411 protein-coding genes, 8 tRNA genes, 10 pseudogenes and 1 riboswitch (2 of these 430 running past the window's edge) are annotated in these 446,408 nt (G+C 67.9%); of the genes and pseudogenes, 229 read left to right on the top strand and 200 right to left on the bottom strand.

The annotated features are described in order from the left end of the window. Both JGR78_RS09935 and JGR78_RS09930 read left to right on the top strand, forming a co-directional pair. Positions 1-297, top strand: the 3' portion of a protein-coding gene (locus JGR78_RS09935; protein ID WP_182790683.1) for a DMT family transporter. It extends 633 nt beyond the left edge of the window; only the last 297 of its 930 coding nucleotides appear in the window; its start codon lies off the left edge, out of view; the stop codon is at positions 295-297. Between the two features lie 48 nt (positions 298-345). Beyond that, positions 346-422: transfer RNA gene (locus JGR78_RS09930), tRNA-Pro, on the top strand. Positions 423-968: 546 nt separating this feature from the next. On the opposite strand, the gene tnpB is transcribed toward JGR78_RS09930, so the two are convergent. The 4 genes from tnpB to JGR78_RS09910 all read right to left on the bottom strand — a co-directional run bounded on the left by tnpB (position 969) and on the right by JGR78_RS09910 (position 3,940). Next, a complete protein-coding gene (gene tnpB / locus JGR78_RS09925) occupies positions 969-1,790 on the bottom strand; it encodes an IS66 family insertion sequence element accessory protein TnpB (protein ID WP_182806267.1) in 822 nt (273 codons plus the stop codon). An 85-nt stretch (positions 1,791-1,875) separates the two neighbouring features. Then, positions 1,876-2,259, bottom strand: a complete 384-nt coding sequence (locus JGR78_RS09920; RefSeq protein ID WP_182790681.1) for a transposase — start codon at positions 2,257-2,259, stop codon at positions 1,876-1,878. A gap of 99 nt (positions 2,260-2,358) precedes the next feature. Next, complete coding sequence (locus JGR78_RS09915; RefSeq protein WP_182802959.1) at positions 2,359-3,216, bottom strand: restriction endonuclease; 858 nt, start codon at positions 3,214-3,216, stop codon at positions 2,359-2,361. A gap of 325 nt (positions 3,217-3,541) precedes the next feature. After that, positions 3,542-3,940 carry an XRE family transcriptional regulator gene (locus JGR78_RS09910; protein WP_220495350.1) on the bottom strand — a complete coding sequence of 133 codons (399 nt, stop codon included), beginning with the start codon at positions 3,938-3,940 and terminating at the stop codon, positions 3,542-3,544. Between the two features lie 421 nt (positions 3,941-4,361). Between JGR78_RS09910 and JGR78_RS09905 the strand changes: the two genes are divergently transcribed. The 3 genes from JGR78_RS09905 (at position 4,362) to JGR78_RS09895 (ending at position 6,889) form a co-directional block, all read left to right on the top strand. Then, positions 4,362-5,909 (top strand): alpha/beta fold hydrolase, encoded by a 1,548-nt coding sequence (locus JGR78_RS09905; RefSeq protein WP_182802957.1) that lies wholly within the window; start codon positions 4,362-4,364, stop codon positions 5,907-5,909. Between the two features lie 129 nt (positions 5,910-6,038). Then, entirely contained in the window at positions 6,039-6,512 is a 474-nt protein-coding gene (locus JGR78_RS09900) for a carboxymuconolactone decarboxylase family protein (RefSeq protein ID WP_200559282.1), read from the top strand. An 11-nt stretch (positions 6,513-6,523) separates the two neighbouring features. After that, positions 6,524-6,889 (top strand): nuclear transport factor 2 family protein, encoded by a 366-nt coding sequence (locus JGR78_RS09895; protein ID WP_182790678.1) that lies wholly within the window; start codon positions 6,524-6,526, stop codon positions 6,887-6,889. 189 nt (positions 6,890-7,078) lie between these two features. Here JGR78_RS09895 and JGR78_RS09890 read toward each other — a convergent pair whose 3' ends face one another. The 8 genes and pseudogenes from JGR78_RS09890 to JGR78_RS18145 all read right to left on the bottom strand — a co-directional run bounded on the left by JGR78_RS09890 (position 7,079) and on the right by JGR78_RS18145 (position 12,988). Continuing rightward, on the bottom strand, positions 7,079-8,194 hold the full coding sequence (locus tag JGR78_RS09890) for an ABC transporter permease (RefSeq protein WP_182802952.1): 1,116 nt from the start codon (positions 8,192-8,194) through the stop codon (positions 7,079-7,081). Continuing rightward, positions 8,191-9,111 (bottom strand): ABC transporter ATP-binding protein, encoded by a 921-nt coding sequence (locus JGR78_RS09885; protein WP_182790676.1) that lies wholly within the window; start codon positions 9,109-9,111, stop codon positions 8,191-8,193. Before JGR78_RS09885 ends, JGR78_RS09890 begins: the two co-directional genes overlap by 4 nt. After that, the gene (locus JGR78_RS09880) at positions 9,108-10,049 is read right to left on the bottom strand and encodes an HlyD family secretion protein (protein ID WP_182790675.1); all 942 of its coding nucleotides are present in this window, start codon (positions 10,047-10,049) and stop codon (positions 9,108-9,110) included. Before JGR78_RS09880 ends, JGR78_RS09885 begins: the two co-directional genes overlap by 4 nt. Then, positions 10,042-10,677: a CerR family C-terminal domain-containing protein gene (locus JGR78_RS09875; RefSeq protein WP_182790674.1), complete on the bottom strand. Its 636-nt coding sequence runs from the start codon at positions 10,675-10,677 to the stop codon at positions 10,042-10,044. Before JGR78_RS09875 ends, JGR78_RS09880 begins: the two co-directional genes overlap by 8 nt. A 109-nt stretch (positions 10,678-10,786) precedes the next feature. Then, positions 10,787-11,065, bottom strand: coding sequence for a hypothetical protein (locus JGR78_RS18155; RefSeq protein WP_234450708.1), 279 nt, complete (start codon positions 11,063-11,065; stop codon positions 10,787-10,789). 329 nt (positions 11,066-11,394) lie between these two features. Continuing rightward, positions 11,395-11,586 (bottom strand): annotated as a pseudogene (locus JGR78_RS18640) (DNA polymerase Y family protein); the annotation flags it as partial. Then, entirely contained in the window at positions 11,496-12,317 is an 822-nt protein-coding gene (locus tag JGR78_RS18150; RefSeq protein WP_234450707.1) for a DNA polymerase Y family protein, read from the bottom strand. The gene JGR78_RS18150 and the pseudogene JGR78_RS18640, both read right to left, overlap by 91 nt. Positions 12,318-12,631: 314 nt before the next feature. Then, positions 12,632-12,988, bottom strand: a complete 357-nt coding sequence (locus JGR78_RS18145) for a hypothetical protein (RefSeq protein WP_234450706.1) — start codon at positions 12,986-12,988, stop codon at positions 12,632-12,634. Between the two features lie 157 nt (positions 12,989-13,145). On the opposite strand from JGR78_RS18145, the gene JGR78_RS09860 reads away from it, so the two are divergent. Beyond that, positions 13,146-13,811, top strand: a complete 666-nt coding sequence (locus JGR78_RS09860) for an SOS response-associated peptidase (protein ID WP_182790673.1) — start codon at positions 13,146-13,148, stop codon at positions 13,809-13,811. A 1,089-nt stretch (positions 13,812-14,900) separates the two neighbouring features. Here JGR78_RS09860 and JGR78_RS09855 read toward each other — a convergent pair. The 7 genes and pseudogenes from JGR78_RS09855 to JGR78_RS09835 all read right to left on the bottom strand — a co-directional run bounded on the left by JGR78_RS09855 (position 14,901) and on the right by JGR78_RS09835 (position 18,488). After that, entirely contained in the window at positions 14,901-15,056 is a 156-nt protein-coding gene (locus JGR78_RS09855; RefSeq protein ID WP_182790672.1) for a hypothetical protein, read from the bottom strand. Positions 15,057-15,500: 444 nt separating this feature from the next. Continuing rightward, positions 15,501-15,644, bottom strand: coding sequence for a hypothetical protein (locus tag JGR78_RS18635; protein ID WP_370576344.1), 144 nt, complete (start codon positions 15,642-15,644; stop codon positions 15,501-15,503). 301 nt (positions 15,645-15,945) lie between these two features. Further along, positions 15,946-16,806 (bottom strand): annotated as a pseudogene (locus tag JGR78_RS18630) (ABC transporter ATP-binding protein); the annotation flags it as partial. A gap of 71 nt (positions 16,807-16,877) precedes the next feature. Continuing rightward, positions 16,878-17,024 (bottom strand): annotated as a pseudogene (locus JGR78_RS18625) (glycosyltransferase); the annotation flags it as partial. Between the two features lie 256 nt (positions 17,025-17,280). Then, a complete protein-coding gene (locus JGR78_RS09845) occupies positions 17,281-17,631 on the bottom strand; it encodes a hypothetical protein (protein ID WP_182790669.1) in 351 nt (116 codons plus the stop codon). After that, positions 17,628-17,921 carry a hypothetical protein gene (locus tag JGR78_RS09840; protein ID WP_182790668.1) on the bottom strand — a complete coding sequence of 98 codons (294 nt, stop codon included), beginning with the start codon at positions 17,919-17,921 and terminating at the stop codon, positions 17,628-17,630. Before JGR78_RS09840 ends, JGR78_RS09845 begins: the two co-directional genes overlap by 4 nt. Before the next feature lie 60 nt (positions 17,922-17,981). Beyond that, a complete protein-coding gene (locus JGR78_RS09835; protein WP_182802944.1) occupies positions 17,982-18,488 on the bottom strand; it encodes a hypothetical protein in 507 nt (168 codons plus the stop codon). A 243-nt stretch (positions 18,489-18,731) separates the two neighbouring features. Between JGR78_RS09835 and JGR78_RS09830 the strand changes: the two are divergent. After that, positions 18,732-19,950 (top strand): annotated as a pseudogene (locus tag JGR78_RS09830) (IS256 family transposase). 206 nt (positions 19,951-20,156) lie between these two features. On the opposite strand, the pseudogene JGR78_RS09825 reads toward JGR78_RS09830, so the two are convergent. The 6 genes and pseudogenes from JGR78_RS09825 to JGR78_RS09800 all read right to left on the bottom strand — a co-directional run bounded on the left by JGR78_RS09825 (position 20,157) and on the right by JGR78_RS09800 (position 25,951). Beyond that, positions 20,157-21,655: pseudogene (locus JGR78_RS09825) on the bottom strand (CoA-acylating methylmalonate-semialdehyde dehydrogenase). A 45-nt stretch (positions 21,656-21,700) separates the two neighbouring features. Beyond that, the gene (locus JGR78_RS09820; RefSeq protein WP_182790666.1) at positions 21,701-22,078 is read right to left on the bottom strand and encodes a Rid family detoxifying hydrolase; all 378 of its coding nucleotides are present in this window, start codon (positions 22,076-22,078) and stop codon (positions 21,701-21,703) included. Then, positions 22,075-23,371: pseudogene (locus JGR78_RS09815) on the bottom strand (D-amino acid dehydrogenase). The gene JGR78_RS09820 and the pseudogene JGR78_RS09815 overlap by 4 nt, the downstream one beginning before the upstream one ends. Then, positions 23,368-24,492 (bottom strand): alanine racemase, encoded by a 1,125-nt coding sequence (alr, locus tag JGR78_RS09810; protein WP_182802941.1) that lies wholly within the window; start codon positions 24,490-24,492, stop codon positions 23,368-23,370. The pseudogene JGR78_RS09815 and the gene alr overlap by 4 nt, the downstream one beginning before the upstream one ends. A gap of 25 nt (positions 24,493-24,517) precedes the next feature. Continuing rightward, positions 24,518-25,740: pseudogene (locus tag JGR78_RS09805) on the bottom strand (aspartate aminotransferase family protein). 136 nt (positions 25,741-25,876) lie between these two features. Continuing rightward, positions 25,877-25,951: transfer RNA gene (locus JGR78_RS09800), tRNA-Gly, on the bottom strand. A 215-nt stretch (positions 25,952-26,166) separates the two neighbouring features. Between JGR78_RS09800 and JGR78_RS09795 the strand changes: the two genes are divergently transcribed. Continuing rightward, positions 26,167-26,787, top strand: a complete 621-nt coding sequence (locus JGR78_RS09795; RefSeq protein ID WP_182790663.1) for a DUF5671 domain-containing protein — start codon at positions 26,167-26,169, stop codon at positions 26,785-26,787. Then, positions 26,777-27,220 (top strand): hypothetical protein, encoded by a 444-nt coding sequence (locus JGR78_RS09790; protein ID WP_182802939.1) that lies wholly within the window; start codon positions 26,777-26,779, stop codon positions 27,218-27,220. Before JGR78_RS09795 ends, JGR78_RS09790 begins: the two co-directional genes overlap by 11 nt. 93 nt (positions 27,221-27,313) lie before the next feature. Here JGR78_RS09790 and JGR78_RS09785 read toward each other — a convergent pair whose 3' ends face one another. Both JGR78_RS09785 and JGR78_RS09780 read right to left on the bottom strand, forming a co-directional pair. Further along, positions 27,314-30,748 (bottom strand): pyruvate carboxylase, encoded by a 3,435-nt coding sequence (locus tag JGR78_RS09785; RefSeq protein ID WP_182802936.1) that lies wholly within the window; start codon positions 30,746-30,748, stop codon positions 27,314-27,316. Positions 30,749-30,811: 63 nt separating this feature from the next. After that, positions 30,812-31,258 (bottom strand): nucleoside deaminase, encoded by a 447-nt coding sequence (locus JGR78_RS09780; RefSeq protein WP_182790844.1) that lies wholly within the window; start codon positions 31,256-31,258, stop codon positions 30,812-30,814. 117 nt (positions 31,259-31,375) lie between these two features. On the opposite strand from JGR78_RS09780, the gene JGR78_RS09775 reads away from it, so the two are divergent. Beyond that, positions 31,376-33,403 carry a pseudouridine synthase gene (locus tag JGR78_RS09775; protein WP_234450705.1) on the top strand — a complete coding sequence of 676 codons (2,028 nt, stop codon included), beginning with the start codon at positions 31,376-31,378 and terminating at the stop codon, positions 33,401-33,403. A 389-nt stretch (positions 33,404-33,792) separates the two neighbouring features. Further along, positions 33,793-34,023 (top strand): hypothetical protein, encoded by a 231-nt coding sequence (locus tag JGR78_RS09770; RefSeq protein ID WP_234450704.1) that lies wholly within the window; start codon positions 33,793-33,795, stop codon positions 34,021-34,023. Between the two features lie 124 nt (positions 34,024-34,147). Here JGR78_RS09770 and JGR78_RS09765 read toward each other — a convergent pair whose 3' ends face one another. The 4 genes from JGR78_RS09765 to JGR78_RS09750 form a co-directional block, all read right to left on the bottom strand. Beyond that, positions 34,148-34,801 carry a YjbF family lipoprotein gene (locus JGR78_RS09765; protein WP_182790658.1) on the bottom strand — a complete coding sequence of 218 codons (654 nt, stop codon included), beginning with the start codon at positions 34,799-34,801 and terminating at the stop codon, positions 34,148-34,150. Continuing rightward, on the bottom strand, positions 34,798-37,017 hold the full coding sequence (locus tag JGR78_RS09760; RefSeq protein WP_182790657.1) for a YjbH domain-containing protein: 2,220 nt from the start codon (positions 37,015-37,017) through the stop codon (positions 34,798-34,800). Before JGR78_RS09760 ends, JGR78_RS09765 begins: the two co-directional genes overlap by 4 nt. A gap of 102 nt (positions 37,018-37,119) precedes the next feature. Next, positions 37,120-37,614 carry a hypothetical protein gene (locus tag JGR78_RS09755; RefSeq protein ID WP_182790656.1) on the bottom strand — a complete coding sequence of 165 codons (495 nt, stop codon included), beginning with the start codon at positions 37,612-37,614 and terminating at the stop codon, positions 37,120-37,122. 97 nt (positions 37,615-37,711) lie between these two features. After that, positions 37,712-39,094: an L-serine ammonia-lyase gene (locus JGR78_RS09750; protein WP_182790843.1), complete on the bottom strand. Its 1,383-nt coding sequence runs from the start codon at positions 39,092-39,094 to the stop codon at positions 37,712-37,714. A gap of 351 nt (positions 39,095-39,445) precedes the next feature. Between JGR78_RS09750 and dusB the strand changes: the two genes are divergently transcribed. From dusB to JGR78_RS09725, 5 genes are all read left to right on the top strand, one after another. Beyond that, a complete protein-coding gene (gene dusB / locus JGR78_RS09745) occupies positions 39,446-40,468 on the top strand; it encodes a tRNA dihydrouridine synthase DusB (protein WP_182790655.1) in 1,023 nt (340 codons plus the stop codon). After that, positions 40,465-41,562, top strand: a complete 1,098-nt coding sequence (locus JGR78_RS09740) for a nitrogen regulation protein NR(II) (protein WP_182790654.1) — start codon at positions 40,465-40,467, stop codon at positions 41,560-41,562. Before dusB ends, JGR78_RS09740 begins: the two co-directional genes overlap by 4 nt. Further along, positions 41,562-42,932, top strand: coding sequence for a sigma-54 dependent transcriptional regulator (locus JGR78_RS09735; RefSeq protein WP_182802934.1), 1,371 nt, complete (start codon positions 41,562-41,564; stop codon positions 42,930-42,932). Before JGR78_RS09740 ends, JGR78_RS09735 begins: the two co-directional genes overlap by 1 nt. A gap of 83 nt (positions 42,933-43,015) precedes the next feature. After that, entirely contained in the window at positions 43,016-45,280 is a 2,265-nt protein-coding gene (locus tag JGR78_RS09730; RefSeq protein ID WP_256435003.1) for a PAS domain-containing sensor histidine kinase, read from the top strand. Beyond that, entirely contained in the window at positions 45,277-46,665 is a 1,389-nt protein-coding gene (locus tag JGR78_RS09725; RefSeq protein WP_182802932.1) for a sigma-54 dependent transcriptional regulator, read from the top strand. Before JGR78_RS09730 ends, JGR78_RS09725 begins: the two co-directional genes overlap by 4 nt. A gap of 145 nt (positions 46,666-46,810) precedes the next feature. On the opposite strand, the gene hflX is transcribed toward JGR78_RS09725, so the two are convergent. From hflX to JGR78_RS09695, 6 genes are all read right to left on the bottom strand, one after another. Further along, on the bottom strand, positions 46,811-48,214 hold the full coding sequence (gene hflX, locus JGR78_RS09720; RefSeq protein ID WP_182790651.1) for a GTPase HflX: 1,404 nt from the start codon (positions 48,212-48,214) through the stop codon (positions 46,811-46,813). Beyond that, a complete protein-coding gene (gene hfq / locus JGR78_RS09715; protein WP_020949330.1) occupies positions 48,215-48,448 on the bottom strand; it encodes an RNA chaperone Hfq in 234 nt (77 codons plus the stop codon). Positions 48,449-48,745: 297 nt separating this feature from the next. Then, complete coding sequence (locus JGR78_RS09710) at positions 48,746-50,371, bottom strand: potassium transporter TrkG (RefSeq protein ID WP_182790650.1); 1,626 nt, start codon at positions 50,369-50,371, stop codon at positions 48,746-48,748. Continuing rightward, on the bottom strand, positions 50,371-51,744 hold the full coding sequence (gene trkA / locus JGR78_RS09705) for a Trk system potassium transporter TrkA (protein ID WP_182790649.1): 1,374 nt from the start codon (positions 51,742-51,744) through the stop codon (positions 50,371-50,373). Before trkA ends, JGR78_RS09710 begins: the two co-directional genes overlap by 1 nt. A gap of 95 nt (positions 51,745-51,839) precedes the next feature. Continuing rightward, positions 51,840-53,273, bottom strand: a complete 1,434-nt coding sequence (locus JGR78_RS09700) for an HlyD family type I secretion periplasmic adaptor subunit (protein WP_182790648.1) — start codon at positions 53,271-53,273, stop codon at positions 51,840-51,842. Beyond that, positions 53,270-55,015: a type I secretion system permease/ATPase gene (locus JGR78_RS09695; protein WP_370576326.1), complete on the bottom strand. Its 1,746-nt coding sequence runs from the start codon at positions 55,013-55,015 to the stop codon at positions 53,270-53,272. Before JGR78_RS09695 ends, JGR78_RS09700 begins: the two co-directional genes overlap by 4 nt. A gap of 172 nt (positions 55,016-55,187) precedes the next feature. Here JGR78_RS09695 and JGR78_RS09690 point away from each other — a divergent pair, with 172 nt between their 5' ends. Together JGR78_RS09690 and JGR78_RS09685 are read left to right on the top strand one after the other, a co-directional pair. Next, entirely contained in the window at positions 55,188-55,922 is a 735-nt protein-coding gene (locus JGR78_RS09690) for a VacJ family lipoprotein (RefSeq protein WP_182790647.1), read from the top strand. Further along, positions 55,912-56,508 carry a phospholipid-binding protein MlaC gene (locus JGR78_RS09685; RefSeq protein ID WP_182802930.1) on the top strand — a complete coding sequence of 199 codons (597 nt, stop codon included), beginning with the start codon at positions 55,912-55,914 and terminating at the stop codon, positions 56,506-56,508. The genes JGR78_RS09690 and JGR78_RS09685 overlap by 11 nt, the downstream gene beginning before the upstream one ends. A 63-nt stretch (positions 56,509-56,571) precedes the next feature. Here JGR78_RS09685 and JGR78_RS09680 read toward each other — a convergent pair whose 3' ends face one another. Then, positions 56,572-59,202: a transglycosylase domain-containing protein gene (locus JGR78_RS09680; protein ID WP_182790645.1), complete on the bottom strand. Its 2,631-nt coding sequence runs from the start codon at positions 59,200-59,202 to the stop codon at positions 56,572-56,574. Between the two features lie 390 nt (positions 59,203-59,592). Between JGR78_RS09680 and JGR78_RS09675 the strand changes: the two genes are divergently transcribed. Beyond that, positions 59,593-60,870 (top strand): ammonium transporter, encoded by a 1,278-nt coding sequence (locus JGR78_RS09675; protein ID WP_234450946.1) that lies wholly within the window; start codon positions 59,593-59,595, stop codon positions 60,868-60,870. Positions 60,871-61,006: 136 nt separating this feature from the next. Here the strand turns inward: JGR78_RS09675 and JGR78_RS09670 are convergent, their stop codons facing one another. Beyond that, a complete protein-coding gene (locus tag JGR78_RS09670; RefSeq protein WP_182802928.1) occupies positions 61,007-62,008 on the bottom strand; it encodes a polyprenyl synthetase family protein in 1,002 nt (333 codons plus the stop codon). 73 nt (positions 62,009-62,081) lie between these two features. Between JGR78_RS09670 and JGR78_RS09665 the strand changes: the two genes are divergently transcribed. From JGR78_RS09665 to phoB, 9 genes are all read left to right on the top strand, one after another. Further along, positions 62,082-62,288, top strand: a complete 207-nt coding sequence (locus JGR78_RS09665; protein WP_182790643.1) for a DUF2007 domain-containing protein — start codon at positions 62,082-62,084, stop codon at positions 62,286-62,288. Then, on the top strand, positions 62,285-63,028 hold the full coding sequence (locus JGR78_RS09660) for a tRNA1(Val) (adenine(37)-N6)-methyltransferase (RefSeq protein WP_182802926.1): 744 nt from the start codon (positions 62,285-62,287) through the stop codon (positions 63,026-63,028). Before JGR78_RS09665 ends, JGR78_RS09660 begins: the two co-directional genes overlap by 4 nt. Positions 63,029-63,094: 66 nt before the next feature. Further along, on the top strand, positions 63,095-63,259 hold the full coding sequence (locus JGR78_RS09655) for a YdcH family protein (RefSeq protein ID WP_182790641.1): 165 nt from the start codon (positions 63,095-63,097) through the stop codon (positions 63,257-63,259). A gap of 224 nt (positions 63,260-63,483) precedes the next feature. Then, positions 63,484-64,515: a substrate-binding domain-containing protein gene (locus JGR78_RS09650; protein ID WP_182802924.1), complete on the top strand. Its 1,032-nt coding sequence runs from the start codon at positions 63,484-63,486 to the stop codon at positions 64,513-64,515. 98 nt (positions 64,516-64,613) lie between these two features. Then, positions 64,614-65,795 carry a phosphate ABC transporter permease subunit PstC gene (gene pstC / locus JGR78_RS09645; RefSeq protein ID WP_182790639.1) on the top strand — a complete coding sequence of 394 codons (1,182 nt, stop codon included), beginning with the start codon at positions 64,614-64,616 and terminating at the stop codon, positions 65,793-65,795. Beyond that, the gene (pstA, locus tag JGR78_RS09640) at positions 65,792-67,159 is read left to right on the top strand and encodes a phosphate ABC transporter permease PstA (protein ID WP_182802920.1); all 1,368 of its coding nucleotides are present in this window, start codon (positions 65,792-65,794) and stop codon (positions 67,157-67,159) included. Before pstC ends, pstA begins: the two co-directional genes overlap by 4 nt. A 23-nt stretch (positions 67,160-67,182) precedes the next feature. Beyond that, positions 67,183-67,986, top strand: a complete 804-nt coding sequence (pstB, locus tag JGR78_RS09635) for a phosphate ABC transporter ATP-binding protein PstB (RefSeq protein ID WP_182802917.1) — start codon at positions 67,183-67,185, stop codon at positions 67,984-67,986. A gap of 12 nt (positions 67,987-67,998) precedes the next feature. Continuing rightward, positions 67,999-68,733 carry a phosphate signaling complex protein PhoU gene (gene phoU / locus JGR78_RS09630; RefSeq protein WP_182790839.1) on the top strand — a complete coding sequence of 245 codons (735 nt, stop codon included), beginning with the start codon at positions 67,999-68,001 and terminating at the stop codon, positions 68,731-68,733. Positions 68,734-68,766: 33 nt separating this feature from the next. Continuing rightward, on the top strand, positions 68,767-69,456 hold the full coding sequence (gene phoB, locus JGR78_RS09625; protein ID WP_182802915.1) for a phosphate regulon transcriptional regulator PhoB: 690 nt from the start codon (positions 68,767-68,769) through the stop codon (positions 69,454-69,456). Positions 69,457-69,717: 261 nt separating this feature from the next. Here the strand turns inward: phoB and JGR78_RS09620 are convergent, their stop codons facing one another. The 5 genes from JGR78_RS09620 to queA all read right to left on the bottom strand — a co-directional run bounded on the left by JGR78_RS09620 (position 69,718) and on the right by queA (position 75,080). Continuing rightward, positions 69,718-70,500 (bottom strand): endo alpha-1,4 polygalactosaminidase, encoded by a 783-nt coding sequence (locus tag JGR78_RS09620; RefSeq protein WP_200559280.1) that lies wholly within the window; start codon positions 70,498-70,500, stop codon positions 69,718-69,720. 260 nt (positions 70,501-70,760) lie between these two features. Next, positions 70,761-72,152, bottom strand: coding sequence for a dihydrolipoyl dehydrogenase (gene lpdA / locus JGR78_RS09615; protein WP_182790634.1), 1,392 nt, complete (start codon positions 72,150-72,152; stop codon positions 70,761-70,763). Between the two features lie 38 nt (positions 72,153-72,190). Further along, complete coding sequence (locus JGR78_RS09610) at positions 72,191-72,775, bottom strand: DUF924 family protein (RefSeq protein ID WP_182790633.1); 585 nt, start codon at positions 72,773-72,775, stop codon at positions 72,191-72,193. Further along, positions 72,772-74,025 carry an MFS transporter gene (locus JGR78_RS09605; RefSeq protein WP_182790632.1) on the bottom strand — a complete coding sequence of 418 codons (1,254 nt, stop codon included), beginning with the start codon at positions 74,023-74,025 and terminating at the stop codon, positions 72,772-72,774. Before JGR78_RS09605 ends, JGR78_RS09610 begins: the two co-directional genes overlap by 4 nt. Continuing rightward, positions 74,019-75,080: a tRNA preQ1(34) S-adenosylmethionine ribosyltransferase-isomerase QueA gene (gene queA / locus JGR78_RS09600; protein ID WP_182790631.1), complete on the bottom strand. Its 1,062-nt coding sequence runs from the start codon at positions 75,078-75,080 to the stop codon at positions 74,019-74,021. Before queA ends, JGR78_RS09605 begins: the two co-directional genes overlap by 7 nt. Positions 75,081-75,197: 117 nt before the next feature. On the opposite strand from queA, the gene hisC reads away from it, so the two are divergent. Together hisC and JGR78_RS09590 are read left to right on the top strand one after the other, a co-directional pair. After that, positions 75,198-76,295 (top strand): histidinol-phosphate transaminase, encoded by a 1,098-nt coding sequence (hisC, locus tag JGR78_RS09595; RefSeq protein WP_182802910.1) that lies wholly within the window; start codon positions 75,198-75,200, stop codon positions 76,293-76,295. After that, the gene (locus JGR78_RS09590) at positions 76,292-77,224 is read left to right on the top strand and encodes a prephenate/arogenate dehydrogenase family protein (RefSeq protein WP_182790629.1); all 933 of its coding nucleotides are present in this window, start codon (positions 76,292-76,294) and stop codon (positions 77,222-77,224) included. The genes hisC and JGR78_RS09590 overlap by 4 nt, the downstream gene beginning before the upstream one ends. On the opposite strand, the gene JGR78_RS09585 is transcribed toward JGR78_RS09590, so the two are convergent. Beyond that, positions 77,221-78,237 carry a DUF2125 domain-containing protein gene (locus JGR78_RS09585; protein ID WP_182802908.1) on the bottom strand — a complete coding sequence of 339 codons (1,017 nt, stop codon included), beginning with the start codon at positions 78,235-78,237 and terminating at the stop codon, positions 77,221-77,223. The two genes, JGR78_RS09590 and JGR78_RS09585, sit on opposite strands and share 4 nt — an antisense overlap. A 61-nt stretch (positions 78,238-78,298) precedes the next feature. Between JGR78_RS09585 and JGR78_RS09580 the strand changes: the two genes are divergently transcribed. After that, positions 78,299-78,844, top strand: a complete 546-nt coding sequence (locus JGR78_RS09580; RefSeq protein WP_182802906.1) for a gamma-glutamylcyclotransferase — start codon at positions 78,299-78,301, stop codon at positions 78,842-78,844. Here JGR78_RS09580 and JGR78_RS09575 read toward each other — a convergent pair. Further along, positions 78,841-79,782 (bottom strand): glycosyltransferase, encoded by a 942-nt coding sequence (locus JGR78_RS09575; protein ID WP_182802903.1) that lies wholly within the window; start codon positions 79,780-79,782, stop codon positions 78,841-78,843. The two genes, JGR78_RS09580 and JGR78_RS09575, sit on opposite strands and share 4 nt — an antisense overlap. A gap of 88 nt (positions 79,783-79,870) precedes the next feature. On the opposite strand from JGR78_RS09575, the gene rnr reads away from it, so the two are divergent. After that, complete coding sequence (gene rnr / locus JGR78_RS09570) at positions 79,871-82,129, top strand: ribonuclease R (protein ID WP_182802901.1); 2,259 nt, start codon at positions 79,871-79,873, stop codon at positions 82,127-82,129. A gap of 211 nt (positions 82,130-82,340) precedes the next feature. Here rnr and JGR78_RS09565 read toward each other — a convergent pair whose 3' ends face one another. Next, positions 82,341-83,936, bottom strand: a complete 1,596-nt coding sequence (locus JGR78_RS09565) for a phosphoenolpyruvate carboxykinase (protein WP_182802898.1) — start codon at positions 83,934-83,936, stop codon at positions 82,341-82,343. A gap of 118 nt (positions 83,937-84,054) precedes the next feature. Between JGR78_RS09565 and JGR78_RS09560 the strand changes: the two genes are divergently transcribed. The 6 genes from JGR78_RS09560 to JGR78_RS09535 all read left to right on the top strand — a co-directional run bounded on the left by JGR78_RS09560 (position 84,055) and on the right by JGR78_RS09535 (position 87,324). Beyond that, the gene (locus JGR78_RS09560) at positions 84,055-84,498 is read left to right on the top strand and encodes an HPr kinase/phosphorylase (protein ID WP_182802896.1); all 444 of its coding nucleotides are present in this window, start codon (positions 84,055-84,057) and stop codon (positions 84,496-84,498) included. Positions 84,499-84,554: 56 nt separating this feature from the next. After that, the gene (gene rapZ, locus JGR78_RS09555; RefSeq protein WP_182790838.1) at positions 84,555-85,529 is read left to right on the top strand and encodes an RNase adapter RapZ; all 975 of its coding nucleotides are present in this window, start codon (positions 84,555-84,557) and stop codon (positions 85,527-85,529) included. Continuing rightward, complete coding sequence (locus tag JGR78_RS09550; protein ID WP_182790622.1) at positions 85,526-85,933, top strand: PTS sugar transporter subunit IIA; 408 nt, start codon at positions 85,526-85,528, stop codon at positions 85,931-85,933. The genes rapZ and JGR78_RS09550 overlap by 4 nt, the downstream gene beginning before the upstream one ends. Next, positions 85,930-86,205 carry an HPr family phosphocarrier protein gene (locus JGR78_RS09545; RefSeq protein ID WP_182790621.1) on the top strand — a complete coding sequence of 92 codons (276 nt, stop codon included), beginning with the start codon at positions 85,930-85,932 and terminating at the stop codon, positions 86,203-86,205. Before JGR78_RS09550 ends, JGR78_RS09545 begins: the two co-directional genes overlap by 4 nt. 12 nt (positions 86,206-86,217) lie before the next feature. After that, positions 86,218-86,826, top strand: coding sequence for a TetR/AcrR family transcriptional regulator (locus tag JGR78_RS09540; RefSeq protein WP_182790620.1), 609 nt, complete (start codon positions 86,218-86,220; stop codon positions 86,824-86,826). A 90-nt stretch (positions 86,827-86,916) separates the two neighbouring features. Beyond that, positions 86,917-87,324, top strand: a complete 408-nt coding sequence (locus JGR78_RS09535) for a DUF2852 domain-containing protein (RefSeq protein WP_182790619.1) — start codon at positions 86,917-86,919, stop codon at positions 87,322-87,324. A gap of 30 nt (positions 87,325-87,354) precedes the next feature. Here JGR78_RS09535 and JGR78_RS09530 read toward each other — a convergent pair whose 3' ends face one another. Beyond that, the gene (locus JGR78_RS09530) at positions 87,355-88,716 is read right to left on the bottom strand and encodes a glutamate--cysteine ligase (protein ID WP_182790837.1); all 1,362 of its coding nucleotides are present in this window, start codon (positions 88,714-88,716) and stop codon (positions 87,355-87,357) included. A gap of 143 nt (positions 88,717-88,859) precedes the next feature. On the opposite strand from JGR78_RS09530, the gene JGR78_RS09525 reads away from it, so the two are divergent. The 5 genes from JGR78_RS09525 (at position 88,860) to pgi (ending at position 94,450) form a co-directional block, all read left to right on the top strand. After that, positions 88,860-90,080: an RSP_2647 family RNA methyltransferase gene (locus JGR78_RS09525; RefSeq protein ID WP_182802894.1), complete on the top strand. Its 1,221-nt coding sequence runs from the start codon at positions 88,860-88,862 to the stop codon at positions 90,078-90,080. Then, positions 90,077-90,622: an RSP_2648 family PIN domain-containing protein gene (locus JGR78_RS09520; RefSeq protein ID WP_182790617.1), complete on the top strand. Its 546-nt coding sequence runs from the start codon at positions 90,077-90,079 to the stop codon at positions 90,620-90,622. The genes JGR78_RS09525 and JGR78_RS09520 overlap by 4 nt, the downstream gene beginning before the upstream one ends. A gap of 66 nt (positions 90,623-90,688) precedes the next feature. Beyond that, on the top strand, positions 90,689-92,125 hold the full coding sequence (gene zwf, locus JGR78_RS09515; RefSeq protein ID WP_182802892.1) for a glucose-6-phosphate dehydrogenase: 1,437 nt from the start codon (positions 90,689-90,691) through the stop codon (positions 92,123-92,125). Between the two features lie 19 nt (positions 92,126-92,144). Continuing rightward, positions 92,145-92,813 (top strand): 6-phosphogluconolactonase, encoded by a 669-nt coding sequence (gene pgl, locus JGR78_RS09510; protein WP_182790615.1) that lies wholly within the window; start codon positions 92,145-92,147, stop codon positions 92,811-92,813. A 26-nt stretch (positions 92,814-92,839) separates the two neighbouring features. Next, complete coding sequence (gene pgi, locus JGR78_RS09505; RefSeq protein ID WP_182790614.1) at positions 92,840-94,450, top strand: glucose-6-phosphate isomerase; 1,611 nt, start codon at positions 92,840-92,842, stop codon at positions 94,448-94,450. A gap of 270 nt (positions 94,451-94,720) precedes the next feature. Here pgi and JGR78_RS09500 read toward each other — a convergent pair whose 3' ends face one another. Further along, complete coding sequence (locus JGR78_RS09500; RefSeq protein ID WP_234450703.1) at positions 94,721-95,641, bottom strand: alpha/beta hydrolase; 921 nt, start codon at positions 95,639-95,641, stop codon at positions 94,721-94,723. 68 nt (positions 95,642-95,709) lie between these two features. After that, positions 95,710-95,994, bottom strand: a complete 285-nt coding sequence (locus JGR78_RS09495; protein WP_182790612.1) for an SCP2 sterol-binding domain-containing protein — start codon at positions 95,992-95,994, stop codon at positions 95,710-95,712. A gap of 63 nt (positions 95,995-96,057) precedes the next feature. On the opposite strand from JGR78_RS09495, the gene JGR78_RS09490 reads away from it, so the two are divergent. The 5 genes from JGR78_RS09490 (at position 96,058) to JGR78_RS09470 (ending at position 101,191) form a co-directional block, all read left to right on the top strand. Further along, positions 96,058-96,621 (top strand): tetratricopeptide repeat protein, encoded by a 564-nt coding sequence (locus JGR78_RS09490; protein WP_234450702.1) that lies wholly within the window; start codon positions 96,058-96,060, stop codon positions 96,619-96,621. 70 nt (positions 96,622-96,691) lie between these two features. Continuing rightward, positions 96,692-99,649: a helicase-related protein gene (locus JGR78_RS09485; protein ID WP_182790836.1), complete on the top strand. Its 2,958-nt coding sequence runs from the start codon at positions 96,692-96,694 to the stop codon at positions 99,647-99,649. Between the two features lie 25 nt (positions 99,650-99,674). After that, the gene (locus JGR78_RS09480) at positions 99,675-100,004 is read left to right on the top strand and encodes an RNA-binding S4 domain-containing protein (protein WP_182790610.1); all 330 of its coding nucleotides are present in this window, start codon (positions 99,675-99,677) and stop codon (positions 100,002-100,004) included. Positions 100,005-100,084: 80 nt separating this feature from the next. After that, a complete protein-coding gene (gene fdxA / locus JGR78_RS09475) occupies positions 100,085-100,423 on the top strand; it encodes a ferredoxin FdxA (protein WP_182790609.1) in 339 nt (112 codons plus the stop codon). A 258-nt stretch (positions 100,424-100,681) separates the two neighbouring features. After that, positions 100,682-101,191, top strand: a complete 510-nt coding sequence (locus tag JGR78_RS09470; protein WP_182790608.1) for a CarD family transcriptional regulator — start codon at positions 100,682-100,684, stop codon at positions 101,189-101,191. A gap of 46 nt (positions 101,192-101,237) precedes the next feature. Here JGR78_RS09470 and JGR78_RS18435 read toward each other — a convergent pair whose 3' ends face one another. Continuing rightward, on the bottom strand, positions 101,238-101,366 hold the full coding sequence (locus JGR78_RS18435) for a hypothetical protein (protein WP_255440433.1): 129 nt from the start codon (positions 101,364-101,366) through the stop codon (positions 101,238-101,240). Positions 101,367-101,779: 413 nt separating this feature from the next. Continuing rightward, entirely contained in the window at positions 101,780-103,165 is a 1,386-nt protein-coding gene (locus JGR78_RS09465) for a dipeptidase (RefSeq protein ID WP_182802889.1), read from the bottom strand. Between the two features lie 178 nt (positions 103,166-103,343). Between JGR78_RS09465 and hemA the strand changes: the two genes are divergently transcribed. The 3 genes from hemA (at position 103,344) to ispG (ending at position 107,100) form a co-directional block, all read left to right on the top strand. Then, positions 103,344-104,573 carry a 5-aminolevulinate synthase gene (gene hemA, locus JGR78_RS09460; RefSeq protein ID WP_182802886.1) on the top strand — a complete coding sequence of 410 codons (1,230 nt, stop codon included), beginning with the start codon at positions 103,344-103,346 and terminating at the stop codon, positions 104,571-104,573. Between the two features lie 195 nt (positions 104,574-104,768). Beyond that, entirely contained in the window at positions 104,769-105,914 is a 1,146-nt protein-coding gene (locus tag JGR78_RS09455) for a helix-turn-helix domain-containing protein (protein WP_234450701.1), read from the top strand. A gap of 64 nt (positions 105,915-105,978) precedes the next feature. After that, the gene (gene ispG, locus JGR78_RS09450; protein WP_182802884.1) at positions 105,979-107,100 is read left to right on the top strand and encodes a flavodoxin-dependent (E)-4-hydroxy-3-methylbut-2-enyl-diphosphate synthase; all 1,122 of its coding nucleotides are present in this window, start codon (positions 105,979-105,981) and stop codon (positions 107,098-107,100) included. A 192-nt stretch (positions 107,101-107,292) separates the two neighbouring features. On the opposite strand, the gene JGR78_RS09445 is transcribed toward ispG, so the two are convergent. Beyond that, positions 107,293-108,042 (bottom strand): DsbA family protein, encoded by a 750-nt coding sequence (locus JGR78_RS09445; RefSeq protein ID WP_182802881.1) that lies wholly within the window; start codon positions 108,040-108,042, stop codon positions 107,293-107,295. A 137-nt stretch (positions 108,043-108,179) separates the two neighbouring features. Here JGR78_RS09445 and JGR78_RS09440 point away from each other — a divergent pair, with 137 nt between their 5' ends. From JGR78_RS09440 to prfB, 4 genes are all read left to right on the top strand, one after another. Then, positions 108,180-109,322, top strand: a complete 1,143-nt coding sequence (locus tag JGR78_RS09440) for a pyridoxal phosphate-dependent aminotransferase (protein ID WP_182802879.1) — start codon at positions 108,180-108,182, stop codon at positions 109,320-109,322. 2 nt (positions 109,323-109,324) lie between these two features. Then, positions 109,325-110,530, top strand: a complete 1,206-nt coding sequence (locus JGR78_RS09435) for an N-acetylmuramoyl-L-alanine amidase (protein WP_182790602.1) — start codon at positions 109,325-109,327, stop codon at positions 110,528-110,530. Positions 110,531-110,603: 73 nt separating this feature from the next. Continuing rightward, positions 110,604-113,093 carry a penicillin-binding protein 1A gene (locus JGR78_RS09430; RefSeq protein ID WP_182802876.1) on the top strand — a complete coding sequence of 830 codons (2,490 nt, stop codon included), beginning with the start codon at positions 110,604-110,606 and terminating at the stop codon, positions 113,091-113,093. A gap of 79 nt (positions 113,094-113,172) precedes the next feature. Continuing rightward, positions 113,173-114,300, top strand: coding sequence for a peptide chain release factor 2 (gene prfB, locus JGR78_RS09425; protein WP_182802874.1), 1,128 nt, complete (start codon positions 113,173-113,175; stop codon positions 114,298-114,300). Positions 114,301-114,337: 37 nt separating this feature from the next. On the opposite strand, the gene JGR78_RS09420 is transcribed toward prfB, so the two are convergent. Further along, a complete protein-coding gene (locus JGR78_RS09420) occupies positions 114,338-114,709 on the bottom strand; it encodes a DUF2267 domain-containing protein (RefSeq protein WP_182802872.1) in 372 nt (123 codons plus the stop codon). Positions 114,710-114,796: 87 nt separating this feature from the next. Here JGR78_RS09420 and JGR78_RS09415 point away from each other — a divergent pair, with 87 nt between their 5' ends. After that, positions 114,797-115,849: a patatin-like phospholipase family protein gene (locus tag JGR78_RS09415; RefSeq protein WP_234450700.1), complete on the top strand. Its 1,053-nt coding sequence runs from the start codon at positions 114,797-114,799 to the stop codon at positions 115,847-115,849. A 186-nt stretch (positions 115,850-116,035) separates the two neighbouring features. On the opposite strand, the gene JGR78_RS09410 is transcribed toward JGR78_RS09415, so the two are convergent. From JGR78_RS09410 to tyrS, 3 genes are all read right to left on the bottom strand, one after another. Beyond that, positions 116,036-116,944 (bottom strand): pseudouridine-5'-phosphate glycosidase, encoded by a 909-nt coding sequence (locus JGR78_RS09410; protein ID WP_182802870.1) that lies wholly within the window; start codon positions 116,942-116,944, stop codon positions 116,036-116,038. A 73-nt stretch (positions 116,945-117,017) separates the two neighbouring features. After that, positions 117,018-117,914 carry a PfkB family carbohydrate kinase gene (locus tag JGR78_RS09405; RefSeq protein ID WP_182790597.1) on the bottom strand — a complete coding sequence of 299 codons (897 nt, stop codon included), beginning with the start codon at positions 117,912-117,914 and terminating at the stop codon, positions 117,018-117,020. Further along, a complete protein-coding gene (gene tyrS, locus JGR78_RS09400) occupies positions 117,911-119,158 on the bottom strand; it encodes a tyrosine--tRNA ligase (protein WP_182790596.1) in 1,248 nt (415 codons plus the stop codon). Before tyrS ends, JGR78_RS09405 begins: the two co-directional genes overlap by 4 nt. A gap of 64 nt (positions 119,159-119,222) precedes the next feature. On the opposite strand from tyrS, the gene JGR78_RS09395 reads away from it, so the two are divergent. From JGR78_RS09395 to JGR78_RS09370, 6 genes are all read left to right on the top strand, one after another. Continuing rightward, positions 119,223-120,314, top strand: coding sequence for an anhydro-N-acetylmuramic acid kinase (locus JGR78_RS09395; protein ID WP_182790595.1), 1,092 nt, complete (start codon positions 119,223-119,225; stop codon positions 120,312-120,314). A gap of 110 nt (positions 120,315-120,424) precedes the next feature. After that, positions 120,425-121,228, top strand: a complete 804-nt coding sequence (locus JGR78_RS09390) for a PRC-barrel domain-containing protein (protein ID WP_182790594.1) — start codon at positions 120,425-120,427, stop codon at positions 121,226-121,228. A 141-nt stretch (positions 121,229-121,369) separates the two neighbouring features. Beyond that, positions 121,370-122,491 carry a hypothetical protein gene (locus JGR78_RS09385; RefSeq protein WP_182802868.1) on the top strand — a complete coding sequence of 374 codons (1,122 nt, stop codon included), beginning with the start codon at positions 121,370-121,372 and terminating at the stop codon, positions 122,489-122,491. 173 nt (positions 122,492-122,664) lie between these two features. After that, positions 122,665-122,741 (top strand) — tRNA-Asp (locus JGR78_RS09380). A gap of 27 nt (positions 122,742-122,768) precedes the next feature. Next, positions 122,769-122,845 (top strand) — tRNA-Asp (locus JGR78_RS09375). A gap of 108 nt (positions 122,846-122,953) precedes the next feature. Beyond that, positions 122,954-123,421 (top strand): SspB family protein, encoded by a 468-nt coding sequence (locus tag JGR78_RS09370; RefSeq protein WP_182790592.1) that lies wholly within the window; start codon positions 122,954-122,956, stop codon positions 123,419-123,421. Between the two features lie 3 nt (positions 123,422-123,424). Here JGR78_RS09370 and betI read toward each other — a convergent pair whose 3' ends face one another. Next, positions 123,425-124,000 (bottom strand): transcriptional regulator BetI, encoded by a 576-nt coding sequence (gene betI, locus JGR78_RS09365; protein ID WP_182790591.1) that lies wholly within the window; start codon positions 123,998-124,000, stop codon positions 123,425-123,427. Between the two features lie 101 nt (positions 124,001-124,101). Between betI and choX the strand changes: the two genes are divergently transcribed. The 3 genes from choX to choV are packed head-to-tail and all read left to right on the top strand — an operon-like array spanning position 124,102 to position 126,921. Next, a complete protein-coding gene (gene choX, locus JGR78_RS09360) occupies positions 124,102-125,037 on the top strand; it encodes a choline ABC transporter substrate-binding protein (RefSeq protein WP_182790590.1) in 936 nt (311 codons plus the stop codon). A gap of 1 nt (position 125,038) precedes the next feature. Further along, complete coding sequence (choW, locus tag JGR78_RS09355) at positions 125,039-125,896, top strand: choline ABC transporter permease subunit (RefSeq protein WP_182790589.1); 858 nt, start codon at positions 125,039-125,041, stop codon at positions 125,894-125,896. After that, positions 125,893-126,921: a choline ABC transporter ATP-binding protein gene (gene choV / locus JGR78_RS09350; RefSeq protein ID WP_182802866.1), complete on the top strand. Its 1,029-nt coding sequence runs from the start codon at positions 125,893-125,895 to the stop codon at positions 126,919-126,921. Before choW ends, choV begins: the two co-directional genes overlap by 4 nt. A gap of 169 nt (positions 126,922-127,090) precedes the next feature. On the opposite strand, the gene JGR78_RS09345 is transcribed toward choV, so the two are convergent. From JGR78_RS09345 to fumC, 5 genes are all read right to left on the bottom strand, one after another. Then, positions 127,091-127,711 (bottom strand): LysE/ArgO family amino acid transporter, encoded by a 621-nt coding sequence (locus JGR78_RS09345; RefSeq protein WP_182790587.1) that lies wholly within the window; start codon positions 127,709-127,711, stop codon positions 127,091-127,093. A gap of 60 nt (positions 127,712-127,771) precedes the next feature. Further along, complete coding sequence (locus tag JGR78_RS09340) at positions 127,772-128,518, bottom strand: YebC/PmpR family DNA-binding transcriptional regulator (RefSeq protein ID WP_182790586.1); 747 nt, start codon at positions 128,516-128,518, stop codon at positions 127,772-127,774. A gap of 31 nt (positions 128,519-128,549) precedes the next feature. After that, complete coding sequence (locus tag JGR78_RS09335; protein ID WP_182790585.1) at positions 128,550-128,798, bottom strand: ribbon-helix-helix domain-containing protein; 249 nt, start codon at positions 128,796-128,798, stop codon at positions 128,550-128,552. After that, the gene (locus JGR78_RS09330; RefSeq protein WP_182790584.1) at positions 128,788-128,967 is read right to left on the bottom strand and encodes a DUF4169 family protein; all 180 of its coding nucleotides are present in this window, start codon (positions 128,965-128,967) and stop codon (positions 128,788-128,790) included. The genes JGR78_RS09335 and JGR78_RS09330 overlap by 11 nt, the downstream gene beginning before the upstream one ends. 91 nt (positions 128,968-129,058) lie before the next feature. Then, positions 129,059-130,453: a class II fumarate hydratase gene (gene fumC, locus JGR78_RS09325; RefSeq protein ID WP_182802864.1), complete on the bottom strand. Its 1,395-nt coding sequence runs from the start codon at positions 130,451-130,453 to the stop codon at positions 129,059-129,061. Between the two features lie 188 nt (positions 130,454-130,641). Between fumC and polA the strand changes: the two genes are divergently transcribed. Together polA and JGR78_RS09315 are read left to right on the top strand one after the other, a co-directional pair. Further along, positions 130,642-133,449: a DNA polymerase I gene (gene polA / locus JGR78_RS09320; protein ID WP_182790582.1), complete on the top strand. Its 2,808-nt coding sequence runs from the start codon at positions 130,642-130,644 to the stop codon at positions 133,447-133,449. Positions 133,450-133,652: 203 nt separating this feature from the next. Continuing rightward, on the top strand, positions 133,653-134,588 hold the full coding sequence (locus JGR78_RS09315) for a cation diffusion facilitator family transporter (protein WP_182790581.1): 936 nt from the start codon (positions 133,653-133,655) through the stop codon (positions 134,586-134,588). 205 nt (positions 134,589-134,793) lie between these two features. On the opposite strand, the gene JGR78_RS09310 is transcribed toward JGR78_RS09315, so the two are convergent. Next, positions 134,794-135,036 carry a zinc-finger domain-containing protein gene (locus JGR78_RS09310; RefSeq protein ID WP_182790833.1) on the bottom strand — a complete coding sequence of 81 codons (243 nt, stop codon included), beginning with the start codon at positions 135,034-135,036 and terminating at the stop codon, positions 134,794-134,796. A 97-nt stretch (positions 135,037-135,133) separates the two neighbouring features. Here JGR78_RS09310 and JGR78_RS09305 point away from each other — a divergent pair, with 97 nt between their 5' ends. Beyond that, positions 135,134-136,090 carry an ABC transporter ATP-binding protein gene (locus JGR78_RS09305; protein WP_182802862.1) on the top strand — a complete coding sequence of 319 codons (957 nt, stop codon included), beginning with the start codon at positions 135,134-135,136 and terminating at the stop codon, positions 136,088-136,090. On the opposite strand, the gene JGR78_RS09300 is transcribed toward JGR78_RS09305, so the two are convergent. Next, positions 136,078-136,452 (bottom strand): HIT domain-containing protein, encoded by a 375-nt coding sequence (locus JGR78_RS09300; protein WP_182790579.1) that lies wholly within the window; start codon positions 136,450-136,452, stop codon positions 136,078-136,080. The genes JGR78_RS09305 and JGR78_RS09300 overlap by 13 nt on opposite strands. An 11-nt stretch (positions 136,453-136,463) precedes the next feature. Further along, positions 136,464-138,041: a DUF5928 domain-containing protein gene (locus tag JGR78_RS09295; protein ID WP_182790578.1), complete on the bottom strand. Its 1,578-nt coding sequence runs from the start codon at positions 138,039-138,041 to the stop codon at positions 136,464-136,466. A gap of 140 nt (positions 138,042-138,181) precedes the next feature. Between JGR78_RS09295 and JGR78_RS09290 the strand changes: the two genes are divergently transcribed. After that, positions 138,182-139,000 carry a sulfotransferase family protein gene (locus JGR78_RS09290; protein WP_182790577.1) on the top strand — a complete coding sequence of 273 codons (819 nt, stop codon included), beginning with the start codon at positions 138,182-138,184 and terminating at the stop codon, positions 138,998-139,000. A 147-nt stretch (positions 139,001-139,147) separates the two neighbouring features. On the opposite strand, the gene hemN is transcribed toward JGR78_RS09290, so the two are convergent. After that, on the bottom strand, positions 139,148-140,503 hold the full coding sequence (gene hemN, locus JGR78_RS09285; protein WP_182802859.1) for an oxygen-independent coproporphyrinogen III oxidase: 1,356 nt from the start codon (positions 140,501-140,503) through the stop codon (positions 139,148-139,150). Positions 140,504-140,541: 38 nt separating this feature from the next. Here hemN and fnrL point away from each other — a divergent pair, with 38 nt between their 5' ends. Continuing rightward, positions 140,542-141,303: a transcriptional regulator FnrL gene (fnrL, locus tag JGR78_RS09280; RefSeq protein ID WP_182802857.1), complete on the top strand. Its 762-nt coding sequence runs from the start codon at positions 140,542-140,544 to the stop codon at positions 141,301-141,303. Between the two features lie 15 nt (positions 141,304-141,318). Here the strand turns inward: fnrL and JGR78_RS09275 are convergent, their stop codons facing one another. Then, positions 141,319-142,158 (bottom strand): universal stress protein, encoded by an 840-nt coding sequence (locus JGR78_RS09275; protein WP_182790575.1) that lies wholly within the window; start codon positions 142,156-142,158, stop codon positions 141,319-141,321. 196 nt (positions 142,159-142,354) lie between these two features. On the opposite strand from JGR78_RS09275, the gene ccoN reads away from it, so the two are divergent. The 8 genes from ccoN to ccoS all read left to right on the top strand — a co-directional run bounded on the left by ccoN (position 142,355) and on the right by ccoS (position 150,572). Then, positions 142,355-143,971, top strand: a complete 1,617-nt coding sequence (gene ccoN, locus JGR78_RS09270) for a cytochrome-c oxidase, cbb3-type subunit I (protein WP_182802855.1) — start codon at positions 142,355-142,357, stop codon at positions 143,969-143,971. Positions 143,972-143,983: 12 nt separating this feature from the next. Continuing rightward, a complete protein-coding gene (gene ccoO / locus JGR78_RS09265) occupies positions 143,984-144,709 on the top strand; it encodes a cytochrome-c oxidase, cbb3-type subunit II (RefSeq protein WP_182790573.1) in 726 nt (241 codons plus the stop codon). A gap of 13 nt (positions 144,710-144,722) precedes the next feature. Further along, a complete protein-coding gene (locus JGR78_RS09260; protein WP_182790572.1) occupies positions 144,723-144,932 on the top strand; it encodes a cbb3-type cytochrome c oxidase subunit 3 in 210 nt (69 codons plus the stop codon). Between the two features lie 242 nt (positions 144,933-145,174). Further along, the gene (gene ccoP, locus JGR78_RS09255; protein ID WP_234450944.1) at positions 145,175-146,056 is read left to right on the top strand and encodes a cytochrome-c oxidase, cbb3-type subunit III; all 882 of its coding nucleotides are present in this window, start codon (positions 145,175-145,177) and stop codon (positions 146,054-146,056) included. A 251-nt stretch (positions 146,057-146,307) separates the two neighbouring features. After that, positions 146,308-147,768 (top strand): cytochrome c oxidase accessory protein CcoG, encoded by a 1,461-nt coding sequence (ccoG, locus tag JGR78_RS09250; protein ID WP_182790570.1) that lies wholly within the window; start codon positions 146,308-146,310, stop codon positions 147,766-147,768. A gap of 1 nt (position 147,769) precedes the next feature. Further along, positions 147,770-148,237, top strand: coding sequence for a FixH family protein (locus tag JGR78_RS09245; RefSeq protein WP_182790569.1), 468 nt, complete (start codon positions 147,770-147,772; stop codon positions 148,235-148,237). Continuing rightward, positions 148,234-150,414: a heavy metal translocating P-type ATPase gene (locus JGR78_RS09240; protein WP_182802852.1), complete on the top strand. Its 2,181-nt coding sequence runs from the start codon at positions 148,234-148,236 to the stop codon at positions 150,412-150,414. The genes JGR78_RS09245 and JGR78_RS09240 overlap by 4 nt, the downstream gene beginning before the upstream one ends. Then, entirely contained in the window at positions 150,414-150,572 is a 159-nt protein-coding gene (ccoS, locus tag JGR78_RS09235; RefSeq protein ID WP_182790567.1) for a cbb3-type cytochrome oxidase assembly protein CcoS, read from the top strand. The genes JGR78_RS09240 and ccoS overlap by 1 nt, the downstream gene beginning before the upstream one ends. A 474-nt stretch (positions 150,573-151,046) precedes the next feature. Here ccoS and JGR78_RS09230 read toward each other — a convergent pair whose 3' ends face one another. Then, positions 151,047-152,633, bottom strand: coding sequence for a D-alanyl-D-alanine carboxypeptidase family protein (locus tag JGR78_RS09230; RefSeq protein WP_182802850.1), 1,587 nt, complete (start codon positions 152,631-152,633; stop codon positions 151,047-151,049). 278 nt (positions 152,634-152,911) lie between these two features. Here JGR78_RS09230 and clpS point away from each other — a divergent pair, with 278 nt between their 5' ends. Then, positions 152,912-153,232 (top strand): ATP-dependent Clp protease adapter ClpS, encoded by a 321-nt coding sequence (clpS, locus tag JGR78_RS09225; protein ID WP_182790831.1) that lies wholly within the window; start codon positions 152,912-152,914, stop codon positions 153,230-153,232. Next, positions 153,233-154,228, top strand: a complete 996-nt coding sequence (locus JGR78_RS09220) for a class I SAM-dependent methyltransferase (protein ID WP_182802848.1) — start codon at positions 153,233-153,235, stop codon at positions 154,226-154,228. It begins immediately after the preceding gene. On the opposite strand, the gene JGR78_RS09215 is transcribed toward JGR78_RS09220, so the two are convergent. Then, positions 154,210-154,620: a hypothetical protein gene (locus tag JGR78_RS09215; RefSeq protein ID WP_182790564.1), complete on the bottom strand. Its 411-nt coding sequence runs from the start codon at positions 154,618-154,620 to the stop codon at positions 154,210-154,212. The two genes, JGR78_RS09220 and JGR78_RS09215, sit on opposite strands and share 19 nt — an antisense overlap. 78 nt (positions 154,621-154,698) lie before the next feature. Between JGR78_RS09215 and hemF the strand changes: the two genes are divergently transcribed. After that, positions 154,699-155,559 carry an oxygen-dependent coproporphyrinogen oxidase gene (gene hemF / locus JGR78_RS09210; protein WP_182790563.1) on the top strand — a complete coding sequence of 287 codons (861 nt, stop codon included), beginning with the start codon at positions 154,699-154,701 and terminating at the stop codon, positions 155,557-155,559. Positions 155,560-155,563: 4 nt separating this feature from the next. Here the strand turns inward: hemF and JGR78_RS09205 are convergent, their stop codons facing one another. Both JGR78_RS09205 and hemE read right to left on the bottom strand, forming a co-directional pair. Then, a complete protein-coding gene (locus JGR78_RS09205; RefSeq protein WP_182802845.1) occupies positions 155,564-156,433 on the bottom strand; it encodes a DMT family transporter in 870 nt (289 codons plus the stop codon). Between the two features lie 4 nt (positions 156,434-156,437). After that, entirely contained in the window at positions 156,438-157,505 is a 1,068-nt protein-coding gene (gene hemE, locus JGR78_RS09200; protein WP_182790561.1) for a uroporphyrinogen decarboxylase, read from the bottom strand. A 118-nt stretch (positions 157,506-157,623) separates the two neighbouring features. Between hemE and hemC the strand changes: the two genes are divergently transcribed. Beyond that, positions 157,624-158,598 carry a hydroxymethylbilane synthase gene (hemC, locus tag JGR78_RS09195; RefSeq protein WP_182790560.1) on the top strand — a complete coding sequence of 325 codons (975 nt, stop codon included), beginning with the start codon at positions 157,624-157,626 and terminating at the stop codon, positions 158,596-158,598. On the opposite strand, the gene JGR78_RS09190 is transcribed toward hemC, so the two are convergent. Beyond that, complete coding sequence (locus tag JGR78_RS09190) at positions 158,599-159,027, bottom strand: iron-sulfur cluster assembly scaffold protein (protein WP_182790559.1); 429 nt, start codon at positions 159,025-159,027, stop codon at positions 158,599-158,601. It lies immediately after the preceding gene. A 58-nt stretch (positions 159,028-159,085) separates the two neighbouring features. Here JGR78_RS09190 and hisI point away from each other — a divergent pair, with 58 nt between their 5' ends. Continuing rightward, on the top strand, positions 159,086-159,442 hold the full coding sequence (gene hisI, locus JGR78_RS09185; protein WP_182790558.1) for a phosphoribosyl-AMP cyclohydrolase: 357 nt from the start codon (positions 159,086-159,088) through the stop codon (positions 159,440-159,442). A gap of 4 nt (positions 159,443-159,446) precedes the next feature. On the opposite strand, the gene gluQRS is transcribed toward hisI, so the two are convergent. From gluQRS to JGR78_RS09155, 6 genes are all read right to left on the bottom strand, one after another. Next, positions 159,447-160,361, bottom strand: a complete 915-nt coding sequence (gene gluQRS / locus JGR78_RS09180) for a tRNA glutamyl-Q(34) synthetase GluQRS (RefSeq protein WP_182802843.1) — start codon at positions 160,359-160,361, stop codon at positions 159,447-159,449. Further along, the gene (gene trmFO, locus JGR78_RS09175; protein ID WP_182802841.1) at positions 160,343-161,680 is read right to left on the bottom strand and encodes a methylenetetrahydrofolate--tRNA-(uracil(54)-C(5))-methyltransferase (FADH(2)-oxidizing) TrmFO; all 1,338 of its coding nucleotides are present in this window, start codon (positions 161,678-161,680) and stop codon (positions 160,343-160,345) included. Before trmFO ends, gluQRS begins: the two co-directional genes overlap by 19 nt. Positions 161,681-162,186: 506 nt before the next feature. After that, positions 162,187-162,813, bottom strand: a complete 627-nt coding sequence (locus JGR78_RS09170; RefSeq protein WP_182790555.1) for a 50S ribosomal protein L25/general stress protein Ctc — start codon at positions 162,811-162,813, stop codon at positions 162,187-162,189. Between the two features lie 121 nt (positions 162,814-162,934). Next, positions 162,935-163,282, bottom strand: a complete 348-nt coding sequence (locus tag JGR78_RS09165) for a hypothetical protein (RefSeq protein WP_182790554.1) — start codon at positions 163,280-163,282, stop codon at positions 162,935-162,937. A gap of 145 nt (positions 163,283-163,427) precedes the next feature. After that, positions 163,428-164,591, bottom strand: coding sequence for an alpha-hydroxy acid oxidase (locus JGR78_RS09160; protein WP_182790553.1), 1,164 nt, complete (start codon positions 164,589-164,591; stop codon positions 163,428-163,430). 21 nt (positions 164,592-164,612) lie between these two features. After that, positions 164,613-165,092 carry a hypothetical protein gene (locus JGR78_RS09155; protein WP_182790552.1) on the bottom strand — a complete coding sequence of 160 codons (480 nt, stop codon included), beginning with the start codon at positions 165,090-165,092 and terminating at the stop codon, positions 164,613-164,615. Positions 165,093-165,375: 283 nt separating this feature from the next. On the opposite strand from JGR78_RS09155, the gene JGR78_RS09150 reads away from it, so the two are divergent. From JGR78_RS09150 to JGR78_RS09135, 4 genes are all read left to right on the top strand, one after another. Beyond that, the gene (locus JGR78_RS09150) at positions 165,376-165,963 is read left to right on the top strand and encodes a TetR/AcrR family transcriptional regulator (protein WP_182790551.1); all 588 of its coding nucleotides are present in this window, start codon (positions 165,376-165,378) and stop codon (positions 165,961-165,963) included. Positions 165,964-165,970: 7 nt separating this feature from the next. Beyond that, positions 165,971-167,884 (top strand): DNA primase, encoded by a 1,914-nt coding sequence (gene dnaG / locus JGR78_RS09145; protein WP_182802837.1) that lies wholly within the window; start codon positions 165,971-165,973, stop codon positions 167,882-167,884. Positions 167,885-168,011: 127 nt separating this feature from the next. After that, complete coding sequence (gene rpoD, locus JGR78_RS09140) at positions 168,012-169,991, top strand: RNA polymerase sigma factor RpoD (RefSeq protein WP_182790549.1); 1,980 nt, start codon at positions 168,012-168,014, stop codon at positions 169,989-169,991. 115 nt (positions 169,992-170,106) lie between these two features. Then, positions 170,107-170,520, top strand: coding sequence for a BLUF domain-containing protein (locus JGR78_RS09135; protein WP_182802835.1), 414 nt, complete (start codon positions 170,107-170,109; stop codon positions 170,518-170,520). 3 nt (positions 170,521-170,523) lie between these two features. Here the strand turns inward: JGR78_RS09135 and JGR78_RS09130 are convergent, their stop codons facing one another. After that, on the bottom strand, positions 170,524-171,078 hold the full coding sequence (locus JGR78_RS09130) for an NADPH-dependent FMN reductase (protein ID WP_182802832.1): 555 nt from the start codon (positions 171,076-171,078) through the stop codon (positions 170,524-170,526). Positions 171,079-171,184: 106 nt separating this feature from the next. On the opposite strand from JGR78_RS09130, the gene rmuC reads away from it, so the two are divergent. The 3 genes from rmuC to ribD all read left to right on the top strand — a co-directional run bounded on the left by rmuC (position 171,185) and on the right by ribD (position 174,413). Further along, positions 171,185-172,837 (top strand): DNA recombination protein RmuC, encoded by a 1,653-nt coding sequence (gene rmuC, locus JGR78_RS09125; protein ID WP_234450699.1) that lies wholly within the window; start codon positions 171,185-171,187, stop codon positions 172,835-172,837. 110 nt (positions 172,838-172,947) lie between these two features. Next, complete coding sequence (gene nrdR, locus JGR78_RS09120; protein WP_182790546.1) at positions 172,948-173,406, top strand: transcriptional regulator NrdR; 459 nt, start codon at positions 172,948-172,950, stop codon at positions 173,404-173,406. A gap of 23 nt (positions 173,407-173,429) precedes the next feature. Next, positions 173,430-174,413, top strand: coding sequence for a bifunctional diaminohydroxyphosphoribosylaminopyrimidine deaminase/5-amino-6-(5-phosphoribosylamino)uracil reductase RibD (gene ribD / locus JGR78_RS09115; protein ID WP_182802971.1), 984 nt, complete (start codon positions 173,430-173,432; stop codon positions 174,411-174,413). 217 nt (positions 174,414-174,630) lie between these two features. Here the strand turns inward: ribD and JGR78_RS09110 are convergent, their stop codons facing one another. The 3 genes from JGR78_RS09110 to JGR78_RS09100 form a co-directional block, all read right to left on the bottom strand. Next, positions 174,631-176,631, bottom strand: coding sequence for a capsular polysaccharide biosynthesis protein (locus JGR78_RS09110; RefSeq protein ID WP_182802830.1), 2,001 nt, complete (start codon positions 176,629-176,631; stop codon positions 174,631-174,633). 2 nt (positions 176,632-176,633) lie between these two features. Beyond that, on the bottom strand, positions 176,634-177,746 hold the full coding sequence (locus JGR78_RS09105; RefSeq protein WP_255434565.1) for a polysaccharide biosynthesis/export family protein: 1,113 nt from the start codon (positions 177,744-177,746) through the stop codon (positions 176,634-176,636). Positions 177,747-177,891: 145 nt separating this feature from the next. Then, positions 177,892-179,229, bottom strand: coding sequence for a capsule biosynthesis protein (locus tag JGR78_RS09100; protein WP_234450698.1), 1,338 nt, complete (start codon positions 179,227-179,229; stop codon positions 177,892-177,894). Between the two features lie 183 nt (positions 179,230-179,412). Here JGR78_RS09100 and JGR78_RS09095 point away from each other — a divergent pair, with 183 nt between their 5' ends. The 7 genes from JGR78_RS09095 to JGR78_RS09065 all read left to right on the top strand — a co-directional run bounded on the left by JGR78_RS09095 (position 179,413) and on the right by JGR78_RS09065 (position 184,749). After that, complete coding sequence (locus JGR78_RS09095; protein ID WP_182802826.1) at positions 179,413-180,006, top strand: riboflavin synthase; 594 nt, start codon at positions 179,413-179,415, stop codon at positions 180,004-180,006. Positions 180,007-180,100: 94 nt separating this feature from the next. Beyond that, positions 180,101-181,213: a 3,4-dihydroxy-2-butanone-4-phosphate synthase gene (ribB, locus tag JGR78_RS09090; RefSeq protein WP_182802824.1), complete on the top strand. Its 1,113-nt coding sequence runs from the start codon at positions 180,101-180,103 to the stop codon at positions 181,211-181,213. 6 nt (positions 181,214-181,219) lie between these two features. Next, positions 181,220-181,777, top strand: a complete 558-nt coding sequence (locus JGR78_RS09085; RefSeq protein WP_182802821.1) for a 6,7-dimethyl-8-ribityllumazine synthase — start codon at positions 181,220-181,222, stop codon at positions 181,775-181,777. Further along, positions 181,774-182,253: a transcription antitermination factor NusB gene (gene nusB / locus JGR78_RS09080; protein WP_182802819.1), complete on the top strand. Its 480-nt coding sequence runs from the start codon at positions 181,774-181,776 to the stop codon at positions 182,251-182,253. Before JGR78_RS09085 ends, nusB begins: the two co-directional genes overlap by 4 nt. Before the next feature lie 68 nt (positions 182,254-182,321). Next, a complete protein-coding gene (locus JGR78_RS09075; protein ID WP_182790540.1) occupies positions 182,322-182,633 on the top strand; it encodes a hypothetical protein in 312 nt (103 codons plus the stop codon). 368 nt (positions 182,634-183,001) lie between these two features. Then, positions 183,002-183,916, top strand: coding sequence for a YdiY family protein (locus JGR78_RS09070; protein ID WP_182790539.1), 915 nt, complete (start codon positions 183,002-183,004; stop codon positions 183,914-183,916). 365 nt (positions 183,917-184,281) lie between these two features. After that, positions 184,282-184,749, top strand: coding sequence for an MmcB family DNA repair protein (locus tag JGR78_RS09065; RefSeq protein ID WP_182790538.1), 468 nt, complete (start codon positions 184,282-184,284; stop codon positions 184,747-184,749). A gap of 163 nt (positions 184,750-184,912) precedes the next feature. On the opposite strand, the gene JGR78_RS09060 is transcribed toward JGR78_RS09065, so the two are convergent. Beyond that, positions 184,913-185,149: a DUF6324 family protein gene (locus tag JGR78_RS09060; RefSeq protein WP_182802817.1), complete on the bottom strand. Its 237-nt coding sequence runs from the start codon at positions 185,147-185,149 to the stop codon at positions 184,913-184,915. 108 nt (positions 185,150-185,257) lie between these two features. On the opposite strand from JGR78_RS09060, the gene JGR78_RS09055 reads away from it, so the two are divergent. The 12 genes from JGR78_RS09055 to JGR78_RS09000 all read left to right on the top strand — a co-directional run bounded on the left by JGR78_RS09055 (position 185,258) and on the right by JGR78_RS09000 (position 196,225). After that, a tRNA-His gene (locus JGR78_RS09055) sits at positions 185,258-185,334 on the top strand. A 74-nt stretch (positions 185,335-185,408) separates the two neighbouring features. Then, positions 185,409-186,113, top strand: coding sequence for a GntR family transcriptional regulator (locus JGR78_RS09050; RefSeq protein ID WP_182802815.1), 705 nt, complete (start codon positions 185,409-185,411; stop codon positions 186,111-186,113). 102 nt (positions 186,114-186,215) lie between these two features. After that, positions 186,216-187,175, top strand: coding sequence for a dihydrodipicolinate synthase family protein (locus tag JGR78_RS09045; protein WP_182790535.1), 960 nt, complete (start codon positions 186,216-186,218; stop codon positions 187,173-187,175). 131 nt (positions 187,176-187,306) lie between these two features. Then, complete coding sequence (locus JGR78_RS09040) at positions 187,307-188,116, top strand: transporter substrate-binding domain-containing protein (protein ID WP_182790534.1); 810 nt, start codon at positions 187,307-187,309, stop codon at positions 188,114-188,116. 58 nt (positions 188,117-188,174) lie between these two features. Continuing rightward, on the top strand, positions 188,175-188,840 hold the full coding sequence (locus JGR78_RS09035) for an amino acid ABC transporter permease (RefSeq protein WP_182790533.1): 666 nt from the start codon (positions 188,175-188,177) through the stop codon (positions 188,838-188,840). Between the two features lie 7 nt (positions 188,841-188,847). Then, positions 188,848-189,501, top strand: a complete 654-nt coding sequence (locus tag JGR78_RS09030; protein ID WP_182790532.1) for an amino acid ABC transporter permease — start codon at positions 188,848-188,850, stop codon at positions 189,499-189,501. Beyond that, positions 189,494-190,216 carry an amino acid ABC transporter ATP-binding protein gene (locus tag JGR78_RS09025; RefSeq protein WP_182802812.1) on the top strand — a complete coding sequence of 241 codons (723 nt, stop codon included), beginning with the start codon at positions 189,494-189,496 and terminating at the stop codon, positions 190,214-190,216. The genes JGR78_RS09030 and JGR78_RS09025 overlap by 8 nt, the downstream gene beginning before the upstream one ends. A 1-nt stretch (position 190,217) precedes the next feature. Continuing rightward, positions 190,218-191,468, top strand: coding sequence for an FAD-binding oxidoreductase (locus JGR78_RS09020; protein ID WP_182802809.1), 1,251 nt, complete (start codon positions 190,218-190,220; stop codon positions 191,466-191,468). Then, complete coding sequence (locus tag JGR78_RS09015; RefSeq protein ID WP_182802807.1) at positions 191,465-192,466, top strand: 4-hydroxyproline epimerase; 1,002 nt, start codon at positions 191,465-191,467, stop codon at positions 192,464-192,466. The genes JGR78_RS09020 and JGR78_RS09015 overlap by 4 nt, the downstream gene beginning before the upstream one ends. Further along, positions 192,463-194,130: an aconitase X gene (locus JGR78_RS09010; RefSeq protein ID WP_182790528.1), complete on the top strand. Its 1,668-nt coding sequence runs from the start codon at positions 192,463-192,465 to the stop codon at positions 194,128-194,130. The genes JGR78_RS09015 and JGR78_RS09010 overlap by 4 nt, the downstream gene beginning before the upstream one ends. 9 nt (positions 194,131-194,139) lie before the next feature. Beyond that, the gene (locus JGR78_RS09005) at positions 194,140-195,168 is read left to right on the top strand and encodes a proline racemase family protein (RefSeq protein ID WP_182790527.1); all 1,029 of its coding nucleotides are present in this window, start codon (positions 194,140-194,142) and stop codon (positions 195,166-195,168) included. 25 nt (positions 195,169-195,193) lie between these two features. Then, positions 195,194-196,225 carry an Ldh family oxidoreductase gene (locus JGR78_RS09000; RefSeq protein WP_182802805.1) on the top strand — a complete coding sequence of 344 codons (1,032 nt, stop codon included), beginning with the start codon at positions 195,194-195,196 and terminating at the stop codon, positions 196,223-196,225. A gap of 443 nt (positions 196,226-196,668) precedes the next feature. Here the strand turns inward: JGR78_RS09000 and putA are convergent, their stop codons facing one another. Then, a complete protein-coding gene (gene putA / locus JGR78_RS08995; protein ID WP_182802803.1) occupies positions 196,669-200,076 on the bottom strand; it encodes a bifunctional proline dehydrogenase/L-glutamate gamma-semialdehyde dehydrogenase PutA in 3,408 nt (1,135 codons plus the stop codon). A gap of 112 nt (positions 200,077-200,188) precedes the next feature. Between putA and JGR78_RS08990 the strand changes: the two genes are divergently transcribed. From JGR78_RS08990 to JGR78_RS08970, 5 genes are all read left to right on the top strand, one after another. Continuing rightward, positions 200,189-200,650 (top strand): Lrp/AsnC family transcriptional regulator, encoded by a 462-nt coding sequence (locus JGR78_RS08990; protein WP_182790524.1) that lies wholly within the window; start codon positions 200,189-200,191, stop codon positions 200,648-200,650. A gap of 66 nt (positions 200,651-200,716) precedes the next feature. Further along, the gene (locus JGR78_RS08985; protein ID WP_182790523.1) at positions 200,717-201,946 is read left to right on the top strand and encodes a putative DNA modification/repair radical SAM protein; all 1,230 of its coding nucleotides are present in this window, start codon (positions 200,717-200,719) and stop codon (positions 201,944-201,946) included. Continuing rightward, positions 201,946-203,379, top strand: a complete 1,434-nt coding sequence (locus JGR78_RS08980) for a UdgX family uracil-DNA binding protein (RefSeq protein WP_182790522.1) — start codon at positions 201,946-201,948, stop codon at positions 203,377-203,379. The genes JGR78_RS08985 and JGR78_RS08980 overlap by 1 nt, the downstream gene beginning before the upstream one ends. Positions 203,380-203,490: 111 nt before the next feature. Beyond that, positions 203,491-204,537 (top strand): AI-2E family transporter, encoded by a 1,047-nt coding sequence (locus JGR78_RS08975; RefSeq protein WP_182790521.1) that lies wholly within the window; start codon positions 203,491-203,493, stop codon positions 204,535-204,537. Positions 204,538-204,592: 55 nt separating this feature from the next. Beyond that, the gene (locus JGR78_RS08970) at positions 204,593-205,342 is read left to right on the top strand and encodes a DUF2243 domain-containing protein (RefSeq protein ID WP_182790520.1); all 750 of its coding nucleotides are present in this window, start codon (positions 204,593-204,595) and stop codon (positions 205,340-205,342) included. On the opposite strand, the gene JGR78_RS08965 is transcribed toward JGR78_RS08970, so the two are convergent. The 10 genes from JGR78_RS08965 to JGR78_RS08920 are packed head-to-tail and all read right to left on the bottom strand — an operon-like array spanning position 205,323 to position 214,871. Beyond that, the gene (locus tag JGR78_RS08965) at positions 205,323-205,778 is read right to left on the bottom strand and encodes a GNAT family N-acetyltransferase (protein WP_182790519.1); all 456 of its coding nucleotides are present in this window, start codon (positions 205,776-205,778) and stop codon (positions 205,323-205,325) included. The genes JGR78_RS08970 and JGR78_RS08965 overlap by 20 nt on opposite strands. Before the next feature lie 10 nt (positions 205,779-205,788). Then, positions 205,789-206,196 (bottom strand): DUF6165 family protein, encoded by a 408-nt coding sequence (locus JGR78_RS08960; RefSeq protein WP_182802800.1) that lies wholly within the window; start codon positions 206,194-206,196, stop codon positions 205,789-205,791. After that, the gene (locus tag JGR78_RS08955) at positions 206,193-207,074 is read right to left on the bottom strand and encodes a glycosyltransferase family 9 protein (protein WP_200559279.1); all 882 of its coding nucleotides are present in this window, start codon (positions 207,072-207,074) and stop codon (positions 206,193-206,195) included. The genes JGR78_RS08960 and JGR78_RS08955 overlap by 4 nt, the downstream gene beginning before the upstream one ends. 5 nt (positions 207,075-207,079) lie before the next feature. Continuing rightward, positions 207,080-208,108 carry a UDP-glucuronic acid decarboxylase family protein gene (locus JGR78_RS08950; RefSeq protein WP_182802798.1) on the bottom strand — a complete coding sequence of 343 codons (1,029 nt, stop codon included), beginning with the start codon at positions 208,106-208,108 and terminating at the stop codon, positions 207,080-207,082. Positions 208,109-208,112: 4 nt separating this feature from the next. Then, positions 208,113-209,198, bottom strand: a complete 1,086-nt coding sequence (locus tag JGR78_RS08945; protein WP_182802796.1) for a glycosyltransferase — start codon at positions 209,196-209,198, stop codon at positions 208,113-208,115. After that, complete coding sequence (locus tag JGR78_RS08940) at positions 209,195-210,286, bottom strand: glycosyltransferase (protein ID WP_182802794.1); 1,092 nt, start codon at positions 210,284-210,286, stop codon at positions 209,195-209,197. Before JGR78_RS08940 ends, JGR78_RS08945 begins: the two co-directional genes overlap by 4 nt. Beyond that, positions 210,283-211,392 carry a glycosyltransferase gene (locus JGR78_RS08935; protein WP_182802791.1) on the bottom strand — a complete coding sequence of 370 codons (1,110 nt, stop codon included), beginning with the start codon at positions 211,390-211,392 and terminating at the stop codon, positions 210,283-210,285. The genes JGR78_RS08940 and JGR78_RS08935 overlap by 4 nt, the downstream gene beginning before the upstream one ends. Beyond that, positions 211,389-212,624, bottom strand: a complete 1,236-nt coding sequence (locus JGR78_RS08930; protein ID WP_200559278.1) for a glycosyltransferase family 4 protein — start codon at positions 212,622-212,624, stop codon at positions 211,389-211,391. The genes JGR78_RS08935 and JGR78_RS08930 overlap by 4 nt, the downstream gene beginning before the upstream one ends. 25 nt (positions 212,625-212,649) lie before the next feature. Beyond that, the gene (locus JGR78_RS08925; protein WP_234450697.1) at positions 212,650-213,756 is read right to left on the bottom strand and encodes an SDR family NAD(P)-dependent oxidoreductase; all 1,107 of its coding nucleotides are present in this window, start codon (positions 213,754-213,756) and stop codon (positions 212,650-212,652) included. Continuing rightward, positions 213,753-214,871 carry an SDR family NAD(P)-dependent oxidoreductase gene (locus tag JGR78_RS08920; RefSeq protein ID WP_234450696.1) on the bottom strand — a complete coding sequence of 373 codons (1,119 nt, stop codon included), beginning with the start codon at positions 214,869-214,871 and terminating at the stop codon, positions 213,753-213,755. The genes JGR78_RS08925 and JGR78_RS08920 overlap by 4 nt, the downstream gene beginning before the upstream one ends. 132 nt (positions 214,872-215,003) lie before the next feature. Between JGR78_RS08920 and JGR78_RS08915 the strand changes: the two genes are divergently transcribed. Genes JGR78_RS08915 through JGR78_RS08900 form a run of 4 tightly spaced genes read left to right on the top strand, consistent with a single transcriptional unit; the run spans position 215,004 to position 218,438 of the window. Then, positions 215,004-215,597: a histidine phosphatase family protein gene (locus JGR78_RS08915; RefSeq protein WP_182790512.1), complete on the top strand. Its 594-nt coding sequence runs from the start codon at positions 215,004-215,006 to the stop codon at positions 215,595-215,597. 11 nt (positions 215,598-215,608) lie between these two features. Continuing rightward, a complete protein-coding gene (locus tag JGR78_RS08910) occupies positions 215,609-216,373 on the top strand; it encodes a TIGR04290 family methyltransferase (RefSeq protein WP_182802786.1) in 765 nt (254 codons plus the stop codon). Next, positions 216,370-217,302, top strand: coding sequence for a glycosyl hydrolase (locus JGR78_RS08905; protein ID WP_182802784.1), 933 nt, complete (start codon positions 216,370-216,372; stop codon positions 217,300-217,302). The genes JGR78_RS08910 and JGR78_RS08905 overlap by 4 nt, the downstream gene beginning before the upstream one ends. An 11-nt stretch (positions 217,303-217,313) precedes the next feature. Beyond that, positions 217,314-218,438 carry an inositol-3-phosphate synthase gene (locus JGR78_RS08900; RefSeq protein ID WP_234450695.1) on the top strand — a complete coding sequence of 375 codons (1,125 nt, stop codon included), beginning with the start codon at positions 217,314-217,316 and terminating at the stop codon, positions 218,436-218,438. On the opposite strand, the gene JGR78_RS08895 is transcribed toward JGR78_RS08900, so the two are convergent. Continuing rightward, positions 218,378-218,989: a DUF1003 domain-containing protein gene (locus JGR78_RS08895; RefSeq protein WP_182790509.1), complete on the bottom strand. Its 612-nt coding sequence runs from the start codon at positions 218,987-218,989 to the stop codon at positions 218,378-218,380. The genes JGR78_RS08900 and JGR78_RS08895 overlap by 61 nt on opposite strands. An 83-nt stretch (positions 218,990-219,072) precedes the next feature. Here JGR78_RS08895 and JGR78_RS08890 point away from each other — a divergent pair, with 83 nt between their 5' ends. The 10 genes from JGR78_RS08890 (at position 219,073) to JGR78_RS08845 (ending at position 228,327) form a co-directional block, all read left to right on the top strand. Next, positions 219,073-220,038: a zinc-binding dehydrogenase gene (locus JGR78_RS08890; RefSeq protein WP_234450694.1), complete on the top strand. Its 966-nt coding sequence runs from the start codon at positions 219,073-219,075 to the stop codon at positions 220,036-220,038. Between the two features lie 115 nt (positions 220,039-220,153). Further along, the gene (locus JGR78_RS08885) at positions 220,154-221,137 is read left to right on the top strand and encodes a Gfo/Idh/MocA family protein (RefSeq protein WP_182802780.1); all 984 of its coding nucleotides are present in this window, start codon (positions 220,154-220,156) and stop codon (positions 221,135-221,137) included. Then, a complete protein-coding gene (locus JGR78_RS08880; RefSeq protein WP_182790507.1) occupies positions 221,138-222,193 on the top strand; it encodes a polysaccharide pyruvyl transferase family protein in 1,056 nt (351 codons plus the stop codon). Between the two features lie 83 nt (positions 222,194-222,276). After that, positions 222,277-223,575 carry a Coenzyme F420 hydrogenase/dehydrogenase, beta subunit C-terminal domain gene (locus JGR78_RS08875; RefSeq protein ID WP_182802777.1) on the top strand — a complete coding sequence of 433 codons (1,299 nt, stop codon included), beginning with the start codon at positions 222,277-222,279 and terminating at the stop codon, positions 223,573-223,575. 496 nt (positions 223,576-224,071) lie between these two features. Continuing rightward, a complete protein-coding gene (locus JGR78_RS08870; RefSeq protein ID WP_182802775.1) occupies positions 224,072-224,737 on the top strand; it encodes an amino acid ABC transporter permease in 666 nt (221 codons plus the stop codon). 10 nt (positions 224,738-224,747) lie between these two features. After that, complete coding sequence (locus JGR78_RS08865) at positions 224,748-225,395, top strand: amino acid ABC transporter permease (RefSeq protein ID WP_182802773.1); 648 nt, start codon at positions 224,748-224,750, stop codon at positions 225,393-225,395. Between the two features lie 25 nt (positions 225,396-225,420). Next, positions 225,421-226,230 (top strand): transporter substrate-binding domain-containing protein, encoded by an 810-nt coding sequence (locus JGR78_RS08860; RefSeq protein ID WP_182802771.1) that lies wholly within the window; start codon positions 225,421-225,423, stop codon positions 226,228-226,230. A 45-nt stretch (positions 226,231-226,275) separates the two neighbouring features. Next, positions 226,276-226,716, top strand: a complete 441-nt coding sequence (aroQ, locus tag JGR78_RS08855; RefSeq protein ID WP_182790502.1) for a type II 3-dehydroquinate dehydratase — start codon at positions 226,276-226,278, stop codon at positions 226,714-226,716. 4 nt (positions 226,717-226,720) lie between these two features. Next, positions 226,721-227,467, top strand: coding sequence for an amino acid ABC transporter ATP-binding protein (locus tag JGR78_RS08850; protein ID WP_182802769.1), 747 nt, complete (start codon positions 226,721-226,723; stop codon positions 227,465-227,467). Beyond that, a complete protein-coding gene (locus JGR78_RS08845; RefSeq protein WP_234450693.1) occupies positions 227,467-228,327 on the top strand; it encodes a shikimate dehydrogenase in 861 nt (286 codons plus the stop codon). The genes JGR78_RS08850 and JGR78_RS08845 overlap by 1 nt, the downstream gene beginning before the upstream one ends. Positions 228,328-228,728: 401 nt before the next feature. On the opposite strand, the gene JGR78_RS08840 is transcribed toward JGR78_RS08845, so the two are convergent. Both JGR78_RS08840 and JGR78_RS18140 read right to left on the bottom strand, forming a co-directional pair. Continuing rightward, on the bottom strand, positions 228,729-229,505 hold the full coding sequence (locus JGR78_RS08840; RefSeq protein ID WP_234450692.1) for a phosphotransferase family protein: 777 nt from the start codon (positions 229,503-229,505) through the stop codon (positions 228,729-228,731). Further along, the gene (locus JGR78_RS18140) at positions 229,399-229,851 is read right to left on the bottom strand and encodes a TRAP transporter large permease subunit (protein WP_182790499.1); all 453 of its coding nucleotides are present in this window, start codon (positions 229,849-229,851) and stop codon (positions 229,399-229,401) included. The genes JGR78_RS08840 and JGR78_RS18140 overlap by 107 nt, the downstream gene beginning before the upstream one ends. Before the next feature lie 296 nt (positions 229,852-230,147). Between JGR78_RS18140 and JGR78_RS08830 the strand changes: the two genes are divergently transcribed. After that, positions 230,148-230,825 (top strand): FadR/GntR family transcriptional regulator, encoded by a 678-nt coding sequence (locus JGR78_RS08830; protein ID WP_234450691.1) that lies wholly within the window; start codon positions 230,148-230,150, stop codon positions 230,823-230,825. On the opposite strand, the gene JGR78_RS08825 is transcribed toward JGR78_RS08830, so the two are convergent. Further along, a complete protein-coding gene (locus tag JGR78_RS08825) occupies positions 230,773-232,086 on the bottom strand; it encodes an ABC transporter substrate-binding protein (RefSeq protein ID WP_182790497.1) in 1,314 nt (437 codons plus the stop codon). The two genes, JGR78_RS08830 and JGR78_RS08825, sit on opposite strands and share 53 nt — an antisense overlap. A 168-nt stretch (positions 232,087-232,254) precedes the next feature. Between JGR78_RS08825 and JGR78_RS08820 the strand changes: the two genes are divergently transcribed. The 5 genes from JGR78_RS08820 to JGR78_RS08800 all read left to right on the top strand — a co-directional run bounded on the left by JGR78_RS08820 (position 232,255) and on the right by JGR78_RS08800 (position 238,521). Beyond that, entirely contained in the window at positions 232,255-233,685 is a 1,431-nt protein-coding gene (locus tag JGR78_RS08820) for an NAD(P)-binding domain-containing protein (RefSeq protein WP_182790496.1), read from the top strand. Between the two features lie 9 nt (positions 233,686-233,694). After that, the gene (locus tag JGR78_RS08815) at positions 233,695-236,067 is read left to right on the top strand and encodes a DUF1989 domain-containing protein (protein ID WP_182805778.1); all 2,373 of its coding nucleotides are present in this window, start codon (positions 233,695-233,697) and stop codon (positions 236,065-236,067) included. An 83-nt stretch (positions 236,068-236,150) separates the two neighbouring features. Beyond that, positions 236,151-237,038: a bifunctional methylenetetrahydrofolate dehydrogenase/methenyltetrahydrofolate cyclohydrolase FolD gene (gene folD / locus JGR78_RS08810; RefSeq protein ID WP_182805781.1), complete on the top strand. Its 888-nt coding sequence runs from the start codon at positions 236,151-236,153 to the stop codon at positions 237,036-237,038. 140 nt (positions 237,039-237,178) lie between these two features. Next, entirely contained in the window at positions 237,179-238,063 is an 885-nt protein-coding gene (gene purU / locus JGR78_RS08805; protein WP_182790821.1) for a formyltetrahydrofolate deformylase, read from the top strand. Positions 238,064-238,164: 101 nt separating this feature from the next. Continuing rightward, positions 238,165-238,521, top strand: coding sequence for a cupin domain-containing protein (locus JGR78_RS08800; protein WP_182790493.1), 357 nt, complete (start codon positions 238,165-238,167; stop codon positions 238,519-238,521). Between the two features lie 565 nt (positions 238,522-239,086). On the opposite strand, the gene JGR78_RS08795 is transcribed toward JGR78_RS08800, so the two are convergent. The 5 genes from JGR78_RS08795 to JGR78_RS08775 are packed head-to-tail and all read right to left on the bottom strand — an operon-like array spanning position 239,087 to position 243,901. After that, entirely contained in the window at positions 239,087-239,515 is a 429-nt protein-coding gene (locus JGR78_RS08795; protein WP_182790492.1) for a cyanoglobin, read from the bottom strand. Between the two features lie 14 nt (positions 239,516-239,529). Continuing rightward, entirely contained in the window at positions 239,530-240,861 is a 1,332-nt protein-coding gene (gene glnT, locus JGR78_RS08790) for a type III glutamate--ammonia ligase (protein WP_182790491.1), read from the bottom strand. A 41-nt stretch (positions 240,862-240,902) separates the two neighbouring features. After that, the gene (locus JGR78_RS08785; protein WP_182790490.1) at positions 240,903-242,228 is read right to left on the bottom strand and encodes an FMN-binding glutamate synthase family protein; all 1,326 of its coding nucleotides are present in this window, start codon (positions 242,226-242,228) and stop codon (positions 240,903-240,905) included. A 10-nt stretch (positions 242,229-242,238) separates the two neighbouring features. Further along, a complete protein-coding gene (locus JGR78_RS08780; protein WP_182790489.1) occupies positions 242,239-243,000 on the bottom strand; it encodes a GXGXG domain-containing protein in 762 nt (253 codons plus the stop codon). A 4-nt stretch (positions 243,001-243,004) separates the two neighbouring features. Further along, positions 243,005-243,901, bottom strand: coding sequence for a glutamine amidotransferase family protein (locus JGR78_RS08775; protein WP_182805783.1), 897 nt, complete (start codon positions 243,899-243,901; stop codon positions 243,005-243,007). A gap of 610 nt (positions 243,902-244,511) precedes the next feature. Here JGR78_RS08775 and JGR78_RS08770 point away from each other — a divergent pair. The 5 genes from JGR78_RS08770 (at position 244,512) to JGR78_RS08750 (ending at position 250,266) form a co-directional block, all read left to right on the top strand. Continuing rightward, positions 244,512-246,305: an APC family permease gene (locus tag JGR78_RS08770; RefSeq protein WP_182805785.1), complete on the top strand. Its 1,794-nt coding sequence runs from the start codon at positions 244,512-244,514 to the stop codon at positions 246,303-246,305. A gap of 153 nt (positions 246,306-246,458) precedes the next feature. After that, the gene (locus tag JGR78_RS08765) at positions 246,459-247,592 is read left to right on the top strand and encodes an aminomethyltransferase family protein (RefSeq protein ID WP_182805787.1); all 1,134 of its coding nucleotides are present in this window, start codon (positions 246,459-246,461) and stop codon (positions 247,590-247,592) included. A 17-nt stretch (positions 247,593-247,609) separates the two neighbouring features. Continuing rightward, complete coding sequence (locus JGR78_RS08760; protein WP_182805790.1) at positions 247,610-248,230, top strand: dimethylamine monooxygenase subunit DmmA family protein; 621 nt, start codon at positions 247,610-247,612, stop codon at positions 248,228-248,230. After that, the gene (locus JGR78_RS08755; protein ID WP_182790485.1) at positions 248,227-249,192 is read left to right on the top strand and encodes a PDR/VanB family oxidoreductase; all 966 of its coding nucleotides are present in this window, start codon (positions 248,227-248,229) and stop codon (positions 249,190-249,192) included. The genes JGR78_RS08760 and JGR78_RS08755 overlap by 4 nt, the downstream gene beginning before the upstream one ends. 9 nt (positions 249,193-249,201) lie before the next feature. Continuing rightward, positions 249,202-250,266 carry a DUF3445 domain-containing protein gene (locus tag JGR78_RS08750; RefSeq protein ID WP_182790484.1) on the top strand — a complete coding sequence of 355 codons (1,065 nt, stop codon included), beginning with the start codon at positions 249,202-249,204 and terminating at the stop codon, positions 250,264-250,266. Here JGR78_RS08750 and JGR78_RS08745 read toward each other — a convergent pair. After that, complete coding sequence (locus tag JGR78_RS08745; protein WP_182790483.1) at positions 250,263-250,916, bottom strand: cupin domain-containing protein; 654 nt, start codon at positions 250,914-250,916, stop codon at positions 250,263-250,265. The two genes, JGR78_RS08750 and JGR78_RS08745, sit on opposite strands and share 4 nt — an antisense overlap. A gap of 288 nt (positions 250,917-251,204) precedes the next feature. Then, positions 251,205-252,488 (bottom strand): serine hydroxymethyltransferase, encoded by a 1,284-nt coding sequence (gene glyA, locus JGR78_RS08740; RefSeq protein WP_200559275.1) that lies wholly within the window; start codon positions 252,486-252,488, stop codon positions 251,205-251,207. A 101-nt stretch (positions 252,489-252,589) separates the two neighbouring features. On the opposite strand from glyA, the gene JGR78_RS08735 reads away from it, so the two are divergent. Continuing rightward, positions 252,590-253,342, top strand: coding sequence for an NAD kinase (locus tag JGR78_RS08735; protein ID WP_370576506.1), 753 nt, complete (start codon positions 252,590-252,592; stop codon positions 253,340-253,342). Here the strand turns inward: JGR78_RS08735 and JGR78_RS08730 are convergent. After that, positions 253,335-253,631 (bottom strand): hypothetical protein, encoded by a 297-nt coding sequence (locus JGR78_RS08730; protein WP_182793937.1) that lies wholly within the window; start codon positions 253,629-253,631, stop codon positions 253,335-253,337. The genes JGR78_RS08735 and JGR78_RS08730 overlap by 8 nt on opposite strands. Before the next feature lie 273 nt (positions 253,632-253,904). Between JGR78_RS08730 and JGR78_RS08725 the strand changes: the two genes are divergently transcribed. After that, positions 253,905-254,150 (top strand): hypothetical protein, encoded by a 246-nt coding sequence (locus JGR78_RS08725; protein WP_200559274.1) that lies wholly within the window; start codon positions 253,905-253,907, stop codon positions 254,148-254,150. A gap of 305 nt (positions 254,151-254,455) precedes the next feature. Here JGR78_RS08725 and JGR78_RS08720 read toward each other — a convergent pair whose 3' ends face one another. The 7 genes from JGR78_RS08720 to metG form a co-directional block, all read right to left on the bottom strand. After that, a complete protein-coding gene (locus tag JGR78_RS08720) occupies positions 254,456-255,466 on the bottom strand; it encodes a phosphotransferase family protein (RefSeq protein ID WP_200559273.1) in 1,011 nt (336 codons plus the stop codon). Further along, entirely contained in the window at positions 255,463-256,677 is a 1,215-nt protein-coding gene (locus JGR78_RS08715; RefSeq protein WP_200559272.1) for an acyl-CoA dehydrogenase family protein, read from the bottom strand. Before JGR78_RS08715 ends, JGR78_RS08720 begins: the two co-directional genes overlap by 4 nt. 9 nt (positions 256,678-256,686) lie before the next feature. Continuing rightward, positions 256,687-257,424: an SDR family NAD(P)-dependent oxidoreductase gene (locus tag JGR78_RS08710; RefSeq protein ID WP_182804185.1), complete on the bottom strand. Its 738-nt coding sequence runs from the start codon at positions 257,422-257,424 to the stop codon at positions 256,687-256,689. Between the two features lie 89 nt (positions 257,425-257,513). Then, on the bottom strand, positions 257,514-258,440 hold the full coding sequence (gene argF, locus JGR78_RS08705; protein ID WP_182791979.1) for an ornithine carbamoyltransferase: 927 nt from the start codon (positions 258,438-258,440) through the stop codon (positions 257,514-257,516). 405 nt (positions 258,441-258,845) lie between these two features. Beyond that, positions 258,846-259,766 carry an arginase gene (rocF, locus tag JGR78_RS08700; RefSeq protein ID WP_182804187.1) on the bottom strand — a complete coding sequence of 307 codons (921 nt, stop codon included), beginning with the start codon at positions 259,764-259,766 and terminating at the stop codon, positions 258,846-258,848. A 51-nt stretch (positions 259,767-259,817) separates the two neighbouring features. Beyond that, complete coding sequence (locus JGR78_RS08695; RefSeq protein ID WP_182804189.1) at positions 259,818-260,591, bottom strand: sulfite exporter TauE/SafE family protein; 774 nt, start codon at positions 260,589-260,591, stop codon at positions 259,818-259,820. Then, positions 260,584-262,302 carry a methionine--tRNA ligase gene (gene metG / locus JGR78_RS08690; RefSeq protein WP_182804192.1) on the bottom strand — a complete coding sequence of 573 codons (1,719 nt, stop codon included), beginning with the start codon at positions 262,300-262,302 and terminating at the stop codon, positions 260,584-260,586. The genes JGR78_RS08695 and metG overlap by 8 nt, the downstream gene beginning before the upstream one ends. 156 nt (positions 262,303-262,458) lie before the next feature. On the opposite strand from metG, the gene JGR78_RS08685 reads away from it, so the two are divergent. Then, positions 262,459-262,809, top strand: a complete 351-nt coding sequence (locus JGR78_RS08685) for a hypothetical protein (RefSeq protein WP_182791809.1) — start codon at positions 262,459-262,461, stop codon at positions 262,807-262,809. A gap of 32 nt (positions 262,810-262,841) precedes the next feature. On the opposite strand, the gene JGR78_RS08680 is transcribed toward JGR78_RS08685, so the two are convergent. After that, entirely contained in the window at positions 262,842-262,988 is a 147-nt protein-coding gene (locus JGR78_RS08680; RefSeq protein ID WP_182791810.1) for a hypothetical protein, read from the bottom strand. A 321-nt stretch (positions 262,989-263,309) separates the two neighbouring features. Continuing rightward, positions 263,310-263,906 carry a GcrA family cell cycle regulator gene (locus JGR78_RS08675; RefSeq protein WP_182791811.1) on the bottom strand — a complete coding sequence of 199 codons (597 nt, stop codon included), beginning with the start codon at positions 263,904-263,906 and terminating at the stop codon, positions 263,310-263,312. A gap of 107 nt (positions 263,907-264,013) precedes the next feature. Between JGR78_RS08675 and JGR78_RS08670 the strand changes: the two genes are divergently transcribed. Both JGR78_RS08670 and JGR78_RS08665 read left to right on the top strand, forming a co-directional pair. Next, complete coding sequence (locus JGR78_RS08670; protein ID WP_234450690.1) at positions 264,014-264,832, top strand: ABC transporter permease; 819 nt, start codon at positions 264,014-264,016, stop codon at positions 264,830-264,832. A 151-nt stretch (positions 264,833-264,983) separates the two neighbouring features. Further along, complete coding sequence (locus JGR78_RS08665; protein ID WP_182804194.1) at positions 264,984-266,156, top strand: aspartate aminotransferase family protein; 1,173 nt, start codon at positions 264,984-264,986, stop codon at positions 266,154-266,156. Between the two features lie 82 nt (positions 266,157-266,238). Here JGR78_RS08665 and JGR78_RS08660 read toward each other — a convergent pair whose 3' ends face one another. From JGR78_RS08660 to JGR78_RS08640, 5 genes are all read right to left on the bottom strand, one after another. After that, entirely contained in the window at positions 266,239-267,147 is a 909-nt protein-coding gene (locus JGR78_RS08660; protein ID WP_182791813.1) for a carbohydrate kinase, read from the bottom strand. A gap of 22 nt (positions 267,148-267,169) precedes the next feature. Continuing rightward, positions 267,170-268,498, bottom strand: coding sequence for a zinc ribbon domain-containing protein (locus JGR78_RS08655; protein WP_234450689.1), 1,329 nt, complete (start codon positions 268,496-268,498; stop codon positions 267,170-267,172). A gap of 85 nt (positions 268,499-268,583) precedes the next feature. After that, positions 268,584-269,720 (bottom strand): SPFH domain-containing protein, encoded by a 1,137-nt coding sequence (locus JGR78_RS08650; protein ID WP_182791814.1) that lies wholly within the window; start codon positions 269,718-269,720, stop codon positions 268,584-268,586. Positions 269,721-269,739: 19 nt separating this feature from the next. Next, positions 269,740-270,729: a DUF2927 domain-containing protein gene (locus tag JGR78_RS08645; RefSeq protein ID WP_182804334.1), complete on the bottom strand. Its 990-nt coding sequence runs from the start codon at positions 270,727-270,729 to the stop codon at positions 269,740-269,742. A gap of 89 nt (positions 270,730-270,818) precedes the next feature. After that, complete coding sequence (locus JGR78_RS08640; protein ID WP_182791815.1) at positions 270,819-272,015, bottom strand: toxic anion resistance protein; 1,197 nt, start codon at positions 272,013-272,015, stop codon at positions 270,819-270,821. A gap of 226 nt (positions 272,016-272,241) precedes the next feature. Between JGR78_RS08640 and fabF the strand changes: the two genes are divergently transcribed. Then, positions 272,242-273,504 (top strand): beta-ketoacyl-ACP synthase II, encoded by a 1,263-nt coding sequence (gene fabF, locus JGR78_RS08635; RefSeq protein ID WP_182804196.1) that lies wholly within the window; start codon positions 272,242-272,244, stop codon positions 273,502-273,504. Further along, positions 273,504-274,679, top strand: coding sequence for an endolytic transglycosylase MltG (gene mltG / locus JGR78_RS08630; RefSeq protein ID WP_182804198.1), 1,176 nt, complete (start codon positions 273,504-273,506; stop codon positions 274,677-274,679). The genes fabF and mltG overlap by 1 nt, the downstream gene beginning before the upstream one ends. Positions 274,680-274,781: 102 nt before the next feature. On the opposite strand, the gene JGR78_RS08625 is transcribed toward mltG, so the two are convergent. From JGR78_RS08625 to JGR78_RS08600, 6 genes are all read right to left on the bottom strand, one after another. After that, on the bottom strand, positions 274,782-275,561 hold the full coding sequence (locus tag JGR78_RS08625) for a response regulator transcription factor (protein ID WP_182791818.1): 780 nt from the start codon (positions 275,559-275,561) through the stop codon (positions 274,782-274,784). A 281-nt stretch (positions 275,562-275,842) separates the two neighbouring features. Further along, the gene (gene pelG / locus JGR78_RS08620; RefSeq protein WP_182804200.1) at positions 275,843-277,267 is read right to left on the bottom strand and encodes an exopolysaccharide Pel transporter PelG; all 1,425 of its coding nucleotides are present in this window, start codon (positions 277,265-277,267) and stop codon (positions 275,843-275,845) included. Next, a complete protein-coding gene (gene pelF / locus JGR78_RS08615; RefSeq protein WP_234450687.1) occupies positions 277,267-278,760 on the bottom strand; it encodes a GT4 family glycosyltransferase PelF in 1,494 nt (497 codons plus the stop codon). Before pelF ends, pelG begins: the two co-directional genes overlap by 1 nt. Before the next feature lie 14 nt (positions 278,761-278,774). Beyond that, positions 278,775-279,647, bottom strand: coding sequence for a hypothetical protein (locus tag JGR78_RS08610; protein ID WP_182791821.1), 873 nt, complete (start codon positions 279,645-279,647; stop codon positions 278,775-278,777). Beyond that, complete coding sequence (locus JGR78_RS08605) at positions 279,640-280,632, bottom strand: hypothetical protein (RefSeq protein ID WP_182804204.1); 993 nt, start codon at positions 280,630-280,632, stop codon at positions 279,640-279,642. The genes JGR78_RS08610 and JGR78_RS08605 overlap by 8 nt, the downstream gene beginning before the upstream one ends. Next, complete coding sequence (locus JGR78_RS08600) at positions 280,629-282,161, bottom strand: polysaccharide biosynthesis/export family protein (protein ID WP_182804206.1); 1,533 nt, start codon at positions 282,159-282,161, stop codon at positions 280,629-280,631. Before JGR78_RS08600 ends, JGR78_RS08605 begins: the two co-directional genes overlap by 4 nt. Before the next feature lie 490 nt (positions 282,162-282,651). On the opposite strand from JGR78_RS08600, the gene JGR78_RS08595 reads away from it, so the two are divergent. Both JGR78_RS08595 and JGR78_RS08590 read left to right on the top strand, forming a co-directional pair. Then, entirely contained in the window at positions 282,652-284,640 is a 1,989-nt protein-coding gene (locus JGR78_RS08595) for a hypothetical protein (RefSeq protein ID WP_182791824.1), read from the top strand. Between the two features lies 1 nt (position 284,641). Then, a complete protein-coding gene (locus JGR78_RS08590; protein WP_182791825.1) occupies positions 284,642-285,964 on the top strand; it encodes a hypothetical protein in 1,323 nt (440 codons plus the stop codon). Here JGR78_RS08590 and JGR78_RS08585 read toward each other — a convergent pair. The 5 genes from JGR78_RS08585 to JGR78_RS18135 form a co-directional block, all read right to left on the bottom strand. After that, positions 285,927-286,916 carry an endo alpha-1,4 polygalactosaminidase gene (locus JGR78_RS08585; protein ID WP_182791826.1) on the bottom strand — a complete coding sequence of 330 codons (990 nt, stop codon included), beginning with the start codon at positions 286,914-286,916 and terminating at the stop codon, positions 285,927-285,929. The genes JGR78_RS08590 and JGR78_RS08585 overlap by 38 nt on opposite strands. 220 nt (positions 286,917-287,136) lie before the next feature. Next, positions 287,137-288,237 (bottom strand): UDP-glucose 4-epimerase GalE, encoded by a 1,101-nt coding sequence (galE, locus tag JGR78_RS08580; protein WP_182804208.1) that lies wholly within the window; start codon positions 288,235-288,237, stop codon positions 287,137-287,139. Positions 288,238-288,251: 14 nt separating this feature from the next. After that, on the bottom strand, positions 288,252-290,075 hold the full coding sequence (gene glmS, locus JGR78_RS08575) for a glutamine--fructose-6-phosphate transaminase (isomerizing) (RefSeq protein WP_182804210.1): 1,824 nt from the start codon (positions 290,073-290,075) through the stop codon (positions 288,252-288,254). Between the two features lies 1 nt (position 290,076). Next, positions 290,077-290,541: a hypothetical protein gene (locus JGR78_RS08570; RefSeq protein ID WP_182791829.1), complete on the bottom strand. Its 465-nt coding sequence runs from the start codon at positions 290,539-290,541 to the stop codon at positions 290,077-290,079. 36 nt (positions 290,542-290,577) lie between these two features. Then, positions 290,578-294,900, bottom strand: a complete 4,323-nt coding sequence (locus JGR78_RS18135; RefSeq protein WP_234450686.1) for a M10 family metallopeptidase C-terminal domain-containing protein — start codon at positions 294,898-294,900, stop codon at positions 290,578-290,580. A gap of 312 nt (positions 294,901-295,212) precedes the next feature. Between JGR78_RS18135 and JGR78_RS08555 the strand changes: the two are divergent. After that, positions 295,213-296,072 (top strand): annotated as a pseudogene (locus JGR78_RS08555) (transposase); the annotation flags it as partial. An 80-nt stretch (positions 296,073-296,152) separates the two neighbouring features. Here JGR78_RS08555 and JGR78_RS08550 read toward each other — a convergent pair. Then, positions 296,153-296,392 carry a hypothetical protein gene (locus JGR78_RS08550; protein WP_234450685.1) on the bottom strand — a complete coding sequence of 80 codons (240 nt, stop codon included), beginning with the start codon at positions 296,390-296,392 and terminating at the stop codon, positions 296,153-296,155. An 80-nt stretch (positions 296,393-296,472) separates the two neighbouring features. Between JGR78_RS08550 and JGR78_RS08545 the strand changes: the two genes are divergently transcribed. Continuing rightward, a complete protein-coding gene (locus JGR78_RS08545; protein ID WP_182804215.1) occupies positions 296,473-296,853 on the top strand; it encodes an integrase core domain-containing protein in 381 nt (126 codons plus the stop codon). A gap of 394 nt (positions 296,854-297,247) precedes the next feature. Here JGR78_RS08545 and JGR78_RS08540 read toward each other — a convergent pair whose 3' ends face one another. The 4 genes from JGR78_RS08540 to JGR78_RS08525 all read right to left on the bottom strand — a co-directional run bounded on the left by JGR78_RS08540 (position 297,248) and on the right by JGR78_RS08525 (position 302,741). After that, positions 297,248-298,009 (bottom strand): squalene/phytoene synthase family protein, encoded by a 762-nt coding sequence (locus JGR78_RS08540; RefSeq protein WP_182804217.1) that lies wholly within the window; start codon positions 298,007-298,009, stop codon positions 297,248-297,250. After that, the gene (cimA, locus tag JGR78_RS08535; RefSeq protein WP_182804219.1) at positions 298,006-299,619 is read right to left on the bottom strand and encodes a citramalate synthase; all 1,614 of its coding nucleotides are present in this window, start codon (positions 299,617-299,619) and stop codon (positions 298,006-298,008) included. Before cimA ends, JGR78_RS08540 begins: the two co-directional genes overlap by 4 nt. Next, positions 299,616-301,184 (bottom strand): cysteine--tRNA ligase, encoded by a 1,569-nt coding sequence (cysS, locus tag JGR78_RS08530; RefSeq protein WP_234450684.1) that lies wholly within the window; start codon positions 301,182-301,184, stop codon positions 299,616-299,618. Before cysS ends, cimA begins: the two co-directional genes overlap by 4 nt. Positions 301,185-301,355: 171 nt before the next feature. After that, on the bottom strand, positions 301,356-302,741 hold the full coding sequence (locus tag JGR78_RS08525) for a diguanylate cyclase (protein WP_182791837.1): 1,386 nt from the start codon (positions 302,739-302,741) through the stop codon (positions 301,356-301,358). 114 nt (positions 302,742-302,855) lie between these two features. On the opposite strand from JGR78_RS08525, the gene JGR78_RS08520 reads away from it, so the two are divergent. From JGR78_RS08520 to JGR78_RS08510, 3 genes are read left to right on the top strand one after another with little or no spacing between them, the layout of a single operon-like run. Further along, complete coding sequence (locus tag JGR78_RS08520; RefSeq protein WP_182804221.1) at positions 302,856-303,146, top strand: DUF3572 family protein; 291 nt, start codon at positions 302,856-302,858, stop codon at positions 303,144-303,146. 56 nt (positions 303,147-303,202) lie between these two features. Next, positions 303,203-303,769: a heme NO-binding domain-containing protein gene (locus JGR78_RS08515; protein WP_182791839.1), complete on the top strand. Its 567-nt coding sequence runs from the start codon at positions 303,203-303,205 to the stop codon at positions 303,767-303,769. Further along, positions 303,766-304,767, top strand: a complete 1,002-nt coding sequence (locus JGR78_RS08510) for a diguanylate cyclase (RefSeq protein WP_182791840.1) — start codon at positions 303,766-303,768, stop codon at positions 304,765-304,767. The genes JGR78_RS08515 and JGR78_RS08510 overlap by 4 nt, the downstream gene beginning before the upstream one ends. Before the next feature lie 87 nt (positions 304,768-304,854). Here JGR78_RS08510 and JGR78_RS08505 read toward each other — a convergent pair whose 3' ends face one another. Beyond that, complete coding sequence (locus JGR78_RS08505; RefSeq protein ID WP_182804223.1) at positions 304,855-306,180, bottom strand: aspartate aminotransferase family protein; 1,326 nt, start codon at positions 306,178-306,180, stop codon at positions 304,855-304,857. Between the two features lie 123 nt (positions 306,181-306,303). On the opposite strand from JGR78_RS08505, the gene JGR78_RS08500 reads away from it, so the two are divergent. Continuing rightward, positions 306,304-308,220, top strand: a complete 1,917-nt coding sequence (locus tag JGR78_RS08500) for a potassium transporter Kup (RefSeq protein WP_182791842.1) — start codon at positions 306,304-306,306, stop codon at positions 308,218-308,220. A gap of 10 nt (positions 308,221-308,230) precedes the next feature. Here the strand turns inward: JGR78_RS08500 and JGR78_RS08495 are convergent, their stop codons facing one another. After that, positions 308,231-309,658 carry a mannose-1-phosphate guanylyltransferase/mannose-6-phosphate isomerase gene (locus JGR78_RS08495; RefSeq protein ID WP_182804225.1) on the bottom strand — a complete coding sequence of 476 codons (1,428 nt, stop codon included), beginning with the start codon at positions 309,656-309,658 and terminating at the stop codon, positions 308,231-308,233. A 130-nt stretch (positions 309,659-309,788) separates the two neighbouring features. Then, positions 309,789-310,346 (bottom strand): DUF882 domain-containing protein, encoded by a 558-nt coding sequence (locus tag JGR78_RS08490; protein ID WP_182791844.1) that lies wholly within the window; start codon positions 310,344-310,346, stop codon positions 309,789-309,791. A 426-nt stretch (positions 310,347-310,772) separates the two neighbouring features. On the opposite strand from JGR78_RS08490, the gene JGR78_RS08485 reads away from it, so the two are divergent. The 5 genes from JGR78_RS08485 to JGR78_RS08465 all read left to right on the top strand — a co-directional run bounded on the left by JGR78_RS08485 (position 310,773) and on the right by JGR78_RS08465 (position 315,524). Next, complete coding sequence (locus JGR78_RS08485; protein WP_234450683.1) at positions 310,773-312,248, top strand: murein L,D-transpeptidase; 1,476 nt, start codon at positions 310,773-310,775, stop codon at positions 312,246-312,248. Positions 312,249-312,273: 25 nt separating this feature from the next. Beyond that, positions 312,274-313,374, top strand: coding sequence for a UDP-3-O-(3-hydroxymyristoyl)glucosamine N-acyltransferase (lpxD, locus tag JGR78_RS08480; RefSeq protein WP_182804229.1), 1,101 nt, complete (start codon positions 312,274-312,276; stop codon positions 313,372-313,374). A gap of 11 nt (positions 313,375-313,385) precedes the next feature. Then, positions 313,386-313,649, top strand: a complete 264-nt coding sequence (locus tag JGR78_RS08475; protein WP_182791846.1) for an acyl carrier protein — start codon at positions 313,386-313,388, stop codon at positions 313,647-313,649. A gap of 11 nt (positions 313,650-313,660) precedes the next feature. Next, complete coding sequence (locus tag JGR78_RS08470; RefSeq protein ID WP_182791847.1) at positions 313,661-314,887, top strand: beta-ketoacyl synthase; 1,227 nt, start codon at positions 313,661-313,663, stop codon at positions 314,885-314,887. Between the two features lie 313 nt (positions 314,888-315,200). Further along, positions 315,201-315,524 carry a 2Fe-2S iron-sulfur cluster-binding protein gene (locus JGR78_RS08465; protein WP_182791848.1) on the top strand — a complete coding sequence of 108 codons (324 nt, stop codon included), beginning with the start codon at positions 315,201-315,203 and terminating at the stop codon, positions 315,522-315,524. 178 nt (positions 315,525-315,702) lie between these two features. Here the strand turns inward: JGR78_RS08465 and JGR78_RS08460 are convergent, their stop codons facing one another. The 4 genes from JGR78_RS08460 to JGR78_RS08445 form a co-directional block, all read right to left on the bottom strand. Then, positions 315,703-316,347 carry a TetR-like C-terminal domain-containing protein gene (locus JGR78_RS08460; protein WP_182791849.1) on the bottom strand — a complete coding sequence of 215 codons (645 nt, stop codon included), beginning with the start codon at positions 316,345-316,347 and terminating at the stop codon, positions 315,703-315,705. A 68-nt stretch (positions 316,348-316,415) separates the two neighbouring features. Then, positions 316,416-318,236: a translational GTPase TypA gene (gene typA, locus JGR78_RS08455; RefSeq protein ID WP_182791850.1), complete on the bottom strand. Its 1,821-nt coding sequence runs from the start codon at positions 318,234-318,236 to the stop codon at positions 316,416-316,418. Positions 318,237-318,352: 116 nt separating this feature from the next. Continuing rightward, positions 318,353-319,483 carry a hypothetical protein gene (locus JGR78_RS08450; RefSeq protein WP_182791851.1) on the bottom strand — a complete coding sequence of 377 codons (1,131 nt, stop codon included), beginning with the start codon at positions 319,481-319,483 and terminating at the stop codon, positions 318,353-318,355. Positions 319,484-319,653: 170 nt separating this feature from the next. Continuing rightward, positions 319,654-319,730: transfer RNA gene (locus JGR78_RS08445), tRNA-Arg, on the bottom strand. Between the two features lie 209 nt (positions 319,731-319,939). Between JGR78_RS08445 and rpsB the strand changes: the two genes are divergently transcribed. The 7 genes from rpsB (at position 319,940) to pqqE (ending at position 325,172) form a co-directional block, all read left to right on the top strand. Beyond that, complete coding sequence (rpsB, locus tag JGR78_RS08440) at positions 319,940-320,734, top strand: 30S ribosomal protein S2 (RefSeq protein ID WP_182791852.1); 795 nt, start codon at positions 319,940-319,942, stop codon at positions 320,732-320,734. A 79-nt stretch (positions 320,735-320,813) separates the two neighbouring features. Beyond that, positions 320,814-321,722 (top strand): translation elongation factor Ts, encoded by a 909-nt coding sequence (gene tsf, locus JGR78_RS08435; protein WP_182791983.1) that lies wholly within the window; start codon positions 320,814-320,816, stop codon positions 321,720-321,722. Between the two features lie 305 nt (positions 321,723-322,027). Next, positions 322,028-322,129: a pyrroloquinoline quinone precursor peptide PqqA gene (gene pqqA, locus JGR78_RS08430; protein ID WP_182791853.1), complete on the top strand. Its 102-nt coding sequence runs from the start codon at positions 322,028-322,030 to the stop codon at positions 322,127-322,129. Positions 322,130-322,142: 13 nt separating this feature from the next. Beyond that, positions 322,143-323,024, top strand: coding sequence for a pyrroloquinoline quinone biosynthesis protein PqqB (gene pqqB, locus JGR78_RS08425; protein ID WP_182791854.1), 882 nt, complete (start codon positions 322,143-322,145; stop codon positions 323,022-323,024). After that, the gene (pqqC, locus tag JGR78_RS08420; protein ID WP_182791855.1) at positions 323,021-323,776 is read left to right on the top strand and encodes a pyrroloquinoline-quinone synthase PqqC; all 756 of its coding nucleotides are present in this window, start codon (positions 323,021-323,023) and stop codon (positions 323,774-323,776) included. Before pqqB ends, pqqC begins: the two co-directional genes overlap by 4 nt. After that, entirely contained in the window at positions 323,773-324,045 is a 273-nt protein-coding gene (gene pqqD / locus JGR78_RS08415; protein ID WP_182791856.1) for a pyrroloquinoline quinone biosynthesis peptide chaperone PqqD, read from the top strand. Before pqqC ends, pqqD begins: the two co-directional genes overlap by 4 nt. Further along, complete coding sequence (pqqE, locus tag JGR78_RS08410) at positions 324,042-325,172, top strand: pyrroloquinoline quinone biosynthesis protein PqqE (protein WP_182804233.1); 1,131 nt, start codon at positions 324,042-324,044, stop codon at positions 325,170-325,172. The genes pqqD and pqqE overlap by 4 nt, the downstream gene beginning before the upstream one ends. On the opposite strand, the gene JGR78_RS08405 is transcribed toward pqqE, so the two are convergent. From JGR78_RS08405 to JGR78_RS08385, 5 genes are all read right to left on the bottom strand, one after another. After that, positions 325,169-326,365, bottom strand: coding sequence for an NnrS family protein (locus JGR78_RS08405; RefSeq protein WP_182804235.1), 1,197 nt, complete (start codon positions 326,363-326,365; stop codon positions 325,169-325,171). The genes pqqE and JGR78_RS08405 overlap by 4 nt on opposite strands. A 63-nt stretch (positions 326,366-326,428) precedes the next feature. Then, positions 326,429-327,262, bottom strand: a complete 834-nt coding sequence (locus JGR78_RS08400) for a metal ABC transporter permease (protein ID WP_305798478.1) — start codon at positions 327,260-327,262, stop codon at positions 326,429-326,431. Then, positions 327,259-328,101, bottom strand: a complete 843-nt coding sequence (locus JGR78_RS08395; RefSeq protein ID WP_182791859.1) for a metal ABC transporter permease — start codon at positions 328,099-328,101, stop codon at positions 327,259-327,261. Before JGR78_RS08395 ends, JGR78_RS08400 begins: the two co-directional genes overlap by 4 nt. After that, a complete protein-coding gene (locus JGR78_RS08390; RefSeq protein ID WP_370576405.1) occupies positions 328,098-328,976 on the bottom strand; it encodes a manganese/iron ABC transporter ATP-binding protein in 879 nt (292 codons plus the stop codon). The genes JGR78_RS08395 and JGR78_RS08390 overlap by 4 nt, the downstream gene beginning before the upstream one ends. A gap of 3 nt (positions 328,977-328,979) precedes the next feature. Beyond that, entirely contained in the window at positions 328,980-329,891 is a 912-nt protein-coding gene (locus JGR78_RS08385) for a metal ABC transporter substrate-binding protein (RefSeq protein ID WP_182804237.1), read from the bottom strand. Positions 329,892-330,025: 134 nt separating this feature from the next. Here JGR78_RS08385 and JGR78_RS08380 point away from each other — a divergent pair, with 134 nt between their 5' ends. Next, the gene (locus tag JGR78_RS08380; RefSeq protein WP_182791861.1) at positions 330,026-330,448 is read left to right on the top strand and encodes a Fur family transcriptional regulator; all 423 of its coding nucleotides are present in this window, start codon (positions 330,026-330,028) and stop codon (positions 330,446-330,448) included. A 108-nt stretch (positions 330,449-330,556) separates the two neighbouring features. Here the strand turns inward: JGR78_RS08380 and JGR78_RS08375 are convergent, their stop codons facing one another. Genes JGR78_RS08375 through JGR78_RS08365 form a run of 3 tightly spaced genes read right to left on the bottom strand, consistent with a single transcriptional unit; the run spans position 330,557 to position 333,077 of the window. Continuing rightward, positions 330,557-331,333, bottom strand: coding sequence for a LamB/YcsF family protein (locus JGR78_RS08375; protein ID WP_182791862.1), 777 nt, complete (start codon positions 331,331-331,333; stop codon positions 330,557-330,559). Continuing rightward, positions 331,330-332,349, bottom strand: a complete 1,020-nt coding sequence (locus JGR78_RS08370) for a biotin-dependent carboxyltransferase family protein (protein ID WP_182791863.1) — start codon at positions 332,347-332,349, stop codon at positions 331,330-331,332. The genes JGR78_RS08375 and JGR78_RS08370 overlap by 4 nt, the downstream gene beginning before the upstream one ends. After that, positions 332,346-333,077 (bottom strand): allophanate hydrolase subunit 1, encoded by a 732-nt coding sequence (locus JGR78_RS08365; RefSeq protein ID WP_182791864.1) that lies wholly within the window; start codon positions 333,075-333,077, stop codon positions 332,346-332,348. Before JGR78_RS08365 ends, JGR78_RS08370 begins: the two co-directional genes overlap by 4 nt. 302 nt (positions 333,078-333,379) lie before the next feature. Here JGR78_RS08365 and JGR78_RS08360 point away from each other — a divergent pair, with 302 nt between their 5' ends. Continuing rightward, a complete protein-coding gene (locus JGR78_RS08360) occupies positions 333,380-334,477 on the top strand; it encodes a PQQ-dependent sugar dehydrogenase (RefSeq protein WP_182804240.1) in 1,098 nt (365 codons plus the stop codon). Here the strand turns inward: JGR78_RS08360 and JGR78_RS08355 are convergent. Next, positions 334,474-335,478 carry a LacI family DNA-binding transcriptional regulator gene (locus JGR78_RS08355; protein ID WP_182791866.1) on the bottom strand — a complete coding sequence of 335 codons (1,005 nt, stop codon included), beginning with the start codon at positions 335,476-335,478 and terminating at the stop codon, positions 334,474-334,476. The two genes, JGR78_RS08360 and JGR78_RS08355, sit on opposite strands and share 4 nt — an antisense overlap. A gap of 104 nt (positions 335,479-335,582) precedes the next feature. Between JGR78_RS08355 and JGR78_RS08350 the strand changes: the two genes are divergently transcribed. The 5 genes from JGR78_RS08350 to JGR78_RS08330 are packed head-to-tail and all read left to right on the top strand — an operon-like array spanning position 335,583 to position 341,184. Continuing rightward, positions 335,583-336,638, top strand: a complete 1,056-nt coding sequence (locus tag JGR78_RS08350; protein WP_182804242.1) for a sugar phosphate isomerase/epimerase — start codon at positions 335,583-335,585, stop codon at positions 336,636-336,638. Beyond that, positions 336,635-337,735, top strand: coding sequence for a Gfo/Idh/MocA family protein (locus JGR78_RS08345; protein ID WP_234450682.1), 1,101 nt, complete (start codon positions 336,635-336,637; stop codon positions 337,733-337,735). Before JGR78_RS08350 ends, JGR78_RS08345 begins: the two co-directional genes overlap by 4 nt. Then, on the top strand, positions 337,714-339,231 hold the full coding sequence (locus tag JGR78_RS08340; protein WP_182804244.1) for a sugar ABC transporter ATP-binding protein: 1,518 nt from the start codon (positions 337,714-337,716) through the stop codon (positions 339,229-339,231). Before JGR78_RS08345 ends, JGR78_RS08340 begins: the two co-directional genes overlap by 22 nt. Next, positions 339,228-340,199, top strand: a complete 972-nt coding sequence (locus JGR78_RS08335; protein ID WP_182804246.1) for an ABC transporter permease — start codon at positions 339,228-339,230, stop codon at positions 340,197-340,199. The genes JGR78_RS08340 and JGR78_RS08335 overlap by 4 nt, the downstream gene beginning before the upstream one ends. Before the next feature lie 22 nt (positions 340,200-340,221). After that, positions 340,222-341,184 (top strand): ABC transporter substrate-binding protein, encoded by a 963-nt coding sequence (locus tag JGR78_RS08330; RefSeq protein WP_182791870.1) that lies wholly within the window; start codon positions 340,222-340,224, stop codon positions 341,182-341,184. Between the two features lie 4 nt (positions 341,185-341,188). Here JGR78_RS08330 and JGR78_RS08325 read toward each other — a convergent pair whose 3' ends face one another. Then, positions 341,189-341,836, bottom strand: coding sequence for an arylesterase (locus JGR78_RS08325; RefSeq protein WP_182791871.1), 648 nt, complete (start codon positions 341,834-341,836; stop codon positions 341,189-341,191). A 115-nt stretch (positions 341,837-341,951) separates the two neighbouring features. On the opposite strand from JGR78_RS08325, the gene JGR78_RS08320 reads away from it, so the two are divergent. From JGR78_RS08320 to JGR78_RS08270, 11 genes are all read left to right on the top strand, one after another. Next, positions 341,952-342,629, top strand: coding sequence for an ABC transporter ATP-binding protein (locus JGR78_RS08320; RefSeq protein ID WP_182791872.1), 678 nt, complete (start codon positions 341,952-341,954; stop codon positions 342,627-342,629). After that, complete coding sequence (locus tag JGR78_RS08315) at positions 342,626-345,148, top strand: ABC transporter permease (RefSeq protein WP_182804248.1); 2,523 nt, start codon at positions 342,626-342,628, stop codon at positions 345,146-345,148. The genes JGR78_RS08320 and JGR78_RS08315 overlap by 4 nt, the downstream gene beginning before the upstream one ends. Before the next feature lie 59 nt (positions 345,149-345,207). Further along, positions 345,208-345,798: a DUF2585 family protein gene (locus JGR78_RS08310; protein WP_182791874.1), complete on the top strand. Its 591-nt coding sequence runs from the start codon at positions 345,208-345,210 to the stop codon at positions 345,796-345,798. Positions 345,799-345,844: 46 nt separating this feature from the next. Further along, a complete protein-coding gene (locus JGR78_RS08305; protein ID WP_182791875.1) occupies positions 345,845-346,465 on the top strand; it encodes a TetR/AcrR family transcriptional regulator in 621 nt (206 codons plus the stop codon). Positions 346,466-346,481: 16 nt separating this feature from the next. Beyond that, positions 346,482-347,501, top strand: coding sequence for a type 2 isopentenyl-diphosphate Delta-isomerase (gene fni / locus JGR78_RS08300; RefSeq protein WP_182804253.1), 1,020 nt, complete (start codon positions 346,482-346,484; stop codon positions 347,499-347,501). Between the two features lie 86 nt (positions 347,502-347,587). Beyond that, positions 347,588-348,310 (top strand): fatty acid desaturase, encoded by a 723-nt coding sequence (locus JGR78_RS08295; protein ID WP_200559271.1) that lies wholly within the window; start codon positions 347,588-347,590, stop codon positions 348,308-348,310. Beyond that, entirely contained in the window at positions 348,307-348,834 is a 528-nt protein-coding gene (locus tag JGR78_RS08290; protein ID WP_182804255.1) for a sterol desaturase family protein, read from the top strand. The genes JGR78_RS08295 and JGR78_RS08290 overlap by 4 nt, the downstream gene beginning before the upstream one ends. Before the next feature lie 6 nt (positions 348,835-348,840). Then, positions 348,841-350,049, top strand: a complete 1,209-nt coding sequence (locus JGR78_RS08285; RefSeq protein WP_182804257.1) for a glycosyltransferase — start codon at positions 348,841-348,843, stop codon at positions 350,047-350,049. After that, positions 350,046-351,200, top strand: a complete 1,155-nt coding sequence (gene crtY / locus JGR78_RS08280; RefSeq protein WP_182804259.1) for a lycopene beta-cyclase CrtY — start codon at positions 350,046-350,048, stop codon at positions 351,198-351,200. The genes JGR78_RS08285 and crtY overlap by 4 nt, the downstream gene beginning before the upstream one ends. Beyond that, entirely contained in the window at positions 351,197-352,690 is a 1,494-nt protein-coding gene (locus tag JGR78_RS08275; RefSeq protein WP_182791880.1) for a phytoene desaturase, read from the top strand. Before crtY ends, JGR78_RS08275 begins: the two co-directional genes overlap by 4 nt. Continuing rightward, the gene (locus JGR78_RS08270; RefSeq protein WP_182791881.1) at positions 352,687-353,598 is read left to right on the top strand and encodes a phytoene/squalene synthase family protein; all 912 of its coding nucleotides are present in this window, start codon (positions 352,687-352,689) and stop codon (positions 353,596-353,598) included. The genes JGR78_RS08275 and JGR78_RS08270 overlap by 4 nt, the downstream gene beginning before the upstream one ends. Positions 353,599-353,601: 3 nt before the next feature. On the opposite strand, the gene JGR78_RS08265 is transcribed toward JGR78_RS08270, so the two are convergent. The 3 genes from JGR78_RS08265 to JGR78_RS08255 all read right to left on the bottom strand — a co-directional run bounded on the left by JGR78_RS08265 (position 353,602) and on the right by JGR78_RS08255 (position 357,636). Next, positions 353,602-354,507, bottom strand: coding sequence for a polyprenyl synthetase family protein (locus JGR78_RS08265; protein ID WP_182791882.1), 906 nt, complete (start codon positions 354,505-354,507; stop codon positions 353,602-353,604). A gap of 231 nt (positions 354,508-354,738) precedes the next feature. Then, the gene (locus tag JGR78_RS08260) at positions 354,739-356,247 is read right to left on the bottom strand and encodes a malonyl-CoA synthase (protein WP_182791883.1); all 1,509 of its coding nucleotides are present in this window, start codon (positions 356,245-356,247) and stop codon (positions 354,739-354,741) included. 21 nt (positions 356,248-356,268) lie between these two features. After that, complete coding sequence (locus JGR78_RS08255) at positions 356,269-357,636, bottom strand: malonyl-CoA decarboxylase (RefSeq protein ID WP_182791884.1); 1,368 nt, start codon at positions 357,634-357,636, stop codon at positions 356,269-356,271. 667 nt (positions 357,637-358,303) lie between these two features. On the opposite strand from JGR78_RS08255, the gene JGR78_RS08250 reads away from it, so the two are divergent. Continuing rightward, positions 358,304-358,750, top strand: coding sequence for a YaiI/YqxD family protein (locus JGR78_RS08250; RefSeq protein WP_182791885.1), 447 nt, complete (start codon positions 358,304-358,306; stop codon positions 358,748-358,750). A 187-nt stretch (positions 358,751-358,937) separates the two neighbouring features. Here the strand turns inward: JGR78_RS08250 and JGR78_RS08245 are convergent, their stop codons facing one another. From JGR78_RS08245 to JGR78_RS08235, 3 genes and pseudogenes are all read right to left on the bottom strand, one after another. Continuing rightward, entirely contained in the window at positions 358,938-359,486 is a 549-nt protein-coding gene (locus JGR78_RS08245) for a cysteine hydrolase family protein (RefSeq protein WP_182791886.1), read from the bottom strand. A gap of 364 nt (positions 359,487-359,850) precedes the next feature. Beyond that, a pseudogene (locus JGR78_RS18620) lies at positions 359,851-360,195 on the bottom strand (S8 family serine peptidase); the annotation flags it as partial. After that, entirely contained in the window at positions 360,195-360,770 is a 576-nt protein-coding gene (locus JGR78_RS08235; protein WP_182791888.1) for a hypothetical protein, read from the bottom strand. The gene JGR78_RS08235 and the pseudogene JGR78_RS18620, both read right to left, overlap by 1 nt. A 419-nt stretch (positions 360,771-361,189) precedes the next feature. Between JGR78_RS08235 and JGR78_RS18130 the strand changes: the two genes are divergently transcribed. From JGR78_RS18130 to JGR78_RS18430, 4 genes are all read left to right on the top strand, one after another. Next, complete coding sequence (locus JGR78_RS18130) at positions 361,190-361,345, top strand: sigma factor-like helix-turn-helix DNA-binding protein (RefSeq protein ID WP_234450919.1); 156 nt, start codon at positions 361,190-361,192, stop codon at positions 361,343-361,345. A gap of 59 nt (positions 361,346-361,404) precedes the next feature. Then, a complete protein-coding gene (locus JGR78_RS08225; RefSeq protein ID WP_182791889.1) occupies positions 361,405-361,893 on the top strand; it encodes a hypothetical protein in 489 nt (162 codons plus the stop codon). Then, positions 361,850-362,110 carry a hypothetical protein gene (locus tag JGR78_RS08220; RefSeq protein WP_182791890.1) on the top strand — a complete coding sequence of 87 codons (261 nt, stop codon included), beginning with the start codon at positions 361,850-361,852 and terminating at the stop codon, positions 362,108-362,110. Before JGR78_RS08225 ends, JGR78_RS08220 begins: the two co-directional genes overlap by 44 nt. A gap of 143 nt (positions 362,111-362,253) precedes the next feature. Continuing rightward, positions 362,254-362,385: a hypothetical protein gene (locus tag JGR78_RS18430; RefSeq protein ID WP_255434838.1), complete on the top strand. Its 132-nt coding sequence runs from the start codon at positions 362,254-362,256 to the stop codon at positions 362,383-362,385. A 404-nt stretch (positions 362,386-362,789) separates the two neighbouring features. On the opposite strand, the gene JGR78_RS08215 is transcribed toward JGR78_RS18430, so the two are convergent. The 12 genes from JGR78_RS08215 to JGR78_RS08160 all read right to left on the bottom strand — a co-directional run bounded on the left by JGR78_RS08215 (position 362,790) and on the right by JGR78_RS08160 (position 373,415). Next, positions 362,790-363,728: a phage tail tube protein gene (locus JGR78_RS08215; RefSeq protein ID WP_182804264.1), complete on the bottom strand. Its 939-nt coding sequence runs from the start codon at positions 363,726-363,728 to the stop codon at positions 362,790-362,792. Positions 363,729-363,751: 23 nt separating this feature from the next. Further along, complete coding sequence (locus JGR78_RS08210; RefSeq protein WP_182791892.1) at positions 363,752-364,162, bottom strand: acyl-CoA transferase; 411 nt, start codon at positions 364,160-364,162, stop codon at positions 363,752-363,754. 204 nt (positions 364,163-364,366) lie between these two features. Next, the gene (locus JGR78_RS08205; RefSeq protein WP_182791893.1) at positions 364,367-365,722 is read right to left on the bottom strand and encodes an ABC transporter permease; all 1,356 of its coding nucleotides are present in this window, start codon (positions 365,720-365,722) and stop codon (positions 364,367-364,369) included. Further along, positions 365,706-366,407 (bottom strand): ABC transporter ATP-binding protein, encoded by a 702-nt coding sequence (locus JGR78_RS08200; RefSeq protein ID WP_182791894.1) that lies wholly within the window; start codon positions 366,405-366,407, stop codon positions 365,706-365,708. Before JGR78_RS08200 ends, JGR78_RS08205 begins: the two co-directional genes overlap by 17 nt. Then, positions 366,385-366,804 (bottom strand): hypothetical protein, encoded by a 420-nt coding sequence (locus JGR78_RS08195; RefSeq protein ID WP_182791895.1) that lies wholly within the window; start codon positions 366,802-366,804, stop codon positions 366,385-366,387. The genes JGR78_RS08200 and JGR78_RS08195 overlap by 23 nt, the downstream gene beginning before the upstream one ends. 67 nt (positions 366,805-366,871) lie before the next feature. Further along, complete coding sequence (locus tag JGR78_RS08190; RefSeq protein ID WP_182791896.1) at positions 366,872-368,428, bottom strand: alkaline phosphatase; 1,557 nt, start codon at positions 368,426-368,428, stop codon at positions 366,872-366,874. 270 nt (positions 368,429-368,698) lie between these two features. Further along, on the bottom strand, positions 368,699-369,313 hold the full coding sequence (locus JGR78_RS08185; protein WP_182804266.1) for a DUF6441 family protein: 615 nt from the start codon (positions 369,311-369,313) through the stop codon (positions 368,699-368,701). A gap of 6 nt (positions 369,314-369,319) precedes the next feature. Next, positions 369,320-369,631 carry a hypothetical protein gene (locus JGR78_RS08180; protein WP_182804268.1) on the bottom strand — a complete coding sequence of 104 codons (312 nt, stop codon included), beginning with the start codon at positions 369,629-369,631 and terminating at the stop codon, positions 369,320-369,322. After that, positions 369,631-370,644, bottom strand: a complete 1,014-nt coding sequence (locus tag JGR78_RS08175; RefSeq protein WP_182804270.1) for a major capsid protein — start codon at positions 370,642-370,644, stop codon at positions 369,631-369,633. The genes JGR78_RS08180 and JGR78_RS08175 overlap by 1 nt, the downstream gene beginning before the upstream one ends. Positions 370,645-370,669: 25 nt before the next feature. After that, the gene (locus tag JGR78_RS08170) at positions 370,670-371,035 is read right to left on the bottom strand and encodes a head decoration protein (protein WP_182804272.1); all 366 of its coding nucleotides are present in this window, start codon (positions 371,033-371,035) and stop codon (positions 370,670-370,672) included. Positions 371,036-371,038: 3 nt separating this feature from the next. After that, positions 371,039-372,049, bottom strand: coding sequence for a head maturation protease, ClpP-related (locus tag JGR78_RS08165; RefSeq protein ID WP_182804274.1), 1,011 nt, complete (start codon positions 372,047-372,049; stop codon positions 371,039-371,041). 4 nt (positions 372,050-372,053) lie between these two features. Then, positions 372,054-373,415, bottom strand: coding sequence for a phage portal protein (locus JGR78_RS08160; RefSeq protein ID WP_234450942.1), 1,362 nt, complete (start codon positions 373,413-373,415; stop codon positions 372,054-372,056). A gap of 14 nt (positions 373,416-373,429) precedes the next feature. Between JGR78_RS08160 and JGR78_RS08155 the strand changes: the two genes are divergently transcribed. Then, positions 373,430-373,813 carry a hypothetical protein gene (locus JGR78_RS08155; protein ID WP_182791902.1) on the top strand — a complete coding sequence of 128 codons (384 nt, stop codon included), beginning with the start codon at positions 373,430-373,432 and terminating at the stop codon, positions 373,811-373,813. A gap of 3 nt (positions 373,814-373,816) precedes the next feature. On the opposite strand, the gene JGR78_RS08150 is transcribed toward JGR78_RS08155, so the two are convergent. The 8 genes from JGR78_RS08150 to JGR78_RS08115 all read right to left on the bottom strand — a co-directional run bounded on the left by JGR78_RS08150 (position 373,817) and on the right by JGR78_RS08115 (position 380,945). Beyond that, the gene (locus tag JGR78_RS08150; RefSeq protein WP_182791903.1) at positions 373,817-374,650 is read right to left on the bottom strand and encodes a DUF3883 domain-containing protein; all 834 of its coding nucleotides are present in this window, start codon (positions 374,648-374,650) and stop codon (positions 373,817-373,819) included. Between the two features lie 501 nt (positions 374,651-375,151). Further along, positions 375,152-375,628, bottom strand: coding sequence for a hypothetical protein (locus JGR78_RS08145; RefSeq protein ID WP_182804276.1), 477 nt, complete (start codon positions 375,626-375,628; stop codon positions 375,152-375,154). 18 nt (positions 375,629-375,646) lie between these two features. Then, complete coding sequence (locus JGR78_RS08140) at positions 375,647-376,723, bottom strand: FAD:protein FMN transferase (RefSeq protein WP_182804278.1); 1,077 nt, start codon at positions 376,721-376,723, stop codon at positions 375,647-375,649. Beyond that, positions 376,704-378,911 carry a PepSY domain-containing protein gene (locus JGR78_RS08135; RefSeq protein WP_182804280.1) on the bottom strand — a complete coding sequence of 736 codons (2,208 nt, stop codon included), beginning with the start codon at positions 378,909-378,911 and terminating at the stop codon, positions 376,704-376,706. Before JGR78_RS08135 ends, JGR78_RS08140 begins: the two co-directional genes overlap by 20 nt. Positions 378,912-378,920: 9 nt before the next feature. Then, positions 378,921-379,382, bottom strand: coding sequence for a DUF2271 domain-containing protein (locus tag JGR78_RS08130; RefSeq protein ID WP_182804282.1), 462 nt, complete (start codon positions 379,380-379,382; stop codon positions 378,921-378,923). A gap of 77 nt (positions 379,383-379,459) precedes the next feature. Then, complete coding sequence (locus JGR78_RS08125; RefSeq protein WP_182804284.1) at positions 379,460-379,774, bottom strand: PepSY domain-containing protein; 315 nt, start codon at positions 379,772-379,774, stop codon at positions 379,460-379,462. 159 nt (positions 379,775-379,933) lie between these two features. Beyond that, a complete protein-coding gene (locus JGR78_RS08120; protein ID WP_182804286.1) occupies positions 379,934-380,449 on the bottom strand; it encodes a cytochrome b in 516 nt (171 codons plus the stop codon). Positions 380,450-380,504: 55 nt separating this feature from the next. After that, complete coding sequence (locus tag JGR78_RS08115; protein ID WP_182804288.1) at positions 380,505-380,945, bottom strand: PepSY domain-containing protein; 441 nt, start codon at positions 380,943-380,945, stop codon at positions 380,505-380,507. A 155-nt stretch (positions 380,946-381,100) separates the two neighbouring features. Here JGR78_RS08115 and JGR78_RS08110 point away from each other — a divergent pair, with 155 nt between their 5' ends. Genes JGR78_RS08110 through JGR78_RS08100 form a run of 3 tightly spaced genes read left to right on the top strand, consistent with a single transcriptional unit; the run spans position 381,101 to position 385,104 of the window. Beyond that, complete coding sequence (locus tag JGR78_RS08110; RefSeq protein ID WP_182804290.1) at positions 381,101-381,763, top strand: response regulator transcription factor; 663 nt, start codon at positions 381,101-381,103, stop codon at positions 381,761-381,763. Next, positions 381,760-383,097 (top strand): HAMP domain-containing sensor histidine kinase, encoded by a 1,338-nt coding sequence (locus JGR78_RS08105; protein ID WP_182804292.1) that lies wholly within the window; start codon positions 381,760-381,762, stop codon positions 383,095-383,097. Before JGR78_RS08110 ends, JGR78_RS08105 begins: the two co-directional genes overlap by 4 nt. 24 nt (positions 383,098-383,121) lie before the next feature. Beyond that, a complete protein-coding gene (locus JGR78_RS08100) occupies positions 383,122-385,104 on the top strand; it encodes a heavy metal translocating P-type ATPase (protein ID WP_182804294.1) in 1,983 nt (660 codons plus the stop codon). Positions 385,105-385,142: 38 nt separating this feature from the next. Here JGR78_RS08100 and JGR78_RS08095 read toward each other — a convergent pair whose 3' ends face one another. Next, positions 385,143-386,024, bottom strand: a complete 882-nt coding sequence (locus JGR78_RS08095; protein WP_182804296.1) for a LysR family transcriptional regulator — start codon at positions 386,022-386,024, stop codon at positions 385,143-385,145. Between the two features lie 200 nt (positions 386,025-386,224). On the opposite strand from JGR78_RS08095, the gene JGR78_RS08090 reads away from it, so the two are divergent. The 12 genes from JGR78_RS08090 (at position 386,225) to JGR78_RS08035 (ending at position 398,435) form a co-directional block, all read left to right on the top strand. Continuing rightward, on the top strand, positions 386,225-386,446 hold the full coding sequence (locus JGR78_RS08090; protein ID WP_154337516.1) for a heavy-metal-associated domain-containing protein: 222 nt from the start codon (positions 386,225-386,227) through the stop codon (positions 386,444-386,446). A gap of 71 nt (positions 386,447-386,517) precedes the next feature. Then, positions 386,518-388,467 carry a cation-translocating P-type ATPase gene (locus JGR78_RS08085; protein WP_182804298.1) on the top strand — a complete coding sequence of 650 codons (1,950 nt, stop codon included), beginning with the start codon at positions 386,518-386,520 and terminating at the stop codon, positions 388,465-388,467. A 121-nt stretch (positions 388,468-388,588) separates the two neighbouring features. Next, a complete protein-coding gene (locus JGR78_RS08080) occupies positions 388,589-389,239 on the top strand; it encodes a DUF924 family protein (RefSeq protein WP_182804300.1) in 651 nt (216 codons plus the stop codon). 139 nt (positions 389,240-389,378) lie between these two features. Further along, entirely contained in the window at positions 389,379-391,793 is a 2,415-nt protein-coding gene (locus tag JGR78_RS08075; RefSeq protein ID WP_255434844.1) for a heavy metal translocating P-type ATPase, read from the top strand. A gap of 144 nt (positions 391,794-391,937) precedes the next feature. Next, positions 391,938-392,423, top strand: coding sequence for a DUF411 domain-containing protein (locus JGR78_RS08070; RefSeq protein ID WP_182804302.1), 486 nt, complete (start codon positions 391,938-391,940; stop codon positions 392,421-392,423). 125 nt (positions 392,424-392,548) lie between these two features. After that, positions 392,549-392,959 (top strand): hypothetical protein, encoded by a 411-nt coding sequence (locus JGR78_RS08065; protein ID WP_182804304.1) that lies wholly within the window; start codon positions 392,549-392,551, stop codon positions 392,957-392,959. 112 nt (positions 392,960-393,071) lie between these two features. Further along, positions 393,072-394,589: a DUF305 domain-containing protein gene (locus JGR78_RS08060; RefSeq protein ID WP_182804306.1), complete on the top strand. Its 1,518-nt coding sequence runs from the start codon at positions 393,072-393,074 to the stop codon at positions 394,587-394,589. A 114-nt stretch (positions 394,590-394,703) separates the two neighbouring features. Continuing rightward, a complete protein-coding gene (locus JGR78_RS08055) occupies positions 394,704-395,066 on the top strand; it encodes a helix-turn-helix transcriptional regulator (protein ID WP_182804309.1) in 363 nt (120 codons plus the stop codon). Next, positions 395,063-395,497 (top strand): arsenate reductase (glutaredoxin), encoded by a 435-nt coding sequence (arsC, locus tag JGR78_RS08050; protein WP_182804312.1) that lies wholly within the window; start codon positions 395,063-395,065, stop codon positions 395,495-395,497. The genes JGR78_RS08055 and arsC overlap by 4 nt, the downstream gene beginning before the upstream one ends. Before the next feature lie 13 nt (positions 395,498-395,510). Continuing rightward, a complete protein-coding gene (gene arsB, locus JGR78_RS08045; RefSeq protein ID WP_182804314.1) occupies positions 395,511-396,605 on the top strand; it encodes an ACR3 family arsenite efflux transporter in 1,095 nt (364 codons plus the stop codon). 10 nt (positions 396,606-396,615) lie between these two features. Then, the gene (gene arsH, locus JGR78_RS08040) at positions 396,616-397,371 is read left to right on the top strand and encodes an arsenical resistance protein ArsH (RefSeq protein ID WP_182804316.1); all 756 of its coding nucleotides are present in this window, start codon (positions 396,616-396,618) and stop codon (positions 397,369-397,371) included. Continuing rightward, a complete protein-coding gene (locus tag JGR78_RS08035) occupies positions 397,368-398,435 on the top strand; it encodes an ArsO family NAD(P)H-dependent flavin-containing monooxygenase (protein ID WP_182804318.1) in 1,068 nt (355 codons plus the stop codon). The genes arsH and JGR78_RS08035 overlap by 4 nt, the downstream gene beginning before the upstream one ends. Before the next feature lie 211 nt (positions 398,436-398,646). Here JGR78_RS08035 and JGR78_RS08030 read toward each other — a convergent pair whose 3' ends face one another. The 5 genes from JGR78_RS08030 to JGR78_RS08010 all read right to left on the bottom strand — a co-directional run bounded on the left by JGR78_RS08030 (position 398,647) and on the right by JGR78_RS08010 (position 401,620). Next, on the bottom strand, positions 398,647-398,904 hold the full coding sequence (locus JGR78_RS08030) for a hypothetical protein (RefSeq protein WP_182804320.1): 258 nt from the start codon (positions 398,902-398,904) through the stop codon (positions 398,647-398,649). Then, complete coding sequence (locus JGR78_RS08025; RefSeq protein ID WP_182804323.1) at positions 398,901-399,575, bottom strand: D-Ala-D-Ala carboxypeptidase family metallohydrolase; 675 nt, start codon at positions 399,573-399,575, stop codon at positions 398,901-398,903. The genes JGR78_RS08030 and JGR78_RS08025 overlap by 4 nt, the downstream gene beginning before the upstream one ends. 72 nt (positions 399,576-399,647) lie before the next feature. Beyond that, positions 399,648-399,938 carry a DUF6127 family protein gene (locus tag JGR78_RS08020; protein WP_182804325.1) on the bottom strand — a complete coding sequence of 97 codons (291 nt, stop codon included), beginning with the start codon at positions 399,936-399,938 and terminating at the stop codon, positions 399,648-399,650. An 84-nt stretch (positions 399,939-400,022) separates the two neighbouring features. Beyond that, positions 400,023-401,297 (bottom strand): hypothetical protein, encoded by a 1,275-nt coding sequence (locus tag JGR78_RS08015; protein WP_182804327.1) that lies wholly within the window; start codon positions 401,295-401,297, stop codon positions 400,023-400,025. Beyond that, the gene (locus tag JGR78_RS08010; protein ID WP_182804330.1) at positions 401,297-401,620 is read right to left on the bottom strand and encodes a hypothetical protein; all 324 of its coding nucleotides are present in this window, start codon (positions 401,618-401,620) and stop codon (positions 401,297-401,299) included. Before JGR78_RS08010 ends, JGR78_RS08015 begins: the two co-directional genes overlap by 1 nt. A gap of 87 nt (positions 401,621-401,707) precedes the next feature. On the opposite strand from JGR78_RS08010, the gene JGR78_RS08005 reads away from it, so the two are divergent. Together JGR78_RS08005 and JGR78_RS08000 are read left to right on the top strand one after the other, a co-directional pair. Next, the gene (locus tag JGR78_RS08005; protein WP_200559299.1) at positions 401,708-402,736 is read left to right on the top strand and encodes an IS110 family transposase; all 1,029 of its coding nucleotides are present in this window, start codon (positions 401,708-401,710) and stop codon (positions 402,734-402,736) included. 316 nt (positions 402,737-403,052) lie between these two features. Next, a pseudogene (locus tag JGR78_RS08000) lies at positions 403,053-403,984 on the top strand (IS5 family transposase). Positions 403,985-404,293: 309 nt separating this feature from the next. On the opposite strand, the gene JGR78_RS07995 reads toward JGR78_RS08000, so the two are convergent. The 5 genes from JGR78_RS07995 to JGR78_RS07975 all read right to left on the bottom strand — a co-directional run bounded on the left by JGR78_RS07995 (position 404,294) and on the right by JGR78_RS07975 (position 407,886). Then, a complete protein-coding gene (locus JGR78_RS07995) occupies positions 404,294-405,322 on the bottom strand; it encodes an IS110 family transposase (RefSeq protein WP_200559299.1) in 1,029 nt (342 codons plus the stop codon). Between the two features lie 154 nt (positions 405,323-405,476). Next, complete coding sequence (locus JGR78_RS07990) at positions 405,477-405,722, bottom strand: hypothetical protein (protein ID WP_182804879.1); 246 nt, start codon at positions 405,720-405,722, stop codon at positions 405,477-405,479. 123 nt (positions 405,723-405,845) lie between these two features. After that, positions 405,846-405,935, bottom strand: a tRNA-Ser gene (locus JGR78_RS07985). Between the two features lie 486 nt (positions 405,936-406,421). Then, positions 406,422-407,189, bottom strand: a complete 768-nt coding sequence (locus JGR78_RS07980) for an SDR family oxidoreductase (protein ID WP_182791904.1) — start codon at positions 407,187-407,189, stop codon at positions 406,422-406,424. 4 nt (positions 407,190-407,193) lie between these two features. Then, on the bottom strand, positions 407,194-407,886 hold the full coding sequence (locus tag JGR78_RS07975) for a GntR family transcriptional regulator (protein WP_182791905.1): 693 nt from the start codon (positions 407,884-407,886) through the stop codon (positions 407,194-407,196). Positions 407,887-408,020: 134 nt separating this feature from the next. On the opposite strand from JGR78_RS07975, the gene JGR78_RS07970 reads away from it, so the two are divergent. From JGR78_RS07970 to JGR78_RS07930, 9 genes are all read left to right on the top strand, one after another. Further along, on the top strand, positions 408,021-409,262 hold the full coding sequence (locus tag JGR78_RS07970; RefSeq protein WP_182804877.1) for an ABC transporter substrate-binding protein: 1,242 nt from the start codon (positions 408,021-408,023) through the stop codon (positions 409,260-409,262). An 82-nt stretch (positions 409,263-409,344) separates the two neighbouring features. Beyond that, positions 409,345-410,220 carry a branched-chain amino acid ABC transporter permease gene (locus tag JGR78_RS07965; RefSeq protein ID WP_182804874.1) on the top strand — a complete coding sequence of 292 codons (876 nt, stop codon included), beginning with the start codon at positions 409,345-409,347 and terminating at the stop codon, positions 410,218-410,220. Between the two features lie 7 nt (positions 410,221-410,227). Then, positions 410,228-412,729 (top strand): branched-chain amino acid ABC transporter ATP-binding protein/permease, encoded by a 2,502-nt coding sequence (locus JGR78_RS07960; protein ID WP_182804872.1) that lies wholly within the window; start codon positions 410,228-410,230, stop codon positions 412,727-412,729. Between the two features lie 14 nt (positions 412,730-412,743). Further along, positions 412,744-413,688: a 3-hydroxyacyl-CoA dehydrogenase gene (locus tag JGR78_RS07955; RefSeq protein ID WP_182804870.1), complete on the top strand. Its 945-nt coding sequence runs from the start codon at positions 412,744-412,746 to the stop codon at positions 413,686-413,688. Between the two features lie 10 nt (positions 413,689-413,698). Continuing rightward, positions 413,699-414,631, top strand: coding sequence for a 3-keto-5-aminohexanoate cleavage protein (locus JGR78_RS07950; RefSeq protein WP_182791910.1), 933 nt, complete (start codon positions 413,699-413,701; stop codon positions 414,629-414,631). A 61-nt stretch (positions 414,632-414,692) separates the two neighbouring features. Then, the gene (locus JGR78_RS07945) at positions 414,693-415,451 is read left to right on the top strand and encodes an SDR family NAD(P)-dependent oxidoreductase (protein WP_182791911.1); all 759 of its coding nucleotides are present in this window, start codon (positions 414,693-414,695) and stop codon (positions 415,449-415,451) included. A 154-nt stretch (positions 415,452-415,605) separates the two neighbouring features. Then, positions 415,606-416,259, top strand: a complete 654-nt coding sequence (locus tag JGR78_RS07940; RefSeq protein WP_182804868.1) for a TetR family transcriptional regulator — start codon at positions 415,606-415,608, stop codon at positions 416,257-416,259. Between the two features lie 65 nt (positions 416,260-416,324). After that, on the top strand, positions 416,325-417,509 hold the full coding sequence (locus JGR78_RS07935; protein ID WP_182791913.1) for an efflux RND transporter periplasmic adaptor subunit: 1,185 nt from the start codon (positions 416,325-416,327) through the stop codon (positions 417,507-417,509). Positions 417,510-417,512: 3 nt separating this feature from the next. Continuing rightward, positions 417,513-420,674 carry an efflux RND transporter permease subunit gene (locus JGR78_RS07930; protein WP_182804866.1) on the top strand — a complete coding sequence of 1,054 codons (3,162 nt, stop codon included), beginning with the start codon at positions 417,513-417,515 and terminating at the stop codon, positions 420,672-420,674. A gap of 115 nt (positions 420,675-420,789) precedes the next feature. On the opposite strand, the gene glpX is transcribed toward JGR78_RS07930, so the two are convergent. Together glpX and JGR78_RS07920 are read right to left on the bottom strand one after the other, a co-directional pair. Continuing rightward, entirely contained in the window at positions 420,790-421,758 is a 969-nt protein-coding gene (glpX, locus tag JGR78_RS07925) for a class II fructose-bisphosphatase (RefSeq protein WP_182804864.1), read from the bottom strand. 93 nt (positions 421,759-421,851) lie between these two features. Beyond that, positions 421,852-422,112: a BolA family transcriptional regulator gene (locus JGR78_RS07920; protein WP_182791916.1), complete on the bottom strand. Its 261-nt coding sequence runs from the start codon at positions 422,110-422,112 to the stop codon at positions 421,852-421,854. 74 nt (positions 422,113-422,186) lie between these two features. Between JGR78_RS07920 and JGR78_RS07915 the strand changes: the two genes are divergently transcribed. From JGR78_RS07915 to JGR78_RS07905, 3 genes are all read left to right on the top strand, one after another. Then, a complete protein-coding gene (locus tag JGR78_RS07915; protein ID WP_182791917.1) occupies positions 422,187-422,813 on the top strand; it encodes a J domain-containing protein in 627 nt (208 codons plus the stop codon). Positions 422,814-423,092: 279 nt separating this feature from the next. Next, positions 423,093-424,835, top strand: coding sequence for a single-stranded-DNA-specific exonuclease RecJ (gene recJ / locus JGR78_RS07910; RefSeq protein WP_182804862.1), 1,743 nt, complete (start codon positions 423,093-423,095; stop codon positions 424,833-424,835). 110 nt (positions 424,836-424,945) lie between these two features. Next, positions 424,946-425,020, top strand: a tRNA-Glu gene (locus tag JGR78_RS07905). A 175-nt stretch (positions 425,021-425,195) separates the two neighbouring features. On the opposite strand, the gene JGR78_RS07900 is transcribed toward JGR78_RS07905, so the two are convergent. Together JGR78_RS07900 and JGR78_RS07895 are read right to left on the bottom strand one after the other, a co-directional pair. Further along, on the bottom strand, positions 425,196-425,603 hold the full coding sequence (locus tag JGR78_RS07900; RefSeq protein WP_182804860.1) for a cupin domain-containing protein: 408 nt from the start codon (positions 425,601-425,603) through the stop codon (positions 425,196-425,198). Then, positions 425,600-426,466 (bottom strand): NAD(P)-dependent oxidoreductase, encoded by an 867-nt coding sequence (locus tag JGR78_RS07895; RefSeq protein WP_182804857.1) that lies wholly within the window; start codon positions 426,464-426,466, stop codon positions 425,600-425,602. Before JGR78_RS07895 ends, JGR78_RS07900 begins: the two co-directional genes overlap by 4 nt. A gap of 120 nt (positions 426,467-426,586) precedes the next feature. Here JGR78_RS07895 and JGR78_RS07890 point away from each other — a divergent pair, with 120 nt between their 5' ends. Then, positions 426,587-429,184, top strand: a complete 2,598-nt coding sequence (locus JGR78_RS07890; protein ID WP_182804853.1) for a penicillin acylase family protein — start codon at positions 426,587-426,589, stop codon at positions 429,182-429,184. Between the two features lie 66 nt (positions 429,185-429,250). Continuing rightward, positions 429,251-429,868, top strand: coding sequence for an HNH endonuclease (locus JGR78_RS07885; RefSeq protein ID WP_182791922.1), 618 nt, complete (start codon positions 429,251-429,253; stop codon positions 429,866-429,868). A gap of 119 nt (positions 429,869-429,987) precedes the next feature. Here JGR78_RS07885 and metK read toward each other — a convergent pair whose 3' ends face one another. The 3 genes from metK to JGR78_RS18615 form a co-directional block, all read right to left on the bottom strand. Further along, on the bottom strand, positions 429,988-431,154 hold the full coding sequence (gene metK, locus JGR78_RS07880; protein WP_182804851.1) for a methionine adenosyltransferase: 1,167 nt from the start codon (positions 431,152-431,154) through the stop codon (positions 429,988-429,990). 3 nt (positions 431,155-431,157) lie between these two features. Further along, positions 431,158-431,209: riboswitch (SAM-SAH riboswitch) on the bottom strand. A gap of 31 nt (positions 431,210-431,240) precedes the next feature. Further along, the gene (gene lnt, locus JGR78_RS07875; protein ID WP_234450918.1) at positions 431,241-432,809 is read right to left on the bottom strand and encodes an apolipoprotein N-acyltransferase; all 1,569 of its coding nucleotides are present in this window, start codon (positions 432,807-432,809) and stop codon (positions 431,241-431,243) included. A gap of 8 nt (positions 432,810-432,817) precedes the next feature. Then, positions 432,818-435,196 carry a DEAD/DEAH box helicase gene (locus tag JGR78_RS18615; RefSeq protein ID WP_182804846.1) on the bottom strand — a complete coding sequence of 793 codons (2,379 nt, stop codon included), beginning with the start codon at positions 435,194-435,196 and terminating at the stop codon, positions 432,818-432,820. 273 nt (positions 435,197-435,469) lie between these two features. Between JGR78_RS18615 and argS the strand changes: the two genes are divergently transcribed. The 3 genes from argS (at position 435,470) to nagZ (ending at position 439,444) form a co-directional block, all read left to right on the top strand. Then, on the top strand, positions 435,470-437,212 hold the full coding sequence (gene argS / locus JGR78_RS07865; RefSeq protein WP_182804844.1) for an arginine--tRNA ligase: 1,743 nt from the start codon (positions 435,470-435,472) through the stop codon (positions 437,210-437,212). A 76-nt stretch (positions 437,213-437,288) separates the two neighbouring features. After that, on the top strand, positions 437,289-438,425 hold the full coding sequence (locus tag JGR78_RS07860) for an SPOR domain-containing protein (protein ID WP_182804842.1): 1,137 nt from the start codon (positions 437,289-437,291) through the stop codon (positions 438,423-438,425). Next, entirely contained in the window at positions 438,422-439,444 is a 1,023-nt protein-coding gene (gene nagZ / locus JGR78_RS07855; RefSeq protein WP_182804840.1) for a beta-N-acetylhexosaminidase, read from the top strand. The genes JGR78_RS07860 and nagZ overlap by 4 nt, the downstream gene beginning before the upstream one ends. Positions 439,445-439,524: 80 nt before the next feature. Here nagZ and JGR78_RS07850 read toward each other — a convergent pair whose 3' ends face one another. Then, entirely contained in the window at positions 439,525-440,211 is a 687-nt protein-coding gene (locus JGR78_RS07850) for an HAD-IA family hydrolase (RefSeq protein ID WP_182791928.1), read from the bottom strand. Between the two features lie 101 nt (positions 440,212-440,312). On the opposite strand from JGR78_RS07850, the gene glmU reads away from it, so the two are divergent. From glmU to JGR78_RS07835, 3 genes are read left to right on the top strand one after another with little or no spacing between them, the layout of a single operon-like run. After that, positions 440,313-441,656, top strand: coding sequence for a bifunctional UDP-N-acetylglucosamine diphosphorylase/glucosamine-1-phosphate N-acetyltransferase GlmU (gene glmU, locus JGR78_RS07845; RefSeq protein ID WP_182804838.1), 1,344 nt, complete (start codon positions 440,313-440,315; stop codon positions 441,654-441,656). Further along, on the top strand, positions 441,656-443,473 hold the full coding sequence (glmS, locus tag JGR78_RS07840) for a glutamine--fructose-6-phosphate transaminase (isomerizing) (protein WP_182804836.1): 1,818 nt from the start codon (positions 441,656-441,658) through the stop codon (positions 443,471-443,473). Before glmU ends, glmS (JGR78_RS07840) begins: the two co-directional genes overlap by 1 nt. A 57-nt stretch (positions 443,474-443,530) precedes the next feature. Further along, positions 443,531-444,136 carry a phosphatase PAP2 family protein gene (locus JGR78_RS07835; RefSeq protein WP_182804834.1) on the top strand — a complete coding sequence of 202 codons (606 nt, stop codon included), beginning with the start codon at positions 443,531-443,533 and terminating at the stop codon, positions 444,134-444,136. A gap of 3 nt (positions 444,137-444,139) precedes the next feature. Here JGR78_RS07835 and rarD read toward each other — a convergent pair whose 3' ends face one another. Beyond that, positions 444,140-445,015, bottom strand: a complete 876-nt coding sequence (rarD, locus tag JGR78_RS07830; protein ID WP_182804887.1) for an EamA family transporter RarD — start codon at positions 445,013-445,015, stop codon at positions 444,140-444,142. A 120-nt stretch (positions 445,016-445,135) separates the two neighbouring features. Here rarD and JGR78_RS07825 point away from each other — a divergent pair, with 120 nt between their 5' ends. Then, positions 445,136-445,948 (top strand): TIGR00282 family metallophosphoesterase, encoded by an 813-nt coding sequence (locus JGR78_RS07825; RefSeq protein ID WP_182804832.1) that lies wholly within the window; start codon positions 445,136-445,138, stop codon positions 445,946-445,948. Between the two features lie 94 nt (positions 445,949-446,042). After that, positions 446,043-446,408: the start of an SLC13 family permease gene (locus JGR78_RS07820; RefSeq protein ID WP_182804830.1), read on the top strand. It continues 1,413 nt past the right edge of the window; the window shows 366 of its 1,779 coding nt (coding positions 1-366); the start codon lies at positions 446,043-446,045; the stop codon falls past the right edge of the window.

The following is a 446,408-nucleotide window of genomic DNA, read 5'->3' as shown; positions in this document are numbered from 1 at the left end:
GCGCTCTTCGGCCTGGTGGGCGCGGTGCTGACCGTCCGCGCCTATCGCACCGCCGAGGCGGCCGTAGTCGCCCCCATGCAATACAGCCAGATCCTGTGGGCCACGATCTACGGCTGGCTGCTGTTTTCCGAACTGCCCGACGGCGCCACCCTGCTGGGGATCACGGTCATCGTGGCCTCGGGCCTTTATATCCTGTGGCGCGAGACACGGGCGCCCGCCACCCGGCGGCCGGTGACGGCGGCCGAGGCGCTGCCCTCGCCCAGCCTCGGCGGCTTCCGACGCCTGCTGCGTCGCTGATTTCCCCTTGCAATCGTCCCCCACGCGGGATACCTGCCCCGTCACGGTCGGAGCGTAGCGCAGCCTGGTAGCGCACCTGCTTCGGGAGCAGGGGGTCGGAGGTTCGAATCCTCTCGCTCCGACCAATAAGAAAAATCCCGAAATGTCAGTGCGTTATTTTTAGAGTGCGATCTCTTCCGAAACACCCTTCCGGCGCAGAGAACCGGATCAGCGAAGCTGGCTCCTCTCCGGTGCTCGACCAGTTTGTCTGCGCTAGCCGAATCGACAGGCGCATCTAGCTGCCACAGGAAAGCGGCCCTCAACTCCACTCACGTATGGAGCAGGAGGAATGGCCAAGTCGCGCTGAGTCCCCAGACATGCGGCCAGTTCGGCAGACAGCCTACTCCAGAGTTGGGTGAGCTTCCCACGCTTGACGGTATGGAAGCCGCCTTTCCCGTGTTCAGGAGAACCAGGTTCGTTCACAGCTCGGCACTGTCCGCACCCTCGACCACAAGGCTCCACATGCGTGCCAAAGGCAGTTCAGCCCGAATGTCCTCAGGTAGCTGCTCGTAAACGCCAAGAAGATTGTCCATCAGTTCATCCCGGCCCCAGAGCCGAACGCGGAAGTACAGTTCGTTGATCCGACATTTGAAAGGTCCGGTGAACCCGGCCCAGCGTAAGCGGTGCTCCGATCACACCTTTGCAGCGTAGTTCCACGGCAGGAGATCGTGGATCTGGCTCTGCTTATGTCCAGTGACGATGGCGGTGAGCGTTGCCGCCAACCAGGCGTGGGGATCAACGCTGTTGAGTTTGCAGGTTTCGATCAGCGAGGCGATGAGGGCCCAGTTTTCGGCTCCGGCGTCGTGCCCGGCAAAGAGAGCATTCTTCCGGTTCAGGGCGATCGGACGGATGGTGCGTTCGACGGCGTTGGAGTCCATCTCGACGCGACCGTCGGTCAGAAAGCGCCTGAGACCGTCGCGGTATCTGGCAATATAGGCGAGCGCCTCGCCCAGTGGCGACTTTGCGGACGCGCGGGCGCGATGATGGCGCAGCCAGTCGTCAATGCGGGCGAGGATCGGGGCTGAACGGTCCTGCCGTGCGATCAGGCGGGCGGTGGTGGGGTCGCTGCCGCGAATGTCAGCCTCGATACGATAGAGATCGCGGATGAGGTCGACGCCCTCCTCGGCGATCGGTGCGGGTCCGGTGCGGGTGATCTCGATGAGCTTTCGCGCGCGCGCAGCGATGGCCCGGACCCGCCGCCAGTCCAGCCCGGCAAACAGCGCCTCGAACTGGGCATGGCTCAGCGTCATCAGGCCGTCCTTCACCGCGGGCCAGCTGAAGCTGTGCTCCTCCAGCCGCTTGCAGGCCATCACCAGCCCGGTGCCGTCCCAGTAGAGCAGCTTCAGCCGATCGGCCTTGCGGGCCCGGAACACGAACACCGTCCCGGTGAACGGGTCCTTGCGCAATTCGTTCTTCACCAGCGCCGCCAGGCTGTCGTGGCCCTTGCGGAGCAAGCCATCAAGGCGCCATCGGTCCGAGCCCGATGGCGAGCGATGGGCTTTGTCGCCACCATGATCCGCACCCGGTGCGACGGGAAGATCATGCCGGGGCCGTCAGCGCGCGCACGAGGGCCGCAAGCCGTTCGGCCGAGACGCCGGCCTCGAGGCGGATCGTCACCGCGCCGACCCTGATCTCCAGGCCGACGGCTTCGGAACAGCGCGGGCCTTCGTCGGAGGGCGCCACGATCATGGCCGCGAACCCGACCGAACCCTCCGGCGCGGGCAGCACCAGCTGCCCCGCCCGGGCGCGCGAGCGCCACAACGACAGATGGTTGGCCTGCAGCCCGTGCCGTGCCGCGACCTCGTTCACCGTCACACCCGGGCGCAGCGTCTCCGCCACGATCCACGCTTTCACCTCATCCGGCCAAGTCCGCCGATGGCGACCGCCGCCATCGAGCGGGAGAACCTCCAGTGTAGCCGCCATGGAGAAACTCCCTCCCGCCCATCACAGGACATCCCGATCCCAGATCAGAACAGGCCAGAGAAGGTGGGAGCAGAACAGCGCTTACGGCCCAGCTTACGATCAGGCCATGATCTGCCTGGGTGTCCTAATGCTCCCGATGAGAGCCTGTAGACTCGGCTGATCGACGATCATGGTGCCCGACTTGACCTGGACAACAAGGCGCGGACTTTCGAGGCCGAGGGGACCGCTACCGGCCACGATGTCGACACCGTTGTCAGCTCCTAGCGGGGTGACGCGGGCGACATAGCCTTGGGCATTCAGGATGGCCCCGACGAGCCGCGTGAAATCGTGCCCCGTAAAGACTGATGCCACCCGCCGCTCGATCTGGTCCCGCGCGATCCGCTCAAGATCTACGAGTTGGTCGGATGCCTCTGCACTCTCGGGGACGCTGGAAGACACCACAGGTGTGGACGGGCCGGTAGTGAGCGTAACCCCATCCCCGTGGTCCTGGCCGGTGTCTATGACGCTCTCGATGCGCTTGAGGGCATTGTTTCTACTCACCTCGCATACCGTCATGAATGCACCGAAGCTGTAAAGCAGATCCTGCTTGAATGTATCCCGTGGCAGGTCGGTCTTCAGCCACTCAACCTTTCTGGTGATCTGCCCTTCCGGTCCGGGCGCGTAGTCCCCAACCAAGCGACCGATCCAGATCGTCGAGCTCGTCTTCATCGGGGACACGACGAAGTCGCCGGCGCGCGCGACGTTGATGAGCTGATTGACCTGTGCCGCGTAGTTTCGCAGCGTAGCAGCCTTCTCGTCGGGGTGGATGCGCGAGATGACGGCCAGCACTGCCCCTCGGTCCTTGCATGCGCGTAGATCTTCACGGACACCGAAGTCGATCGAGAGAAGGCACTGTTCTTGTGCCTGCTTCTCGCCCTCGCCATGGCGACCGAGACGGACCAACCAAAGACGTTCCATTGCATCTCCAAGCTTAGCCTTGGGAGAGTAGCTTGGAGGTGGCGAAGCGCAACGACGTGGGACGGGCGACCCTTATGAGGAATGGCGCGACCTCCGTGGATCCCGGGGGTCACGAGGAGACGGTTGATCGCTGCGTCCTCTTGCCCCTGTCAGTTGCGCATCCGGTCCAGCGTCTGCCGGAGTGCCGCGGTGCTCTCGAGGTCGACAGCCGGGTCCGAGCCAGCCGAGATCACCCGGATCATCTCGATCCAGCCTCGTTCATTCGGGGTGAGAACGTCTCAGCCGGAAAGGCGCGCGGGATCCGCCGGTGCAGCGAACATGGTGATCACTTCCCGAAGATGGCGCGGATCGCGGCGCGACCCTTTGCGGTGGGTCGGGGATCGGCGTTGTCAGAGGCCTCCCGCAGTTCCTGGAGCCAAAGCACCTCTTTTGCCGTGACCGGGGTGCCGAAAATCTCGAGAACTGCCCGGGACGCGGTTTCGCCGATGGACTGGGCAAGAGCGAGCCGCATCAGATGTCCGGGATCGACGTCGAGTGCCCGTGCCAGATCGGGCACCCGGTCGAGTGCGATCTTGTTTGCGCCTGACTTCAGCATCGCCAGGAAACTTGCGTTCGGGAAGCCGGCTTCCTGCGCGATCTGGGCCTGGGTCTTGCGGCCCTTCAGGTCGATGATGCGCGAGCGAATGAGCTGTGCTGCGGGCGTGTCTTTGAAAGGTCTGGTCATGATGGTCGCTTTGCTGTTGATGACAGCACCTTGCCAACCGTCTGCACCGCAACGCGCGGGTGGGGCCTTGCACGGGGAGCGAAGTCCTGGAGAAATCCCATGACTGCATGGGGATGGACTCCGGGTCGGCAGCCTTGGGGAAGGCTAAGTCCTCCCACTGATCCCCTCTTCTATAGAGCTTGCCACGTTGCGCCGGTTTTCGCAGGCCTGCGTTGATGGCGGCACTCAATAAACTGGCGCCCCGCTGGTTCCTGAGCGTGCTAAAGCGCCGAGAGGTTCGTTTACAGGTTCTGACTATAGGACCGATCTCCGCGCCCTGCTCGGGCTAATGGAGGTCCTGCTCTGAGGCCAGTCGCACGTGACAAGTGCAGGAGTTTCCACCAAGTGCTACATTCGCGCGCACAGCAGGCGAGCCACGGTGATGAAGCTCCCCCAGACGCGCGATGCCCGGAGCGGCGACCTACGGCTCGCCTATCAGGTCGTGGGCCAGGGACCGATCAACCTTGTCTTCGTGCCCGGCTTCCTTTCCAACCTCGACGTCCATTGGGAAGATCCGGGCTATGCTCATCTGCTGCGCCGGCTGTCAGGCTTCACCCGGCTGATCCAGTTCGAGAAGCGCGGCACCGGCCTGTCGGACCGGGTCGATCCCGCCCATCTTCCCGACCTCGAAACCCGCATGGACGACGTGCGCGCCGTGATGGATGCCGCCGGAAGCGGGCGGGCTGCGCTTCTGGGCGCATCGGAAGGCGCGCCCATGTCGCTGCTCTTTGCCGCCACTCATCCCGAGCGGGTGCGGGCCCTTGTGCTTTATGGCGGCTATGCGTGCTTTCACCGCTGGGTGCAGGATGCCGAGGCAGTCGAGCAGTTCGTGGCGCAGGCCGATACAAGTTGGGGTCAGGGGAGAACACTGCGAGCCTTTGCTCCCGGCCGAGCCGGGGACCCGGAATTCAGGGGATGGTGGGCCCGGTTCGAGCGACTTTCCTGCAGTCCCAACGCAGGGATCGCGCTGGCGCGCATGAACTCGGCCATTGACCTTAGGGCCATTCTGCCCGGCATTCGGGTGCCCACCCTGATCCTGCACCGCCGCCACGATGCGCGCGCGAGCCCCGAGGCCGCATCATACCTGGCGCGCCATATCCCGGGCGCTGAACTGCGGTGGCTTGAGGGGCGCGACCACCCGATCTGGACCGGAGACACGGACGCCGCGGTCGATGCAATCGAGGAGTTCCTGACCAGGGCCACCCCCTCGACTCAGCCCGAGCGGAGCCTTGCGGCACTTCTTGCGCTGCGGATAACGGGCGCGTCCCGAAGGGCGCTTCTTGACGGAGAGCTCGCAGAGCGCGCCGGCACGTTCGACGCGCGCCTTTCCGACGAGGCACGATGCTTCGGCGGCTCCGTCGTGGCCTCCGGGCCCGAAGGGCGGCTGCTGCGCCTCGACGGTCCGTCGCGGGCGCTGGGTTGTGCCCGGAACCTGTCCGCTCTCGCGCGGTCGCTGGGGATCGGGCTTGGCCAGGGTGTCCATGTCGGCGAGGTCCTGCCCGGCGAGGGCGCCGCCTCCGGCGTCACGGCGCGGATTGCCCTTGCCCTGGCGGGAGAGGCGACGCCGGGCGTCGTGCTGGTCTCGATGGTCGCGGCCGAGGTCGCCTTCGGGACGGGACAGCATTTCGTCTCGTGGGGAGAGATTCGGATCGACGGCGCCTGCCTTTCGGTCGAGCGCCTTGTGCCCGAGCAACATCTTGAGCCCGCACGCGGGATTCGGGGTCATAACCCCGATCTCACCCATCTCACCCTGCGTGAGCGCGAGGTGCTCGGGCTGGTGGCTGAGGGCCTCAGCAACCACGAGATCGCCGAACGGCTGGAGCTTTCCGCACATACCGTCAAGCGGCATGTCACGAACATCCTTCTCAAGCTGGACCTCCCCTCGCGCGCTGCCGCTGCCGCGCTGCTGGCCCGCAGCGAAGCCTCCTGACGCTGGCCCGATCGGGCCATGTGCGACGTCGGCCCACCGGCGGAAGCCGGATCTTGTCCCTTCATGGGAAGCTGTTCCCATCGCCGCCGGCACCGATTCCTCCCGCGCGGCGCCATGAAGGAGAAAGCCATGAAACATCTTCTTGCCGCCGCCGTTCTTGGCCTCGTGCTCGGCACAGGCGCCGTGGCCCAGGACCAGGCCACCGATACGCGCGGCCAGATCGAAGCCGCACTGGGGATGGTGCCATCGATGTTCGACGTCTTCCCCGAAACCGGGCTTGCCGGCGCATGGGGCGAGTTCTCGGCCCTCCAGCTCAGCAAGGATACCGCGCTAGACAACAAGACCAAGGAGCTGATGGGATTGGCAGTGGCATCGCAGATCCCCTGCAGCTACTGCATCTATTTTCACACCGCCGCCGCCCGCGCCCATGGCGCCACGGACGAGGAGATCGCCGAAGCCGTGGCCATGGCTGCCATCGTCCGGCACTGGAGCACGGTGCTGAACGGGATGCAGGTCGACCAGGCTCGGTTCCGGTCCGAGGTCGACACGCTCATGTCCGCGGCCGCCGAGGCCTCCGCGTCGGCCAGTGCGAAGTCGAACTAGGAGAGAACACCATGGAAAGCACAACGACCGAAAGGGTCAGCGCCAGCGGTCTCAAGCAGGCGATCGAGAGCCGCGATGGCCGCCGGCTCGCCGGCTTCTACGCCGATGACGCCGAGGTCCGGGTGATCGATCGCAATAACCCGCCGAGTCGCCCTCGGCTGGTGCGTGGCCGCGCCGCCATCACGACCTACTGGGACGACATCTGCTCGCGCGCCATGACCCATGCTGTGGATTTCGCCGTGGCCGAGGGCGACCGGCTCGCCTTCACCCAGTCCTGCGCCTATCCCGACGGCACTAGGGTCTTCTGCATCGCGACGATGGACGTCGAGGGCGGGAAGATCGCGCGGCAGACGCTCCTGCAGGCATGGGATGAGTGAGCCACATGGTATCCGAGCGTTCAGGAATACGGTGAGCCGATCTGTGACTGCCCGCCGCGCCTTTGGCGGGTCCTTCCACTGCGGCCGATGATCGCGCGTTCCTGGCGCCGGCTCTTGCCGCGGCATGTCGTTCCCAGGCTTCCGTGTTGTGAAAGCACCGGAACTAACGGCGGTTCACTCCGAGCGCCCTCAGTCCAGCGTCCGCCTGAACCGCGTGAGCGCGAGAACTGCGAGCACGACCACCATCGCGCCGAGCGTGAGGAACTGCGCCCGGACATCGGCAAGCCCTGCGCCCTTCAGCATCACTGCCCGGACCAGCCGCAAGAAGTGGGTAACCGGCAGCACCTCGCCGATCATCCGCGCCCATCCCGGCATGCCGCGGAAGGGGAACATGAAGCCCGACAGCAGGATCGAGGGCAGGAAGACGAAGATCGACAGTTGCATCGCCTGCATCTGCGTTCGCGACACGGTCGAGATCAGGTAGCCCAGGAGCACTAAGGCAAGCACGAACAGGAACACTCCGGCAAGCAGCAGTCCGGGCGCGCCCTCGAACGGAACGGCGAAGATCGCCCGTGCCGCGGTCAGGATCACCGTTACCTGCACGCCCCCCACGGCGAGGAAGGGGGTGATCTTGCCAATCATGATCTCGCTCGGCGTCGCAGGCATCGCCAGCAGGTTCTCCATGGTGCCGCGCTCGATCTCGCGCGTCAGCGCCATCGCGGTCATCATCACCATCGTCATCTGCAGGATGATGCCCAGAAGACCGGGGACGATGTTCAGCCGGATCGACCCTTCGGGGTTGTAGCGGCGGTGAATGAGGATCTCGGGGCCGCCGGCAGGCAAGGCCGCGCCGAGTTCGCGGGTCAGCGCTTGCGCAGCAACGGTGCCGAGGGTCGATATCGCACCCGAAGCGGCAGCCGGATCGGTCGCATCGGCTTCGACGAGAACCTGCGCCCGGTCGCCCCGCAGCAGGTCGGCGCCGAAATCGGGCGCCATGGTGACGACGAAGGACACGCTTCCGTTCGTCAGCATCCGTTCTGCCTCGGCCGCCGTGATGCCGGGCGCGACGAAGCGGTAGTAGCCGGTGTTCTCCAGCGCCGTGACCATGGCGCGGGCAAAGCGGTCGTCGGCCGGCCCGACCAGCGCGGCGGGCAAGAGCTTGGGATCGTTGTTGATCGCAAAGCCGAACAGGAGCAGCTGGATGATCGGTATGCCCAGCATCATCGCGAAGGTGATCCGGTCCCGCCGCATCTGGATGAATTCCTTGCGCAGGATCGCAAGCACTCGGTGCGGCGACAGGATCATCGCATCTTGTCCTCCGCCTGCTCCATCAGCCGGATGAAGACGTCCTCAAGGCTGGTCTCGACCGGCGTTCCCTTGGCGCCCGCGGCTGCGATGGCGGCATCCAGCGCCGCGGCGTCCAGGCCGGTGACATGCAGCAAAGCCCCGAAGGGCTCGACCTGCGCCACGCCGGGCGCTCGGCGAAGTTCCTGCGCCAGCGCGGCCGGATGGTTGGTTTCGACGCTGCGGGTGACAAGGCCCGCTGCGGCAATCACCTCATCGACCGTCCCGTTGGTGACCAGGCGGCCATGGGCGATGTAGTGGATGCGGTTGCAGCGTTCTGCCTCGTCCATGTAGTGGGTCGAGACGAGCACCGTCATGCCGCGGCCCGCCCGGTCGTGGATCTCGTCCCAGAAGGCGCGGCGGGCCTTGGGATCGACGCCCGCCGTTGGCTCGTCCAGCAGCAGCAGCTTCGGGCGGTGCATGAGGCAGGCGGCCAGCGCAAGCCGCTGCTTCCATCCGCCCGACAGCGAGCCCGCAAGCTGGTGGCGGCGGGAGGACAGGCCGAGGTCCTCCAGCGTGTCGGCCACCGCCTGCCGCGGCAGGTGATAGAGCCCGGCCACGAAGGCAAGGTTCTGCCGGATCGACAGATCCTCGTAGAGCGAGAACCTCTGGGTCATGTAGCCGACCTGCAACCGGATCGCGCGCTGCCCGCGCATGAGGTCCAGCCCCAGGACGGTCCCACGGCCCGCATCGGGCGTCAGCAACCCGCATATCATGCGGATGCAGGTGGTCTTGCCCGATCCGTTCGGCCCCAGGAACCCCGCGATCTCGCCCGCCCCGACGGTCAGGCCGACGCCGTCCACGACCCGGCGGCGGCCAAAGGACTTCGTCAGCCCTTCGACGGCGATGACCGGGGTGTCGGGAGCCTGCGGTTTCATGGCGCCAGCCGCACCTCGACGATCTGGCCGGGCTTCAGGGCGTCGGCCGGCTCGGGCAGGGCCTCGACCATGTAGACGAGCTTTTGCCGCATCTCGCGGGAATAGATGACAGGCGGGGTGAACTCGGCCTGTTCCGCGATCCACGTGACGCGGGCGGTCAGCGGCGCACAGCCGTCACACTCGACCGTCAGCCGCGTGCCGACCGTGATGGAGGACAGCGCGGATTCCGGCAGGAACACCCGCAGCGTGACGGCGCCGTCGGGCAGATAGGAAAGGACCGGCGCAGAGGGGCCGGCAATCTCGCCCGCGTTGCGGATGATGTCCGAGACTACGCCTGCGCCCTCGGCCCGCAGGCTGCGCTGGTCAAGTTGCCAAAGGCTGGTGTCACGCGCGGCGCGGGCCTCGGCGACCGCCCCGCTGGCGGCCTCGATGCGATCGGCACGGGCAGGCAGGCGCGCGGCCTCCAGCCGGGCCCCGGCCTCGGCGACGCCCGCCCGGGCGACATCGGCGGCAGCGCGCAGGGCCGCGCTCTGCGAGGCGGAGGACACGCCGCGCGCCTGCAGTCGATCCTCGCGCTCGGCATCCTGGGCGGCGCGGGCGGCAGTCGCCTGCGCCGCCGCGAGCGCGGCCTCCAACGCGGCAAGCTCCTCGGGCCGGCTGCCGTGGGTCAGGTCGGCAAGCTCGGATTCCGCCTGCTTCAACCGCGCCTCGGCCGCATCGACGGCGGCGCTCGCATCCGCCGTCTCGGCCTGCGCCAGAAGCTGTCCGGCAGCGACTCGGTCGCCACGGCGGACGACGACCTCGCTGACCCGGGCCGTCACCAGCGGCGCGACCTGGATATATTCCCCCTCGACATGGCCCGTGGCGAGCGGCGGCGGAGGGGCGCAGCGGAGCAGCAAGGCCGAAAGCAGCGGCAGTGCGCAGAGGAAGTCAGCCATCGGCGGCGTCCAGGATCGCGTCGAGATTGGCGAGAAGCCGCCGCTGGATCGCCCGCGCCTCGCGCCGGGAATAGCCCGGCCAGCCCATCCGCCGCTGCACCAGCGGCGCGGCCAGCCGAAAATAGGCGGCCTGCCCGACCAGCGAAAATACGGCAAGGCGCGTGTCCTCGCTGTCCGGGTCGCTGCCGGTGGCCGCGCCCCAGAGCAGGCACAGCGCGCGGTGGCGCGGCTCGATCAGCCTGGCGCAAAGCCGATCGAGCACCGGGCTATCGGGGATTGCAAGTTCCCGCAGCAGGAAGCCGACGACATCCGCGGCGGCAGGGGTCATCAGGAAGGTCACGATCCGGCGCATCAGCCGCCGCAGGCTGCGGCGTGCCTGGTCGCGACCGATTGCGCCCGGTTCCGCCGGGATCGCCTGCGCCACCTGACCGATGGACGCTGCCACGGCATCGGCGCAGGCGAGCCGCAAGCCCTCCTTGCCGCCAAAATGATAGGCGATGGAGGAGATGTTCGTGCCCGCCTTCGCGGCAATGGCCCGTGTCGAGGTCGCCTCGAAGCCGTCGCGCCCGAACAGATGCACTCCGGCCGCGACGAGTTGGGTGATGGTCGGATGCACGGGTTGGCTCATCACTCATGATTGGATCAATCGATTGATCCAATCAAGTGGAAAACTCCTTGTGCTGATTTCGGCGATGCTCGTTTGGAAAAGCTGCCACTCATGCGGTCTTGTGCTACCCTCAGGCGCGCAGGCAGACCTCGACGCGCAACAGGGCGAGATCATTGCCCTGAGGGAGAAGTTCGCCTGATACGATGTCGAGTTCTCCCATGAGGAAGGCCCTGTCACCCGGTCTGCTCCTTGCTCCCTCAGGCGGATTGAGGCTTTTTGGCACGAAGGCCTGGATGGTTGTTCCTTCGAGGGCCTTGTCAGTGCTTCGGAGCCTGACATTGACAAGGCTGCCGGCACGGGTCGTGGAAACGGCTGTGACGGTGCCGTAAGCATTCTCGTAGAGCGACATGGTTGTCTCCCGGGCTGAGTTCTCCGTTGACGTTCCGCCACGCTCAACGCATGCGTGTATGTGCGGTTCGGCAAGATTTCGCAGGCCAGCGAGTTCTCGCCGTCAGAAGAGCCGTGCCCGCGGTATGTCACGCCTGGCATCGGGGATACGCGGTTCGCCAGCGTGTCGATCAGCCCCGCGCGGTCGGGCGCGGGCGCCTCCAGCGGGCTCGCCGCCTGCCGAGGCGCCAGGGGCTCGGCAAGCGTCGCCATCAGCACCATGATCTCGATGCCGAACCCCGGCCCGATGGCCTCGATCCGGGCGCAGAGGAGCGGGGTGAGCGGCTGCGGGTCCTGCACCGGACACGCGAGCCCAACCCGCACCGTCTGAAGGTCGTTATTGATGCGGTGGCAGAGGAGATCGAGCCGGCGGGCGCCGAGGCCGCGCTCTTTCAGTTGCTCGCACAGCGCGACGACCAGCTTGCGAATGTAACAGGCGATGATCTCGGCCGCGGCGATAGGCTCGGCAAAGACCCGGCGCACCGCGACAAGTCCTTCGGGGCGGACGGGCTCGAACTCCACTGCCACTGCGCCCAGCGCCTGGTCGAGCCTGCGGCAGAGGTCCGGGCCGAAGCGGCGGGTGAGCGGGGCGCGGGGCTGGTCCCAGAGATCGCCGTGCGGGTGAAGCCCAAGGTGCGCAACCCGGCGATCGTGGCGAGGGGCAGACGCAGGGCCTGGATGGGCAGCGGCGCCAACACGCGCTCTGCGGTGCCGGGGGCAAGGAAGACTGGATCCGCCATGTGTCGGGCGAGGGCATGCGCCGCGCCCCAGCTATCCGCAACCGCCGCACGGGCAGTGACGCCGGACATCACCAGCCGTCCAACCAGCGCCTCCAGCATGGTGGCCTCGCCGCCCTGCAGGTGGTCGGCGCCCGTCGTGTCCAGGACGATGTCGCCGGGCGGATCGGGGGCTACGATAAGCGAGACCCGCTGCATGACCCAGACCGCCAGCCGCCCAAAGCTTTCTGCATCCGCTTTGGGATCGGCTTGCACCATGACCAGCCCCGGCACCAGCGCCTGTGCCGTGCTCACCGGCATGCCCGCTGAGAGACCCAAGGCTTGCGCCGCCGCATCCGCGGCTGTCACCACCCGGCGGTTGCCGACGCGCCCGGCCACTACCAGCGGCACGTCATCCTGTGGCGCGGCGTTGCCAGCCTTCTGCCGCAGCCGATCCGTCCGCCACATGGGCAACCAGACCGAGGCGACCCGCCCCATCGCATGCCTCTAGTTCAAGTTCGAAGCATTCGCCGGCGCGGGCGCGGACCAACTCGACCAGCCGGCGCGGCCGTCCCATGCCCGGCACCGGCAGTGGCGCTGAGAGCAGCGCCGAGATCCGCCAGCGCGTCATCGCCGCCGTGGGCTGGCCGAAGTCCGAAGCGTCTGCCTGAGGCCGGCCGCACCGGAGCGCGAGGCCCATGGTCCCCGCTCTCCCGGGCCGCCAAGTGCAGCCGCCGCGATGCGGTCATCGGGAGACGCGGGGCTTCCGCGACAACGACCGCAAGCCCGCCATGCCGAAGCCCTTCCTCCATTCAGGCGAGCACGGGTGTCTCGTCCCCCGTCTCGACATGGATCACCCGGTCCGGCGAGAACTCCGCCTGCGCCAGCCCCGGGGCAAAGATATCTGCCGCGATCACGCACCAGAGCACCGTGCCGGACAGCCGTGCCGCGATCCCGGCCGCAAAGCAGGCCGCCGCCGCGCCGTCCACCGCGCCGTTTCCGCCCCCCGCCACCTCGTGCAGGCGGCCCAGCGCCAGACCCCCACCCGGCAGCCTGCAGTCGAGCGCGGGAAGGTCGAAGGGGAGAACGCCGGATGCCCGATCGCCTTCGCCCCCGATCCGGACAATCTGCTTTCGGAGGTGAGCAAGGCTGGGAGCAGGAGAGGTCATGGGTGGAAGGCTCCGGCAGGACAATGGAACAACATCAATGTTCTGTTTTTGTTCCGAATAGTGGACCATGTCAATCCGAGCCACAGAGAGCATGAGCCGGAGATGCGGAACTGTCGCTGCCCCGCTACACTATGCCGACCAGGCCGGAGGCAAGCGGATGTGCAACCTGTATAACCTGACCACAAACCAGCAGGCGATCCGGGACTTGGCGCGGGTCGTCCAAGACAGCACCGGCAATCTCGAACCCGAACTCGACCTTTATCCCGACCGTCCGGCGCCTGTGGTGCGCAACACCGCGAGCGGGCGCGAACTCGCCCGGCTGACCTGGGGCATGCCGACGCCGCTGCAGTTCCTCAAGGCGCCGGACGCGCCCGATACGGGCGTCACCAACATCCGCAACGTCGCAAGCCCGCACTGGCGGCGGTGGCTGGGAGTGGAGCATCGCTGCATCGTGCCCGCCACGGCCTTCTCGGAATACGGCCAACGCCCCGATCCGGTCACCAAGCGCAAGCCGATCGTCTGGTTCGCGCTCGACGAGATACAGCCGCTGTTCTTCTTCGCGGGGATCTGGACGCCCTGGCACGGCACGCGGGGATCTAACCGGACGCCGCGACCGGGCCGACATGAGCTTTTCGCCTTTCTCACGACCGAGCCCAATGCTGTGGTCAAGCCGGTTCATCCCAAGGCGATGCCTGTGATCCTGACGACACAGGACGAGATCGAGGCGTGGCTCACGGCGGACTGGACGGACGCAAGGGCACTGCAGCGACCGCTGCCGAATGACGCGCTTTCAATTGTTTCCGCACCTGCTCGGCAGGCCTAGACCCGTGCTGGAAGGAGCAATTTCACTGTGTCGGACTCCTGCACTGCGAATCCACGCTGCTATCAAGGGAGTAGCGGTGGTGGACACCAGCGGTCGATCCGCGCCCTTATGTCTAGGTTAAAGGCTTCAAGACTGGTCCCAGACAGTCAGTCTGGATCAGGACATGTTGTCGGCCACCGCCAAATAACCCCCAGAATGCCGAAAACGAGACGGTGCGGGGAGTCATCCAGCCGACAGGCTGCAGGTTAGATCGCGAGGGTTCGCACCCCGTCAGGGAATGACGGACGCCCCAAGCGGTTGCTTCCCGGGAACTCCGAATAGCATCAAAAAAGATGGCAGTTCTGTCCTGTCCCGCAAGGGGGGTGTGACAACTGCCGGATATGGTCGCGGTTGAAGGTAAGCCGTCCATGTCGCGCAGTCGCGAGACTGCAACCGCTTTGACCCGAGAGGGTCAGGATGCGCTGAATATCGCCGGGACTTCGGAAGCCGCCCGGCTTGTCTGACACACAAGTTTCAGTTCACCACATCGACGAAGGGAAACGTCGAGCATCCCCCTGCCATTCCAGAGCCGCGCCGGAGTTTTTCCCCAGCGCTTCCTATTCGTTCTAGTGGCAGGGGGAATAGTCACCTCCGAAGGGACATCAACAGAAGATCACAGGAGTTGCGTCACGCTGAACAGGCTCCGGTGAAAAGGCTCAAGCTACTCGCGCGAAGCGCGAGCAAGACGCGCCGCAGGCGCGACGCGCAGGGAGCGAGCGAGTAGGGGCACCTGCAGATCGGAGGTAGCTCCCACAGGTAAGTGGAGGAAGCTGGTTCTGTCCATCGAGTCCCGGGCAAGCTCTCGCTTTCCGAACGTAAGGCAGTGAACCGCGCCGGGTTTGCCGGAGGCAGACTCGGTTAGTTACGAGGCTATGGGCCCGGTTTCCAGAGCTGCATAGAAGTTGGCCTCCGCTCCGGCCAGCGCCAGGCCAAACGGGTCATCGGGGGTGGAAGGGCGACCGTCAGGACGGCCCGATCCGGACCGCGCCGAAGCTCGGCCACCCGGTCCATCGTGACCGCCTTGGCGATCAGCCAGTTGTCGCCGATGCGCTAGGCGGCGACGCAGTTCGTCCCGCTTTTCAGGCGCAGGTAGTCCAGCCGCAAAGGCCCGCAGCCAAGAGTATCCGCCAGCCTTAGCGGGTCCAGCATCAGGGGCAGTCCCGGCAAGCCGTGCTCTCGGGCGATCAGGTCGGCGTTGGCGCGCATCAGGTCCTCCGTCTTGCCGGAACCGCCTGCGCGGTCAGGCGCGCGAACAGCCCGTCCCGGGACTCGGAAGCTCGGCCGGGCTGCCGTTTGCGGCCAGATCGCCGCCGTCGAGGCAGAGGATGCGGTCGCAGTGCCCGGCAAGGGTCAGGTCATGGGTGATGATCAGGGTGGTAACGGCCGCGGGCCATCTCCATGATCGTCTCGATCACTGCCTGCTCGTTCTCGGCGTCAAGGTCCACGGTCGGCTCGTCCAGCACGAAGATCGGCACGCGGCGCAGGCCCGCGTGGGCGATGACGATGCGCTGGCCTGCTGACAGCGAGCCGCCGCGTTCCGCAAGCTGCGTATGTAACCCTAGGGCAGCGCCGCGATGAAGTCATGCGCGCGGGCGCGGCTCGCGGCCTGCTGCATCTTGGCATCGCGGATCTCTCGTCCCACGCCCAGCGTCAGGTTCTCGCGCAGGGTCTGGGAAAACAGCAGCGCCTCTTGCGGGACGAAGCTGATGCGGCTGCGCGGCTTTTCAGGGGGAAGCCGTGGATGTCGGTGCCGTCGATCTCGATCCGGCCCGATTGCGGGTCGTGAAGCCGCATCAGCAGGCTGACGAAGGTGGACTTGCCCGCGCCCGACGGCCGGAGATGGCGACAGTCTGTCCTGCCGGGATGTCCACGCTGACGCCACGCAGTTGCGGGCGGTCGGAATCGTAGCTGAAATGCACGTCGCGGAAGGTAATGCGGCTGTGCCGGAAGTCGGCCTCGCGCGCCCCCTCGCGGTCCACGGTTGCGGGCAGGTCCAGAAGGCCCACCACCCGCTCGCCCGCCGCCGTGGCCTTGGCGAGACGCGCGGAATATTTCGCGTAATCGCGGACGGGGCGAAGGTGTTCTTCAGGTAGGTGATGAAGACCAGCAGGTCCCCCGACGAAAGCCTTCCCGCCAGCACCATCCGCGCCCCAATGAACATAATCAGCGCCGTCGCCACCGCGACCAGCAGATTGACCGAGCGTTCCAGCCCCGCCGACAGCCGCTGCGATTTCACGCTGCCCTTCAGGCTTTTCAGGTTGTTCTCGATGAAGCCGCGGGCGACCTGATCCTCGACTCTCAGCGCCTTGATCGTGCGGATGCCGGCGAGGCTTTCGGCGGCGGTCGCGGCCATCGTCCCCTTGATCCTGCGCTGCTTGCGGCTGACGGTCTGGATGCGCTTGCCGCAGCTGATGGACAGCGCCCATAGCAGCGGCGCCAGCGCGATTATCGCAAGCTGCCAGTTCATCCACAGCATGACCCCGGCCATGCCGAACAGGATCAGCGCGTTTACCGCCAGCGGCAGTACCGCCGTGACCGCCGTTTCCTTGAGCATCCCCACGTCGGAAATCAGCCGCATGGTCAGGTCGCCGGTGCGGCTGCGCGAATGGAAGGACAGCGGCAACTGCTGCAGGTGGCGGAACAGGTCGCCGCGCACCTGCGTCAGCACCCGGCTGCCTGCCTTGGCGAAGCAGATCGTTGCCGTGTATTCGAAAAGCGCGCGAAAGCCGATGATGACGACAAGGCCGATGGCGCAGGCCAGCAGCAGTTCCTGCGTGGTCAGGCCGTCCAAGGCGGCAAACCCGGTGGTGCGGGCGGTGTCGGGGCCGACATCCACCACGTTGTCGATGACGAACTTCAGCGGCCATGGCTCGGCCAGCTTGGTCAGGACCGAGGCGATCAGTGCCGCGCTGCCCCCGGCTACCAGCCCCCGGTGCGGTCGCAGATAGGGCTGCATCCGGGCCATCATCCGGCGCAGGCCGGGCATCGCCTCGACAAGGTCACCTTTGCGGCTGCTTGGCCTGGCGGTCATGGCCCGATCCCGGCGCGCGCCAGCAGGTCGCGGGCGATGCTGCCCCAACTGTGATACCGCAGCACATGGTCCCGCGTGGCCTCCCCTATCGCTACGCGGCGGGCAGGATCGGTAGCAAGCCCGGCCAGTGCGGCGGCAAGGGCACGGGGATCTTCCGGCGGGGCATCCGGCCTGAAACGGGCCGGCGCCGGTCAGATCCTTCAGCTCCCCCGGTCCACAAGACGACGGCAGGCAGGCCCGCCGCCATGTATTCGTTAAGCTTCAGCGGCGAGAAATAGAAGAGCTGGTCTTGCCCATGGCAGGCGATGCCCACCGACATCCGCGCCAGTTCCGCCGCCACCCGGTCGGCGGGGACCGCGCCGGTGAACTGCGCCCTGATCTCCTGTCCTGTCCTGCAGGTCAATGGATGTGGGGCGGCTTCGCGGCAAAGGCCTGCGCGGCGAAGAGGGTCACGTTTTTAAGCCCTTCATGTTGATCGGGCAGGGGAAGTTCGACTGTCTGCGCGGACGATCCATCCAGGCCGTCAGGCGGTTTGGCCGAGATCTCGTCGGGGTGCAGCATGTCGATCAGCCCGAGGCTCGCCAGCCGTTCGGCGCGGATCAGTTGTTCCGCTCGCGGCGTTGCGCGGGGCACGATCAGCCCATCCTTGTTCAGCGACAGAACCTCGCAGGCGGTGTTGTAGCCGCCCATGCCGATGAGCCTGTCCGCCCCGTCGATCAGGGCGATGGTTTCGGACAGGAAGTCGATCACGTCAGCTGGTGATTGTCCCGTGCGATGTCCGCCACGGTCCGCGCATCCCGCGGCGACATCTGCGAGCCGGTGACGAGGATGCCCTGCCGCCCCTCCTGCAGCCGCGTCTTGCCGAAGGCCTTGCAGAGCGCGAGGCCATCGCGCCCGCCGCCGACCATCGTCATGATGCAGGGCGTGGAATCGCCGTGCAGGACTTTGTCGCGGATCATGTTCGAGGCGGCTTGATCAACCGCGTGGTCACGGTGCAGGCAGCCGGTGAAGCGGGCCTTGTCCCGGACGATCGGACCCATGTCGTATTCGGCGATCAGGTCATGGAAATCCTGCGCGCCGTAGATCCTGACGTCGTCATATCATTCGCTGACCGTGGTGAAGTTGCGCTGCTTCACCCATTGGCCGCGCACCTTGTCGCGTCGGTCGATGACGTCGCGCAGGCCAAGGACCACGCGGGTGCCGCCGGTTTCGCGCAGCATCCTCAGGGTGGCGTCCAGTTCGTGCTGCGCCCCGCGGGGCACGTTGTCCACGATGAACAGGTCGGGGCGGAAGGACAGGACCGCGGCCATGATGATGTTTTCCCGGATCTTCGCCAGCGCCTTGAGGTCAAGGCCGAGGTGCCGCAGCGCATATCTGCCATCCGACTGCTTGGCATTGGCTGGCAGCGTGATGAGGTCGATGCCCGCAGGCAGGTTGAACGACCCGGCCTCGCGCTTCCCGGCCAGCAGCAGAATGTCGGCCTGCGAGGGAAGCTTTCGCAAGCGGCTCGCCAGCATGATGTTGCGGCGCAGATGCCCGAATCCGAGGGTATCATGCGAATACAGCACGATCCGCAGGCGGGGTTCTTCGGCGATACACTTCAGCATTGCGTTGACGCTTTCTTGGTCCAGTGACCCCGAAGCGCTGCGGGATGCGGCAGCCTGCCGGACCTTCCATCGTCTTACGCTGTTACTTTCAGAAGATGTCTGCACGTAATATCAAAAGTGCTTAGCACTTGAACATCTGCAGCCAGGTGCTGTCGCGAACGTGGTGGAGTTTCAGGGCTGGCGTAGTCTCCGGGCATTGACCCAACCTTGGACGGCGGTTGCCGCCGCCGTGGAGACCACGCCATGGATGAGACTACGACGACACCGACGTCGTCGCCACTTCTCGGTGTGGGGTGGAGCGATCCGCTGGAAGACGAGGTGCGCGGCCGGGTTCGTGCCTTCATCGAGGAGATCCTCGAGGAGGAGCTGTCGGCCGCGCTCGGGCGGGGCCGCTATGAGCGCGCCGAGGAGCACATACTCGGTTGGCGCAATAGCCACCGCGACCGGCAGGTGATCGGCACGTTCGGCGCCGAGACGGTGCGCGTGCCGCGGGCACAGCTCGTGTGCGAGGATGGCGGGACGGCGGAATGGCGCTCGAAGGCACTGCGCCGCTATCAGCGGCTGACGAAGCGGGCAGAGGCGCTGATCGCCGGTGCCTATCTCGCCGGAACGAACACCCGGAGAGTGCGCCGTGCCCTGGCGGCGCTGTTCGACGGCGCCGTGGGCAAGGATGTGGTCAGCAGCACCTGGCGCAAGGTTCGGACCGACTGGGAGGGCTGGAACGGCCGCGGCCTCCACGACGAGGACATCGTCCGGCTGATCCTGGACGGCACGGTGATCCGAACGAAGATCGACCGCAAGGCCACCATCATCTCCCTGCTGGTGGCCTTGCGGTCGGGATGCGCCGAGACGGCCAGAAGGTGCTGCTGGCGCTCAGGAGCATGGGCGGCGAGAGCACCGCCGCCTGGGCCACCTTCCTCGCGGACATGACCCGGCGCGGCCTGAACGCGCCCGGGTTCGTCATCGTCGACGGCGCGCCCGGGCTCGAAGCGGCCTTGGCGGCGCTCTGGCCCGACGCCCCCGTTCAGCGCTGCACGGTTCACAAGCACCGCAACCTGCTCGCCCACGCGCCGAAGCGGCTGCACGACGAACTGACCAACGACTACCGCGACATGATCTACGCCGAGACTGCCGCCGACGTGGAGGCCCGTCGGAAGGCGTTGTCTCGCGCAAGTGGCGGCTGAAGTGTCGAGCCGTCGCCGACGGCCTCGAAGAAGCCGGCGACCGGCTCTTCACCTTCACGCGCCTGCCGCCCGGCCAATGGGAATCGGCCCGCACCACCAATGCCATCGAGCGTCTGCACGAGGAGTTCCGCCGCCGCATCAAGACCCAGACCGTCCTGCCCGAGGCCGAGACCGCGCCGATGCTGTTCTGGGCGCTGCTCGCCTCCGGGCAGATCGTCATGCGCAAGGTCGACGGCTGGGAGACGCTCGCCGCCAGCTCCATTGATCTCGCCGCATGATCACGTAACCTTCGCCGCACCGGAGATCGCCGACCGCGAATTTCCACCACACCCCGGATAGTACCTGCAGCAATCTTGAGCGACCTGGCCGCAGATGATCTCGTGCGGATGGTGATTGCGCGGATCGTGCTGACCCGATAGGGGCGCCACACTACACTGCTACATTCGCAACATGGGGCAAGCGAACTCGCCCCATGTCAACTGAGTTATCCCATCGTTGGCATGACAAACTCGGCCTCTGACCGCATGCCAGTCGGCCAGCGGGTCGTAAGGGTCTTTAGACAAGTGTAGAACCGAACGTCCTCGGGTCCATGCATGTGGTGGTCGCCAAAGAGTGAATCCTTCCATCCCCCAAAGGAATGGAACGCCATTGGCACCGGGATCGGGACGTTGATGCCAACCATGCCGACCTCGACCTCGTGGCCGAAGGCGCGTGACGCGTCACCATCACGGGTGAAGATGGCGACACCATTGCCGTATTCATGTTGGGCGACCAGGTCCACCGCCTCCTGGTAGTTCGCGGCACGCGCGATGGAGAGGACCGGGCCGAAGATCTCTTCCTTCCAGATCGTCATGTCCGGCGTCACGTTGTCGAACAGGGTGCCGCCGATAAAGTAACCGTTCTCGTAGCCTTGAGGCGCTGTGAAGTCGCGGCCATCCACAACGAGCTTTGCCCCCTCTCGCTCGCCCTGGTCGATGTAACCTCGGACCTTGGCGAGATGCTGCGCGGTGACGAGCGGGCCCAATTCCGAGGTCCGATCGGCGGCAGGGCCGATCTTCAGCGCCTCGATCTTCGGGATGAGCTTTTCGATCAGCCTGTTCGCGGTCTCTTCGCCGACCGGCACGGCCACCGAAATCGCCATGCAGCGCTCACCGGCCGAGCCGTAGGCCGCGCCCGTCAGCGCGCCGACGGCCATGTCGATGTCCGCATCCGGCATGATAATCGCGTGGTTCTTGGCGCCGCCGAGCGCCTGGACGCGCTTTCCATGCGCGGTGCCGGTCGTATAGATGTCGCGTGCGACCGGCGTCGAGCCGACAAAGCTGATTGCCTTCACATCGGGGTGGGCGAGCAGCGCGTCAACAGCCTCCTTGTCGCCGTTGACCACGTTGAACACGCCCGCCGGCAGGCCCGCCTGAGTCAGCAGCTCGGCGAGGAACAGTGGCGCGGAGGGATCCCGCTCAGATGGCTTCAGGATGAAGCAGTTGCCGCAGGCAAGCGCGACGGGAAACATCCACATCGGGACCATGCAGGGGAAGTTGAACGGCGTGATCCCGGCCACGACACCCAGGGGCTGGCGCAGGGAATGACTGTCGACGCCGGTGCCGACATTCTCCGTCACCTCTCCTTTCAGCAGTTGGGGAATGCCCACCGCGAACTCGACGACCTCAAGCCCTCGCGTCACCTCTCCCAAGGCGTCATCATGGGTCTTTCCATGTTCGACGGAGATGAGTTCGGCAAGCTTGTCGGCATTCTCCATCAGCAGGAACTTGAACCTGTCGAGGATGCGCGCGCGCCGCAGCGGGGGCGTCTTTGCCAGGCAGGCCATGCCGCCTTGGCCACCGCCACGGCTTCGCCGATCTCTTCGGCGGTGGCCAGCGCCACTCGTTTCTCAATGCTGCCGGTCGCCGGGTTGAACACGTCGGCGAAGCGGCCGGATCTGCCCGGGACACTCTCGCCAGAGATGTAGTGGAATAGATCGGTCATGGGTGTGGTCCTTTTGGATTTTGTTTGGCTGGCTTTCTGCCGCCCTCAGGCGCCGGAGAGGGTCGCGACAAGTTCGATCTCAACCGCGGCGCCCCGGGGCAGAGCCGCGACCTGCACGGTCGAGCGCGCCGGCTTGTGGGCGCCAAAGCGCTTTTCGTAGATCGCATTGAGCTTGGCGAAGTCCCCGAGATCGGTGACGAAGACGGTCGCCTTCACCACCCGATCAAGGCTGCTATTGGCTTCAGCGAGCACTGCTTCGAGGTTGTCGAAGACTTGCTCGGTCTGCGCCTCGATGCCGGCGGGCATTGCACCCGAAAGATCGAGCGGAATCTGCCCCGAGGTGAAGACGAACTCGCCGAAGGCGACGGTGTGGCAATAGGGTCCGATAGCGGCAGGCGCGCCGGTGGCGTTGATCGGGATCATGCGGGAAGCTCCTTGCGGCGGATGGATCGGAGAGGCGTGGCGGTATAGCGTTCGATACTGAGTTCGCTCGCGTCGATCTCGGGGGCGCGGCCAGAGACGAGGTCGGCCAGCACCCGGCCCGAACCGCAGGCCCTGGTCCAGCCGAGTGTGCCATGGCCGGTGTTGAAGCCAAAGATTCGGATACTTCGCCCGGCCGATTACCGGCGGTCCGTCCGGGGTCATCGGCCGGTGGCCGGCCCAGAAGCTGCCCGCCTTTGCGTCGCCGCCGGCCGGATAAAGGTCAGACACCACATGCTCAAGCGTCGCACGGCGGTTCGGGTGCAGGTCGGTTGAGTAGCCGTCGAGCTCGGCCATGCCCCCCACACGGATGCGGTCGCCGAGGCGGGTGATCGCCACCTTGTGCTTCTCGTCCATCACCGTCGATTCCGGCGCGCCGGCAGGGTCGGTGATCGGTACGGTCAGCGAATAGCCCTTGACCGGATAGATCGGCAGATCGATGCCGTGGGGCTTCAGCATGAGCGGCGAGTAGCTGCCAAGTGCCAGCACATAAGCGTCGCCGGTGACGGTGCCCTGATCGGTGGAGACACCGGTTATCCGACCACCATCGGCGATCAGATGCTTGATCGTGACGGCGTAGCGGAAGTCGACGCCCCGAGCGGCGGCGAGGTCCCGCAAGGCGTTGGTAAACTTGAAGCAGTCGCCGGTCTCGTCGTTGGGCAGGCGGAGGCCGCCGACGAACTTGCCCCGGGCTTTGGCGAGCGCCGGCTCGACGGCGATGCAACCATCGGGGTCGAGGAGCTCATTCGGAACGCCGAGCGCATCGAGGACCCTCATGTCCTTGGGCGCGCCGGCCATCAGCTTCTCGGTGCGGAAGAGCTGGAGCGTGCCCTGCATGCGCTCGTCGTAGGCGATCCCGGTCTCGACGCGGAGGGCCTTGAGCATGTCGCGGCTGTACTCGGCGATCGGCACCATGCGGCTCTTGTTCACCTCATAGCGCTCGGCGGTGCAGTTGCGGAGCATGGCAAGGCCGAAGCGCCAGAAAGCCCGTTCGAGGTGCGGGTGGATGAGGAGCGGGCTGTGCCGCATCATCATCCACTTGATGGCCTTCAAGGGGACGCCAGGTCCTGCCCAAGGCGTGGCGTAGCCGGGCGAGATTTCGCCCGCGTTTGCGAAGCTCGTCTCAAGTGCGGGCCCCTGCTGTCGGTCCAGAACTACGACCTCATAGCCGGCCTGCGCGAGATACCAAGCAGACGTCACGCCGATAACGCCGCTGCCAAGAATGACGATCTTCATGCCGTCTGCCTTTCCGTGCAGAGAGCGTCGGCATAGGCACGCGCATAGCGGCTGCCGAGCGAGGTGAGAACTTCATAGCCGATGGTGCTGGCCGCAGTGGCAACCGCATCAACCGGATTGTGAGGACCGATCAGGTCGACGAAACCGCCTGGAACGGCCGCTGGCGCACCGGTGACATCGAGCGTGATACTGTCCATCGAGACGATGCCGACGAGCGGCACCGGCATCTCGCCTACATGTGCGACAGCACGGTGGCTGAGGCTGCGGAGATAGCCATCGGCATAGCCAACCGAGACAGTGGCAATCCGACCCGGCCGCTCCGCAGTCCAGCTGGCACCGTAACCAACCTGCGCCCCGGCCGGGATGTCCCGGATCTGCACAATGCGGCCGCGCAAGCGGACCACCGGCCGCATCGGGTTTGGCGCATTCGCGACTGGCGCAATCCCATAGAGCGCCGCACCGGGGCGGGCCAGATCGAAGTGGAAATCCGAGCCGAGGAAAATCCCGGAGGAGTTGGCAAAACTGCCGGGAGCAGCGGGCAGGCGCCGCCGTGCCGCCTCGAAGCCGGCAAGCTGGGTGCGGTTCATTGCGTGATCCTGCCGCTCGGCGCAGGCGAGATGACTCATGACGAGGCGCAGTGTGATGCCCTCAAGCCGTTCGGGGGTGGCCGTGACCGCCTCGAGTTCGTCCTCGGGAAGTCCCATGCGGGACATGCCGCTGTCGACCTGCACCACAGCCAGGAGGGGGCGGCCCTGCAGGCGAGCGAGGCCGGCCCAGGCGTCAATCTGGGCCGCACTGTTCAGCACCGGAATGAGGCCTGAAGCCGCGCAATCCGCCTCAGCACCCGGCGGGAGGCCGTTCAGGATGAAGACCTCGGCTCCCGCCGGCAGCGCTGGCCGAAGAGCAAGCGCCTCGTCCAGATGCGCGACGAAGAACTGACGCGCGCCCTCGGCGTAAAGGACTTGGGCGACCGCCGCTGCCCCGAGCCCGTAAGCGTCGGCTTTCACTACGGCGGCACAGGTGCCGCCTACCATGGCGCGGAGGGTTCGGTAGTTGTGCCGGATAGCCGAGAGGTCGATCTCGAGCACGGCGCCGGCGTGCCGAAAGTCGGTATCACGCATCGGCCCCCCTCCCGGCTCCCTTCGCTCAGGCGGCGCGCGCGAGGGCGTCGCCAAGGACGCTGACCATCTCGTCGATCTGGCCCTCCTCGACGATCAACGGCGGCGACAGGGCTATGATGTCGCCGGTGACGCGGATCAGCAGCCCTTTCGCCAGGCAGTCGACGAAGACATCATAGGCGCGCGTCCCGACCGCGCCTTCGCGCGGAGCAAGCTCGATCCCGGCGATCAGGCCGATGGTGCGGATGTCGATGACGTTCTTCGCGCTCTTCAGCGCATGGATCGCATCATTCCATTTCGCCTGCAGCCCTGCCGCGCGGGTGAAGAGACCCTCGCCTTCGTAGATATCGAGCGTGGCCAAGCCTGCAGCGCAGGCAGCGGGGTGGCCGGAGTAGGTGTATCCGTGGAACAGCTCGATGACGTTCTCGGGTCCGGTCATCAGGGCATCATGGACAGCGCGCGAGGCGAAGACCGCACCCATCGGGATCACGCCATTGGTCAGACCCTTGGCGGTCGTCACCAGAGCCGGGGTCACGCCGAAGAAGTCGCTGGCGAAAGGTGCGCCGAGGCGGCCAAAGCCGGTGATGACCTCGTCGAAGATCAAAAGGATGCCATGCTTCGTCGCAATCTCGCGCAGGCGCTCGAGGTAGCCCTGGGCGGCACGAGGACGCCGGTCGAGCCGGCGACCGGCTCGACGATGCAGGCGGCGATGGTTTCGGCGCCGTGCAGCTGGACCAGGCGCTCGAGATCCTCGGCCAGGTCGGCGCCATGCTCGGGCTGCCCCTTCACAAAGGCGTTCTTCGCGAGGTCATGGGTATGTCGGAGATGGTCAGCCGGAATTTGCGGGAAGACGCGGCGGTTGTTGACCAGACCACCAACCGAGATGCCGCCGAAGCCGACCCCGTGGTAGCCTCGTTCGCGGCCGATGACACGGGTACGGGTGCCCTGTCCAACGGCGTGCTGGTAGGCGATGGCGATCTTCAGCGCGGTGTCGACCGACTCCGATCCCGAGCCGGTGAAAAAGACCCGGTCGAGCCTTCCGCCCTCGGGCCCCGGCGCGATGGCGGCGAGCCGCTCGGCAAAATCGAAGGCGATGGGATGGCCCATGTTGAAGGAGGGCGCATAATCGAGCGTGGCGAGCTGGCGGCTCACGGCCTCGGTGATCTGGCTGCGTCCATGACCGGCGTTGCAGCACCAGAGGCCGGCAGTGCCGTCAAGCACCTGGTGACCATCGGCGGAGGTGTAATGCATGCCCTCGGCCGCGACGAGCAGCCGCGGGGCCGCCGCACTACAGCAGGATGCTTTGTACATCGCAGAGACAATTGGTCTGCAAGCAAGAAGCACCCCGGAGAATGCGTCTTGAACAGTTGATCTTGAAACTGAAATCTGGAGCGGGCGATGAGATTCGAACTCACGACCCTAACCTTGGCAAGGTTATGCTCTACCCCTGAGCTACGCCCGCGCTCCGTCTCCGGTGGCGTCCGCCGCCGGTGGAGGGGGATTTAGCCAAGCCCGCGGATGGCTGCAAGAGGAAAAATGCACCGGACCCTTTCGGCAGTCGTGATTGTTCGGCTCGAGTCTCCGGCAGGGATGTTCCGGGACGGAAAATCGGGCCTGCCGGCGCTTGACCCCGCGCCGCCGATCCTGGCCAATGCAGACTGGAGAACGGGGGCAGGCATGTCGCGCAGCGATGATCTGGGCGATTTCGTGCGGCAAGGGCTGACCGCGGGGCGCAGCCGGGACGACCTGGCCGCCGCCCTGGCAGAGGCGGGGTGGAGCGCGCGGGAGGCCGCCGAGGCGCTGGACGGCTGGGCCGTCGCGCCGGGCCTGCCGCCGGTGCCGCGGCCGCGCCCCCATGTCTCGGCGCGCGAGGCGCTGGTCTACGGGCTGCTGTTCCTGCTGCTGATCTTCATCTGTTGGCATGTGGTGATGCTGGGCTTCCAGGTGATCGATTCGGTCCTGCCGGGCCTTGCGGACCGCTATCCGCCGTCGCCCTCAGCGCTGCGCTGGAACATGGCGGCGCTGATTTCTGCGGTGCCCCTGTTCCTGTGGCTGAACCGCAGGGTGGCGCGGAACACGGCGCAGGATGCAGGCCGCCGCAGGTCGCTGGTCCGCAGATGGTTCGCGGCGGTCACGCTGCTGCTCGCGTCGCTTGCGCTGCTGGGCGATCTGGTGGCGGTGATCTACGCGCTGCTGAATGGCGAGCTGACGGCGCGCTTCTTGGCCAAGACCCTGCTGATCGCAATGATCGGCGGGCTGGCCTTTGCCTGGTGGCGGGATGAACTCGATGACCGCTAGAAGGACGCAGGGCTGGGCAAGCTGGGCCATCGCGGCCCTTGCGGGCACAACCGTCGTGGCCGGCCTCGCCATCGGCGGGGGACCATTGCAGGCCCGCAAGGAACGCCGTGACGATGCCCGGATGGAGGACCTGCGCCGCCTTGCGGGCCATGTCGTCTGCCTTGCCGATGAAAGCGAAACGCGCCGACTGCCCGCCGACCTGTCGCCCACGCCCGGCTGCCCCGACACGGTGCCGCTGACCGACAGCCGCTCAGGCGAGCCTTACCGCGTCGAGGCGCTCAAGGCGGGCAAGTTCCGTCTCTGCGCCGCCTTCGAATTGCCGCCGGAGGATCAACGCTGGGTCGCGAACCGCCGTGACGGCGATTGCATCGTCGAGGACCTGCCCCGCCGCCTGCGCGATGACCCGGAAGCCCCCTCCGGGATCGAACGCTGATTCTCCTCCCTGCCGGGCTTCGGACGGTTTCAAATATCCTCGAGGCGGGTGAATGCCGCGCAGCGGCAGAGGGGGCGCGAGCGCCCCCTTCCTTCACTCCAGTTCGACCATCAGGTCCTTGGCGTCGATCTGCTGGCCAGGGCTCACATGGACCGCCTTCACGATGGCCTCGCGGTCGGCGTGGATGCCGGTTTCCATCTTCATCGCCTCGATGGTCAGCAGCAGGTCGCCCGCGCGGACCTTGGTCCCCGCCAGCGCCGCCACCGTCGCCACCACGCCGGGCATCGGCGCGCCGATATGGCCGGGGTTCGCCGTATTCGCCTTGGGCCGGGCGGCGGTCACGCCCTTGGCCGCGCGGTTCGGCACCCGCACGGTACGGGGCTGGCCGTTCAGTTCGAAGAATACCCGCACCTCGCCCGCGTCGTCGGTGTCGCCGATGGTCTGCAGACGGATCTCCAGCGTCTTGCCGGGGTCGATCTCGACGCTGATCTCCTCGCCCGGTTCGATGCCGTAGAAGAAGGCGGGGGTGGGCAGGGTGCGGACCGGGCCATAGGCCTTGTGGCGCTCGGCATAGTCGCTGAAGACCTTGGGATACATCAGCCAGCCGTTGAAGTCCTCGTCGTCGAGCGCGACGTCCAGCTTGGCCTGAACCTCGACGCGGGCGGCCGCCAGATCGACGGGCGGCATCAGGGCACCCGGACGGTTGGTGATGGGCGCCTCGCCCTTCAGCACTTTCCGCTGCAGCGCCTCGGGCCAGCCGCCGGGGGGCTGGCCGAGGTTGCCGCGCATCATGTCCACGACCGAATCCGGGAAGGCGACCTCGACGGCGGGGTCCTCGACCTGCGCGCGCGTCAGCCCTTGGGCTACCATCATCAGCGCCATGTCGCCCACGACCTTGGACGAGGGCGTGACCTTGACGATGTCGCCGAACATCCGGTTCACCTCTGCATAGGTCTCGGCCACCTGATGCCAGCGGTCCTCCAGCCCCAGGGACCGCGCCTGCGCCTTGAGGTTGGTGAACTGCCCGCCCGGCATCTCGTGCAGGTAGACCTCCGATGCCGGGGCGCGGCTTCCCGCCTCGAAGGCGCAATACTGGTCGCGCACCCGTTCCCAGTAGTTCGAGATTTCCCGGACCCTGCCGATGTCCAGCCCGGTGTCGCGGTCCGTCCCGTCCAGCGCCGCGACGATGGACCCGAGGCAGGGCTGCGAGGTGCCACCCGAGAAGGCGTCCATCGCCGCGTCCACGATGGCCACGCCCGAGTCCGCTGCCGCCAGCACCGTGGCCCCCGCGATGCCGCTGGTGTCATGGGTGTGGAAGTGGATCGGCAGGCCGACTTCCTCGCGCAGCGCCTTGAACAGCACCCGCGCGGCGGCGGGCTTCAGCAGGCCCGCCATGTCCTTGACGCCGAGGACATGCGCGCCCGCCTCCCGCAGCTGCCGGCCCATGTCGACGTAATAGGCGAGGTCATACTTGGACCGATCGGGGTCCATCAGGTCGCCGGTATAGCAGATCGCGGCCTCGCAAAGCTTGCCCGAGTCCACCACGGCGTCCATCGCCACGCGCATGTTCTCGACCCAGTTGAGCGAATCGAAGACGCGGAACACGTCCACGCCGGATTGCGCCGCTTGCGCGACAAAGCTTTGCACCACGTTGTCGGGATAGTTGGTGTAGCCGACGCCATTGCTGGCGCGCAGCAGCATCTGCGTCATGATGTTGGGCATGGCCGCGCGGATGTCGCGCAGCCGCTGCCAGGGGCATTCCTGCAGGAAGCGATAGGCCACGTCGAAGGTCGCCCCGCCCCAGCATTCGACCGAGAAAAGGCCGGGCAGGTTCGCCGCATAGGCCGGCGCCACCCGGATCATGTCGATGGACCGCATCCGCGTCGCCAGCAGCGACTGGTGCCCGTCGCGCATGGTGGTGTCGGTCAGCAGCAGCCGCTGCTGGCGGGACAGCCAGTCCACCACGCCCTGCGGCCCCTCACGGTCGAGAAGATGCCGGGTGCCCTCGGGCGGCTCCTGCCGCGGGGCAGGGGGGACGGGCAGCTTGGACTCGGCGGGGCGCGGGCGGCCTTTGGTCTCGGGATGCCCGTTCACGCTGATGTCGGCGAGATAGGTCAGGATCTTCGTCGCCCGGTCCTGCCGGGGCGAGAAGTCGAACAGCTCGGGCGTCGTGTCGATGAACTTGGTTGTCGCCTCGTTCGACAGGAAGACCGGGTGCTTCAGCAGGTTGATGACGAAGTCGATGTTGGTCGAAACGCCCCGCACCCGGAACTCGCGCAGGGCGCGGTCCATGCGCCGGATCGCGGCCTCGGGCGTCTGCGCCCAGGCGGTGACCTTCACCAGCAGCGAATCGTAGTAGCGGGTGATGACCGCGCCCGCATAGGCCGTGCCGCCGTCCAGACGGATGCCGTTGCCGGTCGCGGTGCGATAGGCGGTGATGCGGCCATAGTCGGGGATGAAGTTGTTCTGCGGGTCCTCGGTCGTCACCCGGCACTGGATCGCGTGGCCCGAGAGCGTGACGTCCGCCTGCGAGGGCATCCCCGTCGCCTCGGCCAGCGTCGCGCCTTCGGCGATGCGGATCTGGGCCTGCACGATGTCGATGCCGGTGACCTCCTCGGTCACGGTATGCTCGACCTGGACGCGGGGGTTCACCTCGATGAAGTAGAACTGCTGCGAGTCCATATCCATCAGGAACTCGACCGTGCCCGCATTGCGGTAGCCGACGGCCTGACCGATCTTCAGCGCCAGCCCGCAGACCTCGGCCCGCTGCTCGGGCGTCAGGTAGGGGGCGGGCGCGCGTTCCACCACCTTCTGGTTGCGGCGCTGCACGGTGCAGTCACGCTCATACAGGTGATAAAGCCCGCCGTGGCTGTCGCCGAGCAGTTGCACCTCGACGTGGCGGGCGCGGAGGATCATCCTTTCCAGATAGCCCTCGCCGTTGCCAAAGGCGGCCTCGGCCTCGCGCCGGCCCTCGCGCACCTTCTCGGGCAGTTCCGCCGCCGACAGGATCGGCCGCATCCCCCGCCCGCCGCCGCCCCAGGATGCCTTCAGCATCAGCGGATAGCCGACTTCCTCGGCCGCCCGCGCGACCTCGGCCATGTCATCGCCCAGAACCTCGGTCGCGGGGATGACGGGGACGCCCGCGGCAATCGCAACGCGGCGGGCCGAGGCCTTGTCGCCCAGCGCCCGCATCGTGTCGGCAGTGGGCCCGATGAAGGCGATGCCCGCGGCGGTACAGGCATCCACGAAATCCGGGTTCTCCGACAGCAGCCCATAGCCCGGGTGGATCGCATCCGCGCCCGAGGCTTTCGCCACGCGGATGATCTCGGGGATCGACAGATAGGCCGCGACCGGCCCCAGCCCCTCGCCGATGCGGTAGGCCTCGTCCGCCTTGAAGCGGTGGAGGCTCAGCTTGTCCTCCTCGGCATAGACCGCGACCGTGCGCTTGCCCATCTCGTTGGCCGCCCGCAGCACCCGGATCGCGATCTCGCCACGGTTCGCCACAAGGATCTTCTGGAACATCTGCACCCCCGGAGGATTTGCGCGGCACCTTTCAGCAGCCGGACCCCGAGCGCAAGGGCGACGATAAGCTCAGCGCCGCGCGGCGAAGAAGCGGCGCAGCAGATCGGTCGCAGGCTCGGCCGCGATGCCGTCATAGACCTGCGGCCGATGGTGGCACTGGGGATGGTCGAAGACCCGCGCGCCATGGGCGACGCCCCCCATGCGGGGGTCTGGGGCGCCGTAATACAGCACCTCGATCCGCGCGGCGGAAATGGCGGCGGCGCACATGGGGCAGGGCTCCAGCGTGACCCACAGGCGATGGCCGGGCAGGCGTTCGGACCCGACGGCCGCGCAGGCCGCGCGGATGGCAAGGATCTCCGCATGGGCCGTGGGGTCCGACAACTCGCGCGTGCGGTTGCCGGCGGCGGCAACGACGCTGCCCGACGGATCGGTCAGGACGGCACCCACCGGCACCTCGCCGCGTTCGGCGGCGGCGCGGGCTTGCGCCAAGGCGGCATCCATGTGGCTGCGGAACATGCCTGCGGGATGCCGTGACACGGCGCCCTGCGCAAGAACCGCTTTCGCCTCGGCTGCGTTGGGGCTAGACCCGGCACCTTGCCGCCACACCACCGCAGCGATGCGCAGGAGATCGCCATGACCGACCCGAACACGCCCCCCGATCCCGACACCCCCCGCGACGAAGACGAAGCTCTGCCGCCCATCGAGGGCGCAGAGGAAGAGGATACCGACCAGATCGAGCTTGCCGCCGAGGACAAGGCGGGCGAACCCTTCGACGACGACGACGACGACGACGACGACGACGACGACGACGACGACGACGACGACGACGACGACGACGACGACGACGACGACGACGACGACGACGAGCCGGAGAAGGGACCCAAGCCTGTCAAAGCCGCGGCTGCCAAGAAGCCCGCGCAGGCGGCAGGCGGCGAGCGCATTGCCAAGGTCATGGCCCGCGCGGGCGTGGCCAGCCGCCGCGAGGCCGAGCGGATGATCGTCGAAGGCCGCGTCACCGTGAACGGCCGCAAGATTTCCAGCCCGGCGCTGGACGTGCTGCCCTCGGACAAGGTGACGGTGGACGGCAAGCCGATGGAAGCCGCGCAGGAAACGCGGCTCTGGCTTTACTACAAGCCCGTCGGCCTTGTGACCTCGGAAGCCGATGAGAAGGGCCGCCAGACCGTCTTTGACGCGCTTCCCCGTGACCTCCCGCGCGTGATGAGCGTGGGGCGGCTCGACTTGAATTCCGAAGGCCTGCTGCTGCTGACGAATGACGGCGAGCTGAAGCGGCGGCTGGAACTGCCCTCGACCGGCTGGCTGCGCCGCTACCGCGTCCGGGTGAATGGGCAGCCGAACGACCTGACCTTCGACCCGCTGCGCCGGGGCGCCACCATCGAAGGCGAGGAATTCGCCCCGATGGAAATCAAGCTCGACAGTCAGCAGGGCGCCAACGCCTGGCTTACCGTGGGCATCCGCGAGGGCAGGAACCGCGAGATCCGCCGCGCGATGGCGCATGTCGGGCTGATCGTGAACCGCCTGATCCGCATCGGCTACGGCCCCTTCAAGCTGATCGGGATGGAGGAGAACGAAGTGCGCGAGGTCAAGCGCCGCGTCTTGCGCGACCAGTTGGGCGGGTTGCTGACCGGCGACACCGACGCGGCGGAGGAACGCGGCGAACGTCCGGCCCGGAACGCCACGGCCCGCGGGTCCCGCCGCGATGACGCTGCCCCGCGCCCGCCCCGTGTCCCGCGTCGGGATGGAGACGGCGAGCGCAGGCCCCGCACCGAAGGGGACCGCAGGCCATGGGCGGCCGACCGTGCCGAGAAGGACCGGGCGCCGCGAAAGCCGCGCCATGGCAGCGACGGGGGCGATCACCCCGCCCGTGCGGGTGCCGGGCGCGGCGGCCCCGCGCGCGGCGGGCCGGGCGACGGTTACGACCGCAAGCCTCGCGCGTTCAGCCCGGATCGCCGTGACGACGGGGCAGGCCGTGGCCCCCGGCAGGCTGGCTTCGACCGCCGCGGGGAAGGCCGCCCCGATCACGCGGCCGGGTCCACGGGCAAGCTCCACTCCCGTTCCGGCGAGGGCGGCGAGCGGGGACCGCGCCCGCCGGGCCGCTTCGGGCGGCCGGGTGACGGGCCGCGGCTCGAGGGGGACAAGCGCCCCCGCACCCCCCGGGCCGAAGGCGGGACCGAGCGCAAGGGCTTCAGCCCCCGGCCAGAAGGCGCGGATCGCCCCCGCGGACCCAGGCCGCAGGGCGAGCGTCCTCGTTCCGATCACACGCGCGCCGAAGGCGGCAGGGACTTTGACCGGGACCGTTCCGACAGGTTCCGGCCGGATCAGCCGCGCGGCGACCGCAAGCCCTGGGCCGCGCGGGACGACCGGGACGGGAACCGCCCGCCGCGTCCGCCCCGCGAAGGCGGTCCGCGCAGCGCCGAGGCCGAGGGCGGCTTTTCGCGCAAGCCCCGCGCGGCCCGGCCGGATCGCGCCGGCGCCTCGGGTCCGCAAGGGGACCGACCGTTCCGCGGACCCCGGCCCGCCGGGACAGGTGGACGGCCCCCGAAGCCCGGCACCGGCCCGCGCGGGCCTGCGCCCTCGGGCCGTGGACCGGGCGGCAAGCCGGGGCGGGACGGAGGTCCCCCGAAAGGCGGTGGGCGGCGCTGACAGCGACGGCTTGGGGCAGGGGGGAACCATGCCCTTGGCCCGACGATGCGGGGCGTCCGGGAAAAGCGCGTCAGGAACGGACCGGGGAACATCTGCAAGGCCGCTAGGGATCAGAGGAGATGGTTCCCTTCCGCCTCAGTAAGCCCTCGGAAAAGCTACTGCTTTCCGTCACCGGAACTGCAGTGCGGTGCATAACGGCCACAGGTCCGATCGTGCACGAGGCAAAGCGGAACCAAGCCAACCAGAAGGGGTTGGCGATTATGCAACAGTGAGCGCTGACCCGCAGCGGAACCGGTCGTTAGCCGCTTTTCAACTTGAGGGCTTTGTGTAACTGTCGCCTCGATGCTGTCGGGAAACCGGCAGACTTCACAAGAATACGGAGCATGATCATGACCAAATTCGCTACCTTTGCCGCGGCTCTTGGCCTGTCGGCCTCGACCGCACTCGCCGGCGGCTACGTCGCCCCGGTCGTCGACGTCGAGCCCGTCGTCGTCGACACCCGCCCGGCGTCGACCAACGCCGGTCTCGTCGTCCCCGCCCTGCTGCTGCTGGGCGTCATCGCTGCCGTCGCTTCGGACGACGATGACGATGATGACGACGACACCCCCGACAGCGAGTAATCTCGCATCGGTACCGATCAGGGGTCAGTCTTCGGACTGGCCCCTTTTCTTTTGCCTGTCCGGCTGCCCAGCGCATGAAAAAAGCCCGCCATGAGGGCGGGCCTTGGATAAAACGTGGGATGGATCAGTTCCGCAGCACCTGGATCGTCGCATGGCCCAGGCCCGGCCCGATCCACTGGCGCGAGACGCCGGCCGAGGGCAGGTAGCTGTTCTCGAACTGCAGCCCGTGCCCATCGCAATTCTCGACCATGACGCCGGGGTTGGGGCCGCGGCCGATCTGGCAGGCGAAGACAAGCGGCCGTTCCTGCCCGTCGCCGCTGTAATAGCGCATCACCCGCCGCGCCGGCCCGGATTGTCCGGCGGCGACAAGGGCTGCGGACTGTTCGGCCTCGGCCACTGACAGGTCGTGGCCAAGGCCGCGGGTGCCCGTCAGCATGAAGCCGCGCATGATCAGCGCCTGCTCATTCTTCGTCATGTAGGTCCGCATTCCCCGGTTCTCGCCGGTCATGGCAAGCACCTGCGTGGTGCCGAGCCGTTCCAGCCCGACAAGGATCAGCGGGCCGGGGTTCACGGCCAGCGCCTCGGCCGCCATCGCCTGCGGATCGGGCGCGGCTGCCGGTTCTGCCGGGGCCTGGCGCTGGGACAGCACGGCGCGGGCCAGCGAGCCGCCGATCCCCGGTCCCGTCCCCGCGTCGCCCGAGGCCGAGCCCCCCGAGCATCCGGCGGCCAGAAGGGGCAGGGCCAGTGCCAGCGCGGCGCCCCGGATCATGCCGTTCATCGCCAGAATCTCCCCCAGCCGTCATACATCTTGGTCGAATGGCTGTCGCGCACGGCGTCGTACAGCCGGCCCCCCACCCGCACCCGCTGCCCGCCGTCGCGGTTGAGCGAGCTGATCGTGCCGCCCACCGTCCGCTTGGACGGCGTGCCGACCGCGAAAGACAGCGGCACGCGGACGGTGATGCCCTTGTCGAACGAGCCTTCGCCATATTCCTCGGCCGACAGGTCGGTCTTGGTGGCATAGGCGCCGACCGACCAGCCGCTGGCGAATTCGCGCGTCAGCGTCACCGTGGCGCCATCGTCGCCGGCCAGATAGCGGCCCACGTCAAGCTGGCCGACAAAGCCGCCCCCGAATTCGTAATAGGCCGAGACATGGCCGGTCGTGACCTCGTAATCGAGAAACTCGAAGGCGTCGCGGTAGTCGCGCTTGCGGACCCGGTTGACCTCGGCCCCGAGCGCGAGGCGCGAGTTCACCGGCTTCCACAGCGCTTCGGTCGAGACGCCGCCATACATGTTTTCCAGCAGGCCCACGGTCACGCGGGTATAGACCGTCTCGGTCGGCCGCGCGTTCCAGTTCAGCGTCAGGTTCGGGATGCGCGGATCGTCGTTGCCGGAATACATCCGCCCGTCCGAACGGACGCGGTAAACGCCGTTGTTGCGGTCGGCGATCTCCTCGTCCGACAGGGCAAGGTAGTCGTCGACCGAGAGGCCGCCCGGCGCGTCCTGCTCGGCATTGCCGAACAGCCGCTGCCGCACCGTCCCGTTCAGCGTCAGGCCCGGCAGGATCTCGTAGGTGGCGCGGGCCGAGATGCCCACGTCATAGCGCAGCGGCTCGTCGGGATCGAACAACCCGGTATTCAGCGAGGGTCCGATGGACCACTGGAAGCGCGGCGTGATGCCGGGGCTCTGCACCAGCCCGGCGGGGCGCGGGTGGGCGTCGGTCATCACCGCGGCATTGGCGATATGGCTGACCTCGGTGTTCTCGAGCCGCTCGACATCCGCGCGTCGGAAGGTCAGGGACGAGGTCGGCATCCCGTTCTCGACCGAGGTCACGACCAGCGTTTCCACCGAGGGCGGCAGGGCGCGGGTCATCAGGCGGACCGTGCGGCCCACGGCCTCGGCCTGCTGGATGTAGCGGTTGTTGCGGATGCGGACCTCGGCGCGGGTTCCGGTCAGCGTCATCGACTGCAGCGTCTGGCCTTCCTTGGCCAGCGCATCGCCCAGCGCCTTCTGGATCGCCGGCTGTGCGGTCGGGTCCGCCGACCAGGTGCCCGCCCACCCTTCCGGGTCGGCGGCGACGGCGGGACGTGGGCGCACCGGCGCGGGGCCTTTCTCCAGCCCCGAGGGGTAGGGCGCCTGACGCGGGTTCAGCGTCATGCTGGCGGTAACGCCGAAATGCGTGCCACCCAGCACATAGGCGCCGATCTGGTAGTTGCGCCCGGCCTGGTAGGTCAGCCCGAGGTTGATGTTGTTCGACAACTCGTCTTCGTCGCTGAGCCAGGCCGAGCGGGCGCAGTTGTCGGCATCCCCTGTCTCGCAGGCGTAGTCGTCGCCGGAATACTCGGCCAGCAGGGTCAGCTTGTCGGTGGCCTTCCACTGGACGTTCAGGAAAGGCGCGGCCTCGCCCCGGAACCACTGGTCGGTGTTCAGGGTGCCGCCTTCCGCCTCGTCAGGCCCGCCCCGGTCATCGATCAGCGAACCGATGCCGCCCGAACTCGCCAGCCGCCCCCAGCCAAGGCCCGCGCTGACGCGCAGGCGCGGCGACAGCGTCTTGGTCGCAACGATGTATTCCGAGGCATAGAAGCCGGTGCCGATCATGTCCTGCAGGCCAACGGCCATGGCGGGGCGCCAGCCGTCCGGGGCCTCGTCCAGCAGAGACAATCTCAGGTCGAAGGAGCGGTCGCGGACATAGCCGCGCCGCTGCTCGGTGCTGTCGAACTTGCCGTAGCGCAGCACCACCGTCGCGCGGGGCAGGATCTGGAAGCTGAGGCCGACGGTGTTGCCGACCTCGGCATAGCTGAGGACCGCGCCGAGGGTGGCGTCGGGCATCATCTCGGCCGTGGGGGTGTCGATCGCGCCCGGCAGGCCGTAGCGGTTGGTGACGGCACCGATCATCGGATCGGCGAAGCCCGCGCCGGCCGGGACCAGCGCCACCGCAACCGGCAGCGCCGTGGCCAGCAGGCGGCGGGTCAGGGGGGACGGGCGGGCCTTTGTCATGCGGACAGTCCTTTTGCGGTCAAGGCCGGGCGGGATGAAAGGGCGCCGGGCGCTGGGATCCGGCGGGGTAGGCCGGGGCGGTCCTGCCGCCCCAGGCCGCGATCAGGCGGCACTGGCAGGCGTGGCGCAACCGGGCAGCGTGGTGCCGCGGGCGCGCAGGGTCGCGGTCAGCGGCTGGCCGCCGCAGTCCTGCGCGTTCACCCGCAGCACGAAGGGCTGGCCGCCGAGGACGCCGATATATTCGACGCCGCCCGAATAGGGGATGCGGCGGACATCGATGTTGCTGGCATTGCCGCCCGCGGGCTGGAAGCGGGCGGTCGAGCCGGTGACGGATGCCGTCCAGCCCTCGCCCGCGGCGGTCAGGTTCGTCACCGCCAGCGTCTCTGCCTCGGCGGTCGAGACCTTGGCGGTGGGACCTGCGACCTCCAGCGGCTGCACGGTGGGCGAGGCGCCGGTGGGTTCGGGGATCGTCGGCAGGCCGGGTTCTGCAGGGGCTTCGGGGGCGGGCGGCGGGTCCCAGGGCATGCGGAAATCCTGCATCTGGTCACAGGCGGCCAGCGCAAGCGGCAGCGCCAGCAGGGCAAAGCGCAAGGTCATCTTCTATCCTGTCCCACGTATCCGTTTTGCGTTCAGCCTTAGACAGCCCGTTCCACCAGCACAAGCATCCGCGGGTCCTGACGGCACCCTTTCGCCGTCAACAGTTCGGCACGTTGACCGCGAGGCCCCCCAGCGAGGTTTCCTTGTATTTCTCGCTCATGTCGCGGCCGGTCTGGCGCATCGTCTCGATGGCGGCATCCAGCGGCACGAAATGCTTGCCGTCACCCCGCAGCGAGAGGCTGGCGGCGCTGACCGCCTTGATCGCGCCCAGGCCGTTCCTTTCGATGCAGGGCACCTGCACCAGCCCGGCGACAGGATCGCAGGTCATCCCGAGGTGATGTTCCAGCGCGATCTCGGCCGCGTTCTCCACCTGCTCGGGCGTGCCGCCCAGCACCGCCGCCATCCCCGCCGCCGCCATGGCGCTGGCGGACCCGACCTCGGCCTGGCAACCCGCCTCGGCCCCGGAAATCGAGGCGTTGTGCTTGACGAGTCCCCCGATGGCCGCCGCCGTCAGCAGGAAGGTGTCCAGGTCGCGTTCCGAGGCGCCGGGCACATGATCCAGCCAGTAGCGGATCACGGCGGGCACCACCCCCGCCGCGCCGTTGGTGGGGGCGGTCACGACCTGCCCGCCGGCGGCGTTTTCCTCGTTCACCGCCATGGCATAGGCTGACATCCAGTCGTTGATGACATGGGGGGCGGTCAGGTTCTGTCCGCGTTCGGCCAGCAGGGCCTCGTGGATGCCTTTCGCCCGGCGGCGGACCTTCAGCCCGCCCGGCAGCGTGCCTTCCGCCGCAAGCCCCCGGTCCATGCAATCGCGCATGACCTGCCAGATCCGGGCCAGACCGTCGCGGATCTGCGCCTCGCTGCGACAGGCCCGCTCGTTCGCCAGCTTCATCCGGGCGATGGACAGGCCCGATTGCGCGGCCATCTCAAGCATCTGGGCGGCGGTCGAGAAGGGATAGGGGACGCTGGACGCCGCGTCGCTGCGCCGGTCCGAGGCGCGGTCCTCCAATTCCGATTCCGTCAGCACGAAGCCGCCGCCAATGGAATAATAGGTTTCGCGCAGGATCACGTCGCCCTGCGCGTCGGTGGCCATCAGGATCATGCCGTTGGCATGGCCGGGCAGGGGGCGGTCAAAGTCGAAGATCAGGTCGCGTTCCGGGTCGAAGTGCAACTCGCCCAGGCCTTCGGGATGCAGCAGCCCGGTCTGGCGGTTCCGTTCCAACGCGGAATCCGCCGCCTCGCGCTCCATCGTCTCGGGAGTGAAGCCCGCAAGCCCGAGGATCGTCGCCCGGTCGGTCGCATGGCCCTTGCCGGTGAAGGCGAGGCTTCCGTGCAGGCTGGCCCGCAGCCCATGCGCCCCGAAGCGCGCCGCCCGCAGCAGGTCGAGGAACCGTGCCCCCGCTACCATCGGCCCCATCGTATGCGAGGACGACGGCCCGACGCCGACCTTGAAGAGATCGAAGACCGACAGGAACATGGCTGCGCTTTCCCCCTCAGATTCCATGTGAACCTATGGGTGTCGCGGCTTGCGCGCCAGTATGGCTCCGCTTCGTGGCTGGCAAAGCCCGCAGATTTCTTCTTTGTAGAAATATCCTCGGGGGTGCGGGGGCAGACAGCCCCCGGCTCCGACGCTTGACGCCAATCCAGCCTCCGCTGCCTACAACGGGCTTTGTGCGTCGTCGCGCTTGCCTGATTCAGCATTTACAATCTGCCTAATTATTGGGCATATCGGCGGTGTACGCGGCAGATGCCGCCGCGGCCCCATGCCATCAGCCTCATCTGCCGTCCGCCTGCTTTCCGTCCTCTGCCTGCAAGGTCAACTGAACCCATGACCAACGAACCCATCCGCCTTGGCGCCGCCGTGCTGGACCCTCCGGTGTTCCTGGCCCCGATGGCCGGGATCACCGACCTGCCGTTCCGCCGTGCCGTCGTCCGCCACGGGGCGGGGCTGGTGGTCAGCGAGATGGTCGCCTCGACCGAGATGGTGACGCCCCGCCCATCCACCCGCGCGGCCGTGCGCGCCAAAGCGATGGTCGAGGAGAACGGCGTCCCCGTCAGCGTCCAGATCGCCGGGCGGGAACCGGGGCCGATGGCGGAAACCGCGCGGATCGTGGCCGGCATGGGCGCGGGGATCATCGACATCAACATGGGCTGCCCCGCGCGCAAGGTGACGGGCGGGCTGTCGGGCGCGGCGCTGATGCGGGAACCCGACCGCGCCCTGTCGCTGGTCGAGGCGGTGGTCGCCGCCGTCCCCGACCTGCCGGTGACCCTGAAGATGCGGCTCGGCTGGGATGCGGACTGCCTGAACGCTCCCGATCTCGCTCGCCGGGCGCGGGACGCGGGCGTGCGGATGATCGCGGTCCACGGGCGAACCCGGGCGCAATTCTACACCGGCCGCGCCGATTGGGCCGCCATTCGGGCGGTTCGGGCGGCGGTGCCGGACTTGCCGTTGGTCGGCAACGGCGACGTGGTGGATGCGGGTTCGGCCGCCCGTGCCCGCGAATTGTCGGGGGCCGATGCGGTGATGGTCGGGCGCGGTGCGCAGGGCGCGCCCTGGCGGCTGGCGCAGATCGCTGCCGTGAACCACGGCCTTCCCGCCCCGGATGTGCCGCAGGGCGCGGCGCTGGCAGATGCGGTGGCGGAACACCACGCCGACATCCTGTCGCACTATGGCCGCGACCTCGGGATGCGGGTCGCCCGCAAGCATCTCGGCTGGTACGCCGAAGCGGCGGGCCTGCCCGACCTTCCGGCCGCCCGCGCCGCGCTGATGGCCGCAGCAACGCCCGAGGCCGCAGCCACCGCGATCCGCGCCGTCTTTTCGGATGCGCCTGCCGAGGCGCAAGCGGCATGACTGACGCCCTCGCCTCGCCCGACGCCCGCGAGGTGCTGGAGGCGCTGCCGATCCCGGTCGCAACTTTCGACGCCACGGCGCGCTTTACCGGCCTGAACGAGGCGGCGGAACTGTGGCTGAACCTTTCGACGCGGGGCGTCGCCGGGCTACGAACCGATAACCCCTCGCTTTTCGCCCGCCTGCGGGTCGAACCCGAACTCGGCCCCCTTGTCGCGCAGGCGGCGAGTGTCGGCGAGGCGGTGCATCCCTGCGTCCGCTTCCAGATCGGCGACCGCGCGGGCGGCTGGACCGCGCGCCGCGCTGGCCTGCACCTGACCGCGCTGCCGGGTGGCGGGGTCGTCGCCCTGATCCGGCCCGAGCCCGAGGCCGAGAACGTCTTGCCCCGCCGCGCTGCCCGCAGCGCCATCGGCATGGCCGAAATGCTGGCGCATGAAATCAAGAATCCGCTCGCCGGCATCCGCGGCGCGGCGCAGCTTCTGTCCGAGGGCCTCGGCCCCGAGGACCGGGAGCTGACCGACCTGATCGTGGCCGAAAGCCGCCGCATCGTCGCCCTGCTGGAGGAGGTCGAGCGTTTCGGCGACACCTCGCGCCCCCAGCTTCAGCCGGTGAACATCCATGACATCCTCGACCGCGCCCGCCGCAGCATGGCGCTGGGCGGGACTGCGCCGCGCATCGTCACCGATTATGACCCCTCGCTGCCGCCGGCGCTGGTTGATCCGAGCCGCATCATGCAGGTCGTCCTGAACCTTCTGCGCAACGCCGCCGAGGCTCTGGCCCGCGAGGCCCCCGCCGCTGACGGCGGTCCCGCGCTGATCCGCCTTCGCACCGCCTTTGACGGCGAGTCGCGGACGCCGGAGGGCGCCCATTTGGGCTTGCGGGTCGAGGTCGAGGACAACGGCCCCGGCATCCCCGAAGCCATCGCCGACCAGATTTTCGAACCCTTCGTCTCAGGGCGCGAGAACGGCACAGGCCTCGGCCTCGCTCTCGTCAGCAAGATCGTGACCGAGCATGGCGGCTTGGTCCGCGTGGACAGCCGCCCCGGCCGCACCCTGTTTCGCCTATCCCTGCCGCTCGCCGGAAAAGGAGACCCCTGATGGATGGAACCGTATTGATCGCGGACGACGACCGCACCATCCGCACCGTGCTGACGCAGGCGCTGACGCGGGCGGGTTGCCGGGTCCATGCGACCGGCAGCCTCGGCCAGTTGATGCGCTGGGTCGAGGACGGGACGGGCGATCTGGTCGTGACCGACGTGATGATGCCTGACGGCAACGGGCTGGACATGATCCCCTCGATTTCCCGCGCCCGGGCGGACCTGCCGGTGATCGTGATCTCGGCGCAGAACTCGATCGTGACGGCGATCCGGGCGACGGAAGCGGCGGTCTTCGACTACTTGCCCAAGCCCTTTGACCTGCCGGACCTGATGGCGCGGGTGCGGGCGGGCCTCGAACGCCGCAAGCGCCGCGAACCCGACGCGGTGGCCGAGCCGCCTGCCTCCATGCCGCAGAGAATCTCGCTCATCGGCCACACGCCGGTGATGCAGGCGCTGTTCCGCAGCGTGGCGCGGATCGTCAACACCGATCTGCCCGTCGTGGTCGCGGGAGAGCCGGGGGCGGGCCGCAGCACGCTGGCGCAGGCATTGCACGAACTCAGCGACCGCCGCGGCGGCCCGCTGGTCCGGCTAGGTTCGGTGGACAGCGCCGAGGCGCTTGCCGTCCGGCTGGCCGAGGCGCAGGGCGGCACCCTGATTCTTGAGGATGCTGCGGCGATGGAGCCGGGACTGCAGGCCCGCCTTGCCAGCCTGATCGAATCCGCCGAAAGCGGCCCCGACCGCGCCCACGCGGCGCGACTGGTTGCCACGACCGGCCCTGACCCCGAGGGCGATGCCGAGGCGGGACGGCTGCGGCCCGACCTTTATTACCGGCTGGCGGGCATGGTGGTGATGGTGCCGCCGCTGCGGGCGCGTCTGGACGACCTGCCGGCGCTGGCGCGGCTGATGCTGGACCGCGTGGGGCACGGGAATGCCGCGCTGTCGGACGACGCGCTGGAGGCCCTGCGCGCCTATCCCTTTCCCGGTAACCTGCGCGAGCTTGACAACCTGCTGCGCCGCCTCGCCCTGACAGCCCAAGGTCCCCGGATCGGGGCCGAGGATGTCGCGGCCGCCCTGCCTGCACCGGGGGCGCGCGTCACCTCGCCCCGCATCGACCCCTCGCGACCGTTGTCCGAAGCGGTCGAGCAGCATCTGCAACGCTATTTCGACCTGCATGGCGACCAGCTTCCGCCCCCCGGCCTTTACGAGCGGATTCTGCGTGAGGTTGAACGTCCCCTGATCCAGATCGCGCTGGACGCGTGCAACGGAAACCAACTGCGGTGCGCCGATCTTCTGCAGATCAACCGGAACACGCTTCGCAAGAAAGTGAACGACCTGAATATCGAGGTGACACGGCGCCGTCGCCTGATGTAAAACGGTCACAGAGACACAGGATCGCGTAACGCCTGTGCAACAAGAAGCCGCGACACAGCGGCGACCGAGGCGAGGCAGACACGGTGGCACACGCAATCGCGGGGCGACCTTGGGAACGGCTGGCGCGGCTGCGCCGGCAGCGACGCGTCCGCACCGCGGCCACGCTGTTCCTGGCTGTGCTGGGGCCGGTGCTGGCGGTCGCGACCTATGTCGTCATGGGCCCGCTCAGCCAGCATACGGCCAGCACCGGGCTGCGGCTGATCTTCCTGGCCGATCTCATCTACATCCTGCTGCTGACGGGCGTGGTCGGCGCGCGCATGGCCGCCATCCTGACCGCGCGCAAGTCGGCCGCCGCCGGGTCGCGGCTGCACATGCGGCTGGTCGGCGTCTTCACCGCACTGGCGCTGTTCCCGACGGTGCTGGTCGCGTTGTTTGCCGGGCTGACTGTCAACATCGGGCTTGAGGGCTGGTTCTCGGGACGGGTGCAGCAGGTGGTCGCCACCTCGCTGTCGGCGGCCGAGGCCTATCAGGACGAACACCGCCGTGATCTGGCCGAGGATGCCCAGCTTCTGGCCCGCGTGCTGAACGACGGCGCCCGCGCCTTGCCCTTTCTGGACGACGGCACCATCCGCGCCGTGCTGACGGACGGGCAGGCGCTGATCCAGCGCGGGTTGCGGGAAGCCTATGTCATCGACGCGACCGGCGCGATCCGCGCACGCGGCGACCGCAGCTACCGCTTCTGGTATGAGCAGCCCTCCGAGGCGCAGTTCCTTGCCGCCGACCGGGATGGCACGCTGCTGGTCGAGGACTGGCAGAACAACGAGTTCCGTGCACTTGTCCATCTCGACCGGCTGCCGAACCGTTACCTTTATGTCACCCGCGACGTGGACGGCGACCTGCTGGGCCTGCTCGACGACACCCGCGCCACGGTGGGCGAGTACCAGCAGCTTGAACGCACCCGCAGCCGGGTACTGTTCGAGTTCTCGCTGCTTTACCTCGGCTTTGCGCTGCTGCTGGTGGCCGGAGCGATCTGGCTGGGGCTGTGGTTCGCCGAACGGCTCGCCCGTCCCATCGGTCGGCTGGCGGCGGCATCCGAACAGGTGGGCGAGGGGAACCTGGACGTGCAGGTGCCCGAGCCGGACACCGGCGACGAGATCCAGACGCTGGGCCAAAGCTTCAACCGCATGACCCAGGCGCTGAAGCAGCAGCGGGTCGCGCTGGTCGAAAGTTATCGCGTGACGGATGAACAGCGGCGGCTGTTCGACAGCGTGCTGACCTCGGTCACGGCGGGGGTGATCGGGCTGGGGGACGATCAGCGGATCGACTTCGTCAACCGCTCGGCGCTGCGGCTGCTGGGACTTGATCCTTCCGCCGAGGACCAGCCGCTGCTGGACGTGGTGCCCGAGTTCGGCCCCCTGTTCGCGCGGCTGCAGGGATCGGTCGCCGACAGCGTGCAGGACGAGGTGCGGCTGCACCGCGACGGCCGCATCGAAAGCCTGCTGGTGCGCATGGCCGCGCGGCAGGCCGAGGACGGGTCCGTCGCGGGCTATGTGATCGCCTTCGACGACGTGACGGAACTGGTGACGGCCCAACGCATGGCCGCCTGGGGCGACGTGGCCCGGCGCGTCGCGCATGAGATCAAGAACCCCCTGACGCCCATCCAGCTTTCGGCGGAACGCATCCGGCGCAAGTTCGGCAAGCTGGCGAGTTCGGACGAGGACCGCGAGGCGCTGGCCCAATATACCGATGTCATCATCCGCCAGACCAACGACCTGCGCCGGATCGTGGACGAGTTCAGCCGCTTCGCCCGGATGCCCGATCCCGACCGCAGCGAAACGGACATCGCCGCGCTGCTGCGCGAGGCGGTGGTGCTGCAGAAGGACGCGGTTGAGGGCGACATCTCGACCGAGATTTCCGCGGGTCCGGTGATCGTGGACTGCGACCCGGGCATGATGGGGCAGGTCTTCACCAACCTGCTGAAGAACGCGGGCGAGGCGGTGCGCGACCGCCCGGCGGGCGACTGGACCCCCCGCGTCGAGGTCGTGCTGGATGCCCGTCCCGACGCGGTGACGATCCGCATCTGCGACAACGGCGTGGGTCTGCCCGAGGACCGCGCCCGGCTGTTCGAGCCTTACGTGACGCTGAAGCAGGGCGGCACCGGGCTGGGACTGCCCATCGTCAAGAAGATCGTCGAGGAGCATGGCGGCAGCCTTGTGCTGACCGATGCGCCCCCCGACGCCACCGGCCATCGCGGTGCGATGGCCGAAGTCAGACTGCCCCGCGAACGCCAGCCCGTGCGGCTGGCCCATCCGCGCAAACATAAACTCGAAGAGGCGACAGGCACATGAGCGACATCCTGATCGTGGACGATGAGCGCGACATCCGCGAACTCATCGCCGACATCCTGGGCGACGAGGGCTTCAAGACCCGCACCGCCGCCAATGCCGACGAGGCGCTGGCCGCGATCAATGCCGAGGAACCGGCGCTGATGATCCTGGACATCTGGCTCAAGGACAGCCGGATGGACGGGATCGACATCCTCAAGCAGGTCAAGCGCAACAATCCCTCGGTGCCGGTGGTCATCATCTCGGGGCACGGCAACATCGAGATCGCGGTCGCGGCGATCAAGCAGGGGGCCTATGACTTCATCGAAAAGCCCTTCAATATCGACCAGTTGATGGTGGTGATCACCCGGGCGATGGAGACCAGCCGGTTGCGCCGCGAAAACAGCCAGTTGCGCCGGCGCGAGGTCGCGGCGACCGAGATGCTGGGCCATTCCGCCGCCTTCCGGCGGCTGCGCGACAATCTCGACAAGGTCGCCAAGTCGAACGGTCGGGTGATGCTGACGGGCGAGCCGGGCGCCGGCAAGGAACTGGCCGCCCGCTATATCCACGCCCAGTCGCCCCGCGCCGAGGCCGCTTTCGTCGCCGTCCCCTGTGCCACCATCGAACCCGAGCGCATGGAGGAAGTGCTGTTCGGCCGCGAGACGCCCGAACGCGGGATCGAGCCGGGCCTGCTGGAACAGGCCCATGGCGGCGTGATCTATTTTGATGAAGTGGCGGACATGCCGCTGGGCACCCAGCCCAAGATCCTGCGGGTGCTGACCGAACAGCAGTTCACCCGCGCGGGCGGCAGCGACCGGGTGCGGGTGGACCTGCGGGTGATCTCCTCGACCAACCGCGATCTTGGCAGCGAGATCGCCGCCGGCCGCTTCCGGCAGGAGCTTTACGACCGCCTGAACGTGGTCCCCGTGCAGGTGCCCGGCCTTGCGGAACGGCGCGAGGACATCGCCGAACTCGCCCGCCACTTTATCGAGCAGTTCCACGCGAGTCAGGCCCTGCCGCTGCGCGCCCTGCCCGATGACAGCATTGCCGCCCTGCAGGCGATGCGCTGGCCCGGCAACATCCGCCAGCTGCGCAACGTGATCGAGCGCGTGCTGATCCTGGGCGAGGACAGCGGCCCGATCCAGCCCGCGGAACTGGAGCCCCAGGGTGCGACCCCCGACAACGGCGAGGCGCTGGCGCTGGGTCCCCAGATCACTGCGCTTGCCTTGCGCGAGGCGCGGGAGCTCTTCGAGAGGGAATACCTGCTTGCGCAGATCAACCGCTTCGGCGGCAACATCAGCCGCACTGCGCAGTTCGTGGGGATGGAGCGGTCGGCCTTGCACCGCAAGCTCAAGTCGCTGGGCGTCGTGGGCGGGATGCGGGTCGAGGACGAGGTGATGGCGAAATAGGCCTTCGGACACCGTGCCGGCATCCCCGCTCCGACGCCTCCGGCGGGGATATTTAGGGCCGAAAGACGCAGCATTAGCCTTTTGCGGGCTTTGTCTTTCGGCTGCAAATATCCCGGGGGTTCGGGGGCTGGCCCCCGATCCGGCTTCAATCCTTGGCCAGAGGGTCCCATCCGCCCATGCGTGGGGGCGGATCGTCGTCATCGTCGTCTGGTTCCGTGCGAGCCATCTCGCCACTCAGGGCGTCGAAGGCCGTCTGCTGGCGGCGGGTCCAGAGGACATTGAGGCGAGGCCCTTCCTCGGTCTGCTCCTCGCTTTCCACGACGCCGGCCTCGTGCAGCCAGGCGCGGCGGCGGCCCTCGGCGTGAGACAGCGTCACCACGCCCGGCTCGCGCGGTTCGTCCAGAACCTCGGACAACCGCTGGTCGATGGCGGCGATGAGGTCCGGCAGGCCCTCGCCCGTGAGCGCGCTGACCGCCTGCACATCGGCGCGGCGGGCGTCCGTGCGGCGCAGGGCGGCGCGGGTTTCGTCGGACAGCGCGTCGATCTTGTTCCAGACCTCGATTAGCGCCACGTCCTCATCCACGCCGAGGCTGTCGAGGATGTCGCCCACATCTCCCGCCTGCTCCTCGGTTTCGGGGTGGCTGATGTCGCGGACATGCAGGATCAGGTCGGCCTCCAGCACCTCCTCCAGCGTGGCGCGGAAGGCGGCGACGAGTTCCGTCGGCAGGTCCGAGATGAAGCCCACGGTGTCCGAGAGGATGATCCGGCGGCCCCGCGCTTCGCCGTCGGCGGCAGGAAGGTGGATCGCCCGCATCGTCGGGTCCAGCGTGGCGAACAGCATGTTTTCCGCCAGCACCTCGGCCCCGGTCAGGCGGTTGAACAGCGTGGACTTGCCGGCGTTGGTGTAGCCGACAAGGGCAACGATAGGATAGGGCACCTTGGCGCGGGCGGCGCGATGCAGGCTGCGGGTGCGCGTCACCCGTTCCAGTTGCCGCCGCAGGCGGACCATCTGGTCGTCGATGGCGCGGCGGTCGGCCTCGAGCTGAGTCTCGCCGGGGCCGCCGACGAAGCCGAAGCCGCCGCGCTGGCGTTCAAGGTGGGTCCAGGCGCGCACCAGCCGCGTGCGCTGATAGGACAGCGCCGCGAGTTCCACCTGCAGCACGCCTTCCCGCGTCCGCGCGCGGTCGGCGAAGATCTCAAGGATCAGTCCGGTGCGGTCCAGGATCTTCACGTCCCAATGCTTTTCCAGGTTCCGCTGCTGGACCGGGGTCACGGGGCCGTCGATCAGGACCAGCTCGGTCTCGGCCGCATGGATCGCCTCGCCCAGTTCCTCGAGCTTGCCGGATGAGAACAGCATCCCCGGCGAAGGGTTGCGCAGCTTGGTTACACCGCTGCCGACGACCTCGATCGCCGGCAGCGCGCGGGCCAGCGCCACCGCTTCCTCAAGCGCAAGCTCGGGCGTGCGGCGCTGGTCGCGGCGCGAGCCGAGGTCGGGGTGTATGACGAAGGCGGGCGTGGGCCGCGTTTCGGTCGCCTGTGGCTCGGCCACTCAGTCCTCGCCTTCGTACAGGCTGATGGGCTGGCCCGGCATGATGGTCGAGATCGCGTGCTTGTAGACCAGCTGCGACTGGCCGTCGCGGCGCAGCAGGACGCAGAAATTGTCGAACCAGGTAATGACGCCCTGCAGCTTGACGCCGTTGATCAGGAAGATCGTGACCGGCACCTTGGCCTTTCGGACATGGTTCAGGAAGGCGTCTTGAAGGTTCTGCTTGTCGCCGGCCATGCGGGACACCTTTTCTTGTTATTGCGGCATTGTGTTCACATTAAGGTCATCCTTTGCAATGTGACAAGGCGGGCAGGGAAATGCGCCACAGGTGTTTCCCTTTCGCCACGCTGCGCCATCGTCGGGCGGACCGGCGAGAATAGGCCGCGATACCGCCGCCTTCCACCTGGCCGGTCACGTCACCGATCCAGATAAGGAGTGCCGCCGGAGCCGAGCTTCAGCCCCAAGTCCGGTTCAAGGCCAGCCGGGCAGGCAAGGGGCGATGTTCTTCCGCAACCCTTGGGGCATCTTCTCCTGTCAGCGCTGCCAGGCGCCGGGAGTCAGCAGGGCGAGAATCGCCAGCATCTCGAGCCGCCCGGCCACCATGGCTGCCGCAAGCACGGCCTTGGTGAAGGGGGCAAGCCCGGCCCAGCCCTGCCAGGGCGCCCCCGCGATCCCGGCGCTGCCGTCGAAAACGGGGGTCAGCGGGATCGCCTCGGCCAGATGGCCGGTATTGGTCAGGGCGGCGACGCTGAGGATCGTCGCCGTCTCGAAGGCAACGGGCCGCAATGACACCAGCGCGATGGTCAGCACGACGGACAGTGCGAAAACCATGAAAAAGATGAAGGACAGGTAGGCTCCCGGACCCCTCAGCCGCCGGATCACGGGACTGCCGCCCGCGACCGAGGCGGGGTGGACGATCTTGTCCAGTTCGCGCCTTGCATGCAGCGCCAGCGCAAAGACCCGCAGCAGCTTGACGCCCCCTGCGGTGGTGGCGACGCCGCCCCCCATGATGGCCAGACCCGCCAGCATCAGCCCCGGCGCCGACAGCCCCGCCCAGGCCCGCGCCCCTTCCCAGTGCATCGAGGTCCAGCCGGTCGTGGTCAGGAACGACAGCGCCGTGAACAGGCTGCCCCAGGCGGCCCCGGCCGCGCGGGCCAACCCGCCGGCAAGGTTCGGGGCCGCCGGCTCGGGCGTGGTCACCGGCTGGACGTCTTCCAGGAAGGCGCCGATGAAAGGGCGCAGCACCAGCGTCAGCATCACCAGCGCCACCAGTCCTGCGGCGACGCGCAACTCGGGATCGTGGCGCAAGCGGCGGGTGACCTGCAACTCGCCCCCGCCCGGCCAGGCGCGGCGGGTCAGGGCGGTCAGCATGAAGGCGGCGACCAGCGCCTCGGCCGCCATGCCGCCGCTGGCGCCGACGGGCCGCGCGTCAAGGCCGACGCCGCTGGTGGACAGGGTCCCCATGGCGCGGATCAGCGCGTTCAGCGCATGGTCCCCGGTCATCATCAGCCCCAGCCACAGCGCCCCGGTCGCACCCGCGTAAAGCGGCGCAATGGCAAGGCCCCAGCGGATCAGCCGCAAGGCCGGGTCGCCGAGATGGGCGGCATGGTCCCGGTCCGGGGGCAGCCCGGAGCCGCCGCCCAGCCGCTCGAACCGTTCATCCGCGCCGGTGGCGCGGTCCATGATCTCGAACCCGCCCACGCGCACCGGCGCCATAAGGGCGATCGCGGCGACAAGGATGAACAGCCCGCCCAGCCAGCCCACGAGGCCGCGCCACAGGTGCAGCGTCGGGGCTACCAGGTCGGCCGCATAAAGCGTGGCGCCGGTGGTGGTCAGGCAGGACAGCATCTCCCACCAGGCGTTGAACAGGCCGGTGTCGGGCATGACCAGGGCAAAGGGGAAGGCGCAGACCAGCGGCAGCCCGGCATAGACGCCGAGAAGCGTGCCCAGCACCCCGCGCGAGGGCGCGGAGGCGGGCGTGGCGGCCGTCGCCAGCGCCAGCATCGCGCCCAGCACCAGCGCGCCCGCGGCCGAGCCTGCGAAGATGGCGGCGATGCGGCGGTCGCCGATGGCCTCGGCATGGGCGGCGGGAATCAGCATCGCCAGCCCAACGGCCAGCCCGGCGATGACCAGCACGGGCAGGCGGGCTAGCCAGCCCATCAGAACCAGTCGGCCGAGACCTGCAGCAGACGCTCGACCTCCTCGATGTCGCCCGACAGCGCAAAGATCAGCACCAGGTCGCCGGGGTCCAGCCGGGTGTCGGGCCGCGGCTTCAGCAGCGCGCCGGGCTTCTCGATGGCGGCGATCAGCGCCCCTTTCGGCAGTTCGAGGTCGCGCACCGCCTGTCCGGCGAGCGGAGAGCCGGGCAGCACCTGCGCCTCGATCAGTTCGGCCTCGGCATCGCCCAAGGCATAGACGTCGCGGACTCGACCGCGGCGGATGTGACGCAGGATGCTCGACACGGTGACGGCACGCGGGCTGATCTGGGCGTCGATCCCGAGGGATGAGGCCAGGGGCAGCAGCGAGGGGTCGTTGATCAGAGCCACCACCATGCCAGCGCCCGCTTGCCGCGCCCGAACGGCGGCAAGGATGTTGACATGGTCGTTGGCGGTCAGCGTCAGCACCGCGTCGGCCTTTGGCACCCCCGCCTCGGCCATCAGGTCGATCGACATGCCGTCGCCGTGCAGCACGACCGCGCGGCGCAGCCGCTCGGCCGCGACCTCGGCTCGCTCGCGGTCGGCCTCGATCAGCCGCAGCGTGACCTCGGGGCTGTTGTCCAGAACATGGGCCACGGCGCGGCCGATGTTGCCCGCGCCGATCAGGACGACCCGGCGGATCGGGCGCGCGGGCAGGCCGAAGATGTCGAGGGTGCGGGCCACGTCCTCCTCGGGCGTGACCACATAGGCGCGGTCGCCCGCGTGCAACTGGTCATACGGCTCGGGCGCGAAGAACCGGCCGCCGCGCCGCAGCCCGACCACGACGGCGCGCAAGCCCCAGAAGGTCTGGTCCAGATGCCTGAGCGGCGTGTTCAGGATCGGGCAGTTGTCCGTCAGCGCCATGGCGAGCAGCCTCACGCGCCCGTCCATGAAGGTTTCCGTGTCGAATGTCGTCGGCGCGTCCAGCCGCGAGAGCGCCGCGGCGGCGACCTCCTGTTCGGGGCTGATGACCACGTCGATGGACAGGTTCTGCGCCTGGTAGAGATCGGCATATTCAGGCCGCATGTAGGCCGGCGCCCGCAGCCGGGCGATTCGGCGGGGGACGGAAAACAGCGCCGCCGCGATCTCGCACGACACGATGTTGACCTCGTCGCTGGCGGTGGCGGCGATCAGCAGGTCGCAGTCGGCGGCCCCGGCGCTGTCCAGCACGTCGGGGTGGCTGGCGTGGCCGGCAATGCCCCGCACGTCCAGCGCGTCGTTGACCTGCTGGATCAGCCGCTCGTCGCGGTCGATCAGCACGACGTCGTGTCGCTCGCCCGAAAGCTGCCGCGCGATCTGCCAGCCGACCTGTCCAGCACCGCAGATGATGATCCGCATGAGCCTGTCCCGCGGTGAACGTCAGCTTGCAGCCATAGGCCCCGGCGGTTCGCCCGGCAATGGGAAGCGTTGTGCGCCCCGGTTGCTGGCCTGTGCTATTCCTCGCGGAAGGCGCGGGTGAAATAGTCGCTCAGCGGCTTCATCAGGTAGGCGAGCGGGCTGCGCTCGCCGGTCTGGATATAGACCTCGACCGGCATCCCTGGGATCAGGGACAGATCGCCCAGCTTGTCGCTTTCGGCGGGCGGGATCGTCACCTCGGCGCGGTAATACTGCATCTGCGTCGCCTGATCGGTCACGGCATCGGCCGAGACGCGGTTCAGCGTGCCGTGAATCTCGGGCGTCGTGCGGCTGGAGAAGGCCGAGAAGCGCAGCACCACGTCCTGCCCCACGGACACCTCGTCGATGTTGATGGGGGGGATGCGGGCCGCGATCACCAGCGGGCGATCCTGCGGGATCAGGTAAAGCACCGGGTCGGCGGGCCGGATCACTGCGCGCGGGGTCGTCACCTGCAACTGGTGGACGATGCCCGACACCGGCGCCCGGATGTCCAGCCGCGCGATCTGCTCGGCCAGCGAGCGCCTGCGTTCGGCCAGTTCCAGTTCGCGGTAGCCCATGTCGCGCAGCTCGGTTTCGGCGGTCTCGCGGCGCTCGGCGGCCTCTTTCAGCCGGGTGATGCCGATCTCGGTCAGGCGCGTCTCGCCCTGGGCACGCATCGCCTGCGTCTCGCCCAGTTGCCCGTCCAGCCGTGCGGCCTCGCGTTCCAGCGACAGCACGCGCGTTGCCTGCGCCAGACCCCGATCGAAAAGGCTCTGCTGGTCGGTCAGTTCTTCCTGGATCAGGTCGCGCTGGATGCGCAGTGCGGCGATCTGCGCGTCGATGCCCTCGATCTGGTTGCGGACCTGCTGGGCCTGCTGGTCAAGCTGATCGGTGGATTGCCTGAGCGTGTCCAGCCGGCTTTGGAAAAGCTGGGTCTGCCCCTGCATCATCGCCGCGACATCGGGCCGGGTGGCGGAAATCTGCACCAGTTCCTCGGGGAAGGTGATCTCGGGGTTGTCGGCGCGCTCGGCCTCCAGCCGGCCGCGGCGGGCGAGAATCTCGAAATACTGGCCCTCGACGATGGCCAGTTCCGTTCGCAGCAGGGTGCCGTCAAGACGGATCAGCACCTCGCCCGCTTCGACGGTCTGACCCTCGCGCACGGGGATCGCCTCGACCACGCCGCCTTCGAGGTGCTGGACGACCTGGCGGTGCTGTTCCACCTCGACCTGGCCGGGCGCGACCACGGCGCCGGCGATGCGCGAGGCCACGGACCAGCCGCCGAAGCCCCCGACCAGCAGGATCATGGCCGCCAGTCCCAGGATCAGCGCCCCGCGCGCCGACCAGTTGTTCCCCTCAGGGCGCGGCGGAGCGGGGGCGGGGGGCGGCGGCGCGGAAGGGCGCGCAGCGCGGCGGGGCCCGGCATCCTCGATGGTGCCGACGGGCGCGACGCCGATGCGGGCGGGGCCGGCCGCCTTCGCGGGTTTACGGGTCATGTCACACCTCCGCCCGCGCCTCGGGTGCGGGTGATCGTTTCGGCGTTGCGGACGGTCGAGCGCAACACCTCGTCGCGCGGCCCGAAGGCGCGGCGCATCCCTTGTTCCATCACCAGCAGCATCTCGCATTCCGCGATGGCGGCCGGGCGGTGGGCCATGATGATGACCGCGCCGCCCCGCGCCTTGATCGAGCGGATGGCGAGATTCAGCGCCTCTGACCCCTCGTTGTCGAGGTTCGAGTTCGGCTCGTCCAGGACGAACAGCACCGGCTCGCCGTAAAGGGCGCGGGCAAGGCCGACGCGCTGGATCTGCCCGCCCGAAAGCCGCCCGCCCGCCTGCGACAGCGGCGTGTCATAGCCCTGCGGCAGGTCGAGAATCATCTTGTGCGCCGCGGCCGCCGTCGCGGCGCGAACGATCGCGTCGGGGTCCGGGCGTTCCGACAGGCGGGCGATGTTCTCGGCGATGGTGCCGTCGAACAGCGTGACCTGCTGCGGCAGGTAGCCGATCAGCGCGCCCAGCACGTCCGGGTCGTATTGTTCCAGCGTCGCGCCATCCAGCCGGATCGAGCCGCCCGCCGCGGGCCATGCCCCGATCAGCGCCCGCGCCAAAGTCGACTTTCCCGCGCCCGATGGCCCGATCACCCCCAGCGCCTGGCCGGGTTCCAGCGTGAAGCTGACGCCCCGCAGGGTGGCCGCGTTCTGTCCCGGCGGCACCACCGTCAGGTTCGAGACATCCAGCCGCGCGGCAGGGCGCGGCAGGGGCGTGCGCTGCGGCTGCGGCGGGCGGCGCGAAAGCAGTTCGCCCAACCGCTTCCAGCCGTCCACCGCCCGCTGGACCGACGCCCAGCCGCCGACGATCTGTTCCACCGGCGCCAGCACCCGACCCATCAGGATGGAACTCGCGATCATCGCGCCCGGCGTCAGTTCCTGCCGCAGCACCAGCCAGGCGCCCGCTGCCAGCAGCGCCGATTGCAGGAACAGCCGGAAGGTCTTGGAGAACACCGAGAAGCCCAGGCCCCGGTCGCTGCCCGCGATGGTCGCCTCGGCCGAGCGGTCGCGGAAGCGGCGCCACCGGCCGAAGGCCGCCCCGCGCATCCCCATGGCGCCGATCAACTCGCCCTCGTCCCGATAAAGATCGGCAGCGCGGTCGGCGGTCTGGCCCGCGGCCATCGCCTGCTGCAGCGGCCGGCGGGTCATCGACTGGTTCAGCCAGGTGATGATCACCAGGATCACGGCCCCCAGCGTCGCCACGATCCCCATGACCGGATGGAAGAGGTAAAGCCCCGCCAGAAAGACCGGAGCCCAGGGCAGGTCGAACAGCGCCATCAGCACCGGCGAACCCATCATCTGCCGCACCGCCTCAAGGTCGCGCAGCCCCGCCTGGGCCGAGGCCGTCTGCCCTGTCACCGCCCCCTCGGCCAGCGCCGCCTGAAAGACCCGGTTCTGGATACGCTCCTGAAAGCGCATTGCCACGCGGGCCATGACCCGGCCGCGGGCGAGGTCGATCAGTCCCATCATCAGGAACAGGAACGCCACCAGCCCGAACAGCGCCACCAGCGTCGGGACCGAGCCGCTGCCCAGCACCCGGTCATAGACCTGCATCATGAACAGCGGGCCGGTCAGGTTGAGCAGGTTCACCGCGACCGAGAACACGGCCACCGCCGCGACCAGCCCCAGATTGCCGCCGCGCGCCGCGCGCAGTTCGGCATACCCGTCATGCATTGCAGATGTCGTCCGGACCATCACCTGTCCTGTCCATGCGCGGCGAACAGCCGCCATTTACCCCGTTGCACCAACCACCGTTGCCGGCGCAAGGCGCGCTGTCTATCCCGTTCCGAACCGTTCAGACAGGTCCGGCCCGCGAATCCCATCCTTGATGAGCCAAGCTTCGCCGATGGATATTAAGGAGAGATTGATGCGCGCAGCCCTGGTCACGCTGGCCCTGTGTCTTGCCGGCTGCGCCGCCGCCCCGCCGGGCGGGATCCCCGATCCTTACGAACCGATGAACCGCCGGGTCCATGCCTTCAACAAGGCGCTGGACGCCAGGGTGCTGCGACCGGTGGCAGGGGCCATGCCAAGGGACGCAGCGCCCCGGCCCGAATTAGAAACCCGGCCCCCCGGTCCGATTGAAATGGTTGGAAACTTCGGCGCCAACCTGTCGCTGCCCGGCAAGGTGGTCAACAGCCTGCTGCAGGGCCGGCCGGGACCGGCGATCCACAACGGCTTTCGCTTCGCGGTCAACAGCACGGTGGGAGTCGGGGGAATCCTCGATCCGGCAGGCGAAGGATTCGGTCTGCCCGAGATCGACACCGACTTCGGCGAGACGCTGCATGTCTGGGGCGTGCCCGCCGGCGCCTATCTGGAACTGCCGCTGCTGGGGCCGTCGAATCAGCGCGACCTTGCCGGCAAGGTCGTCGATTTCCTGCTGATCGATCCCTTGGACAACGTCCTGACCGACGAGCAGAAGCTGGCGGGAACGGCGGCGCGGGTCGTCTCAAAAGCCGGTGAGCGAGGGCGATTCGGCTCGACGGTGGACTCGGTCCTGCATGAAAGTGCCGACAGTTACGCCCAGACGCGGCTGCTTTACACGCAGCACCGCCGCTACGAGCTGAAGCAGGAAGAGGACGCCATTGACCCATATGCCGAATAGCACCCGACGCGGGTTCCTGGGACTTCTTGCGATGGGCGGCGCGATGGCCGTGACGCCGGCGCAGGCGATGACCGCGCATGAGGCCTCGGCCTCGATCCGCCGCGCGGTGGACGAGGTGCTGGCGGTGGTCAACTCGGGCCAGCCGCCGGCGCAGCTTTTCGCGGCCTTCGAGACGATCTTCGCCAAGCGCGCCGACATCGACGCCATTGCCCGCTCGGCGCTGGGACCGGCGGCGCGGCAGATGGAGGCCGCGAACTTCCGCGAGTACCGCGAGGCGATGACGGGCTATATCGCCCGCAAATACGGCCGGCGCTTTCAGGAATTCCTCGGCTCGCGCATCGAGGTGGGGGCGGCTCGGCCGCTCAAGTCCTTCTGGGCGGTCAGCTCGACGGCCTATCTGAACGGCCGCAGCCCGATGGAAGTCGAGTGGCACATTTCGGACAAGACCGGGCAGCCGCGCTTCTTCAACCTGATCATCGAGGGCGTGAACATGCTGGCCTCGGAACGTGAGGAGATCGGCGCCATGCTGGCCCGCCGCCGCGGCGACATGGACGCGCTGATCAAGGACCTGCGGCAACTGGGCTGAGGTTTCCCGACCGAAAAGGAAAAGCCCCGCAGCGACGAGGCTTTTCCATGTACAGGGGCCGGATCAGTTCAGCCCGGGAATGCCCCGCAACGCCTGCATCAGCGCATCGTCGGCTGATGCGTCGCTTGCCAGATCGGCAGGGGCGGGCGGCGAGGCGCCTGCTTCCGCGACCGCGGCCTCGATGGCGACATTGCCGGGGGCGCCGGACGGCCGGTCCGAACTGCTGACCGTTGCGGCCGCGGTGCGTGGCGGCGGCGAAGGGGCAGGCTCGGACGGCGGAGCCGGGTTGTCCCCCGCTTCGGTGATCGGGCCGGACCGGACCGGCACGGGGGCCGGAACCGGGGCAGGCGGCGGTGCCGAGGGCGCGGGTTCGGCGAAGAACACCGGCTCGGGCGCGGGCTCGGGCTGTCCCATCGCCTCGGCCAAGGCGGCGGCCAGCGGGTCCACGCTGCCGTCGGGCGAGGTCGTGACGATCGGCGCGGCATCGACCGGCATCCCCGTCGCATCGCCGGGCAGGGCCACATCGGCCACGCGGCCGTCCACCGGCTGCGCCGCTGCCACCGCCTGCGCCAGCGCGGCGGCCAGCGGGTCGTCGGCATCGGCCGAAACGATGTCGCTGGCCACGATCAGGTTGCCCGCGCCGTCAGGCGCGATCACACCCAGTGGATTGGCGGGCAGACCCTCGTGGATCTCGGCCATCACCGCCTGCCAGATCTCGGCCGGCAGGCCGCCGCCGGTCACGCCCTGCAGCGGCGTGTTGTCATCATAGCCCATCCAGACGCCGGTCACATACTGCTCGGTGAAGCCGATGAACCATGCGTCCCGATAGGACGAGGTCGTCCCGGTCTTGCCCGCCACCTCGCGCCCCGGCAGCTTGGCGCGGCCGCCGGTGCCGTTTTCCACCGCCTGCTGCATCATCCAGATCAGCTCGGACGCGGCCTTGGGAGAAATCACCCGCTGGCCCATGCCGCCGATCTGCCCGATCAGCGGATTGTCGTTGCCCTTGATCCGCAGTTCGATCAGGCCATAGGGGCGCACCGCCGTGCCCCCGTTGCGGATACCCGCATAGGCCCCGGTCATCTCCAGCAGCGTGGTTTCCGCGACGCCGAGGCCCATCGAGGGGCTGGCCATGATGTCATTGGCAAAGCCGAAGTCCCGTGCCACCCGGCGGACGTTGTCGCGGCCCACGGCTTCCTGCAGGCGGATGGTCGAGGTGTTGATCGACTTCGATATCGCCGTGGTCAGGGTGATCTCGCCCATGTGGTTGCGGGTATAGTTCTTGGGCGTCCAGGGCTTCGAGCCCTTGATGTGAATTGTGATCGGCGCGTCCAGGATCGTATCGTTGGGCGAATAGCCTTGGTCCAGCGCCGCCGCGAAGACAAAGGGCTTGAAGGCCGAGCCGGTCTGCCGCTTGGCCTGGGTCGCGCGATTGAAGGTGCCGACCGTGGTGGTTTCCCGCCCTCCGATCATCGCCCGCACTGCCCCGTCCGCCGACATCACGACGACCGCCGCCTGCGCCTTGGAGCCGTCCTTCACCTTCTCGTCGAAGATGCGCTTCAGCGCCCGTTCGGCCTGCCGTTGCACGGTCTGGTCGAAGGTGGTGGTAATGGTCACGTCCTCGGTCGTTTCCGAGGTCAGAAATCCGGGGCCGGATTCCATCACCCAGTCGGCGAAGTAGCCGCCTGCACGGGCAGCGGCTGCACGCGACAGGACGGCGGGGTTCGCGCGGGCCTCGGTCAGCTGCACGTCGTCCAGGTAGCCCTGTTCGTGCATCAGGCCGAGGATCAGGTTCGCCCGGTCCTGCGAACGTTGCAGGTTCGAAGTCGGCGCGAAATAGCTGGGCGCCTTCAGCAGGCCGGCCAGCATCGCCGCCTCGGCCGCGTTCACCTCGGCCGCGGACTTGCCGAAATAGCGCTGCGCCGCCGCCTCGAAGCCGCGGGCGCCGGCGCCCAGGTAGCTGCGGTTCATGTAGATGTTGAGGATGTCGTCCTTGGAATACCGGGCTTCCATCGCCAAGCTGTAGGGGACTTCCTTGACCTTGCGCCACAGCGAGGACTTGCGGCAGTCGGCCTCGTATTCGGCCTCGGACTTCCACTTGATGGGGTCGAATTCTTCGCCGAGGCACAGAAGCTTCGACACCTGCTGGGTAATGGTCGAGCCGCCGTTGCCTTCAAGCGGGCCTCGGCCTTCGGACATGTTGATGCGAATGGCGCTGGCGATGCCGCGCGGGTCCACCCCGAGGTGGCTGAAGAAACGCTTGTCCTCGGTCGCGACCACGGCGTTGCGCAGCACCGGCGCGATCTGGTCGCCGCTAGTGGTGTTGTAGGTTTCCCCGCGCCAGGCGAAGACGCGGCCGTCGCGGTCCAGCATCGTGACTGATCCGCGGGCGCGTCCGTCGAACAGTGCCTGCGGGTCGGGCAGGGTGGAATAGTAATAGGCGACCGTCAGCCCGAGGATCAGTGCAAGCGTCGCGCCCGTCCGCCAGAACGAGCCCCAGACAACGCGCCAGAACAGCGACACCGTGCCGGCAACGCCGCGTGTGACGAAGTTGCCGCGCCGGGCCGGACGCTTGGGCGGGGCGCGGCGCTGCGCCTGCTGCGGCGGCAGCCCGCCGCCCGAGGGCGCCTGTGCGTCAGAGGGGGCGGCATAGCGCCGGTCGGCGGCAAGGCGCCGGGGCTTGTCGGGTTTCTTCATGCCTGCATCCAATGGGCCGTTTCCCGGCCTTTTCGTCCGCCCACATATAGCAGTTGCCCTCGCTTGAGAACACGGCGCCTGGGCCTGCGCACCCAGACGTGACCTGCCGTTTTATCGCGCATTTTCCGCAAAATCTGCCGGAATGGCGGGCAGAACCCGCCTGATGCCGGCCGAAATCCGCCTGCTGCTGGACGCGGAACGGGCAGTTGCCGCGTGATCGGGCTCATGGGCGGGCCGGCGCAATGGCCTGCCGCAAGCGACGAGGACATGCCGATGAGCCAGATCTTACCCCTTTCGAGCGCACGGCCTGCGGGCCATGGAACAAGAGCCTTCCGCAAACCATGCACCACCGGCGCGGCGCTTGCTCTGGCCTTCCTGGCCGCCAGCGCGATGCCCGTCCTGGCACAGGTTGCGCCCGTGATGGACAAGGGCGACACGGCCTGGGTGATGATCTCGGCGGTGCTGGTGATGATGATGACGCTGCCGGGACTCGCGCTGTTCTACGGCGGGCTGGTGCGGTCGCGAAACGTGCTGTCGGTGCTGATGCAGGTGCTGTCGGTCTTCGCGATCATGTCGATCCTCTGGGTCGTCGCCGGTTATTCGCTGGCCTTCACCGGGGCCGAGGGGGATGCGGCAGGCCCGCTGACCCCCTTCATCGGCGGTCTGGGCAAGGCCTTCCTGGCCGGCGTCACCCCGGGTTCGCTGGTCGACACCTTCACGGCGGGCGTCCAGATCCCGGAATACGCCTTTGTGGCCTTCCAGATGGCCTTTGCCTGCATCGCGCCCGCGCTGATCGTCGGGGCCACGGCCGAGCGGCTGAAGTTCCCCGCCATCCTCGCCTTTGTCACGATCTGGTTCTTCCTGTCCTACCTGCCGATGGCCCACATGGTCTGGTGGAGCGGCGGATACCTGTTCGCCCATGGCGCGCTGGACTTCGCGGGCGGCACCGTCATCCACATCAATGCGGGCGTGGCCGGGCTGGTCGCGGCGATGGTCGCGGGGCCGCGCCTCGGCTATGGGCGCGAGCCGATGGCGCCGCACAACCTTTCCATGACGATGATCGGCGGCTGCCTGCTGTGGATCGGCTGGTTCGGCTTCAACGCAGGGTCCAACCTCGAAGCCAACGGGCTGACGGCGCTGGCCATCATCAACACGGTCGTGGCGACCTCGGCGGCGGCGCTGGCCTGGGCCGGGGGCGAGTGGGTCATGCGCGGGCATCCCTCGCTGCTGGGCGGGGTCTCGGGCGCCATCGCGGGGCTGGTCGGGATCACCCCGGCGGCGGGCTTCGTGGGTCCGATGGGCGCGATCGCGATCGGGATCGTGGCAGGGCTTGCCTGCCTCTGGGTGGTGGTCTCGCTGAAGCGGCGCATCGGGATCGACGACAGCCTTGACGTCTTCGGCATCCACGGCGTGGGCGGCATCGTGGGCGCCATCCTGACCGGGGTCTTCGTCGCGCCCTCGCTGGGCGGCACGGGGCTGGAGGGCTATGCGATGGGTCCGCAGGTCTGGGTGCAGGCGCTGGGCGTCATCCTCTGCATCGCCTGGTCGGGCGCGGTGTCCTTTGCCGCCGCCCATCTGATCCGCATGACCATCGGCCTGCGCGTCTCGGCCAGTGACGAGCGGCAGGGCCTCGACCTGACGACCCACGGCGAGAACGCCTATAACTGAGGCAGACTGCCAACCGACAAGGCCCGGTCGCCGTGCCGGGCCTTTCTCATGAGCGGGTTCTTCTTCGTTCAAATATCCTGGGATGAATGGGGGTGGGACCCATTCATGCCGAAGGCCGGGGGCAAAGCCCCCATCTTCACGCCACCCGCGCGACCACGAAATCCGCGAGTTCCGCCAACAGCCCGCGGATCTCTCCCTCCGGCAGCGCCTGCAGCGCCTTGCGCCCGCGCGCGGCCCAGTCCAGCGCATCGGCCCGCGCCGCCTCGATGGCGCCGTGCCGGGCCAGGATCGACAGCGCCTGCTCAAGGTCGCCGTCCCGCTGGTCGCCCTTTTCGATGGTGCGCTGCCAGAAGGCGCGTTCCCCGGTGTCGGCCTTGGTCACCGCCTTGATGACCGGCAGCGTCAGCTTGCGCTCGCGGAAGTCGTCACCGATATTTTTCCCGATGACCTCGGCCGTGCCGCTGTAATCGAGGATGTCATCGACGATCTGGAAGGCGATCCCCAGCGCGTCGCCGTAATCGTAAAGCGCCTGCACCTGCGCATCGGTGCCGCCCGCGATCACGCTGCCGACCTCGGTCGCGGCCGAAAACAGCGCGGCGGTCTTGCCGCGGACGACCTGCAGGTAGATGTCCTCGTCGGTCTTCAGGTCCTGCGCGGCGGTCAGTTGCAGCACCTCGCCCTCGGCGATCACGGCCGAGGCGTTGGACAGGATCGACATGACCCGCATGTTGCCCGTCTCGGTCATCAACTGGAAGCTGCGGGCGAAAAGATAGTCGCCGACCAGAACGCTCGACTTGTTGTCCCACAGAAGGTTCGCGGTCGGACGGCCCCGGCGCTGGCGGCTTTCGTCCACCACGTCGTCATGCAGCAGGGTCGCGGTGTGGATGAACTCGACCGTCGCGGCCAGCAACTGGTGATGCGTGCCCTGATATCCCAGCAAGCGGGCAGCGGCGATGGTCAGAAGGGGCCGCAGGCGCTTGCCGCCGGCGCCGACCAGATGTGCCGTGACCTCGGGGATGCGCGGGGCGTGGCGGCTTTCCATCCGGCTGCGGATCAGGGCGTCCACCGCCCTCATGTCCTCGGCCAGCAGTGCGGCCAGGAGGTCCAGCGGTTTCGCCACGGTTTCGTTCACACCCATGAGAGCACCCCTTTTCGTCGCGCCCCTTGCCATGTCGTGGACAGTTTCGCAACCGCGCCATAGCGTGGCGGCGATGAGGGAAGTCCTGCGCACTACCGATCCGCTGACCATGGTCCGGGCCGCCGATCTGCTGGCGGCCGAGGGAATCATGGCCTTCCAGTTCGATCAGCACATGAGCGTGCTGGAAGGCTCGATCGGCATCCTGCCGCGCCGGCTGATGGTGGTGGACCGCGATCACTTCATGGCCGCGGCGATCCTGCGGGACCACGGGCTGGAATGACGCGCGACGACGCCTTTCTGGGCGGGCGGCTTCTGCTGCGGCAGCCCGCGCGGGGCTATCGCGCGGGGGCGGACGCGGTGATGCTGGCCGCCGCCTGTCCCGCGCAGCCGGTCCAGAGGGTGCTGGAACTGGGCTGCGGGGCAGGGGCCGCGCTGTTCTGCCTGGGCGCGCGGGTGCCGGGCGTGGCCCTGTCCGGGCTGGAGCGGCAGGAGGCGCTTGCGGAACTCGCGCTGCACAATGCCGCTGCCACGGGCATTGCGGCGCGGATCGTCACGGGCGATCTTGCCGCCATGCCAGCCGGGCTGCGGGCCGAGCTCTTCGACCATGTCATCGCCAACCCGCCCTTCTTCGCCGCGGGCACCCGCGCCCCCGACGACAGCCGCGCCCATGCGCGGCACGAGGATACGCCGCTGGAAGCCTGGATCGACGCGGGGCTGCGCCGGCTGGCCCCCGGCGGCCGGCTGACGCTGATCCACCGGGCCGAGGCGCTGGACCGGATTCTGGCCGCCCTTTCCGGTCGGGCGGGGGCGGCTGCCATCCTGCCCGTCGCCCCCCGGCAGGGCCGCGAAGCCGGCCGGGTGATCGTCTCGGCCTGCAAGGGCGCGCGGGGTCCGCTGCGGCTGCTTTCGCCCTTCGTCCTGCACGGAAAACCGGCGCATGAGCGGGACGCAGAGGACCTGACGCCCGCCGCGCAGGCAGTGCTGCGGCACGGGGCCGCCATCGACATCAAACCTTCATGAGCGGCGTGACAGTGCGGGCGAATCGTGCTGCACTGCCCTTCTCGACCCCAGAGAAGGAGTAAAAGAATGTCGGTTCAGTCGCATGTCGCGGAACTGCGCAGGAAACACCAGGTTCTCTCGGACGAAGTCGAACGCGCCCAGCGGGCGCCGGGGACGGACGACCTCAGCATCTCGACCATGAAGAAAGAGAAACTGCGGTTGAAGGAGGAGATCGAGCGTCTTACCCAGTGACGCCGCGACCGGCCACCATCGGGCCGCTTGACCGGCATGTTTCGGGATCGGCGGAAGCGCCGGTCCCTTTCGTTTTCGGCGAATCGGGGGCAGCGCCTGATCACGTCCGTCATGCGTCTGGCGCATAGGCACTTCACGCCGATGCCGTATTTCTGTCACATGACTGACATGCAAGGGGTCTAACCGGTTGCAGGCCTTCATGGCCCACACCGCAGGAGCTGCCAATGAACACCATGAAATTCTCTGCCTCGGCCCTCGCAATCCTGGCTGTCTCGGCCACGGCGGCCGCCGCACGCGACCAGATCCAGGTCGCGGGTTCGTCCACCGTCCTGCCCTATTCGACGATCGTGGCTGAAGCCTTCGCCGAGAACATGGATTTCACCGCCCCCGTCGTCGAAGGTGGCGGCACCGGCGCCGGTCTCAAGCAGTTCTGCGCCGGTGTGGGCGAGAACACGCTGGACATCGCCAATGCCTCGCGCCCGATCCGCGAGGCCGAACTGGCCGAGTGCCAGGCAAACGGCGTCACCGACATCATGGAAGTGCAGTTCGGCTATGACGGCATCGTCTTCGCCTCGTCGATCAGCGGCCCGGATTTCGTGCTGACGCCCGCCGATGTCTACAAGGCGCTGGCCGCCCAGGTCGTCGTCGACGGCCAGATGGCGGCCAACCCCGCCACCACCTGGGCCGACGTGAACCCAGGCCTGCCCACGCAGGAAATCACCGTCTACGTCCCCGGCACCAAGCACGGCACCCGTGAAGTGTTCGAAGAGAAGGTCATGGCCGCCGGCTGCGAGGAATCTGGCGCGTTGGAAGCGATGACCGCCATGTCCGACGAGGACACCGCCGAGGAGGCCTGCGTCACGCTGCGCACCGATGGCCGCTCGGTCGACATCGACGGCGACTACACCGAAACGCTGGCCCGCATCGGCAGCAACCCCAACGGCATCGGCATCTTCGGCCTGTCCTTTTACGAGAACAACACCGACAAGCTGAAGGTCGCCACCATCAACGGCGTCTCGCCTTCGGTCGAAACCGTCGCCTCGGGCGAATACCCGGTGTCGCGCCCGCTGTTCTTCTACGTCAAGAAGGCCCACATCGGCGTGATCCCCGGCCTGAAGGAATACGCCGAGTTCTTCGTCTCGGACGCCATCGCCGGTCCCGGCGGCCCGTTGTCCGAATACGGTCTGGTGCCAGACCCGGAACTGGCCACCGTCCAGCAGGCCGTCGCCGGTGAAACGGTGATGGGCGCCAACTGAGCCCCGCCTGACGCTGCACGGGCGGGCCGCCGACGGCCCGCCCCCTTCACGATCATCACGGCTGCCCAGCCGGTTTTCCGCCGCGAGCCCGAGGTCCGATGCCGCCCTTCTGGATAATGATCGCCGTCCTTGCCCTAGCCACAGCAGGCTTCCTGCTGGGACGAAGCCGCTCGATCCGTATGGTCGAAGGCAACACCCGCGTGCTGCATTCGCGCCCCACCTATCACGGCTGGAACGTCGTGCTGTTCACCGCGATTCCCGCCCTGCTGCTGCTGGCGGTGGCGCGCTTCCTCGAGGGGCCGGGCTGGCTGATGTGGGCCGCACTGGCCCTTGCCCTCGCAGGGCTTGCCTTTTCGCTGTCGCGGGTCGCGCCCGAGTTCCGTGCCCGCGACGCGGTCGAACGGATCGTCCGCGGCATCCTGATCGTCTGCTCGCTGATCGCCATCGCGACAACCGTCGGGATCGTGCTGTCGCTGGTCTTCGAATCGGCGCGCTTCTTCCAGATGTATCCCTGGCAGGACTTTTTCTTCGGCACGGAATGGACGCCCAGCTTCGGCGGCGGGTCCCGGCTGGGGATGCTGCCGCTGCTGTGGGGCACGCTCTACATTTCGTTCATCGCCCTGCTGGTCGCGGTGCCGATCGGCCTTTATGCGGCCATCTACATGTCGGAATACGCGACGCCCCGCGTCCGGTCCGTCGTGAAGCCCGCCATCGAGGTGCTGGCCGGCATCCCCACCATCGTCTACGGCCTTTTCGCGCTGGTCACGGTCGGCCCCCTGCTGCGGGACTGGATCGCGCAGCCGCTGGGGCTGGGCAACAGCGGCTCATCGGTGATGACGGCGGGGCTGGTGATGGGGATGATGCTGATCCCCTTCGTCAGTTCACTGTCCGACGACATCATCAACGCCGTGCCGCAGTCGCTGCGGGACGGGTCATTGGCGCTGGGCTCGACACCCTCCGAAACCATCCGCCAGGTGGTGGTCCCCGCCGCCCTGCCGGGCATCGTCGGCGCGGTGCTGCTGGCCGCGTCCCGCGCCATCGGCGAGACGATGATCGTCGTCCTCGGCGCGGGCGCGATGGCCCGGATGGACCTCAACCCCTTCGAGGCGATGACCACCATCACCGTCAAGATCGTGGGCCAGCTGACCGGCGACAACGATTTTGCCAGCCCCGAGACGCTGGTGGCCTTTGCCCTTGGCCTGACGCTGTTCGTCATGACGCTGGGGCTGAATGTGCTCGCCCTCTACATCGTGCGGAAATACCGGGAGCAGTACGAATGACCGACGCCGCCTCGCAGCCGCCCCGGCCGGTGAGCCCGCCTGCCGCGCCCGCCCGCAAGTCGCTGCTGGTCGAGGACGCACGCACAAAACGCCGCAACGCAGCGGAAAGGCGGTTCCGCGCCTATGGCGTGATCGCCATCGCGATCGCCATGGCCGCGCTGATGTTCCTGCTGTTCACAATCTTCCGCGACGGCAGCAGCGCCTTCTTCCAGACCTATGCCCGCATCCCCGTCGCCATCGAGGCCGAAGTGGTCGATCCGGCCGGCAACCGCGATCCGGCCGAGATGCAGAAGGTCCTGACGATGGGCTACGGCAAGCTGCTGGAAAACTCGCTTGCCGCCTATGTCGAGCAGAACGGCATCGAGGTCGAGGGGCTGGGCGACCGCGACCTTTCCAGCTTCTTCTCGTCGCAGGCGCGCGCCGATCTGCGTGACGCGGTGCTGGCGAACCCCGATCTGGTCGGCAGCGTGGTCGAGGTGCCTGCCATGACCTCGTCCCGCGTGGACGGGATGTTCAAGGGCCGCGTCACCCGCGAATCCGCCGCCATCGACGCCAAGACTTCGGTCGCGCAATATGACCTCGCCATGGGGCTGCAGGAGCGGGGCGATCTGCGCACGCAGTTCAACTGGGACTTCATCACCTCGACCGACAGTTCGGACAACCGGCCCGAGGCCGCGGGCCTGGGCGTCGCGATCCTGGGATCGTTCTACATGATGCTGATCGTGCTGGTGCTGGCGCTGCCCATCGGCGTCGCGGCCTCGATCTATCTGGAAGAGTTCGCGCCGAAGAACCGGCTCACCGACGCGATCGAGGTCAACATCTCGAATCTCGCCGCGGTGCCCTCGATCGTCTTCGGCATCCTCGGCCTTGCGGCCTTCATCAACTTCATGGGCCTGCCGCGTTCGGCGCCCATCGTCGGCGGGCTGGTGCTGACGCTGATGACGCTGCCCACGATCATCATCTCGACCCGCGCGGCGTTGAAGGCGGTGCCGCCCTCCATCCGGGACGCGGCGCTGGGGGTCGGGGCCTCGCGGATGCAGACGATGTTCCACCATGTCCTGCCGCTGGCAATGCCGGGCATCCTGACCGGCACCATCCTCGGGCTGGCGCAGGCGCTGGGCGAAACCGCGCCCTTGCTGCTGATCGGCATGGTGGCCTTTGTCACCACCTACCCCTCTGCCCCGCCGGAAGGCTTCTTCGAGCCCGCCTCGGCCCTGCCGGTGCAGGTCTTCAACTGGACCCAGCGCGCGGACCCCGCCTTCTTCGAACGGGCTTCGGGCGCGATCATCGTGCTGCTGGTCTTCCTGCTGGCGATGAACCTTCTGGCCATCACCCTGCGCCGCAAGTTCGAGCGCCGCTGGTAAGTCCCGGAACAAAGGACCACATCATGAACGACATGCGATTGGCGGAGCGAACGGTGGACATCGACGCGCGGGAGATCAAGTTCCAGTGCAAGGACGTGCAGGTCTTCTATGGCGACAAGCACGCCATCAAGGACGTCAGCGTCGACCTGCTGGACAAGACGGTGACGGCCTTCATCGGCCCTTCGGGCTGCGGCAAGTCCACCTTCCTGCGCTGCCTGAACCGGATGAACGACACGATCAGCGTGGCGCGCGTCGAGGGCCGGATGCTGCTGGACGGCGAGGACATCTATGACCGCCGCGTGGACCCGGTCCAGCTCCGCGCCCGCGTCGGCATGGTGTTCCAGAAGCCGAACCCCTTCCCCAAGTCGATCTATGACAACGTGGCCTACGGCCCCCGCATCCACGGGCTGGCCCGCAACCGGGCCGAACTGGACGAGATCGTTGAAAAGGCCCTGCGCGGCGCCGCCCTGTGGAACGAGGTCAAGGACCGCCTGCAGGAAGGCGGAACCGGCCTCTCGGGCGGTCAGCAGCAGCGGTTGTGCATCGCCCGCGCCGTCGCTACCGCCCCCGAGGTGCTGCTGATGGACGAGCCCTGCTCGGCGCTGGACCCCATCGCCACGGCGCAGGTCGAGGAACTGATCGACGAGCTGCGCGCGACCTTCTCGGTGGTGATCGTCACCCACTCGATGCAGCAGGCCGCCCGCGTCAGCCAGAAGACGGCGTTCTTCCACCTGGGGAACCTGGTCGAATACGCCGACACCGACGACATCTTCACCCGCCCGCGCGATCCGCGGACGGAAAGCTACATCAGCGGCCGGATCGGCTGAGAAGGGGGCATGATGCACAGGGACAAGCATATCCTTTCGGCCTTCGACCGCGACCTGGAAAGCATCCAGGCCGAGGTCATGCGCATGGGCGGCATGGTCGAGGCGGCGATTTCCGAAGCCGGCCACGCGCTGGAAACCCGCGACGAGGAACTGGCCGAGGAAATCCGCCGCCGCGACCGCGCCATCGACCAGCTCGAGGCGCAGATCAACGAATCCGCCGCCCGCCTGATCGCGCTGCGGGCGCCCACCGCGACCGACCTGCGGCTGGTGCTGTCGGTCATCAAGATCGCGGCCGCGCTGGAACGGGTGGGCGACTATGCCAAGAACATCGCCAAGCGCACCAATCAGCTGTCGCAGCTGCCGGTGATCCCCGGCAGCGGCTTGTCGCTGCGCCGGATGGCCACCACGGTCGAGGAGATGCTGCGCGACGCTTTGGACAGCTATGTCCAGCGCGACGCGGCGCTGGCCGCCGACGTGCGCGCCCGCGACCTCGAGGTCGACCAGATGTACAACGCGCTCTTCCGCGAGTTCCTGACCCACATGATGGAGGACCCGCGCAACATCACGACCTGCATGCACCTGCATTTCATCGCCAAGAACATCGAGCGCATGGGCGACCACGCGACCTCGATCGCCGAGCAGGTGCTGTATCTCGTCTCGGGCGAGCTGCCCGAGGATCCCCGCCCCAAGGGCGACAACGTCACAACCGAGCCGGTCGATCCCGCCACCCCCGGCAGGTGGGGCTGACGCGCAAGCCACCCAAGGCGAAAGGAGTCCGAGATGAGTGTTCAGCAACCCTGTGTCCTTCTGGTCGAAGACGAGGGCGCCCAGCGCGAGGTCCTGACCTACAACCTCGAATCCGAGGGCTTCCGCGTGGTCGAGGCCGAGACCGGCGACGAGGCCATGCTGCTGGTCTCCGAGGAAGCGCCCGACCTGATGGTGCTGGACTGGATGCTGCCCAATGTCTCGGGGATCGAGATCTGCCGCCGCGTCAAGGCCGACCCCGGCACCCGTCACATCCCCATCATCATGCTGTCTGCCCGTTCCGACGAGGGCGATCGCGTCCGCGGCCTGGAAACCGGTGCCGACGACTATGTGGTGAAGCCTTATTCCGTGGTCGAACTGATGGCCCGCGTCCGCACCCAGTTGCGCCGTACCCGCCCCACGACCATGGGCGAGCGCCTCAGCTTCGAGGACATCTTGCTTGATTCCGGTGAACACCGCGTCTTCCGCGCAGGTCAGCCCCTGCACCTCGGCCCGACCGAGTTCCGCCTGCTGTCCACGCTGATGGAACGTCCTGGCCGCGTCTGGACCCGCGAGCAGTTGCTGGACCGCGTCTGGGGCCGCGACATCTACGTGGACAGCCGCACCATCGACGTCCACGTAGGCCGGCTGCGCAAGGCGCTGATGGCGAACGGCGGGACGAACCCGGTGCGGACCGTGCGCGGGACGGGGTATGCGCTGGGGTGAGACGGGGGCGGTCCCGGGCCTGAAGGAAAGCTGCATGATCGCCGGTCTTCGGCGGCATTGCTGGAGAGGAAAGCCGCGCACCCTTTGCAGGATGGCTGGACCTCTTGCGGCGGCGCGTGGATGGCCTGTCTGCCAGCGGCGGTGTCGTCCGGGCGGCAGCGAGACAGCGAGCGGTAGCCGTAAGAAGGGCACGTCGCTCCGCCGCTCGACGCAACGAGGGCAGTCCGCGTGCACGGGCTGCCGAGAAGCCTAAGCGAAGATTCAGCGGCAGGTCTCGTGATGATGGCCCGGCGCGCCTGCCGGAGCCAGTTCCCGGTCGCGCAGCACGACCGATCCGGTCCGGCCCCGTTCGCGGCAAGCGCGTTCGAAAGCCGCTCGGGGCGTGTCGGTATATTCGATTTCGAGCACACGCGGACCATAGACCTCCGCATAGCTGTCGCATTCCCCGAAGACCTCGCAGGATTCGGCAATGGCAAAGCCGAAGCCCGCTGCACGGCCCGCCCTTCCCAGTTCGACCGCGTTCTTCTGCCCCGAGGCAAGGCCCAGCGCAGCCGCCCGTTCATTCAACATGCGGGCGAAATCGAGATTGTCGGCCGCCGTGAGCAGCCCGCCCGACCGTGAGAAGCTGTCGAGATTGTCAGCCTCGATGGCGTCATACCCGGCAGCGGCGCAGCCCTGCAGCCAGGGAGTCATGACAACCAGCAGCGCCTTGCGCTTGCTGGCCGAACCCGTGTCCAGCAGCAACTCGCCCGGCCAGTTTCTATCCTCGACGGGCAGGCCGTCGCGGCGCAGGATCAGGCCGGGGTGGGTTGCAAGCCACCATGCCGTCTCGTCCGGCTGGGTCTGGAAGGCATTGACGTAACAGATGTTGTAAAGCCCGGTTGCGGGCGGGTCCTTGCGGTCGCGGCTGACGATCCGTGTGCCCGGCGGCGGCGCATAGGCGCCGCTCAGCTGGCTGTCATAGGCCCCTCCCGCAGGAGGCAAGAGCGGCTCTGCCGCCAGCGGCGCAGCGCTGACCAGCAGGGCGAGGATCGGAAGCCTCATCTGCATGTCCCTTGGCTGCTGACCTGATCCTGCCGCCGCAGGATGCGATCGCCGTCAGGGGATGGGAACTGCCTGCATGATGCGTCTTGTTGCCGGATCATCGTGGGCGTGTTCCAGAACACATCGGCTGACAGCATCTTTCCCCGTCATCGTGACTCCGAGCCGACGACAGCCTGCGCCGCGTGATGGCGCAGGATCACATCCCTTGAAAGCGAATGCTGCGGCAAGCAGGGGGGCGCCTTCGCTTACCCGGGGCAACTTCAGAAATGGATCACCCGCCCGTAGGCGTCCAGCACCGATTCATGCATCATCTCGCTTAGCGTCGGATGCGGGAAGACGGTGTGCATGAAGTCTTCCTCGGTCAGTTCCGCCGTCTTGCCGACCGTGTAGCCCTGGATCAGTTCGGTTACTTCCGCACCGACCATGTGGGCGCCCAGAAGCTCGCCGGTCTTGGCGTCGAACACCGTTTTCACCATGCCGTCGGGCTCGCCCAAGGCAATGGCCTTGCCGTTGCCCATGAAGGGAAAGCGGCCGACCCGGACCTCGTGGCCCAGTTCCTTGGCCTTGGCCTCGGTCAGCCCGACCGAGGCCACCTGCGGCTGGCAATAGGTGCAGCCGGGGATGTTCGAGGGCTTGACCGGATGCACGTGCTTGCCCGCGATCAGTTCCGCCACCATCACGCCTTCATGGCTGGCCTTGTGGGCCAGCCAGGGTGCGCCCGCGACGTCGCCGATGGCGTAAAGGCCCTCGACCCCCGTGCGGCAGTATTCGTCAGTCAGGACATGGGTGCGGTCGATTCTGACGCCCAGTTCCTCCAGCCCCAGCCCCTCGACATTGCCGACGATGCCCACGGCCGAGATCACCGTGTCGAAGTCATGCGTCTCGGTCTTGCCGCCCGCCTCGATATGGGCGGTCACGGTCCCGCCCTTGCGGTCGAGCTTCCTGACCGTGGATTTCTCCATGATCTTCATGCCCTGCTTGACGAACTGCTTTTTCGCAAAGGCGCTGATCTCGGCATCCTCAACGGGCAGCACGCGGTCCATGACCTCGACCACGGTGGTGTCGGCGCCGAGCGTGTTGAAGAAGCTGGCGAACTCGATTCCGATGGCGCCTGAGCCAATCACCAGCAGCTTTTTCGGCATCCGCTTGGGCACCAGCGCGTGCTTGTAGGTCCAGACGAGTTCGCCGTCGGCTTCCATCCCCGGCAGTTCACGCGCCCGCGCGCCAGTTGCCAGCACGATGGACTTGGCCGCCAGTTCCTCAACGCCCTTGTCGGTCTTCACCGAAACCTTGCCGGGCGCGGTCAGCTTCGCCTCGCCCATCACCACTGTGACCTTGTTCTTCTTCAGAAGGTGCCCAACGCCGCCCGCCAACTGCTTGGCGACCCCGCGCGAGCGTTGAACCACAGCGTCCAGATCATAACCGAACTCGCCCGCCTTCAGGCCGAAGTCCTTGGCCCGCTCGAACAGATGGAACACCTCGGCCGAGCGCAGCATGGCCTTGGTCGGGATGCAGCCCCAGTTGAGGCAGATGCCGCCCAGATGCTCGCGTTCGACGCAGGCGACCTTGAGGCCCAACTGCGCTGCGCGGATCGCGCAAACATATCCGCCGGGGCCTGACCCGATCACCACTACGTCGAAATCTTGTGCCATCGGAACCTCCTGCGGGGCGTCGTATCAGATTTGCAGGCTCAGGGCAGATCGGCAAGCGACAGCTTGCCCGAAACCAGCGCGCCGTAGCCGCCCGCCTCCATCACCATCCGCTCGGCCTCGGTCGGGATGCGGCCCAGCGCCTCGTTGCGCCAAGGGAAGCGGCCGAACTTGGCGATGGTGTCTCGGTGGATCTCGGCATGGATCTGGTTCTCGCCGGGCATCCGTTCGGCGAAAAGCTCGACGGCGCGCTGCTGGTCGGGCAGCTGCTCGCTGTGTTCGAAGGGCAGGTAGAAGAACTGCCGCGCGGGTTCGGGAGTGGCAAGGTCGTGGCCTGCGTCTATTGCGTCGATGGCGATGCGCAGCGCCAATGGGTCGGTCGAATAGGCCCGCGCGTCGTTTCGGAACATGTTGCGCGGGAACTGGTCGGTCAGGATCAGCGCGGCCAGCGTCCCTTCGGCCGTGCCCGCCCATTCCGCCGCCAGCCGGGGGGCGTCGATCCAGGCGGCCATGAAGCGGTCGCGCACCGTCCGGTCCAGATCGTCGCTCTGGCTGTACCAGCCCTTGGGGCCGACCTCGTCGATCCAGAAGCGGATGATCCCGGCCGGCGTGACTTCGGTGGTCATGGCGTGCTCTCCTGCGATGTGGGGGTGCTGTCGCCGGCCTCGGCCAGCGCGGTCTCGACGGCGAAGGTGGTGGCGCTGGGCGACAGGACCGCAAAGCTCTGGTCGACATCGGGGGTGGCGCGCTGCGTCATCCGCCAGCCGCCGTAAAGGCTCAGCGCCCCCAGCAGGACGGCGATATAGACCCAAAAGCCTTCCGGCCCGATGACGGCCATCAGCCAGCCGGTCAGGATCGGCCCGAAGACCGATCCCATCCCGTTGATGAGAAGCAGCCCCGCCGAGGCCGCCGCCATGTCCGCGGTGTCGAGGAAGTCGTTGGTATAGGCGATCAGCAGCGCATAGATCGGGTTTGCGACCCCGCCGACCAGCGCCGCGGCCAGCAGGTAGCCCCAGATGCCGATTTCGCTTGCCGCGACGACCGCCGCAACGCCCGTGCCGAAGACCGCCAGCACCGTGATCAGCACCCGCCGGTCCAGCCGGTCCGACAGCCAGCCGATGGGATATTGCGCGAAAAGCCCGCCGATCCAGATCGCCGCGACAAAGGCCGAGATCTCGCGCACGGACATCCCGATGGTCGCCGCCCAGACCGCGCCCATCCCCAGCACGGCCGCGAAGACCCCGCCGATCAGGAAGATGCCGACGCAGCCCAGCGGCGAGGCGCGGTAAAGCTGCCGTATGCTCATCGGCTTGATGGTCTCGAAACGGGGCGCGGGGACCTGCGCCAGCAGGATCGGGGTGAAGGCCACCGACACCAGCACCGAGGGGATGACGAACAGCATCCAGCCGCCCGGATCGCCCACGTTCATCAGCACCTGCCCGCTGACGAGGCCCAGCATCTGCACGATGAAATAGGTGGACATGGCCTGGCCGCGCGTCTCGTTCGCGGCGCTGGCGTTCACCCAGCTTTCGGCAGTGATGTAGACCCCGCAGAAGCAGAAGCCGATTAGCAGCCGCAGAAGCGCCCAGGCGATCCAGTGCGGGATGGCGGCATAAACGATCAGCACCGCCGAGATCAGCGAGGCGAGCGCCGCGAAGACCCGCACATGGCCCACGCGCTGGATCATCCCCGGCACGATCCGGCTGCCCAGCACGAAGCCGCCGAAATAGCCCGCCATGACGACGGACATCTGGGTGGTCGGGATGCCCTCGATCTGCCCGCGGATGCCCAGCAGCGTGCCCTGCATCCCGTTGCCGACCATCAGCATCAGAATGCCCAGCAGCAGGGGCCAGGTCGAGCGCAGGACGGTCAGCATGATTCCTCGGGCAGCAGCAGGGAGGCGTCGCCGTAGCTGAAGAACCTGTAGTTCTCGTGAACGGCATGGGCGTAGATGGCGCGGATGCGGTCGGTTCCCATCAGGGCGGACACCAGCATCATCAGCGTGGACCTGGGCAGGTGAAAGTTCGTCATCAGCCCGTCCGTGACCCGGAAGCCGTATCCCGGGCGGATGAAAATGTCGGTCTGCCCGTCGAAGGGCCGGACGCGGCCCTTCGCGTCGGCGGCCGATTCGATCAGGCGCAGGGCGGTGGTGCCGACGGGGATCACGCGGCGGCCTTCCATCTTGGCGGCGTTGATCGCGGCGGCGGCTTCCTCCGTCACGATGCCGCGCTCGGCGTGCATCCGGTGCTGGCTCACGTCGTCGGTCTTGACGGGCAGGAAGGTGCCCGCGCCGACATGCAGGGTGACATGGACCCGCTGGACGCCCATCTTGTCCAGCGCCGCCAGCAGCGGTTCGTCGAAATGCAGGCTCGCGGTGGGCGCGGCGACGGCGCCGGGGCGCTCGGCCCAGACGGCCTGGTAGTCGGTGCGGTCCTGTTCATCGGGCGCGCGCAGCGCGGCGATATAGGGGGGCAGGGGCATTGCGCCGACCTGAGCGAGCGCGGCGTCGAAGGCCTCGCCCGTCGCGTCGAAGGACAGGGTCAGGCCCGCGTCCGTGATCGCCTCGACGCGGGCCGACAGCGCCTCGCCGAAGCGGATGGTCTCGCCTTGCCGCAGCTTGCGCAGGGGCTTGGCCAGCGCCTGCCACTGGCCACCGGGGGCGGGTTCCAGCAGTGTGACCTCGATCCGCGCGGTGGCGGGGCCCTGGGCGGAATCGCGGGTGCGGGTGCCGGTCAGCCGGGCCGGGATCACGCGGGTGTCGTTCAGCACCAGCAGGTCGCCCGGTCGCAGGAAACCGGGCAGGTCGCTGACCCGTGCGTCGGTCATGGAATCCCCACGCGCGACCAGCAGCCGCGCGGAACTGCGCGGACGGGCGGGACGGGTGGCGATCAGCCGCTCGGGCAGGTCGAAGTCGAAGTCGGACAGGCGCATGACCGCCTTGTCGGCGCGGGCGCGGGCAGGGTCAACAGGGGCCGCGCGGTCCCCAGCCCCTTTCCATCGCGCCCCCGCTTGCCTAAGACGCCGGCAGTCGCAGCCGAGAGCCTCTCCATGACCCAGACGCCCCCCCTTCAGGTCACGCCCCAACCCGGCATCATGGAGATCGCGCTGTATGAGGCCGGCAGCGCCACGCTGTCAGGGCGCAGCGACGTGCTGAAGCTCAGTTCGAACGAAAACCCCTTCGGCCCATCGGAAAAAGCGCGGGAGGCGGTGGCCCATGCGGCGCAGGCGATGCACCGCTATCCTCCGACCGACCACGCGCGGCTGCGGGCCGCAATCGGCGAGGTCCACGGGCTCGACCCCGACCGGATCATCTGCGGCGTGGGGTCCGACGAGATCATCCATTTCCTCTGCCAATCCTATGCGGGGCCGGGGACCGAGGTGCTGTTCACGGAACACGGCTTTTCCATGTACCGCATCAGCGCGCTGGCGGCCGGGGCCACCCCGGTCGAGGCCCCCGAGCGCGAGCGGACCACCGACATCGACGCCCTGATCGCGGCGGCGACGCCCGAGACGCGGCTGGTCTTCGTCGCCAACCCGAACAACCCGACCGGCACGATGATCGGGACGGCGGAACTGGAGCGGCTGGCGCTGGCTGTTCCGCAAGCCATTCTGGTGATCGACGCGGCCTATGCGGAATATGTCGGCGCGGACTTCGACGGCGGTGCGGAACTGGCGACGCGCCTGCCGAATGTCGTGATGACGCGGACCTTCTCCAAGATCTACGGCCTCGGCGGGCTGCGAGTCGGCTGGGGTTATGGCCCGCGCCCCATCATCGACGTGCTGAACCGCATCCGCGGACCCTTCAACCTGTCGAACCTCGCGCTGGAAGGGGCCGAGGCCGCCGTGCGCGACCGCGCCCATGTGGACCACGCGCGGGCCGAGAACGCCCGGATGCGCGACTGGCTTGCCGGAGCGCTTGCCCGGCACGGGGTGCCCTCGGACCCGTCGCATGCGAACTTCATCCTCGCCCGGTTTGCTGACGAGGCCACCGCCACTGCCTGCGATGCCGCCCTGCGCGAGGACGGGATCATCGTCCGCCGCGTCGGCGGCTACGGCTTGCCGCAATGCCTGCGGATCACGGTCGGGGACGAGGCTGCCTGCCGCCGCGTGGCCGAGGCGATCGGCCGGTTCACGGCCGCGCGATGACCGAGGGTCCGATCTTCCAGCGCGTCGCCCTGATCGGCCTTGGCCTGATCGCCGGGTCCATGTCGCTGGCCATGCGCGAGCAGGGACTTGCCGCCCATGTCGTGGGTTATGCCCGCTCGCCCGAGACGCGAGATACCGCCCGCGAGATCGGGCTGGTGGACGAGGTCACGGAAACCGCCGCCGAGGCGGTGCACGGCGCCGATCTCGTGGTCCTGGCCGTCCCGGTCGGCGCAATGGGCGAGGTCGCCGCCGAGATCGCCCCGCATCTTTCGCCCGGCGCCATCCTGACCGACGTGGGGTCCGTCAAGCAGTCGGTCATCGACGCGGTCGGTCCCCATGTGCCCGAGGGCGTCCATTTCATCCCCGGCCATCCACTTGCCGGGACGGAACATTCCGGCCCCCGCTCGGGCTTCGCCGCGCTGTTCAAGAATCGCTGGTGGCTGCTGACACCCCCGCCGGACAGCGACCCGGCTGCGGTCGAAAAACTGTCCATGCTGGTCCGCGCCATGGGTGCCAACGTGGACAGGATGGAGGCGCCGCACCACGATCTCGTGCTGGCTGTGACCAGCCATGTGCCGCACCTGATCGCCTACACGATGGTGGGTGTCGCCGACCACCTGCGGCGCGTCACCGAATCCGAGGTCATCCGCTATTCCGCCGCGGGCTTCCGCGACTTCACCCGCATCGCGGCATCCGACCCGACGATGTGGCGCGACGTGTTCCTGCACAACAAGGAGGCCACGCTGGATATCCTCGGCCGTTTCGCCGAGGAGCTGTTCGTCCTGCAGCGCGCCATCCGGATGGGCGACGGCGAGCATCTGCACAGGTATTTCACCGGCACCCGCGCGATCCGGCGCGGGATCATCGAGGCCGGGCAGGACACCGCTGCCCCCGACTTCGGCCGGGCGGCGGCCAAGGACGCAGGCTAGGCGCCGGCCGGGAAGGGCGGCGCGTCGCCCAGCGGCAGCGGGCCAAGGAAAACCTTGCCGTCCCGGAAGATCAGCGGGATGCGCTTTTCGCCCCGCGCGGGTTCCGGCGGGGCAGGGGTGCCGGGCGGCAACGCGACCTCGGTCTGCGCCACCTGATCCAGCGCGGTGTTGGCCAGGGCGACCGTGACTGCGGGAATCGCGCCCAGGTCGGCGGCAAGCTGCAGCCATGGGCGGGCGTCGGTCGTGAAGATGAAGGCCGCGCCCTCCGCCCTGCCGTTGTCCCCGGCGTAGATATTACCCGCAAGCCGCAGCGATTGGTCCCCCAGGGTCAGCGTCACCCCGTCCGAGGTCAGACCCACCAGTCGGGGCACGGGGGCATCGGCCCCTTGCCGCAAGGGCGCGGTCAGGAAGACCCGCGCGGCGCCGTCCAGCGAGATCGCGCGGTCGGCAAGCGCCGGGGGCAGGGGCAGCAGCCTCGTGCCGGTCAGGTCGCGCAGCCCGCCGGCGAGGTCATAGGCCGCACGGGCGTCGCGGGGCGCGGCCGCGCCCATCGCCACAAGCTGCGCCTGTGCCTCCAGCGCCGCCAGCAGCGGGCGGCCTTCGACCGTCACCGGGCCGCTGGTGGCTCCGGCGCGGCTGATCGCCATCTCGCTGCCGGGCGAGACGCGCAGGGTCAGCAGGGCATTCTCAGCCGTGACGGCGATGCCGCGCCCCATCACCGGCAGGGTCATCCGGGGCGGCAGGGCCGCGTGGAACTGGGTGGGCGAGGTCGGGGCCGCCCAAAGCTCGACCTCGGGCAGCAGGGCCGGGCCTGCGGGAGTTGTGACCTCGACATCCGTCAGGCCAAGGCCGATGCGGCCGATCTCGCGCAGCGGCGCCACTGTTGCCGCCCCGACGCGCCCGTCTGCGGTGATCCGGCGCTGGGCCTCATGGGCCAGCCATGTCTCGCCGCCCAGCCAGGCCCCGGCCACGGTTCCGCCGATCAGCAGCATCAGGATCACCAGTGTTCGCACGGCGCCTCTCTTGAAATCATGCGTCTCTCGCCTAACCTGCAGGCGAGGGAAAGGGCAAGCGATGGATGACGGCTTCTGGGTCTTCGGCTACGGCTCATTGATGTGGGCGCCCGAGTTCCCGGTGGCGGAATCGGTCATCGCCCAGGCCGACGGCTGGCGGCGCAGCTTCTGCCTGCGGTCCGTCACCTACCGGGGAACCGAGGCCTGCCCCGGCCTCGTCCTCGGGCTGGAACCGCATCCGGGCCGGGACTGCACCGGCCTTGCCCTGCGGGTCGAGAACGCGCTGTGGCCCGAGGTGATCGACGCCATCCGCGCCCGCGAGCTGGTGACGCAGGCCTACCGCGAGATGCTGCTGCCGCTTGCGCTTGCCGATGGCCGCCGGGTCCGGGGGCTGACCTATGTCATGCGGCCCGGCCACGGGCAGTATGCCGGCGGCCTCAGCCTTGACGAGCAGGCGGCGATAATCGCGCTCGCCTGCGGCGGGCGGGGACCGAACGCGGATTATCTTTACAACACCGTTGCGCATCTGGCCGATCTGGGCATTCCCGACGACGATCTGGCCGACCTTGCCGCGCGGGTCCGGGCGCTGCGGGGCGCAGCCGCCTAGCGCGGATCGAGCAGCGCGTATTCGTCGGGAAAGCGGTTCAGGTAGTCCAGCATCGGCCCCGCCGCTCGCCATTGCCTGAGCAGCGCCCGGCCGAGACCGCACTTTTCGGGCCAGTGGCGGCGGTCCAGTCCCTCGGAGGCTCCGGGCAGGGCGGCATAGGGGGCGCGCCAGCGCATCGGCACGATTCCTTCAGACCGTTTCAACCACGGCTTGTCCGGCCCGATGAAGTGGACAAGGCAGGGGTCGGCCATTGCCGACAGATGCGCCGAGGCCCAGGTGAACTGCCAGTTCCACAAGGGGCTCATCTCGGCCCAGTTGCCGCGCAGGACGCCATTCAGCAGCGCCTGGTCGCGGCCCAGTCCGGCCAGATGCGTCCGCGCGAAAGCCGCGCAGCGGGCGGTCATGTCCTGCTGGCCCCAGGCCTCGGTGTCCACCATCACCACGCCCGCGTTGAAATAGGGCGCGGCGGGCCAGCCGAGCTTCTTGAAATCCGGTACCCGCTTGCCCGGCTGCCGCCATTGCCGGTTGTCGCGCACCGCCGCCACGGCATGGCCCCTCATGTCCGCCGCCATCAGCCGCCCCGGATCGCCGCGCTCGAACAATATGTCTGCGTCCAGCACGAGGATGCGCCGCCAGCGCCCCCTCAAGGCGCCCGCGAGGAACACGTCCATGTAGGTCGCAACCGATCGCCGCCCGTCCAGCGGCAGTGCCGCCTCCAGCGCCGCATCGCGGGCGGCGACATGGCCGATTCCCGCGCGGGTCAGCGCATCGGGCAGGTCCAGCGGCTCGGGCGAGCCGATCAGCACGTCGTAGCCGCGCCCCTTGGCCGCAAGCTGGCCCGCCACGACCGAGGCATAGGGCAGGTAGCCCGCGTCGCAGGCCACGATCACGGCGCGGTCGGAGGTCTGACGGAAGCCCGGCGAGATCACGGCATTCATGGACCCGATCTCCACGCCTTGAAACCGAAAGGCAAGCGCAGGCTTTCCCCTCTAACCCTGCCGCGAGCGGCGTGATAGCGTGACACACATGGTCCAGATCCCTTCCCGCCAGCAGATCCTTGACTGGATCGCCGACAACCCCGACGCCACCGCCAAGCGTGACATCGCCAAGGCCTTCGGCATCAAGGGCAGCGACCGCATCGAACTCAAGCGCATCCTGCGCGAGCTTGAGGACGAGGGCCTGCTGGAACGCCGCCGCCGCCATTACCGCGACCACGAGAAGCTGCCCCCCGTCAGCGTGGTCGAGATCCTGCCCCCCGACGCCGATGGCGACATCTTCGCCAAGCCCTTGGAATGGCAAGGCACCGCGCCCATGCCGCGCATCCTCTTCGCCCCCCGCAAGGCCGACCCCGCCGTCGCGCCGGGCGAGCGCGTGCTGGTCCGCCTAGCCGAGGTCGAGGGCGAGGACTACCAGTACCAGGCCCGCCTGATGCGCCGCATCGGCACCGCGCCCCACCGCATCGTCGGCATCTTCCGCAAGGAAACCGAGGGCGGGCGGATCGTCCCCATCGACAAGGGCGTGGACCGCCAATGGCGCGTTCTGGCCGATGCCACGCAAGAGGCGCAGGACGGCGAGCTGGTCGAGGCCGAGCAGGTCGGGTCGCGCAACCGCATCGGCCTGCCGCAGGCCCGCATCATCGAACGCCTGGGCGATCCTTCCGCCCCTCGCGCCGTCAGCCTGATCGCCATCCACCAGCACGGCATCCCCGACGACTTCCCTGATGCGGTGATGGCCGAGGCCGACGCCTCGACCCCCGCGACCATGAAGGGTCGCGAGGACCTGCGGAATGTCCCGCTCGTCACCATCGACCCCGAGGACGCCGGCGATCATGACGATGCCGTAGCGGCGATGCCCGACGACGACCCGAGGAACGAAGGCGGCATGATCCTGTGGGTCGCCATCGCCGACGTTGCCCACTACGTCCGCCCGCAATCCGCGCTGGACAAGGAAGCACGGCACCGTGGCAATTCCACCTATTTCCCCGACCGCGTGGTGCCGATGCTGCCGGACGTTCTGTCGGGCGATCTGTGTTCGCTGCACGAGGGCGTGGATCGCCCCGTGATCGCCGTCAGAATGCGGATCGACGGGCAGGGCAACAAGAGCGGCCACGACTTCCATCGCGGCATGATGAGCAGCCTCGCCTCGCTGTCCTACGAGCAGGCGCAGGCCGCCGCCGACGGCAATCCCGACGATCAGGCCGTGCCGCTGATGGACAGCGTGATTCGCCCCCTGTTTGCGGCCTACGAACTGCTGAAGGCCGCGCGGAAGCGGCGCGAGCCGCTGGACCTCGATCTGCCCGAACGCCGGATCGAACTGACCCCGGATGGTCGGGTGAAATCCGTGGCCTTCCGCGAGCGCTTCGACGCCCACCGGCTGATCGAGGAGTTCATGGTGCTGGCCAACGTCGCCGCTGCCGAGGAACTGACCCGCCTGCGCCGCCCGCTGCTGTTCCGCGTCCACGAGGAGCCCAGCCCCGAAAAGCTGAATGCCCTGCGCGACGTGGCCGAGGCCTCGGGCTTCGCGCTGGCGAAAGGGCAAGTGCTGCAGACGAGCCAGCTGAACCGGCTGCTCGCGCAGGCGCAGGGGACCGACTTCGACGAACTGATCAACGTCAGCACGCTGCGGTCGATGACGCAGGCCTATTACAACGCCGAGAACCTCGGCCATTTCGGGCTGGCGCTGAAGAACTACGCCCATTTCACCTCGCCCATCCGCCGCTATTCCGACCTGATCGTGCATCGCGCGCTGATCTCGGGGCATGGTTGGGGCAAGGACGGCCTCTCGGCGCAGGACATCGAGACGCTGGAGGACACCGCCCAGCACATCTCGGATACGGAACGCCGCAGCATGGCGGCCGAGCGCGACACGACCGACCGCTACCTCGCCGCCTATCTCGCCGACCGCGTAGGCTCCGAGTTCGCGGGGCGCATCAGCGGCGTCCAGCGCTTCGGCGCCTTCGTCAAGCTGGACGAGACGGGGGCCGACGGGTTGCTGCCCATCCGCGAGATCGGACGCGAGTATTTCCACTATGACCGCGACGCGCAGACGCTCGTGGGCTCGGACACGGGCATGGTGATCGGCATCGGCCAGCGCGTCACGGTGCGCTTGGCCGAGGCGATCCCGACCACGGGCGGCCTGACGCTGGAACTGGTCGAGGTCGAGGGCCGCAGCATCGCCAAGGGTCCGCAGGGCCGCCGCGGCAAGCCGCCGCGCCGCCGCGACGCCCAGAACGCCAAGGCCGGCGACGCCCGCGCCCGCAAGCTGCGCCGCATCCGAAAGCGGTGATTTCCCGCAGGTAGCTGCGCCAGCAGGAACTGGCACAACAGCGCATGGGAAATCTCCCTAAGTCCTTGCGGTTCAACCGGCCTCTCCAGCTCAGGCTGTGGCGTCGGCTCCGCTCTTTCTTCTTTGCTTAAATATCCCGGGGTCCGGCGGTGACGCAAAAGAGGAGGGCGGCTCCTTTCGGAACCGCCCTTTCATCAGCTTGGAAGCGAAATCAGATCGCCGCGTCGCGCACGTCCTGATCCACCTTGTCCTCGTATTTCTTGAAGTTCTCGCGGAACATCCCCTTCAGCTTCTCGGCCTGCGCGTCATAGGCCGCGCCATCGGCCCAGGTCTGGCGCGGGTCAAGCAGCTTGTCCTCGACGCCCGGCACCGAGACCGGCACCTCGAAGCCGAAGTTCGGGTCGCGCCGGAACTCGACGTTGTTCAGCGATCCGTCCAGCGCCGCGGTCAGCAGCGCGCGGGTGGCCTTGATCGGCATCCGCGAGCCCGTGCCGAACGGCCCGCCGGTCCAGCCGGTGTTGACCAGCCAGCAGACAGCATCCGACTTCTCGATCCGCTCTTCCAGCAGACGCCCGTATTCCTCGGGGCGGCGCGGCATGAAGGGCGCGCCGAAGCAGGTCGAGAAGGTCGGCTGCGGTTCCACCACCCCGTCCTCGGTCCCCGGGGTCTTCGAGGTGAAGCCCGACAGGAAGTGGTACATCGCCTGCTGCGGCGTCAGCCGCGCGATCGGCGGCATCACGCCATAAGCGTCCGAGGTCAGCATGATGACGTTCTTCGGCTGCCCCGCCATGCCGGTTTCGGACGCGTTCGAGATCGCCTCCAGCGGATAGGCGCAGCGGGTGTTTTCCGTGATCGAGTCGTCGGCGAAGTCCAGTTCCAGCGTGTCGGGGTCGAAGACCATGTTCTCGACCACCGTGGCGAAGCGGTGGGTGGTGGCGTAGATCTCGGGCTCGGCCTCGGGCGACAGGTTGATCGTCTTGGCGTAGCAGCCGCCCTCGAAGTTGAAGACGCCCTTGTCCGACCAGCCATGCTCGTCGTCGCCGATCAGCACGCGCGAGGGGTCCGCCGAAAGCGTCGTCTTGCCGGTGCCCGACAGGCCGAAGAACACCGCCACGTCGCTTTCATCGCCCGGCGCGTGGTTGGCGGAACAATGCATCGGCATCACGCCGCGTTCCGGCAGGATGTAGTTCAGCAGCGTGAACACGCCCTTCTTGTTCTCGCCCGCATAGCCGGTGTTGGCGATCAGGATCATCCTGCGGTCGAAGTTCAGCGCGATCACCGTGTCGCTGCGGCAGCCGTGACGCTCGGGGTCCGTCTTGAAGGACGGGCAGTTGATGATCGTCCAGTCGGGGGTGAAGCTCGCCAGTTCCTCGGCCTCGGGACGGCGCAGCAGGTGGCGGATGAACAGGTTGTGCCAGGCCAGTTCGCTGACAACGCGGACGTCAAGCTGATGTTCGGGGTCGGCGCCGCCGAACAAGTCCTGCACGAAATATTCGCCGCCCTTCATATGGGCCAGCATGTCCTCATAAAGCCGGTCAAACGCCTCAGGCTCCATCGGCGGGTTGTTGTCCCACCAGATCGAATCCTCGACCCCCGGCGTGCGGACCACGAACTTGTCCTTGGGCGAGCGGCCGGTCTTGGCGCCGGTAGACACGAGGAAGGCGCCGCCGAGGCCCAGCTTGCCCTCGCCGCGTCGGATCGCGGACTCGACCAGCGCGGGTTCCAGCAGGTTGTAATGGACCTCCCCCAGCCCCCGGATGCCCTGATCTTCGAGTTTGCAGTTCGGGTTGACGCGGGGTTGTGACATACCGGGACTCCTGTGGATCGCGCGCTGCGGCTTTGCCGCCCCTATAAACATGGCGAAATGATGAAGATAGACCGGCAATCGCAAGAGTTAGCGCAACCATCTGCCGTTAGCGGTATCAATGATAAAACGGTTAACTGCCAAAAAGGGAAATGACCCCACGATCCACGCCAGCGCGGTGGAAATCGCCGGGCGGGGGCTGCTGATCCTCGGTCCCTCCGGCTCGGGCAAGTCTTCGCTGGCGCTGGCGCTGATGGGGATGGGGGCGCGGCTTGTGGCGGATGACCGGGTGATCCTGCGGGTCCGGGACAGCAGCCTTGTCGCCGAATGCCCCGCCCCGATCCGGGGGCGGATCGAGGCGCGGGGCATCGGCCTCCTGCAGGCCGAGGCGGCAGGGCCGGTCGCGATCGCGCAGGTGGTGGATCTGGGGCAGGCCGAGACCCGGCGACTTCCGCCCCCCCGCAGCATCATGCTTTCGGATCTGGCGCTGCCCCTTGTCTTGGGACCGGCCGGCCCGCATCTTGCACCGGCGCTGATGCAACTGATGCGCGGCGGGCGCGGCTGACGGCGGGCGCCCTGATGGACGGGTTTGGCGTGGACAGCGGACAGGCGATGGAATCGATGGGCAGCGCCGAGCCGGGCGCCCAGCGGCTGGTGCTTGTCACGGGGCCGTCGGGGGCCGGACGCTCGACCGCGATCCATGCGCTCGAGGACATGGGCTTCGAGGCCATCGACAACCTGCCCCTGTCGCTGATCCCGCGGCTGCTGGACGGCCCCGCGCGGCCGGTGCCGCTGGCGCTGGGGCTGGACGTGCGCAACCGCGACTTTTCCGCCGCCAGCCTGATCGAGCTGATCGACGCGCTGACCCGCAACCCGGCCTTCGCGCCCGAGGTGCTGTATCTCGACTGCGCGACCGAGGTGCTGGTGCGCCGTTATTCCGAAACCCGCCGCCGCCACCCGCTGGCCGATGGCGGCACGCCCGCCGAGGCGATCGCGGCCGAGCGCGACCTGCTCGATTCCGTCCGCAACCGCGCCGATGTGCTGATCGACACCACCGACCTCAGCCCGCACGACCTGCGCGCGGAACTTGCCGCCGCCTTCGACCTGCGGGGCGGGCGGGGCCTGTCGGTGTCGGTCCAGTCCTTCAGCTACAAGCGGGGGGTGCCGCGGGGTCTGGACATGATGTTCGACTGCCGCTTCCTTGCGAACCCGCATTGGGAACCCGCCCTGCGGCAACTGGATGGCAGGAATGCAACGGTTCAGCATTACGTGACGACAGACCCCCGGTTCGAAACCTTTTTCCAGAAGGTTCGAGACCTTATACTCTTTCTGTTGCCCGCGCAGGTGGACGAGGGCAAGGCGCATCTGGCGATTGGCTTCGGCTGCACGGGCGGACAGCATCGTTCCGTCACCTTGGCCGAGCTTGCCGCCGACGCGCTTGCGAAAGAGGGTTGGCAGGTGTCTAAAAGGCATCGTGAATTGGAACGTCGCGCCTCGGTGCTGCGCCCGGCGGAAATGACGCCGGCCGAGCAGCGAACGGGTGCGTCTAGCGAAGCGACCGCGCAGAAGCCGTCGCGAGTGGTGGAAGGCAGTTGATCGGGATCGTCATCGTCGCGCATGGGGGACTGGCGCGTGAATATGTCGCTGCCGTCGAGCACGTCGTCGGGCCGCAGCGTGGAATCAGGGCGGTCACCATTGAGGAAAACCACGACCGCGCCGCCAAGGAGGCCGAAATCTGCCTGGCCGCCAACGAGGTGGATGCCGGCGACGGGGTGGTGATCGTCACCGACCTGTTCGGCGGCTCGCCGTCGAACCTGTCGATGCCTGCCTGCCTGCCCGCGCGCCGCCGCATTCTTTACGGCGCGAACCTGCCCATGCTGGTCAAGCTCGCCAAGTCGCGCCACCTTGAGGTCGAGGATGCCGCCGTCATGGCCGCCGAGGCCGGGCGCAAGTATATCGATTTCTACGCCCCCGAACCGGCGGAGCGAGCCGTGCTGTGACGGAACTCAGCCGCGAACTGCGGATCATCAACGAAAAAGGACTGCACGCCCGCGCCTCGGCCCGATTCGTCGAGACGGTGGAACGATTCGATGCCCGCGCCACGGTCGAGAAGGACGGAGAGCGGGTGGCGGGTGATTCGATCATGGGCCTGCTGATGCTCGTCGCGCCCCGCGGCAGCACCATTCGCATCACCACCAGCGGACCCGATGCCGAGCCGCTGATGCAGGCGCTGACCGACCTCGTGGGCGACTACTTCGGCGAAGGCCGCTGAGGGCCGCGCCCCGTGGCCCGCGACAGCTATCACCACGGCAACTTGCGGCAGGCACTCGTCCAGGCGACCGTCGCGCTGATCGAGAAAAAGGGACCGGCAGCCTTCACGCTGGCCGAGGCCGCGCGGCAGGCGGGCGTCAGCGCCGCCGCGCCCTACCGCCATTTTACCGGGCGCGAGCAACTGCTCGAGGAGGTCGCGCGGCAGGGCTTCATCGACTTCGCCGCGCGGCTTGAGGCCGCCTTTGACGACGGCCGTCCCTCGGCGCTGTCGGCTTTCCTGCGGATGGGGGAGGCCTATCTCGGCTTTGCGGCCGAAAAGCCGGGCTTCTACATGGCGATGTTCGAATCGGGCCTTTCGATCTCGGGCAACGCCGATCTTGCCCTTGCCGCCCAAGCCGCCGAGGCCGCACTGTTCCGGGGCGCCGAGGCGCTGTTCGCGCGTCTGCCCACCGCTCGCCGTCCGCCGGCGACCATGGTCGCCAACCATGTCTGGGCCATGTCCCATGGGGTGGTCGAGCTGTTCGGCCGCGGCCGTCCCGGCGCGCGCAGCCCGATCTCGGCCGACGAGATGCTGGAAAGCGGGGTGCTGATCTACCTGCGGGGCCTTGGCGTCATCGAATGAGATTCTTCGTGCAGGGGGATTGACGCAGACCCTCTGGACTCCGACATTGTTAATGTGATTAACATTCACATCGACTCACGGAGCATCCTCATGACCCCAGCCTATGAACCTCGCAGTTATCCGCCCGCAGAAGGCGTCGTTCAGTCCGTTCGGCAGCTTTTGCTGCATGTCCGCGACTGGCTGGACGCGCGGGGCAGGGTGGCATGGCTTGCCGCCATGATCCTCGGCCTTGTCTTCGCCTGGCCCGTCGGCCTTGCCATCCTCGGCTACATGATCTGGAGCAAACGCATGTTCGGAACCTGCACCCGCCGCAGCCGCCACGTCCCGGCTTATCGCACTGAACGCACCGGCAACGCCGCCTTCGACGCCTATCGCGACGAGACGCTGAAGCGGCTGGAGGACGAGCACCGCGCCTTCCTCGACTTTCTGCAGAAGCTGCGCGAGGCCCGCGACAAGGCCGAGTTCGACCAGTTCATGGACGAACGCCGCAATGCCTGAACACAGGGGGCCGGACCAACCGGCCCCTTTTCAATAGGCGCAGTCGGCGTAGATGCGCGACAGGTCGCCCTGCCATTCGCCGTGATACTTCGTCAGCAGGTCGTCGGCAGCGGTGACGCCCCGTTCCACCCGCTCGCGCAGCACAGCAAGGAACTGCCCCTCGTCCACGCCGTTCTGCAGCCGGGCGCGGGCGTTCAGCCCCGCCTCGGCCAGCGTCAGCGTCTCGGCGGCCAGATCCCGCAGGCGCAGACCTTCAAACTCGCCCGCCAGCCCGTCGCGGGAGGCGGCGCGGCGCAGGCCCTCGCGCTGCTCATGCGTCCAGCCGCGGGTGAGTTCTGTCGCGGCATCCAGCGCCCCCTGGTCATAGGTCAACCCGACCCACAGGGCGGGCAGGGCGTTCAGGTGGCTTGAGGGACCGGCGTCGGCGCCGCGCATCTCGATGAACTTCTTGACCCGTGCCTCGGGGAAGACCGTCGTCATGTGGTCGGCCCAGTCCGACAGGGTCGGCACCTCGCCCGGCAGTGCGGGCAGGCGGCCTTTCAGGAAGTCGCGGAACGACTGTCCCAGCGCGTCGATGTATGTCCCGTCGCGGTAGACGAAATACATCGGCACATCGAGCACGTAATCGACCCAACGCTCGTAGCCGAAGCCATCCTCGAAGACGAAGGGCAAGAGCCCCGTGCGGTCCGCGTCGAGGTTCTGCCAGATATGCGCCCGCCAGGACTTCATCCCGTTCGGCCTGCCGTCGAGGAAGGGCGAATTGGCGAACAGCGCCGTCGCCACCGGCTGCAAGGCCAGCGCCACGCGCAGCTTCTGCACCATGTCGGCCTCGGACGCATAGTCGAGGTTCACCTGCACGGTGCAGGTCCGGTACATCATCTGGGTGCCCAGCGTGCCGACCTTTTCCATGTAGGGCGTCATCAGCGCATAGCGCCCCTTGGGCATCATCGGCATCTGTGCCTGATCCCAGATCGGGGCCGCGCCCAGGCCCATGAAGCCGACGCCCATCCCTTCGGTCACGGCCTTCACCTCGGCCAGATGCTGGCGGGTCTCGTCGTCGGTGTCGTGGATCGTCTCGACCGGGGCGCCCGACAGTTCCAGCTGGCCACCCGGTTCAAGGCTGACGCTGGCGCCGTTCCGCGACAGGCCGATCAGCTTGTCGCCCTCGCGGACCTCGGCCCAGCCGAAGCGGTCGCGCAGCCCTTCGAGGATGGCAAGGATGGACCGCGGCCCCTCGTAGGGCAGGGGCTTCAGCGTGTCCCAGAGGAAGCCGAACTTCTCGTGCTCGGTGCCGATGCGCCAATCTTCGCGCGGCTTCTCGCCCGACGCGACATATTCGGCCAGCTCTTCGCGCTGTTCGATCGGGCCGCCGCCCTGCTGGGGAATGGACATGGGGGCCCTCACGAGGTCGTAATCGGGGGGACAGGTGGCGCGGCGGTCGGGGAGTGTCAAGCCAACCCTTCGACGGGGGCAAGCCTTGCCGGACCCCGGCGCGCGTGTCAGAGGCAGGAGAACCCCGAACGCCCGAGACCCCGATGACCGACCTGCCCGACACGAGTGATGCCCGCGCCCTGCCGGTGGTGCGCCTGCGGCCCAAGGCGAATGCGCGGGCGATCCGGCATGGATTCCCCTGGGTCTATGCCGACGAACTGGCGCTGGACCGCCGCACGAAGGGGCTGGTGCCGGGCGCGATGGCGGTGCTGCAGGATGCCGAGCGCGGAGCCTTGGGCGTCGTGACGGTCAACGTCCACTCGAAGATCGCCGCGCGGGTGATGGACCAGGACGCCGGGGCGGAGATCGACCGCGCATGGCTGGCCGCCCGCTTGCGCCGGGCGCTAGCGATGCGCGAGCGGCTGTCCGACGCGCCGTTCTACCGGCTGGTCCATGCCGAGGCGGACGGGCTGCCGGGAGTCGTCATCGACCGCTTCGGCGATGCGGCGGTGATCCAGCCCAACGCGGCCTGGGCCGACCGGATGCTGGGCGACCTGTCCGCTGCACTGGCCGAGGTCACGGGCGTCTCGACCATCGTGATGAACGGCTCGGGCCGGGCTCGGGGACTTGAGGGGCTGGACGAGCGGACCAAGGTGCTGACTGGCTCGGTCACCGTGCCGATCGAGGTGCCGATGAACGGCGCGACCTATCTGGCCGACCTGACCGGCGGGCAGAAGACCGGCCTGTTCTATGACCAACGGCCGAACCATGCCTTTGCACAGCGGCTGTCCCGAGGCGCGCGGGTACTGGACGTGTTCAGCCATGTCGGCGGCTTTGGCCTTGCCGCACTTGCAGGCGGGGCAGAAAGCGCGACCTGCGTGGACGGCTCGGCTGCCGCGCTGTCGCTGGCGCAGGGTGGGGCGCGCGCGATGGGCCTTGAGGCGCGGCTGACCACGCGGCAGGGGGATGCCTTCGCCGTCATGGAGGCGCTGGCGACCGAGGGCGCACATTTCGACCTAGTGATCTGCGATCCGCCCGCCTTCGCGCCCGCCAAGCAGGCGCTCGACGCCGGCCTGCGCGCCTATGAGCGAGTGGCGCGTCTGGCCGCGTCTCTGGTCGTGCCGGGGGGCTATCTTTGCCTCTGCTCCTGCAGCCATGCCGCGGACCTGACGGCCTTCCGCAACGCCAGTGCCCGGGGGATCGGGCGGGGCGGGCGGCGGATGCAGCTGATCCACACGGGCTTCGCCGGGCCGGACCACCCGATGCTGCCGCAGCTTGCCGAAAGCGGCTACCTCAAGGCGCTGTTCTTCCGGCTGGACGGATGAAGGCGGTCCTCGACGCCTGCGTCCTCTACCCGACCGTCCTGCGGGAAATCCTGCTCGGCGCAGCGGATGCCGGGCTTTACCAGCCGGTCTGGTCCGCCCGCATTCTCGACGAATGGCGCCATGCCGCCGCCCGCCTCGGCCCTGACGGGGCCGCCGTTGCCGGGGCCGAGATCGCGCTGCTGCGCCTGTCCCATCCGCAGGCCGAGGCCGCCGGCGACGGCACCCTTGCCGCGGGCTTCGACTGGCCCGATCCCGCCGACCGCCATGTGGCCGAAACGGCGCTGGCCTCGGGCGCTGAACTCATCGTCACCGCCAACCTGCGCGACTTCCCCGCACGCGTGCTCTCGGCGTTGGGCCTGCGTGCCGTTCATCCCGACGCCTTCCTGCTGGACCTCTGGCGGCACGATCCCGAGCCCGTGGCGGCCAGCGTCGGGGCCGCCCATGCCAAGGCGCAGGCGCTGGGCGGGCGGGTCCCCTTGCGCGACCTGATGGCCCGCGCCCGGCTGCCGCGGCTGGCGAGGGCGCTTGCCCGCGCGGGCTGACGGCTTGCCGGGGCGGGGTACAGCCTCTACCACCATGGCCGAAGCGTGAAGGGGACGGTGAAAGCGATGGCATCGCGTCTGACAGCGGTCGATGACTTCGATCTCGTCATCTTCGGCGCGACTGGCGACCTTGCGCGGCGCAAGATCTTCCCCGCCTTGTTCCGCCGCCATTCGGCCGGCCATTTCCCCGACGGCGCCCGCATCATCGGCACGGCCCGCACCCCCATGGACGACAGCGGCTTCCGCGCCGACATCGCCGCCGCCATCGCCGAGTTCGACCCGCCCCGTGCCGGCGACCCCGGGCTTCCCGCCTTCCTTGGCCGCCTGTTCTATGTCCCCGTGGATGCGACGGGCGCCGAGGGCTGGGCGGACCTTGCCGCAAGGATGCGCAAGGACGTCGTGCAGGCTTTCTACCTTTCGGTCGCGCCCGCGCTGTTCGGCGATATTGCCGACCGGCTGTCAGGCCACGGGATCGCCGGGTCGGATGCCCGGATCGTGGTGGAAAAGCCCTTCGGCCGCGACCTTGCCTCGGCCCGCGGGCTGAACCGCACGCTGGCGCGGCATTTCACCGAAGGGCAGATCTACCGGATCGACCATTATCTGGGAAAGGAAACGGTCCAGAACCTGATGGCGATCCGCTTCGCCAACATCCTGTTCGAGCCGCTGTGGAACGCCCATTACATCGACCATGTCCAGATCACCGTGGCCGAGACCGTGGGCGTCGCCGGCCGCGCCGCCTATTACGACCACGCGGGCGCCATGCGCGACATGGTGCAGAACCACCTGATGCAGCTTGTCTGCCTGATCGCGATGGAGCCGCCCTGGCGCTTTGACCCCGACGCGGTGCGGGACGAGAAGCTCAAGGTCATCCGTGCACTGGAGCCGGTGCCCGAGAGCGACATCGTGCGCGGGCAATATGCCGCGGACGGCGCCGGCTACCGCGCCGATGTCGGAAACCCGGCCAGCCGCACCGAAAGCTTCGTGGCGCTGAAGCTGCGCCTTGCCAACTGGCGCTGGCAGGGGGTGCCCTTCTACCTGCGGACCGGCAAGTGCCTTGCCGCGCGCACCAGCGAGATCGCGGTCGTCTTCCGCAAGCCGCCGCACTCGATCTTCGACGCCGAGGAGCGGCAGAAACCGGACCAGCTTGTGATCCGCCTGCAGCCGAACGAGGGGATCAACCTCATGGTGATGATCAAGGAGCCGGGGCCGGGCGAGCTGCGTCTGGTCGAGGTGCCGCTGGACATGAGCTTCGCCGAGGCTCTGGGGGTCGACATACCCGACGCCTATGAACGGCTGATCACCGAGGTGATCCGCGGCGACCAGACCCTGTTCATGCGCGGCGACGAGGTCGAGGCCGCCTGGGCCTGGGCCGATCCCGTCATCCGCGCCTGGGAGGAGGGGGGCGCGCAACCCGCATCCTATCCGCCCGGCACCAGCGGCCCCGATGAAGCGTTGGGGCTGATCGGCCGCGACGGCCGCCACTGGCGTAACCTGCAGTCCTGAACCAAAGGCAAGAGAACCGATGAAGCTGATCGAGCATCCCGACCGCGAGGCGCTGACGCTGGCCGTGGCGCAGGAAATGACCGAGGCGCTGGGCATGGCGCTGAAGACCCGCGACAGGGCGGTGCTGTGCCTGCCGGGCGGCTCGACCCCCATCCCCGTCTTCAAGGCACTGGCGGCGGCACGGCTGGAATGGGACCGCGTGCTGGTGATCCCCAGCGACGAACGCTGGGTGCCGCCCGACCACAACCGCTCGAACGCCCGGCTGATCCGGCGCAACCTGATCGAGCAGGGCGCGGGGGCCGAACTGATCGAGCTTTACGCCGAGGGCCTCGACCCCGCAGCCGGGGCGGCGCTCGCGTCCGAGCGGATCGCGCCCCTGCTGCCGCTGTCGGTCCTGCTGCTGGGAATGGGCGAGGACATGCACACCGCCAGCCTGTTCCCCGGCGCCGAGGGACTGGCCGCCGCGCTTGACGCCGCGGCGCCTCCGGTGCTGCCGATCATGGCTGCGGCAACCGAGGAGCCGCGCGTGACCCTGACCCGGCCCGCGCTGAGTTCCGCGACCGAAAGCTTTCTGATGATCGCCGGGCCGGAAAAGCGCGAGGCGCTGGAACGCGCGGCCTCGCTACCGGTCGAGCAGGCGCCGGTCGCCGCCGTGCTCAAGGGCATGATCGTGCATTACGCGGAATGACCGCGCCTTCATTGAAAGGAACATCGATGACCGACCTCTGGGGTCAACTGGCGGCGCATCGCGCGGCCACGCAGGACCGTTCCATTGTCGCGCTGTTCGACGCCGGCCCCGACCGTGCCCGCGACTGCGCCCTTTCCGCCGAAGGGCTGTGGTTCGACTGGTCGAAGACCGCCATCGACGGGACCGCCCGCGACCTGCTGCTGGCGCTTGCAGCCGATGTGCCGGCCCGGCGCGCGGCGATGTTCGCGGGCGACAAGATCAACGAGACCGAGGGTCGCGCCGTCCTGCACACGGCGCTGCGGGCAAGCGACGGCCCGATTCTCGTCGATGGCCATGACGTGCTGCCCGAGGTCCAGGCGACGCTTGCCCGGATGCGCAGCTTTGCCGATGACATCCGCTCGGGCCGGCGGGCGGGGCAGGGCGGCGCCTATACCGATGTCGTCAACGTCGGCATCGGCGGCTCGGATCTGGGGCCTGCGATGGCCGCGCTGGCGCTGGCGCCGTATCAGGACGGGCCGCGGCTGCATTTCATTTCCAACGTGGACGGGGCGGATGCGGCCGACACGCTGAAGGGGCTGGACCCGGAAACGACGCTGGTGATCGTGGCGTCCAAGACCTTCACCACCCTCGAGACGATGACCAACGCCGATACCGTGCGCCGCTGGATGGCCGGACGGGTGCGCGATCCGGCCAGCCAGTTCGCCGCGGTGTCGAGCGCGCCGGACAGGACGGCCGAGTTCGGGATCGACCCCGACCGCGTCTTCGGCTTCGCGGACTGGGTGGGCGGGCGCTATTCGGTCTGGGGGCCGATCGGGCTGTCGCTGATGCTGGGGATCGGGCCTGACCAGTTCGATCAGTTCCTCGCCGGCGGCCGCGCGATGGACGAGCATTTCCGCGAGGCTTCCCTGGACCGGAACCTGCCGGTGATGCTGGCGCTGGTGGGTATCTGGCACCATCAGGTCTGCGGCTATCCGACCCGCGCCGTCCTGCCCTATGCCAACCGCCTGCTGCGGCTGCCCGCCTATCTGCAGCAGCTCGAGATGGAATCGAACGGCAAGGGCGTCACCATGGACGGCACAGCGCTGGACCGTCCTGCCGGCGCCATCGTCTGGGGAGAGCCGGGGACCAACGGCCAGCACGCCTTCTACCAGTTGATCCACCAGGGCCTGCAGGTCGTCCCCTGTGAGTTCATCGTCGCCGCCTGCGGCCACGAGCCGGAACTGGATCACCACCAGAAGCTGCTGATCGCCAACTGCCTGGCGCAAAGCGGCGCCCTGATGCGCGGCCGCTCGCTGGAGGAAGCGCGGGCTCAGGTCGCCGCCAAAGGGCTGACCGGCCCGGAAGCCGAGAAGCAGGCCCGCCACCGCGTCTTTCCGGGCAACCGCCCCTCGACCACGCTGGTGATCGAGGAACTGACGCCCTTCACCCTTGGCCAGATCATCGCGCTTTACGAGCACCGTGTGTTTGTCGAGGGCGTGATCCTCGGGATCAACAGCTTTGACCAGTGGGGGGTCGAGCTTGGCAAGGAACTCGCCCAGCAGATCGCGCCGCTGCTGGATGGCGCCGAGGCCGAGGGACAGGACGCCTCGACGCTGGCGCTGGTGCGGCAGATCAGGGCGTTCCGAGGCGAGGGCTGAGACGGAACGCCGGAACGAGCCGCAACGGCGGGGGCCGGATCAGAATCTTGTACCGGCATGGCGGCAGGAAGTGCCGGGTTGAGGGGCTGCATGAGTAGCCCTGCTGCCGGAAAGGGCATCAGGACCATGGCCGCCAGGGCAGGGGACCGGCCGGCGGCCGTTTTCTGACGACCATTTCACCATAAACGCATGAGCCAGACAGGACAGGGCGCCGCGTCCCTTGTGGGTGAAAGGATCGGTCGCCGTTGCCGCAGCCACCTGCGTCCCCCGTCAGCCTCGAAACAGGGCGACGGCTGAGGAAAGGAACCGCTCGGCCACGGGGGCCGCCTCGAACATCAGTTCGTGGCGGGCGCCGGGCAGGTCCAGCAGTTGCGCCTGTGGCCAAGCCGCCGCGCGGATGTGGATCGCGGTGGCCGAGACAACGGCCTCGGCCCCGCCCACGGCGATCAGCGCCGGAAGATCGGGCGAGGGCAGGGCGCCGAGACGGCGGCATTCGGCGCGCGCCGCGGCGATCCAGGCATAGGTGGCGCCGCCGAGGGTCAGTTCGGGCCAGCTTCCGGCCTGCGCCACCAGCCGCGCCCATTGCACCGGGTCGCCGGTCAGGGCATTCCCGCGAAAAGGCGCGTCCAGCAGATAGGTCCCGCCGCTGCCCGTGCCGATGGCCGTCAGTTCGGCGCGGCCCAGCCGCCGGGCGATACCCGTGAGGCCGGTGATGACCGCGTCCGGCACCCGAGGATGGTGCAGTCCCCACATCGGGGCCGAGAAGGCCGCGGTTTCCACCGGCAGCCCGTTCAGAAGCGCGGCGAGGCCGATGCAGCCCCCCATCGAATGCGCAAGCAGGTGCCAGGGACGCGGCAGCCCCAGCGTATCGGCCGCCACCACAATTTCCACGACATCGTTCTGGTAATCGGCGAAGTCGGCGATGTGGCCCGCGCGGGGATCGCGCAGCAGCCGGTCCGACAGCCCTTGTCCCCGCCAGTCGATGGCAAGCACGGCAAAGCCCCCGGCCGCAAGCCGGGTGGCGATTCCATCGTATTTCTCAAGATACTCGGTCCGGCCCGGAAACAGCAGAACCGTTCCCGTTGCAGCGTCCCGGGGTTGCCACAGGCCGAGCCGCAGCCGCAGGCCATCCTCGGCCTGCAGGAAGAAGGCCTGTCCCGGTGAGGGCGGCTCACCGGGCAGGCGGTTCAAAGGCGCCGGCTGAAATCCCTGTGACCCGGAGGCCGGTCGGGCGACTGCGTCCATCGGCGCCCGGTCCGTCAGGAGAGCGCCGCGCCCAGCTTCATCGCGGCGGGCAGCGAGCCGTCGATCTTCAGCTTGCCGCTCATGTAAGCCATGGTCGGGTTGGTGTCGCCGTTCATGATTCCTTCGAAGGTGTCGCGGCTGGCGGTCAGCGTCACCTCGGCCGCCTCGTCGCCCGCGCGGACGCCCTGTTCGTCGATCATGATCGCGCCTTCGCCCTCGACGACGAACTTCGCCGAACCGTCGAACGAGGAAATCCGGTTCCCCAGTGCCTTGACGGCACCCTCGATCACTGCACTCATCCAATCTCTCCCAATCTGGCGCCGCGGCGCGGGAATGCTTACATCATCCATATGCGCGTGCCGATGACCCAGTTCCACCCTGCCGCAGCGGCATTTGGCGCGGCAATCCTGTCGATTCTGTTAACGGCTTTGCCCCTGCGCGCGCAAAGCCCCGCCGAAATGGATTCACTTTTCAGCGAACTGTCCTTGCAGCAGGGCGATGCATGGATGCGGGCGCAGTCTGACATCGAGCGGGCCTGGTCGCGCTCGGGTTCGGCCGCGCTGGACCTGCTGCTGATGCGGGGCGAGGCGGCGCTGGACGCAGGCGACGTGCCTGCCGCCATCGGCCACCTGACGGCGCTGACCGAGAACGCGCCCGACTTCGCCGCCGGATGGGCGGCGCGCGGAACGGCCTTTTATCTTGCCGGGCAGACGGGTCCCGCGATCTCTGATCTCGCGCAGGCGCTGCGGCTTGAGCCGCGGCACTGGCCCTCGCTCACGCTGCTGGCCACGATCCTCGAGGATATGGGGGACCATGACCGCGCGCTTGCCGCTTATCACGAAAGCCTGGTGATCCATCCGCATCAGGAGGAAGCGCGCGACGGCATCGGGCGGTTGCTGGCCGAAGGCCAGGGGCAGGACGCCTGACGTGGCGGGACGCGTCACGGCCGTGCTGGGGCCGACGAACACCGGCAAGACCCATTATGCCATCGAGCGGATGCTCGCGCACCGCACCGGCGTCATCGGCCTGCCGCTGCGGCTGCTGGCGCGCGAGGTTTATGACCGCATCGTGAAGGCGCGCGGGCCGTCGGTCGTCGCCCTCATCACCGGCGAGGAGCGGATCGTCCCCGAACGCGCCGCCTACTGGGTCGCCACCACCGAGGCCATGCCCGAGGTGCTGGCCGATTTCGTCGCCATCGACGAGATCCAGCTTTGCGCCGACCCCGAGCGCGGCCATGTCTTCACCGACCGCCTGCTGAACATGCGCGGCCTGCACGAGACGCTGCTGCTGGGTTCTGCCACCATGCGCCCCGCTATCGCCGCGCTGGTCCCCGAGGCGCAGTTCATGCGGCGGGAACGGTTTTCCACGCTGACATGGGCGGGGTCCAAGAAGCTGTCCCGGATGCCCCCGCGCTCGGCCATCGTGGGGTTCAGCGTTGATGACGTCTATGCCACGGCGGAACTGATCCGGCGCCAGAAGGGCGGCTGTGCGGTGGTCATGGGGGCGCTGTCCCCGCGCACGCGGAACGCTCAGGTGGCGATGTATCAGGCGGGGGAGGTCGATTACCTTGTCGCCACCGACGCCATCGGCATGGGGCTGAACCTCGACATCCGCCATGTGGCCTTCGAGGCGACCCACAAGTTCGACGGCCGCCGCCTGCGGCCCTTGTTTCCGCACGAACTGGGCCAGATCGCCGGCCGCGCCGGGCGCCACACCGAACCCGGCACTTTCGGCGTCACTGGCGAGGCGCAACCCTTGGACGAAGGGCTGATCGACGCCATCGAGAACCACCGCTTCCAGCCGATCAGCCGCCTGATCTGGCGAAATTCCTCGCTGGAGTTCGGTACGGTGGACCGCCTGATCCAGTCGCTGGAACAGCCCTCGGGCAGCGAATGGCTGGGACGGGGGCGAGAGGCGGACGACCTGTCGTCGCTGAAAACCCTGTCGGCCCTGCCAGAAATCCGCGACCGGGTGACGCATCCCAAGGACGTGCGGCTTCTGTGGGACGTCTGCCGCATCCCGGATTTCCGCGGCATCTCGCCTGCGGAACACACCACGCTGCTGACCCGCATCTACGGCTTCCTGCAGGACGGCGGCATTCCCGGCGACTGGCTGGCGCGGTCCGTGGCGCGGATTGACAAGCCCGGCGGCGACATCGACGCGATCAGCAAGCGGCTCGCCTATATCCGCACCTGGACCTATGTCGCCCAACGCAATGGCTGGGTCAGGGACGAAGCCCATTGGCGGGAAGAAACCCGCGCGGTAGAAGATCGCCTGTCGGATGCGCTTCATGCCGCGCTGACGCAGCGATTCGTGGACCGGCGCACATCCGTATTGCTGCGCCGGCTCAAGCAGAAGGAGAGCCTGGTGGCCGAGGTGAACGACAAGGGCGAGGTGACGGTCGAGGGCGAATTCGCCGGCCGTCTGGAAGGATTCCGGTTCCGCACCGACCCCAGCGCCCAGGGCGACGAGGCGAAAATGCTGACCCGCGCTGCCTATGAGGCGCTGCGCCCCGAGTTCCACCTGCGCGCGGACCGCTTCTACAACGCGCCGGACACGGAACTGGACTTCACCGTGCAGGGCGGGCTGATGTGGGGCGGCTCGGCCGTGGGCAAGCTCGTCCGCGGCGCCGATCCCCTGAAGCCGGGCATCGAGGTCTTCGTGGACGAGGACGCTGGGCCGGAGGTGGCCGAAAAGGTCCGCCGCCGCTTGCAGCATTTCATCGACCGCAAGATCGCCGCGGGCTTCGAGCCCTTGCTGACGATGCAGGCCGACGAGGCGCTGACGGGTCTCGCCCGCGGCGTGGCCTTCCGGCTGGTCGAGGCGATGGGGGTTCTGCCGCGCGAAGGCATCGCCTCGGAAATCAAGGAACTGGACCAGGATGCGCGCGGCAGCTTGCGCAAGCACGGCGTCCGCTTCGGCCAGTTCACCATCTTCCTGCCCGCGCTGCTGAAGCCCGCGCCGACCCGGCTGCGGCTGCTGCTGTCGGCGCTCTGGGCCGGGGCCGACGAATTCCCTGAATCGCCCCCTCCGGGGTTGGTGACGATCCCGAACCTGCCCGACGTGCCGCGCGACTATTACACGCTGTCGGGCTACCATCCTGCGGGCGAGCGAGCGATCCGCATCGACATGCTGGAACGGCTGGCCGACATGCTGCGCGCCCAGGACAGCCGCGGCGGCTTCGAGGCGACGCCCGACATGCTGTCGATCACGGGCATGACGCTGGACCAGTTCGCCGACCTGATGGGCGGCCTGGGCTATCGCGGCGAGAAAGCCGAGCGGGTGAAGACCCGCGCTGTCGTCGCCGTTGTTCCCGAACCCGCGCCGGTGCCCGAAGGCGAGCCCGTCGCGCCGATGACGGAAGAGGAAAGCGTCCTCGCCGCCGAGACCCGCGCCCGCTGGGAAGCCGAGCAGGCCGAACGCCAGCGCGCCGAGGCCGAGGCCGAACAGGCGGCCGCAACGGAAGCCGGGGAGGTTCCGGCCGCTGACGGCAACGAGGCCGAGGCAGCCGAAGCGGCGCCGGAAATGGAAAGCTTCTACACCTTCACCTGGGCGCCCCGTCCGCGCGGTCCCCGGCGCGAGGGCCGGGACGGCGAGGCCCGCGGCAACCGCCGTCCAGGCCGCTTCGGCGGCACCCAACCCCAAGGGGGGCAGCAGCGCGAGGGCCAGCCGCGCCAGGCCGCGCCCGCCGAAGGCGAGGACCGCCGCGGCGACCGGCCACGTGCCGAACGTCGTTTCGGCGGCGACCGCCAGGGCGAAGCCCAAGGCCAGCAGCGCCAAGGCAAGTCCGGCAAGCCGAAGGGCGAACGCGGCAAGGGCGGCCCCGCCGGCAAGGATCGCCCGCCCCGGAACGAAGGGGGGCGCAGCTTCGAATCGCGCCCGCCGCGCAACGACAAGCCGATCGACCCCGACAGCCCCTTCGCGGTGCTGGCGGCGTTGAAGAACAAGTCGTGATCGCGGCCAAGAGGTATCGCGCCTGATGGTGCGCAGAGGTAGGGACCGGGACGAGGACGAGGACGAGCCGCCGACCTCGATCCGGCTCGACCGCTGGCTGTGCCATGCGCGGGTCTTCAAGACGCGCACCATGGCCGCGGACCGCATCAGCGAAGGGGGCGTCCGCGTGAACGGCGCCCCCTGCCGCAAGCCGGGGCATGAGGTGAAGGCGGGCGACGTGGTGACGGCCGCAGCACCCGGCGGCGTCCGCAGCCTGCGTGTCCTTGCGCCGGGCGAGCGCCGTGGCCCGGCCAGCGAGGCGCGCGAGCTTTACGAGGATCTGGACGCGGCCCCTGGCGCTGCGCCGGAAGCATAGCCGCCCGTGATCCCCGCCGGGTTGAACCCCGGCGATGAAAGGCATAGTTGAGGCCCCGCACCTGCCTCGCGAGGATTCCGATGACCTATGTCGTGACCGACAACTGCATCATGTGCAAATACACGGACTGCGTCGAGGTCTGCCCGGTGGACTGCTTCTACGAGGGCGAGAACACGCTGGTCATCCACCCCGACGAATGCATCGACTGCGGCGTCTGCGAACCCGAATGCCCTGCCGACGCGATCCGGCCCGACACCGAGCCGGACATGGAGGCCTGGGTCGAGTTCAACCGGAAATATTCCGAACAGTGGCCGGTCATCACCCGCAAGAAGGATCCGCTGCCCACTGCGGCCGAGATGGACGGCCAGCCCGGCAAGATGGAGAAGTACTTCTCGCCGAATCCGGGCGAGGGCGACTGAGGCCCGGATTCGGAACGCATCCGCCGGAAGAAAGGCCCGGGCGGCCTGATGATGGAGGTCGCGGGAAAAACCCCTTCATTTAAGGGGTGATTCGTGATACAACACTGTCATATCGGCCACGTTCTGCGCTGGCCGGCTGCCTTGTGGCCGGACATATGCCTGTCCTGCCAGCAGACAACAATCACACGCACCTCGGGAGGGCAAGTCCTCTGGGGGCATTTTTGCGCCCCGGCAGGGCGTAAGCTGGAAGGAAGCAGGATGTCGAAGACCAAGAAGAACGAGTTCCACCCCGACGATTTCGTGGTTTATCCCGCCCATGGCGTCGGCCGCATCGTGTCCATCGAAGAGCAGGAGGTCGCCGGCCTTCGCCTCGAGATGTTCGTGATCTCGTTCGAAAAGGACAAGATGACGCTTCGCGTCCCGACCGCCCGCGCCACCGAGATCGGGATGCGCGGCCTCGCCTCGCCCGACATGGTCGATCGCGCGATGGAAACCCTGAAGGGCAAGGCCCGCGTCAAGCGCGCCATGTGGTCGCGCCGCGCGCAGGAATACGAACAGAAGATCAACTCGGGCGACCTGCTGTCCATCGCCGAGGTCGTCCGCGACCTGCACCGCAACGACGACCAGCGCGAGCAGTCCTATTCCGAGCGCCAGCTTTACGAGGCCGCGCTGGACCGCCTGACCCGCGAGGTCGCCGTTGTCAGCGGCATCGACGAGGGCGGCGCCCAGAAGAAGGTCGAGGCAGTGCTGACGGCCCGCGCGGCCTGACCGCATTCCCTTAAAGGCAGGGGCGGGTCCGTGGGGCCCGCCTTTTTCATGTCCGTCGCCGCTCGACCAGCGCGATGACCAGCGACATCACCGCGAACTGGGGCACGGCAATCATCAGCAGCAAAGGCTCTGCCATTCCAGGCTGGTAAACCGTGTTGCTGATGTCCTTTCCCAAAAACCGGAGCCTTTGGTCCAGCCCTCCATATAGCTGCAATCCGGCAGGACCGGCTTAGCGGCTGCGAAAGTCAGCCGGGCTGCCAAGGCCGTCCACAGTGGCAGAACGGGGATCAGGCGAAGCAATCGCCTCGATCCCGTCCTTCCAAAAGTGCCCGTGTTGCCTTTGCGCTCTTAAGGCAAGGCCTGCATTATCGCTCCGTCCCCCAAGGACGTCCGGGACGGCAGAACCGCGAGGGCGGCTTCAGCCATAAGGGTGCCGGCGGGGAAAGCGCGGCAGGGCCAGCGCCCGGGATGATGTTGCCGATGCCCTGCCCGGACACAAGGCAGTTGGCGATCTTGCCCCTTTCCCGTCCTCTGCAGGCCAGCAACCATGCTGCCGTGGCATCCGCAAGAACGCGCGCAGCGCCGGGATCACGCCAGCGCCGCCAGGATACGCGCCCAGCTTCGTGCGCCCTTCGAGAAGCTTTGCACGTCGTATTTCTCGTTCGGCGAGTGGATGCGGTCGTCATCCTTTCCGAAGCCGATCAGCATCGTGTCCATCCCCAGCAGTCGCTTGAAGTCGCCCGCCACGGGGATCGAGCCGCCCGCGCCGATGAAGGCGGCCTCGCGGCCCCATTCCTCGGTCAGCGCCTGCTTCGCCGCTGCGAAGGCCGGGTCCGAGGTGTCCATAACACTGGCCTGCGAATTGCCATGGGCGTGGAACTCGACGGTGCAATCGGCGGGGATATGGGCGCGGACATGGGCGCGCAGCGCTTCGCGGATCGCATCGGGGTTCTGGGTGCCCACCAGCCGGCAACTGACCTTGGCGCGGGCCTCGGCGGGCAGGACGGTCTTGAAGCCCTCGCCCGCGTAACCCCCGGCGATGCCGTTGATCTCGAAGGTCGGACGGTTCCAGACCATCTCCAGCCCGGTGCGGCCCTTTTCGCCCACCGGCTCGCGCAGACCGACGCGGGACAGGAACTCGGCCGCGTCGAAGCCCAGCGCTTCCCAGTCGGCGCGCAACTCGTCGGTCAGTTCCGGCGCGCCGTCGTAGAAGCCGGGCAGGGTCACGTGGCCATCCGCGTCCTTGATACCGGCGAGCGCGTTCACCAGCACCTGGATCGGGTTCGCGGCCAGTCCGCCGAAGCTGCCCGAATGCAGGTCGCGGTCGGCGGCGCTGACCACGATCTCCTCGCCCATCAGGCCCCGCAACTGGGTCGTGATCGCGGGCCGCCCGTCGGAATACATGGTCGTGTCGCAGATCAGCGCGAGGTCCGCCCGCAGGGCGTCAGCATTCTCGCGCAGAAAGAGCTGGAGGTTGGGAGAACCCGATTCCTCCTCGCCCTCGAACAGCAGGGTCAGGCCGGGAGGCAGGGTGCCGTGGACGGCCTTCCACGCCCGGCAGGCCTCGACGAAGGTCATCAACTGGCCCTTGTCATCGGCGGCCCCGCGTCCGCGGATCACCTGGCCGTCCGGTGTGTCCTGAACCTGCGGGTCGAAGGGCGGGCGGTGCCACAGATCCAGCGGATCGACGGGCTGCACGTCGTAATGGCCGTAGAACAGAAGGCTGCGCCCCTCGCCCGCAGGCGTGCGTGCCACCACCATCGGGTGGCCGGGCGTGTCCATCACCGACGCCTGAAACCCCAGTCCGGACAGTTCGTCCCGCAGCCAGCCCGCCGCCAGCCGCACATCCGCCGCGAATGCCGGATCGGTCGAGATCGAGGGGATGCGCAGGAAGGCCATCAGCCGCTCCAGCGCCGCGGGCAGCCCCGCGTCCAGCCGATCCAGCACCTCGTCCAGCCGGTAATCCGTCGCCATCATCTGTCCTTTCCCGAGCATATTCATCGAGTTCCCATACGACTTTTCGTCTCAGGGAGGGAATAGAGGCTGTTAATCGCGCCCATTGATCCTTATCAATGCAGGGACCATCGGCCCGAACCATGTTCGGGACAGGCCCGTGAGGCAAGCCCAGCCAGTTACGCAAGGGAGCAAGCTGATGAACTACGATGCCGCACTCGATCAGGCTCTGCAGCGTCTGCATGACGAAGGCCGCTATCGCACGTTCATCGACATCGAACGGCGCAAGGGCCATTACCCGCAGGCAATCTGGAAGCGTCCCGATGGGGGCGAGCAGGAAATCACCGTCTGGTGCGGCAACGACTATCTGGGCATGGGCCAGCACCCGGTCGTGCTGAACGCGATGCATGAGGCGCTGGATTCGACCGGCGCGGGTTCGGGCGGGACGCGCAACATCTCGGGCACCACGGTCTATCACAAGCGGCTGGAAGCCGAGCTTGCCGACTTGCATCGGCAGGAAGCGGCGCTGGTCTTTTCCTCGGCTTATATCGCCAACGACGCGACGCTTTCGACCCTGCGCAAGCTGTTCCCCGGCCTGATCATCTATTCGGACGAGCTGAATCACGCGTCCATGATCGAGGGGATCAAGCGCTTCGACGGCGCCAAGCGCATCTTCCGCCACAACGATGTGACCCACCTGCGCGAGCTTCTGGCTGCCGACGACCCGGCCGCGCCCAAGCTGATCGCCTTTGAATCGATCTATTCGATGGACGGCGACTTCGGTCCCATCGCGGCGATCTGCGACCTTGCCGACGAGTTCAACGCGCTCACCTACCTCGACGAGGTTCATGCCGTGGGCATGTATGGCCCGCGCGGCGGCGGCGTGGCGGAACGCGACAGGTTGACAGAGCGCATCGACATCTTCAACGGGACGCTGGGCAAGGCCTTCGGCGTCTTCGGCGGCTATATCGCGGGTACGGCCAAGATGTGCGACGCCATCCGGTCATATGCGCCCGGCTTCATCTTCACCACCTCGATCCCGCCGGCGGTCGCGGCGGGGGCCGCGGCCTCGATCGCCCATCTCAAGAGCGCGCAGGGGCAGAAGCTGCGCGACACCCAGCAGTTGCACGCCCGCATCCTGAAGATGCGGTTGCGCGGGCTGGGCCTGCCCATCGACGACCGCGGCAGCCATATCGTGCCGGTTCATGTCGGCAGCCCGGTCCATTGCAAGATGCTGTCGGACATGCTGCTGGCGGATTTCGGCATCTACGTCCAGCCGATCAACTTCCCGACCGTGCCGCGCGGGACCGAGCGGCTGCGCTTCACGCCCTCGCCGGTCCATGACCCCAGGCAGATCGACCATTTGGTGCGGGCAATGGATGCACTGTGGTCACGCTGCGCGCTCAATCGCTCGCATGCGGTCGCCTGAACCTCAACAACCTGTGTTGTCCCTCTCGCCGGCATGATAGTCTGTCCTTAAATAAAACAGGCCGGATTCGCGTTACTGGCGCAAAGCGGACCTTCCAGAATGAGGCAGGCAACAATGAGCGGGACGCAAACGCCGTCAGCGGCGGGCGATTCCTTGATGGACAGGGGGGCAGCGCCGGGTTTCGATGGTTTCGAAATGCGGCTCGGTGACATGATGCGCGGCGAGCGGGCCACCATCGGCAAGTCGCTGCTGGATGTGCAGCGCGAGTTGCGGATCCGTGCTTCCTATATCGCCGCGATCGAGAACTGCGACATCTCGGCCTTTGACGCGCCGAGCTTTGTTCCCGGCCATGTCCGCTCTTACGCCCGCTACCTGGGGATGGACCAGGACTGGGTGCTGCGTCGTTTTGCCGAGGAATCGGGCTTCCAGCTTGCCAATGGCGCGGGTTCGGCGCCCGTCGCGGCCCAGCCCGGCCGCCGCCCGGCCGATCTGGCCGAGTCGCTGGCCAATCCCCGCGCCTTGTATCTGCCGCAGCCCGAAAGCTTCTGGTCCTCGGTCGAGCCGCGGGCCATCGGCTCAGTGCTGGTGATGGCGCTGGTGGCCTTGGGCCTCGGCTATGGCGGCTGGTCCGTCCTGCAGGAAGTGCAGAAGGTCAACCTGACGCCCTCGGACCAGGCGCCGACTGTCATCGCGACGCTGGACCCGGCGCAGGACGCAGGTCCGGCGGACGAGGTGGACCTTGCCGCGGTTGACCTGCCGCAGCCCGAGGCGCTGGATCGCATCTATCGCCCCCGGGCGCTGGAGGTGCCGGAACTGACGCCGCGTGACACCCCCATCGCCGCCATTGACCCCGGCTTGTCCGAGAACGCCGCCGCGCCGCAGGCCCATGCCGTCGCGGGGACCGGGGCGCAGCCCGCCCCCGCCCAGGTTGCCGTGGCGCAACCGGCCGAAACGCAGGCGGTCCGCACGCTGGGACCGGAAGCGGCACGGGTCGAGATCCTGGCAACCCGCCCCGCCTGGGTCCGGGTCAGCGCCGCCGATGGCTCGGTGATCCTGGAAAAAACGCTGGACGCGGGCGAGCGCTTCACGCTGCCGCCGACCGAACAGCCACCGGTGCTGCGGACGGGAAATTCGGGCGCGGTCTATTTCGCGGTGAACGGCGACACCTATGGTCCCGCCGCGCCGGGCGCCAAGGTCGTCAAGGATGTCGAGCTGTCGCCGACCGCGCTGACCGGGGCCTTCGCGCTGGCCGATCCGGCAGCGGACCCCGAGCTTGCCAGCATGTTCTCGGTCGCCTCTGCCGCGCCGCTGCAAAGCGAGGGGGTTGCTGCCACGCCTTGACGGGTGCGGTTGCCGCCGCGGGCCCAAGGCCCTATCTTGCAGGCACCAGCCGAAAGGTCCAGCGATGACGCATAATCCGATCCGCCCGTGGCGCAACATCCAGCGCCGGCCCTCGCGCCGCATCATGGTCGGCCCGGTTCCCGTGGGGGGCGATGCGCCCATCAGCGTCCAGACCATGACGAACACCGACACGACGGACGTGCGGGCCACGCTGGCCCAGGTGATCGCGGCGGCGGATGCCGGGGCGGACATCGTGCGCATCTCGGCCCCGGACGAGGCCTCGACCCGCGCCCTGCGCGAGATCACCCGCGAAAGCCCGGTGCCGATCGTGGCGGACATCCATTTCCATTACCGCCGCGCCATCGAGGCGGCCGAGGCGGGCGCTGCCTGCCTGCGCATCAACCCCGGTAACATCGGCGATCCCTCGCGGGTGCGCGAGGTCGTGCAGGCCGCCAAGGATAACGGCTGTTCCATCCGCATCGGGGTCAACGCGGGTTCTCTGGAACGCCACCTGCTGGAAAAATACGGCGAGCCCTGTCCTGACGCGATGGTGGAATCCGGGCTCGATCACATCAGGCTGTTGCAGGACAACGACTTCCACGAATTCAAGATCAGCGTGAAGGCCTCGGATGTGTTCCTTTCGGCTGCCGCCTATCAGGCGCTGGCCGAGGCGACGGACGCGCCGATCCACCTTGGCATCACCGAGGCTGGGGGCCTGCGCGGCGGCACGGTCAAATCGGCAGTCGGTATGGGCAACCTTCTGTGGGCCGGGATCGGCGACACGATCCGCGTGTCACTGTCGGCCGACCCGATCGAAGAGGTGAAGGTCGGCTACGAGATCCTGAAGTCGCTAGGCCTGCGGACGCGGGGGGTTCAGATCATCTCTTGCCCTTCCTGCGCCCGGCAGGGGTTCGACGTTATCAGAACCGTGGAAACCCTTGAACAGCGGCTGGAACACATCAAGGTGCCGATGAGCCTGTCGATCATCGGCTGCGTGGTGAACGGCCCGGGCGAGGCGCTGATGACCGACCTCGGCTTCACCGGCGGCGGCGCGGGCAGCGGCATGGTCTACATGGCAGGCCGGCAGAGCCACAAGATGTCCAACGCCCAGATGATCGACCACATCGTCGAACTGGTCGAGCGCCGCGCCGAGGAACTCTTGCGGTTGCCGCAAGCTGCGGAATAGGGTCCGCCCCGGCCGGTAAGCATCGCCCGCTCGGACATCGCAGGCTACGCGCGGTCGTTGGCAACCGCTCGTGCCGGTTGCGTCGGACGTCGCCTGCGGCGGAATTGCTCTTGCTTCATCGCCAGAGGGGGCGCGAAGCCCCCTTGTCTTCAACCGTGAAGACCGGACAAGCGAGAGAGCAAAGGAAAAGCCCTAACCCTCCGCCGCCCGGACCTGCTCGACTGCCGCCGCCAGCCCGGTCGAAGGGATGCCGCGCAACAACTCCGGCCCGATCACGAAGGTGGGCGTGCCCATGATCTGCATCTTCTCGGCAAGCTGGCGGTTGCTGGCGATCTCGGCCGTGACCTCCTCGCTGCTCATCCGCGCAGCCACCGCCTGCGCGTCGAAGCCGAGATCCTCCGAGATCTCTGTGAGCGACTCGGCCGTCACCGCCCCCCGCATCGTGTAAAGCCTGTCGTGGACGGCCTTGTAGGCCTCCCCGCCTTCCAGCTGCTTGACCGCGATCGCGTAGCGCGAGGCGAGGTCGCTTTCTTCGCCGAGGATCGGGAATTCCTTGAGGATCAGCCTGATGTTGCCGTCCTTGGCCACGACCTCGTCCACCTCGGGGGCGACGCGGCGGCAATAGCCGCAGCGGTAGTCGATGAACTCGACGATGGTCAGGTCGCCCGCGGGGTTGCCGCCGATCCAGGAATGCCCGTCCTCGAAGATCTCGGCGCTGTAGGTCTGGACCAGCAGCTTGTCGCTCTCGGCCTCATCGGCCAGTCGCCGCGCCTCCATCGCGTTCAGGGCCTCGACCAGAACGGTGGGGTTCTGCATGATGTAGTCGCGCACCGCCTCGCCAAAGGCCGCGCGCTCGGAATCGGACATGGCGGCGGGGTCGAAGGCGGCGGCGGGGGCGGCAAGGGCCGCTGTCATCAGCGCGGCAGTCATCAGGGTTTTCATCGTCGGTCCTTTACCGGAACTCGCGCGGACATTGCGCCAGAGGCGGGGATGCTGTCCACCCCCGTGCGGATCACCGCCGCTTGACCAGCAGGGGGGCGGGGGGCGAAAAGGGCGGCCAAACGGAAAAGGGCAGGCGGATGCGGCAGTCGCGGCGGGGTCAGGTCGATCCCTTCATCGTCATGGATGTCATGGAAGCGGCCCGCCGCGCCGAAGCCGTGGGGCGCCACATCATCCACATGGAGGTCGGCCAGCCCTCGACACCTGCACCCGGCCCTGCACTGAAGGCGCTGGGACGGGAACTGGCGGAACCGCTGGGCTATACCGTCGCGCTGGGCCTGCCCGCGCTGCGGGAAGGGATCGCCGGGCTTTACCAGCGCTGGTATGGCGTCGATCTGGACCCGGCCCGCGTGGTGGTGACGCCGGGTTCATCGGGGGCCTTCCTTCTGGCTTTCGCAGCGCTGTTCGACGCGGGCGATCGGGTAGCGGTGGGGGAACCCGGCTATCCCAGCTATCGCCAGATCCTGCGCGCCATGTCGGTGGAACCCGTGGGGATGCAGACCCGCTTCGAGAACCGCTACCAGCCCGTGCCCGAGGACATCCCCAAAGGCGTGCAGGGCGTGATGATCGCCTCGCCCGGCAACCCCTCGGGCACCATGCTGGACCGGCAGGCGCTGGCGGCGCTGGTCGAGCGCACCCACGGGATCGGGGCCGCGCTGATCTCGGACGAGATCTACCACGGCCTCGACTACGGCCAGCGGGCGGTCAGCGCGCTGGAACTGACGGATGAGGTCGTCGTCATCAACAGCTTCTCGAAGTATTTCAGCATGACCGGCTGGCGCGTGGGCTGGCTGGTGGTGCCGCCCGACATGGTCCGCACGATGGACCGGCTGGCCGCCAACATGTTCATCTGCGCCCCCCACGCCAGCCAGGTGGCGGCGCTGGCCGCCCTGAGCCCGGACGCCGAGGCCGAGGCGCAGGCGAACCTTGCCGTCTATGCCGAGAACCGGCGGATGATGCTGGACCGCTTGCCTGCCATTGGCTTCAACAAGATCGCTCCGCCGGACGGGGCCTTCTACGTCTATGCCGATGTCTCGGCCCTGACCCATGACAGCGCGGCGCTGGCGGCGGACATTCTGGACAAGGCCGGCGTGGCGGTAACGCCCGGCATCGACTTCGACCCGGTGCGCGGGGCGAAAACGCTGCGCTTTTCCTATGCGCGGTCCACCGCGGACATCGCCGAGGGGCTGGACCGGCTGGCCCGCTACATGGCCGGGCGCTAAGGATGCGCCTTGCGCGGCTGATCGCCGTGGCGGCGCTGCTGGCGCTTGCGGCGCCGGTCGCAGCCGAAACCCTGGCGGCGGTCGATCTGTCCCGCACGGTGCTGGGGATGGAGGGGCGCGACCGGGGCAGGCCCAGGCCCATCATGCTGACCATCGGGCTTGATCGCGCCGTGCCGCACCGCATCGCGCTTGTCGACACCCCGCCCCGGCTGGTCATCGACCTGCAAGGCGCCGCCCCGCCCGAGGGGCAGCCTTCCGCCGACCCGCTGGCCTTGCGCTGGGGTCCTGCGCCGCAGGGGGGGGCGCGGGCGATCCTGACTCTGCCGGGGCCGATGAAGCTCGACTCGGCGCAGATGCGGGCCGTGCCCGCCCCGAGCCTTGCCCTGCGGCTTCTTCCCGTCGCGCCCGACGCCTTCCAGCCCCGCCCCGATGCGCTGACCGTGCTGCGGGGATTGCCGCAGCCTGCGGACACGGGCGCGGACCGGAACGCGCTGACGGACGAGCGGCTGCGGGTGGTGCTGGACCCGGGCCATGGCGGCATCGACCCCGGCGCGCAGGTGGGGGCGATTTCCGAAGCGGCGGTCATGCTGGGCTTCGCGCAGGAATTCGCCGCCACCCTGCGCGGTCGCGGCATCGAGGTCGTGCTGACGCGCGAGGACGACCGATTCATCCCGCTGGAACGCCGCACCACGGTCGCGCGGGCCAAGGGGGCGGATCTGTTCATCTCGCTGCATGCCGACGCCCTGCCGGCGGGCGAAGCGGCGGGCGCCAGCATCTACGCCTGGGACGGGCAGTCGAACGACCGCGCCGCGCGCCAGCTTGCGCTGATGCACGACCGCAGCGACATTCTCGCCGGGCTGGACCTGTCGGACACCGACGAGGACGTGAGCCGGGCGCTGATGGATCTCGCCCGGCTCGACACCCAGCCGCGCAGCGTGGACGCGGCGCGTCACCTCGTGGCGAAGATGAACGAGGCCGGGATGGTCATGCACCGCGTCCCCATCCGGGGCGCAGCCTTTTCGGTGCTGAAATCGCCCGACATCCCATCCCTGCTGGTCGAACTAGGCTTCCTGACCCATCCGCAAGACCGCGCCAACCTGTTCGACCCGGCCTGGCGGCAGCGGGTGGCCGAGGCAATGACCGACGGCATCCTTGCCTGGGATGCCGATCAGGACGGGCAGGGACCTGCCGCGGCGGCGTCGCCCTGACGCAAGCTTGCTTTGACCCGAAAGGGGCATGGCGTTATAGAAACCCCTCGCTCGAAAGCCGCATGGGGCATCAGTGATCCGTTTCGTCCTGAACTTCTTCGGCGCGATCTTTTCGTGGTTCGTGACCGCCAGCGTCTTCCTTGCCCTCGTGGTGGGGGGCATCTTCTGGATCTATTCCCGCGATTTGCCGAGCCATGAGGCGCTGGCAAGCTACGCCCCCAAGACCATCAGCCGCATCTATTCCGGCGAAGGCCGCCTGATCGACGAATTCGCCGAAGAACGCCGCATCTTCGTCCCGGTCGAGGAGATACCCGATCCGGTCAAGCAGGCCTTCATCTCGGCCGAGGACAAGAACTTCTACAAGCACCGCGGCTATGACCCGCGCGGCATGGCCGGCGCGGCGGTGCAGGCCGTGCAGACGCGGGGGGGCAGCGTGCGCGGCGCCTCGACCATCACCCAGCAGGTGATGAAGAACTTCCTGCTCGATTCCTCGCGCAGCGTCGAACGCAAGGTCAAGGAACTGATCCTCGCCACCCGGCTGGAAAGCACGCTGAGCAAGGACCAGATCCTCGAGCTTTATCTCAACGAGATCTTCCTGGGCCAGAACAGCGCCGGAGTCGCCGCCGCCGCCCAGACCTATTTCAACAAGTCCCTGAGCCAGCTTGCCCCGCACGAGGCGGCGATGCTGGCCGCCATGCCGCAGGCGCCCTCTCGGTCGGTCGTGCGCGACAAGGACCGCATCACCGAGCGGCGCAACTATGTCCTGCGCGAGATGTGGCAGAACGGCTACCTGACCGAAGCCGCCTATCGGGCCGAATCCGCGCTGCCGCTGAAATCGGTGCAGAACGGCGATTTCCCGGCCTTCCGCAACAGCCTGCCGCCGCGCGACTACTTCACCGACGAGATCCGCCGCCAACTGTCCCAGCAGTTCGGCGAGGACGAATTCTTCACCGGCGGCTTGCAGATCCGCGCGACCATGGACCCCGACCTGCAGCAGGTGGCCGCCAAGTCGCTGCAGGACGCGCTGGAACGCTATGACCGCAACCTCGGCGTCTGGCGCGGCACGGGGCAGGTGATCGGGCCCGAGGAACTGGGTTCCGAGGACCGCTGGCGGGCGGCACTGGCCAAGATCAAAGTCCCGCGCGACATTCAGGGCTGGCACCCGGCCGTGGTGCTGGACCTCACCGACGCCGACGCTATCATTGGCATCGAGGGCGTCGCGCAGGAGGACGAGCCCCAGGTCATCCCCGCCCGCGACGTGCAATGGGCGCGCAAGCTGATGCCGGGGCGCGAACGGGCGCCGCAGGCCAGGGTGGCATCCGACCTGCTGTCGGTGGGCGATGTTGTGCTGGTCCGGCAGATGACGGACGACGATACCGGGGCCTTCATCCGCTGGACCCTGCGGCAGGTCCCGACGCTGCAGGGCGGCTTCATGGCGATGGACGTGAACACCGGCCGGGTGATCGCCATGCAGGGCGGCTTCAGCTACCAGTCCTCGGTCTTCAACCGGGCGACGCAGGCGATGCGGCAGCCAGGCTCGGCCTTTAAGCCCTTCGTCTATGCGGCGGCGCTGGACCGCGGCTTCACCCCGGCGACCATCGTCGAGGACGAGCCGATCACCGTGAACACGCCGCAGGGATTGTGGACGCCGAAGAACGCGGGCGGCAGCTACTATGGTCCGACGCCCCTGCGGACGGGGATCGAGCAGTCGCGCAACCTGATGACGATCCGCATCGCCCGCGACATCGGCATGGACACGGTGGCGAAATACGCCGAACGCTTCGGCGTCTATGACAAGCTTTCACCTTTCCTCGCCAACAGTCTGGGCGCGCAGGAAACCACGCTTTTCAAGATGGTCGCGGCCTATGCCATGTTCGCCAACGGCGGCGAGCGGGTCGAACCCACGCTGGTGGACCGGGTGCAGGACCGCCGCGGCCGCACCGTTTATCGCCACGACAGGCGCGTCTGCGCCACCTGCGAACAGGGCGCTCTGCCGCCCGGTCAGGCGCCGATGATCCAATCGGACCGCGAGCGGGTGATGGACGCGATCACCGCCTATCAGTTGACCTCGATGATGGAAGGCGTGGTCAAGCGCGGCTCGGGCAAGGGCGTCAAGCTGGACGTGCCGGTCGCGGGCAAGACCGGGACCACCAACGACGCCAAGGACGTGTGGTTCGTCGGCTTCAGCTCGAACATCGTCGCGGGCTGCTACCTGGGCTTTGACGAGCCGCGCAGCATGGGCTCGAACGCTTACGGCGGGACCATGTGCGTTCCGGTGTTCAACGCCTTCATGCGGCAGGCGGTCAAGGAATACGGCGGGACCGCGTTCAAGGTGCCGCCGGGTGGTTATTTCGCGGATGTCTCCTATGGCAAGTTCACGATCTCGGAATATTTCCGCGAGGGCACCACTGCCGTGGCCCGTGTCCTGGACGGCGGCTTCGCCAAGCAGAGCAGCGACGTGACCGAGCGGACCGAGAAGGCCGTGACCACCTCGACCGGGCAGCGCAAGGTCATCCCGAAGAAGGCCGATTTCAACAGCATGAGCGCGGGCGGGCTTTACTGACCGCCCTTGCTTGTGCCGGGCGGCCTGCCGCGCTATCAGCCACCCCCATCCGTTCACCGTCCGACCTCAGGGATCGCCCATGCGCGCCGAAACCCAATCCTCTGTCGATGCCATCCGCAAGTCGCTGGGCCTGCTGGCGCAGCGCATGGACTGGGACACCGCCCCGCATCGCCTGGAAGAGATGAACGCGATGATCGAGGATGGCGACCTCTGGTCCGACCCGGCCCGCGCGCAGAAGCTGATGCGAGACCGGCAGGTGCTGTCGGACAAGGTGGAGACCTATCGCCGCATCGACCAGGACCTGAAGGACAGCGTCGAGCTGATCGAACTGGGCGAGGCCGAGGGCGATGCCGAGATCGTGGCCGAGGCCGAGGCTACCCTGAAGTCGCTGGCCGACCTGGCCGCGCAGAAGGAACTTGAGGCGCTGCTGGACGGCGAGGCCGACGGCAACGACACCTTCCTTGAGATCAACGCCGGCGCGGGCGGCACGGAAAGCTGCGACTGGGCGTCCATGCTGGCGCGGATGTATACCCGCTGGGCCGAGAGAAAGGGCTACAAGGTCGAGCTTCAGTCCGAAACGCCCGGCGAAGAGGCGGGCATCCGCTCGGCCTCCTACAAGATCAGCGGGCCGAACGCCTATGGCTGGCTGAAGTCGGAGTCGGGCGTGCATCGCCTGGTTCGCATCAGCCCTTACGACTCGGCAGCCCGGCGGCACACGTCCTTTTCCTCGGTCTGGGTCTATCCGGTGGTGGACGACAACATCGAGATCGTGATCCCCGACAACGAGATCAGGATCGACACCTACCGGTCGTCTGGCGCGGGGGGGCAGCACGTCAACACCACCGACTCGGCCGTGCGGATCACCCACCTGCCGACGAACATCGTCGTGACCAGCAGCATGAAGTCGCAGCACCAGAACCGCGATGCAGCGATGAACGCCCTGCGCGCGCGGCTGTATCAACTGGAACTCGACAAGCGCAACGCCGCCATCAACGCCGCGCATGAGAACAAGGGCGACGCGGGCTGGGGCAACCAGATCCGCAGCTACGTCCTGCAGCCCTACCAGATGGTGAAGGATCTGCGGACCGGCCATGAGACCTCGGACACGCAGGGGGTTCTGGACGGCGACCTGGACGGCTTCATGGCCGCCACGCTGGCGCAGGACCTGTCCGGCAAAAGCCGGGCCGAGGCGAACGCCGAGGACTAGGGAGTCCAGAAGGCCACCGCCTCGGGTCCGATTCCGGTCAGTACCCTGTCGAAGTCCCGCTGCCGCACGGTCGCCCGGACGCCTGCCAGAACATGCTCCAGCATCGAGGGCGGCAGAAATTGTGATCCGCCCTCAGCGCCAGCATCACGGCGCGGATCGTCCCGCGCTCGGCCCAGGGCAGGTGTGGAGCCTCGATGTCCCAGCGCCACACGAAGATCGCCCGCAGAACCGCCGGCAACTCGTCGGCCACCCGCAGCGCGTCACGGGGCGCCAGGCCGCCGCGGAAGCTGCGGAACACGGCTTCGGTACCGGTATAGAGGATGTTGTCGGATTCAATCAGGGTCCTTTCCCGCATATCCGCCAGATATCGCCGGAACTCGTCCGTGGCAGGGCGATAGGTGAAGGGCATCGGCAGGACGCGCTCCTCTCTGATGAGAGCGGGGATTGGCGGGAAGGCGGGTGAGCCTCTATGCTGCAATGCAGCATGATGGAGCGAATGATGCCGAGGAAGATCAACATTGCCCTGCAGGGCGGCGGCGCGCATGGCGCCTTTGCCTGGGGCGTCCTTGACCGCCTGCTGGAAGGCGACGAGATCGAGGTCGCCGGGATCAGCGGCACCTCGGCCGGGGCGCTGAACGGCGCGGCCTTGGCCGCAGGACTGACCTCGGCGCCGGGACGACAGGGCCGCGCGGCCGCGCGGCAGAACCTCGACCATGTCTGGACCGAGGTCAGCCGCGTCAGCGACCACCGGCTGCTGCGCTGGATGACCTGCCTTGACCATGTGCCCTCGCCCTTCCAGCGCTGGGCGGAACTGTTCTCTCCGGCCGCCTGGATGGAGAACATGTCCCGCATTTTCAGCCCCTATGACAGCGGGCCGTTCTATTCCAACCCGCTGGGCCGGATCATCGCCGGGATGCCGCATCCGCTGGGTCCCTGCGAGAACCGCCGCCCGGCGCTGTTCGTCACCGCGACCAACGTGCGCGACGGTCATATCCGGGTTTTTTCCGGCGACGAGGTGACGCCGGATGCGGTGATGGCCTCGGCCTGCCTGCCCACGCTGTTCCGCGCGGTCGAGATCGACGACCCGAAGACCGGCCGGCGCGAGGCTTATTGGGACGGCGGCTATTCCGGCAACCCGGCGCTGTTCCCGCTGTTCGGCACAGATCTGCCGCGCGACATCGTCATCGTCACCATCAACCCGATGCGGCGCGAGGGCATCCCCCGAACTCCCGTCGAGATCCAGGACCGGATCAACGAGGTCAGCTTCAATTCCTCGCTGCTGCGCGAGTTGCGGGCCATCCAGTTCGTCAAGCGCCTGACCGCCGAGGGCCGCCTGACCGGCCGCAACATGAAGGAGCCGCTGATCCACCTGCTATCGGACGACGACCTGATGACCGCGCTGGGTGCCCGGACCAAGCTGCTGCCGGGGGCGGGGCTGGTGGCGCGGATGAAGGCGGCCGGGCGGCTCGCGGCCGAGAAGTTCCTCGCCGGTGATGCGCGGAACATCGGCGAGCGCGATTCGGTGGACCTGCCACGGCTTTACGGCTGAGGTGCCGTGCAGGTGGCGCGGCCGTGGGGGGCTACCCCCGCCCGGGCTTCGCCCCTGACTCGCTGAAAACGGTCAAGTGGGCCTATCCAGCAGGAAAACAGCCATGATGGCCATTTTCCGTTCCGCCTCCAGTTCAGGCGCTCGTCGCCCAGGGATATTTTCAGCCGAAAGACTTTCCTGCCGGGTTCAGGCGTCCGCCGCCGCGATCCTCGCCGCAAGGCGCGCGTTCGCCAGCACCAGCGCGATGTTGGCAGTCAGCGAGCGGCCCTCGGTCAGTTCGAAGATGCGGTCCAGCAGGAAGGGGGTCACGGCCTTGGCGGCGATCCCTTGGGCGGTGGCGTCCGCCAGTGCCTGTTCGACCACCGGCATGATCTCGGCGCGGGGGATCTCGGGTTCAGGCGGGATCGGGTTCACGACGAGTTGGCCGCCGGGCAGGCCGAGTGCCCGGCGCATCCGCGCGGCCTCGGCGATCCGGGCGGGGTCGTCCAGCCGCAGAGGCGCGGGCAGGCCCGAATCGCGCGACCAAAAGGCGGGGATCATGTCCTGTCCCACGGCAATCACCGGCACGCCCAGCGTTTCGAGATATTCGAAGGTGCGCGGCAGGTCGAGGATCGCCTTTGCCCCCGCCGAGACCACCGTCACCGGCGTCGCCGCGAGTTCATAAAGGTCGGCCGAGATGTCCATGCTGTCCTCGACACCCCGGTGGACGCCGCCGATGCCGCCGGTCGCGAAGACTCGGATGCCCGCCAGCGCCGCGCAGATCATCGTGGCGGCGACCGTGGTCGCCCCGGTGCGGCGCATGGTCAGGCAGACGGCCAGATCGGCGCGGCTGACCTTCATCACATCCTGCGCCTGCGCCAGCGATTCGAGCGTCGCGTCGTTCAATCCGATATGGATGCGTCCGTCCATCAGGGCGATGGTGGCGGGCACGGCGCCGGCCTCGCGGATCGCCTGTTCCACGTCGCGGGCCATTTCCAGGTTCTTCGAATAGGGCATCCCGTGGGTGATGATCGTCGATTCCAGCGCCACGACGGGGCGGCCCGCGTCCAGGGCGTCGCGGACCTCGGGGGTGAAGCTCAGCGGCAGGTCGGTCATCGGCGGCTCCTTGTGGTTGGAAAGAAGCCGGGGCGCTGCCCCGGACCCCGGGATATTTGGGCGAAGAAGAAACTCATGGTCCTTCGCCCGAGACATGGGCGGCGGCGGCAAGAATTGCAGCGTCCAGAGCGGTGGCGCGGTCGGCGCCCGCGCGTTCGGCCACCATATGCGCGGCCATGAAGCAGTCGCCTGCGCCGGTCACGCGGGCGATGGTGACGGGGGGCGGCTGTTGCGTCAGCACTTCGGCCCCGCGCATGGCGCAGGCAGCAGGGCGGGCGCCGTCAGTGACCAGAACGCGGGACGCGCCGCGCGTCACCACGGCAGAGGCGGCCTCGGCCGCGCCCGCGCAGGGGTGGCCCGCCAGCGTCTCGGCCTCGGCGCGGTTGAGGTAGAGGGTGACGTGATCCAACCCCAGCAAGGGCGCAAGGCGTTCGGCCTTGCCGGGGCTGGCCGGGACCACGCGCAGGTCGGCCTGGCGCAGGGTGGGGTCGGATGCGATGGCTTCAAGCTGCGGCACGGTCAGGTTGCCGTCGATCACCACCGTTCCGTGCCACGGCGCCTCGGCCGAGCCGAAGGTGCCGTCGCGCAAGGGGGCCAGCACCCGGCCGCCGGCGGCTTCCAGCGAATGGGCGTCGGCGATGGCGGCGATCAGGCCGTGGCTGTCCTCGATCGCCATATACACGTCGGTCGGCCAGTCGGGCAGGCGCTGCATCCAGTCAGTGGCGACCCCCAAGGCGCGCACGGCGGCCAGCAGCGCGTCGCCCTCGGGATCGGTGCCGACTGCGCCCAGCACGGCCACGGATTGCCCCCGTGCAGCCAAGGCAACAGCCACGTTCAGCGCCACGCCGCCCGGCACATGGCGGATGCGGCCCGGCACGTCCGCGCCCGGAGCCATCGGTGCGGGGCTGCGGCCGATTACGTCCCACAGCACCGCGCCGACGCAGAGGATGTCCGGGCGCGGGGATGTCATCCGACGATCCGCAGCATCCGGTGCTTCTTCCGGCCGAGGCTGACCTTCATGCCCGCGCCGATTTCCTCGGCGGACAGCATCCGCTGCGGGTCGGCCACGACGTCGTTGTTCAGCCGCAGGCCCCCTTCGGCGATCAAGCGCTTGGCCTCTTTTCCCGAAGCCGTCAGTCCCGTCTGCGCCAGCATCTGGACGACCGACAGACCTCCTTCAAAGGCCGCGGCCGGCATGGCGACCAGTTCCAGATCGACGCCGGTGCCGCCCTGTTCGAAGACTTCGTGGGCGGTCGCCTGGGCGGAGGCCGCAGCCTCGGCGCCGTGCAGCAAGGTCGTGACCTCGTTCGCCAGCACGATCTTGGCGTCGTTGATCGCCTGGCCCTGCAACGTGCCCAGCCGCTCGCACTCGGCCACCGGAAGCTCGGTGTAGAGCTTGAGGAAGCGGCCCACGTCGGCGTCGGTGGTGTTGCGCCAGAACTGCCAGAACTCGTAAGGCGACAGCATCGCGCCGTTCAGCCAGACCGCGCCCCCCGCCGACTTGCCCATCTTGCGCCCGTCCGAGGTCGTCAGCAGCGGCGAGGTCAGGCCCCAGATTTCCGAATCCAGCACCCGGCGCGTCAGGTCGATCCCGTTGACGATGTTGCCCCACTGGTCCGACCCGCCCATCTGCAACCTGCAGCCGTAACGGCGGTAGAGTTCAAGGAAGTCGTAGGCCTGCAGGATCATGTAGTTGAATTCGAGGAAGGACAGGCTCTGTTCCCGGTCCAGCCGCGACTTCACCGATTCAAAGGACAGCATCCGGTTGACCGAGAAATGCCGCCCGATGTCGCGCAGGAAGTCGAGATAGTTCAGCCCGTCCAGCCACTCGGCGTTGTTCAGCATCATCGCCGCGTCGCTGCCATAGTCGAGATAGCGGGCGAAGACCCGCTGCATCCCGTCGATGTTCGACTGGATCGCGGCGTCGTCCAGCAGCGGGCGTTCCTCGGAGCGGAACGAAGGGTCGCCCACCTTGGTCGTGCCGCCGCCCATCAGGGTAATCGGCTTGTTCCCGGTCTTCTGGAACCAGCGCAGCATCATGATGTTCAGAAGGTGGCCGACGTGCAGGCTCGCCGCCGTCGCGTCATAGCCGATATAGGCCGTGACCGGACCCTCGATCAAAGCGTCATCCAGCGCCTGCAGGTCGGTGCAGTCGGCCAGATAGCCGCGTTCCGTCATGACGGTCAGGAACTCGGACTTCGGACGGTAGGTCATCGGCTTTTTCCTTCTACTCGGCCCGCCTATACAGCCGCCGGGGCACGAGGGGAAGAAAAGGCGGATGCTGGTCCTGGGGATGATGTCGGGCACCTCGCTGGACGGGGTGGACGCGGCGGTGCTAGACACTGACGGCGAGGCGATCTTCGGCTTCGGGCGAGTGGGTTATCGCGCCTATTCGGCGGAGGAGGCGGAGGTCCTGCACGCCGCGCTGCGCCGCTGGCCGGGAGAGCCGGGGGTGGCCGAGGCGGCGGCCCTGTCGGTGCGGGCCCATGCGGCGCTGGCGGCGGATTTCCCCGAGGCGGATCTGATCGGCTATCACGGGCAGACGCTCGCCCATGATCCGGGCGCCGGGCGCACCCATCAGGCTGGGCAAGGCTGGGAACTCGCCCGCGCTACGGGCCGCCGCACCGTCTGGGACTTCCGCACCGAGGACGTGCGGCAGGGCGGTGAGGGTGCGCCGCTCGCGCCCTTCTTCCATCATGCGCTGGCCCGCTGGGCAGTGGGGCAGGGGCGGCTTTCGCCTGAGCCGGTGGTGTTCCTGAACCTTGGCGGGGTCGGCAACCTGACCTGGTGCGACCCGCGCAACCCTGACCCGCTGAAAGCCTGCGTGGCCTTCGACACCGGCCCGGCGAACGCGCCGCTGAACGACCTGATACGGGCGCGGCGCGGCGTTCCGCGCGACGAGGGCGGCGCGCTTGCCGCCCAAGGCAATCCCCGAGAATCACTGATCTTGGACTTTCTGCGCCACCCTTATTTCGCCCGCCCTGCGCCCAAGTCGTTGGACCGTGACTCTTTCGCCATGCTGGCCCCGGCCGTCGCCCAGATGGAGGACGCGGATGCGGCGGCGACCCTGACCCACACGGCGGCGGCGGCGGTGGCGGCGGGGCTGGGGCTGCTGCCCTCGCGCCCGGCCTCGGTTCTGGTCTGCGGCGGCGGGCGTCACAACGCCGCCATGATGCGGGCGCTGGCGGACCGCTGCGGCCTGCCCGTCCGCCCGGTCGAGGATGTCGGGCTAGATGGCGACATGATCGAGGCGCAGGCCTTTGCCTGGCTCGCCGCGCGGGTGCTGCGGGGGCTGCCCACCTCGGGGCCAGGGACCACGGGCGCACCGGGCGCCGTCTGCGGCGGACGGATCAGCCCGCCGTGCCGCTGACAACCACTTGATGAGCAGCCGGGAACGCGGGCCAAGCAACGGACGTTGGAGCGCCAGACCGGGGACGCAAAGCGATCCCGGCTGATTTGGACAAAAGAAGGACGTCACCGATGAAAGCTCTGCTTCTCGCCGCCACTTCGTCTCTTGCCCTGACGGGCTTCGCGATGGCGCAGACCGCCACCGACACCACCACGACCACGACTACCGACACCACTGCCGCCACCGCGCTGGACAACGCCGCCACGGCCACCGGCGATGCCGCTGCGGCTGCCGGTGACCGGATCGAGGACGCTGCCGATTCGGCTGAGAACGCCCTTGATTCGACGATGACGACCGGGACCGCCGACGTGGCCGAGGATGCCGCCGACCGGGCCGAGGACGCAACCGATGCGGCAATGACCACGGGCGCCGACACGACGGCTACCACCGCGGCCACCACAACGGTGCCCGCGGATACGACCGCGACCGGCGGCATGGCCACGATGACCGACACGATGACCACCACGACGACCGGCGCCATGGCCACAGATCAGACCACCGCCACCGCCGCAGGGACGGCGGTGATGTCGGCCGACAACCCCGGCATGCTCGGCTCGTGGATCATGAACCGCCGGATCTGGACCACCAACCAGCCGTCCTCGACCGCCTGGCAGACCGGCACCATGACCGAACGCCCGGCTGAATGGACCGACATCGCCCAGGTGAACGACATCGTCGTGGACCCGCAGAACAACATCGTGGGCTATGTCGCCGACATCGGCGGCTTCCTCGGCCTCGGGGCCAAGTCGGTGCTGCTGGACCCGGACGCGCTGCACTTCGTGCAGATCGGCGATGACGCCTTCTTCGCGACCAACTACACCCGCGAGGAGCTTGAGGCGCTGCCCGATTTCGACACCACCACCGTCATGCGCTGAGCCAGTCCGCGCAGGCAATCAGGGCGTCCCATCCGGGGCGCCCTTTTTCGTTCCGGTGGGAACCTGCGCCAGATCGTGGGGTTGTGACCCCGATGCCTGAGACACCGGCGGGCACTTATAAAAAAGACGAAAGGAACCTTCATGCTCATCAAGCAGCTTCTGGGCACGGCCGCAGTACTGTCCTTTGCCGCGGCGGGCGCCATGGCGCAGACAGCCACCGATGCCCCCGCAACCGACCCGGCGGCGGTCACCGATCCCGCGGCCGTCGCCGTCCCGGGCGGCCAGGTGATCGTCGAGCAGGCCGAGCCGACCGTGAACGTCGAGGTGCCCACGCCCGAGGTCCAGGTCACCCAGGCCGCGCCCCAGGTCACCGTTGAGCAGCCCGAGCCGACCGTCACCGTCACCCAGGCCCCGCCGCAGGTCGAGGTCCAGCAATGCGCCCCGACCATCACCGTGACGCAGGCCGAGCCGACCGTGACCGTGAACATCCCGCAGCCTGTCGTCTCGGTGGCGCTGGCCGATCCCGAGGTCCGTATCGGCGAGACCGAGCCGGTCGTGACGGTCGAGACGCCCGAGCCGGTCGTCTCCTTCGTCCAGCCGCAGCCCCGCGTCGTGGTCGAGGGCGCCGAGGCGAACGTCAACGTGACCGACGCCGAGCCGGTGGTGAACGTCACCCGCGCCGATGCCGCCCAAGTCGAGATCCGCCAGAACGAGGCCAGCGTCAACGTCGAGCAGACGGGCGAGGCGCAGGTCAGCGTGGGCGAGGCCCCGGCCCCGAACGTCGAGGTCCAGGAAGCCGGCCAGGCCAATGTCGAGGTCCAGCAGGGCGAGGCCGCGGTGAACGTCACCGGCGCCGATCCCGCGCTTGCAGGTGACGGCGTGCCGGGCAGCGTGGTGACGGGTGTCGCAACCGGCACCGCGGTTGCTGTTGCCCCGGTCATGGCGACCGACATCGTCGTGCGCGAAGGCTATACGCTGGTCGATCCGGTCGAGGTGACGAACCAGGGGCTGGACGGGCTGCAGGTCTTTGCCCCTGATGGCGCCGACTATGACGAGATCGGCGAGATCGACGCCTTTGACGCCGCGACCAACACCGCCATCGTCGCGGTCGGCGGCTTCCTCGGCATCGGCGAGCGTCAGGTGGCCTATCCGCTTGACCAGATCTCGTTCCAGCGCACCGCCGCGGGCGATCTGGAAGCCTATGTCGGCACCCCTGTCGACCAGATCCAGAACCTGCCGCCCTATACCGCCGGCAGCAACTGACGACAGGGACGGGGGCGTCCCGCACCGCCGCCCCTTGCCCGGAAGAACCCCGCCACCGCGCGGGGTTTCTTCTTTTTTGCCCGCCCGCTCTGATCCCCCCTTATTGCGCTTGACCTCATGCGCGGGGCTGCGTAAACCCCCCGCACCCCAGAGGCGATCTGGGAGTGGTTCGGGCGGTTGTAGCTCAGTTGGTTAGAGTACCGGCCTGTCACGCCGGGGGTCGCGGGTTCGAGCCCCGTCAACCGCGCCACCACCATCGATCGCCACGGGACAATGCGCGGTTGTAGCTCAGTTGGTTAGAGTACCGGCCTGTCACGCCGGGGGTCGCGGGTTCGAGCCCCGTCAACCGCGCCACTTTCCCCTCTCCTTCCTTCCCTTCGCGATCTTTCGCCGGTTGTGCGTCATGGGCTTTTCAATCCCCGGCGCATCCCTATGCTGACGCGATACGAGCAGGAGACGTTCATGGCAGGCGAGATCGACTATGGGGGGATGATGCACCGCGCGCTGCAGGGCGTGATCGTCGATGTCCTGCACGGCGTCGCCCAGGACGGCCTGCCCGGAGAGCATCATTTCTTCATCACCTTCGACACCCGCGACGAAGGCGTCGAGATGGCCGGCTGGCTGCGCGAACGTTACCCCGAGGAAATGACCATCGTCATCCAGCACTGGTTCGAGAACCTGCGCGTCACGCCCGAAGGATTCTCGGTCACGCTGAACTTCGGCAGCTCGCCCGAACCGCTGTATATCCCGTTCGATTCGGTGCGGACCTTCGTGGACCCCTCGGTCGAATTCGGCCTGCGCTTCGAAACCCAGGACGCCGAGGACGAGGACGATGAGGAAGGGGCGGCCCCCGGCCAGCCGGCCGCCGAGCCCGAACCGCCGCCGCCCGGTGGGGCCGAAGTCGTCAGCCTCGACAAATGGCGCAGGTAGTCGTCAGCTTCCCTGCAGGGCCTCGTCCAGCCAGCGCCGCACCATCGCATGGGCCTGCGCCGGCTCCGGCCCCTGCCTGTCGATGACGGCGCGCAGGTAGACCCCGTCGATCAGCGCCCCCAGCGTCTCGGCCACCCGCTCCGCCTGCTCGGCCGCGCGGGGCCGCAGCGCATGGACCAGGTTCGACCTGAGCCGTCGGTGATAGATGGCCAGAAGCCGCCCGGCCTCGGGTTCCGACAGCGCCAGCGCATAGAAGTTCAGCCAGGCCGCCGTGGTGTCCTTGTCGAAATGCGTCTCGTCGAGGCTTGCGGCGACGATCGCTTCGGCCCTTTCCCCGGGCGGAAAGGACGCCAGCGCCGCCCGGACCTTCTGGCCGTAGATCGCAAGGATATGCCGCATCGCGGCCACCAGCATCTGCGATTTCGACCCGAAGTAATGATGCGCCAGCGCCGGCGACATTCCCGCCTCGCGCGCGATCTTCGCCACGGTGACATCCTGGGTGCCCGAACGCCCGACGGCGGCAATGGCGGCATCGACCAGCGCAGCCTTTCGACTGGCCTCGGCCCCGGTTTTGGGCATAACTGACCCCTCGGCAGAATCACCCAAGTGGCCGCAAGGGTAGCCCGGCTTGATTGACCCGTCAATCAACAAACGCGCCGGCGACAAAGAAGGAGAAGTCCATGACCTTCCACAAGGCGCTGCTGGCGCTGGCCGCCGCATTGCCCGCCATGGCCACCGCGGCCGAGCCGGAAAGCTGCGGCACCGTCCGTTTCTCGGACGTAGGCTGGACAGACATCTCGGCCACAACGGGGCTTGCGACCACCCTGCTGGAGGCTTTGGGCTACGAGACCGAGGTGCGGGTGCTGTCCGTCCCCGTGACCTACACGGCGCTGTCCACCGACGACCTCGACGTGTTCCTAGGCTACTGGCACCCTTCGATGGCCGCCGACCTGCGCCCCTATGCCGAGGCCGGAACGGTGGACACGGTCCGCACCAACCTGACGGGCGCGAAATACACGCTCGCCACCAACAGCGCCGGGGTTCAGGCCGGGATCACCGACTTCGCCTCGATCGCGGCCAACCGCGACGCGCTGGACGGCAGGATCTACGGGATCGAGCCGGGCAACGACGGCAACCGCCTGCTGCTTGAGATGGTGGCCGAGGACAGGTTCGGCCTCGGCACCTTCGAGATCGTGGAATCGAGCGAGCAGGGGATGCTGGCCCAGGTCGCCCGCGCCGATGCGGATGCCAAGCCCATCGTCTTCCTCGGGTGGGAGCCGCATCCGATGAACGCCCGCTTCGACATGACCTACCTGCCCGGCGGCGACGAGGTCTTCGGCCCCGACCTGGGCGGCGCCGAAGTCCGCACCAACACGCGGGCAGGCTATATCGCCGAATGCCCGAACGTGGGGCTTTTCCTGCAGAACCTGTCCTTCACGCTGGAGATGGAAAACCAGATCATGTCGGCCATCCTTGACGAAGGAAAGGAACCCGGGCGCGCCGCGCGGGATTGGCTGGACGAGAACCGCGACGCCGCGACCCTGTGGCTGGAGGGCGTCACCACCGTGGATGGCGGCGACGCGCTGGCGGCATTGAACGAGGCGCTGGACGGCTGAGATGGACTGGCTGACCGACCTGCTGACCGACACCAAGCTGCCGGTCGGCCAGACCGCGCGCAGGGCCTTCGACTGGCTCAAGCTGAACGCGGCACCCCTGTTCGACGCGGTGTCGGCGGTGCTGGACCGCCTGATCGCCGGGATCGAGACGATTCTGGAACTGCCGCATCCGCTGGTCTTCACCGCGCTGGCCGTGGTGCTGGCCTGGGTGCTGCGGCGCAGTTGGCGGGTCTGCCTGTGGGTGGCGGTCGGTTTCCTGTTCATCCTCAACCAAGGCTACTGGGACGCTACCATGCAGTCGCTGACGCTGGTGTTGTCGGCGGGCGTCGTCTGCATGGCGGTGGGCGTGCCCATCGGCATCGCGCTGGCCCACCGGCCCCGGCTTTATCGCTATATCCAGCCGCTTCTGGACCTGATGCAGACGCTGCCGACCTTTGTCTACCTGATCCCGGCCATCGTCTTCTTCGGCATCGGCACGGTGCCCGGCCTGATCGCCACGGTGATCTTCGTGCTGCCCGCGCCGATCCGGCTGACGCGGCTGGGAATCGCATCCACCCCCAAGGCGCTGGTCGAGGCCGCCCGGGCCTTCGGCGCCACCCCCCGTCAGCTTCTGTGGAAGGTCGAACTGCCCAGCGCCCTGCCGCAGATCATGGCAGGGCTGAACCAGACGATCATGTTGTCGCTGTCCATGGTCGTCATCGCGGCACTGGTCGGGGCGGCGGGGCTGGGCGTCCCGGTGGTCCGGGCGCTCAACAGCGTGAACACCGCGCTGGGGTTCGAATCGGGCTTCGTGATCGTGGTGGTGGCCATTATCCTCGACCGGATGCTGGCCGCTCCTCGGCGGGAGAAGGAGCGATGACCCCCGCCTCGCGCGCGGCGGTCGAGTTCGACCGCGTCTCCATCATCTTCGGCGACAAGCCCGAACGCGCGCTGCCGCTGGCCGACGAGGGACTGGACCGTGGCGCCATCCGCGAGGCGACCGGGCAGACCCTGGGCACGCATGACTGCTCGCTGACGGTGGCCGAGGGCGAGATCCTCGTGCTCATGGGCCTGTCGGGATCGGGCAAGTCCACGCTGCTGCGGGCTGTCAACGGGCTGAACCCGGTGGTGCGGGGCGATGTCCGCATCCGCATGGGGCAGGGCATGACCAGCGTCACCCGCGCGGACAAGGAAACGCTGCAGACGATCCGCCTGTGCCATGTGTCGATGGTCTTCCAGCAGTTCGGCCTGCTGCCTTGGCGGACGGTGCGCGAGAACGTGGGGCTGGGGCTGGAACTGGCGGGCCAGTCCCGCGCACAGCGCCGGGCGCGCGTGGATGAGGAGCTGGAGACCGTCGGCCTTTCGGAATGGGCCGACCGTCGCGTCAGCGACCTGTCGGGGGGGATGCAGCAGCGCGTGGGCCTTGCCCGCGCCTTCGCCACCCGCGCGCCGATCCTGCTGATGGACGAGCCTTTCTCGGCGCTCGATCCGCTCATCCGCACCCGGCTGCAGGACGACCTGCTGGCGATGCAGAAGCGGCTGCAGCGCACGATCATCTTCGTCAGCCACGACCTTGACGAGGCCTTCAAGCTGGGCGACCGGATCGCCCTGATGGAAGGCGGGCGCATCGTCCAGGTCGGAACCCCCCGCGACATCACCCGCAATCCCGCAAGTCCCTATGTCGCCGAGTTCGTGGCCCACATGGACCCGCTGGCCGTCCTGACGGCCGCCGACCTCTCCGAGCCGGGCGAGGCGGGGGGCGCCCCGCTGTCCCCCGATCTTCCAGCACGCGATGTCATGGCGGCACTCGCCGGGGCCGAGGCGCTGCCCGTCGGGGGCGGCGGGCGGGTGACGCGCGCTGGGGTTCTGGCGCGACTGTCGGCCCCGCCGAAGGCCAGGGGCTGAAACCGGATCGTGGCGTTTGCTGGACGGTTGAATGGGTATTTGGACCAGAAAGAAGACGCCCGAGACGTTTTCCTGGCCTCTTCGCCTTGGCTCCAGGGGCTTCTTTCTGGCCCAAATACCCATGCGAGCGTGACGCAAGGGCGACGCGGCCGGTCAGGGCAGCGTGATTTCAACCGCCTAGGATCAGCGTCGCGGCGATCGTCCACATGACCAGCGCCACGCCTGCATCAAGGATGCGCCAGGCGACCGGACGCGCGAAAAGGGGTGCCAACAGACGCGCTCCGTAGCCAAGCGAGAAGAAGAACAGGAAAGACCCGCTCATCGCCCCCAGCGCAAAGGCCATCCGGTCGGGCTGGATCGCCGAGACGGACCCCAGCAGCACGACCGTATCCAGCCAGACATGCGGGTTCAGCCATGTCAGCGCCGCGATGGTGGAAAGCGTCGCGGCAAGGGACGGCGCGGCCGCGCCCTGCGCCTGCAGGGTATCACCGCCCCGCCATGCGGCGCGGGCCGAGCGGAAGCCGTAACAGATCAGGAACGCCGCCCCGCCCCAGCGCATCGCGGCCAGGAACCAAGGCGCGTTGCGGGCAATGGCGCCCGCGCCCGCCACGCCTGCGGCAATCAGCGCCGCGTCCGAGGCGGCGCAGAACAGGCAGACCGCGAAGACGTGCTGCCGCAGCAGCCCCTGTTTCAGCACAAAGGCGTTCTGGGCGCCGATGGCGACGATTAGGGACAGCCCGATGCCGAGGCCCGACAAAAAGGACGCCGCCGAGGCGCCTTGAAAGATCATCCTGTAGCCTCGTACGAAAAAGCGGCGCCCGGAGGCGCCGCCGCGGTTGCTTCTGGCGGTTCAGCCGAGCTGCGCCGCGACCTCTTCGGTCAGGTCGAAGTTCCCTGTCACGTTCTGGACGTCGTCGTCGTCCTCCAGCGTGTCGATCAGCTTCATCAGCTTCTGGGCGTGGTCGAGGTCGGCCACCTCGGCCGGAGCCTGCGGCTTCCAGATCAGCTTGGCGGATTCGGATTCGCCCAGGGACGCCTCGAGCGCCGCCGAGACCTCGGCCAGATCGCTGTCCGAGGTATAGATCCAGTGGCCTTCCTCGTCGCTTTCCACGTCCGAGGCACCTGCCTCCAGCGCCGCCATCATCACCGTGTCGGCGTCACCGGCGGATGCGGGATACATGATCTCGCCCACCCGGTCGAACATGAAGCTGACCGAGCCGGTCTGGCCAAGATCGCCGCCGTGCTTGGTGAAATAGGACCGGACGTTCGAGGCGGTGCGGTTGCGGTTGTCCGTCATCGCCTCGACGATGATCGCCACGCCGTTCGGGCCATAGCCCTCGTAGCGGATTTCCTCGTAGCTCTCGGCGTCGCCGCCCATCGACTTCTTGATGGCGCGGTCGATCACGTCCTTGGGGACGGAACTCGACTTGGCTTCCTTCACCGCAAGGCGCAGGCGCGGGTTCTTGTCGGGGTCGGGGTCGCCCATCTTGGCGGCGACGGTGATTTCCTTGGCCAGTTTGCTGAACAGCTTGGACCGCAGCTTGTCCTGCTTGCCCTTGCGATGCTGGATGTTGGCCCATTTGGAATGGCCTGCCATGAGATCCTCTCATTTCGCTGTGGCGCGGTTTCTAGTCACCGGGCGGGGCTGGCGCAAGCTGGGCAAACAGGAACAGCCGGATGGCGGTCGCCAGCCCCACCTCGGGCGGGCGGGCGTGGTCGATGGCGGCGATCAGTTGGGCGCGGGTCATGCCGCGTGCGGCGGCGGCATCAGTGGCGGCACGCCAGAAGGCGTCCTCAAGGCTGACGCTGGTAGCATGGCCGTCGATGGTGACGGACCGCTTGAGCGGAGGGGTCAGCGGCGGCAGCTCAATCGTCATCGCGGCGGTGCCGGTCGAGGCTGAGGGCGGCGCGTTCCGCCTCGGCCTCGTCGCGCAGGCGCTCGGCTTTGGTGCGGCCGTGCCTCGCGGCATTGGCATCGCCCTGCCGGCGCTTGTCGGCGCGGGCCTTGTCTTTGCGGGCTCGGCTGAGATTGATGATCTGCGTCATGGCCGGATCATAGCCCGACTCGAGGCGGTGGAACAGGACATGCAAAAGGCGCGCGAGACCGGCCCGCGCGCCCTAGGTCGAGTGGGAAGAATCAGTCCTCAGGGCCGATCATCTGCTCGGGGCGCACCACGCGGTCGAAGGTCTCCTCGTCCACGAAGCCCAGTGCGACGGCCTCCTCCCGCAGGGTGGTGCCGTTCTTGTGGGCGGTCTTGGCGACCTTGGTGGCGTTGTCATAGCCGATGGTCGGGGCCAGCGCCGTCACCAGCATGAGGCTTTCCTTCATCAGCTTCCCGATGCGCTCGACATTGGCCTGAGTGCCCACAACCATGTTGTCGGTGAAGGAAACCGCCGCGTCGCCCAGAAGCTGCATGGACTGCAGCACGTTGTAGGACATCATCGGGTTGTAGACGTTCAACTCGAAATGCCCTTGGCTGCCGGCGAAGCCCACGGCCGCGTCGTTGCCCATGACATGGGCGCAGACCATGGTCAGCGCCTCGGCCTGGGTCGGGTTCACCTTGCCCGGCATGATCGAGGAACCGGGCTCGTTTTCCGGCAGGATCAGTTCGCCCAGACCCGAGCGGGGGCCGGAGCCCAGCAGCCGCAGGTCGTTGGCGATCTTGTAGAGGCTGACCGCCACGGTCTTCAGCGCGCCGTGGAAGAAGACCATCGCGTCATGGGCGGCCAGCGCCTCGAACTTGTTGGGCGCGGTGACGAAGGGCAGGCCGGTGATCTTCGCGATCTCGGCCGCCATGGCCGTGTCCCATCCCTTCTTCGTGTTCAGCCCGGTGCCGACCGCCGTGCCGCCCTGCGCGAGTTCGTAGATGTGGGGCAGGGTGAGCTTCACGCGCTCGATCCCCATGCGGACCTGGTGGGCGTAGCCGCCGAATTCCTGCCCCAGGGTCAGGGGGGTGGCGTCCTGCGTATGGGTGCGGCCGATCTTGATGATGTCCTTGAACTCGTCGCGCTTGGCTTCCAGCGCCTTGGCGAGATGATCCAGCCCCGGCAGCAGCACGTCGCGGGCGACCATGCCGATGGCGACATGCATCGCGCTGGGGAAGGTGTCGTTCGACGACTGGCCCATGTTGACGTGGTCGTTCGGATGGACCGGCTTTTTCGAGCCGATCTCGCCGCCCAGGATCTCGATGGCGCGGTTCGAGATGACCTCGTTCGCGTTCATGTTCGACTGGGTGCCCGAGCCGGTCTGCCAGACGACCAGCGGGAAGTGGTCGTCCAGCTTGCCCTCGATCACCTCTTGCGAGGCCTGCACCATCGCCTCGCCGATCCGGGTGTCCAGCTTGCCGGTTGCCATGTTGACCTGGGCTGCGGCCTGCTTGACCACGCCCAGCGCGCGCACGATGGCCGTGGGCTGCCTTTCCCAGCCGATCCTGAAGTTTCCAAGTGAACGCTGCGTCTGCGCCCCCCAGTAACGGTCGGACGGAACGTCCAGCGGGCCGAAGCTGTCGGTTTCGGTGCGGGTGTCGGTCATGGCGATCCTCTGCGACTGGGCAATGGTTGGCGGCCTTCTAGGACCATCTGGCCGGTTCCGCAATCGGTATGCCGTCGCATACCGATGCCGCGCTGGACGCCGCGGCCTCAAGCCCCCATCTGCAAGCGGGCCGTTTACGCGGAGGCGGGCGGCGTGGCAGAACGGCCGGGTGCGAGAAGGGGACAGCGATGAACGACGAAGGCTTCGGCAAGGGCAGCCACCTGCATCTGATCGACGGATCGGCCTTCATCTTTCGCGCCTTTCACGCGCTGCCGCCCTTGACGCGCAAGTCCGACGGGCTGCCGGTAGGCGCCGTCGCGGGCTTCTGCAACATGATCTGGAAATACATCAACGACGCGCGAGGGCCGGATGCGCCGACCCATGCGGCGGTGATCTTCGACCATTCCTCGAAAACCTTCCGCAACGAGATCTACGGCGACTACAAGGCCAACCGCCCCGAACCGCCCGAGGAATTGCGCCCCCAGTTCCCGCTGACGCGGGACGCCACCCGCGCCTTCAATCTCGCCTGCATCGAGATCCGCGACTACGAAGCCGACGACATCATCGCCACGCTGTCCTGCCAGGCGCGGGAACTGGGCGGGCGCGTGACCATCATCAGTTCCGACAAGGACCTGATGCAGCTTGTGGGCGAGGGGGTCGAGATGCTGGACCCGATCAAGGGCAAGCCCATCGACCGTGACGGGGTGTTCGAGAAGTTCGGCGTCTTCCCCGAACGGGTGGCCGACGTGCAGGCGCTGGCAGGCGATCCCGTGGACAACGTGCCGGGCGCGCCGGGCATCGGCATCAAGACGGCCGCGCAACTCATCAACGAATACGGCGACCTTGAGACGCTGCTGGAGCGCGCCGAGGAGATCAAGCAGCCCAAGCGCCGCCAGACCCTGATCGATCATGCCGAACAGATCCGCATCTCCAAGCAACTGGTGGAACTCGACTGCCAGACGCCCATCGACTTCGCCATGGCGACGCTGGAGGTTCAGGACCCTGACCCCGCCGTGCTGATGGACTTCCTCAACCAGATGGAGTTCCGCACGCTCACGAACCGCGTGGCGGAACGCTTCAAGGCCTCCCCGCCCGAGCCGGTCGCGCCTGCGCCTACGGAAGCGGTTGCTCCCACCGCGCCGCAGTTCCCGCCGCTGAACTGCGAAAGCTACGTCACCATCCGCGACATGGACACGCTGCGCCAGTGGCTCGACGCCATCCGGCAGAAGGGCGTGGTCGCGGTGGATACGGAAACGACCAGCCTTGACGAGATGCAGGCGGAACTGGTCGGCGTCTCGCTGTGTCCCGAGGTCGGCATGGCCGCCTATATCCCGCTGGGCCATGTCGAGGGCACGGCGGACCTGTTCGGCGGCGGCGCGAAGTCGGAAGGCCAGATCCCGATGGAGGAGGCGCTGGCGCTTCTGAAGCCGATGCTGGAAGACCCCGCGATCCTCAAGATCCTGCACAATGCCAAATATGACTGGAAGATCCTTGCCCGCCACGGCATCGGGATGAGGCCGGTCGATGATACCATGCTGCTCAGCTATGCGCTGAACGCGGCGCTGCACAACCACGGCATGGACGAGTTGGCGAGCACCTATCTCGGCCACCGCTGCCAGCCCATCAAGGAACTGATCGGCGCGGGCAAAAGCCAGATCACCTTTGCGCAGGTGCCAATCGACAAGGCTGCTCGCTATGCTGCCGAGGATGCCGAGGTGACGTGGCGCCTCTGGCAGCATTTCAAGCCGCAGCTTCCAGCCGCGCAGGTCACGACCGTCTACGAGACGCTGGAACGCCCGATGATCGAGGTTCTGGCGGGCATGGAGATGGCCGGGGTCGAGATCGACTCGCAGCACCTGAACCGAATGTCGGGAGCCTTCGCCCAGAAGATGGCGCAGCTTGAGGACGAGGCCCATGCGCTGGCGGGGACCAGGTTCAACCTCGGCTCGACCAAGCAGTTGGGGGACATCCTGTTCAACCAGATGGGGCTGGCCGGGACCAAGGCGGGCAAGTCGGGGGCGCTTTCCACCAGCGCCGACGTGCTGGAGGATTTCGCCGCCGAAGGGCATGAGCTTCCCGCGAAGATCCTCGACTGGCGGGCCATGTCGAAGCTGAAATCGACCTATACCGACGCGCTGCCGACCTTCGTGAACCCGGAAACGGGGCGCGTCCACACCAGCTATTCCATCGCCGGGGCCGCGACAGGGCGGCTCGCATCCACCGACCCGAACCTGCAGAATATCCCCGTCAGGACCGAGGAGGGCCGCCGCATCCGGGAGGCCTTCATCGCGCCCGAGGGGCGCAAGCTCGTCAGCCTCGACTACAGCCAGATCGAACTGCGAATCCTTGCCCACATGGCCGACATCCCGGCACTGAAGCAAGCGTTTTCTGAAGGCATCGACATCCACGCGATGACGGCCAGCCAGATGTTCGGCGTGCCGGTGGAAGGCATGGACCCGATGATCCGCCGCAGGGCCAAAGCCATCAACTTTGGCGTGATCTACGGCATCTCCTCCTTCGGCCTGTCGCGCAACCTGCGCATCCCGCGGGCCGAGGCGCAGGAGTTCATCGACACCTATTTCAAACGCTTCCCGGAAATCCGCGCCTACATGGACCGCACCACGCGCGAGGCGAAGGCCCAAGGCGCCGTCCGCACCCTGTTCGGGCGGCGCATCCACACGCCGGGCATCTCGTCCTCCGGTCCCGCCGCCGCGGGCGCGCGCCGCGCGGCGATCAACGCGCCGATCCAAGGCACTGCCGCCGACATCATCCGCCGCGCCATGATCCGCATGCCCAAGGCCATCGAGGGCCTGTCCGCGCGGATGCTGCTGCAAGTCCACGACGAACTCGTCTTCGAGGCCGAGGACTCCGCCGTCGATCCGCTGATCGCGACTGCCCGCGAGATCATGGAGAACGCTCACATCCCGGCAGTCCACCTGTCCGTGCCGCTGGTAGTGGACGCAGGCTCGGGCCGCACCTGGGCCGAGGCGCATTGATGCCGGTTCGCTTGCGCCTCAGGCTCGTTTTCTTCTTCGTTCAAACATCTCTGGCCTCCGAGCGCCCGGGCAGGAGGGGGATCAGAAAACAGCCGTCATGGCTGTTTTCTCGCCAGCTGAGTCCGGTGGACTGCTTTTAGCGGAAAAGGCTACGAAGTAGCGAGCGGGGCAGGGCCCCGGTCCCGAGTTCACGGTAAGCGCGAATGCCGCATGATCACGCACACGGTCACCACGCGGGCCACGCCCACTCCCACGACGAGGGGCTGGGGGACCGCGCTCTGCTGTGGGCAGTCGTCATCAACCTTGGGCTGACGGCAGTGCAGATCATCGGGGGGCTCGCGGCGGATTCCACCGCGCTGGTGGCGGACGGGGTACACAACCTGTCCGACGCGCTGGCGCTGGTGCTGGCCTTCGGGGCGCGCAGGCTTGCCGCCCGAAAGCCGAGCCCGGCAATGAGCTTCGGCTGGGGCCGGGCCGAAATCGTGGCGGCCTTCGTCAACTACCTCGCGCTGATCGCCGTGTCGATCTGGCTGATGATCGAGGCGCTCGTCCGTCTGGCCGACCCGCCGGAGGTCGTGGGCGGGCTGGTGATGGCGCTGGCCGGGCTGGCGCTGGTGGTCGACATCGGAACCGCGCTGCTGACGGCGCGGCTGGCGAAGGAAAGCGTGAACATTCGCGCGGCCTGGCTGCACAACCTGGCCGACGCGGGCGTGTCGGTGGCGGTGCTGGTGGGCGGGGCGCTGATCCTGGTCTTCGGCTGGCGCATCGCGGACCCGATCCTGACGATCCTGATCTCAGTCGTGATCCTGTGGCACATCCGGGGCGACCTCGGCCCCATCCTGCGGATGCTGATGCTGGGCGCGCCGGCCCATGTGGACGACTCGGCCCTGCGGGACGCGATCAGGGCGGTGCCAGGCGTCGAGGACCTCCACCACCTGCATTTGTGGCAGATCGACGAGCGGCGGATGTCAGCCGAGATGCACCTCGTCGTCGCCGAGGGTGCCGATCCTCATGCCACCCGGCTGGCGGTCAAGTCCGTGTTGCGCGACTACGGCATCGGCCATTCCACGATCGAAACGGAAAGCCCCTTGTCGGGCTGCGCGGATGATCTGTCAGGGCAGGGCCGCACCCATCATTGAGGCGCGGTGCTGGCAGCATCGTTGCAGGCGGGGCTCTGCCCCGATCACCACCGCCGTGGCCTTCCTTGCTGAAAACGCGCCATTGGCGCCATCCAGCGGGGAAGCAGCCTTGATGGCTGTTTCCTGATCCGCCTTCTCTCCAGGCGCCCGGAAGCCCGGGGTATTTCAGGCAGAAAAAAACACCCGTTGCCGGAGGCGCGGCCCCTCAGTGATCTCCGCCCGCGTGGTCGCGGTCGATGATGAAGCGCTTGTCGCAATAGCCGCAATCGACCCAGCCGGTGTCGGGCGAGATCGCCAGCCACACCAGCGGATGGCCGGTGCCTCGCGCCTCGTCGCCCGAACAGGAGACCTTCCAGCTTGTCACCACCTCGGTTTCCGGCGCAGGCAGCACCTCGGCGGCCGGGTCCTGGTTGGTGGACAGCGGGGTCTCGGTCACGGGATGGCGCATCGGGGCTCTCTTGTGCTGGCGGGGGAAGGCCGGTTTAACGGAGGCCATTCTAGCCAGCCCCCGCCCCGCCGCAAGCCGGGCGGCCCATAGGTTCGCCATGTCCAAGACCTTCACCCCGCCCGACGCCGCCATCCGCCTGACCGGGCTTCGCAAGACCTATGCGGCCTCGGGCGAGGCCCCCGCGAAAGAGGCGCTGAAAGCCGTCGATCTGGTGGTCCCGCGCGGGTCGATCTTCGGGTTGCTGGGGCCGAACGGGGCGGGGAAATCGACGCTGATCAACATCCTCGCCGGGCTGGTCCGCAAGACCTCGGGCAAGGCCGAGATCTGGGGTTTTGATCAGGACGTGAACCCGCGCCAGTCCCGCGCCGCCATCGGCGTCATGCCGCAGGAACTGGTCATCGACCCGTTCCTGACCCCTCGGGCGAGCCTTGAGGTGCAGGCGGGGCTTTACGCCGTGCCCAAGGCGGACCGCTGGACGGACGAGATCCTTGAACTCGTCGGCCTGTCGGATCAGGCCAACAGCTATTCGCGCCACCTGTCCGGCGGCATGAAGCGGCGGCTGCTGCTGGCCAAGGCGCTGGTTCACCGCCCGCGCATCCTCGTGCTGGACGAACCGACCGCAGGCGTGGACATCGGCCTGCGGGACATGCTGTGGCGCAATGTCCGCAAGCTGAACGCGCAGGGGATGACGGTGATCCTGACCACCCACTACCTGCAGGAAGCCGAGGAGATGTGCGACGAGATCGCCATCATCAACCACGGCGCCAAGATCGTGCAGGAGCCGACCGAACGCCTGCTGTCGCGGGCAGGGGCCAAGACGCTGCTGGTGGACCCCGGCGCATGGGACGGCGCGCTGCCGCCCCTGCCGCCGGGCGTCGAGGCCCAGCGGCGCGACGGCCGCATCGCCCTGACCTGGCCCATGGGCGGGATCGAAGCGCATCAGGTCATCGACGCGCTGCGGCAAGGGGGCGTGCCGATGATCGACGTAGCGACCGAGCAGCCCGATCTGGAGGAAGTGTTCCTGACCCTGACCCGCGCGCCTCAGCCCGCCTGAAGCATCCGCCCCAGCGGGCGTCCACCCAGCAGGTGCAGGTGGAAATGCGGCACCTCCTGCACGCCATGGGGACCGGCGTTGGTGATCGCGCGGAAGCCCTCGCTGCCCTCGGCCAGCGACAGACCCTCGGACTTCGCGACCTGCGCCACCAGCCGGTGGAAGCCCACGATCTCGGCGTCCGAGGCATTGGCGGCGAAGTCGTCATAGCTGACATAGGACCCCTTGGGGATCACCAGCACATGGACCGGCGCCTGCGGGCGGATGTCGCGGAAGGCCAGCGCGTGGTCGTTTTCCGCAATGGTGTCATTCGGGATCTCGCCGCGCAGGATGCGGGCGAAGATGTTGCTGTCGTCATAGCTCATGGGCGGCCCTTTCAGTCGTCGAACAGATGATCGGTGCGGGCGAGCGTCAAGGCAACCTCGGGATCGACGCCCAGCAGGCGCCGCAGCGCGGCGGCGTTGGCCTGCTCACCCCTGTGCTTCGAGATTGCCTCGAAACCCTCGATCTCGAGGTCGCGGATATGCTCGGCCTCGTGTTCGAGGTCGCTGCGCACCGCCGGGATCAGGCGGTCCACCTGATGGGGGGCGCTGTTCTGCCCGGCCAGCCCCACCCGCTCGATGTGGCCGCGCACATAGTCGTCGTCGAAATCGACCTCGATCAGCAGCAGGCGGGTTTCCGCCTTGTCGCCAAGGAAGTCCTGCACCAGGCCCAGCGCCGAAGGATCGAGGCAGATCGCGATGCTGGGCTGGTCGAACATGACGAACAGCATCTTGACCAGCGCCCGCCGGTGACGCTCGCGCTTGGCCAGCGTCGTCTCGATCCCGCCCATGTCCGGCAGTTCGGCGTCCAGCTCGTTGAACAGGAAGTTCACCGCAGGGATGTCGGTGTGCCAGCGGATGGCGGCGGTCAGGCGCTTGGCCACATGCCATTTCTTGGCCACGATCAGGATCAGCGTGCGACCGCGGCCCAGCGAGCCCTCGACCTCCCAGAAGCGCTGGCCGAAGCGGCGGCCGATGCGGCCACGCTGGGTCAGGAAGCGGTAAAGCCCCGCCGCCTCGTTCGAGATCGCGAACTGCACGTCCTGCGCCTTCCACAGCGCGCCCAGCCGCTCGCGCAGCTCGATCGCCTCGGCGCTGATCTTGCGGGCGAAGAGATAGTCCTGCCCCAGCAGCAGGTCGTAATGGTCGTTGTAGAAGGTCACCGGCATCCCGTAGTCGGTGAACATCAGGAAGGTCAGCGTGCGCGGCCGGATTTCCTTGCGCGGCACGACATGGGGGACGATTGTCTGGAAGAAGGTCTCGTCGGGAATCCAGGTGGTCTGGAAGAAGCGCACCACGTCCGGGCGCTCGTCGCAGAAGGCCAGCACCTTTTCCATCGTCTGGCGGCGCAGGCACCACCATTGCGAGCCGATCATCACCCGGATGTCCGAAGGCACCCGCCGCCTCAGGCCCAGCCGCTTCTGCAATTCATAGCTGCCGTAGAACAGCCGCTTCCGGGTGCGTTCGTTGAACCAGTGACGGTAGATCAACCGTTCTTCCTTGAAGCCGGTCTTGATCCAGTCGCTTTCGAAGAAGTCGAAGTTCTCGATGTAATCGAGGTCATGGGCGTCGAGGAACTCATGCGCGTAATCGGCCGACTTGATCGGCATGCAGTCGCCCGACAGCATGTAGAAATGGGTGGCGGTGGGGAAGGCCGCGACAGCGGCGCGCACCGCTTCCAGCGTGGCGCCGACCAGCGACCATTCACCCCAGCCGCATTTCAGCCGGCGGGTGGCGAAGGTCACCCCAGGGTTGTCGTCCAGCGCCTGGCGGAGCATGTCGAAATCGGCCGGGTTGGCCCGCGCGTCGAAGTGGATCGAGACGAAATCGCCCGAGCCGGTCAGCCGCCGGGCCTGGGCGATGATGCCCTTGGGGTCCTTGTGGCACAGCAGGATAAAGGCAATGCGGGCCATCTTCCGGGTTCACTTCGATCGATGCGACCATCGGCGGAACACTTGCCTGATCGTGACAAATCCAGCGTCGCGAGTTGCCTTGGCTGCATAACGATTTTATGGGCAGGGACAAGCCGCTCAACTGACAGGGGACTCACGCCATGGCTTTTCCCGGCACCTGGATGACCGAAAGCGAAAGCATGGCCTACCGGGTGGTGCCGAAATGCGCCTGCTCGACCATCGGGCAGATCATGTTCTTTTCGGACCACGGCCGCTACTTCGACGGCGACATCCACGACTCGACCGGTGGTCTGCACAAGTGGAACCAGGACAACAGCCAGGAGGCGATCGACCGGGCGGTGAAGGTGCGCAAGCCCGTGTCCTTCACCTGCGTCCGCAACCCTTACGCGCGGATCCTGTCGTCTTTCTTCGACAAGATCGCGGGCATCCAGCGCAACGGCAAGCGCTACCGCGGCAACATGATCCCGCAGATCATGCAACGCTACGGGGTCGAGGTCGGCTCGCCCGAGGACAACTTCGATTTCGACCAGGTGACCAGCTTCCGCCGCTTCCTTCTGTTCGCCCGCGACACCATCCGCTGGCGCCGCCCGATGGAGCCGGACATCCATTGGTCGGCCATGTCCGGCCACATCGCGACCTTCATCGTGAACGGCGGCCGCTATGACCGGATCTTCTTCACCGAGAAGTTTAACGAGGGGATGCAGAAGGTCTTGGACGCAGCCGAGACGCCGGTGAAGCTGGACGTGAACGAGGTGCCGCGCTTCAACGAATCCGAAGGGCATGGACCGAAGCGGCTGCACAAGGTCAGCGAGTATTTCGACGACCTGTCGCGACACCTGGTCTGGGAAATCTACAAGAAGGATTTCCAGTTGTTCCGCTATGACTTCGACAATCCCGACAGCAAGATGCCGAAGGGCGAGGTCGATCTGGACGAGGTCCACGCCAAGCTGGGCCGATAGGGCCTCGGACGAGGCGCCTGCGGCAAGGCTCCGGCGCCTCCGGCGGGGATATTTGGGGCCGAAAGACAGATCAGCGAAGGGGGTTGCGACTCTGGTCTTTCGGCTGGAAATATCCTGGGGTCCGGGGCAAGGCCCCGGTCCGGCGTATCAGATGGCTGGGCTGTGGCCCTTGGCCTCCATCTCGTAGCCGTCGAACATCCGCGCGATCATGCGGGTCAGCGGGCGGCCGCGTTCCGGGATCGACAGGCCCTCGGCATCCACCGTCACCATCTCGCCGAACTGTGCCTTGACCGGAGCGAACAGCGCGGCCAGCGACTCGGCAGTGAAGCCGTGGTCACGGGTGAACTCATCGGCCGAGATGCGGAAGTCGCACATCAGCGCCTCGATCATGCGGGCGCGCCAGATGTCCTCGGGGGTGAAGACATGGCCCTTGGTGGTCGAGAAGCGCCCCTCGCGGATCGCCTTGACATGGGCGCCGGTCGCGGGGGCGTTCTGCGCATAGCCCTGCGGGAAGCGCGAGATGGAGGAGGCGCCCATGCCGACCAGCACCTGCGCCTGGTCGTCGGTGTAGCCCTGGAAGTTCCGGCGCAGCAGGCCCGCCTTCTGCGCCACCGCCAGCCCGTCGCCGGGGCGGGCGAAGTGGTCGATGCCGATCTCGTCATAGCCGTCGGCCACCAGCAGGTCTCGGGCGACCTCGAACAGCCGCAGGCGGGCCGGGGCATCGGGCAAGGCGTCCTCGGGGATCATGACCTGCCGCTTGGCCATCCACGGCACATGGGCATAGCCGTAAAGCGCGATCCGGTCAGGCGACAGCGCCATCAGCTTCTGGATCGAATCCGCGATCCGGTGCGGCGTCTGGTGGGGCAACCCGTAAAGGATGTCGGTGTTCAGGCTTCTGATGCCGCGCTTGCGGATCATCCGAACAGCCTCGGCTGTGATCTCGAAGCTCTGCTCGCGACCGATGGTCTTCTGGATCTCGGGGTCGAAGTCCTGCACCCCGATCGAGGCGCGGGTCAGCCCGTATTCCGCCAGCGCGTCCATACGCGCTTCGTCGATCTCGTTGGGATCGATCTCGACCGAGAACTCGGCCCCTTCCGCCAGCGGGAAGGCGTCGAACACCGCGCCCGCCACGCGCCGCATCATGTCGGGGGGCATCAGCGTCGGCGTGCCGCCGCCCCAGTGCAGCCGCGACAGGCGCACGCCGGGGGCGAGGTTCGCCTTCAGCAGCTCCAGTTCCGCCAGCAGGATGTCGGCATAGGCGCGTACCGGGGCGTCGGACTGGGTGCCCTGCGTGCGGCAGGCGCAGAACCAGCAGAGCCTGCGGCAGAAGGGCACATGCATGTAAAGCGAGATCGACGCGCCCGCCGGGATCGCGTGGATCCAGTCAGTGAAACCGGCCGGTCCCACGGAGAGCTTGAAATGCGGGGCGGTGGGGTAGGACGTATAGCGCGGCACCCGCGCGTCAAACAGCCCCAGCCGCGTCAGTTGCGATTCCTGTTCCATGGCCATAGGGATGCCACCGAAAGCGGGGCAGAACATTGATGCAGGTCAAACTCGGTTCCGAGGCTTCGTGCCGGTCGCTGCAGGTTCCCTGCGAGGATTGCCCGATCCGCTATCGGGCCGTCTGCGCCAGTTGCGAGGCGCCGGAACTGGACCGGCTGGACGCCACCAAATACTACCGCCGCTACGAGGCGGGGCAGGTCCTGGCGCTGGCGGGCGAACGAATGGATTTCGTGGGCTCGGTCGTCTCGGGCGTGGCCGGGCTGTCGCAGACGATGGAGGACGGGCGCACCCAGATGGTGGGGCTGCTGCTGCCCTCGGACTTCCTGGGCCGGCCGGGGCGCGAGACCTCGACCTATGCCGTCACGGCGCTGTCGGACCTGCTGCTCTGCTGCTTCCGCCGCAAGCCCTTCGAGGAACTGCTGCGGTCCAGCCCACGCGTCGCCGCGCGGCTGCTGGACATGACGCTGGACGATCTGGACGCCGCGCGGGAATGGCTGCTGCTTCTGGGCCGCAAGTCGGCGCGCGAGAAGATCGCGTCCTTCCTTGCGGCGCTGGCGCGGCGCGGCGCGGTGCTGCGCCAGTCCCGCCCGCAGGGCCGGGTCGAGATCGAACTGCCCCTGACGCGCGAAACCATGGCCGACTATCTCGGCCTGACCATCGAGACGGTCAGCCGCCAGATCTCGGCCCTCCGGCGCGACGGGGTGATCGCGCTGGAAGGCACGCGGCGGATCACCGTGCCCGATTTCCACCGGCTGGTGCTGGAAAGCGGCGACGATGCCGACGGCGGCCCGCTGAGCTGAGGGCCGCCGCGCGGATCAGCGCGCCATCAGCACCGGCAGGGTCGCGCGTTCCAGCATGTGCCGCGTCGCGCCGCCCATGATCGCCTCGCGCAGCCGCGACTTGCTGTAGGCGCCCATCACGATCAGGTCGGCCCCTGTTTCCACACCGCGGCGGTTCAGCACCTCGGACACGGTCGGCAGGGTCTTGGCCAGCACCGCGATCTCGGCCTTGACGCCGTGGCGCGTCAGCATCTGGCAGAGCTTGCCGCCGGGGTCCGAGCCTTCGGGCGAGTGGGGCGAGGGGTCCACCACCGCGATCTCGACCGCCTCGGCGGCCTTCAGGACAGGCAGGGCGCGGCGGACGGCGTGCAGCGCCTCGTCCGACTGGTTCCAGGCGACCAGCACCCGCCTGCCGATGTTCTCGACCGTCACGGTTTCATGCGGCAGCACCAGGACCGGGGCGCCGCCTTCGAACAGCGTGGCCTCCAGCGCCGCCTCGCTGTCGCGCGCGGCATGGGTGCCGTAGGGCTTTTCCAGCACCACGAGGTCGGCAAAGCGCGCCCGCATCGCGATCAGCGTGGACACGCCGCCCATCTGCGCCACCGCGCTTTCGACCGACCATCGGATGTCCTCGGGGGCAAGCTCGGCGCGGACCTCGGCTTCCAGCGTCTCGGCTGCGGCCATGGCGCGGTCGATCGCCTCCTGGAAGACATAGGCCGAGGCGCCGGCATAGTAATAGCCGGTCTGGGTGTGGTCTACCCCCACCGCGAAGACTTCGAGATGTGCGTCCTCGCGCCGGGCGATCGCCACGGCGGCCTCGATCTGCCGCTTCTGGTCCGGCTGGGTGATGACGGTGAGGATGGTCTTGTAGCCCATGCGCCTGATCCTTCTTCTGGGGCGGCCCTTTCGGCAAAGGTTGCCCGCGACAGTATGCCGCCCTAGCCACTGGTTTTGTTGACGCAGATCAAGGTTTCGTAAACATTCGCTCAATAGAGGACATGGCCAAGACGGTTTGCCGGATCGCCGCAGGGCGATTCGGCCGTGCTGTTGCGAGACAAAGGACACCAACACGATGTGGGATAGCTTGAAGCTGATCGTGCTTGGCTTGATCGCGGTGTTCGCCGCGATCGCGGCCAACTATGCGCGCGATCTGGCCTATCAGGTCAATGCGCTGACGGTCATGCTGGCCGCCGGGCTGACATTCATCTGGGTTCTGCGCCACATGGACGACCCGAACCGCACGCTGGCGGTCGCGGGCGCGCAGAACGAATATCTTGACGGCCCGATCCGCGTGGGCGTCATCGCGACCGCCCTGTGGGGCGTCGTGGGCTTCCTGGTCGGCGTCATCATCGCGGCGCAGCTTGCCTGGCCGTCGCTCAACTTCTCGGACGCGCTGCAGGGCTTCACCAACTTCGGCAAGCTGCGCCCCCTGCACACCTCGGCGGTGATCTTTGCCTTCGGGGGCAATGCGCTGATCGCGACCTCGTTCTACGTCGTCCAGCGGTCCTGCGCGACGCGGCTCTGGGGCGGCAACGCGGCCTGGTTCGTGATCTGGGGCTACAACCTGTTCATCGTCCTGGCAGCGACCGGCTATATCCTGGGCGCGACCCATTCCAAGGAATACGCCGAACCCGAATGGTACGTGGACCTGTGGCTGACGATCGTCTGGGTCGTCTACCTGATGATCTACCTCGGCACGATCATGAAGCGGCGCGAGCCGCACATCTACGTCGCCAACTGGTTCTACCTGTCCTTCATCGTGACCATCGCGATGCTGCACATCGTCAACAACCTGGCGATGCCGGTCAGCATCTTCGGGTCCAAGTCGGTGCCGCTGTTCGCGGGCGTGCAGGACGCGATGACGCAGTGGTGGTACGGCCACAACGCGGTGGGCTTCTTCTTGACGGCCGGGTTCCTCGGGATGATGTATTACTTCATCCCCAAGCAGGCCGAGCGTCCGGTCTACAGCTACAAGCTGTCGATCATCCACTTCTGGGCGCTGATTTTCATGTATATTTGGGCGGGTCCGCACCACTTGCATTACACGGCGCTGCCGGAATGGGCCGCGACGCTGGGCATGGTGTTTTCCATCATGCTGTGGATGCCGTCCTGGGGCGGCATGATCAACGGGCTGATGACCCTGTCGGGCGCCTGGGACAAGCTGCGCACCGACCCGATCCTGCGGATGATGGTCGTGGCCGTCGGCTTCTACGGCATGGCGACCTTCGAGGGGCCGATGATGTCGATCAAGGCCGTGAACTCGCTGTCGCATTACACCGACTGGACCATCGGCCATGTCCATTCCGGCGCTCTGGGCTGGAACGGCATGATCACCTTCGGCGCGCTCTACTATCTGACGCCGCGGCTCTGGGGGCGCGAGCGGCTGTATTCGACCGCCGCCGTAAGCTGGCACTTCTGGCTCGCGACCATCGGGCTGGTGCTTTACGCCGCCTCGATGTGGGTCTCGGGCATCATGGAGGGGCTGATGTGGCGCGAGGTCGACAGCCAGGGCTTCCTGGTCAACGCCTTCGCCGATACCGTCATCGCCAAATATCCGATGCTGGTCGTGCGGACGCTGGGCGGGGTGTTCTTCCTCGCGGGCGGGATCATCATGGCCTGGAACCTGTGGGCGACGGTCGCCAAACAGCCGCGCATCGCGTCCGATCGCGTTGCCGTTCCGGCCGAATAAAGGGGATCTTCCATGGCACTTCTCGACCACCACAAGATCCTCGAAAAGAACGCGACGCTGCTTCTGGTGTTCTCGTTCCTCGTGGTGACCATCGGCGGCATCGTCCAGATCGCGCCCCTGTTCTACCTGGAAAACACCATCGAGGAGGTGGAGGGGATGCGCCCCTACACCCCCTTGGAACTGACCGGGCGCGACATCTATGTCCGCGAGGGCTGCTATGTCTGCCACAGCCAGATGATCCGCCCGATGCGGGACGAGGTCGAACGCTACGGCCATTACAGCCTTGCCGCGGAATCGATGTATGACCACCCGTTCCAGTGGGGGTCCAAGCGCACCGGGCCGGACCTCGCCCGCGTGGGGGGGCGCTATTCGGACGAATGGCACATCGACCACATGGTGGACCCGCGCTCGGTGGTGCCGGAATCGATCATGCCGGGCTACGGCTTCCTGCGCGACCGGCACATCGACCCGACTTATATCGCGGACCGGCTGATCGCCGACCGCCGCGTGGGCGTGCCCTATTCCGAAGAAATGGTCGCCGAGGCCCGCGCCGATTTCCTTGCGCAGGCGGACCCCGACCTCGACCCTTCGGGGCTGGAGGAGCGCTATCCGGGCGCGCAGGCGCGCAACTTCGACCGGCAGGCGGGCGTGACCGAGATGGACGCGATCATCGCCTATCTGCAGGTTCTCGGCACGATGGTCGATTTCTCGACCTTCCAGCCGGAACAGCACCGCTGAGGGCGCAGGGGGAATGGACCGCTATTCCTTCCTGCGCCAGTTCGCCGACAGCTGGGTGCTGCTGGCCCTGACACTGGTGTTCATCGGCGTGGTCCTGTTCGTGTGGCGGCCGGGCTCGCGCCGGCTGCACCGGGACGCCGCCGAAAGCATCTTCCGCAACGAGACGAAACCCGCCCCCGAGCCAGACGAAAAGGCCAGGGTGGACCGCAAGGAGGGCGAGTGATGGCCGATCCCAAAGACGAGAACCCGCCCCGGGACGAGAGGCCGACCCCGCGCGAACGCGAGGTGGCCGAGAACATCGGCGCGGACATCAACGATCCGCACGAGTCGCCCGCCAACCCCGAGAACCGCATCTCGGTGGAACGGCGCGCGGCGGACCAGGAAAACGCCGAGCAGATCCTCGAGAACATGCCCGAGGTGCTGACCGGGGTGAAGCCGCGGTCGGAACGCGAGCCGCGCCGCAAGATCACGCGCCGCGTGGGCAAGAACGTCGTCGAGGTCAAGTCCACCGGCCACGCTTGGGACGGGATCGAGGAATACGACAACCCGCTGCCGCGCTGGTGGCTCTGGACCTTCTACGCCACCATCATCTGGGCGGTGGGCTACGTCATCGCCTATCCTGCGGTCCCGCTGGTGAACGACTTCACCCGCGGCGTCCTTGGCACCACCCAGCGCGACGACGTCGAGGCCGAGATGCGCCGCTTCGACGAGGCGAACGCGCCGATCGAGACCCGCCTTGCCTCGGTCGATCTGACCGAGATCACCGGCGACCCCGAATTGCTGAACTTTTCCAACAACGCGGGCGCCTCGATCTTCCGCACCTATTGCGCCCAGTGCCACGGCGCGGGGGCGGCGGGGAACCCCGGCTATCCGAACCTGCTGGACAACGACTGGCTGTGGGGCGGCACCATCGAGGACATCCACCTGACGCTGCTGCACGGCATCCGCAGCCCGGACGATCCCGACACCCGCTATTCGGAAATGCCCCGCTTCGGCGTTGACGGCATCCTCGACGACCAGCAGATCGACCAGGTCACGCAATATGTGCTGTCCCTGTCCGACCTGCCCCATGACGAACCCGCCGCCGCCGATGGCGCCGTGGTCTACGAGGAGAACTGCGTGGCCTGCCACATGGAGGACGGCACCGGCGACCGCAGCCAGGGGGCGCCGAACCTCGCGGATGCGGTGTGGATGTACAACGTGGACGGTCGCGGCGACGAGGCGACCATCCGTCGGGTCATCCACGACGGACCCTTCGGCGTGATGCCCGCCTGGTCGGACCGGCTGAGCGAATCCGACATCCGCGCCGTCGCGACCTATGTCCACGGACTCGGCGGCGGCGAGTGACCTTGGCCTCATTCGCCGGCCCGGCGCGGCCCTGACAGGCGCGCCGGGCCGGCGTTGCGGTTCCTCTGTCCACTTTCGGGAGGCCGCCCTTGACGAACCGGCTCGCGTCCTCTTGCATGAATCATGCAGGGGGTGCGACAAACAGTCCCTGAAAAGCCGGCCTGCTTGTGCCATATATGGCAGGCTGCTGGCACTTGATGGAGGTCAAGGCCACCGCTGCAGGGCCCGCCCCTGCACATCAGGAGTCGCATATGTCCACCGTCGAGCAGGAACCCCCCCGCCTTTACGCGGCGCGCGAGCCGATCTTCCCGCGCCGGGTCAGGGGCAACTTCCGCAATCTCAAGTGGGTGCTGATGGCGTTGACGCTGGGCATCTATTACATCACCCCCTGGATTCGCTGGGACCGGGGGCCCGGGATGCCCGACCAGGCGGTTCTGGTGGATCTGGCCAACCGACGCTTCTTCTTCTTCTGGATTGAGATCTGGCCGCACGAATTCTATTTCGTCGCCGGCCTTCTCATCATGGCGGGGCTTGGGCTGTTCCTGTTCACTTCGGTCCTGGGCCGGGTCTGGTGCGGCTATTTCTGCCCGCAGACCGTCTGGACCGACCTCTTCATGATGGTCGAGCGCCGGATCGAGGGCGACCGCAACGCCCGCATCCGCCTGTATGAGCAGGGCTGGGATGCCCGCAAGGTCCGCCTGCGCGCGACCAAATGGGCGGCCTGGCTGCTGATCGGCCTGCTGACCGGCGGCGCCTGGGTCTTTTACTTCGCCGATGCGCCGACGCTGCTGCGTGACCTCGTGACGCTGAACGCCCATCCTGTCGCCTATATCACCATTGGCATCATGACCGCGACCACCTTCTTCTTCGGCGGCTTCGCGCGCGAACAGATCTGCATCTACGCCTGTCCCTGGCCCCGCATCCAGGGCGCCATGATGGACGAGAACACCCTGACCGTCGCCTATCGCGAATGGCGGGGTGAGCCTCGTGGCAAGATCGCCAAGGGTCAGCCGACCAAGTCCGACATCCCCCCCGGCGCCAAGGGCGACTGCATCGACTGCCTTGCCTGCGTGAACGTCTGCCCCATGGGGATCGACATCCGCGACGGCCAGCAACTGGAATGCATCACCTGCGCGCTGTGCATCGACGCCTGCGACGACGTGATGGCTAGGATCGGCAAGCCGCGCGGGCTGATCGACTACATGGCGCTGAAGGACGAGCATGCCGAGAAGACCGGGCAAGAGGGCGAATCGCTCTGGAAGCACGTCCTGCGTCCGCGTCCGCTGCTGTATTTCACTCTCTGGGGCGCGATCGGCGTCGGGTTGATCGTGGCGCTGTTCCTGCGCGCGCCCTACGACCTGAATGTCTCGCCGGTGCGGAACCCGCTTTACGTCACCATGTCCGACGGCTCGATCCGCAACACCTACGAGCTGCGGCTGCGCAACATGCAGGGCGAAGAAAAGACCTTCGCCGTGGGCGTCGAGACTGCCGGGGGCGAGATGCTGCCAAACGCACAGATCACGCTGGAAGGCGGGCGGGACACGGTGGCGGTGCCGCAGGACCAGACCTTCGAGCAGCGGGTCTACCTGACGGCCGAGCCAGGCTCGGCGCTGGCGACCAGCGGCCAGACCCCTCTGACGATGTGGATCGAGGACGTGGACTCGGGCCGCCGTGCCGCGGTCGAGACGGTCTTCCATGGAACGGAGCGGTAGGATGACGCGGGAACTGACCGGGCGGCATGTGCTGGCGATCACGCTGACCGCCTTCGGCGTCATCGTCGGGGTCAACCTGCTGATGGCCTTCAAGGCGGTCAGCACCTTTCCGGGGCTGGAAACGCCGAACAGCTATGTCGCCTCGCAGCGCTTCGACCGGGAAAGGGCAGCCCAGGCGGCGCTCGGCTGGACGGTCACGCCGGAATATGACGGGCGCGAGTTGACGCTGATGGTCCGCGACGCCCAAGGCAACCCGGGCCGCGTCCAGTCGCTGAGTGCGACCGTCGGCCGCCCCACCCATGTGCGCGACGACCAGGTGCCGCAGTTCATCTATGAGAACGGGCTGTTCCGCGCGCCCCTGGCACTGGCCCCCGGCATCTGGAACATCCACGTCACGGCCAAGGCCTGGGACGGGACCGAGTTCCGCCAGCGCATCGACCATTTCTCGGGCAGCAGGGTCAGGGAATGACCGACGCGCGGGTGGATTTCGAAAGCCGCTTCAGCGCCTGCCCGGCCTGTGACGCGGCACCTCTGGCGGGCCGTCTGGCGCGCACGGGGCCGGTCCGGGGCGACGTGATCCTGTCGCTGCCGACGGCCCATTGCGCCGCCTGCATCACCGATGTCGAGCGCGCGCTTTCCGCTGTGCCGGGGGTGCGCGACGCGCGGGTGAACCTGTCGCTGCGCCGCGTCGTCGTGGATGCCGAAGGGCTGCGCGCCGAGGACCTGATCCCGGTCCTCGACCGCATCGGCTACGAGGCGCATGAGCTTGACCCCGGCGCGTTCAGCGCCACCGCCGCCGACCGGCAGGGCCGCGACCTGCTGATGCGGATCGGCGTTTCGGGCTTTGCCATGATGAACGTGATGATCCTGTCCATCGCCGTCTGGTCGGGGGCGGATGCGGCGACGCGGGACCTGTTTCACTGGATCGCGGGCGCCATCGCAGTGCCGACCACGATCTTCGCGGGCAAGCCGTTCTTCGTGAACGCCTGGCGCTCGGTCCGGGCGGGGCGGCTTGGCATGGACGTGCCGATCTCGCTGGCGCTGATCCTCGCCAATGCGATTTCCATCTACGAGACGCTGAACAGCGGCCGCCACGCCTATTTCGACGGCGCGGTGACGCTGTGCTTCTTCCTGCTGATCGGGCGCTACCTCGATTATCGCAGCCGCGCCGTGGCGCGATCCGCCGCCGAGGAACTGACGGCGCTTGAGGTGCCCCGTGCGGTCCGGCTTGAGGACGGGGCCGAGGAAACCGTGCCGGTGTCCGACCTCAAGGCGGGCGACCTGATCCTGGTGCGTCCCGGCGGGCGCATCCCCGCGGACGGGGTGGTGACGGCGGGCGGCTCGGAAATCGACCGCTCGCTGCTGACGGGCGAGTCCGTCCCGGTCGCAGCCCATCCCGGCGACGCGCTGTCGACGGGCGAGGTCAACCTGACCGGCCCCCTGACCCTGCGGGTGACGGCGGCCGGGCGCGACAGTTCGCTGTCGCGGCTGACGGCGCTGGTGGCGGCGGCGGAATCGGCGCGCGGGCGCTATACCTCGATCGCCGACCGGGTGAGCCGTTTCTATGCGCCGACGGTGCATCTGCTGGCCTTTTTCAGCTTCCTCGGCTGGCTCTGGGCGACGGGCGACCTGCGGGTGGCGCTGAACGTGGCGGCGGCTGTGCTGATCATCACCTGTCCCTGCGCCCTGGGGCTGGCGGTGCCGGCAGTCGTGACCACCGCCTCGGGACGGCTGTTCCGCAAGGGGCTGCTCATCAAGGACGGCACCGCGCTGGAACGTCTGGCCGAAGTCGATACCGTGATCTTCGACAAGACCGGCACCCTGACCATGGGCACGCCGGAGCTTGCCGGCGACGGCGGCCTGGACGCCGAAAGCCGCGCGCTCGCGGCGGCACTGGCCGGGGCCTCGGCCCATCCGCTGTCCCGGGCGCTGGCTGCTGCCATCGAGGAGCCTGCGGCGAAGGTCGAGGACCTGCGCGAGATCCCCGGCCACGGCGTCGAGGGGCGCTGGCAAGGGCAACTCGTGCGGCTCGGCCGCGCCGACTGGATCGGGGCTGCGGATGACGCGCCGGGTGCCGCGACCTGGCTGCGGATCGGCAAGCGGGTCAGCCGCATGGACTTCACCGACAGCCTGCGGCCGGGCGCCGCCGAGACCGTGGCGCGGTGGCGCCATGCCGGGCTGCGGGTGATGATCCTGTCGGGCGACGGCGCGGGTGCCGTGTCCGACATCGCCGCGCGGCTGGGGGTCGAGGAATGGCGCGCGGGCGTGACCCCGCAGGAGAAGGCGGCGGCGGTGGCCTCGCTTTCGGCCGAAGGACGGCACGTCCTGATGGTCGGCGACGGGCTGAACGACACGGCGGCGCTGGCCTCGGCCCATGCCTCGATCTCGCCGGCAAGCGCGCTGGACGCGGCACGGGTGGCGTCGGACATGGTGCTGGTCGGCAAGGACTTGGGGCCGATCGCGGATGCCGTGGGCGTCGCGCGCTCGTCGATCCGGCGCATCCGCGAAAACTTCGCGCTGTCCGGCTTCTACAACATCATCGCGGTGCCGGTCGCGCTGGCGGGGCTGGCGACCCCTCTTATCGCTGCGCTGGCGATGTCTCTGAGTTCCATTGCCGTCACCCTGAACGCGCTGAGGGTCCGCTGATGGAGGTGCTGCTGTTCCTGATCCCCGTCTCGCTGTTCCTCGGTGGGCTGGGGCTGGTGGCGTTCCTGTGGACCTTGCGGAACAAGCAGTACGAGGACCCCAAGGGCGACGCGCACCGCATCCTCAGCGACGAATGGGACGACCGGCCCAAGCCGTGAAGGCTGCCTGCGGGGCATGATTGAAGAAGATGCGGCATCTGACCTGTGACGACTTTCAAGGGCACGATGATCCTGTTGCGGCCCTGCGGCTGACGCATACGCTTGTTGCACCGCCGGTCCGGAGGCTGTCTGCCCCGATCGCCGTATACGACGATCCCCGAAGATATTTGTGCGATGAAGAAGGACACCGGGTTGCCCTGCCGCTTGACTAGGCGATGCGGATACCCGCGTGACCAACTGGTTCTGCGGTGACGGGGAACATAAGGGGCGAATGGCGCATTGCCGGGATCATTGATCGGGCGCGGCAAGCTTGATCCATCGGAACATCCGGGAAAGGGCGGCCTTTGACCGGAAACGCCGGTGTTCCTGCGCAATGAAGTTGTTCCGGCGTATCGGGGGGCCGTTGACGATCGTGCACCGGCAAGAAAAAAGGCCCGGTCTCACCGGGCCTTTGTCACCGTCGGCAGCGGTCGCTCAGTTCCCCAGCACCTTGCAGCGCTGTGAGCGGGCAGCCAGCTTTTCGCAGGCGAGATTCGCCGCGTCGCGGGTCAGGCCCGAGAAGTTCGCCTCCCACCCTTTCGGAGTGTTGCCGACATGGCGGTTGGCGTTGTTCAGCACCGCGCTTTCCTGCAGGGCGGTCCGCAGCAGAAGCTGCTCGGCCTCGGCCTTGGTCTTGTAGCGGCCAAGCGTGATGCCGTGATTGCCGCGGCCACGCGTCGAGGGGCGGGACACGATCTCGACCGCCTCGGGTTCGGAGCGGTCGCCTTCCTCCTCCTCCATCGCGGCGAGGATCACCGTGTCGGACTTGCGCACGGGCTTGTCCGACGCTGCCAGCCGGGTGCCTGCCAAGGGCGCGGCGTCCTGCTTCGGCGCTGCCGCCGCCACAAAGGTCGAGCCGGGGGTGCGCGGCGCCTTGGCCATCGCGGCCGGTCCGCTGCGTGGGGCGGGGGCGGGCCGGCTGGCATCCACGATGGCGCCTGCGACGGCAGCCTCGACGGCGGCCGGGTCCGCGGCGGCCAGCCTGACCGGGGCGGCAGCGGCAGCGGCAGCGGCAGCGGCAGCCGGCCGGCGGGCAGGGCGGGCAGAGCCGACGCTGGCCTGTGCGACCACGGGGGCCGCCTGGGCCGGCGCAGGCGCCGTCGCCTGCCGGCGCTCGGGTTCAAGCGGCACGGTCGAGCCCCTGACGGGCCGGGCCGCGACCGGCGAAGGGACCGGCGGCGCGCTGCGGGCGACCTGCACGCTGCGCTTGCGTTCGACCATGTACTCGGGCGGCTCGGGCCGGATCTCCTTGACCCGGGCAGGGGCCTTGCCGAAGCCTGTGTCCAGAAGCTGCGCCATGACCGCGTTGCGCTGCGCCGTGGACTGGCCGCCCATCACCGTGGCGATGATCCGCTTGGACCCCCGCTGGGCCGATGCGGTCAGGTTGAAGCCCGCCGCGCGGGTATAGCCGGTCTTGATCCCATCCGCGCCCTGGTAGCTGTCAAGGAACCGCTTGTTTGTGCTGGCGACCGTGGCGATCCCCGCATCCGCCGAGCGGCGCGAGAAGATCGAATAATACTGCGGGAAGTCATAGAACAGCCGCCGCCCCAGTACCGACATGTCGCGGGCGGTGGAATAATGCCCGTCCTGCGTCAGCCCGTTGGCATTGCGGAAAGTGGTGTTGCTCATCCCCAGCGCGCGGGCCATCGCCGTCATCTGCTGGCCGAACCGCGCCTCGGACCCCGCCAGCCCTTCGCCGATGGCGGTGGCGGCGTCGTTGGCCGATTTCACCGCCGCCGCGCGGATCAGGTAGCGCAATTCGATCTGCTGGCCCGCCCGCAGGCCCAGACGCGAGGGCGGTTGCCCCGCCGCGTGCTTTGTCACCGTGAACCGGGAATCCAGCCGGACCTGTCCCCGCTCGATCGCCGTGAAGGCCATGTAGAGCGTCATCATCTTGGTCAGCGAGGCCGGATGCAGCCGCGCATTCGCGTTCTGCGAATAGATTTCCTTGCCTGTCCTGCCGTCCATGACATGGGCGGCGAAGGGGGCGGCAGATGCCGTCAGAGGTATCAGGGCGGCCATGAAGACAAGCCACCCCGCGATCAGGGTTCTGTGAAGGATTTGCACTGTCCCGGTCTCTCTGCCTGCGGGCGCGTTCTTTATCGCACACCCTTGATTAACAGACTCACGATAGCACGGGGGTTGAGTTGCGAAAACCTTAGAATTGCCACAACCGGAGGTTTTGCGCGGCCTGTTGGCGGCGAGAGGCTTTCACTTGGCGTTTCGCGGTCCTATATTCCATGGCAACCCACCCGTTCAGGACAGAAGCCGCCGTGACGTCGACGCCCGATTTTCCGCGCATGACCGACTCGCCTTCCGATGGCCAGAACGAGTCAGGCATTGCGGTCAAGACCAAGCCAAAGACTCAGCGCCCGCCGCTTTACAAGGTGTTGCTGCTGAACGACGACTTCACCCCGATGGAGTTCGTCGTCCATATCCTCGAACGCCTGTTCGGGATGACACACGCCCAGGCGATCGAGATCATGCTGACCGTCCACCGCAAGGGCGTGGCCGTGGTCGGTGTCTTTTCTCACGAGATCGCCGAAACCAAGGTTGCGCAGGTGATGGAACTTGCCCGCCGCCAGCAGCATCCGCTGCAATGCACGATGGAAAAGGAATAGGTGGCGGGCTCTCGGCTTGAGCTGATCGAGCCCATCGAGGGTTCGGTCCTGCTTATCGGGGCAGGACCGGGGGATCTTGCGGGTTTTGATCCGGCCCGCACGACGGTCGTGCAGGGGTTCCGCCCGTCCTATGATTCGATTGCGGCGCAGGGATTCCAGGTGCTGACCGCTGTCGAGGGGCGGGCGGATGCCGCGGTGGTCTTCCTGCCCCGCGCGCGGGCCGAGGCCCGGGCGCGTGTCGCCGCCGCCGCCGCCGCGCTGGACGAAGGCGCGGCGCTGTGGATCGACGGGCAGAAGACCGACGGCATTGACGCCATGCTGCGCGAGATGCGGGCGCTTGCCCCGGTGGATCAGGTGCAGTCCCGCGCGCATGGAAAGATCTTCCGCGTGACCGTTCTCGGCGGCGACTGGCTGCCCGCCGAGTGGAAGAGCGCGAAACGGATGATCGGCGGCGGCTTCGTGACCGCGCCCGGCGTCTTTTCGGCGGACGGCCCCGATCCGGCTTCCGTGGCGCTGGCGGCCTGCCTGCCGGAACGTCTGCCGACCCGCATGGTCGATCTGGGTGCGGGCTGGGGCTGGCTGTCGGCGCAGGTGCTGACCCGTCCCGGCGTCGAGTTGCTGCATCTGGTCGAGGCCGACCATGCCGCGCTGGATTGCGCTCGTCGCAACGTGACCGACCCCCGCGCCCACTTCCACTGGGCCGACGCCACCACCTTCCGCCTGTCCGAGCCGGTGAACGGCGTCGTCATGAACCCGCCCTTCCACGAGGGCCGGGCGGCCGACCCGCATCTGGGCGCGCGTTTCATCCGTGCCGCGGCCGGGCTGCTGACCGGGGCGGGGCGGCTGTGGATGGTCGCGAACCGGCACCTGCCCTATGAGGCGGCGCTGAACGAGTTCTTCGCCAATGTGCAGGAGATCGGCGGCGACAACCGCTTCAAGGTCATCACCGCGACCGGGGCAGGGCGCCCGAAAAGGCGTCAGCCTTCCTCGGGATAGGCGGCGCGGCAGGCGGCGACGGCGCGTTCGGCGTTCGGGCGCAGCGCGGCGACCCTTTCGCGCAGGTTCGCGGCCTTGCGCTGCTCGACAAGCGGATCGATCGGCACCCGGAACCGCTGGGTGTCGGCCACGTCGCGCCAGCAGGAACGCTGCACCAGCACGCGCTCGCCGTCGCGGTTCCGTCGGATCGTCGGGCAGAAGTCGAACTCGGTCCGCGTCACCACCCGCTCGTCCCAGGCATAGCCGCGCACGAGGTTCCCCTCGACCTCGGCCAGCAGGCGGGACACCGTGCGGTATTCGTCGGTGTTGCGGGAAATGCACTGTTCCTGCGGCGTGCCGCAGGCGGCGAGCGTCAGGCAGGCCAGCGCGGTCAGGGTCAGGTTGCGGCTCATCGGCGGCACCTCTAATCAGGTCGGGTTGAATCCTAGCGCGGCGCCGTGGGTGCCGCAATTCACGAAAGGCCCCTGGCGATGGACATGAGCGACGAGCGCCGCGAGGCTTCCGACTGGTTCCGCGCCCTGCGCGACCGCATCACCACGGCCTTCGAGGCGCTGGAGAACGAAGGGCCGGGCGATACCGCCCCCGGCCGGTTCGAGATCACCCTGACCGAGCGGGCCGAGGATGGCGGCGGCGGCATCATGTCGGTGATGCGTGGGGGCCGCGTCTTTGAGAAGGTCGGCGTCAACTGGTCCGAGGTGCACGGGACGCTCGCCCCCCGCGCCCAGACCGCCATGGCCGCTCGCGGCGTGCCGGGGATCGAGGATGATCCGCGCTTCTGGGCCAGCGGCATCAGCCTTGTCGCCCACATGCAGAACCCCCACGCCCCCGCTGTCCACATGAACACGCGGATGTTCTGGACCCCAGGCGCCTGGTGGTTCGGGGGCGGGTCGGACCTGAACCCCTGCCTCGAATACCCCGAGGATACCGCGCATTTCCACGCTACCCTGCGGGATGCCTGCACTCCTCACGGCGCCGATTACTATGACCGCTTCAAGGCTTGGGCGGACGAGTATTTCTTCATCCCCCATCGCGGCCGTGCGCGCGGCGTCGGCGGCATCTTCTACGACGACCTGAACACGGGCGACTGGTCCGCCGACTTCGCCTTCACCCGCGCGGTGGGCGAGGCCTTCCTGCCCGCCTTCCTGCCTTTGGCGCGGAATCGCATGGCGCAAGACTGGACGCCCCAGGACAAGGATGCCCAACTGATCCACCGGGGCCTCTACGCGGAATACAACCTCGTCTACGACCGCGGCACCAAGTTCGGGCTGGAAACAGGCCACAACCCCGACGCCGTGCTGATGAGCCTGCCGCCGATGGCGAAGTGGGTCTGATGCCTCAGTGCGTTGTCCACAGAAGCCCGACCACGCCCGCGACGATCAGGGCCATGCCGGAAAGCTGGCGCGGGCCCATCGCCTCGCGCCGGTGACGCGAGACGGCGGCGGCGAAGACCACCTCGATCAGCGCCAGCGTCCGCACATTGGCAGCGGGCGCCAGCGCGAAAGCGAGGAACCAGAACTGCGAGGCCAGCGCCCCGAGGAAGCCTGCGCCCAGCGACTCGCGCCAGGCAGCCAGCATTCCGCACAAGGCAGGGCGGTCGCGCGAGGCAAGCCAAGCGCCGACCAGCACCGTTTGCAGCGTCAGCGACAGCACGAGGATCGTGGTTGCCCGCATCAACTCGCCGCCCGAGGGCAGCGACAGGATGCCGCCGCGAAAGCCGATGGCTGACAAGCCGAAAAGCCCTCCTGCAAGGATGGCGAGCGCCGCCGGTCCTGGCCCGGCCCGCCGCCATCCACTGCCCGACATCGCCAGCACACCGGCGGTCGCCACAGCGATGGCCCCAAGCCGGGCTGGGGTCAGCGGCTCGGCCAGCAGCACCGCGCCAAGGATGGCGAGCGTCACCGGCTCGGTCTTGATCAGCGCGGTGGCGACGGCAAAGCCCCGCCGCTGCATGGCCGTCAGCATCAGCGCCGTCGCCGCGATCTGCGACACGGCCCCCGTTGCGGCATAGCCGAAGGCGGTGGCGTTCAACCGGGGCAGCGGCTCGACCAAGGCTATCAGGCCGAGAAACAGAAGGGCAAAGGGCAGCCCGAACAGGAACCGCACCCCCGTCGCGCCCATCGTCCCGATGCGCGAAGTCAGCCCTGCCTGCGCCGCGTTGCGTCCGGTCTGCGCCAGCGAGGCGATCAGCGTCGCGGCGATCCACATCGGCTCAGCGGGCTTCGCGCACCGTGCGGATCATCAGCGCCACGTTCTCGGGGTCCGCGTCCGGCGTGATCCCGTGGCCGAGGTTGAAGATGTGCGGCCCGCCCGAGAAGGCCCGCACAATGGCGCGGGTCTCATCGACCAGCGCCTGCCCGCCCGTGACCATGTGTCCCGGCGCGAGGTTCCCTTGCACGCAGCCGTCACGCTGAACATGCTCCGCCGCCCAATCGGCGGACACCGAGTTGTCCAGCGCCACGCAATCCGCCCCCGTCACTTTCGCAAAGCCGATGTAGCGATCCCCCGCCTCGCGCGGGAAGGCGATGACAGGGATATGCGGATGACGTTCCTTGAGAGCGGCGATGATCTTCCGGGTGGGTTCCACGGCGAAATCGTCGAAGTCCTGCCCGCGCAGGCTGCCCGCCCAACTGTCGAACAGCTTGACGACCTCGGCCCCGGCCTCGATCTGCGCGGACAGGTAAAGGATCGTGGCCTCGGTTACACGGTCGATGATCCCCTGGAAGGTCGCGCGGTCCGTTTCCTTCAGCGCATGCGCCGGCGCCTGTTCCAACCCGCCGCGGCCCGCGATCATGTAGGTCGCCACCGTCCAGGGCGCGCCCGCGAAACCAATCAGAGTCGTCTCGCGCGGCAATTCGCGCGACAGGATACGGACGGTTTCGTAGACCGGCGCCAGCGTCTCGTGGATAGCCTCCGCCGGTTTCAGCGCGGCCAGTTCTTCGGGCGTTGTAATGGTGGACAGGCGTGGCCCCTCGCCGGTCACGAACCAGAGGTCCATCCCCAGCGCCTGCGGGATCAGCAGGATGTCGGCGAACAGGATCGCCGCGTCGAAGCCGAAGCGGCGGATGGGCTGCAGCGTGACCTCGGCCGCGAGGTCCGGGTTGTAGCAGAGCTTGAGGAAATCCCCCGCCTGCGCCCGCGTCGCGCGGTATTCGGGCAGATAGCGCCCGGCCTGCCGCATCATCCAGATCGGAGGCACCGGCTGGCGCTCGCCCGCAAGGGCGCGCAGGATGGTCTTGGACGGGCTTTGCTGCGGTTCGGGGCGGATGGCTTGGGTCATGCGGCCTTGTCGCAAGCCGCGGCAGCGCTTGCAAGCGGGGCGGATGGCGCAGGCGCGGATGCGCCCTTCTGCCGCAACGCGGTTGTCAAGGCGAGGGCGCGGGGATAACCCGTCGCGCATGGACGCTTTACCCACCCCCGACCGCCCGCTTCGGATCGGCACCCGCGGCTCGGCGCTGGCGCTTGCGCAGGCGCACGAGACGCGCGACCGGCTCGCTGCCGCGCATGACTTGGCCGCGGATGCCTTCGAGATCGTGGTCATCAAGACCACAGGCGACCGCGTGCTGGACCGCCCCCTGCGCGAGATCGGCGGCAAGGGCCTGTTCACCCGCGAGATCGAGGACGCGCTGCTCGACGACCGCATCGACATCGCCGTCCACTCGATGAAGGACATGCCGGTCCTGCAGCCCGAGGGGCTGGTGATCGACTGCTACCTGCCGCGAGAGGACGTCCGCGACGCCTTCGTCAGCCGCCGCTGGGGCTCGATCGCTGAATTGCCTGCGGGCACGCCCGTCGGCTCCTCCAGCCTGCGCCGGCGGGCGCAACTGATCCACTATCGCCCCGACCTGACGATGGTCGAGTTCCGGGGCAACGTGCAGACCCGGATGCGCAAGCTGGACGAAGGCGTGGCCGAGGCGACCTTCCTCGCCATGGCTGGCCTGACGCGGCTTGGGATGCTGGACGTGGTCCGCAGCGCCATCGCGCCCGACGAGATGCTGCCCGCCGTGGCGCAGGGCGCCATCGGGGTCGAGCGGCGCCGGGACGACGTGATCGCGGGTTCGATGCTGGCGACGATCTCGGACCTGCCGACGACGCTGCGGGTCACGGCTGAACGCGCCTTCCTGCGCCGCCTCGACGGGTCCTGCGAGACGCCGCTGGCCGGGCTGGCGGAACTCGACGGCGAGAACCTCTGGCTGCGGGGCGAAATCCTGCTGCCCGACGGCTCGCTGTCGATCCGCGGAGAGCGGCGGGGGCTTGTCAGCGACGGCGTGGACATGGGCCGCGACCTGGCCGAGGAACTGCTGGGCCGCGCCCCGCCCGAGTTCCACGAGTTGATGGGGATCAACCCCGAAAGGATTTCTCCGCCCGTCTGATCAGGCGCCGGCGGCCTCGGCCGCGGCCTCCCAAGCCAGCAGGATCGAGGCGTGGCGGTTCGGGAAATCCCGCGCCGGGGTCAGCGCCTCGGCACCGGAAAAGGGGCCTTCGGGTGCGGATGCCCCTTCGGTCAGCATCGCGCGAAGGCTGTCACGGGCAGCGGCAAGCTCGGCCGGCGTCCGTCCGATGACCGCGCCTCCCAGCACAGCGGCCGAAGCCTGCCCCAAGGCGCAGGCCCGCACCTCCTGCGCGAACTCGGTCACGACCCCATCCGCGACAACCACATGCGCCGTCACCGTTGACCCGCATTGAGGGGATCGCCGCGTGGCCGATCCGGTCGGCGCGGGCAGGCGGCCCAGATGCGGGATGTCGGCAGCCAGCGCCAGCAGTCTGCGCGAATAAAGCGCCATCAGATCGTCGTCGGCCATCGCTTTTCCCCACACCGTCTGCCCGCTAGATAGGCATCCGAGCCTGAAAGGAAAACCGATGTTCGACCCTGCGACCCTGCGTTTCGACGCGAATGGCCTGATCCCGGCCATCGCGCAGGACCATGCCTCGGACGAGGTGCTGATGATGGCGTGGATGAATGCCGAGGCGGTGAGGCGCACGCTCGAGACGGGACGGGTCACCTACTGGTCGCGCTCGCGGGCGGCGTTCTGGGTCAAGGGCGAAAGCTCCGGCCACATGCAGCGGCTGGTGGAAATGCGGCTCGACTGCGACCGCGACTGCCTGCTCATGCTGGTGGAGCAGACCGGCCCCGCCTGCCACACCAACCGCAGGACCTGCTTCTATACCGCCATCCGCGATCAGGCGGAGGTCGAGCTGATGGCGCCCGAACCCTGAAATCTCAAGGGTTTTCCGCCTGACCCGAATATCCATGCGGCGATAGCGCATGGCTACAACTGGCTTGTGTCAGACCAACGGCGCCGGCGACGTCCTTGGGTGAGGCCCCTTCAGCCCGGCAAAGCGAGATCGCGCGGGCGTTGTCGCGCTTGGCCAGCCGCTTGCCCGCCTCATCCCGGATCAGCCGGTGGTGGTGGTAAAGCGGCTGCGGCAGATCGAGCAGCGCCTGAAGAAGCGCATGGATATAGGTCGAATCGAACAGGTCTTTCCCGCGCGTGACCAGCGTGATCCCCTGCGCGGCGTCGTCCACAACGACCGACAGGTGATAGCTGGTCCCCAAGCCGCGCCGAGCCAGAACCACGTCGCCCACGCCGGCAATGAAGTCCTCGGTTGTCAGATCATGGCGCTGGCCGGGCAGCACAACCTCGTCCTGAAAGCCGATGCGGTCGAGGCCGAGCCGCGCAAACGCCCACCGCACGTTCAGCCGGATCGCGTCGTCGGGGCCTGCGTCCTCCATCTGCCGCCCTCGGCAAGTGCCGGGATAGACCGGGCCGTCGGGGCCGATCAACCCTTCCTGGGGGGCAGACAGCGCCGCCGCGATGTCCGCGCGGCGGCAGCGGCAGGGATAGAGCAGGCCCATGTCCGCCAGCCGGTCCAGCGCGGCTTGGTAGGCGGGCAGCCGGTCGGACTGGCGCATCACTGGCTGCGGCCAGTCGAGGCCGAGCCAGCGCAGGTCTTCGTGGATCGCTGCCTCCCATTCCGGGCGGCAGCGCGAACGGTCGATGTCCTCGATCCGCAGCAGGAACTCGCCGGGATCGGCCAGCCGTGCGGCGGTCAATGCGGCGAAGGCGTGCCCGAGGTGCAGCGGCCCGGTGGGCGAGGGCGCAAAGCGCGTCCGCCTTACTGCGCCGAAAGCCACGCCTGGAAATCCTGCTTGGCGCGGTCGGTATAGGCCGGATAGCGGTCCTTGCGGCCGCGCCGACCTGCCTTGGCCTCGACCGGGGGGAACAGGCCGAAGTTGACGTTCATGGGCTGGAAGGTCTTCGCCTCGGCCCCGCCGGTGATGTGATGGACCAGCGCCCCCATCGCCGTGGTGCCCGGCGGCGGCGGCAGGTCGCGCCCCATGGCATGGGCGGCGGCCATGCGCCCGGCCAGCAAACCCATCGCGGCGCTTTCGACATAGCCCTCGACGCCCGTGACCTGGCCTGCAAAGCGGATGTTGGGACGGGAACGCAGCCGCATCCGGTCGTCCAGCAGCGTGGGCGAGTTCAGGAAGGTGTTGCGGTGGATGCCGCCCAGCCGCGCGAAGCCTGCCTCCTGAAGGCCGGGGATCATGCGGAAGACCTGAGTCTGCGCGCCGTATTTCATCTTGGTCTGGAAGCCGACGATGTTGTAAAGCGTCCCCAGCGCGTTATCACGCCGAAGCTGGACCACCGCGTAGGGTTTCTCCTGCGGCTCGTGGGCGTTCGTCAGCCCGACCGGCTTCATCGGACCGTGACGCAGAGTGTCGCGGCCGCGCTCGGCCATCACCTCGATGGGCAGGCAGCCGTCAAAATAGCCGGCGGTTTCCCCTTCGCGGAACTCGGTCTTCTCGGCGGCCAGAAGGGCGTCGATGAAGGCGTCGTAGTCGTCGCGCGTCATCGGGCAGTTGATGTAGGCGGTGCGCTCCTCCTCGGTGTCGCCCTTGTCATAGCGGGATTGCCGCCAGGCCACGCTCATGTCGATGGTGTCGGCGTGGACGATGGGCGCGATGGCATCGAAAAAGGCGAGCGCATCCTCCCCCGTCCGGGCGGCGATGGCCTGTCCCAGCGCGGCCGAGGTCAGAGGCCCGGTGGCGATGATCCAGTTGCCATCGTCGGGCAGGGCGGTGATCTCGCCGGCCTCGATCGTCACCAAAGGATGGGCGCGCAGGGCGGCGGTCACGTTGGCCGAGAAGGCGTCGCGGTCCACGGCCAGCGCACCGCCCGCCGGCAGCTTGTGGCGGTCGGCCGCCCCCATGATGAGGCCGCCCGCCGCGCGCATTTCCCAGTGTAGCTGGCCCACGGCGTTGTTCACGTCGTCATCCGAGCGAAAGCTGTTGGAGCAGACCATCTCGGCGCAGTCGCCCGTGCGATGGGCGAAGGTGCCGATCTGGGGGCGCATCTCGTGCAGGATCACCGGAACGCCCGCCTGGGCTGCCTGCCACGCGGCCTCGGAGCCAGCCATGCCGGCACCGACGATGTGGATGGGTTGGGTCATGGGGGGGATGTAGCAACGAAGAGCCGGGTGCGAAAGGTGGCAGCGCCGACCGGGGCTCTGCCCCGATCGCCACTTCCGCGGCCTTCCTGGCTGGAAATGCTCTGCCGGACCGTTCCCAGCCAGGAAGGTCGGGGTATTTGAGGCAGAAAGAAGTTCTCGAGGAAAACGCATGGCGCATGCGGGGGATCGTCTTGCGCGACGATCCGTATGGAAGAATGAACGCTGCGAGGCCGTGTCCCTGAGCAAAGGGATCAACCACAGCTTCCCGGGACCTGAAACGTGAAGGGCACCACGGAGGCGCCAGTTTTCCGGCTGGTCCCTCGGGGGTGCGATCAGGCCAGCCAGGGAGCGTTTTCGGCTTGGCCTTCCTCCGCGTCTCCGGCCCCGGATCTTGGCCCCGGATCTTGGCGCGCGGCGATGTTCGATCGGAACGTCAGCCGAGCGCTGGAAAAGTGAAAGGGCGGCGCCGTGGCACCGCCCTTCGAGTTCATCCGTCCAAGGCGCGATCAGGCCTCGGCGGGGGCGTCCTCGGCTTCGCCTTCTTCCGCATCATCCGAACGCAGGCCTGAAGGCGCGGTGATGTTGGCGATGACGAAGTTGCGGTCGATGGTGGGCTTCACGCCCGAAGGCAGGGTGACGTCCTCGATATGGATCACGTCGCCGATCTTCTTGCCCGCCAGATCCACGGTGATCTGGTCCGGGATGTCCGCGGCGGTCACGACCAGCTCGACCTCGGGGCGCACCACGACCAGCGTGCCGCCGCGCTTGAGACCGGGGCTGTCCTCGTGGTTGATGAACTCCACGTTGACGAACAGGTTCACGCGGGTGTTGCGATGCACGCGCATGAAGTCGATATGCGTCGGCAGGTCCTTGACCACGTCGCGCTGGACGCCGCGGCAGATGACGCGGGTGTCGTCCTGGCCCTCGACCTTCAGGTTCCACAGCGTGGACATGAAGCGGCCGGCGCGCAGTTTCGTCAGCAGGGGGTTGAAGTCCATCTGGATGGGCGCCGGCTCCTTGCCGTCGCCGTAAACGATGCCGGGCACCTTGCCGTTGCGGCGAGCTTGGCGGGCGGCCCCCTTGCCTGTCCCCGCGCGTGCCTCGGCCACCAGATCCGGGATCTCTTTGGCCATGTTCGTTCCTTTCAGGTTGACGCCGGCCAGCCTCCAAGGGTGCCTGACCGGAAGCCGGCCCTATACAGGCGAAGTGGCCTGATTGGAAGCGGGAAGATCGCCGGTCCGGCGGCAGGCCGGATCACTGGTTCAGCACATGCCAGACCCCGCCCTTGCCGTCGCCGGTGACGTCGCCCGGCTGGCTGTCGCCCACATAGTAATAGACGGGCCTGCCGTTGTGCGCCCATTGCATGGTGCCGTCGGTGCGCTCGACCAGCGTCCAGCCCGCGCCCATCTGGGCGCCCGCCTGTCCAAGGAACGGCGGCCAATTCGCGGCGCACTGGTCGTAGCAGGCAGAGGTGCCCCCGCTGTCCTTGTCGAAGGTGTAAAGCGTCATGCCATTCGCGCCGGTGACGACGCCCTGGGCCTGAGCTGCGCCGAGCGACAGCAGGGCAAGACCCGCCGCCATGCAGCCTGCAAGAATCTTCATGATCGACACTCCGGGAGCATCCGCATCCGCATCCAAATCAGGGCCGAGCAGCCACGGCGCTCCGCCTGCTCCTGCGCGGGCGCGAGGATTTGTCGGCCGGGCGCAGGATACGCGCTTTGCCGCCCTGCGTCATGCGGAATGTCGTTCAGACGTAATCGCGGCTCCACTCGGCGGGGACGAGCAGGTTGTGGCGCCCGACGTTGCGGATGTCGCGCCCGCCGCAAAGCGCCATGGTGATGTCCAGTTCCTTGCGGATAACCTCAAGCGCGGCGGTCACGCCCGGCTGCCCCAGCGCGCCCAGCCCGTGGACCCAGGCCCGCCCGATCCAGGTGGCATGGGCGCCCAGTGCCAGCGCCTTCAGCACGTCCTGGCCCGAGCGGATGCCGGAATCCATGTGGATTTCCACCCGGTCGCCGACCGCCGCTACGATCTCGGGCAGCATGCGGATCGAACTGAGCGCGCCGTCCAGTTGCCGGCCGCCGTGGTTCGACACCACGATGGCATCCGCCCCGAAATCGGCGGCGATGCGGGCGTCCTCGGCGTCGAGGATGCCTTTCAGGATCAGCTTGCCGCCCCAGAGGTCGCGGATGCGGGCGATCTTGGTCCAGTCGAGCTGCGGGTCGAACTGCTCGGCGGTCCAGCTTGCGAGGTTGGCGGTGTCGGTCACGCCCTTGGCATGACCGACGATATTGCCGAAATGCCGCCGCTTCGTCCGCAGCATCTCGATCCCCCAGCGCCAGCGGGTCGCAAGGTCCGCGATGGATGAAGCCGTCAGTTTCGGCGGCGCCGAAAGACCATTCTTCAGGTCCTTGTGCCGCTGCCCGAGGATCTGCAGGTCCAGTGTCAGCACCAGCGCGGAACAGTTCGCGGCCCTGGCGCGGGCGATGATGTTTTCCAGAAACTCCTGATCCTTCATCACGTAAAGCTGGAACATGAAGGGTTTGGTCGTATGCGCCGCCACGTCCTCGATGGAACAGATGGACATGGTGGAAAGGCAGAAGGGCACGCCGAAATCCTCGGCCGCGCAGGCCGCCTTGATCTCGCCATCCGCGCGCTGCATCCCCGTCAGGCCGACGGGCGCAAGGCCGACGGGCATGGTCACAGGCAGGCCGACCATGTCGGATGCGAGGCTGCGGCCCGACATGTCCACGGCCACCTTCTGGCGCAGGCGGATCTTCTGGAAGTCGGTGGTGTTCTCGCGGAAGGTCTGTTCGGTGTAGCTGCCCGATTCCGCGTAGTCGTAGAACATCCGCGGCGTGTGCGCCTTGTGCAGGCGCTTGAGGTCGTCGATGCAGGTGATGACGGGCATGGTGTCCTCTGGGATGGCCGTTCAGGGCTGCGGGCAGGTGGCCGCGCCGGGAGGGCAGGAAGGGGCGGGCTCGCCATCGAGCATCCGGCGCGCGCGTTCGCGCAGGGCCTCAGCGCGGGCGGCGGTTTCTGGGTCAGTGGCCTCGGGGGGGTCCGAACCTGCGGGCGCAATGGTGAGGCTGGCGCCGCCCTGGGGCTCGGCTGCGGCAAGCTGCCCGGCCCGGTCGCGCAGCGCCGCCGCGCGGGCCTGAAGGCCTGCGGCATCCGTGACCGGCCCCTGCGCCCCCCCCGCCCTTGCCGCGGCCCTGGCGCGGCGGGCCCGCAGCGCCTCGCCCACTGCTTCGGGATGGGCGGCCGCATCGGCCGCATGGGCGGGAATGGCAGGCGGCGCGGTCAGGTCCGACAGCGGCAGAAGGCGCGGGTAGCTTTCGTCCGAGCCGCCGCAGGCCGCCAGCGCCAGCAGCGCGGCAAGTGCGAAGAGGCGTGAGAGTGCGGCGCGCATGGACATCGGCCGCACGATAGAAAGGCGGCCCGGTCACGGCAAGCGGGCACGGGAAGCGTCCGGGGCTGGGTTCGGGGTCATACGGCTTTTTTTATGGTCCAACTCAGCCGGCCCTCCGGGCATCGGGTTGGCAGTCGGATGGATCGTTTTCAGCGAAAGAGGCCATATGGTCCGCCAGATGCTGCCTGGGCCCGCGCATCCTGCAGGGTCGTCGAGGGCCTGCTTCGGCACGTGCTGCCGCGCCACCTTCCCCCCTGCCGCGCTTCGGCCTACACGCCCTGTCATGGCCCGCACCACAGGTTCCCGCGCCGAGATCACCGGCCCGCTTGTCCGCGACGCAGCCCTGCGGCTGTTCGCGCGGCACGGCTATGCCGCCGTCTCGATGCGCCAGATCGCCGCGGCCGTTGGCGTACAGGCAGGCGCGCTTTACGCCTATACCCCGGACAAGCAGGCGCTTCTGGCGAACCTTCTCACCGAGCATATGGAGAACCTGCTGGCCGCCTGGGACGACGAGCCGGACGGCCCGTCGCTGGTCCGGCTGGAGGCCTTCGTCCGCTTCCACATCGCCTATTCGCTCGACCATGCCGATTCGGTCTTCCTCAGCTACATGGAGCTGAGGAACCTCTCGTCCGAGAACCGCGCTGCCATCGCCGATCTGCGTGGCCGCTACGAGAACGCGCTGACCGCTATTCTGCGCGACGGCGCCGCGGCGGGCGTGATGCGCGTCACCGACCCCCGCCTGACCACCATGGCCCTGATTGCCATGCTGACCGGCGTCACCAACTGGTTCCGCGAGGGCGGGCGGCTCGACCGCCGCGCTGTCGCCGACCACTACTGGGGCCTTGTCCGAGGGGCGGTGGGCGCGGGATGATCAACCCATGAGTCTCCCTCCCGGCTTCCTTGACGAGCTTCGCAACCGCGTCCCGATCAGCCGGATCGTGGGGCGCAAGGTGACATGGGACCTGAAGCGCTCGAACCAGGCCAAGGGGGACTGGTGGGCGCCCTGTCCCTTCCACGGCGAAAAGACGGCCTCGTTCCATGTCGATGACCAGAAGGGCTTCTATTACTGCTTCGGCTGCCACGCGAAGGGCGACGCCCTGAGTTTCCTGCGCGAGGCCGAAGGGCTTGGCTTCATCGAGGCCGTGGCCGTCATGGCCTCCGAAGCCGGGCTGCCCATGCCCGAACGCTCTCCCCGAGAGCAGGCGCAGACCGACCGCCGCACCCAGCTTGTCGAGGTGATGGACCGTGCCATCCGCTGGTTCCGCCTGCAACTGCAGAGCGGGGCGGGCGGGGCCGCGCGTGACTATTTAGGGCGGCGGGGGCTGGAAGCGGCTGCGCTCGACCGCTTCGAGATCGGCTTCGCCCCGGACCTGCGGCAGGGGCTGCTGCGGCACCTGACCGAGGCGGGCGTGCCCGAGGGTCTGGTGATCGAGGCGGGACTGGCGGCCAGGCCTGACGCCGATGCAGGGCGCGCGGGGCGCGACGGCGGCGCGGCTTACGACCGCTTCCGGGGCCGCATCATCTTCCCGATCCGTGACGCGCGGGGCCGCTGCATCTCCTTCGGCGGGCGGGCGATGGACCCGAACGCGCGGGCGAAATACCTCAACGGCCCGGAAACCGCGCTGTTCGACAAGGGGCGCAACCTTTACAACCTCGGGCCGGCGCGGGCGGCGGTGGCGAAAGGCCAGCCGCTGGTGGTGGCCGAGGGCTACATGGACGTGATCGCGCTGGTCCGCGCAGGTGTCGAGGGGGCAGTTGCGCCGCTGGGCACGGCGATCACCGAGGACCAGTTGCGTCTGATGTGGCGCGTCTCGCCCGAGCCGGTGATCGCGCTGGATGGTGACGTGGCGGGCCTGCGCGCGGCGATGCGGCTGATTGACATGGCGCTGCCGCTGGCGGGTCCGGGGCAGGCGCTGCGATTCGCGCTGCTGCCGGCGGGGCAGGACCCCGACGACCTGATCCGCGCGGGCGGGGCGGGGGCGATCCGTGCGGTCCTGGACCAGGCGCAGCCGCTGGTCGATCTGCTCTGGCGGCGTGAAACCGAGGGCCGGGTCTTCGACAGCCCTGAACGCCGCGCCGCGCTGGACAAGGCCTTGACCGATGCGGTCGCCCATATCCCCGACCCTGGGACCCGCGACCACTACACGCAGGAACTGAAACGCAAGCGCTGGGCGCTGTTCGCCCCGCCCCGCGCGGAACGCGGTCGCTTCACCCGCCGCGAGGGCCGCCGCGACCCGCCGCAGCCTCCGGTGCCGCAGACCCGCGCCTCGTCGCTGGTCGCGGCCGATCCCGGCGAGGCGCTGATCGAGGCGATGATCCTTGCCCTTCTGGCCACCCATCCCAGCCTGATCGCCCGCGTCGAATCGCGGCTGGAACGGCTGGACCCGACAGACCCCGGCCGGGCGGCGCTGGTCCATGACCTGCTGGCAGGCGCGTCCAGCCTGCAGGGACGGACCGCCCTTGACGCGATCATGGCCGATCCCCATGTCCGCTCGGCCCCGGCCATCATCCGTCCGACCGGGGCCATTGAAGATGCTGAACGTCTTTTGTTGAATGACCTTGACCGGCTGGAGGCTCGACGCGCCAGGCGCGAAGAAAATCTTCGCGCCGAGCGCGAGATCGAGGGTCTTGCCGATGAGGGCCTGACCTGGCGTGTGACCCAGTCGGCGCGCGCGCTTCGCGAGGCCGATCAGCCGCAGATCAGCGGCAACAATGATCTTGGTGAGGATCGCGAGGCGCTGATCGCCCGGCTCAACAGCGTCCGAGAGGAAAATGGGCGAAAGCGCAGCTGAACGTAGCGAATCGCTGGACCGAATCACGCGCCGCCTGCTTTGACGGGCGGCGTCTTTCGATTAAAACAGCCGGAATCCCGGCACCCGATTCGCCAGATCAGCGAATCAGTCAAAAAGGAACCGCGCCATGGCCAAGGATGACGATGACAAGCCGGACGCCAAGGAAGACGAACATTCGCTGGACATGAGCCAGGCCGCGGTCAAGCGCATGATCGCCGAGGCGCGCGAGCGCGGCTACATCACCTATGACCAGTTGAACGCGGTCCTTCCGCCCGAACAGGTGTCCTCGGAGCAGATCGAGGACGTCATGTCCATGCTGTCCGAGATGGGCATCAACGTCATTGAGAACGACGAAGCCGAGGAGCCGGAGGCCGGCGGCGCCGTCGTGCCCGCCTCGACCAGCCGTGAGGTCACGGTCGCGGCACCGGAAACCGAAAAGCTGGACCGCACCGACGACCCGGTGCGGATGTACCTGCGCGAGATGGGTTCCGTCGAACTGCTGTCGCGCGAGGGCGAGATTGCCATCGCCAAGCGCATCGAGGCCGGGCGCAACACCATGATCGCGGGGCTGTGCGAAAGCCCGCTGACCTTCAAGGCCATCACCATGTGGCGGCAGGAGTTGCTCAACGAGGACATCCTGCTGCGCGACGTGATCGACCTGGAAACCACCTTCGGCCGCTCGATGGCCGAGGACGAGGAGGAAGAGCTTCCCGTCAACCTGCCGCTGGGCGAGGCGCAACCCGCCGAGCGCACAAAGTCCTGGGGCGAGGAACTGGACGCCGACGGCAACCCGATCCGCCCCGACGCCGACGAGGAGGACGAGGACGACGGCCAGAACCTGTCGCTGGCCGCGATGGAGGCCAGCCTGAAGCCCCGCGTGCTGGAAACGCTGGAATCCATCGCCCGCGGCTATGAAGGCCTCGCGCAGATGCAGGACGACCGGATGTCGGCCACGCTGAACGAGGACGGCAGCTTCTCGTCGACCGACGAGGCCGCCTATCAGCGCCTTCGCACCCGCATCGTCGGCTTGGTGAACGAACTGCACCTGCACAACAACCGCATCGAGGCGCTGGTCGACCAGATCTACGGCATCAACCGCCGCATCGTGACCATCGATTCGGGCATGGTGAAGCTGGCCGACGCCGCCCGCATCAACCGGCGCGAGTTCATCGACGCCTATCGCGGCTGCGAACTCGACCCCACCTGGGTGGATCGGATGGGCCAGAACAAGGGCCGCGGCTGGCAGGCGCTGCTTGAACGCTCGCGCGATCAGGTGACCACGCTGCGCGGCGAGATGGCGATGGTCGGCCAGCACGTCGGCGTGGACATCGAGGAATTCCGCCGGATCGTGAACCAGGTCCAGCGCGGTGAAAAGGAAGCCCGCCAGGCCAAGAAGGAGATGGTCGAGGCGAACCTGCGCCTCGTGATTTCCATTGCCAAGAAATACACCAACCGCGGGCTGCAGTTCCTTGATCTCATTCAGGAAGGCAACATCGGCCTGATGAAGGCGGTGGACAAGTTCGAATACCGCCGCGGCTACAAGTTCAGCACTTACGCGACCTGGTGGATCAGGCAGGCCATCACGCGGTCGATCGCGGACCAGGCGCGGACCATCCGCATCCCGGTCCACATGATCGAGACGATCAACAAGCTGGTTCGTACGGGTCGCCAGATGCTGCATGAGATCGGCCGGGAACCGACGCCCGAGGAACTGGCCGAAAAGCTGCAGATGCCGCTGGAAAAGGTCCGCAAGGTGATGAAGATCGCCAAGGAGCCGATTTCCCTCGAAACCCCCATCGGGGACGAGGAGGATTCGCAGCTTGGCGATTTCATCGAGGACAAGAACGCTGTCCTGCCGCTCGATTCGGCCATTCAGGAGAACCTGAAGGAAACGACGACGCGGGTTCTCGCCAGCCTGACACCGCGCGAGGAGCGGGTTCTGCGGATGCGCTTCGGCATCGGCATGAACACCGACCACACGCTGGAAGAGGTGGGCCAGCAGTTCAGCGTCACCCGCGAGCGGATCCGCCAGATCGAGGCCAAGGCCCTGCGCAAGCTGAAGCATCCCAGCCGCAGCCGGAAGTTGCGCTCGTTCCTCGACCAGTGACGCGTTGTCCTGTTAAACTTTGTTGACGGAGCAGTTTTTCAGGTGACGTCAACCTGTCAAAAGCTCCATGGTCTGGAACAACCGGAACGTTACCTCCGGGGAGCAGGAGGATCGCATGTCGGCACTCTCCTTTATTCTCTACCGCAGCGACACCGGCCTGAGGCCCAACAGCGATGCCGTCCGTACCTTGATGAACACGGCGCGGCGGTCCAACGAACGATTCGACCTGACGGGCTTTCTGCATCATGAAGACGGGTTCTTCTTCCAATGGCTGGAAGGGGAACCCGACAACCTGGCGGAAATCATGGGGCGGATCGAACGTGATCCCCGCCATTCCAACATCACCTGCATGGCGCATGGCACCCAGCCCGAGCGGCAATTCTCGCGCTGGCGGATGGGCTATTCCACCCGCAGCGATGCCTCGGTCCTCAGGTGGATGGCCGATCATCCCGTCGTGGTCCGCGAGCCGCGGGAATACGCCGCCGGGATGCTGGCCTTTTTGCGCGAGCGCGAGGCGCTCGCGCCCTGACGCTCAGCAGAGCCGCTCGATATGGGCGGCCAGCGCGTCGGCATAGGTTTTCAGGAAACCGCGCAGGCTTTCGTCCTCGACCGAGCCATCCTTGGCGAACTTGCCCGCCTCGAACTTCAGGTAGAATTCGGGATGGCCCATGACCACCATGCCCAGGGTCACCATCTGCGCCTTCAGCGCCAGTTGCGCCGCCGCCGTCCCGATCGCGCCGCCCGCCGCCCCGCAGCAGCCTGCGGGCTTGCTGATCCAGACTGACTTGCCCCAAGGCCGGCTGCCCCAGTCCAGCGCGTTCACCAGCACGCCGGGCGCGGTGCGGTTGTATTCGGGGGTCACCAGCAGCACCCCGTCGGCGGCCGCGACCTGCGCCCGCATCCGCTCGACCGGTTCAGGCCCGCGGCCGTCCTGCCACAAGTCGTCGTTGTAAAGCGGCAGGTCGCCGATCTCGACGAAGTCGAAGGTCAGCTTGCCTTCCGCAACCTTCGCCAGCGCCTCGGCGACGGTCTGGTTGATCGAATTCGCGCGCAGCGATCCGACAAGGACGGCGACGGTGCGGGTCATGGGAACCTCCGTGAATTGTTCATCGCCTGTTAAGCACAAGCGTGGATGGTTGTTGATGTTTTCGAACAGATTGGCAACACCGCAGACAGGGACAAGGAGAATGCCGATGTGGAACGATCCGCAGCTTCTACGGTTGCTTGCGATCCTGCTGGCTCTGGCCGGGATCGTTCTGGCTGTGCTGCTGTCGCGCCGCTCTGCTGCCATGGCGGGGGCCGAGGCCGCGCTGCGCGAGGCGCGGGCCGAGGCGCAAGCGGCAGGGCTGCGGGCGGCAGAGGCCACGGCCCGCCTTGAGGGGCAGGTGCATCGCCTGACCGAACTGGGAACCGAGCGGGACGATCTGCGCGACGCGCTGGAGCGGATGCGTGGGCAGGCCGAATCGCTGGCCCGGGATCTCGCGCAGTTGCGCGAGCGCGAGGAGGGCAATGCCCTCCGGCTGGCCGAGATCGGCGACGAACGGGACGGGCTGCGGGATGCGGTGCAGGGCGCGCATGATCGTGTCGCAACGCTTGAACGCGAGCTCGGCAAGGCTGCCACTCGGCATGAAGCCGACAGGACGCGGATCGCCGAGCTGGAAGGCGAACGTGGAGCCCTGCGCTGCGATCTCGACGAGGCCCGCGTGACACTGGCCGCGCAGGAGCGTGAGCTTGCGGAAATCCGGCTTGCCGCCGCCAAGGACCGCGAGGCGGCCGAGCGCGACCTGACCTTGCTGCGCGAGTTGCGCGACGAGATGACGGGTCAGTTCCGCCTGATGGCGGATGAATCCCTGCGCCGGCAGGGGGCCGATCTGGAAAAGACCCACAGCGAACGGCTGGCTGCGATGCTGACGCCCTTCCGCGAGCAGGTGCAGGGCTTCCAGACCGAGCTTCAGGCCCGCAACAAGATCGTGGACGAGGAACGCGCGATGCTGCGCGAACAGATCGACGGCCTGCACCGCCGGTCCGAGGAGATCGGTCGGGACGCTGTGGCGCTGACCCGCGCGCTCAAGGGCGAAAAGCAGCGGCAGGGTGCTTGGGGCGAGATGATCCTGGAACGCGTGCTGGAAGGCTCGGGGCTGGAACGGGGGACCCATTACGACACCCAGGAAAGCTGGCGGGCCGAGGATGGCAAGCTGTGGCGGCCTGACGTGATCGTGCGCCTGCCCCGCAAGAAGGTGCTGGTGATCGACAGCAAGGTTTCGCTGAACGACTATGAACGCGCCGTGAATGCCGAGATGCCCGAGGAACGCGATGCCGCGCTCAAGCGCCATGTCACCGCGATCCGCACCCATGTCACCACCCTGTCCGAAAAGGGCTATCAGCAGATCGACAATGCCTCGGTCGACTATGTGCTGATGTTCATTCCCATCGAGGGCGCGTTCTCGGAAGCGTTGCGGGTGGATGCGGAACTCGGCCTTTACGCCCTGAACCGCCGCATCGTGCTGGCCACGCCGACGACGCTGATGCCGATGCTGCGGACGGTGGATCACATCTGGACGGTCGAGCGGCGCGAAAGCAACGCGATGGAGATCGCCGACCGCGCCGGCAAGCTCTATGACAAGTTCGCGCTGTTCGTGGATGCGATGGAAGATGTGGGCAAGTGCCTAGACGGCGCCAGCCGCGCGCATAACCAAGCGATGGACCGGCTGACCCGCGGCTCGGGCAACGTTGTCGGGCAGGTGGAAAAGCTGCGCCTGCTGGGCGCGCGGGCGCAGAAGCGCATCGCCTTGGATCACGACGCCGATGCGTCGGCAGAGGTGCGGCTGCTGGAAGCGGGCGAGTAGCGGGCAAGGCCTTTGGCAGCATATATCTTGGGGGTTGATGCTTCATCTATCCAAGTTCTGCGAAAGGCCTTATCGTCTTTCACGATCATGGCTGCACCGGGGATGATTTGATGCGCTGTCCGTTCTGCGGAAACGCCGATACGCAGGTCAAGGATTCCCGCCCGGCCGAGGATAATGTCGCCATCCGCCGCCGCCGCTTCTGCCCGGCCTGCGGCGGCCGCTTCACCACCTACGAACGGGTACAGTTGCGCGATCTCGTGGTCATCAAGTCCTCGGGCCGGCGCGAGGACTTCGACCGCGACAAGCTCGCGCGTTCGATCCGCATCGCTATGCAGAAGCGCCCGATCGAGGCCGAGCGGATCGACCAGATGATCTCGGGCATTGTCCGCCGACTGGAAAGCATGGGCGAGACCGACATCCCGTCAAAGGCCATCGGCGAGATCGTGATGGAAACCCTGGCCCGCATCGACACCGTGGGCTATGTGCGATTTGCGAGCGTCTACAAGAACTTCCAGGCTGCGGATGATTTCGACCGCTTTGTGTCGGAACTGCGTCCGGCCGAAGAGTGACCGTTCCGTCCGACCTGCGCCATATGGATCACGCGCTGCGGCTTGCCCGGCGCGGACTGGGAAACGTCTGGCCGAATCCTGCGGTGGGTTGCGTGATGGTCTCAGATGGCCGCGTGGTGGGGCGCGGCTGGACTCAGCCCGGCGGTCGTCCCCATGCCGAACGGATGGCTTTGGACGTGGCGGGTCCTGCCGCAAAGGGTGCGACAGCCTATGTCACCCTAGAACCCTGTGCCCATCACGGCCGCACCCCGCCCTGCGCCGAGGGACTGGTTCAGGCAGATGTGGCTCGCGTCGTGACCGCCCTGACTGATCCCGATCCCCGGGTTGCCGGGCGAGGCCATGCGATGCTGCGGGCGGCCGGGGTCGAGGTGGTGGAAAATGTCCGAGGCGAACAGGCTCGCATCCTGCAGCGCGGCTTCCTTTCCCGTGTGACCCGTGGCCGCCCGATGGTGACACTGAAGCTTGCGACCAGCTTCGACGGGCGGATTGCCACGGCCAGCGGAGAAAGCCGCTGGATCACCGGCGAGGCCGCGCGCCGCCATGTCCACCTGCTGCGGCTGACGCATGACGCGGTGATGGTGGGGGCCGGCACGGCGCGTGCCGACCACCCGGCGCTGAACGTGCGCGGCTTTGGTCCGGTGCGGCAGCCGGTGCGGGTGGTGCTGGCGAACGGCGCCATTCCCCGCCTGCCGTCCGAGGGCGCGGGCCACGGACCATTGTGGGTCGTGCCGGGGCCACCCGCCAAGGCGCTGGCGGAACTCGGGCGCCGGGGGCTGACGCGGGTCTTCTGCGAAGGCGGCGGCCGTCTCGCGGCGGCGCTGCTGGCCGAAGGCCTGGTTGATGAGCTTGTCGGCTATACCGCCGGCGTTCTCCTCGGCGGCGATGGCCGGGCCGCCGTAGAGCCATTCGGCCTTTCGGCACTGGCCGATGCGCCGCGCTTTCGCTTGGCCGAGACGCAGACGCTCGGGGGGGATGTCTTCCATCGCTGGGTGTCCGCAGAGGCGTGAGGCGGCTTTTCTGCCGGATCAGCCGATGCCTGCACCAGAGGCATCTGCGACGCCCTTGGCGGGACCGTCCGGTTCTTTTGTCCCAAAGGGCTCGGAACCCTGCACCGCATTTGGAAAATACATGCAGGATTCATCCGGGGGATGTTGCCGATATGCCGGATCAGGTAAGCAGGTGGCATAGCCTGAGGTCCAGACCAGAGATCGGGCACCAGCCGGATCAGCGCCGCCACAGCCAACTGTGTCCGCTCAGCCCTCCCTGCAGCTTGGCGAGCCAGCGCAAACCGGGACCAACGGGCGCGAGCCTCGGATCCGAAAGCCGGTCGGCCGCAACTTCGACCGGGCAGGGCAGGCCTGAGACCGGATCGCGATAGCGGGGATAGGCGATCAATGCCGCATGGACCAGCGTTTCAAGGTCGATGCGGACCTGCCTGCGCCCCGGAACGGGGCCAAGGTCGCGCGTCAATCCCCAGCCGGCGTAGAAGGGCGCCCCCAGGGTAGTGACAGCGCGGCCGCGGATCAGCGCCTCGAATCCCAGTGTCGAGGTGATCGTCCAGATTTCGTCAACCGCGTCGATCAGCGCGGCTGCAGGGGCGGCGGCGGCGATGACATCGACCAGACCCTTCAGCCTGTCCGCAGGAACTGAGCCGGGTCGCAAGCCTGCTTCGACATCCGGGTGCGGTTTCCAGACAATCAGCGCGCCGGGGTTCTCGGTCCGGGTGCGGGCAAGCAGGGCAAGATTGGTCCGTTCAGCCCCCGCGCCCAAGCGGATCGAGGCATCGTCCTCGACCTGCCCCGGCACCAGGATCACCCGGCGGCCGTCGCGCGGGATCAGCGGCAGCTCGCCGCCAAGGTTGTATTTTGTCAGCGCTCCATCCCGCAGGCGCGCGATCAGGGCCTGCGCCCGTTCGCGTCCGCCGGGTGGCAGGGGCGCGGCCAGAAGCCGCTCAAGGTCGCTTTCCCCTGTGGGATCGTAATAGATCCCGCGGGCATCGGCGACCAGCGACAAGGGCGGAACCAGTTCGGCGCCCAACCCGCGCGAGCGCAGAAAGCCGTCCTCGACCCGCAGTGCCCGCGGCACCTCGGCGGCGCGGTTGGCCCAGGCGAGCGTGACCGCGGGCGAGGGGTGGCGTGTGAAGCGCACGCCATGGCCGTTCCCGAAGCTGGCCGCGATGGTGCGGCGCTTCCACAGGCGGATGCCATAGGCAAGATGCCCCTGATGGTCCTGCCGCCATGCCTTTGTTTCCGCCTCGATCTGGCGGATCGCGCCTTCCAGGTCGGTCAGCCGGTCGCGGCAGGGGTCATGCCACACTGGCGCCAGCAGATGGGTCGCGGCGAACAGCGCGGGCAGGCTGGTCCGACCCTGCCTGCGCGGCACCGGCGCCTCGTCCCCGCTGAGACCCCAGCCGGCATAGAAGGGCTGGCCGAACAGCCGGGGACGGTGGCCCGCCAGCATCGCCTCATACCCAAGTTGAGAGCTGACGGCGTAAACGCCGGCCGCATCGCCCACCAGCCGCCACGGAGACACGGGGCCGTCGCAGAGGATCTCGCCCGCCCGCAGGTCGGCGCGGCCCAGATGGCCCCGGCGCAGCCCCGCGGCGGTTTCCGGGTGGGCCCGCAGGACAATGCGGGCGCCGGGGTTCTCGTCCCGCGCGGCCTCGAGCATCCGCAGGAAGGTCGCGCGTCCCGCCCCCATCAGAGAGGCGTCCCCTTGTGTCTGGTCGATGACCAGCACGAAGCCGGGTTCCGGCGCCGCCGCGTCCGGCAGATGCGCGTTGTATTTCGACAGATCCGCCGCGCGCAGCCGGGCAAGTGCCGCCCGGGCCTTCGCCGAAAGCGCCGCCGCCTCGGGCGATGAGGCCAGAGTTTCGATCAACGACGGGGCAGAGGGGTCGAAATGCAGGCCGGTCGGGTCGATCAGCAGGCCGATGGGGCCGCGCCGGCCGACCGGGCTGCGGTGGCGTCCGGGCAGGACTGATCGCAGGAACGCGTCCTCGACCGTCACCACGGCGGCACCCGTCCGGGCGGCCAGTGCGCGCCCGCGCCAGGCGGTGGGGCTGGCGCCCCAGACGCCGATGCTGTCTTCGGGTCCCGGCCAGCCGACGGCAAGTCGCCAGCCGGCCAGGTTGAGGATGCGCCTGAGGCGGGGACGCGCGAAGAACCCGCCGTTCAGGACGAAAAGCCGCCGCAGGCCGATCGGGCCGGACGGCTTTCCGGTCATCCTCAGTTCGCGATGTTGTTCAGCGCATTCGCACTGTTCGCGCTGCCGGTGATCGCGCCGAGGGTCTTCTGCCACTGGACGTAGGGCGCCTCGGTCACATAGACCGTGTCGCCGTCGCGCAGCAGGAAGTCCCGCGCCAGGAACAGCCCGTTGGGACGTGTCAGGTCCAGCACATAGGCCATCCGCTGGTCGCCCGCGACGTTCCTGCCCAGCACTTTCTGGGCCACCGACTGCGGCTCGTTGCGCAGCACGAAGACGCCGGTCGGATCGGCGAGGTTCGAACTGAGGCCGCCCACCATGGCGATCGCCTCGATGGCGTTGATCTCTTCTGACCCCAGCGGCACCTTGGTCTGCCCGCCCAACGCGCCCAGCGCGGTGAAACTGCGCTGGTCTTCTTCCACCAGGATCACGTCGCCGGGGCGCAGCGCCACGTCGTTGCGCGGGTTGGCGTATAGGTCGCGCAACCAGACGCGGCCGGTGTTGTTGCCGCGCTTGACGGTCACCACCGCGATGTCGGGATCGACGGTGACGCCGCCCGCCCGCGCCAGCATGGCGGACAGGGTGCGGGTCGGCCGCTCGATCGGGAAGACGCCCTGGCCGCCGACCTTGCCCATCACCGAAACCGTCGCGCCGTCGCCGGCCACCCGGGTCACCGTGACCTGCGGGTCAGGGGTCTGGGTTTCAAGCTGCCGGGTGATGATCTGGCGCAGCTCGTCGGGCGAGTTGCCGGCGGCGCGGATGCGGCCCGCGTAGGGCACGAAGATGTAGCCGCCGCTGTCCACCTGCAGTTCCTGCAGGGGCGTGTTCGACTGGCCCATCGAGGCCAAGAGCCCGTCGTCCACGTTTTCCCAGATCGTCAGGCCCAGCACGTCGCCCGGCCGGATCTCGTCGGCGCCGACGGCGCCTGCGTTGATGAAGTCCGAGCCGAAGCCATAGGCCGGGGTGAAGGACGCGGCGCGGGCCACATGGTCGTTGACATAGATGACATGGGCGTTGCCACCCCGGTCAACCGAGCCGCGGTAGATCTCGTTCTTGTTCGGGCCCGAACGCGGAAGGGCGCAGGCCGCCAGCAGAGTCATCGACGAGAGCGCCGCGATCCTGAGGGCAACCCGCATTGCGCCGCCTTGAGAGGCAGGGGTAAGGGGAAGGTCGGTCAAGTCCAGTCTCCTGTCCATCGGGCGATTCTTGGTCGCTCCGTTTCGTTTTTTCTCACGTTTTCCTTACCGGCTGGCTGGCGGCGTATCCACTGGAACGCGCAAGTCAATGGTCCAGAATGTCCATCTGTTGCCGGTAGCGCGCATATCCGCCCTCCAGCGCGGCATAGGGGTCGTCGGGGTCCAGCATCATGTCCACGACCAGCCGCAGGGCATGGGCGCGGGAACGGGCGGCGTAGAAGCCGCCGGGTACCTGGCAAGTGTCCAGCAGGTAGTTGCGGTAGTCGCGGTAGCGCGCCTGGTCGGGCGGCGCGGGGCGGCGCAGGAAGTCGTCGAGGCTCTGGTCCGACACGAGGCCCGGCTTGGCGTAAACCGACCGGCCCAGCGCCTTGACCGGCAGCCCCCGCCACAATGCCTGCTGCGCCGCCGTCGAGTTGATCGTCACCGCGGAACGCGCCTGCGACAGCAGCCCGGCCAACTTGCCGCCGCCCACGAAATGCACCCGGCCGGCGATGCCCAGCGCGTGGGCCTGCGCGGTGATCGCCGCCTGCAGGGGCGCGCGTCCGTCTTCCAGCGGATGTGCCTTGAAGACAATGTGATGGTGGCGCGGCGCGGCGCGGGCAAAGGCCTCCAGCACCTCGGCGGTGAAGTCGGACATGGTGTGATAGGGCGAATGGGCCCGGAAGCTTGAATCATGCTCAAGCTGCATCAGCACCAGCACATAGGGAAAGCCCCCGGCCCGGATCGCCCGCGCCTGGCGCCAGCGGCGGGCCGCGTGAAGCGGCGACAGCAGCAGGCGCGACAGGTTCAGCCGGAACTCGCGCCAGAGCGTGATGTCGCGGTGCGAGGTGAAGCCCGGATAGCGCCCGTTCGCCACCAGCACCATGAAGTGGTAAAGCGCGCCGTAGAACTTGTGCTGACGCATGTCGCCCCAATGGGCGGGCGGGCGGTTGACCTCCGCCCCGAAGGCGCGCTGGGCGGCCCGCATCCGGTCAAGCCCGATGTCCATCAGCGCCGAGAAGCCGTTCGATCCGCCCCGTTCGTAGGTGATCCAGTAGGGGCGCAGGTAGCCTTCCTCGAAGACATGCAGCACCAGCCCGCGTCGCGACGCCGCCTCGCGCGCCGCGGCATGGATCGGGCGGACGTCGCCGTAAAGGACGATGTCCGTCACCTTCTTTTCGGTGATCAGCCGTTCCAGGTGGCCCGGCCATTCGTCGGGACCGGCGCTGTGGGCGACAAACCGCGCACGGTCGCGCCAGAAGAATTCGTCCCCCGCATTGAAGCCCACGCGCCAGGCCGTCGCGCCGGCCGCGCGCATAAGCCGTGCCAGCCGGTCAAAGAACGGACCATGCGGACCCTGCAGCAGCAGGAACACCCGTTTGTCAGGGGGCAGATGTGCCATCCTTGGAAGGGGGGCGGGAATGCCCTTGATGAAAGCGTTCATGAACATGTCTGCGGTATATCGGCGAACGTTCAAACATTGGGCACGGGAAAACTACCTCCGGGTTAACGCCTGCCGAGTTCATGCGTCAACCTGCCCAGAACGTCAGGTTCCCGGCGGGGCTTGCGCCCGCCCCGAACGGCGGCCATCGTGACGATCTGCAGATCAGGGGCGCAAGGATAGGCGATGTTCACCGGAATCATCACCGACATCGGCACGGTCGTGGCCGTCGAGATGCGCGGCGACATGCGCGCGCGGATTTCCTGCAACTACGACATGAGCGGCGTGGACATGGGCGCATCCATCGCCTGCGACGGCATCTGCCTGACGGTGGTGGCCAAGGGCATGGACTGGTTCGACGTGGACATCTCGGCCGAGACGCTGGCCCGCACCAACATCGGTGCAAGCGGCTGGCGGGTTGGACAGCGGATCAACTTGGAACGGGCGCTGCGGGTGGGGGACGAACTGGGCGGGCATATCGTGTCCGGCCATGTCGATGGCGTGGCCCGCGTTACCGCCGCGCGGGCCGAGGGCGACAGCCTGCGCCTGAGCTTCGAGGCGCCCGAGGGGCTTGCGCGCTTCATCGCGCCCAAGGGCTCGGTCGCGCTGAACGGGACCTCGCTGACGGTGAACGAGGTCGAGGGCAACCGCTTCGGCGTGAACCTGATCCCCCATACTCGCGAGGTGACGAACTGGGGCGAGGTGGCCGAAGGCGACCTGGTCAACCTCGAGATCGACACGCTGGCGCGATACGTCGCACGGCTGGCCGAGGCGGGATAGGGGCTGCCCGAAGCTCCTGGAGCCGTGCTTCCGCCTTTCCTCGGGCGGGGGGTTCGGCTAAGTCATCAGCCGAAACGCGCTGCAGGAAGCCAAGATGCACTACGAACAGCCGGGACCGGTCGAGCGCGACTGGTCGGACGCCATCTCCCCGATCGAGGAGATCATCGAGGATGCCCGCAACGGCCGGATGTTCGTGCTGGTCGATCACGAGGACCGCGAGAACGAGGGCGACCTGGTCATCCCCGCGCAGATGGCGACGCCCGACGCGATCAACTTCATGGCGACCCATGGCCGCGGGCTGATCTGCCTGGCGCTGCCCGCCGCGCGGATCGACGCGCTGGGACTGCCGTTGATGAGCCCCAAGAATTCCAGCCGGCACGAGACCGCCTTCACCCTGTCGATCGAGGCGCGGGAAGGCGTCACGACCGGCATTTCCGCCCATGACCGCGCCCGCACCGTGTCGGTCGCCATCGACCCGACCAAGGGGGCCACCGACATCGCCACGCCCGGCCATGTCTTCCCGCTGCGCGCCCGTGACGGCGGCGTGCTGGTCCGCGCCGGCCATACCGAGGCCGCGGTGGACATCGCCCGGCTGGCCGGGCTGAACCCCTCGGGCGTGATCTGCGAGATCATGAAGGACGATGGGTCCATGGCCCGTCTGCCCGACCTCGTGGCCTTCGCGCAAAGGCACGGGCTGAAGATCGGCACCATCAGCGACCTGATCGCCTATCGCCGCCGCCACGACAACCTGATCGCGGAACGCGACGCACGGCCCGTCACCTCGGCCCACGGCGGCGAATGGCTGATGCGCGTCTTCGCCGACGAGGCGCAGGGGGGCGAGCATATCGTGCTGAGCAAGGGCGACCTGACCACGCCTGAGCCGGTGCTGGTCAGGATGCATTCGCTGGACCCGATGCATGACGTGCTGGGGATCGGGCGCGGCAGCGACCTGCCCGCCGCCATGCGCCTGATCGCGCAGGAAGGCCGGGGCGTCGTGGTCCTTTTGCGCGACCTGTGGCCCACCCTGCCGCGCGGGGGCGAGGCTTCGCCCCACACGCTGCGCCAGTATGGGGTGGGGGCGCAGATCCTCGCCGCGCTGGGCATCCATGAACTTGTGCTGCTGACGAACACCGCGCCGCTGAAGGTCGTGGGCCTTGACGGCTATGGGCTTTCCATCCATTCCACCCGCCCCATCCCGCAGGAGTGACCCGGCATGGCCGCGCTGACCGAACACTACACTCTGCCCGTTCCGGGCTTTGACGCGCCGGTGCGGCTGCTGATCGTGGTCGCCCCCTATTACCGCGCCATCGCCGACGACCTGATCGCGGGCGCGAAGGCCATGGCCGAAGGGGCGGGGGCCGCCGTCGATCTGGTCGAGGTGCCGGGCGCGCTGGAAATCCCCACCGCCATCGGCATGGCCGGGCAGTTGGCGCAATATGACGGCCATGTGGCGCTGGGCTGCGTGATCCGGGGCGAGACGACGCATTACGACACTGTCTGCAACGACAGCTCGCGCGGGCTGACGCTGCTGGGGCTGCAGGGGCTGTGCATCGGCAACGGCATCCTGACGGTCGAAAACATGGAGCAGGCGGCGGTGCGCGCCGACCCCTCGGGGCAGAACAAGGGCGGCGGTGCCGCCGCCGCCGCCCTGCACCTGATCGCGCTGCAGCGCCGCTGGGCCGGGGCGAAGCGTCCCGTGGGCTTCGGCCGCGAAGGCGAACGCGACGTGATCCGGCTTGCGGGCGAACTGGACGGATCGGGGCAGGGATGAGCGAGGTGCCCGCGCAGCCGCGCCCGAACCGCCGTGCCCTCAGCGCCGCCGCCCGCGTCTATGCCGTGCAGGCGCTGTTCCAGATGGAGGCTGCCGACCAGTCCGCCGACCGCGTGGTGCGCGAGTTCGCGAACTGGCGCATCGGCGTCGACTATGACGAGGGCACCTCGCCCCAGGCCGACGAGGACCTGTTCGAGCGGATCGTGGGTGGGGTCGTGAACTGGCAGGCCCGCATCGACCAGATGACCGACCGGGCGCTGGTCGCCAAATGGCCCATCGACCGCATCGACCCGGTGCTGCGCGCGGTGTTCCGCGCCGCCGGGGCCGAACTGGTGGCGGCGGACACCCCGCCCCGCGTGGTGATCTCGGAATATGTCGCCGTTGCCGACGCCTTCTTCCCGGACGGGAAAGAGGCCCGCTTCGTCAACGCCGTCCTGGACCACATGGCCCGCGCCGCCCGTCCCGAAGCTTTCTAGCAATTCAGGCGGTGACAGGCCGCTTGCGGGACCCTACATATCAGGGATCACGCATGGGAGGTCGCGCGATGCCCGAACTCATCCGCCTATACATCCGCAACATTGTTTTCGGCTTTCTGCTTGCCGTCGCCTTCACCGCGGCGCTGGTCGGGCTGGACGTTGCGAACTTGCGGCACCTGACGCTTGAAACCACGGGCGGGTGGCTGGCGCTGGCAATGCTCGTCATCTTCAACACCCTTGTCTTCGCGGGCGTGCAGTTCGCCATCGCGGTGATGCGGATGGCCGAGCTGCAAGAGCCTCCGCGCGGGGGCGGTCGCGCACCGGTGACGCCTTCACGACCTGCGGTCGTCCGCGTCGCGGCCCCTTCGCGGCGACCGTGACTCGATCCGGCCAAGTGCATAAAAGTCATCTTCGCACTGAGATTGTGGGGATTTTGCAACAGAAATACGCGGCCCGGACCGAAGTCCGGGCCGCGGTTCGTTCCGGAACCGAGCCGATCCAGAGTCCGTCGCCAAGCTGCCGGGAACATCTTAACAACTTGTAAGTGAAAGAAAATCGGGAAATCAGACTTTTGAACCCGCTCACCATACCCTGCAGTTGCATAGGCTTGATGAAAGTTCCTTCACGTTTCCGTGATAAATCCTGTCTTCGACGACTCTCTTAATGACAGGGCACGATCTTCCTACATTTGCGTTGTCACACCGAGCGGCCCGAACCAAGTGGCCGCAAGAGGATCGAGAGGTTCAGTATGAAGAAGATTTCCCTGTTCACCAGTGCATCGGCCCTGGCTCTGCTTCTGGGCGCCCCGGCATTCGCCCAGTCCGAATTCGCGACCGGAGGCAACATCACCGGCGCCTCGGCCATAGAGGACCGTCTGGACGACGTCGAGGACGACGTTCAGGACGATTTTGACCGTTCGGAAGACGCTGCCCGCTTTGGGCCGGCGGACCGCCGCACCGGGACCTTCGGGTCGGTTGCACTGACCTATTCCGGCCGCGACGGCAACAGCGAGAATCAGGACCTGAACCTGGCCGGTCGCATCTCGCACAACGTGGGCCAGTTCCAGCAGTCGGTCGGTATCCTGCTGGAATATGCCGAGGACAACCAGGGTGACGCCGAAACCGAGAAGGTGTCGGTCATCTATGACGGCAGCTACTACTTCAACGACCAGTTCTATGCCTTTGCCATTGGCCGCCTGACCACTGACGGCGTGGACCTGGATGATCTGGACGACGACGACTTCCTGGACCGCAACGGCACCCTGCGCCGCGACGCGTTCTTCGGCGTCGGCCCCGGCTACCGTATCATCAACAACGACACCACCGCCTGGCGCGTGCAGGCCGGTATCGGTATCCGTTACGCCAAGGAAGTCGAAACCGACATCGTGGGCGGCGTCCGCACCCGCAACACGAACTCGGACACCAGCGAAGGCTACATCGTGTCGTCGCGCTTCTACCACCGGTTCAACGACCAGTTCTTCCTGACCAACGACACCGACTACCTGACGTCGGATGCCAACGACACGGCCACGAACGAACTGGGCCTGAACTTCCGCATGACGGACGCCTTCTCGACCCGCGTGTCCTACAAGACCGAGTATGTCTCTACCCGCGACACCCGCACCGACAACACGGTGGGCGTCTCGCTCGTTTACGGCTTCTGATCGTTCCCTGTCGGAAGTCTCATGGGGAAAGGGCGGTCATTTGACCGCCCTTTCCTTTTGCTGGTTCGGCCAAAGCAAAAAGGCCGCTCCCATATGGGAGCGGCCTTTTCAGGTGGCGGGAACCGCAGCGACCGTGGCGGCGCAGGTTCCCCCGAAAGCCTGGATATCCAGGTGGGTGCCGGGTAACAGGACCAGGGCCCTGACAGAGCCAGCCCCCTCGGAGAAGTTATAGGCCAGTGGGAAAAATGGCCGATCACGGGAAGAGCAGAAACCCGCCGGGACCATAGCTAGGAACCCCCGCCGCCCGCTGCAAGGCAAAGCCGCAGGGCTTGCGGGATGTTTATGCTTCGTTCATGGTGGCGGACATGGATGCCCCTTTGTCTGCAGCCGAGTTGCTGCCTTCCCAGCCGGGCCAAAGGCTCGCGCGCGGGGTTGCGCGGATGCTGATCGGCATGGGTCATGCCCCATTGACCGAGTTCGTGCCCATACCGGGGCTGCGGGTGGACGTGATTTCGGTCGCGCCCGCGGGCGAGATCTGGATCGTCGAATGCAAGAGCTGCCGCGCCGACTTCACCGGCGACCGCAAGTGGCAGGGCTACCTGGAATGGTGCGACCGCTTCTTCTGGGCAACCGACTGCGACTTTCCGGTCGAGCTTCTGCCCGAGGACAGCGGCCTCATGATCGCAGATCCCTACGGGGCCGAACTTGGGCGCATGGCTCCTTTGATCAAACTCGCAGCCGCGCGGCGGGCGCGCGTGCTGCGGGACGTGGCGCGGACCGCGGCCTGCCGCCTAGTGCGGGCGACCGATCCGGCGGCCTTTGCGGAAGGTTAGCAGAGGGCTTCGCCCCCTCGCGTGCCACTGCCCTGGCCTTCCTTGCTGGAAACAGTCCGCTGGACTCATCCGGCGGAAAAACAGCCTTGTGGGCCGTTTTCTCATCTGTACCCTGTCCAAGCGCTCGGAAGCCCTCAGGGTATTCGGGCCGGGAAGAAGCGGCTTACCGGCGTGCCGGACCCCTGGGACGGGGCTTGCCCTTTGGCTTGGACCCCTGGCCGATCTCGCGGGCGGCCTCGGCGGCGGCCAGCAGTTCCTCGGCGATCTCGGTGGCCTCGTCGGGGTCGAAATCGAGAGGCAGTTCGATGCCTTCGCCCTCGACATAGATGCGGACCATGCCGACGTCGGTCGGCCCGATCTGCAGATTGGCGGCGACGTCGCTTTCCTTGTTGATGCTCATCGCACCTTTCCCCTGCGGAACCTGTCGGGAACGGTCTAGCCGACCGCGGGCCCGCGCGGCAAGAGACGCTTGCATCGCCCAGGCCGAGGGTTTATCTGCTGCGCCTGTGCCGCCTTAGCTCAGTTGGTCAGAGCGCTGGATTGTGGATCCAGAGGTCCCCCGTTCAAGCCGGGGAGGCGGTACCATCCCCTCAGTCTTTACGCATCCCGGTCCAGCCGGTAACGACCGGCATCGACCCTTGCCGCGTGGAGCCTGCCGGATGTCCGACCCCGAAAGCGAATCGCCGTCCGAACGCAAGCGCGGCTCGGGGGTGCGGCTGGTGCATGGCATGCTGCGCGACGAGATCCTCGATCTGGTCCTGCCGCCCGGCAGTCCCATCGACGAGGTCGCGCTGGCCGAACGCTTCGGCATGTCGCGCACCCCCATCCGCGAGGCGCTGGTGCGGCTGGCGGGCGAGGGGCTGGTCGAGGCGCTGCCGAACCGCACCACCATCGTCGCCAGCATCGACTTTCTGAACCTGCATCATTTCTTCGACGCGATCACGCTGATGTATCGCGTCACCACGCGGCTGGCCGCCCTGCACCACAAGCCTGCCGATCTGCAGCCGATCCGCGCCGCACAGGCCGATTTTGCCGCCGCCGTCGCCGCGCAGGATGCTCTGGGCATGATCGCGACCAACCGCGCCTTCCATGCCGCCATCGCCGAGGCCGGGGGCAACCCCTATTATCTCGGCCTGTTCCTGCGGGTGCTGGACGAGGGGCGGCGGCTGCTGCGGCTTTACTATCAGTCCTACGAGGACCGGCTGCCGCAGGAATATGTCGACGAGCACGAGGCGCTGATCGCCGCCATCGAGGCGCGGGACGTGGACTTGTGCGACCGGCTGGCGCGGGCTCATGCCGACCAGATCGTCCGGCAGATCCAGGCTTTCGTCGCCCGTGACCGGCGGGACGATGTGGCGTTGTAACACCCGCCAGATTTCTGTCGACACAGAATATACAATCGGTCAAGCTGGCTGCAACATTCGAATCGGCCGCCTTTTGCGCGGCGCTTCACTACAGGAGCCAAGATGAACACCGAGATTTTCACCGGCGTGATCCCGGCGCTGATGACGCCCTGCACGTCCGACCGCCAGCCCGACTTCGATGCGCTGGTCCGCAAGGGGCGGGAACTGATCGAAGCCGGCATGTCGGCGCTGGTCTATTGCGGTTCCATGGGCGACTGGCCGCTGCTGACCGACGCGCAGCGGATGGAAGGGGTCGAGCGGCTGGTCAAGGCGGGCCTGCCGGTGATCGTGGGGACGGGCGCGGTGAACTCGGCCTCGGCCGTGGCCCACGCGGCCCATGCGCAGAAGGTGGGCGCGGCCGGGCTGATGGTGATCCCGCGGGTGCTGTCGCGCGGCAACTCGCCCATTGCGCAGAAGAACCACTTCAAGGCGATCCTTGCCGCAGCCCCTGACCTGCCGGCGGTGATCTACAACAGCCCCCATTACGGCTTCGAAACCAAGGCCGACCTGTTCTTCGCCCTGCGGGCCGAGCATCCGAACCTCGTCGGCTTCAAGGAATTCGGCGGCCCGCAGGCGATGACCTACGCGTCCGAGCACATCACCAGCGGCAACCCCGACGTGGTGCTGATGGCGGGCGTCGATACCGGCGTCTACCACGGCTATGTCAAGGCGGGCGCCTTCGGCACCATCACCGGGATCGGCAACGTGATCCCCAAGGAAATCCTGCATATGGTGGCGCTGTCGCGTGCGGCGGCGGCAGGCGACGTGAATGCCCGCGTCCGCGCCCGCGAGTTGGGCGAGGCGCTTGAGGTGCTGTCTACCTGGGATGAGGGCACCGATCTCGTGCTGTATTACAAGCACATGATGGTCATGCAGGGCGATGCTGAATATGCCTTGCATTTTAATGAGACGGACGAACTCAGCCCCAGCCAGCGTGCCTGGGCCGAAGCGCAGTTCACCCAGTTCCGCACCTGGTACGCGGAATGGAGCAAGCTGCCCGGCGTCAGCGACTGCGCCGCGTGACGCTGCCGCCGTTACGTCGGATCAACCCTGCATACTGTCTGTATTTTCAGGTTGATCCGACGAAGACGGCGCGGATAGCTGACAAAGGTCAGGATTCGATACGGCCAACGAGCCACACAGGGAGTGAAACCATGAAGACCTCGATCCTCGGCGCGGCGCTGGTCGCCGCCACCGCCTTTGCGGGCGCGGCGCACGCCGACAAGCTGGATGACATCATCTCCTCGGGCATCCTGCGCTGCGCGGTGGTGCTGGACTTCCCGCCGATGGGGATGCGTGATGCGCAGAACAACCCGATCGGCTTTGACGTCGACTACTGCAACGACCTTGCCGCCGCGCTGGGCGTGACGGCCGAGATCGTGGAAACCCCCTTCCCGGAACGCATCCCCGCGCTGATGGCGGGCCGGGTAGACGTGGGCGTGGCCTCGACCTCGGACACGCTGGAACGGGCCAAGACAGTCGGCATGTCGATCCCCTACTACGCCTTTGAAAACGCCGTCGTCGCCCGCGAAGGCGTCGAGATGGCGGATTGGGAAGGGATGAAGGGCAAGACCGTCGGCGCCACCGCCGGCACCTACGAGGCGATCTGGCTGGAAGGCAAGATCAACGAATGGGGCGAGGGCACCTTCCGTCCCTACCAGACCCAGGCCGACGTGTTCCTGGCGCTCAGCCAGGGCCAGCTTGACGCGACCGTTTCGACCGTCGAGGTCGCCAACGCCAATGTCGCATCCGGCAACTTTCCCGGCATCCGCGTCGTGGACAAGGCGCCGATGGTGCCGGACTATGTGTCACTATTTACGATGCGGCAGGAATACGGACTTCTCAACTACCTGAACCTGTTCGTGAACCAGCAGGTCCGCACCGGCCGCTACGCCGAGCTTTACACCAAATGGGTGGGCGAGGGCGAACCCGCCAACCTCTCGATCCCCGGCGTCTACCGCTGACGACCAACGCGCGGCGCAGGCTTTGCGCCGCGCCCTTTCCTCGGCAGGGTCAGGCGCGATGTTCGGTTACACATTCCAGTGGAAGCAGGCCCTCGCGCGCCTGCCGCAGATGCTGGACGGCGCGATCGTCACCATGCAGATCGCCGTCCTGTCGATGCTGATCGGCATCGTGCTGGCGATCCTGCTGACGACCTTCCGGCTGTCGGGCAGTCGCGTCCTGGGGGGCGTCGCCACCACCTGGGTCGAGGTCGCGCGCAACACGCCCGCGCTGTTCCAGATCTACATGGCGCATTTCGGGCTGGGCAGCTTCGGCATCCACCTCAGTCCCTACCTGTCGCTGCTGGTGGGCATCACCTTCAACAACGCGGGCTATCTGGCGGAAAACTTCCGCGGCGCGCTGAAGGCCATCCCCGACACGCAGGCCCGCGCGGGCCGGTCTCTGGGGATGACCGCGCTGCAGTCCTTCCGCCATATCGTCATGCCGCAGATGCTGCGGATCGCCTTCTTGCCGATGACGAACCAGATGGTCTGGGCGGTGCTGATGACCTCGCTGGGCGTGACCGTGGGGATGAACACCGACCTGTTCGGGGTCACGCAGGCGCTGAACGCGCTGACCTTCCGCACTTTCGAGTTGTTCGCCATCGCGGCCGTCATCTTCTATCTCATCGTCAAGGTGATCCAGACGGCTGCGCGGCTGATCGCCTGGCGCCTGTTCCGGTATTGAGGCGCGGATGTTTGACACGGCCCTGACCACCGCCGACCTGCTGTTCCTCACTCGTGGGGCGGGAGTGACCATCCTCGTCACCCTGATCTCGGTGGCGCTGGGGACCATCCTGGGGATCGCTTTCGGGGTGATCCGCTACCAGGTGGGACCGTGGTGGGCGGCACCCCTGACCTTCGTGCTGGACGTCTTCCGCTCGGTCCCGCTGCTGATCCAGCTTGTGCTGGCCAATGCCTTCCTGGGGGTCGTGCTGAAGCTGCGCATGTCGGGCTTCACCGTCGCCTGCGGCGTGCTGACGATGTACACCGCCGCCTATTGCGCCGAGATCGTGCGCGGCGGGATCGAGGCCGTGCCCATGACCACCCGCCGCGCGGCGCGGTCCCTGGGCCTGACCTGGCGGCAGGACATGACCAGCATCGTGGCGCCGCTGGCCACCCGCGTGGCGCTGCCGTCCTGGATCGGCCTGGCGCTGGGGGTCATGAAGGATTCGGCGCTGGTCTATATCGTGCAGGTGACGGAACTGCTGCGCTCGACGCAGATCCTCATCACCCGCCTGCAGGAGCCGCTGTTCCTGCTGATGATCTGCGGCGCCTTTTATTTCGTCATCAGCTTCCCGCTGGCGCGGCTCGGCGGCTATCTCGAAAGGCGCTGGACCAATGATTGAGATCGATAACGTCCGCAAATCCTTCGGCACGCTCGAGGTGCTGAAGGGCATCGACCTGACCGTCCAGAAGGGCGAGGTGCTGACGGTGATCGGCGGCTCGGGGTCGGGCAAGTCCACGCTCTTGACCTGCATCAACGGGCTTGAACCCATCAACGCGGGCCGCATCCTTGTCGACGGGACCGAGGTTCACGCGAAGTCCACCGACCTCAACAAGCTGCGCCAGAAGATCGGCATAGTCTTCCAGCAGTTCAACGCCTTCCCCCACCTGTCGGTGCTGGAGAACGTGACGCTGGCGCCGCGCAAGGTGCTGGGGATGTCGCGGGCGCAGGCCGAGGAAATCGCGGTCAAGCAACTGACCCATGTGGGGCTGGCCGACAAGCTCAAGGTCTATCCCACGCGGATGTCGGGCGGCCAGCAGCAGCGCATGGCCATCGCGCGCGCGCTGGCGATGTCGCCTAGCTACATGCTGTTCGACGAGGTGACATCCGCCCTCGACCCGATGCTGGTGGGCGAGGTGCTGGACACGCTGCGGATGCTGGCCTCGGAGGGGATGACGATGATCTGCGTCACGCATGAGATGAAGTTCGCCCGTGAGGTGTCCGACCGCGTGGCCTTCTTCCATCAGGGCGTGATGGCCGAGATTGCACCGCCCGCGGAGTTGTTCGGTGCTCCGAAAAGCTCTGATCTGCAGAAGTTCCTGGCGGCGACCCACTGACATGAGCGCGGAACTGATCGTCATCGGAGCGGGAGTCGTCGGCCTGTCCATCGCCGCCGCCGCGCAGGCCCGCGGCCTCAACGTCACCGTGATCGACCGCGAAGGTCCCGCCGCTGGTGCCTCGGCCGGGAACGCTGGGGCCTTCGCCTTCACCGACATCCTGCCGCTGGCATCCCCCGGCATCCTGCGGAAAGCGCCGCGCTGGCTGATGGACCCGCTCGGGCCCCTGACGGTGCCGCCGCGCTATGCCTTGCAGATCGCGCCTTGGATGCTGCGTTTCGGCCGCGCCTGCGCGCCCGACCGGGTGGCGCGGTCCATCGTCGCCCAGACGGCGCTGATGGACCTGTCCAAGGCGGAACTGGACGGCTTTCTTGCGCTGACCGGCACCACCCCGATGCTGTGGCGCGAGGGCAACCTGCAGGTCTATGAATCGCAGGCGGAACTGGACGTGAGCCTGCCCGGCTGGGATGCCCGCGCCCGCCACGGGATCGAGTTCCGCCACATGGACGCAGCCGAGATGGCCCAGGTCCAGCCCGGCATGTCGCCGCGTTTCACCTACGGCACCTTCACGCCCGGCTGGTATTCCATCGCCGACCCCAAGCTTTACACCCTGGCGCTTGCCGATCACGTCCGCGCCCGTGGCGGTATCATCGAGACCGCCGAGATCGCCGCCCTGTACCCGACCGACTCGGGCGTGGACCTGCGCGCCACCGACGGCCGCAGCTTCAGTGCGGCGCAGGTGGTCGTCGCGGCGGGCGCCTTTTCCCACCGCATCGCCCGCACCTTGGGCGAGCGCATCCCGCTGGAAACCGAGCGCGGCTACAACACCACGCTGCCCCCGGACGCCTTCGACCTGAAAACGCAGGTGACCTTCGGCGGCCATGGCTTCGTGGTCACGCGGCTGTCCACCGGCATCCGCGTTGGAGGGGCCGTGGAGATGGGCGGGCTGAACCTGCCCCCGAACTTCCGCCGGTCCGAGGCGATGCTGAAGAAGGCCAAGACCTTCCTTCCGGCGCTCAAGACCGAGGGTGGCGTGCAATGGATGGGCTTCCGCCCCTCGCTGCCCGACAGCCTGCCCGCCATCGGCCGGGCGCGGGCGACGCCCCGCGTGACCTATGCCTTCGGCCACGGCCACCTCGGGCTCACGCAATCCGCCGGCACCGCGCGGCTGGTCGCGGACCTGCTGACAGGGCAGACCCCGCCCATCGAAATCGCGGGTTTCTCGCCGCAACGCTTCAAGAGGCTGCCATGACGACCCACACCTTCTCCTGCATCGACGGGCACACCTGCGGCAACCCGGTGCGGCTCGTCTCGGGCGGCGGCCCGCGGCTGGAAGGCGCGACGATGCTGGAACGCCGCGCCCATTTCCTGCGCGACTTCGACTGGATCCGCACCGGGCTGATGTTCGAGCCGCGCGGCCATGACATGATGTCGGGCTCGATCCTGTATCCGCCGACGCGCCCCGACTGCGACGTGGCTGTGCTGTTCATCGAGACCTCGGGCTGCCTGCCCATGTGCGGCCACGGGCTGATCGGCACCATCACCATGGGGATCGAGAACGGGTTGATCCAGCCACGCGAGCCGGGGAAGCTGTCCATCGACGCCCCCGCCGGCCGCGTGGACGTGACCTACCGGCAGGAGGGCCGCTTCGTCGAGGAGGTCCGCCTGACCAACGTCCCCGGCTTCCTTCATGCCGAGGGCCTGACCGCCGAGGTCGAGGGCCTGGGCGAGATCACCGTGGACGTGGCCTATGGCGGCAACTTCTACGCCATCGTCGAGCCGCAGAAGAACTTCCGCGACATGGCCGATCACACTGCCGGAGAGCTGATCGGCTGGTCGCCCAAGCTGCGGGCGGCGCTGAACGCGAAATACGACTTCACCCATCCCGAGCATCCGGCGATCAACGGGCTGTCGCATATCCTCTGGACCGGCCAGCCGACCGTTCCGGGTGCCCACGCCCGCAACGCCGTCTTCTACGGCGACAAGGCCATCGACCGCAGCCCCTGCGGCACCGGCACTTCGGCCCGCATGGCGCAGCTTGCCGCCAAGGGGAAACTGAAGGTCGGGGACGAGTTCTGGCACGAATCCATCATCGGCTCGATCTTCAAGGGCCGGGTCGAGGCAGCGGCCCGCGTCGGCGACCGCGAGGCGATCATCCCCTCGGTCGCGGGCTGGGCGCGGATGACCGGCTACAACACCATCTTCATCGACGATCGCGACCCCTTCGCCCACGGCTTCGTCGTGAAATGACCGCCCGGCGCATCCTGCCCGGTCTGGTCGAGGGCCCGGTCCTTGCGATGGCCGAGGGCCTCAGCTTCTGGGGCGGCGTCGATCCGCAGACGGCGCGGGTGATCGACGCCCATCACCCGGCGCATGGGCAGGCGCTGGCAGGCGCGGTGGTGATGATGCCGACCAGCCGGGGGTCCTGTTCCGGTTCGGGCGTCATGCTGGACCTGATGCTGAACTCCCGTGCGCCGGCGGCGCTGGTGTTCTCGGAAGCCGAGGACATCCTGACCCTCGGCGCGCTGATCGGGGCCGAGATGTTCGGCCGCGCCGTCCCGGTGTTGCGCGTCAGCCCCGAGGACTTCGCCCGCCTGTCCGCCCAGCCGCGCCTGCGGATCGGGGCGGATGCGATCACCGGCGAGGGTCTCTCGGTCCCCATCGAGAACGCCCCCGAGGCGGCCCTGACCCTGACCGCCGAGGATCAGACGATCCTGAACGGCCGCGACGGAGAAGCGGCGGCACTCGCCATGCGGATCGTCTGCGCCATGGCCCGCCAGCAGGGCGCCCAGCGCCTGACCGACATCACGCGCGGCCATATGGACGGCACGCTGCTGGCCCATCCCGCGAACCTGATCTTTGCCGAGAAGATGGACGAACTCGGCGCCAAGGTCCGGGTGCCCACGACCATCAACGCCATCTCGGTGGACCGCGAGAACTGGCCGGGGCAGGGGGTCGATCCCGATTTCGGCGCCCGCGCCTCGCGCCTGGCCGATGCCTATGTCCGCATGGGCTGCCGCCCCAGCTTCACCTGCGCGCCCTACCTGCTGACCGATCGTCCCCAAGCGGGCGAGAACATCGCCTGGGCCGAATCCAACGCCGTCGTCTTCGCCAACACGGTCCTTGGTGCGAGGACGCCGAAGCACCCGGATTACCTCGACCTCTGCATGGCCGTGACAGGCCGAGCCCCGCTGACGGGCGTCTATCTTGAGGAAGCGCGCCGCCCCGCACTGGTGCTGGACGTCGAGACGCCCGGAGGCGAAGATGATGCCTTCTGGCCGCTGCTCGGCTATGTCGCGGGCCATGCCGCAGGCGGCGCGATCCCACTGCTGCGGGGGCTTGCGGCGCTTCGCCCCACGACCGACGACCTCAAGGCGATGTGCGCGGCCTTCGGCACCACCTCGGGCGCACCGATGCTGCACATCGAGGGCGTCACGCCCGAGGCGCATCTGCCTCCGCTGCCCCAAGCCACCCGAGGCCGCGTCACCCGCGTCGATCTCGCACGAGCCTGGGTCGAACTGAACCAAGGCCCCACGCAGGTGGACCTGATCGCCATCGGCAGCCCACATGCCTCGGCCCCTGAGTGCCGGGCGCTTGCGGATCTGCTGGACGGCCCTGCCGCCATCCCCCTGATCGTCACCGCAGGCCGCGCCATCATCGCGGACCTCGACCGCGACGGCACGCTCAAGCGGCTGAAAGCCAACGGCGTGCAGGTCATCCCCGATCTCTGCTGGTGTTCCATCACGGAACCCGTCTTCCCGCCGCAGGCGCAGGCCGTGATGACGAACTCCGGCAAATACGCCCATTACGGCCCCGGGCTCTCCGGCCGCGCCCTGCGCTTCGGCAGCCTGACCGACTGCGCCCGCGCCGCGCGGACTGGCCGCGCCGCCCCCATGCCTCACTGGCTGACCTGAGAGGCCCCGATGCGTAGCTCGAAGACCATCCATGTCATCTCCGCCCATGCCGAGGGCGAGGTCGGCGACGTGATCGTGGGCGGCGTCACCCCGCCTCCGGGCGAGACGCTGTGGGAACAGTCCCGCTGGATCGCGCGGGACAACACCCTGCGCAACTTCGTCCTGAACGAACCGCGCGGCGGCGTCTTCCGCCACGTGAACCTGCTGGTGCCACCGAAGAACCCCGAGGCCGACGCCGCCTTCATCATCATGGAGCCGGAGGACACGCCGCCCATGTCCGGCTCGAACTCGATCTGTGTATCCACGGTGCTGCTGGACGCAGGCATCCTGCCGATGACCGAGCCGGAAACGCGGATCACGCTGGAAGCCCCGGGCGGCCTCGTTCGCGTCCGGGCCGAGTGCAAGGACGGCAAGTCCGAGCGCATCTTCGTGGAAAACCTGCCCAGCTTCGCAGGCAGGCTGGACGCCGCGCTCAAGGTCGAGGGCATCGGCACCCTCAAGGTCGATACCGCCTATGGCGGCGACAGCTTCGTCATCGTGGACGCCGCCGCGATGGGCTTCGCGCTGACCCCCGACGAGGCGCATGACATCGCCCGCCTCGGCGTCCGCATCACCGCCGCCGCCGACGAACAGCTCGGCTTCCACCACCCAACCAACCCCGACTGGCGGCATTTCTCCTTCTGCCTGTTCGCCGGTCCCGTGAGCCGCGAGGGCAACGAACTGCGCGCCGGGGCCGCCGTGGCGATCCGTCCCGGCAAGGTGGACCGCTCGCCCACCGGCACGGCGCTGTCGGCCCGCATGGCCGTCCTGCACGCGCGGGGGCAGATGGGCAAGAACGACCGGCTGACCGCCGTCTCGCTGATCGGGTCCACCTTCGCGGGCCGCATCCTTGGAACCACCACCGTGGGGGAGTTGCCCGCGATCCGGCCCGAGATCTCAGGGCGCGGCTGGATCACCGGCATCCACCAGCACATGCTTGACCCCTTGGACCCTTGGCCCGAGGGTTACAGGCTGACCGACACATGGGGCGCCCGTTAAGCCCCGCCACGAAAAGGAGCGCACGATGGCCCAACTGATCACCCTCAGTCCCGAGGCCCTGGCCGAAAGGGTCACGCGCATCTTCGCGGCCGGCGGCCTGTCGCAACTTCAGGCGGAAACGCTGGCCGGCGTCATCGTCGCGGGCGAGCGTGACGCCTGCAAGTCCCACGGCATCTACCGGATCGAGGGCTGCCTGCGCACCGTCGCCGCCGGCAAGGTCCAGCCGCAGTCCGAACCCGAACTGCAGGACGACGGCTCGCCCATCGTCCGCGTCGATGCGAAGGGCGCGTTCTCGACCGCCGCCTTCGCCATCGGCCTGCCGGTGCTGGTGGCACGGGCGCGGCAGCACGGGCTGGCGGCGCTGGTCGTGAACTCCTGCACCCATATCTCGGCGCTCTGGCCCGAGATCGAGGCGATCACCGCCGAGGGTCTCGCCGCGATGGCGATGTGCCCCAGCTATTCGACCGTGGCCCCGGCCGGGGGCAGCGCGCCGCTGCTGGGCACCAACCCCTTCGCTTTCGGCTGGCCCCGCAAGGATGCCCCTCCTTACGTCTTCGACTTCGCCACCTCGGTCATGGCGCGGGGGGATGTGGAACTGCACCGGATCGAGGGCCGCCCTCTGCCCGAGGGCACCGCGGTGGACCGCGACGGCAACCCCACCACCGACCCCGCCGAGGCGCTTTCGGGCGCGATGCTGCCCTTCGGCGGCCACAAGGGTTCGGCCATTTCGACCATGATCGAACTGCTGGCAGCGGCCATGATCGGCGACCTGACCAGCACCGAGGCGCTGGACTACCTCGGCACCACGACCCTTGGCCCGCACCATGGTGAGTTGATCCTCGCCTTCTCGCCCGAGCGCTTCGCCGCCGGCCGCGCCGACCCCTTCTCCCGCGCCGAAACGCTGTTCGACGCGATCCTAGGCCAGGGCGCCCGCCTCCCCTCGCAGCGCCGCTTCGAAGCGAGGAAGCGCTCGGCGGCGGAAGGCATCACGCTGATGGGCGAGGAGGTCGAGATGCTGGAGCGGCTTGAGCGCGCGCCTTTCGGCGACAAGGCGTAACGCTCACCGGTCTGGTCCCGGAGCCTGCCGGAGCCGGACGCAGGCTCAGTGTCGCGGTGAACGCGCGTTGATGGCAGGACGTCCAGAATTCAGCGGCCGGACGTCCTTCGGAATTGCCGTTTTTCCGTGTTGCGCGCTTGTCCATCTCCTCGGGCTGGACTGAAGTATCCCCGGGGCTGGGGAGCGCCCGGACAGGAGGCGGATCAGAAAACAGCCGTCATGGCTGTTTTCCCGCCGGATGGGTCCAGTGGAGCGTCTTCAGTGAGCCGGGGGGCGAAGCCCGATCGGAGGCAGACAACCCCCGGCTCCTTCCGGTGCTACGCCCCGCTGCCTTTACGCAGCAGTCAGGCAGCCGGTGTAAATTGTCCTGTGTTATTGTTCCGTCACAAGGCTCAGGCCTCGGCGTAAAGACGGCGTCCGCTCCACGAACGCCGCCTTGAAGTTCACCCCGCCAGAAGCGCCGCGTTGCCGCCAGCCGCCGTGGTATCCACGCACAGATGCCGTTCATGCGCGACATGTGCGCGGTCGGGCATTGCCGTGATCAGCGGCAGGATCGGGCCCTTCCGCCCGGCCAGCGCGCGGGCATAGGCCTCGGCCATCTCGGCCTCACCCCACCAGAGCGCGCCCGAGAAGCCGTCCAGATGCGCGAGCGCCTGCGGCTCGACCCGGCCCGTCGCCTCGACGGCCGAGCCGCCAAGCGCCTCGACCGCCGCGCGCTGGGCGCGGGCCGCGCCGGGGCCGGGGCCGAGGCACAGCAGCGGCGGGCGTGTGTAGAGGCTCAGGCGGTTCATCTCGCCTGTCGGCCCCGGCATCAGGCGCTCGTCGATGCGGCGCTCCTCGGTTGAGCCCAGCGCACGGTCCAGCGCGGCCATGTCCTGCGCGCCCTCAAAGGCGCCTTCGGCCAGGTCCGCCCCTTCGGGGGCATAGAAGCGCGGCAGGTAGAAGGGACCGCCCGCCTTGGGGCCGGTGCCCGACAGGCCCTCGCCGCCGAAGGGCTGCGAGCCCACGACCGCGCCGATCTGGTTGCGGTTGACGTAGATGTTGCCGGCGCGGACCGCCTCGCTGATGTCCTGCACGCGGGTGTCGATGCGGCTGTGCAGCCCGAAGGTCAGGCCGAAGCCGCGGGCGTTCACGTCGCGGACGACCTCGTCCAGCTTCCCGGCCGGGAAGGTGGCGACGTGCAGCACGGGGCCGAAGACCTCGCGTTCAAGGTCGCCGATGCCCCCCACGCGGATCAGCGTCGGCGCGACGAAGGTGCCGCCGTCCGGCTGCGCGCCGCGGTGCAGGACCGCGTTGCCGTTGGCCTGGATGTAGCCGGCGATGTCGGCTTGCGCGTCCCGGTCGATCACCGGACCCACGTCGGTCGAGACATGCCACGGGTCGCCCACCGTCAGCTGGTCCATCGCGCCCTTGATCATCTCGATCACATGGGGGGCGCTGTCCTCCTGCAGGTAGAGGCAGCGGAGCGCCGAGCAGCGCTGCCCCGCCGACTGGAAGGCCGAGGCCACGATGTCACGCACCGCCTGTTCGGGCAGCGCGGTCGAATCCGCGATCATGGCGTTCAGACCTCCCGTTTCCGCGATCAGCGGTGTGCCGGGGTCCAGATGCTGCGCCATCGTCCGCGCGATGACCCGGGCAGTGTCAGTCGAGCCGGTGAAGACCACGCCCTTGACGCGCGGGTCCGCCGTAATGGTCGCGCCCACCGTCGCCCCGTCCCCCGGCAGCAGTTGCAGGGCATGGCGGGGCACGCCTGCCTGATGCAGCAGCCGCACGGCCATGGCGGCGATCAGCGGGGCCTGCTCGGCGGGCTTCGCCAGCACGGCGTTCCCGGCCATCAGCGCGGCGGCAATCTGCCCGGTGAAGATCGCCAGCGGGAAGTTCCACGGGCTGATCGCCGCGAAGATGCCGCGCGGGCTGCGAGTCTTGGACTCGCCCTCGGCCGCGTAATACAGCAGGAAGTCCACGGCCTCGCGCAACTCGCCCACCGCGTCGGGCAGGGTCTTGCCCGCCTCGCGCGCCAGCGTGGCGAAGATGGGGCCGAAGTTTTCCTCATAAAGATCGGCGGCGCGGCGCAGGATGGCGGCGCGTTCCGCGGCCGGGGCGTCCCAGACACGCGCGTCGTCCAGCGCACGGGCGACGGTGGCCTCGTCCGCCTCCGTGACCTCGCCGATGATTTCTCCGGTCGCGGGGTTGATGGCGGGACGGGTCGTTCCCGAAGGCTCGGCCACGGTCAGCGGCCCGGCGGCGGGCAGGGGCGCTTGCCGGGCGGCCTCAATCCGCTCCAGCACGCCCTCGTCCGACAGGTCAAAGCCGCGCGAGTTCCGGCGCTGCGGCGCGAACAGTGCCTCGGGCGTATTCAGGCCCTTGGGCGCGCGGGCCTCGGCCAGCGCCTCGAAGGGGTCGCGGGCGATGGATTCGGGCGTCACGCCTTCATCCACGATCTGGTGGACGAAGGAGGAGTTCGCGCCGTTCTCCAGCAGCCGCCGGACCAGATAGGCCAGCAGGTCGCGGTGCGCGCCGACCGGGGCATAGATGCGGCAGTTGCCCTTGGTCTCGGCCAGCAGGATGTCGTGCAGCCGCTCTCCCATACCATGCAGGCGCTGGAACTCGTAGGGGCGTCCCTGGGCAAGTTCCAGCACGGCGGCGGCGGTATGGGCGTTGTGGGTGGCGAACTGCGGGAACAGCCGGTCGCCCATGCCGAACAGCTTCTGTGCCAGACAGATATAGGCCACGTCGGTCGCGGGTTTGGTGGTGAACAGCGGGAAGCCGGGCATGCCTCCGACCTGTGCCAGCTTCATCTCGGCGTCCCAATAGGCGCCCTTGACCAGCCGGATGTTCATGCGGCGGTCATAGCGCTGCGCCATCTCGTAGAGCGCGTCGATGGTCGCGCCCGCGCGCTTGCCATAGGCCTGCACGACAACGCCGAAGCCGTCCCAGCCGGCCAGCGCCGTGTCCGACAGCACCGCGTCGATCACCTGCAGCGACAGGACCAGCCGGTCCTGCTCCTCGGCGTCCACATGCAGCGCGATCCCCGCCTCGCGCGCCTGCCGGGCGAGTTGGCTCACCACGGGCACCAGTTCGGCCATGACTCGCTTGGTCTTGGCCACCTCATAGCGGGGGTGCAGCGCCGACAGCTTGATCGAGATGCCGGGGTTCTTCACGATCGAATCCGCCTTGGCCGCCCGGCCGATCGCGGCGATCGCGTGCTGGTAGTCGCGGGCATAGCGGGCAGCGTCGGCTTCGGTCCGCGCAGCCTCGCCCAGCATGTCGAAGGAATAGGTGTAGCCCTGCGCCTCGCGCTTTCGTCCGCGTTCCAGCGCGCCCTCGATGGTTTCGCCCAGCACGAACTGGCGGCCCATCTCTTTCATGGCGCGGGCGACGGCGGTGCGGATCACCGGCTCGCCCAGGCGCCGGACAGCGCCCCGCAGGGTGCCCGCAATGCCGGGGCGCGGCTCGGTCAGGACCTTGCCCGTCAGCATCAGCGCCCAGGTCGAGGCGTTGACCAGCGAGGAGGCCGCCGTCCCGAGGTGCCGGTTCCATTCCGAGGGCGCGATCTTGTCCTCGATCAGCGCGTCGATGGTGGGGGCGTCGGGGACGCGCAGCATGGCCTCGGCCAGGCACATCAGCGCCACACCTTCGCGGGTGGAGAGGCCGTATTCGGCCAGGAAATGCTCCATCAGCGTGGGCTTTGCCTCGCTGCGGATGCGGCTGACAAGGGCCATGGCGCGGTCGGTGATGCGCTGGCGCGTGGGCGCGCCGATCGCGGCCTCTGACACCAGCCGGTCCAGCACGGCCGACTCGTCGGCGAACTTGGCATCAAGGCCGAGGGAGGGAAAGGCGGCAGGGGTCATGGCGGGCTCTCGGGTTCAAGGATGGCACAGGATAGCCGCAGAAGTCTGGACGATGTGACCAAAGATGGGCAAAGAACCAGCCGGAACGGCTGCAAGGAAGGCCATTTTCAGGATGAACCAGCTTGACCCCATCGACCGGCGCATCCTCGAAATCCTCGTGACGGATGCGCGCATCCCGCTGACGGAACTGGCCCGCGCGGTGGGCCTGTCCAAGACCCCCGTGGCGCAGCGGCTGAAACGGCTGGAGGAATCCGGCATCATCACCGGCTATCGCGCGATCCTGTCGCCGCTGAAGCTGGGGCTGACCCATGTGACCTATGTCGAGGTGTCCATGTCCGACACCCGTCAGAAGGCGCTGGAGGCGTTCAACGCCGCCGTCCGCCAGATCCCCGAGGTCGAGGAATGCTACATGATCGCGGGCGGCTACGACTACCAACTCAAGATCCGGTCCCGCGACATGGCGCATTTCCGGCAGGTCATGGCCGAGCGGATTTCCACGCTGCCCTACATCACCTCGACCTCAAGCTATGTGGCGATGGAGGCGGTGGTGGAACAGAACTGGACCGCGATCTGACGTCTGAAACCCGTTGAAAGCGCCGCGCGTTTCCCTAGATACAAGGGGAACATCAGGGGAACTTCCGTGACGCCAGAACTGACCCGGAAGCTGGCGATCCTGTCGGACGCGGCGAAATACGATGCCTCCTGCGCCTCCAGCGGGACGGAACGGCGCGATGCGCGCAAGGGGGGGCTGGGGTCCACCGAAGGCTCGGGCATCTGCCACGCCTATACCCCGGACGGACGCTGCATCAGCCTGCTGAAGATCCTGATGACGAACTTCTGCATCTTCGACTGCGCCTATTGCGTGAACCGCGTCAGCAGCAACGTCGAGCGCGCCCGCTTCTCGGTCAAGGAGGTCGTGACGCTGACGCTGGAGTTCTATCGCCGCAACTACATCGAGGGGCTGTTCCTGTCCTCGGGCATCATCCGCAGCCCGGACCAGACAATGGCCGACATGGTGCGGATCGCTAGGACGCTGCGCGAGGATCACGGCTTCAAAGGCTATATCCACCTCAAGACCATCCCCGACGCCTCGCCCGAACTGATCGACGAGGCCGGCCTTTACGCCGACCGCCTGTCCATCAACATCGAACTGCCGCAGGACGACTCGATCCGCACGCTGGCCCCCGAAAAGCGGCCCGAGACGATCCGCACCGCCATGGCCCGCGTCCGCAGCGGGCGAGAGGCGAGTCGCGAGACAAGCCACACGGGCAAGCGCCCCGCGCGCTTTGCCCCCGCAGGCCAGTCCACGCAGATGATCGTTGGCGCGGACGGGGCCAATGACGCGACGATCCTGAACACCTCGGCCCGGCTTTACGCGGGCTACGGGCTGAAGCGGGTCTATTACTCGGCGTTTTCCCCGATCCCCGATTCCTCGGTCCTGCTGCCGCTGGTGAAGCCGCCCCTGATCCGGGAACACCGGCTGTATCAGGCCGACTGGCTGATGCGCTTCTACGGCTTCGAGGCCGAGGAGATCGCCTCGGCCACCCCGGACGGGATGCTGGACCTGAACGTCGATCCCAAGCTGGGCTGGGCCTTGGCGCATCGCGAGGACTTTCCCGTGGTCGTGAACCGCGCCACGAAGGAGCAGCTTCTGCGCGTTCCCGGCTTCGGGACAAAGACCGTCGAGCGCATTATCTCCGCCCGCCGTCATCGGACGCTGCAATGGGACGACCTCGTCCGCATCGGCGCATTGATGACCAAGGCCAAGCCGTTCATTTCCTTGCCCGGCTGGTCCCCCGGCGGGCTGATCGACAAGGACAATCTCCGCGCCCGCTTCGCGCCCCCGCCGCAGCAATTGAGCCTATTTTGATGCACCGCGTCGTCCTGCCCGAGACCGGGACGATGGACGCTTGGCGCGAGGCCGCGCGCCAGTTGGCCGCCCATGCCGTGCCGCCCGCGCAGGTGGAATGGGCCGTGGGCGAGGCCCCTCAGAGCCTGTTCGACGCCCAGCCGCTGCCTGTGGGCGAGGGGCGCGCGCTGAGGGTGCCGCGCGCCTTTCTCGACCTTGCCGACCGGGCGATCCTGCACCGCGACCCCGCCGCGCCGGGCCTGCTGTATCAGGCGCTCATGCGCCTTCAGGACCAGCCGCATCTGCTGGCGGACGAGGCCGATCCGCTGGTCCGCCGGCTTGAAGCGCTGCGCAAGTCCGTCCGCCGCGACATCCACAAGATGCGTGCCTTTGTCCGCTTCCGCGAGATCCCCTCAGACACGGATCGCCGTCGCTTCGCCGCCTGGTTCGAGCCAGAACACCGGGTCGTGGAAGCCAACGCCGGCTTCTTCGCCCGCCGCTTCGCCGACATGGACTGGGCGATCCACACCCCCGACCTCAGCGTGATCTTCGAGGATGGCGAGATCACCTTCGCCCCCGGCGCCCCGCGCCCCGACCTGCCGGAAGACGCGGCGGAGTCGCTCTGGGCCACCTATTTCACCAACATCTTCAACCCGGCGCGGATCAAGCTGGGCTCCATGCGTCAGCATATGCCGCTGAAATACTGGAAGAACATGCCGGAAACGGCGCAGATCCCGGCCATGCTGGAAGGGGCCGAATCCCGCGTCCGCGCCATGCAGGCCGCTGCCGCGACCCAAGCGCCCGCGCGCGCGGCCACCATTACCGAACGTTACCGCGCCGCCATGCCGAAGGCCCCCGAGGTGATCGAAACGCTGGCCCAAGCCCGCCAAGCTGTCCAGCATTGCACCCGCTGCAACCTTTGCCGCCACGCCACGCAAGCTGTTTTCGGTGAGGGGCCAGCGGATGCCCCTCTGATGGTCGTGGGCGAGCAGCCCGGCGACCAAGAGGATCTGCAGGGCCGCCCCTTCGTCGGCCCGGCGGGCAAGGTGCTGGACGAGGTGATGCAGCAATCCGGTCTGGACCGGGGCGCGGCCTGGATGACGAACGCCGTCAAGCACTTCAAGTTCACCCCGCGCGGCAAGCGTCGCATCCACCAGTCTCCCGACAAGGGCGAGGTCGCGGCTTGCAAATGGTGGCTCGAACTCGAACGCGATTTCGTCAAGCCGCAACTCACCCTCGGCCTCGGCGCGACTGCCGCGCTGGCGCTGACCGGCCGCAACTCTGCTCTTACCAGGCGGCGGGGCACGGTCGAGGAAACCGCCGATGGCCCGGTGCTGCTCAGTTGGCATCCGTCCTATATCCTCCGCATTCCAGACACCTCCCGCGCCGCCGAGGCAAAGGCTGAACTGGCCCACGATCTCGCACTTGCCCGCAAGCTGCTGGCGCAGGGCTGAAAACCCCGCCCCGGGGTGGGAGGCAGCGAACCCAAGGGGTGCTGCTGACGTTGGGCGACAAGGTTCACGCGGCCATGGCCGTTGCCTTCAGCCTTCCGCAACAGGTGCCTCATGCCCCGAGCCGTCCCCGCCGCCGTATTCGTCACCCTGCTGCTCATCCTGCTGGTGCTGGCGGCCTGGCAGTTGTCCTTCGTTCTGCTGCTGGCCTTTGCCGGCATCCTGCTGGCAGTGCTGCTGCGGCATCTGGCGCTGGTGCTGTCGCGCCACACGCCAGTCTCGACCTCGGCCGGGGTGCTTGTCGTGGCGCTGGGGATCGCGGCGCTGCTGGTGCTGGGCATCGTCTTCCTGGGGCCCCAGCTTTTCGGGCAGGTCGACCAGGTCATCCGCAGCCTGCCCGCCGCGTTGGGTCAGGCCGAGGCGCTGCTGCAGCAATACTCCTGGGGCCAGTTCCTGCTGGAACGGGTGCCGACGGCGGATGAAAGGCCGAACTGGAACATTCTCGGCACCATCAGCGGGACCGTGTCCACCGTGGTCGGGGTGCTGGCGAACATGGTGATCGTGGTGACGGTGGCGATCTTCCTTGCCTCGGACCCGCAGCTTTACCGGCGCGGCGTGCTGCACCTGATCCCGCTGGACAAGCGCGAGCGGGCGGCCGAGATCATGGACGCGCTGGGGCAGGGCCTCTGGCGCTGGCTGATCGGGCAGGGCGTGGCCATGGCGACGGTCGCGGTGCTGTCCGGCCTCGGCCTGTGGTTGATCGGGGTGCCGTTGGCGATGGGGCTGGGTCTGATCGCCGGTCTGATGGACTTCATCCCCTATGTCGGCCCTTGGCTGGGCGCCGCGCCCGCCGTGCTGCTGGCCCTGGCGCAGGGGCCGACCGAGGCGGCCTACACGGCGCTGCTGTTCCTCGTCATCCAGCAGGTCGAGGGCAACGTCCTGATGCCCGTCATCCAGAAGAGGGCCAGCGCCCTGCCGCCGGTCCTGACCATCCTTGCCGTCGTGGCCTTCGGCGTCCTTTTCGGTTTCATGGGCGTGCTGCTGGCGACGCCGCTGCTGCTGGTGACGATCATCCTCGTGCGGATGATCTATGTCGAGGATGTCCTCGGCGACCATTCCATCGAGGCGCCGGAGGAGGAAGCCGCGAAGAAGGCATCCTGACCGGTCGGAACTTCCGGGCCCGCTTCATGTTCCTGCAAGCAGGGAGGACGCTGCCATGACCGACAGGCGGTGGATATGGGCGGGGGCGACCCTTGGCTTTGCGCTGGGCGGGTTCTTCGATGGCATCCTGCTGCACCAGATCCTGCAGTGGCACCATCTTCTCAGCCTCGTGCCCGGCATCACCGACATCCGCATGCAGGTGATGTGGGACGGCATCTTCCACGCACTGATGTATGTGATCGCGGCGGTGGGACTTGGGGCCTTGTGGCGGGCGCAGCGGCGGGATGCGCCCGTGTCGCGCGGCGTGATCCTGGGCGCGCTGCTGATGGGCTTCGGGCTCTGGCACGTCATCGACACTTTCCTGTCGCACTGGTTCCTCGGCATCCACCGGATCAGGGACAACAGCCCCAACCCGCTGGCCTGGGATCTGCTGTGGCTGGTCGTCTTCGGGCTGGTTCCGCTGGTGATCGGATGGCGGATGCTGCGCGGCGGCGGCGGAGCGGCGCCCGCGCGGGCGGTGGTGACGGGGCTGGCGCTGCTGACCCTGGGCGCGGGCGCATGGTCGCTGCGGGTGCCGCCGGACATGCCGCTGACGGCGATCGTCTTCCGCCCCTCGGTCGATGCGGCGCAGGCCGCGGCCATCCTTGACGATGCAGGTGCGCGGGTGGTCTGGGCTGACCCGGAAATGTCGGTGGTGCTGGTCGATGTCCCGCGCGACCGGCGCTGGAGCTTCTACGGCAAGGGCGCGATGCTGGTCAGCGGCTCGGGCGTCCCCGCCGGCTGCTTCAACTGGAGCCGGGCGTGACCCGACGCTTGACGAAGCGCACCTGCCTGTCGTCCAGCACGCCCGCCGGCACCCATCCGAGGTGGCGATAGAAGCCCCAGGCCCGCAGGCTTTCGTCGCTGCCGGTCGCAAGCCAGATCTGATCCCAGCCCTGCCGGAACAGCCAAGTTTCCGCCTCGGCCATCAGCCGGCGGCCGATGCCGCGTCGTTCATGGCCCGGGCGCACGAACAGCGCGAAGACGGTCGCCCGCGCTGAATCCGCCATCGAGAAGCCCACGGCGTTGCCCTCCACATGAGCCAGCCAGGCCCGGCTGCGGGTGCGCAGCATCCCGGCAAGGCTGTCGGGCGTCACCCCCAGACGGCTGAGTTCCTCGCGCGACTGGTGATTTTGCTCGATGCTGGTGCGGATGTCGAACAGTGTTTCGATGTCGTCGGGCGTGGCAAGGGTGATCTGCATGGCGGGCAGCTTACTCCATGTCGGCGGCGGCGTGGTATTTTTCCTCGACCAGTTCCGAGCGCAGCAGGGCATTGATCCGCCGCTTGATGGCCGAGCGTTCGTCGTTCGTCAGATAGACCAAGCGCGCGAGTTCAATGAAGCCCGCGCCGAAATCGGCGGCGGCCTCCTTGGCGCGGATGTCGTCCTCGATCCGCCAGAGGGCAGCGTTGACCCGGCGCAGGTCATCGAGCAGCGGTGCAATCCCCGGCTGCGCCATCACCGGCGCGGCGACTTGTTCCAGCAGCGCAAGCTCGCGCCCGACATTGGCGCGGGCGGCCTGATCGGCAATCCGCTTGGCCTTGATTTCGAGGATGGTGATCTTGTCCAGAAGCTCGCCCCAGGACACGGGCGCGAGGGGGGCTGCACGGAAGTCGGTCATGTCATCGCCCCTGTCGCAAGCACGGGCTCGTGGCGCAGCGCCCGTGTCACGTCCGCCATCACGGCTTCCCAGTCGCCGGGCGCGTGCTGGCGGAAGACGCGCATCGTCGGATACCAGGGCGTGCGGGTGCCCTCGGTCGGCCAGCGCCAGTCGGGGTCGTGCCTGACCAACAGCCAGACCGGCCGCCCCAGCATCCCCGCCAGATGCGCGATCATCGTGTCCACTGTGATCACCAGCGCCGAACCCGCGACAAGCTGCGCGGTCAGCACCATGTCCAGCGGGCATCCGTCCGGATTCAGTACCGGCAGCCCCGACGGCCCCGGCATCAGCGACAGCGCCGGGCCATCGCACAGCGGCGCGAACATCGCCTGCGGGACCGAGCGTTCCCTGTCCCAGTCCCCCGCGCCCCAGCACAGCGCCACCGTGCCGGAGGGCAAGGCCGCCGGCGTGATCCCCATCTGCGGGATGGGCGCATCGATAGGCGAGGCCCGCAGGGCGAGCGGCAGTTCCATGATCTCGATGTCGCACTCCTGCGGAGGCAGGGGGCGGGCGACATCAAAGGGCCTCAGGTCGATGCCGGGGAAACCTCGGAACAAGGGCAGCAGATGCGGCTGCATCTCGACCGTCACACGCGCGGCGCAGCGTGCCAGCAGCGGCAGGAAGCGCGAGAACATCAGCGTGTCGCCAAGCCCGTGATAGCAGCGCACCAGCACCCTTCGCCCGTCGAAGGGCCGCCCGTCCCAGACCCAGCGCAGGTGATAGGGCAGGCTCGGGTCGTCGCGCGTGACCGGATCGCGGGCGGCCAGAGTCTTCGCGGCCATTCCCCATGCGGCGGGAAAGTCGCCGCGCCGCATCGCTTGCGTCCAGGGATCGTCCATCGCGCTCAGCCAGCGACCTCGGCCGCCGGCTCGACCACGAGCTCCTCGGCGAACCAGGCGCAGGTCGCCTCCAATCCTTCGGTCAGCGGCACCCGCGGCGCCCAGCCCAGCAGCGCGCCCGCCCGGCTGATGTCGGGGCGGCGGCGGCGCGGGTCGTCCACCGGCAGCGGGCGATAGGCCACCGGCGCGCTGGTGCCGGTCAGTTCCAGCACATGGCGCAGCAGTTCGTTCACCGTCATCTCGTGAGGGTTGCCGAGGTTCACCGGCTCCATCCCGTCGACCTCGGCGTCCATCAGGGTGATCAGGCCCGCGACCATGTCCGAGACATAGCAGAAGCTGCGGGTCTGGCTGCCGTCGCCATAGATCGTCAGTTCGTTCCCGCGCAGCGCCTGGCAGATCAGGTTCGACACCACGCGCCCGTCGTCTGGGTCCATGTTCGGCCCGTAGGTGTTGAAGATCCGCGCGACGCGCACCTGCACCCGGCCCGCGCGGCCGTAATCGAAGGTCAGCGCCTCGGCGGCGCGCTTGCCCTCATCGTAGCAGGCGCGGGGGCCGGTGCAACTGACATGGCCGCGGTAGTCCTCGGCCTGCGGATGGATCTCGGGGTCGCCATAAACCTCGCTGGTCGAGGTCAGAAGGAACCGCGCCTTTGCCGCTTCGGCAAAGTGCAGCAGGTTGTTGGTGCCGACCACGTTGGTCAGCATCGTATGCTCCGGGTCGCGCTGATACAGCGGCGGCGAGGCCGCGCAGGCGAGATTCCAGACGCGGCTGATGCGCGGGGCCATCCGCAGCACCTCGGCCGGCATGGGCTGGCCGATGTCGTGGCGGATGAAGCGGAAGCCGGGCTGCCCTTCCAGCGCGCGCAGGTTCGAGGGCCGCGATGTCTGCAGGTTGTCGAGGCACAGCACCGATTCCCCCCGGTCCAGCAGCGCACGGCAGAGATGCGATCCGATGAAGCCCGCCCCGCCCGCGACGACGTTCAGCGCCAGCGGCCGCACGGTCGAGCGCGGACTGTTCAGGTCGGTCTTCCTCATGGTCTCATCCCTCCGCTGTTTCGACGTGCCGGGCTGCGGCCTTGTGAGCCGCCGCCTCGGCCAGATGCGCTTCCAGTTCCGCCGCCCGGTGGTCGGACGAATGCGCATCCTCGATCCGCGCTCGCGCCGCCCGGCCCATGGCCCCGGCGTCGCCGTCCAGCGCGGTCAGCACGCAGGCAGCGCCGTCGGCCAGCACGATCTCGGACCCCGGACGGAACAGCGTCTCGATCCCGTCCCACTTGTCCGAGATGATGGGCGTGGCGCAGGCGCCCGCCTCGAACAGCCGGACCGAGGGCGACCAGCCCGCGCGGATCATGTCGGCCCGCGTCACGTTCAGGGCGAAGCGGCTGGCCGAATAGAAGGCGGCATGGTCGGCGGGCGGGCAATGCTCGATCCGCTCGACGTTTTCCGGCCATTCGATGGTCGCGGGATACTGCGGCCCTGCCACGACAAAGCGCAGGTCAGGCCGGTGGCGGGCGGGGTCCAGCAGCAGCCGCTCCAGTGTGGGCTGGCGATCGTCGCTGTAGGTGCCGAGGTAGGAGAGATCCCAGCGCTTGGGCACCTCGCGCAGGCCGTAGAGATCCAGGTCCACCGAGCAATAGAGCGCCCGCGCCATGGACGCGCGGTAATGCCGTTCGATATGCCGCAGGGTCGGGCCGCCGGTAAAGGAAAGATAGACGTCGAAGCCGGGGATGACCTCGGGCGAGAGATACTCGTGGTCGCCCCGTTCCAGCTTCGCCAGCGTGACCGGCGTGTCGATGTCGTAGAAAGCCGTCGTGCCGCGTGCCCGCGACTGGACGTGGCGCGAGACCTCGACACCCTCGGGGACGTAGGAGCCGACGATGACGGCATCCGCCGCCGCGATCTCGTCCCGCCAGCGGTCGAGCCCGGCAAGGTGCGCGTAGAACTCCAGCCGGCACCAGTCGGGGTCGGTCAGATCGCGCTGGCTGGCATACCAGGGCACATCGCGCTCAAGGAACAGCACCTCGTGCCCTCGGCGGGCGAAGGACTTGAGCAGCGCCCGGAAGGTGGTCGCATGGCCGTTCCCCCAAGAGGACGACAGCGACAGGCCAAGGACGACCAGCTTCATGCCCGCGCCTCCTCGGGTTGCCGCGCATGGGCCTTGAACAGCGCGTCCACCTGAGCGCCGCGCAGGGCATAGCTGTGTTCGGCCTTGACCCGCGCCAGCGCGGCCTGGCCGATGTCCTTCGCGCGCTCGGGCGTGAGGGTGGCGAGATGGTCGGCCACGTCCTGCCCGTCGCGGGCGACCAGCACCTCGGAGTTCGGGGTCAGGAACAGCTCGATCCCTTCCCAGGCGTCGGTGATGAGGCAGGCGGCCGCGCCCGCCGCCTCGAAGACGCGGGTGGCGGGGGAAAAGCCCACGTTCGCCATGCTGTCGCGGGCGACGTTCAGGACGGCCAGAGGCGTGCAGTTGAAGGCGTTGTGCTCGGTCGTATAGACGTGGCCCAGATGGCGGACGTTGCCGGGCATCTCTTTGGTTTCCCAGCCGTTTCCTCCGATAAGAAAGCTGCGTTCGGGCAGCATCGCGGCGGGCTTGAGGAGGAACTCTTCCACCCGCGCCTCTCGATCCGGCAGGCGGTTGCCGAGAAAGGCGAGGTCCGAGGCGAAGCGCGGATCGGCGGGCGCAGGGTGGTGCGTGGCGGGGTCGAGCGCGTTGTAGACCGGCTCACAGAGCTTCGCGCCGAAGCCGCGATAGGCCTCCACCACCGGCGGGCCGCCGCCATAGGTCAGCACCATGTCGAGGCCGGGCAGCGCGCGGCGCACGGGATGGCTGTCGTCGGCGCGCATCTCGTCCAGCGTGGCGGCGGCGTCCACGTCCCAGAAGATTTTCAGGGCGCCGGGGCGGGCCTGGGCGATCACGCCCTCCAGCAGCTCGCGGTCGAAGACGCCGACGCCGTTGGCCTTGACCACGATGTCAGCGTCCCCTGCCTCGGCCAGCACGCCGCGCATGGCGTCCTCGGTCGCCGGATAGACGACCGAGCGGCACCAGTCCGGCGGGTCGATGTCGCGGTGCTTCTGGCGGTCGAAGGCGTCGGGCTCGTAGAAGGTGATCCCGTAGCCGCGCCTGGCGAGTTCCCCGAGGATGCCGCGGTAATAGGTGGCCGCACCGTTCCAGTAGGACGACAGCAGGCTTGATCCGTAGAATGCGATCTTCATGCCGCAGAGGCTCCGTGGTTGAGGCCGAGCATCGCGGCGATGGAGAGGAGTTCCCGCGCGCGATGGGCGCAGGTGTGGCGGGCGCGGATGGTATCCAGTCCATGCGCCACAAGCGAAGCGCGCAGGGCAGGGTCGTTCGAGAGATCGCGCAGATGGGCGGTCATTTTCGCGCCGTCTTGGGCGAACAGGAAGTCTCGGCCGGGATGGAACAGGTTTTCGCTGTCCTGCCACGGGGCCGAGACAAGGGGGATGCCGCAGGCCAGCGCCTCGAAGACGCGGATGGTGGGGATGCCGGGCAGCATCGTAGTGTAGAAGCGGCGCGGCACGTGGACTGTCGCCATGTGGCGCGAGAAGATCCCCGGCGCTGCGGCATTCGGTGCCCAGCCGTGATAGCGGACGCCGTAGCGGTCCAGCGTCGCCAAGGCTTCGGCCGGATAGCGGACGCCGTAAATGTCGAGCGGAAGGTTTGCGTCCCGCGCGGGGCGGAACAGGAAGCTTTCCAGTTCCTCGGTCCGCTCGCCATCGCCCCAGTTGCCGATCCAGACAAGGCCCTCTCGTCCGGTTTCCTCAGCCGGCGGGTGGAACAGCCTTGTGTCGGCGGCCTCGTGCCATGTCCAGACGCGGTCGCCCCAACCCCAGCGGCGATAGACTTCGGACAACGTTTCCCCAAAGGCCAGCACGCCGTCGAAGCCGGACAGGTCGAAGGCGCGGATCGCATCCGGGTCGCTGACCGCGCGGTGATGGGTGTCGTGGAACAGCAGCCTGAACCGGGCGCCGCCCTTGCGGGCCTTGCCGAGCGTTGCCGCCAGCGAGGGATTGTTCCATTCATGGACGATCACCAGATCGGCGTTGCCCGCCAGTTCCACCGGATCGGCGGCGGGATCGTAGGTCTCGACCGTCAGTTCGGGATAGTTCCGGCGGAAGGGCTCCAGCCCCTCCTGCCCGTGGTCGCGCAAAAGGTTGTCGAGGCTCCAGGCGCCCTCCGGCTCCAGCGCGTGGACATGGTGGCCAAGCGCAGCCAGGTCCCGCAGCACGCCGCGCAGGAAATGGGCGTTGCCGTGGTTCCAGCAGCTTTGCAGCGAATGGGTGAAATAGACGATCTTCATGCGGCTTTGTCCTTGGCCGAAAGGAGGTCGCGGTAGATGCCGGACATCTCTGCGGCCATCGCGGCGGGGGTGTAGCGGGCGGCACGCTGCCGGGCGGCCTGACCAAGCGCCGCATGGCGCGCGGGATCGGACAGCAGCGCGGCGATGGCCTTGGTGAAGCCTGCGGCGTCACCGGGGCTGACGAAGGTGGCGGCACCGTCCCAGAGTTCGCGAAACGTCGGGATGTTGGACAGCACCAGCGGGCAGCCCGCCTGCGCAGCTTCCAGCACGGCAAGGCCGAAGGGCTCGAACCGGGCGGCGCTGACAAAGACCGGGCGGCGTGAAAGCCAATGGGCGATCTGGTCGGCGGGCAGGGGACCGGTGGCTTGCAGATGCGCGGGCGTCACCGTCGCGCCATGCGGCGCACGGGTGGCGCCGATGGCGATGAAGGGCGCGTCCAGCAGCGCGGCGGCGGCGTCGAGGGTGGCCGTATCCTTCACCTCGTCCCACAGCCGCCCGATCGTCAGCGCGCCGTGGAAAGGATGGGGGGCGCCGAGGGGCAGGCACGGCGCGCCATGGGCAGGCCGAGCGCCGGACAAGGAGCGCAGGGGGGTGCGGCCGTGCAAACCGGTTTTGCCCCCCGTCGGCATGGACGTTTCACGACCGGGTCCAGCCTTCGGCATCACCGGCAAGGACCCTGCGCCGCTGAAATCGCCCTGCGGTATCGTCGGCAGAGCCAGTTGCGTGCGGCCGTTGTGGACGGCCGTCGGCGTCACGGTCAGGCCATAGCGGCAGGCGGTCGCCTCGGCATAGGCGCGAGTCGGGGCGACCACCCGATCCGCCGCGCGCAGGCCTTGGCCCACCAGTTCCGGCAGCCAGGCCAGCGCCGGCTCCACGGGACCGCCGCGCGCGGCGTCCCACCAGGTGCCGAGGCAGCCGTGGTTCACCGCAACGACCGGCTGGGCAAAACGCGCCGCGGCCAGCGCGGGCGTGTTCAGGTGCACCACATCCGCGCCCATCTCGCAGGCGAGCCGCGCGATGGCGTCAGCCGCCGCCAGCACCGGCGCGGGGCCGTCGCTGAGCCAGTCGAGCGGCAGGCCGGTGTCCACCAGCCGCACGACCGCGACCTCGGCTGCCGCGCGCTGGTCCGTATCCGCCATAGGGCCGAGGACAGCCAGCACGACCTCGGCGTCCAGCGCCGAGGCCAGTTCCAGCGAATACTGCCAGACGCCGCCGACCGCGTCGGTGCTCATCAGCACCCGCATCATCCGCGCCCCGTCATGCCGACTGCGCCAGCGCGTCGCGCCGGTCCAGAGGGCTGCCCACGGGCAGGTTGATCCCGCCCTCGGCCGCGAGCCATTGCGCGAGCCGGGTCACGCCCTCCTGCCAGTCCACCTTGGGCGACAGGCCCAGCGCCTTTTCCGCCGCGCGGGTGTCGGCGACGAAATAACGCTGGTCGCCCGCGCGCCAGTCGGAAAAATGGATGTCCACGGGCCGGTCGATGATCCGGCCCACGAACTCCAGAAGCTGCCGCAGGCTGACCGCGTTCTGCGGGCCCCCGCCGAGGTTGAAGACGCGGCCCGAAACTTCCTCGATCCGGTCCCACGCGGCGAGATAGGCTTCCACGGCGTTCGACACGTCGAGGATGTCGCGGACCTGGCAGCCGTCCCCGTAAAGGGTGATCTGCTGACCCTTGAGCGCGCGGATCAGGAAATGGGCGACCCAGCCCTGATCCTCGGTCCCCATCTGGCGCTGGCCATAGATGCAGGACATCCGCAACACGCAGGTGGGCACGCCGTAGCTGCGGGCATAGTCCAGCACATACTGGTCCGCCGCGCCCTTGGAACAGCCATAGGGCGTGTGGAAGTCCAGCGGGCGGACCTCGCCGATGCCAGAGGCGCGGACGTCGCTGTCGGTGGGCTGGTAGGCTGCGCCCTCCAGCGCGAAGTCGAGGTCGGCGAGGTCGCCATAGACCTTGTTGGTCGAGGCGAAGATCAGCGGCGTGCCGTCACCCTTGGCGCGCAGGGCCTCCAGCAGGTTGACGGTGCCGATCAGGTTGATCGTCATGTCCTCGACGGGTTCCACCATGCTGGTGGTCACAGCGACCTGGGCGGCGAGGTGGAAGACCGCCTTCGCCTCGCGCGCCCCCGCCGCCATGCGGGCACCGTCGCGGATGTCGGACTGAATATGCTCGATCCGGTCGCCATGGCGGCTCTGCAGCCAGGACAGGTTGCGTTCCACCCCCGGCCGGCTCATCGCGTCATAGACGATGACCCGGTGCCCGTCCGACGCCAGCCGGTCCGCGAGGTTCGAGCCGATGAAGCCCGCCCCTCCGGTGACCAGCACCGGGCGCGGATCGGCGGCGGGATCGGTCCGCCCCGTCACGCCACCAGCCCGCGCTTGTCGAGTTCGGCGCGCATCTTTTCGACATTGTCCACGGCGGTCTGGCTCGCGACCCATTCGGCCAGTTCCGCCAAGCCTTCGCGGAAGTCGGTGTCGGCGCGGAAGCCCAGCGTCTCGGCGGCCAACGTTGTGTCGCAGAAGCAGTGGCGGATGTCGCCGATGCGGGCCTTGCCGATGATCAGCGGTTCCAGGTCGTTGCGGCCCATCGCGCGGCCCAGTTCCTGCGCGACCTCGGTCACGGAACGGTCGTGGCCCGAGCCGATGTTGAAGGTGCCGCCCGCCGCTTGGGGCAGCGACAGCGCCTCGGCGAAGGCGCGGGCGACATCGGACACATGGACGAAGTCGCGGCGCTGCTCGCCATCCTCGAAGATCATCGGCGCCTGGCCGTTCAGATAGCGCGAGGCGAAGATCGCGAGGACGCCCGTATAGGGGTTCGACAGCGCCTGTCCGGGGCCGAAGACGTTGAACAGCCGCAGGCACACGCCCTCGATCCCGTAGGGAGCGGACATGATGTGGGTCGTGCGTTCCTGCACGAACTTGTTCAGCGCATAGATCGAGGCGAGGTTCGGGCGCTTCCATTCCGGGGTGGCCACAGGTGTCAAGGGACGGCCCTGCGCGTCGGTCGGGTCCCATTGCTTCAGGCCGTCGCGAATGCCCTCGCGCTCGGCGTCTTCCACCATCTGGCCGTTGGCGTCGCGGTAAAGCCCCTCGCCGTAGATCGACATCGACGACGCGGTGACCACACGCCGCACGGGGTTGTCGATCAGTTTCTCGAACAGGACTGCGGTGCCGACGTCGTTGGTCGAGGTATACCGCTCGACCTCATACATCGACTGGCCGACGCCAACCTCGGCCGCGAGGTGCACAACGCTGTCCACGCCCTTCAGCGCACGGGCCACGGCGTCCTTGTCGCGCACGTCGCCCTGGATGAACTCGGCGTCCTTGTTCAGCGCATCGGGGCGTCCTGCGCCCTCGCCATGGACCTGCGGGATCAGGGCGTCCAGCACGCGGACCTGGTGGCCGCGCCGCAGCAGTTCATCCGCGACGAAGCGGCCAATGAACCCTGCGCCGCCGGTGATCAGAACCTTTTCCAACACGTCCCCCGTTGATCTTTGAGAAATTGAAGCGGTCTCAAGTCCGTGATGTAAAGCCGTCATGAGACTTGGGTTCCATCATCTTCTTCATCTTTGTTGCTTGACAGGCGCGCGGCCTGTCCGGGTTGGTCCGGCATGAGCCTTCTGGTGGGACTGGTCCGCCACGGCGCGCATGACGACCTTGGCGCATGGCTGAGCGGGCGGACCCGCGACGTCGCGCTGAACGCCATGGGGCGAGAGGAGACGCTGGCGCTGGCGCGTCGCCTCGCCGGGCGGGGCGTGGCGGCGATCACCGCCAGCCCCCGGCGGCGGACGGTGGAAACGGCGGACATCCTCGGCGCGGGGCTGAACCTGACGCCCCTCCTGGCCCCCGACCTGGACGAGATCGACTTCGGCAACTGGTCGGGCCGGCGTTTCGCCGATCTGGACGGCGACCCGGATTGGAACCGCTGGAACGCGGCCCGCGCCACTGCCCTCACGCCGGGAGGCGAGACGATGGCCGGGGCCGTGGCGCGCGCCATGCGCCACATCGACCACCTCGCGGGGCAGGGGTGCGGGCCGGTGCTGTGCGTCAGCCATTGCGACGTGATCCGGGGGGTGATCGCGCAGGTGCTGGGGCTTTCGCTCGACCATCTGCTGCGGTTCGAGATCGCCCCCGCCTCGGTCAGTTGGCTGATGGCGCATGGACATGGCGCGGGTCATGTCCTAACCGTTAACGGCCCTGCCTGACGGAACGGTTGATGAACGCAACGCAGATCGCAAAGCGAATCGAGGGGCTTGGCCCGTGGTTCCAGAACCTCGACCTGAACGGTGTCCGCACCGCGCCCGAGCATTTCCTGGGCGATTACCCTGCCGACAAGTTCGCCCGCTTCGCGCATCTGATCCCCGCCGACCTGACGGGAAAGACCGTCCTCGACATCGGCTGCAACGCCGGTTTCTACAGCTTCGAGATGCGCAGGCGGGGTGCCGCCCGCGTCCTCGGGATCGACAGCGACCCCCGCTATCTGGCGCAGGCGCGCCTTGCGGCCGAGGTGCTGGGCGATGGTGTCGAGTTCCGGCAGATGGGCGTCTATGACGTGGCGGCCTTGGGGGAACGCTTCGATCTCGTGATCTTTATGGGGGTGCTTTACCACCTGCGCCACCCGCTGCTGGCGCTGGACCTGATCCGCGAATACGTCGCGGGCGATATGATGCTGTTCCAGACCCTGACGCGCGGCCCCGAGACGGTGGCCGTGCCCGCCGAGGACTATGACTTCAGCGAGGACGCCCATTTCCAGCAGCCCGACTGGCCCCGCATGACCTTCATCGAGGGCAAGTGGGCCAATGATTGGACCAACTGGTGGGTGCCGAACCGCGCGGGGGTCGAGGCGATGCTGCGCGCCTCGGGCTTCGCCGTCGAGGATGGTCCCGCCGACGAGGTTTACCTCTGCCGCACCGCAAAGGTGCCTTTCGCCGAATACGGACCGCATGCGGTCTATCCCAGCCAAGGAGACGCCGCGCGATGATCGAAGCCGCGATGATCTGGAACGAGCCGAACAACAAGTCCCATTGGGACCCCGAACTTGACCCGGACTGGTCGCAATTCGGGCGCTGCGTGACGCTCGCGGGGCAGGCGATCAAGCAGGCGAACCCGGCGGTGACGCGGGTGCTGGGCGGCATGTCCCCGATCGACCCGCTGTGGGTGCAGCGGATGGAAGGGCACGGCGCGCTGGACCATGTGGACGTGGTCGCGGTCCACGGCTTTCCGCTGGACTGGAACCTGTGGCAGATCCACGAATGGCCCGCCAAGGTGGCCGAGATCGAGGCCGTGACGGACAAGCCCGTCTGGGTCACCGAGGTCGGCGTAGGCTCCTTCGGCGCCGAGGAAGTGCAGGTCTTCGGCGTCCAGAAAACTGCCGAACTTCTGGTCGGCCGCGTCCCCCGCATCTTCTGGTATTCGCTGTTCGACCTGCCGCAGGAATGGGGCGCGACGACCCGCCACCGCGAGGCCGAGGGGTCGTCCTACTACCGCCATTTCTACATGGGCCTGATCCGCGCCGACGGCACCCCCAAGCCGGGGCTTTCGGCCTATGAGCCTTACGCCGCCGACATAGGGCTGATGCAATGGTTCCACTATCAGGACCCGCGCCTTGACGATGCCGTGGCCTGGATGAATCGGCTGGGCGTCCGACACCTGCGCACCGGCCTGTCCTGGGCTGACAGCTTCCGCCCCGACGCTTTGGGCTGGTTCGACCGGCAGATGGAGGCGCTGGCCGATTTCGACACCACCGTCACCTTCTGCTTCACGCCCGAGCATCTCGGCCCCGGCGCGCATCACACCAGCCCGCCGCATGATCCGCAGCAATTCGCGGATTTCTGCGCCGCGATGATCGAACGATATGCGCCTGCCCGTGTTGAGGCGACGCCGCCCGCGTTTCAGCCTGCCCTGACCTGAAGGCCCTCCGCATGAAAGACGCCCACATGCCGATCAACATCGCCATCATCGGGGTCGGCAACTGCGCCAGTTCGCTGGTGCAGGGACTGACCCACTATGCCGGGCGCAACGATGCCTCGGGGCTGATGCATCACAGCCTCGGAGGCTATCGTCCGGACGACATCCGCGTGGTCGCCGCATGGGACATCGACGCCCGCAAGGTCGGCCGCGACGTGGCGCAGGCGATCTTCGCACCCCCGAATTGCACGGCCGTCTTTGCGCCCGAGGTGCCGGAAACGGGGGCCGTGGTGCGCATGGGCCGCATCCTCGATGGCGTGGCCGAGCACATGGCCGACCACCCTGACGCGCGGACCTTCCTGCCCTCGGACGCGCCCGAGCCGTCGCGCGAGGAGGTCGTGGCGGTCCTGCGCAAGGCGGGGGTGGACGTGCTGCTGAACTACCTGCCCGTGGGCAGCCAGAAGGCGACCGAGTTCTACGCCGAATGCGCGCTGGAAGCCGGCGTGGCCTTCGTCAACAACATCCCCGTCTTCATCGCCTCGGACCCGGTCTGGGCGGACCGCTTCCAGAAGGCGGGCGTCCCGGTGATCGGCGACGACATCAAGGCCCAGCTTGGCGCGACCATCGTCCACCGCGTGCTGACGGACCTGTTCGCCAAGCGCGGCGTCAAGCTGTGCCGCACCTACCAGTTGAACACCGGTGGCAACACCGACTTCCTGAACATGGCCAGTCGCAAGCGGCTGGAAAGCAAGAAGATTTCCAAGACCGAGGCGGTGCAGGCCGTTGCCGCCACCCGCATCGCCGACGAGAACATCCACGTCGGCCCCTCGGATTACGTGGCGTGGCAGAACGACAACAAGGTGTGCTTCCTGCGGATGGAGGGCGAGCTGTTCGGCGGCGTCCCCATGAACCTTGAACTGCGGCTGTCGGTCGAGGACAGCCCGAACTCGGCCGGGGTCGCCATCGACATGATCCGCTGCGCTGCCATCGCCCGCGACCGAGGGCTGAGCGGCCCGGTCCTCGCGCCCGCCGCGTATTTCTGCAAGCACCCGCCGCGGCAGATGACCGACGACGAGGCCTATGAGGCGGTCGAGGCCTTCATCGCGGAAGATCGGCCCGTGGCGGTCCCCGCATCGTGACGGGCGGGATGGCCGGGCGCGCCGCCGTCCCCCTCGATATCTTCCAGCGCGTCCAGCACCTGTTCGGGATCGACGTTCTTCTCGACCTCCTCGGCGGCTTCCTCGTCGATCGGAACCTCCAGCTTCTCGGCCATCCGGTGGATGACGGTGGCAAGCTTGGTCAGCTCGTCCTCGGTCAAAAGGCTGACATGCAGGGTGAAGTCGGCGCGGGCGTCGGCGCGCTGTTCTTCGCGCCGCTGGTTCATCAGGACGAAAAGCGACAGGAAAATGGCCTCGACCGAGGCGAACGATCCGATCAGCCCCAGGCCCTCGCCGATGGGGACGGGAACGGGGATCAGGTCCGTCAGGATCAGCAGCGCGCCGCCGTAGAAGGCGAGGTGCAGCAGGATGAAGGCCATCGAGCCCGCGACCTTGGTGATCCATTCGGCTATGCGGTCGCTCAGCGAGGCTGCCGCGTCTTCCTGCCGGCGGCGGGCGACCAGCCGGGCAATGTTGCTGGTCAGTTGCTCCTTCATGCCGTCGCCGGGGGGAACGGGGTCTTTTCGATCCATGACGGCCTCGCCAACTGTGCCACCGATAAGGGGCGGGGCAGCAAGCCGGTTCCGGGCGTTGATTTTGTTGCGGATGATCGCAGATGACCCAGACCATGCGCGCGGCGGTCCTTGAAGGACCGGGGCGGTTTTCCCTGGCCGAGGTGCCGGTGCCCCGGCCGGGTCCCGGCGAGGTTCTGATCCGGCTGGAAGGCTGCGGCGTCTGCGCCTCGAACGTCGAGCCTTGGGAGGGCCAGCCCTGGTCCACATGGCCGGGTGCCCCGGGCGGCATGGGCCATGAAGGCTGGGGCCGGATCGCGGCTGTGGGCGAGGGGGTCGAGGAACTGTCGATCGGCCGGCGGGTGACGGCGCTGACGGAACGCTCCTATGCCGAATACGACGTTGCGCCAGCCGAGATGGTGGTGCCGTTGCCCGCCGCTTTGGACGGGATGCCGGTTCCGGGGGAACCCGTTGCCTGCGCCATGAACATCCTTGCCCGGTCCGACGTGCGCCCTGGCCGGACGGTGGCGATCGTCGGCGTAGGCTTCCTGGGCGCGATCCTGACGCGGCTGGCCACCGACGCGGGCGCGCGGGTGATCGCCGTGTCGCGCCGGGCCGAGACGCTTGATCTCGCGCGCCGGATGGGCGCTGCCGAGACCATCACGATGGACGATCACTGGCGCATCATCGAGGACGTGCGCCGCCTGACCGATGGCCGCATGGCCGAGCGCGTGATCGAATGCGTGGGCAAGCAGTGGCCGCTGGACCTTGCGGGGGAACTCGTGGCCGAGGGCGGGCGTCTGGTGATCGCGGGTTATCACCAAAACGGGCCGCGGCAGGTCAACATGCAGATGTGGAACTGGAAGGGCATCGACATCGCCAGCGCGCATGAGCGTGACGCAGGCGTCCGCGTGGCGGGGTTGCGGGCGGCGGTCGAGGCGCTGGCCTCGGGCCGGCTGGACCTTGGGCCGCTGTTGACGGGGACCTATGCGCTGGACGATCTGGGCGAGGCGCTGGCCGCCACCCGCGACAAGCCGGGCGCCTTCGTGAAGGCATGGGTGGCGCTGTGAGCCGTCCGCTCGATCCATTGTCGGGGATGCTGGCGGCCCTGCGCCAGAGGGCGCGGGGTGAAGACGCCGCAACTGCCGCCACCTCGGGAAGCACGACACCGAAGCGGATGGCACCATGAGGCCGCGCTTGGGCTTCTTGGGAACCGGCTGGATCGGGCGGCATCGGATGGCGGCGCTGGCCGAGGCCGGGCTGGCCGAGATCGTCGCGGTGGCCGAGACAGACGATACCAGCGCCGCCGAGGCGCTGGCGCTCGCCCCCGGCGCGCGACGGGTCGAGGGGCTGAACGCGCTGCTTGGCTCCGACATCGACGCGGTGGTCATCGCCACCCCCAGCGCGGCCCATGCCGAACAGTCCATCGCGGCGCTTCAGGCGGGCAAGGCCGTGTTCTGCCAGAAGCCGCTGGGCCGCACCGGCCCAGAAGTCTCCAAGGTGGTGGAGGCCGCCCGGCGCGTCGACCGGCTGCTTGGCGTGGACCTGTCCTATCGCCAGACCGCTGCAATGGGGGCGATCCGGCCCCTGCTGGATGCGGGCAGCCTGGGCCATGTCTTCGGCGTGGACGTGACCTTCCACAACGGCTGGGGCCCGGACAAGCCGTGGTTCTATGATCCCGCGCTTTCGGGCGGCGGCTGCGTCGTGGACCTTGGCGTCCACCTGATCGACCTTGCGCTGTGGTCGCTCGGCTGGCCCGAGGTCCAAGGCGTCGAAAGCCGCCTTTACGCCAAGGGCGCGCCCTTGGCCGATCCCGCGGCCCAGGTCGAGGATTACGCCGTCGCCACGCTGGACCTTGCGGGCAGGACCGTGGTGCGGCTCGCCTGTTCCTGGGGGTTGCAGGCCGGGCGCGAGGCGGTGATCGCGGCCGAGTTCTACGGCACCGAAGGCGGGGCATCCCTGCGTAACGTCAACGGCTCGTTCTACGACCTGCGGGCCGAGCGGCATCACCATATCCGCGCCGAATCCCTTGCCGAACCCCCGGACGACTGGGGCGGTCGCGCGGCTGTGGACTGGCTGACGCGGCTGGCCCAAGGGGCGCGCTTCGACGACGAGGCGCGGCATCTGGTGACGGTCGCGCGGGTGATCGACCGGATCTACGGCCGATAGATGCGGGTCGGCGTCCTGACCTTCCACCGCTGCATCAACTACGGCAGCTATTGGCAGGCCCGCTGCCTGGTCGAGGCTATCGCCGCGCGGGGGCATGACGCTGTGCTGCTGGACCACCACTCCTGCGAAGTGACCTCGCGCGAGTGGCGCTATGCCTTCCAGCCGCTGACGCCGCAGCGGTCCCCGCGCGCGGATGTGGCGCAATACGGGCGCAAGCTGCGGAAATTTCTTGACGCCTTCCAGGCGCTGCCGCTGTCGGCACCCTTCGACCTGGAGGCCCCCGAGGCGATGCTGCCGGTGGACCTGGCTGTGATCGGCAGCGACGAGGTGCTGAACCTCTCGCATCCCTGGTATGGCGGCAAGCCCGTCTTCTGGGGCGAGGGGATCGCAGCCCTGCGCGTCGTGACCTATGCCGCGAGCTTCGGCAACTACGCCGCCGGTTTCATCGAGCCGCAGTGGATGGAACGCCTGCGCAATCTGGACGCGATCTCGGTGCGCGATGACAACAGTCGGGAGCTGGTGGCGGGGGCCACGGGGCAGGAACCCGCGATGGTTCTGGACCCCGTGCTGCTGAACCCGCCCCGCGTCGAGGCGGCATGGGGGCCGCCCTACCTGCTGGTCTATGGCCACCACGTCCCCGACTGGTTCGCCGCCCGCGTGCAGAATTCCGCCCGCGCGCGCGGCTTCCGGACGATCAGCGTCGGCTATCGCAACGACTGGGCGGACGAGCAGCGGCTCGACGCCGGGCCGCAGGAGTTCGCGGCGCTGGTGGCGGGGGCCGAGGCCGTCGCCACGACCTATTTCCACGGCTGCTGCTTTGCGCTGGTGAACGGCAAGCCGCTGGTCTGCGCGCCCTCGGATTACCGCTGGACCAAGGTCCGCGACCTGACCGCGCTGCTGGGGGCGGAACGGCACCTGACCTTCGAGGACCGCGACCCCGCCGATGTCACCGCGCTGCTGGCCGAGCCGGTCTCGGACGCCATTCAGGCGCGGATCGCGGACCTGCGGGCGCAGTCGGCGGCATGGCTCGACGCGGCGCTGGCGGGACGGGCATGACGCAGGCGCTCAGCCCTGCGCAGATCGTCCGCTCGGGCCTTTGCATCGGGTGCGGGGCCTGCGCTTCGGGCGCAGACGCAACCATGACGTGGGACGACTACGGCCAGTTGAAGCCCGCCGGCCCCGCCACCCACAGGCGCAGTGAGGGTTTTGCCCAACTCTGCCCCTTCTCGCCCGAGGCCGCAGACGAGGATCAGATCGCCGCCGCCCGCTTCCCCGAGGCCCCGCATCACGACGCCCGCCTGGGCCGTTACATCTCCTGCCATGTGGGTGCCGCTGCCGAGCCGCCCTTCCGCGAAGGCGGCAGTTCCGGCGGCATGGTGAGCTGGGTCGCGGCCGAGCTGATGCGGCGGGGCGAGATCGACGGCGTGCTGCACGTCCATCCGGGTGCGCCGGGCCAGCCCTTCTTTGGCTACCGCATCAGCCGGTCTCAGGACGAACTGCTCGCCGGCGCCCGGTCGCGCTATCACCCCATCCACCTGGCTGCCGTGCTGGATCAGGTCCGCGCCACCCCGGGCCGTTATGCGGTGGTGGGCATCCCCTGCTTCATCAAGGCGGTGCATCTGGCCTGCGCGCAGGACGCGGTGCTGGCGGAACGGATCACGCATTTCCTCGGCCTTTTCTGCGGCCACATGAAAAGTGCGCGCTTCGTGCAGAGCTTTGCCTGGCAGTTGGGCGTGGACCATGACCGGGTGCGCGCCGTCGAATACCGGCTGAAGGACGCGAACCGGCCTGCGAACTGGTATACGGCGCATCTGACACTGGACGACGGCTCGACTGTCCAGAACGAATGGTTCCACCTCGCCGACGGCGACTGGGGCGCGGGGTATTTCCAGAACCCGGCCTGCAACTTCTGCGACGACGTGGTGGCGGAAACGGCCGACGTCAGCTTCGGCGATGCCTGGGTCGAGCCCTATTCCTCGGACGGGCGGGGGACCAATGTCATGGTCGTGCGCGCGCCTCTGGTCCAGCGCCTGATTGACGAGGGTCAGGCCGAGGGGCGACTGGACCTGCAGCAGGTCGATGCCGATTTCGTGGCGGGCACCCAAGCGGCGGGGTTCCGGCAAAGGCGCGAGGGGCTGGCCTATCGCCTGACATGGGCGAAGCGCGGCATCCGGCCGGTGAAGCGCGTGACGCCCTCGGCCAAGGGGATCGGCTGGCGCCGCAAGCTGGTTTACCGCACCCGCGCGGCGATCAGCCGGGGATCGCACCGGATGGCCTGGCTCGCCGCCCGAACGGGGCGGCCGCAGGTTTATCTGGCCTGGGCGCGCCGGGCCTATGCGGTCTACGAGGGGCTGACCTATCACCGGGGCCGGCTCGCGCCGCTGTTCGACCGGATGGAGCGGATGCGGGGCCGGGGGCAAAAGAATGAGGGCGGGTAGCCCCTGTCGAGTTTCGGCAGGACCATGCCCGGCGTGCTGACGCCCATGAATATCCTGAGCCCGCCTCGTGCGGTCCTGATCCGCCCGGTTGCCTGACGGACCGGGGGGCGGACGCACTCCCTCAAAGGATGCGAAGGGATGAAGCGGCTTTCCCCGGAACGGCGCTCACTGATCCTGTCGCAGTTCCAGCCGCAGTCCCGGCAGTCCGACCCATTGGCCGGCCAGGCGGCGACTGGAAGGTCTGCGGCGACGGTGTCGGCTTCCGCATTGACGTGGTGATGAAGCGCCTGTCCGTTCCGCCGCCGTGCCGGTCCACTGGCGGCAATGGCTCGCCTGCAAGGGGTGTAAACGGCGCTTCGGGATCGGGATGCCCGCATCGTCCATGACCGTCGCAATGGCGGTTTGCGGAAAGCAATGTCTTTGACCTTGCGCCCCCGCCTCGCGCATATGTGGCCGGCAGGGAACGCGCCGGACGCGCGGGGAAGAAAGAACGCCGATGGTGCAACTCGACTTCGGGGTGGTGCTGGAACGCTGGCCGCAACTGGCCTGGGGCACGCTGGGGACGATCTGGCTTGCGCTGGCCGGCATGGGGCTGGCGCTGGCGATCGGCATCGGCGGCGTCGCGGTCCTTCGCAGCCGCAGCCGGATCGGCCATGCCATCGTCCGCACCTTCGTCGAGGTTATCCGCAACACGCCCTTTCTTGTGCAGATCTTCTTCATCTTCTTCGCCCTGCCGCTGGCGGGCATCCGGCTGAACCCGACCGCGACGGCCATCGTGGCCCTCGGCCTCAACGGCGGTGCCTATGCGGTCGAGATCATCCGCGGCGGCGTCGAGGCGATTCCGCAGGGCCAGACCGAAGCGGGGCTGGCCTTGGGCCTGCGCCGGTCCGAGGTCTTCCGCTTCATCATCCTCAGGCCCGCGATGCGGTCGATCTATCCTTCCCTCGTCAGCCAGTTCATCATGCTGACGCTGACGACATCCATCGCCACCTCGATTTCCGCCTTTGAACTCACCTCGGTCGCGCAGCGGATCGACGGCGACACCTTCCGCACCTTCGAGGTCTATTTCACCATCACCGTCATCTACCTTGGCGTGTCCTGGCTGATGATGCTGATGTTCGCCGCCGTAGGCCGCCGCGCCTTCGCCTGGCCGTCGCGCTGAGGGCACCGCGATGATCGGACCACAGGAGCTTGCCTTCCTCGGCCGCGGGTTGATGTGGACTCTGGCGCTGACCGCCATCGGCTTCACCGGAGGCATCCTTTTCGGCTTTCTCGTGGCACTGGCGCGGGTCTCGCCGATACGCTGGCTGTCGGCGCTTGCGGCGGGCTGGATCGCCATCTTCCAGGGCACGCCGCTGCTGATGCAACTGTTCGTGGTCTATTTCGGCCTGCCGCTGCTGGGGTTCAGCCCGCCCGCCTGGGGCGCGGTGGCGGTGGCGCTGACAGCGCACGCCTCGGCCTTCCTGGGCGAGATCTGGCGCGGCGGCATCCAGGCCGTGCCCAGGGGGCAGTCTGAAGCCGCCCATGCGCTGGGCCTCGGCTACGCCTCGCTCATGCGGGACGTGATCCTGCCGCAGGCGCTGCGACTGTCCCTGCCCGCGACCATCGGCTTTCTGGTGCAACTGCTCAAGGGCACGTCACTGGCGGCCATCGTGGGCTTCATCGAACTGACGCGGGCGGGCCAGATCGTGTCCAACCAGACCTTCCGTCCCTTGCTGGTGTTCGGCATCGTCGGGCTGGTCTATTTCGCGCTGTGCTGGCCCCTGTCGATGTGGGGTCGGCGGATGGAAAGACGGCTCGCGGCCGCAACCGCGCGCTGAGATATAACAAACGGGAGGAAGAACCATGTTCTCAAGACTGCTTTCCGGCACCGCGCTGATGGCCGCGCTTGCCCTGCCGCTGGCGGCCCAGGCCCGCACGGTCGAGGAGGCAAAGGCCTCGGGCACGATCCGCGTCGGCATCCAGGGCGACAACTGCCCCTGGGGGTGCATCAACTCGGCCGGCCAGGCGGACGGCTTCGACGCCGACATGGGCCGCGCCTTTGCGGAATACCTGGGCGTCGAGGCCGAGTTCGTGCCGCTGCAGGTCGCGAACCGCATCCCGGCGCTGACCACCGACAAGGTGGACGTGCTGTTCGCCACCATGGGGATGACGGCGGAACGCGCCCAGTCGATCCAGTATTCGCGCCCCTATGCCGCCAACCAGCTTTCGGTCGTGGCGCCGAAAGAGATGGCGGCGGCCAGCGGCGCGGACCTCGCCGGCAAGCGTGTGGGCGTCCCCCGCGCCGCAGCGCAGGACACCGCGCTGACCGCCGAGGCGCCCGAGGCCAACATCCTGCGCTTCGACGACGACGCGGCGACGATCCAGGCGCTGCTGTCGGGGCAGGTGGATGCGGTCGGCGGCAACCAGATCTACATCCAGCGGCTGGAAGCCGCGCGTCCGGGCGTCTACGAGAACAAGATGCCGCTGACTGCGCTTTACAACGGCGCCGGCAGCCGGCTGGGCGAGACCGACTGGAACGAGGCGCTGAACGGCTTCCTGGAAAGCCACATGATTTCGGACGCCTACAAGGCGACCTATGACAAGTGGATGCAGCTTTCCCCGCCCGACTTCCCGGCCGAAATGGACGGCATCCCCTATACCGTCACGCAGTAACGCTTTCGCCCGGCGCCCCGGCGCCGGGCATCACCCGAGGACGCCATGCCCCGCACCATCTTCATCCTGAACGGACCCAACCTGAACCTGCTCGGCAAGCGCGAGCCCGAGATCTACGGCCACGAGACGCTGGCCGACGTCGAACGCGACTGCGCTCGCCTCGCCGCCGATCTGGACCTCGACATCCGCTTCCTGCAATCGAACCACGAGGGGCAACTGATCGACTGGATCCATCAGGCGCGCGAGAAAGCAGCGGGCATCGTCATCAACCCCGGCGCCTTCACCCATACCTCCATCGCGATCCTCGACGCGCTGAACGCCTTTGCCGGGCCGGTGATCGAGGTCCATGTCTCGAACGTCCACCAGCGCGAAAGCTTCCGCCATCATTCCTATGTCAGCCTGCGCGCGAACGGGGTGATCGTGGGCTGCGGGACGGAAGGCTACCGCCTTGGCCTGCGGCGGCTGGCCTCGCTGACCGGGGCGTGACGCCATGCCGGACGACATCCTGATCAGCATGGAGCGGGTGGAGAAATACTACGGCGACTTCCACGCCCTGCGGAACGTGAACCTTTCCGTCCGGCGGGGCGAGAAGATCGTGCTCTGCGGGCCATCCGGTTCGGGCAAGTCCACCCTGATCCGCTGCATCAACCACCTTGAGCCGATCCACGCGGGCCGCATCGTGGTGGACGGCACGGAACTGACCGACAACCCGCAGGCCATCGACCGGGTGCGGCGCGAGGTCGGCATGGTCTTCCAGCAGTTCAACCTGTTCCCGCACATGACCGTGCTGGAAAACTGCATGCTGGCCCCCATGCGCGTCCGCCGCGTGTCGAAACCCGAGGCCGAGGCGACCGCCCGCCGCTATCTCGACCGCGTCCGCATCGGCGACCAGGCGGGCAAGTATCCCGCGCAGCTTTCCGGCGGCCAGCAGCAGCGCGTCGCCATCGCCCGCGCGCTCTGCATGAAGCCGATCGCCATGCTGTTCGACGAGCCGACCTCGGCGTTGGACCCCGAGATGGTCAAGGAGGTTCTGGATACCATGATCGGGTTGGCGAATGACGGCATGACGATGATCTGCGTCACCCACGAGATGGGCTTCGCCCGGCAGGTCGCCGACCGGGTGATCTTCATGTCCGACGGCCGGATCATCGAGGAGAACGCGCCCGAGGCCTTCTTCCGCAACCCCCGCCACGAACGCACCCGCGCCTTCCTGGGCGAGATCCTGGCGCATCACTGATGGACGCGGCCCTTCCGACCATGCCCCTGATCTCGGGGCGGACCGCGCTGGTGGCGCATCTCGGTTATCCGACCGAGAGCTTCAAGGCGCCGATGATCTACAACCCGTGGTTCGGCGCCCGCGGCATCGACGCGGTGGTGGTGCCCATGGGCGTGAAACCCGAGGACTACCCGGCCTTCCTGCCGCTGGTCTTCCGTCTGTCGAACATCCGTGGTGCGCTTGTGACGATGCCCCACAAGGTCAGGACGATGGGCCTTGTGGATCATGTGACCCCCACTGCCGCCATCGCCGGGGCTGCCAATGCGGTGCGGGCCGAGGCGGACGGGCGGCTCACCGCCGACCAGTTCGACGGCGAGGGCTTCGTGCGCGGCGTCCTGCGCAAAGGCCAGTCCATCGAGGGCCGCCGCGCGCTGGTCGTCGGCTGCGGGGGGGTGGGCCGCGCGATCGCGGCCTCGCTGGCGCGGGCAGGGGCGGCGGAACTGGCGCTGTATGACCCGGACCGCGCGGGGATGGAGGCGCTGGCCAGGCGGCTGGCCGCGCATTACCCGGCGCTGCGGCTGACGCCGGGCCGGAATGATCCGGCGGGCTTTGACATCGTGGTGAACGCGACGCCTCTGGGGATGCGTCCTGGCGATCCGCTGCCGCTGGACGTTGAGCGCATCGACCCCTCGGCCTTCGTGGGCGAGGTGGTGCTGAGTTCCGGGATGACGCCCTTCCTGCGGGCGGCGGCCGCGCGGGGCTGCCGGTACCAGGTCGGGACCGACATGCTGTTCGAGATGATCCCGGCCTATCTGGAGTTCTTCGGCCTCGGCACCGCCACCGCCGGGGAACTGCGGGCGACCGCGCAGATCGCCTGTTGAGGAAGCGATCCCGCCCGCGCGCAACCCTGCGCCGCGCGTTGGGGGCGGCGCTGCGCTCGGGCACTCCCGCCTGCGAGGACCCTGTCGCAGCGTTCAGCCTCTGGCGCTTGAGGCGGCGGCGGGGACTGCCTGTCGCGGCACTCCCGCCTGCCCGTGAAAGCCCCCGCCATCAGGGGTGCCGCGTCCAGCCCCGCGCGCTTCCAGCGACAGCGCAGACCGCTTGTTCGGACACTCCGGCCTGCCGGCACGCTCCTGCTGTCACGGGCGCCGCCTGTTGCCTCTCGCGCCTCGGGTGAGGGCGTGCTGACGCTGGCGGCGGGTTGCCTTGCCGCATCGCTGCGGCTGATCCACGGGCATCGGCCGGCAGGGATGCCGCCGGCCTTTCTCCCGGTCGGGCCGGATCAGCCTTCGGGCGGCGTTTCTCCCAGCACCTCCCAGGCTCTTTGGGCGAAGCGGCCCGCCAGCGGGGCGTAGCGGGCGGCCTCGGGGTCGGCGGCGGTGCCCTGGGCGGCGCGGTCGGCGATGCCCGTGAAGATCACCGCGAAGCGGAAGAGCGCAAAGGCGATGTGGAAGGCTTGGGGCGGGGGAACCTCGGGGTGGACCTCGCGGTAGGCTTCGAAGAACCCGGCCTCGGTGGGGATGCCCTCGGTTTCGGCGCCGAGGATGCCGCCGTATTCGTCCGGGCTGGTGTGGAAGGGCATGGCGGCGAAGCCGAGGTCGGCCAGCGGATGGCCGATGGTGGACAGTTCCCAGTCGAGGACGGCGATCACGCGGGGCTCGGTCGGGTGAATGAGCATGTTGCCCAGCCGGAAGTCGCCATGGGCGATGGAGGACAGCCCGTCGTCGGGCGGCTGCAGTTCGGCCAGCCGTTCCGACAGCGCCAGCAGCACCCTGTCCTCCGCGAAGGAGGAGGCCTCGAGCTGGCTGGTCCAGCGGTGGATCTGGCGGGCGAAGTAGTCGCCGGGGCGGCCGAAGTCCGACAGGCCGATCTCGTCCGGCCGGACCCGGTGAAGCCGGGCAAGAGTGCGGACCATCGACAGGTAGACCTCGCGCCGTTCGGCCGGGGAGAGGTCAGGCAGGCGGCCGTCGGAGAAGACCCGGCCCTCGACGAAGTCCATCAGGTAGAAGGGTGTGCCCAGCAGCGCGGCGTCCTCGTGGAACAGCAGTGCGCGGGGCACCGGCACTCTTGGCGGGATATAGTACCACAGCGCGATGCCGGGCACTTGGGTGGATCGCCGCCAGCATGATCAGGCAGGCCAGCAGGAACCGCCCATTCTGCCGCAAAAGCGCCATGATGGGAATGCGGTTCGTCAGCGCGGCTACGTAGAGGTTGGCGGCAAGCGGCGGGGTCAGCAGGCCGATCTCGATGTTGATGACGACGATGCCGAAATGGATCGGATCGATGCCATAGCGGGCGGCTGCGGGCGCCATCAGCAGGATCGCGGCGCTGGTTTCCATGAACATGCCGACGACCAGCAGCGCTAGGATCACCAGCAGCAGGAAGCCGAAGAGGGCGAGGATCATGCCATGCTTCCCCCTTCGGTGCGGTCAATCACTATCGCGATCGTTTTCGGCACCAGCCGACAAGCGGACGATCCCGGACGAGGTCCTGAAGGGCTGCGCCGGGTCCTGCCGGAAAGGCAAGGGCAGTCGATCCGGGGAAGGCCGCGTTTATCCGGCAGTCTCTCCTTGGAGATCGCGGTCCCGAACGCGTAACTAGGGGCTGAGCCGTCCGGCTCGCCCGGCATGGTGCAATACCACGGAACTCTCAGGCGATGTCCTCCAGTCATGTAATTCCCGCGGCCCGTCGCAATGCCCCGATGCTGGGAGAGACGGTCCAGTATGTCGTCGATACGCTGACCATGCGGATCGTGTCGCAGGAATACGGGCTGGAGGAGCGGCTGCCCTCGGAACGCCAGCTGGCGCAGGACCTGGGCGTGGCGCGCAACACCGTGCGCGAGGCGCTGGATCAGGTCGAGGCCGCAGGCCTGATCCGCCGGCGGGCGGGGTCGGGGTCGTTCGTGACCTTCGATCCCGAAGGCGCCAAGGAATCGGCTTCCGCCGTGGCTGCGGAAACCGGTCCCCTGCAGTTGCAGGTGATGCGCGGGATCATGGAGCCAGAGATGATCCGCCTGGCCATCATCAGCATGTCCCCCCGCCAGATCGAGGCCCTGGGCGAGACCCTGTCGCAGATGGAGGCCGTGCAGGTGGACGCCATGGCCTTCGTCCGGCTGGAGGAGGAGTTCCACCGCCAGATCGCGGCGGGCACCGGCAACCCGCTGCTGATCGCCTGCTACAACCTGGTGCTGGACGCCCGGCGACAGTCCTTCCGCGCCGCCATGTATCGCCGCCACCTGACGCCGGACCGGATCGCCCGCTATCAGCGCGGCTATAATTCGCTGTTCAACGCGATTACCGCCCGCGACATCGAGGAAGCCTGCGAATTCATGAAGCTGGGGCTGATCGAGGATCAGAAGCTGCTGCTTCAGGACGGCTGATCTGGCGGCGCAGGCGCTGGTGCCACGACTGGCCCAGTCCGTCCAGTTGCCGGGCCAGCGCCTCGCCGTGGCGATCGAGCCAGTCCAGCACCGAGCCGAATTCCTGAATGCGCGCGCGGCCGTCCCGGATCGCCACCACGGGCCAGTCGCCGATCAGGGCATTGTCGGTGCCGAACAGCTCGCGTCCGGTCCAGCGCGCGGGACCGAAGGCATGGGGAACCTGTTGGGTGCGCTTCATCGCCGCCAGGACCGAGGCCGGCTCGACCGTGTCTGCCAGTTCCACCGCCCCGTGCCACAGATCCAGGATCGAGGCGTATTCCCAGCTCACCGCGCCCCATTCCCCCGGAAAGCGGGCGTTGTATGCCTCGAAGAAAGCCTGTGGCTGGCGGAAGAAGAAGGGGACGTCGGCCAGCATCGGGTCGTCGAAATCGGGGAACTGGAAGGTGTAGCCTTCCATGAACTCGGGCGAGGTGCGGGCAATCAGGCGCGGATAGCCATCGGCCACGCAGGACAGGATCTGGCCCCTGAAGCCGCGCCGCCATGCCGCCTCGGTCAGCGCATGGACCATCGGCGAGGTGGATGAGCACCAGCACAGCACATCGGGATCATCCGCCATCATCGCGGCCACGATCGCGTCGGCATCGCCCTCGCGCGGGGCATAGCGCAATTCCCTGATCCGCGACCAGCCGACGGCATCGAAGGCCGTGCGATAGACCGCCAGCGACGGCAGGCCGAGGCTGTCGGTCTGGGTGCACAGCGCCACGCGGCGGGCAGGGGGCAACTGCCGCGCCAGCCATTCGACTCCGGTCGCGTTGAAGAACGGATGAACCTCGACGGGGGCGATCAGGAAGGGCGTGTCGGGAGTCAGGTCCGAGGGCAGCAACGTCGCCACCAGCATCCGGCGCTGCATCAGGTAGGGTATGGCGGCCGCGAAGCTGTCGCCCCCCAGCGTCAGGATCAGCCGGACATGCAGCCGCTCGGCCATGTCGCGCGCGGCCTGCAGGGTCTGCTCGGGTCCTTGCGCGCTGTCATGGGCGACGATCTCGACCCGGTGCCGCTTGCCGGCCACCATCAGGCCGCCGCGCGCGTTGATCCAGTCCATCCAGATGCGGCACCCGTCCAGTCCCGGGCGGCCCCAAGGCTCTTCGGGGCCGGACAAGGGGGTGAGGAAACCGATTCGCAACGGGGCGCGATCCGCCGCCCCAAGACGTGGCAGGGATGCGCCGACCGCGAGTCTCTGGGCAAGGCTGGTCCTGTTCATCCCCGCGACAATAGCGCGATTTCCTTGAAGAACAGCGGCAAATCGCCGCATCCGGGTACGGCCAAGAAATCTGTTGCCAGATCGGGAAAGGGATGGTCTGATTGGTTCAGGGTTATTGAACCACTTTTGAAAACTGGTCGGACCATCCTGGGGAGGAGAACGGACCACATGACAAAGCGCATCGCGATCATCGGCGCGGGGCCTTCGGGGCTTGCCCAACTGCGCGCCTTTCAATCTGCGGCCCAGAAGGGCGCGGAGATCCCGGAAATCGTCTGTTTTGAAAAGCAGGCGAACTGGGGAGGCTTGTGGAATTACACTTGGCGCACCGGCGTCGACGAGAATGGCGAGCCGGTGCATGGCTCGATGTATCGCTATCTCTGGACCAACGGTCCCAAGGAAGGGCTGGAATTCGCCGATTATCCGTTCGAGGAGCATTTCGGCAAGCAGATCGCCTCTTATCCGCCGCGCCCGGTGATGTTCGATTACATCGAAGGCCGGGTGAAGAAGGCGGGCGTCCGCGACTGGATCCGCTTCAGCAGCGTCATCCGCTGGGTCGAATACGACGCCGAGGCCGATGATTTCACCATCACCATCCACGACATGAAGGCGGACCGCGTCTACAAGGAGCGGTTCGACAACGTGATCGTGGCCTCGGGCCATTTCTCAAGCCCGAACGTGCCGGAATATCCGGGCTTCGCGCAGTTCAAGGGCCGGATCGTCCACGCCCATGATTTCCGCGACGCCTGCGAATTCTCGGGCAAGGACGTGCTGATCCTGGGCGCGTCCTATTCCGCCGAGGACATCGGCTCGCAATGCTGGAAATACGGCGCGAAATCCGTCACCAGTTCCTATCGCTCGGCCCCCATGGGCTTCAAATGGCCTGATAATTGGGACGAAAAGCCGGCGCTGACGCATATCGACGGGAAGACCGCCCATTTCGCCGACGGCAGCAGCAAGGACGTGGATGCCATCATCCTCTGCACCGGCTACCGGCATTATTTCCCCTTCCTGCCCGACGACCTGCGGTTGAAGACGAAGAACCGGCTGGCGACCGCCGACCTGTGGAAAGGGGTGGTCTATGTCCACAATCCCAGGATGTTCTATCTGGGGATGCAGGACCAGTGGTTCACCTTCAACATGTTCGACGCCCAAGCCTGGTATGTCCGCGACATCATCCTGGACCGCATCGCCATCCCGGCGGACAAGCAGGTGATGCTGGCCGACGTGGCCGAGCGCGAGGCGCGCGAGGAAGCCTCGGACGACGTGAAATATGCGATCCAGTACCAGGGCGACTACGTCAAGGAACTGATCGCCGAGACCGACTATCCCAGCTTTGATGTCGATGGTGCCTGCAAGGCCTTCTTCGAATGGAAGAAGCACAAGGCTCAGGACATCATGGGTTTCCGCAACAACTGCTACCGCTCGGTCATCACCGGGACGATGGCGCCGGTGCATCACACGCCTTGGAAGGATGCGCTGGACGACAGCATGGAGACCTATCTCCAGAACGAATCCGCGCCCCACAAGGACGAGAAAATCCTTCGGGACCAGCCGGCGGCGATGGATCAGGATTGCCGCCTTCTTTCTCTTCCGGCGTGAGGGCCTGACATGCTGTCCCTTCCCTATGACCGGCTGCTTCGGCCCGGTCCGCCGCAGGCGACGCGTTCGCGCCGGGTCGCCAGCTACAACCTCGCCCCGGCGCAGGAACGCTATTCGGTTCCGGGGGCGGGCGCCGTGATGGTGCCGGTCCTGGCCGGCGACCGGATCGAGATCATGAACGACGAGGGCGGGCAGCGCGCCGAGCTGCTGGCCGCCCACCGGGATGGCCGCCTTGACGCGGGCATCCTGGGGGCCGCGGCCGATGTGCCCGCGGACGGGCTGCGGGCGCTGCTGGCCTCGGGCCAGCCAGGTCTCGACCGGCTTCGCAAGGGCATGGCCGCGCGCGGGATCGACATCGGAAAGGCCCGTGCCATCGGCCTTTTCGGCGACCGTTCCACCGCAGGCGACCGGGCGGATTTCACCGCGCAGGCCGAGGGATGGCTGGTGGTCGCCGCGCCGGGCGAGGCGATGGACTTCGAGCGGCAGGACACCGCCACGCCCCTGACCCTGCTGGTGAACCGGGCCAGACCGCGCGAGGCGGGCAGCTTCGCCTTGGCCGATCCGCTGGCCGACCCCGTCCTTGACCTGCGGGTGAAGTCCTCGACGGCCGAGGCCTATCTGCTCCGGGCCGGCGAATACCTGCAGATCATCGATGTCGATGGCCGGCAATGCACGGATTTCCAGTGCTTCGACGCCCGCAAGGTGGATCGCGGCATCTTCAACCCGCTGGACGTGACCTCGACGCGGACGCTGATGGGGCATTCCTATCCGATGCCGGGGCTGCACGCGAAATACTACGACCATGACCTGACCCCGCTGATCGAGGTCGTGCAGGATACCTGCGGGCGGCATGACGCCTTCGCCATGGCCTGCGCGGCGAAATACTATGACGACATCGGCTATCCGGGCCACGCCAACTGCACCGACAACTTCAACGCAGCGCTGGCGGAATACGGGGTGCCGGCGCGGCGCGGCTGGATGGCGGCCAACTTCTTCTTCAACACCGGCATCGACGCGCATGGGGTCATGTATGCCGACGAGCCGTGGTCCCGGCCGGGCGACTATGTGATGCTGCGGGCCTTGACCGACATCGTCTGCGTGTCCTCGGCCTGCCCCGACGACACCACCGCCGCGAACGGCTGGACCCTGACCGACATCCACCTGCGGACCTATGCCGCGACCGAACGTTTCCAGCGTGCCGTCGCCTGGCGTCCGACCCCTGACTCGGAACCGATCATGACGCGCGAAACCGCTTTCCACCAGAAATTCGCCGCCATGACGCGCGACTTCGTCGAATACCGCGGCTTCTGGCTGCCCAACAGCTTCCCCGGCTGCGATCCGGTGGAAAGCTACTGGGCCTGCCGCGAGGGCGTCGTGGCGATGGACCTGTCGCCGCTGCGCAAATTCGAGGTGACGGGTCCCGATGCCGAGGGGCTGCTGAACTGGGTGCTGACCCGCGACGTAAGCAAGCTGGGCCATGGGCAGGTGGTCTATTCCGCGATGTGCTATCCGCATGGCGGCATGATCGACGACGGCACCCTGTTCCGCCTGGGCGACCAGAACTTCCGCTGGATCGGCGGCAGCGACGAGGGCGGCGCCTGGATGCGCGAGGAAGCCGCGCGGCTGGGACTGAACGTGATGATCCGGTCGTCCACCGACCAGATGCACAACCTGGCCGTCCAAGGCCCGAAATCGCGCGAGCTGCTGGCGCAGATCATCTGGACCCCGCCGCACCAGCCCTCGCTGGAGGAGCTTGGCTGGTTCCGCTTCACCGTGGGCCGGATCGGCGGGATTGATGGCGTGCCGGTCGTGGTGTCCCGCACCGGCTATACCGGCGAACTCGGCTACGAGGTCTTCTGCCACCCCCGCGACGGCGAGGCCGTGTTCGACGCGATCTGGGAAGCGGGCCAACCCCTGGGCATCAGGCCCATGGGCCTGGCCGGGCTGGACCTGGTGCGGATCGAGGCGGGGCTGGTCTTCGCGGGCTATGACTTCAGCGACCAGACCGACCCCTTCGAGGCGGGCGTCGGCTTCACCGTGCCGCTCAAGTCCAAGACCGCCGATTTCGTCGGGCGCGATGCGCTGGTCCGTCGCAAAGAGCATCCGTCGCGCAAGTTCGTGGGCCTGATGATCGACGGGCAGGAACGCGTCGGGCATGGCGACTGCATCCGCATCGGCCGGGCGCAGGTGGGCGAGATCTGCTCGGCCATGCGGGTGCCGCGGGACGGGCAGATGATCGCGCTGGCACGGGTGGACGTGGCCCATGCCGAGCAGGGGACCGAGGTCGAGGTGGGGCGGCTCGACGGCCATCTCAAGCGGATCGGGGCGCGCGTCACCGCCTTCCCGCATTACGATCCCAAGAAGGAACGTCCCCGCGCCTGATATGGCAGCGGTGGCAACGGAACCATCCGCGCCCCGAGGGGCGCGGGCCGGAAAAGCATCCCTGCTGTCTGAGGGGGAGGAAAATGGGTTCGATCATCGACGGAAAGAGTTTTGCCGCGGGGCTGCGGGCGCGGGTCGCGGATCACGTCTCTGCCCTGAAGGCAGAGCACGGGATCGTGCCGGGGCTGGCGGTGGTGCTGGTCGGCGAAGACCCGGCCTCCGAGGTTTACGTCCGCAACAAGGGCATCCAGACCCGCGCCGCGGGGATGGAAAGCTTCGAGCACAAGCTGGCGGCCGGGATTTCACAGGATGAGCTGATGGCGGTGATCGCGCGGCTGAATGCCGATCCTGCCGTGCATGGGATACTGGTGCAGCTTCCGCTGCCCGGCCATCTCGACAGCGATGCGGTCATCAACGCGATCAACCCCGCGAAGGACGTGGACGGCTTTCATGTCCTCAGCGTCGGGCTGCTTGGCAGCGGGCAGAAGGCCATGGTGCCCTGCACGCCCTTGGGTTGCCTGATGATGCTGAAGGACCGGCTGGGCGACCTGTCGGGCCTTCACGCGGTCGTCGTGGGGCGGTCCAACATCGTCGGCAAACCGATGGCGCAACTGCTGCTGCGCGAGAACTGCACGGTGACGATCGCCCACAGCCGGACGAGGAACCTGGCTGAATTGTGCCGGGGTGCCGACATCGTCGTGGCGGCGGTGGGCCGGCCGAACATGATCCCCGGCGACTGGATCAGGCCCGGCGCCACCGTCATCGACGTGGGCATCAACCGGATCGAGGAGGATGGCGCGACCCGACTTGTCGGCGACGTGGACTATGGCAGCGCTGCGCAGGTGGCCGGGGCGATCACCCCGGTACCGGGCGGGGTCGGGCCGATGACCATCGCCTGCCTGCTGGCCAATACCATCACCGCCTGCTGCCGCGCCAACAATCTGCCCGAACCCGAGGGAATGGGCTCATGAAAGGAGAAGACATCATGGAAGCGGATCAGATCGTGGCGGAAGGCCGCGCCCTGCGCGGCCCTGCCCCGGAGGCCGGGGTCAAGCCGGTGAAGACCACGCCTGCCCCCGCGCCGCGGCAGACGCAGGGCGCCGACGCCTTGATGACGAAATTCTGCCTGACGGTGACCTGCGATTCCACCAAGGGCATCGTCGCGGCGATCTCCGGCTATCTGGCGGCGGCCGATTGCCACATCACCGACAGTTCGCAGTTCGACGACCCGCAGACGGGCAAGTTCTTCATGCGCGTCAGCTTCGCCTCGGAAAAGGAGACGACGCTGGACAAGCTGGGCGAGGGTTTCGGGGAAATCGCCGACCGCTTTGGCATGACCTACAGTTTCCACGACCAGACGCAGAAAATGAAGGTCGTGGTGATGGTCTCGCGTTTCGGGCATTGCCTGAACGACCTGCTCTATCGCTGGCGGATCGGGGCGCTGCCGGTCGAGATCGTGGCGGTGATCTCGAACCACATGGACTACCAGAAGGTGGTGGTGAACCATGACATCCCCTTCCACTGCATCCGGGTGACCAAGGAAAACAAGCCCGAGGCCGAGGCCCGGATCATGGATGTGGTCGAGGACACCGGGGCCGAGCTGATCGTGCTTGCGCGCTACATGCAGGTGCTGTCGGACGCGATGTGCCGGAAGATGTCGGGGCGGATCATCAACATCCACCATTCCTTCCTGCCCTCGTTCAAGGGGGCGAACCCCTACAAGCAGGCCTATGAGCGGGGGGTGAAGCTGATCGGGGCGACCTCGCATTACGTCACCGCCGATCTCGACGAAGGCCCGATCATCGAGCAGGACACGATCCGCGTGACCCACGCCCAGTCGCCCGAGGACTATGTGTCGCTCGGCCGCGACGTGGAAAGCCAGGTGCTGGCCCGCGCCATCCACGCCCATGCCCATCACCGCGTCTTCCTGAACGGCAACAAGACGGTGGTCTTCCCGGCCTCGCCCAGTTCCTATTCCAGCGAACGCATGGGCTGACCACCCCGACAGATCAACCCCTGTCCGCCCGTGCCGATACTGGCGCGGGCGGACACATGACTGTCCGGCACCCGGATGACACGCAGAAAAGGAGCATCACCATGGCCATCATCAAGTTCGGCAGCTACCAGAAACCGAATGTCGAGCCGATCACCACCGATCTGGACTGGTGGCAGCCGGTCGAAGGCTCGCCGACCATGAAGACTTGGATCGAGCGGCAGTCCGACGACGGCAAGTACCTGACCGGCTACTGGGAGGCGACCCCCGGAAGCTACCGCGTCAAGTACGAGGTTGATGAGCTGATCCACATGTTCGAGGGCAGGGCGGTCCTGACCGACAAGGACCAGGAGCCGAAAACCTATGTCGCCGGCGATACCTTCTTGGTCGAGGCCGGCTTCGATGGCATCTGGAAGACCGAGGAAACCGTCCGCAAGCTTTTCGCCATCCGCGCGAAATAGGACGAACAGGGCCGTCGCGCCGGTCCTGTCCGGCGCGATGATGGCCTGCGGCCGGTCCCTGCCCGAAGGGCCGCAAATCAGCCGCCCCCAGCCCCGACGGCACCGGTCCGTCGGGGTCTCGCGCTTCCGGTTTGCATAACAGGGCGAAACGCGCCGCCTTGGCAAAGCCGTAAGGCGCGGCCACCCCGGCCAAGGCCAGCCGCGTCCGGCGCAGCAGTTCGTCGGTTCTGGCCAGCCGCAGGCGCAGCCAGAACCGCTGGACCGAACGCTTGGGCCGCCGATGGAACAGGCGCCGCAACTGCCGGGCGATGACCTTGGCTTGATGGGCTGACCGCTCGGCCAGCAGCGGATCGGCCATATGCGATTCCATCATCTCCTGCAGCGCCGGAGGGTGGGTGCCGTATGGATGAACCAGCCGCTGGAACCCGCCGCCTGATGCGCCTGTTCTGCGCGGCAGTCCGAACCGGGGGTCCCGGGAAACCCGAACCGCAGGTCGAGCCATCACGACAAAACCCGCACCTTCCATGCCGCCGGCATGGCGCGGCCCGCAGTTGCAGCGGTCCTTCTACCGGTCCGAAGCCTGCGCTGCCTCAAGCTCGGTCCCGGCATCGGCCTCCCGGTTGACCAGCATCAGCGCCGCCCGGCGCAGAGCGGGGCGGGCGCGCTCGATCGCGCCGCCGGCAAGGCCGTTGTCGGCGATGGCCTGATCCATCAGGGCCAGCCAGTCCTCGGCCTCCTGCGGGCGGATCGGCAGGTGGTCGTGCAACTCGCGCAGGTTCATGTGGCCGTGCCGCTCGGCGAAAAGGCGGGGGCCGCCCAGGAAGCCCGACAGGAAGGCGAACTGTTCCTCGCGGACATGGGCGATGCCGTGGCCGCGCAGGTGCTGGCCCAGCATCACGGCGCCGCGCGGATCGGTTTCGACCAGGTCGTAGAACCGCCCGACCAGAGCCCGCAGGGCGGTCGCGCCGCCGATCTCGTCATAAACCGAGGGCATCGCCTTCCTCCATCTCAGACGTCCAGGGTGTGCTCCCGTTCCCAGCGCGAGAAATGGGACACGAAGCTGTCCCATTCGCGGTGCTTCATCTTCACATAGGCCTTCGAGAAGCCGCAGCCCATCATCTCGCACAGGACCGTGTCGGCCTCATAGGCGCGCAGGGCGTCCAGCAGGTTCAAGGGCAGCTTCGGCGCGTCGGTGACGGTGTGGCCTTGGGTGTACATGTCGAGGTCGCAGCGGGGTCCGGGGTCCAGTTTCCGGCGCACGCCGTCGATGCCGGCGGCCAGGATGACCGCGTGCAGCAGATAGGGGTTTGCCGCGCCGTCGGGCAGGCGCAGCTCGAACCGCCCTGGTCCGGGGACGCGGACCATGTGGGTGCGGTTGTTGCCGGTCCAGGTCATGGTGTTCGGCGCCCAGGTCGCCCCCGAACTCGTGCGCGGCGCGTTGATCCGCTTGTAGCTGTTGACCGTCGGGTTGGTGATCGCCGCCAGCGCCGAGGCGTGGGTCATGATCCCGCCCAGAAAGTGATGGCCCTGCTCGCTGAGGCCCAGTTCGTGCGAGGGATCGGCGAAGGCATTGTCGGTCCCGTCGAGGTTCCAGACCGAGATATGGGCGTGCATCCCCGACCCGGTCAGGCCCTTGAAGGGCTTGGGCATGAAGGTCGCGCGCAGCCCGTGCTTTTCGGCCACCGACTTCAGCATGAACTTGAAGAAGGACAGCTTGTCGGCGGTCTGCAGCACGTCGTCGTATTTCCAGTTCAGCTCGAACTGGCCGATGGCGTCCTCGTGGTCGGCCTGATACGGCTCCCATCCCATCTGCATCATGTATTCGCCGATCTCGGCGATCACGTCATAGTGCCGCATGATCGCCTGCTGATCGTAGCAGGGTTTTTCCGCGGTGTCGTAGATGTCGGCGATCTGGTCGCCCGCCGGGGTCAGCAGGAAGAACTCCGGCTCGACGCCTGTCTTGACCCGCAAGCCGTCCTTCGCGGCCTCGTCGATGAGGCGGCGCAGGACGTTGCGTGGCGCCTGTTCGAGCGGCTTTCCCTCCATCACGCAATTGGCCGGAACCCATGCCACCTCGGGCTTCCAGGGAAGCTGGATGACGGCCTCGGGATCGGGGACGCCCATCATGTCCGGGTGGGCGGCGGTGAGATCCAGCCAGGTAGCGAAACCGGCAAAGCCGGCCCCGTCCCGGACCATCTCGGTGATGACCTCTGTCGGCACCAGCTTGGCCCGCTGGCTGCCGTAAAGGTCGGTGAAGGAAATCATGAAATACTTGACGCCGATTGCCTTGGCATAGGCGGCCAGATCCCTTGTCTTCGTTGTAACCTCGTCCTTCGCCATCTTCGCGCTAACCTCCCCGTTCCCGCTTGTTGTTGGCGTTCTCAGTAGCCGGTCCTCCCCGGGATCCAGCTTGTTCCGGCGACAGGAACCCCCGCCATGGCTGCGGCTTCCACCGTCAGGGCACACAGATCCTCGGGTTCGAGATTGTGCAGATGATTCTTGCCGCAGGCACGCGCGATGGTCTGCGCCTCCAGCGTCATCACCTTGAGGTAGTTCGTCAATCGCCGCCCGCCGAGGACCGGATCGAATCGGCCGAAAAGCTCGGGGTCCTGGGTGGTGATGCCGGCAGGGTCGCGGCCCTCGTGCCAGTCGTCATAGGCGCCGGCGGTGGTGCCGAGCTTGCGGTATTCCTCCTCCAGCGCGGGGTCGTTGTCGCCCAGCGCGATCAGCGCCGCCGTGCCGATCGCCACCGCATCGGCCCCGAGCGCCATGGCCTTGGCCACGTCCGCGCCGTTGCGGATGCCGCCCGAGACGATCAACTGCACCTGCCGGTGCATCCCCAGGTCCTGCAGCGCCTTCACCGCCTGCGGGATGCAGGCGAGGATGGGCATGCCCACATGCTCGATGAAGATGTCCTGCGTGGCGGCCGTCCCGCCCTGCATCCCGTCCAGGACGACGACATCCGCGCCCGCCTTCACCGCCAGGGCCGTGTCGTAATAAGGCCGCGCGCCGCCGATCTTGATGTAGATCGGCTTTTCCCAATCGGTGATCTCGCGCAGTTCCAGGATCTTGATCTCAAGGTCATCCGGCCCGGTCCAGTCGGGGTGCCGGCAGGCCGAGCGCTGGTCGATCCCTTTCGGCAGGTTGCGCATCATCGCCACCCGGTCCGAGATCTTCTGGCCCAGCAGCATCCCGCCGCCGCCCGGCTTGGCGCCCTGGCCCACGACCACCTCGATGGCGTCGGCCCGGCGCAGGTCGTCGGGGTTCATGCCATAGCGCGAGGGCAGGTATTGATAGACCAGCGTCTTCGAATGGCCGCGCTCCTCCTCGGTCATGCCGCCGTCGCCGGTGGTGGTCGAGGTGCCGGCGGCCGAGGCGCCGCGGCCCAGCGCCTCCTTGGCGGGGCCGGACAGGGCGCCGAAGCTCATCCCCGCGATGGTCACGGGAATGTCGAGATGGATCGGCTTCTTGGCGTGGCGGGTGCCCAGCCAGACATCGGTCGCGCAACGCTCGCGATAGCCTTCCAGCGGATAGCGGCTGATCGAGGCGCCAAGGAACAGCAGGTCGTCGAAATGCGGCAAGCGCCGCTTGGACCCGCCGCCGCGGATGTCGTAGATGCCGGAGGCTGCGGCCCGCCGGATGTCGGCGTTGACCTCGGGCGAAAAGGTCCAGGAATACTTCGGGGGCGTGTGCGGAAGCTCGTTCATGGCCGGACCTTCAATAGGCGGATGCGTTGTCGATGTTGAAGTTGTAAAGCTGGCGGGCCGAGCCATATCGGCGGAACTGTTCCGGCCGGGCCTTGGCGTCGGCCTCGCCCCGGCGCAGCAGATCCTCCAGCGCCTCCAGATGCTCGGGCCGCATCTCCTTCTCGATGCAGTCGGCGCCCAGGCTTTTCACGCGGCCGCGGACGAACAGCCGCGCCTCGTAGAGCGAATCACCCAGCGCGTCGCCCGCGTCCCCCAGGACCACGAGGTTGCCCGACTGCGCCATGAAGGCCGACATGTGGCCGATGTTGCCATGCACGACGATGTCGATGCCCTTCATCGAGATGCCGCAGCGCGACGAGGCATTGCCCTTGATGACCAGCAGCCCGCCGCGCCCGGTGGCGCCGGCATACTGGCTGGCGTCGCCCTCGACGATGACGGTGCCCGACATCATGTTCTCGGCCACGCCCGGCCCGGCCGAGCCATGGACGCGGATGCTGGCCAGCTTGTTCATCCCGGCGCAGTAATACCCGGTCGATCCGCGCACGGTGATGTCCAGGGGCGCGTTCACGCCGACCGCAATGGCGTGGCTGCCCCGGGGATTCACGATTTCCCAGCTTGTCTCGTTGGTGTCCGGCGGCAGGGCGTGCAGCGTGCCGTTCAGCGCCCGCAGGCCCCGGGCTTCGAGGTCGAAGACCTGCGTGCCGGTCTCGATGCTGTTCTGCGGCACGGCCTCGGCGCGCAGCCCGCGGGTGTCGAAATCGAAATTGTTCATTCCTTCAGCGCTCCCAGAAATAGGCGGTCGCGGGCTCCGGCTCCCAGACGCGGGCATTCTCGATCCCCGGCAGGTTGACGAGCGCGCGATATTCGGACCCGAAGGCCACATACTGGTCGGTTTCGGCCATCACGGCGGGCTTGCAGGCGATCGGGTCGCGAATCACCCCGAAGCCGTCCTTCGTGCCGACGACAAAGGTGAAGAATCCGTCGAGATCGGTCAGCGTCGCCTCCATCGCCTGCTCAAGCGAGGCGCCCTCGTGCATCCTGTGGGTCAGGAAGGCGGCGGCGACCTCGGTGTCGTTCTCGGTCTGGAAACTCATGCCGGCGGCCTTGAGGCGGCGGCGGACCGAGTTGTGGTTCGAGAGCGAGCCGTTGTGGACCAGGCACTGGTCGGCCCCCGTCGAGAAGGGATGCGCCCCGGCCGTGGTGACGGCTGATTCGGTCGCCATGCGGGTGTGGCCGATGCCATGGGTGCCGGCCATTCGCTCGATCCCGAAGCGGGCGGCCACGTCCTTGGGAAGGCCGGTTTCCTTGAAGATCTCGACCTCTTCGCCCGCGCTCATCACGGTGACGCCGGGGCGGATCGCCAGCACGGCCTCCCGCGCCTCCTGCAGCTTGTCGGCGAGGACGGTCAGGACGACATGGGTGTCCTTGACCTCGGCCCGCGCCTCGGCGCCGATCGCCTCGCCCACCGCCTCGGCCAGTCCGGCGAAATCATGCCCGGGGTCGGCGGACTGGATGGTCAGCTTTGCCCGGCCCGGCTCGCCGCGTCCGTAGATTGCGATTCCCGCGCTGTCGGGGCCGCGGTCGGTCATGGTGATCAGCATGTCGGTCAGCATGGCCCCAAGCTGTGGCTCGAGCGCAGGGTCCTTCAGGAACAATCCGACGATTCCGCACATGGTGGATATCCTCTGTTCGGGAGGGGCGGCAGGGCCGCGACGCGACTTACCGCAGTGAAACTTTTTTCACCTTGAGGTAACGTCGGGGTGCCGGTCAACGAAAGCTTTTCGGATCGGCGAAAAAAACTTTCTTGACAGATTGTCGCACCTCCATATTCCCTTCGGGTAAATAAGTTGCCTGCCACGGCATACGGGATCGCGGTCGGGACGAGAAACGGAAGGCCGGAACATCGGCCCGCACGGACGTCTCCAAGGCTCTCGGTCACCGCCTCACGGCTGCCCAACCCGATTGATCGCGCCGCGTCATTCCCGGCGCGACCAGCCCGATCCCTTGGAGCAGCCCGCCTGCGCCCGCTGTCTGACGGACGCGGAACGATCCCTTCCGGCCCAACATGGCCGGCCGGTTCCTGAACGGGCCGCCCGCCCGCACCATCGCCATGATTGGCGCTTTCCGAGTCCCGCGCATCCGGGCCACGGACCCCGCGACGGCAAGAAACCCCTGACGCATCCCGCGCAGCCCCCTGTCGGCGGCTGCTGATCACACCTGTCCCGATCTGACCGACCGCGCAGCAAGCCAGCATCCCGCATCACCTGATGGAGACCGAAGCCGATGACATTAATCAGTACGGAACGGGAGGCGCTGGGCAACTCGCATCCGAACGAGCTGCAGCGAACGCTGACCTGGAAAGGGGCCTTCTGGGTCGCCACCGGCGTCCCGCCCCTGGTCCTGTTCAGCATCGGCGGGATCGCCGGGGTTGCCGGCAAGGCGGCTTTCCTGGTCTGGATCGTCTCGATGACGATGGGCTTCCTGCAGTCCTTCACCTATGCCGAGATGGCGGGGCTGTTCGGCAACAAGTCCGGGGGCACCTCGGTCTATGGCGCGACGGCCTGGCTGCGCTATTCCAAGCTGGTCGCGCCCTTGTCCGTCTGGTGCAACTGGTTCGCCTGGAGCCCGGTGCTGTCGCTTGGCTGCGCCATCGCGGCCGGCTACATCCTGAACGCCCTGTTCCCGATTCCCTTGGCGGGCAGCGCCCCGGTGCTGGACTGGATGCAGGCCAATATCGGCAGCATCACCGACTCGGACCCGCGGGTGGTCGAATGGCTGGGGGCCAATGGCGGGCGAACCGCGCAGGAAGGCATCGACGCCATCCTGTCGGCCAATGCCATCGAGGCGCTGACCCCGGCCTTCCGCGTCTGGGAAGCGGCGGCCCTGCAGATCCCCGGCCTCGGCACGCTGCATTTCAACGCCACCTTCGTGATCGGCGCGCTGATCATGCTGGTGATCTTCCTGATCCAGTGGCGCGGCATCGCCTCGACCGCCTCGGCCCAGAAGATCCTGGCGCTGATCGTGTTGATCCCGCTGCTGGCCGTGGGCATCATCCCGATCCTGACCGGCTCGATCAACTGGTCGAACGTGACCGACATCGTCCCGCCCGCGGCCGCCTATTCGGCCGAGGATGGCAGTTGGGGTGTGGGCGGATGGACGCTTTTCCTGGGCGGCATGTATATCGCCGCCTGGTCCACCTACGCCTTCGAGACAGCCGTCTGCTACACCCGCGAGCTTCGCAATCCGCAGACCGACACCTTCAAGGCGATCTTCTACTCGGGTCTTCTCTGCATCCTCTTCTTCATGCTGATTCCCTTTACCTTCCAGGGCGTCTATGGCCATGAGGCAATGCTGGCGCCTGGGATCGTGGACGGCACCGGCATCGGCGAGGCGCTGGCGCGGCTGGTCGGCGGCAGCCAGCTTTGGGTCCAACTGTTCGTGATCCTGATGATCCTGGCGGTGATGCTGGCGATCATGACCTCGATGGCAGGATCGGCGCGGACGCTCTACCAGGGGTCGCTGGACGGCTGGCTGCCGGTCTATCTGAGCCGGGTGAACCGGAACGGCGCGCCCGTGGGCGCAATGGCGACGAACATCGTCTTCAACCTGTTCCTGCTGGCTCTGGCGTCGGACGCGGGCGGATACTTCTACGTTCTCGCGATCTCGAATGTCGGATATCTGCTGTTCAACTTCCTCAACCTCAACGCGGGCTGGATCCACCGGATCGATTCGCCTCACCTGCCGCGGCCGTGGAAGGCACCGACCTGGCTGATCGGGCTGAACACCGTGCTGGCCTTCGTCAACGCCATGTTCCTCGGGGCGGGTGCCAAGGTCTGGGGCTATTCCAACGCGCTCTGGGCCGGTCTGATCTTTTCCGCCCTGATCATCCCGGTCTTCGCCTGGCGTCACTATGTCGTGGACAAGGGCATCTTCCCGCAGGCCGCGCTGGATGACCTCGGGCTGTCCAACGATGGCAAGCTGGGCGAGCGCAGGGCCGGAATCCTGCCCTATCTGGCGCTGGCGGGCGGGGTCGCCGTGGTGCTGTGGGCGAACTGGTTCTTCGTCCTTCCCGAATAGGCGGAAAGACCCGGCCCCGGCAGGCGCGTCCTGCCGGGGCCGTTTTCAGGCTTGCCGAAAATTGCCTGTCAGTAATATTTTTTCACATAGAAGTTGATTTCCGGGAACTTGCCACGCAACAATCGACCAACAACTTCACGGAGAAGAAAACCGATGACCAATTCCTGGCGTATCTCGACCCTGGCTGACCGTCACCGCGCCCTCGGCTCGAAGCTCGAGGACTGGAACGGGATGCCCACCGCCTGGACCTATGACAAGCCGATGATCGACGACTACACGGCCATCCGCACCAAGGCGGGGCTGATGGATGTCTCGGGCCTGAAGAAGGTCCATGTCACTGGCCCCGCCGCGACCCAGGTGATCGAGCGCGCCACCACCCGCAACATGGCCAAGCTGATGCCGGGCCGGGCGGTCTATGCCTGCATGCTGAACGACGCCGGCAAGTTCATCGACGACTGCGTGATCTACCGGCAGGGTCCGAACAACTACCTCGTGGTCCACGGCACCGGCCTCGGGACCGAGCAACTGACCACCGCGGGTGCGGGCCGGAACGTCGCGGTCCTGTTCGACGACAACATGCACGACCTGTCGCTGCAGGGTCCGCTTGCCGTGGACTTCCTGGAAAAGCACGTCGCGGGCATCCGCAACCTCGCCTATTTCGGCCATATCCAGACCTCGCTGTTCGGCAAGCCGGTGATGATCTCGCGCACTGGCTATACCGGGGAACGCGGCTACGAGATCTTCTGCAAGGGCGAGGATGCGCCTGAAATCTGGGACCGCATCCTCGAAGAAGGCAAGGAAATGGGGATCGTTCCCGTGCAGTTCGGAACGCTGGACCTGCTGCGGACCGAAAGCTATCTTCTGTTCTATCCGGGCGACAACTCGGAAACCTTCCCCTTCGACGACGATTCCACCGGCGATACGTTGTGGGAACTGGGTCTCGACTTCACCGTCTCGCCGAACTTCACCGGCTTCCGCGGCGCCGAGGAGCACGCCCGCCTGAAGGGCAAGGAGCGGTTCAAGATCTGGGGCCTCAAGCTCGACGGCGACAGCCAGCCCGACAATGGCGCCGAGGTCCATGACGGCGGCCGCAGGATCGGGGTGGTGACGCAGGGGCTGGCCTCGCCGGTGAACGACTACACCGTCGCGATCGCCCGCCTTCCGGTCGATTACGCCACGGATGGCAAGACCGTGACCGTCAGGACCGCCAATGGCGACGTGTCCGCGACGACCCATTCAATGCCCTTCTACGATGTCGAGAAGAAGCGGCGCACCGCCAAGGGCTGACGCAGGGTGATCCCATGATGATGAACACCGCATTCCCTCCCTCGATCACGACCCGCCCGGTCTATGGGCTGCTCGAACCCCATCCCGGAAGCGAGCATCTGATGGTGGCGGACGGCGAGGGGGGCGGGGCGCTGCTCGACCTCTTCGCCAAGGCGGACGGGCAGGGGATCGACCTGCGCCCGACCGCCCATGTCATCTATGTCAGGGCCGCCAACGGCACCGACATGGGCGACCGGCTTGCCGCACTGGGGGCCGCGCGGTTCTACCACGGCCCTTCGCTGTCGGCCGCGATGCCCCGCATCTGCAAGGCGCTGGGCGACGCCCACATGGGCCTGCAGATCTACCTTGCGGGGACCGAGACATTGATCGGCGTGGTCCAGAGCGAGGCGATGAAGGTGGGCTATCCCCATGATGGGGTGCATACCGAGCATCGGGGCTCGCTGGCCCGCCGTGTCCAATGCGTCCATTGCAAGGGCATCACCGAAAATGTCACGACCGATCCGATGGTCTGCAGCCACTGCGGGTTGCATCTTTACGTGCGCGACCATTATTCGCGCCGGATCGCGGCCTTCCAGGGGGTCAACATAGACGCCGAGGACCCCGGCCAGGTGCCGGAAATGGTGGAGAAGTTCCCATGAGCAGCGGAGGCCCCCATATCCAGGCCCGCGTGGCAGACGTGATCCCGGTCAACGCCCTGATCAAGACCTTCCGCTTCGAGCCGGTGGACGGAAGCCCGGTGCCGCCCTTTTCCGGCGGCAGCCATGTCGTCGTCGAGATGAACGACAACGGCACACGCCGCCTGAACCCTTATTCGCTGATGAGCGATCCTTCGGACACCAAGGGCTATTCCATCTCGGTCCGGCGCGATGACTTCGGCCGGGGTGGGTCGCTTTACATGCACAACCATGTCACGCCCGGCATGGAGATGACGATCAGCTACCCGGTCAACTTGTTCCCCGAGGATGCGCGGGCGCGCAAGCACCTGCTGATCGCGGGCGGCATCGGCATCACTCCCTTCATCGCGCATATGGCGCAGATGGACCGACGGAACGCCAATTTCGAACTGCATTACGGGGTGCAAAGCCGCTCGCTCGGCCAGTTGGGGGATGAACTGAAGCGCAGCTACGACAACCGCGTGCATCTTTACTACGACGACGAGAACATCCGCATCGACCTGCCGCGCCTTCTGCGCAGCCAGCCATTGGGGACGCATGTCTATGTCTGCGGCCCGAAGGGCATGATCAACGCCGTCCGTGAGCTTGCCGCCCAGGCCGGCTGGCCGAGGGGAGCGATCCATTCCGAGGAGTTCCTGGCCCCGCCGGTGGGCAAGCCCTTCTCGGTCGAACTGGCGCGGACGGGGATCACCGTCGAGGTCGCCGCCGTCCAGTCGCTGCTGGAAGCCATCGAGGCCGCGGGCGTCGATCCGCCCTATCTCTGCCGCGGCGGCGCCTGCGGACAATGCGAATGCAATGTCCTCGATTGCGAGGGCGACATCGAGCACAATGACCATTGGCTGACGCCCGAACAGCGCGCCTCGCAGAAGAAGATCATGCCCTGCGTGTCGCGCTTTACCGGCAGCAGGCTGGTCCTGGATCTCTAGGAGGAGAGAATGGGAATTCAGTTCAGCGACGTCACCTTCCGCAACGACTATACCTTCCGCAACTCGCCGGAGGGAATCAGGCGCTTTCCCTTTCCGTTCCCCGAAGACGACTACATGTATTCGGTGAACATCGAGCCGCATGTGCCCGGCCGCAAGGGCTCGATCTTCGAGCATACCTTTGACGTGGACGAGCATTACATCTCTGAAATGCGGGACCGCGCGCAGGTGCTGGCGGATGACCCGCTGCGCTGCCAGTCGCTGCCGCACATGACGCTGGCCGGATGGGACCTGCTGGAACTCATCATGGAATCCAAGGCCCGCGACTACCCGGACCTGTTCGAACTGCACAAGGACGGCGACCGCTGGCGCTGGATCAACCGGCCGCTGGGCGTCGATGACACCTTCACCTTCCTGGATGAAACGACGCTGCCCTGCGGGCCGATGGAATACATCACCCGCCAGACGCAGGGCGACTTCACCCTGCAGGACCAGCGCGACGAGAACCTGTGGATCGAGGCCGGCATGGTCACGACCCAGGCCGACTGGTCGCTGGACTTCGACATCGGGATGAGCTTTCACGAATGGCACGCCCCGGTGCCCTTGGCGGGCGGCATGGGCATCTTTGACCGCGCGTTGAAGTTCCTTTTGAAGCTGCAGCACGGCGCGCCTGTCCGTCGCTTCAACTGGACCATGACGGTCGATCCGCTGCTGGACACCAGCCCGGAGAACTATCCCAAATGGGGACCGGGCAAGGCCACGCTGACCCCCGACACCGTCGGCGCGCGCCAGCATCTGCGGGTCGAGCTGCAGACCCTGTATCGCCTGCCGCGGTCCAACGCGATCGCCTTCGGCATCCGCTGCTACCTGATCAGCTTCCAGGATCTGGTGACGGTGCCGAAATGGGGCCGCCGTCTGCACCGCGTCCTCAAGGGACTGCCGGACGAACTCGCGGAATACAAGGGCTTCGCACGCAACCGCGCGCTTCTGGTCGAGTGGCTTTCCCGGCATGACGACGGTGCGCCGACATCGCTGGGCTGGTGGCCCGAGGACGAGCCGGAGGCCGTGCCCGCCTAGCCCTGCGGATAGCAGATCACCGACAGGAAACGGGCCGGAAGGGCGATATGCGCTTCCGGCCCGTGCTGCGCGTCGGCGTCGAAGAACAGGCTGTCGCCGGGACGAAGGTGATAGGTCTGGTCGCCGTGGCGATAGACGATTTCGCCTTCCAGCATGTAGATCAGTTCCAGCCCATCATGCTGGAAGGTCGGGAACACGTCCGAGGTCGTGGTCAGCGTGATGAGATAGGGCTCCACCACCACGCCCGACTGGTTCGGCCCCAGGTGCCCCAGCAGGTTGTACTGGTGCCCCGACCGCGTGCCACGCCGGGCGATCTCGACATGCTGCCCCGCCTTCACATGCTGCGCCTCGCGGCGTTCCTCGAAAAGGCGGAAGAAGGCCGTCACCGGCGTGGACAGCGCATGGCTGAGCGTCTGCAGCGTCATCAGCGAGGGCGAGGTGACGCCGTTCTCGATCTTCGACAGCATCCCCACGGAAAGCCCGGTCTTGCGGGCAAGGTCGGCGACCGTCATCGAATGTTGGCGGCGGATGCTGCGGACCTCGCGCCCGATCGCCACCTGAAGATCCCTTTCGCGAGGGGTGCTGACCCGGTGAGGGTCCTGGCTGAGTGGTGCATTGGGCGCGTTGGAGATCGCTCGCACCTTGGCCATCGTCATCTCCCTCGCACCCAAGTCGCTATGTATGCCCTGACCTGCTTCCCGTTTCCGGCAGGCATGGTCAAGCCGCCATGGCAGGGGATGACGTTCCCGGAGCCTGATGGAGACACCTCGGGCAGCGCCGGCTTCGGGAAAGAGTCCTGCCGTATCAGTCACGTCTGCCGCCGATCTGGCGGGATCGGCGCCAAGGATGAAAATCATTTCAGGCGGAAAAATCCCGCGGCAGGCTGCCGCGGGACGCATGGCTTGTGGCTTCTGGTTTTCCCGGCGCGCCCCTGTTCCTCACATCCCGTCGTAGAGGGGGAACCTTGCGCACAGCGCCTTGACCTCGCCTGCGACGCGGGCCTCGACCTCGGCATTGCCGCCCTCGCCGTTGGCGGCCAGGCCGTCCACGACCTCGACGATCCAGCGGCCGATCTGGCGGAACTCGGCCTCGCCGAAGCCGCGCGTGGTGCCGGCGGGCGAGCCGAGCCGCACCCCCGAGGTCACGGTGGGCTTTTCCGGGTCAAAGGGGATGCCGTTCTTGTTGCAGGTGATGTGGGCGCGGCCCAGCGCGTCCTCGGTCTGGTTGCCCTTCACCTCCTTGGGCCGCAGGTCCACCAGCATCAGATGCGTGTCGGTGCCGCCGGTGACGATGTCCAGCCCGCCCTTCATCAGCTCATCCGCCAGCGCCTGCGCGTTCAGGACGACCTGCCGCGAATAGTCCTTGAACTCCGGCCGCAGCGCCTCGCCGAAGGCCACGGCCTTGCCGGCGATGACATGCATCAGCGGCCCGCCCTGGATGCCGGGGAAGATGGCCGAGTTCACCTTCTTCGCGATATCCGCGTCGTCCGTCAGGATCATGCCGCCGCGCGGGCCGCGCAGCGTCTTGTGGGTGGTGGTCGTCGCCACATGCGCATGCGGGAAGGGAGAGGGGTAAAGCCCCGCCGCCACCAGCCCGGCGAAATGCGCCATGTCCACGATCAGCCAGGCCCCGACCTGATCGGCGATCCCCCGCAGCCGGGCGAAGTCGATGATCCGCGGGATGGCCGAGCCGCCGGCGATGATCGCCTTGGGCTTGTGCTCGCGGGCAAGCGCCTCGACCTGGTCGTAGTCGAGCAGGCTGTCCTGCTGGCGCACGCCGTATTGCACGGCGTTGAACCACTTGCCCGACTGGTTGGGCTTGGCGCCATGGGTCAGGTGCCCGCCCGCATCGAGGCTCATCCCGAGGATGGTGTCGCCGGGCGTCAGCAGCGCCTGGAAGACCCCCTGGTTGGCCTGGCTGCCCGAGTTCGGCTGGACGTTGGCGAAGTCGCAGCCGAACAGCTGCTTCGCCCGGTCGATGGCGAGGTTTTCGGCGATGTCCACGAATTCGCAGCCGCCGTAGTAGCGCTTGCCCGGATAGCCTTCGGCATATTTGTTCGTCATCACCGAGCCCTGCGCCTCGAGCACCGCGCGCGAGACGATATTCTCGGACGCGATCAGCTCGATCTCGTCGCGCTGCCGCCCGAGCTCGCCCCGGATCGCGTCAAAGATCGCAGGGTCGCGGGTGGAAAGGGTCTCGGTGAAGAATGCGCTGTCGGTCATGGGTTCCTCCGGGGCGTTTCCCAAGCTGTTAACGGCTTTGCAGGGTCCTTGCCAGCGCCTCGCTCTCGACAAGGGGCAGGGGACATGCATGGATGGCCGGCATGACCGCGATCCACTTCACGGCAAGCGAGACCGACACCGCCCTGTCTGCCATGGGCCGGCTGATGGAGCGTTACGGCCAGACCCCGGCCAACCGCGCCGACGCGGTGGTGGCGCTGGGGGGCGACGGCTTTCTTCTGTCAGTGCTGCGGCAGAACCTGGGGCGGCCGGTTTACGGCATGAACCGGGGCACGGTCGGCTTCCTGATGAACGACTATGCCGAGGATGATCTGCCGCAGCGCATCGCCACCGCCGAGGAAGCCGTCATCAACCCGCTGTCGATGGTAGCGGGCGCGCCGGACGGCGACGAATACCGGGCGCTGGCAATCAACGAGGTGTCGATGCTGCGCGCCGGTCCGCAGGCTGCCCGCATCCGCATCAGCGTGGACGGCCGCGTGCGGATGGAGGAACTGGTCTGCGACGGGCTGCTGGTCGCGACCCCCGCCGGGTCCACGGCCTACAACTATTCGGCGGGCGGGCCGATCCTGCCCATGGGCTCGGACGTGCTGGCGCTGACGGCGTTGGCACCCTTCCGCCCGCGGCGCTGGCGGGGGGCAATCCTGCGCCACGATTCCGTGATCCGCATGGACGTGCTGGACCCGCGCAAGCGCCCGGTCATGGCCGACGCCGACGCCAAGCAGGTGGACCGGGTGCTGTGGGTGGAAATCCGCAGCGAGCCCCGCATTGCCCATCGCCTGTTATTCGATTCCGGCCGCGGGATGGACGAACGCATGATGCGCGAGCAGTTCACATAAGGCTTCCGCGGCACAAACAAGACTTCGGTGGCGATGATCCGTGCCAGAAGCGCGCATCCTGCGGGCCGGGGTCCGGGCGGCTTGTGACCATGTTCGTTACCATGCCGCTGCCAGCGTCCATGTCGCCTTCACCGATGCGGCCGCTGCACTTTTCATCCCCGCCGTGACCACCAGAGTGGCTTGCAAGGCGTACATGATCCTGCCACGGGTTGGCGAGGTTGCCCGACATCGGCGCGAGGTTCAGCGCCTTGCGGATGAGGTTCCGCAGTAAGACCATGAGTTCCTGCATGTGGCCCCGCCGACCTCCTCGGTCTTTTCACAGGCGGCGCCTTTCGCAAGGCGCATCTGCTTTTTGGTTTCTGGCAGCGTGGCCTCAATCGCAGAGCAGATGCGGCAGCAGTCAGCCCCGAGGTCCAGCGGCGCGTCGTCATAGGCATGCACTGGCGCAGGGCGCGCAGATGGCTCGGGTCGGCTGTCAGGCGCTATAAGAGACCTGCCAGCGCCTTGTAGGCGGCAATCAACAGTCTGAGTTGCTCGCTGGCCTGGCGGTTCATCCACTCTCGTGAGGTTGCGTCCTGGCGATCCGCTGCCGCTGGACGTTGAGCGCATCGACCCCTCGGCCTTTGTGGGCGAGGTGGTGCTGAGTTCCGGGATGACGCCCTTCCTGCGGGCGGCGGCGCGGCGGGGCTGCCGGTATCAGGTCGGGACCGACATGCTGTTCGAGATGATCCCGGCCTATCTGGAGTTCTTCGGCCTCGGCACCGCCACCGCCGGGGAACTGCGGGCGACCGCGCAGATCGCCTGTTGAGGAAGCGATCCCGCCTAGGCAAAGCTCTGCGCCACGATTTGGCGGCGGCGCTGCCCCCGGGCACTCCCGCCCGCGAGCAACCTGTCGCAGCGTCCAGCCAGGGGTGGCGGCGGGGGCCGCCTTGTCGCGCCGAACTCGCTTGCCCGCCCAAAGCCTCCTGCGGTCACGAGTGCGCCCTGCAGCGCCTTGCTCCTCGGGCAACAGGGCAGGCCGGCGGAGGCGGGTTGCCGTTCCGCGGCGCTGCGGCTGATCCACGGGCATCGGCCGGCAGGGATGCCGCCGGCCTTTCTCCCGGTCGGGCCGGATCAGCCTTCGGGCGGCGTTTCTCCCAGCACCTCCCAGGCTCTTTGGGCGAAGCGGCCCGCCAGCGGGGCGTAGCGGGCGGCCTCGGGGTCGGCGGCGGTGCCCTGGGCGGCGCGGTCGGCGATGCCCGTGAAGATCACCGCGAAGCGGAAGAGCGCAAAGGCGATGTGGAAGGCTTGGGGCGGGGGAACCTCGGGGTGGACCTCGCGGTAGGCTTCGAAGAACCCGGCCTCGGTGGGGATGCCCTCGGTTTCGGCGCCGAGGATGCCGCCGTATTCGTCCGGGCTGGTGTGGAAGGGCATGGCGGCGAAGCCGAGGTCGGCCAGCGGATGGCCGATGGTGGACAGTTCCCAGTCGAGGACGGCGATCACGCGGGGCTCGGTCGGGTGAATGAGCATGTTGCCCAGCCGGAAGTCGCCATGGGCGATGGAGGACAGCCCGTCGTCGGGCGGCTGCAGTTCGGCCAGCCGTTCCGACAGCGCCAGCAGCACCCTGTCCTCCGCGAAGGAGGAGGCCTCGAGCTGGCTGGTCCAGCGGTGGATCTGGCGGGCGAAGTAGTCGCCGGGGCGGCCGAAGTCCGACAGGCCGATCTCGTCCGGCCGGACCCGGTGAAGCCGGGCAAGAGTGCGGACCATCGACAGGTAGACCTCGCGCCGTTCGGCCGGGGAGAGGTCAGGCAGGCGGCCGTCGGAGAAGACCCGGCCCTCGACGAAGTCCATCAGGTAGAAGGGTGTGCCCAGCAGCGCGGCGTCCTCGTGGAACAGCAGCGCGCGGGGCACCGGCACATCGGTGTCCTCAAGCGCCCGCATCACCCGGAACTCGCGGTCGATGGCATGGGCGCCCTTGAGGATTTCCCCCGCGGGCTGCTTGCGCAGCACCATGCGGCGGGCGCCGTGATCGACGATGAAGGTCGGGTTCGACTGGCCCCCGCCGATGCGCGAAAGGTGCGTCTCGCCGGGGCCGAAGTGCTGGGCCAGGAAGGGATTGAGCCGTTCGGGCGTGACCTCGCTCATGCCTCATCCCCCTCGACCGGCCAGGACCAGAACCCCCGCCCCTCGGCATCGAGGTTGCGGCTGAGAACCATCTTGTGGACCTCGTCCGCGCCATCGACCAGCCGCGCCTGGCGGGCGTAGCGGTAGATCCATTCCAGCGGCGTGTCCTTGGAATAGCCGCGCGCCCCGTTGATCTGGATCGCGGTGTCGGCGGCCTTGTGCAGCAGGTTCGCCACATGGACCTTGGCCATCGAGACCTCTTTCCGGGCATAGCTTCCCTGATCCAGCGCCCAGGCGGCCTTCATCACCAGCAGGCGGCCCACCTCGATCTGCATGGCGAGATCGCCCAGCATGATGCGGATGCTTTCGCGGTTCGACAGCCGCTCGCCGAAGGCGAAGCGTTCATGGGCATAGGTGGTGGCGATCTCGACGCAGCGCTTCGACAGCCCCAGCCAGCGCATGCAGTGGGTCAGCCGCGCCGGCCCCAGCCGCATCTGCGTCAGCTTCAGACCGTCGCCCTCGTTCAGCAGAAGGTTCTCGGCGGGGATCTCCATGTCCTCGAAAACCAGCTCGCAATGGCCGCCGTGTTCCTCGGGCCCCATGATCGGGATGCGCCGCTCGATCCGCCAGCCGGGGGTGTCGCGGTGGAACAGGAAGGCGCTCAGCCCCTTGCGCGGGTCCTCCGAGGTGCGCGCGATCAGCATGAAATGCCCCGCGTCCTCGGCCCCGGTGATGAACCACTTGCGGCCGCGGATCACATAGCTGTCGCCCTGCCGCGTGGCAGTCGTCAGCATCATGCCGCCGGGGTCCGAGCCCGAGCCGGGATGGGGTTCGGTCATCACGAAGGCCGACCGGACGCGGCCATCCACAATGGGCTGCAGCCAGCGCGCCTTCTGTTCGGGCGTGCCGGCCTTTTCCAGCACCATCATGTTGCCGTCGTCGGGCGCGGCCGAGTTGAACACCACGGGGCCGAAGATCGAGCGGTTCATCTCCTCGTAGCAGACCGCCATGCCGATCTTGCCAAGACCCTGCCCGCCGGTTTCCTGCTTGAGTTGCAGGCACCACCCCTCGGCTTTCGCCTTGTCCCGCATCACCTCAAGCACATCAAGGCGGATGTTCTCGTGCGCGTCGTAGTTCGCGCGGTCCTCCTCCAGCGGCAGCAGCTCGTCCTCGACGAAGCGGGCGATGCGGCGGCGGTAATCCTCGATGCGCGGCGGAATGGTGAAATCCATGGGGAACCCTCACAGGCTGGAACAGAGATGGCCGCCATCGACGACGATGGACGATCCGGTCATGTAGCGCGCCCCGTCGGAGCAAAGCAGCCGCAGGGGCGCGTCGAGGTCGCCAAGCTGCCCGAGCCTGCGTTGCGGGATGCGCCGGATCAGCGTCTGGCCCGGTTCGGTCGCGAAGAAGTCGCGGTTCAGGGCCGTCTCGATATAACCGGGGCAGAGCGCGTTCACACGGATGCCGTAGCGCGCCCATTCCAGCGCCAGCGCCTGCGTCAACTGCACCACGGCGGCCTTGGAGGCGGCATAGGCCGCGACATTGCCCGCCACCCGGAAGCCGAGGATCGAGGCTACGTTGACGATGGCGCCGCCGCCCGTGTCGCGCATCCGCCGCGCCGCCGCCTGCGCCACGTGGAAGACACCCTTGACGTTGGTGTCCAGCACGGCGCCGAACTCCTCCGGGTCGGTGTCGATCGCGGGCGCTGTCGCGGTGATGCCGGCGTTGTTCACCACCACGTCGATGCGTCCGGCGACCTGCGCGAAAGCGGCCGCGACAGACGCCGCATCCGCCACGTCCAGCGCCACCGCCTGCGCATCCCCGCCCGAAGCCCGGATCGCATCGACCTGCGCCGCGATCTTCCCCTCGCTGCGGGCGGCCAGAACAACCCGCGCCCCGTCACCCGCAAGAACAGAAGCAAAATGCGCCCCCAGACCGCTCGACGCACCAGTCACGAGAATGGTTCTGGGGGGCATGGAAAGGTCCTTCCTGCGCTTGGGTTCCGCCGATGTTGACGGACTTTCCAACGGAAAGCCAACCCGCCGCCGCTGATTTTCCGCTCGTGTCAGGCCCCGAGGCACCAGCGCATGATCGCCTTCTGCGCGTGCAGGCGGTTCTCGGCCTCGTCCCAGACGACGCTGTTCGGCCCGTCCATGACGGCGGAGGTCACCTCGTCCTCGCGATGAGCGGGCAGGCAGTGCATGAACAGCGCGCCGGGCTTTGCGCGGCCCATCAGCGCCTCGTTCACCTGATAGCCGCGCAATTGGTTGTGCCGCCGCTCCCTGGCGGATTGCGGGTCGTGCATGGACACCCAGGTATCGGTGACGACCAGATCGGCGCCTTCGACGGCCTTCATGGGATCGCGCACGATCTCGGCTTTCACCCCTTGGCCGCGGGCGAAGTCCAGCCATTCGCGTTCCGGGTCCAGCGGCTGCGGTCCGGTGAAGGTGAAGTCGAAGCCGAATTGCCCCGCCGCCTGGATCAGCGAGGCGCAGACGTTGTTGCCGTCGCCTGACCAGACCACCTTGCGCCCGGCGATGGGGCCGCGATGTTCCTCGAAGGTCATCACGTCGGCCATGATCTGGCAGGGATGGGTGCGGTTCGTCAGCCCGTTGATGACGGGAACGCTCGCGTATTCCGCCATCTCCAGCAGCGTCGCCTCTTCGAAGGTGCGAATCATGATGAGATCGACATAGCGGGACAGCACGCGGGCGGTGTCGGCGATGGTCTCGCCGTGGCCCAACTGCATTTCCTGCCCCGACAGCACCATCGTCTGCCCGCCCATCTGCCGCACGCCCAGGTCGAAGCTGACGCGGGTGCGGGTCGAGGGCTTCTCGAAGATCAGCGCCACCATGCGGTTCTTCAGCGGCTGCTCGGCGTCGGGCGTGCCCTTCGGCGCCCCGTTGCGCGCGTCCTTTATCCGCCGCGCATTGTCGATGATGCCGCGCAGGTCGTCCTTGGGCGTGGTGTGAATGTCGAGAAAGCTGTTCATCATGGGTGTCCTGTTCCGTTCCGTCCGGCAGTCGCGGGGCGCTATCGTCGGCGCCCGGCAGACCAGGGGATCGGAACGGAACGAAGGCTCGGGGCGAACAGCGTGATCGGCTTGGGCATGATCGCGGCACTTCACCGGGCCGGCCCCGCGAGGTCAACCCCCGAAGGCATGTCGTTCCCAGCCGGCGCCCCTTGCCCTTTGGCCGGAACAAGTCGGGCCAGCCCCTTGGGGGCTGGCCCTTGCCCGGAGTGAGACCACGCACCATGAGCAAGGAAAGGATAGGACGGGGACCGGCCCCGGCTCAACGATGAAGCATCTAAAATGATGCGCATCCCGTCAGCCGCTGCCGATCCTTGGGAAACGGGGCGTCATCCCCCCAACCGAGGTGGCGGCGCAACTGGTAGCCTACCCCGACCGCGTCGGTCGGTCGAAGACCTTGCGCCCCATCAGGCTGCCGACAAGATCCACCATCATCCGCGCCGTCTTGCCCCGCTCGTCGAGGAAAGGATTGAGTTCCACAAGATCCAGCGAAGTCATCAGCCCGCTTTCGTGAATCAGCTCGCAGACCAGATGCGCCTCGCGGAAGGTCGCCCCGCCGGGAACCGTTGTGCCCACCGCCGGCGCGACGGACGGGTCAAGGAAATCCACGTCGAGGCTGACATGTAGCATCCCGTTCGCGGCGCGGACCTTCTCAAGAAAAGCCCGCATCGGCACGGCAAAGCCGAACTCGTCCAGCACCCGCATGTCGTTGACCACGATCTCGGAGGCTTCCAGCGCCGCGTGCTCTGCCGGATCGACGCTGCGGATGCCGAACAGGCAGATGTTCTCCTCGGGGACCGGGGCCGGGAAGGGGGGGAAGGCGCCGAATCCCGGCCGCCCTGTCAGATAGGCCAGCGGAGTCCCGTGCAGATTCCCTGACTTGGTCGTCTCGACGCTGTGGATGTCGGAATGCGCGTCCAGCCACAGCACGAACAGGGGCCGCCCCCGCGCCCTGGCATGGGCCGCCACGCCCGCGACCGATCCCAGCGACAGCGAATGGTCGCCCCCCATGAAGATCGGCATCCCCTCGGCCATTGCCCCCTCGCCCGCATGGGCCAGCGCGCGGGTCCAGGCGAGCGTCTCGGGCAGGTGCCGGACGGCCGCGTTACCGGTCGTCTCGCGGCCCAGCGGCCCCGGCGCAAGGTCGCCCCGGTCCTCGACCCCATGGCCGAGGCTTTCCAGAGTCCGCGCGATCCCGGCCACGCGATAGGCGGCAGGCCCCATCAGGCATCCGGGCCGCTGCTGTCCGCTGTCCACAGGGGCGCCGATGAGGATGCAATGGGTCATGGGGCCTCGAATCTGGATGCGGGGCGAGGTTGCGGGGCGTTGCGCCCGAGGTCAACCGCGCGCCAGTGCCATGCCCGCCGTGCCGATCAGCCCCACGCCCGACAGGAACAGCAGCACCAGCGCCGCCCGCCGGATCGCCAGCGCCGAGACCGGCGGCGGAAAGCGCCGCGCCGCCCATGTTCCGAAAGCCACCGCCAGCAGCGCGCCGGCCAGCGCCACCGCCGTCAGTCGGTCGAAGCTGCGGTCCGCCACCGTCAGCACCAGCCGGAAGGCCTGGGTGATGACGAAATAGCTCACCAGCGTCACTCGGATCGTGTCCAGCGCCAGCGGCTGGCGATACAAGAGCCAGATCAGCGGCGGCCCCGAGGTCGCGAACAGCCCCCCCATGATCCCGCCGGTCGCCCCCGCGATGCCGAAGGCCGGGGTGGGCGAGCGGTCGTCCCAAGGCTGCGGCCGGTGCACCAGTTGCAGCGCCGCCGCCGCGATGAAGACACCCAGGATCAGCCGCAGCCATTCCAGCGCCGAGCCCACCATCCATTGCAGCAGCCAGTAGCCCAGCGCGATCATCGGCACCGCGCCGACGACGGCCGCGATCACCGCCTTGCGGTCGGCATGGTGGTGGTCGCGCCACAGCACCATCGCTCCGTTCAGCAGCACCAGGACCGAGATGATCTGCGCCGTCACCGGCACCGGCAACAGGCCGAACAGCGTCGTCCCGCTCATCACGATCAACCCCAGCGCGAAGCCGGTCAGAGTCTGGGACCACGCGCCGAGCGCCGCCAGCCCCCAGAAGGCCAGCAGCGCGGTCCAGCCGACCTCAGTCACGGACGCCTTGGAACCGCTCCTGCCATTCGTCGCGCTGCTCGTCGGTGATCTTGGCGAACAGCACCTCGGGCACCTCGAAGGCATGGCCGGCGGTCAAGGTGTCCAGCGCGGCAGTCACGTTGTCGGGCCAACTGCGGTCTTGCGTCCGCATCGCGGCCAGCATCGAGTCGGCGGCGAAGGGGATGAAGGGCGCGGACAGCACCGCGTAAAGGCGGATCAGGTTGATGCCCAGCCGCACCTGCATCGCGGCCCTTTCAGGGTCGGTCTTGAAGCTGGACCAGGGCGCAGCCGATTGCAGGTATTCGTTGCCCAAGCCCCAGATCGCGCGCAGCTCGTTCGCGGCCTTGCGGACCTCCATCGCCTCCATGAAGCCCTCGTAGGCGCGGATGCGGCTGGTCAGGGCCTTGATCAGCGCCTGTTCCTCGGGACCGTGGGCGCCGCCCTCAGGGATCGTCTCGCCGAACTTGGACCGGCAGAACTTGGTGATGCGGCTGACGAAGTTGCCCAGAATGTCCGCGAGATCCTTGTTCACCGAGACCTGGAAGTTTTCCCAGGTGAACTCGGCGTCCGAACCCTCGGGCGCGTGGGACAACAGCCACCAGCGCCAGTAATCGGCGGGCAGGATCGACAGCGCCTGGTCCTGGAATACCCCGCGCCCCTGCGAGGTCGAGAACTGCCCGCCGTCATAGGTCAGGTAGTTGAAGGACTTGATGTAATCGACCAGCTTCCATGGCTCGCCCGAGCCGATGATCGTCGCGGGGAAGGACAGCGTGTGGAAGGGCACGTTGTCCTTGCCCATGAACTGGGTGTAGCGCACGTCCTCGGCGCCCTCGTCCAGACGCCACCAGCGGCGCCATTCCCCGGCGGGCTTGCCGTGCGCATCAGCCCATTCGGCAGTGGCCGCAATGTATTCGATGGGGGCGTCGAACCAGACGTAGAAGACCTTGCCCTCCATCCCCGGCCAGGGCTGGTCGCCCTTGCGGACGGGAATGCCCCAGTCGAGGTCGCGGGTGATGCCCCGGTCCTGCAGGCCGTCGCCGTCGTTCAGCCATTTCCGGGCGATCGAGGTCGTCAGGATCGGCCAGTCGGTCTTGCTGTCGATCCAGTCCGAAAGCTCCTGCCGCAAGGCCGACTGGCGCAGGTAGAGGTGCTTGGTCTCGCGAATTTCCAGGTCGGTCGAGCCGCTGATCGCCGAGCGCGGCTCGATCAGGTCGGTCGGATCGAGCTGCTTGGTGCAGTTTTCACACTGGTCGCCGCGGGCCTTGTCATAGCCGCAATTGGGGCAGGTGCCCTCGATGTAGCGGTCGGGCAGGAAGCGGCCGTCGGCGTTGGAATAGACCTGCCGTTCGGAAACCTCGGCGATCAGGCCGTTCTGATCCAGCTTGCCCGCGAAATGCTGGGTCAGGCGGTGGTTCTGGGGACTGGAGGAGCGCCCGAAATGGTCGAAGGACAGGCCGAAGCGGCGGGCGATGTCGGCCTGCACCTGATGCATCTCGGCGCAGAAGACCTCGATCGGCTTGCCCGCCTTGGCGGCGGCGAGTTCCGCGGGGGTGCCATGCTCGTCCGTGGCACAAAGGAACATCACCTCGCACCCGCGCCCGCGCTGGTAGCGGGCGAAGAGGTCTGCAGGCAACTGGCTGCCAACGAGGTTCCCCAGGTGTTTGATGCCGTTGATATAGGGGATGGCGGAGGTGATGAGATGGCGGGCCATTGGGGCTCCTGAAGGCAGGTCGGGGGCTGTTTACCCAAGGGGCGCAGTCATTGCCAGCGGCAGGTCGTTGTTTCGAATGCGCGGTAGTTCGGGTCTGGGCAGGGCAGCGATACGTGTCCATGATGGGGCAACAGGTTATTTCAAGGAGAGTTTTCCATGATCCGCTTTCTGATTTCCGCCGCGCTTGCGCTGGCTGCGGCAACAGTCGCCGCACGGGCCGACGATCTCTATTACATCGAGGGTTATCGCAACAACTGCCCGATGGAGGCGGGGGGCGAGGGCATCATCTCTGTCGGCGCGGGCAGGTTCAGCATCACCGAAAACCATTACGAGCGCGTCACCGGGCGGCAGGGGCTTGCCGATGGCTGGCAACGCGCGACCTGGGCCTGCATGTCCGAGGGTGAGGAATGTGGGCAAGAGCAGGTCGACCTGCGGATCACGGAGGCACGGATCGACATACGGTTCGGAGAAGGCCGGAGCTTCTCGGGAACTCGCTGTCCGGGTTGAGGGATCAGGTCGCTGCCGGCGATGGCATCCGATCAGATGGGGCGCTGCCCCTGCCATGCGTTGCACGGCTTCCCCGGGATATTTTTATCCGGCCCGAGCAGCAGGAAAATGGTCCAGAACTCGCTGGTCGAAAGGTGGCTTTGGCTGATCGAAGCGCGTCGCGGGCGCATTTCAGCCATGGCGAGGCCCTTGGATCAGGAGGCGCAGCGGCTGAAGGCTGGAGAAATGATGACGGGCGGTTGTGGAGTCATTGCGCTTGTCCGGGTAAAAGGACGCCCCGTTCCGGCGGTGAAGCAGGGAACAAGGGCGCCTCGGTCCGGAGCGGTCATCGGCGTCCCCGCCTGTACCGCGACTCCGACTTTCCCACTGGAGGATTAAGAAATCCCTAAATCGCTTGGGTCAAACGGAAATCTTCTCGGGAAGTGATGGGCGCATGGTCCCATTGATGGGGCAGGGAGCCCCAGCCAGGAACCGTGGCGCCGACGCGGAAGGGCTTGCCCTTACCGCCGGCGGTCCCGCCGGGCGCTCATCGGCTGGAAGGCCACACCGACATGGGCGTCGCAATAGGGCTTGCCGGCCTGGCTGGGCAGGCCGCAGAACCAGAACTTGTCGGTCGCCGGGTCGCCGATCGGCCATTTGCAGGTGCGCTCGGTCAGTTCCATCAGCGATAGCTTCAGGGCGCGCTTCTCGACCTCGCGAACCGAGGCCAGCGTCTCGGGCGAGATCTCGTTGGCCGAGGGCTGCGGCGGCAGCGGCTGGCCCGCGGGCACGATCGGACGGCGAGGGATGAAGACCGGCTGCGGCGCGGGCTCGGGCTGCGGGGGGGCTTCCGCCTCGGGCTCGGGCTGGGGGGGCGCGGGGCGCTCGGCAGGGGGTGCCTCGGCCACAGGGGCGACGACGGGCTCGGGCGTTGGCTCGGGGGCAGGGGCGGCGGGCTGCTCCTCGCTCTCGGTGCGGTTCGACAGGCCCAGGCGGTGGACCTTGCCGATCACGGCGTTGCGGGTGACGCCGCCAAGCTCCTTGGCGATCTGGCTGGCCGACTGGCCTTCTGCCCACATGCGTTTCAGCGTCTCGACGCGGTCGTCGGTCCAGGACATGGGTTGCTCCTTGGCGGCTGTCGGGCTTGCACAAGCCGCGGCGCGCGGTTCTAACCGGGAATGCCCGGAAATAGCGCCCCGCGCCCGCAGTTTCAAGGATCGCCGTCATGCCTCGTCCCGCCCCTGCCGACTATGGCGCCATGCCCGTCCGCCGCTTCGGCCGGATCAACTGGCTGGGAACGGCCACGCTGGCCGCGCGCGAGATCCAGCGCTTCATGACCGTCTGGCAGCAGACGGTGCTGGCGCCGCTGATGACGGCGGGGCTGTTCGTTGTGGTCTTCGTCGTGGCGCTGGGGCGCGGCCGGGGCGAGGTCATGGGCCTGCCCTTTGTCGAGTTCCTCGGCCCCGGCATCCTGATGATGACGGTGATCCAGACGGCTTTCGCCAACAGCTCGTCGTCCATCATCTCGGCCAAGATGCAGGGCAATATCGTGGACACGCTGATGCCGCCCCTGTCGGCGGCCGAGATCCTGGCGGGCTACCTGACCGGCAGCCTGGTCCGGGCGCTGCTAGTCGCAACGGTGATCGGGATCGGGCTGGCGCTGCTGGTCGGCCATCCGCCCGCGCATCCGTGGGCGGCGCTGGCCTTCATCCTGCTAGGGGCGCTGATGCTGGGGGGCTTGGGCATCCTTGGCGGGATCATCGCGCAGAAGTTCGACCAGATGGCGGCGCTGACGAACTTCGTGGTGACGCCGCTGTCCTTCCTGTCGGGCACCTTCTATTCCGTGCAGGCGCTGCCCGAACCCTTCCGCAGCCTGTCCCACTGGAACCCGATATTCTACCTGATCGACGGCGCGCGCCATGGCTTTGCCGGCGTCAGCGATGCGCCCATGGCCCGGGGGCTGCTGGTCTGCCTGCTGACGGTGGTGGCGGTCAACGGGCCGGCATGGTGGTGGCTGCGCACCGGTTTCCGCATGAAAGCGTAACGTGGCGTTGAAGCTGGCAGCGTCGCTTGGTAACGCTGCCCGCATGACGACGATTCGACCTGATCTGCGACGCTGATGCGTCCCGCCGCGCGCCTTGCCTGACAGGGCCGTTCGTTCGTCTGAAATCCAGCAAAAGCCAAGGGACCGACCCATGATCGACGCCGTCCTGCCGACCTACAACCGCGCGTCCCTCGCCTTTGACCGGGGCGAGGGCGCCTGGGCCATTGCCGTGGACGGCACCCGATACCTCGACCTCGGCGCGGGCATCGCGGTCAACGCGCTGGGCCATGCGAATCCCGATCTGGTCACGGCACTGACCGAGCAGGCGGGCCGGATCTGGCACGTTTCCAACCTTTACCAGATCCCCCAGCAGCAGCGGCTGGCCGAGTTGCTGGTGGACAGAACCTTCGCCGATACGGTCTTCGTGACGAACTCGGGCACCGAGGCGGCGGAACTGGCGATCAAGATGGTCCGCAAATACTGGTCCGAGAATGGCCAGCCTGACCGGATCGAGATCCTGACCTTCGAGGGCGCCTTCCACGGCCGGTCCACTGGCGCCATCGCGGCCGCCGGGTCCGAGAAGATGACGAGGGGCTACGGCCCCCTGATGCCGGGATTCCGCACGTTGCCCTGGGGGGACATGGCGGCGCTGGAGGCGGCGATTTCCGACCGGACAGCGGCGGTGATGCTGGAGCCGCTGCAGGGCGAGGGCGGCATCCGCCCGATGGCGGACGAGGATCTCCGCCGGGTCCGCGCGCTGTGCGACCAGGCGGGCGCGCTGCTGGTGCTGGACGAGGTGCAATGCGGCATGGGCCGGACGGGGCGGCTGTTCGCGCATGAATGGGCGGGGATCACGCCCGACATCATGATGGTCGCCAAGGGCATCGGGGGGGGCTTTCCGCTGGGCGCGGTGCTGGCCACCGAAGAAGCCGCCAGCGGCATGGGCGTCGGCAGCCACGGGTCCACCTATGGCGGCAACCCGCTGGCCTGCGCGGTGGGCATCCGGGTGATGGAGATCATCGCGGACGAGGCTTTTCTGGCCGAGGTGAACCGCAAGGGGGCGCTCTTCCGGCAGAAGCTGGAAGGGCTGGTGGCGGCCCATCCCGATGTCTTCAAGGGCGTGCGCGGGGTCGGGCTGATGCTGGGCCTGCGCTGCAAGCTCGCCCCGACCGAGGTGGTCAGCGCCGCCTATGACGAGCATCTGCTGACGGTGCCCGCGGCGGACAATGTGGTGCGGCTGCTGCCGCCCTTGAACATTTCCGACGAGGAGATTTCCGAAGCGGTGGCGCGGCTGCACCGCGCGGCGGCTTCGCTGGAGGGATGAGGCGGAAGGGGCTTTGCCCCTGCGCCATGCGTGCGGGGGCTTTGCCCCCGTCCCCCCCCGGATATTTGGGCAAAGAAGAAGCTCAGGCGAGTTCGTGGCGCCAGGGCGGGTTCGCGCCGGGGCGCGAGACGGTGACGGCGGCGGCCCGCGCGGCGTGGGACAGGGCTGCGGTTAGGGTCGGCGCGTCGAGGTCATCCAGCCTGTGCAGGGCGCCTGCGCGGGAAAGCGCGTCGAGGATGCCGGCGTTGAAGGTGTCGCCTGCGCCGATGGTGTCGGCCACGGTGACGGGAATGGCTGGCACTTCGACCCTGTGGCGGGGGGTGATTGCGGCGGCGCCCTGCGCGCCCCTGGTCATCAGGACCAGGCGGGTGCCGCGGGCGAGCAGGTCGCGGGCGATTGCCTCGTGGTTCGTTCCGGGCCAGAGACAGCCGCAGTCGTCGGCGGAGAGCTTGATGATCGCGGCAAGGCCGAAGAGTCGGTCGAGCCGGGCGCGGAGAGCGGGTTCGTCGGTGATGAAAAACGGGCGCAGGTTCGGGTCGAGCATGACCGGTACGCCGCTAGCGGCCGCACGTTCGGCGAATGTTTCCACGGTCGCGCCGCACGGCTCGGCGGCCAGGCTGATTCCGCCGATGAACAGCGCCTGCAGGTCCGGGGGCAGGGACGGCAGGTCGCCTGCGGAGAACATCCGGCCCGCCGAGCCTTCGTCGTGGAAGGTGTAGCGCGCCTCGCCCCTCGCAAGGCTGACGAGGGCGAGGGTCGTCGGACGGTCGCTGCGGGGGCAGGCGGAGGTATCCACGCCCGCCTCGGCCAGCGGGCGCAGCAGGAGATTGGCGAAGCCGTCGCGTGAGATCGGCCACAGGAATCCCGCGCTTGCGCCAAGGCGGCCGAGGGCAAGGGCAGTGTTGTAGACCGAGCCGCCGGGCAGCGGCCGAAAGGCTCTGTCCGGCTGCGGAACCATGTCGATCAGCGCTTCGCCCGTGCAAAGGATCATCGGCCCGTCCCCGATGGTGCCGTCATGCGGTCTGAAGCGGTAGGGAAAGCGCCTGCACTGCGGGATCTGCGAGCCAAGGCGCCTCAGGGGGCGCCTGAGCCGATGCATGGCGGACCGGCGCGAAGATGCCCGGCGCAGATCCTGCTGCGCCGAGACGGATGCCGCCGCCTTCGCTGGCGACCAGCAGGATCGCCGCCGCCAGCAGCGCCACGATGACGGCAAGCGCGATCTTCCAGACCGACCAGGGGCGGTCGCCCTGCACCCGCCCGGACTGGCCGTTGACGACGAAGCGATAGCTTTTACCGTTGTATTTGTAGGCCGCGAGCCAGACCGGCAACAGGACGTGCTTGAAGGTCTCGTTGCTGTGGTCGGTGTCCATCGCCTCGATCCGCTGGACGTCGCCGCCGATGTCGCGGCGCACGTCCATGGCGATCACGCCCGCCATCTCCTGCCGGGCGATGGCGTGGCCGTCGGTCAGGGGAACCGTGTAACCCTCGGCCTGGAAGCCCGAAAGATAGCGGGGATCGTAGGCGGCGAGGTGCGACAGGTCCCAGGGGGCCAGCGCGTCGGTGTAGCGGCGGGGCAGCGAGGTCGAGGCGAGGATCAGCACGTCGTTGAAGGACCGCGCGACCCGGCCCGCGGCGCGGGACCAGCGGGTGCGCTGGACCTGCTGGGGAACGCGCTGCGTGCGGCCGTTCACCTCTTGGGTGATGTAGACGGTTTCGTAATAGTGGTCGCCGCGCTGGCCGTGATAGGCGGTGCGGGTGTCGGCGTCGAAGGTCCAGAAGGGCGAATAGACGCCCTGCATCCTGCGCCCCTTGCGGGCGTATTGCTGAAGGCCGTTCGGTGCGAACCAGAGGCCCTTGAGCCAGGTATCCAGCGCCCCGCGTGCCTGGTCCTGCGTGAGAACGAAGGGAAGGACTCCCTGCGGTTTGATGAGGCGGGTGGTGCCGGTGTCGGTGACGACCGGGGTGGCGCAGAAAGGGCAGCGGCCGGCATGGGTGTCGGTGCCACGCTCGATCTTCGCGCCGCAGTTGGGGCAGGAGAGGGTGCGGACGGTTTCCGTCAGGTCACTGCGATCGTCGAGGCGGAGACCCCGCTCCAGCGGGATTTCCTGCAGTTGCGGCGATTTGTGGCCCGCGTCCCACTGGATCGCGCGGCCAGTGGCCGGATCGCGCAGGAGCAGGTCCTGTTCTTCGGGCTGGCGGGCGGGGGCGCGGTCGGCGCCGGGAGAGATGCGCTGCAGGTGGCCGCAATAGGGGCAGGCCAGCGCGTCCTGGCCGGGCGCGAACTGCAGGCTGCCGCCGCAGCTTTCGCAAGGGTAGCGGTGTTCGATCTGCGGTGTGGGCATCGGCTCGGGTCCGCTGGCGGAGACACAGGACCGGGGGCCAGCCCCCGGACCCCCGGGATATTTGGGCAAAGAAGAAAAAGCAGGGCTATTTCTGCGGCAGCGGCGGAGGCAGCATGGTGAAGAGCTGGGCGAGGGCGGGAACGTCGTCGGCTTCCTTCCAGCCGTCCTGACCAGGGGTCCAGACCAGCGTGTCGCGGGTGAAGCGGCCCTCGTTCATCAGGCGGCCGAGGTCGGCCTTGCCATAGGGGCCGCCGGGCTGGCCGTCGAGGGCGACGTGCCAGACCGGTTCCGAGGGGATCGGCGGGGGCGCGATCATGTTGGGCTGTTGCGCCGGAACCTGCGGCGGCTGCGGCGAAGCCGGACCCCAAGGGCCGCGCAGCATCCCGCCAGCCATGCCCATGCCGAGGGCCGCACCCATCCCGGCACCGATGCCCGCGCCCATGCTGGTATCGCGGGTCGAGGCGTTCAGCATGGATTCCGCCTGAGCGTAATGGCCAAAGCGGCTGAGATCGCCCACGATCCCCATCGAGGTGCGCTTGTCGAGCATCCGCTCGACCTCGTCGGGGAGGCTGATGTTCTCGATATAGAATTCGGGGATCGTGAGGCCGTATTGGGCGACGGTAGGCTCGATGGCGGTGGCGACGATCTTCCCCAGATCCTGCGTGTTCGCGGCCATGTCGAGGACCGGGATGCCCGAGGAGGCGATCACGCGCGAGAATTCCTGCACGATCACGTTGCGAAGCTGGTAGCTGATCTCGTCTGCGGTGAACTCTCCGTCGGTGCCCACGATTTCGGACATGAAGCGGGCGGGGTCGGTCACGCGCATCGAATAGGTGCCGAAGGCGCGCAGGCGGACGGGGCCGAATTCGGGATCGCGGGCGATGATGGGGTTGCGGGTGCCCCATTTCTGGTCGTTGAAGCGCGTCGTGTTGACGAAGTAGATTTCCGACTTGAACGGGCTGCGGAAGCCGTGATGCCAGTGCTGAAGCCGCGTCAGCACCGGCATGTTGTTGGTTTCCAGCATGTAGAGGCCGGGGCCGAAGGTGTCGGCCAACTGCCCCTCGTGGACGAAGACGGCGGCCTGGCCTTCGCGCACGGTCAGCTTGGCGCCGTACTTGATCGCGCGGCCGCGGGTTTCATAGCGCCAGACCATCGTGTCGCGGGTGTCGTCCACCCATTCGATGACGTCGATGAACTCTCCGGTCAGGAAGTCGAGGACCATGGTTTCCTCCTTTCGGGCATCAAGCGCCGGGGCGGGGCGCGGGTTCCGGCGCAAGCTCGGCGGCGATACGGGCGACGATGGGGCGCGCTTCGGCCTCGGTCATGCCGGGGCGCAGGCGGCGGTCGTAGAGCATCTTCAGCAGGCGCTCGTCATGGGCGGTCAGATAAGCGAATTCCTCGTCGTCGTTGAAGATCGAGGGGCGGGCGTCCGGGCTGTCGTTGGCAAGGCCCATGCCCTGTGCCAGTTCCTCGTGGATGCAGCTGAGGCGCAGGCGCTCGGGCAGTTCGGCCCGGATCACGGCGACAGCGTTGGAATAGGCCGCGCCCGCGCCGGGGGAATAGGCGAAGACGGTGCAGTAATTCTGCGGCGACAGCCCCTCGATCGCGCGGATGTCGGAAGGCGGGATGCCGGGGACCAGCGCGGCGAGGCGGGGGCCGATGGCGCGGCGCTCGTCCTCGTTCACGAACAGGACGACGAAGTTGCCGCCCGATCCGGTCAGGCCGACCGGGTGGCCGGTGATCCGCTGCAGGCGCGCGGCGAAGTCCGCCACTAGGGCGCGGTCGCGGGTCCGGGCGGCGGGCAGGACCGAATCGCCGAAAACGACAGAGATGCGGACGGGTCGTTCCCAGCGGCGCAGGGGAGCAGGGCGGGATTGCGGGACCAGCCGGCCGTCCTGCATCACATATTCGTCGCGCAGCGCGATCTGGATGAAATCCTCGGCAAGACGCGCCGCATCGGGGGGCGTGCCCGCGTCGGCGCGCAGCAGGCCCCGGGACAGCAGGCTGTCCTGCACGCCGGAAAGATACTGGGCCATTGTCGCGCTGGCCGGGGTGGCGGCGCGGGCCGCTGCCATCCGGGCTGCCTCGGCGCGTTCGCGGCGCAACTGTTCCTGCGAGATCTCGGGCCGGGGCGACGGGGCAGGGATCACGGCAGGGCGCTGGGCAGGCGTCGGCGGTGGGACGGGGTCGGGCCGGGGGGCGCAGGCGGTCAGCGCCAGCAGCGCCAGCATGGCGAAACGCCGCCCCCCGAAAGGGACGGCGCGATGGGTGCTGAAAAGATCGGTCACAAGAGGGTCCGGTCTGGCTGGGGCATCGGCGCTCACGCCCGGGGCGTGATCGTCGCGGCGCCCTTGGTGGCGAGAGCCTGCGGGCGCGCGCGCGAGGCGGAAAGGGTCTGACGCAGTTCGGATTCCATCTTCTGCAAGTCCATTTCCGCGGCGGCGCGACGGGCCTTGCCCTCGTCGGCGATGCGCAAGGAGTCCTCGATGGTGGCGATCAGTTCGGCATTGGCAGTGCGGACCGATTCGATGTCGAAGACACCGCGTTCCATTTCGGTGCGGATGCGGACATTGGCATCGCGCAGGTTCTTCGCGTTCGATGTCAGCAGGTCGTTGGTCAGATCGGTGGCCTGCTTGACCGAGGCCGCGGCCTGCGACGACCGCTGGATCGTCACCGCCTGCGCCAACTGGGTTTCCCACAACGGCACGGTGTTCACCAGCGTCGAGCTGATCTTCGTCACCAGCGACTTGTCGTTTTCCTGCACCAGCCGGATCGAGGGCAGCGACTGCATCGTGACCTGCCGCGTCAGCTTGAGGTCATGGACCCGCCGTTCCAGGTCGTCGCGGGTGGCGCGCAGGTCGCGCAGTTCCTGCGCCTCAAGGATGGCGCCGTCGTTGGGGGCGGCCTGAACCTCGCGTTCCTTGGCGGGGATCACGTCCCGGTCGAGTTCGCGCAGCTTTTCCTCGCCCGCCGCGATATACAGCGCGAGTTCATCGTAGAAATCGAGTGTGCGTTCATAGAGCACGTCCAGCGACTTGATGTCCTTGAGCAGCGTGTGCTGGTGGCTTTCCAGATCGGTGGTGATCTTGTCGATCTGGCCCTGCACCTCTTCGTAATTGGCCACGAACTTGGCAAAGGGCGCGGCGCGGCCCAGCAGCCTTTCCCACCACGACCGCTTGCGCCGCACGTCAAGCTCGCTGACCGAGAAGCCGCGGATGGTGGACACGATGTCGCGCAGAGAATCGCCCGCCGGGCCGATGTCCTTGTTCTTGACATCCGCCAGCATCGACTGGCTGATTTCCTGCAACCCCGCCTGCGCGCGCGATCCGAAATGCACGATCGAGGTCGTGTCCTTCAGGTCGATCTCGTCCATGCGCTGGCGGATGGCGTGGGCCACGGGCGTGTCGGCGCGTTCCAGCGGCACGACCTCTCCGGCAGGTTCGGGCAGCACGACCGAGGTCACGGCCTGCAATTCGGGCAGCGCGGCCTGGGCGCGGGCCTGGGTTTCGGTGCTCATCTTGCGGTTCCTTCGGTCGGCGGTTGATCGACGGCGGCCCAATCGGGGGGCTTGCGCCAGATTAGGCCGGATCGGCGCGCGTTCAACAAGGCAGCATCGGTAAAGTTCCGACAATGCAATGTGAAGACGGATCGGCGCGGGCGCGCGGAAGGCTGCCACGCGCGCGTTGCGCGGCGCACGGCCCGCGTGTATTCAGCCGAAGTTCAAGCGATGGGAAGGAAGATCGATGCGAAGGGTCGTCGTCACCGGGCTGGGGATGGTCACGCCGCTGGCGTGCGGGTTCGAGGAAACCTGGTCGCGGCTGCTGGCAGGGCAGTCGGGGGCGGGGGCGATCACGCGCTTCGACGCCTCGGACGTGGTGACGAAATATGCCTGCGAGATCCCCTTCGGGGATGGCCCCGACGGCAGCTTCAACCCCGATGACTGGATGGACCCCAAGGACCGGCGCAAGGTCGATGACTTCATCCTTTACGGGATGGCCGCCGCCCAGCAGGCGGTGAAGGATTCCGGCTGGGAGCCCGCGACCGAGGACGAGCGCGAGCGCACCGGCGTGATGATCGGCTCGGGCATCGGCGGGCTTTCGACCATCGCCGAGACGGCGGTTCTCATCAAGGAACGCGGGCCGAAGCGGGTATCGCCCTTCTTCATCCCCGGCTCGCTCATCAACCTTGTCAGCGGGCAGGTGTCGATCCGCTTCGGCTTCAAGGGGCCGAACCATGCGGTGGTGACGGCCTGTTCCACCGGGGCGCACGCCATCGGCGACGCGGCGCGGCTGATCGCGGTGGGCGACGCCGACGTGATGGTGGCGGGCGGGGCCGAATCGCCCATATCTGAAATCGGCATCGCGGGGTTCAACGCCTGCAAGGCGCTGTCGACCAAGCGCGACAACGATCCGAAGGCGGCCAGCCGCCCGTGGGACAACGACCGCGACGGCTTCGTCATGGGCGAGGGCGCGGGCGTCGTCGTGCTGGAGGAATATGAACACGCCAAGGCGCGCGGCGCTAAGGTCTATGCCGAGGTGCTGGGCTACGGCCTGTCGGGCGACGCTTATCACATCACCGCGCCCAGCGAGGACGGCGACGGCGGCTTCCGGTCCATGGCGGCGGCGCTGAAGCGGGCGGGGTTAAAGGCGTCCTCCATCGACTACATCAACGCGCATGGGACCTCGACCATGGCCGACGTGATCGAGCTTGGGGCGGTGGAACGCCTGCTGGGCGATCACGCGAAGAACGTCACCATGTCCTCGACCAAGTCGTCCATCGGGCACCTGCTGGGGGCTGCGGGCGCGGTCGAGGCGATCTTCTGCATCCTCTCGATCCGCGACCAGATCGCGCCGCCGACGCTGAACCTGGACAATCCGGCGCGCGAGACCCCCATCGACCTGGCCGCCAACGCCGCCGTGAGGCGCAGGGTCGACGTGGCGCTGTCCAACAGCTTCGGCTTCGGCGGCACCAATGCGACGCTGGTCGTGGGCAGGGTCCGCGACTGATGTGGCGCTCCATCGCCTCCAACTTCCTGACGCTGCTGGTCGTCATCCTGATCGGGGTGGCGGTCGCGGTCGCATGGGGGCGGAACCAGTATGTTGCGCCGGGGCCGAGTGCCGCCGCGCAATGCGTGGAAATCCCGCAGGGCGCGCGGCTGAACGAGGTCAGCAAGCAGCTTGAAGCGCAGGGCGTCATCACCTCTCCCTATATCCTGCGAACCGGGGCGGATTACGCGGGCAAGGCCGGGCAGTTGAAGTTCGGCAGTTACCTCGTCCCGCCGCATGCCAGCATGGCCGAGGTGGTGGACACGATCACGGCGGGCGGGCCGTCCACCTGCGGGACCGAGGTGATCTTCCGCGTCGGCGTGCGCGACAACGCGCTGGTTCTGCGCGACCTGAATCCGGAAAACGGCCGCTACGAGGACCGCGTCCGCCACGACCCCTTGGCGGGCGAGCCGCCCGAGGCCATCGTGCAGGCGGTGGACCGTCCGGGCGCGCGGCTGCGGGTGGCCGTGGCCGAGGGCACGACCGCCTGGCAGGTGGTCGAGGGCATCCGGCAGGCGCCGTTCCTGGAAGGCCCGGTTGGGCCGCTGCCGCCCGAGGGGACGCTGGCGCCCGACACCTACGAGGTCACGCAGGGCGGCAGCCGGCGCGAACTGATCGACCGGATGCGGGTGGCGCAGGATGCGGCCCTGACCGCCGCATGGGAAAGCCGGCCCTTCGGCCTGCCCTATGGCTCGCCCGAGGAGGCGCTGACCATGGCCTCGATCGTGGAAAAGGAAACCGGCATCGCCGCCGAGCGGCCGACGGTGGCGGCGGTCTTCGTCAACCGCCTGCGCGAAGGGATGCGGCTGCAGACCGACCCGACGGTGATCTACGGCGTGACGAACGGGCGCGAAGTTCTGGACCGGGGATTGCGGCGGTCGGAACTGGACCGGCGGACGCCCTACAACACCTATCAGGTGGACGGCCTGCCGCCGACGCCCATCGCCAACCCCGGCCGCGCCGCGATCGAGGCCGCGCTGAACCCGGCCGACAGCGACTACCTGTTCTTCGTGGCCGACGGCACCGGCGGCCATGCCTTTGCCCGGACGCTGGAGGAGCACAACGCCAACGTCGCCCGCTGGCGCGAGATCGAGCGCGCGCGGGGAGAGGCGGAGACTCTGGTTCAAACGGAGTGAAACGGGGCTTGGAGTGGTCGGCGCAGTGGCGGCTAGCTCTCGTGCCTTCGGGGGTGCTGTCAGTGACACCATCCTCCAGCAAGTTCTGCGCGATTCGCTGCTTCAACCTGACGCGGCAAGTTTCCTGACCTGCGGATGGTTGGATGCATGAAGCGCTAGCTGGGTGCGATTTTCCGCGTGGAAGATCTTCATCAGTTGCCGGACGTACAGCTTGACGGTGGCTTCGGTGAGGTTGAGCTGTCGGGCGATGACCTTGTTGGGATGCCCTTTGCTCAGGGAAGTGAGGACCTCGACATGGCGCTGTCGCAGCGGAGCGGTCGAAGCGGTTTCCTCGGGTGCCTGCTTTTCGCTTCGGGCGGCTTGCGGTTCGGGCACGGTGGCCCATGGCTGTGCAGGAGAGCGCACCAGCCGCGGGAAACCGGCATGGGAGACGCGGGTCGCCGTCGGCGCAGCAGCTACGGGGCGCGGCGACGCTTCGGTCGCGTGGGGCACATAGGTCCCACCGGCCAGGATGAACTGGATGGCCGCGATCGCCACATGGGTCGGCATCGTCGTGGGAAGGAAGCCGCGCAATCCCGCCTGCATGGCAGCAGCGATTTCCTCGGGCCCGGACAGATCCGAAAGGACGATCACGGGAAGATGGGCGAAAATTTCGTGCAAGCCGGAGATCGTGCCGGCCACCTCTTCATCCTTCAACGAACGGCCGCCGACGCAGTAGAGGCAGGCAAGGCATTCGCAGTTCGAAAGATCCTGGAAATCGGCAAGCCGCAGCGCGACGTGCAGTTCGGCGTCCGAACGAGAGGCGAGCGGCATGAGAAGAGTGGCATATCCTGCGGCACGAAGTTCGTTCGTGTCAAGAATGAAGATTGCGCAAGGATTCATCCTTTTTGCCTCCTTTCTTGAGGTCCGGTAACCAGACGGAGAGTTGCCCCTACGTTGGTGCAACCCTGTCCCACAAATTAAACAGGCAAATCCTGATTGTCCTGCCTCATCTCCGCAGCAGAAAGCAAGCTACTGAAAGTTAATGCTTTTATTTATGAGGATAGGGAGATCTCTGCAAATGCAAGCATCACGTAGCAGTTATTTCAAGATTTCACACAACTATTCAGATAATTATGTGGGCCGATGCAACTTTTGCACGAGAAAACGAAGCGGCCGACGAATCACTGTGTGTAAAGCGAGTCATTCTCGCCGAGCAAGGTGAGATAATCATAATCGTGGATGGCCCGGTAGGCGCAGTAAAAGGCCGCCAGGGCGCCCAGAAGCGAGCTGATGAAGAAGGCATAGGCGGATATGCCGACAAAAGCATAGAACAGAAGGCTCATCGTCAGGTTGAGTACCAGGAAGCCGGCCTGGATCAGCATGAAGTGGCGGGTGCGGTTGGCAACCAGAAGCATCGCGCAGCACAGGAACATGACGCCATGCAGGCATACGCCGATAAGAGCGATCCGCAGCATGAGGAACTGGTTGAAGCTGAAGTCGAGGAACCGGGCCATCAGCGGCGCCATGAGAATAAGGCCGGCAGTGATCGCCCCCTGAACGAAGGCGATGGTGAACATCCCGCTCCAGACGGTGCGCTCGAGATCGTCGATGCGCGCGCGTATCACGCCATGGGTCGCGCGGGCCGCAAGTGCGGCCTTGAAGCGTTCGGTGGCCGCAACCAGGTCTCCGTGATGGAAGACCAGAAGCGCGGCGTAACTGGGGATCACCGACAGGTGGGCAAGAAACATGACGCTGTCGTAAAGGCTGTAATGAAGCAGCCCGGCCTCTGAACGGACGCTGTGCGGGCCGAACCAGAAGGTCCATTTGTCGATCCAGACGCCGCAGATGGCAAACAGGACGCCGGCGCACAGCACGGCATTGCCGCGCAGATCTGCAAGCAGGCCCTGCGCCGTCGGCAGGAACGCGTCGTAGCGGCTGGGGAAATGCAGCTGGACATGCCGCAGGCACAGGGTCACGCAGAACAGCACCCCCGCGATGAAGCACCAGATGAGCATCTCGGTCGTCGGCGTGATGCTGGCAGCCACCAGCGTGCAAAGCACCGAGAAGACCATCCCCCCCGTGAGGGCCGCGATCAGGAAACCATAGGCGCTGACCGCTGAAAGGATGGCGAAGCTGGTCCAGAGCAGCGCGGCGGCGGCCGTCAGCGAGACCAGTCCCGTCGCGACCCCGATGGGCCGGACGCCCAGAAGCAGGCAGGCCAGGACCGCGATGATCTGGGCGACAAGCGCGGAACAGGCGCCCGCGGCAATGAACAGTTCCGGCACGCGGGCATGGTTGCCGGCCTGGACCTCGACCACCACGCGCCGCGCCGCGATCGCGCCGATCGGACCGGTCGCAAGGGGGGCGATGCAGAAGGCGTAGACCACGGTCAGGCGGAAATCCTCGACCGCGGCAAGGCCCATCGCGGGCGTCATGGTGACCGAGATGATGGCCAGCGCGAAGACCGAGACGAGCCATGGCCCGGCTGCGACGATGATGGCCGCGGCAAAGCGTTGGACAGGTTTCAGCAGGGGGTCCGACAGCCACCAACGGAATTCACCGTGCCATCTGCGGACCACGGCGCGACGGGGCAGGTCCCGACCCATCAGGCCACCAGATCGTGATACAGTCGCGCATAGCGTGCGGCCGAGATTTCCGACGTGAAATATAGTTCGACGCGGCGGCGGAGGTTCTCGCCGCAGGCAAGGCGCAGGGCCTCGTCCGTCATCAGTTCCACGATCCCGGCGCCGATGGCATCGGCGTCCATGGCGGGGGCAACCCTGCCGCCCGGACCGAGGTTGGGATGCTCGTCCGCGGCGCCCTCGATGATCTCGCGGCAGGACCCCACGTCCGTCGTGACGCAGGGGATGCCGGCCGCGCCCGCTTCCAGAAGCACCAGGGGCTGCGCCTCGCTGATGCTGGTCAGGACAAGGACGTCGATGCGGGGAAGGTAATCGGTGATGTTGACCTTGCCCGTGAACGTCACCGTGTCCTCCAGCCCCAGTTCGGCGACCCGCCGCCGGCACAGGGCATGGTAGTCCTCGTCTTCGTCGGTCGGGCCGATCACCAGGACCTGGACGTCGGGAATGGCGCGGCGGACGATGGCGGCAGAGGCGACATAGGCCTCGATGTCCTTGATCGGCACGACGCGGCCGATAAGGGCCACCGTGGGGCGGCGGCCCGAGCGCTGGGGGACGATTGCGGCGAACTTCTTCAGCTCGATGCCGTTCGGGATGACGGAAAGCTTGTCTTCACGGGCGCCCAACGCGCGCTGGAAGGACTGGTTGGCCCCGTAAAGCGTGGTGATCCGATGGGCGCCGTCATAGGCGATCCGGGCAAAGGATTCGAAGGCGTCGATCCAGAAGCGCCGGACGTCCGTCCGCCCGTCCCGGCCCGACAGGCCGCTGTGGATGGTATCGGTGATCCAGTCGGCCATGACGAGGTCGATGCGGCGTTCGTTGGTATAGATGCCATGTTCGGTGATCGCGGCGGTGCGGCCCGTTGTCCGCGCGGCTCGCACGGCGAACAACCCGGCATAACCCGTCGAGGTGGCGTGGTAGGTGCGCGCGGGCGGTATTCTGGCGGTGGAAACGGCAAGAAGGCTGCCTGCGAGATTTCGCCAGGCCCAGAAGAAGTCGCTGAAGGCGGAATGCGGCGCGATGCGTTCGTAGCAGGTGACGATCGCGTGCCAGGCGGCACGCGATGCGGTCAGATCGCTGTAAAGGGGCGGCTGCGGCGCACCGAACCGGGGAAAGGGACGGCGGCAGACGGGTTCCGCGACAAGCGAGAGCAGGCCGTCGAATGCCGCGAGATCGCCCTCTCTGAGCACGCGGAACATGAGACCGGCCAGGCGCTCAGGATCGATGTCGGGCTGGCGCAGGCCCGGTTTGCGCACCCGCGGCGCAAGGGCCAGCACCTGGAAATCCAGCAGGTTCGCGGGCATCTCGTACCTGATCTCGCGCGGGCGTTCATCGGCCACGATGGCCACCACCGAAAAGCTGGTGCCCGGCTGGTTCCTGATCAGCCAGTCGATCCAGGATGAGACGCCGCCCGATATGAAGGGATAGCAGCCCTCGACGACAATGCAGACGTCGGCCATCGGTGATGACGCGGTCATCCCAGCCCTCCGCAGGCATGTCGCTTGAGGCGCGGCAAGGGCCGCAGGGCGGGCCAGGGCGCCGGGGCCTCGGGTCCCTGCGCCGCAGGCAGGGCAAGGCTGCGGGAGGAAACCGCGAGCCGCGCCGAGACATCCTTGAGGGCGCGCACGGTTTCCGGGTCGACGAAGCCGGATTCCGCGACGGTCAGGCACTCGGCGGCAAGTCCGGGGCCGCATGGCGGATCGGCGGACCGGCCTGACCCGAGCAATTCCTTGGCGCGCGTCTCGTAGGTGCGGCGCAGCTTCGCATAGACCGCGGCCGCCTGGACCCGGATCGCAGGGGTCGCGGATGCAAGCGCGGCCGACAGGGCAGGACGCATGTCGGGATGATAGGCGCGGGACATCGCCGCGATGGCCTCCTGCTGCTGGGGGAAGCTGCCCGCCGTAAAGGTCTTCAGCAAGCTGCACAGCGGCGATCGGGGAAGCGGGTGCCGCCGGCCCTGCACGATCCTGTCGAAGATGTCGTCGGCGCTGACCGGGCCTGCCGTCCGAGAGGCGGTCGCCGGGGCCGGTCCGGCCTCTTTTCTGCGCGAAGCCGGCGCGGCGGGCGCGGCGATCATGAGGGCCGGCCCGCCCAGGGGACCGAAGAGGATGAGAAGGATGACCCGGACGAGGATGGGTTGCGAGAAGCGGCGCCTCGCCAGCATGGCAAGCGCCCCGAGGCCGATCGCGAGGCCGGTGTGAAGGGCGATCACTTCCAGCATGGCATGGCGCCCCTGAAGCCATCCTTGCAGCAGCACGATGTCCATCAGGCAGGCGATGCCGGCAAACAGGCCGAGGCCGAACTGCGGCCGCGCGGCTGGAACAGGGACGGACAGGGCATCAGGCATGCAACCGGCCTGCCGTGGCTGGGGCGGTGGCACGAGGCGAGGGGACCGGGACGTGCGACGCTTCGACAGCACGCGCCAGATGGACGAGCGTAGAGTTCAGCGCGGAAAGTTCATCCGGGGAATCGACGAAACCCACGATCGCACCGACCGGTTCGCTCGCACCGGCCATGATGATCGGAACGGCGAGAGCGTGCCGGTCGTCAGGCGTCAGGACCTGCGCCGGAAGGGAGGGATCTGCCCCTCTGATCGCAGCGGCCAACTCTCTGGCCGCGACGGGCACAGACGCCTCCAACCCCGGGACGGTGGCTGCTGTCAGGACGATGTCCCCCGCGGCGGAACGCTCGAGCAGAGCAATGTCCGCATCGCTGCAGGCGCGGGCCGCGGCGATGAAGGCGTCATTGCGGTCCGCGGCAGGGTCGGACAGGTGCAGGAGCGCATCAAGAGCCGGGCCCGGAGAGGCCGGGGCCGCGCCGTCGGGCCGTGTCGCCGCGGCAAGCTCTGCCCGGGCAAGTGCGGCATCGAGCCTGTAGATTTCCTTAGCCAGCGCGTCGTTCATCTCGATCAGGCGCGCATTGCCGCGCCGCACGCGCTGGTCGCGGCGGATCTGTCCCTGGCGATACAGGCCGATGATGACCGCGACGATCAGCCATTGCGTTGGCGTCGCTGCCATGTCCGCGTAATAGGCGGTGATGTCCACGCCGACCGGCCGGGGGGGCCAGCCCATCATGAGGGTCGCAAGGCCCACGGTGGCTACGCCCACGAACAGGCCGTGCTGGACGGCGGCAAGCAGCACGACGATCCAGAACGGATGATAGGTCAGGGTCGAGAAGTAGTCCTCTCCGAAGAACAGGGGTTCTGCGGCCCTGATGATCAGCAGCAGGACGGCGCTGCCGAGAAAGCCCCGCAGGAAGGCGGCGCTTTCGGTCTGGGAGGTGCCGGGTTCGAAGCCCGCGTCGCGGGCCGGCGCTTCTGATGGAGAGGTCATTGTGACTGCGCGCTCCGCACGGGAAGGGGAAGATTCCGGACATCGAGCCGCGCCGATTTCTTCGTCCCCTCCATCATCGGTGAAACGGTGACGAGATCGCCGGGCCGCACAAGCGTGGCAGGAGAGGCCGCGATGGTCCGGGTGCTTTCCGGGCCGTCCTGCCGTTCGATCGTGACCTCGAGCCGGGCGCCGCCGTCGCGAAGGACATCAAGCTCGGCCTCGAGCGTCTGGTATTCGCTTTCCAGCGCGTCGGATCGCGCGGTGAGGTTGCGAAGCTCGGACGCCAGCGCGTTCTGGCGCTGGGCATCCGCAAGGGCCGCGCCGTTCACGGCAAGATGGCGTTCGGTCTGCAGCCGCAGAAGCGCTTCCTGCTTTTCCAGCAGGACCTGCTCGGCCTGCATGGCCTTGATCGTGGTGCTGTCCAGGTGGGCCTCGGTGATCGTGCGGCTCTTGAGGAACTCGGCCTGCTGCTGGCGGCGATGATCGAAATAGTCGAAATGGGTCTGCGCGATCTCGAGCTGGCGCTCCGCCGCTTCGATACGGGCGTCGAGGTCCCGGAGATGCTCGGCGGTGTGCACCTGGCGCATGAGCTGGGTGATCGTCTCGGCCGCAAGCGCGGCGCGTTCGCTGTCCACGCGATCCGCGCCCAGCAGGACCGTCGTCGCGGTCAGCGCGTTTTCGGGGAAAAGCTCCTTGCCGGCCATGGCGGCTTCAAGGCGCATCCGTTCCAGTTCCAGACCAGCGCGGGCCCTTTCCAGCTCGCGGCGGCGCGAGTCGAGCGCGACCATGCGGACGGTGCTTGCGGGATCATGTGCCTGGGTCGCTCCGGCCTGGGCAAGCACGCGTTCCACGGTCAGGCCGGGGCTGTGGGCATGCGCTCCGGGCGAACGCACCGCCCCCCGGACCAGGATCGGAGGGCGGGCGGCATGGGCTGCGCTGACCGTGCTGGCCGTGCGGAACAGCTCGAAGACCCGCTTTGCCACGATTGCCTCGATGCAGGGAAGCGAGCGCCCGAGAACATCGACGCGGCCGATGGCGGGCAGCGAGATCGCGCCGGTGCCGGTGACGTCGTAGCTGCCCGAAAGGTCCAGCCGCTCGAAGACGATGTCGGTTGTCAATGCCTCAGCACCTTGCGTTCCCGCGACTCCGGCGAGGACCGAGGCCTCGAAGATGCGCAGTTGCAGCCTGTCCCCGATCACGGCGGCGTCGATGTCGGGGCTCGTGGCAGCGCATTGCGCCGACACGACCGGCTCTGCCGCGGCAAGGCGCACAGGCTCGATCCTAGCTGCAGGAGCCTGGGGTTCATCCGCCGCAGGCTGAAGAACGGGGGGCAGGGCATCCTGCGCCGGGCCCGTCAGGACCGCCATTGCCGGACCGAGGCGGGCATTGGACTTGTGGTAGATTTCCACGATCCGCGTGACCACTGCAGCGCCGCCCCCGTCCGTGACGATGGGCCAGACCCAGAGGCCGGCAAGACCCGCCCCGACAACTGCCGCGCTGAGAAGAAATTCCCGAAATCCGCCCCGCATTAAAAATCTCCCGTGTAATCTTCCTGCAGCGATCGGCGCGCCAAATCCCTTTGATGCCATCCAAAGTTACGGTAAGTGCTGAATCCTCTCAACGGATTATACTGCGTGCAGGAGAGAAAATCGGGAGAGCGGATTTCACCAAATGGCGTATGGCGGATTCAGGATGTATTTGCGGGCAGGCGGGACGCAGAGGCGGGCATTCTTTTTGATTTATGACGCTATTTTCGCAGCTTGTGGAAAGCTCCTCGCAGCGATCCGCCTTGGGTTCGTCGCGATGCTATCCTTATGGATTACCTCCTTTGATACATGGGCCTGCGATTCCATTCCCAGAACAACGCTTGCACTCTATGACGGTGCGCGCGAGCGGACGCCGCGTGATACCCGGATTCACAGGTTCGCCGAGATCGTCCTGAATCACCTCGGGCAGCGGGTTGTCTATCATGACGTCTCGACGGGCCTCGCACCCGAGATAGAGGCCGGCTCTGTCAGGATGGTGCTGTCCTGGTTCGACGAGACTCCCGCAGGGACAGGCGCTGTATGGGAGTGGTTCAAGGCAGGAAACGATTTCTGTGGCGAGGCGCCGAAGATCGTCGCATTCGGCGAGATCGGGCTTGATGAGGGCACAAGGCCGGAAACGGCCATTCTTGTCAGGAAAGCCATGGGAATCGAGGAGGACGGATCAACCCAAGCGATAGGCGCCGCTGCAACGGTCGTCGAAATGAACGGGATGCTGGGTTTCGAGGTGGATTTCCTGCTCAAGCCCGGGGATTACGCGGGCATTCATGTGAGCCCCGAAGGTCAATCGCTGCTGAGAATAGCGAATGAGGGCGTGGAAGTCGACCTGGGGTCCCTTGGCCCGGCCGGAGGCTATCTGCATGGAAGCGCCGTGGTCGACGGGGACGGGCGGGGCGGGACCTTCTGGATCGTCGATCCCTTCGCCTTCTTCGATCATGTGCTCGGGACAGCGCCGTGGCCGATACCCGACCCGACGACGCTTGGGGGAAAAAGGATCTTCTTTTCGACGATCACCGAGGAAGGCTGGCTTGACGTGATGCCCGCAAGGGACTTCGGCGAGCCCGAGCAGCTTGCCTCGGAGGTTCTTGTCGAGAAGCTGATCGAGCCCTTCGCGGATCTGCCGATCACCGTGGCGGCGCTGACCGGCGACCTCGAGGAAAGCCTGGGCGGAAAGGCGGCCCTGCGGGGGCGGCAGGCGGCGGTGCGTGCCTTGTCCCGTCCCAATGTGGAAAGCGGAACCCAAGGGTACAGCTACGTCACGGACTGGGATTTCTTCGTGAGCTACGACCAGAGCCGCGAGGCGGAGATCCTGCAGCAGGCGGAGGACCCGGACCAGCAGAACGCCCTGGTGGTCTCGGCTGTGCAGACGCTTGGTGATGCCTTCGCCAATCCCGGTGCCTCGACCTTCTCGAAGGCACCGAACGCGCCGCGGAAATACGCCTCCGAGCCGTTCAACCTGGACACGGAAGTCGGGAGCGCCCTGGAGGAGGTCCAGGATCTCGCCGGAAGGGAAGGCCCCGCGGGCGCTTTCGTATGGAGCGGGGACGCGCGCCCCTTCGAGGCCGCGCTCGTGGCCGTGGAGGACGCCGGGGTCGAGAGCATCGGTGGCGGCGGCGGAACCTATTACGCGGGAAACCTGTCCCTTACCGGCCTCTGGCCCTTTTCCGCCCCGGTCGGAGAGCACCTGCAGGTCTATGATGCGCTGAGCGGCGATGCGGCATATACCGGCTTCTGGACCACGCCGATCCACGGTTTCCATGCTTTCGGCGAAACCCTGCAGCGGACGGAAAACCCGCGCCGGCTGAAGCCCTTCGAACTGGCCTTTGCCGCGCGCTCGGCGATGTTCTTCGAAACGCGCCGCGCGGTCGAGCGGTATTTCGAGGACGCGAGGATGGGTGACGTCATCCCGGTGCACGCGGCCCGCTATGCAAGGATGGTCCGGGGGTTCCAGTCGATGCGGGTTCTTCCGGAAGGACAGGACGCATGGCGGATACTGGACCGGGGAAGCCTTCAGACCGTCCGCTTCGACCGGGTGCCCGAGCGGGTGCTGGACCTAGATCGAAGCAGCGGGGTGATGGGGGCGCGGCGCAAGGGCGACAGTCTTTACGTGGCCCTGGACCCGAACACGGAAGCGCCGCTGGTCGTCCTGGCCGGGGGCGGCGATCCGACCGGCATCGCCCGCGGGACAGCGGCGCCGGGTCTTCAGTCCAGCCGGGTCGTGATCGACCTCTGGCAGCGCGAGGGCTGCGCCCTGCATGTCCAGGTGTCGGGGATCATCGGGGGCGAACTCGACCTGGTGGGCGAGCCCGGAGGTGCCTACCGGGTGACAGTGACCGGCGACACACCGGGCCCGGAGGAAACGGTCATCCCCGACGCCGAAGGCAGGATGTCCGTTTATGTGCCGGTCGGCGCTTCGGGGCAGGGGCGGGCCTCCATTCTGGCGGCTTGCGCGGAAAGGGCGTGAGATGCGGAACTATGCAGCGGTATTCCTGACATTGTGCGGCTTCGCGATTGCTGCGCTTGTCATGCTGAGGCCGGACCCCGGCGTCCGGTTCGAGGCCGAACTGTCGCGGCTTGAACCGGAAGATGCCCTGTTCCGGCTGCGGGAGGCAGAAGGGAAGTTCGCCTTTCATGACAACCTGGAATTGCTTTACGGTCGGTTGTCGCTGGCAGACGGGGATCTTCCGTCCGCGCGGCGGTCGTTCCTGCGCGTCCTGTCGGGTGCGCGGCCGTCCGAGGAGGTGCTCGAGGCGCTCGCCGGGATCGAGATCGTGGCCGGGGATCTCGGCCTTGCCGCCGCCTATCTTCAGCAGGCCTATGACCTGTTCCCCACCCCCGAGCGGCGCGAGCGGCTTGGGTTGTGGTACAGGTCCCTGCGGATGGCGGATGCGGAACGCGGGGTTCTTCAGTCGGTCGAGCCCTCCAGACTGACGGCCTGGGAGGCGCGGCGCCTGAGCAAGCTGCTGATGGCCGGGGACCGCGGCGTCTATGAGCAGCTTCTTGTCGAGCTGGCCGGAAAGAGCGGCGAGGAAGGGCTGACATTCAAGAAGCGCCTGCTGGAGCATCTGGCCGAGACGGGGCAGATGGCTGCGGCGGTGCAGCATGCGTCGGCATGGCTGGAATCCGACCCGGATGCGGGCGCAGTGCTGGAAGTCTCGGTCAGGTCCCTCATCGGCAGGGGCGCGCTGGATCCGGCGATCATCGTCGCCCGCAACGGCTTTGCCGCGGCACCGCAGGACAGTCACCTGGTCCTGCCGGTCTTCGCGAAAAGCGGGCATGGGGGCGTTGCCCGCATCCTGCAATCAGAGTGGCTGGCGGGCCGGACGGTTCTGAGTTCCCCCGAGTGGGACACCCTGCTGTTCATGGCCGAGACGAGCGGGGACCTGCGCGCCCTGAGGTCGGTTCTGGCATCGCACCAGGCGGCGCTGGCCGAGCCGGCGGTGATCGGCCGCGCCCTGACGCAATTCCTGCGCTATCGCGGGGCCGGGGCCCTGGTCCCCTATCGGCGCCTTCTGTCGCCCGAGGTCCAGGAGGCCGCGCCGCTTGTCGCGGCAGCCTGGACCGGCTGGACCGGGGATCGCCGGGCCTCCTATGATTTTCTGCTGAAGGCGGCGCAGGCGCCGCTTTCGGAATGGGACCAGTCCATCTGGATGTTCATCTCGGACGGGCTGCGCGGCAGCCTGTTTCACCGCGCCCTGCTGGCGGGCGGGGCCTCGAACGCGGACCTGCAGCGCCGACTGCGCGACAGCGTCATTCCAGCGCGGCCAGAGCTTGTGACGAAAGGGTGATCGGCGGGGTGAGCTGGCTGTAGGCGCTGTCCAGGGCGACATAGGGGAAAATGCCGGTCCGGGCAGCTTCCTCCGCCACCGTCTTGCGAAGCTGCTCGGGTTCGACACCGGGGAACTGCGTCGCGATGTCGAGGGCCAGCACGGCGGCGCCCTTGGCCTGAAAGTCCTCCTTCAGCGCCTCCAGCGTATGGGGATGGGTATCGGAGGCGGAGAGGTTCTCGACCATGATCGCGTCGATCGCGTCCAGGTAGCCGGCGAAGGCCGCCTTGCTTTCCGGCGCCGCGCTGGCGCCCGCGGCATCGCGTCCGATGAAGACGCCGTTGTTGACGATGACCAGGGCGTCGCAGTCCCACTGGCGGGCGCGTGCCGCCAGGGCTTCGACCAGATGCATCATCCCCATGGCGAAGCCTTGCGCGTCGGAGGGCCTTGCAGGCTGTTCGCCGTCCGGCCAGCGCAGCGTCTCGTCCATGGCGTGGCTGTAGTAATGCAGCACGTCATCGAGAAAGAGACCGTCGGCCCCCGTTCCCATCAGCCGGTCGACCCTTGCCAGAAGGATGTCCTTCCACTCCTGCGTCCAGTAGGCCGCGAGATGGTCGCCATGGGCGGTGTGCGGGCCGTGCCAGGGGGGAAGCGGCTGCGGGTCGCCACCCTCGGCCGGAACCGCAAGGTCGATCCAGTAGTCCCGGTAGGTCTCGATCTCGCTGACGTTCAGGTATCCTAGGACGGGGCGTTCCCCGTCCCGGCGGATCGTGGCGATTTCCTCGGGGGTGAAGGGCAGTTCACGGCCGGTGTCGCTGTAGGGCGCCCCGATCTTCGTGATCTCGATGATGAGAAGCCCGTGGGGCTGCGCCGCCAGCTTTTCGGCCGAATAGGTGTCGCCCCAATATTGCACGCCGAAACCCTGCCGAAGCGCAGAGGTGAGAGAAACGGCGCGGGAACGCGGCGAGGCCATGGTGCAATCCTGAACCGGCGGTTCTGTCGACAGGGAGGCGCCTTGCGCCCAGATGGCATGGGGCAGGGCGACAAGACCCAGAAGGCCGGAAAGGATGGTGGAGCGGAGGGCGGAGATGATGTGCAATTGCGATACTGTGACAAGGACGCGCCAATCCCCGGCGCAGGGCAGAGAAGCAAGCTAGCTTGGATGAAAACGGCTTCTCAAGAACTATTTATGTTCAATGCCGCAATCTCGGGCCGAATCTTCCGGCCGACCTTTCGAGATGGCGCTGCGGCGCATGGGCGGCGACCGGGTTCTCGCCTTCGGCAGCCGCCAGCCCTTTCTGGAAGGCCCAGTGATCCGCGCACATCGCCCTGAGGTCGTGGGTCGCGTGCCAGCCAAGCAGACGGTGGGCGAGCGTGGGGTCCGCGAGCGAGGCGGCCGCGTCGCCGGGGCGACGTGCTACGATCTCGCGGGGAATGCGATGGCCGCAGGCGTCCGAGAAGGCGTCGAGGATCTGCAGGACGCTGTAGCCCGTGCCGGTCCCGAGATTGATCCGCAGATGCCGTTCCTTCGAGTTTCCGAAGAGATGGTTGATCGCCGCGACATGCCCGCGGGCCAGATCGAGGACGTGGATGTAGTCTCTTGTCCCCGTGCCGTCGATCGTGTCGTAGTCGGACCCGAAGACCTGCACCGCCTTGCGAAGACCCGCCGCCGTCTGCGCCACATAGGGGAAAAGGTTGTTGGGCGTGCCGCGCGGGTTTTCTCCGATCAGTCCGCTGGGATGGGCGCCGACGGGATTGAAGTAGCGCAGCGAGATCGCCTGGAAATCGGGCTCGGCGACGGTCAGGTCGTCAATGATCTCCTCGATCATCAGTTTGGTGCGGCCGTAAGGGTTGGTGACGCCCGTCGGCGCGGTTTCGGGGATCGGCAGCGTCTTGGGAAAGCCGTAGACGGTTGCGGAAGACGAGAAGACGAGCTTCTGCACACCGGCCGCACACATCGCCTGCAGCAACGAGACTGCGCCGAGCAGGTTGTCATGGAAATAAAGAAGGGGATCGGCCACGGATTCGCCCACGGCCTTCTTGCCGGCCAGGTGGATCACCGCATCGACGCGATGCAGACGCAGAACCTCCACGACCAGGTCCGGGTCGCGGACATCGCCCTCGACCAGTTCGACCTCGCCCCTGGCGATCCGTGAGATGCGCTCGACGGTGCCCCGGTCCGAGTTCTCGAAATTGTCCAGAATGACGACGCGGTGCCCTGCCTCAAGCAGTTCAACCACGACATGAGAGCCGATATATCCGGCGCCGCCAGTCGCAAGAATGCATTTCTTCATGATGATGTCCGCTTCTATTCGACCGTTACGGCTTTCGCGAGATTGCGGGGCTGATCTACGTCCGTGCCCTTGGCGAGCGCGGTGTGATAGGCGATGAACTGCACCGCGACCGCATAGACGAAGGGCGCGATCAGGGGATCGACGCTGGGCATCGTCACCACGCGCCAGGCCTCTCCCTGCAGGTCGGCGCAGGCGGCCTCGTCGCCCAGGACCGCCACGCGCCCCTTGCGGGCGATCACCTCGCGCAGATTCGACGACAGCTTCTCGAACAGCCCGTCATGCGGCGCGAGCGCGATGATGGGGGTCGTCTCGTCGACCAGCGCGATGGGGCCATGCTTGATCTCTCCGGCCGCATAGCCCTCGACATGCATGTAGGTGATTTCCTTGAGCTTCAGGGCCCCTTCCAGCGCCAGCGGATACATCAGCCCCCGCCCCAGGAAGAGCGCATCGCTCGCCTGCGACAATTCGGCTGCCAGGGCCTCGAACTCGGGTTCCAGGGCGATGCATTCCCCCATGATGCGCGGCACGGTCGAAAGCGTCTCGACATGGGCGCGCTCGGCCTCGGCATCCATGGTGCCGCGCTTGCGGGCGATCATCGCGACCAAGGCGACAAGGCAGAAAGCCATGGCGGTAAAGGCCTTGGTCGAGGCGACGCCGATCTCGGGCCCGGCATGGATCGGCAGCACGATGTCCGCCTCGCGCGCGATGGTCGAGGTGGTGACGTTGACAAGCCCGAGCGTGGTCTGGCCCGCGGCCTTGGCATAGCGCAGCGCCGCGAGCGTGTCCGCGGTCTCGCCGGACTGGCTGACGACCATGGTGATGCCCCCCTTGGGAAGCGGCGGCTCGCGATAGCGGAACTCGGAGGCGATCTCGATCTCGACGGGGATGCGGGCGATCTTCTCCATCCAGACCTTGCCGAGATGGGCCGCGTAATAGGCGGTGCCGCAGGCGACGATGGTCAGGCGCGGGACCACGGCCCAGTCGATCGCCTCGGCCGCGCATTCCACCCGGTCCCGGCCGGGGGAAATCCAGGTGCCCAGTGCCCGGGCGATGACCGAGGGCTGCTCGTGGATCTCCTTGGCCATGAAATGGCGATGCTGGCCCTTGTCGGCGATGATGGTGTCAAGGGCGACGACATGGACCTTGCGCTCGACCGGCATCCCGGCGGCATCATGGATGCGGACCGCGCCGCGGGTGACGATGGCCCAGTCGCCTTCCTCGAGATAGGCGATGCGGTTGGTCATGGGGGCAAGCGCGATGGCGTCCGATCCGACGAAGCTCTCGCCCTCGCCGAAGCCGATCACCAGCGGAGAGCCGCGGCGGGCGCAGACCAGAAGATCGTCCTTGCCCTCGAACAGGAAGCACAGCGCGTAGGCGCCCCGCAGGCGCGACACGGTGGCCGCGGCGGCATCTTCGTAGCCCAGGCCCCGCGCGATCATTGAGGCGCAGAGCACGGCGATGACCTCTGTATCCGTCTGGGATTCAAAGCCGTAGCCTTGGGCGGCAAGCTCGGCCTTCAGTTCAACGTAGTTCTCGATGATGCCGTTATGGACGACGGCGACCGGGCCCGAGCGATGGGGATGGGCATTGGCCTCGCTGGGCCGGCCGTGGGTCGCCCAGCGGGTATGACCGATGCCGGTGCTGCCCCCCAGCGGGCTTTCCTCCAGCAGGCGGGCGAGGGCGCTCAGCTTCCCCTCGGCCCGGCGCCGGTTCAGAAGGCCCGCCTCGACCGAGGCGATGCCGGCGGAATCATAGCCGCGATATTCAAGGCGGCTCAGCGAATCCATCAGGATCGGGGCTGCGGGCCGATTGGCCAGGACCCCTACAATTCCACACATCTCAAAGGTCTCCTCGGGAAATCGGCATCAGGATCGGCAGCCGGTCGGCGGCGGTGCTTTCGGCGCCGGGCATGGCATCGCGGCGCATGACGTCGCTGACCTCGTCGACGGCCCGGTGGATCATGTCCTCGCCCTCGGCCATGACGCGGACCAGCGGCTCGGTGTCCGAGGGCCGCACGACAAGACGACCGCTTCTGCCCGGACGGGTAGTCATCTGCCGGATGACGCGGAGGGTCGCGGGCCTTTCCATGGGCGCCCGGCCCCGCTTGACGGACACGTTGCGCTTCGCCTGCGGCAGGGGCTCGAAGCGGTTCAGGATCTCGGAGGCGGATCGCTCGGCCTTGCGGATGGCTGACAGCGCGGTGGCGGCCGGCTGTCTCGTCAGGGTGCAACATGATCCCGGGCGGGATGGGCCAAATATTCGCGCGTCCCTGATGCCGTCGGTTCCAGAAAATCTGTCGGGCATATGGGTTTTCCTTTCAATCCTGCGACTGCACTGCGGTCAGGCAATCGCGAAGGGGCTTACCGAAATGTCGGAGACTGAGAGTTCGCTGAAATCGAGACCGGCAAGCAAAAGGCGGTCAGAGCTTCCGACCGCCAGCGCAAGCCCTTCTGCGACGGCCTGGAAGGCGGCATGGGCGACCGAGGCGGTTGCGAAGCCAAGGCCCTGCAGGTCGAGCCTGTCGAGGCCGCTCTGGAAGTCGAGGATGACATCCGAGGCGGACCCGGCGGTGAAGACGAAGCGGTCCGCGCCGGCGCCGCCATGAAGCACGTCGTTGCCGGCGCCTCCGTTCAGGATGTCGGCCGCGCTGCCGCCCAGAAGGACATCCTTGCCCGCCGCGCCGATCAGCCGGCTTCCCGCGGCAAGGAAATCGATCGAGGCGCTATGCTGGCCGACAGCGTCGAAGCCGAGCGAGACGGCGCCCGCGGAGGGCAGGCTCGCACCATCCGCGCCTTTGATATGGATGGGCCTTGCCCCCTGCGACGCCAGTTCGACCAGGACATTGCCCCGACCGATGAAGGTGAAGTCCAGATCGGTCCCGTTGCCGGAAACCGAGATCAGGTCGCCCCGCATCGGCAGGGCCGCGACATGGGTGACATCCGCCGCCTGCGGTCCCAGGGTGATCTGGAAGGTGCCGCCCTGCTTCGGCAGGAAGACGGAATCATCGTCCCAGGCATACCAGTTCGCGACCGAGGCGATCTTGCCCTCTTTCCCGACATCCAGCGCGAAGTTGCCCGCGTCGGTAGATTCAACCTTGACCGTCAGGACATCGCCCGCGCGGCTCGTCGTCAGGCGGCTATGCGCGAAGCTGTCGATCCGGTCAGCGAGATCCTGGCCGGTGACGAACTCGGCGCCCCCCGCGGCGGCGCGGGCCAGCAGCGACTCGAACATCTGCAGGGAATAGACCTGCGCGGGATCGCCGATGTTCCAGTTCGTGGGTCCGTAATCGTGCCAGGGGAAGGCCAGGATCGGGGTCGTGGCCCCGCCGACCAGCTTGTCGTATTCGGCCAGCCAGGCCGCCTCGGCCTGCTGCGGCGTCATGCCGTACCAGCCGATCAGCGAGAAATCGAAGGACATGTTGGGGGCGATGTAGACATGCTCGGTCTCGCCCGGCGTCAGGTAGCCGAAGGCCCCGGGATAGCCCGCGCCGACCCCCGAATAGCCGCCGCTGAGATAATCGAAGAACTTGATCATCTCGCGGGTGGCGCCGACCCGTTCCGGCGCCCCCGGCACGGCGGCCCCGGTGATCGGGATGCCCAGTTTCTGCTCGATGATCAGCTTCGAGGTTTCGAACTGGAAACGGTAGGATGAGAACAGCAGATCCTGTTCCGCCTGGGTCAGCGTCCATGGATCGACGGCATTCGCATTCCGCGGATCGACGCGGTTGATCAGCGCGAGGATCTGCGCCGTATCCGCAAGCAGGGCATTGGTGTCATGCGGGTGGGTGTAGGAATGCGACCCGATCTCGCTTTCGAGCGCAAGGATCGCCTGGTAATAGGGTTTCGAGATGGCCCAGTCGGTGGTCTGGTCGGGCGGGTTCGCGCCCACGTTGATATAGTACGATCCGACGAAGCCATATCTGTCGTACCAGTTCTGAATGATCGGAAGCATCTGGTCGTAGATGCCCGGGTCCTGGGCGCTGACGTCCCAGACCTCCTGCGACTGGTCCATGTCGTTGCGCGAGTAAAAGAGCGACGAGCCCCGCGTCATCAGCAACGAGACGTCGGGCGCGTTCTTCTGCACGATCCAGTCGATGGCCTCGCCCAGGATGTTGTTGTTCCCGAGGATCGCATCCGTGGCGAAATGGACGTTGCGTCCGCCCGTCTGGGTCGCAATCACCGCATCGCGCGCGACGGTGCTGCCGCCGGTGCCGACGACCTGGTCGAAGAGAACCTGCCCGGTCCCGGTCGTGTCCTTGAAATACAGGTAAGAGACATTGCCGTAATTCCCGACGACCTCGCCGCTGCCATAGCCGTCGAGGATGGGATTTCCGGCATCGGTCGCCTGCAGGCGGATGCCGTTCGTCTCGCCATAGCCTTCCAGCGTGACGCCCAGAAGCGCGCTCATCCGGGAATAGGCGTTCCCCGCGATCGCCCCGCCGGTCTGGTCGTTGGTCAGGAAGTTCCCGGCCGCAATCAGCCCGACCCCGTACTGCTGCACCGCCGTCGTCAGCGAGGCGGTGATGGCCGCGACCTGGCCTGACTGCGCATGCGAGAAGCCGGGGAAGATGATGGCGTCGTAACCCGCGAGGTTCGCGGGGTCGAGAAGGTCGGCCTCGTTCAGCAGGTCGAAGGGGATGCCGGCCTGCATCGCCTGGTTCTGGGCGGCCATGAACAGCTGCCCGTAAGCCGTCACGTCATAGAAATTGGCGGCCGTGGTGGCGGAATAGACGATCGCGACACGCGCCTCGGGCGCGTTGACGGGATCGGGCGGCGGCGGGGGCGTGCCCACGACCAGGTTCGCGCCGAAATAGTTGCCGGGCAGGAAGACGCTGTCGTTCACGTCCGCAAGGACACGGATCGCCGAAGGGCTTCCGGTCAGGATCGACTGCGGCAGGGCAACCTCGAAGCGCGAGCGGTCCGCGCTGAAGGCCCCTTCAAGCTCGGCGACGAAGGTGCCCCCCGCGGCGCCGTTGTAAAGCCGCGCCTTGCCGTCCGCGCTGATGTTGATGTTGTATTCCGCCCCGCCGGTCTGGCCCCAGATCTGATAGCCCGTGCTGCTGTCGCGGTCGCTGTCGATCCAGATGGTGGTGTTCTGGCCGATCGCCGTCCCGTTCGAGGCGATGGCAAGAACGAAATGCCCTGCCCCCTGCGCGTCCTGGACGACGTCGCCGCGAAGCTGGTAGCCCCCGCCCTCGTGAAGCAGGCTGTCGGGCGCCCAGTCGGAAAGGTTGCCGTCAAGCGTGATCGCGCCGATCTGGACGGGCGGGGTGCCGACGACAAAGTTGGCAGTCGCATAGGCGTTGGGGATGAAGACGTTGTCGTTGACGTCTGCAAAGACCCGTACGGACGAGGCGTTGCCCAGCAGCGCCTGGTCGATGGCGAGTTCCAGAACCGTGCCGTTGCTGCTCAGGACATGGTCGATGTTGGCGACAAAGGTTCCTCCGGCGGCGCCGCTGTAAAGGCGTGCGACGCCGTCCGATCCGATGTTGACGTTGTATTCCGCACCGACCGCCCAGCCCCAGACCTGATAGCCCGTGCTGCCGGAAAGATCCGTGTCGAGCCAGATCGTCGTGTTGGCGCCGATGCTGGTGCCGCCCGTCGCAATGGCGAAGGTATAGGCGCCCTGCTGAAGATCGCCGTAGAAGGCATGGCCCGGCGCACCTGTGGCTGCGGTGTCAAGCCGGGTGCCCGCAAGCCAGTCCGTGAGCAGCCCGTCAAGGGTCTTGCCACCCACGGAAACAGGGACCGGCTCGCCCACGAAGATGTCGGCATTGGCATAGTCGTTGGGCAGGAACACGTTGTCGTTGACGTCGGCAAAGACGCGGATGCGGGAAGGATCGCCCGCAAGAAGATCGCGCGGCGCCGCGAGTTCGAGAACCGTCCTGTCGGAACTCAGCCGATAGATCAGGTCGGCGACATGGGTCTCTCCCGCGTTGCCGGTATAAAGCCGCGCAACCCCATCCGCCCCGATGTTGATGTTGTATTCCGCGCCTCCGGCCCAGCCCCAGATCTGGTGGCCCGTCGTCCGGTCGAGGTCGGCGTCGATCCAGATGGTCGTCCCCGCGCCGATCGCCGTGCCGTCCGAGGTGATCGCAAAGACATAGGTGCCCGCGACCAGGTCGCCGTAGAAGGCATAGCCCGCGGCGCCCTTGCCGGGCGCATCCAGGCGGGTGCCCGCATCCATGTCGAGCATGGGTCCGCCGATGACGAGATCGACATTCGCATAGCTGTTGGGAAGGAAGGCCGTGTCGTTCACGTCGGCAAAGACCCGGACCCGCTCGGAAGCGCCGCCGAGAAGGCTGCGGTCTACACGCATCTCGAGTATCCGGCCGTCGCCGCTGCGCGCGGTCTCGATCCCGGCAACCAGCGTCTGGCTGGGACCGCCGGTGTAAAGTCCCGCGCTGCCGTCGGCGGCCACCTCGATGTGATACTCGGCGCCCCCGGCCCAGCCCCAGATCTGGTGCCCCGTCGAGCGGTCGAGATCGGCATCAAGCCACAGGGTAGTGCTTTCGCCGATCGGAACCGAGTCAGCGCCGATCCCGAAATAAAGGAAGGCTGAATCCGCAAAGCCCCAGAGGCCAAAGCCTGCGGCCCCGGTCGCAGGCGCATCAAGGCGGAATGCGCGCGACCATTCGTTGAGCGAACCGTCGACTGCAGGCATAGGATTTTCCCTTCAGAAGGAAAGGCAACGCGACCTGAAAATCGGCGCCATGTCCTGTTTTTCTGCGAGCAGAAGGGTCGAGGCAATCCGCGAAGAAGAGATTGCCGATCAGGAGAGGGAACTATCGAAAGGGCAATATCAAAAGTTGTAAAGGTTGGCGCGTGGTGCAATGCTTGGTAAAACTGCATTTCTGGCGACTGCGGAAGAATGATGGCCGGTCCGATACGTCAGATGGATAGTATCTGTGACCTGCCCCTTGGAACGTTTCTTGATTTGATGTGGATTTTGCTTCACGCTGACGGATCGGACGCGATGAGGAAAAGCTTCTTCACCGGGGCGCAGGTCATCGGCATGATCGGGGAGCAGGGTCAATGCACTGCGTTGACGGACTGGCGACAGCGGGGGGTTGTCGGCGCCTTGGGCTGAGCCCGGCCCGGTGTCTCACGAACTGAAGGCCAGGCATGGCGGCATGGACGTTTCTGATGCCCGGAGGCTGAAAGCGCTTGAGGAGGAGAACGGCCGACGGAAGCGACGGCTGGCGGACGCGCTGCTCGACAACATTGTGCTGAAAGATCTGCCGGGATCGAAGCCATGGGACGCCACTGGTCCGAGGACCATGGCTGAGGGCTGACGACACCGAACGCGCGGCGGGACGCGGTGCTGCGGGCCATGCGGGATCACGACATCTCGCAGCGCCGGGCCTGCGTTCTGGTCGGTGCCGCGCCACAGGACGGTGCGGCGCGAACGTCCGCCTGACAACCCCAAGATCCGCAAGGTCCTGCATGAGATCGCCGCACTGCGCCGCAGGTTCGGCTCTCGGCGGATCGGTCTGCTGCTGGCGCGCAGGGGCATGCTGATGAACCCCAAGAAGCCGTATCGGCTTTATCGTGAGGAAGGCCTGGCGACGCGGCGGCGTGGCCGCAAGCGCGCCCGGGGCACCCGCACGCCGATGCCGGTGGCGCCCGCGCCCGACCAGCGTTGGTCGCTCGACTTCGTGGCCGACAGGTTCGGCGCCGCCCGCAGGTTCCGCATCCTGGCGGTGATCGATGACTGCTGCCGGGAGAACCTGTGCCTGATCGCCGACACCAGCATCCCGGGCGGCAAGGGTGGCGCGCGAACTGGACGCGCTGGTGCGGATCTGCGCAAAGCCTGCCGGCCTTGTCAGCGACAACGTCCTGTGTCGGGAAGGACTTGCCGCTTGAGGCGTCAGATCACGGGGCATCCGAGCGACCGGATACCCCGAGGGCAGACATCAGCGCGCGGTGATAATTGCCGTCAAGGCGGTGCCTTGACCCTCGGACCCGATCGTGACGGGCAGGCCGAAGCTTCGCAGAGCCTCGATCAGGCGCTGGTGATCGGCCGCGGCGTTCATCACCGTCATCCGTCGCCGACGCGTCTTGCCGGGCGCGGCGATCGGCACCTCATGGCGGTGCTCCGAGATGTCGATGCCGGCCAGAACGCGGGCAGCCGTCGTATCATGGGCCCTGGTCATGGCCGGGTCTCCTCCGGGGTGTGGTTCGCACAACCACCATGGAGACCTGAGCCCCGGCTCTGGCCGCCGGGCGCGCGCGAATGGCTGGCTTCGCGCGCGGCCACAGCCTTCTCCAGCGCGTCCTTCCCGACATGCTGCGGGACCGGGTTCACAAGCCGGGCCATCCTGGAAACGGGCCGGGCAGAACGACGTTGCCTGGCACTGCCTCGATCCCGGCAAGCCGCAGCCTCCGCGACGAACTGCTGAACAAGGAGATCTTCGACAGCCTGGACAACGCCCGGCGCAAGCCCGCCTTCCGGCGCCAAGACTGCAATGCCGTCCGGCCGCACTCGTCCCTGGGCAATCTCACGCCGCGCGAAGCGCGCCGGACGCCTGCACTGCCTGATGGCGCCGCGCCCGGCGCGCCTGCCCGGAAGCAACCCGCAAACCACCAATCTCAAGCCCGCAGACGCTCGTTATGACAAAGGGACCAACAGGGGGCAGGCCACAGGGCCGTCGTTGGATCTGGGATCGCGCTCGACCGGGCAGTCGGGAACGATCCGGCCACTCTCATCGATACCCGTGGCCCAGGGGATCACCTTGGCCGCCTCGATCCCGATACAAATTCGCATGCTCCTGCCTCTCTTCGGCCGCCGTCCCGCACGCTCCGTCACGCCGGCATCGCCTTGCAAAGCCCTCAAGGGCATCGCGTGATCCGCGGTCGATCAGGGGCGGCGACGGCGGCGGCACAGCCACCCAGGCCATCCAGGACAGCCCGCATGACAGCCATACCGCCGTCGCTCAAGCAGCTTCGCAGCACCTCAGGCGGCATGAAAAAGGGTAAGGCCGCATGACCACCCGGAACCGGGCCGCTGATCAGACCCACCAGCGTCCGGTGAGGGCAAGCCGGGCCAATGCGGCACGACGGGTGAAATCGGACGGACCAGGCGGCGTCCGGTTCAGGATCAGCGCGTCAAGGAAGCGCAGCGGCGATGGACCCGGAAACAGCGCCGGGGCCGCGGCGCGGGGCAGGGTGCGGCGGGTCTCGGCGGCCTTGCCGAACGCTTCCACGGCGATGCGCGCCAAGGCAGCCAGCCCTTGCGGATCCGCGCAGAAAAGGCCGAGGCCAAGCGGCTGCAGCGCGGGTTCGGCGCGCAGCCAGGCGGTCAGCGCCGTGCCCCGGCCCTGGGCCTGCAGGGCGGGCACATCCGGGGCGCCCAGCGTCCGGGCGGCATGCGACATCAGCGCGCCTCCGGTCGCGTCGGCATAGGCCACCACGGCGGCCGTGTCCTGAAAGGGCTCTCGTGCCGCGTCATGCCTGCGCGCTTCGGCAAGGCCGGCGAAACCGGCCGCCTTGCTGCCCCATGCGGACCAGAGCGGCGACAGAAGCTCGTGCGGGGGCGGGACCTCGTGCAGCGCCTCGAGCCGGTCCACCCACCATTGCACCCGCATCCCGGCGATCAGCGGGTCGCGGGCGGCGAGTGCCGTGCGGGCAAGCTCGGCGTTCAGGGCATAAAGCGTGACCAGCCGCGCCTGGGCCTCTGCAGGCGCCAGCATCGCCATGGCGAAGCGGTCGGGGTCCTCGCGCCGCAGCCGCTCGGCCAGCAAGGCCACCGGGGGGGAGGGCTTGGCGCTCATGCGGCGCCGTCGCGGATCAGCTTCCAGCGGATCGCATCGACCAGCGCCTCGAAGCTGGCGTCTACGATGTTGGGGGACACCCCCACGGTGGACCATGCCGCGCCCTGCCCATCGGTGAAGTCGATGATGACGCGCGTCACCGCGTCGGTGCCTGCGCCGATGATCCGCACCCGGAAGTCGGCCAGCGTCATCTCGTCGATGGAGCCCTGCCATGGCCCGAGGTCCTTGCCGATCGCGCGCCACAGCGCGTTGACCGGGCCCGCGTCCTCGCCATTCGCGCCGATGCTGTCGCTGGCCGACATCACCCGCTGGCCGCCGACCTGCGCCACCACCACCGCCTCGCTGACCGAGATGCGGCGGCCGATGGCGTTCAGACGACGCTCGACGGTGACACGGTAACGCTCGATCTCGAAGAACGAGGGCAGGGCGCCGAGTTCCTCTCGCGCCAGCAGCTCGAACGAGGCCTGGGCCGAGTCGTAGGCGTAGCCCTGGTCCTCGCGGTCCTTTACCGCAGCAAGGATGCGCGACAGCGCCGGGTCGCCGGGCTGCACCTCGATCCCCGCGCCGGCAAGGCGGGCGCGCAGGTTCGACTGGCCGGCCTGGTTCGACATCGGGATGACGCGCTCGTTCCCCACGGTCGCGGGGGCCACATGCTCATAGGTCTGCGGCGCCTTCAGGATCGCGCTGGCGTGCAGCCCGGCCTTGTGGGCAAAGGCCGAGGCGCCGACGTAAGGCGCGGCGCGCAGGGGCGAGCGGTTCAGGATCTCGTCCAGCCGGCGCGAGATGCGGGTGAGGCTGGCCAGCGCCTCGGGCGTGACGCCGGTGGTCAGGGTCGAGCGGAACGGTTCCTTCAGCAGCAGCGTCGGGATCAGGCTGGTGAGGCTGGCGTTGCCGCAGCGCTCGCCGAGGCCGTTCAGCGTTCCCTGCACCTGCCGCGCGCCTGCCGCGATCGCGGCCAGCGAGCAGGCGACGGCATTGCCGGTGTCGTCATGGGCGTGGATGCCGAGGCGGTCGCCGGGGATGCCCGAGGCGATCACGGCGCGGGTGATCTGGCCCACGCGGTCGGGCAGGGTGCCGCCGTTGGTGTCGCAGAGAACGATCCAGCGGGCGCCTGCGGCCAGCGCCGCGCGCAGGCAGTCGAGCGCATAGCCGGGGTTCGCCGCATGGCCGTCGAAGAAATGCTCGGCATCGAAGATCGCCTCGCGGCCTTGCGCCGTGACATGGGCAATCGAGTCCGCGATGCAGGCGAGGTTCTCCTCAAGCGGGATGCCCAGCGCCTCGGTCACATGATAATCATGCGTCTTGCCGACGAGGCACACCGCCTTCGTCCCGGCATCCAGCACAGCGGCCAGCACGTCGTCGTTTCCGGCGGACCGGCCCGCGCGCCTGGTCATGCCGAAGGCGGTCATGGTGGCGCGGGTGGCCGGCGCCGAGGTGAAGAACTCGCTGTCGGTCGGGTTCGCGCCCGGCCAGCCGCCCTCGATGTAGTCCACCCCGAGCGCGTCGAGCATCCGCGCGATCTCGGCCTTCTCGGCGGCCGAGAACTGCACGCCCTGGGTCTGCTGCCCGTCGCGCAGGGTGGTGTCGTAGAGGGTGAGGCGGGAGGTCATTGTGCACGTTTCTCGAGCAGGTCTAGCGCAAGATACAATGCCTGCTCACTTGGAGCGGTTGGAACGCCCGTTCCCACCTGAAGCACTGCACCAGACCCTTCCTCAAAAACCACGCCACGTGTAGCGCCTAAAGAAGTAACCGGCGCTTTTGGGGCAAGCCAATGCCCTTGGGACAACATGTGGCCCAATCGCATCCAGCCCTCGAACTCTGCATGTATGTCTCTCCGCAGGATAGAGGCAGAGTGCGGCTTTCGATCCTCTACATTGAACCCGGAAATATTCAGCCAAGCGCGAAGGGCATCGGAGAGCACGTAGTCTCCTTGTTCGCGAGCCGCCACGCGGGCGAGAAACAAGCGACGTGCCTCCTCAGGAATAGCCTCTGTAACAACATCGTTCTCGAGCAATCCAAGGAATACTGCGGATGCTTTGAGAGCAGCAGCCTCGCGCCGTGTGGCAAGATCATGCAGTGCTGCCAAAGCGGCGGGGGTGCCGAGGTCATCCGCCAATGCCGAGATAACCGTTTCCGATGGTTGTTGCGCTGGCTCGACACTGGCCACGATCTCCCGCCAGCGATGCAGCGTTGCCTCCGCCTCGCGCACCTTCTCAATCGTCCAGTCCATCGGCTTGCGGTAATGCGTCATCAGGAAGACATACCGGATCACCTCTCCCGGTATTCCCTGATCCAGCAGGTCCCGCACGGTGAAGAAATTGCCCAGCGACTTCGACATCTTCTTCCCCTCGACCTGCAGCATCTCGTTATGCAGCCAGACGCGGGCGAAGTCCTCCTGCGGATGGGCGCAGCAGCTTTGGGCGATCTCGTTCTCGTGGTGGGGAAACTGCAGGTCGATGCCGCCGCCGTGGATGTCGAAGCTTTCCCCCAACAGCGCCGCCGACATGGCCGAGCACTCGATATGCCAGCCCGGCCGGCCGCGGCCCCAAGGGCTGTCCCAGCCCGGCTCCTCATCCGACGAGGGCTTCCACAGCACGAAATCCATCGGATCGCGCTTGAAGGGTGCGACCTCGACACGCGCGCCGGCGATCATGTCATCGACCGACCGCCCGGAAAGCTTGCCATAGGCCGGGAAGGACCGGACGTCGAACAGCACATGTCCCTCGGCCGCGTAGGCGTGGCCCTTGACGATCAGCGCCTCGATCATCGCGATCATCTGGGGGATATAGTCGGTCGCCCGCGGCTCGTGGTCGGGGCGCAGGGCGCCCAGCGCGTCCATGTCGGCGTGATACCAACCGATCGTCTCTTCGGTGCGCTCGCGGATCAGCTCCTCAAGCGGACGCGGGTCGCCGGCCTGCTGGCGGGCCAGCGCCGCCGCGTTGATCTTGTCGTCCACGTCGGTGAAGTTGCGGACATAGGTGACGTGATCCTCGCCGTAGACATGGCGCAGCAGGCGGTAAAGTACGTCGAAGACCACCACCGGCCGTGCGTTGCCCAGATGTGCGCGGTCATAGACCGTGGGTCCGCAGAGATACATCCGCACATTGGCAGGATTGATGGGCTCGAATGGCTCCTTGCGACGAGTGCGCGTGTTGGTCAGCTTGATCTGGACCATGAATTCCCCCTTGGGCGGGGTTCAAGTCGCGCGTGAACGTCCCGCCTGGCCTTGTGTCAGACGGTAATGCAGCAGATGGTCGGGCGCCCGTTCATGACGAACGCCTTAGCAGCGGGAGGCTGGCCCGGCAAGAAGCACCGTCGCCGCAAGCGGACAGGCAGCGGCCGCGCCTCAGGCCGCCGCATTGACCCCCGAGATCATCAGCCGGTCCCGGCCGCTGCGCTTGGCCCGCAGCAGCGCGTCGTCGGCCTGCTCCATCAGCGCCCTCGCGCGGCCGCGTGGGTCATGCGGACCCGAGCCGACGCTTGCAATTCCTGCCGAGATGGTGATGCGCAGGGCGACACCCTCATCACGGCCGGGCAGGCGTATCCATTCATCGGACACGAGGGCGCGCATCCGGCGGGCCACGGCGGCGGCCTCGGTTTTCGAGGTGTCGGGCAGGATGGCCAGGAATTCCTCTCCGCCGACGCGGGCGACGAAGCCGGGTGCCGGCACCGCGCGATCAAGCCGCGCGGCCACATCGGCCAGAACGGCATCGCCGGCGGCATGGCCATGGCGGTCGTTGACCTCCTTGAAACGGTCAATGTCGATGGCGATGATCGTGCAGATGCCGGCGTCGCGGCTGCAAAGCCCGACCAAACGCTGCAGTGCGTATCGCCGGTTCGGCAGGGCGGTCAGCGGATCGATCCAGGCAAGCGCGCGTTCACGTTCCTCGGCGGCACGGCGTCCATCGGCGGACAGCTTGCGCCGAATCAGCGCATCCAGCCGCAGCGCCGCCTCGTCGGCCATCCCGGTCGTCACCAGCGTCGACAAGAGCGCATCCCCCGCTCCAAGGTCGAGCGCGACCGGCATCATGTCGCGCCGCTGCGGTTCCAGCACCATCGCGAAAGCCGCGTCACGGGACGACCGGCGAGAGCGCAGTTCGGACAGCAGCCGCAGCCCGTCGCCGGGTTGCGCCATGTCCGTGGCGATCAGGTAAAGGTCGGGCACCAGCCCCACCGCCGCCTCGGCCAGAGCCCGTTCGGGGTCGGCGATCCGCAACTGCGCCGCAAGCCGCGGCGCCAGCGCGTGCCGCCATCCCATCGCGACCCCTGTGTCACCCGCGATCAGCAGGACCGACCGCGCCGCGGTGGCAGGGGCGGGCAGAAACGCCTGCTGTTCCTCGGCCATTCCCGGAACGGCAACTGCCGCGACGGCATGATGCCGATCCCGCATCAGCGCCCGGATGCGCGCGAACAGGCCACCTTCATCCAGGGGCAGTTCCAGGACGGCCGCGGCGCCCGCCTTCAGGGCGGCGATGCGCTGGTTCTGCGGAACCATCATCACCACGGGAAGGCCCGGTTCTGCACGGGCGATACGCCCGCAAAGCTCGACCGGCTCCATGTCGTCGGGAGGACCGCCGATCAGCACGATGCCGGGCCGGCAGCGCGCCAGGACCGCCAAGGCCTCGGCGCCCGTGCGGGCCGTCAGGGGGTCGTAGCATGCCGCGGAAAGACGCACCTTGAGCGTGATCCGGTTCGTGGCCGTGCCATCGACCACCAGGATTTGCCCTTCCATGCCTGCTCCTTGCGGGTTGCGCTTGTGGGGACAATCTGCGTGGAACTGATTAACAAACCGTTTCCCTTCCCCGCCATCACCATAGCGTGCTTGCGGATGGCGCGGCGCAAGGGCATGAGACGCGTCATGATCTCGCGCAGTTCCCTTGACGCCCTTGCCGAATCGATCCTCGGCCATCTTGCCGGATGCCCCGACCTGGTCGAAGCGCTTTGCACGGAAACCGGCCTTGATTCGGCCGACCTGCGGGCCCTTGCGGCCACGCCGTCGACGGATTTCGCCTCGGCCCTGGTGGACTTCATCTGCGCCAGCGACGACCGGCTTGCCGCCTTTGCGGCGGCGTCCGGCTGGCCCGAGGCGACGGTCGCCCACACCCGCGAGGCGCTTGCCGCGGGCATCCTGCGCTGATCTTTACCGGATCTTAAACTCTGCCGTGCAAGCTGGCCGGAAGGCAGGAGAGTGGGATGCACGGGCTGGTCAACCGCGCGGTCGAGGAATTCGCCCGCGCCACCTATGGCGAGGCGGTCTGGACGGCGACGGCACGGGCGGTCGGGGTCGATCCGTGTGGATTCGAGATCATGGACAGCACCGAGGCCGAGATCACCGGCCGGCTGATCGCGGCTCTTGCGGGGCAGCTCGACCGTTCGCCGCCTGAACTGGCCGAGGATCTGGGCGCCTGGATGGCGCAACTCGCGCCGATGCGACGGCTTCTGCGTTTCGCCGGCAGCGACTTCGCCGCCTTCATGATGAGCCTTGAGGAGATACGGGAGCGCGGCCAGATGGTGGTCCATCGGCTCAGGCTGCCGGTGCTGTCGGTCATGCCCACTGCTTCTGGGTGGGAGATCCGGTCTTCGTGCGATCCCTTGTGGCTGCATGCCGTGGCCGGGATGCTGCATGCCATGGCCGACGATTACGGGGTGCTCGCGGTTATCGAGGTGGCAGGCGGGCGGGTCTTGGTCGATGTTCCGGTGGTCGATTTCAACGCCGGCCGGCCCTTCTCGATCAGCGATCCGACCGTGGGGGCCGCATGACGCTGGCAGAGGCTGCGCTGATGCTGATGCCGATGCACCTGCATCTGGATGCGCATGGGCAGATCCTGTCGGCAGGCCCGACCCTGCGGCGAATCGTCGGCGCGGCGGAAACCTTTGACGCGGCGTTCGAGCCTGTCGGCGCCGACGCCTCGACCCCGCTTTCCGGGCTGGCCGAGGCCGAGCGGGTGTTCCTGCGCGTCCGGTCCTCGCCGGGCCAGATCCTGCGCGGGCGTGCGGTAGGAATTGCGGGAGGTGGGCTGCTGCTGAACCTCGGGCTGGGCATCGGCCTTGTCGATGCCATCCGCCGCCATGACCTGACCGACCGCGATTTCGCCCCGTCGGATCTGGCGATGGAGTTCCTGTTCCTGCACGAGGCCAACGGCGCCATGACGCAGGAACTGTCGCGTGCCAACAGCCGCCTGGTCGCCGCCCGGACCCGCGCCGAAGCCGAGGCTTTCACCGATCCGTTGACCGGGCTTTACAATCGCCGCGGCCTGCAACTGGCCTTCGAGGCGCTGCGGCAAGGGGCCATGCACAGCGATCCGCACCACTTCGCGCTGATCGTCATGGACCTCGACCATTTCAAGCCCCTGAACGACAGCTTGGGTCATGCTGCGGGGGACGAGATGCTGCGGCAGGTCGCGGCCAGCCTGCGGGCCATCGTCCGCGAGGTCGACACGGTCGCGCGGACCGGAGGCGACGAGTTCGTTCTGCTGCTGCCGGGCTTGTGCGATCCCGCCGTGCTTGAGGCGATGGGCCGCCGCATCATCCAGCGGATCGAAACGCCGGTGGAGATCGCCGGAACGCTCAGCCGCGTATCGACCAGCCTGGGAGTCGCGATTTCATCCCGTTATCAGCGGATCACCTGGGCACGGATGGAGGCCGACGCCGACGCCGCGCTTTATGCCGCCAAGCACGCCGGCCGTGGCTGCACCCGCATCGCCGCCGGAGAGGAGAATGCGCCGGGGCGCAGGGCCGGAAAGAAGGATCGGCGATGACCGGATCGTCCGTTATTTCCAAAGCGCGCCGGTCGTCCTGCCGTTCCCGCAGCTTGGCGGGTTGAGGGCCATGGCCGCCGGGGCGCCTCAGGCACCGGCCCGCAGCACCTCGCCCAGCGTGCCGATCAGCTCGTCGATCTCCGCCTCGGTGATGATCAGCGGCGGGGACAGGGCGATGATGTCGCCGGTCACACGGATCAGGATGCCGGCCTCGAAGGCGCGCAGGAAGGCGTCGAAGGCGCGCTTGCCGGGCTGGCCCTCGACGGGCGCAAGCTCGACGGCGCCGATCAGGCCCATGTTGCGGATGTCCACGACATGGGGGTGGTCGGCCAGCCCGTGCAGCGCCTGCTCCCAATACGCCTCCAGTGACGCGGCCCGCGTCAGCAGCCCGTCTTCCGCATAGGTTTCCAGCGTCGCAATGGCTGCCGCCGAGGCGATGGGGTTGCCGGAATAGGTGTAGCCGTGAAACAGTTCGATCACATGCTCCGGCCCCTGCATGAAGGCGTCGTGGATCGACCCCGAGGTCAGCACCGCCCCCATCGGGATCACGCCGTTCGTCAGCCCCTTGGCGCAGGTGATCATGTCCGGCACCACCCCGAAATGCTGCGCCGCGAAGGGGGAACCCAGGCGGCCGAAGCCGGTGATGACCTCGTCGAAGATCAGCAGGATGCCGTGCTTTCGGGTGATTTCGCGCAGGCGTTCCAGGTAGCCCCTAGGCGGCAGCAGGACGCCGGTGGACCCCGCCATCGGTTCCACGATCACCGCCGCAATGGTGTCGGCGCCGTGCAGGGCGACGATGCGTTCCAGTTCGTCCGCCAGATGCGCGCCATGTTCGGGCTGCCCCCGCGTCATGCGGTTTTCCGGCAGATGCGTGTGCGGCAGGTGGTCCACCCCCGCCAGAAGCGAGCCGAAGACGCGGCGGTTGTTCACGATCCCGCCCACGGAAATCCCGCCGAAGCCCACGCCGTGATAGCCGCGCTCGCGCCCGATCAGGCGGGTCCGGCTGCCCTCGCCCCGCGCGCGGTGATAGGCCAGCGCGATCTTCAGCGCCGTGTCCACCGCCTCGGAACCCGAGTTGGTGTAGAAGACATGCTCCATCCCCTCGGGGGCGATGTCCACAAGGCGGTTGGCCAGTTCGAAGGCCGTCGGGTGGCCCATCTGGAAGGCCGGCGCATAGTCCAGCGTCCCGGCCATGTCGCTGATCGCCTGGGTGATCCGGGGCCGCGTATGGCCTGCGTTGCAGCACCACAGGCCCGCCGTGCCGTCCAGCACCTGCCGCCCGTCGGCGGCGGTGTAGTGCATGTCCTTGGCGGCCACCAGCATCCGGGGCGCCTGCTTGAACTGGCGGTTCGCCGTGAAGGGCATCCAGAAGGCGTTGAGGTCGTTCGGGGCGGGTTTGCGGTCCAAGGCCATGGGCATGCTCGTTCGGATGGGGGTCGCAGGACGCTAGCACGGGGCAGGGTGCAGTCAAGCGCGGGCTTGCCAATCCATTCGGCCCGCACCAAATATCGCGCCGCTGCTCATGAGGGCGATTCGATGTCCGAGCCTGCCGCCGCCGACCTGCGCGACCCCGAACCTTCCGACACTCACCCCCCGTCCGATGCGCTTGGCGCGGGGCTGGTGCTGGCCTGCCTTGGCGTCGTTTTCGGCGACATCGGCACCTCGCCGCTTTACGCCCTGCGCGAGTCGCTGGTCCACGCGCATGAACATGGCATGGCGGAAACGGCGGTGATCGGCATCGTGTCGATGCTGTTCTGGACGGTGATGCTGATCGTGACGCTGAAATACGTCACCCTTATCCTGCGCGCCGACAACAACGGCGAGGGCGGCACCCTGTCGCTGGTCGCCAAGGCGCAGGGCGCGCTGGGCGGGCGGCGGGCCTGGTGGCTGTATCTGACCGGCATCGTCGGCGTCTCGCTGTTCTTCGGCGATGCGATGATCACGCCTGCCATGTCGGTGATGGCCGCGATCGAGGGGATGGAGCTGGTCGTCCCCCATGCCTCGGATTGGGTGGTGCCGGTCACGCTGGTGATCGTGATCGCGCTGTTCTGGGTGCAGCGGTCCGGGACCGAGGCAGTGGCGCGGCTGTTCGGCCCGGTGATGTTGCTGTGGTTCGGGGTGATGGGCGTGCTGGGCGCCTCGCACATCCTGGACGACGCGCGAATCCTGCAGGCGCTGAACCCGCTGCGCGCGGCTGGCTTCATCGCCGACAACGGATACGGGGCGCTGCCGGTCATGGGTTCGGTCTTCCTGGCGGTGACGGGGGCCGAGGCGCTTTACGCGGACATGGGGCATTTCGGGCGCCGTCCGGTCAGGATCTCGTGGCTGTGGATCGTGCTGCCGGCGCTGACGCTGGCCTATGCCGGGCAGGGCGCGATGGTGCTGTCGCACCCGGAACGGGCGGCGAACCCCTTCTTCCTGATGGCGCCAAACTGGTTCCTGCTGCCCTTGGTGCTGCTGGCGACCGCGGCCACGGTGATCGCCAGCCAGGCGGTGATCTCGGGCGCCTTCTCGGTCGCGCAGCAGGCGGTGCAGCTTGGGCTGGTGCCGCGGCTGGAAATCCAGCACACCTCGGACCGGCAGGCGGGACAGATCTACCTGCCGCGCGTCAACACGATCCTGATGGTCGGGGTCTGCGCGCTGGTGCTGGCCTTCGGATCATCGTCGCGGCTGGCCAGCGCCTATGGCATCGCGGTGACGGGGGACATGGTCATCACCTCGGTCCTGGCGATCGTCGTCTTCCGCTATGCCTGGGGCTGGCGCTGGCCGGTGGTGCTGGCGATCATGCTGCCGATCCTGGGGATCGAGCTGGTCTTCCTTTACGCGAACCTGCTGAAGGTGCCCGACGGGGGCTATATCCCGCTGCTGTTCGCCGCCGTGGTCATCACCTTCATGGGCGTCTGGATGCGCGGGACGCAGATCATCCAGCACCGGCTGTCGGCCGAGGCCATCGCGCTGGATTTCCTCGCCGCCAAGCTGGAAGCCAGCCCGCCCACCATCGTGCCCGGCACGGCGGTGTTCCTGACCGCGGACCCCTCCTTCGCGCCGCCCGCCTTGATGCACAACCTCAAGCACAACCGCGTCCTGCATGAACGCAACTACATCGTGAAGGTCGAGACCGCGACCACCCCCACCGTGCCTGACGCGGATCGCTTCCGCATCGAGGCGGTGACGCCCCGATTCTGGCGGCTGCGGCTGCGCTTCGGCTACATGGAGCAGCCGAACGTTCCCCGCGCGCTGGCGCTGGGCCGGGCGCAGGGCCACCGGTTCGAAGTGATGAGCACGTCCTATTTCCTCAACCGCCGCTCGCTGAAGGTCGGCAAGGGGCGGATGATGCCGGTATGGGCCTCGCGGCTTTATGCGGGAATGTATCGCTCGGCCTCCGAGCCCACGAACTTCTACCGGCTGCCGACGAACCGGGTGGTGGAACTGGGCCAGCAGCTGAACATCTAGGCCCGTCCGCTCAGATCCGCGCGTAAACGTCGTCGTAGCGGATGATGTCGTCCTCGCCCAGATAGACGCCGGTCTGGACCTCGATCAGGACCATGGGCACCTTGCCGGGGTTCTCCATCCGGTGAACGGCGCCCAGAGGGACGTAGATCGACTGGTTTTCCGTCACCAGCGACACCTTGTCGTCCACCGTGACCTTGGCCGTGCCGCTGACGACGATCCAGTGTTCGGACCGATGGACATGGCTTTGCAGCGACAGCGCGGCGCCGGGGTGGACGACGATGCGCTTGACCTGGAAGCGCTCGCCCATCACCAGCGTCTCGAACCAGCCCCAGGGTCGGTGATCGCGCAGGAAGCTTTCCGCCTGCCGCGCGCCCTTGGACTTCAGCGCGGTGACGGCCTGGCGCACGTCCTGCGCGCGGTCCATGCCGGCCACCAGCACGGCGTCGCCGGTGGCGACCACCATCATGTCCTTCAGGCCGATGCCGACGACCTGCATGGCCTCGTCGTCGGAACGCAGCAGGACGTTGTCGCAGTCGATCGCGGTCGAGCGGGCGTCGGCGATGACGCCCCGCCACGCGGGGGCGTCCGCCTGCGCCTCGCGCCAGATCGCGTCCCAGCCGCCAAGGTCGGACCAGTGTTCCGCAAAGCGCACGACCGAAAGGTTGCCGGCCTTCTCCATCACCGCATAGTCGATGGAGAGATCCGGCAGCGTCTCCCACGGCTCGGGTGCAAGCCGCAGGAAGCCGAGGTCCTTCTTCGCCCCTGCCAGCGCCGCCTCGACGGGCTGCAGGAACTCGGGCGCATGGGCGCGGAAGGCCGCGATCATGCTGCGAGCGGTGAACAGGAAGATGCCCGCGTTCCAGAGGAACCGGCCCTCGGCCAGCATCGCGCGGGCGGTTTCGGCATCCGGCTTTTCGACGAAGCGGCGCAGGGGGGCGGGGCTGTCTCCGCTGTCGCCGTCGAGTTCGAGATAGCCGTAGCCGGTTTCGGGCCGGGTTGGCGCGATTCCAAAGGTCACGATTCGTCCATCCCGTGCCAGCGGCACCCCCTGATCGACGGCACGGCCGAAAGCTTCGGCGTCGGGAACGACATGGTCCGAGGGCGCGACCAGCATCAGCGCATCAGGATCGTTCGCCCCCAGATGCAGGGCCGCTGCAAGGATCGCCGGTGCGGTGTTGCGCCCCGCAGGCTCGATCAGGATGTCGGCAGGGGTGATTGCCACCTCGGCCAGTTGCTCGGTCACGATGAAGCGGAAGTCGGCGTTGGTCAGCACCAGCGGGTCGGCATAGCGGGGACCGGAGAGACGTTGCGCCGAGGCCTGGAACAGCGACCGTGCCCCGATCAGCGGGGCGAATTGCTTGGGGAAGGACTTGCGCGACACCGGCCACAGCCGCGTTCCCGAGCCACCGGACAGAAGGACGGGAATCACGCGGGTCATGGATGGTCCTTGGAATGAAATTGCGAATCGCAGGGGCAAGCCTAGGCGATGCGCAAGAAAGCGCCACCGTCCCTCGGAAAAGCAAAAGCCCGCAGGGATGCGGGCTTTCAGCGGGCCGTAGGGGAATGGCTCAGCCGCCCCAGGTGCGCAGCGGGCCGCAATCCATGTGCACGAAGTTCGAGCTGGAATACTTGCCGACGCCGCCTGCCCGGCACGCCGCCGCCGCCTTGTACATCTGGTTGACCGAGCGCGACTTGAGCCGCAGGTCGGCGGCCTTGCCGGTCATGTGCAGCGAGTTCCGGGCCACCCCGCCGCCGCGCGAGCGCAGCATCGCGTTGGTCTTGGGCGAGCGGTAGCCCGACAGCATCATGTAGGGTTCGTTGGTCTGCATCAGCCGGGCGCTGGCGGCTGCGATGTCCACCATGCGCGGGTCGATCCCGATCACCTGCCCCGTGCGCCAGTCGCGCATGAAGATGTTGATTTCATTCAGGGCGTCGCGGATATACCTGCCATCCGCCCAATACACGGCGTCGATGCTTTCGCCCGTCCGGCCCGAATACATCCGCACCCGTCGGTAATCGCCGGCGCCACGGACGACCCCAAAGGCATTGGCCATCACCGGGGCCGCAGCGACCGTCGTCGCTGCGAACACGCCGAGAAGGCCGCGACGCGAGAATTCGAAACTCATGTTCAGATCCGCCTGTCCTGCGTTGTGCGTGCCATCGTTTGGCATGTCCGGGTTTCTCCCGGATTGGTTGAGAATATGTCACCGTGCCGCCGGTTGCGGAACTGTGAGTTCCTTGTGACGGCGATTCCGCGCCAGTATAGGCGAAAAATCGCCTATGACCCAAACTGAACCAGGGAAACACAGGGCTGGGTGTCGCGTCGGTGCAACGGGATCGGCAGAAATGCCGCGCTATTGCGGTTCAATCCGGGCAGTCCCGCCCGGTAGGATAAGGTGCGTTTCATGCGAGGATTGAATCGGTTGCTGCCATCCATGTCCTGTCTCGCGCGGATTGTCCGGGCGATTCTTCTTCCCGCCCTGCTGCCCGTGGCAGCACACGCGCAGGTTGCTCCATCGCCACGGCTGGAGTTCACGCCGGCAGAATGGGACTTGGCTCGCGGGGTCGCGCGCCAGCCGGAACTGGCGGCATGGTACGGCTCGACCGGGCTCGCCCCGATGTTCACCTCTGCCGATGCCGCGCCGCGCCGCGCCGCGCTGGTCGCGGCCGTGGGGCAGGCCGCCGCCCATGGCCTGCCCGACACCTATGGTGCCGACCGGCTGCTTGCGCTTGAAAACCGCACCGACCCGGTGGCCGAGATCGCATTCGCGCAGGTCTTCGCGGACTGGACCCATGATGTGGGCGGCGGCGTCCTCGACCCTCGCCGTGTCGATCCCGAGAACCGGCGCGAGGTGATCCGCGTCCCCACCCAAGAACTTCTCGCCCGCTTCGTCGCCGCGCCGGACCCTGCCGCGATGCTGGCCGGGGTGCCGCCGCAAGGCGCGCAATACCGGGCTCTGCAGGCGGCGCTTGCCGCGCAGATGGGACCCGTGGTCGGCGCGGATGTGCCGCGCGTTCCGCCGGGCCTCTGGCGGGAAGGGATGCGCGACGCGGCGATCAGCCGGCTGCGGACCCGTCTCGCCGCCCTGGGCTTTGCGGCGGACAGTCCTGACCCCGAGCTTTTCGACAGCGGCCTTGTCGCGCAGGTCGCCGCCTATCAGACCCGCGTCGGCCTGCAGCCCGACGGCATCGCCGGTCCCCGCACGGTCGATCGCATGAACGGCGGCGGTGCCCCGCGCGACCTGCTGGTGGCGCTTGAACGGATGCGCTGGCTGAACGGCCATGACCTGGACGCCCGCATGATCTGGGTGAACCTGCCCGAATTCAACGTCCGCGTGATGGAGGGGGGCCATACCATCTATGAAAGCCGCGCGGTGATCGGCAAGGACAAGGACGACTGGCGCACGCCCGAGTTCTCGGACATCCTGCAGAACGTCGTCGTGAACCCGAGCTGGAACGTCCCGCGCTCCATGGCGATCCGCGACTACCTGCCGCGCCTGCAGCAGAACCGCCATGCGGTCGCGCATCTGGACGTGGTGGACAGCCGGGGCAGGGTGGTCGCCCGCGACGGCATCGACTTTTCCCGCTTCACGGCAAAGACCTTCCCCTATCGGCTGCGGCAGAAGCCCAGCGACGACAATGCGCTGGGCGAGGTCAAGTTCATCTTCCCGAACCCGATGAACATCTACCTGCACGACACGCCCTCGAAAGGGCTGTTCGGGGAACGCACCCGCGCCTTCTCCAACGGCTGCATCCGGGTGCAGAAGCCGGTGGAACTGGCGCATGTGCTGCTGGACGGCGCGGCCGATGATCCCGCCGCGACCTATGCCCGCGCCCGGCAATCGGGGAACGAGCGGTTCCTCAAGACCCTGCCGCTGCCGGTGCATATCGTCTATTTCACCACCATCGCGGACGAGGATGGCGCGGTCCGCCATTTCCCGGATGTCTACGGCCGTGACGCGGCGGTCTGGGCCGCGCTGAAGGCGCGGGCGCCTGCCGGGGTGGAAACGGCGGCGCTTGCCGAATAGGACTGTTGCGCAAGGAGGACGTCCGATGACCATAACCTTGGCGGAACTGGCCGAGGCCCTTGGCGCACGGTTTTGGGGCGACGGCGCGCTGCGGATCACCGGCGCGGCCGAGCCTGCTCAGGCCGGGCCGGCTGCGGACGGCAGCGCGGTGATCGCGACGGCGATGGCGCCGCAATATGCCTCTGCGCTGGCGCGGGGCGCGGCGGCGCTGATCTCGGAAGGCATGGACCCCGAGGCGATGGGCCTCGCCGGCGCGGTGATCGTGGCGCGCCCCCGGCTGGCGATGGCGGGGCTGACCCAGGCGCTGGACCGCGGCCCCCGGATCGCGCCCGGCATCCACCCGAGCGCCGTGATCGACCCCTCGGCCGAGATCGGCGAGGGCGCGGCCATCGGTCCCTTCGTCGTCATCGGCCCCGGCGTGCGGCTGGGCGCGCGGGCGCGGATCGACGCCCATGTGACCATCGGCGCGGATGCGGTGCTGGGCGATGACGCCCTGCTGCACGCGGGCGTCCGCATCGCCCATGGCGTGACCGCAGGCGCGCGGCTGATCGTTCAGCCCGGCGCCGTGATCGGCGGGGACGGCTTTTCCTTCGTCACCCCCGAAGTTTCGGGCGTCGAGGAAATCCGGCACACTCTCGGCCACCGCGGCGAGTTGCGCGAGCAGCATTGGGTGCGGATTCATTCGCTGGGCGGCGTAACCCTGGGCAATGACGTGGAAATCGGCGCGAACTCGACCATCGACCGGGGCACGATCCGGGCGACCTCGATCGGCTCGGGCACCAAGATCGACAGCCTCGTGCAGATCGGCCACAACGTCCGCATCGGCCGCGACTGCCTGCTTTGCGGAATGGCGGGGGTCGCCGGTTCTGCCCGGATCGGCGACCGGGTCGTGCTGGCGGGAAAGGCGGCGGTGAACGACAACATCTTCGTCGGCGACGACGTGATCGCGGGCGGCGCCAGCAACATCTTCACCAATGTCCCGGCCGGGCGGGTGATCCTCGGATCGCCGGCGGTGAAGATGGAAACCCAGATCGAGATCAACAAGGCCATGCGCCGGTTGCCGCGGATGGCCGCGCAATTCGCCGAACTGCAGAAGACCGTCACACGGCTGATGCAGAAGGATTGAAGAAAGCGCCCATGACCCAAAGCATTCACGACCGCATCGTCGCCATCATCGCCGAGCAGACGATGCTCGACCCCGAACAGATCACCCTTCAGGCGACGCCGGTGGACCTCGGCATCGACAGCCTCGGCCTGGTCGAGTCGATCTTCGCCATCGAGGAAGCCTTCGACATCGTCATCCCCTTCAATGCCAACGAACCCGACCAGTCGGACTTCGACGTCTCGTCGCTGGGCTCGATCATCGCCGCCGTCGAGAGGCTGGTGGCCGAAAAGGAATGAGTGCGCCAACCATGGCGGCGCCCCAGGGTCCGCGCCGGGTGGCAATCACCGGCATGGGCACGATCAATGCGCTGGGCCGCAACGTGCCCGAGACGCTGGAGGCCATGCGCGAAGGCCGCTGCGGCATCGGTGCACTGGACTTCCAGGATGTCGAGCGGCTTTCCGTCCGCATCGGCGCCCAGGTCCGTGGCTGGAACCCCGAGGCCTGTTTCAACCGCCAGCAGATCTCGCTTTACGACAGATTCACCCAGTTCACGCTGCTGGCCGCGAAAGAGGCGGTGGCCCAGTCCAGGCTGAACTTCCAGGGGGAACTCGGCCTCTGTTCCGGCGTGGTTCTGGGCACCGCGGGCGGCGGGCTGAACACTTGGGACAAAAATTACCGCGCCGTCTATGAGGAGGGAAAGAACCGCGTCCATCCCTTCGTGGTGCCGAAGCTGATGAACAACGCGGCCGCCAGCCATGTCAGCATGGAATTCAGCCTGCGCGGCCCGGCCTTCACGGTGGCGACGGCCTGCGCAAGCTCGAACCACGCGATGGGCCTTGCCTTCCAGATGGTCCGCTCGGGCGCGGCGCGGGTGATGCTGTCGGGCGGGTCCGAGGCGATGCTGTGCTTTGGCGGCATCAAGGCCTGGGAGGGGCTGCGCGTGATGTCCCGCGATGCCTGCCGCCCGTTTTCGGCCAACCGCAACGGCATGGTGCAGGGCGAGGGCGCGGGCGTCTTCGTCTTCGAGGACTGGGACCACGCGGCCGCCCGCGGCGCCGACATCCTGGCCGAGGTCGTGGGCTTCGCCATGTCGGCGGACGCGCAGGACATCGTGATGCCATCCGCGCAAGGGGCGGAACGCGCCATCCTGGGCGCGATGCGGGACGCGGGCCTGAACGCCGAAGATATCGGCTACATCAATGCCCATGGCACCGGCACGGCGGCCAATGACAAGACCGAATGCGCCGCGGTGGCCCATGCCTTCGGCCACCATGCCGACAAGCTGATGATCTCTTCCACCAAGGCCATGCACGGCCATGTCATCGGCGGCACCGGCGCGATCGAGCTTCTGGCCTGCGTCATGGCCTTGCGCGAGGGCATCATCGCCCCCACCATCGGCTATGAGGAACCGGACCCCGAATGCGCGCTGAATGTCGTCCCAAATGTCGCCCGCGAGGAGAAGGTGGGCGCGGTTCTGTCGAATGCCTTCGCTTTCGGCGGGCTGAACGCAGTGATCGCGCTCAAACGGGCATGACCTGCGCCCGGTCGAAACCTCGCATGGGTATTTGACCCAGAAAGAAGCCACGGGGTTGCGCCCCGGCCACCCCCGCCGGTCTGACGGGAACGGGATGTCTCACCACGATGGCCGGGGCGACTTCTCTCTGGGCGGTCATCGGCTCCCCAGCCTGTACCGCGATTCGGAAGATGCGGCAGAAATCCTGAGATCAGGTTAAGAGGCTTCTTTCTGGGTCAAATACCCATGCGGCCGTGACGAGGGCGCAAGCTCGCGTCTTTTCATCCGCGCGGTCATCGCTTATCCCCATGGCTGCAGACAAAGGACCCCGCTGATGGCCAGGATCACCTATATCGAATGGAACGGCACCCGGCACGAGGTCGAGGTGCGTCCCGGCATGACCGTGATGGAAGGCGCCCGCGACAACGGCATTCCGGGCATCGAGGCCGATTGCGGCGGTGCCTGCGCCTGTTCCACCTGCCACGTCTATGTCGCCCCCGAATGGGTGGACCGCCTGCCGCCCCGCGATCCGATGGAGGCCGACATGCTCGATTTCGCCTGGCAGCCCGACCCAGACCGCTCGCGCCTGACCTGCCAGATCAAGGTCACGCCGGAACTGGACGGGCTTGTCGTGCAGATGCCCGAGAAGCAGATCTGAGCCGGGCGAGGGCTGCGGCTTCGTTCTGACCGCCGCCTGAACCTGCCGCCGCCATCGCCGGGCTTCTTGCCGAGAACGGCTGCAACCTCACCGGCCGGGAGCAGTCTGAAGATGAAACGAGCCGCCACGTCTTCCTGAACGGCAGCCAAGCGTTCGTGTTCTCGGCAAGCCCCGGCCGCTATGCCTTGGAAGCTGCGGGCTGATCCCTCCGCCAGTTGGTCAGCAGCAGGTCGGCGAAGCCTTCCAGGGCGGCCGTGGCCTTGGTGTATTCATCCTCGTCGGGGTCGCCCACTTCCCACAGCGCAAGCTGCCGGTCCACGTAAAGCCGGGCGAGCCCATAGCTGAATGCGCGCGACACAAGCGACAGCAGCATCGGGTCCATGTCCGGGCGCAACTGGCCCTGATCGCGGGCGCGCGTCAGCATCGAGAGGGTCAGGTGCTGCAGCGCGTTGTGGTAACGGTTGACCTCTTCCTTGTCCAATGTGCCGCGGATCATCCGTGAGTTCAGCACCTGGAAATCGTTGCGGTTCTCGATCGCCCATTCGATGTAGGCGCGGCCCAGTTCCACCAATTGATGCGCGGGCGTCTGGTCCGACAGGCCGCTCAGCCGCCGGGTCAGGTGGTCAAGCTGCCGGCGCAGCGCGCTTTCCGCGATATTCTGCAGGACGGCTTCGGTCGAGGGAAGCAGGCTGCGGGCCACCGCGGGGTCGATGCCGGCTTCCGACGCCAGGCTGTCAGGCTCGCAGCAGGGCGGATCGGCCGTCACCAGCCGCTCGCAGGCAGCCCGCAGAAGGACGTCCATGGCCGATTCGCCGGGTTTCACCGGAGCTTTCCCCGCAAGTGACACAGATCAGTATGCGTCAACTTGGACGTGAACTGTTCCGATGACAATCAGCTTTCGGTACGCGCCTGACGTTTGCGTTCATGTGGGTCCAAGTGGCGCTTTCGCAGCCGCACGATCTTGGGTGTGACCTCGACCAGTTCGTCGTCGTCGACATAGGCGATCGCTTCTTCGAGGCTCATCCGCACGGGGGGTGTCAGCCGCACCGCCTCGTCCGTGCCCGAGGCGCGGACGTTGGTCAGCTTCTTGCCCTTCAGCGGGTTCACCTCGAGATCGTTGTCGCGGGAATGTTCGCCGATGATCATGCCTTGATAGACTTGTTCCTGCGCCCCGATGAACAGGCGGCCGCGTTCCTCGAGGTTCCACAGCGCGTAAGCCACAGACACGCCGTCCTCCATCGAGATCAGCACGCCCTGCCGCCGCCCCTGGATCGGACCCTTGTAAGGCGCCCAGTCGTGGAAGATGCGGTTCAGCACGCCGTTGCCGCGCGTATCGGTCATGAACTCGCCTTGATAGCCGATCAGCCCGCGGGAGGGCACATGGGCCACGATCCGGGTCTTGCCGTGGCCCGCCGGGCGCATTTCCACCAGATCGCCCTTGCGGTCGCCGGTCAGCTTCTCGATCACGACGCCGGTGTAGTCGTCGTCCACGTCGATGATGACTTCCTCGACCGGCTCCAGCCGCTCGCCGTTTTCGTCGCGGAAGATCACGCGGGGGCGGCTGATCGACAGCTCGAAGCCTTCGCGGCGCATGTTCTCGATCAGGACGCCCATCTGCAACTCGCCCCGGCCCGAGACGACGAAGGCCTCGCCGCCCGGCGTGTCCTCGACGCGGATGGCGACGTTGGTCTCGCCCTCGCGCATCAGCCGCTCGCGAATGACGCGGGACTGGACCTTGTTGCCGTCCCGGCCGGCAAGGGGCGAGTCGTTGATGCCAAAGGTCACGCTGATCGTGGGCGGGTCGATGGGCTTGGCCTGCAGCGGCGTTTCCACCTCGGGCGCGGCCAGCGTGTCGGCGACGGTGGCCTTGGACATCCCGGCGAGGGTCACGATGTCGCCGGCCACGGCTTCGCTAATGGCGGTCTGGGTCAAGCCGCGGAAGGCGAGGATCTTGGACACGCGGAACTGCTCGATCCGTTCGCCGTCGCGCGACAGCGCCTTCAGCGTGTCGCCCGCGCGGGCGGTGCCCGCTTCGACCCGGCCGGTCAGCAGGCGCCCGAGGAAGGGGTCCGCGCCCAGCGTCACCGCCAGCATCTGGAACGGCTCGTCCTTGCGGGCAAGCTGCGAAGGGGCAGGGACATGGCGCAGGATCAGGTCGAAAAGGGCACCCATGTCCTTCTTCGGCCCGTCCATGCTGTCGTCGGCCCAACCGTTCACGCCCGAGGCATAGACATGCGGGAAGTCCAGTTGCTCGTCGGACGCCCCAAGGTTGGCGAACAGGTCGAAGACTTCGTTCAGGGTCTGGTCGGGCTCGGCCGCGGGCTTGTCCACCTTGTTCAGCACGACAATGGGACGCAGCCCCAGCGCCAGCGCCTTCGAGGTCACGAACTTGGTCTGGGGCATCGGCCCCTCGGCCGCGTCCACCAGCAGGCAGACGCCGTCCACCATCGACAGGATGCGTTCCACCTCGCCGCCGAAATCGGCGTGGCCGGGGGTGTCCACGATGTTGATGCGGGTGCCCTTCCATTCGACCGAGGTCGCCTTGGCAAGGATGGTGATGCCGCGTTCGCGTTCGATGTCGTTGGAATCCATCGCCCGTTCGGCGACGGCCTGGTTCTCGCGGAAGCTGCCCGACTGTTTCAGAAGCTGGTCCACCAGCGTCGTCTTGCCGTGGTCGACGTGGGCGATGATGGCGATGTTGCGGATGTCCATGTCGGGGGCCTTGATGCGATTTCGGGCGCGGACTAACCCACGCAGCCCTCAAGCGCCACCCGCAAAAATATGGACGGGCCGCGCAATGGCGGCCCGTTCCGGTGCTGTTGCCGGTCTCAGCGGGGCCGCAGGGGCCGGTGGGTCAGCCCGCCCCAGATGCGGCCTTCGTCCCGCGCCTTGCCGCCCTTCTGCGCGCCGATGAAGGCCGCGGCCGCCGCGATCAGGGCCGAGGCCGCCAGCGCGAAGGCCGACAGCACGCCCGCGCGACGTGCGGTCTCGGCCGCCTCGACGGCCTGCTGGCGCAACTGCTCGGCCTGTGCCGCCGCCTCGTCGCGCAGCCGCTGCGCTTCGGCCTGCGCCTGATCGACCGCCTGCTGGGCATCGGCCCGTAACTGCTGGACAGACCCCACCGCCTGATCGATTCGGGCGCTGACCTCGGGCTGGCTCAGCGTCGTGCGCGCGGCGATGGCGCTTTCCAGATAGGCGCGATCCTGATCCGTGATTTCGCCCGTGCGGACAACATTGGCCATGATGTTGCCGACCTCGCTGCGGATCGCCTCGTTCGAGAACTGGTCGGGCGCCGCCGCCTCGCTGCGCAGCAGGTTGTCGGTGACATAGTCGATGGGGTTCGGCAGTCCCGGCAGGATCTCGCCGTCACCGCTGGCAGCCGCCGTTGCCCCTGTGCCGGCCGCAGCGCCGCCCAGCGCCTGCGCCGCGCCGCCGACCAGTTGGCCCGCGCCTTGCACCGCCCCACCCGCGACGGCGCCGACGCCCTGCGCAATGCCGCCGACAGCCGAGCCGGTCGCCTCGACCGCAGTGGCCGCAGCGGAACCGGCCGCGTTCAGCGCGCTGCCGATGGCGCTGGCCAGCATGATCGCCCCGAAGATGGTGCCGATGCCCCAGACGGCCAGCCCGTGGATGCCGTCGCGCGCCGCCGATTCCTCGGGCGACGCACCATCCACGCGGCGGCGCATCCGCCCGGCGATATAGCCGCCGGCCATGTAGGACAGCACCATTGTCACGACAACGAACAGTCCGGTCAGGATGACCGAGCCGAAGCCCAGCCCCTCACCGGCCCGGGCCGAGATCGAGCCCAGACCTACTCCTGCGCCGAATGCGGCGAAGACAACCGAAAGGGCGGCCGCGACAACGGCGCCTGCCAGGATCGCGCCCCAATCGACATAAGACCTGTCGGACGCGACCGCGGGCGCACCGGCGGCGCGGATGCGCTGCTCTTCCCGGTCCATCAGCGCAGCCCGAGCAACGAGAGGATGAACAGGACGACGACGACCAGGCCGACCAGATAGATGATGGAGTTCATGTCCGATATTCCCTTGCTTACGAGAGACCTGCTTTCGGAAACGCCAACGGCGCCGGACAGGCGCGGGTTCCGCAGGGCAGGGCAAACAGGGAATGGTGGCGCACCCGACAGGATTCGAACCTGTGACCTCTGCCTTCGGAGGGCAGCACTCTATCCAGCTGAGCTACGGGTGCAGTCGGGTCCGTTTAGTGCAAGGCCCGCCGCCTCGCAAGCCCCGATGAAGGGCAGGGCCATCAAGGCTTGCAATCGGGCCGCTTTGCGCCTATCTGGCGCGCACTTCACAGGCGAGGGCGGGCCTTGGGCGGGAGACATCCGCCAAGGTCCACCGGTTGGGGGAAACCCCTGATCCCTCGTCCCAGGCGCAAACCGGAAAGGAAACGATATGGCGCTTCCCGAATACTCCATGCGTCAGCTCTTGGAAGCTGGCGTTCACTACGGTCACCAGACCCAGCGCTGGAACCCGCGGATGGCCGAATACATCTACGGCGACCGCAACGGCATCCACATCCTCGACCTGACGCAGACCGTCCCGATGCTGGACCGCGCTCTGCAGGTGATCCGCGACACCGTGGCCAAGGGCGGCCGGGTGCTGTTCGTCGGCACCAAGCGGCAGGCGCAGCGCTCGGTGGCGGATGCGGCCGAGAAATCGGCGCAGTTCTACATGAACCACCGCTGGCTGGGCGGCACGCTGACCAACTGGAAGACGGTTTCCCAGTCGATCCAGCGCCTCAAGCAGCTGGACGAGGCGATGGCCGCCGGTGCCGAAGGGCTGACCAAGAAGGAACGCTTGGGGATGGAGCGTGAGCAGGCCAAGCTGCAGGCAAGCCTGGGCGGCATCCGCGACATGGGCGGCCTGCCGGACCTGCTGTTCGTGATCGACGTGAACAAGGAAGACCTGGCCGTTCAGGAAGCCAACAAGCTGGGCATCCCGGTTGTGGCCATCGTGGACACCAACTGCTCGCCCAAGGGCATCGAACACGTGATCCCCGGCAACGACGACGCGGCCCGAGCCATCGCGCTGTATTGCGACCTGGTTGCCCGCGCGGCGCTGGACGGGATGACCGCGCAGATGGGCGCTGCCGGCGTCGATCTCGGCGCGCTGACCGACGCCCCGGTCGAGGAGTTCGACGGCATCGAGGCGGAAGAGCCCGCGGCCGAGCAGACCGCCGACGCCTGATCGGCCCGTCATCACCAGACTTTCATCAGGCGGGGATATGCCCCGCCTGACCTGTTCCAAGATCAAGGGAGACACCCACATGGCTATCTCGGCCGCGATGGTGAAAGAGCTGCGCGAGACGACCGGCGCGGGTATGATGGACGCCAAGAAGGCGCTTCAGGAAACCTCGGGCGACATGGAAGCCGCGGTTGACTGGTTGCGCACCAAGGGCTTGGCAAAGGCCGCCAAGAAATCCGGCCGCATCGCTGCCGAAGGGCTGGTCGCCGTCGCCGTCGAAGGCGGCAAGGGCGTGGCGGTCGAGGTGAACTCGGAAACCGACTTCGTCGCCAAGAACGAAGCGTTCCAGTCGATGGTCCGCGACATCGCGCAGACCGGCCTGACCGTGGATTCGACCGAAGCACTGGCGGCGGCACAACTGAACGGCACGCCCGTCGGCGAGGTCGTGACCGAGGCCATCTCGCGTATCGGTGAGAACCTGACCCTGCGCCGCATGGTCACGGTTTCGGGCGAGAACGTCGTCTCTTACGTCCACAATGCCGCTGCCCCGAACATGGGCAAGATCGGCGTTCTGGTCGCGTTGAAGGGCGATGCCGCCAAGGCGCAGGAGATCGGCAAGCAGATCGCCATGCACATCGCCGCGACCAATCCGCTGTCGCTGTCCGAATCGACCATGGACCAGACGCTGCTGGCGCGCGAGCTTGAAGTCCAGACCGCCAAGGCGATGGAAGAAAATGCCGCTTCGGCCAAGCCGAAGCCCGAAGCAGTGATCCAGAACAACATCATCCCAGGCCGGATGAAGAAGTTCGTGGCGGAAAACACCCTGCTGGGCCAGTCCTTCGTCATCAACCCCGAGGTCACGGTCGAACAGGCCGCCAAGGACGCGGGCGTCGAAGTGTCGGCTTACGCCCGCGTCGCCGTGGGCGAGGGCATCGAGAAGAAAGAGGAAGACTTCGCCGCCGAGGTCGCCAAGACCCTCAAGGGCGCCTGAGCTTTCCTCATGGCTGACAGGGCCGGTTCCTCGGAGCCGGCCCTTTCCATGGCAGAGGCCGGCTATCCGCGTGCGGTCGGGATGGATGCCTTTCGGACCTGTGCCGCAAGTTCCGGTTTTTCCATTCCCGATGGCTCCTGCCCATGCATAACCCTTATGCGGCAGCGGCTTCCAGGGTCTTTCCCCGCCGCTCACGCAGCCTGACGTTCCTGCGACCTAAGGCTGATCATTCTTCGCCCCGGTTGACACAGGCCCTTCGCGCGCCCACGTTTTGACTCATATGCCACCTACCGAGGAGATGACGTATGATCTGGTCAAAGCCCAAGGCGCGCGAAGTGAAGTGCGGGATGGAAATCAACATGTACGGTCCGGCCGAGGACGACCGCGACGCCCGCGACGTTCTCTGACGCCCGCCAAGGGATGAAGCTGAGAATACTTGGGGCAGCCGCCGGAGGGGGGCTGCCCCAATGGAATTGTGGCTGCACGAACTGCAACGACGCGCGAACCGGACGCATCGCGGCGATGACGCAATCCTCGGTCGCACTGTCCTCGGGTGGGCAGAGCGTGGTCCTGAACGCCTCGCCGGACATCCGGGCGCAGCTTGACGCCTGCGGCCTGCATCCCCCGGATTTGCGCGGCAGTCCGGTGAAGGCAGTGGTGCTGACCAATGGCGACGTGGATCACGTCGCGGGCCTGCTGAATCTGCGGGAAAGCACGCCCTTCACCGTCCATGCGACCTCCGAGACGCTGCAGATTCTCGACCAGCCGATCTTCCGGGTGCTGAACCCGGACCATGTGGACCGCTCGACCATCGAGCTTGAAAAGCCCTTTGCCCCCCTCTGCGGCCTGACCGTCACCGCCTTCGCCGTGCCCGGCAAGGTGGCGCTGTATCTTGAGGAAGGCGAGCCTGACACCGCGCTGATGGGCGAGCAGACCGTCGGCCTCATGCTTGAGGCCGTAGGCCGACGCCTCTTCTACATCCCCGGCTGCGCGCAGGTGACGGACGAGCTTCTGGCGCGCCTGCAGGGCGCGGACCTGCTGCTGTTCGACGGCACCGTCTGGGCGAATGACGAGATGTCGCGCACCGGCACCGGCGCCAAGACCGGCGCCCGCATGGGCCATCTGCCGATGTCGGGCGAGGGCGGCAGCATCGCCCGGCTGGCGGGCCTGACCGGCACCCGCCGCATCTTCGTCCATATCAACAACACCAACCCCGTGCTGCAGCCCGGATCGGCTGAACGGGCCGAGATCGGGAAGGCCGGCTGGGAACTCGCCCATGACGGGATGGAGATCACGCTATGAACGATGTCACGCCCAACCGTTCCGCCTTTGAATCCCGCCTGCGCCGCATCGGGGCCGAGCGGTATCACGACAAGCACCCCTTCCACACGCTGCTGCATTCAGGCGGCTGCACCATCGATCAGGTCCGGGCCTGGGTCATCAACCGCTATTACTATCAGTCGCGCATCCCGATGAAGGACGCAGCCTTCATGAGCCGCGTCGAGGACCATGACCTGCGCCGCGCCTGGCGCTCGCGGATCGAGGATCACGACGGCACCGCCGAACAGCCGGGCGGCATCTGGCGCTGGCTGCGGCTGGCCGAAGGCGTGGGGCTTGACCCCGATTACGTGGCTTCGACCCGCGGCGTGCTGCCCGCGACGCGCTTTGCCGTGGATGCCTATGTCCGCTATGTCCGCGAACAGCCGCTGCTGGCGGCGGTGGCCTCGTCTCTGACGGAATTGTTCGCGCCCGCGATCCACGAACAGCGCATCAGTGGGCTGCTCGCGCATTACGATTTCGCCAATCCGCAGACGATCAGCTACTTCCAGCACCGGCTGACCGAGGCGCCCAAGGACGTGGCCTTCGGGCTTGCTTGGGTGCTGGACCATGCCCGCACTGAAGAGCAGCAGGAGATGGCCGCCGCCGCCCTGACCTTCAAGACGGATGTGCTGTGGGCGCAACTCGACGCGCTGCATTCGGCCTATGTCGCGCCCGGCCGCATCCCGCCGGGCGGCTGGCAGCCCGGTGAGGGGCTGCTGGAGGACGCCGGATGACACCCGCCGACCGTCCTTTCCTGCCCCGGGGAGTGCGGTTGCACCATGACCGCGTGCGCGACATGCCCGTCCTGCTGGGCCCTGAAACCGCGCTGATGCTCGATCAGGTGGGGCAGGCGGTGCTGGCCGAGGTTGACGGGACGCGCGACATCGCCACAATCAGCGCAGCCCTTGCGGAACGCTATGCCGCGCCGGTCGAGATGATCGAGGCCGACGTGATCGAGTTCCTCGACGACATGGCCGCGCGCCGGCTGGTGGAGGCGACATGACCGTAGTGCATCCCACACCCGTTCCCGTCCGGCAGGTCCGGCCGCGCCCCGATCCGCCGCTGGCCATGCTGGCGGAACTGACCCATCGCTGCCCGCTGTCCTGCCCCTATTGCTCGAACCCGCTGGAACTGACCGCGCGGGAACGGGAACTGACGACGGAACAATGGGCCGGGGTCTTCCGGCAGGCGGCCGACATGGGCGTCCTGCAACTTCATATCTCGGGCGGGGAACCGGCCTCGCGTCCCGACCTCGTCCAGATCGTCGCGGCGGCGCGCGAGGCGGGGCTTTACACGAACCTCATCACCTCGGGGATCGGGCTGACGGGCAGGCGACTGGACGAACTCGACGCCGCCGGGCTGGACCATGTGCAGTTGTCCGTTCAGGGGGTGAACGCCGGAATCGCCGACACGGTCGGCGGCTACAAGGGCGGCTTTGACCGCAAGATGATGGTCGCGGCGGAAATCGCCCGGATCGGCTTTCCGCTGACGATCAACGCAGTGATGCATCGTCATAACCTTGGCGACCTGCCGCAGACCATCGCGCTGGCGCATGATCTTGGCGCCCGGCGGATCGAGATCGCCTGCGTCCAGTTCCAGGGCTGGGCGCTGAAGAACCGCTCGGCCCTGCAGCCCACGCGGGAACAGGTGGACGAGGCCAAGCGCGTGGTCGCGCAGGCGAGGGTGGATTATGCGGGCAGGCTCGCCATCGACTTCGTGCCACCGGATTACTTCGCGGATTTCCCAAAGGCCTGCATGAACGGCTGGGGCTCGACCGGGCTGAACGTCACGCCCGAGGGCAAGGTGCTGCCCTGCCACGCGGCCGAGATCATTCTGGGGCTGACCTTCCAGAACGTCCTGACGACTCCGCTGGCCGAGATCTGGAACGACGGCCCCGCCTTCAACGCCTTCCGCGGCACCGACTGGATGCCGGACCTCTGCCAGACCTGCGAGCGCCGCGACATCGACTTCGGCGGCTGCCGCTGTCAGGCGATGGCGATTGCCGGCGACGCGCGGGCGACGGACCCTGTGTGCCGCCGCTCGCCCCATCGCGCGGCACTCGACGCGCTGATCGAGGCCGAGACGAGCGCCCCGGCGCCTGCCTTCGAATACCGGCGGATGCCGCGTTAGCGGCTGCGGCGGGTGGCCGCCAGCAGGCGGGCATGGCCGAGGGTGAACAGCCCGAAAGCCGCGATCCATGACAGGCCCGACAGTATGACAAGGGCATCGTAGGCTGCAAAATCCGCCGCCGCCCGCGCCACGGCCGCCAGCATGATGGCGATGAAGCTGAGGGTGGCAGTCAGGTCGGCGTCGGTCTCCGCGCCGGTGTGGCTGCGGCTGGCGCGGGTCATCACAGCCAGCATCTCGCCCCCGATGGCGCCGATGGCGAAGACATGCAGGGCTGCGGCATGGCTCATCCAGCCCGCTGCGGCTGCGCTGATGGCGGCAAAGCCTAGGGCGACCATCAGGTAGCCGCCGTGCAGCGCCAGAACCATCGGCTCGGTGACGTGCCAGCCCCTCCAGCGGAGAAGCCGCATAAGGTTCAGCGCGGCGCCAGCAAGGGCTGCCAGCATGAGGACCTGGTTTTCAGGCCAGCCAACCCACAGGACCAATGCCGCCAGCGAAACCGCAACCGTCACCGTATCGAAGCGGTCGGCGGGCGCGGGCCGTGCCGCCCGCTTCATCCGGGCAAGCCAGTTGCGGGTGAAGCTCGGCGTGATCCGCCCGCCGACGATCAGGATCAGGGCGATGAAGCCCGCCACCGCTGCCCTTGCGGCAAGTCTCGGATCGCCGCCGCCAAGCACCGCCGCGTGAAAGCCGATGTTGGCAAGGGCGATCAGCGCCACCAGCCCGACGATCTTGAGGTCACGCCATTTGCGACCTGCGATGATCTCTCTCAGGAAGACGGCCGCCATGACCGGCAGGAACAGCGCCTCGACCGCAACCGCGAGCCACGGCGCATCCAGCGGAAAGGTCAGCATCAGCCTTCCCGCCAGCCACAGCGCCGCGAGCGCCATCAGCGGCGGACCCGAAACCGGCATCCGCCCTGTCCAGTTCGGCACTGCCGTCATCAGGTATCCCGCCAGCACCGCCGAGGCGAAGCCGAAGAGCATCTCGTGCATGTGCCAGTTCGCGGCCCCGTAGGTTCCGCCCGGTTCCGCAACCCCGGCCAAGGCCGCGATCCACAGCGCCATCGCCGCAACGGCCCACAGCCCGGCTCCCAGGAAGAACGGCCGGAACCCGTAGGAGAACAGCACCGGCCCGGTATCGGCCAGCCCTCGCGGGATGCCGCCCGGCCGACGCGGGGGTGATGTCGTCGCCATGATCCGCTTGTCCGTGATTGTCGGCAGGCACCATCGACCTGTGGCGACAGCGGCACAAGCCGCTCAGCCAGCGTTCTGCGCCCGCCGCATCTGCCATTGCCGGCGCAGGAAGGCCGCGATGAAACCCGCCGTCAGGACCAGGATGATCGTCGGGGCGGGGGCGCTGTCGAGGAAGAAGCTGGCGTAGACCCCCGCCAGCATCCCGCTCATGCAGACCGCCACCGCCACGACCAGCATCCGCCCGAAGCTGCGGGCCAGCAGGAAGGCGATGGCCCCCGGCGCGATCAGCAGACCGACGGCGAGGATCAGGCCAGTCGCCGTCAGCGTCGCCACGATGGTCAGCGACAGGATCGTGAGCAGCCCGTAGTGCAGCAGCCCGACCCTCAGCCCCGAGGCCCTCGCCTGCGCCGGGTCGAAGGCGTGCAGCATCAGGTCCTTCCACTTCAGCGCCAGCGCCGCCGTGACGAAGACCGATATCAGCCCCGCCGTCCACAGGTCGCCCGGCTGCACCCCCAGCATGTTGCCGAACAGGATATGATCCAGATGCACGTCCGAGGTGATCGCCGTGTAAAGCACGATCCCCAGTCCGAACATGCCGGAAAAGACGACGCCCATCACCGTGTCCTGCTTCACCCGGCTGTTCTCGGCCAAGTAGCCGGTCGCCACCGAGGTGAGCATTCCCGCCGCGAAGGCGCCCAAGATCAGCGGCAGGCCAAGGACATAGGCCAGCACGATCCCCGGCAGCACCGCATGGCTGACGGCATCCCCCATCAGCGCCCAGCCCTTCAGCACCAGAAAGCAGGACAGCAGCGCCGTCGGGACCGAGACGATCAGCGCGATCAGGAAGGCGTTCTGCATGAAGCCGAACTGAAAGGGGGCAAGCAGCGTCTCGATCACGATGCGCCCCTTGCGCGGGCGCGGGCGGCCAGCAGCCCGTGCTTGGGCGCCCAGACGAAGGCGGCAAGGAACACCAGCGTCTGCAGGCAGACGATGATTCCCCCGGTCGCGCCGTCAAGGAAATAGCTGAGATAGGCGCCCAGGAAGCTCGTGGCCGTGCCGATGGCGACCGACAGCGCGATCAGGCGCGGAAAGCGGTCGGTCAGCAGATAGGCGGTCGCGCCGGGCGTCACCACCATGGCGATGACGAGGAAGGCGCCGACCGTCTGCATCGCCGCCACCACGCAGGCCGACAGCAGCACGAAGAACACGCCCTTCAGCAGACCGGGACGCAGGCCGATGGACCGGGCATGGGCCTCGTCGAAGAAGACCACCATCAGGTCCTTCCACTTCGCCAGCAGCACCGCCAGCGAGACGAAGCCGATGATGGCAAGCTGCACCGTATCGCCGGGCGTGATCGCGAGGATATTGCCCATGGTGATCGTCTGGACCGAGATCGCGACAGGGTTCAGCGAGACCATGAACAGCCCCAGCCCGAAGAAGCCGGTGAAGATCAGCCCGATCACCACGTCGGGCTTCAGCCCCGAGCGGTCCGACAGGAACAGCATCGCCGCAGCCGCCAGCCCGCCCGAGATGAACGCCCCAAGTGCAAAGGGCAGCCCCAGCATGTAGGCCCCGGCGACTCCCGGCACGACGGAATGGGACAGCGCATCCCCGATCAGCGACCAGCCTTTCAGCATCAGGTAGGCCGACAGGAAGGCGCAGACTCCGCCGACCAGCGCCGAAACCCACATGGCGTTGGTCATGTAGCCGTAGGCAAAGGGCTCCAGCAGGATCATGCGTCCTCGGCCCTTTCGCGTATCTGGGTGCGGTTGTCATAGCGCACCAGCGGGCGTTCGTCGTCCGTCAGGATGGTGACGTGGCGCGGATCGTCGTCGTCATGCAGCGCCTCGCCGCCCAGCGTGAAATGCCGCAGCACGCCGCCGAAGGCGCGTTCGAGGTTTTCCCGCGTGAAGGTCGTCTCGGTCGGGCCATGCGCCAGCACGGTGCCCTTGACCAGCACCACGCGGTCGCAGAACTCGGGCACCGAGCCGAGATTGTGGGTCGAGACCAGCATCACGCGCCCCTCGTCCCGCAACTCGCCCAGAAGCTGGATAATCCGGTCCTCGGTGCCCACGTCCACGCCGGTGAAGGGTTCGTCCAGCAGGATCACCCGCCCGTCCTGCGCCAGTGCGCGGGCAAGGAAGACGCGCTTCCGCTGCCCGCCCGACAATTCTCCGATCTGGCGATGGCGCAGGTCCGCCATGCCGACGCGGGCCAGCGCCTCATCCACCGCCGCGCGGTCCTTGGCAGAGGGGCGTCGCAGGAAGCCCATGTGACCATAGCGGCCCATCATCACCACGTCCTCGACCAGCACCGGGAAGGTCCAGTCCACCTCCTCGGCCTGCGGGACATAGGCCACGAGGTTGCGCCGCAGCGCCTCGCGCACGGTCAGCCCCAGCAGCCGGATCTCGCCCGACGCGACGGGGACAAAACCCATGATCGCCTTGAACAGCGTGGATTTGCCGGCGCCGTTCACGCCGACCAGCGCCGTGACCGTCCCCTGCGGGATCTCGAAGGACGCATGGCGCAGCGCCGTGTGGCCGTTGCGATAGGTCACCGTCACGTCACGCGCGACGATGCCGGGGTCTTTCGCAGGCGACATGGGGGGCATCTGTCAGTCCTGTTCCGCGATCCCGGCGGTCAGCCCGTCCGCGATGGTCTGCGCGGTGACGCGCATCAGGTCCAGATAGCTCGGCACCGGCCCATCCGGTTCCGACAGGCTGTCCACGTAAAGCACGCCGCCGTACCGGGCGCCGGTCTCGCGGGCGACCTGCTCGGCCGGCGCCTGGCTGACGGTGCTTTCGCAGAAGACGGCCGGGATGTCGTTCTCGCGCACGCCGTCGATCACCTGCCGGACCTGACGGGGCGTGCCCATCTGGTCGGCGTTGATCGGCCAGAGATACAATTCCTTCATCCCGAAGTCCCGCGCGAGGTAACTGAACGCCCCCTCGCAAGTCACCAGCCACCGCCGCGGTTCCGGGATCTCCGCGATCTGCGCCTTCAGGGGTTCCAGCGCGGCGGTCAGTTCGGCCTTGTAGCCTTCGGCATTGGCCGCATAGGTCGTTGCATTCGCCGGATCGACCCCGGCCATGGCGGCGGCGATGTTGTCCACGTAGATCAGCGCGTTGGCGGGGCTCATCCAGGCATGGGGGTTGGGCCTGCCCTCGTAGTCGCCGCTCGAGATGGGCATCGGCGCGATCCCATCGCTGACCGTGGCCGAGGGCACGTCCCTGAGGTTTCCCAGGAACTGCTCGAACCAGCGTTCGAGGTTCAGCCCGTTCCACAGGATCAGGTCGGCGTCCTGTGCCCCCACGATGTCCTGCGGCGTCGGCTCGTATCCATGGACCTCGGCGCCGGGCTTGGTGATGGACACCACTTCGGCTGCATCGCCCGCGACGTTGCGGGCCATGTCGGCGATGACGGTGAAGGTGGTCGCGACCTTCATCCGCTCCTGCGCCTGCGCCGCCCCTGCGGTCAGCGCCAGCGCCATCGTTGCAGCCAGAAGACGTGCCTTGCGCGAAGCCATGCCACTTCCTTTCCGCTTTCTCCCTCCATGTAAATGCAACGCATTCGCATCTGTCAAGCAGATGAGAGCGATTCTCATTTGTTGCCGGCATCGCCGGATGGGGCTAACCTCGGCCCATCTGCAGGAAAGGCGGGATGAGCGCGCATACGACAGACTTCGCCCAGGCGCTGCGCGATGCGGGGCTTCGCGTGACGCAGCAGCGGATGGTGCTGTTGGCGATCCTGATGGATTCCGCCGACCACCCCAATGCCGACGAGTTGCTGGCGCGGGCGCGGGCAGTGGACGATTCGGTCTCGCTCGCCACCGTCTATCGCACCCTGTCGGCGCTCGAGGAGGCTGGGCTGATCCGCAAGCTGACGCTGGAAAGCGAGCCATCGCGCTACGAGATCACGCCCGCCGCCGAACACGACCATGTGGTGGACATCGACACCGGCGAGGTCATCGAGATCGCCAGCGACGAGATCGCCCGCCTGCGCCGCGAGATGCTGGAGCGCCTGGGCTTCGAAATCGTCAGCCAGCACACCCTGATCCGCGCCCGACGGATCAGGAAAAGCTGAACGCCTGTCCTCTTAGCCCCATCTTCTTCGTGCAGATATCCTCGGGGATCGTCCTGTGCGACGATGGGGGCAGACAGCCCCCGGTCCGGCCGAGCCGCAAAAACAGCCTTACCGCAGTGGAGTTCCCTCGAACCTCGCGACCCTGATGCCTGCTTCCTCCAGCGCCCCGCGAACCCTGCGCGCGATGTGGATCGCGCCGGGCGTGTCGCCATGCAGGCAGATCGTGTCGATGCGGGTCGGGATCGACACGCCCGCTTCCGGCAGGATCGCGCCCGCCTTGACCATCCGCACCACCCGCGCGGCCGCCTCGGCGGCATCATGGATCACCGCCCCCGGCAGCCGCCTGTCCAGCAGGGTCGCATCGGCGCTATAGGCCCGGTCGGCGAAGATCTCGCACGCGACCCGAGCGCCCAGCCGCTGCGCCGCCGCCTGCTGCGCGGTGCCCGCCAGCACCATCAAAATGATGCCGGGGTCCACCGACAGCGCGCCCTCGAAACAGGCCGTGGCAAGCGCCTCGTCGCGCGAAGCCATGTTCGCCAGCGCCCCATGCAGCTTGAGGTGACGGACTTCTCCGCCCGCCGCCCGCGCCATTGCCTGCGCCGCGCCAAGCTGCCAGCGGATCAGGTTTGCGGCACTGGGCAAAGGCATCTGCATCTCGCGCCGGCCGAAGCCCTGCAGGTCGGGAAAGCCCGGATGCGCGCCGATGCCGACGCCGTTCCTGACGGCCAGTTCCATCGTCCGCGCCATCACGTCCCAGTCGCCCGCATGGACCCCGCAGGCGACATTGGCGGACGAGATCACCTCCAGCAGCGCCGCGTCATCGCCCATCGTCCAAGGGCCGAAGCTTTCGCCCATGTCGGCATTCAGATCGACGTGAAGGGTCATGGTCCGTCTCCTTCATGGGCGCTGACGACGCCGCCGATCAGGTTGTAGCCCAGCAGGTCGGGCACCGCCCATGGGTCTCGCAACCTCGGCCGCACCCGCCCGCGCAACGACGCCAGCGCCTGCGCGTGATCCGCCATTGCCTTGCGGGCTTCGTTCCGCGTGACGAAGCGGATGGTCAGCGCCGCGCCGGGCGGGGCCTGCGCCACGCGCGGCAGGTCGCAGGGCAGGACGGTGGCGATGCGGGGATAGCCGCCGGTCGTCTGGCACTCGCTCAGCAGGACGAAGGGCGTGCCGTCGCCGGTGATCTGGATGTCGCCCGGCTGGACGATCTCGGAGACGACCGAAAGCCCGCCCGCAAGCTCGAAGCCGCCGCCCTCGGGGGTCAGCCGCACGCCCATGCGGTTGCCGCGTGCGTCGCGGCGGAAGGTGCTGCGCTGGAACCGCGCGATCTCGGCGGGCGGGTAAAGCGCGGTCTGCAGGCTTTCCACCACCCGGATCTCGCCGCCGCCGAAGCGGGGCAGGGGGTCCAGCGCCAGATCGGCCGCTTCGCCCGAATCGGGGCCGAGCGGCAGTTCCCCGCCGACCGAAAGAGGCCCTCCGATCTCCGCCGCCAGATGCGCCGAACGCGCGCCGAGGATCAGCGGCGTCTCGATCCCCCCGCCAAGCGCAAGATAGGCAAAGCCGCCTTCGATGGGATACAGCGCCAGTTCCGATCCGGCGGGCAGCAGATGGATCGCGTTCCAGTCAAGCGGGCGTTCCTCGCCATCCCTCAGAATGGCGCGGAAGGGAGCGCCCGTCAGTGCCAACCTTGCCGGCGCAGTCACGCGGAAGCGGGCGGGTGCCCCGGCAAGCTCGACCACTGCAAGATTATCCGGCTGCCCCAGCAGCGCCGCGCCCTCGGCCAGCGCCACCGGGTCGGCCGCGCCCCCGCGCGACAGCCCCTGCGCCAGCCAGCCGGGACGGCCCCGGTCCTGGATGGTGACGCCGGGGTTCGAGGACAGGACGAGCAGGCTCATGGCGCGGTCTCGATGGTGATGCCGCCGGTCGGATCGCGCATCAGGGCCTCCAGCCGGTCGGCATCCACCGGAGGGAAGGCCAGCGCATCGCCCGGGCGCAGCAGGAAGGGCTGCGGGGCGGCAGGATCGAAAGGCCGCGCGGCGGTCTGCCCGACATGGCGCCAGCCGGTCTGCGCCTCGACCGCGAACAGCACCAGTTGCCGGATCGCGACTGTCAGCGCCCCTACCGGAACCCGTGGGGTCAGTTCGCGCAGGCGGGGGATGTCCCATTCGGGCGGCAGTTCGCCGATATAGGGCTGGCCCGGGGCGAAGCCGATGGTCAGCACCCGCAGGGACGAGGTCGCCAGCGCCTCGATCGCCTGCGGGCGGGTCAGCCCGGCAAGCTCGGCCGCTTCGTCAAGCTGCGGGGCATGGAGGCTGTCATAGCAGGTGGGGATGCGGATAAGCTTGCGGTCCTCGGGCAGCGGCGCGGCGGTCCAGTCGCGTGAGGCGACCAGCGCCCGCAGCCGTGCCACCAGCGGAGTCATGTCGCAAAGCGGATCGACCCGCAGGTAGGCCGAGACGAGCGAGGCCGCCGTTTCCTGCACCTCGGGCCAGCCTGCCGCCTCGACGGCGGCGCGCAGGGCCAGCGCTGCACGGTTCGCGGGCTCGGTCAGCCGCGCGGCGAAGGTGACGGCAATTCCGTCGATGCCGGTCAGCGCGATTCTCGGCCAGTCGGGAGTGGTCATGCCAACACCGGCAAAGCGGTCGGAGGGAAGCTCGAGGGTTGGTCGGTCGGTATCATGTCCGCGAGGATCAACCAGCTTGGCGCCAGACCACAAGAGGGGCACCGCGGGGTGCTTTCCTGTAAAGGCGCGTGCAACGTGTCGGCAGGCCAGCCGCGAACATCCCGCGCTGTTGCTCTCTCGCGTATCGGAGGCCGAACATACGGGAAGGGCGAAAACCTCGCCACCCGTGCCGGCCCGTGTCACACTGGCCTGTGGCACGGGTGGCTTCCCTGGCCACACGGCACCCCGTGACCGGAGGCGATATGGACCGTCGCAGCTTCCTTGCCCTGACCCTGCCCGCGGCGATGGGAGCCATGCCTGCCATGGCGCAGGCGCGGCAGCCCTTCACCGTGCAGGCGGTTGCCCGTTTCGACCGTCCTTGGGCCATAGGCTTCCTGCCCGGCGGCTGGATGCTGGTGACGGAAAAGCCCGGCCGCGTCTTCCTTGTCAGCCAGCGCGGCGAGAAGGTTCCGGTGGCGAATGTCCCGCGCGTGCTCGCATCCGGCCAGAACGGGTTGCTGGACATCGCGGCAAGCCCCGATTTCAGCCGCTCGGCCCGCGTCTTCTTCACCTATGTCGAGCCCGCGCAGGGCGGCCGGCTGGTGCTGGCACGTGCGCGGCTGACGGTCTCGGGAAACCGCGCGGCGCTGGCCGATCTCGGCGCGGTGTGGCGGCAGGCGCCGGGAGGAGGCGGCGGCCAGCCCGGCGGCATCATCGCCTTCGACCCGCGGGGGCGGCACCTGTTCCTGACCGTGGGCGACCGGATGCAGCCCGCCAGCGCGCAGGACCCGGATCAGGGCCGTGGCAAGATCCTGCGGCTGAACCTCGACGGCTCGACGCCCCGTGACAATCCTTGGGCGCGACAGGGCGGCATCCGGGGGCAGACATGGACCACGGGGCACCGCAATCCCTATGGGCTGGCCTTCGCGCCGGACGGGAGGCTGTGGTCGCACGAGATGGGACCTCGGGGCGGCGACGAGTTGAACCTGATCCGTCCCGGTGCGAACTACGGCTGGCCGGTTGTGTCGAACGGCAACCATTATGACGGGCGGCCGATCCCGGACCATGCGACGCGGCCCGACTTCGCGGGGCCGTCCCTGTCGTGGGCGCCCGTGATCTCGCCGGCCGGGTTGGTCTTCCATCAGGGCGCGATGTTCCCGGGCTGGAACGGCTCGGCGCTGATCGGCGCGCTGTCCGGGCAGGCGCTTGTGCGGGCGGTCGTGGGCCGTGACGGACGCGCGGCCGAGGCGGAACGCTGGAACATGGGCGCCCGCATCCGCGACGTGGCGGTGTCCCCGGAGGGCGCGGTCTGGCTGATCGAGGACGGACGCGGCGGGCGGCTGCTGCGGCTGACGCCCTAGGCCGGCGGCGCGGTCGAGGCGCGCAGGACCAGTTCCGGCCTCAGCACCTCGCGGGCGGCGATGGGCTCCCCGTTGATCCGGCGGATCAGGGTGCGGGCGGCGGTGCGGCCGAGGTCGCGCTTGGGCTGGCGGATGGTGGTCAGGGGGGTCGGCAGGTGAGCCACCCACTCGATCCCATCGAAGCCGATCACCGACACGTCGCGCGGCACCACGACCCCGTGGCGCTGCACCTCGCCCATGAAGCCCGCCGCCAATTCGTCGCTGAAGGCGACGATGGCGGTGGGGCGCAGGGCAGAGGCCCCTGCAAGCCAGATCTGCGCCGCCCGAGTCCCCGATTGCAGAGAGAAGTCGCCGGGATAGCCCGGCGGCACCTTCCCCAGCACGCGGGCCAGCCCCTCCAGCCGCGCCTTGTGCAGCACATTGCCGGGCGGGCCGCCGATCCAGCCGATCCGCTGGTGCCCAAGCTCACGCAGGTGCCGGGCGGCGAGTTCCGTCCCCAGCGCGTTGTCCAGCACGACGCAGGGCACCGCGCTGCCCTCGATCCATTCGCAGGCCATGACCAGCGGCGGCGCCTGCGGCAGCGCGGCAAGGTCGGCCTGCGTCACCTGCCCGTCCAGCAGGATGATCCCGTCGGCCCGCGAGGGGTCGAGGAAGCGGTCCAGCGCCCGGTGCCGCCCGCCCTCGTCCATCGTGTCGCCCACCAGCAGGTCGAATCCCGCCGCGTTCAACTCCTGCCCCATGCCGGCAAGGATCTTGGCGAAGAACGGATTGCCGAGGTTCGGGACCAGCGCCACCACTGCCCCCGTCCGCTGCTTGCGAAGGTTCCGCGCCGCCTGGTTCATCCGGTAGCCGGTGGCGGTGACGGCCTGCATCACCGCCTCGCGCATGGCGGGGGACACGAGTTCCGGGCGCGACAATACCCGGCTGACCGTCGCGGGCGAAACTCCGGCGCGGCGGGCCACGTCAGTCAGGCGGACCTGAGAGTGCGTATCTTGTGTCATGAGCGCAGGCTAGGGCCTGTTCACCATGTCTCGCAAGTCCATCAGATAGTTCTTGAAAACGATTTCATCCCGTGCTTGCCTTTCCCTCGGGTGGAGGAGGAAGAATGCGGACGATCAAGGGCCCCGGCCTGTTTCTGGCGCAATTCGTGTCGGACAAGGCTCCCTTCAACGACTGGAGGTCCATCACCGCCTGGGCGGGTTCGCTGGGCTACAAGGGCGTGCAGGTGCCCTCGGGCGACATGCGGCTGTTCGATCTGGATCGCGCGGTCGAATCGCAGGACTGGCGCGACGAGTTCCTTGGCATCGCCCGCGAGAACGGCGTCGAAGTGACCGAGCTTTCCTGCCACACGCAGGGCCAGCTTGTCGCCGTCCATCCGGCCTATGACGCCGCTTTCGACGCCTTCGCGCCCGAGGCGCTGCGCGGCAACCTCAAGGCGCGGCAGGAATGGGCTGTGGATCAGGTCGGAAAGACCATCCGCGCCAGCCGCCTGCTGGGGCTGGATGCAATGGCGACCTTCTCGGGCGCTCTGGCGTGGCCCTATCTCTATCCGTGGCCGCAGCGGGCACCGGGGCTGGTGGAAACCGCCTTCGACACGCTGGCCGAGCGCTGGCGACCCCTGCTGGACCTCGCCGAGGAAAACGGCGTCGATGTCTGCTACGAGATCCATCCCGGCGAGGACCTGCACGACGGCGTGACGTTCGAGATGTTCCTTGACCGGGTCGGTCAGCATCCTCGGGCGAACATGCTTTATGACCCGTCGCATTACGTGCTGCAGCAGCTCGACTACCTGCAGAACATCGACATCTACCACGACCGCATCCGCATGTTCCACGTCAAGGACGCCGAGTTCCGCCCGACCGGCCGACAGGGCGTCTATGGCGGCTACCAGCCTTGGGTGGACCGGGCAGGCCGCTTCCGCAGCCCCGGCGACGGGCAGGTGGATTTCGCACAGGTGTTTTCCAAGCTGGCGCAATACGACTTCCCCGGCTGGGCGGTGGTCGAGTGGGAATGCGCGCTGAAGCATCCCGAGGATGGCGCGCGGGAAGGGGCGGAGTTCGTCCGCCGCCACATCATCCGAACCACGCCACAGGCTTTCGACGACTTCGCCGCGCAGGGGACGGACCGCGCGGCCATTGCCGCCGCACTGGGACTGTCATGAGCCAGCCGATCCGCCTCGGCATGGTCGGCGGCGGCGAGGGCGCCTTCATCGGCGCCATCCACCGCATCGCCGCGCGGATGGACGGGCAGTTCCGGCTGGTGGCCGGGACGTTGTCATCCGATCCCGCGCGGGCCGAAGCTTCGGCGCGGGCGCTTGGGGTGGAACGCAGCTATGCCGATTTCCGGCGGATGGCGGCCGAGGAAGCGGCGCGCCCTGACGGGATCGATGCCGTCGCCATCGTCACGCCCAACCACCTGCACGCGGCGGTGGCCGTGGCCTTCCTCGACGCAGGCATCCACGTCATCTGCGACAAGCCCGTGGCCGCCACGCAGGATCAGGCGTGGCAGATCGCCGAGGCAGTGGCCCGCAGCCGGGCGCGGTTCTTCCTGACCCACAACTACTGCGCCCATCCGATGGTGCGCGAGGCCCGCGCCATTGTGGCCGAAGGCGGCATCGGCACCCTGCGGCTGGTGCAGGCCGAGTTCCTGCAGGGCTGGCTGTCCGAGGATGTGCGCTCAAAACAGGCCGACTGGCGCACCGATCCGGCGCAGGCGGGGGCGGGGGCGCTGGGCGACATCGGCACCCATGCCTGGCAGCTTGCGGCTTTCGTGACGGGGCAGGTGCCGGACAGCATCTCGGCCGACCTTTCCAGCATAGTGCCGGGCCGCCGCGTCGATGACGATGCGCGGGTGGCGCTGCGCTATGCCTCGGGCGCCAAAGGCGGGCTGTGGTGCAGCCAGGTCGCCGTGGGAGAGGAGGGCGGGCTGTCGCTGCGTGTCTTCGGAACCGACGCTTCGCTGGAATGGCGGCTGGACGACTCCGAGCGGCTGGTGATGACCACGGCAGACGGCGTGGCCCATGTGCTGACGCGGGCACGGGACCGCTCGGGGTCCTTCCGCACGCCGCCGGGACATCCCGAGGGCTATCTGGAAGCCTTTGCCAATCTTTATACCGACATCGCCGCCGTGATCCGGGGCGACGATACGCATCTGGACCGTATCCCCGGCCTTTCGGACGGGCTGTCCGGCATGGCTTTCATTGCCGCCGCGCAGGAATCTGCCGCTCAGGACGGCGCATGGATCAGGGTGCAGCCGTGACGCCCGTCCTTGCGCTTGAAGCCGTCACCAAGAGCTTCGGCCCCGTCGAGGTTCTGCACGGCGTCGATCTGGCGCTGAGCACGGGCGAGGTCCACGCCCTGATCGGGGAAAACGGCGCCGGCAAGTCCACGATCATGAAGATCCTCGGCGGCTTCCTTGCGCCGACCTCGGGGCAGGTGCTTCTGGACGGCCAACCCGCCCGCTACCGCAGCGGACCCGAGGCCGAGGCCGCGGGCATCGTCGTGATCCATCAGGAATTCAATCTCGTTCCCGACCTGTCGGTTGCTGCCAACATCTTCCTCGGCCGCGAACTGACGCGTGGAGCGCGGCTGGATCATGCCGCGATGCGCGAGCGGGCGGCGGAACTGCTCAAGCGGCTCGACACCACGATCAGCCCCGGCGCCCCGATCCGCATGCTGTCGGTTCCCGACCGGCAGATGGTCGAGATCGCCAAGGCGCTGTCGCGGCGGGCGCGCGTCCTCATCATGGACGAGCCCTCGGCCGCGCTGACCCACCGCGAGGTGGATGCGCTTTATGCTCAGGTCGATCGGCTGCGGGAGGAAGGCGTGGCGCTGATGTTCTGCTCGCACCGTCTGGACGAGGTCGCGCGGCTGGCCGACCGCATCACCGTGTTGCGCGACGGCAGCGTGGTGCGCCGGGCGCTGCGGGGCGAGTTGACCGAGGAAGGCATGGCCAATGCCATGGTCGGGCGCGAGCTGTCCGGCATCTTCCCGCCGAAGGACACCGCGCATGGCGAGGAACTGCTACGGGTGGAACGCCTGTCTGTTCCGGGCACCGTCTCTGTCCATGACGCCAGCCTGACCCTGCGCCGGGGCGAGGTGCTAGGGATCGCGGGTCTCGTCGGCTCGGGCCGCACCGAACTGGCCGAGGGAATCGCGGGGCTGCGCGCCTCGACGGGCACGATCCATGTCGCGGGCCAGCCGGTCGCCATCCGCCACCCGCAGGACGCCACGGGGGCAGGCATCGCCTATCTGACCGAGGACCGGAAGGAAGCCGGACTGCTGCTCGACAAGCCGCTGACCGAGAATCTGACGCTTTCGGCCCTCAACCGCTTCGGCTTCCGCATCGATCGCAGGCGCGAGGCGGTTGCGATGGAGGAAGCCACGCGCCGCTTTGATATCCGCGCGGCCTCGGCCGCCATGCCCGCAGGGGCGCTGTCAGGAGGCAACCAGCAAAAGCTGCTGCTCGCCAAGACCATGCTGACAGAGCCCGAGATCGTCATCATCGACGAACCCACCCGCGGCATCGACGTCGGCACCAAGCAGCAGATCTACCGCTTCGTCCGCGAACTCGCGCGGGCGGGAAAGGGCGTCATCGTGATCTCGTCGGAACTGCCCGAGGTCATGGGCCTTGCCGACCGCGTGCTGGTCATGCGGCAGGGCCGCCTAGCCGGGGAAGTCGCGGGCGAGGCCATCACCGAGGAAAACATCGTCCGCCTCGCCATGGGCGTCGGCGCCGAAGGAAAGGCCGCATGAGACGCATCGACCTGCATGTCCTCGGGCCGCTTCTGGCGCTGGTGGCGCTGTTCATCCTCGGCGCGCTGCTGAACCCGGCCTTCCTTGCGCCCGCGAACCTGTCGAACGTGGCAGCGCGCTCGGCCTTCACTGGGCTGATCGCCATCGGCATGACCTTCGTGATTACGCAGGGCGGGCTGGACCTGTCGGTGGGGTCCATGGCGGCTTTCCTTGCCGGCATCGCGATCATGGCGATGAATGCGCTGGTGCCGATCACCGAGGCGAACTGGGGCACGGTCCTGATGGGCATGGGCATGGGCGTGGCGCTGGGCGGGGGCGTGTTGGCGGGGATGCTGAACGGCACGCTTGTCACCCGCTGGGGGATCGAGGCCTTCATCGTCACGCTGGGCACCATGGGCATCTTCCGCAGCCTTGTCACATGGCTTGCGGACGGAGGCACGCTCAGCCTCGGCTCGGACCTGCGGGCGCTGTACCGGCCGGTCTATTTCGGCGGCATCGGTTGGGTGACATGGCCGATCATCGTATTCGCCATCGCCGCGGTGCTGGGCGAATGGACGATGCGCCACACCCGCTTCGGCCGCCATGTCGAGGCCATCGGCTCGAACGACCGGGTGGCCCGCTATTCCAACGTCAACGTGGAACGGGTCCGGCTTGCCACCTACGTCCTGCTGGGCGCGCTGGTCGGGCTGGCCACGATCCTCTACATCCCGCGCCTCGGCTCGGCCTCGGGGTCCACCGGAACGCTGTGGGAGCTTGAGGCCATCGCTGCCGTCATCATCGGCGGCACCGCGCTGAAGGGCGGGCGCGGCCGGGTCTGGGGCACGGTGGTCGGCGTCCTGATCCTGTCGCTCATCGACAACATCCTGAATCTGGCGGACCTGGTCAGCCCCTATCTGAACGGGGCGATCCAAGGCGTCATCATCGTGCTCGCCGTCGTCTTGCAGCGAGAGAAACGGTCCGCCGAATAGCGGCCATCCTGGGGAGGAAAGAATGATCCGTCGCAATCTGCTGAAACTGCCGCTGGCGGCCGCGGCGCTGTCGTTGGCGGCAGGCGCCGCCTTCGCGCAAGAGGCCGAGAAACGGGTGATCGGCGTGTCGATCCCCTCGGCCACCCACGGCTTCATGGGCGGGCTGAACTGGCACGCTCAGGACACGATCAAGCGGCTGGGCGAGGTCTATCCGAACCTCGAATTCGTGCTGGCGACGGCCGGCGACGCCGCCAAGCAGGTGTCCGACATCGAGGACATGCTGGCCACCCGCAACATCGACGGGCTGGTGGTGCTGCCCTTCGAATCCGAGCCGCTGACCGACCCGGTCCGGCAGGTGAAGGCGGCGGGCAAGTTCGTGACCGTCGTGGACCGGGGGCTGTCCGAGGAAGGCATCGAGGACCTGTATGTCGCCGGCGACAACACCGCCTTCGGCCGCGTCGCGGGCGAATATTTCCGCGACAACCTGCCCGCCGGCGCCAAGATCGTCGTGCTGCGGGGCATCCCGACCACGCTCGACAACGAGCGGGTCGAGGCCTTCCAGGCGGCGCTCGAGGGGTCCGACAAGGAAATCCTCGACATGCAGCACGGCAACTGGAACCGCGACGACGCCTTCAACGTGATGCAGGACTACCTGGCCAAATATTCTGAAATCAACGCGGTCTGGGCGGCGGACGACGACATGGCCGTGGGCGTGCTGGAGGCCATCGCCCAGGCGGGGCGTGGGGACCAGATGGTCGTCGTCGGCGGCGCGGGCATGAAGGACATCGTCAAGCGGATCATGGACAAGGACCCGCAACTGCCGGTGAACGTGACCTATCCTCCGGCGCTGATCTCCTCGGCGATCGAGATGACGGCGCTGCATTTCGTATCGAACGCGCCGATGGCGGGCCGCTACATCATCGGCAGCCAGCTCATCACGCCCGAGAACGCGGAAGCCTTCTACTTCCCCGACAGCCCGTTCTGACGGCCTAGCCGTCCGTGCAGCCCTGTTCGCAGGCGCCAAGGGCGGCCACGAACTGCAGCACCTGCGGGCCGATGCCTTCGACGATCACCCGGACGCCCTCGGCGTTCGGGTGGATGCCGTCCGGCTGCATCAGCGACAGCGGGTCGCGCGCCGCCACGATGGCGTCCAGCATCGACGGGATCAGCGGCACCTCGTAGCTTTGCGCGAGATCGGTATAAACGCCGTTGAACGCCGTCTGGAACTCGGCCCCGTAATTCGCGGGCGCGCCGATGCCGATCAGCATCGCGGGCACCTCGGCCTTCCGCGCGGCGTCGAGGATGCCGGAAAGGTTCTTCCGGCTCACCGCCGGATCGATCCCGCGCAGCAGGTCGTTGCCGCCCAGCGCCACGATCATGCCCCCCACCTCGGGCGTCAGCGTCCAGTCCACGCGAGACAGCCCGCCCGCCGTGGTGTCGCCCGACACGCCCGCGTTGACCAGTGTGACCTCGGCCCCCCGTTCCCGTAGCCACGCCTGCAGTTGCGGGACCAGCCCTTCCTGTTGCGGCAGGCCGTAGCCCTGCGTCAGGCTGTCCCCCAAGGCGGCTACCGTCACCGGCTCTGCCGCGGCGGGCAGGGCAGACAGAAGCGTGATCCCGATCATGCGTGCAAGCATTGCAGTCCTCCGTTTCGCCCGGACATAATGTCGCCGTGAGGCGATGGCACCGGCACGCCGGTCACAACGTTGCACATTCGCCGCCCCAGCGCGGACCCTTGAATGGAGACGCGCGATGCCGGACCCGGTCCTGTCCCTTGATGATGTGCGCCTGACCCTGCGTTCCAGCGCCGGTCCGGTCGAGATCCTGCACGGCATCACCCTTGCCGTGGAAAAGGGTGAGACGGTCGGGCTGGTCGGGCCGTCCGGGTCGGGCAAGTCGTCGCTGCTGATGCTGATGGGCGGGCTGGAACAGGCGACGGGCGGGCGGGTCCGCGCGCTGGGCCACGACCTGACCGCGATGGGCGAGGACGCGCTGGCCCGCTTCCGCCGCGACCACATGGGCATCGTCTTCCAGAGCTTTCACCTGATCCCGACCATGACCGCGCTGGAAAACGTGGCTGTCCCGCTTGAGCTTGCCCATGCGCCCGATGCCGCAGCGCGGGCGCGCGAAGGGCTTGCAGCCGTGGGTCTTGCCGGGCGCGCGCATCATTATCCCTCGCAGCTTTCCGGGGGCGAGCAGCAGCGGGTCGCGCTGGCCCGCGCCCTGGCCCCGCGTCCCGCGATCCTGCTGGCGGACGAGCCGACGGGCAACCTCGACGAGACGACCGGCGCGCAGATCGCGGACCTCCTGTTCGGGATGGTGCGGGACAGCGGCACGACGCTGGTGATGGTGACGCACGCGCCGGAAATCGCCGCGCGCTGCGCCCGCATCATCCGCCTGCGCGACGGCCGGCTGGAGCAGGCGGCATGACCCTGCGCCTCGCCTGGACCCTTGCACGCCGCGAGATGCGGGGCGGGCTTGCCGGCTTCCGCATCTTCCTGACCTGCCTTGCGCTGGCGGTGGCGGCGCTGGCGGCGGTCGGAACCGTGCGCGCCTCGATCGAGGCGGGGCTGGCGCGCAACGGCGCCGCGCTGCTGGGAGGCGATGCCGAGGTCGAGCTGACCTACCGCTTCGCCACCGGTGCCGAGCGCGCGGCGCTGGACCGGATCGCCTCGGCGGTGTCCGAGACAGCCGAGTTCCGGTCCATGGCGACCGTCCTGCGCCACGGGCAGAGCGAGCGCGCCCTGACGCAGGTGAAGGCGGTGGACGACGCCTATCCGCTGGTCGGCGCTGTCCGGCTGTCCCCGCCGATCTCTTGGGATCAGGCGCTTTCTTCAGGCGGCGATCCCGGCGCGGTGATGGAACGGGTGCTGGCCGAGCGCCTCGGCCTTTCCCCCGGCGACGGCTTCCGGCTGGGCGAACAGGCGTTCACGCTGACGGCGATCCTCGACAGCTTCCCCGACAATGCGGGGGAAAGCCTCGCGCTTGGTCCCATCACCATCGTCCGCACGTCGGATTTGGCGCAAAGCGGACTGCTGGGGCCGGGGACGCTGTTCGAGGCGCAATACCGGCTGCTGCTGCCTCCCGGCACCGACCTCGGCACCGCCCGGGGGCAGGCGATGGCTGCGCTGGAGGGCGCGGGCGCCCGCTGGCGCGATGCGCGGGACGGGGCGCCGGGGCTTTCGGGCTTCGTGGACCGGCTGGGGGCCTTCCTGATCCTGATCGGTCTGTCGGGCCTTGCGGTTGGCGGGGTCGGCGTCTCGGCCGCCGTCCGCGCATGGCTGGACGCGAAGCTGCCGGTGATCGCCACGCTCAAGTCCCTGGGCGCCAGCCGCCGCGTGATATTCCTGACCTACCTGATCCAGATTGGGTTGATGACCGCACTCGGGATCATGCTGGGGCTGGCGCTGGGCGCCGCGCTGCCGCTGCTGCTGGCCCCGGTGATCGAAGCGCGCCTGCCGATGCCGGCGACCTTCGGCGTCTTTCCCGGACCGCTGGCCGAGGCTGCGCTTTACGGCGCATTGGCCGCCCTTGCCTTTGCGCTGTGGCCGCTGGCCCTGGCGGCCGACACCCGCGCGGCGGTCTTGTTCCGCTCGGCTGTGGACGCGGGTCGCAGGGTGCCGCGGCCCAGGTATCTGGCAATGATCACCGCCCTTGCGGGGCTGTTCCTGCTGGCGGCGGCGGCTTTCTCGGGCAACTGGCGGCTGACGCTCTGGACGCTGGGCGGGGTTGCCGGCACGCTGGCGCTGCTGGCGGTTGTCGCGCTGCTGGCGGCGCCGCTGGCAGGCGGACTGATGCCGCTTGCCCGCCGGCGCCCGGCCCTGCGGCTGGCGCTGGGGGCGCTCAGGACGCATCGGGGGGATGCCACGGGCGTCGTGCTGTCGCTTGGACTTGGCCTCGCGGTGCTGGCGGTGGTGGGCCAGATCGACGGCACCCTGCGCCGCGCGATCGAATCGGAAATGCCGGGCGTCGCGCCGTCCTTCTTCTTCGTCGATGTGCAGCCCGACCAGATCGGGGACTTCCTCACCCTTGCCCGCGGCAATCCCGGCGTCAGCCGCGTCGAGGCCGCGCCGATGCTGCGGGGCGTCGTCACCCGGATCAACGGCCGCCCGGCGACCGAGGTGGCGGGCGATCACTGGGTCGTCCGGGGGGACCGCGGCCTGACCTATTCCGACAACCCGCCCTCGCGCACGACGATCACGGCAGGCGAGTGGTGGCCCGCCGGTTACGACGGCCCGCCCCTTATCAGCTTTTCCGCCGAAGAAGCCGCCGAGATCGGCCTGTCGCTGGGCGACACCCTGACCGTCAATGTCCTGGGGCGCGACATCACCGGCACCATCGCCTCGTTCCGGCAGGTGGATTTCAGGAACGCGGGTATCGGCTTCGTCATGTCGATGAACCCCGCCGCGCTGCAGGGCGCGCCGCACACCTGGATCGCCACCGTCTATGCCGGGCCGGAGGCCGAGACCGCCATCCTGCGCGAGATCGGCGACCGCTGGCCCAATGTCACCGCCATCCCCGTGGGCGAGGCCATCGAGCGGGTCGCGGGGCTGCTGGCCGGCATCGGCGCGGCCGTGCGCTGGGGTGCGGCGGCTACGCTGGTCACCGGCTTCGCCGTGCTGATCGGCACGGCGCTGGCCGCCGCGCGGGCGCGCCGCTACGAGGCCGCGATCCTCAAGACGCTGGGGGCCAGCCGGGGGCTGATCCTGCGCAGCTTTGCGCTGCGAGCGGCGTTGCTGGGGCTGATCGCCGGCATCGCCGCGATCGCGGCCGGGGCCGTGGGGGGATGGGCGGTGGCGCATTTTGTGCTGGACACCGACCACCGGGTGATCTGGTCCAGCGCCGTCATTCTGGTCGCCGGTGGCGTGATTGCGACGCTTGCGGCGGAACTGGCCTTCGCGCTGCGGGCGTTGACGGTCAAACCCGCCGCGATCCTGCGGTCCGAGTAACAGGCAGGCGCAGCCCCCGCAGCCAGCAAGGAGAGCGTTCCCCTTTGCACTTCGATGACATGAACCGCCCCGCGGACATGATCCCGCCCCGGCCCGTGGGGGGCTCGCTTGCGTTTCGTGGCGGGCAGCCGCTGCTGACGCTGGCACTGGGCATCCTGCTGATCAATGCCGCAGTGGTGCTGTGGCTGCTGTTCCTGGGCCGCGAATTTCTGCCGGAAAACGTGCCGCTCTACTGGTGGAATCCCAGCACCGCCCTGTCCCACAACTCGCAGCATCTGACCGACTTCTATTCGGCGCTTCACGCGATCTCGGGGGCGGCGCTGTTCTTTCTTGCACGGCGGCTGCGGCCCGGCTGGCCGGTCGGAACCCGCCTGCTGCTGGTGATCGCCTGCAGCGGCCTGTGGGAGATCGTCGAGAACACCCCTTGGGTCATTTCACTGTTCAACGACCCCGATGGTATCGATGTCTATCAGGGCGACAGCATCGTGAACGCCCTGAGCGACACGGGCTTTGTTGCCTTGGGCTTTCTTGCGGCGCATAACTTCCCGCGCTGGCTGGTCATCGCGGGCGGCGGACTGGCCGAGATCGCCGTCGCCCTGATGATCCACGACGGATTTGTGCTTGGCACGGCCAGGATGATATTGCGCTGAGGGCCGATGGAAGACCGCCGCGATCCGCGGCAGGAAGCGAGGGGACGTGAGGTCCAAGGGCGTCCGCAACGCACGCTTCGACGAACGGCGCGGCGAGCTGCTGGCGCGGTTGCGGGGACGCCTGCTGCTGCGCGGCGCGGGCCGGCCAACGCTGCGCGAACTCGCGACGGCTGCAGGCTGCAGCGTGTCCACCCTGAACCATTACTTCGGCAAGCGCGACGACATCGTGGTGGCGGTCTTTGCCGATTCGGGCCGGCGCGGGCAGGGGCAGTTCACGGCTACCCGGCAGGCGGGGCCCCAGCTTGACGCCTCGGTCCGCGACGCGGCGGCCATGGCCTGGCGGGCGCTGACGCAACACGGGGTGGCGGATGCGCTGGCGATGGGCATGGTCGAGGGGATGCGGAACGATCTGCTCGGCCCCGCCTTCATCCACAGCATGTTCGAGCCTTTCGTCCTTGCCCTCACCGAGCGGCTGGATGCCCATGTCGCCCGCGGCCAGATGCGTGCGGTCGACACCCGCATGGCGGCGCTTGCGCTTGCCTCACCCCTGCTGCTGGGGGCGCTGCACCAGGGGCAGCTTGGCGGCGCGCGGGACTATCCGCTGGACGGCGAGGCGTTCCTGAACCATGTGGTGGAGGGTTTCCTGCGCGCCTATCGCGCAGGCTAGCCGGTGCTGGGGGACCATGAACGAGATCAAGGGCCGCAAGTCCGAGCATCTGGCGATCGTCGGCGCGGGAAAGGGTATCCAGCTTTCGCGCGCAACCGGCTTCGACAACGTGCATTTCCTGCACAATGCGTTGCCGGAACTGGACTATGACGCCATCGACACCGCCACGCGCTTTCTCGGCCGCCGCCTGTCCGCGCCGCTGATGGTGTCGGCCATGACCGGCGGCACGCCCGGGGCCGCCCGCATCAACCTGTCCATCGCCGAGGCCTGCGGCGCCTTGGGCTTGGCGCTTGCGGTCGGATCGCAGCGCATCGCCATCGAGGGACGCGGGGCGGGCGGGCTTGGCCCCGAGTTGCGGGCTCGGGCGCCGGATGTGCCGATCCTCGGCAATCTGGGGGCGGTGCAACTGCGGCGCGGGATGGGCGCGGACGAGGCGCGCCGCGCGGTCGAGATGCTGGAAGCGGATGCCCTGATGCTGCATCTCAACCCGCTGCAGGAGGCGATCCAGCCCGGCGGCGATCGGGACTTTTCGGACCTGCTGCCGAGGATCGAGGCGCTGGCCCGCGCCCTGCCCGTGCCCCTTGGCGTCAAGGAGGTGGGCGCCGGCCTGTCGGCCGATGTCGGACGGCGGCTCATGGATGCAGGCGTCACGATCCTCGACGTGGCGGGGGTCGGCGGCACAAGCTGGGCGCGGGTCGAGGCCGAGCGCGGCGGCGACCGCCTGCGCCGCATCGCCGCGCCCTTCTTCGACTGGGGCATCCCGACGGCCGAGGCGGTTTCAGCGATGGCCCCGATCATGTGGCCGGGCACGGTGCTGATCGCCTCGGGCGGCATCCGCCACGGGCTGGACGTGGCCCGCGCGATCCGCTTGGGCGCGGATCTGGCGGGGCAGGCGGCGGGCGCGCTGCCCGCCGCGCGTGAGGGGGCCGAGGCGCTGGCCGCGTATCTGTCCGAGGTCATCGAGCAGCTTCGCATTGCCATGTTCTGCACCGGCTCGCGCGATCTTGAGGCACTGCGCCACGCGCCCCTTGCGTGAGACCTGCGGCAGGTGACTACTGGAAGCGGCCCTCGTGCTGCTATATCCTGGCACAGGCGTTACAGGATGAAGAAGGAAGAACCCGCTTGCCACAGGCGCTGCGACGACCCCTTGCCACCAGCCTGATCGGCATGACCCTTGCGGCAGGGGTGATCGGCGCATGGCTGGCCTTGCACATCTTCGCCGTCTGGCATCTGGACGCCACGGCCCATCCGCTGCTGGCGGGTTTGTGCCTGATCGGACTGACCTGGCTTTCCGTGGGCCTGTTCATCGTCGCCCATGACGCCATGCACGGCGCGGTGGCACCCGGCCGCCCGAGCCTCAACGCCGCTGTCGGCGGGCTGGCGCTGATGCTTTACGCCGGGTTTTCCTGGCGCAAGCTGATCGTCAAGCACATGGCCCACCACCGTCATGCGGGCACCGACGACGACCCCGACTTCGGCCATGGCGGGCCGGTCCGCTGGTATGCCGATTTTGTCCGCACCTATTTCGGCTGGCGGGAGTTCTGGGTTCTGGGAGGGACGGTAATGCTTTACGCCCTGATCCTTGGAAGCCGCTGGCCCTATGTGGCCTTCTGGTCGGTGCCCTCGATCCTTGCGTCGATGCAGCTTTTCGTTTTCGGAACCTGGCTGCCGCACCGGCCGGGCCATGGCGACTTTCCCGACCGCCACAACGCGCGGTCCACCATTGTCAGCGACCCTGTGTCGCTGCTGACCTGTTTCCACTTTGGCGGCTATCACCATGAACACCACCTGCACCCCGCAGTGCCATGGTGGCGGCTGCCCTCGACTCGAAGGGACGGGGCATGAGCGTCCTTGGCCCGATCCTGATCGTCGTCCTGACCGTCGCGGTGATGGAGGGCGTGGCCTATTCCGTCCACCGCTGGATCATGCACGGTCCTTTGGGCTGGGGCTGGCACAAGTCGCACCACGAGGAAACCCACGGCCCCTTCGAGAAGAACGACCTTTACGCCGTTATCTTCGCCGCGCTCTCGATCCTGCTGTTCGTCATCGGCAGCCGCTGGTGGCCGTGGATGTGGTGGGTCGCCGTGGGGATGAGCGTCTATGGCGTGATCTATTTCGTCGTCCACGATGGCCTCGTGCATCAGCGCTGGCCATTCCGCTATATTCCCCGGCGCGGCTATTTCCGCAGGCTTTACCAGGCGCATCGGCTGCATCACGCGGTCGAGGGGCGCGACGACTGCGTGTCCTTCGGCTTTGTCTATGCGCCGCCGGTGGACGATCTCAAGGCGCGGCTGAAGACCTCGGGCGTGCTGGCACGGCGGCAGTCCCGGCACCGGGACGCCTGGCGCCCGGACCGCGGCGAAGACTGAGCCTGCATGGCCCGCATCGCCTTCTGCCTTCCCGCCCTGTCAAGCCACGCCGCCGTCCATGGCGCGCTGGCCCGCAGGCTGGCGGCGCGGGGACATGATTGCCGGATGGTGGGGGGCGAGGGGCTTGGCCCGCTGGCGGCGCGCGAGGGTCTTGGGTTTGACAGCCTCGGGCTCTGCGACCCTGACCTGCGCGGCGCGGGGCTGGTCCGCACGCTGCTGGCCACCGCCGCGGCGACCCGCAGCTTCGTCCGGCGCGGGCCGCGGGCGCTGGGGCGGCTTTCCCCCGATCTGGTCGTCGCCGATCAGGCCGAACCGGGCGCCAGCCTTGCCGCCGAAGCGGCGGGCATCCCGCGCGTGACCCTCGCCTCGGCCCTGCCGCTGGACCGCGACGAGGCGATCCCGCCGCCCTTCGTGGACTGGCCCTTTCTTGCGGGAAAGGCGGGCCGCAAGCGCAACCGGGGTGGCTGGCGCGTGGCCGACGCGTTGATGATGCTGCAGTCCCGCGCCCTGGCCGCGGGCTGCCGCGCGCATGGCCTGCCGCTGCGGCGGCGCATCGACGAATGGATCTCGCCCGATCTGGACCTGCGGCAATTGGTGCCCTCGCTGGACTTCCCCCATGCGCCGGGGCGGGGCGCACGGGCGGTCGGTCCGCTGCGGGACGATGCGGCAGGCGAGTTCGAGATCGACACCGGCGGCCGGCCCCTTGTTTTCGCCTCGCTCGGCACGCTGCAAGGGAACCGGCGGGGACTTCTGGCTGCCATCGCCGGGGCGGCCGAGGATCTGGGCGTGTTCCTTGTTCTTGCCCATTGCGGCGGGCTGACCGAGGCCGAGGCGCGGGCGTTGCCCGGTGCGCCGCTGGTGCGCGACTTCTTTCCGCAGCGGGCAGTGCTGGCCCGCGCTGATGCCTGCGTGACCCATGCCGGGCTGAACACGGTGCTGGACTGCGCGGGGGCCGAGGTGCCGATGGTCGCGATCCCCCTGGCATTCGAGCAGCCCGCGACCGCCGCGCGGCTGGCCTTTCATGGCGCGGCCCGAGTGGTGCCCCTGCGCCGCGCCACCCGTGCCGCAATCCGCGAGGCGCTGGGGGCGGTGTTGTCCGACCCGTCCCACCGCTTGGCCCTTGCCCGGCCCGCCGCTGAAATCCGCGCGGCAGGCGGTGCCACTGGGGCCGCCGATCTGGTCGAGGCGCAGCTTCAGTGCAGGCTTGCCGCATGACGCCGGACCTCATCCTTGCCGGTGCGGGCCTTGCCAATGCGCTGATCGCGCTTGCCGTGGCCGAGGCGCGGCCCGGCGCGCGCATCCTGATGCTCGACCGCGCGCCGAGTCCGTCGGATGCGCATACCTGGTCCTTCCACGACCCGGATCTGCGGCTGCCCTGGCACCGCCGCCTTTCCCCCGCGATCCGCTGCCGCTGGCCGGGGCAGGAGGTCCGCTTTCCCGACCATTCCCGCGTGTTGCGGGCTGGTTATGCCTCGCTTGACGGCGCAGGGCTGGCGCGGCTGCTGGCGGACACGCCCGGCGTCACCCTTCGCTGGAATGCCGGGATCACGGCGCTGGACGCTACCGGCGCGACCCTCGGATCCGAACGGATCGAGGCGCCCTGCGTCATTGACGGGCGCGGCGCGCGGTCCTCGCGCCATCTCGTCACCGGCTACCAGAAGTTCGTGGGGCTGGAGTTCGAGATGAACACCCCCCATGGCGTCACCCGCCCGCTGATCATGGACGCGACGGTGCCCCAGCAGGACGGCTACCGCTTCGTCTACCTGCTGCCCTTTTCCCCCACGCGCCTGCTGATTGAGGACACTCGCTACAGCGATGGCGCCACGCTGGACGAGGAGGCCATCGTCTGCGCCATCGCCGATTATGCCAGCGACAAGGGCTGGACCGGCCGCGAGGTCCGCCGCGAGCGCGGCGTCCTGCCCATCGCGCTGGCCCATGACGCCGCCGCGCTGTGGGCGGAGGCGCAGGGCGGCCCAGCTCCCGTGGGTCTGCGCGCGGGCCTGTTCCATCCCGTCACCGGCTATTCCCTGCCCGTCGCCGCGCAGGTGGCGGATGTGGTCGCGGCGGCGGGGCCGACCACGGCCGAGGTCTTCTCCGCTGTCTGCGCCCATGCGCTGGACCGCGCGGGCGATGACCGCTTCCTGCGCCTGCTCAATCGGATGCTGTTCCGCGGCTGCCCGCCGGACCGCCGCCACCGCGTCCTGTCCCGCTTCTATCGCCTGCCCGAGCCGCTGATCGAACGCTTCTACGCCGGAAAGCTGACCCGGCTGGACCGGCTGCGGATCGTCAGCGGCAAGCCCCCCATTCCCATCCGCGACGCGCTGCCCTGCCTGCGCGAAGCGCCGCTGCTGAAGGAAACCGCGTGACCTCTCCTCGCACCGCCATCGTCATCGGCGCTGGCTTCGGCGGGCTGGCGCTTGCCATCCGCCTGCAATCGGCGGGCATCGCCACAACGCTGCTGGAAGCCCGCGACAAGCCCGGCGGCCGCGCCTATGTCTGGCGCGAGGAAGGCCATGTCTTCGACGCCGGTCCCACCGTCATCACTGATCCCGATTCCCTGCGCGAGCTTTGGGCGCTGTCTGGGCAGGAGATGGCCCGCGACGTGACCCTGCTGCCGGTCAACCCCTTCTACCGGCTGCTCTGGCCGGACGGGAAACGCTTCGACTACGTCAACGACGGCAACGCGCTGGAGCGCGAGATCGCTGCCTTCAACCCCGCCGACCTCGACGGCTACCGCCGGTTCCACGATTATGCGGAACAGGTCTATCAGGAAGGCTACCTGCGGCTCGGCACCGTGCCCTTCCTCAAGCTGGGCCAGATGCTTCAGGCCGCCCCCGCGCTGGTGCGGCTGGAGGCCTATCGCTCGGTTCACAGCGTCGTCGCGCGCTTCATCAAGGACCCCCATCTGCGGCAGGCGTTTTCCTTTCACACGCTGCTGGTGGGCGGCAATCCATTCTCGACCAGTTCGATTTACGCGCTGATCCACGCGCTGGAACGGCGCGGCGGCGTGTGGTTCGCGCAAGGCGGCACCAATGCGCTGGTGTCCGGCATGGCCACGCTGTTCCAGCGCCTTGGCGGCACGCTGCGCCTGAACGCCAAGGTGGCGCGGATCGAGACCGAAGGCGCTCGCGCCACCGGCGTGACGCTGGCGGATGGCACCCGCCTGACCGCCGACATGGTCGCCAGCAATGCCGACGTGATGCACAGCTATCGCGATCTTCTGGGCGGCACCCGGCGCGGGCGGACCAAGGCCGCGCTGCTGAAACGCCAGCGCTGGTCCATGTCGCTGTTCGTGATCCACTTCGGCCTGTCGCAGCGCCCCGAGGGGCTGGCGCATCACACCATCCTCTTCGGCCCCCGCTACCGCGAGCTGGTGAACGAGATCTTCCGCGGACCGAAGCTCGCCGAGGATTTCTCGCTCTACCTCCATTCGCCCAGTGTGACCGACGACAGCCTTGCGCCGCCGGGGATGTCCACGCATTACGTCCTCGCCCCCGTCCCGCATCTCGGCCGCGCGGCGATCGACTGGGCCGCCGAGGGCGAGGCTTATGCCGACCGCATCCTCGCCAGCGTCGAGGAGCGGCTGATCCCCAACCTGCGCGCCAACCTGCGGGTGAAACGCATCTTCTCGCCCGCCGACTTCGCGTCGGAGCTGAACGCCCATCACGGCAGCGCCTTCTCGGTCGAGCCGATCCTGCGCCAATCCGCCTGGTTCCGGCCCCACAACCGCGACCGCAGTATCCGCAACTTCTACATCGTCGGCGCGGGCACCCATCCCGGCGCGGGCATCCCCGGGGTCGTGGGCTCCGCCAAGGCCACCGCAGGCGTGATGCTGGCCGACGCGGGCGCGGCATGACGGCGCCGGTCGCCGAATCGCAGGCCGCCATCGCGGCTGGCTCGCAAAGCTTCGCGGCGGCCGCGAAGCTGATGCCTAGGGGCATCCGCGAGGATACGATCATGCTTTACGCCTGGTGCCGCCATGCCGACGACGTGGTGGACGGGCAGGAGCTTGGCAGCGCGCCTCAGGCGGGCGGCGATCCTGAGGAGCGGCTCGCGCGGCTCAAGGCCGAGACGCTGGAGGCGCTGCACGGCACGGGGCCGATGACCCCGCCGTTCGCTGCGCTGCAGGCGGTGGCGCGGCGGCACGACTTTCCCGACCGCTGGCCCATGGACCTGATCGACGGCTTCGCCATGGACGTCGAAGGGCGCGCGTATCGGACACTGAACGACACGCTGGACTACAGCTACCATGTCGCGGGGGTCGTCGGTGTGATGATGGCCCGCGTCATGGGGGTGCGGGATCAGGCGGTGCTGGACCGCGCCTGCGACCTGGGGCTGGCGTTCCAACTGACCAACATCGCCCGCGACGTCATCGATGACGCCCGGATCGGGCGAGTCTATCTGCCCGGCGACTGGCTGGACGAGGCAGGTGCCACCATCGAGGGCGACATTCCCTCACCCCAGCTTTACGCCGTCATCCTGCGCCTGCTGGACGCGGCCGAACCTTACTATGCCTCGGCCTTCGCGGGCCTTCCGGCGCTGCCCGCCCGCTGCGCCTGGTCGATCGCGGCGGCGGCGCGGATCTATCGGGCGATCGGCGCCCGCATCCGCAAGGGCGGGCCGGAAGCCTACCGCCAGCGCATCGGCACCTCGGGTGCGGCCAAGGCGGGGCTGGCCTTGCGCGCGCTGGGGGATGCGGGCCGATCGCGCGTCCTTCCGCCGAAGCCTTTGCGCGAGGGGTTGTGGACCCGCCCGCGCGCGTGATCCTCAGGCGGCGCGGATGGCGCGGCGCGGCAGGACGCGCCCGACATGCCGGGCCAGCGGCAGGCTGTTGAAGCCGCAATTTCCCAGCAGCAGGTCCAGTTCCGCGCGCAGCGCGTCGTAATGCGCCTGCGCCTGCGCCGGGCTGCGGACCGCCAGCACCCCGCGCGCGGGTCCATGGCCATGCGCATCGCGGCCGGTGTCCTTGCCAAGCGCCCCGGCCTCGGCCTGGACGTCAAGAAGATCGTCGTAGGACTGGAAGGCGCGGCCAAGGGTCCGGCCCAGCGCCGACAGCGTCTCCATGTCCCTTGCACCCAGGCGCTGCAGCAGGCCGAACATCTCGAACCCGGCAACGAACAGTGCCCCGGTCTTGAGGTCCTGTTCCTTCTGGATGCCCGCCACGTCCTTGGACGCATGGATGTCGAGGTCCTGCCCGGCGCAAAGCCCCTGCGGGCCGACCGCGCCGGCAAGCACCGCCACAAGGCGGGCGCGCGTGTCGGCGTCGGCATCGCGGGCGGTGGCAAGCAGCCGCATCGCCTCGGTCACCAGCGCGATGCCGGCAAGGATCGCACGGCATTCGCCATGCACCAGATGCGTGGTCGGACGGCCCCGCCGCGCCTGCGCGTCATCCATGCAGGGCAGGTCGTCGAAGACGAGAGAGGCGGTATGCACCAGCTCGATCGCACAGGCCGCGTCGATCAGCGCTGGCCTGACGCCGCCGGTCGCCTCGCCCGCGATCAGCAGGACCATCGCGCGGAAGCGCTTGCCGGGTGCAAGCACCGCATCCGACATCGCCCGCCCCAGATCGGGCGAGGCGCGCCCGAACCCTCGGGCAATCTCTGCCAGCCGCAGATCGACGGCGCTGCGCCAGTCGATGGGCTTCGCCGCGTCCCGCATGAACTCTTCATCCATCCAACCGTCGCCGTTTTTGCTGTCGCACATCTGATCCAGAATATGCGGCAAGGATGCACGGACGGAAAGCGGCAAGGTGGCCGAAGGTTCCGCAGGCTTCATCCGCGCGTGGCGGCGTCGCGCCGGGGAACGCGGGGACTGCCGCCCGAAAGCGATACTGCAATCCCCGCGAAGCCATGCCACGGCGGCGGCAAGGCAGGGGCGCTGCCTTGCCGTTGCAGGATGCGCCGGTCACGGGCGGTAAAGGTCCGCGAAGCGGTCGCGCAGCAGGTTCTTCTGGACCTTGCCCATGGTGTTGCGGGGCAGTTCCTCGACAAAGACCACGCGCTTGGGCAGCTTGAACTTCGCCAGCCGCGATTCCAGCGGGTGCAGGACATCGGCCTCGGTCAGCGCCGGGAGGCCGGCCGGAACGACGACCGCGGTGACGCCTTCGCCGAAGTCGCGGTGCGGCAGGCCGATGACGGCCGATTCGGTCACGCCGGGCAGGGCGTCGATCTCGGTCTCGATCTCCTTGGGATAGACGTTGTAGCCGCCGGTGATGATCAGGTCCTTGCCGCGCCCGACGATGTGCAGGTAGCCGCGCTCGTCGAAGCGGCCGAGGTCGCCGGTGATGAAGAAGCCGTTCAGGCGCAACTCGGCCGCCGTCTTTTCAGGCATCCGCCAGTAGCCTTGGAAGACATTGGGGCCGCGCACCTCGATCATGCCGATCTCGCCCCCCGGCAGTTCCGCGCCGGTTTCCGGGTCGGTGACGATGATCTCGACCCCCGGTAGCGGCTGGCCCACGGTGCCGGCGATCCGCTCGCCGTTGTAAGGGTTCGAGCTGTTCATGTTCGTTTCGGTCATGCCGTAGCGTTCGAGGATGGCGTGGCCGATCCGCGCCTGCCATGCGCGGTGGGTGTCGGCCAGCAGGGGAGCCGAGCCGGAAATGAACAGCCGCATCCCCTGCGTCGTTTCCCTGTCCAGCCGCCGGTCTTCCAGAAGGCGGGTGTAGAAGGTCGGCACCCCCATCAGCACGGTCGCCCGCGGCATCGCCGCGAAGATCCGGTCGGGGTCGAACTTCGGCAGGAAGATCATCGAGGCGCCGGACAGCAGCACCACGTTGGTGGCCACGAACAGACCGTGGGTGTGGAAGATCGGCAGCGCGTGGATCAGCACGTCGCTGGCCGAAAAGCGCCAGGCCTCGACCAGCGCCAGCGAGTTCGAGGCGAGGTTGCCGTGGCTGAGCATCGCCCCCTTGGACCGCCCCGTGGTGCCCGAAGTGTAAAGCAGCGCCGCAAGGTCGTCGTCCGCGCGGGGCACGGTGGCGAAATCCCCGGCCATGCCGGCAGCCGCGTCGGCCAGGCTGCCCCGGCCCGCGGCGTCCAGCGTCAGGACGCGGGCGCCGGCGGTCTCGGCCAGCGGCCGCAGCGCCTCTTCCCGGACAGGATCGCAGACGAAGATCCGCGGCTCGGCGTCGGTCAGGAAGTAGTCCACCTCGGCCGGGGTGTAGCCGGTGTTCAGCGGCAGGAAGACCGCGCCCGCCCGCACGGTGGCGAGATAAAGGATGATCGCCTCGACCGACTTTTCCACCTGCACGGCCACACGGTCGCCGGGGGCGACGCCCAGATCGACCAGCGCATCCGCCATGCGTCCGATGCGGTCGATCAGGTCGGCATAGGCGATGTGCTCGCCCGAAGGGGTCTCGATGGCGGTGGCGGCGGGGTCAGCCACGCGCTGGGTGATCGTCTCGAACAGGTTCATGGCAGGCTCCGGCAGGTGATGTCAGGATGATGGGGCGGGCAGGGCGCGTTGCACCGCGCCCGAGGCGGCGACGGTGCTGCGTTCGGCAAAGGCCTCGTGGTTCGCCTCGATCCGGTCGAGGTCGTAAAGGTAGTTGACCATCAGCCCGTGCGATTGCCGCAGACCATTGGGGGAAAGGTCCCCCAGGAAGTTCAGCCGTTCCAGCCGCGCCCCATTCCCGAGGTGGAAGCGCGCCACCGGGTCGATCATCCGGCCCTTCGCATCGCGCGCGCTCAGGAAATAGGTGGCGGCGGCGGCCAGAAGCGGCGCACGCAGGCTTTCCACCGCCTGCGCGTCCCCATGCCAGCCGGGCCTGTTCAGAAGGGCGAAGGCCTCGCGCTGGGCCGGGGTCAGCAGGTCGGAGGCCGCGTCGTCGCGCTGCTGCGCGAGCCAAGCCGCAAAGCCCGGAACAGGCGACAGGGTGACGAAGCTGCGGATGTCGGGCAGCTCGGCCTTGAGGTCCTCGACCACCTGCTTGATCAGGAGGTTGCCGAAGGACACGCCCGCCAAGCCCCGCTGGGTGTTCGAGATCGAATAGAACACCGCCGTGGTGGCCCGTTCCGCCTCGATCGGTTGGCGGTCGAGCGCCAGCAGCGATGCCACGTTGTCGGGGATCGCCTCGGTCAGCGCCACCTCGACGAAGATCAGCGGCTCGTCCGCCAGTTGCGGGTGAAAGAACGCGTAGCAGCGCCGGTCGGTGGGTTCCAGGCGGTTGCGCAAGTCGTCCCAGTTGCGGATCTCGTGGACGGCCTCGTAGCGGATGATCTTCGCCAGGATATTGGCAGGCGTGGTCCAGTCGATATGGCGCAGCACCAGGAAGCCGCGGTTGAACCACGAGGCGAAAAGATGCGCGAAGTCGCTGTCCACCCGGCGCAGTTCGGGATGGTCGCGGAGATGGCGCAGCAGTTCCTCGCGCATGCGGACCAGCGCGGCGGTGCCGCCGGGCGCGAGGTTCAGCCGCCGCAGCAGTTCCTGCCGGCGCGGTTCGGCCACGATATGCAACGCCTCAACGGCCTCGGCGGACGCGGGTTCGGCCTGCACCGCGGCCAGCGCCGCCTGAACCGCGTCCAGGTCCGGCCCGAAGCGGTGGGCGAGGGTCTGCAGGAAGGCAAGCCGCGCGTTTTCGTCCGCCTGCTCGAAGGCCGACAGCAGCGCCCGCGCCAGCGCCACCCCCGAGGCCTCGCCGCGCCGCGACAGCAGCAGTTCGGCCAGTTCGGAAAGGTCGAGGGCCTCGACCACGCGATCCCCATCGCGCCGGCCGAGCAGGCGCCGGCCGCGTTCGGTCAACTGCTCGAACAGCTCGCCCAGAAAGGCAGAGCGCGACGGGCGTGCAGGCTCGGTCTTGATCACCACATCCTCCTTTGGGGGCCGGGACGCGGGATCGACCCGGCGGCATGACGAAGAAAGGCCACAGAACCATGGGTGCCAACCCCATGACCAGCCTGCCAGAGCCGACAGGCTGGTGGAAGAACGCTGGCCGCGCGGGGGTGCAGGGAACGGCGGGTGTGTGCGGTCACGCCACCGTCCAGCGACAGGACTCGCGATCCGGTGGCGGCCCTGTGCCGGATGCGATTTCCTGCTGCGGCCAGCGGGCGGTGCGAAGCAGGCGGCCATCCTTGTTCCGGGGGTTGCCGAGTGCGCCGCAGGATGGCCCGTGACGGCGAACAGGCCGTCGAAGATCAATCTTCCCTTGCCTTATCAGGCGCCGGGTCAGGATGCCTGGCATCCCGTCAGCGTGGAGATTCCGACTGCCGGCGGGAACGGCATCGTGAGGACGATTCGCCGAACGGTCTTGCTGGATTTCTCTGCAGCGACTTGCATCAAACGGATAAGGAACAGAGCCGGATGGAAGACGCCGTCCTGTTTCTGATGGCAGAGCAGTCCATCCCCAGCCTCCTACGGATCGCCTGATCGCCGTGGCGCCGCTTGCGGCAGGCAGGATCCCGGTCCATCTGCCATCATCAGGGCGCGAACCGGCGACGCCGGAATCTGCTCAGCTCAGGAAAGGTCATTCCCCATGCCGATCTACGTGGATGCCGACGCCTGCCCGGTGAAGGCCGAGATCGAGCGTGTCGCCACCCGGCACAGGCTGCGCGTCCTGATCGTCTCGAACGGCGGCATCAGGCCCTCGGCCAACCCTCTTGTGGAAACCGTGATCGTGCCGGAAGGCCCGGACGAGGCCGACAAGTGGATCGCCGAACGTGCCGGTCCGGGAGATGTGGTCATCACCGGCGACATCCCGCTGGCGTCAAGATGCGTGGCCGCGGGGGCAGAGGTCCTCAGGCATGATGGAGAGGCGCTGAATTCCGGAAACATCGGCAATGCCCTTGCCACGCGCGACCTGATGGCCGATCTGCGCGCCGCCGATCCCTTCAGGCAGGGGCATGGGCGAGGGTTCACCAAGGCCGACAGGTCGCGCTTCCTTGATGCGCTGGAACGGGCGGCCCGGCGCGCTGCCCGCTGAGCGGCAGGCCGCAGCCCTTGCGCACGGGCCTGCCCGTCAACTGTCGCCGGGACAACGGCGGACTGGCCCGTGCCTTCGCGCGGTCAGGGTCAGGAACCTGCGCCCGTGGGGTGCCGGTTCCTGAGCCGGGCCTTGAACGGCTGTTGCGCCGCTTCCGGTGTCCTTCGACCCGGCCGCAACCTCGCAGCTACTGGCGGACGTAGCTGTCGGTATCGGTGATCGTCGCATAGGCGAAGCCGAGCGCGGACATCATCGCGGCATGGACCGAGGCCGCCGGGACCGACACATCGCCGAATTCGAGATCCCGCGTCGCGCAGGCGTCCTGCACCACCGTTGTCCTGTAGCCATAGTCGCTGGCCGCCCGCGTGGTGGCGTCGATGCACATATGGCTCATCGCGCCGACGACCACGACCTCCTCGATCCCGCCGTCGTCAAGGATCTTCTTGAGATCGGTCTTGAGAAAGGGGTTGGGATGGTTCTTCACGACCACGGTCTCGCCCTCCTGCGGCGAGACTGCGGGGTTGATCTCGCTGCCCTCGGAATCGGGGGTGAAGAAGGGCGCATCGTCGCTGGGGAAGATGTGCCGGACATGGATGACGCGGTCGCCCTTTTTGCGGGCCGCGTCGATCACCCGGGCGGCGTTCGACGCGGCCTTCTCGATACCGACGAGTTCGTATTTCCCGTCCGGAAAATAGTCGTTCTGGATATCGATCACCACAACGGCGCGCTTGCTCATGGCCTGACCTTTCCTGTGCTGTTCATCCTGCCGATGAGGGAACGATAGCCGCGGCGGCGGGCCGTGCCTACCCGCCAATCCGGGGCAGGGGGTGTCCTCACGGGCATCCCCCGGCGGCGCGAGCAGGCCCCAGCCGAAGATGTCGCCGCGTTCCTCGGCGCCCAGGTTGCGGGCCTGCCCGACCAGACGCGCCCGGACCTCGGCCCGCGTCAGAGAACGCTCGGCCTGCAGCAGCAGCGCGGCGGCGGCGCTGACAAAGGGCGCGGCCTAGGACGTGCCGATCTTCGTGCGCCCCCCGGACCGAGGCGGCGGTCCAGACATCCACGCCGGGCGCGGCAAAGTCGATATACGGGCTGCGGTCGGCGCGGCGACAAACCCCGCGGTCGCGGTCCACGGCCGTCACCGCGATGACCTGGGGGTAGGCCGCGGGATAGATCGGCGGCGCGGAGGGACCCATGTTGCCTGCCGCCGCGATCAGGACCATGCCAGCCTGCGCCATGCCTGCGACCTGCGCCTCAAGCGCCGCGTTTGCAGGGCCGGCCAGCGACAGGTTGACGATCCGGGCCTCCTGCTGCTCAAGGTAGTCCTGCGCCCGGATCAGCGCGAAGGCGTCGGTGCGCTGGTCCTGTCCGGCGCGATGAAAGCTGTCCACGGCGGCCAGCTCGACCTGCGGGACAAGGCCCGGCGTCCGGCTGTCCGGGTCGCCCATCAGCAGCGAGGCGACTGCCGTGCCCGTGCAGCAGGTCCGAGGGCGGGTTCTCGTCCTCGACCCGGTGCAGGTGGATGCGGGCCTCCGACAGCGCCTCGTGCCCGGGGTTCAGCCCGGTATCGACCATGCCGATGCGCGGCAGCGGCCCGCCGCGCGGGGCAGTCGATCCCCTTGCAGGCTTCCGCCTGTTCCGTGCGGTAGAAATGATTGAAGTCGCTGCGCCCCGCGGGCACAAGCTGGCGGACGGCGGCCAGCGCCTCGTCCATGGTCAGGCGCGTGGGCTTGCGAAGGCGGGCGATACTGTCGCCACCCCCAAGGACGCCTTGTTCCAGAAGGGCGAAATCCCCATGCTGCAGCGCCGCGAGGCCCTGATCGGAGAGGCCGCGGGCGAGGATTTCGTTCTCGGCGCGCTGCGGCAGCGGGATTGGACGCGCGGGTGCCGCCGAACGCCGGCGCGGCCCGTCGTCGTCGTCCGCGAAGGCCGGGGCCACCAGCCATAGCCCTTCTGCATCCACACGCGGCTGAACCGTCAGCGCCATGGTCGCGGCCAGCAGCATCAACAGGAGCATGCGCATGAACTTGCCTCTTTGCTCGCATTCACGGGCAACTACGGCTGGGGACGGCAAATCTTCCCGATGTTCAAGCGGCCGGTTCGGAGAGTGTGATGGATGCGGCGTTCGGCGAAGCGCTGATCCGGCTGCGGCCCCCGCTGCGACCCTCTATGCACTGTCGCTGGCCCGGCGCGCGGATGTAGCCGACGATCTGGTGCAGACCACCGTCGAGCGCGCGATCCTGGCAGCCGACCGCTACGACCCCGCCGCGCGGCTGGGGCCATGACTGTTCCGCATCATGCGCAACGCCTTCACAGACCTGACGCGCCGGCGGCGGACGCGCGGCGCCGAGGTCGATGTTTTCGAGATCCCCGAGGCCCTGCCCGTCCAGGGCGACAGCGGCATCGAGGGGCGGCTGATGCTGCAGGCGACGGACAGCCGCGATGCAGGAACTGCCGGTCGAGCAGTGCGAGGTGCTGGAACTCGTGGGTATCCATGAACTCAGCTCTGCCGAGGCGGCCGAGGTTCCGGGCATCCCGCGCGGCACGGTGATGAGCCGCCTGTCCCGTGCCCGACTGCCCCTGGCCGAAAAGCTGTGAATAAGATGAGCGCCCATGCGTATGCCCATTTGACCCCAGTGTTTGCCGAGGAGCCGCGGATGCAGATCACTGTCGAGATCCTTATGGCCTTCGCCGATGATGAACTGGAAGCCGATTATTCGCGCGAGGTCGAGGCCGCGCTGGCAAGGGACCCCCGGTTGCAGGCGCAGCTGCGGGTCTTCATCGAAAGCCGGCGCGTTCTGCGGGAGGCGGCGGCCGCGCCACATCCCCCGGCCAACGACACGGCCCCGATCGCGCGCATTCGGGCCGCCGGGACCGTACCCGCCGCCACGCCTTTTCCCCAAGCCCGGTCCGCCCCCGTGCCGACCAATCTCGACCGCCGCCCGCTGGGCGAGACCGCCGCGGCACTTGCATCGGCGGTTATCGGGCTTGGCTTGTGGCAGTGGGGCGGCCCGGCGCCCGGGCTGTCCGAAGCGCAGCTTGCCGCGCTCGACGACCTTGCCTTGGGGGAGAGCCGCGAGTTGCCGGGGGGAAAGCGTCGTGATGATCGCCTCGTTCATGATGGCGCGCGACGCGTTCTGCCGTGAATATGAGACCCATTCCGGCGGAACCGCGACCCCGATGGCCGCCAGCCGCGAAGACGACGGCTGGTCGCAGCGTTTCGCCATGAGCATGACCGGAGCGGATAGCTATGTCCCGGCCTCGGGCGGGATCAAGGCGCTTGACGCCTTCCTGGCCGAAAGCGGCGCGGGCACGCCGCTTGGCCCCGAAGAAGAGGCGGCGCTGCTGACGCAGCGGCGCTGAAATCCCTGCCGTCCTGCCGTCCTGCCTTGGCGCCCTATCGGCGTGCTTTCCGCAGGCAGGGGCCGGGGGCCGGGAATAACCGCCGTCCTGCCGCGTGATACTTCTGCAGCGCCGAAGCCACCGCCTTGGAACAGGAGCAGATCATGCAGATCATGCAGATCATGAAAGTCGCAATTGTTGCCGCGCTGCTGGCAAGCGCTGTCGTCCCTGCCACCGCCCTTGCCGATCCGGCCGAACGGAGCCTGAACCGCCTCATCCTGTCCCAGACCGGCTAGGTCCATGACGACGACGATGATGACAGTCGCCTGCGCCATCGTCTTTACCACGGCCGCGGTGACGATGACAACGATGGCCGCCGCCGCGGGGGCCGTGTCTGGCGGGATGATGACGATGACGACGGGCGCCGTCGCATCCGCGGCCTGCGCGGGGATGACGACGATTGATCCGGTGCTTCGCAGACGTGCCGGGCGGGCGACGGCACGCCTGCCCCTCGTCAGCGCAGGCCGCGCCGGTTCAGAAGCCTCAGCGCCAGCCCGCGGCCCGCCCTCAGGACCGGATACAGGATTGCCGCCCGGCGGGGCGACCATGGTGGCGGTGATGACGGGCAAGACGTGCCGGCGCAGGCCAGCCCCAAGATCGAGCCATTTCGGCGCGCTGAAAAGATCGAGACGGATCATGGTCAGTAGTCCTCGATGTCGTTGACGAGAACGGCGGTGCACATCCTCCCCAGCGTGGCGTCGCGGGCGGCCTGCCAGTCGAAGCTGGCCTGAATGCGCTGCGGTCCGGAAATCTCGATCCGCGGGCGCGGCAGATAGACGGCGTGGACAGTGAAGGTGAAACTCTCGCCCGAGAGCAGGCTGTAGGCGAATTCCAACTCGCAGGCCTCGCCATTCATCGCCTGCGTCACCAGCGTCTGGTCGGCGAAGCGCACCTCGATCCGGCCGGTCAGCGCCGCCATGGACGGGTCCGCGCCATCGATGCGGCCGTCCGAGCGGATGGCCTCTATCCGGTCGAGGTTGTTGGCGTAGGTGATCTCGGCCGAGACCACGTTGCCAAGCGCCGAGCCGTTGCGCGTGATCGCCCCGTTGAAATGCCCGAAGCGCTTCAGTTTCAGCTCGGCCGGCGTTCCCGCGCCGCTGGTCCTGGCAACCGTCTCGCCCTGCGCCACCAGTCGCGCGGTAGCTGTGAGCAGGCCCGAGCGTTGCATCTGCCAGCTGAACTGGTCGAGGACACAGCCCGAGTACACGGCGTGGCGTGGTGCCTCCGGCATGCCGGTCTCGATCGACATGCCGGGCAGGCTCCATGCGCCCGACTGGAACTCATGGCTGTACGGCGCTTCCATGCCGGTGGCCGTCGGCGTTCCGAAGGCCGCCTTCAGCCAGAAGAAGGCCTCGGCGTCGAGCGGCACGACGACATCGCCATGTGCCGTGACCGCATCCTTGATGGGCGCCAGCGGATCGCGGCCGTAGCCCAGGAGCTCGGAGTTCAGCAGCGGCTGTTCGGCTCCGAGGGTGGTGCTGGCAAAGGGAATCCCGGTGAAGCCGCTCACCGGCGGCGTGCCATAGACGGTATCGAAGGCAAGCGCCATCAGCTCCCGCGCCCCCTTGGCTCGTGCCATGGAGGTCTCCTCGGATTGTCGGGTCAGGCCAGCGGGCCAGCTGTGGTGTAATGCAGGACGATCGGGATCACGGCCGCCTTCAGGCTCGCCGCGCCGTCGACCGGCAGATCGACCGGCCGCGGCGCTTCCGCCTCGGCCCAGTCGCAGAGACTGCCCAGCGTCCGGTCGGTGGCGAGCGCCGCGCCGATGCTGGCGCAGAGCGTGTCGACGGCTTTGTCCCGCGCCGGGTCCTGCACGACCGCTTCGATCTCGGCCCGGTGCTGGTAGTGGTAGCGTAGCGGCGATAACGTGACCTCGGGCTCACCGTCGCGCAGGATCAGCAGGCCATCGGCCGGAACGCGCTCGGGCAGCACTTCCCCGCGCAGCGCGGCGGCCGGCAGCGCCGAGAGCCGCGTATGAATCGCGGCGAGGATGGTTTCGCGGGCAGTGGACATGTTTTTCAGGTCACGATGCTGTTGCGGCGAACTCCTGCTTCACCGGCTTCGAGCCCAGGACTTCACCCGGCGTCGAGGCAGGAAGTGCAGGCGCAACGAGGAAACGGCTGGATTTCGACGCTGCAGTGCAACGGATCTTCTCGCTGACGTGTCGGCACGCACATCAGCTTGACACAGAGCGACACGGCGACGGGGGCGTAAGCGTCAGGCGCGCAGGTCGGATAGCTTCAGCCGCCGCGTAATCGCGGCGGCGGGCAGCAGCGCCAGCACCAGCGTGGCGCTGACAAAGCCCGCGACCAGCTTCGCCTCGGTCCAGCCGAGGCCGGCGGTCACGAGGATGTCGGTCCGGGCCGTTACCACCGCGGAGAGTCCGCGGGCGGCGAGCCAACCGACGCCGAGGCCAAGCACCGCCCCCGTCACGATCAGCGCCGCCGAATAGCCCCACATCACCGCGAAGACAAAGCGCCGCGGGGCGCCGATCGCCTGCAGCAGCGCGAAGCCACGGGCGAAGACGCGGGCGAGGATCATCAGCCCTGCCAGCACCGCTACGGTGACGAGGATCTGCGTCAGCCCGGCCATCAGCGACATCGCCTCGCGCACATCGCGCATCAGGCCGTGCATCTGCGCCAGCACCGTGCCGGGGAAGAAGGCCATCATGTCCGGGCGGTTGAACTGCGATTGCAGCGCGTAGGCCGCGGCGACGCTGTCGGCCTTGAGGAGCAGGGCGGGAGTGCCCGGGAAAAGCGCCGGATCGAAGGGCGGGCCGATCGGCTGGCCTTCATGGGCGTGGTCATGGTCGTGGTGATCGTGGGCAGCGGCCGCGGGCTCGGCATGACCGTCCGGGAGGCCGTGGACCTGCCAGACGCCCTCGACCGGCACGAGGACAGCGCGATCCCAGGGGCTGCCGGAGGGGCGCATCCGGCCGGTGACGACATAGGCGCTGCCCTCGTGGCTCTCGGCCTCGGGGCCGTGGCCGTGGACCGGGGTGAAGCTGGCGCCGACCTCGACCGGGGCGAAGGCGCCGGCGACCGCCTCGTCCACCGCCTCGAACAGGCGGCCCTCGGCGAGGTCGCCCGCGAGATGGGTCACGAAATCCGCCGTGGTCCCGACCAGCGGCGCGCCCTCGTAGCTGTCGCCGAAGGCAAGCGGCGCGGCAAGCTCCACTCCCGGCGCCTGCGAGACCTCGGCATATTGCGCGCCGGTCAGCAGCGGCACGTCCGACGGTTGCAGATAGACCGCGGCCATCAGCATGGTGATCTCGCTGCCGGGAGCGGCCACGATCACGTCGAAGGGCGCGGCGGCGCGGGCGCTGCCCTCGCGCAACCCGCGCTCCTGCGCCGTCAACGCGGCGCCGAGGCCGACCGACAGCGCGATCAGCGCCACGAAGGCGGCGTTGGTCCCGGCGAAGCGGCGCAGCATGGCGCGCACGAGGCCGCCGGGCGCGAAGCCGCGCAGGACGATGATGCCGGCGACAAGCCCGGGCAACAGCAGCGCCAGGACGATCAGCGCGTCCTGAACGCCCGCCGGCAGCCCGGCCCAGAGGTCATGGAGCGCGGTCATCGGTGATCTCCCCGTCCGCCAGCGTCAGGACGCGGTCCACTTGTGCCGACAGCGCCGGGTCATGGGTGACGACGACCAGCGTGCGCCCGTCCTCGCACGCGAGGCGCATGAGGTCCTCGGCCAGCCGGTCGGCATTGGCGCGGTCGAGCGCGGCGGTCGGCTCGTCGGCGAGGATCACCTCCGGGTCGGCCGCAAGCGCGCGGGCGACCGCGATCCGCTGCCGCTCGCCGCCGGAGAAGCTGTCCACGCGCCGCCCGCCCGCGCCGCCGAGGCCGAGCCGGTCGAGCCACCGGGCGGCGCCTGCGCGAAGCGCATCGCGCTGAGCGGGCGGCGCGAAGCCCGCCGAGACGGCGGCGTTGTCGAGGGCGGTCAGTTCCTCGAACAGGTGGAAGTCCTGGAAGATCAGGCCGAAATGGCGGCGGCGGAAGCGGCCACGGGCGGCGTCGGCCAGGCGCCCGAGGTCGGTCGCGCCCCAGCTCGCGCTGCCGGCGCGTGGCCGGATCAGCCCGGCCATGACCATCAGCAGCGTGGACTTTCCGGCGCCCGAAGGGCCGCGGATCGCCACCGCCTGTCCGGCCGGCAGCGTCAGCTTCGGCACGCGCAGCAGCACGCGCCCGCTTTCGGCCGCGACCGCGACGCCCTCGAGGCGCAGGTCGAGCCGCTCAGGCGCGGGCGAAGGTTGCATCGGCGAGCCGCACCTTGCTGTAGAAGCCCAGCTCCGGGTCGACGTAGTCGCCCAGTTCCAGCACGCCCGTGGTGTGGATGGGCACGTTGAACGCGATCACGTCCACCACGCGCTTGGCATAGACGGCGAGGATGTCGTCGGGCCAGGGCATCCCCGGCTCGCAGAAGGGGCAGACCGACATTGGCATCTTGGTCAGCACGAAGAACTTTGAATCGGCCTTCAGAGGCGGTGCCATGTAGCCGGCGATGGTCACGCGGCTGCCTTCGCGGCCGAGGGCGAGGTCCGAGAAGCTCAGGTCCTTGTTGTAGAGGTCGCGCAGCCGGATCGCGTCGTCGGCCAGCACCGGGCGGGCCAGCAGAAGCGCGGGCGCGAGGGCGAGGAGCGTTCGGCGGTGCATGGGCGTCCTTTCGGTGAAATGGCGGACAGGCCCCGAGGTCCGGGGCCTGCTTTCGCGGTTCGTCAGCTCACTCGGCGGTGATGGCGTGGTGCATGACGTGGAAGATCGCGTTCTGCTCCAGCACGCCGCCGATCAGGTGCGCCCAGGGGCCGCGCGCGAAGGCTGCCACGTCCGCGCCCGAATGGGTCTCGGAGTTCAGCGGGATCAGCGCCTGCTGCAGATAGTCCGGGTCGCTCGCCTCTTCCTCGGAGACGGCCGGGCGGCCTTCCGGGGCGGCGTAGAGAGCCTGCGACTCGGCGGCCGCATCCGTTGCTGTGCCGGTGTCCACCGCCGCGGTGTCCGTCGGCTGCGCGACCAGCACCGCGCCGGGGCCGTTCAGGAAGCCCGCGACGGTGTAGGGCTTGCCGTCGTCGCCGAGGTTCGGCGTGGCGAGCGCCTCGACGCCGTCGTTGTTGATCTCCATGCAGAGACCCACGATCGACGAGCCGCGGCCACAGTAGCCGTTGAAGGCGATCGCGTGCTCGTGGTCGGCGGTGACGATGATCAGCGTGTCTTCGGCATCGGTCAGCTCGACGGCCTTGCGGATCGCGTCGTTGAAAGCAATGCCGTCGGTCAGCGTGCGGTAGAGGTTGCCGGCGTGGTTGGCGTGGTCCACGCGCCCCGCCTCGATGCTGAGGTAGAAGCCTTCCTCGTTCGAGCCGAGCGCGTTGATCGCCGCCTCGGTCATCTCGGCCAGCGTCGGCTCGCCGGTACGGTCATGCTCGTATTTCATGTGGCTGGCCTCGAAGAGGCCGAGGATCGGGGCGTTGTTCCCGGCGGTGGAAAGCGCCGCGAAATCGGTGTCGTTCTCGACCACGGTGGCGCCGAGGGCGCTGGCTTCGTCCATCAGGTTGCGGCCGTCGGCGCGCTTGCCCGGCTTGCCCTCGCTGTCGGTCACCTCCGCCGGCAGGAAGTGCTGGCGGCCACCGCCCATCGCGACGTCGATCACGCCCGCCTGCATCTGGTCGATCAGCTGCGCGGCGATGTCCTTCTGCGCGCAGCCCTCGGCCACGAGGCTGTCGTCCTCCCAGTCGCGCGCCACGGTGCGGGCATAGACCGCCGCCGGGGTCGCATGGGTCAGGCGCGCGGTCGAGATCACGCCGACCGACTTGCCCATCTCGGAGGCGATCTCCGAGAGCAGCTTGACCTCGGTCTGCAGCCCTGCCGCGCAGTCCGCGACGGCGACCGTGTCAGGGATGTTGATGACGTCGTTCTTGCTCTTGATGCCATTGTTCATGGCCGAGGCGGTCGGCGCCGAGTCGGGCGTCTGGCCGTTGGTGGTGTAGGTCTTGATCAGCGCGACGTTCGGGAATGCCTCATGCGGCTGCACATGGTCGTCGCCGAGGCCGCCCTGCGCCTGTCCCTCGAACAGGCGGATGGCGTAGTTGGTGCCGACGCCATTTCCGTCCGCGGTGAAGAGGATCACGTTCTTCGCCCGGGTCGTGATCGGCTGGTTGGCGAGGCGCGCGGCGACCGCCTCCTGCCCGGCGGTGAACCAGGCATCCTGCGCCTGCGGCAGGTCCTGGGCAGCGACGGGCAGCGCCAGCATCGGCAGCGAGACCCCGAGGAGAAGCGTTCTGAGCATGTGAGCAGTCCTTCCGAGACAGCAGCGATTTCGCGGCTGCAGATAGGCCGCGAAGGTGACGCGCGCGTGACTGCGTCGTGACAGGCTCGTGACGCCAGGGGCGGGCGGCGTGTTCCTGCCTGAGCGTTGGAGAAAGCTCGACGACCGGCCCACTGCACAGGACGTTTAGCATCTGCAGCGAACGTTCGCTCCCAGGCCCGTGCGGTGATCGGGCAAGAGCATCCATGATCCACGATGCATATGCACCGTGAAGCCGGAGCCTGCGCTTGATCATCGAACCTGCTCCCCCGGCCAGTTCGCCACGATCAGCCCCGGCACCGCATTGCGCGCCAGATCCAGCCGTTTGCGCAATCTGACCTGCGGGACCAGCAGGAAGATCGGCACGGTGGTGAGCCCCCGGCCGGTCTTCGAGCGCGAGACGACTGCCTGACCCTTGGTGTTCAGCCGCCCCTCGGCGACCAGCAGGCTCAGGCCCCTGCGCCGATAGACGAAGCGCATGCGCAGGCCGGTGCGGCGTTCCCACTCGCCGGGGGTGATCCGGCCACCGCGGAGGGACCTGCCGGCTGCCGCGGTGGGGATCGCGAGCCAGAACCCGTCCTTCGAGCGGATCAGCGGGCCGGTGTCGTGGGCGGCGACGATGACCGGAGCCTTCGACCAGACCAGCGCCGCGGCGTTCAGGCTAGCCCTGCCTTTCGGGAACTGCTCCGAGCGGATGGTGCGGGCGAGCCGCGCCCCGAGCCCCGCGCCGGTGATCTGCGCGCGCCAGACGGTCTTGAGGCCGGTCCCGGCTTCGCGCATCGCCGTGGTGACGGCTTTCTCGCCGGCGCGGGTCTCCGCCTCCATGATCCGGGCGATGTCGCCGATGATTTCGATCTTCAGCTTCATTGCGAGTCACGCGGGACGCAGGTCCACGGTCCAGACCAGCCGCTCACGGTCGCGGAGGGGCTCGCCCTGGATGAGGAAGCCCTCGCCGTCGATCTCGATCCGGTCGCCGGGGCGGGGCTGCTGCACCTCGGCGACGCGCATGTCGATACGCGTGGTGTCCGACCAGAGCCGTGCATCTCCGAACTCGGTGATCGCATCGGCCCGCCGGGCGACGATCCGCACCAGCACGGGCGCGCCGCCGTCGGCGATGTAGACCGCATCCCGGCCGATGTTCGGATCCGCGAAGAGCGTGTCCACGGCGGCGGCGAAGGCGGACATCACGTCCGCCGCGCGGAGCGCAGCACCTGCCGCCGCGTGCAGATCGGCAGCGGATTGCTCTCGATTTCGAGCCTGACCCATTCGTCGCGGTCCCTGTCCGGGATGGTGCGGGCGTAGAGCGGCAGACCCGGCGTGTTCACCGTCTCGAAGGTGTCGGCCGGGGCGTGGTAGATCTCGAACAGCCCCTCGACGCCTTCGGGATAGAAGAAGGCCTTGTCGGTCGGCACGCCGAAGCCCGCACCGCCCCTGTAGCGGCGGAAGGTGATGCCGCCGAAGCTGACCTCGTCGGCCACCCGGCCGCGCAGATCGGCTGCCGCGGCGGTGTTGAGATAGGTCTCGCGCACCTCCTTGTGCGCCACCAGATCGGCGAAGAAGGCCGAGCCGCATTCGGCGCGCACCTGGATCGCGCCGGCAGCCAGGCCGCCCATCGACGCCTCGATGTCTTCGATCAGCGCCTGGCAGCGCTTCCTGAGCGCGCCCGAGGCCGGAGTCGCGTTGTCGAGGTCGAAGTCGATCTCGGCGGCGGGCGTGATGCCGAACTCGGTGAAGTAGCTGATCACCGTCGCGCCGTCCTTCGGGTCCTTCACGATGCCCTGAATGCCGTTCAGCAGGTGGTACTCGAAGGTGGCCTCGGCATCCTGGCGCAGGTGGCCGAGCTTGCGCGCGACCTCGCTCTGCACCTGCTGGGCAGCGCTGTCCGAGCCGAAGTCGCGGATCCCCTGGATTTCCGAAGCCCAGAGCACGTCCTGCTTCTTGAACTGGCGGCACACGAAGGCGCGCATCTCGCGCCGCTCGGGCATCTGCTGCTCGTAGGCCGAGCCGCGTTCGGAGAACGGGATCAGCGACAGCGTGCCGTCGCGGCTCTCGATCACCACGGTGCGGGACCGCACCCCGCGCGGCGAGAACAGGCCGGCGCCCGACAGGATCGCGGGCCTGAAGGGGATGTTGTCCAGCGCGCGGGTGAGTTCGATGATGGTGAAGGCATCGCCTTCGAAGATGTCCATGGTCGCCATGGGAATGCCTCCGGTCGGTTCTGGGTCAGCGGACGAGGATGCCTGCGCCCAGAAGGGCAGCGTGGGCGGCGGCGATCTCGGGGGCGCCCGGCGTGCCGGCGAAGACGAGATCGTGGCGGTTGACGATGGCGGGACCGCGGACCACGGCGACGGCGGGCACGTCGCCGCCCGAGGCGTGGGCCTTGCCCCAGAGCACCGCGACGGCGGTCTCGGGGCCGTCGACGGCCGCGGGATCGTGGGCGGCGTATTTGCCGGAGGCGGTGATCCTGCCCAGTACGGTGCCGGGCTCGAGCGTGCCGGTTGCAACCGTGATGGTCTCGCGGGTGTAGTCGCGGAACGCCTCCCAGACGAGGAAGCCGCCCGCGTGCGGGGTTTCGGTGAGGGTGGTCATGGGTCATCCTTTCGGCCTGAAGGTGCGGGCGACGATCTCGCCCCAGGGACGGGTGCTCGATGGGCGGCCCGGTTGCGCGTGATGGCCGGCAATCTCGGGCTCGGCCTCGGCTTTGGCGGCGAGGAGTGCCGCGCGGACGTTGCCGAGGTCTGCATCGCTTTCCAGAAAGCGCCCGGCCATCTGCGGCTGTCCGGCAAGCCGGCAGAGATCGACGACGGTCCGGGCGTGCGCGATGGCTTCGGCGCGGATCGCCGCGGGATCGAGGGGTGCGCCCCCAGGTGGCGGCGTATCGGCCGGCGGCTGCCGGGCGTTGGTCCCGGCGATCCGTTCTTCCCCGGCGCCAGAGGCCTCATCGCTCTCGGCGGCCTCGCCGGCATCGGTGCCGGCGCCGTTGGTATCGTCGTTGTCGGTTCCAGCCGCGATCGCTTCTGCCAGCGCCGGCGGCGCGTTGCGGAAGCGCGCGACGTCGAAGCGCGCAGCGATCCGCACAGGTTCGACAAGCCGGTCAGCAAAGCCGAGCGACAGCGCCTCGCTCGCATCCAGCCAGGTCTCGGCAGCCATCAGCGCCGCAATCTCGTCAATCGAGCGGCCGGATTTGGCGGCATAGCCGGCAGCGAGGCTGCCACCCACCTTGTCCAGCGCCTCGGCCATGGCGCGCATGTCCTCGGCCGTGCCCATCACCAGACCGGCAGGATCGTGGATCATCAGGAACGCATTCTCGGGCATGACGATCTCGTCGCCCGCCATCGCGACATAGGACGCGGCCGAGGCGGCGATGCCGTCGATCCAGACCGTGACCGAGCCCGCGTGCCGCTTGAGCGCATTGTGGATCGCGACCGCGTCGAAGACCGAGCCGCCCGGGCTGTTGAGCCGCAGATCGACCGGCCTGCCCTCGGGAAGTGCGCCGAGCTCCGCAAGGAACCCCTTCGCCGAGACCCCGTAGGCGCCGATCTCGTCATAGATCGCCACTTCCGTGCCGGTTGCCCGGGCGCGGATCGAATACCAGCTTGCCATGTCGTCACTCCTGTTCGGTCGCGGGTTGGGTCGCCGCGGCGCCGCCGTGTTCATGGTCGCGGGCGCCATCGCCGGGATCCGGCCGCGTCGCCGGTGTCGCCCGTGCCCCCTGCGTCTCGCCGGAACTGGTGCGGTAGCCGAGACCGAGTACCGCGGCGCGCTGCGCATCGGCGGCGTTCTCGCGGTCCACTTCCTCGATGTCGTATCCGGTGGCCTCGACCACCTTGCGCCGCGAGGTGATGCCCGCTCCCATGGCCAGCACCTGCGCCTGGATGTCCTTGAGCGGATCGACCCAGTCCCAGCGCGGCGGGATCCACTGCACCGGCCGCGCAGCGATCGGATCGCCCAGATCGAGCGCACCGGAGAGCGCGGCTGTTTCCAGCAAGCGGCGCCAGACCGCCCGGCAGAGCTGGTGCACGATCAAGCCATGCTGCAGCTGTCCGATGCGGCGCCGGAACTCGACCAGCTCCGCCCGCAGGCTCGAGTAGTTCGCCTGCCGGACATCGCCGGTGACCAGATGATAAGGGCAGTGATAGGGCAGCCCCAGCGATGCCGAGACCGCCAGCAGCGTCCGGTACTGGAACGCCTCGTAGCCGCCGCCGACGTCGGCGGGGCTCGAGAACTTCACGTCCTCGCCGGGCAGCAGCACCTGCATGGTGCCGGGCTCGAGGCTGGCGATGGCCGTTCCATTGAGGTCCGCCTCCGCCTCGCCCATCATCGGCTCTTCCGGGGCGGTCTTGGTGATGAAACCCGCGAACATCGCCGCGGTCTTCTTCCGGTCGAGCTCGGCGTCGCCATACTGGTCGAGCAGGAACAGCCGCACCATCGCGGGTGCTACATGCGGCAGCCCCCGGATCTGGCCGGCGTCGATCGGCCGGTAGATGTGCAGCACGTCCGCGGCCGGCACGCGCACCGTTTCGGGAATGGACACCCCCTGATCGGTGCTGTTGCCCGGATGGCGGCGGCGGAAGTGATAGGCCACGCGCCGGCCGATCGCATCGAACTCGATCCCGCAGCGGATGCGGTTGCCGGAGGGCAGCACCTCGGTCTTCTCGAAGGGCAGCATCTCGGATTGGAGCAGCTGCAGCTGCAGCGGCACCAGCAACCCGTCCTCGGCCCGGCGCGGGCGCAGCCGCACGAAGCACTCGCCGGCCACGAACATCTCCCGCGCCACCATCGCCTGCAGCCCGTAGAAGTCGGTCAGCCCGTCCGCATCGGCCTCGTCGGTCCAGGCGAGCCAGAGCCGCTGGACGCGGTCGCGGAGCGCCGCGTCCCCGATCAGCGACGAGGGCTTGATGCCGTCGCCGACGAGGTTGGCGGCGAAGGCTTCGCAGGCATCATCCGCGAAATGGTTGCCCCGCGCAATCTGGAGGCTGCCGAATGACCAAGAACAGCGACACGATCCGCGTACTGATCCCCCTGACGGTCCGCAAGCGAAACGGGCGGCCGAAAATCATGCCACCCGCCGATTACCGGCCAAGCGAGGACCAGACACAGGAGCCCCACATCCTGCGTGCCATCGGCCGGGCATGGGGTTGGCGGCGGCGGATGGAGGCCGGCGAGTTTGCCACGATTCAGGACCTGGCCGAAGCCGTCGGGCTGGCGGAACGCCATGTCAGCCGACAGTTGCGGCTGGCCTATCTCTCGCCAGAGGTGCTGAAACGGCCGACCTGCGGGCGTGAGGCCTTGGCGGTCAGCCTCTACGATCTGTGCTTTCCGGCGGGGGATGCTTGGCAGGAACAGGTCGAGCGCGCGCTCGGCTGACCTTCAATGAAAGCTCGCCTGAAAGGACATGGCGGTGAGCGAGACATGCGCATCCAGCGGCGGGTGCAGTTCGAACGCCTTCGGCTCGCGTGAGAAATTCCACAGCCGGAACAGGCGCCATTCCGAGCGACGCTCCTCGGCAACCGCCAGTTCGTTGCGAGTGATGTGAAAGGGCGTCCGCTCCCAGCCATTCGTCGTCTTGACTTCAATCAGGCGCGAGCGCCCATCCGGGGCGAAGCTGGCGATGTCATAGCCCGCGCCGTCGCCGTCCTCATCCGAGACCCAGCGCACCTTACGGGCCAGGTCGTCCCGGCCCGCCGACCGTAGGGCCGTCCGCTCGTGCGCCAGCACGCGCTCCTCGCCGGCACGGCCGAGGGCACGGTTGCGCTCGTCCCGGCCTGCCACGTCGAACTTTCGGGCGATGTGCAGCATCTGCTCCAGCTCTTGCGGCGGCGGCTGGTTCGACAAGGTAGGCGGCGGCCCGATCCAGATCTGCGTTGCCTCTTGCAGGCCACCCGCAGGCCGCAGACCAGGTTGGCGACCAAGCCATGCCGAATTCAGCGCCAGCCAGCGCGCCACGGCATCCACCAGCGTCATCTGGAAGTTGAAGGCGGGCTTGTAGCCTGGGATCCAGTCCTCGCCGAGCCCCTTCAGCACTGCGCTGATGTTCTGGTGCTTGAACTCGATGGAACTGCGATTGCGGTCGATGCGGGCCTGAAGATCCCGATTGTGCTTGGCCTTGTTGTAGGGTCGCCCGGCGATGTCGTCAGCCAGCATCGCGAAGTAATCCGCAACGATCAGGTCGTTCTCTTCATCCGTCCAGGGCCTGTTCGACATTGCGCCAGGCTATGCGGGAGAAGTCTTTTTGTCATCAGGGACTTCGCGCCACCCCGCACAACCACGTCGCCTTCGGGTGTCTCCGTTCGCACCGACAGCGGTCGAACGCGCATCGACCCCGGCGCAATCCGCTTCTGCCAAGGGGCTAAAAAACGTTACCTTTTGAATCCGTCTCGATTTTGGTGAAGGGCGGGTGGAAAGAGACGCGGGGCGTTCAGAGACCGTTTTCGGGCCATCGCCCAGTCTCCGAAAGTCGGATGGCTCCGCTCAACCCCTTTGAAAAAAGAAAAAAGGCCCTGTCAGGGGCCTCGTCATGGGTTCGCGAATTGAAGGTGGCGGAGGGGATGGGCCTGAAAGACAACCGTCTCCACTTAAGATTTTGATTTATAAGGCGCATTTAACCTTGGCAGGCGGACCTGCTGTGCGCGCGCCGGCCCTGCAACGGCGAGAAGGCGCAGCCGGCCGGAGACTGAACCCGACCGGCCTTGTGCTCTGTGGTGGTCAGGCCAGCGGCTCCCAGCCCGGATGCTCGAAATGCTCACCATAGGCGTTCAGCGCCTCGACGATCTTTACGGCCCCGTCGCGCGGCGCGTCGCCGGATTCCAGCTCCGAAATGCCTTCGAGGACCTGCCCGAGCACCAAATGGAACTGCTCATCCACCTCGGGGGCGAGCACGCAGGTCTCGACCATGAAATCGACCTGCGCCTGAACCTCGGCCGCAATCTCCTTCGCGGCGTCAGCGGTCAGCGTGTCGTCATGGATCGCGTCCAGGTTCGCCGCCATCGTGGCGCGGATTGCATCCATGCCCTTGTGCATGTTCTCGTCGCCCTGCCACCTGGCCCCTTCGTTCAAGGTGAGTTCGATGGTTGCGGCACCATTCCCGTGGTCATGGGCCTGGGCCGCGGCGAGCCCGGGGACGGTCCCCACGGCGAGGGCAACGGACAGGGCGAGGGTGGCGAGCGGCTTGCGATATTGCATGGCTTGTCTCCTGTTTCATTATGAGCCGGCGGCTGCCGGTGCTTGCATGATTGAAGAATAGGGTGTCCGCGAATGCCGGGGAATTGGCGAACCCGGCAAGGTTGACTTGCACCGATGCACAGCGGCGCGGGGCTCGTCCGCCCCGGCCGGCGCCCCGAACAGGCGGCCTGACGCCAGCGCCCGGATGCCATCCACCTCGCGCAGCAGGAACAGCGCATCGAGGCCGAGGCGTTCGGCGACTGCGCCGCCTTCAGCCTCGCCCAGCACCATCAGTGCGCTCGCCCAAGCATCGGCCTCGGCACAGGTTCGTGCGACGACGGTGACGGAGGCGGGCGGGTCGAGCAAAGGTGAGCCGCGCCGAGGATCCATGGTATGGGACAGGTCCCGCTCTCCTGCCCGGACCCGGTGCCGGTAATCGCCCGTGGTCGCGACGGCGGCATCGCGCAGGACCAGCGCTGAATGCGCCGCGCGGCGGTGCGGATCGGGCGCCTCGACGGCCACGGCCCACGCTTGCCCGTCCGGCCGCGAGCCAAAAGCGCGCATCTCGCCATCGATGCCGACGAGCGCCGACGCGATGCCAAAGCGCTGGAGCGTCTCGGCCAGCCGGTCCACGCCGTAGCCTTTGGCAATGCCGTTCAGGTCGAGCGTGACGGGAGCGGCCTTCCGTGCGCGGCAGGCCGTGCGGTCGAGTTCCAGCAGCTCATGCGCCGGTCGTCGTGGGACCGCGAGCACCTGCCGGATGCGCTCCGGGTCGGCGGGCGCGGGGCCGAAGCCCCAGGCCGCCACCGCGTCGCCCATGCCGATGTCGAATGCCCTGCCGGAGGCGCGGCCGACCTGCAGTCCCAAGCGCAGCACCGCCATGAGATGCGCGGGCACCGACACCCACTCGCCGACCGGTGCCGCGTTCAAGCGCATCAGGTCGCTGTCGGGGCGCCAGGTGGACATCTGGGCATCCACCTCGGCCACCGCCGCCTGGAGCGCTTGCTGCACGGGGGGCGGATCAATGCCATCGGCGAAGAACACGGCCGACCAGCGGGTGCCCATCGTGGGGCCGTTCAGCGCTTGGCGCGTCAGGTCAGTAGATTTCTTCGACATAGCGTCCCTCGGCTTTCAGCAGCGCGGGCGTGAGCCCCGCGGGCAGGAGGATATCGGCCAGCGCGGCGCTGACGCCCGCGGCCATTCCGCGCCCGCCGCAGACCATCACCCGCGCGCCCATGCCGACCAGCCGCGCGACCTCGGGTGCCTCGTTCCGCAGGGCATCCTGCACGTAATGCGGGTGCTCGCCGCGCGAATTGGCGGTGACGAGGCGCGAGAGGCGTCCCGCGACCTGCCAGCCCGCCAGTTCCTCGCGGTAGAGGAAGTCGCTGTCCGCGTGCCGCATCCCGAAGAACAGATGCACCGGGCGGCGGCGGGGGTTTTCGCGGATGAAGCCGGCGAGGGGCCCGATTCCCGTGCCCGCGCCGATCAGGATCAGCGGCGGGCGCGCCCGGCCGGCATGGAAACCGGGATTGCTGCGCAGGAAAGCCCGGACGGTTCCGCCCTGCTCAAGTTCTACAAGCTGCCCCGAACAGAGGCCGCCGGCCTGTTTCCGCACCACGATCTCTACAAAGCCGTCGCGCGAGCCGGAGGCCAGCGAATAGAAGCGCGGCAAGGGAGAGCCTTCGGGCAGGATGCCCAGCAGGTCGCCCGGCTGAAAGCGCGCAAATCCCCGCCCGGTCAGCCGTTGCCACAGAGTCGGGGAAGGCCGCGCAAAGCGCAGGATCGCGGTCGGCGCCTGCACCTCGGCGCCGTAATCGCGGCGCGAGACCAGGGTGAGGGCTTCGCTTGCGGGCACCACCGGCTGGTGGACGAGGTCCAGTTTGATCCCCAGCGCTGCGCCGAGCGCCCGGCCCCAGCGGGCGAAGTCCTGCGGCGACTGGCGGTCGAGGCTGCCGATCGGGAGAAGCTGCGGCCAGCCCTTCGCCTCGGCGGCTGCGGCCACCGCTTCGGCAAAGGCGCAGAAGGCCGGAAAGCCGCGGTCACCGAAGCCCAGCACCGCCAACGGCGCACCCGGCGCGCGGTCCAGCCGCGCCAGCCTGTCAAGGAAACCCCTGGCCGATTCTGGGGCGCAGCCCTCGCCATAGGTCGCGGCGAGGATGATGAAGCGCGCCGAGTCGGGGTAACGCGTCGGGTCAAAGCCGGTCATCGGCGCGGCATGGACGCGCTGCCCCGTCTGCGACAGCGCCGCGTGCAGGGTAGCGGCAAAGCCCCAGGTCGAGCCACCCTCGCTGCCGACCAGCAGGACCGTCTCGGCCTGTCGCTGCGGGGCATTGCCCCGGATGCGGGGCCGCGCGTGGTGCGAGGTCAGCCACAACAGCACGCCGGTTCCGGCCATGACTGGGACGCCAAGCGCCATCAGCCCGAGCACCAGCCCCAGCACAGCAGCCCCTTGGCCGGTGTGCAGCATGAAGATGGTCTCGGAAACCTGCTGCCACGCAGACAGATCGGCCCAGGCGAGCAACTCGCCGGTGCCCTGATCCAGATAGCCGGTGCCTTGGTCGGTCTTGAGCGCGTGGACGTCCGTCGGGTCGGTCGGATCGGCCAGCGACAGGCTGCGGAAGGCGGCGACTGGCAGTTCCTGCAAGGCGCTTGCCCCGGCCAGGTCCATGCCGGTCTGGCCGCTGACCTCGGCCGGAAAGGCGGGGGTGCTGGCGCCGTCTGGCAGCAGATCGAAGGTCGAGGCCGACATCCACAGCCCCGTCGCCGCGGACAACACGAGGCCGACCACGGCGATCCGTGCGATTTCAACATGCAGCCGCCCGGTCAGAGACCCGCGCAGCGGGGCGAACCAGCGCCGCCAGCCGCCGACCCGGCGCGCGACCAGCGCCGCGCCCGAAAGCGCGAGCACCAGCATCGCGCCCGCGCCGGCCGCCGCAACGATGCGCCCGGCGTCGCCTAGAAACAGCGAGCGGTGCAGGTTGGTCAGCCAGCGCTTCACCGGGGCGGGATCGATGGGGGCGGCATCCTGCCCGGTTACAGGGTCGATCACCGAGGCCTGCGGCGTACCACCGTCGAACCAGTAGGCGGTGACCTGCCCCGACGGGGCGCGCCGGATCTGCTCCAGCCCCGGATGGCTGGCGGCAATGGAGCCGGCGAGATCGGCCACGGAGAGGCTGGCCTCGGCTTGCGGCGAAGACAGCCGCTCGGCCGCGGGATAGACCGACAGGACCGCCCCGGACAGCGCCAGCGCGGTCAGCAGCAGCGCCGCAAGGATGCCCGGCCAGCGATGGAATGCGCGGATCATCTTGGTGCCTTACTTGTACGAAACGCTGGCAATATAGCGCGAGCCGGTGGCACTCGCCCCGGCCGCCGTGAGCGGCAGTTCGACCTCGTTCGGGCTGTCGCGCATCTCCTCGACCGAAGCATCGACATGCAGCGTGTAGCCGGCGTCGAACAGCGCGTCGGCCAGGTCGAGCGTGATCTCCAGCGTCCGGCCCGCGCCGACACTGGCGCCGGTGATGCCGTCTACCTGCCGGGTGTCGCCGCCAGTCATGCGATACCAGCCCGACAGAGAATCGTAGTATTTCGACTTCTCGCCCACCATCCACAGGCTGCCCACATAGACGCCCTGCGCGTCGGTGACATAAAGCGCGAGATAGGCGCCGTCGCCGCCGTAGTTGTTCAGCGTGGTGGTCAGGGTGACGGGCCGGGCCAGCGCGAGGCCGGGAAGGGTCAGCGCGGTGGAAAGGGCCAGGACGGCGGCAAGGGATTTCATGATCGGGGTTCCTTCAGGAAAATGCGAGCGGACTTTCCCCGGCGCCGCTTGTGTTGGGCGCCGGGGAGGAGCAGCACTCAGTTCGCGGGTGCGGGTGCGGCTGGCGCCGGCGCCACGGGAGCGAACTCCTCCATCTCCGCCTTGATGACGTCGAGGGTTGCCGGGTCGATCTTGGCCTCGATCGTGTTGCCGCCAATGTCGGTCACGTGGACCTCGTAGCAGCCGTCATCCAGCTCCGTGGAGGTGATGGTCCAGCCGTAGTCGGTGGCCAGTTGCGCCACGGCTTCCCACGACTGCATCTGCTCGGGCGTGACCACGCAGTCGTCGTCGGCAAAGGCGGCGCCAGCGGGAAGGACGGCCAGCACGGCAAGGGTCGCAAGCATCCGTTTCATTTCTGATTACTCCTGTGTTGCGGTTATCGGATGATGCGAATCTGCGCCCCGAGGCTGACGGGCCGCTGAACCGGCGCGGAAATCTTCGTCAGCTTGCCGTCAGCAACGAAAAAGGCCCGGCCTTTGGGGGCCGGGCCTTCGGTTCGGAGTGTAGGGAACTCAGCGCAGGCTCATCCGCCGCAGCGTTCCGTCGCGCAGGACGAACTGGTGCCACAGCGCCGCCAGAGCGTGCAGCCCGGCGAGGAGCAGGATGATGCTGCCGGCGCTTTCGTGGAACTCGGCGATTGCGCCGGGCCGCCCTTGAATCGGGGCGGTCAGGGCGGGAAGGTGCAGACCGAGGAGCTGCACCTGAACCCCCATCTGCGAGGCGACATACCAGCCGGTGATCGGCAGCGCGATCAGCAGCCCATAGAGCAGCCCGTGCGCCGCCTCAGCAACGACCGTAAGGGCGCGCGAACGATGGTCAGGCTGCGCACCGCCGCCCATCAGGCGCAGCACGAGCCGCGGTAGAACGAGGGCCAGCACTGCGATTCCCAGCGTGAAATGCAGAAGCGGCGGGTTCTGGACGACTTCGCGGCCGCCCTCGGCCGTGGCCCAGGCGCCCAGCACGGCGGCGGCCGTCACCCAGTGGATGACGACCAGCGCCTTCGGATAGCGAGCGATGGTTTCGGTCATGACGTCGTCTCCGGCGGGGCGGGGGTTGTGAGGTGGTGCAGCGGCGATTGCGGGCTCATTTCACGACGACCGCCGGCGGCGCGCCGTTGCCGAGGAGCCCGCCGGGCGGCGGCAGGTTGGCGGGCGGTGCCGTCAGCGGGGCGTCCCGACCACGCTCGTGCGCCTGACGCGGCCCGTGGTCGTCGTCATCGTCATCGTCATCATCCCGGCCCTCGCCGCGCCGGTCTTTGCGCTTCATCTCGACGACCTCGAGGGTTGCGGGGTCGAGCTTGGCCTTGAACGCCGCGCCCTGCGCATCGTTACCCCTGACCTCATAGCAGCCATCGTCGATCTTGATCCGGCCGACCTGCCAGCCGCGCGCCTTGACTGCGTCCTGCACCGCCTCGCGCGGCTGCCACCGCTCCATCGGCACCTGGCAGCCATCATCATCGGCATGGGCCGCGCCTGCCATGCCAAAGGCAGCAAGCAGGGCACCCAGCAGCATGTGCTTTTTCATCGCATTTGCCCTTCGTCCTTGTTCAGGCATTATCTGACCCTGATTCATGGCATCTGTTCCTGACGGTCAGCTTAAGCGGGCGGCGCCCGGCCGTCAGACTGTCGACAGGTTCGGCGGGTAGGTCTGGCCGTGACGCAGGCTTCAGGAGCGGCTTCATGCGGATCCTTCTGGTCGAGGACGACACCATTTTGGGCGCGGCGGTGCGCGACCACATCACCGCCGAGGGGCATTCGGCCGACTGGGTCGGGCGGCTCGACCGCGCGGGCGAGCATCTGGATGCCGCCCCGTATGACCTGATCCTGCTCGACCTGATGCTGCCGGATGGGCGCGGCATCCCCTTCCTGCGCGCCCTGCGCCGGCGGGGGGATGTGACGCCGGTGATCATCCTGACCGCGCTCGACCAGATCTCGGACCGGATCGAGGGGCTGAACGCGGGCGCCGACGATTACCTGACCAAGCCCTTCGACCTGGCCGAGCTTTCGGCTCGGCTGGCCGCCGTCGCCCGGCGCTACAGCGGCAATCCCAATCCGCTGGTCGGCCTCGGCGAGTTGCAGGTCGATCTGGCCGCCCGAACCGTTATCCGCGACGGCCGCCGCGTCGATCTGACCGCGCGAGAATGGGCGTTGTTCGAGGCCTTCGTGCAGCGGCCGGGACAGGTGATCTCGAAAACCCAGCTGGAAGACCGCCTCTATGCCTTCGGCTCGGAGGTCGAAAGCAACGCCATCGAGGTCCATGTCAGCCGCCTGCGCAAGAAGCTGGGGGCCGGCGCGGTCGAGACGGTGCGCGGCGTCGGCTACCGCCTCGGGGACCGGCGGTGAGAGGACCGGCCAGCCTTCAGGGGCGGCTGTCGCTGTGGCTGACACTCGGGGCCGTTCTACTCTGGGCCGTGGCGGCGGCATGGACCGCCGTGCATCTGCGCCACGAGATGGACGAGGTCTTCGACAGCGCCCTCGAGGAAGCGGCCCAGCGCCTGCTGCCGCTGGCGGTGCGCGACATCATCGCGCGGGAGAAGGACGACAGCCCCGACCAGGGCGTGGCCACCCTGCGCGAGCATGACGAGTATTTCACCTACGTGGTGAGAGACGCGGAGGGCCAGGTGCTTCTGCGTTCGCACCGGGCCGATCTGGGGGTTTTCCCTCCCTTCTCGGGGATGGGCTTTGCCGACACCGCCACGCATCGCGTCTATTCCGACGCCGCCCTTCGGGGCACGATCACCATCTCCGTCGCTGAGCCGCTTGCCCATCGCTGGGACGTCGCGCGGGAGGCGCTGATCGGGCTGGCGCTGCCGTTGACATTGATCGTCCCGGCCAGCCTGTTCGGCGTCTGGGCCGCCGTCCGCGCCGCCATGGCGCCCATCCGGCGCTTTCGGGCGGGGATCGAAGCCCGCGGCGGGGGCGATCTGTCGCCGATTCCGGCCGAGGGCCTCCCCTCGGAGTTACAGCCCAACGCGCGCGCGGTGAACCTTCTACTGGACCGCCTGCGCCGCGCGCTGGAGGCCGAGCGCAGCTTTACCGCCAACTCGGCGCACGAGTTGCGCACCCCGGTCGCCGGCGCGCTGGCGCAGGTCCAGCGCCTGATCGTCGAGGCGCCCGACGAGGACACCCGCAGCCGCGCCCGTCAGGTCGAGGCCGCCCTGCAGCGGCTGGCGCGGCTGTCGGAAAAGCTGATGCAGCTTGCCCGCGCCGAAGGCGGCAGGCTGCAGGCGGAGGCTCCGGTCGATCTCGCTCCGATCCTGCGGATGCTCGTGGCCGACATGGGGCGCGGGGATGGACACCGGATCGAACTGACGCTGCCGGACGCAGGGGTGAGGGCGTCCATCGACCCGGACGCCTTCGCGATCCTCGCTCGCAACCTGATCGAGAACGCCCTGCACCATGACGCGCAGGACGCGCCCGTACAGGTGTCGCTCTCGCCAAAGGGCGTGCTGCGCGTGGTCAATACGGGGCCGGTAGTGCCGGCCGACGTGCTCGGACGTCTCGCGCGGCCCTTCGAGCGAGGGCCGACGGACGCCCATGGCAGCGGGCTGGGGCTGGCCATCGTCGCTGCGATCGCCGCCGGCACGGGTGGGCGGCTCGACCTGATCTCTCCCGCGACCGGCCGCGCGGACGGGTTCGAGGCAAGGTTTTCGATGAGCCGCGCGGAGATGCGGTAGGATGCGATCCGAAAGGTGGCTGGTGTGAAACGACTCTCATCCTTCGATCTCTCGTTGGCTCTGTCGCTCGCGGCGGTGCTGGGGCTGGTGCTGGCGTCGGCGGGGCTGTGGCTGGGCGGCGGGCGGCTGGGCTCTCTGGTGACGCCGGGGCTGGTCCTCGTCTATCTGACCGGTGGACTGCCAGCGGCGTGGCGGGCCCTCGGGGCGCTGTGGAACGAGCGGGTGCTGGACATCGACCTGCTGATGGTTGTTGCCGCCGTCGCCGCTGCCGCGGTCGGCGCGCCCTATGAGGGCGCGGTGCTGCTGACGCTGTTCAGCGTCGCAGGCACCCTCGAATCCCGCGCGCTCGGCCGTGCCCGCCGCGCCATCGAGGCGCTGATGGCGCTGCGCCCGGAAACGGCGCTGCGCAAGGGACCGGACGGCACCGTCGCGGAGGTCGCCGCCGCCGACCTGGCGGTGGGCGACACGGTGATCCTGCGCCCCGGCGCCCGCGTCCCGGCGGATGGCAAGATCGCCGAAGGCCGCGGCGGCATCGACGAGGCGCATATCACCGGCGAGTCCATGCCGGTGTCCAAGGCGCCGGGCGCCCCGGTGTTCGAGGGGACGGTCAACCTTGAAGGCATCCTCGAGGTCATCGTCACCCGCGGGGTGGGCGACAGCACCATTGCCCGCATGATCCAGCTGGTGACCGAGGCGCAGGCCGCCAAGGCCCCGTCGGAGCGGTTCAGCGCGTGGTTCGGCCAGCGCTACACGATCGCGGTGCTGGTCGGCGCATTGCTGGCCTTCGCGGCCTTCTGGTGGCTGGGTCATGGATGGGACGGCGCCCTCTACAAGGCAGCGACGCTGCTGGTGGCGGCGAGCCCCTGCGCCATCGTCATCTCGGTCCCGGCGGCGATCCTGTCGGCGCTGTCGGCGGCGGCGCGCGGCGGCGTGCTGTTCAAGGGCGGCGCCGCGCTCGAGACCCTCGCCGCGGTCGAGACCTTCGCCTTCGACAAGACCGGCACCCTCACCACTGGCCACGCCTCGGTCACGCAGGTCGCGGCGCTGGACGGCGACGAGGGCGGGCTCCTGTCGCTGCTGGCGGGGCTCGAGGCGCAATCGGAGCACCACATCGCCGCCGCCGTCCGGCGTGCGGCCTCGGATCGCGGCGTCAAGGCCGCCGCCATCGCCGACGTGACCACCCGCGCGGGCAAGGGAATCATCGGCACCGATGCTGCGGGCACGATCTGGGCCGGCAACCCCTATCTGGCCGAGGAGATGGGCGCGGACCTCCGCCACCCTGCGCTGGCGGCGCTGGATTCCGGCGCGCAGACGGTTGTCTATCTGGGGCGGGGTTCGCAGGTGCTCGGCGCGGCGACCGTGGCCGACAAGGCGCGCGCCAGCGCCGCCACCGCCATTTCGGCGCTGCGAGAGGGCGGGGTGAAGCGGATCGTCATGATGACCGGCGACCGCCGCCCCGTCGCGCTGCGGATCGGCGGTGAGCTGGGCCTTTCCCCGGACGAGATCGAGGCCGACATGCTGCCCGAGGACAAGGTGCGGGCCGTGGCGGCGCTTGCCGGTCAGGGACGGGTCGCGTTCGTCGGCGACGGGGTGAACGACGCCGCCGCGCTGGCCCGCGCCGATGTCGGCATCGCCATGGGCGCCGCCGGATCGGACGTCGCGCTGCAGGCTGCGGACGTGGCGCTGCTGTCCGAGGACCTCGAGCGGCTCGCCGCCGCCCGGCGCCTATCGCGGCGCACGGCCAGGATCATCCGCCAGAACTTGACCTTCGCCATCGGCGCCATGGTGCTGCTGGTGACCGGAGGGCTGTTCTTCGACCTGCCGCTGCCCCTCGCCGTCATCGGCCACGAGGGCGGCACCGTGCTGGTGGTGCTGAACGGGCTGCGCCTGCTGTCGGACCCGATCCGGCGGACCGCGCCTGCGCCAGCCGTCTCCGGCCGTGCTCCGCTCCGCGATCACCTGCGGCGACGTGGGCATGCCGAGGCGGCCTCTGGCCGGTCCCGATAATCGCGGGAACCCCCGGCTCGCGGTCGCTCATCCCCGGTTCAGGCGGTGCCTTCGAGCAGCGGCGCCTCCTGCGCCAGCGCCTCCGCCATGAAGTCGAGGAAGGCGCGGATGCGCGCGGTCCGGCGCAGGTCCTCGTGGGTCAGCAGCCACAGGTCGAGGGTAAAGCTCTCGGGCAGCGGCGCGATCCGACGCAACTCCGGCTCGAGATCCGCGACGCCGCACGGCAGGGTGGCGAGGCCGAGGCCCGCCCGTGCCGCGGCGATGGCGGCGGCGACCGAGTTAACGCGGAAGGCAGGACGGACATCGGGCAGAAACTCGGCGAAGGCGCGCACGAGTGGCGCGTGCTCGGCGTCAAAGCCGATCCACGGCTGCCCGGTCAGCGGCTCCGTGGCCCCGTCCGCATTGGCGCCATAGACGGCGAAGACCAGACGGCCTACGCGGCGGCCGACGAGCGTCTCGGGCGGCTGATTGCCGACCCGCAGCGCCACATCGGCCTCGCGCCTTGTCAGGTTCAGCGTGGCGTTGCCAACGGTCAGTTCGATCTCGATGCCCGGATAGGCGCGGCGGAAGGCCAGCAGGTGCCGCGGCAGCAGCCCCTGCGCCAGCATGTCCACGGTGGTGATCCGCACGATCCCGCTCAGCCGCAGATCCTGCCCCGTGACCCTGCGGTCGAGGGCCGCGATTTCCTCCTCGACCCGCAGCGCGCTCTCCTGCATCGCCTCGCCCGCCGCGGTCAGGGCATAGCCGCTGGGGAGCCGGTCGAAGAGGCGCACCCCAAGGGCCTCCTCGAAGGCGCCGATGCGGCGGAAGACGGTCGAATGGTTCACGCCGATCTCGCGCGCGGCCCCGGACAGCGTGCCTGCGCGCGCCACCGCGAGAAACAGCCGCAGGTCGTCCCAGTTGTCGATCCGTGCATCCATGCAAGGCCGCCTTTCGGATTTAGCGGATCGCTCCGCCGTGGCGTGCAACATAGCTGGCGGTTCAAGCAATGGCCAAGGCGACGGCTGTGCGTTGGTGCAAGCGCAGCTTTCGAGTTTCCCCAATCGCAACCTCGGACGGAAGTCATAGGTCATTGGCTGAAGGCAGGGACCACCCCGCCAAATGTCGAAAGGAAACGATCATGACCCAGAAAACCGTTCTTCGCAGTGACGAACTGTCCTGCCCGTCCTGCGTGCCGAAAATCGAGAAGGCCCTGCGTGGTCTGCCCGGCGTCGAGAAGGCCGAGGTGCGCTTCAACACCGGCAGGATCGAGGTCGAGCACGATCCTGCGCAGTCGGACGTGGAGGCGCTGGTGCAGGCGATCCGCGGCACCGGCTACGAGGCGCGCCCCTCGGCCTTCTGACCGCATCCCGACCCCCGCCGCGCCGCGACCCGGCGCGGCGGTCTGCTGTCTGGATGAGAAGGATGAATGAGATGGAACGACTATCTGCAAACATGAAGGCCGCCTTTGCGCACCCGGCGCGGCGGCGCCTGTGGCTGACCGCCGGCAGCGGCATGCTGATCGCGGCCGGGCTGATCGCGCGTTACGGCTTCGGCATGATCGACCTGTGGTCCGGGCTGATGGTGGCCGCGGCGCTGCTGGCCGGCTCGGACATCGCCATCCGGGCCTGGCGCGCGCTGAAGGTCAGGCATCTGAGCATCGAGCTTCTGGTGACGATCGCCGCCGCGGGTGCCCTGGTGATCGGCGAATATTGGGAGGCGGCGGCCGTCACCTTCCTGTTCATGCTGGGCGCATGGCTCGAGATGCGGACCATGGGCCAGACCCGCGGCGCGCTGAAAGAACTGCTCGACGCCGCGCCCGCCACCGCGACGGTGCTGCGTGAGGGCGAGCCCGTGGAAATCCCTGCGCACACGGTCCAGCTTGGCGAAACCGTGCTGGTCAAGGCCGGCCAGCGCATCCCCGTGGACGGCGAAGTCACCGAGGGCACCGCGGCCGTCAGCGAGGCCGCCATCACCGGCGAGCCGATGCCCGCCGAGAAGGCGCCCGGTTCGCGCGTCCATGCCGGCACCATCGCCGAGAACGGCCTTCTGCGCATCCGCGCCACCAATGTCGGCGCCGACACCACGCTGGCCCGCATCATCCAGCGCGTCGAGGAGGCGCAGGAGGAGAAGGCCCCCAGCCAGCGGATGATCGAGCGTTTCGCGCAGTGGTATACGCCGTCGATCATCGGGCTCGCAGTCGCGGCTTTCGCCTTCACGCAGGACATCCGGCTGGCGCTGACGCTGCTGGTCGTGGGCTGCCCGGGCGCGCTGGTGATCTCGACGCCGGTGTCCATCGTCGCCGGGATCGGCCGGGCCGCGCGCAGCGGCATCCTGATCAAGGGCGGCCAGCACCTGGAAAGCGCGGGAAGGATCGACACGATCGCGCTCGACAAGACCGGGACGCTGACCGAAGGCAAGCCGCGTCTGGCAAGCGTGATCGCGCTGGACGGCACGGCAGAAGACGAGCTCCTGCGCCTCGCCGCGACCGCCGAGGCCGGATCGGACCACCCGCTTGGCCGCTCCATCGTAGAGGCCGGGCGCAAGCAAAGCCCCATGCCCACGCCCGAGACGCTCGAAGAGCACGCCGGCATGGGCATCAGCGCCCGCATCGACGGGCGTGAGGTTGCCGCGGGCAACCGCCGCCTGATGGAGAAGCTCGGCATTCCACTTGGGGCAGAGGGCGAGGCCGGGCTCGACCGGCTGCTCTCGGCCGGGCAGACACCGATCCTGGTGGCGGCGGACGGGCGGCTGATCGGGCTGCTGGGCATGTCCGACATGGCCCGCGAAGGGGCGGCGGAAGCCATCGCCCGGCTGCGCGACATCGGCATCCGCCGCGTCGTCATGCTGACCGGCGACCAGCACGGCGCGGCCGAAGCCATCGCCCGCGAGGTCGGCATCGACGAGGTCCATGCCGGGCTGATGCCCGAGGACAAGCTGGAACTGATCCGCCAGATGAAGGCCGACGGCGCCCATGTCGCCATGGTCGGCGACGGCATCAACGACGCCCCGGCGCTGGCTGCCGCCGACACCAGCATCGCCATGGGCGCGGCCGGCAGCGACGTCGCCATCGAGACCGCCGACATCGCGCTGCTGAAGGACGATCTGGGCAAGATCCCGGAGGCCATGGCGATCTCGCGCGCGACGCTGGGCAACATGCGCCAGAACCTCGTGATCGCGCTTCTGACGGTGGCCGGGCTGCTCGCCGGCGTCTTCAGCGGGCACGTTCACATGGCGGGCGGGATGCTCGTGCACCAGCTCTCGGTGCTGATCGTGATCGCCAACGGCATGCGGCTGCTGCGCGTCCCGGCAAGATACCGGCCGGCCGCCAGCCGCACGGGACGAGCGGCTGCCGGGTCCGCGACCGCCCCTGCGCGAAGCTGAGGACGGTTCAAGCTACAAGCCCCCGCGCTGATGCGCGGGGGCTGATTCACATCTTTTATCTGCGATATGACCGTCAGTTCGTGCCGATCTGAACGAAGCAGGTTTTCCACGAGGTGCCGACATGAACGAGAAATCTAACGCGCGTGCATGGAGGGACGTTCTCGAGTTCTGGTTTCCCGAGGAGAGCGCCCTCGACCTCGAGGCCGACACGCAGCGAGAGCACTGGTTCCGGCGGATGCGCGGCGGCGCCGACAGCGAGATCATCGCCCGGTTTTCCGATCTCACGGCAGAGGGGGCCAAGGGCAATCTCGATCACTGGGCCAGCGATGCCGAAGGCAGGCTGGCGCTCATCATCGTGCTCGACCAGTTCTCGCGTTCGCTCTGGCGCGGCGAGGTCGGCGCCTTCGCGCAGGATCGCGCTGCACTGGCGCTGGCCATGGGGGGCCTCGCAAACCGCCACTACACCGGTCTCGCCAGCCCGTGGCTCAGGATCGTCTTCGGCCTGCCGCTGGGCCACTGCGAAGGCCGGGATCATCTGGAGCGTCTGGATCTTCTCATCAGGCTCCGCGAGGACATCGCCGCGCAAGCCCCGGCAGACCTGCAGCCGATATACCTGTCGCTGGTGACGCAGGCCCACGACGTGCGGAAGGTGATCGCGGCCTTCGGGCGGCACCCGCACCGCAATCAGACACTCGGCCGCCAATCAACCCCGGCGGAGGAAGCATACATAGCTGAGGGAAGGTTTCCGCATCTGCGGGCGTTTGAAGAATGATCCGAGCGATCGCGTACTGACGGAATAACCGTCCGACAAGCGAGCACGGGCGGCTCTGCAGCATCCTTGACCTTCCAGCAGTGGGAAGGCGCAAGGTGAGCGTGGATGATCTCAGAACGATTCTCCGGAAGGACACGAGATGGTTGGCAAGACCGAACACACGCACCCGGCTGCGGCCGGAGAAGCCTCTCCGGCGGCAGCTCCTCACGATCATTCCGCCGACCGCCACGGACATGCACAGGACGGCACCACGGACAGCGCGCACCGGGTCAAGGACCCGGTCTGCGGCATGATGGTCGATCCGCATACGACGCAGCACAAGGCCGAGCACGCCGGCCGGCCCTACTACTTCTGTTCGGCAGGATGCCGCGCGAAGTTCCTGGCCGACCCCGAGCGCTACCTCGATCCGGCTGCTGCAGCAGAAGCCGAGCCGGTGCCGGAGGGGACGATCTACACCTGCCCGATGCATCCGGAGATCCGGCAGGTTGGGCCGGGGTCGTGCCCGATCTGTGGCATGGCGCTGGAGCCGGTTCTGGTCAGCCTCGAGGCGGAGCCCAATCTCGAACTGATCGACATGCGGCGTCGATTCTGGATCGGGCTGGTGCTGACGGTCCCGGTGTTCATTCTGGAAATGGGCGGCCATTTCCTCGGGCTGGACCGCTACATCGATCAGCAGACCTCGAACTGGATCCAGCTGCTCTTCGCGACCCCGGTCGTCCTGTGGGCCGGGTGGCCCTTCTTCCAGCGCGGCTGGCAGTCGCTGGTCACGCGCAACCTGAACATGTTCACCCTGATCGCCATGGGCACGGGGGCGGCGTGGATCTACAGCGTCGTTGCGACGCTCGCGCCAGACATCTTCCCGGACGCCTTCCGTCAGCATGACGGGTCGGTCGCTGTCTATTTCGAAGCCGCAGCGGTCATCACGGTGCTCGTGCTGCTCGGACAGGTGCTGGAACTCCGGGCGCGGGAAAGCACCAGCGGCGCAATCCGGGCGCTGCTCGATCTCGCCCCGAAAACCGCACGGGTCATCCGTGATGACGGCACCGAAGAAGAGGTGCAGCTCGACACCGTCCATGTCGGTGACAGGCTGCGGGTCCGGCCCGGAGAGAAGGTGCCGGTCGACGGCGAGGTGCTGGAAGGCCGCAGCGCCGTCGACGAGTCGATGGTGACGGGCGAGTCCATGCCGGTGACCAAGGAGGTTGGTTCCAAGGCGATCGGGGGGACCATGAACCAGTCCGGCGCGCTGGTGATCGAGGCCAGCAAGGTCGGCCGCGACACCATGCTGTCGCAGATCGTCCAGCTCGTCGCCGAGGCGCAGCGGAGCCGAGCTCCGATCCAACGGCTGGCCGATCAGGTGTCGGGCTGGTTCGTGCCGGCCGTGATCGTGGTCGCGGTGCTCGCCTTCGTCGCCTGGTCGATCTGGGGCCCGGAGCCGCGCTTCGCCTATGCGCTGGTCATGGCGGTTTCGGTCCTCATCATCGCCTGTCCCTGCGCGCTTGGGCTGGCGACGCCGATGTCCATCATGTTCGGCGTCGGCCGCGGCGCGCAGAATGGCGTCCTGATCAAGAACGCCGAGGCGCTCGAGCATATGGAGAAGGTGGACACGATCATCGTGGACAAGACCGGCACGCTGACCGAGGGCCGGCCTGCCGTCACCGCCATCGTTCCGGCCGCAGGCTTCACGGAAGACGAGGCCCTGCGCCTCGCCGCGAGCGTCGAGCGGGCGAGCGAGCATCCGCTCGCGCTCGCCATCGTCCGCGCGGCCGAGGAGCGCGGGATTGCGATGGCGCCAGTCGAGGACTTCGACTCGCCGACCGGCAAGGGCGCTTACGGCACGGTCGAGGGCAAGCGCATTACCCTCGGCAATGCGAAGTTCTTGGCCGAACAGGGGGTCGATGTCACGCCGCTGGCCGAGCAGGCCGACCGGCTGCGCGAGGATGGCGCAACCGCGATCTTCATGGGCGTGGACGGGCAGGTTGCTGCCATCTTCGCCATCGCCGATCCGGTCAAGCCCTCGACCCCTGAGGCGCTTGCCGCGCTGAAGGCGCAGGGGATCCGCGTGGTCATGCTCACCGGTGACAACTGGACCACAGCGAAGGCGGTCGCGCGTCAACTCGGCATCGACGAGGTCGAGGCGGAGGTCCTTCCCGACCAGAAGAGCGAGGTCGTGCAGCGGCACAAGGCGGCGGGCGAGGTGGTGGCGATGGCGGGGGACGGCGTCAACGACGCCCCTGCGCTCGCGGCCGCCGATGTCGGCATCGCCATGGGCACTGGCACCGACGTGGCAATGGAGAGCGCAGGCGTCACGCTGCTGAAGGGCGATCTGACCGGCATTGTTCGGGCGCGGCGGCTGTCGCAGGCGGTGATGCGCAACATCCGCCAGAACCTGTTCTTCGCCTTCATCTACAACGCGCTCGGTATCCCTGTGGCGGCCGGCGTGCTGTATCCGTTCTTCGGCATCCTGCTGTCGCCGATCATCGCCGCGGCGGCGATGGCGCTGTCCTCGGTCAGCGTGATCGCGAATGCGTCTCGGCTGCGGGGCGTGAAGCTGTGATGTCCGGGTGGCATCGTCGGCCGTTCCCGCGAGCGCATCTGAGGCGACATCATGCCGCGGCGTGCAGGCGCATTCTCCCTCGGTCGTGGGTCGCGTTCCAGACTAGCCGGTGAGATCATGGAGCCCACGAAGAAAGGTTTGACGATGCGGAACGATCACACCATCGGCCGGCGGGCCGTTCTCGCGGCGGCCGCGGCGCTTCCGTTCCTGCTGTCGATGCCGGCCTGGGCGCGAGCCGAGGCCCTGCCGCTCGTGACCGTCACCAAGGATCCGTCCTGCGGCTGCTGCGGTGGCTGGATCGAACATATCGAAGCCGCGGGGTTTCCGGTGCGGGTCGTGGACTCGGACGACGTGTTCAGCCTCAAGCAGCGGCTCGGCGTGCCGGCCGATCTGAGCTCCTGCCATACGGCCGAGGTGGAGGGCTACGTGGTGGAGGGTCATGTGCCAGCTCCCGCGATCCGCCGCCTGCTGGCCGAGCGGCCCTCCGGGACGGGACTTGCCGTTCCCGGAATGCCTGCCGGCTCGCCCGGCATGGATTTCCCAAGTGTCGACCCCGAACCCTATGAAGTGCTCCTGTTCGGCCCGACCACCCAGACCTTCGGGCGCTACCTCGGCGCGCAGGAAATCTGAGCCAGGCGCCTCCACATGACCGTTCACCTTGCCACCGATCCGATGCAGCACAAGCCGAGAGCGATGGGCCTTGCCCACGTCAGCGGCGCATCGCCCCGGCTCGACACCGAGAAGGCAGGTGGCTCATGAGCGGGCGCGCGAGAGTTGCGTTCGCGGCGGGATGCGGTCGATTGCGGCAGTTCGCAATCGGCATCCTGCTGCTTGCCATCAGCGCCCTCGTTCTGCAGGGCGTGGCGCATGCCAGCCCGACCGGACACGCCCTCCACCGCGACCAGAGCGTTGCCACTGCAAGCCAATGCGCTCAACATCACCTGCCCGGCGATCCCGGTGCAGAGACATCCGCGGGCTGCGTGAGTGATGACGGTGGCCAGATTCTGGCCGATTGCTGTCAGACCTGTCTGATCGCCGCCGTTCCCGTCGAGCCGCCGACGTTCGGGCCGTCCGTGAATGGTGAGCTGTTCAGGGTCATGCACCCTGACCCGTGGGAACGATCTCCTGAAGGAATCCGGAAGCCGCCTCGTCTGTTCGCTGCGTGACGGCCGCTCCGGCGCAATCGCCGGCAAGCGCGCACCTCAAGCTCAGACGAACTTTCGGAGGCCCGCGTCCGCAACTGTGACGTCGGCGCTCCGGTGCGAAGGATGAAAACCCATGAACCGAACTGCAATCGTTCTTTCCGTCGGCCTGCTGGCCGGCCTGCCGGGCGCGGCTCTCGCCCAGGCCGAACATGACACCCACCACCCGGGAACCCCGCCCGCCCAGACGGAACAGGCTCCCGCGCCCACGTCTCCCTCGGACCGGATGCCCGGCATGCCCGAGCATGGCCAGGCCATGATGCAGGCGATGCAGCAGATGATGCAGGAGGGCATGCACGGCGGAATGGCCGCACCCGGCGCTGACGGCACCGCAACGAGCCTTTCGGACGCTCCCGACTTCACGCAGGCCTACGTCGCCTCGATGAATGAAATGCACGGACCGATGATGGAAGGCGTCATGGTCGACGACCCGGACGTCGCCTTCGTGCGGGGCATGATCCCGCATCATCAGGGTGCAATCGACATGGCGAGGATCGTCCAGCAATATGGCGACGATCCGCAGACCCGGGAGTGGGCGGACCAGATCATCGCGGCGCAGGAAGGCGAGATCGCCGAAATGCAGGCATGGCTGGAGACGAACGCCGGCGAGGCACCAACCGCCCTCGGCCAGACAGGCGGGACCGTCTACTCCGCCAACGAGGGCGGCAATTCCATCAGCGCCATCGATCTCGGCACGGGTTCGGTCGAGACGGTTGACGTCGGCGTGTCGCCGCACAATGTCGATCTGACGCCGGACGGGAATCTGCTGCTCGCAGTCGGGAGCCCCGCCGCCGATCACGCTCACGGATCGGCTGAGGATGGACACGCCGACACCGATGCGGGCGGAGGGGTTCTGGTGGTGCTCGATCCGGAGCGACTGTCGCAACCCGTCGCCACGGTGGAGGTCGGGGCGCATCCGGCGCATGTCGTCGCCGATCGCGGCGGGCGCGCCTATGCTTCGCTGTCGGGCGGAAACGAGATTGCGGTCGTCGATCTCGCCGCGGCTTCGGTGATCGAGCGCATCGCGACCGGCGCCTATCCGCACGGGCTGCGCCTCAGCCCGGATGAGAGCCAACTCTATGTGGCCAATGTCGAGGACGGCTCGGTCTCCGTCATCGACACGCAGGCCCTGACGGAAGTTGCGCGCATTCCGGTGGGCGCAGCGCCCGTTCAGGTCGGGTTCACCCCGTCTGGCGATCAGGTCTACGTCTCGCTCCGTGACGAGAACCGGTTGGCCGTCATCGACACCGCCTCCGGCGAGGTGACGAACAGGATCGACGTCGGGCCGAACCCGATCCAGATGTTCGCGACCCTCGATGGAGCCTACGTCTACGTGGCCAACCAGGGCACCGACGCGGAGCCCAACGACACGGTGTCCGTGATCGACACGGCGACGGGAGAGGTCGTGAAGACGATCACCACCGGGGGTGGCGCCCATGGCGTGTCGGCATCGTCGGACGGGGCTTACGTGTTCGTAACGAACATCGCCGATGACAGCGTCTCGATCATCGACGTCGAGAGCCAGGACGTGATCAGGACGGTGCCGGTCGGCGATCGGCCGAATGGCATCGTCTACGGCGACTCGAGCCGCTAAGAAGGTGATTGGCGTCGGAGGCAGTTCCGGCGCCATTTCCACAGCCACGGCTGGAGCTGATCGGCAGGGCTATCCTGGCATTGACACCAGAAACATCTCCACTATTCTGGAGATATGGAAAAAACAGATGTCATCGCTGCCTTGGCCGCGCTCGCGCAGCAGACCCGGCTCGATATCTTTCGGCTGCTGGTGCAGGTGGGAAGCGAAGGACGCGCGGTCGGGCGTATCGGCGAGATGCTGAACCTGCCCTCGGCCACCCTCTCGTTTCACCTGACTCAGCTGAAGCATGCCGGCCTGGTCACCTACCGCCGTGAGGGGCGGTCCTTGATCTACACCGCCAACTTTGCGGCGATGAACGGGCTGATGGCCTACCTCACGGAAAACTGCTGTGGCGGTGACACCAGCGATTGCGCGGTCGGCGCAGCTGTCTGTGATCCGTCCGGCAACGCCACAATCAAGGAAGGTGCCGGCGCATGAGCGCGAATTACACCGACGTCATCATCTATCATAATCCTGAGTGCGGAACTTCGCGCAACACGCTGGCCATGATCCGCAATGCCGGGGTCGAGCCGCACGTCATCGAGTACCTCAAGACTCCGCCCTCGCGCACGCTGCTGCAGCAGCTCGTCGAGCGGATGGGCGTATCGGTCCGGGACCTCGTGCGCGAGAAGGGCACGCCCTACGGCGAACTCGGTCTCCACGACCCCGGCCTGACGGAGGAACAACTGCTCGATGCGATCGAGGCTCACCCGATCCTGATCAACCGGCCCATCGTGATCACGCCGAAGGGCGTCAAGCTGTGCCGCCCCTCCGAGACCGTCCTCGACCTCCTGCCGCCCCAGAAGGGTGCCTTCACCAAGGAGGATGGCGAGAAGATCACCGACACCGCGGGCAACAGACTCGCCTGACAGGAAATTTCCAATGTCCAACGCAACCGGGCCGGCACTCCGGCTTTCTTTCCTTGACCGCTATCTGACCGTCTGGATCTTCGCGGCGATGGCGCTCGGCGTGTTCCTCGGGACCGCCTTCACGAACCTTCCCGCCGCGCTCGACGCGATGTCGGTCGGCACGACGAACATCCCGATCGCCATTGGCCTGATCCTGATGATGTACCCACCGCTCGCCAAGGTGCGGTACGAGGAGCTGCATCGCGTCTTCGCCGACAAGCGCGTGCTTGCCCTCTCGCTGGTCCAGAACTGGATCATCGGGCCGGTGCTGATGTTCGCGCTCGCCGTGGTCTTCCTGCGCGACTACCCCGAATACATGACCGGCGTGATCCTGATCGGACTGGCGCGCTGCATCGCCATGGTGCTTGTCTGGAACCAGCTGGCCAAGGGCGACAACCAGTATGTCGCGGGCCTCGTCGCCTTCAACTCCATCTTCCAGATCCTGTTCTTTTCGACCTACGCCTGGTTCTTCCTGTCGGTCCTGCCACCGCTCTTCGGGCTGGAGGGCAGCGTCGTCGATGTCGGGTTCTGGACCATCACCGAGGCGGTCCTGATCTATCTGGGCATCCCCTTCGCGGCCGGATACCTGACCCGCCGCATCCTGATCGCGCGCAAAGGCTCCGACTGGTACGAGGATGTGTTCCTGCCCAAGATCAGCCCGATCACCCTTGTCGCACTGCTCTTCACCATCGTCGCGATGTTCAGTCTGAAGGGCGGCGACGTGGTGCGGCTGCCGTTCGATGCGCTGCTGATCGCGGTGCCGCTGGTGATCTACTTCGTCGTGCAGTTCGTGATCAGCTTCTTCATGGGCAGGCTGATCGCGGGCGACTATCCGCGCACGACGGCGATCGCCTTCACTGCCGCCGGCAACAACTTCGAACTGGCCATCGCGGTCGCGATCGCCGCCTTCGGTCTCTCGTCGCCGGTTGCCTTCGCCGCCGTGATCGGGCCTCTGGTGGAAGTGCCGGTGCTGATCCTGCTGGTGCACGTCGCTCTCTGGTTAGGCCGGCGCTGGTTCCGTGATTCCGCGCCTGCCCCCGTCTCTGCGGCAGCGGCCGGTCAGCAGTAGGAGGCACCTCATGGGTTTGCGTACACTGCCCGACCCCGACCACCTGCCGGCCCTCGACAGACGCTTCATGCTGGAGCGCCCGGCGGTCGGACTTGGACCCGAGGACCACAAGCCGCGAATCCTGCTGCTCTACGGCTCGCTGCGGCCACACTCCTACTCCCGGCTGACGACCGAGGAGGCGGCGCGGCTGCTGCGTCTCTTCGGCGCCGACGTCCGCATCTTCGATCCCTCGGACATGCCGTTCCCCGATCAGATCGCCGGCGATGACCACCCGGCGATCCACGAACTGCGCGAGCACGCGATGTGGTCCGAAGGCATGGTCTGGTGCAGCCCCGAGCGGCACGGCCAGATAACCGGCCTGATGAAGGCGCAGATCGACAACCTGCCGCTCAACATGGGTGGGATGCGCCCGACACAAGGGCGCACGCTCGCGGTGATGCAGGTCTCGGGCGGCTCGCAGAGCTTCAACGCGGTCAACACGCTGCGGCTCCTAGGCCGCTGGATGCGGATGATCACGATCCCCAACCAGTCGAGCGTCGCCAGGGCGTATGATGAGTTCGACGAGGCCGGCAGGATGAAACCCTCGAGCTATTACGACCGCATCGTCGACGTGATGGAGGAGTTGGTCCGCTTCACCATTCTCACCCGCCCCCATGCGGCACGCCTGGTCGACCGCTACTCGGAAAGGAAGGCCACAGGAAAAGCCGTGGACCCGGCGGCGGACCTCTCGTCGATTGCCATCGCACCGCAGAAGCGCTCGGCATGAGTGGCGCCGACCATGATGTCGTGGTGATCGGGGGCGGACAGGCCGGCCTTACGGTCGCCTACTACCTCCGCCGCGCCGATCTCGATTTCCTGGTGCTGGACGCGGAGGAGCGGCCCGGTGGCGCCTGGCGTCATACATGGGACTCGCTGCGCCTGTTCTCGCCCGCGGGCTACAGCTCGCTGCCCGGCTGGCCCATGCCCCCGAGCCAGACGAAGGGCTTTCCGACACGGGACGAGGTGGTCGACTATCTGTCCCGCTACGAGCGCCGCTACGGGTTTCCCGTCGAACGTCCGTGTGAAGTAGGTGCCGTGGAGCGCGACGGCGAACGGCTTCGTCTCCGCCTGAAGGATCAGCGCAGCCTCACGGCGCGCGCAGTCGTCAGCGCCACCGGGACATGGGGCGCGCCCCATATTCCGGACTACGCTGGACGGGAGCTCTTCCGGGGCATTCAGCTCCATTCGGCGCACTACCGAAACCCACATCCCTTCGCCGGCAAACGGGTGCTGATCGTCGGCGGCGGCAATTCCGGGGCGCAGATTCTCGCCGAAGTGAGCGGGGTCGCCGAGACCATCTGGGTCACGCTCCAGGAGCCGGTCTTTCTGCCTGACGACGTCGACGGCCGGGTTCTCTTCGAGCGGGCCAGCGCGCGGGTGCGCGGAGACTTCGATCAGGCCGCAACCACCACGCTGGGCGACATCGTCATGGTCCCGCCTGTGAAGGAGGCGAGAGATCGGGGCGTGCTCACCTCCGTCCGTCCCTCCGAGCGCTTCACTGCGACGGGCGTGGTCTGGCGAGACGGGACCGAGACGCAGATCGACGCTGTCCTGTGGTGCACGGGTTTCCGTCCTGCAACCGAGCACCTGCTGCCCCTCGGCGTGGTCGAACCTGACGTGCGCATCGGTGTCCTCGACCAGCGCGCGGTCAAGGAACCACGGTTGTGGCTGGCGGGATACGGGAACTGGACCGGCGCCGCCTCCGCAACGCTGATCGGTGCAGGGCGTACGGCGCGAGAGCTGGTTCCCCGCATCAAGGACGCTCTTGCCGACGCAAGCCTGGCCTCCTGACCGCGCTCGTGCTGGCGGGGTGTCGTACGGGGCTGCGGGATGAACCTACTGCCCGCCGCATCCCCGCGCCTGCTCCCGTATGACGGCGTAGTCGGTCAACATTTCGGCGACCGCAGAATGCTCCGGCAGGAGCGCGAGTTCGTCAGCCGCTCGCGTCTGTAACTCCTGACCATATTCCACGACCGGTGGACAAAGTGCCGTGACCCTTTGTTCAGAACCGACCGTCGCGCAGCCGCTCAGCAAGCTCGTCACGAGACCGAGGACGGCGAGCCGCCGCCTCCAACATCCGGCGTTGCACGTCATTGATCTTCTCCGTGGTTTCAAGACGTTCGGCGAGGCGGCCGGTGCGCTCGCCGGAACGCCGGAGTGCGAGCAGGAATAGCAGCACCGCGAGGGCGGTAGCGCCGCAGCGCAAAGCGGCCCGCATCCACGGGCTGGCGGCAATGCCGCCCAACAGCGTGAAGATCATCGCCGCCCCCGTTTCCAGTCGTCGAGCCGCGCGTAGATCGTGACCGCGATCCCGCCGAGCGCCACGGCGATGAACACCCAGCGCAGCGTATCCAGATACGGCACGAGCGGCAGGATGGCGGACTGGGTCTCGGCCAGGACGCTCTGTGCCACCTCGACCCCGGCTGCGCCCAGCGTCGCCACACCTGCCGCTCCGCCACCCTTCATGGTGCGGCTCTGCGCCAGCACTTCGCGCGCCGGCGGAGTCTCGGCTGCAAATGCGGTCGCGCGGACCGGGAACCGCTCACCCCATTGCCGCGCAGGCCCGAGGTCGACATGGATGAAGCCCGAGCGCGGGTAGAAGCCGAAGCCGAGGAACCCGACCGCCCGCGCTGCTTCCTCGAACGCCACCGGATCGTGGTTCGCCATGGCGATGTCGAAGGCGGCGCCATCGAGGTGCTTCGACCGGGCTGCGCCGCCGACGACGCGGTTGTGCTCGGGGCTGCGATAGGCCGATCGGACGATCAGCGGCTTGCCCAGCCGGTCGCGCAGCGCCTGCAGCATGTCGAGCGCGGGTTCGTTGATCAGCAGCTTGCCGGTGCCGCGGCAGGCGATCTCGGCGGGCGAGAAGTTGGGCCAGCGCCAGGCGTTCTCCGGCACGTCGCGCCAGTGGCGGTGGAAGGTCGTGGTCATGGGGTCCTCCAGAAACGAAAAACCCGCCTCACGGGCGGGGTACGGGTGGGCAGGTGAACGGGGCCGGCGCGGCTACGGGCTGCCGCCGAAGATCTTCAGCTTGATGGCGATGCCCGCCAGCAGCGCCAGCATGACGCCGGTGGTGATCATGCGGACGGCGGTCTGCATGGCGGTGCGGCGCACCAACCGGATGCAGTCCACCAGCGAGCGCAGGTCGCGGACGTCGAGCGCGGCCTCGTCTCCGTCGAGGCCGACATCGGCGAGCGCGCGCCTGGCGCCTTCCTCTGCCGCGCGGGTCAGGATGGCCTCGAACTCGGCCTCCGGCATGCGCACGAAGCCCTGATCGGATCTGGGTGGTGACATGGGTTCCTCCTTCCGATCAGCCGATGTTGCAGCAACAGGCAGGCTTGTGATCCGCCGCGAAGTAGCCGGGAACGGCGGTCCGGATCATCCCAGCGGGATGCAGCTTGCCGGGACCGGATAGCTGAACCGAGATGCCAAGGAGCGGAGCGTCCCGCCCTCGTTGGGCTCACGTCCCTGGAGTGCCGGATACCAGACACTGCCCGCTTTCGAGGCGAAGGTCGGCGCGTCCGTGTCCGGGTGGTTCGCCCAGACCCCGTCCTTGCCGATCCACAACCCGCGCGTCGCCGGATCGAAGGCGAACATGAGCACGGCGCCCTTCCCAAACGTCGGACGGGAAAGCAACTTGCGCGAGCCGGTCGCGGAGCTGTCGCTCGACCAGATATCGCCGTTGCCCCTCCATCCGATGGAGCCAAACTGAATCGCGTTACCGGAACCCCACTGCGCCACCTGTTCCGCGCTCGCGACCCCCATGTAGCCGTTGTAATTCGCGTTGGCCCCGTATTCCCCGGCGCATTCGACTTCCCAATATCGCTTGCCCGTCGAAAACGACCTCCCGGTCGGCACAAAGCCCTGGTAATCCGTGCCCCCGGATGAATTGACGACCGTCATCCCCCCGCGCCAGGCCGCATAGCCCGCCTGGGTCCTGGACGCGTCGAGCCGCCAGGCCCCGGGCGGCAGCACAACCTCTGCCGGAGGAAACGGCAGGAACTCCACCGACCAGAAGGTGGCGTTCCACGTCCCCGATGCGGCAAAGCGCGCATGCGGGCCGCGCTCGAGCGCATTCTCGGCCAGGAAGCCCGCAAAGCGCCTTGCCGTGCTGGCCGGCGCCAACAGCTGCCAGGGCGCGGTCACCGAGGTGACGCCTTCCCCGCCGGCCAGGCCCGAGAGCAGGAAGCCCACGCCCGAGGTGTCGAGATCATAGAGCTGGGGGGCGGCCCAGTTTGACGCAGGCGCGGCCGCCCATAATGTTCTGCCCACGCGGCCGACGTTCCGTGCGCCTCGCAGAGCGATGAGGAACCCGTAGGCCCCGGTCCAGCTGATGGTTTCACTCGCCGAGGTGGCAATCTTCGTCTGCAGCCGGAACCCGCGCCAGCCGCTCGCCGAGGCGCCCAGCGAAACCCCTGACACGGCCTCGGTATAGCCATCAAGCAGAGCGGGCGGCGCATTGAGCTCCCGGTTCCCCGTCACGGCCACGAGCATGTCACCGGGTTGGTGGGTCGCGAGGGTCAGAGTCTGAACCCCGTTCGCCGTCATGTTGGACAGCGCCACGCCATCCACGAAACTCACGGGAATCTTCGCCGGCTCCGGCGGCGCGGCCCCGGCGCCGCCGCTGAACAATGTCGGAAACAGCAGGGGCATCAGACGAGGCTCCCCCGGATCGTCATGGAAATGCCCGCGATGCTGGTGTCCGCAACCGATGGCGCCACGAAGCGCACCACGTCCCCCGCAGAAAGGAGCACGGGAGCGCCGCCCGCGGTCGCAAAGGCAAACGCGCCCGCGCTGTCGATCGTGATCGTCCCGACCGAAAACCCGTTGCGCGTCACGTCGATGGCAAAGCCCGCGGCCGGGCTCGTGTCGACATTCCCGACAGCCCCGGCGAAGTCGGCCGGCAGGGTCACCGCACGGGGGAGGATGACCTTGCCCAGCGTCTCGGACGCCCCCGGCGCCGGGAAGGTGAGCATTCCGAAGGGCTCTGATGATGTGACCGCCCCCCGACGGCATCTGATGTGCCAAGGTGGGTCTGCAACGATCCACAAAGGGGAGCGGTCATGTCGGAGATTATCACGGTCGGGCTCGATCTGGCGAAGAATGTATTCCAGGTGCATGGAACTGACGGCGCAGGACGAGCCGTTCTGCGCAAGAAGATACGGCGAGGGCAGGTGCTGGAGTTTTTCAGCCAGCTGCCCTCTTGCGTCGTGGCGATGGAAGCCTGTGGCGGCGCTCACTTCTGGGGCCGGGAAATTGGCAAGCTGGGGCATGAGGTGCGGCTGATCCCGCCGGCCTATGTGAAGCCGTTTGTGAAGCGCCAGAAGAATGACATGGCGGACGCCGAGGCCATCTGCGAGGCGGCTATGCGACCCACCATGCGCTTTGTTCCGGTCAAGAGCGAAGAGACGCAGGGCGCGGCAATGGTCTTCCGGGTCCGGGAGTTGCTGATCCGGCAGCGCACGCAGGCGATCAACGCATTGCGCGGCCATCTGACCGAGTTCGGTCAGATCGTGCCACAGGGAGCGGCCAACGCTGCGCGGCTGATCGCGATCGTGGAGGATCCGGATGGCGCTCTCCCTGCTGATGCCGTCCCCACGCTGAAGGCTTTGATCGCGGCACTCACGCATCTGGAGGCAGAGATCAGGAAGCTCGATGCCGAGATCGCCCGGCGCGCCAAGGAGAATGACGTCGCCCGGCGACTGATGACGGTGCCGGGCATCGGGCCGCTGATTGCCACGGCCATCGCTGTTCTGGCGCCGCCACCCGAGACGTTCCGCAAGGCACGCGACTTTGCCGCCTGGCTTGGTCTTGTGCCTCGGCAGCATTCGACCGGCGGCAAGCAACGTCTCGGAGCAACGACCAGAATGGGCGAACGATCCCTGCGACGCCTGCTGATCATTGGCGCCAACAGCGTGGTGATCAAACGTAACGTTCACAAGGAAGCGCAGCCCGGAACATGGCTGGGCAGCCTGCTGTTGCGCAAGCCACCGATGCTGGTGCGGGTGGCTTTGGCGAACAAGATGGCGCGGATCGTCTGGGCCTTGATGGCTCGGGGTGGCATCTACCAATCTCCGGTCGCAGCGGCGTAAGCCGCCGCAGATCGCGAGGACGTCGGAGCGGAAGAGGGCAAGGAGCAGTTTGGCGCAACAGTTGTGAGACGGGATCGGGAAAACCAGTGTGCAACAGAGTGCCTATGAGCACGCGGCTTTGATCTGGACCCGACCTTCGAACACCATACGGGCCCTGCGGCATGGATCGCGCCGCATCATGAGGCCGGACACATGTCAGCACCCGACAACGCGCCAAGATCAGCTTCAAAATCCCTCTTGCGCTTGGGGCGGTTACACATGTTGCACAAATCCCTTCAGTGACTCATGTCGTGAGTCAGCATGGTAGCTGGTCGACATGAGCAAACCCACACGCCTGACCTACAAGACCAGGAACTGGCCGGCCTACAATGAAGCGCTCAAGCGCCGTGGCTCGCTGACGATCTGGTTCGACCCCGAGATGAGCTGGGAGGCGGCTGCGACAGGTCGACGTGGCCGACAGCAGACCTACAGCGATGCCGCCATCCAGACTTGCCTTTCCATGAAGGTGCTGTTCGGCATGGCATTGCGGCAGACGGCAGGGTTCGTCGAGAGCCTGCTTCGCCTGATCGGCCTCGACTGGACGGTGCCTGACTTCAGCACGCTGTCGCGGCGCCAGAAGACCCTGGCCGTCAACATCCCGTATCGGGGCTCCAAGGGACCTCTGCACCTGCTGGTCGACAGCACCGGGATCAAGGTCGAAGGCGAAGGCGAGTGGCACGCCCGCAAGCATGGCGGCCCGAAGCGGCGTATCTGGCGCAAGATTCACATTGGGATCGACGAGGAAACGCTAGAAGTCCGGGCCATCGAGATCACCGGGAGCCACATCGGTGACGCCCCGGTCCTGCCAGATCTGCTCAACCAGATCCCGGCGGACGAGGAGATCGGCAGCGTTACGGCTGACGGTGCCTACGACACCCGCAAGTGCCACGATGCGATCGCCGACCGCGGCGCTCACGCCGTGATCCCGCCCGCAGGAACGCAAAGCCATGGAAGGCTGTCACGGCCGGGGCCGCGGCGCGCAACGAGGCTCTGCGATCTGCGAAATACCTGGGCCGCACGCTTTGGCGAAGATGGAGTGGATACCACCGCCGGAGCCGCGTCGAGACGAAGATGCATTGCGTGAAACTTCTGGGGCAACGCCTCATGGCGCGGGACTTCGATCGTCAGGTCGCCGAACTTCAGGTCCGGATTGCCGTCCTGAACGGCTACACCGCGCTCGGCATACCCGTCACTGAAGCTGTGGAATGAGTCTGTCCGGGGAAAGGGGGAACAACGGCCATCAGACCATTTGTGCAACATGTGTAACCGCCCCAAGCGCAAGAGGGATTTTGAAGCTGATCTTGGCGCGTTGTCGGGTGCTGACATGTGTCCGGCCTCATGATGCGGCGCGATCCATGCCGCAGGGCCCGTATGGTGTTCGAAGGTCGGGTCCAGATCAAAGCCGCGTGCTCATAGGCACTCTGTTGCACACTGGTTTTCCCGATCCCGTCTCACAACTGTTGCGCCAAACTGCTCCTTGCCCTCTTCCGCTCCGACGTCCTCGCGATCTGCGGCGGCTTACGCCGCTGCGACCGGAGATTGGTAGATGCCACCCCGAGCCATCAAGGCCCAGACGATCCGCGCCATCTTGTTCGCCAAAGCCACCCGCACCAGCATCGGTGGCTTGCGCAACAGCAGGCTGCCCAGCCATGTTCCGGGCTGCGCTTCCTTGTGAACGTTACGTTTGATCACCACGCTGTTGGCGCCAATGATCAGCAGGCGTCGCAGGGATCGTTCGCCCATTCTGGTCGTTGCTCCGAGACGTTGCTTGCCGCCGGTCGAATGCTGCCGAGGCACAAGACCAAGCCAGGCGGCAAAGTCGCGTGCCTTGCGGAACGTCTCGGGTGGCGGCGCCAGAACAGCGATGGCCGTGGCAATCAGCGGCCCGATGCCCGGCACCGTCATCAGTCGCCGGGCGACGTCATTCTCCTTGGCGCGCCGGGCGATCTCGGCATCGAGCTTCCTGATCTCTGCCTCCAGATGCGTGAGTGCCGCGATCAAAGCCTTCAGCGTGGGGACGGCATCAGCAGGGAGAGCGCCATCCGGATCCTCCACGATCGCGATCAGCCGCGCAGCGTTGGCCGCTCCCTGTGGCACGATCTGACCGAACTCGGTCAGATGGCCGCGCAATGCGTTGATCGCCTGCGTGCGCTGCCGGATCAGCAACTCCCGGACCCGGAAGACCATTGCCGCGCCCTGCGTCTCTTCGCTCTTGACCGGAACAAAGCGCATGGTGGGTCGCATAGCCGCCTCGCAGATGGCCTCGGCGTCCGCCATGTCATTCTTCTGGCGCTTCACAAACGGCTTCACATAGGCCGGCGGGATCAGCCGCACCTCATGCCCCAGCTTGCCAATTTCCCGGCCCCAGAAGTGAGCGCCGCCACAGGCTTCCATCGCCACGACGCAAGAGGGCAGCTGGCTGAAAAACTCCAGCACCTGCCCTCGCCGTATCTTCTTGCGCAGAACGGCTCGTCCTGCGCCGTCAGTTCCATGCACCTGGAATACATTCTTCGCCAGATCGAGCCCGACCGTGATAATCTCCGACATGACCGCTCCCCTTTGTGGATCGTTGCAGACCCACCTTGGCACATCAGATGCCGTCGGGGGGCGGTCACATCATCAGAGCCCCTCGCCGCCGATGGTGCGCCGGGTCGGTACGCCGCGTCAATCGGCAGAATCCCCGCCGCGCGGCCGAGCCGCGTCAGCCCCCCGGTGGCGATCCGGCAGGTGCCTCCGGCCCCCTATCGCCCGACGGGCTCTCCCCTCCGGCCATGTGGCGGCGCTCCTGTTCGCGCAGTTCCGCATCGAGGATTTCCAGCAGCGCCTTCCTGCGTAGCGGCCCCTCGTTCCAGCCATCGACGAACTGCCGAATCTTCTCGCGGCCCTCGTCCGACAGTTGGGGCGAGCCCCAAGGGGTGCCGACCCGGCGGCGCCGGAAGAATCCCATGGCGAACCTCCCTGCGCTCCAATGCCTCGTGGCCATCGACGCCCCAGCGGGGGACGGTGAGGGGGACAGGCCGCCGCTCCGCGGGCACTTAGCAAGCAAGAACAACGGCTTCCGATAGTTGTATGGCGGAGACGAAGGGATTCGAACCCTCGAGGCGGTTTCCCGCCTGCACCCTTAGCAGGGGTGTGCCTTCGACCACTCGGCCACATCTCCGCCGGGGGGTCTAGCAGCAGGAGGCCAAGGGGAACAAGGGCTTTTTCTCTGCGTTGGCCCGGAAATCGGCAAGGAGGACCTGGGCCGTTGCTGCCACGGCAGACACGGGCCGAACTGCTCTGTCATGAAGGGTGCCGCTCTTGCGCGCAGGGGGCTCTTTCACCTGCTGTTGTGCTGCTGCAGGCTGAAAGCACTCGCCACTGCAAGCCGCTGCCACCTGGAAAGTGAGCGGAACAAAGGTTGCTTTGCCATGAAGAAAGTCAGGCCTCCATGGCAGGTTTGCAAGTGCGGCGGGTAGGGAGAGGAAGCCGCTTCGCGGAGAGGCCGGGAGTTGGCGGAAACATCACTCAGCAGGTGCCGCGTGGCCGTTGATTGGCTCTGCCACTTGGCTATGAACCGAAGGGCAGGGAGGTCTGTCCCTCGTCTGCACAACGTGCAGATACGGTTGTCCGTCCCATCACACGGGCGTTCTTCCGAGAGGCTGCCTCAGGCCAGCATGCGGGTGTCACCGCAGACAGAGATGCTCTGCCCCGAGATGAACCTGCCCAGCGGCGAGGCGAGATACAGGACCTGGCTCGCGATCGCCTGCGGCGGGACGTATTCCTTGATCGAGGTGTAGCGGAAGGCTTCTGCCTCAAGCTCGGCGAAGCTCTGGCCGCGAAGCTGCGCCTTGGCCTCGAGCACGCGGCGCTGGCGGTCGCCCGAGACGATGCCGGGCAGGATCGCGTTCACGCGGATATTGTCCTCTCCCAACTCGATCGACAGCGATTTCGTCAGGCCGATCACGCCCCATTTCGCGGCGGCGTAGGGGGTGCGAAGGGCGAAGCCGACCCGGCCGGCCACGGACGACAGGTTGACGATCGAGGGGTTGGCGCTTTCCCGCAGGGCAGGAACGGCGCTGCCGACCGCCACGAACTGGCTGGTCAGCACCACGTTCAGCGTGCGGCTCCAGTCGGCGAGGTCGATGTCCTCGATTCGGCCGGTCGGGCCGGCGATCCCGGCGTTGTTCACCAGGCAGTCGAGGCCGCCCAGCGCGGCGATGGACTGGTCGATGAAGCTGCGCAGCGCCGCCGCGTCGGACACATCGACCCGCTGCGAGATGACGTTCTGCGGCAATGTCCCAAGCGCTTCGGCGTCGATGTCGCAGGTCGCAACGCGGGCGCCTGCCGCAAGGAACGCGTCAACGATGGCGCGTCCGATCCCCGAGGCGCCTGCGGTGACGATCACCCGCGCGCCGTCCAGTTCAAGGTTCATCCGGTCATTCCTTCATGTTGAAATAGTCGCGCTGCGCGAGAATAACCTCTGCCGCCACCGAGATGTCGGACCGGATCGCCTCGGCCGCGGCCTCGCGGTCCCGCGCGGTCACCGCCGCGATCAGGTTCCCGTGGGCGATGATCGAGTGACCGGCCCGGTCGCCCTGCGCGGTGGGACCGATGTCCAGCGAGATCAGCGGTCCCGCGCGCAGCCAGGCCATGCCGATCAACTGCCGCAGGGTGGGCGAGGATGCGGCATCGTAGAGCGTGAAATGCAGCCGGCGGTTCAGCATCAGGGCATCCGCCCGGCTGCCCCCGGTCATTTCCAGCCGGAACGCCTCGTGCAGCGCCCGCAGTTCCCCGGCCGTGCTGTCCGTGATCCTGTCCACTGCAAGCCGCGCCGCCTCGCATTCCATCAGGATGCGGGTACGGGTCAGTTCGCGGAACTCGTCCTCGGTCATCCGCGGCACCTCGACGGCGCGGTTCCTGCGGACCGCGAGCGCCCCTTGGGCGACTAACCGGCCTACCGCTTCCCTGACCGGCATGGGCGAGACATCCAGCTCTCCCGCCAGTTCCCGGATCGAGGTCTGGCTGTCCGGCTTCAGCGTGCCGTCCAGAAGCATCCGCGCGATGGCGGCATAGGCCTGTTCCGTCAGCGACGGTCGAGGGGCAAGCGGCTGGATGTTCAGGTCGTTCATGGGCGACCTCCGGTGTTGACAGGCGGAAAATCGGTCAGCAGTATGATCTGAGATCACACTGGATTGCATCGCCGGTCAAGTAAGCATCGCTGGTATGTGGTTCGCGCAAGTGAAGTCTCGGGGAGGGGACGTTCATGCTGAAGACAATCGGAAGACGGCAGTTGCTGAAGACGGGCGCGGCGTTCGGCGTGATGGGCCTTGCCGCGCCATCCATCCTGCGCGCGCAGACCGATCCCATCGTCATCGCCCACCTGACGCCGCGCACCGGCTTTCTGGGTCCGATGGGTGAATATGCGGTCATGGGCGTCGATCTGGCGGTCGAGCATATCAACGCCGGCGGCGGCATCGGCGGCCGCATGCTGGAGGTGATCAAGGAGGATTCGGTCAACCCCCAGACCGCGACCACCAAGGCCGAGCGGCTGGCCGAACGCCGGGACGTGGCGCTGATCATGGGCGAGATCTCGTCGGCCTCGGCGCTGACGATCTCTCAGGTCGCGGCGCGGGCCAACAAGCTGTTCATCAACACCGGCGCGAACTCGGACACGCTGCGGGGGCAGGACTGCAACCGCCACATGTTCCACGTCGAGGTGCAGAACGCGATGGTGGTGAACGCCGAAGGCAACTACCTGCTGAACAATGACATGGTGAAAGACAAGGCGTGGTATATCCTCAGCGCCGACTATGCCTTCGGCCATGACCTGCGCAACGGGGCGCTGGCCTTCCTTGAACGGCATGGCGGACGGACGGTCGGCGACGATCTGATCCCGACGGATGCGACGGATTTTTCTTCCTATCTGCTCAACATCCGGGCGGCGGCGCCCGATGTGCTGATCTCGAACCTCGCAGGCACCCAGACGGCCAGCTTCTTCAAGCAATATGCGGAATTCGGGCTGGACATCCCGCTGGCGGGTTTCGACTACAACACCGTGATCGCCTGGGCGATCGGGGCGCGGGACTTCCAGGGGACATGGCCCTGCGTCTGGACCCACCAGGTCAAGGCCGACGGCTCGCAGGCCTTCGCCCAGTCCTTCATGGAGAAATACGGCCGTCCCGCCGACAACCAGGCCTATCTGGACTACATGGGCCTGCGGGTGATGGCCGATGCGATCGGCCGGGTCGGCGGGACCGACACCGAGGCGCTGATCTCGTTCCTCGAAGACCCGGCGACCGACTTCGACGTGCTGAAGGAACGCCGGGGCCGCTTCAATCCCGCGAACCACCAGCTGCTGCAGGAAGTCTATGCGGTCACGGCGCTGGATGCTTCCGAGGTCCAGAACGAATGGGACATCTTCACCACCTCGGACCCGGTGCCGAACGCCGACCAGCCGCTGGAAGTGCTGATCGAGGATGCCGTGGGCGGCGCCTGCTCGTTCTGAGTGAGCCGGCCCTTCCAGCTATCGAGGAAAACAGGGTGCGCCGATTGGCGCGCCCGGCCAGCCTTCATGACAGGTCATCCGAATGGTATCGATCTTTCTGTCCCAGCTTCTGAACGGCCTGCTCGATGGCTTCTACTACATGCTCATCGCGCTTGGCCTGTCGCTGATCTTCTCGCTCGGCGGCATCGTGAACCTTGCCCATGGCGCCTTCTTCACGCTGGGGGCCTACCTGGCCTTCGTATTGTCGCCCCATATCGGCTTCTTCGGCGCGCTGGTCGTGGCGCCGCTGATCGCGGCGGCCGTGGCCGTCGTCGTCGAGCGCGTGCTGTTCACCCGCTTCTACCGCGAGGACCCGCTTTATTCGCTGCTGCTGACCTTCAGCCTTGCGATGATCATCGAGCAGAGCCTGCGGTGGTATTTCGGCGCGACGCCGCGCGCCTATGCCATGCCGGACGCCCTGCGCGGGCAGGTCTTCCTGGGCGATTTCATCTATTCGCGCTACCGGCTGTTCCTGATCGCCGTGGCGGTCGCAACGGTGGCAGGCGTCTGGTACCTGCTGAACCGCACGCCCTTTGGCCGGATCGTCCGCGCCGGCATCCAGAACCCCGACATCCTCGGCACGCTGGGCATTTCGCTGCGACCCTATCTCTCGACCGTCGTGGCGCTGGCCATCGGGATCGCCGCGCTTGCGGGCGTGCTGATGGCGCCGATCCAGCCGGTCCACCCGCTGATGGGGGTCGAGGTCGGGACCGCGGCCTTCGTGGTCGTGGTGATCGGGGGCCTCGGGTCCTTCTGGGGCGTGGTCATCGCCGCGATCATGGTCGGGCTGGTCAAGGGCCTGATGATCGGGCTGGGTCAGTCCCAGTTCTCGATGATGGCCATCTACCTGCTGATGTTCATGGTCCTGCTTCTGCGTCCCCGCGGCCTGCTGGGCGAGCGCATCACCCGTTTCGAATAGGTCTTCCATGCAGAACATGCGAACATTGACGGTCGCGGCAGCGGCGCTGATCCTGCTGCCCTGGACGCTGTCGCTGCTTGGCCTCGGCCCGAACAGCGCAAGCGAGGTGGTCATCTTCGCCCTTGCGGCGATGGGGCTGAACATCCTCGCGGGCTATACCGGTCTCGTGTCCTTCGGCCATGGCGCCTGGTTCGGGCTGGGGGCCTATGTCGCGGGCATCACCGCGTTGCGGCTGGGCAATGCCAGCATGGCCGTTTCGCTGGTTGCGGCCCTGCTGTTCACGGCGGCACTCGCGGCGGTCATCGGCTTCCTGGTGCTGCGGCGGCGGGGCGTCTATTTCTCGCTGATGACGCTGGCGCTGTCGGCGATGGGGTTCCAGCTTGCGTTCCGCTGGACCGAGGTCACGGGCGGCGAGAACGGCCTTGGCGGGATCGAGCGGCCGGGCCTGCTGGACAACAACCTCAACTTCTACATCGTCGTGGCGGTCCTTGCCTTTCTGGTGATGGCGCTGATGCTGCGCGTCCTGCAGTCGCCGGTCGGCAGCGTCTTTGTCGCCATCCGCGAGAACGAGAACCGGGCGCAGGCGCTGGGCTATCACGTCCAGCGCTACAAGCTGGCGGCCTTTGTCCTGTCGGCGACGGTGACGGGGCTGGCCGGGGCGCTGCTGCTTTACAAGAACCGCCTGACCTCGGCCGAGCCGATGTCGGTGATCTTCTCGGGCGAGCTGCTGGCGATGGTGGTCATCGGGGGCATGCGGGGCTTCCTGGGGCCGGCGCTGGGCGCGCTGTTCTACATCCTGTTCCGCGAATACCTGTCGATGTATACCGAGAACTGGCTGTTCTGGTTCGGCCTGATCTTCCTGGGCTTCGTCCTGTTCGCGCGGCAGGGCCTCGTGGGCATCGGCGCGCAGGTCAGGCGCCGCCTGTTCCCCGAGGCCGTGACCGGCGCCGCGATGGCCGACCGGAAGATCGAAAAGCACCCGCTGCCCGCCGCGATCAGGGACCGCGACGCGGGCGGCGGCGACGTGCTGGTGGCCGACGACATCTCGAAGACCTTCGGGGCGCTGAAGGCGGTGGACGGCGTGTCGATCCGGGTTCGCGACAAGACGCTGCATGCCCTGATCGGGCCGAACGGCGCGGGAAAGACCACGGCCTTCAACCTGCTGTCCGGCATCATCCCCGCCGACAGCGGCAAGGTGACCTTCCTCGGCCGCGACATCTCGGGCAGCACGCCCGACCAGATCGCGGGGCTGGGCCTCGGCCGGTCCTTCCAGATCACCAGCCTCTTTCCCGACCTGACGATCCGCGAGAACCTGCGCCTGGCCGTGCAGGCCCATCATCCCAGCCGCACCCGTGCCCTCAGCCCGGCCGGCAGCGTGGCCGAGGTGAATGCCAAGGTGGACGAAATGCTCGACTGGATCGGGCTGAGGGGGATGGAGAACGCCATCGCGGGCTCGCTGTCCTATGGCGGTCAGCGGCTGCTGGACCTCGGCCTTGCGCTGTCGACGGAACCCAAGATCCTGCTGGCCGACGAGCCGCTGGCGGGCCTGTCGGTGGCGGAACGCGAGCGTGTCGGGCTGCTGATCAAGGACGTGTCCACCAGCATCCCGGTCCTGCTGGTCGAACATGACATCGACCGGGTGTTCGATCTTGCCGACCATGTGACGGTGATGGCCGAGGGACGCGTGCTGCTGGACGGCACGGTGGAAGACGCCCGCAACTCGGCCAAGGTGCGCGAGATCTATATCGGGTCGGGCACCAGCGCCGTCGCGGCGTCTGCCCGGCAGGGGCAGTTCTCGGACGAGACGATCCTGTCCATCGAGAAGATGAACCTTCACTACGGCAAGAGCCACATCCTGAACGACGTCGGCTTTGACCTGCACAAGGGCGAGATCCTTGCGCTGCTGGGCCGGAACGGGGCGGGCAAGTCCTCGGTGCTGAAGGGAGTGACGGGGATCGTCACGCCGTCTTCCGGCTCAATCCGGCTGATGGGAAGCGAGCTTGTGGGCCTTTCCAGCGCCCGGATCGCGCGCAAGGGCATCGGCTATGTGCCGCAGGGCCGGGGGCTTTTTGCGGGCATGACGGTGCGCGAGAATCTGGAACTCGGCCGCATCCGGCGCCGGACGGGCGAGGGGACCCATTGGACGACCGAGGAAATCTTCGAATATTTCCCCCGCCTGCGCGAGCGGCTGGACACGCCTGCCGACCGGTTGTCGGGGGGCGAGCAGCAGATGGCCGCCGTCGCCCGCGCCCTGTCGGGCGACATCCGGGTGCTTCTGCTGGACGAACCCTTCGAGGGGCTTGCACCGGCGATCGTGGAACAGTTGTTCCGCACCTTCGACCGGCTGCGCGACCGGCTGTCCATCGTCATCGTGGACCACAACCTCGACCTGGCGCTGGCTCTGTCCGACCGCACCATTGTCCTTGAACGCGGTCGCGTGCTGCATGAGGTGGAATCGCGCCGCATCGCCACGGACCTCGACCTGCGGCGCGAGATGCTGTGGCTATGAAAGGGGGAACGGGGATGAATCACATCGCCATCGTCGGCGCGGGGCTGATCGGCCGCTCATGGGCCTTCGTCTTTGCCCGGGCGGGCTTCGAGGTCGGCGTCTGGGACAAGGACGCGGGCGTTCTGGACCGGCTTGCCGCCGATGTCGCCACCATGATCGAACGGGTCGCCCCCTTCGGCCAGGCCGGTGACGATCCCGCCGCCACGGCAGCCCGCATCCAGCCGGTGCGCAACCTTGGCGAGGTGCTGGCCGGCGTGGACATGGTGCAGGAAAGCGGGCCCGAGGTCCTCGACATCAAGCGCAGGCTTTTTGCCGAACTCGACCGCCTTTCAGGGCCAAACACGATCCTCGCCTCCTCCTCCTCGGCGCTGAAGGCGTCGAGCTTCGCCGAAGGGCTGCCGGGCGCCGCGCGCTGCCTTGTCGGCCACCCGGTCAACCCGCCGCATCTGGTGCCGGTGGTGGAAATCTCGCCCGCGCCCTTCACCGATCCGGCCGTGACCGAATGCGCGCGTGACATCTACGCCCGCGCCGGACAGGTGCCGGTGGTGCTGAAGAAAGAGATCGACGGCTTCATCCTGAACCGCCTGCAGGCCGTGCTGCTGGCCGAAAGCCTGCGCCTGATCGCCGAGGGCTATGTGGACGTGCAGGGGCTGGACGACACCATGCGCCACGGGCTGGGCCGCCGCTGGGCCTTCATGGGACCGATGGAGACGATCAACCTGAACGCCCCCGGCGGTGCCGCCGATTATCTGGACCGCTATGGCGCGATGATGGCGGGCCTTGCCGGTGTCGAGGTCGGCGACGCGGCCTTCTCGGCCGAGGCTGCCGCCAAGGTGGGCGCCGCCTTCCGCGACGTCTCGACCCCCGATGCGGTCCGCGCCCGTCAGGAATGGCGCGACGAGGAACTCGCTGCGCTGGCTGCGCATCTGGCGCAGCGTGAAACCCGATCCCACAATTGAGGACAAGACCATGAGCCTTCAGGGCAAAGTCATCATCACCTGCGCCGTCACCGGCGCGATCCACACGCCCTCGATGTCGAAGTTCCTGCCGGTCTCGGCCTCGGAAATCGCCGAGGCCGCGGTGGGCGCCGCCGAGGCGGGCGCCGCCATCATCCACCTGCATGCCCGCAACGAAGAGGACGGCCGCCCCGACCAGTCGGTCGAGGCCTTCCACCCGATCCTCAGCGTCATCAAGCAGCAGACCGCCGCCGTCCTGAACATCACCACCGGCGGCGCGCCCACCATGTCCATCGCCGAGCGGATCCAGCCCGCCAAGCACTACAAGCCCGAAGTGGCCTCGCTGAACATGGGCACGATGAACTTCGGCCTGTTCCCGATGCTCGACCGCTACGAGGCGCAACTGAAGCACCAGTGGGAACGGGAATACCTCGGCAACAAGGACATCATCTTCCGCAACACCTTCGGCGATGTGGAACAGGTGATGACGACCTTGGGCGAGGGCGGGACGCGCTTCGAGTTCGAGTGCTACGACACGTCGCATCTTTACAACCTCAAGCATTTCTTCGACCGCGGGCTCGTGACCGGCCCGCTGTTCATCCAGACGGTCTTCGGACTGATGGGCGGCATCGGGGCGCATCTGGAAGACGTGATGCACATGAAGCGCACCGCCGACCGGCTGTTCGGCGACAACTATCGCTGGTCGGTGCTGGGGGCGGGGCGCAACCAGTTGTCCATCGCCGCGATCTCGGCCGCGAACGGCGGCCATGTGCGGGTCGGGCTGGAGGACAACCTCTGGGCCGGGAAGGGCCGGCTTGCGGAAACCAACGCCGAGCAGGTCCGCGCCGCCCGTCAGATCATCGAGGGGCTGGGCCTGCAGGTCGCGACCCCCGACGAGGCGCGCGAGCTGCTGGCGCTGAAGGGCGGCGACCAGGTCAACTTCTGATTTCTCCGCCGCCTCGTCCCGAGGGCGGGGCGGCATCCGAACCTTCCATCCGGAGATGCCGATGACCCCGTTCCCCGACTTTTCGCTGAAGGGGCGCACCGCGCTTGTCACCGGCGCGGGCCGCGGCCTCGGCCGCGCCATCGCCGAGGTCTTCGCCCAGGCGGGTGCCGAGGTGATCCTTTGCGCGAGAACCGGGGACGAAATCGAATCCGTCGCCACCGGGTTGCGTGACGCGGGCTATCGCGCCAAGGCCCGGCCCTGCGACGTGACCGACCTTGCCGCCTTCCGGGCGGTCGTGGACGGACTGGAACGGCTGGATGTCTTCGTCAACAACGCCGGCACCAACCGCCCCCGCAGGATGACCGAGGTGACGGAAGAAGACTTCGACCTGATCATCGGCCTGAACCTGCGCGCGGCCTTTTTCGCGATGCAGGCGGTGACGCGGCGGATGACTGCGCTTGGCCGGGGCGGGTCGGTCATCAACATGTCGTCGATGCTGGGGCATATCGGGGCCGAGGACCGCTCGGTCTACTGCGCCTCGAAATGGGGGATCGAGGGGCTGACGAAGGCCGCCTCGATCGAACTTGCGCCGCACCGCATCCGCGTGAACTCGATCTGTCCGACTTTTATCGAGACGCCGCTGACGAAACCCTATTTCGAGAACCCGGCCTTCCTGGACCATGCCCTGCGGATGATAAAGCTGGGGCGTCTGGGTCAGGTCGAGGATATCACCGGCGCGGCGCTTTATCTGGCGTCCGAGGCCTCTGCCCTGATGACAGGATCTTCGATCGTGCTGGATGGCGGCTGGACCGCCGAATGAACCGGTGCCTGCGCGGGACCGGGGTGCCGTGACGATGGCTATGCCCCCGGCATGACCGCCACCCGCAGGACAGCGGGCCTGCGAAATTTTACAGCGGCAGGTGTTTACATACATACATGAATGTCTATAACGGCCCGATGCAAGGAAGGGCCGCATGCGGAAGACACGGGAAGATTCGGAGCTGACGCGGCAGGCCATCCTTGATGCGGCCGAGCGGATGTTCTGCGAGCGGGGCTTTGCGGCCACGACGCTGGACGCGGTCTCGCGCGCGGCAGGGGTCACACGCGGGGCGTTCTACTGGCATTTCAAAGACAAGACCGAGGTCCTTGCCGCCCTGCACCAGCGCAGCTTCCTGCCGCAGGAACAGATCCTCGCCGGGGTCGCCGATGCCGGGCCGGACCCGCTGGGATGCCTGCTGGACGCGACGGTCGAGGCCCTGCAATCCTTTGAGCAGGACGAGGGGCGGCAACGGATCTTCCGCATCATGTCAAACCTGACGCCGGCGGAACGCAACGACACGCTCGCCCGGCTGGATGCCGAGATGCGGGCGCTGATCCTGCGGATCATGCAGCGCGCGCGGGACAACGGGACGCTGCATCCCGATTTCACCCCGCACGAGGCGCAGATCGTCCTGTCCGTCACCGTGGTCGGCCTTCTCCGCGAATGGCTGCGATCCGGCAAGGGCTTTCCGCTGGCGTCCTTCGGCGGCAGGCTGCTGCGCCGTCAAATGGACCTGCTGCGCGCAGCTCCGACGGCCGGGCGGATGACCCGCCCCCCCGGTCGCGCAAGCCCCGCGATCAAGCATTGACTTTTCCGGCGCCGACGCGCCGAAACCCCGCCAAGCCGTTTCTCCCGACAACCGGAAAGCTCCACATGCTCCGATTCCGTTCCTCTTCGCCCGCGCTGGGCGTGATTGCCGCGCTGCTTGTCAGCCTTTCGCCGCTTGCCGTTTCGGCGCAGGCGCCAACCCCGTCCGTGACCGTCATCGCCGCAGAGCCGACCGACTATACCCTGACCGCGCGTCTGCCTGGCCGCATCAAGGCCTCGACCATCTCCGAGGTGCGGCCACAGGTGTCGGGCATCATCCGCGAACGGCAGTTCGAGGAAGGCCGCGAGGTCGAAGCGGGCCAGCCGCTTTACACCATCGAGGACGAGACCTACGCCGCCGCCGTCTCCGCAGCCCAGGCCAGCGTGGCGCAGGCCCAGGCGAACTACGATCTTGCCGAGCGCGAGGCCCGGCGTGCCGAGGAACTGCTGGCCACCAACGCCGGATCGGGCCAGAGGCGCGACAGCGCCGTGGCCGCCCGCGACGGGGCCAACGCCGCGTTGCAACTGGCGCAGGCGCAACTGCAATCGGCCGAGATCGACTACGAGCGGACGACCATTCGCGCGCCCATCGCCGGCGCCATCGGGTTTTCCCAGGCCACGCCGGGCACGCTGGTCGCGGCCCAGCAGCCCACGCCGCTGACGACGATCCGGGCGCTTGATCCGGTCTATGTGGACGTGACGCAGTCGGCCAACGACCTGCTGCGCTGGCGCCAGGCCGAAACCCAGGGTGGCGTGCTGGCGACGGGGCAGGCCACGCTGATCCTGCCCACGGGCGACGAATATCCCGTCAAAGGCGAGTTGCGCGCAGCCGAGCCGCAGGTCGAGCCGACGACCGGCATGATCACCCTGCGCATCGCCTTCCCCAACCCCGACAAGCTGCTGCTGCCCGGCCTTTATGTCGAGGTGCTGCTGCCGCAGATCGAGGAACAGGGCGTTTACCTCGTCCCGCAATCCGTGGTGATGCGCGACGCGCAGGGCGTTCCGCATGTGTGGGTGGCCGAGAACGGGACGGTCGCGGTGCGTGACCTGACGATCCTCACCTCGGATGCGAACAACTGGGTGGTCACCGGCGGGCTGAACCCCGGCGACCAGATCATCAGCACCGGCTTCCAGAAGGTCGCGCCCGGCGCCCCGGTCGAGATCGCGCCCGCCGAACAGCCCGCCGCAGCCCGGCCGGCAGCGGATGCCGCGGCACCGGCCCAAGCAGCCGCGCCGGCCGAAGGGAACTGACGCATGGCCCGCTTCTTCATCAACCGGCCCATCTTCGCATGGGTCATCGCCATCATCATCATGGGCTTGGGCCTGCTGTCGGTCCTGCAACTGCCGGTGTCGCAATATCCCTCGATCGCCGGCCCCTCGATCGTCATCAGGACGGCCTACCCCGGCGCCTCGGCGCAGACATCGGCCGACACCGTCGTCCAGCTCATCGAACGCGAGATGACCGGCCTTGACGGGCTGCGGAACATCGAATCCTCGACGACCTCGACAGGCGGCGCGCAGATCACGCTCAGCTTCGAACTGGGCACCAACCCGGACATCGCGCAGGTGCAGGTCCAGAACAAGCTGGCGCAGGCCGAGGCCGGGCTGCCCGAGGCGGTGGCGCGCCAGGGCGTCACGGTCGAGAAATCGGCAACCGGCTTCCTGATGGTCGTGGCGCTGGTGTCCACCGACGGGACGCGCAGCGCCATCGACCTTGCGGACTATCTCAACTCCTACATGGTCGAGCCGATCTCGCGGATCGACGGCGTGGGCAGCGTGCAGGTCTTCGGGTCGGAATACTCGATGCGGATCTGGCTGGACCCGACCAAGCTGAAATACTATGACCTGACGCCCGCGCAGGTGGTGGGCGCGATCCGCGCCCAGAACGCCCAGATTTCCGCGGGCGCCTTTGGCGCGATGCCCGCGCCGGAAGGCCAGCAACTGAACGCCACGATCACCGCGCAGTCGCTGCTGCGGACGCCCGAGGACTTCGAGCGCATCGTCCTGCGGGCCGACACCGACGGCGGGCTGGTCCTGCTGCGCGACGTGGCCCGCGCCGAACTGGGGTCCGAGAACTACGAGATCGAAGGCTTCTACAACGGCCAGTCCTCCTCGGGCCTTGCGATCCAGCTTGCCTCGGGCGCGAACGCGCTCGACACGGCGGAACTGGTCAAGGCGCGGGTGGCCGAACTGGCCCAGTTCATGCCGGCGGGCGTGGAATATGTCATCCCCTATGACACCACGCCCTTCGTCCTGATCTCGATCGAGGCGGTGGTGCACACGCTGATCGAGGCGATCATTCTGGTCGTCCTGGTCATGCTGATCTTCCTGCACAACTTCCGGGCGACGCTGATCCCCACGCTGGCGGTGCCGGTCGTGATCCTCGGTACCTTCGGGATCATGGCGGTGCTGGGCTTCAGCATCAACACGCTGACCATGCTGGCGATGGTTCTGGCCATCGGCCTTCTGGTCGATGACGCCATCGTGGTGGTCGAGAACGTCGAGCGGATCATGCGCGACGAGGGACTGGGTCCCGTCGAGGCCACGCGCAAGTCGATGGACGAGATCTCGGGCGCGCTGGTCGGCATCGGCATCGTCGTCTCGGCGGTCTTCGTGCCGATGGCCTTCTTCGGCGGCTCGACCGGCGAGATGTACAAGCAGTTCGCCGTCACCATCGTGTCCGCCATGATGCTGTCGGTCTTCATCGCGCTGACCTTCACGCCCGCGCTTTGCGCGACGATGCTGAAGCCGCATCACCATGGCCATTCGTCCGGCCGCCGGATGGGCGCGATGGCCTGGCTCGGCAGCCGCTTCAGCGACTGGTTCGAGCGGAACTTCGGCCGCGTCACCAACGGCTACATGGCCATTGTCCGCAGCACGACGGCGCGTCCGTGGCGGATGATGATCGTCTATGGCCTGTTGCTGGCCGGCATGGTGTTCATGTTCCAGCGCACGCCCACCGCCTTCCTGCCCGATGAGGACCAGGGCGCGATCATGACCATCGTGCAGGCCCCGACCGGCACCACCGCCGAGGCGACCGAGGCTGTCATGGACAAGGTTTCGGACTATTTCACTACCGCCGAGGCCGAGAACGTCGAATCCGTCTTTGCCGTGCGCGGCTTTTCCTTTGCGGGGCAGGGGCAGAACATGGGCATGATGTTCGTCCGCCTGAAGGACTGGGAGGAACGGGCCGATCCGGAACGCTCGGCCCAAGCCATCGCCGCGCGCGCCTTCGGTCCGCTGATGGGCGGCATCCGCGAGGCCATAGTCATCCCCATCGTCCCCCCCGCAGTGTTGGAACTTGGAAACGCCAGCGGCTTCTCGGCTTACCTGACGGCCTCGGCTGGCCAGTCGCACGAGGAACTGCTGGAAGCGCGCAACATGCTGCTGGGCATGGCGAGTGAAAGCCCGGTGCTGACCGCCGTGCGCCCCAACGGGGTCGAGGACGCGCCGCAGTTCGAACTGAACATCGACTGGGCCAAGGCCGGGGCCGTGGGCGTGACCGCGACCGATGTGGGCTCGTTCCTGGCGACGGTGTGGTCGGGCGCTTATGTCAACGACTTCATCTACGAGGGCCGCATCAAGCGCGTCTATGTGCAGGGTGAACCATGGGCGCGCAGCGCGCCGCGCGACCTGGAACTGTGGCGCATCCAGAACGCCAACGGCGAGTTCGTGGATTTCTCGACCTTCGCCACGCAGGACTGGATCTATGGCCCGCAGCAGGTCAAGCGCTACAACGCGCAGGCCGCGATGGCGATCGACGGGATGCCTGCGCCGGGCTACTCGACCGGCGACGCCCTGATCGAGATGGAGCGGCTGGCGGCCGAGCTTCCCCCGGGCTTCAGTCTGCAATGGACCGGCCTTTCGCTGGAAGAGAAGGAAGCGGGCGCCGGCGCCTATGCGCTTTACGCCTTGGCCTTGGCCACGGTGTTCCTGTGCCTTGCCGCGCTTTACGAAAGCTGGACCATCCCCATCGCGGTGCTGCTGGCGATGCCGGTGGGTGTCCTTGGCGCCCTGATCGGCGCCTGGGTCGGCGGGCAGGAGAACGGCGTCTACTTTCAGGTCGGCCTGCTGACCGTCGTGGGCCTGACCGGGAAGAACGGCATCATGATCGTCGAGTTCGCGCGGGAGCGGATGGATTCCTTCCGCGAGGACGCGGTCACGGCGGTCCGCACCGCCGCGCGGCTGCGGCTGCGGCCGATCGTGATGACCTCGCTGGCCTTCGGGCTGGGGGTGATGCCGCTGATCCTGTCCTCGGGAGCGGGGGCGGGCGCGCGCCACGCCATCGGCTATCCCGCGTTCTTCGGCACCTTCACCGGGACCGCGCTGACGCTGATCTTCGTGCCGGTCTTCTTCGTGATCGTCACCCGGCTGTTCACGCGCAAGCGGATGCCGGCGGAAGCGCCCGCCACCTGAGGCGCTGCCGATCGAAAGGCCCCGTCCATGGACGGGGCCTTTTCATTCAGGCCACCTGGAAACGAAACGGCCGCCGCAGGGGTCCTGCGGCGGCCGTTCGTCGATGGGGCAGGGGTCAGCGGATCGGGTTGCGGTAGATCATCCGCCGGACCGAGCCGGTCTTGGACCGCATCAGGATCGTCTCGGTCTCGATGAAGTTGGGCTCGCGCCGCAGGCCCTTGACGATGGACCCGTTGGTGACGCCGGTGGCGGAAAAGATCACGTCCGCCGTCACCATCTCGTCGCGGGTGTAGATGCGGTTCAGGTCGGTGATGCCGGCTTTCGCGGCACGCCCGCGTTCGTCGTCGTTGCGGAACAGCAGCCGACCCCAGATCTGCCCGCCCATGCATTTCAGCGCGGATGCGGCCAGCACGCCCTCGGGCGCCCCGCCCGAACCCATGTACATGTCGATGCCGGTCTTGTCGGGCTCGGCCACATGCATGACGCCTGCCACGTCGCCGTCGGTGATCAGGCGGATGGCGGCGCCGGTGGCGCGGACCTCGGCGATCATCGCCTCGTGGCGCGGGCGTTCCAGGATGCAGACGGTGATGTCCTCGGGGCGGACGCCGCCGGCCTTGGCCAGCGCATGGACGCGTTCCGTGGGAGTCATGTCCAGGCTGACCACGTCCGTGTCATAGCCCGGCCCCACCGCCAGCTTGTCCATGTAGACGTCGGGGGCGTGCAGCAGCGTGCCGCGCGGGGCCATGGCGATCACGGTCAGCGCGTTCGGCATGTCCTTGGCGGTCAGGGTGGTGCCTTCCAGCGGGTCCAGCGCGATGTCCACCTCGGGGCCGTCGCCACTGCCGACTTCCTCGCCGATGAACAGCATCGGCGCCTCGTCGCGCTCGCCCTCGCCGATGACGACGACGCCACGGATGTCCAGCTTGTTCAACTGGTCGCGCATGGCGTTGACGGCGGCCTGGTCGGCGGCCTTCTCGTCGCCGCGGCCGATCAGCCGGGCCGAGGCATGGGCTGCGGCCTCGCTGACGCGGGCGAGGCCCAGCGAAAGCATCCGGTCGTTGAAATCGGTGGTAGAGGCGCTCATCTGTCGATCCTTGCTGGCCGTTTGCAGGCGCTCTTAGGCCCGGCCCGTGGTTCCGTCCAGCCTGTGGGCGCTAACAGATACAAATGAGGACAATCACTCTGCCGATAGCTCCAGCGCCAGCGCGTGGATACGGGGCACGATGTCGCCCAGCGTGCGGTTGACCAGCCGGTGCTGTTCCACCCGGCCAAGCCCCTTGAACCGGCCCGAGGCCATGCGGATGCGGAAATGCGTCTGCCCGCCCTCGCGCCAGCCGCCGTGGCCGCGGTGTTGTTCGCTTTCGTCGATGACCTCGAGCCGCGTCGGCTCAAGCTCCATCAGGCGTGCCTGCATCTCTTCGGCGATAGTCTGCTGCATTTCCGGCCGCTCCCTCTTTTTCTTCCGGTGAAATGACCTACACTCCCGGTCCCGAGTCGAAAAGCAGGCCATTCATGACCAACAGCGACCCGTTCGGTTTCGATATCTCCGCCGCTTCGGACAAGAAGCGGCGGTCCAAGGGCCGTCGCGGGATGTCCGGCGCCTTCGAGACCTCGACCCGCAGGTGCGACAAGGCCGGCTGCACCCAGCCGGGCCAGTATCGCGCGCCGAAGTCGCCCAAGCAGCTGGACGATTACTACTGGTTCTGCAAGGACCATGTGCGGGAATACAACACCAACTGGAACTACTTTCAGGGCCAGTCCGAGGCCGAGTTCCAGGAGTTTCTGGACAACGCCACCGTCTGGGAACGCCCGACCCGCCCCTTTGGCCGGGCCACGCAGGAACAGGCCTGGGCCCGCCATGGCGTCAGCGACCCGCTGGAGATCCTCGGCGCCAATGGCACCAACCCCGAGGCCCGCCTGCGCGCCACCCGCAAGCTGCCGCCCACCGAGCGCCGCGCGCTGGAGATCCTGGACGCCAAGGACAGCTGGACCAAGCAGGAAATCCGCAAGCAGTACAAGTCGCTGGTCAAGGACCTGCACCCCGACATGAACGGCGGCGACCGTTCCGACGAGGACCGCCTGCAGGAGGTCGTCTGGGCCTGGGACCAGATCAAGGACAGCCGCAGCTTCAAGGAGTGATGGGCGCCGCTTCGGCTTGGGCCGGGCCTTCCCCGGTGAAAGCCACCGGACCCATCTCGCGGAGAAAACGGCCGTCAAGGCTGTCTCTCCTCCGGGTGTGCGGAAGCCCACCGGAACACTTCCGATCCTCCGCAGCCATCTGTTCTTCGAACGGGGTCGAATATCCCGCAGAGGCTCGGGCGTGTGAAACCCCTTTCTTTCTGGCGCGCTGTTTCACAACAGCGGGACGTCGCCCCATCGGGCTTGCGCCCGGGCACCGGCTTGGCGACAAGCGGCGGCATGACCACCTTCCTTGATGTCGAACGCTCTCTGACCGGCCGCCGCTGGACCGGCCCCGATCCCGCCGGGGAACGGATCGCCGAAGGGCTGGCGCAGGCGGCGGGCCTTCCGCTGCCCGTGGCCCGCATCCTCGCCGCCCGTGGCGTCACGCCCGAGGACGCGCCGGGCCATCTCGACCCGCGCCTGCGCGACCTGCTGCCCGATCCCCTGCGCCTGCGCGACATGGGCCTGGCCGCCGAGCGGCTGGTCGCCGCAGTCACATCGGGCGAGCGCATCGCCGTCTTCGCCGACTACGATGTGGACGGCGGCGCCTCGGCGGCGCTGATCCTCTGCTGGCTGCGCGCGCAGGGGCGGGACGCGACGCTTTATGTCCCCGACCGCATCGACGAGGGTTACGGCCCCAACGCCCCGGCCATCGACAGGCTGGCGCAGAACCACACGCTGATCGTCTGCGTGGACTGCGGCACGCTCAGCCACGAGGCGCTGGCCGTCGCGCGCGCCCGTGCCGACGTGGTCGTGCTGGACCATCATCAGGGCGGCGAGACCCTGCCGCCCGTGCTGGCCGTGGTGAACCCCAACCGCGCGGACGAGGACGGCGCGCTGGGGCATCTCTGCGCGGCCGGGGTGGTCTTTCTGACGCTGGTGCAGGCCAACCGTGTCCTGCGCGCGCAAGGGGCGCCCGAGCCCGACCTGATCCCGCTGCTCGATCTGGTGGCGCTGGCGACCGTGGCCGACGTGGCCCCGCTGGTGGGCGTGAACCGCGCCTTCGTGCGGCAGGGGCTTGCGATCATGGCCCGCCGCGCAAGGCCGGGGCTCGTGGCGCTGTCGGACGTGGCGCGGCTGGACAGCGCGCCCTCGGCCTTTCACCTGGGCTTCCTGCTGGGTCCGAGAATCAACGCGGGCGGACGGGTGGGGCGGGCGGACCTGGGCGCGCGATGCCTCAGTTCCACGGACCCGTCCGAGGCCGGGGCGCTGGCGCTGGAACTCGATGCGCTGAACCGCGAGCGGCGGGCGATCGAGGGCATGGTGCGCGAGGCGGCGCTGGCGCAGGCCGAGGCGCGCGACGATCCCGTGCTGTCCTGGGCGGCGGGCGAGGACTGGCATCCCGGCGTCGTCGGCATCGTCGCCGCGCGGCTGAAAGAGGCGACGGGCCGGCCCTCGGTCGTGATCGGCGTCTCGGGCGGCGTCGGAAAGGGCTCGGCCCGCTCGGTGCCGGGCGTGGACCTTGGCCGCGCCATCCAGCGGCTTGAGGCCGAGGGGCTGATCACCCGCGGCGGCGGCCACGCCATGGCCGCCGGTCTGACGGTCGAGCCGGCGATGATACCCGCGGCTATGGCGCGGCTGTCCGAACTCGTCGCGGGCGCGGTGCAGGGGGAGGGCGGGGACGCGTTGCGCATCTCGGGCCTGCTGGACGCCCGCGCCGCTACCCTCGACATGATCGAGGCGCTGGACCGCGCCGGTCCCTTCGGCGCGGGCGCTCCTGCGCCCCGCTTCGCGCTGTCGGGCCAGATCATCGAGCGCGCCGACACGATGGGCGAATCCCACCTGCGCCTGCGCACCCGCAGTCCCGGCCTGGCCCCGCTGGACGCGGTCGCCTGGGGCGCGATGCAGGGGCCGCTTGGCCCTGCGCTGCTGGCGGCAAGGGGGCGCCGCCTTCATCTCGCGGGGAAACTCGAACTCTCGGTCTGGGGGGGGCGCCAGCGCGTCCGCCTGCGTCTGGATGACGCCGCCGAGGCCCCCTGACGCTTCACGGGAATTTCGGCAAGGCGATGAATTTTCTGCTTGCAGCCACGCCTGGCTTTGCCTAGATACCGCTCCACGCCGCGCGGCCAAGGCTGCAGACGCGAAAAGGTGGCCCGTTCGTCTATCGGTTAGGACGTCAGGTTTTCAACCTGAAAAGAGGGGTTCGACTCCCCTACGGGCTGCCACTTTCCCTTTATAGCAAGAAGCTGGCCGTTCATGGTGCGGTCTTTGGCGATCTGGTCGCCGAAGATGGCGAGGGCTCCGCCGCCGGTTCAGGTCACCTGCCCACAGCATCGAACACTGTCGGGCTCATGTGGCCGGGATGGACATGAACGAGGGCAATGGACCTCCGCTTCCCGGTCAGGCTGAAAAGCCGCGGCCGGCACCCAGCACGGGGTCATGCGGCGGCCGGGGTAGGGTGATCGAGGGGTCGCCCTCGCCTTTCTGCATGTCCGGGGTAACACCGCCCGGACAGGCGCCGACTAAGGCGAAATTGTCGCTCTGGCCACGGTTGCAATGGGCCAGCCCGGCGGGGACCACGACCACGTCCCCCGCCTCGATCCGGTGAATCTCGCCAGAAGGGCCGCCAAGCTGGATGTCGGCCCAGCCCGCGTAGCAGCCCAGCGCCTCATGCGTCGTCGCATGGTAGTGGTGAAACTCGTGGACGCCGTTCCGCCAGGCGCCGGTCCAGCCGTTCGCCGCAAACCTGTTCTCGAACCACGCGGGGCGCGGCTCGCCCACGCCCTTGTGGACGACCGGCGCGGTCACCGGCGCAGCCGCGCGATCAGGGATGAGGTGTCCCAGCGGCCGCCGCCCATCCCCTGCACGTCCTTGTAGAACTGGTCCACCAGCGCGGTGACGGGCAGGCTCGCCCCGGTTTCGTTGGCGGTCGCAAGGCAGATGCCAAGGTCCTTGCGCATCCAGTCCACCGCGAAGCCGAAGTCGTATTTCCCCTCGGCCATCGAGGCATGGCGGTTCTGCATCTGCCAGCTTCCGGCGGCGCCCTGGCTGATGACCCCGACCACCTCGGGAATCGAAAGGCCCGCGCGTTCAGCGAAGTTCAGCGACTCGGCAAGCCCCTGCATCAGTCCCGCAATGGCGATCTGATTGCACATCTTTGTCAACTGCCCGGCACCCGAGGGCCCCATCAGGCGGCAGATGCGGGCATAGGCGGCCATCACCAGCTCGGCGCTGGCGTAATCCTCGGGCGAGCCGCCGCACATGATGGAAAGCTGCCCGTTCTCGGCTCCCGCCTGACCACCCGAGACCGGCGCGTCCACGAAGCCGAGGCCCGCCGCCTGCGCCACCACCGCCAGCTCGCGCGTGACCTGTGCCGAGACCGTGGTGTGATCGACGAAGACCGCGCCCTTGGCCATACCCGCGAAGGCGCCGTCCTCGCCGGTGCAGATCTGCCGCAGGTCGTCGTCGTTGCCGACGCAGGCCATGACGAACTCGGCCCCCTTGGCTGCGGCGCGGGGCGTCGTCGCGTGGCGGCCCTTGTGGCGGCTGGACCAGGCCTCGGCCTTGGCGGCGGTGCGGTTGTAGACGGTGACCTCGTGCCCTGCGGCGGCAAGATGCCCCGCCATCGGAAAGCCCATCACGCCCAGTCCCAGAAATGCCACCCGCGCCATCAATCCCTCCGGTCTGCCGCGTTGAAAAGCCGCGGCCGCTGCCCTATCAGCCTTGCACATTCCATTGCCTCCGCGCCCCGGTCAACCGGCGCCCGCCGATTTCAAGGACGTTCCCCGCCCATGCTCTTGCTGTTTCGCTGGCTGGTCCGGCTGACCATCGGCCTGATGATCGGGTTCGTGGCGGCCGTGGTGCTGGCGTGGTATTTCGCCGTCCGCTCGCTGCCCGACTATGACGCGCAATTCGCGCTGGAGGGCCTGCGAGCGCCGGTCGAGATCGTGCGGACGACCGAGAACGTCCCCCATATCCTTGCCGCGACCGACCACGACGCCTTCTTCGCGCTGGGCTTTGCCCATGCACAGGACCGGCTGTTCCAGATGGTGGTGCTGCGCCGCGCCGCGCAGGGGCGGCTGGCCGAGATGTTCGGCGATCGTGCCTATGCCGCCGACGACCTTGCCCGCAGGCTTGGACTGTGGCGGAACGCGCAGGCCTCGGTCGAGGCGCAGGACGAACCCACGCAGGCCGCGCTGCTGGCCTATGCCGACGGGGTCAACGCCTGGGTGCAGCAGGTGAACGAAGGCGCACGGGGCCGAGGCGCGCCCGAGTTCTTCCTGCTGCCGGGCGACATCGCCTATTGGCAGCCGGCGGATTCGCTGGCGATCCTCAAGCTGGTGGCGGCAGGCGCCTCGGGTCAGATCCGGGCCGAGGTGACGCGGGCGCGGGTGTCGATTGCCGCCCCCCAGCGGGCGGGCGATCTGGTCGGCGCGGAAGGCGAGCCGCCGCTGCCCGGCTATGCCGCGCTGTTCGGCAGCGGTGCCCGCTTCGTCGTGCCGCCCGAAACCCCTGCGCCGGACTGGTTCGACTCGCTGGTCGGCTATGTCGGCGTCGGTCTGGGTGCGACTGCCAATGCCTTTGCCGCCGCAGCCGAGCGGACAGCGGCGGGTGCGCCGCTGCTGGCGAACGATCCCCATGTGGCGCTGACGGCGCCCTCGCTGTGGTATCTGGCGCGGATGGACCTGCAGGCGGGCAGCGTCATCGGCGGCACGATCCCCGGCATTCCGGCGATCTTGGCCGGGCGCAACCCCGGCCTTGCCTGGGGGCTGACCCCGGCCTGGGTGGACGATCAGGACATCGTGATGGAGGAGGTGCAGCCCGGCGCCCCCGACCGCTATCTGGGCGATGGCGGCTGGCGCGATTTCAGCACCCGGCACGAGATCATCCGCGTCCACGGCGCAAGCGACCGCCGCATCACCCTGCGCGAGACCGAGGCCGGCCCCGTCATCCCGCCCGCGCAGCTTGGTCTGGCCGGGGTGACGCCTATGGGCCATGTCCCCGCGCTGCGCTGGACCGGGCTTTCGACCGCCGACACCACCATGACCGCGCTGGTCGCGCTGATGCAGTCACCGGACCGCGCCGAGGCGCAGCGGGCCGCCCGCGGCATCGTCGCCCCGGCGGTCGAGGTGACGCTGGCCGACGAAGACGGCATCGCGCAGGTCCTTGCCGGGGAGATCCCGCGCCGTGCCGCCGAGCATCCGACAGCGGGTCGAATGCCCGCGCCGGGGCGTGATCCGAATGTGCGCTGGCTCGATCCCGTTGCCCCCGACGATCCGCTGAGGGCCACCGCGCTGTTGCAGGGCATGGTGGCCGCGACGGGGGCCGAGCGGGCCGCGGGCGCAGGGATTGCGCTGATCCCGCCGCCCGGCGGCACCGCATCGGATGGTTCCGATCCGCAGGCCGCGCTGACGACCATCCCTGCCTCATCCTTCGAAGAGACGAACCCTGCCGCCGGCACCGGCGAGGGGGCCACCCGCCCCCCGAACCTCGGGTATGACCGCGATGATCCGCTGCGGCTGTCGCGGCTGTCTCGGCTGCTTGCTGCGCGCGAGATCCATTCACGCGACAGTTTCATCGACGCGCAGCTCGATACGGTCAGCCCCACCGCCCGTGCGCTTCTGCCGATCGTCGGCGCCGAGCTGTGGTTCACCGGCGACCCTGCTGCGCCGGGCACCCCGGAACGCCAGCGGCAAGAGGCGTTGGCCCTGCTGGCCGAGTGGGACGGCAATATGAGCGAGCATCTGCCCGAACCGCTGATCTATTCCGCCTGGATGCGGCATCTGCAGGAGCGGCTGATCCATGACGAGCTTGGCCCGCTGGCCGGCGAACTTGGGGGCAGGTTGCAGCCGTCCTTCATCGACCGCGTGTTCCGCGACACGGACGGGGCCTCGGCCTGGTGCGACGTGGCCCAGTCCGCCCCCGTCGAGGACTGCGCCACCATCGCCCGGCAGGCCATGGACGCGGCCCTGATCGACCTGACGGCGCGCTTCGGGCCGGATGTGGAAAGCTGGCGCTGGGGCGACATCCATGTGGCGCGACACGAACATCCCGCGCTTGGGAGGATGCCGGTGATCGGATGGGTGGTAAGCCTCGTCCAGTCCACCTCGGGCGACGGGTCGAGCATCGCCCGCGCGCCCACGCTGGGGGGCGGAACGAACCCCTGGGCCGCAGTAGGGGGGGCGGGCTATCGCGGCGTCTACGACCTCGCCGACCCGGACAGCTCGGTCTTCGTGATCGCCACCGGGCAGTCGGGCCACCCGCTGTCGCGCCATTACGACGACCAGGCCGAACGCTGGCGGCGGGGCGAATATGTGGCGATGTCGCTGGACCCGACGCTGGCACGGGCAGGGGCAGTGGGCGTGACGGTGCTGACGGTGCAAGAGTGAGCGCCTTCACATCACAGGAGCGTATGCCGGACTATCCTGGTAAGAAGGAAAACAAGAGGGAAAGACATGCTCGTGCCAACCAGATGGGAGTGGAGCAGTCCCAAAGCCCAACGCAAGCTGCATACCGTTGAGGATCACATCCTGTGTACATATTCCATGTTGGTGGTCACGCGGCGCATGATGGTAAGTGCAAAGGCTGGAAAGCCAAACCCCTATCCAGACGGCCGGACTAAAGCCGCCAATATCACGATGTCGGATTTTCGGAAGCGAAGAAAGAACATCAGCAGCCTCGATCGGGATGATGCGCTGGCGCAAGACGCGCAGCCGATCTGCGCACACCTCGGCTGCATTGCCCCGACCTATCATTGGGATCATCTAATACCAAGAAGCAGACTGAAGGGTCACAACATCCCGCTCAATCAGGTGCGCTCTTGCCCGCGATGCAATACAAGCCGTGGAAACCAAGAGCTGATGGCGTGGCATCAACGGTACTTCACGTTCCCGAGCCTCGCCGTGCTGAGGAGGTATTTGAAGATATGTTACTTCTATTCGACACAGCATGGGTGTCTTGATCAGCCTGTCGAGGAAGCAATCCTCGATGGACTTCCGTTCGATCCGCGCAACCTGCCGCGCAAGTTCCCACCTGTCGAGAACCTTGTATGGGACTACGGCTACAGCGAATAACCTTCGGCCAGTTCGGCGTTCTGGTGTCGGCCAAGCTGGTGGCCTGACATCTTCCCGGCATGAAAAGCGCTCCATGGTCCGCTGGAAGCTCCCGCGGACCACTTCGATTACCGAGATGATCAGACCGCCTTCTTCAGCGCCTCGGCCAGATCGGTGCGTTCCCAACTGAAGCCCCCATCCGCCTCGGGTGCACGGCCGAAATGGCCGTAGGCGGCGGTGCGGCGATAGATCGGGCGGCACAGGTCCAGTTTGTCGCGGATGCCCTTGGGGGTCAGGTCCATGACCTCGCCCACCGCGCGCTCGATTTCCGCGTCGGAGATCTTGCCGGTGCCGAAGCTGTCGGCATAGATCGACAGCGGCGCCGCGACCCCGATCGCGTAGCTGAGCTGGATCACGCAGCGATCCGCCAGCCCGGCCGCGACCACGTTCTTGGCCAGATAGCGCGCTGCGTAAGCCGCCGAGCGGTCCACCTTGGTCGGGTCCTTGCCGGAAAACGCGCCGCCGCCGTGCGGGGCCGCGCCGCCATAGGTGTCCACGATGATCTTGCGCCCGGTCAGCCCCGCATCCCCGTCAGGGCCGCCGATCACGAAGGTGCCGGTCGGGTTGACGTGCCAGACGGTGTTTTCCGTCAGCCAGCCCTGGGGCAGCACTTCGCGCACATAGGGTTCCACGATGGCGCGGATGTCGTCCGAGGTCTGCGCCTCTTCCCTGTGCTGGTGGCTGACGACGATCTGCGTGACCTCGACGGGTTTGCCATCCTCGTAGCGCAGGGAAAGCTGCGACTTGGCGTCGGGGCCGAGCGTCGGTTCCGCGCCCGACTTGCGCGCCTCGGCCAGCCGGCGCAGGATCGCATGGGCATACTGGATCGGCGCCGGCATCAGTTCCGGCGTCTCGTTCACTGCATAGCCGAACATGATCCCCTGGTCGCCCGCGCCGCCGGTCTGGACCCCGCCCCAGATATGGGCGGACTGTTCGTGCAGGAAGTTCAGGACGTGGCAGGTGTTCCAGTGGAACTTTTCCTGCTCGTAGCCGATGTCGCGGATGACGCCGCGGGCGATCTCGGGGACGTCGCCCATGACCTCGGCCAGCCGGCCCTCGTCCTTCAGGCCGATCTCGCCGCCGATCACCACGGTCGCGGTGGTGGCGAAAGCCTCGCAGGCGACGCGGGCCTCGGGTTCCTCGGCCAGCAGCGCGTCGAGAACCGCGTCAGAAATCTGGTCGCACAATTTGTCGGGATGACCCTCCGAGACGGACTCGGAGGTGAAGACGTAGTTCTGACGGGACATGAACGCTCCATTGGGATCAAGACCGTGCCACGCCAGGAAGCCGTTGTGGGGGTCATGCGTGGGCCTACGCGAGCGGCCCGGTCGAGTCAATGCCTGCGCCTGCGGGCGATGGCAAGCCAACCGAGCGCCATTGCCATCAGCGTCAGCATCGGCGCATCGCCCCAGCGCCACCACAGGGTCGGTGTCAGGGCGCCCGGCAGCCGCGCGTCGATGATGCCGGCCTGATCCAGCGGCAGAACGGCCCGGATCTGTCCGCGGGCGTCGATCACAGCCGAGATGCCGGTATTGGCCGAGCGCAGCACCGGCAGACCCGACTGGATCGCCCGCAGCCGCGCCTGCGCCAGATGCTGGTAGGGACCGGACCAGGTGCCGAACCAGGCGTCGTTGGTAATCTGCAGGATCCACTCGGGGCGATGGCCGCGCAGGAGGTGACGTTCGAAGATCGTCTCGTAGCAGATCATCGGCTGGAAGGGCGGCAGGCCGTCCAGCGCCAGCACCTGCGGGCCGGGGCCTGAACTGTAGCCGTTGCCGTATTGCGCCGCGAAGGCGGTGATGCCGAAGCGCGCCAGTGCATCGCCCCAAGGGATGTATTCGCCGAAGGGGACAAGGTGGAACTTGTCGTAGACCGCGCCGATGCGGGCGTCGGCGGTGAACTCGGCCAGGCTGTTGAACCAGGCCGAGCCTTCGCTGCGCTGGATGCCGGTGATCGTGGCGGCGCCTGAAGCCGCGGCGATGTCGGCCAGCATCGGCCCGGCGTCCTCCAGCAGGAAGGGCACGGCCGTTTCGGGCCAGACAACGGCATCCGGCCCCCCGGTCCCGAGTTCGGGCTTGAGCGGCAGCGCCGAGAGGCTGGTCAGGCGTTCGTAGAAGATGGGCGCCCACTGGGGGTGCCACTTCAGGGTCTGGTCGGCGTTCGGCTGGACCAGACGGATGATCCGGGGCTGGTCGGCGGGCAGGGACTGGTTCAGCCGCGCAAGGCCCGCGAACCATGCCGCCCCGATCAGCATCGCCGCATTGGCGAGGCCGGGAAGCAGGGCTGCCGGCCCGTTCGGGGAGCGCGAGGGCCGCGTCCCAAGGACGATCAGCAGCGCCGCGCCCATGGTCAGCGCCGAAAGTCCCATGGCCCCGAACCATGCCGCGATCTGCCCGGCTGGCGTGTCGATCCAGACATGGCCGGTCAGCGCCCAGGGAAAGCCGGTGAAGATCCAGCCCCGCAGCCAGTCAGAGATCAGGATCGCCAGCGCCAGGGCTGGCGCGCGGCTGCGCCGGTCCCGGCCCGACCGATGCGCGATCCATGCCGGAACCGCCCAGAACAGCCCGCCCCCCAGCGCCATGAGGATCAGGGCAAAGGGCGACATCCAGCCGTAGATCTCGGCTTCGACAAGGAACGGCTGGGTGATCCAGAACAGCGCCAAGGCGAAATGCCCCGCGCCGAAAGCCAGCGCCCGCAAGCCCGCCCCGCGGGCAGAGGCCACCCCCGACAGACGCCACAGCATGGCGGCCAGCGCAAGCACCGTCAGCGGCCACAGCCCCCACGGCGCCTGGCCCATGGCGGCAATGACGCCGATGGCGAAGTCGGTCGCAATCCGCCCGGCCATCACGGTCCCGCCGGGGCGCGCAACGGTTTTGGCAAGCGGCGCGCCGGCCGGCTGCATTCCTTCCGTCAGGCTTGCGGGGCCGAGTCCGAGACCCGGTCCGCTTCGGTCTGGTCTGCATCCGGCTCGGGCTGGTCGCCCTGAACGGTCTGCAGGCCAGAAGCAGCAGCGTCGCCTTCTTGGTCGATGTCCGCGCGGGCCGAACCTTCCATCGGAACGCCTGCTGCCGCGTCGGGGTAGCCATCTTCCTGCTCTGCCCGCGCATCCCGGCTATCGGCGGATGCTTCCGGGGCTGACCCGATGTCCGGCGGGTTTGCGGCCTCGTCGATGTTCAGGGCCGTGACCTCTCCGGAGCCTGCGTCCCGCCCTTCTTCGGCTGCGGGGGTTTCGGAAGACCCGGCAGGCGCTTCGGGCTGCGGGGCCTCGGCGGCTCCGGCTTCTTCGACGCTTGGGTCGGCCTTGGCAGGCTTGCGGCGGCTTCGGGTTGCACGGGGCTTCGCGGCAAGCTTGGCCTGCTTTGCAGGCTTGGCCTTGGCCGGCGGGGCTTCTGCGTCACCCTCGGGCTGAGCCGCTTCCGACGGGGCGTCCTGCGCCGGGGCATCTGCGGCAACTTCGCCTTCAACCGCAATCTTGGGCACCGCGGCCTCGGCCCCTGCGTCATCCACCGCCTCGACCGGCTCCGCGCTTTCCACAACCGCGTCAAGCGCCTGATCGTCGGCCGCCTGCTCTTTCACGGCCCGACCCGAACGGCTGCGGCGTGACCGCGTGCGCTTGGAGGGCGCAGTCGTCTCGGCCTCACCATTCCCGTCGGCCTTGCCAGACGCGGCTGCATCTTGCCCATCGGATTCTGCAGCACTTGCCTGTTCGCGCGGCGCGTCCTCGTGGCGCTGCGCCGCACTGGTCATGCGGGCCTCGGTCACGACCAGGGCGTCGTTGAAGCTGGTCAGCAGGAAGTCGGGCGTATGATCGCCCATGCCCGTCACCGCCGGACCCCGGTCGCGGGGGCGCCTGTCGTCGCGGCGTTCCTCGCGCGCAGGCTCGCGCCGCTCGTCCCGGCGGTCGCGGCCGCGGTCCTCGCGTTCCTCGCGGGCGCCGTTGCCTGCGGGTTTGCGGCTTTCGCCAGCGCTGCCGGCCTTGGGTTCCTGGGGCACGGGGCTTTCGATCACCTCCGCCTTTTCCCTGGCCGGCTCCTCCCGCGCCGGACTGCGGCGAGCGCGCGTGCGGGTCGGCGCTCCACGCTGGTTGCCGCGCTCGGACGCGGGGCGAGGCGGTTTCTGGGCCGCGTCGGAAAGCTGGAAGCCTTCAGGCCCCGGGACGCGGGGCAGGGTCTGCTTCACCAGCGTCTCGATGGCGGTCAGGTATTTTTCGTCCGAGGGTGTGCCGATGGAAATGGCCGTGCCCTCGCGCCCCGCCCGGCCGGTGCGGCCGATGCGGTGGACATAGTCCTCGGCATGGCTCGGCAGGTCGAAGTTGATGACATGGCTGACCGCCGGGATATCCAGCCCCCGCGCCGCCACGTCCGAGGCCACGAGGAACCGCAGCGTCCCTTCGCGGAAGCCGTCCAGTGTCGCGGTGCGGACGCGCTGGTCCAGATCGCCGTGGATGGGGGCTGCGTCATAGCCATGCGCCTTCAGCGACTTGGCGACGATGTCCACGTCGGTCTTGCGGTTGCAGAAGATGATGGCGTTCTTGAGGCTTTCGCCCTCGGCGTCGATCAGGGCCCGCAGCAGCTCGCGCTTCTGCTTGGCGCTTTGATCCCGGCGGGTGGGGGTGATCTCGACCAGCTTCTGGGTGATCGTTTCGCTGGCCGTCGCCTGGCGCGCGACCTCGATCCGCTCGGGGGCGTGCAGGAAGGTGTTGGTGATCCGTTCGATCTCGGGCGCCATGGTGGCGCTGAAGAACAGCGTCTGCCGGGTAAACGGGGTCAACTGGAAGATGCGTTCGATATCCGGGATGAAGCCCATGTCGAGCATCCGGTCGGCCTCGTCCACGACCATGATCTGCACGCCGGTCAGCAGCAGCTTGCCGCGTTCGAAATGGTCCAGCAGGCGGCCGGGGGTCGCGATCAGCACATCGACGCCGCGGTCGATCAGCTTGTCCTGTTCGCCAAAGGACACGCCGCCGATCAGCAGCGCCTTGGTCAGCCTGGTGTGCTTGGCATAGGTGTCGAAGTTCTCGGCCACCTGCGCGGCCAGTTCACGGGTGGGGCAAAGGACCAGCGAACGCGGCATCCGCGCCCGCGCCCGACCGCGGCCCAGCAGGGTGATCATCGGCAGCACGAAGCCCGCCGTCTTGCCGGTGCCGGTCTGGGCGATGCCCAGCACATCGCGGCCTTCCAGCGCAGGCGGGATGGCGCCCGCCTGGATCGGCGTCGGATTCTCATAGCCCGCCTCGGCAATCGCCTGCAGCACCTTGGGGTCGAGCTTGAGATCGGAGAATTTGGTCATAGGCGTCTTTCGAAAGGAGGTGTCGCTGTCCGACGCGCGAGTTCGCGCGATATGCGGGACGCGGCCTTCCATGCGCCCCTCGGTTGCCCGCCGGATGCGGGCCTCGCGCAACTACCGCAGAACCGGCCGCAGGTCAATGAAAAGCGCGATCGGATGCAGGTGGGGGCCTGCTGCGATGGTGTCAAGTTGCGCCCGGGCGGGGCGTTCATTTCCCGGCGCGGTTGCGGCGGGCAGGCGGCTTCGCTATCGCAGGACGGACAGAATGAGAGACCCATGAATATCTTCGCCGATATCCGCGCGCTGGTGATCCAGGCGCTGACCGACATGACCGAACAGGGCAGGCTGCCCGCCGGCCTGGACTTCGCCGCCGTCGCGGTGGAACCCCCGCGCGACGCCGCCCATGGCGACATGGCCACGAACGCCGCGATGGTGCTGGCAAAACCCGCGCGGATGAAGCCGCGCGAGATCGCCGACCTGCTGGCCGCCCGCCTGACCGGCGATCCCCGCATCGCAAGCGCCGAGGTCGCGGGGCCGGGCTTCCTGAACCTGCGCCTTGTCCCCGGCACCTGGGCCGAGGTGCTGCGCGCGGCCCTGTCCGCCCCCGGCGACTATGGCCGCGTCCCTGCGGGGAACGGCCCGCGCGTCAACGTCGAGTTCGTCAGCGCCAACCCCACGGGTCCCATGCACGTCGGCCACATGCGCGGCGCCGTCTTCGGTGACGCGCTGGCGAACCTGCTGCAGTTCGCGGGCGAGGACGTGACCCGTGAATACTACATCAACGACGGCGGCGCGCAGGTCGATGTGCTGGCCCGTTCCGCCTATGAACGCTACCGCGAGGCGCATGGGCTTGAACCCCAGATCGCCGAGGGTCTCTATCCCGGCGACTACCTGATCCCGGTGGGCGAGGCGCTGAAGGTGCGCCATGGCGACAGCCTGCTCGACCGCCCCGAATCCGTCTGGCTGGCCGAGGTGCGCGACTTCGCCACCGAGGCGATGATGGACATGATCCGCGAGGATCTGGCGCTGCTGGGCATCCGCATGGACGTCTATTCCTCGGAAAAGGCGCTTTACGGCACCGGCCGGATCGAGGCCGCCATCGACCGGCTGCGGGCCGCAGGCTTGATCTACGAAGGCACGCTTGAGCCGCCCAAGGGCAAGACCCCCGACGATTGGGAACCGCGCAAGCAGACCCTGTTCCGGTCCAGCGCCCATGGCGACGACGTGGACCGGCCGGTGAAGAAGTCGGACGGCTCCTGGACCTATTTCGCCCCCGACATCGCCTATCACTGGGACAAGATCGACCGGGGCTTCGACCAGTTGATCGATATTTTCGGGGCCGACCATGGCGGCTATGTCAAGCGGATGCAGGCGGCGGTCTCGGCCCTGTCGAACGGCCGGGTGCCGCTGGATGTCAAGCTGATCCAGCTGGTCAAGCTGTGGAAGAACGGCGAGCCGTTCAAGATGTCCAAGCGGGCCGGGACCTTCGTCACCCTGCGCGACGTGGTGGAACAGGCGGGCCGCGACGTCACCCGCTTCCACATGCTGACGCGCAAGAACGACGCGGCGCTGGATTTCGACTTCGATCGCGTGCTGGAACAGTCCAAGGACAACCCGGTCTGGTATGTCCAGTATGCCAGCGCCCGCATCAACAGCGTGCTGCGCCGGGCGGGCGACATGGGTGTGGACATCTCGGACGCCGCGCTGACGCGGGCGGTCTCGGATCTGGAACACCCGGCCGCGCAGGCCTTGGCGCGCCGGATCGCCGAATGGCCCCGCACCGTGGAAATCGCCGCCCGCGCGCATGAGCCGCACCGGATCGCCTTCTACCTTTACGACCTCGCGTCGGACCTGCATGCCTTGTGGAACCGCGGCAACGACGAGGCGACGCTGCGTTTCGTCCAGGATGGTGACATCGCCGCAACAGCGCCGAAAATCGCGCTTGCCCGCGCAGTCGGCGTTGTCATTTCGGCTGGTTTGACTATCTTGGGCGTCACGCCGGCCAAGGAAATGCGCTGACCGAAGACGCATCCGGCCGGAACGTTGAGCGGCAATGAAAACCGGGGTTTACCCGGAACAGGCAGGACAGGATACGATGACGGTGGTGGATTTCCGCTCCGGCGGGTATGACGACGCACGCGGACCTCATGGGCGCGGCCAGCCCGACGCGTCCTTTCGGTCGCATGAATGGGACGAGGATTGGGACGATGCGCACCGCGCCGTGATCGCGGACGGTGTGCCGCTCAGCGACCGCGACAGCGTGCTGGGCCGGGTCGCGCGGCTGACGCATTACCTTGGCGCGCTCGTGTCGGTCGTCCTGATGATCAGCCTGATGATCTGGGGCTATCAGCTTGTTGTGCGCGACGTGTCTGGCGTTCCCGTCATCCGCGCGGTCGAGGGCGAGGGCCGGATCGCCCCCGACGAGCCGGGCGGGATGCTGTCCGACCGCTCGGGCTTTGCCGTCAACGACGTGGCCGCCGGGACCGAAAGGGTGCCGCTTGAACGCGTGGCGATCGCGCCCGCGCCGACCGCGCTGAGCGGCCAGGACGTCGCCATGGGCGAACTGGGCGTCACGGCGCGCGAGGCCCCGGTCACCGACGAGGTGGTCGAGGAAAACACCGTCCCGGTCGTGGCCATGTCCGATACCGAGGCCGCGCGCCTTGCCCGGATCGAGGCCGAGGAGGAAGCAGCTGCCGCCGCTGCCGCCGGGGTGCCGGCCGTCGCCCCCTCCGAAGCGGATGCGGTTTCGGTCGCCGCCGCCGTCACGGATGTGAATGGCGAACCCACCACGGACACCGCCATCACCGCCGCGCTGGCCGAGGCCGGGGCACTGCCCTCGGTGACGACGCCGACCCGTCCCGCGCCGCGTCCCCGTGTCGTTGCCGCGCTCGCGGCGCCGGCAGCGGCCTCGCCGCCCGCCGCTATGGTCGAGGCGCCTCTCCTGGCAGAGGCCGCACCGGTCGAGGCGCCGCGGGTCGCCTCCGGTTCACCGCTGGTCCAGATCGGTGCCTTTGACAGCGACGCCATCGCACAAAGCGAATGGGGCCGCGTGTCCGGCCGCTATGGCGACCTCTTTGCCGGGAAAGCCCCGGTGGTGCAGCAGCACAAGGCCGGCGGCCGCACCTTCTACCGGCTGCGCATCGCGGGCTTCGAAACCCGCGACGAGGCCCGCAGGTTCTGCGCCGCGCTGATCGCCGCCGGCACCGACTGCATTCCCGCGGCGGCGCAGTGAGCCTTGCTGGAACCGCCTCGTCCCGGACAGGCGGGGCAAAGGCGCATGGCGCCACCATTCTGGGGGTCGAGGGGCTGACGCTTGGCGCAGATGAGCGCGCCTTTCTGCGGGACGCTGATCCCTGGGGCTTCATCCTCTTTGCCCGCAACGTCGATCACCCCGGCCAGTTGCGCCGCCTGACCGGCGACCTGCGCGAGGCCGTCGGACGCGAGGCGGTGGTGATGGTCGATCAGGAGGGCGGCCGCGTCCAGCGCCTGCGTCCGCCGCACTGGACCGAATGGCCGCCCGCGATGGAAAGCGCCGCCGACGGCCGCCGGGCGGTCGAACTGCGCCACCGGCTGATGGGGCAGGAACTGCGCGCCGTCGGCATCGACGCGGACGCTGCCCCCTGCCTCGACATCGCGGATGCCGCCACCCATTCGTTTCTGAAGAACCGCTGCTTCGGCACGGACCCGGAAGCCGTGTCCCTGCTGGGCCGGGCCGCGGCGGACGGGTTGCTTGCCGCGGGCGTGCTGCCGATCGTCAAGCACCTGCCGGGCCATGGCCGGACGCGGGTGGACAGCCACCATGACCTGCCGGTGCTGGACGTGCCGCTGGATGAACTCGACGCCACCGACTTTGCCCCGTTCCGGGCGCTGAACGACCTGCCCATGGGCATGACCGCGCATATCCGGCTGACGGAACTGGACGACCGGCCCGCCACCGCCTCGCCCGCCGCGATCCGGCTGATCCGCGAGCGGATCGGCTTTCAGGGCCTGCTGATGAGCGATGACATCGGCATGAACGCCCTAACCGGCACCCCGGCGGAACGCGCCTCTGCCGCCATCGCCGCGGGCTGCGACCTCGTGCTGGCCTGCAACCTCAGCCGCGCCGGGCTCGCGCAGGTCGCCGAAGCCGCCGGGTCCATGACCCATCAGGCCATGGCCCGCGCCGAGGCCGCGCTTGCGCGCCGGGGTGCACCCGACCGGACTGCGGCCGCAGAGCTGCGGGCCGAACTTGCCGCGGTGCTTGCCGCCTGAAACCGGAAAACGGTCTGGCGGCCTGTGTTCGATCGGAAAGGCCGCTGCGAAGATGCCCCCCGCAGGTGGCAGCGCCCCCCTTACCCCAGCCAGGATCGCGCCAAGGCTGGCAGCGCCTCGAATCCATCGAGAACATGATCCGGCGCCAGCCGCGAGATAGCCGCGCCTTCCGGCCCGAAGCCGACAAGGGCCACCGGCACGCCCGCGGCGCGCGCGGTCTTCACGTCCGTCTCGGTGTCGCCCAGCAGGAACGAGTGCCGGACATCGCCGCCGGCTTGCTCGACCGCGGCCACATAGGGGCGGGGGTCGGGCTTGCGGACCGGCAGGCTGTCGGCGCCGATCATGCCGGTGAAATATTCGCGCACCTTCAGGACGGACAGGAGCTTCTCGGCCAAGGCCGATGGCTTGTTGGTGCAGATCGCCAGCCTGTAGCCTTGGGCCGCAAGCGCCGTCATGGCCTGTTCGGCGCCGTCGTAAAGGCGGGTCGAATCGGCAAGGCAACCGTCATAGAATTCGAGAAGCCGGGGAAAATCGACTTCCTCCGCCTCGGGCGGCAGCAGCCTGTCGGCCGGCATCCGCGCATAGCCCGCGCGCAGCATGGCGCGGCCGCCGTGAAAGGCGATCCCCGCATCCGCCGCGGGGTCCAGCAGGCGGCCCAGCCCGCGGCTTTCGAAACAGGCATTGGCCGCCGCAATCAGGTCGGCCGACGTGTCGGCCAGCGTCCCGTCCAGATCGAAGACCACCGTGCCGCGTCCGCCCTGCGCCATGTTTCCGTAACCTTTCGACAAGTTCTGTGACCGCTGCGGCCCTTCCCGTTCCCGCTGCGCCTAGCTAGAAGGCCCGCAAAGATCAATGAAGCGAGGGGCGGATGACGGAACGTGCGGTTGCGCTGATCGTGCTTGCGGCGGGGCAGGGCAGCAGGATGCTGTCGGATCTGCCCAAGGTCCTGCACCGGCTGGGGGGCGTGCCGCTGGTCGGGCACGCGCTGGCCGCCGGCCGCAGCCTCGACCCCGAGCGGGTGATCGTCGTGGCGGGCCATGGGGCCGAGGCGGTGACGAAAGCTGTGGGCAGGCTGAACCCCGAGGCGCGGATCGCGATCCAGCCCGAACAGCTCGGCACCGGCCATGCCGTGGCGCAGGCCCTGCCGCTGCTGGAGGGCTTCGACGGCAAGGTGGTCGTCCTTTACGGCGACACCCCCTTCATTGGCGAGGAAACACTGGCCGCTCTGGTCAGCCACCCGGCGGATGTGGTCGTTCTTGGCTTTGAGGCCGCTGATCCGGGCCGCTATGGCCGACTGGTCACAAAAGGTGACAGCCTCGATCGCATCGTGGAGTTCAAGGAGGCCGACGAGGCGACGCGGGCGATCCGGCTGTGCAACTCGGGCGTGATGGCGGTGGAGGCGGACCTGCTGCGCGATCTTGTCGGGCGGCTGGGGAACGACAACGCGGCGGGCGAATATTACCTGACTGACGTTGTGGGCCTCGCCCGCGCCGAGGGACGCGATGCTGCGGTCGTGACCTGTGACGAGGCCGAAACGCTGGGTATCAACACTCGCGCCGAACTCGCCGCAGCCGAGGCCGCCTTTCAGTCCCGCCTCCGCGCCGAGGCCCTTGAGAATGGCGTCACCATGGCCGACCCGGCGACGGTCTGGTTCGCGCCTGATACCGTCATCGGCCGCGACGCGGTCATCGGCCAGAACGTCGTCTTTGGCCCCGGCGTCACCGTCGAAAGCGGTGCCGAGATCCTGCCCTTCTGCCACCTTGAGGGCTGCCATGTCTCGGCGGGTGCCACCGTTGGTCCCTTCGCCCGCCTGCGCCCCGGCGCGGAACTGGGGGGCGATGTCCATGTCGGCAACTTCGTCGAAGTGAAGAACTCGGTTCTGGCCGAGGGCGTCAAGGTCGGCCACCTGACCTATCTGGGCGATGCCGAGATCGGCGAGCGCACCAACATCGGGGCGGGCACCGTGACCTGCAATTACGACGGCGTCGGCAAGCACCGCACGGTGATCGGGGCGGATGCCTTCATCGGCTCGGACACGATGCTGGTCGCGCCGGTGCGGGTGGGCGCGCGGGCAATGACCGGCTCGGGATCGGTCATCACGGCCGACGTGCCGGACGACGCCTTGGCCTTGGGACGCGCCCGGCAGGTGACGAAGCCGGGACTTGCCGCAAGGATCATGCAGGCGCTTCGGGCAGCGAAGGGGAAAGCATAATGTGCGGGATCATCGGGATACTCGGCAGGAACCAGGTGGCGCCGCAACTGGTCGAGGCGCTGCGCCGGCTGGAATACCGCGGCTATGACAGCGCGGGCGTGGCGACCGTGGACGGCGAGGGGCGGCTGGACCATCGCCGCGCCGTGGGCAAGCTGGTGAACCTGTCGGACCTGCTGGTGCTGGACCCGCTGGAAGGCCATGCCGGCATCGGCCATACCCGCTGGGCCACCCATGGCGCCGCGACGGAAGGAAACGCCCACCCGCACAAGCACGGTCCCATCGCCGTCGTCCATAACGGCATCATCGAGAACTTCCGCGAGCTGCGCGCCGACCTCGCCGCCCATGGCATCGCCGCGCAGACCGACACCGACACCGAGACGGTCGCGCTGCTGACAGGCCACCACATGGCGCAGGGGATGACGCCAGTCGAGGCCGTCCGCGCCACGCTGGCCCGCCTGCAGGGCGCCTTCGCGCTGGCCTTCCTGTTCGAGGGCGAGGCCGACCTGATGATCGGCGCCCGCAAGGGCAGCCCGCTGGCGCTGGGGCATGGGGATGGGGAAATGTTCCTCGGCTCGGACGCCATTGCGCTGGCGCCCTTCACCGACCGGATCACCTATCTGGAAGACGGCGATCATGTCGTCATCACCCGCGCAGGTGCGGCGATCTTCGACCGCGAGAACCGGCAGACCAGCCGCGACACCGCCCGCATCGACGTGGGGGCCACCGCCATAGACAAGGGCGGCTACCGCCATTTCATGGCGAAGGAGATCGCCCAGCAGCCGGTGGTGCTGGGCGATGCGCTGGGCCATTACGTCAAGGACGGGCGGATCGTGCTGCCCGACAGCCTTGATTTCGCACAGGTGGACCGGCTGACGCTGGTTGGCTGCGGCACGGCCTATTACGCGGCCTATGTGGCGAAATACTGGTTCGAGCGGATCGCGGGCCTGCCCTGCGACGTGGATGTCGCCTCCGAGTTCCGCTATCGCGAGCCGCCGCTGTCGCCGCAAAGCTGGGCGGTCTTCGTCAGCCAGTCGGGCGAGACGGCGGACACTCTGGCGGCGTTGCACTACTGCAAGGGCAAGGTTGCGAAGACGCTGGGGGTGGTGAACGTCGGCACCTCGGCCATCGCGCGGGACGCCGACATCGCGCTGCCGATCCTTGCCGGGGTCGAGGTGGGCGTGGCCTCGACCAAGGCCTTCACCTGCCAGTTGGCGGTGCTTGCGGTGCTGGCGCTCAAGGCGGCATCCGACCGGGGGGTGCTGTCGCCGCAGGACCTGTCGGCGCATCTGGACGACCTGCTCTCCGTTCCCGCCTTGGTCGCACAGGCGGTGGGTGCCAGTGACGACTGCCGCCGCTTGGCCGATTGGCTTTCCGAGGCGCAGGACGTGCTGTTTCTGGGCCGTGGGGCGCTGTTCCCGATCGCGCTGGAAGGTGCGCTGAAGCTGAAGGAAATCAGCTACATCCACGCGGAAGGTTACGCCTCGGGTGAACTCAAGCACGGGCCGATCGCGCTGATCGACCGCAACGTGCCGGTTGTCGTGATCGCGCCCAGCGACTCCCTGTTCGAGAAAACCGTCTCGAACATGCAGGAGGTCATGGCGCGGCATGGCCAAGTGCTGCTGGTGTCGGACGCCGAGGGGATCGAGGCGGGGGGCGAGGGCGCCCGGGCCACGCTGACCATGCCTGCAGGCGCAGGGGTCTTTGCGCCCATCGTCTACGCGGTGCCGATGCAGTTCCTCGCCTATCACACGGCGGTCGCCAAGGGCACGGACGTGGACCAGCCGCGCAACCTCGCGAAGTCCGTGACGGTGGAGTGAGCGCGCGATTTCCTCGGCCGGCGGCAACCACTCGGCCTTGTCGGGTGTTCGTCCGCCATGAGCGACAGCATCATCGACACCCTGCATGAAGCAGACGTTGCCCTGTCCGTCGAGGCAGGGCAGTTCCGCGACCACGCCGCCGTCGAGGCGGCGGGTTTCCTCAGCGAGATCGCCGACCAGCCCCCTGCCTTCACCCTCGCGGCCGTGGCGACGGTTGCGGGGCTTGTCAGCGGACGCTCGCGGCTGGCCGAGGGCGGGCTGCGGGCGTTGGCCTCGCTGTGGGTGGCGACGCAGATCAAGTCGCGGATCAAGTCCGCCGTGGTGCGGACCCGCCCCTACAAGCTGCTGGAGGAAGGCCATTACGAGACCGGCGTGAACGGCCCCGATGAGCCGGATTACAATTCCTTCCCCTCGGGGCATACGGCGGATGCAGTGGCGGCGGCCCGCGCCATCGGCCGGGTCGCCCCGAATGCGGGCGGGCCGATGCTGGCGGCGGCGGGCATCGTCGGATTGGTGCAGGTGCCCCGCGCCAAGCACCATCTTGCGGATGTGGTGGCGGGCGCCGTCGTGGGCCTTGTCGCCGAGGCGGCGGTCAGCGCGCTGTTCGACGCCGCGCGGATCAGGCCCCGGCTGCGGGCGGGCCTGCGCGACCGTCGTGGGTGATCCTCAGGCGCGGCGCGGGATCAGCGTCGCGGTGTAAAGCACCAGCGCGACCCAGATCAGCGGAAAGGCGATCAGCCGCACCCCTTCAAAGGGTTCGCGGAAGACCAGGACGGCGGTCAGGAACACCATTGTCGGCGCGAGATACTGCAGCACGCCCATCGTGGACAGCCGCAGCAGCTTGGCGCCATTGGCATAAAGCATCAGCGGCACGGCGGTGATCAGCCCGGTCCCGGCCAGCAGCAGCGTGTCATGGGCGTTGGTGCCGAAGTGATTCTGCCCCGTGAAGGCCAGCCACAGCACATAGGCTGCGGCAAAGGGAAACAGCAGCAGCACCTCGACCGTGAAGCCCTCGTTCGGGGGCAGGGGCAGGCGGCGCTTGCAATAAGCGTAGATGCCCCAGCTCAGCGTCAGCGACAGCGCGACCACAGGCAGCCCGCCTGCCGCGATCGTCAGCAGCGCCACGGCCAGCGCCGCCAGCGAGATCGCGGCCAGTTGCGGCCGCGTCAGCCGCTCACCCAGCAGCGTCCAACCCAGCAGCACGTTGAACAGGGGGTTGATGTAATAGCCCAGCGCCGCCTCAATCGTCTGGCCGTTCGCGATCGCCCAGACATAGACCAGCCAGTTGAGCGAGATCAGCGCCGCCGTCACGGCTGCCATTGCGACCAGGCGCGGCTGGCGCAGGGTGGCGATGACAGTCCCGAACTGCCCATGGTGCCCCAGCACGACCAGCGCGATGGGCAGCGACCACAGGACCCGGTGCGCGATCACCTCGGCCGGCGACACATGGGCAAGGCCGTGCAGATACAGGGGGATCACGCCCCAGATCAGGTAGGCGCCGATGCCGAAGGCCAGACCGCGGGGGGAATCATGGGGGCTCATGCCGATGTCGATAGCCCCGCCGCGCGGCAGCTTCCACTGGCTGCATGCAGGCCGCATGGATTTCCTGCGAAGCGGAAAGCGGCGCTTGATGCGTTCCCGCCTGCAGCGTAACCCTGCCCCATGCGAATCCTTTTTCTGGGCGACGTGATGGGCCGGGCCGGGCGGCGGGCGATCACCGAGCGGCTTGCCGGGCTGAAGGCGCGGCTGAAGGCCGACTTCACCATCGTCAACGGCGAGAATGCCAGCGGCGGCATGGGCCTGACCGCGCCGCACGCGCGGCTGATCCTGGACGCGGGCGCCGATTGCATCACGCTGGGCGACCATGCCTTCGACCAGAAGGACATGCTGTCCTTTGTCGAGGATGAGCCGCGCGTCCTGCGGCCCCTGAACTATGCGCGCGAGGCGCCTGGCCGCGGCCACCGGGTCTTCGAGGACGCCCGCGGGCGCAAGGTGCTGGTCCTGCAGGCGCTGGGGCAGGTGTTCATGAAGCGTCCCTTCGACGATCCCTTCAGCGCCGTGGACCGAGTGCTGCGGGCGCATCCCCCGGGCGGGCTGGTGCAGGCGGCGGTGGTGGATTTCCATGCCGAGGCCACCAGCGAGAAGATGGCGATGGGGCATTACTGCGACGGCCGCGCCAGCCTCGTGGTCGGCACCCACACCCATGTGCCGACCGCCGACACCCAGGTTCTGCCGCGCGGCACCGCCTATCAGTCCGATGCGGGCATGTGCGGCGACTATGACAGCGTCATCGGCATGGACAAGGCCGAGCCGATGCGCCGCTTCCTGACCGGCATGGGGCGCGAACGCTTCAGCCCCGCCGAGGGCGAGGCAACGCTGTCGGGCGTCCTTGTCGTCACCGACGACCGCAGCGGGCTTGCCACGGCGGTCGAGCCCGTACGCGACGGCGGGCGGCTGATGCAGGCCCCCGCCTGACGGCGCAGCCCGGGCTTTCCTTGCGCTTGCTGCGCAAATCGGGCACCCCTCGCCCCGGCAGCCGACCGGCATACCCAGAAACGAGGTTCCCCGCATGTTCGGAATCGAACTGACCGGCAGCACCGCCGCCATCGTCACCCTTGTCATCATCGCCGGGATGTTCGTGCTGTTCGTGCGCGAACGCCACCCGCCCGAGGTGATCGCCGTGGGGGTGGCCGCGCTGATGCTGGTGTTGGGGCTGGCGCCCTACGAGGACTCGGTCGGCGTCCTGTCGAACAGCGCGCCCTGGACCATCGCCTTCATGTTCATCATCATGGGCGGGCTGCTGCGGACCGGCGCACTGGACCGGTTGAGCCGGCTGGTATCGGCCCGCGCCGACACCCACCCGCTGATGACCATCGCGGGGATGTTCGCCTTTGTCTGCGTGGCTTCGGCGATCATGAACAACACGCCGGTCGTG

The sequence above is a fragment of the Paracoccus sp. MC1862 genome, from assembly GCF_016617715.1.
Lineage (GTDB): Bacteria > Pseudomonadota > Alphaproteobacteria > Rhodobacterales > Rhodobacteraceae > Paracoccus.
Note: the sequence above shows the minus strand (reverse complement) of the source record. Positions and strands in the feature narration are given on the sequence as shown.

Bases quoted from the DNA above. Each gene is read 5' to 3' on its own strand.
- JGR78_RS09920 (WP_182790681.1), bottom strand. From the start codon at position 2,259: ATGGCGGCTACACTGGAGGTTCTCCCGCTCGATGGCGGCGGTCGCCAT.
- JGR78_RS09915 (WP_182802959.1), bottom strand. From the start codon at position 3,216: ATGGAACGTCTTTGGTTGGTCCGTCTCGGTCGCCATGGCGAGGGCGAG.
- JGR78_RS09910 (WP_220495350.1), bottom strand. From the start codon at position 3,940: ATGACCAGACCTTTCAAAGACACGCCCGCAGCACAGCTCATTCGCTCG.
- JGR78_RS09905 (WP_182802957.1), top strand. From the start codon at position 4,362: ATGAAGCTCCCCCAGACGCGCGATGCCCGGAGCGGCGACCTACGGCTC.
- JGR78_RS09900 (WP_200559282.1), top strand. From the start codon at position 6,039: ATGAAACATCTTCTTGCCGCCGCCGTTCTTGGCCTCGTGCTCGGCACA.
- JGR78_RS09895 (WP_182790678.1), top strand. From the start codon at position 6,524: ATGGAAAGCACAACGACCGAAAGGGTCAGCGCCAGCGGTCTCAAGCAG.
- JGR78_RS09890 (WP_182802952.1), bottom strand. From the start codon at position 8,194: ATGATCCTGTCGCCGCACCGAGTGCTTGCGATCCTGCGCAAGGAATTC.
- JGR78_RS09885 (WP_182790676.1), bottom strand. From the start codon at position 9,111: ATGAAACCGCAGGCTCCCGACACCCCGGTCATCGCCGTCGAAGGGCTG.
- JGR78_RS09880 (WP_182790675.1), bottom strand. From the start codon at position 10,049: ATGGCTGACTTCCTCTGCGCACTGCCGCTGCTTTCGGCCTTGCTGCTC.
- JGR78_RS09875 (WP_182790674.1), bottom strand. From the start codon at position 10,677: ATGAGCCAACCCGTGCATCCGACCATCACCCAACTCGTCGCGGCCGGA.
- JGR78_RS18155 (WP_234450708.1), bottom strand. From the start codon at position 11,065: ATGTCGCTCTACGAGAATGCTTACGGCACCGTCACAGCCGTTTCCACG.
- JGR78_RS18150 (WP_234450707.1), bottom strand. From the start codon at position 12,317: ATGGGGCGGGTCGCCTCGGTCTGGTTGCCCATGTGGCGGACGGATCGG.
- JGR78_RS18145 (WP_234450706.1), bottom strand. From the start codon at position 12,988: ATGACCTCTCCTGCTCCCAGCCTTGCTCACCTCCGAAAGCAGATTGTC.
- JGR78_RS09860 (WP_182790673.1), top strand. From the start codon at position 13,146: ATGTGCAACCTGTATAACCTGACCACAAACCAGCAGGCGATCCGGGAC.
- JGR78_RS09855 (WP_182790672.1), bottom strand. From the start codon at position 15,056: ATGCGCGCCAACGCCGACCTGATCGCCCGAGAGCACGGCTTGCCGGGA.
- JGR78_RS18635 (WP_370576344.1), bottom strand. From the start codon at position 15,644: ATGCGGCTTCACGACCCGCAATCGGGCCGGATCGAGATCGACGGCACC.
- JGR78_RS09840 (WP_182790668.1), bottom strand. From the start codon at position 17,921: ATGGGTCCGATCGTCCGGGACAAGGCCCGCTTCACCGGCTGCCTGCAC.
- JGR78_RS09835 (WP_182802944.1), bottom strand. From the start codon at position 18,488: ATGCTGAAGTGTATCGCCGAAGAACCCCGCCTGCGGATCGTGCTGTAT.
- JGR78_RS09820 (WP_182790666.1), bottom strand. From the start codon at position 22,078: ATGATCCCGATCAACGCCACCGGCGCGCCTGCCGCTATCGGACCCTAT.
- alr (WP_182802941.1), bottom strand. From the start codon at position 24,492: ATGCGTGATACCGACTTTCGGCACGCCGGCGCCGTGCTCGAGATCGAC.
- JGR78_RS09795 (WP_182790663.1), top strand. From the start codon at position 26,167: ATGTCGCGCAGCGATGATCTGGGCGATTTCGTGCGGCAAGGGCTGACC.
- JGR78_RS09790 (WP_182802939.1), top strand. From the start codon at position 26,777: ATGACCGCTAGAAGGACGCAGGGCTGGGCAAGCTGGGCCATCGCGGCC.
- JGR78_RS09780 (WP_182790844.1), bottom strand. From the start codon at position 31,258: ATGTTCCGCAGCCACATGGATGCCGCCTTGGCGCAAGCCCGCGCCGCC.
- JGR78_RS09775 (WP_234450705.1), top strand. From the start codon at position 31,376: ATGACCGACCCGAACACGCCCCCCGATCCCGACACCCCCCGCGACGAA.
- JGR78_RS09770 (WP_234450704.1), top strand. From the start codon at position 33,793: ATGACCAAATTCGCTACCTTTGCCGCGGCTCTTGGCCTGTCGGCCTCG.
- JGR78_RS09765 (WP_182790658.1), bottom strand. From the start codon at position 34,801: ATGAACGGCATGATCCGGGGCGCCGCGCTGGCACTGGCCCTGCCCCTT.
- JGR78_RS09760 (WP_182790657.1), bottom strand. From the start codon at position 37,017: ATGACAAAGGCCCGCCCGTCCCCCCTGACCCGCCGCCTGCTGGCCACG.
- JGR78_RS09755 (WP_182790656.1), bottom strand. From the start codon at position 37,614: ATGACCTTGCGCTTTGCCCTGCTGGCGCTGCCGCTTGCGCTGGCCGCC.
- JGR78_RS09750 (WP_182790843.1), bottom strand. From the start codon at position 39,094: ATGTTCCTGTCGGTCTTCGATCTCTTCAAGGTCGGCGTCGGGCCGTCG.
- dusB (WP_182790655.1), top strand. From the start codon at position 39,446: ATGACCAACGAACCCATCCGCCTTGGCGCCGCCGTGCTGGACCCTCCG.
- JGR78_RS09740 (WP_182790654.1), top strand. From the start codon at position 40,465: ATGACTGACGCCCTCGCCTCGCCCGACGCCCGCGAGGTGCTGGAGGCG.
- JGR78_RS09735 (WP_182802934.1), top strand. From the start codon at position 41,562: ATGGATGGAACCGTATTGATCGCGGACGACGACCGCACCATCCGCACC.
- JGR78_RS09725 (WP_182802932.1), top strand. From the start codon at position 45,277: ATGAGCGACATCCTGATCGTGGACGATGAGCGCGACATCCGCGAACTC.
- hfq (WP_020949330.1), bottom strand. From the start codon at position 48,448: ATGGCCGGCGACAAGCAGAACCTTCAAGACGCCTTCCTGAACCATGTC.
- JGR78_RS09710 (WP_182790650.1), bottom strand. From the start codon at position 50,371: ATGGGCTGGCTAGCCCGCCTGCCCGTGCTGGTCATCGCCGGGCTGGCC.
- trkA (WP_182790649.1), bottom strand. From the start codon at position 51,744: ATGCGGATCATCATCTGCGGTGCTGGACAGGTCGGCTGGCAGATCGCG.
- JGR78_RS09700 (WP_182790648.1), bottom strand. From the start codon at position 53,273: ATGACCCGTAAACCCGCGAAGGCGGCCGGCCCCGCCCGCATCGGCGTC.
- JGR78_RS09695 (WP_370576326.1), bottom strand. From the start codon at position 55,015: ATGGTCCGGACGACATCTGCAATGCATGACGGGTATGCCGAACTGCGC.
- JGR78_RS09690 (WP_182790647.1), top strand. From the start codon at position 55,188: ATGCGCGCAGCCCTGGTCACGCTGGCCCTGTGTCTTGCCGGCTGCGCC.
- JGR78_RS09685 (WP_182802930.1), top strand. From the start codon at position 55,912: ATGCCGAATAGCACCCGACGCGGGTTCCTGGGACTTCTTGCGATGGGC.
- JGR78_RS09680 (WP_182790645.1), bottom strand. From the start codon at position 59,202: ATGAAGAAACCCGACAAGCCCCGGCGCCTTGCCGCCGACCGGCGCTAT.
- JGR78_RS09675 (WP_234450946.1), top strand. From the start codon at position 59,593: ATGCCCGTCCTGGCACAGGTTGCGCCCGTGATGGACAAGGGCGACACG.
- JGR78_RS09670 (WP_182802928.1), bottom strand. From the start codon at position 62,008: ATGGGTGTGAACGAAACCGTGGCGAAACCGCTGGACCTCCTGGCCGCA.
- JGR78_RS09665 (WP_182790643.1), top strand. From the start codon at position 62,082: ATGAGGGAAGTCCTGCGCACTACCGATCCGCTGACCATGGTCCGGGCC.
- JGR78_RS09660 (WP_182802926.1), top strand. From the start codon at position 62,285: ATGACGCGCGACGACGCCTTTCTGGGCGGGCGGCTTCTGCTGCGGCAG.
- JGR78_RS09655 (WP_182790641.1), top strand. From the start codon at position 63,095: ATGTCGGTTCAGTCGCATGTCGCGGAACTGCGCAGGAAACACCAGGTT.
- JGR78_RS09650 (WP_182802924.1), top strand. From the start codon at position 63,484: ATGAACACCATGAAATTCTCTGCCTCGGCCCTCGCAATCCTGGCTGTC.
- pstC (WP_182790639.1), top strand. From the start codon at position 64,614: ATGCCGCCCTTCTGGATAATGATCGCCGTCCTTGCCCTAGCCACAGCA.
- pstA (WP_182802920.1), top strand. From the start codon at position 65,792: ATGACCGACGCCGCCTCGCAGCCGCCCCGGCCGGTGAGCCCGCCTGCC.
- pstB (WP_182802917.1), top strand. From the start codon at position 67,183: ATGAACGACATGCGATTGGCGGAGCGAACGGTGGACATCGACGCGCGG.
- phoU (WP_182790839.1), top strand. From the start codon at position 67,999: ATGCACAGGGACAAGCATATCCTTTCGGCCTTCGACCGCGACCTGGAA.
- phoB (WP_182802915.1), top strand. From the start codon at position 68,767: ATGAGTGTTCAGCAACCCTGTGTCCTTCTGGTCGAAGACGAGGGCGCC.
- JGR78_RS09620 (WP_200559280.1), bottom strand. From the start codon at position 70,500: ATGAGGCTTCCGATCCTCGCCCTGCTGGTCAGCGCTGCGCCGCTGGCG.
- lpdA (WP_182790634.1), bottom strand. From the start codon at position 72,152: ATGGCACAAGATTTCGACGTAGTGGTGATCGGGTCAGGCCCCGGCGGA.
- JGR78_RS09610 (WP_182790633.1), bottom strand. From the start codon at position 72,775: ATGACCACCGAAGTCACGCCGGCCGGGATCATCCGCTTCTGGATCGAC.
- JGR78_RS09605 (WP_182790632.1), bottom strand. From the start codon at position 74,025: ATGCTGACCGTCCTGCGCTCGACCTGGCCCCTGCTGCTGGGCATTCTG.
- queA (WP_182790631.1), bottom strand. From the start codon at position 75,080: ATGCGCCTGTCCGACTTCGACTTCGACCTGCCCGAGCGGCTGATCGCC.
- hisC (WP_182802910.1), top strand. From the start codon at position 75,198: ATGACCCAGACGCCCCCCCTTCAGGTCACGCCCCAACCCGGCATCATG.
- JGR78_RS09590 (WP_182790629.1), top strand. From the start codon at position 76,292: ATGACCGAGGGTCCGATCTTCCAGCGCGTCGCCCTGATCGGCCTTGGC.
- JGR78_RS09580 (WP_182802906.1), top strand. From the start codon at position 78,299: ATGGATGACGGCTTCTGGGTCTTCGGCTACGGCTCATTGATGTGGGCG.
- JGR78_RS09575 (WP_182802903.1), bottom strand. From the start codon at position 79,782: ATGAATGCCGTGATCTCGCCGGGCTTCCGTCAGACCTCCGACCGCGCC.
- rnr (WP_182802901.1), top strand. From the start codon at position 79,871: ATGGTCCAGATCCCTTCCCGCCAGCAGATCCTTGACTGGATCGCCGAC.
- JGR78_RS09565 (WP_182802898.1), bottom strand. From the start codon at position 83,936: ATGTCACAACCCCGCGTCAACCCGAACTGCAAACTCGAAGATCAGGGC.
- JGR78_RS09560 (WP_182802896.1), top strand. From the start codon at position 84,055: ATGATAAAACGGTTAACTGCCAAAAAGGGAAATGACCCCACGATCCAC.
- rapZ (WP_182790838.1), top strand. From the start codon at position 84,555: ATGGGCAGCGCCGAGCCGGGCGCCCAGCGGCTGGTGCTTGTCACGGGG.
- JGR78_RS09535 (WP_182790619.1), top strand. From the start codon at position 86,917: ATGACCCCAGCCTATGAACCTCGCAGTTATCCGCCCGCAGAAGGCGTC.
- JGR78_RS09530 (WP_182790837.1), bottom strand. From the start codon at position 88,716: ATGTCCATTCCCCAGCAGGGCGGCGGCCCGATCGAACAGCGCGAAGAG.
- JGR78_RS09525 (WP_182802894.1), top strand. From the start codon at position 88,860: ATGACCGACCTGCCCGACACGAGTGATGCCCGCGCCCTGCCGGTGGTG.
- JGR78_RS09520 (WP_182790617.1), top strand. From the start codon at position 90,077: ATGAAGGCGGTCCTCGACGCCTGCGTCCTCTACCCGACCGTCCTGCGG.
- zwf (WP_182802892.1), top strand. From the start codon at position 90,689: ATGGCATCGCGTCTGACAGCGGTCGATGACTTCGATCTCGTCATCTTC.
- pgl (WP_182790615.1), top strand. From the start codon at position 92,145: ATGAAGCTGATCGAGCATCCCGACCGCGAGGCGCTGACGCTGGCCGTG.
- pgi (WP_182790614.1), top strand. From the start codon at position 92,840: ATGACCGACCTCTGGGGTCAACTGGCGGCGCATCGCGCGGCCACGCAG.
- JGR78_RS09495 (WP_182790612.1), bottom strand. From the start codon at position 95,994: ATGAGTGCAGTGATCGAGGGTGCCGTCAAGGCACTGGGGAACCGGATT.
- JGR78_RS09490 (WP_234450702.1), top strand. From the start codon at position 96,058: ATGACCCAGTTCCACCCTGCCGCAGCGGCATTTGGCGCGGCAATCCTG.
- JGR78_RS09485 (WP_182790836.1), top strand. From the start codon at position 96,692: ATGCTCGCGCACCGCACCGGCGTCATCGGCCTGCCGCTGCGGCTGCTG.
- JGR78_RS09480 (WP_182790610.1), top strand. From the start codon at position 99,675: ATGGTGCGCAGAGGTAGGGACCGGGACGAGGACGAGGACGAGCCGCCG.
- fdxA (WP_182790609.1), top strand. From the start codon at position 100,085: ATGACCTATGTCGTGACCGACAACTGCATCATGTGCAAATACACGGAC.
- JGR78_RS09470 (WP_182790608.1), top strand. From the start codon at position 100,682: ATGTCGAAGACCAAGAAGAACGAGTTCCACCCCGACGATTTCGTGGTT.
- JGR78_RS09465 (WP_182802889.1), bottom strand. From the start codon at position 103,165: ATGGCGACGGATTACCGGCTGGACGAGGTGCTGGATCGGCTGGACGCG.
- hemA (WP_182802886.1), top strand. From the start codon at position 103,344: ATGAACTACGATGCCGCACTCGATCAGGCTCTGCAGCGTCTGCATGAC.
- JGR78_RS09455 (WP_234450701.1), top strand. From the start codon at position 104,769: ATGCGGCTCGGTGACATGATGCGCGGCGAGCGGGCCACCATCGGCAAG.
- ispG (WP_182802884.1), top strand. From the start codon at position 105,979: ATGACGCATAATCCGATCCGCCCGTGGCGCAACATCCAGCGCCGGCCC.
- JGR78_RS09445 (WP_182802881.1), bottom strand. From the start codon at position 108,042: ATGAAAACCCTGATGACTGCCGCGCTGATGACAGCGGCCCTTGCCGCC.
- JGR78_RS09440 (WP_182802879.1), top strand. From the start codon at position 108,180: ATGCGGCAGTCGCGGCGGGGTCAGGTCGATCCCTTCATCGTCATGGAT.
- JGR78_RS09435 (WP_182790602.1), top strand. From the start codon at position 109,325: ATGCGCCTTGCGCGGCTGATCGCCGTGGCGGCGCTGCTGGCGCTTGCG.
- prfB (WP_182802874.1), top strand. From the start codon at position 113,173: ATGCGCGCCGAAACCCAATCCTCTGTCGATGCCATCCGCAAGTCGCTG.
- JGR78_RS09420 (WP_182802872.1), bottom strand. From the start codon at position 114,709: ATGCCCTTCACCTATCGCCCTGCCACGGACGAGTTCCGGCGATATCTG.
- JGR78_RS09415 (WP_234450700.1), top strand. From the start codon at position 114,797: ATGATGCCGAGGAAGATCAACATTGCCCTGCAGGGCGGCGGCGCGCAT.
- JGR78_RS09410 (WP_182802870.1), bottom strand. From the start codon at position 116,944: ATGACCGACCTGCCGCTGAGCTTCACCCCCGAGGTCCGCGACGCCCTG.
- JGR78_RS09405 (WP_182790597.1), bottom strand. From the start codon at position 117,914: ATGACATCCCCGCGCCCGGACATCCTCTGCGTCGGCGCGGTGCTGTGG.
- tyrS (WP_182790596.1), bottom strand. From the start codon at position 119,158: ATGACCTACCGTCCGAAGTCCGAGTTCCTGACCGTCATGACGGAACGC.
- JGR78_RS09395 (WP_182790595.1), top strand. From the start codon at position 119,223: ATGCTGGTCCTGGGGATGATGTCGGGCACCTCGCTGGACGGGGTGGAC.
- JGR78_RS09390 (WP_182790594.1), top strand. From the start codon at position 120,425: ATGAAAGCTCTGCTTCTCGCCGCCACTTCGTCTCTTGCCCTGACGGGC.
- JGR78_RS09385 (WP_182802868.1), top strand. From the start codon at position 121,370: ATGCTCATCAAGCAGCTTCTGGGCACGGCCGCAGTACTGTCCTTTGCC.
- JGR78_RS09370 (WP_182790592.1), top strand. From the start codon at position 122,954: ATGGCAGGCGAGATCGACTATGGGGGGATGATGCACCGCGCGCTGCAG.
- betI (WP_182790591.1), bottom strand. From the start codon at position 124,000: ATGCCCAAAACCGGGGCCGAGGCCAGTCGAAAGGCTGCGCTGGTCGAT.
- choX (WP_182790590.1), top strand. From the start codon at position 124,102: ATGACCTTCCACAAGGCGCTGCTGGCGCTGGCCGCCGCATTGCCCGCC.
- choW (WP_182790589.1), top strand. From the start codon at position 125,039: ATGGACTGGCTGACCGACCTGCTGACCGACACCAAGCTGCCGGTCGGC.
- choV (WP_182802866.1), top strand. From the start codon at position 125,893: ATGACCCCCGCCTCGCGCGCGGCGGTCGAGTTCGACCGCGTCTCCATC.
- JGR78_RS09345 (WP_182790587.1), bottom strand. From the start codon at position 127,711: ATGATCTTTCAAGGCGCCTCGGCGGCGTCCTTTTTGTCGGGCCTCGGC.
- JGR78_RS09340 (WP_182790586.1), bottom strand. From the start codon at position 128,518: ATGGCAGGCCATTCCAAATGGGCCAACATCCAGCATCGCAAGGGCAAG.
- JGR78_RS09335 (WP_182790585.1), bottom strand. From the start codon at position 128,798: ATGACGATTGAGCTGCCGCCGCTGACCCCTCCGCTCAAGCGGTCCGTC.
- JGR78_RS09330 (WP_182790584.1), bottom strand. From the start codon at position 128,967: ATGACGCAGATCATCAATCTCAGCCGAGCCCGCAAAGACAAGGCCCGC.
- fumC (WP_182802864.1), bottom strand. From the start codon at position 130,453: ATGACCGACACCCGCACCGAAACCGACAGCTTCGGCCCGCTGGACGTT.
- polA (WP_182790582.1), top strand. From the start codon at position 130,642: ATGAACGACGAAGGCTTCGGCAAGGGCAGCCACCTGCATCTGATCGAC.
- JGR78_RS09315 (WP_182790581.1), top strand. From the start codon at position 133,653: ATGCCGCATGATCACGCACACGGTCACCACGCGGGCCACGCCCACTCC.
- JGR78_RS09310 (WP_182790833.1), bottom strand. From the start codon at position 135,036: ATGCGCCATCCCGTGACCGAGACCCCGCTGTCCACCAACCAGGACCCG.
- JGR78_RS09305 (WP_182802862.1), top strand. From the start codon at position 135,134: ATGTCCAAGACCTTCACCCCGCCCGACGCCGCCATCCGCCTGACCGGG.
- JGR78_RS09300 (WP_182790579.1), bottom strand. From the start codon at position 136,452: ATGAGCTATGACGACAGCAACATCTTCGCCCGCATCCTGCGCGGCGAG.
- JGR78_RS09295 (WP_182790578.1), bottom strand. From the start codon at position 138,041: ATGGCCCGCATTGCCTTTATCCTGCTGTGCCACAAGGACCCCAAGGGC.
- JGR78_RS09290 (WP_182790577.1), top strand. From the start codon at position 138,182: ATGGCTTTTCCCGGCACCTGGATGACCGAAAGCGAAAGCATGGCCTAC.
- hemN (WP_182802859.1), bottom strand. From the start codon at position 140,503: ATGGAACAGGAATCGCAACTGACGCGGCTGGGGCTGTTTGACGCGCGG.
- fnrL (WP_182802857.1), top strand. From the start codon at position 140,542: ATGCAGGTCAAACTCGGTTCCGAGGCTTCGTGCCGGTCGCTGCAGGTT.
- JGR78_RS09275 (WP_182790575.1), bottom strand. From the start codon at position 142,158: ATGGGCTACAAGACCATCCTCACCGTCATCACCCAGCCGGACCAGAAG.
- ccoN (WP_182802855.1), top strand. From the start codon at position 142,355: ATGTGGGATAGCTTGAAGCTGATCGTGCTTGGCTTGATCGCGGTGTTC.
- ccoO (WP_182790573.1), top strand. From the start codon at position 143,984: ATGGCACTTCTCGACCACCACAAGATCCTCGAAAAGAACGCGACGCTG.
- JGR78_RS09260 (WP_182790572.1), top strand. From the start codon at position 144,723: ATGGACCGCTATTCCTTCCTGCGCCAGTTCGCCGACAGCTGGGTGCTG.
- ccoG (WP_182790570.1), top strand. From the start codon at position 146,308: ATGTCCACCGTCGAGCAGGAACCCCCCCGCCTTTACGCGGCGCGCGAG.
- JGR78_RS09245 (WP_182790569.1), top strand. From the start codon at position 147,770: ATGACGCGGGAACTGACCGGGCGGCATGTGCTGGCGATCACGCTGACC.
- JGR78_RS09240 (WP_182802852.1), top strand. From the start codon at position 148,234: ATGACCGACGCGCGGGTGGATTTCGAAAGCCGCTTCAGCGCCTGCCCG.
- ccoS (WP_182790567.1), top strand. From the start codon at position 150,414: ATGGAGGTGCTGCTGTTCCTGATCCCCGTCTCGCTGTTCCTCGGTGGG.
- JGR78_RS09230 (WP_182802850.1), bottom strand. From the start codon at position 152,633: ATGGCCGCCCTGATACCTCTGACGGCATCTGCCGCCCCCTTCGCCGCC.
- clpS (WP_182790831.1), top strand. From the start codon at position 152,912: ATGACCGACTCGCCTTCCGATGGCCAGAACGAGTCAGGCATTGCGGTC.
- JGR78_RS09215 (WP_182790564.1), bottom strand. From the start codon at position 154,620: ATGAGCCGCAACCTGACCCTGACCGCGCTGGCCTGCCTGACGCTCGCC.
- hemF (WP_182790563.1), top strand. From the start codon at position 154,699: ATGGACATGAGCGACGAGCGCCGCGAGGCTTCCGACTGGTTCCGCGCC.
- JGR78_RS09205 (WP_182802845.1), bottom strand. From the start codon at position 156,433: ATGTGGATCGCCGCGACGCTGATCGCCTCGCTGGCGCAGACCGGACGC.
- hemE (WP_182790561.1), bottom strand. From the start codon at position 157,505: ATGACCCAAGCCATCCGCCCCGAACCGCAGCAAAGCCCGTCCAAGACC.
- hemC (WP_182790560.1), top strand. From the start codon at position 157,624: ATGGACGCTTTACCCACCCCCGACCGCCCGCTTCGGATCGGCACCCGC.
- JGR78_RS09190 (WP_182790559.1), bottom strand. From the start codon at position 159,027: ATGGCCGACGACGATCTGATGGCGCTTTATTCGCGCAGACTGCTGGCG.
- hisI (WP_182790558.1), top strand. From the start codon at position 159,086: ATGTTCGACCCTGCGACCCTGCGTTTCGACGCGAATGGCCTGATCCCG.
- trmFO (WP_182802841.1), bottom strand. From the start codon at position 161,680: ATGACCCAACCCATCCACATCGTCGGTGCCGGCATGGCTGGCTCCGAG.
- JGR78_RS09170 (WP_182790555.1), bottom strand. From the start codon at position 162,813: ATGGCCAAAGAGATCCCGGATCTGGTGGCCGAGGCACGCGCGGGGACA.
- JGR78_RS09165 (WP_182790554.1), bottom strand. From the start codon at position 163,282: ATGAAGATTCTTGCAGGCTGCATGGCGGCGGGTCTTGCCCTGCTGTCG.
- JGR78_RS09160 (WP_182790553.1), bottom strand. From the start codon at position 164,591: ATGCCCGTCATCACCTGCATCGACGACCTCAAGCGCCTGCACAAGGCG.
- JGR78_RS09155 (WP_182790552.1), bottom strand. From the start codon at position 165,092: ATGCGCGCCGCACTCTCACGCCTCTTCGCACTTGCCGCGCTGCTGGCG.
- JGR78_RS09150 (WP_182790551.1), top strand. From the start codon at position 165,376: ATGGCCCGCACCACAGGTTCCCGCGCCGAGATCACCGGCCCGCTTGTC.
- dnaG (WP_182802837.1), top strand. From the start codon at position 165,971: ATGAGTCTCCCTCCCGGCTTCCTTGACGAGCTTCGCAACCGCGTCCCG.
- rpoD (WP_182790549.1), top strand. From the start codon at position 168,012: ATGGCCAAGGATGACGATGACAAGCCGGACGCCAAGGAAGACGAACAT.
- JGR78_RS09135 (WP_182802835.1), top strand. From the start codon at position 170,107: ATGTCGGCACTCTCCTTTATTCTCTACCGCAGCGACACCGGCCTGAGG.
- JGR78_RS09130 (WP_182802832.1), bottom strand. From the start codon at position 171,078: ATGACCCGCACCGTCGCCGTCCTTGTCGGATCGCTGCGCGCGAATTCG.
- rmuC (WP_234450699.1), top strand. From the start codon at position 171,185: ATGTGGAACGATCCGCAGCTTCTACGGTTGCTTGCGATCCTGCTGGCT.
- nrdR (WP_182790546.1), top strand. From the start codon at position 172,948: ATGCGCTGTCCGTTCTGCGGAAACGCCGATACGCAGGTCAAGGATTCC.
- ribD (WP_182802971.1), top strand. From the start codon at position 173,430: ATGGATCACGCGCTGCGGCTTGCCCGGCGCGGACTGGGAAACGTCTGG.
- JGR78_RS09110 (WP_182802830.1), bottom strand. From the start codon at position 176,631: ATGACCGGAAAGCCGTCCGGCCCGATCGGCCTGCGGCGGCTTTTCGTC.
- JGR78_RS09105 (WP_255434565.1), bottom strand. From the start codon at position 177,746: ATGCGGGTTGCCCTCAGGATCGCGGCGCTCTCGTCGATGACTCTGCTG.
- JGR78_RS09100 (WP_234450698.1), bottom strand. From the start codon at position 179,229: ATGAACGCTTTCATCAAGGGCATTCCCGCCCCCCTTCCAAGGATGGCA.
- JGR78_RS09095 (WP_182802826.1), top strand. From the start codon at position 179,413: ATGTTCACCGGAATCATCACCGACATCGGCACGGTCGTGGCCGTCGAG.
- ribB (WP_182802824.1), top strand. From the start codon at position 180,101: ATGCACTACGAACAGCCGGGACCGGTCGAGCGCGACTGGTCGGACGCC.
- JGR78_RS09085 (WP_182802821.1), top strand. From the start codon at position 181,220: ATGGCCGCGCTGACCGAACACTACACTCTGCCCGTTCCGGGCTTTGAC.
- nusB (WP_182802819.1), top strand. From the start codon at position 181,774: ATGAGCGAGGTGCCCGCGCAGCCGCGCCCGAACCGCCGTGCCCTCAGC.
- JGR78_RS09075 (WP_182790540.1), top strand. From the start codon at position 182,322: ATGCCCGAACTCATCCGCCTATACATCCGCAACATTGTTTTCGGCTTT.
- JGR78_RS09070 (WP_182790539.1), top strand. From the start codon at position 183,002: ATGAAGAAGATTTCCCTGTTCACCAGTGCATCGGCCCTGGCTCTGCTT.
- JGR78_RS09065 (WP_182790538.1), top strand. From the start codon at position 184,282: ATGGATGCCCCTTTGTCTGCAGCCGAGTTGCTGCCTTCCCAGCCGGGC.
- JGR78_RS09060 (WP_182802817.1), bottom strand. From the start codon at position 185,149: ATGAGCATCAACAAGGAAAGCGACGTCGCCGCCAATCTGCAGATCGGG.
- JGR78_RS09050 (WP_182802815.1), top strand. From the start codon at position 185,409: ATGTCCGACCCCGAAAGCGAATCGCCGTCCGAACGCAAGCGCGGCTCG.
- JGR78_RS09045 (WP_182790535.1), top strand. From the start codon at position 186,216: ATGAACACCGAGATTTTCACCGGCGTGATCCCGGCGCTGATGACGCCC.
- JGR78_RS09040 (WP_182790534.1), top strand. From the start codon at position 187,307: ATGAAGACCTCGATCCTCGGCGCGGCGCTGGTCGCCGCCACCGCCTTT.
- JGR78_RS09035 (WP_182790533.1), top strand. From the start codon at position 188,175: ATGTTCGGTTACACATTCCAGTGGAAGCAGGCCCTCGCGCGCCTGCCG.
- JGR78_RS09030 (WP_182790532.1), top strand. From the start codon at position 188,848: ATGTTTGACACGGCCCTGACCACCGCCGACCTGCTGTTCCTCACTCGT.
- JGR78_RS09025 (WP_182802812.1), top strand. From the start codon at position 189,494: ATGATTGAGATCGATAACGTCCGCAAATCCTTCGGCACGCTCGAGGTG.
- JGR78_RS09020 (WP_182802809.1), top strand. From the start codon at position 190,218: ATGAGCGCGGAACTGATCGTCATCGGAGCGGGAGTCGTCGGCCTGTCC.
- JGR78_RS09015 (WP_182802807.1), top strand. From the start codon at position 191,465: ATGACGACCCACACCTTCTCCTGCATCGACGGGCACACCTGCGGCAAC.
- JGR78_RS09010 (WP_182790528.1), top strand. From the start codon at position 192,463: ATGACCGCCCGGCGCATCCTGCCCGGTCTGGTCGAGGGCCCGGTCCTT.
- JGR78_RS09005 (WP_182790527.1), top strand. From the start codon at position 194,140: ATGCGTAGCTCGAAGACCATCCATGTCATCTCCGCCCATGCCGAGGGC.
- JGR78_RS09000 (WP_182802805.1), top strand. From the start codon at position 195,194: ATGGCCCAACTGATCACCCTCAGTCCCGAGGCCCTGGCCGAAAGGGTC.
- putA (WP_182802803.1), bottom strand. From the start codon at position 200,076: ATGACCCCTGCCGCCTTTCCCTCCCTCGGCCTTGATGCCAAGTTCGCC.
- JGR78_RS08990 (WP_182790524.1), top strand. From the start codon at position 200,189: ATGAACCAGCTTGACCCCATCGACCGGCGCATCCTCGAAATCCTCGTG.
- JGR78_RS08980 (WP_182790522.1), top strand. From the start codon at position 201,946: ATGCACCGCGTCGTCCTGCCCGAGACCGGGACGATGGACGCTTGGCGC.
- JGR78_RS08975 (WP_182790521.1), top strand. From the start codon at position 203,491: ATGCCCCGAGCCGTCCCCGCCGCCGTATTCGTCACCCTGCTGCTCATC.
- JGR78_RS08970 (WP_182790520.1), top strand. From the start codon at position 204,593: ATGACCGACAGGCGGTGGATATGGGCGGGGGCGACCCTTGGCTTTGCG.
- JGR78_RS08965 (WP_182790519.1), bottom strand. From the start codon at position 205,778: ATGCAGATCACCCTTGCCACGCCCGACGACATCGAAACACTGTTCGAC.
- JGR78_RS08960 (WP_182802800.1), bottom strand. From the start codon at position 206,196: ATGACCGACTTCCGTGCAGCCCCCCTCGCGCCCGTGTCCTGGGGCGAG.
- JGR78_RS08955 (WP_200559279.1), bottom strand. From the start codon at position 207,074: ATGGACGATCCCTGGACGCAAGCGATGCGGCGCGGCGACTTTCCCGCC.
- JGR78_RS08950 (WP_182802798.1), bottom strand. From the start codon at position 208,108: ATGAGGAAGACCGACCTGAACAGTCCGCGCTCGACCGTGCGGCCGCTG.
- JGR78_RS08945 (WP_182802796.1), bottom strand. From the start codon at position 209,198: ATGAAGCTGGTCGTCCTTGGCCTGTCGCTGTCGTCCTCTTGGGGGAAC.
- JGR78_RS08940 (WP_182802794.1), bottom strand. From the start codon at position 210,286: ATGAAGATCGCATTCTACGGATCAAGCCTGCTGTCGTCCTACTGGAAC.
- JGR78_RS08935 (WP_182802791.1), bottom strand. From the start codon at position 211,392: ATGAAGATCGTCTATTTCACCCATTCGCTGCAAAGCTGCTGGAACCAC.
- JGR78_RS08930 (WP_200559278.1), bottom strand. From the start codon at position 212,624: ATGAGCACCGACGCGGTCGGCGGCGTCTGGCAGTATTCGCTGGAACTG.
- JGR78_RS08915 (WP_182790512.1), top strand. From the start codon at position 215,004: ATGAGCCTTCTGGTGGGACTGGTCCGCCACGGCGCGCATGACGACCTT.
- JGR78_RS08910 (WP_182802786.1), top strand. From the start codon at position 215,609: ATGAACGCAACGCAGATCGCAAAGCGAATCGAGGGGCTTGGCCCGTGG.
- JGR78_RS08905 (WP_182802784.1), top strand. From the start codon at position 216,370: ATGATCGAAGCCGCGATGATCTGGAACGAGCCGAACAACAAGTCCCAT.
- JGR78_RS08900 (WP_234450695.1), top strand. From the start codon at position 217,314: ATGAAAGACGCCCACATGCCGATCAACATCGCCATCATCGGGGTCGGC.
- JGR78_RS08895 (WP_182790509.1), bottom strand. From the start codon at position 218,989: ATGGATCGAAAAGACCCCGTTCCCCCCGGCGACGGCATGAAGGAGCAA.
- JGR78_RS08890 (WP_234450694.1), top strand. From the start codon at position 219,073: ATGACCCAGACCATGCGCGCGGCGGTCCTTGAAGGACCGGGGCGGTTT.
- JGR78_RS08885 (WP_182802780.1), top strand. From the start codon at position 220,154: ATGAGGCCGCGCTTGGGCTTCTTGGGAACCGGCTGGATCGGGCGGCAT.
- JGR78_RS08880 (WP_182790507.1), top strand. From the start codon at position 221,138: ATGCGGGTCGGCGTCCTGACCTTCCACCGCTGCATCAACTACGGCAGC.
- JGR78_RS08875 (WP_182802777.1), top strand. From the start codon at position 222,277: ATGACGTGGGACGACTACGGCCAGTTGAAGCCCGCCGGCCCCGCCACC.
- JGR78_RS08870 (WP_182802775.1), top strand. From the start codon at position 224,072: ATGGTGCAACTCGACTTCGGGGTGGTGCTGGAACGCTGGCCGCAACTG.
- JGR78_RS08865 (WP_182802773.1), top strand. From the start codon at position 224,748: ATGATCGGACCACAGGAGCTTGCCTTCCTCGGCCGCGGGTTGATGTGG.
- JGR78_RS08860 (WP_182802771.1), top strand. From the start codon at position 225,421: ATGTTCTCAAGACTGCTTTCCGGCACCGCGCTGATGGCCGCGCTTGCC.
- aroQ (WP_182790502.1), top strand. From the start codon at position 226,276: ATGCCCCGCACCATCTTCATCCTGAACGGACCCAACCTGAACCTGCTC.
- JGR78_RS08850 (WP_182802769.1), top strand. From the start codon at position 226,721: ATGCCGGACGACATCCTGATCAGCATGGAGCGGGTGGAGAAATACTAC.
- JGR78_RS08845 (WP_234450693.1), top strand. From the start codon at position 227,467: ATGGACGCGGCCCTTCCGACCATGCCCCTGATCTCGGGGCGGACCGCG.
- JGR78_RS18140 (WP_182790499.1), bottom strand. From the start codon at position 229,851: ATGATCCTCGCCCTCTTCGGCTTCCTGCTGCTGGTGATCCTAGCGCTG.
- JGR78_RS08830 (WP_234450691.1), top strand. From the start codon at position 230,148: ATGCTGGGAGAGACGGTCCAGTATGTCGTCGATACGCTGACCATGCGG.
- JGR78_RS08825 (WP_182790497.1), bottom strand. From the start codon at position 232,086: ATGAACAGGACCAGCCTTGCCCAGAGACTCGCGGTCGGCGCATCCCTG.
- JGR78_RS08820 (WP_182790496.1), top strand. From the start codon at position 232,255: ATGACAAAGCGCATCGCGATCATCGGCGCGGGGCCTTCGGGGCTTGCC.
- JGR78_RS08815 (WP_182805778.1), top strand. From the start codon at position 233,695: ATGCTGTCCCTTCCCTATGACCGGCTGCTTCGGCCCGGTCCGCCGCAG.
- folD (WP_182805781.1), top strand. From the start codon at position 236,151: ATGGGTTCGATCATCGACGGAAAGAGTTTTGCCGCGGGGCTGCGGGCG.
- purU (WP_182790821.1), top strand. From the start codon at position 237,179: ATGACGAAATTCTGCCTGACGGTGACCTGCGATTCCACCAAGGGCATC.
- JGR78_RS08800 (WP_182790493.1), top strand. From the start codon at position 238,165: ATGGCCATCATCAAGTTCGGCAGCTACCAGAAACCGAATGTCGAGCCG.
- JGR78_RS08795 (WP_182790492.1), bottom strand. From the start codon at position 239,515: ATGCCCTCGGTTTATGACGAGATCGGCGGCGCGACCGCCCTGCGGGCT.
- glnT (WP_182790491.1), bottom strand. From the start codon at position 240,861: ATGGCGAAGGACGAGGTTACAACGAAGACAAGGGATCTGGCCGCCTAT.
- JGR78_RS08785 (WP_182790490.1), bottom strand. From the start codon at position 242,228: ATGAACGAGCTTCCGCACACGCCCCCGAAGTATTCCTGGACCTTTTCG.
- JGR78_RS08780 (WP_182790489.1), bottom strand. From the start codon at position 243,000: ATGAACAATTTCGATTTCGACACCCGCGGGCTGCGCGCCGAGGCCGTG.
- JGR78_RS08775 (WP_182805783.1), bottom strand. From the start codon at position 243,901: ATGTGCGGAATCGTCGGATTGTTCCTGAAGGACCCTGCGCTCGAGCCA.
- JGR78_RS08770 (WP_182805785.1), top strand. From the start codon at position 244,512: ATGACATTAATCAGTACGGAACGGGAGGCGCTGGGCAACTCGCATCCG.
- JGR78_RS08765 (WP_182805787.1), top strand. From the start codon at position 246,459: ATGACCAATTCCTGGCGTATCTCGACCCTGGCTGACCGTCACCGCGCC.
- JGR78_RS08760 (WP_182805790.1), top strand. From the start codon at position 247,610: ATGATGAACACCGCATTCCCTCCCTCGATCACGACCCGCCCGGTCTAT.
- JGR78_RS08755 (WP_182790485.1), top strand. From the start codon at position 248,227: ATGAGCAGCGGAGGCCCCCATATCCAGGCCCGCGTGGCAGACGTGATC.
- JGR78_RS08750 (WP_182790484.1), top strand. From the start codon at position 249,202: ATGGGAATTCAGTTCAGCGACGTCACCTTCCGCAACGACTATACCTTC.
- JGR78_RS08745 (WP_182790483.1), bottom strand. From the start codon at position 250,916: ATGGCCAAGGTGCGAGCGATCTCCAACGCGCCCAATGCACCACTCAGC.
- glyA (WP_200559275.1), bottom strand. From the start codon at position 252,488: ATGACCGACAGCGCATTCTTCACCGAGACCCTTTCCACCCGCGACCCT.
- JGR78_RS08735 (WP_370576506.1), top strand. From the start codon at position 252,590: ATGACCGCGATCCACTTCACGGCAAGCGAGACCGACACCGCCCTGTCT.
- JGR78_RS08730 (WP_182793937.1), bottom strand. From the start codon at position 253,631: ATGCAGGAACTCATGGTCTTACTGCGGAACCTCATCCGCAAGGCGCTG.
- JGR78_RS08720 (WP_200559273.1), bottom strand. From the start codon at position 255,466: ATGAGCGAGGTCACGCCCGAACGGCTCAATCCCTTCCTGGCCCAGCAC.
- JGR78_RS08715 (WP_200559272.1), bottom strand. From the start codon at position 256,677: ATGGATTTCACCATTCCGCCGCGCATCGAGGATTACCGCCGCCGCATC.
- JGR78_RS08710 (WP_182804185.1), bottom strand. From the start codon at position 257,424: ATGCCCCCCAGAACCATTCTCGTGACTGGTGCGTCGAGCGGTCTGGGG.
- argF (WP_182791979.1), bottom strand. From the start codon at position 258,440: ATGAACAGCTTTCTCGACATTCACACCACGCCCAAGGACGACCTGCGC.
- rocF (WP_182804187.1), bottom strand. From the start codon at position 259,766: ATGACCCATTGCATCCTCATCGGCGCCCCTGTGGACAGCGGACAGCAG.
- metG (WP_182804192.1), bottom strand. From the start codon at position 262,302: ATGGCCCGCCATCTCATCACCTCCGCCATCCCCTATATCAACGGCATC.
- JGR78_RS08685 (WP_182791809.1), top strand. From the start codon at position 262,459: ATGATCCGCTTTCTGATTTCCGCCGCGCTTGCGCTGGCTGCGGCAACA.
- JGR78_RS08680 (WP_182791810.1), bottom strand. From the start codon at position 262,988: ATGGCTGAAATGCGCCCGCGACGCGCTTCGATCAGCCAAAGCCACCTT.
- JGR78_RS08675 (WP_182791811.1), bottom strand. From the start codon at position 263,906: ATGTCCTGGACCGACGACCGCGTCGAGACGCTGAAACGCATGTGGGCA.
- JGR78_RS08670 (WP_234450690.1), top strand. From the start codon at position 264,014: ATGCCTCGTCCCGCCCCTGCCGACTATGGCGCCATGCCCGTCCGCCGC.
- JGR78_RS08665 (WP_182804194.1), top strand. From the start codon at position 264,984: ATGATCGACGCCGTCCTGCCGACCTACAACCGCGCGTCCCTCGCCTTT.
- JGR78_RS08660 (WP_182791813.1), bottom strand. From the start codon at position 267,147: ATGATCCTTTGCACGGGCGAAGCGCTGATCGACATGGTTCCGCAGCCG.
- JGR78_RS08655 (WP_234450689.1), bottom strand. From the start codon at position 268,498: ATGCCCACACCGCAGATCGAACACCGCTACCCTTGCGAAAGCTGCGGC.
- JGR78_RS08650 (WP_182791814.1), bottom strand. From the start codon at position 269,720: ATGGTCCTCGACTTCCTGACCGGAGAGTTCATCGACGTCATCGAATGG.
- JGR78_RS08645 (WP_182804334.1), bottom strand. From the start codon at position 270,729: ATGCTGGCGCTGCTGGCGCTGACCGCCTGCGCCCCCCGGCCCGACCCC.
- JGR78_RS08640 (WP_182791815.1), bottom strand. From the start codon at position 272,015: ATGAGCACCGAAACCCAGGCCCGCGCCCAGGCCGCGCTGCCCGAATTG.
- fabF (WP_182804196.1), top strand. From the start codon at position 272,242: ATGCGAAGGGTCGTCGTCACCGGGCTGGGGATGGTCACGCCGCTGGCG.
- mltG (WP_182804198.1), top strand. From the start codon at position 273,504: ATGTGGCGCTCCATCGCCTCCAACTTCCTGACGCTGCTGGTCGTCATC.
- JGR78_RS08625 (WP_182791818.1), bottom strand. From the start codon at position 275,561: ATGAATCCTTGCGCAATCTTCATTCTTGACACGAACGAACTTCGTGCC.
- pelG (WP_182804200.1), bottom strand. From the start codon at position 277,267: ATGGGTCGGGACCTGCCCCGTCGCGCCGTGGTCCGCAGATGGCACGGT.
- pelF (WP_234450687.1), bottom strand. From the start codon at position 278,760: ATGGCCGACGTCTGCATTGTCGTCGAGGGCTGCTATCCCTTCATATCG.
- JGR78_RS08610 (WP_182791821.1), bottom strand. From the start codon at position 279,647: ATGCCTGATGCCCTGTCCGTCCCTGTTCCAGCCGCGCGGCCGCAGTTC.
- JGR78_RS08605 (WP_182804204.1), bottom strand. From the start codon at position 280,632: ATGACCTCTCCATCAGAAGCGCCGGCCCGCGACGCGGGCTTCGAACCC.
- JGR78_RS08600 (WP_182804206.1), bottom strand. From the start codon at position 282,161: ATGCGGGGCGGATTTCGGGAATTTCTTCTCAGCGCGGCAGTTGTCGGG.
- JGR78_RS08595 (WP_182791824.1), top strand. From the start codon at position 282,652: ATGGTGCTGTCCTGGTTCGACGAGACTCCCGCAGGGACAGGCGCTGTA.
- JGR78_RS08590 (WP_182791825.1), top strand. From the start codon at position 284,642: ATGCGGAACTATGCAGCGGTATTCCTGACATTGTGCGGCTTCGCGATT.
- JGR78_RS08585 (WP_182791826.1), bottom strand. From the start codon at position 286,916: ATGGCCTCGCCGCGTTCCCGCGCCGTTTCTCTCACCTCTGCGCTTCGG.
- galE (WP_182804208.1), bottom strand. From the start codon at position 288,237: ATGAAGAAATGCATTCTTGCGACTGGCGGCGCCGGATATATCGGCTCT.
- glmS (WP_182804210.1), bottom strand. From the start codon at position 290,075: ATGTGTGGAATTGTAGGGGTCCTGGCCAATCGGCCCGCAGCCCCGATC.
- JGR78_RS08570 (WP_182791829.1), bottom strand. From the start codon at position 290,541: ATGCCCGACAGATTTTCTGGAACCGACGGCATCAGGGACGCGCGAATA.
- JGR78_RS18135 (WP_234450686.1), bottom strand. From the start codon at position 294,900: ATGCCTGCAGTCGACGGTTCGCTCAACGAATGGTCGCGCGCATTCCGC.
- JGR78_RS08550 (WP_234450685.1), bottom strand. From the start codon at position 296,392: ATGACCAGGGCCCATGATACGACGGCTGCCCGCGTTCTGGCCGGCATC.
- JGR78_RS08545 (WP_182804215.1), top strand. From the start codon at position 296,473: ATGGCTGGCTTCGCGCGCGGCCACAGCCTTCTCCAGCGCGTCCTTCCC.
- JGR78_RS08540 (WP_182804217.1), bottom strand. From the start codon at position 298,009: ATGAGCGCCAAGCCCTCCCCCCCGGTGGCCTTGCTGGCCGAGCGGCTG.
- cimA (WP_182804219.1), bottom strand. From the start codon at position 299,619: ATGACCTCCCGCCTCACCCTCTACGACACCACCCTGCGCGACGGGCAG.
- cysS (WP_234450684.1), bottom strand. From the start codon at position 301,184: ATGGTCCAGATCAAGCTGACCAACACGCGCACTCGTCGCAAGGAGCCA.
- JGR78_RS08525 (WP_182791837.1), bottom strand. From the start codon at position 302,741: ATGGAAGGGCAAATCCTGGTGGTCGATGGCACGGCCACGAACCGGATC.
- JGR78_RS08520 (WP_182804221.1), top strand. From the start codon at position 302,856: ATGAGACGCGTCATGATCTCGCGCAGTTCCCTTGACGCCCTTGCCGAA.
- JGR78_RS08515 (WP_182791839.1), top strand. From the start codon at position 303,203: ATGCACGGGCTGGTCAACCGCGCGGTCGAGGAATTCGCCCGCGCCACC.
- JGR78_RS08510 (WP_182791840.1), top strand. From the start codon at position 303,766: ATGACGCTGGCAGAGGCTGCGCTGATGCTGATGCCGATGCACCTGCAT.
- JGR78_RS08505 (WP_182804223.1), bottom strand. From the start codon at position 306,180: ATGGCCTTGGACCGCAAACCCGCCCCGAACGACCTCAACGCCTTCTGG.
- JGR78_RS08500 (WP_182791842.1), top strand. From the start codon at position 306,304: ATGTCCGAGCCTGCCGCCGCCGACCTGCGCGACCCCGAACCTTCCGAC.
- JGR78_RS08495 (WP_182804225.1), bottom strand. From the start codon at position 309,658: ATGACCCGCGTGATTCCCGTCCTTCTGTCCGGTGGCTCGGGAACGCGG.
- JGR78_RS08490 (WP_182791844.1), bottom strand. From the start codon at position 310,346: ATGAGTTTCGAATTCTCGCGTCGCGGCCTTCTCGGCGTGTTCGCAGCG.
- lpxD (WP_182804229.1), top strand. From the start codon at position 312,274: ATGACCATAACCTTGGCGGAACTGGCCGAGGCCCTTGGCGCACGGTTT.
- JGR78_RS08475 (WP_182791846.1), top strand. From the start codon at position 313,386: ATGACCCAAAGCATTCACGACCGCATCGTCGCCATCATCGCCGAGCAG.
- JGR78_RS08470 (WP_182791847.1), top strand. From the start codon at position 313,661: ATGGCGGCGCCCCAGGGTCCGCGCCGGGTGGCAATCACCGGCATGGGC.
- JGR78_RS08465 (WP_182791848.1), top strand. From the start codon at position 315,201: ATGGCCAGGATCACCTATATCGAATGGAACGGCACCCGGCACGAGGTC.
- typA (WP_182791850.1), bottom strand. From the start codon at position 318,236: ATGGACATCCGCAACATCGCCATCATCGCCCACGTCGACCACGGCAAG.
- JGR78_RS08450 (WP_182791851.1), bottom strand. From the start codon at position 319,483: ATGGACCGGGAAGAGCAGCGCATCCGCGCCGCCGGTGCGCCCGCGGTC.
- rpsB (WP_182791852.1), top strand. From the start codon at position 319,940: ATGGCGCTTCCCGAATACTCCATGCGTCAGCTCTTGGAAGCTGGCGTT.
- tsf (WP_182791983.1), top strand. From the start codon at position 320,814: ATGGCTATCTCGGCCGCGATGGTGAAAGAGCTGCGCGAGACGACCGGC.
- pqqA (WP_182791853.1), top strand. From the start codon at position 322,028: ATGATCTGGTCAAAGCCCAAGGCGCGCGAAGTGAAGTGCGGGATGGAA.
- pqqB (WP_182791854.1), top strand. From the start codon at position 322,143: ATGAAGCTGAGAATACTTGGGGCAGCCGCCGGAGGGGGGCTGCCCCAA.
- pqqC (WP_182791855.1), top strand. From the start codon at position 323,021: ATGAACGATGTCACGCCCAACCGTTCCGCCTTTGAATCCCGCCTGCGC.
- pqqD (WP_182791856.1), top strand. From the start codon at position 323,773: ATGACACCCGCCGACCGTCCTTTCCTGCCCCGGGGAGTGCGGTTGCAC.
- pqqE (WP_182804233.1), top strand. From the start codon at position 324,042: ATGACCGTAGTGCATCCCACACCCGTTCCCGTCCGGCAGGTCCGGCCG.
- JGR78_RS08405 (WP_182804235.1), bottom strand. From the start codon at position 326,365: ATGGCGACGACATCACCCCCGCGTCGGCCGGGCGGCATCCCGCGAGGG.
- JGR78_RS08395 (WP_182791859.1), bottom strand. From the start codon at position 328,101: ATGATCCTGCTGGAGCCCTTTGCCTACGGCTACATGACCAACGCCATG.
- JGR78_RS08390 (WP_370576405.1), bottom strand. From the start codon at position 328,976: ATGCCCCCCATGTCGCCTGCGAAAGACCCCGGCATCGTCGCGCGTGAC.
- JGR78_RS08385 (WP_182804237.1), bottom strand. From the start codon at position 329,891: ATGGCTTCGCGCAAGGCACGTCTTCTGGCTGCAACGATGGCGCTGGCG.
- JGR78_RS08380 (WP_182791861.1), top strand. From the start codon at position 330,026: ATGAGCGCGCATACGACAGACTTCGCCCAGGCGCTGCGCGATGCGGGG.
- JGR78_RS08375 (WP_182791862.1), bottom strand. From the start codon at position 331,333: ATGACCCTTCACGTCGATCTGAATGCCGACATGGGCGAAAGCTTCGGC.
- JGR78_RS08370 (WP_182791863.1), bottom strand. From the start codon at position 332,349: ATGAGCCTGCTCGTCCTGTCCTCGAACCCCGGCGTCACCATCCAGGAC.
- JGR78_RS08365 (WP_182791864.1), bottom strand. From the start codon at position 333,077: ATGACCACTCCCGACTGGCCGAGAATCGCGCTGACCGGCATCGACGGA.
- JGR78_RS08360 (WP_182804240.1), top strand. From the start codon at position 333,380: ATGGACCGTCGCAGCTTCCTTGCCCTGACCCTGCCCGCGGCGATGGGA.
- JGR78_RS08355 (WP_182791866.1), bottom strand. From the start codon at position 335,478: ATGACACAAGATACGCACTCTCAGGTCCGCCTGACTGACGTGGCCCGC.
- JGR78_RS08350 (WP_182804242.1), top strand. From the start codon at position 335,583: ATGCGGACGATCAAGGGCCCCGGCCTGTTTCTGGCGCAATTCGTGTCG.
- JGR78_RS08345 (WP_234450682.1), top strand. From the start codon at position 336,635: ATGAGCCAGCCGATCCGCCTCGGCATGGTCGGCGGCGGCGAGGGCGCC.
- JGR78_RS08340 (WP_182804244.1), top strand. From the start codon at position 337,714: ATGGATCAGGGTGCAGCCGTGACGCCCGTCCTTGCGCTTGAAGCCGTC.
- JGR78_RS08335 (WP_182804246.1), top strand. From the start codon at position 339,228: ATGAGACGCATCGACCTGCATGTCCTCGGGCCGCTTCTGGCGCTGGTG.
- JGR78_RS08330 (WP_182791870.1), top strand. From the start codon at position 340,222: ATGATCCGTCGCAATCTGCTGAAACTGCCGCTGGCGGCCGCGGCGCTG.
- JGR78_RS08325 (WP_182791871.1), bottom strand. From the start codon at position 341,836: ATGCTTGCACGCATGATCGGGATCACGCTTCTGTCTGCCCTGCCCGCC.
- JGR78_RS08320 (WP_182791872.1), top strand. From the start codon at position 341,952: ATGCCGGACCCGGTCCTGTCCCTTGATGATGTGCGCCTGACCCTGCGT.
- JGR78_RS08315 (WP_182804248.1), top strand. From the start codon at position 342,626: ATGACCCTGCGCCTCGCCTGGACCCTTGCACGCCGCGAGATGCGGGGC.
- JGR78_RS08310 (WP_182791874.1), top strand. From the start codon at position 345,208: ATGAACCGCCCCGCGGACATGATCCCGCCCCGGCCCGTGGGGGGCTCG.
- fni (WP_182804253.1), top strand. From the start codon at position 346,482: ATGAACGAGATCAAGGGCCGCAAGTCCGAGCATCTGGCGATCGTCGGC.
- JGR78_RS08290 (WP_182804255.1), top strand. From the start codon at position 348,307: ATGAGCGTCCTTGGCCCGATCCTGATCGTCGTCCTGACCGTCGCGGTG.
- JGR78_RS08285 (WP_182804257.1), top strand. From the start codon at position 348,841: ATGGCCCGCATCGCCTTCTGCCTTCCCGCCCTGTCAAGCCACGCCGCC.
- crtY (WP_182804259.1), top strand. From the start codon at position 350,046: ATGACGCCGGACCTCATCCTTGCCGGTGCGGGCCTTGCCAATGCGCTG.
- JGR78_RS08270 (WP_182791881.1), top strand. From the start codon at position 352,687: ATGACGGCGCCGGTCGCCGAATCGCAGGCCGCCATCGCGGCTGGCTCG.
- JGR78_RS08265 (WP_182791882.1), bottom strand. From the start codon at position 354,507: ATGGATGAAGAGTTCATGCGGGACGCGGCGAAGCCCATCGACTGGCGC.
- JGR78_RS08260 (WP_182791883.1), bottom strand. From the start codon at position 356,247: ATGAACCTGTTCGAGACGATCACCCAGCGCGTGGCTGACCCCGCCGCC.
- JGR78_RS08250 (WP_182791885.1), top strand. From the start codon at position 358,304: ATGCCGATCTACGTGGATGCCGACGCCTGCCCGGTGAAGGCCGAGATC.
- JGR78_RS08245 (WP_182791886.1), bottom strand. From the start codon at position 359,486: ATGAGCAAGCGCGCCGTTGTGGTGATCGATATCCAGAACGACTATTTT.
- JGR78_RS08235 (WP_182791888.1), bottom strand. From the start codon at position 360,770: ATGCGCATGCTCCTGTTGATGCTGCTGGCCGCGACCATGGCGCTGACG.
- JGR78_RS18130 (WP_234450919.1), top strand. From the start codon at position 361,190: ATGCAGGAACTGCCGGTCGAGCAGTGCGAGGTGCTGGAACTCGTGGGT.
- JGR78_RS08225 (WP_182791889.1), top strand. From the start codon at position 361,405: ATGCAGATCACTGTCGAGATCCTTATGGCCTTCGCCGATGATGAACTG.
- JGR78_RS08220 (WP_182791890.1), top strand. From the start codon at position 361,850: ATGATCGCCTCGTTCATGATGGCGCGCGACGCGTTCTGCCGTGAATAT.
- JGR78_RS18430 (WP_255434838.1), top strand. From the start codon at position 362,254: ATGCAGATCATGCAGATCATGAAAGTCGCAATTGTTGCCGCGCTGCTG.
- JGR78_RS08215 (WP_182804264.1), bottom strand. From the start codon at position 363,728: ATGGCACGAGCCAAGGGGGCGCGGGAGCTGATGGCGCTTGCCTTCGAT.
- JGR78_RS08210 (WP_182791892.1), bottom strand. From the start codon at position 364,162: ATGTCCACTGCCCGCGAAACCATCCTCGCCGCGATTCATACGCGGCTC.
- JGR78_RS08205 (WP_182791893.1), bottom strand. From the start codon at position 365,722: ATGACCGCGCTCCATGACCTCTGGGCCGGGCTGCCGGCGGGCGTTCAG.
- JGR78_RS08200 (WP_182791894.1), bottom strand. From the start codon at position 366,407: ATGCAACCTTCGCCCGCGCCTGAGCGGCTCGACCTGCGCCTCGAGGGC.
- JGR78_RS08195 (WP_182791895.1), bottom strand. From the start codon at position 366,804: ATGCACCGCCGAACGCTCCTCGCCCTCGCGCCCGCGCTTCTGCTGGCC.
- JGR78_RS08190 (WP_182791896.1), bottom strand. From the start codon at position 368,428: ATGCTCAGAACGCTTCTCCTCGGGGTCTCGCTGCCGATGCTGGCGCTG.
- JGR78_RS08185 (WP_182804266.1), bottom strand. From the start codon at position 369,313: ATGAAGCTGAAGATCGAAATCATCGGCGACATCGCCCGGATCATGGAG.
- JGR78_RS08180 (WP_182804268.1), bottom strand. From the start codon at position 369,631: ATGTCCGCCTTCGCCGCCGCCGTGGACACGCTCTTCGCGGATCCGAAC.
- JGR78_RS08175 (WP_182804270.1), bottom strand. From the start codon at position 370,644: ATGGCGACCATGGACATCTTCGAAGGCGATGCCTTCACCATCATCGAA.
- JGR78_RS08170 (WP_182804272.1), bottom strand. From the start codon at position 371,035: ATGACCACCCTCACCGAAACCCCGCACGCGGGCGGCTTCCTCGTCTGG.
- JGR78_RS08165 (WP_182804274.1), bottom strand. From the start codon at position 372,049: ATGGCAAGCTGGTATTCGATCCGCGCCCGGGCAACCGGCACGGAAGTG.
- JGR78_RS08155 (WP_182791902.1), top strand. From the start codon at position 373,430: ATGACCAAGAACAGCGACACGATCCGCGTACTGATCCCCCTGACGGTC.
- JGR78_RS08150 (WP_182791903.1), bottom strand. From the start codon at position 374,650: ATGTCGAACAGGCCCTGGACGGATGAAGAGAACGACCTGATCGTTGCG.
- JGR78_RS08145 (WP_182804276.1), bottom strand. From the start codon at position 375,628: ATGCAATATCGCAAGCCGCTCGCCACCCTCGCCCTGTCCGTTGCCCTC.
- JGR78_RS08140 (WP_182804278.1), bottom strand. From the start codon at position 376,723: ATGTCGAAGAAATCTACTGACCTGACGCGCCAAGCGCTGAACGGCCCC.
- JGR78_RS08135 (WP_182804280.1), bottom strand. From the start codon at position 378,911: ATGATCCGCGCATTCCATCGCTGGCCGGGCATCCTTGCGGCGCTGCTG.
- JGR78_RS08130 (WP_182804282.1), bottom strand. From the start codon at position 379,382: ATGAAATCCCTTGCCGCCGTCCTGGCCCTTTCCACCGCGCTGACCCTT.
- JGR78_RS08125 (WP_182804284.1), bottom strand. From the start codon at position 379,774: ATGAAACGGATGCTTGCGACCCTTGCCGTGCTGGCCGTCCTTCCCGCT.
- JGR78_RS08120 (WP_182804286.1), bottom strand. From the start codon at position 380,449: ATGACCGAAACCATCGCTCGCTATCCGAAGGCGCTGGTCGTCATCCAC.
- JGR78_RS08115 (WP_182804288.1), bottom strand. From the start codon at position 380,945: ATGAAAAAGCACATGCTGCTGGGTGCCCTGCTTGCTGCCTTTGGCATG.
- JGR78_RS08110 (WP_182804290.1), top strand. From the start codon at position 381,101: ATGCGGATCCTTCTGGTCGAGGACGACACCATTTTGGGCGCGGCGGTG.
- JGR78_RS08095 (WP_182804296.1), bottom strand. From the start codon at position 386,024: ATGGATGCACGGATCGACAACTGGGACGACCTGCGGCTGTTTCTCGCG.
- JGR78_RS08090 (WP_154337516.1), top strand. From the start codon at position 386,225: ATGACCCAGAAAACCGTTCTTCGCAGTGACGAACTGTCCTGCCCGTCC.
- JGR78_RS08085 (WP_182804298.1), top strand. From the start codon at position 386,518: ATGGAACGACTATCTGCAAACATGAAGGCCGCCTTTGCGCACCCGGCG.
- JGR78_RS08080 (WP_182804300.1), top strand. From the start codon at position 388,589: ATGAACGAGAAATCTAACGCGCGTGCATGGAGGGACGTTCTCGAGTTC.
- JGR78_RS08075 (WP_255434844.1), top strand. From the start codon at position 389,379: ATGGTTGGCAAGACCGAACACACGCACCCGGCTGCGGCCGGAGAAGCC.
- JGR78_RS08070 (WP_182804302.1), top strand. From the start codon at position 391,938: ATGCGGAACGATCACACCATCGGCCGGCGGGCCGTTCTCGCGGCGGCC.
- JGR78_RS08065 (WP_182804304.1), top strand. From the start codon at position 392,549: ATGAGCGGGCGCGCGAGAGTTGCGTTCGCGGCGGGATGCGGTCGATTG.
- JGR78_RS08060 (WP_182804306.1), top strand. From the start codon at position 393,072: ATGAACCGAACTGCAATCGTTCTTTCCGTCGGCCTGCTGGCCGGCCTG.
- JGR78_RS08055 (WP_182804309.1), top strand. From the start codon at position 394,704: ATGGAAAAAACAGATGTCATCGCTGCCTTGGCCGCGCTCGCGCAGCAG.
- arsC (WP_182804312.1), top strand. From the start codon at position 395,063: ATGAGCGCGAATTACACCGACGTCATCATCTATCATAATCCTGAGTGC.
- arsB (WP_182804314.1), top strand. From the start codon at position 395,511: ATGTCCAACGCAACCGGGCCGGCACTCCGGCTTTCTTTCCTTGACCGC.
- arsH (WP_182804316.1), top strand. From the start codon at position 396,616: ATGGGTTTGCGTACACTGCCCGACCCCGACCACCTGCCGGCCCTCGAC.
- JGR78_RS08035 (WP_182804318.1), top strand. From the start codon at position 397,368: ATGAGTGGCGCCGACCATGATGTCGTGGTGATCGGGGGCGGACAGGCC.
- JGR78_RS08030 (WP_182804320.1), bottom strand. From the start codon at position 398,904: ATGATCTTCACGCTGTTGGGCGGCATTGCCGCCAGCCCGTGGATGCGG.
- JGR78_RS08025 (WP_182804323.1), bottom strand. From the start codon at position 399,575: ATGACCACGACCTTCCACCGCCACTGGCGCGACGTGCCGGAGAACGCC.
- JGR78_RS08020 (WP_182804325.1), bottom strand. From the start codon at position 399,938: ATGTCACCACCCAGATCCGATCAGGGCTTCGTGCGCATGCCGGAGGCC.
- JGR78_RS08015 (WP_182804327.1), bottom strand. From the start codon at position 401,297: ATGCCCCTGCTGTTTCCGACATTGTTCAGCGGCGGCGCCGGGGCCGCG.
- JGR78_RS08010 (WP_182804330.1), bottom strand. From the start codon at position 401,620: ATGCTCACCTTCCCGGCGCCGGGGGCGTCCGAGACGCTGGGCAAGGTC.
- JGR78_RS08005 (WP_200559299.1), top strand. From the start codon at position 401,708: ATGTCGGAGATTATCACGGTCGGGCTCGATCTGGCGAAGAATGTATTC.
- JGR78_RS07995 (WP_200559299.1), bottom strand. From the start codon at position 405,322: ATGTCGGAGATTATCACGGTCGGGCTCGATCTGGCGAAGAATGTATTC.
- JGR78_RS07990 (WP_182804879.1), bottom strand. From the start codon at position 405,722: ATGGGATTCTTCCGGCGCCGCCGGGTCGGCACCCCTTGGGGCTCGCCC.
- JGR78_RS07980 (WP_182791904.1), bottom strand. From the start codon at position 407,189: ATGAACCTTGAACTGGACGGCGCGCGGGTGATCGTCACCGCAGGCGCC.
- JGR78_RS07975 (WP_182791905.1), bottom strand. From the start codon at position 407,886: ATGAACGACCTGAACATCCAGCCGCTTGCCCCTCGACCGTCGCTGACG.
- JGR78_RS07970 (WP_182804877.1), top strand. From the start codon at position 408,021: ATGCTGAAGACAATCGGAAGACGGCAGTTGCTGAAGACGGGCGCGGCG.
- JGR78_RS07965 (WP_182804874.1), top strand. From the start codon at position 409,345: ATGGTATCGATCTTTCTGTCCCAGCTTCTGAACGGCCTGCTCGATGGC.
- JGR78_RS07960 (WP_182804872.1), top strand. From the start codon at position 410,228: ATGCAGAACATGCGAACATTGACGGTCGCGGCAGCGGCGCTGATCCTG.
- JGR78_RS07955 (WP_182804870.1), top strand. From the start codon at position 412,744: ATGAATCACATCGCCATCGTCGGCGCGGGGCTGATCGGCCGCTCATGG.
- JGR78_RS07950 (WP_182791910.1), top strand. From the start codon at position 413,699: ATGAGCCTTCAGGGCAAAGTCATCATCACCTGCGCCGTCACCGGCGCG.
- JGR78_RS07945 (WP_182791911.1), top strand. From the start codon at position 414,693: ATGACCCCGTTCCCCGACTTTTCGCTGAAGGGGCGCACCGCGCTTGTC.
- JGR78_RS07940 (WP_182804868.1), top strand. From the start codon at position 415,606: ATGCGGAAGACACGGGAAGATTCGGAGCTGACGCGGCAGGCCATCCTT.
- JGR78_RS07935 (WP_182791913.1), top strand. From the start codon at position 416,325: ATGCTCCGATTCCGTTCCTCTTCGCCCGCGCTGGGCGTGATTGCCGCG.
- JGR78_RS07930 (WP_182804866.1), top strand. From the start codon at position 417,513: ATGGCCCGCTTCTTCATCAACCGGCCCATCTTCGCATGGGTCATCGCC.
- glpX (WP_182804864.1), bottom strand. From the start codon at position 421,758: ATGAGCGCCTCTACCACCGATTTCAACGACCGGATGCTTTCGCTGGGC.
- JGR78_RS07920 (WP_182791916.1), bottom strand. From the start codon at position 422,112: ATGCAGCAGACTATCGCCGAAGAGATGCAGGCACGCCTGATGGAGCTT.
- JGR78_RS07915 (WP_182791917.1), top strand. From the start codon at position 422,187: ATGACCAACAGCGACCCGTTCGGTTTCGATATCTCCGCCGCTTCGGAC.
- recJ (WP_182804862.1), top strand. From the start codon at position 423,093: ATGACCACCTTCCTTGATGTCGAACGCTCTCTGACCGGCCGCCGCTGG.
- JGR78_RS07895 (WP_182804857.1), bottom strand. From the start codon at position 426,466: ATGGCGCGGGTGGCATTTCTGGGACTGGGCGTGATGGGCTTTCCGATG.
- JGR78_RS07890 (WP_182804853.1), top strand. From the start codon at position 426,587: ATGCTCTTGCTGTTTCGCTGGCTGGTCCGGCTGACCATCGGCCTGATG.
- JGR78_RS07885 (WP_182791922.1), top strand. From the start codon at position 429,251: ATGCTCGTGCCAACCAGATGGGAGTGGAGCAGTCCCAAAGCCCAACGC.
- metK (WP_182804851.1), bottom strand. From the start codon at position 431,154: ATGTCCCGTCAGAACTACGTCTTCACCTCCGAGTCCGTCTCGGAGGGT.
- lnt (WP_234450918.1), bottom strand. From the start codon at position 432,809: ATGCAGCCGGCCGGCGCGCCGCTTGCCAAAACCGTTGCGCGCCCCGGC.
- JGR78_RS18615 (WP_182804846.1), bottom strand. From the start codon at position 435,196: ATGACCAAATTCTCCGATCTCAAGCTCGACCCCAAGGTGCTGCAGGCG.
- argS (WP_182804844.1), top strand. From the start codon at position 435,470: ATGAATATCTTCGCCGATATCCGCGCGCTGGTGATCCAGGCGCTGACC.
- JGR78_RS07860 (WP_182804842.1), top strand. From the start codon at position 437,289: ATGACGGTGGTGGATTTCCGCTCCGGCGGGTATGACGACGCACGCGGA.
- JGR78_RS07850 (WP_182791928.1), bottom strand. From the start codon at position 440,211: ATGGCGCAGGGCGGACGCGGCACGGTGGTCTTCGATCTGGACGGGACG.
- glmU (WP_182804838.1), top strand. From the start codon at position 440,313: ATGACGGAACGTGCGGTTGCGCTGATCGTGCTTGCGGCGGGGCAGGGC.
- glmS (WP_182804836.1), top strand. From the start codon at position 441,656: ATGTGCGGGATCATCGGGATACTCGGCAGGAACCAGGTGGCGCCGCAA.
- JGR78_RS07835 (WP_182804834.1), top strand. From the start codon at position 443,531: ATGAGCGACAGCATCATCGACACCCTGCATGAAGCAGACGTTGCCCTG.
- rarD (WP_182804887.1), bottom strand. From the start codon at position 445,015: ATGAGCCCCCATGATTCCCCCCGCGGTCTGGCCTTCGGCATCGGCGCC.
- JGR78_RS07825 (WP_182804832.1), top strand. From the start codon at position 445,136: ATGCGAATCCTTTTTCTGGGCGACGTGATGGGCCGGGCCGGGCGGCGG.